This window comes from Acetobacterium sp. KB-1, from assembly GCF_003260995.1.
Classification (GTDB): Bacteria; Bacillota; Clostridia; order Eubacteriales; family Eubacteriaceae; genus Acetobacterium; species Acetobacterium carbinolicum.
Genome location: NZ_CP030040.1, coordinates 3450889 through 3912261, shown reverse-complemented (window position 1 = coordinate 3912261; position 461373 = coordinate 3450889). Strand labels below are relative to the sequence as shown.

The 461373-nt window shown below is 42.1% G+C and carries 436 protein-coding genes, 4 tRNA genes, 1 other RNA gene, 8 pseudogenes, 8 riboswitches and 1 other annotated feature (1 of these 458 only partly in view); of the genes and pseudogenes, 98 read left to right on the top strand and 351 right to left on the bottom strand.

Annotated features, from left to right (window positions below; genetic code table 11):
• The 23 genes from DOZ58_RS18110 to DOZ58_RS17995 form a co-directional block, all read right to left on the bottom strand.
• Positions 1-1105 carry the 5' portion of an InlB B-repeat-containing protein gene (locus tag DOZ58_RS18110; RefSeq protein ID WP_111889589.1) on the bottom strand. It extends 3767 nt beyond the left edge of the window, so 1105 of the gene's 4872 nt are visible here — the first part of the coding sequence; it begins with the start codon at positions 1103-1105; its stop codon lies off the left edge, out of view.
• A gap of 75 nt (positions 1106-1180) precedes the next feature.
• Positions 1181-1702 (bottom strand): hypothetical protein, encoded by a 522-nt coding sequence (locus DOZ58_RS18105; protein WP_111889588.1) that lies wholly within the window; start codon positions 1700-1702, stop codon positions 1181-1183.
• Between the two features lie 129 nt (positions 1703-1831).
• The gene (locus DOZ58_RS18605; protein ID WP_162624571.1) at positions 1832-1978 is read right to left on the bottom strand and encodes a hypothetical protein; all 147 of its coding nucleotides are present in this window, start codon (positions 1976-1978) and stop codon (positions 1832-1834) included.
• Positions 1979-2104: 126 nt separating this feature from the next.
• Positions 2105-2515 carry a hypothetical protein gene (locus DOZ58_RS18100; protein ID WP_111889587.1) on the bottom strand — a complete coding sequence of 137 codons (411 nt, stop codon included), beginning with the start codon at positions 2513-2515 and terminating at the stop codon, positions 2105-2107.
• A 166-nt stretch (positions 2516-2681) separates the two neighbouring features.
• Positions 2682-3548: a Fic family protein gene (locus DOZ58_RS18095; protein WP_111889586.1), complete on the bottom strand. Its 867-nt coding sequence runs from the start codon at positions 3546-3548 to the stop codon at positions 2682-2684.
• 41 nt (positions 3549-3589) lie between these two features.
• Entirely contained in the window at positions 3590-4024 is a 435-nt protein-coding gene (locus DOZ58_RS18090; RefSeq protein WP_111889585.1) for a hypothetical protein, read from the bottom strand.
• Between the two features lie 1110 nt (positions 4025-5134).
• Positions 5135-5275 (bottom strand): hypothetical protein, encoded by a 141-nt coding sequence (locus DOZ58_RS18600; protein ID WP_162624570.1) that lies wholly within the window; start codon positions 5273-5275, stop codon positions 5135-5137.
• Positions 5276-5383: 108 nt separating this feature from the next.
• Positions 5384-5911 (bottom strand): hypothetical protein, encoded by a 528-nt coding sequence (locus tag DOZ58_RS18080; protein ID WP_111889583.1) that lies wholly within the window; start codon positions 5909-5911, stop codon positions 5384-5386.
• Positions 5912-5962: 51 nt separating this feature from the next.
• The gene (locus DOZ58_RS18075) at positions 5963-6523 is read right to left on the bottom strand and encodes a hypothetical protein (RefSeq protein ID WP_111889582.1); all 561 of its coding nucleotides are present in this window, start codon (positions 6521-6523) and stop codon (positions 5963-5965) included.
• Positions 6520-6939: a DUF4320 family protein gene (locus DOZ58_RS18070; protein ID WP_111889581.1), complete on the bottom strand. Its 420-nt coding sequence runs from the start codon at positions 6937-6939 to the stop codon at positions 6520-6522. The genes DOZ58_RS18075 and DOZ58_RS18070 overlap by 4 nt, the downstream gene beginning before the upstream one ends.
• Positions 6940-6953: 14 nt before the next feature.
• The gene (locus DOZ58_RS18065) at positions 6954-7832 is read right to left on the bottom strand and encodes a hypothetical protein (protein WP_111889580.1); all 879 of its coding nucleotides are present in this window, start codon (positions 7830-7832) and stop codon (positions 6954-6956) included.
• 17 nt (positions 7833-7849) lie between these two features.
• On the bottom strand, positions 7850-8788 hold the full coding sequence (locus DOZ58_RS18060) for a type II secretion system F family protein (protein ID WP_111889579.1): 939 nt from the start codon (positions 8786-8788) through the stop codon (positions 7850-7852).
• Positions 8785-9912, bottom strand: coding sequence for an ATPase, T2SS/T4P/T4SS family (locus DOZ58_RS19350; protein ID WP_371414218.1), 1128 nt, complete (start codon positions 9910-9912; stop codon positions 8785-8787). The genes DOZ58_RS18060 and DOZ58_RS19350 overlap by 4 nt, the downstream gene beginning before the upstream one ends.
• A 1325-nt stretch (positions 9913-11237) precedes the next feature.
• The gene (gene cpaB, locus DOZ58_RS18040; protein WP_162624568.1) at positions 11238-11957 is read right to left on the bottom strand and encodes a Flp pilus assembly protein CpaB; all 720 of its coding nucleotides are present in this window, start codon (positions 11955-11957) and stop codon (positions 11238-11240) included.
• Positions 11954-12547 carry a prepilin peptidase gene (locus tag DOZ58_RS18035; protein WP_111889575.1) on the bottom strand — a complete coding sequence of 198 codons (594 nt, stop codon included), beginning with the start codon at positions 12545-12547 and terminating at the stop codon, positions 11954-11956. Before DOZ58_RS18035 ends, cpaB begins: the two co-directional genes overlap by 4 nt.
• Positions 12548-12556: 9 nt before the next feature.
• On the bottom strand, positions 12557-12877 hold the full coding sequence (locus tag DOZ58_RS18030) for a hypothetical protein (RefSeq protein ID WP_111889574.1): 321 nt from the start codon (positions 12875-12877) through the stop codon (positions 12557-12559).
• Between the two features lie 36 nt (positions 12878-12913).
• Entirely contained in the window at positions 12914-13141 is a 228-nt protein-coding gene (locus DOZ58_RS18025; RefSeq protein WP_111889573.1) for a hypothetical protein, read from the bottom strand.
• Between the two features lie 29 nt (positions 13142-13170).
• Positions 13171-13989 carry a conjugal transfer protein TrbL family protein gene (locus DOZ58_RS18020; protein WP_111889572.1) on the bottom strand — a complete coding sequence of 273 codons (819 nt, stop codon included), beginning with the start codon at positions 13987-13989 and terminating at the stop codon, positions 13171-13173.
• Between the two features lie 75 nt (positions 13990-14064).
• On the bottom strand, positions 14065-14322 hold the full coding sequence (locus DOZ58_RS18015; RefSeq protein WP_111889571.1) for a hypothetical protein: 258 nt from the start codon (positions 14320-14322) through the stop codon (positions 14065-14067).
• A 60-nt stretch (positions 14323-14382) separates the two neighbouring features.
• On the bottom strand, positions 14383-14634 hold the full coding sequence (locus DOZ58_RS18010; RefSeq protein WP_111889570.1) for a hypothetical protein: 252 nt from the start codon (positions 14632-14634) through the stop codon (positions 14383-14385).
• Between the two features lie 39 nt (positions 14635-14673).
• On the bottom strand, positions 14674-16617 hold the full coding sequence (locus tag DOZ58_RS18005; protein WP_242988541.1) for a VirD4-like conjugal transfer protein, CD1115 family: 1944 nt from the start codon (positions 16615-16617) through the stop codon (positions 14674-14676).
• A complete protein-coding gene (locus tag DOZ58_RS18000; RefSeq protein WP_111889569.1) occupies positions 16614-16973 on the bottom strand; it encodes a hypothetical protein in 360 nt (119 codons plus the stop codon). Before DOZ58_RS18000 ends, DOZ58_RS18005 begins: the two co-directional genes overlap by 4 nt.
• A gap of 160 nt (positions 16974-17133) precedes the next feature.
• Positions 17134-17448, bottom strand: a complete 315-nt coding sequence (locus DOZ58_RS17995; protein ID WP_256372228.1) for a toprim domain-containing protein — start codon at positions 17446-17448, stop codon at positions 17134-17136.
• Positions 17449-17540: 92 nt separating this feature from the next.
• Between DOZ58_RS17995 and DOZ58_RS17990 the strand changes: the two are divergent.
• A pseudogene (locus tag DOZ58_RS17990) lies at positions 17541-18476 on the top strand (IS3 family transposase).
• Here the strand turns inward: DOZ58_RS17990 and DOZ58_RS17985 are convergent.
• The 27 genes from DOZ58_RS17985 to DOZ58_RS19345 form a co-directional block, all read right to left on the bottom strand.
• Positions 18460-19179: a DUF3991 domain-containing protein gene (locus tag DOZ58_RS17985; protein WP_111889567.1), complete on the bottom strand. Its 720-nt coding sequence runs from the start codon at positions 19177-19179 to the stop codon at positions 18460-18462. The pseudogene DOZ58_RS17990 and the gene DOZ58_RS17985 sit on opposite strands and share 17 nt — an antisense overlap.
• Positions 19180-19298: 119 nt before the next feature.
• Positions 19299-19862: a hypothetical protein gene (locus DOZ58_RS17980; protein ID WP_111889566.1), complete on the bottom strand. Its 564-nt coding sequence runs from the start codon at positions 19860-19862 to the stop codon at positions 19299-19301.
• 89 nt (positions 19863-19951) lie between these two features.
• Positions 19952-20539 (bottom strand): DUF4406 domain-containing protein, encoded by a 588-nt coding sequence (locus DOZ58_RS17975; protein ID WP_162624567.1) that lies wholly within the window; start codon positions 20537-20539, stop codon positions 19952-19954.
• A 133-nt stretch (positions 20540-20672) separates the two neighbouring features.
• Positions 20673-21104 carry a single-stranded DNA-binding protein gene (locus DOZ58_RS17970; RefSeq protein ID WP_111889564.1) on the bottom strand — a complete coding sequence of 144 codons (432 nt, stop codon included), beginning with the start codon at positions 21102-21104 and terminating at the stop codon, positions 20673-20675.
• A gap of 72 nt (positions 21105-21176) precedes the next feature.
• Positions 21177-21719, bottom strand: coding sequence for a plasmid mobilization relaxosome protein MobC (gene mobC / locus DOZ58_RS17965; RefSeq protein WP_111889563.1), 543 nt, complete (start codon positions 21717-21719; stop codon positions 21177-21179).
• Positions 21720-21748: 29 nt separating this feature from the next.
• Positions 21749-22198 carry a hypothetical protein gene (locus tag DOZ58_RS17960; protein WP_111889562.1) on the bottom strand — a complete coding sequence of 150 codons (450 nt, stop codon included), beginning with the start codon at positions 22196-22198 and terminating at the stop codon, positions 21749-21751.
• Positions 22199-22315: 117 nt separating this feature from the next.
• The gene (locus DOZ58_RS17955) at positions 22316-22663 is read right to left on the bottom strand and encodes a hypothetical protein (RefSeq protein ID WP_111889561.1); all 348 of its coding nucleotides are present in this window, start codon (positions 22661-22663) and stop codon (positions 22316-22318) included.
• 114 nt (positions 22664-22777) lie between these two features.
• Positions 22778-23434, bottom strand: a complete 657-nt coding sequence (locus tag DOZ58_RS17950) for a hypothetical protein (RefSeq protein WP_111889560.1) — start codon at positions 23432-23434, stop codon at positions 22778-22780.
• Between the two features lie 94 nt (positions 23435-23528).
• On the bottom strand, positions 23529-24458 hold the full coding sequence (locus DOZ58_RS17945) for a hypothetical protein (protein WP_111889559.1): 930 nt from the start codon (positions 24456-24458) through the stop codon (positions 23529-23531).
• Positions 24459-24595: 137 nt separating this feature from the next.
• Complete coding sequence (locus DOZ58_RS17940; RefSeq protein ID WP_162624566.1) at positions 24596-24769, bottom strand: hypothetical protein; 174 nt, start codon at positions 24767-24769, stop codon at positions 24596-24598.
• A 334-nt stretch (positions 24770-25103) separates the two neighbouring features.
• Positions 25104-25250: a hypothetical protein gene (locus DOZ58_RS18595; RefSeq protein WP_162624565.1), complete on the bottom strand. Its 147-nt coding sequence runs from the start codon at positions 25248-25250 to the stop codon at positions 25104-25106.
• The gene (locus DOZ58_RS17935; protein ID WP_111889557.1) at positions 25243-26040 is read right to left on the bottom strand and encodes a hypothetical protein; all 798 of its coding nucleotides are present in this window, start codon (positions 26038-26040) and stop codon (positions 25243-25245) included. The genes DOZ58_RS18595 and DOZ58_RS17935 overlap by 8 nt, the downstream gene beginning before the upstream one ends.
• 361 nt (positions 26041-26401) lie before the next feature.
• Positions 26402-27415 (bottom strand): relaxase/mobilization nuclease domain-containing protein, encoded by a 1014-nt coding sequence (locus DOZ58_RS17930; protein ID WP_111889556.1) that lies wholly within the window; start codon positions 27413-27415, stop codon positions 26402-26404.
• A complete protein-coding gene (locus tag DOZ58_RS17925; RefSeq protein WP_111889555.1) occupies positions 27416-28288 on the bottom strand; it encodes a ParB N-terminal domain-containing protein in 873 nt (290 codons plus the stop codon).
• Between the two features lie 81 nt (positions 28289-28369).
• The gene (locus DOZ58_RS17920) at positions 28370-28738 is read right to left on the bottom strand and encodes a hypothetical protein (RefSeq protein ID WP_111889554.1); all 369 of its coding nucleotides are present in this window, start codon (positions 28736-28738) and stop codon (positions 28370-28372) included.
• Between the two features lie 94 nt (positions 28739-28832).
• Positions 28833-29414, bottom strand: a complete 582-nt coding sequence (locus DOZ58_RS17915) for a hypothetical protein (protein ID WP_111889553.1) — start codon at positions 29412-29414, stop codon at positions 28833-28835.
• A 1-nt stretch (position 29415) separates the two neighbouring features.
• Entirely contained in the window at positions 29416-29787 is a 372-nt protein-coding gene (locus DOZ58_RS17910; protein WP_204355436.1) for a hypothetical protein, read from the bottom strand.
• A gap of 107 nt (positions 29788-29894) precedes the next feature.
• On the bottom strand, positions 29895-30791 hold the full coding sequence (locus tag DOZ58_RS17905) for a ParB/RepB/Spo0J family partition protein (protein WP_111889551.1): 897 nt from the start codon (positions 30789-30791) through the stop codon (positions 29895-29897).
• Between the two features lie 17 nt (positions 30792-30808).
• Positions 30809-31630, bottom strand: coding sequence for a ParA family protein (locus DOZ58_RS17900; RefSeq protein ID WP_111889550.1), 822 nt, complete (start codon positions 31628-31630; stop codon positions 30809-30811).
• A 130-nt stretch (positions 31631-31760) separates the two neighbouring features.
• Positions 31761-32846: a hypothetical protein gene (locus tag DOZ58_RS17895; RefSeq protein ID WP_111889549.1), complete on the bottom strand. Its 1086-nt coding sequence runs from the start codon at positions 32844-32846 to the stop codon at positions 31761-31763.
• A gap of 159 nt (positions 32847-33005) precedes the next feature.
• The gene (locus tag DOZ58_RS17890) at positions 33006-33938 is read right to left on the bottom strand and encodes a replication initiator protein A (RefSeq protein ID WP_111889548.1); all 933 of its coding nucleotides are present in this window, start codon (positions 33936-33938) and stop codon (positions 33006-33008) included.
• On the bottom strand, positions 33935-34216 hold the full coding sequence (locus tag DOZ58_RS17885; protein ID WP_111889547.1) for a hypothetical protein: 282 nt from the start codon (positions 34214-34216) through the stop codon (positions 33935-33937). The genes DOZ58_RS17890 and DOZ58_RS17885 overlap by 4 nt, the downstream gene beginning before the upstream one ends.
• A gap of 647 nt (positions 34217-34863) precedes the next feature.
• Positions 34864-34989 carry a hypothetical protein gene (locus tag DOZ58_RS19145; RefSeq protein ID WP_256372200.1) on the bottom strand — a complete coding sequence of 42 codons (126 nt, stop codon included), beginning with the start codon at positions 34987-34989 and terminating at the stop codon, positions 34864-34866.
• Positions 34990-35238: 249 nt separating this feature from the next.
• Entirely contained in the window at positions 35239-35625 is a 387-nt protein-coding gene (locus DOZ58_RS17880) for a hypothetical protein (protein WP_242988540.1), read from the bottom strand.
• 15 nt (positions 35626-35640) lie between these two features.
• The gene (locus DOZ58_RS17875) at positions 35641-35832 is read right to left on the bottom strand and encodes a hypothetical protein (protein ID WP_111889546.1); all 192 of its coding nucleotides are present in this window, start codon (positions 35830-35832) and stop codon (positions 35641-35643) included.
• On the bottom strand, positions 35816-36043 hold the full coding sequence (locus DOZ58_RS17870) for a hypothetical protein (protein WP_111889545.1): 228 nt from the start codon (positions 36041-36043) through the stop codon (positions 35816-35818). Before DOZ58_RS17870 ends, DOZ58_RS17875 begins: the two co-directional genes overlap by 17 nt.
• Before the next feature lie 3 nt (positions 36044-36046).
• Complete coding sequence (locus DOZ58_RS19345; RefSeq protein WP_111889544.1) at positions 36047-36283, bottom strand: helix-turn-helix transcriptional regulator; 237 nt, start codon at positions 36281-36283, stop codon at positions 36047-36049.
• A gap of 170 nt (positions 36284-36453) precedes the next feature.
• Between DOZ58_RS19345 and DOZ58_RS17860 the strand changes: the two genes are divergently transcribed.
• The 3 genes from DOZ58_RS17860 to DOZ58_RS17850 all read left to right on the top strand — a co-directional run bounded on the left by DOZ58_RS17860 (position 36454) and on the right by DOZ58_RS17850 (position 37976).
• Positions 36454-36882, top strand: coding sequence for a helix-turn-helix domain-containing protein (locus DOZ58_RS17860; RefSeq protein WP_111889543.1), 429 nt, complete (start codon positions 36454-36456; stop codon positions 36880-36882).
• 50 nt (positions 36883-36932) lie between these two features.
• Entirely contained in the window at positions 36933-37358 is a 426-nt protein-coding gene (locus tag DOZ58_RS17855) for a helix-turn-helix domain-containing protein (protein WP_162624563.1), read from the top strand.
• A 216-nt stretch (positions 37359-37574) separates the two neighbouring features.
• Entirely contained in the window at positions 37575-37976 is a 402-nt protein-coding gene (locus DOZ58_RS17850; protein WP_111889541.1) for a DUF2513 domain-containing protein, read from the top strand.
• A gap of 251 nt (positions 37977-38227) precedes the next feature.
• Here DOZ58_RS17850 and DOZ58_RS17845 read toward each other — a convergent pair.
• Positions 38228-39381 (bottom strand): IS3 family transposase gene (locus DOZ58_RS17845; protein WP_256372198.1). Its coding sequence is split into 2 segments (ribosomal slippage): positions 38228-39099 and positions 39099-39381, totalling 1155 coding nucleotides; the frame shifts between segments, so codons are not numbered across the junction.
• Positions 39382-39479: 98 nt separating this feature from the next.
• On the opposite strand from DOZ58_RS17845, the gene DOZ58_RS17840 reads away from it, so the two are divergent.
• The 4 genes from DOZ58_RS17840 to DOZ58_RS17825 all read left to right on the top strand — a co-directional run bounded on the left by DOZ58_RS17840 (position 39480) and on the right by DOZ58_RS17825 (position 45456).
• Positions 39480-41291, top strand: coding sequence for an ATP-dependent endonuclease (locus DOZ58_RS17840; protein WP_111889540.1), 1812 nt, complete (start codon positions 39480-39482; stop codon positions 41289-41291).
• 153 nt (positions 41292-41444) lie between these two features.
• Positions 41445-42962: an AAA family ATPase gene (locus DOZ58_RS17835; RefSeq protein WP_111889539.1), complete on the top strand. Its 1518-nt coding sequence runs from the start codon at positions 41445-41447 to the stop codon at positions 42960-42962.
• The gene (locus DOZ58_RS17830; protein WP_111889538.1) at positions 42962-43813 is read left to right on the top strand and encodes an HNH endonuclease; all 852 of its coding nucleotides are present in this window, start codon (positions 42962-42964) and stop codon (positions 43811-43813) included. The genes DOZ58_RS17835 and DOZ58_RS17830 overlap by 1 nt, the downstream gene beginning before the upstream one ends.
• Positions 43814-43962: 149 nt before the next feature.
• Positions 43963-45456, top strand: coding sequence for a recombinase family protein (locus tag DOZ58_RS17825; RefSeq protein ID WP_111889537.1), 1494 nt, complete (start codon positions 43963-43965; stop codon positions 45454-45456).
• Here the strand turns inward: DOZ58_RS17825 and DOZ58_RS17820 are convergent.
• Together DOZ58_RS17820 and DOZ58_RS17815 are read right to left on the bottom strand one after the other, a co-directional pair.
• Positions 45444-45520, bottom strand: a tRNA-Arg gene (locus DOZ58_RS17820). The two genes, DOZ58_RS17825 and DOZ58_RS17820, sit on opposite strands and share 13 nt — an antisense overlap.
• A 99-nt stretch (positions 45521-45619) precedes the next feature.
• A complete protein-coding gene (locus tag DOZ58_RS17815) occupies positions 45620-46480 on the bottom strand; it encodes a hypothetical protein (protein ID WP_111889536.1) in 861 nt (286 codons plus the stop codon).
• A gap of 124 nt (positions 46481-46604) precedes the next feature.
• Between DOZ58_RS17815 and DOZ58_RS17810 the strand changes: the two genes are divergently transcribed.
• The 6 genes from DOZ58_RS17810 to DOZ58_RS17785 are packed head-to-tail and all read left to right on the top strand — an operon-like array spanning position 46605 to position 51175.
• Positions 46605-47357, top strand: coding sequence for a hypothetical protein (locus DOZ58_RS17810; protein WP_111889535.1), 753 nt, complete (start codon positions 46605-46607; stop codon positions 47355-47357).
• Positions 47350-47541, top strand: a complete 192-nt coding sequence (locus tag DOZ58_RS17805) for a hypothetical protein (protein ID WP_111889534.1) — start codon at positions 47350-47352, stop codon at positions 47539-47541. The genes DOZ58_RS17810 and DOZ58_RS17805 overlap by 8 nt, the downstream gene beginning before the upstream one ends.
• 9 nt (positions 47542-47550) lie before the next feature.
• Positions 47551-48234, top strand: a complete 684-nt coding sequence (locus DOZ58_RS17800; protein WP_111889533.1) for an Ig-like domain-containing protein — start codon at positions 47551-47553, stop codon at positions 48232-48234.
• A complete protein-coding gene (locus tag DOZ58_RS17795; RefSeq protein ID WP_111889532.1) occupies positions 48235-49248 on the top strand; it encodes an iron ABC transporter permease in 1014 nt (337 codons plus the stop codon).
• Positions 49248-50057, top strand: a complete 810-nt coding sequence (locus tag DOZ58_RS17790; RefSeq protein WP_111889531.1) for an ABC transporter ATP-binding protein — start codon at positions 49248-49250, stop codon at positions 50055-50057. Before DOZ58_RS17795 ends, DOZ58_RS17790 begins: the two co-directional genes overlap by 1 nt.
• A gap of 35 nt (positions 50058-50092) precedes the next feature.
• Positions 50093-51175: an ABC transporter substrate-binding protein gene (locus DOZ58_RS17785; protein ID WP_111889530.1), complete on the top strand. Its 1083-nt coding sequence runs from the start codon at positions 50093-50095 to the stop codon at positions 51173-51175.
• A 90-nt stretch (positions 51176-51265) separates the two neighbouring features.
• Here DOZ58_RS17785 and DOZ58_RS17780 read toward each other — a convergent pair whose 3' ends face one another.
• Complete coding sequence (locus DOZ58_RS17780; RefSeq protein WP_111889529.1) at positions 51266-52000, bottom strand: gamma-glutamyl-gamma-aminobutyrate hydrolase family protein; 735 nt, start codon at positions 51998-52000, stop codon at positions 51266-51268.
• Between the two features lie 272 nt (positions 52001-52272).
• Here DOZ58_RS17780 and DOZ58_RS17775 point away from each other — a divergent pair, with 272 nt between their 5' ends.
• Entirely contained in the window at positions 52273-52986 is a 714-nt protein-coding gene (locus DOZ58_RS17775) for a hypothetical protein (RefSeq protein WP_111889528.1), read from the top strand.
• A gap of 69 nt (positions 52987-53055) precedes the next feature.
• Here the strand turns inward: DOZ58_RS17775 and DOZ58_RS17770 are convergent, their stop codons facing one another.
• Positions 53056-53673, bottom strand: a complete 618-nt coding sequence (locus tag DOZ58_RS17770; protein ID WP_111889527.1) for an NUDIX hydrolase — start codon at positions 53671-53673, stop codon at positions 53056-53058.
• Between the two features lie 166 nt (positions 53674-53839).
• Between DOZ58_RS17770 and DOZ58_RS17765 the strand changes: the two genes are divergently transcribed.
• The gene (locus DOZ58_RS17765) at positions 53840-54226 is read left to right on the top strand and encodes a desulfoferrodoxin family protein (protein WP_111889526.1); all 387 of its coding nucleotides are present in this window, start codon (positions 53840-53842) and stop codon (positions 54224-54226) included.
• Positions 54227-54293: 67 nt separating this feature from the next.
• Here DOZ58_RS17765 and DOZ58_RS17760 read toward each other — a convergent pair whose 3' ends face one another.
• Entirely contained in the window at positions 54294-55028 is a 735-nt protein-coding gene (locus DOZ58_RS17760) for a glycoside hydrolase family 25 protein (protein ID WP_111889525.1), read from the bottom strand.
• 129 nt (positions 55029-55157) lie between these two features.
• On the opposite strand from DOZ58_RS17760, the gene larE reads away from it, so the two are divergent.
• A complete protein-coding gene (gene larE / locus DOZ58_RS17755) occupies positions 55158-55967 on the top strand; it encodes an ATP-dependent sacrificial sulfur transferase LarE (RefSeq protein ID WP_111889524.1) in 810 nt (269 codons plus the stop codon).
• A 189-nt stretch (positions 55968-56156) separates the two neighbouring features.
• On the opposite strand, the gene DOZ58_RS17750 is transcribed toward larE, so the two are convergent.
• The 3 genes from DOZ58_RS17750 to DOZ58_RS17740 all read right to left on the bottom strand — a co-directional run bounded on the left by DOZ58_RS17750 (position 56157) and on the right by DOZ58_RS17740 (position 59448).
• A complete protein-coding gene (locus DOZ58_RS17750; RefSeq protein ID WP_371414217.1) occupies positions 56157-57920 on the bottom strand; it encodes an ABC transporter ATP-binding protein in 1764 nt (587 codons plus the stop codon).
• A gap of 122 nt (positions 57921-58042) precedes the next feature.
• Positions 58043-58984 carry an SPFH domain-containing protein gene (locus DOZ58_RS17745; protein WP_111889522.1) on the bottom strand — a complete coding sequence of 314 codons (942 nt, stop codon included), beginning with the start codon at positions 58982-58984 and terminating at the stop codon, positions 58043-58045.
• A 14-nt stretch (positions 58985-58998) separates the two neighbouring features.
• Positions 58999-59448 carry an NfeD family protein gene (locus DOZ58_RS17740; protein ID WP_111889521.1) on the bottom strand — a complete coding sequence of 150 codons (450 nt, stop codon included), beginning with the start codon at positions 59446-59448 and terminating at the stop codon, positions 58999-59001.
• A gap of 135 nt (positions 59449-59583) precedes the next feature.
• Positions 59584-59767: riboswitch (cobalamin riboswitch) on the top strand.
• Between the two features lie 97 nt (positions 59768-59864).
• Here DOZ58_RS17740 and thiC point away from each other — a divergent pair.
• From thiC to DOZ58_RS17710, 6 genes are all read left to right on the top strand, one after another.
• Positions 59865-61166: a phosphomethylpyrimidine synthase ThiC gene (gene thiC / locus DOZ58_RS17735; protein ID WP_111889520.1), complete on the top strand. Its 1302-nt coding sequence runs from the start codon at positions 59865-59867 to the stop codon at positions 61164-61166.
• Positions 61167-61168: 2 nt separating this feature from the next.
• Complete coding sequence (bzaB, locus tag DOZ58_RS17730) at positions 61169-62452, top strand: B12 lower ligand biosynthesis ThiC-like protein BzaB (RefSeq protein ID WP_111889519.1); 1284 nt, start codon at positions 61169-61171, stop codon at positions 62450-62452.
• A gap of 181 nt (positions 62453-62633) precedes the next feature.
• Positions 62634-63722 (top strand): nicotinate-nucleotide--dimethylbenzimidazole phosphoribosyltransferase, encoded by a 1089-nt coding sequence (cobT, locus tag DOZ58_RS17725; RefSeq protein WP_111889518.1) that lies wholly within the window; start codon positions 62634-62636, stop codon positions 63720-63722.
• Positions 63709-64755: a class I SAM-dependent methyltransferase gene (locus tag DOZ58_RS17720; RefSeq protein ID WP_242988539.1), complete on the top strand. Its 1047-nt coding sequence runs from the start codon at positions 63709-63711 to the stop codon at positions 64753-64755. The genes cobT and DOZ58_RS17720 overlap by 14 nt, the downstream gene beginning before the upstream one ends.
• A gap of 31 nt (positions 64756-64786) precedes the next feature.
• Positions 64787-66115: a B12 lower ligand biosynthesis radical SAM protein BzaD gene (bzaD, locus tag DOZ58_RS17715; protein ID WP_111889516.1), complete on the top strand. Its 1329-nt coding sequence runs from the start codon at positions 64787-64789 to the stop codon at positions 66113-66115.
• Positions 66112-67596: a radical SAM protein gene (locus tag DOZ58_RS17710; RefSeq protein ID WP_111889515.1), complete on the top strand. Its 1485-nt coding sequence runs from the start codon at positions 66112-66114 to the stop codon at positions 67594-67596. Before bzaD ends, DOZ58_RS17710 begins: the two co-directional genes overlap by 4 nt.
• Positions 67597-67641: 45 nt before the next feature.
• On the opposite strand, the gene DOZ58_RS17705 is transcribed toward DOZ58_RS17710, so the two are convergent.
• From DOZ58_RS17705 to DOZ58_RS17585, 25 genes are all read right to left on the bottom strand, one after another.
• Positions 67642-68892, bottom strand: a complete 1251-nt coding sequence (locus tag DOZ58_RS17705) for an HlyC/CorC family transporter (RefSeq protein WP_111889514.1) — start codon at positions 68890-68892, stop codon at positions 67642-67644.
• A gap of 176 nt (positions 68893-69068) precedes the next feature.
• A complete protein-coding gene (locus DOZ58_RS17700; RefSeq protein WP_111889513.1) occupies positions 69069-70250 on the bottom strand; it encodes a sugar diacid recognition domain-containing protein in 1182 nt (393 codons plus the stop codon).
• 18 nt (positions 70251-70268) lie between these two features.
• A complete protein-coding gene (locus tag DOZ58_RS17695) occupies positions 70269-71420 on the bottom strand; it encodes a glycerate kinase (protein ID WP_111889512.1) in 1152 nt (383 codons plus the stop codon).
• Positions 71421-71509: 89 nt separating this feature from the next.
• A complete protein-coding gene (locus tag DOZ58_RS17690; RefSeq protein WP_111889511.1) occupies positions 71510-72319 on the bottom strand; it encodes an alpha/beta fold hydrolase in 810 nt (269 codons plus the stop codon).
• 414 nt (positions 72320-72733) lie between these two features.
• A complete protein-coding gene (locus DOZ58_RS17685; RefSeq protein WP_111889510.1) occupies positions 72734-73885 on the bottom strand; it encodes a toxic anion resistance protein in 1152 nt (383 codons plus the stop codon).
• Positions 73886-73975: 90 nt separating this feature from the next.
• Entirely contained in the window at positions 73976-75268 is a 1293-nt protein-coding gene (locus tag DOZ58_RS17680; RefSeq protein WP_111889509.1) for a 5-bromo-4-chloroindolyl phosphate hydrolysis family protein, read from the bottom strand.
• A gap of 225 nt (positions 75269-75493) precedes the next feature.
• Positions 75494-76225, bottom strand: coding sequence for an energy-coupling factor ABC transporter ATP-binding protein (locus tag DOZ58_RS17675; protein ID WP_111889508.1), 732 nt, complete (start codon positions 76223-76225; stop codon positions 75494-75496).
• Positions 76226-76238: 13 nt separating this feature from the next.
• Entirely contained in the window at positions 76239-77036 is a 798-nt protein-coding gene (cbiQ, locus tag DOZ58_RS17670) for a cobalt ECF transporter T component CbiQ (protein ID WP_111889507.1), read from the bottom strand.
• Between the two features lie 116 nt (positions 77037-77152).
• Positions 77153-78166: an energy-coupling factor ABC transporter permease gene (locus tag DOZ58_RS17665; RefSeq protein WP_111889506.1), complete on the bottom strand. Its 1014-nt coding sequence runs from the start codon at positions 78164-78166 to the stop codon at positions 77153-77155.
• Between the two features lie 239 nt (positions 78167-78405).
• Positions 78406-79821, bottom strand: a complete 1416-nt coding sequence (locus tag DOZ58_RS17660) for a D-alanyl-D-alanine carboxypeptidase family protein (RefSeq protein WP_111889505.1) — start codon at positions 79819-79821, stop codon at positions 78406-78408.
• Between the two features lie 22 nt (positions 79822-79843).
• Positions 79844-82798 (bottom strand): insulinase family protein, encoded by a 2955-nt coding sequence (locus DOZ58_RS17655; protein WP_242988538.1) that lies wholly within the window; start codon positions 82796-82798, stop codon positions 79844-79846.
• 24 nt (positions 82799-82822) lie between these two features.
• Complete coding sequence (locus DOZ58_RS17650) at positions 82823-84151, bottom strand: replication-associated recombination protein A (RefSeq protein ID WP_111889504.1); 1329 nt, start codon at positions 84149-84151, stop codon at positions 82823-82825.
• Positions 84152-84201: 50 nt separating this feature from the next.
• A complete protein-coding gene (locus DOZ58_RS17645) occupies positions 84202-86280 on the bottom strand; it encodes an Eco57I restriction-modification methylase domain-containing protein (RefSeq protein WP_111889503.1) in 2079 nt (692 codons plus the stop codon).
• A gap of 181 nt (positions 86281-86461) precedes the next feature.
• Positions 86462-86546: transfer RNA gene (locus DOZ58_RS17640), tRNA-Leu, on the bottom strand.
• A gap of 81 nt (positions 86547-86627) precedes the next feature.
• Entirely contained in the window at positions 86628-86900 is a 273-nt protein-coding gene (locus DOZ58_RS17635) for a DUF1294 domain-containing protein (protein WP_111889502.1), read from the bottom strand.
• A 15-nt stretch (positions 86901-86915) separates the two neighbouring features.
• A complete protein-coding gene (locus DOZ58_RS17630) occupies positions 86916-87599 on the bottom strand; it encodes a GntR family transcriptional regulator (protein ID WP_111889501.1) in 684 nt (227 codons plus the stop codon).
• Positions 87600-87621: 22 nt separating this feature from the next.
• A complete protein-coding gene (locus DOZ58_RS17625) occupies positions 87622-88326 on the bottom strand; it encodes a GntR family transcriptional regulator (protein ID WP_162624561.1) in 705 nt (234 codons plus the stop codon).
• Positions 88310-88996, bottom strand: coding sequence for a B12-binding domain-containing protein (locus tag DOZ58_RS17620; RefSeq protein ID WP_111889499.1), 687 nt, complete (start codon positions 88994-88996; stop codon positions 88310-88312). The genes DOZ58_RS17625 and DOZ58_RS17620 overlap by 17 nt, the downstream gene beginning before the upstream one ends.
• Complete coding sequence (locus tag DOZ58_RS17615; RefSeq protein WP_162624560.1) at positions 88980-90353, bottom strand: trimethylamine methyltransferase family protein; 1374 nt, start codon at positions 90351-90353, stop codon at positions 88980-88982. The genes DOZ58_RS17620 and DOZ58_RS17615 overlap by 17 nt, the downstream gene beginning before the upstream one ends.
• 323 nt (positions 90354-90676) lie before the next feature.
• On the bottom strand, positions 90677-91324 hold the full coding sequence (locus DOZ58_RS17610) for a DUF1638 domain-containing protein (RefSeq protein ID WP_111889497.1): 648 nt from the start codon (positions 91322-91324) through the stop codon (positions 90677-90679).
• A gap of 69 nt (positions 91325-91393) precedes the next feature.
• On the bottom strand, positions 91394-94330 hold the full coding sequence (locus DOZ58_RS17605) for a methyl-accepting chemotaxis protein (RefSeq protein WP_111889496.1): 2937 nt from the start codon (positions 94328-94330) through the stop codon (positions 91394-91396).
• 90 nt (positions 94331-94420) lie between these two features.
• Entirely contained in the window at positions 94421-95887 is a 1467-nt protein-coding gene (locus tag DOZ58_RS17600) for a BCCT family transporter (protein WP_111889495.1), read from the bottom strand.
• Positions 95888-96055: 168 nt separating this feature from the next.
• Positions 96056-96859 carry a methyltetrahydrofolate cobalamin methyltransferase gene (locus tag DOZ58_RS17595; RefSeq protein WP_111889494.1) on the bottom strand — a complete coding sequence of 268 codons (804 nt, stop codon included), beginning with the start codon at positions 96857-96859 and terminating at the stop codon, positions 96056-96058.
• Between the two features lie 116 nt (positions 96860-96975).
• A complete protein-coding gene (locus DOZ58_RS17590; protein WP_111889493.1) occupies positions 96976-97608 on the bottom strand; it encodes a B12-binding domain-containing protein in 633 nt (210 codons plus the stop codon).
• A 108-nt stretch (positions 97609-97716) separates the two neighbouring features.
• Complete coding sequence (locus tag DOZ58_RS17585; RefSeq protein WP_111889492.1) at positions 97717-99174, bottom strand: trimethylamine methyltransferase family protein; 1458 nt, start codon at positions 99172-99174, stop codon at positions 97717-97719.
• Between the two features lie 296 nt (positions 99175-99470).
• On the opposite strand from DOZ58_RS17585, the gene DOZ58_RS17580 reads away from it, so the two are divergent.
• Positions 99471-100733, top strand: a complete 1263-nt coding sequence (locus tag DOZ58_RS17580; protein ID WP_111889491.1) for an MFS transporter — start codon at positions 99471-99473, stop codon at positions 100731-100733.
• Between the two features lie 256 nt (positions 100734-100989).
• Here DOZ58_RS17580 and glyA read toward each other — a convergent pair whose 3' ends face one another.
• From glyA to glp, 7 genes are all read right to left on the bottom strand, one after another.
• On the bottom strand, positions 100990-102231 hold the full coding sequence (gene glyA, locus DOZ58_RS17575; RefSeq protein ID WP_111889490.1) for a serine hydroxymethyltransferase: 1242 nt from the start codon (positions 102229-102231) through the stop codon (positions 100990-100992).
• 18 nt (positions 102232-102249) lie between these two features.
• Positions 102250-102438, bottom strand: coding sequence for a hypothetical protein (locus tag DOZ58_RS17570; protein ID WP_111889489.1), 189 nt, complete (start codon positions 102436-102438; stop codon positions 102250-102252).
• A 226-nt stretch (positions 102439-102664) separates the two neighbouring features.
• On the bottom strand, positions 102665-103102 hold the full coding sequence (locus tag DOZ58_RS17565; RefSeq protein ID WP_111889488.1) for an MOSC domain-containing protein: 438 nt from the start codon (positions 103100-103102) through the stop codon (positions 102665-102667).
• Positions 103103-103119: 17 nt separating this feature from the next.
• On the bottom strand, positions 103120-103617 hold the full coding sequence (moaC, locus tag DOZ58_RS17560; RefSeq protein ID WP_111889487.1) for a cyclic pyranopterin monophosphate synthase MoaC: 498 nt from the start codon (positions 103615-103617) through the stop codon (positions 103120-103122).
• Position 103618: 1 nt separating this feature from the next.
• The gene (gene moaA / locus DOZ58_RS17555) at positions 103619-104578 is read right to left on the bottom strand and encodes a GTP 3',8-cyclase MoaA (protein ID WP_111889486.1); all 960 of its coding nucleotides are present in this window, start codon (positions 104576-104578) and stop codon (positions 103619-103621) included.
• A gap of 28 nt (positions 104579-104606) precedes the next feature.
• Positions 104607-106547 carry a molybdopterin biosynthesis protein gene (locus tag DOZ58_RS17550; protein ID WP_111889485.1) on the bottom strand — a complete coding sequence of 647 codons (1941 nt, stop codon included), beginning with the start codon at positions 106545-106547 and terminating at the stop codon, positions 104607-104609.
• Between the two features lie 39 nt (positions 106548-106586).
• On the bottom strand, positions 106587-107810 hold the full coding sequence (glp, locus tag DOZ58_RS17545) for a gephyrin-like molybdotransferase Glp (protein WP_111889484.1): 1224 nt from the start codon (positions 107808-107810) through the stop codon (positions 106587-106589).
• Between the two features lie 148 nt (positions 107811-107958).
• Here glp and DOZ58_RS17540 point away from each other — a divergent pair, with 148 nt between their 5' ends.
• From DOZ58_RS17540 to DOZ58_RS18760, 3 genes are all read left to right on the top strand, one after another.
• Complete coding sequence (locus tag DOZ58_RS17540; protein ID WP_111889483.1) at positions 107959-108633, top strand: HesA/MoeB/ThiF family protein; 675 nt, start codon at positions 107959-107961, stop codon at positions 108631-108633.
• Positions 108634-108642: 9 nt separating this feature from the next.
• Positions 108643-109146 carry a molybdenum cofactor biosynthesis protein B gene (locus DOZ58_RS17535; protein ID WP_111889482.1) on the top strand — a complete coding sequence of 168 codons (504 nt, stop codon included), beginning with the start codon at positions 108643-108645 and terminating at the stop codon, positions 109144-109146.
• A 180-nt stretch (positions 109147-109326) separates the two neighbouring features.
• Positions 109327-109473: a hypothetical protein gene (locus tag DOZ58_RS18760; RefSeq protein ID WP_204355435.1), complete on the top strand. Its 147-nt coding sequence runs from the start codon at positions 109327-109329 to the stop codon at positions 109471-109473.
• 53 nt (positions 109474-109526) lie between these two features.
• Here the strand turns inward: DOZ58_RS18760 and DOZ58_RS17530 are convergent, their stop codons facing one another.
• Both DOZ58_RS17530 and DOZ58_RS17525 read right to left on the bottom strand, forming a co-directional pair.
• A complete protein-coding gene (locus DOZ58_RS17530) occupies positions 109527-109745 on the bottom strand; it encodes a YdbC family protein (RefSeq protein WP_111889481.1) in 219 nt (72 codons plus the stop codon).
• A gap of 12 nt (positions 109746-109757) precedes the next feature.
• Positions 109758-110006 (bottom strand): glutaredoxin domain-containing protein, encoded by a 249-nt coding sequence (locus DOZ58_RS17525; RefSeq protein ID WP_111889480.1) that lies wholly within the window; start codon positions 110004-110006, stop codon positions 109758-109760.
• A gap of 159 nt (positions 110007-110165) precedes the next feature.
• Here DOZ58_RS17525 and upp point away from each other — a divergent pair, with 159 nt between their 5' ends.
• Positions 110166-110795 (top strand): uracil phosphoribosyltransferase, encoded by a 630-nt coding sequence (gene upp / locus DOZ58_RS17520; protein WP_111889479.1) that lies wholly within the window; start codon positions 110166-110168, stop codon positions 110793-110795.
• An 80-nt stretch (positions 110796-110875) separates the two neighbouring features.
• Positions 110876-112204 carry an APC family permease gene (locus DOZ58_RS17515; protein WP_111889478.1) on the top strand — a complete coding sequence of 443 codons (1329 nt, stop codon included), beginning with the start codon at positions 110876-110878 and terminating at the stop codon, positions 112202-112204.
• A 170-nt stretch (positions 112205-112374) separates the two neighbouring features.
• On the opposite strand, the gene DOZ58_RS17510 is transcribed toward DOZ58_RS17515, so the two are convergent.
• From DOZ58_RS17510 to DOZ58_RS17500, 3 genes are read right to left on the bottom strand one after another with little or no spacing between them, the layout of a single operon-like run.
• Positions 112375-113538: a SpoIIE family protein phosphatase gene (locus DOZ58_RS17510; protein ID WP_111889477.1), complete on the bottom strand. Its 1164-nt coding sequence runs from the start codon at positions 113536-113538 to the stop codon at positions 112375-112377.
• Positions 113538-115241 (bottom strand): [Fe-Fe] hydrogenase large subunit C-terminal domain-containing protein, encoded by a 1704-nt coding sequence (locus tag DOZ58_RS17505; protein ID WP_111889476.1) that lies wholly within the window; start codon positions 115239-115241, stop codon positions 113538-113540. The genes DOZ58_RS17510 and DOZ58_RS17505 overlap by 1 nt, the downstream gene beginning before the upstream one ends.
• A complete protein-coding gene (locus DOZ58_RS17500; protein ID WP_242988537.1) occupies positions 115242-115481 on the bottom strand; it encodes a (2Fe-2S) ferredoxin domain-containing protein in 240 nt (79 codons plus the stop codon).
• A gap of 324 nt (positions 115482-115805) precedes the next feature.
• Positions 115806-115922, top strand: a riboswitch (molybdenum cofactor riboswitch).
• A gap of 104 nt (positions 115923-116026) precedes the next feature.
• On the opposite strand from DOZ58_RS17500, the gene DOZ58_RS17495 reads away from it, so the two are divergent.
• The 9 genes from DOZ58_RS17495 to DOZ58_RS17455 all read left to right on the top strand — a co-directional run bounded on the left by DOZ58_RS17495 (position 116027) and on the right by DOZ58_RS17455 (position 123639).
• Positions 116027-116884 carry a substrate-binding domain-containing protein gene (locus DOZ58_RS17495; protein WP_111889474.1) on the top strand — a complete coding sequence of 286 codons (858 nt, stop codon included), beginning with the start codon at positions 116027-116029 and terminating at the stop codon, positions 116882-116884.
• Positions 116885-116943: 59 nt separating this feature from the next.
• A complete protein-coding gene (locus DOZ58_RS17490; protein ID WP_111889473.1) occupies positions 116944-117645 on the top strand; it encodes an ABC transporter permease in 702 nt (233 codons plus the stop codon).
• Positions 117635-118351: an ABC transporter ATP-binding protein gene (locus DOZ58_RS17485; protein ID WP_111889472.1), complete on the top strand. Its 717-nt coding sequence runs from the start codon at positions 117635-117637 to the stop codon at positions 118349-118351. Before DOZ58_RS17490 ends, DOZ58_RS17485 begins: the two co-directional genes overlap by 11 nt.
• Before the next feature lie 164 nt (positions 118352-118515).
• Positions 118516-118788 carry a hypothetical protein gene (locus DOZ58_RS17480; RefSeq protein WP_111889471.1) on the top strand — a complete coding sequence of 91 codons (273 nt, stop codon included), beginning with the start codon at positions 118516-118518 and terminating at the stop codon, positions 118786-118788.
• A gap of 20 nt (positions 118789-118808) precedes the next feature.
• Positions 118809-119582 carry an HD-GYP domain-containing protein gene (locus DOZ58_RS17475; RefSeq protein WP_111889470.1) on the top strand — a complete coding sequence of 258 codons (774 nt, stop codon included), beginning with the start codon at positions 118809-118811 and terminating at the stop codon, positions 119580-119582.
• A gap of 330 nt (positions 119583-119912) precedes the next feature.
• Complete coding sequence (locus DOZ58_RS17470) at positions 119913-120977, top strand: ABC transporter ATP-binding protein (RefSeq protein ID WP_111889469.1); 1065 nt, start codon at positions 119913-119915, stop codon at positions 120975-120977.
• Complete coding sequence (locus tag DOZ58_RS17465; RefSeq protein WP_111889468.1) at positions 120964-121809, top strand: ABC transporter permease; 846 nt, start codon at positions 120964-120966, stop codon at positions 121807-121809. Before DOZ58_RS17470 ends, DOZ58_RS17465 begins: the two co-directional genes overlap by 14 nt.
• Positions 121806-122585, top strand: coding sequence for an ABC transporter permease (locus tag DOZ58_RS17460; protein ID WP_111889467.1), 780 nt, complete (start codon positions 121806-121808; stop codon positions 122583-122585). Before DOZ58_RS17465 ends, DOZ58_RS17460 begins: the two co-directional genes overlap by 4 nt.
• Before the next feature lie 13 nt (positions 122586-122598).
• Complete coding sequence (locus DOZ58_RS17455) at positions 122599-123639, top strand: PotD/PotF family extracellular solute-binding protein (protein WP_111889466.1); 1041 nt, start codon at positions 122599-122601, stop codon at positions 123637-123639.
• A gap of 85 nt (positions 123640-123724) precedes the next feature.
• Here the strand turns inward: DOZ58_RS17455 and DOZ58_RS17450 are convergent, their stop codons facing one another.
• From DOZ58_RS17450 to DOZ58_RS17380, 15 genes and pseudogenes are all read right to left on the bottom strand, one after another.
• A complete protein-coding gene (locus DOZ58_RS17450; RefSeq protein ID WP_242988536.1) occupies positions 123725-124954 on the bottom strand; it encodes a chloride channel protein in 1230 nt (409 codons plus the stop codon).
• A 22-nt stretch (positions 124955-124976) separates the two neighbouring features.
• Positions 124977-125437 (bottom strand): annotated as a pseudogene (locus DOZ58_RS19035) (diguanylate cyclase domain-containing protein).
• Positions 125438-126549: 1112 nt separating this feature from the next.
• Entirely contained in the window at positions 126550-128040 is a 1491-nt protein-coding gene (locus DOZ58_RS17435) for a methyl-accepting chemotaxis protein (protein WP_371414216.1), read from the bottom strand.
• A gap of 78 nt (positions 128041-128118) precedes the next feature.
• Positions 128119-129264: pseudogene (locus DOZ58_RS19340) on the bottom strand (MCP four helix bundle domain-containing protein); the annotation flags it as partial.
• Between the two features lie 403 nt (positions 129265-129667).
• On the bottom strand, positions 129668-131329 hold the full coding sequence (gene ilvB, locus DOZ58_RS17425) for a biosynthetic-type acetolactate synthase large subunit (RefSeq protein WP_111889461.1): 1662 nt from the start codon (positions 131327-131329) through the stop codon (positions 129668-129670).
• Between the two features lie 95 nt (positions 131330-131424).
• Positions 131425-133089: a dihydroxy-acid dehydratase gene (ilvD, locus tag DOZ58_RS17420; protein ID WP_111889460.1), complete on the bottom strand. Its 1665-nt coding sequence runs from the start codon at positions 133087-133089 to the stop codon at positions 131425-131427.
• Between the two features lie 77 nt (positions 133090-133166).
• Positions 133167-134324: a 3-isopropylmalate dehydrogenase gene (gene leuB, locus DOZ58_RS17415; protein WP_111889459.1), complete on the bottom strand. Its 1158-nt coding sequence runs from the start codon at positions 134322-134324 to the stop codon at positions 133167-133169.
• 85 nt (positions 134325-134409) lie between these two features.
• Positions 134410-135993: a citramalate synthase gene (gene cimA / locus DOZ58_RS17410; RefSeq protein ID WP_111889458.1), complete on the bottom strand. Its 1584-nt coding sequence runs from the start codon at positions 135991-135993 to the stop codon at positions 134410-134412.
• An 18-nt stretch (positions 135994-136011) separates the two neighbouring features.
• Positions 136012-137565, bottom strand: coding sequence for a 2-isopropylmalate synthase (locus DOZ58_RS17405; RefSeq protein WP_111889457.1), 1554 nt, complete (start codon positions 137563-137565; stop codon positions 136012-136014).
• An 86-nt stretch (positions 137566-137651) separates the two neighbouring features.
• Positions 137652-138644, bottom strand: coding sequence for a ketol-acid reductoisomerase (gene ilvC / locus DOZ58_RS17400; protein WP_111889456.1), 993 nt, complete (start codon positions 138642-138644; stop codon positions 137652-137654).
• 505 nt (positions 138645-139149) lie between these two features.
• A complete protein-coding gene (locus DOZ58_RS17395) occupies positions 139150-140286 on the bottom strand; it encodes a DUF362 domain-containing protein (protein ID WP_111889455.1) in 1137 nt (378 codons plus the stop codon).
• Positions 140279-140758 carry a nucleoside deaminase gene (locus tag DOZ58_RS17390; protein WP_256372199.1) on the bottom strand — a complete coding sequence of 160 codons (480 nt, stop codon included), beginning with the start codon at positions 140756-140758 and terminating at the stop codon, positions 140279-140281. Before DOZ58_RS17390 ends, DOZ58_RS17395 begins: the two co-directional genes overlap by 8 nt.
• Positions 140759-140961: 203 nt before the next feature.
• Positions 140962-142725, bottom strand: a complete 1764-nt coding sequence (locus DOZ58_RS17385) for a bifunctional UDP-sugar hydrolase/5'-nucleotidase (RefSeq protein ID WP_111889454.1) — start codon at positions 142723-142725, stop codon at positions 140962-140964.
• A 186-nt stretch (positions 142726-142911) separates the two neighbouring features.
• Complete coding sequence (locus DOZ58_RS18755) at positions 142912-143079, bottom strand: hypothetical protein (protein WP_204355434.1); 168 nt, start codon at positions 143077-143079, stop codon at positions 142912-142914.
• Between the two features lie 85 nt (positions 143080-143164).
• Positions 143165-143800: an ECF transporter S component gene (locus DOZ58_RS17380; protein WP_111889453.1), complete on the bottom strand. Its 636-nt coding sequence runs from the start codon at positions 143798-143800 to the stop codon at positions 143165-143167.
• Between the two features lie 185 nt (positions 143801-143985).
• On the opposite strand from DOZ58_RS17380, the gene coaBC reads away from it, so the two are divergent.
• From coaBC to DOZ58_RS17350, 6 genes are all read left to right on the top strand, one after another.
• Positions 143986-145185 carry a bifunctional phosphopantothenoylcysteine decarboxylase/phosphopantothenate--cysteine ligase CoaBC gene (gene coaBC, locus DOZ58_RS17375; protein ID WP_371414181.1) on the top strand — a complete coding sequence of 400 codons (1200 nt, stop codon included), beginning with the start codon at positions 143986-143988 and terminating at the stop codon, positions 145183-145185.
• Positions 145185-145949, top strand: coding sequence for a threonine/serine exporter family protein (locus DOZ58_RS17370; protein ID WP_111889452.1), 765 nt, complete (start codon positions 145185-145187; stop codon positions 145947-145949). The genes coaBC and DOZ58_RS17370 overlap by 1 nt, the downstream gene beginning before the upstream one ends.
• 1 nt (position 145950) lies before the next feature.
• Complete coding sequence (locus DOZ58_RS17365) at positions 145951-146433, top strand: threonine/serine exporter family protein (protein ID WP_242988535.1); 483 nt, start codon at positions 145951-145953, stop codon at positions 146431-146433.
• Between the two features lie 205 nt (positions 146434-146638).
• A complete protein-coding gene (locus DOZ58_RS17360; RefSeq protein ID WP_111889451.1) occupies positions 146639-147778 on the top strand; it encodes a hypothetical protein in 1140 nt (379 codons plus the stop codon).
• Between the two features lie 385 nt (positions 147779-148163).
• Positions 148164-149804, top strand: a complete 1641-nt coding sequence (locus DOZ58_RS17355) for an FAD-dependent oxidoreductase (RefSeq protein WP_111889450.1) — start codon at positions 148164-148166, stop codon at positions 149802-149804.
• Positions 149805-149821: 17 nt separating this feature from the next.
• Positions 149822-150118 carry a helix-turn-helix transcriptional regulator gene (locus tag DOZ58_RS17350; protein ID WP_111889449.1) on the top strand — a complete coding sequence of 99 codons (297 nt, stop codon included), beginning with the start codon at positions 149822-149824 and terminating at the stop codon, positions 150116-150118.
• Positions 150119-150124: 6 nt separating this feature from the next.
• On the opposite strand, the gene galE is transcribed toward DOZ58_RS17350, so the two are convergent.
• From galE to DOZ58_RS17260, 18 genes are all read right to left on the bottom strand, one after another.
• Complete coding sequence (gene galE, locus DOZ58_RS17345; protein WP_111889448.1) at positions 150125-151114, bottom strand: UDP-glucose 4-epimerase GalE; 990 nt, start codon at positions 151112-151114, stop codon at positions 150125-150127.
• Positions 151115-151244: 130 nt separating this feature from the next.
• Positions 151245-153890: a pyruvate, phosphate dikinase gene (ppdK, locus tag DOZ58_RS17340; protein ID WP_111889447.1), complete on the bottom strand. Its 2646-nt coding sequence runs from the start codon at positions 153888-153890 to the stop codon at positions 151245-151247.
• Between the two features lie 4 nt (positions 153891-153894).
• Complete coding sequence (locus DOZ58_RS17335; RefSeq protein WP_242988534.1) at positions 153895-154698, bottom strand: pyruvate, water dikinase regulatory protein; 804 nt, start codon at positions 154696-154698, stop codon at positions 153895-153897.
• A gap of 11 nt (positions 154699-154709) precedes the next feature.
• Positions 154710-155348 carry a helix-turn-helix transcriptional regulator gene (locus DOZ58_RS17330; RefSeq protein WP_111889445.1) on the bottom strand — a complete coding sequence of 213 codons (639 nt, stop codon included), beginning with the start codon at positions 155346-155348 and terminating at the stop codon, positions 154710-154712.
• A gap of 123 nt (positions 155349-155471) precedes the next feature.
• Complete coding sequence (locus tag DOZ58_RS17325) at positions 155472-156041, bottom strand: helix-hairpin-helix domain-containing protein (protein ID WP_111889444.1); 570 nt, start codon at positions 156039-156041, stop codon at positions 155472-155474.
• 1 nt (position 156042) lies between these two features.
• On the bottom strand, positions 156043-156894 hold the full coding sequence (hisJ, locus tag DOZ58_RS17320; protein WP_111889443.1) for a histidinol-phosphatase HisJ: 852 nt from the start codon (positions 156892-156894) through the stop codon (positions 156043-156045).
• Between the two features lie 100 nt (positions 156895-156994).
• Complete coding sequence (locus tag DOZ58_RS17315) at positions 156995-157753, bottom strand: amino acid ABC transporter ATP-binding protein (RefSeq protein ID WP_305781826.1); 759 nt, start codon at positions 157751-157753, stop codon at positions 156995-156997.
• A 10-nt stretch (positions 157754-157763) separates the two neighbouring features.
• The gene (locus DOZ58_RS17310) at positions 157764-158426 is read right to left on the bottom strand and encodes an amino acid ABC transporter permease (RefSeq protein WP_111889442.1); all 663 of its coding nucleotides are present in this window, start codon (positions 158424-158426) and stop codon (positions 157764-157766) included.
• A 310-nt stretch (positions 158427-158736) separates the two neighbouring features.
• Positions 158737-159567: a transporter substrate-binding domain-containing protein gene (locus DOZ58_RS17305; RefSeq protein WP_111889441.1), complete on the bottom strand. Its 831-nt coding sequence runs from the start codon at positions 159565-159567 to the stop codon at positions 158737-158739.
• 115 nt (positions 159568-159682) lie between these two features.
• Entirely contained in the window at positions 159683-160849 is a 1167-nt protein-coding gene (locus tag DOZ58_RS17300) for a TraB/GumN family protein (protein ID WP_111889440.1), read from the bottom strand.
• Between the two features lie 135 nt (positions 160850-160984).
• On the bottom strand, positions 160985-161998 hold the full coding sequence (locus tag DOZ58_RS17295; RefSeq protein WP_111889439.1) for a LacI family DNA-binding transcriptional regulator: 1014 nt from the start codon (positions 161996-161998) through the stop codon (positions 160985-160987).
• A gap of 99 nt (positions 161999-162097) precedes the next feature.
• The gene (locus tag DOZ58_RS17290; RefSeq protein WP_111889438.1) at positions 162098-163354 is read right to left on the bottom strand and encodes a pyridoxal phosphate-dependent aminotransferase; all 1257 of its coding nucleotides are present in this window, start codon (positions 163352-163354) and stop codon (positions 162098-162100) included.
• Positions 163355-163365: 11 nt separating this feature from the next.
• The gene (locus tag DOZ58_RS17285; RefSeq protein WP_111889437.1) at positions 163366-163929 is read right to left on the bottom strand and encodes a Fe-S-containing hydro-lyase; all 564 of its coding nucleotides are present in this window, start codon (positions 163927-163929) and stop codon (positions 163366-163368) included.
• A gap of 1 nt (position 163930) precedes the next feature.
• The gene (locus tag DOZ58_RS17280; protein ID WP_111889436.1) at positions 163931-164773 is read right to left on the bottom strand and encodes a fumarate hydratase; all 843 of its coding nucleotides are present in this window, start codon (positions 164771-164773) and stop codon (positions 163931-163933) included.
• 27 nt (positions 164774-164800) lie between these two features.
• Positions 164801-165916 (bottom strand): lysylphosphatidylglycerol synthase transmembrane domain-containing protein, encoded by a 1116-nt coding sequence (locus DOZ58_RS17275; protein ID WP_111889435.1) that lies wholly within the window; start codon positions 165914-165916, stop codon positions 164801-164803.
• Positions 165917-166007: 91 nt separating this feature from the next.
• On the bottom strand, positions 166008-166472 hold the full coding sequence (gene trmL / locus DOZ58_RS17270; RefSeq protein WP_204355433.1) for a tRNA (uridine(34)/cytosine(34)/5-carboxymethylaminomethyluridine(34)-2'-O)-methyltransferase TrmL: 465 nt from the start codon (positions 166470-166472) through the stop codon (positions 166008-166010).
• 139 nt (positions 166473-166611) lie between these two features.
• Positions 166612-167907, bottom strand: a complete 1296-nt coding sequence (locus DOZ58_RS17265; protein WP_111889433.1) for a cell wall metabolism sensor histidine kinase WalK — start codon at positions 167905-167907, stop codon at positions 166612-166614.
• An 18-nt stretch (positions 167908-167925) separates the two neighbouring features.
• Positions 167926-168594 (bottom strand): response regulator transcription factor, encoded by a 669-nt coding sequence (locus tag DOZ58_RS17260; protein ID WP_026394376.1) that lies wholly within the window; start codon positions 168592-168594, stop codon positions 167926-167928.
• A gap of 210 nt (positions 168595-168804) precedes the next feature.
• On the opposite strand from DOZ58_RS17260, the gene DOZ58_RS17255 reads away from it, so the two are divergent.
• Positions 168805-169482 carry a response regulator transcription factor gene (locus tag DOZ58_RS17255; RefSeq protein WP_111889816.1) on the top strand — a complete coding sequence of 226 codons (678 nt, stop codon included), beginning with the start codon at positions 168805-168807 and terminating at the stop codon, positions 169480-169482.
• Positions 169469-170947, top strand: a complete 1479-nt coding sequence (locus tag DOZ58_RS17250) for a cell wall metabolism sensor histidine kinase WalK (protein ID WP_111889432.1) — start codon at positions 169469-169471, stop codon at positions 170945-170947. The genes DOZ58_RS17255 and DOZ58_RS17250 overlap by 14 nt, the downstream gene beginning before the upstream one ends.
• 107 nt (positions 170948-171054) lie before the next feature.
• Here DOZ58_RS17250 and DOZ58_RS17245 read toward each other — a convergent pair whose 3' ends face one another.
• From DOZ58_RS17245 to argC, 4 genes are read right to left on the bottom strand one after another with little or no spacing between them, the layout of a single operon-like run.
• Positions 171055-172227 carry an acetylornithine transaminase gene (locus DOZ58_RS17245; RefSeq protein ID WP_111889431.1) on the bottom strand — a complete coding sequence of 391 codons (1173 nt, stop codon included), beginning with the start codon at positions 172225-172227 and terminating at the stop codon, positions 171055-171057.
• 9 nt (positions 172228-172236) lie between these two features.
• Positions 172237-173106 (bottom strand): acetylglutamate kinase, encoded by an 870-nt coding sequence (gene argB / locus DOZ58_RS17240; RefSeq protein ID WP_111889430.1) that lies wholly within the window; start codon positions 173104-173106, stop codon positions 172237-172239.
• 19 nt (positions 173107-173125) lie between these two features.
• Complete coding sequence (gene argJ / locus DOZ58_RS17235) at positions 173126-174349, bottom strand: bifunctional glutamate N-acetyltransferase/amino-acid acetyltransferase ArgJ (RefSeq protein ID WP_111889429.1); 1224 nt, start codon at positions 174347-174349, stop codon at positions 173126-173128.
• A 42-nt stretch (positions 174350-174391) separates the two neighbouring features.
• Positions 174392-175432, bottom strand: a complete 1041-nt coding sequence (argC, locus tag DOZ58_RS17230; RefSeq protein ID WP_111889428.1) for an N-acetyl-gamma-glutamyl-phosphate reductase — start codon at positions 175430-175432, stop codon at positions 174392-174394.
• Positions 175433-175816: 384 nt separating this feature from the next.
• On the opposite strand from argC, the gene DOZ58_RS17225 reads away from it, so the two are divergent.
• From DOZ58_RS17225 to DOZ58_RS17210, 4 genes are all read left to right on the top strand, one after another.
• Positions 175817-177034, top strand: coding sequence for an argininosuccinate synthase (locus DOZ58_RS17225; RefSeq protein WP_111889427.1), 1218 nt, complete (start codon positions 175817-175819; stop codon positions 177032-177034).
• A 1-nt stretch (position 177035) separates the two neighbouring features.
• Positions 177036-178415, top strand: coding sequence for an argininosuccinate lyase (gene argH, locus DOZ58_RS17220; protein ID WP_111889426.1), 1380 nt, complete (start codon positions 177036-177038; stop codon positions 178413-178415).
• Between the two features lie 147 nt (positions 178416-178562).
• The gene (locus DOZ58_RS17215) at positions 178563-179225 is read left to right on the top strand and encodes a TetR/AcrR family transcriptional regulator (RefSeq protein ID WP_111889425.1); all 663 of its coding nucleotides are present in this window, start codon (positions 178563-178565) and stop codon (positions 179223-179225) included.
• A 639-nt stretch (positions 179226-179864) separates the two neighbouring features.
• Positions 179865-181037: an MFS transporter gene (locus DOZ58_RS17210; protein WP_111889424.1), complete on the top strand. Its 1173-nt coding sequence runs from the start codon at positions 179865-179867 to the stop codon at positions 181035-181037.
• An 84-nt stretch (positions 181038-181121) separates the two neighbouring features.
• Here the strand turns inward: DOZ58_RS17210 and DOZ58_RS17205 are convergent, their stop codons facing one another.
• The gene (locus DOZ58_RS17205) at positions 181122-181970 is read right to left on the bottom strand and encodes a DMT family transporter (protein ID WP_111889423.1); all 849 of its coding nucleotides are present in this window, start codon (positions 181968-181970) and stop codon (positions 181122-181124) included.
• 124 nt (positions 181971-182094) lie between these two features.
• Between DOZ58_RS17205 and DOZ58_RS17200 the strand changes: the two genes are divergently transcribed.
• Positions 182095-183621 (top strand): YifB family Mg chelatase-like AAA ATPase, encoded by a 1527-nt coding sequence (locus DOZ58_RS17200; protein ID WP_111889422.1) that lies wholly within the window; start codon positions 182095-182097, stop codon positions 183619-183621.
• Positions 183622-183693: 72 nt separating this feature from the next.
• On the opposite strand, the gene lgt is transcribed toward DOZ58_RS17200, so the two are convergent.
• The 37 genes from lgt to DOZ58_RS17015 form a co-directional block, all read right to left on the bottom strand.
• Complete coding sequence (lgt, locus tag DOZ58_RS17195) at positions 183694-184479, bottom strand: prolipoprotein diacylglyceryl transferase (protein ID WP_371414180.1); 786 nt, start codon at positions 184477-184479, stop codon at positions 183694-183696.
• A complete protein-coding gene (gene pduL / locus DOZ58_RS17190; RefSeq protein WP_111889421.1) occupies positions 184479-185048 on the bottom strand; it encodes a phosphate propanoyltransferase in 570 nt (189 codons plus the stop codon). Before pduL ends, lgt begins: the two co-directional genes overlap by 1 nt.
• A 64-nt stretch (positions 185049-185112) precedes the next feature.
• Positions 185113-186852 carry a DNA repair protein RecN gene (recN, locus tag DOZ58_RS17185; RefSeq protein ID WP_111889420.1) on the bottom strand — a complete coding sequence of 580 codons (1740 nt, stop codon included), beginning with the start codon at positions 186850-186852 and terminating at the stop codon, positions 185113-185115.
• 10 nt (positions 186853-186862) lie between these two features.
• Positions 186863-187312 (bottom strand): arginine repressor, encoded by a 450-nt coding sequence (locus tag DOZ58_RS17180; protein WP_111889419.1) that lies wholly within the window; start codon positions 187310-187312, stop codon positions 186863-186865.
• 79 nt (positions 187313-187391) lie between these two features.
• Complete coding sequence (locus tag DOZ58_RS17175) at positions 187392-188258, bottom strand: NAD(+)/NADH kinase (protein WP_242988533.1); 867 nt, start codon at positions 188256-188258, stop codon at positions 187392-187394.
• Between the two features lie 13 nt (positions 188259-188271).
• Positions 188272-189099 (bottom strand): TlyA family RNA methyltransferase, encoded by an 828-nt coding sequence (locus DOZ58_RS17170; protein WP_111889418.1) that lies wholly within the window; start codon positions 189097-189099, stop codon positions 188272-188274.
• Between the two features lie 95 nt (positions 189100-189194).
• The gene (locus tag DOZ58_RS17165) at positions 189195-190091 is read right to left on the bottom strand and encodes a polyprenyl synthetase family protein (RefSeq protein WP_204355432.1); all 897 of its coding nucleotides are present in this window, start codon (positions 190089-190091) and stop codon (positions 189195-189197) included.
• Positions 190088-190306 carry an exodeoxyribonuclease VII small subunit gene (gene xseB / locus DOZ58_RS17160; RefSeq protein WP_111889417.1) on the bottom strand — a complete coding sequence of 73 codons (219 nt, stop codon included), beginning with the start codon at positions 190304-190306 and terminating at the stop codon, positions 190088-190090. Before xseB ends, DOZ58_RS17165 begins: the two co-directional genes overlap by 4 nt.
• Positions 190306-191517: an exodeoxyribonuclease VII large subunit gene (xseA, locus tag DOZ58_RS17155; RefSeq protein WP_162624559.1), complete on the bottom strand. Its 1212-nt coding sequence runs from the start codon at positions 191515-191517 to the stop codon at positions 190306-190308. The genes xseB and xseA overlap by 1 nt, the downstream gene beginning before the upstream one ends.
• Positions 191514-192485, bottom strand: a complete 972-nt coding sequence (locus DOZ58_RS17150; protein WP_111889415.1) for a peptidase M22 — start codon at positions 192483-192485, stop codon at positions 191514-191516. Before DOZ58_RS17150 ends, xseA begins: the two co-directional genes overlap by 4 nt.
• Positions 192472-192888, bottom strand: coding sequence for a transcription antitermination factor NusB (gene nusB / locus DOZ58_RS17145; RefSeq protein ID WP_111889414.1), 417 nt, complete (start codon positions 192886-192888; stop codon positions 192472-192474). The genes DOZ58_RS17150 and nusB overlap by 14 nt, the downstream gene beginning before the upstream one ends.
• A gap of 49 nt (positions 192889-192937) precedes the next feature.
• Positions 192938-193282 carry an Asp23/Gls24 family envelope stress response protein gene (locus tag DOZ58_RS17140; RefSeq protein ID WP_111889413.1) on the bottom strand — a complete coding sequence of 115 codons (345 nt, stop codon included), beginning with the start codon at positions 193280-193282 and terminating at the stop codon, positions 192938-192940.
• A gap of 18 nt (positions 193283-193300) precedes the next feature.
• The gene (locus tag DOZ58_RS17135) at positions 193301-193732 is read right to left on the bottom strand and encodes a CD1247 N-terminal domain-containing protein (protein ID WP_111889412.1); all 432 of its coding nucleotides are present in this window, start codon (positions 193730-193732) and stop codon (positions 193301-193303) included.
• 1 nt (position 193733) lies between these two features.
• Positions 193734-194291 carry an elongation factor P gene (gene efp / locus DOZ58_RS17130; RefSeq protein WP_111889411.1) on the bottom strand — a complete coding sequence of 186 codons (558 nt, stop codon included), beginning with the start codon at positions 194289-194291 and terminating at the stop codon, positions 193734-193736.
• A gap of 117 nt (positions 194292-194408) precedes the next feature.
• Positions 194409-195254: a peptide chain release factor N(5)-glutamine methyltransferase gene (prmC, locus tag DOZ58_RS17125; RefSeq protein ID WP_111889410.1), complete on the bottom strand. Its 846-nt coding sequence runs from the start codon at positions 195252-195254 to the stop codon at positions 194409-194411.
• An 84-nt stretch (positions 195255-195338) separates the two neighbouring features.
• Positions 195339-195554, bottom strand: a complete 216-nt coding sequence (rpmE, locus tag DOZ58_RS17120; RefSeq protein WP_026395220.1) for a 50S ribosomal protein L31 — start codon at positions 195552-195554, stop codon at positions 195339-195341.
• An 83-nt stretch (positions 195555-195637) separates the two neighbouring features.
• Positions 195638-197413 (bottom strand): transcription termination factor Rho, encoded by a 1776-nt coding sequence (gene rho, locus DOZ58_RS17115; RefSeq protein ID WP_111889409.1) that lies wholly within the window; start codon positions 197411-197413, stop codon positions 195638-195640.
• Positions 197414-197619: 206 nt separating this feature from the next.
• On the bottom strand, positions 197620-198969 hold the full coding sequence (gene scfB, locus DOZ58_RS17110; RefSeq protein WP_111889408.1) for a thioether cross-link-forming SCIFF peptide maturase: 1350 nt from the start codon (positions 198967-198969) through the stop codon (positions 197620-197622).
• A 72-nt stretch (positions 198970-199041) separates the two neighbouring features.
• Complete coding sequence (scfA, locus tag DOZ58_RS17105; protein ID WP_111889407.1) at positions 199042-199185, bottom strand: six-cysteine ranthipeptide SCIFF; 144 nt, start codon at positions 199183-199185, stop codon at positions 199042-199044.
• Positions 199186-199258: 73 nt separating this feature from the next.
• On the bottom strand, positions 199259-199636 hold the full coding sequence (yajC, locus tag DOZ58_RS17100; RefSeq protein WP_242988532.1) for a preprotein translocase subunit YajC: 378 nt from the start codon (positions 199634-199636) through the stop codon (positions 199259-199261).
• Positions 199637-199653: 17 nt separating this feature from the next.
• Entirely contained in the window at positions 199654-200775 is a 1122-nt protein-coding gene (tgt, locus tag DOZ58_RS17095) for a tRNA guanosine(34) transglycosylase Tgt (RefSeq protein ID WP_111889406.1), read from the bottom strand.
• Between the two features lie 21 nt (positions 200776-200796).
• A complete protein-coding gene (gene queA, locus DOZ58_RS17090) occupies positions 200797-201822 on the bottom strand; it encodes a tRNA preQ1(34) S-adenosylmethionine ribosyltransferase-isomerase QueA (RefSeq protein WP_111889405.1) in 1026 nt (341 codons plus the stop codon).
• Positions 201815-202879, bottom strand: coding sequence for a Holliday junction branch migration DNA helicase RuvB (gene ruvB / locus DOZ58_RS17085; RefSeq protein WP_111889404.1), 1065 nt, complete (start codon positions 202877-202879; stop codon positions 201815-201817). The genes queA and ruvB overlap by 8 nt, the downstream gene beginning before the upstream one ends.
• 3 nt (positions 202880-202882) lie before the next feature.
• Positions 202883-203485 (bottom strand): Holliday junction branch migration protein RuvA, encoded by a 603-nt coding sequence (ruvA, locus tag DOZ58_RS17080; protein ID WP_111889403.1) that lies wholly within the window; start codon positions 203483-203485, stop codon positions 202883-202885.
• A gap of 84 nt (positions 203486-203569) precedes the next feature.
• Positions 203570-203759: non-coding RNA, 6S RNA (gene ssrS / locus DOZ58_RS17075), on the bottom strand.
• 89 nt (positions 203760-203848) lie between these two features.
• Complete coding sequence (gene radA, locus DOZ58_RS17070) at positions 203849-205210, bottom strand: DNA repair protein RadA (protein ID WP_111889402.1); 1362 nt, start codon at positions 205208-205210, stop codon at positions 203849-203851.
• 17 nt (positions 205211-205227) lie between these two features.
• Complete coding sequence (locus DOZ58_RS17065) at positions 205228-205716, bottom strand: VanZ family protein (protein ID WP_111889401.1); 489 nt, start codon at positions 205714-205716, stop codon at positions 205228-205230.
• A 102-nt stretch (positions 205717-205818) separates the two neighbouring features.
• Positions 205819-206868 (bottom strand): PTS transporter subunit IIC, encoded by a 1050-nt coding sequence (locus DOZ58_RS17060; RefSeq protein WP_111889400.1) that lies wholly within the window; start codon positions 206866-206868, stop codon positions 205819-205821.
• 321 nt (positions 206869-207189) lie between these two features.
• Entirely contained in the window at positions 207190-207822 is a 633-nt protein-coding gene (locus DOZ58_RS17055; protein ID WP_111889399.1) for a YigZ family protein, read from the bottom strand.
• A 2-nt stretch (positions 207823-207824) separates the two neighbouring features.
• Entirely contained in the window at positions 207825-209639 is a 1815-nt protein-coding gene (hflX, locus tag DOZ58_RS17050) for a GTPase HflX (RefSeq protein WP_111889398.1), read from the bottom strand.
• A gap of 369 nt (positions 209640-210008) precedes the next feature.
• A complete protein-coding gene (thiI, locus tag DOZ58_RS17045; protein ID WP_111889397.1) occupies positions 210009-211169 on the bottom strand; it encodes a tRNA uracil 4-sulfurtransferase ThiI in 1161 nt (386 codons plus the stop codon).
• Positions 211170-211185: 16 nt separating this feature from the next.
• Entirely contained in the window at positions 211186-212352 is a 1167-nt protein-coding gene (locus tag DOZ58_RS17040; RefSeq protein WP_111889396.1) for a cysteine desulfurase family protein, read from the bottom strand.
• 45 nt (positions 212353-212397) lie between these two features.
• A complete protein-coding gene (gene dcd, locus DOZ58_RS17035; RefSeq protein ID WP_111889395.1) occupies positions 212398-212931 on the bottom strand; it encodes a dCTP deaminase in 534 nt (177 codons plus the stop codon).
• A gap of 166 nt (positions 212932-213097) precedes the next feature.
• A complete protein-coding gene (locus DOZ58_RS17030; protein WP_111889394.1) occupies positions 213098-215467 on the bottom strand; it encodes an endonuclease MutS2 in 2370 nt (789 codons plus the stop codon).
• A 13-nt stretch (positions 215468-215480) separates the two neighbouring features.
• The gene (locus DOZ58_RS17025) at positions 215481-217988 is read right to left on the bottom strand and encodes a U32 family peptidase (RefSeq protein WP_111889393.1); all 2508 of its coding nucleotides are present in this window, start codon (positions 217986-217988) and stop codon (positions 215481-215483) included.
• Positions 217989-218229: 241 nt separating this feature from the next.
• Positions 218230-219621, bottom strand: coding sequence for an MATE family efflux transporter (locus tag DOZ58_RS17020; RefSeq protein WP_111889392.1), 1392 nt, complete (start codon positions 219619-219621; stop codon positions 218230-218232).
• An 82-nt stretch (positions 219622-219703) separates the two neighbouring features.
• Positions 219704-220642, bottom strand: a complete 939-nt coding sequence (locus DOZ58_RS17015; RefSeq protein ID WP_162624558.1) for a LysR family transcriptional regulator — start codon at positions 220640-220642, stop codon at positions 219704-219706.
• A gap of 90 nt (positions 220643-220732) precedes the next feature.
• Here DOZ58_RS17015 and DOZ58_RS19335 point away from each other — a divergent pair, with 90 nt between their 5' ends.
• Entirely contained in the window at positions 220733-221011 is a 279-nt protein-coding gene (locus DOZ58_RS19335) for a helix-turn-helix domain-containing protein (RefSeq protein WP_111889390.1), read from the top strand.
• Positions 221012-221340: 329 nt separating this feature from the next.
• Positions 221341-222603, top strand: coding sequence for a glycosyltransferase (locus DOZ58_RS17005; protein ID WP_111889389.1), 1263 nt, complete (start codon positions 221341-221343; stop codon positions 222601-222603).
• Between the two features lie 103 nt (positions 222604-222706).
• On the opposite strand, the gene DOZ58_RS17000 is transcribed toward DOZ58_RS17005, so the two are convergent.
• The 5 genes from DOZ58_RS17000 to DOZ58_RS16980 all read right to left on the bottom strand — a co-directional run bounded on the left by DOZ58_RS17000 (position 222707) and on the right by DOZ58_RS16980 (position 227145).
• Complete coding sequence (locus tag DOZ58_RS17000) at positions 222707-223321, bottom strand: HdeD family acid-resistance protein (protein WP_111889388.1); 615 nt, start codon at positions 223319-223321, stop codon at positions 222707-222709.
• A gap of 27 nt (positions 223322-223348) precedes the next feature.
• Complete coding sequence (locus DOZ58_RS16995; protein WP_111889387.1) at positions 223349-223783, bottom strand: C-GCAxxG-C-C family protein; 435 nt, start codon at positions 223781-223783, stop codon at positions 223349-223351.
• 160 nt (positions 223784-223943) lie between these two features.
• Entirely contained in the window at positions 223944-225122 is a 1179-nt protein-coding gene (metK, locus tag DOZ58_RS16990; RefSeq protein ID WP_111889386.1) for a methionine adenosyltransferase, read from the bottom strand.
• Positions 225123-225233: 111 nt separating this feature from the next.
• A riboswitch (SAM riboswitch) is annotated at positions 225234-225329 on the bottom strand.
• A 133-nt stretch (positions 225330-225462) separates the two neighbouring features.
• Positions 225463-226644, bottom strand: coding sequence for an aminopeptidase P family protein (locus DOZ58_RS16985; protein WP_111889385.1), 1182 nt, complete (start codon positions 226642-226644; stop codon positions 225463-225465).
• A 15-nt stretch (positions 226645-226659) separates the two neighbouring features.
• Positions 226660-227145, bottom strand: a complete 486-nt coding sequence (locus tag DOZ58_RS16980; protein WP_111889384.1) for a small multi-drug export protein — start codon at positions 227143-227145, stop codon at positions 226660-226662.
• Positions 227146-227295: 150 nt separating this feature from the next.
• Between DOZ58_RS16980 and DOZ58_RS16975 the strand changes: the two genes are divergently transcribed.
• The 4 genes from DOZ58_RS16975 to DOZ58_RS16960 all read left to right on the top strand — a co-directional run bounded on the left by DOZ58_RS16975 (position 227296) and on the right by DOZ58_RS16960 (position 231755).
• Positions 227296-228006: a tRNA 2-thiocytidine biosynthesis TtcA family protein gene (locus tag DOZ58_RS16975; RefSeq protein ID WP_111889383.1), complete on the top strand. Its 711-nt coding sequence runs from the start codon at positions 227296-227298 to the stop codon at positions 228004-228006.
• Between the two features lie 143 nt (positions 228007-228149).
• Positions 228150-228836, top strand: coding sequence for a response regulator transcription factor (locus DOZ58_RS16970; protein ID WP_111889811.1), 687 nt, complete (start codon positions 228150-228152; stop codon positions 228834-228836).
• Positions 228836-230644: an ATP-binding protein gene (locus DOZ58_RS16965; protein ID WP_111889382.1), complete on the top strand. Its 1809-nt coding sequence runs from the start codon at positions 228836-228838 to the stop codon at positions 230642-230644. Before DOZ58_RS16970 ends, DOZ58_RS16965 begins: the two co-directional genes overlap by 1 nt.
• Complete coding sequence (locus DOZ58_RS16960) at positions 230625-231755, top strand: hypothetical protein (protein WP_111889381.1); 1131 nt, start codon at positions 230625-230627, stop codon at positions 231753-231755. The genes DOZ58_RS16965 and DOZ58_RS16960 overlap by 20 nt, the downstream gene beginning before the upstream one ends.
• A 61-nt stretch (positions 231756-231816) precedes the next feature.
• Here DOZ58_RS16960 and pyk read toward each other — a convergent pair whose 3' ends face one another.
• The 3 genes from pyk to DOZ58_RS16945 form a co-directional block, all read right to left on the bottom strand.
• The gene (gene pyk, locus DOZ58_RS16955; RefSeq protein WP_111889380.1) at positions 231817-233559 is read right to left on the bottom strand and encodes a pyruvate kinase; all 1743 of its coding nucleotides are present in this window, start codon (positions 233557-233559) and stop codon (positions 231817-231819) included.
• Positions 233560-233691: 132 nt separating this feature from the next.
• Complete coding sequence (locus tag DOZ58_RS16950; RefSeq protein WP_111889379.1) at positions 233692-234648, bottom strand: ATP-dependent 6-phosphofructokinase; 957 nt, start codon at positions 234646-234648, stop codon at positions 233692-233694.
• A gap of 2 nt (positions 234649-234650) precedes the next feature.
• Entirely contained in the window at positions 234651-238199 is a 3549-nt protein-coding gene (locus DOZ58_RS16945) for a DNA polymerase III subunit alpha (protein ID WP_111889810.1), read from the bottom strand.
• A 541-nt stretch (positions 238200-238740) separates the two neighbouring features.
• On the opposite strand from DOZ58_RS16945, the gene glpK (DOZ58_RS16940) reads away from it, so the two are divergent.
• From glpK (DOZ58_RS16940) to DOZ58_RS16895, 10 genes are all read left to right on the top strand, one after another.
• Complete coding sequence (glpK, locus tag DOZ58_RS16940; protein WP_111889378.1) at positions 238741-240231, top strand: glycerol kinase GlpK; 1491 nt, start codon at positions 238741-238743, stop codon at positions 240229-240231.
• Positions 240232-240371: 140 nt separating this feature from the next.
• Positions 240372-240983 (top strand): glycerol-3-phosphate responsive antiterminator, encoded by a 612-nt coding sequence (locus DOZ58_RS16935; RefSeq protein WP_111889377.1) that lies wholly within the window; start codon positions 240372-240374, stop codon positions 240981-240983.
• A gap of 111 nt (positions 240984-241094) precedes the next feature.
• Positions 241095-242564: an NAD(P)/FAD-dependent oxidoreductase gene (locus DOZ58_RS16930; protein WP_111889376.1), complete on the top strand. Its 1470-nt coding sequence runs from the start codon at positions 241095-241097 to the stop codon at positions 242562-242564.
• A 2-nt stretch (positions 242565-242566) separates the two neighbouring features.
• Positions 242567-243835, top strand: a complete 1269-nt coding sequence (locus DOZ58_RS16925; protein WP_111889375.1) for an NAD(P)/FAD-dependent oxidoreductase — start codon at positions 242567-242569, stop codon at positions 243833-243835.
• Positions 243832-244200 carry a DUF1667 domain-containing protein gene (locus DOZ58_RS16920; protein ID WP_111889374.1) on the top strand — a complete coding sequence of 123 codons (369 nt, stop codon included), beginning with the start codon at positions 243832-243834 and terminating at the stop codon, positions 244198-244200. The genes DOZ58_RS16925 and DOZ58_RS16920 overlap by 4 nt, the downstream gene beginning before the upstream one ends.
• Before the next feature lie 185 nt (positions 244201-244385).
• Positions 244386-244790: a hypothetical protein gene (locus tag DOZ58_RS16915; RefSeq protein ID WP_111889373.1), complete on the top strand. Its 405-nt coding sequence runs from the start codon at positions 244386-244388 to the stop codon at positions 244788-244790.
• A complete protein-coding gene (locus DOZ58_RS16910) occupies positions 244777-245151 on the top strand; it encodes a GDSL-type esterase/lipase family protein (RefSeq protein WP_111889372.1) in 375 nt (124 codons plus the stop codon). The genes DOZ58_RS16915 and DOZ58_RS16910 overlap by 14 nt, the downstream gene beginning before the upstream one ends.
• Positions 245152-245163: 12 nt before the next feature.
• The gene (locus DOZ58_RS16905) at positions 245164-245634 is read left to right on the top strand and encodes a DUF4358 domain-containing protein (RefSeq protein ID WP_111889371.1); all 471 of its coding nucleotides are present in this window, start codon (positions 245164-245166) and stop codon (positions 245632-245634) included.
• A 9-nt stretch (positions 245635-245643) separates the two neighbouring features.
• Positions 245644-247044 carry an MBOAT family protein gene (locus DOZ58_RS16900; protein WP_111889370.1) on the top strand — a complete coding sequence of 467 codons (1401 nt, stop codon included), beginning with the start codon at positions 245644-245646 and terminating at the stop codon, positions 247042-247044.
• Positions 247045-247054: 10 nt separating this feature from the next.
• A complete protein-coding gene (locus DOZ58_RS16895) occupies positions 247055-248242 on the top strand; it encodes a DHHW family protein (protein WP_111889369.1) in 1188 nt (395 codons plus the stop codon).
• A 63-nt stretch (positions 248243-248305) separates the two neighbouring features.
• Here DOZ58_RS16895 and DOZ58_RS16890 read toward each other — a convergent pair whose 3' ends face one another.
• The 19 genes from DOZ58_RS16890 to DOZ58_RS16800 all read right to left on the bottom strand — a co-directional run bounded on the left by DOZ58_RS16890 (position 248306) and on the right by DOZ58_RS16800 (position 269147).
• Positions 248306-249055, bottom strand: coding sequence for a GntR family transcriptional regulator (locus DOZ58_RS16890; protein ID WP_111889368.1), 750 nt, complete (start codon positions 249053-249055; stop codon positions 248306-248308).
• 99 nt (positions 249056-249154) lie between these two features.
• Complete coding sequence (locus DOZ58_RS16885; RefSeq protein ID WP_111889367.1) at positions 249155-250696, bottom strand: FGGY-family carbohydrate kinase; 1542 nt, start codon at positions 250694-250696, stop codon at positions 249155-249157.
• Between the two features lie 113 nt (positions 250697-250809).
• Entirely contained in the window at positions 250810-251529 is a 720-nt protein-coding gene (gene deoC, locus DOZ58_RS16880) for a deoxyribose-phosphate aldolase (RefSeq protein ID WP_111889366.1), read from the bottom strand.
• Positions 251530-251553: 24 nt separating this feature from the next.
• The gene (locus DOZ58_RS16875; protein ID WP_111889365.1) at positions 251554-252228 is read right to left on the bottom strand and encodes an HAD family hydrolase; all 675 of its coding nucleotides are present in this window, start codon (positions 252226-252228) and stop codon (positions 251554-251556) included.
• A gap of 41 nt (positions 252229-252269) precedes the next feature.
• Positions 252270-253211 (bottom strand): PHP domain-containing protein, encoded by a 942-nt coding sequence (locus DOZ58_RS16870; protein ID WP_111889364.1) that lies wholly within the window; start codon positions 253209-253211, stop codon positions 252270-252272.
• A 9-nt stretch (positions 253212-253220) separates the two neighbouring features.
• Positions 253221-254069, bottom strand: coding sequence for a class II fructose-bisphosphate aldolase (locus DOZ58_RS16865; protein ID WP_111889363.1), 849 nt, complete (start codon positions 254067-254069; stop codon positions 253221-253223).
• A 106-nt stretch (positions 254070-254175) separates the two neighbouring features.
• A complete protein-coding gene (locus DOZ58_RS16860; protein WP_111889362.1) occupies positions 254176-254550 on the bottom strand; it encodes a DUF1667 domain-containing protein in 375 nt (124 codons plus the stop codon).
• A 17-nt stretch (positions 254551-254567) separates the two neighbouring features.
• The gene (locus DOZ58_RS16855; RefSeq protein WP_111889361.1) at positions 254568-255845 is read right to left on the bottom strand and encodes an NAD(P)/FAD-dependent oxidoreductase; all 1278 of its coding nucleotides are present in this window, start codon (positions 255843-255845) and stop codon (positions 254568-254570) included.
• On the bottom strand, positions 255826-257325 hold the full coding sequence (locus tag DOZ58_RS16850) for an NAD(P)/FAD-dependent oxidoreductase (RefSeq protein WP_111889360.1): 1500 nt from the start codon (positions 257323-257325) through the stop codon (positions 255826-255828). The genes DOZ58_RS16855 and DOZ58_RS16850 overlap by 20 nt, the downstream gene beginning before the upstream one ends.
• Before the next feature lie 102 nt (positions 257326-257427).
• Complete coding sequence (glpK, locus tag DOZ58_RS16845) at positions 257428-258933, bottom strand: glycerol kinase GlpK (RefSeq protein WP_111889359.1); 1506 nt, start codon at positions 258931-258933, stop codon at positions 257428-257430.
• A gap of 128 nt (positions 258934-259061) precedes the next feature.
• Positions 259062-260051 carry a lipoate--protein ligase gene (locus DOZ58_RS16840; protein WP_111889358.1) on the bottom strand — a complete coding sequence of 330 codons (990 nt, stop codon included), beginning with the start codon at positions 260049-260051 and terminating at the stop codon, positions 259062-259064.
• A 114-nt stretch (positions 260052-260165) separates the two neighbouring features.
• Positions 260166-261566, bottom strand: a complete 1401-nt coding sequence (lpdA, locus tag DOZ58_RS16835) for a dihydrolipoyl dehydrogenase (protein WP_242988531.1) — start codon at positions 261564-261566, stop codon at positions 260166-260168.
• 59 nt (positions 261567-261625) lie between these two features.
• A complete protein-coding gene (locus DOZ58_RS16830; RefSeq protein ID WP_111889356.1) occupies positions 261626-262864 on the bottom strand; it encodes a dihydrolipoamide acetyltransferase family protein in 1239 nt (412 codons plus the stop codon).
• A 20-nt stretch (positions 262865-262884) separates the two neighbouring features.
• Positions 262885-263859 carry an alpha-ketoacid dehydrogenase subunit beta gene (locus tag DOZ58_RS16825; RefSeq protein ID WP_111889355.1) on the bottom strand — a complete coding sequence of 325 codons (975 nt, stop codon included), beginning with the start codon at positions 263857-263859 and terminating at the stop codon, positions 262885-262887.
• Between the two features lie 52 nt (positions 263860-263911).
• Positions 263912-264961: a thiamine pyrophosphate-dependent dehydrogenase E1 component subunit alpha gene (locus tag DOZ58_RS16820; protein ID WP_111889354.1), complete on the bottom strand. Its 1050-nt coding sequence runs from the start codon at positions 264959-264961 to the stop codon at positions 263912-263914.
• An 82-nt stretch (positions 264962-265043) separates the two neighbouring features.
• Complete coding sequence (locus tag DOZ58_RS16815; protein ID WP_111889353.1) at positions 265044-265892, bottom strand: class II fructose-bisphosphate aldolase; 849 nt, start codon at positions 265890-265892, stop codon at positions 265044-265046.
• A gap of 121 nt (positions 265893-266013) precedes the next feature.
• Positions 266014-267330 carry a transaldolase family protein gene (locus DOZ58_RS16810; RefSeq protein ID WP_111889352.1) on the bottom strand — a complete coding sequence of 439 codons (1317 nt, stop codon included), beginning with the start codon at positions 267328-267330 and terminating at the stop codon, positions 266014-266016.
• A 27-nt stretch (positions 267331-267357) separates the two neighbouring features.
• Complete coding sequence (locus tag DOZ58_RS16805) at positions 267358-268305, bottom strand: transketolase family protein (protein ID WP_111889351.1); 948 nt, start codon at positions 268303-268305, stop codon at positions 267358-267360.
• A complete protein-coding gene (locus DOZ58_RS16800; protein ID WP_111889350.1) occupies positions 268302-269147 on the bottom strand; it encodes a transketolase in 846 nt (281 codons plus the stop codon). The genes DOZ58_RS16805 and DOZ58_RS16800 overlap by 4 nt, the downstream gene beginning before the upstream one ends.
• A gap of 436 nt (positions 269148-269583) precedes the next feature.
• Between DOZ58_RS16800 and DOZ58_RS16795 the strand changes: the two genes are divergently transcribed.
• From DOZ58_RS16795 to DOZ58_RS16785, 3 genes are all read left to right on the top strand, one after another.
• Positions 269584-269835, top strand: a complete 252-nt coding sequence (locus DOZ58_RS16795) for a hypothetical protein (RefSeq protein WP_111889349.1) — start codon at positions 269584-269586, stop codon at positions 269833-269835.
• A 110-nt stretch (positions 269836-269945) separates the two neighbouring features.
• Positions 269946-270194 (top strand): hypothetical protein, encoded by a 249-nt coding sequence (locus DOZ58_RS16790; protein WP_111889348.1) that lies wholly within the window; start codon positions 269946-269948, stop codon positions 270192-270194.
• Between the two features lie 67 nt (positions 270195-270261).
• Positions 270262-270642 (top strand): PH domain-containing protein, encoded by a 381-nt coding sequence (locus DOZ58_RS16785; RefSeq protein ID WP_111889347.1) that lies wholly within the window; start codon positions 270262-270264, stop codon positions 270640-270642.
• 205 nt (positions 270643-270847) lie between these two features.
• On the opposite strand, the gene DOZ58_RS16780 is transcribed toward DOZ58_RS16785, so the two are convergent.
• The 9 genes from DOZ58_RS16780 to DOZ58_RS16740 all read right to left on the bottom strand — a co-directional run bounded on the left by DOZ58_RS16780 (position 270848) and on the right by DOZ58_RS16740 (position 282724).
• Positions 270848-271450: a 50S ribosomal protein L25 gene (locus DOZ58_RS16780; RefSeq protein WP_111889346.1), complete on the bottom strand. Its 603-nt coding sequence runs from the start codon at positions 271448-271450 to the stop codon at positions 270848-270850.
• Between the two features lie 489 nt (positions 271451-271939).
• Positions 271940-272815, bottom strand: coding sequence for a lipoyl synthase (lipA, locus tag DOZ58_RS16775; protein ID WP_111889345.1), 876 nt, complete (start codon positions 272813-272815; stop codon positions 271940-271942).
• A gap of 110 nt (positions 272816-272925) precedes the next feature.
• Positions 272926-274299 (bottom strand): dihydrolipoyl dehydrogenase, encoded by a 1374-nt coding sequence (lpdA, locus tag DOZ58_RS16770; RefSeq protein WP_111889344.1) that lies wholly within the window; start codon positions 274297-274299, stop codon positions 272926-272928.
• 74 nt (positions 274300-274373) lie between these two features.
• Positions 274374-274577, bottom strand: coding sequence for a DVU_1557 family redox protein (locus tag DOZ58_RS16765; RefSeq protein WP_111889343.1), 204 nt, complete (start codon positions 274575-274577; stop codon positions 274374-274376).
• Positions 274574-276871, bottom strand: a complete 2298-nt coding sequence (locus DOZ58_RS16760) for a pyridine nucleotide-disulfide oxidoreductase/dicluster-binding protein (protein WP_111889342.1) — start codon at positions 276869-276871, stop codon at positions 274574-274576. The genes DOZ58_RS16765 and DOZ58_RS16760 overlap by 4 nt, the downstream gene beginning before the upstream one ends.
• A gap of 106 nt (positions 276872-276977) precedes the next feature.
• Positions 276978-279806: a molybdopterin-dependent aldehyde oxidoreductase gene (locus DOZ58_RS16755; RefSeq protein ID WP_111889341.1), complete on the bottom strand. Its 2829-nt coding sequence runs from the start codon at positions 279804-279806 to the stop codon at positions 276978-276980.
• Between the two features lie 27 nt (positions 279807-279833).
• Positions 279834-281000: an iron-containing alcohol dehydrogenase gene (locus DOZ58_RS16750; RefSeq protein ID WP_111889340.1), complete on the bottom strand. Its 1167-nt coding sequence runs from the start codon at positions 280998-281000 to the stop codon at positions 279834-279836.
• A gap of 48 nt (positions 281001-281048) precedes the next feature.
• Positions 281049-281930: an alpha/beta fold hydrolase gene (locus DOZ58_RS16745; RefSeq protein WP_111889339.1), complete on the bottom strand. Its 882-nt coding sequence runs from the start codon at positions 281928-281930 to the stop codon at positions 281049-281051.
• Between the two features lie 20 nt (positions 281931-281950).
• Complete coding sequence (locus tag DOZ58_RS16740) at positions 281951-282724, bottom strand: MBL fold metallo-hydrolase (RefSeq protein WP_111889338.1); 774 nt, start codon at positions 282722-282724, stop codon at positions 281951-281953.
• A gap of 108 nt (positions 282725-282832) precedes the next feature.
• Between DOZ58_RS16740 and DOZ58_RS18750 the strand changes: the two genes are divergently transcribed.
• Positions 282833-283963 (top strand): response regulator transcription factor, encoded by a 1131-nt coding sequence (locus DOZ58_RS18750; protein WP_204355431.1) that lies wholly within the window; start codon positions 282833-282835, stop codon positions 283961-283963.
• 13 nt (positions 283964-283976) lie between these two features.
• Here the strand turns inward: DOZ58_RS18750 and DOZ58_RS16730 are convergent, their stop codons facing one another.
• From DOZ58_RS16730 to DOZ58_RS16695, 8 genes are all read right to left on the bottom strand, one after another.
• A complete protein-coding gene (locus tag DOZ58_RS16730; RefSeq protein WP_111889337.1) occupies positions 283977-284486 on the bottom strand; it encodes a hypothetical protein in 510 nt (169 codons plus the stop codon).
• Between the two features lie 105 nt (positions 284487-284591).
• On the bottom strand, positions 284592-285932 hold the full coding sequence (locus DOZ58_RS16725) for an acetyl-CoA hydrolase/transferase family protein (RefSeq protein WP_111889336.1): 1341 nt from the start codon (positions 285930-285932) through the stop codon (positions 284592-284594).
• A gap of 60 nt (positions 285933-285992) precedes the next feature.
• Entirely contained in the window at positions 285993-287033 is a 1041-nt protein-coding gene (locus tag DOZ58_RS16720; protein ID WP_111889335.1) for a zinc-binding dehydrogenase, read from the bottom strand.
• A gap of 22 nt (positions 287034-287055) precedes the next feature.
• A complete protein-coding gene (locus DOZ58_RS16715) occupies positions 287056-287868 on the bottom strand; it encodes an SDR family NAD(P)-dependent oxidoreductase (protein WP_111889334.1) in 813 nt (270 codons plus the stop codon).
• 78 nt (positions 287869-287946) lie between these two features.
• Complete coding sequence (locus tag DOZ58_RS16710) at positions 287947-288927, bottom strand: alpha-ketoacid dehydrogenase subunit beta (RefSeq protein WP_111889333.1); 981 nt, start codon at positions 288925-288927, stop codon at positions 287947-287949.
• A complete protein-coding gene (locus DOZ58_RS16705; RefSeq protein ID WP_111889332.1) occupies positions 288927-289919 on the bottom strand; it encodes a thiamine pyrophosphate-dependent dehydrogenase E1 component subunit alpha in 993 nt (330 codons plus the stop codon). Before DOZ58_RS16705 ends, DOZ58_RS16710 begins: the two co-directional genes overlap by 1 nt.
• 19 nt (positions 289920-289938) lie before the next feature.
• Positions 289939-290640, bottom strand: coding sequence for a 2-oxo acid dehydrogenase subunit E2 (locus DOZ58_RS16700; RefSeq protein WP_111889331.1), 702 nt, complete (start codon positions 290638-290640; stop codon positions 289939-289941).
• 8 nt (positions 290641-290648) lie between these two features.
• Positions 290649-290948 carry a biotin/lipoyl-containing protein gene (locus DOZ58_RS16695; RefSeq protein ID WP_111889330.1) on the bottom strand — a complete coding sequence of 100 codons (300 nt, stop codon included), beginning with the start codon at positions 290946-290948 and terminating at the stop codon, positions 290649-290651.
• Positions 290949-291552: 604 nt separating this feature from the next.
• Here DOZ58_RS16695 and DOZ58_RS16690 point away from each other — a divergent pair.
• The 4 genes and pseudogenes from DOZ58_RS16690 to DOZ58_RS16675 all read left to right on the top strand — a co-directional run bounded on the left by DOZ58_RS16690 (position 291553) and on the right by DOZ58_RS16675 (position 295157).
• Positions 291553-292230, top strand: a pseudogene (locus DOZ58_RS16690) (response regulator transcription factor).
• Entirely contained in the window at positions 292227-293300 is a 1074-nt protein-coding gene (locus DOZ58_RS16685) for a cell wall metabolism sensor histidine kinase WalK (RefSeq protein ID WP_111889329.1), read from the top strand. Before DOZ58_RS16690 ends, DOZ58_RS16685 begins: the two are co-directional and overlap by 4 nt.
• Positions 293301-293400: 100 nt before the next feature.
• Positions 293401-294342 carry an ATP-binding cassette domain-containing protein gene (locus DOZ58_RS16680; protein ID WP_111889328.1) on the top strand — a complete coding sequence of 314 codons (942 nt, stop codon included), beginning with the start codon at positions 293401-293403 and terminating at the stop codon, positions 294340-294342.
• On the top strand, positions 294339-295157 hold the full coding sequence (locus DOZ58_RS16675; RefSeq protein ID WP_111889327.1) for an ABC transporter permease: 819 nt from the start codon (positions 294339-294341) through the stop codon (positions 295155-295157). Before DOZ58_RS16680 ends, DOZ58_RS16675 begins: the two co-directional genes overlap by 4 nt.
• Before the next feature lie 472 nt (positions 295158-295629).
• Here the strand turns inward: DOZ58_RS16675 and DOZ58_RS16670 are convergent.
• From DOZ58_RS16670 to DOZ58_RS16640, 7 genes and pseudogenes are all read right to left on the bottom strand, one after another.
• Positions 295630-296673 (bottom strand): annotated as a pseudogene (locus tag DOZ58_RS16670) (helicase-related protein); the annotation flags it as partial.
• Positions 296674-296685: 12 nt separating this feature from the next.
• The gene (locus tag DOZ58_RS16665; protein ID WP_111889325.1) at positions 296686-296874 is read right to left on the bottom strand and encodes a hypothetical protein; all 189 of its coding nucleotides are present in this window, start codon (positions 296872-296874) and stop codon (positions 296686-296688) included.
• 53 nt (positions 296875-296927) lie between these two features.
• Positions 296928-297449 (bottom strand): nucleotidyl transferase AbiEii/AbiGii toxin family protein, encoded by a 522-nt coding sequence (locus tag DOZ58_RS16660; protein ID WP_111889324.1) that lies wholly within the window; start codon positions 297447-297449, stop codon positions 296928-296930.
• A pseudogene (locus tag DOZ58_RS16655) lies at positions 297362-297955 on the bottom strand (type IV toxin-antitoxin system AbiEi family antitoxin domain-containing protein); the annotation flags it as partial. The gene DOZ58_RS16660 and the pseudogene DOZ58_RS16655, both read right to left, overlap by 88 nt.
• 515 nt (positions 297956-298470) lie before the next feature.
• Complete coding sequence (locus tag DOZ58_RS16650) at positions 298471-299139, bottom strand: Fic family protein (RefSeq protein WP_242988530.1); 669 nt, start codon at positions 299137-299139, stop codon at positions 298471-298473.
• Between the two features lie 227 nt (positions 299140-299366).
• A complete protein-coding gene (locus DOZ58_RS16645; protein ID WP_256372227.1) occupies positions 299367-299540 on the bottom strand; it encodes a transposase in 174 nt (57 codons plus the stop codon).
• 188 nt (positions 299541-299728) lie between these two features.
• Positions 299729-300001 carry a hypothetical protein gene (locus DOZ58_RS16640; RefSeq protein WP_111889323.1) on the bottom strand — a complete coding sequence of 91 codons (273 nt, stop codon included), beginning with the start codon at positions 299999-300001 and terminating at the stop codon, positions 299729-299731.
• A 125-nt stretch (positions 300002-300126) separates the two neighbouring features.
• On the opposite strand from DOZ58_RS16640, the gene DOZ58_RS16635 reads away from it, so the two are divergent.
• On the top strand, positions 300127-301038 hold the full coding sequence (locus tag DOZ58_RS16635; protein WP_111889322.1) for an AraC family transcriptional regulator: 912 nt from the start codon (positions 300127-300129) through the stop codon (positions 301036-301038).
• 326 nt (positions 301039-301364) lie between these two features.
• On the opposite strand, the gene DOZ58_RS16630 is transcribed toward DOZ58_RS16635, so the two are convergent.
• From DOZ58_RS16630 to DOZ58_RS19185, 12 genes and pseudogenes are all read right to left on the bottom strand, one after another.
• Positions 301365-301655 (bottom strand): hypothetical protein, encoded by a 291-nt coding sequence (locus tag DOZ58_RS16630; protein WP_162624556.1) that lies wholly within the window; start codon positions 301653-301655, stop codon positions 301365-301367.
• A gap of 174 nt (positions 301656-301829) precedes the next feature.
• A complete protein-coding gene (locus DOZ58_RS16625) occupies positions 301830-302672 on the bottom strand; it encodes a tyrosine-type recombinase/integrase (RefSeq protein ID WP_111889320.1) in 843 nt (280 codons plus the stop codon).
• Between the two features lie 18 nt (positions 302673-302690).
• On the bottom strand, positions 302691-302882 hold the full coding sequence (locus tag DOZ58_RS19330) for a site-specific integrase (protein WP_371414179.1): 192 nt from the start codon (positions 302880-302882) through the stop codon (positions 302691-302693).
• 1 nt (position 302883) lies between these two features.
• Positions 302884-303372 (bottom strand): hypothetical protein, encoded by a 489-nt coding sequence (locus DOZ58_RS16620; protein WP_111889319.1) that lies wholly within the window; start codon positions 303370-303372, stop codon positions 302884-302886.
• Between the two features lie 6 nt (positions 303373-303378).
• Entirely contained in the window at positions 303379-307428 is a 4050-nt protein-coding gene (locus tag DOZ58_RS16615; RefSeq protein WP_111889318.1) for a leucine-rich repeat protein, read from the bottom strand.
• Complete coding sequence (locus DOZ58_RS18590; RefSeq protein ID WP_162624555.1) at positions 307429-307578, bottom strand: hypothetical protein; 150 nt, start codon at positions 307576-307578, stop codon at positions 307429-307431. It lies immediately after the preceding gene.
• Between the two features lie 404 nt (positions 307579-307982).
• Positions 307983-308189 (bottom strand): group II intron maturase-specific domain-containing protein, encoded by a 207-nt coding sequence (locus tag DOZ58_RS19325; RefSeq protein WP_322520065.1) that lies wholly within the window; start codon positions 308187-308189, stop codon positions 307983-307985.
• 6 nt (positions 308190-308195) lie between these two features.
• A complete protein-coding gene (gene ltrA / locus DOZ58_RS16610; protein WP_371414215.1) occupies positions 308196-309188 on the bottom strand; it encodes a group II intron reverse transcriptase/maturase in 993 nt (330 codons plus the stop codon).
• 37 nt (positions 309189-309225) lie between these two features.
• Positions 309226-309396: a hypothetical protein gene (locus tag DOZ58_RS18745; protein ID WP_204355430.1), complete on the bottom strand. Its 171-nt coding sequence runs from the start codon at positions 309394-309396 to the stop codon at positions 309226-309228.
• Positions 309397-310202: 806 nt separating this feature from the next.
• Positions 310203-311058 (bottom strand): annotated as a pseudogene (locus DOZ58_RS16605) (nucleotidyl transferase AbiEii/AbiGii toxin family protein).
• A complete protein-coding gene (locus DOZ58_RS16600; RefSeq protein WP_111889317.1) occupies positions 311055-311666 on the bottom strand; it encodes a type IV toxin-antitoxin system AbiEi family antitoxin domain-containing protein in 612 nt (203 codons plus the stop codon). Before DOZ58_RS16600 ends, DOZ58_RS16605 begins: the two are co-directional and overlap by 4 nt.
• Positions 311667-312098: 432 nt before the next feature.
• On the bottom strand, positions 312099-315374 hold the full coding sequence (locus tag DOZ58_RS19185; protein WP_111889316.1) for a cadherin-like beta sandwich domain-containing protein: 3276 nt from the start codon (positions 315372-315374) through the stop codon (positions 312099-312101).
• 420 nt (positions 315375-315794) lie between these two features.
• On the opposite strand from DOZ58_RS19185, the gene istA (DOZ58_RS16590) reads away from it, so the two are divergent.
• Both istA (DOZ58_RS16590) and istB (DOZ58_RS16585) read left to right on the top strand, forming a co-directional pair.
• Positions 315795-317039, top strand: coding sequence for an IS21 family transposase (gene istA / locus DOZ58_RS16590; protein WP_111889315.1), 1245 nt, complete (start codon positions 315795-315797; stop codon positions 317037-317039).
• Positions 317033-317821, top strand: coding sequence for an IS21-like element helper ATPase IstB (gene istB, locus DOZ58_RS16585; protein WP_111887536.1), 789 nt, complete (start codon positions 317033-317035; stop codon positions 317819-317821). Before istA (DOZ58_RS16590) ends, istB (DOZ58_RS16585) begins: the two co-directional genes overlap by 7 nt.
• An 862-nt stretch (positions 317822-318683) precedes the next feature.
• On the opposite strand, the pseudogene DOZ58_RS16580 reads toward istB (DOZ58_RS16585), so the two are convergent.
• A pseudogene (locus tag DOZ58_RS16580) lies at positions 318684-319536 on the bottom strand (nucleotidyl transferase AbiEii/AbiGii toxin family protein).
• Complete coding sequence (locus DOZ58_RS16575; RefSeq protein WP_111889314.1) at positions 319533-320126, bottom strand: type IV toxin-antitoxin system AbiEi family antitoxin domain-containing protein; 594 nt, start codon at positions 320124-320126, stop codon at positions 319533-319535. Before DOZ58_RS16575 ends, DOZ58_RS16580 begins: the two are co-directional and overlap by 4 nt.
• A gap of 301 nt (positions 320127-320427) precedes the next feature.
• Between DOZ58_RS16575 and DOZ58_RS19320 the strand changes: the two genes are divergently transcribed.
• The 5 genes from DOZ58_RS19320 (at position 320428) to DOZ58_RS16550 (ending at position 325648) form a co-directional block, all read left to right on the top strand.
• Positions 320428-320784, top strand: coding sequence for an ATP-binding protein (locus tag DOZ58_RS19320; protein ID WP_371414214.1), 357 nt, complete (start codon positions 320428-320430; stop codon positions 320782-320784).
• Between the two features lie 306 nt (positions 320785-321090).
• Complete coding sequence (locus DOZ58_RS16565; protein ID WP_111889313.1) at positions 321091-321738, top strand: phosphoribosyltransferase; 648 nt, start codon at positions 321091-321093, stop codon at positions 321736-321738.
• 309 nt (positions 321739-322047) lie between these two features.
• A complete protein-coding gene (locus DOZ58_RS19315) occupies positions 322048-322374 on the top strand; it encodes an alpha/beta fold hydrolase (protein ID WP_204355525.1) in 327 nt (108 codons plus the stop codon).
• Positions 322375-322844: 470 nt separating this feature from the next.
• A protein-coding gene (locus DOZ58_RS16555) for an IS3 family transposase (protein WP_256372198.1) occupies positions 322845-323998 on the top strand; the annotation gives its coding sequence in 2 pieces (ribosomal slippage) (positions 322845-323127 and positions 323127-323998; 1155 coding nt in all).
• A gap of 465 nt (positions 323999-324463) precedes the next feature.
• Positions 324464-325648, top strand: a complete 1185-nt coding sequence (locus DOZ58_RS16550) for an ATP-binding protein (RefSeq protein ID WP_111889312.1) — start codon at positions 324464-324466, stop codon at positions 325646-325648.
• 114 nt (positions 325649-325762) lie between these two features.
• Here the strand turns inward: DOZ58_RS16550 and DOZ58_RS16545 are convergent.
• Together DOZ58_RS16545 and DOZ58_RS19310 are read right to left on the bottom strand one after the other, a co-directional pair.
• Positions 325763-325838: transfer RNA gene (locus DOZ58_RS16545), tRNA-Thr, on the bottom strand.
• Between the two features lie 267 nt (positions 325839-326105).
• Positions 326106-326363, bottom strand: a complete 258-nt coding sequence (locus tag DOZ58_RS19310; protein ID WP_371414178.1) for a rubredoxin-like domain-containing protein — start codon at positions 326361-326363, stop codon at positions 326106-326108.
• A 22-nt stretch (positions 326364-326385) separates the two neighbouring features.
• Positions 326386-326478, top strand: a riboswitch (THF riboswitch).
• Positions 326479-326530: 52 nt separating this feature from the next.
• On the opposite strand from DOZ58_RS19310, the gene DOZ58_RS16535 reads away from it, so the two are divergent.
• The 5 genes from DOZ58_RS16535 (at position 326531) to DOZ58_RS16515 (ending at position 330822) form a co-directional block, all read left to right on the top strand.
• Positions 326531-327373, top strand: coding sequence for a folate family ECF transporter S component (locus DOZ58_RS16535; protein ID WP_242988528.1), 843 nt, complete (start codon positions 326531-326533; stop codon positions 327371-327373).
• A gap of 285 nt (positions 327374-327658) precedes the next feature.
• Positions 327659-328588, top strand: coding sequence for a class II fructose-1,6-bisphosphate aldolase (fba, locus tag DOZ58_RS16530; protein ID WP_111889311.1), 930 nt, complete (start codon positions 327659-327661; stop codon positions 328586-328588).
• Positions 328589-328822: 234 nt separating this feature from the next.
• On the top strand, positions 328823-329800 hold the full coding sequence (locus tag DOZ58_RS16525; protein ID WP_111889310.1) for an RluA family pseudouridine synthase: 978 nt from the start codon (positions 328823-328825) through the stop codon (positions 329798-329800).
• A gap of 2 nt (positions 329801-329802) precedes the next feature.
• A complete protein-coding gene (locus DOZ58_RS16520) occupies positions 329803-330339 on the top strand; it encodes a Holliday junction resolvase RecU (RefSeq protein WP_111889309.1) in 537 nt (178 codons plus the stop codon).
• Between the two features lie 3 nt (positions 330340-330342).
• Complete coding sequence (locus tag DOZ58_RS16515) at positions 330343-330822, top strand: S-ribosylhomocysteine lyase (protein ID WP_111889308.1); 480 nt, start codon at positions 330343-330345, stop codon at positions 330820-330822.
• A 27-nt stretch (positions 330823-330849) separates the two neighbouring features.
• Here DOZ58_RS16515 and DOZ58_RS16510 read toward each other — a convergent pair whose 3' ends face one another.
• Together DOZ58_RS16510 and thyX are read right to left on the bottom strand one after the other, a co-directional pair.
• On the bottom strand, positions 330850-331701 hold the full coding sequence (locus DOZ58_RS16510; protein ID WP_111889307.1) for a hypothetical protein: 852 nt from the start codon (positions 331699-331701) through the stop codon (positions 330850-330852).
• A gap of 51 nt (positions 331702-331752) precedes the next feature.
• Positions 331753-332523 (bottom strand): FAD-dependent thymidylate synthase, encoded by a 771-nt coding sequence (gene thyX / locus DOZ58_RS16505; RefSeq protein ID WP_111889306.1) that lies wholly within the window; start codon positions 332521-332523, stop codon positions 331753-331755.
• Between the two features lie 150 nt (positions 332524-332673).
• On the opposite strand from thyX, the gene DOZ58_RS16500 reads away from it, so the two are divergent.
• Positions 332674-333297, top strand: a complete 624-nt coding sequence (locus DOZ58_RS16500; protein ID WP_111889808.1) for a M48 family metallopeptidase — start codon at positions 332674-332676, stop codon at positions 333295-333297.
• 66 nt (positions 333298-333363) lie between these two features.
• Here DOZ58_RS16500 and DOZ58_RS16495 read toward each other — a convergent pair whose 3' ends face one another.
• From DOZ58_RS16495 to DOZ58_RS16470, 6 genes are all read right to left on the bottom strand, one after another.
• Positions 333364-334581 carry an OFA family MFS transporter gene (locus DOZ58_RS16495; protein WP_111889305.1) on the bottom strand — a complete coding sequence of 406 codons (1218 nt, stop codon included), beginning with the start codon at positions 334579-334581 and terminating at the stop codon, positions 333364-333366.
• Between the two features lie 21 nt (positions 334582-334602).
• Positions 334603-335256, bottom strand: a complete 654-nt coding sequence (locus tag DOZ58_RS16490) for a 3-oxoacid CoA-transferase subunit B (RefSeq protein ID WP_111889304.1) — start codon at positions 335254-335256, stop codon at positions 334603-334605.
• Between the two features lie 11 nt (positions 335257-335267).
• On the bottom strand, positions 335268-335978 hold the full coding sequence (locus tag DOZ58_RS16485; protein ID WP_111889303.1) for a CoA transferase subunit A: 711 nt from the start codon (positions 335976-335978) through the stop codon (positions 335268-335270).
• Between the two features lie 493 nt (positions 335979-336471).
• Complete coding sequence (locus DOZ58_RS16480; RefSeq protein WP_111889302.1) at positions 336472-337191, bottom strand: zinc ribbon domain-containing protein; 720 nt, start codon at positions 337189-337191, stop codon at positions 336472-336474.
• Positions 337192-337195: 4 nt separating this feature from the next.
• Positions 337196-338494: a hypothetical protein gene (locus tag DOZ58_RS16475; protein WP_242988527.1), complete on the bottom strand. Its 1299-nt coding sequence runs from the start codon at positions 338492-338494 to the stop codon at positions 337196-337198.
• A complete protein-coding gene (locus DOZ58_RS16470; protein ID WP_204355429.1) occupies positions 338494-338808 on the bottom strand; it encodes a hypothetical protein in 315 nt (104 codons plus the stop codon). The genes DOZ58_RS16475 and DOZ58_RS16470 overlap by 1 nt, the downstream gene beginning before the upstream one ends.
• Before the next feature lie 352 nt (positions 338809-339160).
• Positions 339161-339253, top strand: a riboswitch (THF riboswitch).
• 130 nt (positions 339254-339383) lie between these two features.
• Between DOZ58_RS16470 and folE the strand changes: the two genes are divergently transcribed.
• From folE to folK, 4 genes are read left to right on the top strand one after another with little or no spacing between them, the layout of a single operon-like run.
• A complete protein-coding gene (gene folE / locus DOZ58_RS16465; protein ID WP_111889299.1) occupies positions 339384-339944 on the top strand; it encodes a GTP cyclohydrolase I FolE in 561 nt (186 codons plus the stop codon).
• Between the two features lie 10 nt (positions 339945-339954).
• Complete coding sequence (locus tag DOZ58_RS16460) at positions 339955-340437, top strand: HD domain-containing protein (RefSeq protein ID WP_111889298.1); 483 nt, start codon at positions 339955-339957, stop codon at positions 340435-340437.
• A 10-nt stretch (positions 340438-340447) separates the two neighbouring features.
• The gene (gene folP, locus DOZ58_RS16455) at positions 340448-341275 is read left to right on the top strand and encodes a dihydropteroate synthase (RefSeq protein WP_111889297.1); all 828 of its coding nucleotides are present in this window, start codon (positions 340448-340450) and stop codon (positions 341273-341275) included.
• On the top strand, positions 341257-342075 hold the full coding sequence (gene folK, locus DOZ58_RS16450; protein ID WP_111889296.1) for a 2-amino-4-hydroxy-6-hydroxymethyldihydropteridine diphosphokinase: 819 nt from the start codon (positions 341257-341259) through the stop codon (positions 342073-342075). Before folP ends, folK begins: the two co-directional genes overlap by 19 nt.
• 99 nt (positions 342076-342174) lie before the next feature.
• Here the strand turns inward: folK and DOZ58_RS16445 are convergent, their stop codons facing one another.
• The 32 genes from DOZ58_RS16445 to DOZ58_RS16290 all read right to left on the bottom strand — a co-directional run bounded on the left by DOZ58_RS16445 (position 342175) and on the right by DOZ58_RS16290 (position 370743).
• Positions 342175-342753: a hypothetical protein gene (locus DOZ58_RS16445; protein ID WP_111889295.1), complete on the bottom strand. Its 579-nt coding sequence runs from the start codon at positions 342751-342753 to the stop codon at positions 342175-342177.
• Positions 342754-342772: 19 nt separating this feature from the next.
• On the bottom strand, positions 342773-344224 hold the full coding sequence (gene proS / locus DOZ58_RS16440) for a proline--tRNA ligase (RefSeq protein WP_111889294.1): 1452 nt from the start codon (positions 344222-344224) through the stop codon (positions 342773-342775).
• Positions 344225-344304: 80 nt separating this feature from the next.
• Positions 344305-344691 (bottom strand): 50S ribosomal protein L7/L12, encoded by a 387-nt coding sequence (gene rplL / locus DOZ58_RS16435; RefSeq protein ID WP_111889293.1) that lies wholly within the window; start codon positions 344689-344691, stop codon positions 344305-344307.
• A gap of 44 nt (positions 344692-344735) precedes the next feature.
• On the bottom strand, positions 344736-345257 hold the full coding sequence (rplJ, locus tag DOZ58_RS16430) for a 50S ribosomal protein L10 (protein ID WP_111889292.1): 522 nt from the start codon (positions 345255-345257) through the stop codon (positions 344736-344738).
• 24 nt (positions 345258-345281) lie between these two features.
• Positions 345282-345402: a sequence feature (ribosomal protein L10 leader region), on the bottom strand.
• A 70-nt stretch (positions 345403-345472) separates the two neighbouring features.
• A complete protein-coding gene (rplA, locus tag DOZ58_RS16425; RefSeq protein ID WP_111889291.1) occupies positions 345473-346162 on the bottom strand; it encodes a 50S ribosomal protein L1 in 690 nt (229 codons plus the stop codon).
• Positions 346163-346223: 61 nt separating this feature from the next.
• The gene (gene rplK, locus DOZ58_RS16420; RefSeq protein WP_111889290.1) at positions 346224-346649 is read right to left on the bottom strand and encodes a 50S ribosomal protein L11; all 426 of its coding nucleotides are present in this window, start codon (positions 346647-346649) and stop codon (positions 346224-346226) included.
• A 68-nt stretch (positions 346650-346717) separates the two neighbouring features.
• The gene (gene nusG / locus DOZ58_RS16415; RefSeq protein WP_111889289.1) at positions 346718-347254 is read right to left on the bottom strand and encodes a transcription termination/antitermination protein NusG; all 537 of its coding nucleotides are present in this window, start codon (positions 347252-347254) and stop codon (positions 346718-346720) included.
• Between the two features lie 13 nt (positions 347255-347267).
• Positions 347268-347645 (bottom strand): preprotein translocase subunit SecE, encoded by a 378-nt coding sequence (gene secE / locus DOZ58_RS16410; RefSeq protein ID WP_111889288.1) that lies wholly within the window; start codon positions 347643-347645, stop codon positions 347268-347270.
• Between the two features lie 18 nt (positions 347646-347663).
• The gene (rpmG, locus tag DOZ58_RS16405) at positions 347664-347813 is read right to left on the bottom strand and encodes a 50S ribosomal protein L33 (protein WP_014355470.1); all 150 of its coding nucleotides are present in this window, start codon (positions 347811-347813) and stop codon (positions 347664-347666) included.
• A gap of 250 nt (positions 347814-348063) precedes the next feature.
• Positions 348064-348564 carry a GNAT family N-acetyltransferase gene (locus DOZ58_RS16400; protein ID WP_162624554.1) on the bottom strand — a complete coding sequence of 167 codons (501 nt, stop codon included), beginning with the start codon at positions 348562-348564 and terminating at the stop codon, positions 348064-348066.
• 89 nt (positions 348565-348653) lie between these two features.
• Positions 348654-348839: a hypothetical protein gene (locus tag DOZ58_RS16395; protein WP_111889286.1), complete on the bottom strand. Its 186-nt coding sequence runs from the start codon at positions 348837-348839 to the stop codon at positions 348654-348656.
• A gap of 396 nt (positions 348840-349235) precedes the next feature.
• Positions 349236-349718, bottom strand: a complete 483-nt coding sequence (locus DOZ58_RS16390; RefSeq protein WP_111889285.1) for a hypothetical protein — start codon at positions 349716-349718, stop codon at positions 349236-349238.
• A 52-nt stretch (positions 349719-349770) separates the two neighbouring features.
• The gene (locus DOZ58_RS16385; protein WP_162624553.1) at positions 349771-350538 is read right to left on the bottom strand and encodes an RNA polymerase sigma factor; all 768 of its coding nucleotides are present in this window, start codon (positions 350536-350538) and stop codon (positions 349771-349773) included.
• Between the two features lie 262 nt (positions 350539-350800).
• A complete protein-coding gene (locus DOZ58_RS16380; protein ID WP_111889283.1) occupies positions 350801-351244 on the bottom strand; it encodes a GNAT family N-acetyltransferase in 444 nt (147 codons plus the stop codon).
• Between the two features lie 101 nt (positions 351245-351345).
• Positions 351346-351422 (bottom strand) — tRNA-Arg (locus DOZ58_RS16375).
• Between the two features lie 129 nt (positions 351423-351551).
• Positions 351552-352364, bottom strand: a complete 813-nt coding sequence (locus tag DOZ58_RS16370; RefSeq protein WP_111889282.1) for a D-alanyl-D-alanine carboxypeptidase family protein — start codon at positions 352362-352364, stop codon at positions 351552-351554.
• Positions 352365-352594: 230 nt separating this feature from the next.
• Positions 352595-352813: a hypothetical protein gene (locus DOZ58_RS16365; protein WP_111889281.1), complete on the bottom strand. Its 219-nt coding sequence runs from the start codon at positions 352811-352813 to the stop codon at positions 352595-352597.
• Positions 352814-353236, bottom strand: a complete 423-nt coding sequence (locus tag DOZ58_RS16360; protein ID WP_111889280.1) for a DUF3842 family protein — start codon at positions 353234-353236, stop codon at positions 352814-352816.
• A gap of 3 nt (positions 353237-353239) precedes the next feature.
• Positions 353240-353437 carry a CooT family nickel-binding protein gene (locus DOZ58_RS16355; protein ID WP_111889279.1) on the bottom strand — a complete coding sequence of 66 codons (198 nt, stop codon included), beginning with the start codon at positions 353435-353437 and terminating at the stop codon, positions 353240-353242.
• Between the two features lie 117 nt (positions 353438-353554).
• Positions 353555-355690 carry an acetyl-CoA decarbonylase/synthase complex subunit alpha/beta gene (gene acsB / locus DOZ58_RS16350; protein WP_111889278.1) on the bottom strand — a complete coding sequence of 712 codons (2136 nt, stop codon included), beginning with the start codon at positions 355688-355690 and terminating at the stop codon, positions 353555-353557.
• Between the two features lie 175 nt (positions 355691-355865).
• Complete coding sequence (locus DOZ58_RS16345) at positions 355866-356495, bottom strand: hypothetical protein (protein WP_111889277.1); 630 nt, start codon at positions 356493-356495, stop codon at positions 355866-355868.
• A 181-nt stretch (positions 356496-356676) separates the two neighbouring features.
• Positions 356677-358845 (bottom strand): acetyl-CoA decarbonylase/synthase complex subunit alpha/beta, encoded by a 2169-nt coding sequence (gene acsB / locus DOZ58_RS16340; protein WP_162624593.1) that lies wholly within the window; start codon positions 358843-358845, stop codon positions 356677-356679.
• 71 nt (positions 358846-358916) lie between these two features.
• Positions 358917-359702 carry an AAA family ATPase gene (locus DOZ58_RS16335; RefSeq protein ID WP_111889275.1) on the bottom strand — a complete coding sequence of 262 codons (786 nt, stop codon included), beginning with the start codon at positions 359700-359702 and terminating at the stop codon, positions 358917-358919.
• 25 nt (positions 359703-359727) lie between these two features.
• Entirely contained in the window at positions 359728-361626 is a 1899-nt protein-coding gene (cooS, locus tag DOZ58_RS16330; protein WP_111889274.1) for an anaerobic carbon-monoxide dehydrogenase catalytic subunit, read from the bottom strand.
• Positions 361627-361908: 282 nt separating this feature from the next.
• A complete protein-coding gene (gene acsE / locus DOZ58_RS16325) occupies positions 361909-362694 on the bottom strand; it encodes a carbon monoxide dehydrogenase/acetyl-CoA synthase methytransferase subunit (RefSeq protein ID WP_111889273.1) in 786 nt (261 codons plus the stop codon).
• A gap of 67 nt (positions 362695-362761) precedes the next feature.
• Positions 362762-364102, bottom strand: coding sequence for an acetyl-CoA decarbonylase/synthase complex subunit gamma (gene acsC, locus DOZ58_RS16320; protein WP_111889272.1), 1341 nt, complete (start codon positions 364100-364102; stop codon positions 362762-362764).
• Between the two features lie 19 nt (positions 364103-364121).
• Positions 364122-365057 (bottom strand): acetyl-CoA decarbonylase/synthase complex subunit delta, encoded by a 936-nt coding sequence (acsD, locus tag DOZ58_RS16315; RefSeq protein ID WP_111889271.1) that lies wholly within the window; start codon positions 365055-365057, stop codon positions 364122-364124.
• Between the two features lie 186 nt (positions 365058-365243).
• On the bottom strand, positions 365244-365900 hold the full coding sequence (locus DOZ58_RS16310) for a DUF3786 domain-containing protein (protein ID WP_111889270.1): 657 nt from the start codon (positions 365898-365900) through the stop codon (positions 365244-365246).
• Positions 365900-366547 carry a DUF3786 domain-containing protein gene (locus tag DOZ58_RS16305; protein WP_111889269.1) on the bottom strand — a complete coding sequence of 216 codons (648 nt, stop codon included), beginning with the start codon at positions 366545-366547 and terminating at the stop codon, positions 365900-365902. Before DOZ58_RS16305 ends, DOZ58_RS16310 begins: the two co-directional genes overlap by 1 nt.
• A 17-nt stretch (positions 366548-366564) precedes the next feature.
• A complete protein-coding gene (gene acsV, locus DOZ58_RS16300; protein WP_111889268.1) occupies positions 366565-368490 on the bottom strand; it encodes a corrinoid activation/regeneration protein AcsV in 1926 nt (641 codons plus the stop codon).
• Between the two features lie 167 nt (positions 368491-368657).
• Positions 368658-369443, bottom strand: coding sequence for an AAA family ATPase (locus tag DOZ58_RS16295; RefSeq protein ID WP_111889267.1), 786 nt, complete (start codon positions 369441-369443; stop codon positions 368658-368660).
• 496 nt (positions 369444-369939) lie between these two features.
• Entirely contained in the window at positions 369940-370743 is an 804-nt protein-coding gene (locus DOZ58_RS16290; RefSeq protein ID WP_111889266.1) for an ATP-binding protein, read from the bottom strand.
• A 97-nt stretch (positions 370744-370840) separates the two neighbouring features.
• Between DOZ58_RS16290 and DOZ58_RS16285 the strand changes: the two genes are divergently transcribed.
• Positions 370841-371497, top strand: coding sequence for a Crp/Fnr family transcriptional regulator (locus DOZ58_RS16285; protein WP_111889265.1), 657 nt, complete (start codon positions 370841-370843; stop codon positions 371495-371497).
• Positions 371498-371521: 24 nt separating this feature from the next.
• Here DOZ58_RS16285 and DOZ58_RS16280 read toward each other — a convergent pair whose 3' ends face one another.
• The 22 genes from DOZ58_RS16280 to modA all read right to left on the bottom strand — a co-directional run bounded on the left by DOZ58_RS16280 (position 371522) and on the right by modA (position 390742).
• Positions 371522-372853, bottom strand: coding sequence for an HdeD family acid-resistance protein (locus DOZ58_RS16280; protein ID WP_111889807.1), 1332 nt, complete (start codon positions 372851-372853; stop codon positions 371522-371524).
• Between the two features lie 125 nt (positions 372854-372978).
• Complete coding sequence (locus tag DOZ58_RS16275) at positions 372979-373734, bottom strand: ABC transporter ATP-binding protein (protein WP_111889264.1); 756 nt, start codon at positions 373732-373734, stop codon at positions 372979-372981.
• Complete coding sequence (locus tag DOZ58_RS16270) at positions 373721-374803, bottom strand: iron ABC transporter permease (RefSeq protein WP_111889806.1); 1083 nt, start codon at positions 374801-374803, stop codon at positions 373721-373723. Before DOZ58_RS16270 ends, DOZ58_RS16275 begins: the two co-directional genes overlap by 14 nt.
• A 4-nt stretch (positions 374804-374807) precedes the next feature.
• The gene (locus DOZ58_RS16265; protein WP_111889263.1) at positions 374808-375896 is read right to left on the bottom strand and encodes an ABC transporter substrate-binding protein; all 1089 of its coding nucleotides are present in this window, start codon (positions 375894-375896) and stop codon (positions 374808-374810) included.
• A 57-nt stretch (positions 375897-375953) separates the two neighbouring features.
• On the bottom strand, positions 375954-376478 hold the full coding sequence (locus DOZ58_RS16260) for an FmdE family protein (protein ID WP_111889262.1): 525 nt from the start codon (positions 376476-376478) through the stop codon (positions 375954-375956).
• A 288-nt stretch (positions 376479-376766) separates the two neighbouring features.
• Entirely contained in the window at positions 376767-377978 is a 1212-nt protein-coding gene (locus DOZ58_RS16255; RefSeq protein WP_111889261.1) for an iron-sulfur cluster carrier protein MrpORP, read from the bottom strand.
• Positions 377979-378021: 43 nt separating this feature from the next.
• Positions 378022-378381 carry a DUF134 domain-containing protein gene (locus DOZ58_RS16250; protein ID WP_111889260.1) on the bottom strand — a complete coding sequence of 120 codons (360 nt, stop codon included), beginning with the start codon at positions 378379-378381 and terminating at the stop codon, positions 378022-378024.
• Between the two features lie 31 nt (positions 378382-378412).
• A complete protein-coding gene (locus DOZ58_RS16245; RefSeq protein ID WP_111889259.1) occupies positions 378413-378781 on the bottom strand; it encodes a NifB/NifX family molybdenum-iron cluster-binding protein in 369 nt (122 codons plus the stop codon).
• Positions 378782-378959: 178 nt separating this feature from the next.
• Positions 378960-379826 (bottom strand): ATP-binding protein, encoded by an 867-nt coding sequence (locus tag DOZ58_RS16240; RefSeq protein WP_111889258.1) that lies wholly within the window; start codon positions 379824-379826, stop codon positions 378960-378962.
• Positions 379804-380658: a 4Fe-4S binding protein gene (locus tag DOZ58_RS16235; RefSeq protein WP_111889257.1), complete on the bottom strand. Its 855-nt coding sequence runs from the start codon at positions 380656-380658 to the stop codon at positions 379804-379806. Before DOZ58_RS16235 ends, DOZ58_RS16240 begins: the two co-directional genes overlap by 23 nt.
• Positions 380655-380957, bottom strand: coding sequence for a BMC domain-containing protein (locus DOZ58_RS16230; protein ID WP_111889256.1), 303 nt, complete (start codon positions 380955-380957; stop codon positions 380655-380657). The genes DOZ58_RS16235 and DOZ58_RS16230 overlap by 4 nt, the downstream gene beginning before the upstream one ends.
• A gap of 2 nt (positions 380958-380959) precedes the next feature.
• Positions 380960-381328 (bottom strand): NifB/NifX family molybdenum-iron cluster-binding protein, encoded by a 369-nt coding sequence (locus tag DOZ58_RS16225; protein WP_111889255.1) that lies wholly within the window; start codon positions 381326-381328, stop codon positions 380960-380962.
• Between the two features lie 290 nt (positions 381329-381618).
• Entirely contained in the window at positions 381619-382539 is a 921-nt protein-coding gene (locus DOZ58_RS16220) for a SufD family Fe-S cluster assembly protein (RefSeq protein ID WP_111889254.1), read from the bottom strand.
• 4 nt (positions 382540-382543) lie between these two features.
• Positions 382544-383272, bottom strand: coding sequence for an ABC transporter ATP-binding protein (locus DOZ58_RS16215; protein ID WP_111889253.1), 729 nt, complete (start codon positions 383270-383272; stop codon positions 382544-382546).
• A gap of 271 nt (positions 383273-383543) precedes the next feature.
• On the bottom strand, positions 383544-386072 hold the full coding sequence (locus tag DOZ58_RS16210; RefSeq protein ID WP_111889252.1) for an FAD-dependent oxidoreductase: 2529 nt from the start codon (positions 386070-386072) through the stop codon (positions 383544-383546).
• On the bottom strand, positions 386072-386359 hold the full coding sequence (locus tag DOZ58_RS16205) for a helix-turn-helix transcriptional regulator (RefSeq protein WP_111889251.1): 288 nt from the start codon (positions 386357-386359) through the stop codon (positions 386072-386074). Before DOZ58_RS16205 ends, DOZ58_RS16210 begins: the two co-directional genes overlap by 1 nt.
• A 368-nt stretch (positions 386360-386727) precedes the next feature.
• Positions 386728-387225 (bottom strand): C-GCAxxG-C-C family protein, encoded by a 498-nt coding sequence (locus tag DOZ58_RS16200; RefSeq protein WP_111889250.1) that lies wholly within the window; start codon positions 387223-387225, stop codon positions 386728-386730.
• Positions 387226-387306: 81 nt separating this feature from the next.
• A complete protein-coding gene (gene modD, locus DOZ58_RS16195; protein WP_111889249.1) occupies positions 387307-388152 on the bottom strand; it encodes a ModD protein in 846 nt (281 codons plus the stop codon).
• A gap of 14 nt (positions 388153-388166) precedes the next feature.
• Positions 388167-388385 (bottom strand): heavy-metal-associated domain-containing protein, encoded by a 219-nt coding sequence (locus tag DOZ58_RS16190; protein ID WP_111889248.1) that lies wholly within the window; start codon positions 388383-388385, stop codon positions 388167-388169.
• Complete coding sequence (locus tag DOZ58_RS16185) at positions 388360-389121, bottom strand: ATP-binding cassette domain-containing protein (RefSeq protein WP_111889247.1); 762 nt, start codon at positions 389119-389121, stop codon at positions 388360-388362. Before DOZ58_RS16185 ends, DOZ58_RS16190 begins: the two co-directional genes overlap by 26 nt.
• Positions 389118-389939, bottom strand: a complete 822-nt coding sequence (locus tag DOZ58_RS16180) for an ABC transporter permease (protein WP_111889246.1) — start codon at positions 389937-389939, stop codon at positions 389118-389120. Before DOZ58_RS16180 ends, DOZ58_RS16185 begins: the two co-directional genes overlap by 4 nt.
• An 8-nt stretch (positions 389940-389947) precedes the next feature.
• On the bottom strand, positions 389948-390742 hold the full coding sequence (gene modA / locus DOZ58_RS16175; protein ID WP_111889245.1) for a molybdate ABC transporter substrate-binding protein: 795 nt from the start codon (positions 390740-390742) through the stop codon (positions 389948-389950).
• A gap of 177 nt (positions 390743-390919) precedes the next feature.
• Positions 390920-391105: riboswitch (cobalamin riboswitch) on the top strand.
• A 146-nt stretch (positions 391106-391251) separates the two neighbouring features.
• Here modA and DOZ58_RS16170 point away from each other — a divergent pair.
• Entirely contained in the window at positions 391252-391713 is a 462-nt protein-coding gene (locus DOZ58_RS16170) for a EutP/PduV family microcompartment system protein (protein WP_111889805.1), read from the top strand.
• A gap of 87 nt (positions 391714-391800) precedes the next feature.
• On the opposite strand, the gene DOZ58_RS16165 is transcribed toward DOZ58_RS16170, so the two are convergent.
• The 32 genes from DOZ58_RS16165 to DOZ58_RS16015 all read right to left on the bottom strand — a co-directional run bounded on the left by DOZ58_RS16165 (position 391801) and on the right by DOZ58_RS16015 (position 440046).
• Positions 391801-392856: a radical SAM/SPASM domain-containing protein gene (locus DOZ58_RS16165; protein ID WP_111889244.1), complete on the bottom strand. Its 1056-nt coding sequence runs from the start codon at positions 392854-392856 to the stop codon at positions 391801-391803.
• Positions 392857-392869: 13 nt separating this feature from the next.
• Positions 392870-396346: a cobaltochelatase subunit CobN gene (locus DOZ58_RS16160; RefSeq protein WP_111889243.1), complete on the bottom strand. Its 3477-nt coding sequence runs from the start codon at positions 396344-396346 to the stop codon at positions 392870-392872.
• Positions 396347-396355: 9 nt separating this feature from the next.
• Positions 396356-398353: a magnesium chelatase subunit D family protein gene (locus DOZ58_RS16155; protein ID WP_111889242.1), complete on the bottom strand. Its 1998-nt coding sequence runs from the start codon at positions 398351-398353 to the stop codon at positions 396356-396358.
• A gap of 55 nt (positions 398354-398408) precedes the next feature.
• Positions 398409-399410 carry an ATP-binding protein gene (locus DOZ58_RS16150; RefSeq protein ID WP_111889804.1) on the bottom strand — a complete coding sequence of 334 codons (1002 nt, stop codon included), beginning with the start codon at positions 399408-399410 and terminating at the stop codon, positions 398409-398411.
• A gap of 128 nt (positions 399411-399538) precedes the next feature.
• Positions 399539-400273 (bottom strand): ABC transporter permease, encoded by a 735-nt coding sequence (locus DOZ58_RS16145; RefSeq protein WP_111889241.1) that lies wholly within the window; start codon positions 400271-400273, stop codon positions 399539-399541.
• Positions 400273-401112, bottom strand: a complete 840-nt coding sequence (locus DOZ58_RS16140) for an ABC transporter ATP-binding protein (protein ID WP_111889240.1) — start codon at positions 401110-401112, stop codon at positions 400273-400275. The genes DOZ58_RS16145 and DOZ58_RS16140 overlap by 1 nt, the downstream gene beginning before the upstream one ends.
• Before the next feature lie 110 nt (positions 401113-401222).
• Entirely contained in the window at positions 401223-405044 is a 3822-nt protein-coding gene (cobN, locus tag DOZ58_RS16135; protein ID WP_111889239.1) for a cobaltochelatase subunit CobN, read from the bottom strand.
• On the bottom strand, positions 405032-406135 hold the full coding sequence (locus tag DOZ58_RS16130; RefSeq protein ID WP_111889238.1) for an adenosylcobinamide amidohydrolase: 1104 nt from the start codon (positions 406133-406135) through the stop codon (positions 405032-405034). Before DOZ58_RS16130 ends, cobN (DOZ58_RS16135) begins: the two co-directional genes overlap by 13 nt.
• A gap of 69 nt (positions 406136-406204) precedes the next feature.
• On the bottom strand, positions 406205-407236 hold the full coding sequence (locus tag DOZ58_RS16125; RefSeq protein ID WP_111889237.1) for an ATP-binding protein: 1032 nt from the start codon (positions 407234-407236) through the stop codon (positions 406205-406207).
• A gap of 35 nt (positions 407237-407271) precedes the next feature.
• Positions 407272-409221 (bottom strand): VWA domain-containing protein, encoded by a 1950-nt coding sequence (locus DOZ58_RS16120; protein ID WP_242988526.1) that lies wholly within the window; start codon positions 409219-409221, stop codon positions 407272-407274.
• Between the two features lie 12 nt (positions 409222-409233).
• Positions 409234-412983 carry a cobaltochelatase subunit CobN gene (gene cobN, locus DOZ58_RS16115; RefSeq protein WP_111889236.1) on the bottom strand — a complete coding sequence of 1250 codons (3750 nt, stop codon included), beginning with the start codon at positions 412981-412983 and terminating at the stop codon, positions 409234-409236.
• Between the two features lie 9 nt (positions 412984-412992).
• Complete coding sequence (locus DOZ58_RS16110) at positions 412993-414165, bottom strand: ABC transporter substrate-binding protein (protein ID WP_111889235.1); 1173 nt, start codon at positions 414163-414165, stop codon at positions 412993-412995.
• Positions 414149-415306 (bottom strand): adenosylcobinamide amidohydrolase, encoded by a 1158-nt coding sequence (locus DOZ58_RS16105; protein ID WP_111889234.1) that lies wholly within the window; start codon positions 415304-415306, stop codon positions 414149-414151. The genes DOZ58_RS16110 and DOZ58_RS16105 overlap by 17 nt, the downstream gene beginning before the upstream one ends.
• 1 nt (position 415307) lies before the next feature.
• Complete coding sequence (locus DOZ58_RS16100; protein WP_111889233.1) at positions 415308-416519, bottom strand: ABC transporter ATP-binding protein; 1212 nt, start codon at positions 416517-416519, stop codon at positions 415308-415310.
• On the bottom strand, positions 416516-417550 hold the full coding sequence (locus DOZ58_RS16095) for an iron ABC transporter permease (protein ID WP_111889232.1): 1035 nt from the start codon (positions 417548-417550) through the stop codon (positions 416516-416518). The genes DOZ58_RS16100 and DOZ58_RS16095 overlap by 4 nt, the downstream gene beginning before the upstream one ends.
• 279 nt (positions 417551-417829) lie before the next feature.
• A riboswitch (cobalamin riboswitch) is annotated at positions 417830-418028 on the bottom strand.
• A gap of 28 nt (positions 418029-418056) precedes the next feature.
• Positions 418057-418398 carry an energy-coupling factor ABC transporter substrate-binding protein gene (locus tag DOZ58_RS16090; RefSeq protein ID WP_111889231.1) on the bottom strand — a complete coding sequence of 114 codons (342 nt, stop codon included), beginning with the start codon at positions 418396-418398 and terminating at the stop codon, positions 418057-418059.
• Positions 418398-419162, bottom strand: a complete 765-nt coding sequence (locus tag DOZ58_RS16085; RefSeq protein WP_111889230.1) for an energy-coupling factor ABC transporter permease — start codon at positions 419160-419162, stop codon at positions 418398-418400. Before DOZ58_RS16085 ends, DOZ58_RS16090 begins: the two co-directional genes overlap by 1 nt.
• 143 nt (positions 419163-419305) lie before the next feature.
• The gene (locus tag DOZ58_RS16080) at positions 419306-420142 is read right to left on the bottom strand and encodes an energy-coupling factor ABC transporter ATP-binding protein (RefSeq protein ID WP_111889802.1); all 837 of its coding nucleotides are present in this window, start codon (positions 420140-420142) and stop codon (positions 419306-419308) included.
• 21 nt (positions 420143-420163) lie between these two features.
• The gene (cbiQ, locus tag DOZ58_RS16075; RefSeq protein ID WP_111889801.1) at positions 420164-420982 is read right to left on the bottom strand and encodes a cobalt ECF transporter T component CbiQ; all 819 of its coding nucleotides are present in this window, start codon (positions 420980-420982) and stop codon (positions 420164-420166) included.
• Between the two features lie 104 nt (positions 420983-421086).
• On the bottom strand, positions 421087-421872 hold the full coding sequence (gene cobK, locus DOZ58_RS16070; protein WP_111889229.1) for a precorrin-6A reductase: 786 nt from the start codon (positions 421870-421872) through the stop codon (positions 421087-421089).
• 114 nt (positions 421873-421986) lie between these two features.
• A riboswitch (cobalamin riboswitch) is annotated at positions 421987-422182 on the bottom strand.
• 242 nt (positions 422183-422424) lie between these two features.
• On the bottom strand, positions 422425-423837 hold the full coding sequence (locus tag DOZ58_RS16065; protein WP_111889228.1) for a sodium:alanine symporter family protein: 1413 nt from the start codon (positions 423835-423837) through the stop codon (positions 422425-422427).
• 118 nt (positions 423838-423955) lie between these two features.
• Positions 423956-424081, bottom strand: coding sequence for a peptide-methionine (R)-S-oxide reductase (locus DOZ58_RS16060; protein ID WP_242988524.1), 126 nt, complete (start codon positions 424079-424081; stop codon positions 423956-423958).
• A gap of 183 nt (positions 424082-424264) precedes the next feature.
• The gene (locus tag DOZ58_RS19140; protein ID WP_256372197.1) at positions 424265-424387 is read right to left on the bottom strand and encodes a hypothetical protein; all 123 of its coding nucleotides are present in this window, start codon (positions 424385-424387) and stop codon (positions 424265-424267) included.
• 93 nt (positions 424388-424480) lie between these two features.
• A complete protein-coding gene (locus tag DOZ58_RS16055) occupies positions 424481-429133 on the bottom strand; it encodes a non-ribosomal peptide synthetase (protein ID WP_111889226.1) in 4653 nt (1550 codons plus the stop codon).
• An 88-nt stretch (positions 429134-429221) separates the two neighbouring features.
• Positions 429222-431822: an amino acid adenylation domain-containing protein gene (locus tag DOZ58_RS16050; RefSeq protein ID WP_111889225.1), complete on the bottom strand. Its 2601-nt coding sequence runs from the start codon at positions 431820-431822 to the stop codon at positions 429222-429224.
• 21 nt (positions 431823-431843) lie between these two features.
• Positions 431844-433613, bottom strand: coding sequence for an MATE family efflux transporter (locus DOZ58_RS16045; protein WP_111889224.1), 1770 nt, complete (start codon positions 433611-433613; stop codon positions 431844-431846).
• 79 nt (positions 433614-433692) lie between these two features.
• The gene (locus tag DOZ58_RS16040) at positions 433693-434304 is read right to left on the bottom strand and encodes a 4'-phosphopantetheinyl transferase superfamily protein (RefSeq protein WP_111889223.1); all 612 of its coding nucleotides are present in this window, start codon (positions 434302-434304) and stop codon (positions 433693-433695) included.
• Positions 434305-434468: 164 nt separating this feature from the next.
• Positions 434469-434954 carry a ferritin family protein gene (locus DOZ58_RS16035; protein ID WP_111889222.1) on the bottom strand — a complete coding sequence of 162 codons (486 nt, stop codon included), beginning with the start codon at positions 434952-434954 and terminating at the stop codon, positions 434469-434471.
• A gap of 50 nt (positions 434955-435004) precedes the next feature.
• On the bottom strand, positions 435005-435448 hold the full coding sequence (msrB, locus tag DOZ58_RS16030) for a peptide-methionine (R)-S-oxide reductase MsrB (RefSeq protein ID WP_111889221.1): 444 nt from the start codon (positions 435446-435448) through the stop codon (positions 435005-435007).
• A gap of 58 nt (positions 435449-435506) precedes the next feature.
• The gene (locus tag DOZ58_RS16025; RefSeq protein ID WP_111889220.1) at positions 435507-437567 is read right to left on the bottom strand and encodes a thioredoxin domain-containing protein; all 2061 of its coding nucleotides are present in this window, start codon (positions 437565-437567) and stop codon (positions 435507-435509) included.
• Positions 437568-437638: 71 nt separating this feature from the next.
• Entirely contained in the window at positions 437639-439324 is a 1686-nt protein-coding gene (locus DOZ58_RS16020) for a hypothetical protein (RefSeq protein ID WP_111889219.1), read from the bottom strand.
• Positions 439324-440046, bottom strand: coding sequence for an ABC transporter ATP-binding protein (locus tag DOZ58_RS16015; protein WP_111889218.1), 723 nt, complete (start codon positions 440044-440046; stop codon positions 439324-439326). Before DOZ58_RS16015 ends, DOZ58_RS16020 begins: the two co-directional genes overlap by 1 nt.
• Before the next feature lie 226 nt (positions 440047-440272).
• Here DOZ58_RS16015 and DOZ58_RS16010 point away from each other — a divergent pair, with 226 nt between their 5' ends.
• Positions 440273-441136 (top strand): 4Fe-4S binding protein, encoded by an 864-nt coding sequence (locus DOZ58_RS16010; RefSeq protein WP_111889217.1) that lies wholly within the window; start codon positions 440273-440275, stop codon positions 441134-441136.
• A gap of 267 nt (positions 441137-441403) precedes the next feature.
• Here DOZ58_RS16010 and DOZ58_RS16005 read toward each other — a convergent pair whose 3' ends face one another.
• The 9 genes from DOZ58_RS16005 to DOZ58_RS15965 form a co-directional block, all read right to left on the bottom strand.
• Positions 441404-442024, bottom strand: coding sequence for an ABC-2 transporter permease (locus DOZ58_RS16005; protein ID WP_111889216.1), 621 nt, complete (start codon positions 442022-442024; stop codon positions 441404-441406).
• Entirely contained in the window at positions 442024-442881 is an 858-nt protein-coding gene (locus DOZ58_RS16000; RefSeq protein WP_111889215.1) for an ABC transporter ATP-binding protein, read from the bottom strand. The genes DOZ58_RS16005 and DOZ58_RS16000 overlap by 1 nt, the downstream gene beginning before the upstream one ends.
• A 1-nt stretch (position 442882) precedes the next feature.
• Positions 442883-443257 (bottom strand): GntR family transcriptional regulator, encoded by a 375-nt coding sequence (locus DOZ58_RS15995; RefSeq protein WP_111889214.1) that lies wholly within the window; start codon positions 443255-443257, stop codon positions 442883-442885.
• 273 nt (positions 443258-443530) lie between these two features.
• Positions 443531-444211 carry a M48 family metallopeptidase gene (locus tag DOZ58_RS15990; RefSeq protein WP_111889213.1) on the bottom strand — a complete coding sequence of 227 codons (681 nt, stop codon included), beginning with the start codon at positions 444209-444211 and terminating at the stop codon, positions 443531-443533.
• A 27-nt stretch (positions 444212-444238) separates the two neighbouring features.
• A complete protein-coding gene (locus DOZ58_RS15985) occupies positions 444239-447751 on the bottom strand; it encodes an AAA family ATPase (protein ID WP_111889212.1) in 3513 nt (1170 codons plus the stop codon).
• Entirely contained in the window at positions 447748-448968 is a 1221-nt protein-coding gene (locus tag DOZ58_RS15980) for an exonuclease SbcCD subunit D (RefSeq protein WP_111889800.1), read from the bottom strand. The genes DOZ58_RS15985 and DOZ58_RS15980 overlap by 4 nt, the downstream gene beginning before the upstream one ends.
• Before the next feature lie 165 nt (positions 448969-449133).
• Positions 449134-449583 (bottom strand): hypothetical protein, encoded by a 450-nt coding sequence (locus DOZ58_RS15975; protein ID WP_111889211.1) that lies wholly within the window; start codon positions 449581-449583, stop codon positions 449134-449136.
• Between the two features lie 63 nt (positions 449584-449646).
• Complete coding sequence (locus tag DOZ58_RS15970; protein WP_111889210.1) at positions 449647-450066, bottom strand: hypothetical protein; 420 nt, start codon at positions 450064-450066, stop codon at positions 449647-449649.
• Between the two features lie 33 nt (positions 450067-450099).
• Positions 450100-450699: a hypothetical protein gene (locus DOZ58_RS15965; protein ID WP_111889209.1), complete on the bottom strand. Its 600-nt coding sequence runs from the start codon at positions 450697-450699 to the stop codon at positions 450100-450102.
• A gap of 726 nt (positions 450700-451425) precedes the next feature.
• On the opposite strand from DOZ58_RS15965, the gene DOZ58_RS18735 reads away from it, so the two are divergent.
• Positions 451426-451686 carry a hypothetical protein gene (locus tag DOZ58_RS18735; RefSeq protein ID WP_204355428.1) on the top strand — a complete coding sequence of 87 codons (261 nt, stop codon included), beginning with the start codon at positions 451426-451428 and terminating at the stop codon, positions 451684-451686.
• A gap of 92 nt (positions 451687-451778) precedes the next feature.
• On the opposite strand, the gene istB (DOZ58_RS15955) is transcribed toward DOZ58_RS18735, so the two are convergent.
• The 4 genes from istB (DOZ58_RS15955) to DOZ58_RS15935 form a co-directional block, all read right to left on the bottom strand.
• Entirely contained in the window at positions 451779-452540 is a 762-nt protein-coding gene (istB, locus tag DOZ58_RS15955) for an IS21-like element helper ATPase IstB (RefSeq protein ID WP_111887148.1), read from the bottom strand.
• A complete protein-coding gene (istA, locus tag DOZ58_RS15950; protein WP_371414204.1) occupies positions 452518-454056 on the bottom strand; it encodes an IS21 family transposase in 1539 nt (512 codons plus the stop codon). Before istA (DOZ58_RS15950) ends, istB (DOZ58_RS15955) begins: the two co-directional genes overlap by 23 nt.
• Positions 454057-454606: 550 nt before the next feature.
• Positions 454607-454993 carry a hypothetical protein gene (locus DOZ58_RS15940; protein WP_162624552.1) on the bottom strand — a complete coding sequence of 129 codons (387 nt, stop codon included), beginning with the start codon at positions 454991-454993 and terminating at the stop codon, positions 454607-454609.
• A gap of 90 nt (positions 454994-455083) precedes the next feature.
• Positions 455084-455632: a hypothetical protein gene (locus DOZ58_RS15935; RefSeq protein ID WP_204355427.1), complete on the bottom strand. Its 549-nt coding sequence runs from the start codon at positions 455630-455632 to the stop codon at positions 455084-455086.
• Positions 455633-455675: 43 nt separating this feature from the next.
• Here DOZ58_RS15935 and DOZ58_RS18730 point away from each other — a divergent pair, with 43 nt between their 5' ends.
• The gene (locus DOZ58_RS18730; protein ID WP_204355426.1) at positions 455676-455915 is read left to right on the top strand and encodes a hypothetical protein; all 240 of its coding nucleotides are present in this window, start codon (positions 455676-455678) and stop codon (positions 455913-455915) included.
• Positions 455916-456284: 369 nt separating this feature from the next.
• Here DOZ58_RS18730 and DOZ58_RS15930 read toward each other — a convergent pair whose 3' ends face one another.
• The 6 genes from DOZ58_RS15930 to DOZ58_RS15905 all read right to left on the bottom strand — a co-directional run bounded on the left by DOZ58_RS15930 (position 456285) and on the right by DOZ58_RS15905 (position 461047).
• Positions 456285-456701: a hypothetical protein gene (locus DOZ58_RS15930; protein WP_204355425.1), complete on the bottom strand. Its 417-nt coding sequence runs from the start codon at positions 456699-456701 to the stop codon at positions 456285-456287.
• Positions 456702-456807: 106 nt separating this feature from the next.
• The gene (locus DOZ58_RS15925; RefSeq protein ID WP_111889203.1) at positions 456808-457569 is read right to left on the bottom strand and encodes an ABC transporter ATP-binding protein; all 762 of its coding nucleotides are present in this window, start codon (positions 457567-457569) and stop codon (positions 456808-456810) included.
• Positions 457566-459257 (bottom strand): hypothetical protein, encoded by a 1692-nt coding sequence (locus tag DOZ58_RS15920; RefSeq protein ID WP_162624551.1) that lies wholly within the window; start codon positions 459255-459257, stop codon positions 457566-457568. Before DOZ58_RS15920 ends, DOZ58_RS15925 begins: the two co-directional genes overlap by 4 nt.
• Before the next feature lie 169 nt (positions 459258-459426).
• Complete coding sequence (locus tag DOZ58_RS15915) at positions 459427-459915, bottom strand: hypothetical protein (RefSeq protein WP_111889201.1); 489 nt, start codon at positions 459913-459915, stop codon at positions 459427-459429.
• A 4-nt stretch (positions 459916-459919) separates the two neighbouring features.
• Entirely contained in the window at positions 459920-460456 is a 537-nt protein-coding gene (locus DOZ58_RS15910; RefSeq protein ID WP_111889200.1) for a hypothetical protein, read from the bottom strand.
• 18 nt (positions 460457-460474) lie between these two features.
• Positions 460475-461047, bottom strand: a complete 573-nt coding sequence (locus DOZ58_RS15905; protein WP_111889199.1) for a DUF3267 domain-containing protein — start codon at positions 461045-461047, stop codon at positions 460475-460477.
• Positions 461048-461373: the final 326 nt, after the last annotated feature.

The following is a 461373-nucleotide window of genomic DNA, read 5'->3' as shown; positions in this document are numbered from 1 at the left end:
CCCAACCGCCGTACTTAGTCTGTTGATCGCTAAACCAGCGATTAAACGGAATAGCAGCGTTCTGATCCACCCCGGAGCCGGCTGCCAAACCATACCAGGTATTATTCGTAATCACCGAGTTTCCCATCAACAGAAATGCCAACCGGGAGACATGCTGCCGATTGGCATTAGGCTTCCAGGCATCCGCCTGTTGTCCGGCCCAGGCCGTCCAACGGGTTTCATCATAACGCCAGTCCATCTGGTGCTTGATCTGAGAAACTGCAAAATCAGTGGCTGATAAGGCATAACCATAATAAGACCCCGGATGGGCCGTATCCTTCACATAGACAATGCTCACCGGCTCGTAAACGATCAGCCATTCCACCTGATTGGTGGGGTTGTCACTGATTGCATCGGGTAAAATCCCTTTTGGATTCCAGCCGGTCCGGGTTTCGCTATCAATGGTAAACTCCAGGTTTTTGACAAGGTCTTCCTTGGAAACCCCTTGCTTCCCAGCATAAAAATTGAGAACGGTATTGATCGTTTCAAGGCTATTGAAATAATTAGCTACCTTAGTAATGCTGCCGACTGAATCCCCATAAATAACACCGTTGTCGTAAATATCGCCATCACTGAGCTGTGGGACATAAGGTGGTTGTACAGGAGGCTTTAATAGATAAATACCACTACCTGATGCAAGCTGCACCGGATCCAAAGCATTCACATCCCCGCCTTTGCTCTGGAGCTCCAGCAGAGTGTCTACCTTGTTTTCCTTAGAAAAGAACAATCCGGAGATGTTCGATGGTCGGGATCCGGCAGCCCATCCATTCCAATTGGAAACCGGGGTCAGATAAACCGCCTGATTGCCGATCCGGTAAAAGTCATTCATGTTCGATGAATCCTTATTGACCGTATCYGACTTGGCCACGAAAAGTGACGCTTTCCACATATACTGATCACTGTAGTAGAAGGCATCTTCGGTATAGGTCGGGTTCCCGGGTACGGTACTGGAATTATCTTCAGCCCGAGCCACCATGGGTGTCATTCCCCACAAAAAACCGGTCAGTAAAACAGTCAGCGCCAGCAACCACAGTGGCTCGAACCGACTTTTTATACGCACGTCCATTCATTCCTCCTTATTTTCTGCATAAAAAAAGAACAATCCGAAAATTGTTCTTCTCAAAAGTTGAATACTAAAAACTTAATTTGAAAATCCGGTTCCCCCGTTTTCACCACCACTGCTATCAATCGGTGTCGCCCCTAAATCCCCATTCCATCCCCCACCGCTGTCAGCTGCCGGTGCTTCATAAGCTGGTTCTTCATAAGCTGGCTCAACATAGGTATCCTGGGGTGCTTCGTAATGTCCGCCGGTTTCTTCACTGGTATAGACCGGCTCTGATGCGATTGCCGGGGTATTAACGGTGGTCACATTGCTTTCGACCACGGTGCTGTTGTCATTGGTCACCGTTCGGGCCTCAACGACCTTGCTTTCCACCGGGGTGGTGGTTACCGCCGTTGTCTTTTCGGTATTGATATCCTGAACCTTCACCGTTTTTTCATCAGCAGTGGACTGCCAGGTATCTGTATTGTTAGGTAAAAGTGTATAAATGCCAAGGCCAATCATGCCAGTCATCAGGACTCCGCCAATACCAAGAACGATCCGTTGTTTCAACGTTGTTTTCGCCAACCAGGTGGTTAGAGCTGCTACATTTGTTTTCATCATTTTACCTCTCTCTTTCATCATCTAAAAATTATATCAGAATACACCATAATCAACTTCCTGTCAAGGTTTAATTACAATATTTTTAAATTTATTTTTATTGCCGACAAATTTCTTTCCCATCGGAAACATTTATCCAGCAGGCTGTTTTCTTTTTTCAATCCCTGTTTCCAATCGGCTTATCTTCAGCTCCTTTTTATCCAGCAGTCTACGCTGCTTAACAATGAGATACCCTTCGACTACCGTGATTAAACCAAAACCGATCAATAACATTTCCATGGCTTCACTCCTTCTTTTTAATCAATAAAAAAAGAACAATCCGTAAATTGTTCCCTACTTTTCATTCCATAACTATTAATTTTAAGCTGTTACCTGTTCTTAATTTTGTTTCCCGAGGAAACAGGATTACATTTCCGGTTCCCAATCATCTTCATAAATCGGTTGATATTGATTCAGTTGTTGTTTCAATTGCATGCTGTCATTATTTAGATTTTCATCTGACGGTTTTTCCATATCTCTGGTAATTTTTTTCATCATATTCCACTCTTTAATGGCCTCTTTAACATCTTCCTTCAATTGTGCCATTTCCCCATGTTCATATTTAAAATCAATTGTCGCCCACCATATATCACACTCATCTTCGTTTTCAGGATCATTGTCGATTTCAATATAACCACATAAGAATCGGTTTTTTTCAATAAAAGCATTAAGCTCCATCGGATCCTTTGAAACTATTTCGATACACAGATACCGTTCAAAATCGAAAGCTTCCTTTTCGCCGGTTTCGAATCTGTAAATCTTTCTAATTTTAATCATCGCGACTCCTTCATTATTTTATTACTCCTTGCAAAACTCGTCCTTTTAGTGACTTGTAATTGAAAATAAAAAAAGAACAATTCTCAAATTGTTCTCATCCGTTTATTCATATATCTGATTATCCAGTAAATTTCCTGTACTTATTTTGTTTCCTCGGGAAACAAAACTACATTTCCGGCTCCCAGTCATTTTCTTTTTCATCTTCAGAAATAAGCTGCATTTCCTGATTGAGCAGTGGATGATCCTGATCAAAGAGCAGATTCTCAAAGAACTTGACCAGATAGGCATCGGTATGACTGATGTTTTTTACTTGATTGCTATAATTGGCCCGAACCAGGGCATTTCTGAAATAAAGCGCATTATCTTCAAAAGGATCATTATTCACCCGAAAACCCAGGCCGTTTAAATATTGAACCATAAATACCGCTACCGTTCGGGTGTTTCCTTCCCGAAAGGGATGCACCTGCCAGATGGAAGAAGTAAAGCTGCTTATGCTTCTGATCTTTTGCTGATTGTCCATGTTGACGTAATTTTTCTTTTTTTCTGTTTCAAAATCATARGCCAAACTATCTTCAATCATGAAATAATTGGCATAAGAAACGCTCTCACCGCCTAGAACCGGCTCTTTTTTATAGATATTTTTCTCCCTGAATGTCCCGACCCATTCCGCCGGCAGAATATTTTTAAAGAGATAACGATGAATGCCCTTAAGCGATACCGGACTTAGAACAAACCCCGAATTATCAAGCAGAGAAGCAATCCGTGTCGATACAATGTCGCATTCTCGCTCGCCCTTTACCTGGTCATCTTCCGGTAAGGTCTGATAATGGTTGACCAGGGCATTTTCAACTTCCTGATAAGAAAGCTTGCCACTGAAATGATCCGGAAGTAATTCATTTGTCAGATATTCGGAAGGTCTTAGCTGATCGATCTTATTCAGTCCAAAACCGATATTCCAGTATTTTTCTTTTTGGCTTCGATCCTTTGTTTCTTCGATCACTTGATAGGTTTCAGTATATTTCTGATCCGTCATTTTATCACCCTCGTTTTTTTATTATCTCAAACTCTAACTTTTCAACTATACTTGTTCAGGAAACTGTTGGCTAAATGTGTACTACGCTTCGAACTGTCACCAATCCTAACTGATGTAAAGTCAAAAATGATATAATTACTTTGGTCAAGAAGAACCATGTTATTTAAATCACTTTTATATCCTTCGATAACGATTATCATATTGGTATTTGATGTGAGCACCTTAGAATCCAAATTACTAAACTCAATCGGAGAATASGATTCACCAAGACAAGTAATGCGAATCAGATTGAATGTTTTTCTTGTGTTATTCTCAATCGCTATTAYTTTTAATTCTTCACWATGATCAAGGCTTTCTAAGTCATTTTTGACATCAAGTTCTTTCTCTGAACATTCTTGATAAAAAACGTCTTTCTCAGATGCAAATTCTCGGTCATTTTTCTTTTCCAGCTTGACGACAATTTTAATCTGATTCATTGGATTMKGCTTTTTCCACAAATCCTTTATGTATTTATCATCATGACGYCCACACTGAACTATTGTAGGAAATTCTGAATTWTCATATTCTCGTTTTCTCTGRTTTTTATGAAGAAATCCCGATAAWCGATCTTGAGAATAAACCGTTACCAAAGTAGTAACTAAGGCGACCGCTACYGTAATCAGGACATCAACCATTGTTTATCACCCGGCTCATCTCGCTTTTCAATTTTTCTGTAAAYACARTTTTCRGATAATTTYGAACCAATGCTCCAACCWATTTTTCCGAAAAAGCTGACKCCTGATTTWACATCGTAAAAATTATTTTTYTTGAARATAATATTATCAKCAAGAATTTTTTCACCRTTAAKATAAAGCCAGATACARTTAATTAAATCAATYAGCTCACTTTTARCAACCAGACAGCAAATCTTATAATTTTTGCCATTSAGYACTAGATTKACTTCGTCAGCACCAAARGTTAGTTCATTATACTGATTTGCTCCTTCAAAATAATCGCTTGCTCTGAAGCGATCTTCAAGCGGACTTTCATCTCCCAACCAATATTCCATGGATTCAAATTCCGAGTGATCGATCAAAGTTAGTAACCCTTTAGCACATATTTTCTGAGGGTTTCGGATATAAATTTTTTGAGAAATCGTATTTACAAGTATGTATTTCCGACCCAGACGAACTTCATTATATTCTCGTGCCTGATGGTAATAAAAAATCGCATTTTGTGAATTGATTATATCCTTAACTGTTCCATCCTCCCGGAATAAAATCTCGATACCTGGATGTCCTAAGTGGTTATATTCAAAACTTTTTAAGTCCGTAATTCCCAGTTTTGACATTATTTTTAGTGTATCACCAGGACTAACACCATAATAACCACAATACAGATTCTTTAAATGCATCTGGTCACCATTCCAATTTTCAAGAACCATGTTTACATTTAATCGTTTCATTTCGTATTCAGTAAAAATAAAATTTTCACTGTCAAGAAAAACGACCAACTTTTTTACTGGTTTAAAATCGTCAATATGATCAGAAAAAAACTGAAGTGATTCCTTCGATGACCCGTTATCATCAAGAATAACTCTCATAACATTACCCCTTTTTAAGTTTTATTATAGCACATTCAAGCATATTTATTTTTACTTCCTTTCGCTCAATCTCTTTTTTTAATCGCTTTAACCAAACAGCTTCAAACACGACAATTCCCGTTAGCAATATAAAAACAATGATCATTATCTCACTCCTATTCACCTATTTGATTTTAATCTGTTTCCGGCTCCAATTTTGTTTCCCGAGGAAACAAACTTCCTTAAAACAATCAACTGAATTTTAATCAGCATCCTATCCAAATATTTTTCTCCAGCTATCAGATTTTTCCTTTTTAATCACCATTTCCTGTTTCAGTAGTGATTGAATAAAACAACTGATTAAAGAACGATAGATTAAATACTCGTTTAAATTGATGGTTGGATTGGTATTATTTAAACCGCTGAAGCCGTCGATGCAATACCATAAACGATGGTATGCATCTTTATAGTGGCCGGTTTCAATGGCCATCAGAGCTTTACAGGCCATCATAAACTGACGTCCCATCATCTCCCGCGTGTAGTAAGGGGCTATTATTTTTTCCTCGTAACAGCGTTCTATATAGTGTTTCTGAAATCTTTCCAGGTAGTGCAGACCTTTAATCAGGATCGGCTTCATGTCTTTTTCGTTAAATGGAGCATGAAAATAATCCGTATGCCAGTAATCATTGGGTTGAATCTCATTTAAAATATCAACCAGCGGTTTTGTTTTTGCCAGTAAACAAGGTGTATCCTCATTTACCTCTATCTGAACCATCGTCTTTAATTCCGTTATGTTATTCATCACATTTATTTCCCTCCCAACCTTTCTGGATTTTTATTTTTTAATGCACTGCTAAAACTTTGGCGTATAACCAGATACCGTTACCCGCTCCACCACAATCGGGGGAGCGTTAAACATGGCTCCCAAAAACCGCCAGGGCACCGTGATGGTATTGGTGGTTTCGACGGTAAGGGCATCCCCTTCCGCTGCTGCCAGCTGGGTGTTGGTGATTTTCACCGTTGTATCCTTTGGTTTTAAGGAAAACAATACATTGCCGACATCATCCTCCTTGACCCAGGTATTGCCATCCACTTTAAAGTCGATCATTTTTTTCATTTGAGCAAGGATCTGTTCACGGTTCATCACTTCTTCCCAGTCATCCGTCAACTCAGCCTTGGTGTATGTTCCGGCATAACCTTCCCGGACACCCTGATAGACCTCGTCCCAGTTTTCCATCGCTACGCCCTGAACCGACTGCTCCACCGCCTGATCCAACTGGATGAAAATAGAGAAAAACCTTAAATATTCATACATTGCACAAAATATCATTAACAGAATAAATAACAATACCGCAACCATGGGAATGGACATTCCAGCATCCGTTTTTTTTAACAACTTCGCCAATGCCATCATTTATAGTACACCCCACTTCGTCCACTGGCAGGGGCCACCAGTTCAATGGTTATACCATCCCCTATAAAACTACTAAACCATGAAAAATCAGATTTCACAGTAACCTGAATGGGATCGTTAATCTGGACATTTTTCGATCCTCCGATATATTTTGTTCCGTTAAAACTGATTTCTTTTGTTTTTAATCCGGTTTTTACCTGCAAATCTTCATAAGTATCCATTACTGTATTCCCAGTATTTCCCACCAGCTCGGCATCCCGTAAGACTCCATGGGCGATGTAGTTTAGCTTCTGATATTGAGTCCATACCGGTAGAACTCCCAACATCAGGGTTAAAACAAACATCGCCAATAGGAAGAATATCGAAAATTCCAATATGGCTGAACCTTTGTCAACCTTCACTTGATTACCTTTCACTTGAACCCTCCTTTCTAAAAAATACTTGGCAGTGTGGTCATGATGTCATAACCAACGGCATAGACAACCATGAGCAAAAATGTAAAAAGTAAAATATAGGGGTATTTTTTTATTTTTTCCAGTCGCCGGTTCATTTCCTTTTTCAACCGGTTCTTTTCAAAAGACCGCAACTGAATCCCCAACTGTTCAAAGTAGGAAACAATATCATCCCCCCGCAACACCGCAATTAACCCCTGAGTCACATCCGATAAAAGCGAGCTGACCACCCGGGCATCCAGCCGAGAAATGGCATTTTCATAATCCGATGTTTTCATATCGGCGATGGTTATTTCCAATTCTTCACCCAGTTCTCCATCAGAGTTTTTACGGAAATCAATGAGAATCGCCAGCAAATCCTGTCGTTTTTTAATTTCCTGTTGCACGGTATTGACAAAACGGGGTAATTCCCATTCGATTTTTTCACGACGTATCCGCATCAACTGATCAATTTTTCCAATTTGGGTCGAGAACCGCTGTATCGCATAGAAAAGCAGAATCAATGTGAAAATCGGATGAACAAACACCAGAATTAAACCAACGCCTGCATAGATAGCAGACTCTACAAAAGCCCGGCCATAGACCATTTCCGGTGTATCCAGCGATCCCAGGGATTTAAGGGCATTGCTCATATTTTTACGTTTATAAGGATTGATCCGAACATAGGGAATGATCAAATGGGATACCTTAAAGACAAAGGCATCCAGAACATTGACCTTCTCTTTCTTTTTTCTGCCGACTGCCATGATTGTTTTAATCTCACGATGGGATGGCACATCAAAAATTCCACCAACCAACTGGAATAACCCATAACCAAAGAGTATTGCAAGACTGATTAAATAGGCCGTATTATTCATTATCTAACCTCCTTTTGCTATCGGCTGTATTCAATGGGTTTGATATCTTTAATAGCAGCATTAATCGAGATAAAAACCATTGTCAGAACAACGGCCAGAATGATCTTACCACCCCATGAATACATCAGTCCTCGATACCAATCCTTATTGATGAAATAAAAAAGAACCGGCACACCAACATTGATAAATACCATAGAGCCAACAATTCTTAAAGGCGTATGCATATCCGTTCCAAAGTCGTCATTGGCTTCTTTGATATCCGTAAATTTACGAACAATCGCCGGCAGCGTTTCAATCAGATTGGGATTGTCCTGGCAGGCAATCACCGCCCGGCACCACTCCTTATAAATCTGGTTATCGATCTTTTCACTCATCTCCAGCAATGCCCCCGGAATATCCGCCGTGATATAACTGATATCAAAGACAAAGGCTTCAAATACCGGTAACAGTGGCGGATTGATATGGTGCAAGTTTTCCTCAATCGCTTTGACGATATTGCGTGATCGACTGTAGGATGTGGTGATGATCGACAGTGTTTTGTTAAGCTCATCGTTTAATTCCTTCCGATAGGTTATTTCTGCCAGCTTGATGTACCAGAACGGGAACAAGGCCAGACCAACGCCAAGCACTGCTGATAACAAGATGTTTTCCATCATTAATCCGAGGATCAGACCCACAATAAACAAAATCGTCGCAGCCATGACCAGGATCGTAAAGACACTTTCCCGATTGGTTGTTTTTAAAATCAGCTGGGCTTCCCGGATGGTTGTGGTCAGTCCCTGAAATGGCGTTCGACGGTCTTTCCGGACGGTCTTTTTAATCACCGATTGAATATCGCTCTTATCATTGACAATCCGATCCATAAGCCGGCTTGTCAGCTCAAAAGGTGACACATTAAATAGCAGGCACAACCCCACAATCAGCAGCGTAAAAATAAGAAAGCTTATCCCGTTCATAAARCCTTACCCCCCTCGCTTAACKRCTCATCAATGAAACGCTCCAGGGTACGAGTCGGGACGCCATTGGTAATCAGCCATTGTTGCAGGCTTTTTGACATGTTGTTGCGCTTAACAAAATGACCTTTTATTTCTGTTTTTGTATCTGAAATTTYTTCYGARCTRTCAATYTCATARTCATACAGRGTCCKAAAGTYTGAATTTCCATGCTCATCAACRATACACTCGGTAATCTCCATSACTTTTCGGGAATAATCATCCAGYCGTTTACAGAAWATGGCWATSGTAAAGGCTTCGCTTACCAGTCGRTACAGCACCTTATCTTCMAGSGTYGARTCCWSCATACASAGMGTCAGCATCCGGGTATAGGCTGCCCGGCAGGAGTTGGCRTGGGTGGTTGTCAARACCGCATGGCCGGTTCGGGCTGCTTCCTGGGCKGYATASGCTTCTTCCCCTTTCATTTCYTGGGGGACRATAATATCRGGATCACAGGTTAGCGCTGTTTTTAATAACWYKCTKGAGTTAATMGWMCCATGKGTTTTCCARTGRACAAYGTTATTATCRRKAAYCCCATTTTCATCCCGGGTTACCAAATCCAGTTCTCTGATTTTTTCTTCAATGGTGATGATCCGTTTGCGTTTATCCACATCTCCGAGCAGTCCATCTAAAAAKGTKGTTTTTCCGGAGCTGGTYGATCCGGCCACAACCCCACTCAAGCCACTGGAAAYRCAMAGATTKATAAAATCAAACATYTCATCKGTCAGGGTTTCCTTYCTGATYAAATCATCCCKYCTTARYTTRCTGGGATTGACAAAACGGATCGATGCCTGAACACCACATTCCTCATCGATGAGTGGCGGGCAGGTCGCAGTGATGCGAATATTGTTTTTTAAGTATCCAGTCACAACCGGTGTCGCAGCGGATAATGTTTGTTCTGATTGCTGAAACAATAACCGGATCATGATGTTTTTRGCYGAYTCGGCTGAMAGGAAAGTTTCCGGGGCACGAACTACATCTCCATTTTTATAATGAAGCACCACATTGTCATGACTATTAATGTTAATTTCTTCCAGTTCCTTATTCTCATTTTCCAGATAAGCTGTTAAGATCCCATATTCACCCATTTCTGAAAAAATCCGGTTAAGCAGCTCAATACTRSTGTAYCCATCGATTAACACMCGATGATCTTCAATRTACTTACGAATATCTTTYTTAATCAACGCTTCATTYTTTTTYACATCMCCYARMGCCTTGGAATTRGTTCGGCTGATATAYTGYTGWATSCGYCCRATCAGATCMAGCARYTCCTGATTGCGCTTRTATWGRYTGTTCATTCGRTTTYCTCCTTCGCTTTTCKAAAYGGAAWTTTRAAAAGCTTWYKKYTCGRCRTTTTTTCTYTTTTAATRCGCTCWTTTTTAGGMCGTTTYTTTTGATTTCCCGATTTTCTTTTTTTARTYTTCTGATCTKYTCTTTCTTCTTCCTGGATCAGCTCCWRACTTAACTGRYTGAGTGCRTCYACAAACTCCCGATTCCGTTTKGTTTGTTTAAGSGACTTRATGGATGTTTCYTCCAGATAAGCCATCTGAATATCCATACTRTARGGRAAGGMATAAYYGACACCCCCGTATTTATCMCCMACCARCAGCCAKGARTCAAARTCCCAGGGGTTATTCARYACCCGGAYRACRTTRTCYCKAAACCCGGTAAAGTCCTGGAGCATGGCRGTGGTTCCATTAAAAAAGGCRATGCTYTTTAARTCRCCRCCRCCAACCATGACACAACTTCCATAACGTAAACCATACTGGGTAATCCAATCGTTATGAAAATCGGATAGTCCATCGATAATGGCATACTTGAATTTCTGGCCCAGGGTGACAAACAGGTCAATCACCTGGGGTTCCACCACCTCCGGATAACTGCGTTTGGAATCCTCACTACGATATCCCAAAAAGGCCAGGTATTTATTCTTGGGGTGATTGACCAACGTTTTTAGCAGTTCTTCCTGGTCAAACCCGGCCATGGTAATGATCTTTCCCAGGGAGCCGCCCTCCTTATTGAGACTGGGAAAGAGATAGGATAAAGGACTAGCCTGATCCTCGGTGAATATCAGCACGACGTTTTCCTTTGTTTTTTCACTGATATGCTTGGCCAGCTCCAGACTGAGGGTGGTTTTTCCCCCGCCCGGGGATCCCCATACGGTGATTACTTCCATAGTGTCGCCTCCTTTTTAAGTATTAGGTTATTCTCGCCCTTCGGATCGATGAAAATTATCTGTTCTTTTTTTATAAATCTATTCAATCTTTGAAAATCACAAGACATTCCCACATAGTTACTTGCTGTTTCCTGACTTTGCTCCATAAAATCCTCCGTTTCCTGATCATTTTGTTTCCCGAGGAAACAAGACTGTATATCGTCCAATCCTTCATTTCCTGTTTCCCGAGGAAACAGATTAAATACCCCCGGCCTTAAAAACTTCTTCCTGCTTTTGTAAAAACTGGTTGGCCGTGTCCTCATCTCCCCGATACATCAGGGCAAAGACAATATTTCCATTCTTTTCAAGTCCGGTAAGCAGCTGCGCCTGGGCTTTATTGACCAGCAGCGTCACCGTCGCCGGCAGCTCGGTATCATCTGATAATTTTTCTCCACCCATATCCACCCCGGTTTGGGTGGTCACCGCCAGTACCTTCACATATTGCAGTTCCGGATAAACAGTGCTGCGGTTACCCGCTGCTTCGGCATTATTTAAAATCATCACCACATCCCCGGGCATGAGTTTTCCGGAAATTCCATTGGCAAAGTCTTTTATCGTCACTGACACAATCTGTTTTCCGCCATCCAGGGCACTCATATAGTTTCCACTGGTGATCATGTCATTAACCAGCTTGCTTTGCAGTACATAGTCTCCCGATTCCAACTTTGCGGTGGAATACTTGCCAATGACCTCATTCTTACTTTTGATGGCGCTAGCCGGTAAATTGTATCCGCTAACCTCCACTTCCTCAACATTCCGTTCGGTGAGTTGATCCCCCACCCGGATGGTTTCTTTGACCCGTACAATCGTTGTTGTATTGCCAATCATGCCCGTGCCCATGGGCACAATCACCCAAGACAACAACAGCGCAAAGACAACAACAAAAAAACCAATGAGCATCTTCCCTCCATTTTTCACAGATACACCTTCCTTTCTAATAACATTACTGCAATCATAAAACCCGAGCATAGAAACGGCGCAAAGGCAAACATTTCATTGCGTTTCAGATGCCTGGTCCGGGACCATAGGATACTTAAGAGTAATCCGATCATCAGACCGGTTACGCCGGCATCCCAGCCCAGATAAAACCCACAAACGGTGACAAGCTTAACATCCCCTAAGCCAATGGCCTGATCCTGTCTGGTGATTCGCTTAATCAGCCAGCTAGAAACTGCCATCAGAATACCCAGGGTCAATGCCCCGGGGATGGCCTGCTTTACTAACCATTCTCCGCTGATTCCGATGCATCCCACTAATAAAATCAGGGGATGGACAAATCGGGGAATGGTCTTTGTTTTAAAATCAAAGTATCCGATGTAAAACATCAGACAACAAAATAATCCGGTGCGTAAAATAATCACCGGATCATCAATCACCAATAATAAAAATAATAAAGGCGTTGCCACAATGAATGCATTGGATAAAAACGCCTTTTCAAACTGCCTTTTTAATACCGATCCCATCAGGAACCAGCAACCCAAAACGCCACTAAATCCTAACGCTGCCATATGGCCCTCCTATTCCCACTCATTAAGATGGATGTAGGCATAGTGTTTACGGCCACGGTAATAGCTAAAAATATGTTGCAGCATATCCAAAAAAGACTGATTATCTTTCTCGCTTTTTTTTAGCACCAGATAGGAAGACAACAGGATCGCCAAAAAGCCGAAAAATGTTCCGATGGGATCGGTAAAGGTAACATAGTAAAGCGCACACAGAATGACGTCGATACAGAACATCACACCCATCAAAAATATTTCCTTCACTTCCATTCCCTCAATCACCTGGCGGTTAGCTTTAATCCCCATCGGGATGTACAATTCTTCGTGATTTTCCATCAATTCCTCCTTTCCCTGTTTCCCGAGGAAACAGTTTTATGTGATATAAGCCAGAATCACATCCCGAAATGGGATCAGGGTATTGGCAATGACACAGAAGATTAAAACGTGCCTGATCCGCCTTACATACACCCCTCTTTCATCAGGGGAATGAATCATATGGGTAATACAATAAACCACCCGAAAGACAACACCAACATTGATCAAGGTGAGCAGTAGGCCGTAGATATTATTCAGATCTGCAAAATAATCAATGGTTTCCATACGACTCCTTTCTTCGCAATTTTCTGTTCTTATTTTACTGACCGCACCGCCACCTCCGTGACTCGGGCAATGGTTAACGCCTTTCCCGATAAATTCGCATTGCCGGCATGAACCATAAACTGCTGGAGTAGCGCCGGCGTGGTAATCCCCGCTGCCAGGGCACTAAAACCAATCGCAAAATCACCGGTAGCCATCAGAATATAGGACAAGGACAACAGTGATAGCTGAATAATGGTTGTAATTCCGGCCTTGAAAAAGGTCATCATAAAAGGGGCAAACACCCCATTATCACTTTCTATCATTCCCACACAGGCCAACGGAAAGCCGATCTGCATGATCCACATCTGAAAACCCCGGGCCAGCATTTGAAAATAGAGCACCAGTGCACCGATAAAGAAAAAAAGCACTGCAAAAGGCCCCATACCCGCTTCGATCAGACTTTTCACAAAGTTTTCTTCATATAGGAACTTTGAATTCATACTATTGAGAATTTCATACAAGACCCCGGTACACACCCGGGCAAAGATCTGATAGAGCATCGGGAAGGCCACAATCATGACCACGGCTTTAACCATTCGTTGCAGCATCGCCATGGGATCGCTATCCGGATCACCACCAGTCCAGGTAATATAGGTTTCAAAACCGCTTTTAGAAAACTTGATTACCAATAGCAGCAGTGCCAGCTGATAAAAGATTTGCGTCAGCCCCGTGGATAAATCGAGTCCCGACGCATCTCCGATATATTTATCGATGTAAAACACCTGTTCAGCCAGACTTTTGATGCTGCCGGTAATCACCCCACTATTGTTAATTGCATCAAAGATAAAGTTTTTAAAGATTGGATACATAATTCTCCTTTCTCTCTTTGATTAAAAAGAAAAAGAACGGTCCAAATAGCAGCCGCTCTTTTTAAATCGAAGCATTTAAGATGTCGGGATGTTCGAGAACAACGCCTGAAAGTTTGATCTAATCGACGGAATAATGGTGTTACCAATGATATCCCGAAATGCATACAGAAACAGTGCCACACCCATCAATCCGACAATCCACATCCCCGCACCTTCAACAATCGAGCCGGAATCGGTGTTCATTTCTTCAGCTTCGCTACTTAAGAGCTTTGCATGCCATAGCACAAGGGGTTTAACTACCGCTTCTTTTACATTTTTTAATATTAAAGCCATTAAATTTCTCCTTAAAATTTTATTGAATTTCTATATCCGTGTTTCCTCGGGAAACAACCTTCAGGAACTCGGGAAATAGCTTAAGAGCATGGTGATAAAACCATTGACCGTCATTCCGATTACCAGATAGACCAGCGTCGTTTTCATGTTTTCTTTGTATTTTATTTTTTCGTGATCGTCTGCCTGTAGCCGTTTGATTACATTCCAACCAATGACAATTAACGCCAACAGCGGTAAGATAATATACAGCGCCAGAGACGCATCAGTCAGAAGTTTAACTAATCCGGTTACCCAAACAAATTCTGTTAGCATCGCCATCACCTCCTTTCATTGAGAAGTTTCAACATTCACTTAGATCTGATAGCGCTTCCAGATTCCCCATAATTGGATCCCATGCTCCTGGTGGGTTGGTCTGGCATCGCTGCGGATCATCCGGAGTACACGATTGTGTTCTTTGCTGCCTAATCCATAGAAGTCATTAAATGACCATTTACCTAAGTCCGGGGATGTCATAATCGCCGGATCATTCCGACTGGTGACCAGGTTGTAGGGACGTCGGATCCGACTGATTTCATTGGCGGTCAGCAGCTCCCGTCCCACCAGATTCACCGATTGACTGGAATTTGTGGTGTAATGCTGCTGTGAAGATGACAGGGAATAGGATGTGGTGGTATATTTCCCCAGTCGTTCCGACACCTCTTTTTGCGTTTCCAGATCCTCGGCCTTAAGATATATCCAGGTTTCACAGTTGGATCGGATGATCCGGGCAATCTCCCGACCGTATTTTTCTTCCAGTTGGGCCATGGACTGCAAAAACAGGTTATAGCGAATCCCCCGACCGCCACCCACTGAAATCTGGGCCGTAAAATCCGGGATCTTGGTAAAGTTTCCAAACTCATCCAGTTCATAATTAACCCGAACCGGTAAGCGTCCGCCCAGCTTATCCGCAAAGTCCGACAGCGCACTGTAGACTTGGGTACAGAACAGGGCAGCCAGCGAATAATAGGTGGTTTTGCCATCAGGCAAGATTATAAAAACCGCCGTCGGTCGACTGCCAATGTCTTTGGGGCGAAAATCCGTTTTCCGGGTCATTTCATAAATCAGCGGATTAGTAAAGAGTTTTAAGGTCGTCAGGGCACTGGTGTAAAAACTACCTTTGGTTTTGGATGGGGCAATGTCGGAAATCGCTACTAAACCCAACGCCGGATGAGTCGGATTCTCGACTTTCAGTTTCTTCATGTATTTAGCCAACATCATCTCGTCCGCCTGTTTGGGAGCTTTACACATCTCAGCTATGAAATAAAATACGTTGGTCAGATTCTGATACTCCGGATTATCCATGTTTTCAAAGACCACAATCATAATGCAGCTGGCAATAATACTGGCTTCACCGTTACTCCATAATCTCTCACCTTTCGGTTCTCCGACCAGCATCCCGGTAATATCCCAGACATAGTCAATTGCCTGAGACATATTTCCAGTTTTAACCGCATCAATAATCGACTGAAGAAAGTTGTAGTGATTACTTTTAAGCGGATCTTTAAAATCCAGAGCGAATACGTCAACCCCGCATTTTCTCAGAAAGGGTGCCGTGTAATCATAGTTCTCTCCTTTGGGATCCGAAACGATTTGTGACTCTCTGGCCATTGCCAGCAGTCCGATGGTTTGCAGGATCACAGTTCGACCTTTACCGCAACGGGTAGCGCCGATAATTAAACCGTGAACATCTTCCCCGATAAAGTAGATCTTTTCATTTCGTAATCCCTGTCGATCTTTTCCCAAAACTAAACCACCCATTTTGAAGTTTTTTTTATTTTCCATGATGGTTTTATCAACCCAGTAATTGTCTTTTTTGATCTGTCTTCTTTCCTCCTTTCCGCTGCGTAACAAAAACTGAATAAAGGGATTATTCTTTCGAATGATCACGTAATCAAAGGCCCGATCCTTCTTGTTGGGATCCAGCCACCGGGCTGAACCATGCTGATTCTGTCCTGCCGGCCGGGGGGTTTGAATATCCGGGGTTATACTGATCAGCTCACTCTTATAGGTTTTGCTTTGGCCAATAAAAAAAGCCACTGCCATAAACAGGGCAAAGGCCAGACACAAAAGATACATGTGAAATGTATTCTCGCTTACAACTACAGCGTCAAACACTTCCTTTAACGGGACGTTGAAGGGTAAAATCCCCTGTCCCGTCATAAATCCATCAATAGTCCGTATAAAAAACAGACTTCCGATGGCCAGCAACACAAAGACAAAGACAGCCATCAATCCACGAACAATTTTTAATCTCACATTTTCACCGCCGATTCCGTTCCCCGAACATCATTTAACGCTCCGTTTATATTTTCCAGCATGAGCCAATCATTCTTCGTTTCATTGGCCTTGATTGTGTTATCCAAATGGAAGACAATTTCCCGTTTAGCCTTTTCATAGGTTTCTCCCGTATTGACATTGCCCTTACCATCCTCCATGTTAATATTTCCATTATCCTTAAGCGCAATGTAGGTGTCGCATTCTTTGTTGTACCATTTGCCGGCAACTACCGGCTTTTTAAAAATGTCTGTCACTACATCGGTTATAAAACAACCACTCGTTAAGACTGCAACCAAGCCAACCAATAGAATTAGTATTATCTTTTTTATTTTCAATCACACCTCCTTTTCACGATTTTCAAGGCTCATTCTAACTGGTATCAAAATATAACATTCGCTACCCTCCATTTCCAGATTTCCTTGTTTCCCGAGGAAACAAGATCAACATTGATCATCTGTTTTTTTATTTCCTGTTTCCCGAGGAAACAGATTTCCTTCAAGCTTCCCGCTCCCACTCATCTTCTGCTTCGGTTTGAAGGGCTGCGTTTTCTCGCTCCTGGCAAATGCTTACTAATAGTTGATTCCAGTCTTTATGCGGTTCTGGCGGAATCTTAAGATCAAAGTTGTACTTCCCTGGAAATACTTCTTCAACGGCATTAATCAGCTCCAGGGTATTTTTATGTCCGGGTTCATCATTATCCAGACACGTCACAATATGCTCAATTTCCGGGTGTGTCTTCAGATAGTGAATCAGACCAATATGTGCTACGCCATTAAGGGCAATGTAGTGATCACCCTTATTCTGAGTAATATCCCCAATTAGCCGTTTGGATAGGCTATACTTAACTGGACAGATTTACTAAGGTCATATAAACTAAATCCATAAAATGAAGGAGAACCAATATGACCAGAAGAGAACGCCGAATTTTTACAGATGAATTTAAAAATCAGGTCGTCCAATTATATTTAAACGGAAAACCCAGACATGAAATTATTAAGGAGTATGAATTGTCAGCTTCAGCCTTTGATCGTTGGGTGAAACAGCATCAAAACTCCGGATCATTTAAAGAAAAAGACAACCGCAGTGATGAAGAAAACGAGTTAATCAAATTGCGCAAAGAAGTCCAACAATTAAAAATGGAAAACGACATCCTAAAGCAAGCAGCGCTGATCATAGGACGAAAGTAGAAGTCATCCAAGCGAATCAAGCCCTGTCTCTTATACACATCTAGATGTGTATAAGAGACAGGCCTGGTATCGACCTATACAATCGCTCAATTCAAAGTTCATAAAACACCGGTAAACAATGATAAAATCCAAAACGAAGTTAATCGCCAGTTTGATGACAGAGAGCAGCTGGAAGTAGTTGTCAGTGATCTTACCTATGTTCGTGTTGCCGGAAAATGGAATTATGTATGTATTCTTCTGGATTTATACAATCGCGAAATTATTGGTTACAGCGCAGGCGCGCAAAAAGATGCCATGCTTGTTTATCAGGCTTTTGCAACGGTCAAATACAGACTGGATAAGATATCAATCTTCCATACGGATCGTGGAAATGAATTTAAAAACAATATTATTGATGGGATCATCGATACGTTTAATATCAGACGTTCATTGAGTCAAAAAGGTTGTCCGTATGACAATGCCGTTGCTGAAGCTACCTTTAAAGTTTTTAAAACTGAATTTGTGTATCCGAATACGTTTGACTCCCTGGAACAGCTAAAACTGGAATTGTTTGATTATATTCATTGGTATAATCACATCCGAATTCATTCGTCTCTTGATTATATGACGCCGATTGAATTCAAAACAGCAGACCTTAAAAAAGTTGTCTGAAAAAGTGTTGACAATCCAGTTTAATGGTTTGATAGGAGAGCATGTCAATGGGTGCTTCGTACACCAACACTTGATTGCCTTTACCTTCATGGACAAAAGGGTAGTGCTTATCTGAATTTTCTACGATCCCTTTAAATGGTTCCTTTCCGGGGACATCATAGGTTCCCCGAAGGGAAATGCTCTTAACTACTCCATTTTCATCAAACCCACAAAAGGCACAATTATGATTATTGTCTTCATAAATTTTATGTTGTTTGACATAGTAATTGACCACCTCCGGATCAATGCAGCGAGTTTTTACCAGATAAGCAAAAATCCGCCGATAATTGGCGGATTTTTCTGGTGGCTTAAAGATTCCATCATTGGTTTTTTTATACTCCCTGGCTTTTTTGATATAAGTTTTTGCCACCTCACTGGGTTCGGGATGATGATTAATAAAGGCTGCCAGTTCATGGATCGCTTCGCCCTTGTTTTTTTCCTTCATATACATCACAAACTGAATGATCCCACCACCCGCTTCTTTTGAATCATCGGAAAGCCGATTCCATCGGTTTAAATCAGGATCAATAAATAACCCGCCTTCATTTCTGATTTTAACTTGATTTCCAATTTCAACCAGCTCATAACCGTTGGCCATGGCATAATCAACGATGCTGATCGCTTTGACCTTTTCAAACACTTCCTCCGGTAAACGCCCCATCATTCTCTCCTTTCCTGTTTCCTCGGGAAACAGATTCAGGCTTTTTTTACCTGACTATCATCGTACTCCACTTCCAGCTTATCGTGCCTGGATCATGAGTTTTGCAAACTCCTGCGATTTTATTATTCAACCCGCTCAAGTATGTATACCTCCCCTTCTTCATCAATTAGTTTTAATTGTCCTTTATTAAGGGTCCCCCGATAATTATAGCTTCCGGGAATGCCATCTTTAAAAAAGCTGATAAAAGTCATTTCCTGTTTCAATTCCTCCGATGTGTAATAATTGATGAATTGCCCCTCAACAACGTGTCCTTCAGTAAAAAATTGAAAAGAATCGTCACCAATTTGCTTATACATATATTGAATTGATTCTTCATTTATTGTGGTATCTATGTTTTTGCCACTGTAATAATATAAAAAGCCATCACTATAAAACATGACACGCTTCCATTTACCATTCTCATCTTCTTTATTCTCAAATGAATAACCCTCCATCCGTTCAAAGACGGTTTGAGCTAATAAATCATCCTTTTCCCCACTATAACTGCTCCAAAATGGAAACAATATAGAAGCTACAATTATACAAATTACTACAACGTTAATTCTTGTTCGCCTACGATTTTTTTCTTTTTCAATTTCTTTTTCTTGTTTATGATATTCAGTAATTTTATTAATTTCATTTAACATCGGTTGTCCTTTCCAACTTCACATGCTGCACTGCAATAGATTGACCATTACCTTATCCTTTCCATTTCCTGTTTCCTCGGGAAACAGGCTTATGCTTCCTGCGCCCAGTCTTCTTCATTATCCGGTTCCGGTTCAAAGCGATTTCTTTCGGAAATATCAATAATCGTCGGTTCATTTTCGATTCCCTGTTTTAACTGGGCAATCCGTTCCATCATCTGATCGGCTGGTACATTGGATCGGGCATAGCTTGATACATCCAGTCCCTCGTCGAGTCCGACGCATACCAGTTCCCACTGTTCATTTGAAAACGCTTCTTTGAATACCCCCTGATAGGCCATGAAATTTATATAGGTTTCCCGATCCATATCTTTTGCAATAATCGGTTTATTCATTTCTTTGGCCAAAATAATCTCACTGATCATGCCTTCAGATAAGGTATTACCATGCACCCATATCTCTTTGCATTGCTTAAGCAGTTCGATCCCCATTTCAAGACCCTTATTCCGCTGACTTGGGATGGTGTCGTCCAGGTATTGGGTAAAGATGGTATGGGGAGCCAGTGGCAGTACATTTAATTCGCTGGCCTGCCGGCACCATTCTTTAGCCCGATTCATATTGTCTTCCATGCTTCTTTCTTCGTTCGCCTTGAGTGGCGAACACACATATACCATTTTCATGTCAGTTATCCCCCTTGTTTTTGTTTCCTTAGGAAACAGCTTTGAGTCATTACATAAAAAAAACAGATCATCATTTGTGATATCTATCTGGTAAGTTTCTCCTTCTTTAAGCAGTTCATTGATCAGAATCACTTCAAAAAGGGATATCGTCTTCGTCAGCCATTAGGTGAAAATCTTCATCAAGTCCCATCACCCCATTTCCCATTTCGGGAGACAAGCCATTTGGATTGCTGCCGTTATTCTCCTTTCGCTTGGTAGAAATGAAATAGACCTCATCGGCTACCACTTCGGTCACGTACCGACGCTGACCATCCTGGCCATCATAGCTCCGCACCTGTAATCGCCCTGACACCCCAATTTGACTGCCCTTGGATAAATACTGTCCGACAAACTCGGCCTGCTTACCCCATACCACAATGGGTACGAAATCAGCTTCCTTTTGTCCGTCTTTGTTTTTAAAGCGCCGATCCACCGCCAGGGTGAATGTCGCTACGGCCTTACCTGTGGTGGTATTTTTCACCTCCGGATCTCTGGTCAGCCTGCCAACTAAATTTACTTTGTTCATCAACTTCTCCTTTAATTTATATTTCCCTGTTTCCCGAGGAAACAGAAATGATCCAATAAAAAAAGATTCACATCATTTGCTGATAATACGATTCAGCTTGATATAAATCTCCGTTAGTGTTTTCTGTACTGATTTTAATTCCGGGGCATTGATCTTCCCCATATGACACAGCTTGGTCAATTGATTAAGATTCGTCCCGATCCTGGTCAGATCCTTTGAAAAATCTTTGAGTCCGTCTAAAACGACTAACTGCCCCCCGGCATAGGTTTCTCTGACATATTGGCCCACTGTCATGTTGGCCATTTTTGCATTGGTTTCTATTTTTTCATACATATCCGCTGTACAACGAAACGAGATGGTGCAGGGATAGGTTTGGCTTTTTTCTTTGGCAGCGTCAATGGTATTTTTAATGACTTCATCCAGATCATCCCGGCTCAGGTAGAAGATCAGGCCCAGCTGCTGCTTTATTTCATCACTGGGAATGGTTAACCCATTTTCATATCGATAAATCTTTTTTCGTGAGACTCCCAGCATCGTTGCCAGGGCGTCCTGGGACAATTCTTTTTCCAGACGCAAGCTGCAAAGTGTTTTCTTTTTTATCTTAATCACCTCCATCTTGTTTCCCGAGGAAACAAATAGAACACTTACTGTTTATTTAATATTTGAATTACTTCATCACCAATCAGTATCTGAATTTGTTTAACCTGTCTTGATCCATTAACTTTAATCGGACGAATTGTATATTGCGTTTGATTCTCTGGATTAATAAAAGTACCTTCTGCTAAATATTTATCAGCAGTAGTTGCTTCGTTCACCATAAAATCAGCCATAAAAACATGATATGTCGGATACAGAACCATCGTAATTAAATTTGCGTTGAACTGAATTTTCGAAAATTGAATCTTACTTTCATCCTCAACATTTTGAGGGGGTATCATTTCGAAAGTAGTTGAATCCATTTGATAGTATGGCTCTGCAAATACCTCGTTCAAACTCACTAAGATTTGATCTGATAAAACAAACACCAAAAACAATGCAATCACAAATACAAAAAACACCAAGCAAGCTGATCCAATAGCTTTTAAAAATTCCATTTTTAACTCCTATCTTTAATTTTTAACATAATTGATCTCCTTAGACAAAACGCGACCTTTAAAGCGTCTAATTTTTTCATAATTACCTTTATCCTGTTTCCCGAGGAAACAAGATTTTTATAAAGAACAGGAAACTGCATCGATATAAATCCAAATTTCTTGACCATCGTTTTGAGCAACAAATTGATTGAATCCGACAAAGATATCACTCAATCCATTGTTGATCAGATCTGTGACTTCGGTTTTTCCTTGCCAATCCGACAATTCCTTAAAGCTATTTAGAAATATTTCTGTTTCGCTTTTTTCAATACAGATAAGATAGACCCCATTCTTTTCAATATCTGCTTCGAAACAGTTTTGGCTTTTTCTGCCACCCAGGGTCCCAAGATATTCCAGATTGAAAATTTCTTTGTCATTTGCCCAGTTTGCAAATTCAGCAGTATTTTTAAATTCCAGTTCATTCATTGATTTATCCTCCTATGTTATTTTTTTAATCCTGTTTCCCGAGGAAACAGATTTGGCATTTTTTATATTCTCAAATGTCTTTTTTCCTTTATTAATCTAATGATCAATGTTTTGCTAAAACATACTTTTCCATTCATCGTCGATTTTTTTTCGCTCTTTTTTTAACCAGTAATTCGAGACAGTGATCAAAACAACTACGACTGCGATAATGCCACCCACAATAATTAATAGCAACCATACTGCTGCCTTTCCGATCACACCGTCATTTTCAACTCCGCTAGTTTGTTTATTTATCATGTTTTCATTATTTAATACAATCTCAGCCGTATTATTGCCAGAAAGCTTCAGCTTAATCTGTTCATCAATGGAACTGCTCCCTTTCATAACATTGTATACATAATTAAAGATATCAATTTTTTCGATTATTTCAGGCGTTGAATAATCTATGTACTTAGCGACCATTGTTTCACCAGCTGGCGATTGGAATTCCAGGGAATCTGCATCTTTGACTTTATAAACAGCTTTATAATTCTCGCTATTGTGATATATCTCGATTAACCCATCCTCCGCCCTTATTCGATACAAGTCGGCTGTTTCAGTATTTGAATCACTCAAAAATATAATTTCATCAATTCTTTCAACTACCGGTTTGTTTAGATATTGGAGATCATTACTTTTGCTTATATAACCAATTAATCCAGTAGCAGCAATTACAATAACAACTAAAAATATGAATCGACCTCCGCCTTCACTCCGCCCATCACTATTCATCGATTATATCCTCCACTATTTAATCCTATTATCAAATGTCCATCTGTTTTATCAAAAATCCTCATACTTTCAGATTGATTTGACATTTTTCTACTCACAAATCACCCAAATAATGGCTTGTAATATCATGCCAATTCTGCTCAATACGGTCAAAGTTCTCTGCAATTTCTTCTAAGAATTCTATTCCTAATGCTTCTTTCTCTTTGATCTGCTTATAATTTTTTTCATCCCGAAACTTAAGTACATTGTCCTTAATAAGTGCATCAATTACTTTAGGCTCCAGCGCATCCAGCTCCCAGCATTCATGACCAAAGTCCGAAAGGTATTTAGTGGCACGGCTATCCGTCAATTTGGTAGGATTGGGCGGTGGGTTGTATTCTTCAACTTGCTCCATGTTCAAAGCTAATCTTTTGAATTCAATATCGTCCGTTTCAAAAACATTCAATCTGTCCAGGATGTCCCGGCTCATATCTATTCCACTTGGATCGTGATCGCCCAGGTGCAGCAGAACAATATTCTTGCCTTCACGTTGTCTTTTCTCTAATCTTTTGGCAGCAACCCACATTTCTGATTGACTTACATACCCTCGGCAAGAAAAATATTTGAGATCCAGCTGGTCACAGATTCTGCCAACTACTCCTACTAGTGCATCCTTTTCTACCCAAACCTCAACATAATTGTCTTGATCCTGCCAATAATCTAAATGATAGTTATATGCAGCAGCCTTAATTACATCTCCTGGTTTCTCCCAATGAGTACGACCTCGGATATTTCGGGTGCGATCTTCAATCGCATTCCAGTCGATCAATCCTGCCAGTCTAGCATCATTAATCAGTGCACCCAAATTTTTATAGCTTCTTTCATTATTGGGAATAATATCTCGTGCTACCATTTGATAATAGACTTGTCTTAACGTCAAGCTGTAACCCTGGGCTTCATAGTCTGTTATGACAGCATTTATTCTCCGGATTAGTTCAAGGCTGGTCTGCCGAAATTTCTTAGATACATATTCGATCTTTGGCACTACATTCACTCCTTGCATTTTAAAATAGAACATTTTATTAAAAGTCCAACAAATTAATCTAATTATTTTTCAATTTAATTTTAATATCTTTCTCATCAATTTTTACATATCTCATGAACAATATAGAATTACTAAAACTATAAAAATAAATATTCAAGAATATACCAACAAAAATAAGCCGATAAAGATGTGATAAAGATTGCTTTTCCAATAGAAATTATTTGATCAATGTGAAGAACTTTCCATCCTATCAAAAACATACCGACACCAAATACTGCAATGATAATTAAAGATATTTTTAGTAATCCCATAAACAACATTATTTCCTTCTTTAAAATCTATTTTTGAAAATCTATTTTTGAAAATCTATTTTTGTTTCCCGAGGAAACAGGAATCTTATTTCCGGGGGTTTGGGGGTGTCCCCCATACTTCATTTTCTCAGAAGGAGAAAACAAGATCTGAATGTTTCAGATGGGCCGTTCGCCCATCTGTAAACATTCGGGAATCTTGCCCTTCGTCCCAACTCCGGTCTTTGAGAAAACAAGATCTGAATGTTTCAGATGGGCCGTTCGCCCATCTGTAAACATTCGGGAATCTTGCCCTTCGTCCCAACTCCGGTCTTTGAGAAAACAAGATCTGAATGTTTCAGATGGGCCGTTCGCCCATCTGTAAACATTCGGGAATCTTGCCCTTCGTCCCAACTCCGGTCTTTTGGGCGTTACAAATGGGCATTTGTAACGCCCGGGTGATTGAAAAAGAAAATATGGGACTGATCGGCCATAATTTAGGCATGTTTTTCGACCCTTTCATGCTTTTTTAGAATTTCATCGATTTTTATTGTAGTTAAATTTGTGATACTTGCTATCTGTCGGGGGCTTTTCCCTTCACTTTTTAAATTTAAAACCTTATTTTCGATGGATTCTTCGCTTTCACCTGGGATTTTCGAAATATTTTCGTTTTTAATTTCTTCAATTTGAAGTTTCTGCGTGGGTTTTTGTTCAAACAGCTGATTTATTCCAGAAAATAAATTAGTTTTTAGATTTTCAATGTAGGCTTGATTATCATTTAATTTATTTTTAAGTTTTTTAATGATGAAATCTTTCTTTTCACTTTCATTTTTATAATTTTCCAGCAATTCCATTTTTCCGGTTAAGCCCATATCCACGATAATTTCTTTCATTTCGCTGTTATGAAATTTTAACCGGTCATTTTCTAATGCTAATTCTTCTTTTTCAGCCTGAAGCTTGGCGATAATTTTCTCCAATGTCGTAATATCTTTGTGATCAGCTTTGATGACAATCTCATCACTTGAATTATTATCGTTATTTTGATTGGTTAAATCTGCTCGTTGATTTTCAATCGGTAATCGGTCATGATCATTTTTTTCAAGTGGATGATCCACTTTATGTTTTAATTGATCAACATCTGACTGAGGAAGATCCGGTTCAACCTCACTGACTATTGCATCCTCATAATCATCTCTGGGTGATTCCACCACTGTTTCATCTTCCTTTAGTCCCCATGCTTTCTTAGGCTTTTTATTGAAAACCATTTGATCGAATGATCTGCCTTTATTCTTCATTAATCTTACACTCCTTTGAATTTTTATATTTTCATGTCAGTCCATCGTTACGCACCGAGTGCGTTTTTTGCTCCGATCATCCAGTCTGGTCTGCTACTGCACCGGGTGCACTTTTTGATCCGCTCTCCGGTTTGATCGACTACTGCACCGGGTGCACTTTTTGATCCGCCCTCCGGCTTGATCGGCTACTGCACCGGGTGCACTTTTTGATCCGCTCTCCGGCTTGATCGGCTACTGCACCGGGTGCACTTTTTGATCCGCTCTCCGGCTTGATTGGCTACTGCACCGGGTGCGTATTGTGCATGTTTACTTTAAAGAAATAAGTTTATTTTTAATCATCACGTTTCCTCGGGAAACAAATTTATAATTCATGTTCCCAATCATAGCTACTGTTTTCTTTTTGCTTGATCTTTTCTTTTAGCGCTTCTCCTTCCAGTTTCTTTTTCATGTGAGTTAATGGATAATAATTAGACTCCTTACTCTTGCCGGATCGTAAAGCGGTAAGAATATTCCTGGCATTTCTAGCAAATTCATCCATTTCTTTCTGGTGCATTTTTTTCGTCCGCTCACTTCTTCTTTGGCAATTTCTCTCAAACTGCTCCAGTAATTTTTCTTTAGTAAACCGCTCCGGCGGATAGAGTTTATTATTTCTGCACTTTTTACCATCCGGTGTCGTAAACGTGATATGCTTATGATGATCCCATTGGACTTCATAACCAAGTTTTTCCATATTGGTTATAAATTCATCCTGGCTAAAGGAATGCTTTACGCACTCTTTAACAGCCAGAAATAATTCATACTTCCAGCTCTGTCCCTGTTTCTGCTTTTCATATTCTCCCTGTTTAACCGTATGAAGCTTTTCATTATTGTCTTCAGGCTGAATCACCTGATCCTGGTCATTTTGCTTATCCCACCAGATCCGGATATTTTCCTCCCGACACAACTCCATGGATTTATTCTTGATGTCCTCCAGATCCGCTTTGCTGATATGCCATTTTTCACCGGTTTCAGCATTGACTGAGTTGATGCAGAAATGGTTATGGATATGATCCCGATCCGTATGGGTTCCAATGACGACCTGGAAACCGTTAAAAATATCGGTTTCTTCTATCAGTCGGCGTCCGATTTCATGGACAAGCTGCATATCCTGTATTTCTGGTGGAAAGCTCTGTTCGGCATGAATATATAGCCGTCCACTATCCTTGTTATACATATTTTTGATCAGCATAAATTCTTCATAGGCACTCTCAGACGAACAGTTTATGGTTGACACAAGGTGATTTTCTGCTTCCATTTTCTTGGTGTAATCAATACAGTGCCGCATTCCGGTTTTAGTTTGTCCATGCTTGAATTTGATGATTTTAAATACTGCCATTTAACTGCTTTGAGAAAAATACTGATCCAATGCCAACTCAACCGTCATCTGGATGTCACCTTCATCCTCCAGATCTGGAAAGTATTTTTCGATAATCTCTGGTGAGATTTTAAAGGTCTTTTCCGGCTTCTTTTTTAAAGCCTTATCATTAAAGATATCATTGAGCACTTCAATCGAAATTTCGACACTTTCCGCTTTTTTCCGGATGATGTTTGCTTTATGATAGGATAGCTTATTTCCATCCAGCATAAAGGATCTCACCACATCCTGTTCGGCATCAGAAAGATAAGACAGCTCCACTGCCGACTTGACACCCAGTTTCCCTGAATCACAGAGATCTTTTAACCCTGTGGTCAGATTATCATCAATCTGTACGTAATAAAAAATCTGTCGTGTACCAATATTGAAAGGATTGTCCTTTTCCAATTCATTGAATTTAGATCGTTCAATATCTGATAATTGATCTTTTCTTTTATTTAAGTTCTTCATCAGTTTATAACGTCTGGCTACAATTTTTGCTTTCTCAGATATTTTGAAATCATTGAGGTTGCGTTTTTTTATATTTGTTTCAATGAGCATCAGTTCAGCAGCGCTATCGTCTTTTAATTCCTCATAGATAACCGCATGGATATCTCTTTTTCCGAGTCTTTTACAGGCTTGCACACGATTATGGCCGGAAATAATCTCAAACATCCCCTCATACTCATTATGTGGTCGAACCAGGATCGGATCTGTCACTCCCATATCTTCAATACTTTCCATCATCGATTTCATTTCACTTTCATTATACTTGGTAAAAATGTGATTCTTGAAATCAATGAGACGATTAACTTCAATTCTAGCATAAATTGAAGATTCAGAATAATCAGCCATATTTACTTAACATCCTTTCATATAAAAAATAAAAGACCCTGTTTGGGTCCAATTGATTTTGTTTCCCGAGGAAACAAGATTCTATGTTGAGTAGTCTCTAAATTGTGTTCCTCGTTCCATATGTGCTTTGATCGACGCCGGTCGCTGCCATTGTCTGGTGAACGCTTTCCATTCCATTGAATACTCGGTTTTAAACGGTTTGAAATCCCGCCTTAGTTGGGCAAAGGGCATGGCTCCCATCCGGTATACTTCCTGGAGCCGATTTTCATTCGCTTCCATATCATCGCCAATCAAGACATAGCACTTGATCTTTTCCCGATTAAATCCTCCTTTAATTAACTTATCACAGGCAGTTCTGAAAGCCGGCAGCGACTGATCTGTGTCACAGGCCAACCATAATTCATCAATTTTTAGACTTCTTACATTCTCAACAAAATGATCATCGATCAAATTTGATTGTAATCCACCTTTAAACTGGATCCGTCGCTGCGACCGTAACATTTCAAAGACTTGATCTTTGTGCTTTTTACTGGTCTGAAGAAAATTATTGTCCTGGATAATGTTTCCAGGACTCGCTGCGACCGTAACATTTCAAAGACTTGATCTTTGTGCTTTTTACTGGTCTGAAGAAAATTATTGTCCTGGATAATGTTTCCAGGACTCGCTGCGACCGTAACATTTCAAAGACTTGATCTTTGTGCTTTTTACTGGTCTGAAGAAAATTATTGTCCTGGATAATGTTTCCAGGACAAATAGGTAATTCTTTTATGCGACCCTCAATCTTTGGCACGATGCACCAGGGACATTGATTGTTACAGCCCCTGCTGGAAAAAATTATGTTTGGCTTGAGATATAGGCCCGGCACGAAATCACCCACTGCACTTGCAAATCCGGGGCCACCAACTTTTACTGGCCGGTCTGTAAATGCCTGGTATTGTTCCTGAAGCTTAATGCAATAGTCCTTATCCCAGGTAAAGGAACAGGAAATATGAATCTCATCAAACGTTGGAAAAAGTGAAAACATCGGAGCCTGGATGATTCCATCCGGATAATAGGTCAGGGGATCTTCAGGGGTGTAACTGGTTTTCTTTGGGAAAACCCGAAGAATCTTCTTATCCCAGTTCATTTCAATTAATTTGTCGCACTACTTCAGCATAGCGCTTATTGAAATCTTCACTCGTCATATTCTGCCGATTGTAAAACATTTCTTTGACAAAAAGATCAAGTGGATGAATAACTTGATTTCCATTCTCATCAATTGTATAACTGATTCCAAAACATCCCAGCTCCAATTCTTCCAGCCATTCTCCAGTCGCTTCTGCTCTTACATCCAGATCTTTTACTTGCCCACAGTATGGACACCGTAACTGATCGGACGTTTCAGCGAAGTGCTTGCCAACAATAAATTCTTTATCGCAACCATAACAGACGTACTTCACCAAATCGTCTTCATAGTGCTTTTCACCCGATTCTTTTTCCCAAATTAAATTCGCCATCATTTTATATATGATATAAATACCATAATCCTCCTTGTAAAATTCCTTCAAATTCACTTCTTCCACCAAGCGGAAGAAGTAATGTAAGGTATGTGCGTAGCCATAGTGACTTACTTTTCACTATTTTCAAAATATTTTGATAAGGCCAATTCCAGAATATAAATAATCTCAGCTTCTCCTTTGTTCCCAAAATACTTTGTTAATAGAATCGTTGGAATTTTGAGTATTTTCTTTTTTTCATTATCTTTCTGGTACAATAATCGTTCCAGCGATTCTTTCGTTAATCCTTCATCCAGGGAAAGTTTTTTTATTGCCTTAGCTTTTGAATCTGTGATTCTAATGCCATCATTAATCAAATCCCGAACCAGTTCCTGATCAGCTTCCTCAAGAAAACTTAATTCGACTGAGGACTTGATCGATAGTTTACCTAAATCCATTAAGTCCTTTAAATCACTAAATAGAAAATCATTTATTCTGACATAATTACATATTTGAGATTTTCCCAAGTGAAATGGTTTTTCCTCATCCTTTTCACTGTGATGGTCTTCCGTATTCTCTTTTAATAGATCCGTTCTTAGTCCCTGTTTTTTTATTAGTTTATGCCACTCCGTGATAATTCTGGCCCGATCAGATAATTTGAAGTCTTCAATATTACGCTGCATCAGATTCGTTTCTATTACAATTAGTTTAGATTCATCTTCCGAGATGTTCTCCATAATCCTGGCATGGATCTTTCCGATTCCCAGGCGCTTACAAGCATTGACCCGGTTGTGTCCAGCCAATATTTCAAACATCCCAGTTTCAGTGGGGTGATCTCTAATAATAATAGGTGTCAGAAGCCCTCTTAACTCTATACTTTTCATCAGTTCTAACATATCCACTTCCGAATAAGGTGCAAAAATATGATCACCAAATCCAATCAAACGATCTGTTTCAATCATGACCAAACAGCTATCCTCGTCGTCATCAAGATTAAACATACTATCGTAATTTTTTTGATTCTCCACTACCTTCACCTACTTTGTTAATTTTCAACTAATTCTTTTGCTAAACTCTCGTATGCTTCAACCGCTTTGATAATGCTTTCTTTTTCTCTTTTGATCGTAAATTTGTCATGCAATTCTCTGACACTAAGAGATAACTTCCCAGCATCAGCTACTTTGGATAATGATGGTATTTTAGAATCATATACGTGGATCCGTTCACCAAACACATCCATAATAATATTTTCCATCTCTTTGGTTGATTTTAGTTTTGGCGTATACTTTGTAATCAAAATTCCGCCAATCACCAATTTCCGATTGATGTGTTTCTTCTTAACCGTTTTGATCGTATTAAATAATGCTTCGATCCCTTTAACTGCCCAAAACTCTGGAGCAACCGGTATAACGACCATATCTGCTGCTGCCAAGGCATTGATCGGCAGCATAAGCAGTGACGGCATACAGTCAATAAGCACATAATCATAGTCGGTTTTATACTCATCAAGAATTCCTTTGAGAACAAACTCTCTCATGGTTGCATTCACCAGCTGAATTTCTACATTCGATAACTCAATATTCGAAGGGAGAAGATCAACCATTTCTTTATGCAAGATGACATCTTCTTTATCAGGAAGTTCTTCATCATAAATCGATTTTGTCATCAATGTCGATATGGTCATTCTCAGTTCATCCGGTCTTTGCACCCCCGATTGCATAGTCAAGTTACCCTGGGAGTCCAGATCGACCAGCAACACCTTTTTCCCTAATTTACCTAATTCCCATCCCAAGTTATAGGTTGATGTGGTTTTTCCGACACCGCCTTTTTGATTAACAATTGCAATTGTCGTACATTTCTTTTCCATTTAATATCCTCCAAAATTTTGTAAAAAAAAGAGACCCTTTCGAATCTCTATTTACTTCGTCCACCGGGTGGAAAAAGTTCGTTATTAATTTTATGTAAAACACTTTGAGTAAAAGTCTCAGTTTCGTATTCTAGCCAATTGTTATTATTACTCTCTGACGAAAACGATCGGTCAACTGGTTATAGCCGTTTAGTATAAATTTCACGATATAGTCTGCATCCACCTCTATATTTGTATTAAGCATTGCCAGGCGAATCAGATCTTCATTGAGAACCGGAATATGATAGCTCTCTGTTATTTCATCGAACAATTCAAGAAAATCGTGAATAAACAGATCTTTCTTTCTTTCAATATCTGATGGATAACCTTTACTGATTAGTGCAATATTATTATCAAAATTTGGAGCCATACTTAAGAATACTCCAGTTTCAGGATCTCTTAGAAATCCATAATTTTCAGTATGACGATCCATATTAAAACAAATTGTATCTAAAAACAGAATATCCAGGTATTCTCTGGCCATAGCCGCATTCAGTTCCTGAATTCGATTGAAGTTAAACGCATAGTCGACCTCGTCGCCAACAAGACTTCTTGCCGGTTCATAGTTCAACTTTGCCCCATTTGTGAAATCCCGGCTCTTAATTCCTTTGTCCCAGGCTTCACAGTATGCCATACTAAATCCCATTAAGTTTCCTAATTCATGAATAAACAATTCAGAAAACACTTCCAGTTGATTACCCAGCTTATATAACCACCATTGACCATTTTCCAGACGCCAGCACTTTTCAAAAGAACCGATATTTGTCAGTTCCGGTGTACGACTATTTATGATTTCAGGCCGGTTCACCTGATTAAAGCTGTCCGGATCTCCCAACAATGCTAAATTATCAAAATAATTCTGACTAAAGCGAACCTGATTATAATCTAAGCCTGTTTCTTCATCCAATTTGATCCAGTAAGTATCAGTGATCGTTGATCCATTGACTCGCATGGAAACTTCCGCGTCATCAGCACTGGTCAATCTCAAAACCCGTTTTAACAATCGTGAATTAGTCCGGTGCCGATCGATGGCCCGGCTTTCCAGCCACTCTACTAAGCCGCCATTTCGCTGTAAATATAAAGGCAGAAGACCTGATTCAATGGGAACAAGGTCGTCATTGACGATTTGGGCAATTTTTTTATCTCGACTCATTAAATAACCGTTTATTGGCTTCATTCTCCACCTCATTTTGATATTAATACTAACTCTCAACGATAGAAATTATATTATAACATTCTTTCGCGTTGACCGCTTTAAGTTTTCATTACCACTAGTCAAAAGCCGCTCCTCCCATCTTGATCAGCTCCTCCATATGCGTCATCTTCATAGGTTCTACTAATCCTTCCAGTCAGCAATATCAATGGCCACTTGGTTAACCATAAACAGGTTCGTTTCGAGTGATTCATTGTAAAGCATGGTTTGAATGTATGCTTTTGAATTGACAATTCGATCCGTGATATTTTTAAATTTATGAATAATATTGTCAATATGAATTGGCTCCAGACGCATTAGTGCTGCTCTCACTAACTCCTGGCATTTACTGTCACCATTGACCACTGTTGCAGGCGCAAAATACATGTCCAACAAATTCATTTTAATATCATCGATAATTTGATCATTGACTTGTGATTCTCTATTCTCCGAAAACACTTTCGTTTCAAAGTAGAAATCAATCTTTTCAAATTCCGTCAATCCATCTTTCATGCTTAACTCATTTTTAGCCGAGACATTGTTTGACTGACTGAATAGAATCTCAGTATTACTAATATCAGTATTATTTATATTAGTATTATTTAGTCGTTGTTTTGACGGTTCCGGAATCGTCATTTTGACGTATCCAGAATCGTTGTTTTGACGGTTCTGCAACAAATAGCAATTATAATGCATTTCTTCCATCTCTGTGGGAGCTCTACTATTTACTATCATATTCTCAAGAAACTTACCAACATAAATCAAATTTGGTTTTTGTAGTCCCTGTCTTTTTTCCTCAACGAGACTTTTTTCTTTCAATTCATTGAAGAGTCTGGTGATTTTCTTATCCGCAGCACCCATAATTTCCATTATTTCTTTACGGGTGTAGATAATGAATACCCGCCCCAATTCGTCAACCCAGTTATTCTTTCTGGATAAACTTACCCGGTCTAACAGTACCCCATAAAGCAGCTTGCTTTCTGCAGACAGAGTTTTATACACCGGATTAGTCATTAATTCTTTAGGTACTCTAATGAATGCAAACTGGTCTGCATCATACATCGTAAAATAATTCATAGAATCCTCCGCATTTGCGTTATCAGTATCAAAGAATCATGAACTTGGATTAACCCCGCTTTTGCTAATTCATTCAAGCACTTTTTAATTAGCGTTAGCGAATATCCCGATTCATTACTCAGCTCTTCTAAGACCATTGAGTGGCCTTCCATCATCAGCGCAAACAATAGTTTACTATCAGCGCTGATCTTCTGGTAAGAACCGCTGAATAGAAAACGTGGCACCCTAAACGTATTATTATCAATAGCGTTTAAATCATACTCAGTTAGATATTGCATCGTTTTCCCCTTTCTCTTTGATAAAATAAAAAATCAATGCACCCTTAGAAAAAGGCAAATTGATTATTCATTTCCATAGGGTTTAACGACAATCTTTAACATATGTCAAAGATTTAGTGAAAAATAGCAGTCTAAGAATAAATTCGTTGTTTATTTCAGTTGAAATCGGGTATAATTACCGGACAGGATTATTAAACCCTGTCCGGGATTTTTTTATTTGATTGCATTTGACATCGCTTCCCCAATCGAGGGCATACCATAGAGTTCTCCTGGTTAGGGATGGACAGAACTGAATCCCGCTACATAAGCCGGCACCATTAAGCGCTGCATAGCCAAATCTCCCCGTGTCATTGCGCTTATTCTCTACCACGAGAATATTTTAGCAAAACAGATGAATCTATTCCGTTTCGGCGCTTAGCCTCATCGACCGAAGGGATCTTTGGATCTCCATGATACGTGATATAATATAGAACGAAGTCGCAATTCATTCTATATCTTTGTCAATGATCGCCTGATAGTTTTTAACTATCGTACTGGTGGAAAAGCTGGGACTCGAACCCAGATGAATACCGATATTCTTTTCCATAAAAAAGATGCGCAGCATGGAGTCGGTTTATGTAAATGCATTTGATTTGTTCGAAAAGGTCTTATATCAAGCCATATTTCACACTTAATTCCTCTGATTCCTCAATATCAATGATTTGCATACCTAAAGATATAGAAATCATTCCAAGGATTACTCCATATATTCTATTTTCTTCTGCTTTTGTCATAGGCGATTATGGATTGTTTTCTTTCTTTAGTTTTTTCAATGATTCATCGCAGATGTCTAACTGCTCTTTTAATTTTTTTTGTTCGCTGTTTATCATACTTTCACCTCTAATTTTTTTCAAAATAGTGATTATTATATTAACTGATTCGATAATAACGCAATTTCATTACATAACCATGCTTTATAATTCAATACCTGCTTCAACAATTTCTTTTAGTAACTGAATGCAATCTTCTTTGCTTTGAACATCTTAACCATCGGCTTCCATAATGTACTCATTATAAACTTCGCTAAAATACTCATCATCTTCCAGCAGTTCAGACATCATCACTAAATCATAGTCGTAATTGAAAAGAAAATAATGGAAATAGTAATAGAATTCACTCATTCCATGTGCCCGTTGATACCATTGATATGCCAGATCACGTTCATCGCTGCCACTGGAAGACCAGCCTGTCAGGTCACCTATAAAAGACTGAATAAAATCTCCTGAATTTTTAAAACCGGCCTGATATGCTTTTAGTTTTAAATTTGCATACTGTTTATCAGTTAAAGAAATCCTAAAATCTTTTCGAACTTGGTCAGTTTCCACATCTTTATTTTGTTCTTGTACGTATAACGCAAAACCCTGATCCATTGTGTGCCTCCTAAACTAATTTACAATAAATGGTGTTTGCCAAAAATCATCAACTGGAGCAGAAAATAGGTTGTTTTCCTCTAGCAGCTCGATGATATGTTCACAATATGCATCCGTTCCATGAAGATCTTCAGCAACGATTCTTTCCCGGATAACAGTCGATTTACCAGTATTGAGATTCACTCTAACCTTAACTTCTTTCATCATAAGCCGACTCCTTTTTCGTGATTCCATAAAGATCATTCTTCATCGCTTTCACTGCATCAACCAACACCTGGTGATGCAAGGTCTCAAATATTGGAAGAAAGAAAACACGTGGATCTACTTTTTCTGTGTCATCGATAATTTTTCTATCTATGATCATTCCTGTTTTTCGATCATAGCTCGTGATTATTTTTGTAATTTTCAATTCTTCCACCGCTCAATCTCTTCTGTTTATCCAATTTTCTTGGACTTCGAAGTTAAAAAAATATTCGATCGGTTTAGAAAATATGCTCGATATCGAAATCATTACATCTAACTTCGGTGTAGTTCTTCCTTTCTCTATGTACATGTAAGTACTCGGGCTTTTATATCCTAGTAGTTTTGACATATCAGCATAGGAGTATCCGCATTTTTCTCTTTCTTCTTTTAATCTATCTGTGTATATTAATTTCATAACAACCTCACTTTATCCAACATATTTGGACTTCATATTGCAATTATAGTCCAATTTTATTGGACTGTCAACTTATTTCTCAATGATATATTGATTATCTTGAACTTTATTCAAACTATTTGAATAAGTGTTATAATTATGAAAAACCTAGTAGTCAGGAGCCGGGATTTATGAATCTGCGATTGAAAACACTTCGACAACAAAAAAATATTAACCAAGCTGAACTCGGAAAAATTTTAGATGTGGGAAAAACAACCATATCGAATTACGAAACAGGTTATAGTGTTCCTGACCTTGAAACTGTGGTCAAGCTTGCGGATTATTTTAATGTGTCTACCGATTATTTGCTTGGTCGAACTGATTATCCTGAAATGTGCACGGAGCAAATATTCCAAACTACGAATTTACTTGCTGAAAATGAAATAGAAGTCCTTGAGATTCTAAGAAAAGTAAACGATCGTCAGCAGATTAAACTTATTGGCCGTATTGAAGAAATTGTTAAGCAAATTACTAGTGAAAAGACAAATCACAATAATGAAACTGGTGATTTTAAGTCCAGCGCTGCCCCATCTACTCTCTCGAAAAAAGAAGTTGGATAGAATAGCGAAGTTAAGCCTACAACATCACTAAAAGGTTTAGAGGAATGATTGTGAATAGAATTATATTTTTAAGATCTGAAAAAAGTTGGACCCAAACACAATTAGGCTATATTCTCAAAGTCAAAAATTCCGCTATTTTGAAATATGAATCTGAGAAAGTTCCTTTAACAGCTGAAACGATCAAAGAACTTGCAAAAATATTTAAAGTTACAACCGATTATCTTTTGTGTGTTTCTGATGACCCTAAAGAGTATTCTACATATTTTTCAGTGTCCGAAAGTTTGCTTACTGAAAATGAAGAAGAATTACTTGAAGTGTTCAGAAAAGTAAATGAACAACAACAGATTAAACTTATTGGCCGTATTGAAGAAATCGTTAAGCAAATTACTAGTGAAGAAACAAATCACAATGATGAAACCGGTGGTTTTAAGTCCGGCCTTGTCCCATCTACTCTCTCGAAAAAAGAAGTTGGCTAGAATAGCGAGGATATAGTGTGTTGCTAATTTTTGAATCTCAAGAATTCGCAAATTCCCTTGATTTATACTCCTTAATCAACACATATTTATATTTGAAAGGTATTCTTTTATGGATCAAACTTATTCCCTCTCATCGCACTATCAAGTTTTCCCAGAACTATTATATGTACAACCGTCTACTAAAAAATCAATTACATCGAGTGAAGGTGAATTTCAATGAAGCTGAACCATGACTGTGTCCGAGATCTATTACTATACATTGAAGATAACCTCCAGCATGGTTCTTCTTTATGTGCACAGAATGTAATTCTTAAACCTTATGAAAACCATGACATAATTTACACAGCGGTCAAACTTTCTGAAGCAAATTTCATTGAGGCCACAAAAATGAATTATATCAGCGACTTAATTCCTGTTATCCATATCCACTCATTAACATGGGATGGTCACAAATTTCTTGATAATATTCGAGATGATCGAGTATGGGCTGATACAAAAGAAGTGACTGCAGACTTTTCATCAGTATCACTAAGAGTCATTGAAAATGTCGCGGTTCAAATAATCACAGCATTAATTAACAGACAAATTTGTAATAATACAGATCTCAATTTGAAATAACCATCGGAGTTGGCCAATATCAACATTCGACATACACCGATATTACTTAATATTCATTGGAACACTTTCTTGATTAAGATAATCAAAATCGGTATTTCATGAAATATTCTTATAATAGGTTTCTTATTAGCACTAATTATTTAAGTAAAATCATTCATATCAGGATTTTACTTATCCAATATTATATAATGTACACGCTTGTCAAGACACGAAATTAGAAATTTTTAGATAAATCTCCTTTCGCGTTTTGATTAGGCAGCCAATGCCATATTTTCATAGAATACAGCTGCCGGTGTTTTGTAATTGAATCGCTGGTGACCTCGCTCATTGTTATATTTAGCGATGTATTCCTTTGTCATGGCTCTCACTTCAGTGACGGTTTCCGGGTACAGCAAATACAGGCGTTCCCATTTATATGATCGAAAAAACCGTTCAATGGCAATATTGTCGGTAGCACGGCCTTTACCGTCCATGCTGATTTTTGTCGTTTTAAAGCTTTTAATCAGGTCAATATAGGCATTTGACGTAAACTGACTGCCCTGGTCACTGTTAATGATCTCAGGTGCACCATAGGTTTGAATGGCGGTTTTTATAACACGGGTGACCATGTCGGTTTGCAAGGTGTTGCTGATGGTGTATCCCACAATATAACGGGAATACCAGTCAATAATAGCGGTTAAATACACAAATCCATTTGGGGTTCCTATATAAGTAATGTCAATGGACCACACCTGATTCGGTTGGTTAATTTCAAGATTTCTCAGCAGGTAGGGATAAGTTTTGGCTGCTTTGGCTCGCTTACTCAGATTGGGGCCGGGATAGAAACAAACAATATCCATTTCCATCATATAACGCCTGACAAGACGCCTGCCTACTTGATGAAAGCCCAGTTTATGCAATTCATTCCTGATTCGTCTGACGCCATAGGCTGGCTCCTCAAAATGAATACGATCAATGGCGTTTTTGATATTGATTTCATCTTTGGATGGCGCAACATCTATGGGTTCATGATAAGCTGTTGATCGCGATAGCGTCAGAAGTTGGCACTGTTTTTTTATGGTTAAGAAAGGGTGCTTCCAATCAATTAACGTTCTTTTTTCTTCATTTGAGAGATTTGGATTTGTTTTTTTTTAAGCCAATCGACATCCAATGTTAATTCGCCTATTTTCTTTACGAGCAGCTCCTTTTCATCTTCATGCTCTTGTTTGAGTTTGTCAACATCTTCATTTTTCTTATTGAAGACGGCGGACATATTGGCGATAAATTCGGTTTTCCAGCGGCTTAATAATTGCTGAGATACATCATACTTCTTAGAGATCTCGGCTAACGTATTTTCTTCTCTGAGGATTTCCAGCACGAGGGCTGCTTTTTCCTCTGGGGTCCAGGTTCGTCGTTTTCTACTCATGTGTATAGTTTATCTTATTTTCTGGATTTTGTGTCCAACTATTTGTGGACATTATATTAAGAGTATTTTAACTCAATAAATAAATTTAGGAGTGTCTTATGAAACTAAGTAAAGTAGCAATTGAAAACTTTAGAGCATATCTGGATAAAACAGAAATCAATTTCGACAATCTAACAGCAATTATTGGAAAAAATGATATAGGCAAATCAACCATCCTTGAGGCACTTGAGATATTCTTTAACAATTCAATTGTTACTTGTGACAAAAACGATTTATCGGTCAATAGACTTGGCAATGACGAGAACATCAAGATTACTTGTACTTTTACAGACCTTCCTTCTCAAGTAACAATTGATGCTGCTTTCAAAACAAGTTTAGAAAACGAATTTTTATTAAACGAAAATGGAGAGCTTGAAATTTTGAAAATATTTAAAGCTACTTCTGCTAAACCCAAAGAAAGCGTATTCATAAGATGTCTTCATCCTTCCGATACAGACTACAGTGACTTATTGACTTTAAAAAATGCTGATCTTAAGAAGCGAGCTGAATCTCTTAAAATAAGTAAAGAGAGCTATAACGCCTCAATCAATGCAGAAATTCGCCAGGCAATCCGTTTAACTAATAAAAATTGTTATAAAGAAGTCATCCTTATACCAGCAGATAAAGAAGACGCAAAAAAAATCTATGATAATCTTAAACTGTATCTACCAATGTATGCATTATTTCAATCTGACCGATCAAGTACAGATGATGACAATGAAATTACTGATCCAATGAAAATAGCTATTCAACAAGCCTTAATTGAAGTATCTGAAGAATTAGAAAATATTAAAGAAGCTGTTCGACAAAGAACCCTTGATACAGCAATAAGAACCCTTGAAAAACTGAAAGAAATGTCGCCTGATTTGGCGAATTCGTTAGTTCCTGAATTTAAAAGTGAACCCAAATTCGATTCTCTTTTTAAATTATCTATAAATTCAGATAATAACATTCCCATTAATAAACGAGGTAGTGGTGTGCGTCGGCTAATTTTACTGAATTTTTTCAGAGCCGAAGCAGAAAGACGGCTCAAAGAATCCAATAGTTCATCCATAATATATGCTTTCGAAGAACCAGAAACTTCACAGCATCCAGATCATCAAGCACTATTAGTTGAAGCATTTCTAGAATTATCACATACGCCAAACACACAAATCATTTTAACAACTCATACACCGGCTTTGGCAAGTATGATAAATATTGAAAATTTAAGATTTCTAAGCAAAAGTAATGATGATGAAAAAAGAATAGTGATGTCAAATAGTGATACTACATATGAGTTAATATGTAATGAGCTCGGTGTATTACCTAATCCCATCAACATGAACACTCGTGCGATAATATTAGTCGAGGGACCTGGTGATGTTATCTTTCTAAACCACGCAGCACAATGTTTGTATAAAGATGGTTTTTTAGAAACTACTTTTGAAAAAGCAAATTTCGCGATCGTTCCAATTGGAGGCTGTGGAACTTTAAAATACTGGATTAACTTAAAGCTAATAGATCAGTTCTATCTACCTTGGGGAATTTTGTTAGATTCCGACAACGGTGCAGCAGAACAAACTTACAATTTTAAGAAAGTCTCAGAATTAAGAAAAAAGGGTATCAAAGCCTATACAACCAGAAAAAGAGAACCTGAAAACTATATCCACTATGATTGTGTTAGAGAAACCGTCCAATATTCCGATACAGATGATGCTAAGGAAATAATTAATCACGCTACCAATATAGGTAAAAATGATGTATTAATAAAACTTTGGCCAAAAATGACTGGTGCGAGAATTCGTGAAGTTGAAAAGTACGAAGACAACGGTATAATCCATTACGAATTAACAGAAATGATTACGGATTTTCTTAAATTGATGAGTTGATTTTTAGAGAATGCACTTTGGATATGAATCAATGAAAGTTCCCCGTATCTAAAGAGTACATTTTCACGAATATCGACATGCAAAATTAAATTCAACACATTTTACTGCCCCATAAACTTTTGGCTAAAATAATATTTTGTAAGGTAAAACATAATGAGATTTAAAATAGAAAAATTTCGTATTGATGAGGGTTTCTTATTAGAAACAGATAGTTGGGACGATTGGTTCGAATTTTCAACAATGTATTGCTTGAAATATATAGATAAAACCAATAAAACTACTGAAATAGGTAATATCAAAATAGGTCAAACTAATATGGAAAGTGGTCAACGTCGAGCAGATATTCCAAGACATTTTGATCGTTTAGATGCTATCTTTTTTTCAGTTGGTCAAAGTGTTGAATACTATGAAAACCTTAAAAATTTAGGTGATAATCTCAGGGAAGAAGTTCTCACTTCATTAAATGATATGGCATTTAATATCGCTCTTTTTGAAAAGCATAAAAATCAAAGAGTTACACAAATTTCCCTTATGAGAGATATTTCAGAAAAAGAGATAACGAATCAATTTACGCGTGTGGCTAATGGTGGTGCAAAACTTACAAATTTTTCATTTGGATATTCATTTCCAACTCTTATAAAAACTAACGAAAAAACTTTAGTAGTGAACAACCCAGCAAAAATAACTTTCAGAGTTAAACCTGAATCTAATCCTCCTACCAATATTCACATAATTATTGGACGAAACGGCGTAGGGAAAACTTACTTTATAAAAAACCTTATTAAAGTGATTACTAGTAATAATGATGCGGAAAACGGCTTTTTTTTCGATCCCAGAAACAACGAAAAATTACCAGCTAGCAATTTATTTGCAAATGTAATTTGCGTTGGCTTTAGCGCTTTTGATGATTTTCCGTCAGCCATATTTTCCCAAGTCAAATCTATGATTTTTATTGGTTTAAACAACGAAAAAAGTGCTGCTTCAAGAGTTAATGAGCTTTCCATACAATTTTCTAACAGTTTATTTAAGATCCTTTCTAGTAAATCGAAAAGTAAACTTTGGCAAAATGCAATGGGGATTCTAAATTACGACAATTATTTCGAGGAATCATTAATTTCCAAAATTGTATTTAATGAAGACCAAACCAAATTTTCTAAAGAAACATGTGATATATTTACGCGTTTAAGTTCAGGTCATAAGATTATTTTATTAATAATAACTCAATTAGTTGAAGTTATTGAAGAAAAATCATTAATTATCATTGATGAACCAGAAACACATCTACATCCCCCTTTATTATCAGCTTTTACCAGAGCATTATCTGATATTCTAACAGAAAAGAATGCTGTTTCAATCCTTGCTACGCATTCACCTATCATACTTCAAGAAGTACCTTCTAGTTGTGTTTGGAAAATGCAAAGATCAAAATATTTCATCTCTCTGGAGAACCTACAACAAGAAACTTTTGGAACTAATATTAATGCATTAAATAGAGAAGTATTTGGTTTAGAAGTTGAAAAATCTGGATTCCATCATCTATTAAAAGAAGTTCTAAAAAAAGAAGATTACGATTTAGAAACCGTTTTCGATGTTTTTAACAACGAATTAGGGGATGAAGCAAAAGCTTTACTTAGAATATTAGTCGCTTTAAAAGAAAAGGAAACAGAATAATGAAAAGGATAGAAAAGCCTGAAAATAACATTGAAGATATCATCACTGACTGTGTATCTAATTACGAAAATGAAGAACTGAAAAGAAAATTCACTGAGTCTATTCCTTTTATTAAAGATTATACAGATCATTTTGACTCCAGTATGTTAGAAAACAGTGTCCATTTGTTGGTTCCTCACGATAATACTAATGATATATTAAGTACAAAAGAAATGGTAGACCTATACAACAATAAATTTTCAAAACAAAAACAGCCTGGTAGAATTCATTATGAAAAAATTAAAATATCAGCCCCAAACGAAAAATGTCCATTGTGCGGAGTTAGGATTGTTTCAACTCTTGACCATTTTATGAGTAAACAACTATTCCCCTCCCTTGCAATTTCACCTATTAATTTAGTACCAGCTTGCTTCGACTGCAATAAAATTAAAGGAAAAAAACAATTTGAAACGTTTGAACAAACTCACTTGCATCCATATTATGATAACATCGACGATGAGATATGGTTAACTTCTGAGATAAAGAAAGATAATACATCATCAAATATATCAATACAATTTAACACCGTTAAACCTGCTAATTACGATATCTCTCTTTATCAAAGAATAATAACTCATTTTATACTTTTTGATTTAGAACACCTATTTCGTGTTCAGGCAATAGATGAAATTTTAAATGTAAAGTATAAACTAAAAAAAATCAAAAGAACTGCAGGGATAAAAGCACTCTATGAAGATTTGCTTGATACTAAGAACAGTTGTGAAAAACACGATCAAAATAGTTGGAAATCTGCATTATATAGAGCATTACATAATAATGAGTGGTTTGTAGAAACATATTTAGACGATTAATAGCTCCTTATAATCTTTCCTTTCATAATAAATATACCTTCATTAAAATATCTACGGCTACTGCAAATATAGGATTACCAGTGCGTTTTTTCATCAATAGATTTATTGTTATTTAGCATTTTACCTTCAATGTAGAAAGGATTTTCTCCATGCCAAATTTAAAAATTGTCGCTTATGCCCGATTCTCATCAGATAATCAGCGAACTGAAAGCATTGATGCACAACTCAGAGCCATCAGAGAATACTGCAAAAAAGAAAACTATCAAATCATCAATATATACACCGATGAAATCAGATCCGGCTTATCCGACGAAAGACCAGGATTCCTTGAAATGATCGATGATGCTGAAATGAATCAATTTGATGCAATCGTTGTTCATAAGCTGGATCGCTTTTCGAGGGATCGTTACGACAGCGCTTTGTATAAGCGTCGTTTAAAAAAAGCTGGTGTTAAACTCTTTTCTGTCCTGGAACGATTGGATGATAGTCCCGAAAGCATCATTCTGGAATCAGTTCTGGAAGGCATGGCCGAATACTACAGTAAAAATCTGGCAAGAGAAACCTTCAAGGGATTGAAAGAAAACGCCTTAAAATGCCAGCATAACGGTGGAATCCCCCCTTTGGGCTATGATGTCGACCCTCAAACAAAAAAATACATAATCAATGATTATGAAGCTGACACTGTAAGAATGATTTTTGATCTTTACCTTCGTAATTCCGGATATAGTGAAATATCTGAGAAACTTAATACTGCTGGCAGATTAACTAAACGCAATAAACCTTTTGGTAAAAATTCGCTATATGAAGTCTTAAATAATGATAAGTACATTGGTTTCTATACCTATAATAAAGTCGCCAATAGAAGGCTCTATGGCGCAAATAGACGGAGTGTTAAGGACGAAAGCGAAATAATTAGAATTAAGGGAGGCATCCCAGCTATTATTGAAGATAGTCAATGGCAGGAAGTACGTGAAAGAATGAGTAGTAACAAACGAAAAACAGCTTCATACAAAGCAAAATATGTCTATCCCCTATCCGGCCTTATCACCTGTGGTAAGTGCGGATCAGCTTATTGCGGCCATCATCGGAGTTCACGATCATACCATAATTTCTATTACGTTTGTAGCAACAAACATAATAAGGGTGAATGTGACGCTAAATCTGTTTCCAAAGAATTACTTGAAACAGCCGTTGTTAACGAACTTGAAAAACGATTATTCTCAGAAAATGGCCTGGAAGCTACTGCCAAATATATTCAAAACTACGCCATAACTCAAAACGACCATCAACTAAAAAGACTTTCTGGTCTAAAATCCGAACTAGAAAAAACAAATATTCAAATTGCTCGAATTGTTGATGCTGTTGTTGATGGGATGTATCACGAAACAATGAAAGAACGTTTGACTCAGTTTGAAGCCAAAAGAAACAATCTTGAACGTGAGATTCGAAATTATGAAGAAAATATGGAAAATATGATTCCATCACTTGAAGATATCAAAATGATAATTGGTATGGACAATATCAGAACGATGGATGAAAACAAATTGAAGGAATGTTTCCAAAAGTACGTAAAAAAAATCACCATCCTGGAAGATGGTGAAATAGAAATTGATCTTGTCGTACATATAAATGGCGTGCCCTGAGGGATTCGAACCCCCGACCTTCCGGTTCGTAGCCGAACGCTCTATCCAGCTGAGCCAAGGGCACGCATATCGTGACCTAGGATACTTCCGTTGGCCACGAACGTTATTATAGCACATTGAGATTCATATTAAAAGTCTTTTTTTGATAATTTTGTGTTATTTTTCACAAATCGTGATTATGCTTTTTTTTGTTGTTTTCCCGTTCCTCTAAAATCTCCGCTTCGGTTTTGCGACGGGGTATAAATCGTTTAGCAAATTTCCCCTTACTGCGATTCTTAATATAAAAATAACCGATGATTGAAAAGGACACTGCCCCGATAAAGTTGACCAAAAGATCATTCATCGTATCGTACAAACCGATATCGATGTATCCGCCATAATGCCAGGGCACCCCATTAACTACCATGGATTTGATAGGCATCACTACCGCTACGTTTTTGCCATCAGGGTTAAAAAGTACCGAACTGATTACCGGCAAAATTGTATCCTTTTGCATATCAGTTTGAAAAAAAATATCCATTCCAAACTCAAAAAACTCCCACACTACCCCCACCGTCATCGAAAAACAAAAGGCCACCAGGGCCACAAATGCTGGTGACAGCGAAAAGGTTACTTTTTCATTGCGATTGAGGATATCAATCATTGAGAAACCGATAGCCGCACAGAGAAACCCGTTGATCGTATGGAGCATATCATCCCAGCGGTCAAAAATCAGGTAATATTCATTAATTTCACCCAAGATCTCCGCGCCAAAGATAAACAAGAGCACGATGATCTCCAGCGTCCCTGGCAAAACAATATTCATCCGTTTATCGAGAAAGTCCGGAATCATAAAGAGTATCAGAGTCAGCACACAGAGAAACACATTATTATAATTCCGATTGAATATCTCGGCAATTAAAACAATCACCACCAGAATCCGCAAAGCAATATAAACAAAGGCCTTTATTTTATTTTCTCTGGCTTCTTCCCAAAAATCTTTGAGATGGCCAAGTACCCACTTTTTTTTATTCGATTTTGTCATCAGTTTTCTCTTTCATCTTAATCATGATTTTATTATTATACCATCATTCTTAATCAGTTTACAATTACAATCACTTCACTTATAATGACTATATTCAGTAAATTAAACCAAGGAGTTTTCACTTATGAAATTTTACCTTTGCATTGATGACACCGACAACCTGGATTCCATTGGAACCGGAACCATCGCTGAGCAAATTCAGGAAAAAATCATCCACCAGGGTTATGGCCCCTGTTCCCTGGTGACCCGACATCAGCTTTTTATTCACGAAGATATCCCCTACACCTCACATAACAGCTCGATGTGTTTTTTCTGTGAAGCTCCAAAGGATGCTCTGACTGCCATCATCAACCTGGCCGCCAATCATCTTGATACCGTTGCCGCGGTCGGCTCAGACCCCGGTCTTTGCGTGCTGGCTTATGATGAAAGCTGCCATTATGATGAGCTGATGGAATTTGGCATCAATGCCAAGAAAAAAATTCTGACCAAAGATGACGCCATGGTCTGTGTTCAAGACAACCAGCTCCATCTGTCTGAACATGGCGGCACTGGCCAGGGTATTATCGGAGCCCTGGCTGGCGTGGGCCTGCGATTATTTGGCTACGATGGTGAAATAAAAGGAGCCCTGAAAAGCGTTATGCTCAACCAGACCTATTCGGTTGCCGACTTAAAAAAGCTTCCGGAAGTCAATCAGGTGATAAACCTCACCACCAAAGAGCCTCTGGCCGACACGACTCCGATCAACATGTACAATCGCTCCAAAACAGTGCTCTACCAAAACGAGTATGTACTATTTGTCAAAAAAGATGAAAATCATCAGTATGCCACCTTGCCTAAAGCTGAAATCCGCAAACTGGGAGATCATTTCTATGTCTGATCAGCAACAACTTTCCTCAGAAGCCTGGGAAAAAGGTCAATCCATCGCACTAAGCTGCCCCGAATTTAAGCCCGACGTGGAAGAAGAATGGTTGGCTGAAGAATCCGTTTCCTGTTATAATTGCCGCTACCGACGCTTTGTGGGGTCGGGAATCCGTTGTATGAAATCTTTATTTAATTCTTAGGAGGAAAAAATGAAACACTCAAATTTTTCAAAAATAATTCTGTCCTTATTGCTGGTTAGCTTGCTGACCTTTGGCTACTGTGGTGCCGTTATGGCAGGCAACGGTGACGGTTCCGGCGGCGGTAGCGGCGATGGATCCGGTGGTGGTAGCGGGCCTACTACTGAAACAACTACCGAGACTACCACAGCACCAGGTAGCGGTGATGGGATTGGTGGTGGCAGTGATAAACCCCTGACCATTGTCACCACCATCCCTGCCGCTGGGGCTTCAGATATCGCTGTGGATACCCCAATCAAACTGGAGTTCAGCAAAAACGTCGCTTATGCCACAGTTCGGGACGCCAATCTCAAAGCCGTTACCCTTTGGGCCGGGGATCAACTAGTCAAAACCGAAATCACCATGGCTGATGACCAACTAGAGCCAGATCTACGTAATTTCATTGACATCGTTCCTAGTGAACCGCTACTGGAAGATACGGTTTACACCATTAAGGTTGATAAAACCTTGAGCTCCAAAAGTGGGGTTGTTCTGGCTGAACCCTTGGAATTAACCTTTACCACCGTTGGAACTGCAGAAATCCCCAATCAAAACACCAATAGCAGCTCCGGCGTGAACACCATCTGGGTCATCATCGGACTGATGGTCATTGTGGTTGTTGTTGGGGTAGTCGTTGTCAAACGAAAAAAAGCCTGAATGTCACCACAAAAAAAGACGATTGTCACCATCATTCTAATGATGCTTCCCGTCCTCTTTTTCTTTGGAACCATCTGTATTGGACGCTATTACGTTTCTTTAACGGATATCTTTCTGACTCTGTGGCAGGGGCTCACCGGCAACAGCAGCGGGATAAGTACCGAAACCACCACGGTGATCCTGCAGATCCGTTTCCCCCGAGCTTTTCAGGGAGCCATGGTAGGTGCGGCTCTGGGCGCCAGCGGTGCCGCTTTTCAGAGTCTCTTCCGCAACCCATTAGTTTCCAGTGGCATCCTGGGAGTTTCCGCTGGAGCTGGCTTCGGGGCCGCCCTGGCCATTGTTTTATTCAACACCGTTTTTCTGACCCCTTTGTTTGCCTTTATCTTCGGGATTCTAGCAGTGATTCTCAGTTATTTTGCCGGCAAAATCGACAACACTTCCACCACCATCACCCTGGTGTTGGGCGGTACCATTATCCAGTCAATTTTTTCGGCCCTGATTTCATTACTTAAATACCTGGCTGATACCGCCACCCAACTTCCGGCTATCACCTTCTGGCTGATGGGCAGTCTAGCATCAACCAAAACTGCTGATGTCTTCCTGGCCCTAATCCCCATGGTTCTGGGCATGGCTGGAATCCTAATCATGCGTTACCGTCTCAATGTGCTCTCCATGGGTGATCGGGAAGCCCGCACCCTGGGGATCAACGTGAGGGCCAATAAGGCCACCATCATCGGCTTGGCCACCTTGGCCACTGCCGGAGCCGTCTGTATCAGCGGAATCGTCGGCTGGATCGGACTAATCATCCCCCATGTGGGCCGAATGTTAGTGGGCAATGACAACAAGTGGCTAGTTCCGGCCAGTATGTCCCTGGGGGCTTGTTTTGTTATTTTCTGCGACACCCTCTGCCGCAGTATCACGGGTGGTGAGATCCCCTTAGGGATTGTAACCGCCCTAATTGGCGGTCCATTTTTTATTTATCTCCTTAAAAAAACCAAAGGAAGGAGCTGGTAATGACTTTGTTACGTTTAAATAACCTAAGTTTTGGTTACGATCCCCACCGTTTGATTTTTGAAAACATCAGTTTTGCCGTCCAACCTGGTGAAGTCTTTTGCATTATCGGCCCCAACGGCTGCGGCAAAACCACCCTGATTGACAGCATCCTGGGTATCAACCCACCCCAACAGGGAACGATTGAAGTCGGCGGCATCCATCTTGCAAAGCTAAAGCCCCGGGAATTTGCCCAGCACATTGCCTATGTTCCCCAAAGTCACACCAAAACCTTTCCCTACACCGTACTGGATATTGTAGTGATGGGCCGGACCTATGCCACTCAAGGCTTTGGTTCGCCGGACTCCAGCCAGCGACAACAGGCTCTGAAAAGCCTTGAGCAAGTAGGTTTAAAAGGTTTTGAAGAACGTCTTTATACCGAGCTCAGCGGCGGCGAACTACAACTGGTGCTAATTGCCCGGGCCTTGACCCAGAACGCCAGAATCATGGTACTAGACGAACCTACCGCCCATCTGGATTTTCGCCATGAGTTAGTGGTAATGGAAATTATCACCTGGCTGGTCAAAGAAAAGGGGCTAACCATTGTGATGGCGACCCATTTTCTCAACCAGGCCTTTTATCTTGAAAATGCCGGGGTACCCACCCGGGTAGCCCTGATGAATCTGGGTAAAATCGAAGCCATCGGTAGCCCTTCCGAGGTGATTACTAAAAACAACCTCAAAAACGTCTTTAAAATCATCTCCACGACCGGGACTACCAATGAAGAAGGAATTCAGCGGAAATTTATCGTACCACTAAAAAACATCCGCTGACTGGCTTATAATATTCTTTAAGAAAGGATGTCTTTATGCACAAAAAAACAAGTTCCCTTCTCAGTTATCTGCTGATGATCGGACTGCTGATAACCCTCCTGACCGGCTGCCAGACCCCTAATTCAACCACAGCAGTTCCAACAAAAACGATTGTGGATTGTCTGAATCGGGAGGTGGTAATCCCGGCTGATCCCCAGCGGGTAGCCTGTCTTTATGCCTCCACTGCCCATATCATGGCGATGCTCGGTCAGGAAGACAAGATTGTCGGGATTCCCAATGGAATTAAGCGGGATGTGCTGATGACCTATAAACGACCCGACATCGTCTCGGTGTCGGTACCTTTTAACGACGGCGCCATCAATATAGAAGAATTGCTGGCTACCAACACCGATCTGGTGCTGCTGCGCCAAAGCACTGCTGATAATGCCGGAGAAATCGAAAAACTCAGCAAGGCCGGGATTCCCTGGGTCGTCATCGATTATGCCAGTCTGGATGGCCTTCAAAAAGCGATTACCGTAACCGGTCAGGTTTTTAATCAGGACGAGCGGGCCGCCGGCTATAATGCCACTCTCCAGCAAACCCTGACACTGGTTTCTCAGCGCGTCAGCGGTCTGCCGGATTCCACTCGACCCCGGGTTTACCACGCTGTTAACGAGGCTGCCCGAACTGATCTGGACGGTGATCTCTGTAGCCAGATCACCGATGCCGCTGGTATCATCAATGTCTCAACCCAGGGCGGCAGCCTAATCACCGATGCCGAAAAAACCATGACTACCCTAGAGCAGATCTACAGCTGGAATCCCGATGCTATCATTGCCAATGACATCAATGCCACCAACTACATGCTCACCGATCCCAAATGGTCCGGATTAAAAGCGGTAGCCGAGCAAAGAGTCACCACTCTACCGGTGGGCGTCACCCGTTGGGGCCATCCCGGTTCGATAGAACCCCATATGGCTACCTTGTTTATCGCCAAAACTTTTTATCCCGATCTTTTCAGCGATGTGGATCTAACCCATACCGTCAAAGACTACTATAAACAATGGTTTGAACTCGATCTGACTAATGCTGACGTCGCTGCCATCTTATCCGGGGAAGGGATGCGACTGGCTAAATAAAGTTCAACCGCTATTTCAATAACAATGATTGATGATCTTCTCAAAAGCCAACAGCAGAACCCTGAGAATAGTCAAACAATCATTGTTTTTTTATTCTTTCATTTCATTCTTTGCGGCATCTACAAAGGCTTTTAGCATGTTCAATGTTTTTTCATCCTGCTGCCATAAAAATTCAGGATGCCATTGCACTGCCAGGCCGAAGGTGAGATCCCCGATCTCCACCGCTTCGACCAGACCATCTTCACTAATGGCGGTCGCCTGGAGGTCAAAAGCCAACCTGGCAATCCCCTGATGATGCATGCTGTTAACCCGGATCGTTTCAGTCTCAAAGATCTCAAATAGTCGGGATTCTTTCTTCAGTTTCACACTATGAACGGGATGTTCATAATTGTTTTGTTGAAAATGCTGAATTTGGAATTCCCTTTTCACCTGCACATCGATATCCTGATAGAGGCTTCCTCCCAAAGCAACGTTAATTAATTGGAGTCCCCGGCAAACCCCAAAGATTGGCTTGTCCCGATCCATTACCGCCCGTAATAGCTGCAATTCCAACTGATCTCGGGGAGGATAGATTTCATTGCTATATCTGAGTAGGGGTTCCCCGTAATACTGAGGGTCCACATCCTGCCCACCACTGAAGACAAACCCATCCAATCGGTCGGCGATGGCTTCAATATCTTCGTTACTGTTCAAAATTGAAAGGATCACCGGAATTCCCCCGGCCTTAGTAATGCCATCGGTATATCCCGGGAACATCCAAATACTTTGTTTACTACTGTCATATAACGGTAAAATCCCGATTAGGGGTTTTTTATCTACACCCATTTTTTAGTTTCCTCATTTCTTATGTCTGGCTCAAATCCTGATTCTAGAAAAGATACTCCTGATGACCTCAATCGACTAACAAGGGTCGAACCCTTAAGTCATTGATAGTACACAAGCTTATCAATAACCGTAGTCATGGATATTATTTTAAACGAAAAGCATCCTAATCACAAGCAAAGTTTGATTCTTGGACATAATTGTGACCAAAGCGTGGTTGCTATTGACTAAAAAGTGTTATAAAATATACTTAACTTTGAAATAGGAGCGACGGCATGCAAAAAAAAAGATTCTTGATTATCCTAATTATGTCCCTGATTGTCTTACTATTCGCCGGTTGCGATAAAGACGATGGGGGCACTACCTACATTACTTTAATGACCCTTCCAACAAAAGCAACCATACCCAATGGGTTGAACCTTGATTCGATCGTAAGCATCACCAATCCTATTCCTGATGATCCCAATGGTGCCACCACCACTGTCCAGTTTGGTATTTTTGGTTTTACCAATACCGCCGGGGAACCGGTTTACTATGCTTATGGAAAAAAAGAATCCATTGCCGATGGTGAGTCTCACCTGATGGGCGAAGGTTTTTATCAGGTCAATTATCAAGTCGATGAACAAAACGTTCATCTGTCCTTAAAAGACGGCAGTTCTTACCTGACTACCGTGGATAAGGCCAACGGTATTACCACTGCTTATAACGGAGAACTGCCCTTTGCTTTTTACACCCCGGTGGAAGGTCAAGATGGTTTTTATACCTTTGTCGACGCCGACGGGGCGACTCAATTCCGGGTTTATGCAACTTTTCTAAACAAAAACGGTAATTTTTTCCCAGCCTCAGAAGAGGGAAAAATGATCGCCGGTGCTCTCCCGATCAACCGATCGAAAGAAGAAACTCTACAAGCTCAGGGACAAAATGGGGTTGCCAAGATGATTATCACACCCATTACCTGTACCAACGTACCGACCACTTTTGTTGTCTAATAAAAACCACAAAAACCCGTTGATCAACGGATTTTTGTGGTTTTTATTCGTTTATCTACTCTTATTCATCTAATCATATACTGGATAGTATTCCGTGTTTTGGTGCGCTTTAAAAAAGAGAGCCAGCTGCGCTTCGGTGGTTCGACCCAGGGACAACGGCGGCAACTGGTCCATGGCAAAGAAGCCACTCTCGATTGTTTCAGCATTGCATTTAAAATCACCATCCAGTAATTCACAAAGCATCAGGATCTTATAAATGGTATAGGGACAGGTGTCCTGGACCCACTTACTGCGATCCAGCAAACCCACCAGTCGGGTTGGTTTAACCAGCACACCAGCTTCTTCAAAGGCTTCTTTAATGACATTTTCCTGAGGTGTCCGATTGACATCGGCCCAGCCCCCCGGCAGGGACCAGCGACCATCAACCTTCTCCCGGACCAGCAAAATTTTATTTTCCACGATAACCCCACCGCGGACATCCACTTTGGGGGTCAGATACCCTTCTTCGCGAACGTAGTAATCTTTGATCACCTCATGGGAAACCTCGGTGTGTTTTTCGATGATTTCTTGAGACAGCTTTTCGATCTCACGATAACGAACCAGATCATAATCATTTTTGCAGTAGGTCAATCCTGATTGAGAGATTGATTGCAATTCTCTTGCCCATACAAGCCATTGTTTTTCCATTTTTTTCTCGAAGCTACGCTTCTCTCCTTCCAAATTTTAACAAGTAAGGTCTTCACATTTCCGACTCCTGTGCTATAATATAATCGAGAATTAATCTTATCTGTTTATTTCCTTATTTATTGGGAATATAACAAGTGAAGATTAAAATTGACTTAGGAGGTCTATTATGTGTAAAGAACCAAAATTTTTTGTCTGTAAACATTGTGGTAATTTTGTGAGTATGATTCATGAATCAGGTGTAGAAATGATCTGTTGTGGCGATCCCATGACTGAAGTTGTTGCTAATACGACGGATGCCGCCCAAGAAAAACATGTTCCAGTCATTACTGTAAGCGGTAATACTGTGACTGTCGATATCGGAAGCGTTCCTCATCCAATGACTCCCGAACACCATATCGCCTGGATCTTTCTTGAAACAAAAGAAGGCCGCCAACGAAAATGTCTGGCCGAAACAGGCACTCCAAAAGCTGAATTTGCATTAACCCCAGGGGATAAGGTTGTTGCGGCTTATGAATATTGTAACCTTCATGGTTTATGGAAAGCAAGTCTATAATTATTACACACTGTAAAAAATAATCAAACACCACAAAAAGCTGCCGCAATGGCAGCTTTTTGTGGTGTTAAAAGAATTCTTTAATAAATTCTGCGTAGGTACCATTATATAAATTCATGTCAATGAAGGTTTCATCCCCGTCGTAACCGTCCATCATACCCCGATGGCTATATTGCCAGAAGGTAAATTCTTCGCCGTTTGGCAGCGTTTCCGGCCAGCTATTATCCAAATCGACAATCCAGATCGGATAGTCTTTATAGTCGGTCCCGATATACATTTTAAAAATCCGCTGGGTGGTGTAGAGAATCGGCTTAACCTCGTAATAATCTTCCAGTTCTTTTATTAGTTCATCGAGAATGACTTTAACCTGCTCTTTAGGCAAGGCATTATCTTCATAGATCCCATATAGCTCCAAATCGATCACCGGTGGCAGGTTTTTATTTGAAGCCGGTACATTCTCAATAAAATTTCTGGCCTGAACTTTGCCAGTGGTGTCATAATTCAAGAAATGATAGGCCCCGACCTTGAGTTGGGTTTTCTGACTCTCTTCCCAATTCGTCTTAAACTTAGAATCGACAAAATCATCCCCTTCAGTCGCCTTGATAAAAGCAAAATCAATATTCTGAGCAGCCAGCAGTTCCCAGTCGATCTCCCCCTGATAGGCCGATAAATCCACCCCTTTAACCAGATGATCCGCTCTTTTGGTATGATTTAATGTATTGGTGACGCCATAAATGATCAAAATGATGATGATTAACACCCCGATTCCGACTACCAATGAGAGTGCTTTTCTTTTGGTCATTGATTTTCCTCCTTAACTCTTAATAGAAGCATTATAACAAAATAATCACTGGCAGGAAAGTCTCTTAAGGAGTTATAATATAGTTACAGTCCATTTACCGGCTGATCGTCTGCATATAAGGAGAGCGTTATGAATAAACCATTATCCCCAGTTCTTGCTGAAAAACTGGCGACCCTGAAAGAAAATCTTTCCCGCTTCCCCAAGGTCAGCATTGCCTTTTCTGGCGGTGTAGACAGCACGCTATTGCTACAGGTAGCGGTTGACGTACTGGGGAACGCTGTTTTACCCATCACAGTCAATGGTGCCATGCTACCCAGTTCCGAATTTACCGAGTCCCAGGCTTTGGCAAAGGCCATCGGAGCGGTGCCACTGGTGATTGAAGCAGATGTTTTTTCGCTGGAAAATTTTGTCAAAAATCCGGCTGACCGCTGTTACCATTGCAAGAAATTTATTTTTACCCAAATCAAAGATGCCGCCCAGGCTAGAGGCTTTGAAGTCCTCCTGGACGGCTCTAATTGGGACGATATGAAGGATTACCGGCCGGGCATTAAAGCCCTGGGAGAACTGGGTGTCTTTAGCCCTTTAAAAGAATCCGGCCTGACCAAACAGGATATCCGGGATCTGTCAACCTACTACAATCTCCCTACCGCCACCAAACCGGCTATGGCTTGCCTGGCCACCCGAATCCCCACTAATACACCGATCACACCGGAAGCCCTTGCGGCCATTGAAGCTGGGGAAGATTTTCTCAAATCCCTCGGTTTAAGCCAATATCGGCTGCGGCTTTTGGGTGATACAGCAAAAATTGAGTGTGACCCCGACGATTTTGTTGTCATCATCAAAAACCGTCTGTCCCTAATCGACACCCTAAAAAAACTGGGCCTCAAAACCATCACCCTGGATCTGGCCGGCTACAACTGCGGTAATATGAACGGTTGAATAATTTCAGGTTAAAACAACCGTAGTACCGACAATTGTTACATCATGTTGTACGCATCGGGGCGAACATGGTGATAACCTGTTCGATCCCGCAGCGAACAACAGATTAACAAGGATCTGACCCCTAGGTCATTGGTCGGTACGGTAACTGGTTGCCACCTTTATCCAACAACCAAATCCGGCTAACAGCTAAAACTCTTCGTTTAATTCATCCAGCTCCCGGTACATCTGGTAGAGGTCATAGTAGACACCTTCTTCCTGGAGCAGTTCCTCATGGGAACCTTTTTCAACAATCCCATCTTCGGTGAGGACTAAAATCGAATCCGCATTTTTAATGGTGGTCAGCCGATGGGCAATCGTAAAGGTGGTTCGGCCCCGGGTCAGCTCTTTTAAAGATTCCTGAACAATCCGTTCGCTTTCATTATCCAGCGCCGAGGTGGCCTCATCCAAAATCAGAATCGGCGGGTTTTTCAAAAATACCCGGGCAATACTGAGCCGCTGTTTCTGGCCACCGGAAAGCTTAATTCCCCGCTCCCCGATATTGGTATCATAACCCTTGGGGAGCTTTTTTATAAACGCATCGGCGCCGGCATGTTTAGCCGCCTGAATCACGCTTTCCCGGGTGGCATCCGAGCGACCATAACTGATATTTTCATAAACGGTTCCCGAAAAAAGATAAACATCCTGCTGGACAACCCCCACCTGGGTGCGTAAGGAATGCAGGGTCAGGCTTTGAATATCCTGACCGTCGATCAGAATTCGGCCGGAGCTGACATTATAAAATCGGGGAATCAGATGGCACATGGTCGTTTTGCCACTGCCCGAAGGTCCCACAATGGCAATGTTTTCACCAGCTTTAACCGCTACATCAATATGGGAAAGTACCGCATCGCCGCCATCGTTGTATTGAAAGCTCACATCTTCAAAAACAATATCGCCCACAACATTTTTCAGTTCCACTTCATTGGACTGATTTTCATATTCGGTAGGTTCGTCCAGAATTTCGATAAACCGCTCAAACCCGGTCATTCCCCGCTGAAACTGTTCTGCGAATTCAACAATCCGGCGGATGGAGGTTAGTAAGGTGGTGACATACATCAGATAGGCGACATAATCGCCGGGATTAATGGCACCATTGATCATAAAGATTCCTCCGAAAACCACCACCAATAAATACATCAGTCCGTCAAAGAGCCGGGTGGTGGTCTGAAAACCGGCCATATAACGGTAGGTTTGTTTTTTTATTTCAAGAAATTTACTATTTCCTGTCTCAAACTTAATCTCTTCAATATTTTCGTTGGCAAAAGATTTCACAACTCGGATTCCCAAAAGATTATCTTCCACCTGAGCGTTTATTTCACCCGTTTGAACCCGCGACCGTTTAAAGGCAATCCGCATCCGATTCCTGAAATAGGTGGTCGTTAAAAGCATGATCGGCAGGGCGGCAAAAATAATCACTGTCAACCAGATATTAACTGAGCCAAGAATGGCAAATGAAACGCCAATTTTTAAACCGGCAATAAAAAACTCCTCGGGACAATGATGGGCAAATTCCGTCACATCAAAAAGATCAGTGGTGATCCGCGACATCAACTGACCGATTTTGGTGTCGCTATAAAAAGAAAACGACAACTTCTGGAGATGTGAAAAGAGATCCCGGCGCATATCCGTTTCGATTCGGGCGCCCATGACATGGCCCACATCGGCCATAAAGTAGTTAGCCACTCCATCGATAAGCCGCAGTACCAAATATACCAGCCCCAGTTTTAAGATTGTTTCCACCGTCAGACTGGCCAGATCATTGATGGCGGTATTGGTGATAAACCGTACGATCAGGGGCAAAACCAGATCGCATACCGTTGTCAAGGTAGCGCAAAACAGATCCAACAACAGAATCCATTTGTATTTTTGATAATAAGGTATGAAACGTTTGATAAGTTGTGTGTTACTGATTCGCAAAATATTCCTTCTTTCTTAATTGCTACACTTAAAAACTTTGGGCAATTGAAAAACGATTCACGTTTCCCAATTGCCCATTCATGGTCTTTTACTGAAATTTCTTTTATTAACTGATCTTACTGACTGACCTTGCTCTGATCTGTCATGATTTCACTAAGGGATGTTGCCAGACCCGCCAAGCCCTGAATTTCAGAGGGAATAATAATCTTAGTGGCTTTGCCATCAGCTACCTTTTCAAAGGTAGATAAACTCTTAAGGGCAATAACTGACTGAATCGGATTGGCATCATTTAACATCTTGACCCCATTGGCAACCGCTTCCTGAACCTTGACAATGGCTTCTGCTTCACCTTCTGCCCGTCTGATCTGAGCTTCCCGATCCGCTTCGGCACTAAGAATAGCAGCCGCTTTTAAGCCTTCCGCTTGTAAAATTGCCGCTGATTTTTCGCCTTCAGCGACCAGAATGGCACTGGCTTTTTCGCCTTCTGCCTGGAGGATTTTTTCCCGACGTTCCCGCTCTGCCTTCATCTGCCGTTCCATCGCATTCTGGATCGCTTCTGGTGGCATGATGTTTTTAAGTTCTACCCGGTTGATTTTAATCCCCCAGGGATCGGTGGCTTCATCGAGAATTACCCGCATTTTGGTATTAATCACGTCCCGGGATGTCAGTGTTGCATCGAGCTCCATATCACCAATGATGTTACGCAAAGTGGTGGCGGTTAGATTTTCAATGGCTTTCATGGGATTGTCCACCCCATACATATAGAATTTAGGATCGGTAACCTGTAAATAAATTACCGTGTCAATCTGCATCGTAACATTATCCTTGGTAATAACCGGTTGGGGCGGGAAATCCGCGACCCGTTCTTTTAAACTGATTCTTTTTGAAATCCGGTCAAAAATCGGAATTGCGATATGAAAACCGGTCTCCCAGGTGGCATGATAAGCGCCCAATCGTTCCACCACATAGGCATTAGCCTGGGGAACGATCTTCGCATTCACAATAATTACAACAACAAAAATGATAAATAAAACGCCTAAAATAATTAATCCAATCATCTTCTTACCTCCTTTTATTTTATTTCTTCTTCTACCAATTTAACCATGGCTTTAACCCCTTCGATTCCTACCACAGTCACTTTTGCACCAACAGGAATGACTGTATCGTCGTCGACATTTCTGGCAGTCCAAGACTTACCATCAACCTTGATGGCGCCCTGTCCCTTAAGATTATTGATTTCTTCCTCAACAATCCCCTGTTCTTTGAGAATGCGATCAGCATTGGTTGTTATCGTTTTGGGATCCATGTGTTTTTTCAAAAAAGGTTTTGTTCCCAATAATAATCCAACAGAAACCAGAAAGAACAGCGTCATCTGTACCCAAAATGGTGCGCCTAAATAAGCGACGGCCATTGCCACCAGAGAACCAACACAAAACCAGATGGAAACCAGTGCGCCAGCAGTAACCAATTCAACCACCAGAAAAACGACAAATAAAACCAACCAGACAAGAATGATATTCATCTGCTCACCTCCCTCATTCACTTAATTTTATTATAACATAGTTTGTTGTTTTTTTTCTCATGAGTTACACAATCGATTTTTTTTATTTTTTTCTTGCACTTTCATTTTTTAGTGTGTATAATCAAAAGCAAGTAAATAGAAAAGCGAACATATGGTGCCTTAAACATTAAGGAGAATAGGGAATCAGGTGAGAGTCCTGAACGAACCCATCACTGTAAGGGCGGAGCAAACCACAAAAACCACTGTTTTTTTAATGGGAAGGTGTGGCAAAGCGTTAAAACCCCAAGTCAGGAGACCTGCCTATGAATCGATCCTGAATGAACGAAGGTAAAGTTCATGGCTGTTATTTAGAATAAATAACAGCTGTGGACTTTTTTATTTGCCAAAATTTGTTGAGAATCATTCAGGAGGAAACGATGACAATTCTTAAAAAAGCACAAGCCGGTGAGATCACCGCAGAAATGATTTATGTGGCGCAAAAAGAAGGGCTCGATCCCGAAAACATTCGCCAGGGGGTAGCCGTCGGTGAAATCGTCATTCTAAAGAGTTCCCGGCCAAATATCAACCCGGTGGCGGTGGGCAAGGGTCTGTTTACCAAGGTTTCCGCCAGCGTTGGGATGTATGAAATAGATGACACCATCGATGGTGAAATGGCTAAAATCAAACAGGCCGTAAAAGCCGAAGCGGATACGCTGATGGATTTAAGTGTTCGGGGTCCGATTGATGAAATGCGTGAAAAAGTCTTATCCACGGTGGACCGGCCGGTCGGTACCCTACCCCTTTATCAGACCCTGGCTATGGCTCAGGAAAAATATGGCAGTGCTTTAGATATGACCGCGGATGACATGTTCGCGATGATGGAAAAGCATGCCTCCGAAGGCGTCAGCTTTTTAGCCCTGCACTGCGGCACCACCATGGACGTGATCAACCGCGCCAAAGAAGAAGGCCGGATTGATCCACTGGTTAGTTATGGGGGTTCCCATCTGATTGGCTGGATGGTTCACAACCACTGTGAAAATCCCTTTTTTACCCAATATGACCGGGTCCTGGAAATCTGTAAAAAGTATGATGTCGTGCTGAGCTTTGCCGACGGCATGCGCCCCGGCTGTATTGCCGATTCCCTGGACGGCGCCCAGGTTCATGAATTGGTGATCCTCGGCGGTCTGGTTAAAAAGGCCCGGGCGGCCGGGGTTCAAGTGATGGTCAAAGGACCGGGCCATGTGCCCCTGGATCAGATCCAGACCACTGTAAAGTTACAAAAACAACTATGCGGCGGCGCTCCCTACTTTGTCTTCGGCTGTCTGCCCACCGATTCCGGGGCTGGTATGGATCATGTCACTGGCGCCATCGGCGGCGCAATCGCCGCCTATTACGGTGCCGACTTCCTCTGTTACGTCACCCCGGCCGAACATATCGGCATGCCAAATGCCGATGATGTCTATATGGGCGTGATGGCCAGCCGCATCGCCGCCCATGCTGGTGATGTTGGCAAAGGCCATCCGGCAGCGATTGCCTGGGATCTGGAAATGTCCCATGCCCGCCGGGAACTTAATTGGGGCCGGCAGATGGAACTGGCCATCGATACTGAAACCGCCACGAAGGTCTGGAAGGATCGCAGCACCGACTTCGAATCCGAATGCAGCATGTGCGGCGACTTCTGTGCCATGAAAATTGTCGGCAAGTATTTACGAGACGAAAACCAGGAAGCGAGGAACTAATCATGACCCAAATATTAAAAGCTCGACAGGGTAAAATTACCGAAGAAATGGAAATGGTGGCACTCAGCGAAGGCTTCACGCCTGAATTTATCAGAGCCGGAGTAGCTGCCGGCCGGATTGTCATTCCTAAAAATAAATTGCGCAATCGTTCTAAAATCTGCGGCATCGGTGGTGGTCTGGACGTCAAAGTCAACGGTCTGATGGGCACCTCTGGTGATCGGGATGATATGGACATGGAAGTCAAAAAACTAAAAATCATCGAAGCCGCCGGTGCCCACGGTTTTATGGATTTAAGTATGGGTGCCGATATTGATACCATGCGAACCTTAAGTCTAAATAATTCCAACATTGCCGCTGGCTGTGTGCCCGTTTATCAGGCTGCCAAAGAAGCGGCTGATAAACGGGGCCTGATGGTCAATATGACCTCTGATGATCTGTTTGAAGTGGTTGAAAAACAATGTCAGGCCGGTATGGATTTTATGGCCGTGCACTCGGCCCTGAATATGGATCTTCTCAAAATATTAAAAAGAACCGGTCGCGTTGCCGATATCTGTAGCCGTGGTGGATCCTTGCTAACTGGCTGGATGTTCCATAACGATAAAGAAAATCCTCTTTATGCCGAATTTGACCGACTGCTGGAGATTCTCAAAGCGACCGATACGGTACTTAGCATCGGCGACGCCATTCGACCCGGTGCCAATGCTGATTCTCTGGATCAGGCCCACCTGCGCGGCTTAATGGTCGCTGGTGAGCTGACCAAACGGGCCCTGGCGGCCGGGGTTCAGGTGATGGTGGAAGGTCCCGGCCATGTGCCACTAAACCATATTCCCTCAGCGATGCTACTGCAAAAACGACTCTGTTACGATGTACCCTACTATATTTTAGGCTTCCTGGCCACCGATATTGCTCCCGGATATGACAATATTACGGGTTCGATCGGCGGTGCCTTTGCCGGCATGCACGGGGCTGATTTCCTTTGTTACCTGACCCCAGCCGAACACCTGGGTCTGCCCAATGAGGAAGATGTCCGCATCGGTGTCGAAACGACCCGGATCGCCGCCAATGCGGCCAATGTCTTAAAGCGCGGCGGCGCGGCCTGGAACCGCGATCTGGCGATGTCCCGGGCCCGGGTTTCCCGCAATCAGGAAGAACAGATCAAAAACGCCATCAATCAAGCCAATCTGATCGCTGCCTTTGCGGCTCAAAAGCCTTCCCATGGTTGTGCTGTCTGTGCCGACAGTAAATGTCCGGCGGATGTCGCGGCGGAGTTTTTTGGGATATCCTAAACGAGTAAACCCTTTGTGACGGGTAGCTTACCCGCCCCACGAAAAAACAAGCGTTTATTATCCAAAAGCGTCACCCATCATTCCGTAAGGGTTTGTAATACAAGCCCTTACAAGCCTCACCAATATAGTGATAAAATCAATCGTACGTTTCATTTATTACTAAGTAGAAAGGATAATTACCATGATCGAAACCAAATATACCTTAACACACGTCATCGACCATACCGAACCGGCTGACCCCAAGTGGCGTCAGGCCGCCCGCGATCATATAGAAAAATTAGCGATTCCGCCCTGGAGTCTCGGTCAGCTGCTGGTTGTCGCTGAACAGTTGGCCGGGATTCAACGCACCATCCGACCCAATGTCGATAAAAAAATGGTCATCACCATGGCCGGAGATCACGGTGTGGTGGCCGAAGGGGTTTCTGCCTTCCCTCAGGAGGTGACTCCACAGATGGTGGAAAACTTTGTCAAAGGCGGAGCGGGCATTAATATTTTAGCCAAAGCCGCTGGCGCCGAAGTGATTGTCGTTGATATGGGCGTCGCTGTGGATATGCCCGAACTGGTTTCACAAGGCGCCATCATTGACTGCAAGATCGCCCATGGCACCAAAAACTTTTATCAGGAACCGGCAATGACCCGGGAACAAGCCATTGCTGCGCTGGAAGCCGGGATCAATGTGGCTTCCAAGGTGATCAAAGAACAGGGGATCAATCTGCTGGCTACCGGCGATATGGGGATTGGCAACACGACCCCCAGCGCCGCTATTTTAGCGGTTATGGCCGAATATCCGGTTTCATCAGTAACCGGCCGGGGCACCGGCATTGATAACGCCACCTTGCTCAACAAGATCAAAGTGATCCGGGAATCGATCAATCGCCATCAACCCGATAAAACCGATCCCATTGATGTCCTTTCCAAAGTCGGGGGCTTCGAGATTGCCGGGATTGCCGGCGTAATCCTGGGGGCTGCTTTTAATCAGGTGCCGGTTCTGGTGGACGGCTTTATTTCCACCGCTGGTGCGCTGATCGCCAAGGCCCTATGTCCCCAATCGCTGGATTATATGATTCCCTCCCATCAGAGTGAAGAACCGGGGCATCAGCTAATGTGGCAAGCCCTGGGCTTACGCCCCCTGCTTAACCTCAATTTCAGATTAGGAGAAGGCACCGGGGCAGCGGTGGCGATGCACCTGGTGGAATCCTCGGCCCGGGTCATCTGCGACGTCTTAACCTTTACTGACGCAGGAGTAACCAATGGTCATGAAGGGGTATGATCCCCAAACCAACGGCGGCCAGTATTTAGAAGACCTGGCCACCGCTTACTGGGTTTCCGATGCGCTGTTCACTGCTTTGGAAATGGATCTTTTTCAAACCATCGATGATTTCGGGATCCGCGGCGCCAGTCTCTTAGAACTCGCCCCAAAACTGGGGGCCAACGAAAGCGCCCTGGAACGTTACCTGGCACTTCTAAACAGTCTTGGTCTAGTAGGATGCTACCAAAATGTTTATTATAACCAATTGATTACCAAAGAATATTTACTAATAGCGAGTCCGCTTTATCAGGGCGACTCGCTGCTGTGGCGTAAAAATCTTACTGATGACTGGAATACGCTTAAAGCTTCGCTGACTGCTGGTGGTCGGGTCAACTTTCTGCCGGCGGATATCAGCGAAGAAGAACTTAACCTGCGCCGGGCTAAATACATCAAAGCCATGGACAACGTGGCCAAGTTAAAAGCCCGCGACTGCACCACCTTTTTTACCGAACTCAGCGGTGATATTCTGGATGTGGGAACCGGCTCCGGAGCTATGGCACTGGCCTTTTTAGAAGCCTTTCCGGGCACTCGTGCCACCCTGCTCGACATTGTGCAGATGCTTCCTCAAACTCAAAAACTTGTCGATGCCACCGCCTACGCAGATCGGGTTAACTACCACCCCGCTAATATTCTGGAACCACAATGGGGTCTTGCCAAAAAATATCGGTTGATCATTCTTTCTAATATTATTCACGCCTACGCCGAGTCGGAAAACGAACAGGTTTTAAAAACCGCAGCCAGCCATTTGAGTGATGATGGCATCATCCTGATCCATGATTTTTTTAATGAGCATGATCCGGTCAAGGCTCACCTGACCGATATCAATATGTTTTTAAACACCTACAATGGCAAAGTTTTTTCCGGAGCCTGGGTAATTGCCGAGCTTAAAAAAAATGATCTACTCACCTCATCGCTGATTCCTCTGGCCACCGACACCGCCCTGATCTTTGCTGCCCGAAGCCAGATGGCACTGGATACCATTTATTTTAAATAATTATTATCGTTAACCAAATCAAGGAGAAACCATGAAAATACTTTTCATCCAAGCCCTCTCAATGGAGGGTATCGACATCGAGCGGGTTTATCCCATTGGGATCGTCGTGCTGGCATCTCAGGTCGAGCGGCAAACCAATCATGATCTGCAGCTTTTTGACATGAATATGGCCATCGATCCCTATGGCGATTTACGCTTACAACTGGATACCTATCAGCCGGACGTGGTCTGTCTGTCGCTACGAAATATTGATCCTTTGGGTAATAAAACCTCGTCGTTGATTCCCGGCTTTGCCGTTACCCTGGCTTTTATTAAACGCTACGCGGCTGATACCAAAATCTTAGTCGGTGGAACCGGTTTTTCGCTATTCCCGGAACGGCTGATGCGCGAATATCCGGAAATTGACTTCGGCGTGACCGGCGAGGCCGAAAAAATCATTGTGCCACTACTGGAAAATCTCAATAACCCGCCCCACCTCCCAGGGCTCTGCTACCGCGAAAACAAAGCGGTCTTGATCGTCCCACCGGTGGGTGATTATGATATGCTGGATTACGTGATGCCCAACCGCGATCTGCTTGATCCCCGCCCCTACCTCACCGTTAATAAATATGTGGAAAGTATCGGCGTGGAAACCAAACGGGGCTGCTGTTTTAGCTGCGGCTACTGTTCCTATCCGCTCCTGCAGGGCTCTAAAATGCGTTGCCGCACCCCTGAAGCGGTGGTCGATGAAATCCAGTTTCTCTACGAAACATACGGTGTCACCCGGATCCACTTCACCGATTCGGTGGTCAATATTCCGGTGGATCACCTCGATACAATCTGCGCTGAAATCATCCGGCGAGGTTTAAAAATTAACTGGAGCGGTTTTTTTCGCGAAAACCTGTTAACCGAGGAAAACGTCGCCCTCTATACCCAATCCGGCTGCGAATGCTTTTCCCTGTCCCCCGACGGCCTGAGCCAAACGGCCCTGGATGCCATGGATAAGCATATGCGTGTCCAGGATATCCTCGACACTGCTCAGGTGTTGGCAGGCAGCGGTGTGGTCACAGTTTATCACTTCCTCGTCAATACCCCCGGGGATACCGCCGCAACCCAGCAGCAAGCCAGGGACCTCATCGATGCGATTTACGAGATCCATCACGCTTCCAAAACCCTGGGTACCATTGTACTCAATAATATCCGTATTTTACCGGGCACCAAGGTAGAACAACAGGCTCTGGCAAACGGGGTGATCACCCCGGAAACCGATCTGCTCTACCCCACCTACTATAACCCGGCGCCCTTTGACCGGGTCCGCTATGATCTGGAAATCTATCATACCAAAAAAAATATCTTTATGTGGCAGGAGGTCACCTCATGAATGTCATTCTTTTAGAACATCCCCGCTCCTACGGCGACGACCGCTGTAACGATATTGCCAACGCCCCCCTTTCAGCCTGCTTGAACACCGGCTATATTGGCGGCATGCTGGCCGCCAACAACATTGATGTGACAATTGTGGACGGCTATCTGGAACAGCTGGATTATCCGGCCATTGAAGAGCAAATAGCAACGCTAACGCCCACGATTTTAGGGATTCACCTGGTTTATCACTGGGAGGACAACAAAACCCTTTATCAGTTTATTAAGCACATCAAACAAACCTATGGCATTGCTTATGTCTGCGTTTATGGTTTTTACCCCACCTTTGCCTATGAAGAAATTCTTAACCGCTGTCCGGCCATTGACTCAGCCCTGTTAGGCGAAGCTGAACTGACTTTCTTGACGCTGGCCGAAAATTTCCCCACCGTTCCCCAGTCGGGAATCGCCACACGCACCACTAATGGCATTGTCGCGACCCGAGGCGAGGTTGTTACGGATGTGGATTCATTGCCCTTTCCTCTGCGCAGCACCAGCTCCTATTCTTTTGGCGAGGTCAATATTTCCGGTAGCCGGGGCTGTTACGGTGGCTGTACTTTTTGTTATATCAACCCCTACTACGGCGATACAAAACGGAAATGGCGGGGCCGAAGTCCGGAGAACATTATCACCGAAATCGATACAATAATGAAGCAAACCGATATCCGCTACTTTTATTTTATGGACCCCAACTTCTACGGTCCCGGTCGCGCTGGAAAAGAGCGGGTCCTAAAACTGGCCCATCTTTTAAAAGAACGCCACATCCACTTTGGCATTGAAGCGCGGGCCAACGATATCGAAGAAGAAACCATCAAAGCCCTGACTGACGCCGGTCTTAAACACATTTTAATCGGTCTGGAAAGCGGCCTTGATGAAGCGCTGAAACGGCTTAATAAGCTGACCACCGTGGCTGATAATGAACAGGCTCTGGAAATCCTCCGGAAATACGGCATCGAACCCAGCGTCGGTTTTATTATGTTTGAACCGGACTCGACCCTGGAAGATCTGAAAGTCAACTACGATTTTTTAAAACGAAACGCTCTACTGGATAAGCTGGAAATCAGCGTTAATGTACTCTATCATCATATGATTATTCTTAAGGGTAGCTCCTCCTACAAAGCCCTCCAGGATCAGGGGCGGCTAAATATTTCCCCTCACTCCACCTATGAGGCAGATACTGATTATCTTAACCCAAGGGTGGCGATGTTAGCCGGGATGATGAGAGACATGACTAATCATATTTTTTCCTATATGAAAGATACCTGGGAACTGAGCTTTAAGAAAGATCCGGTAATTCTGGAAAAATATCGTCTGATCAATCAGCTGCTGATTCAATCCTTTGAAGATTATCTTTACTTACTAAAAAACAGAGAAATCACTATTGATCAACGAAACAGTTTTGTGGATACCTTTAATCATACCGTTGATGGAATTATGGCATAAAAAACGCCTAAAGGGAAATCCCTTTAGGCATTTTTTTATCTGATTTTATTCAGACTCAATTATTTCATTTCTAACAACATTTATCTCAATCACGTGACGTTCGTCCGACTTGGTAATGGTGAAGGTCAGATTTTCAAACTCAAAGGATTCACCCACATTGGGAACGCGATCCAGAAATTCAACAATCCAACCACCTACCGTGATCACGTCAAAATCATCATCCATATCAAAAAGATCAAACATTTTTCCCAGATTTGCTTTTCCTAAAATCCGATATTCGTCTTTGGATATTTTTACAAATTCATCGATGACCTCATCATGTTCGTCCCAGATTTCACCAACCAGTTCTTCAATGACATCTTCAAGGGTGACAATACCAGCGGTTCCGCCATATTCGTCGGAAACGACAGCAATATGGCATTTTTTCTGCTGGAGCAGCGTTAGCAACTTGGAAATTTTCATATTTGGAGTGATAAAGACCACCGGGCTGATGATTTCTTCCAGACTGCTGTTGCCATTGGCCACATAATGGGTAAAATCCTTATAACTGATAAAACCGATAATCTGATCAATGGTCCCCTGATAAACTGGCAGCCGGGAAAAACCAGTTTCAAAAAACAACTTGGTAATATCCTCCTTGGGATTATCCACATCAATAGCGACCACATCCACCCGATGGGTCAGGATATCATCCACATCCAGGTCATTGAACTCGATCGCACTGCGAATCAATTCTCCATCCTGAAGATCGATGCCACCATCATTTTCTGCTTCTTCCACAATGGTCAGCAGTTCTTCTTCGGTCATGCTGCGTTCATCATTAACCTTAAACAATTTATCAAGCATTTTTTTCCATAACATAAATAAAAAGTTCACTGGTGTTAATATAAACATCAGAAACCGAATAAAAGGAGCCGCAAACATGGCAAAACTTTCAGGTGAATCTTTAGCCAGACTTTTAGGTGAAATTTCACCAAAAATAAGTACCAGTACGGTCATCACCGCCGTTGAAATGGTCACTCCGGCATTGCCGAAATAGCGAACAAAAACCACCGTAGCAATTGATGCTGAAGCAATGTTGACAATATTATTCCCGATCAGAATTGTCGATAATAAAACGTCAAATCGATCAGAAAGTGCCAAAACCTGAGCCGCTCTTTTGTTTCCGTCTTTGGCCAAATTTTTTATGCGAATACGATTAATGGAGGTAAAAGCCGTTTCCGTCGCCGAAAAATATGCTGACATCAGCAGCATCACCACTAGAACTGCAATAAAACCTATAACACTACTGTCCATTGACTAAGATTCCTCCCAGTAAACAGATTCGTCAGTGGTCACGCTCTCCGATTTGATAAGTTGTGTCATTTTTGTCTCAGATAATGGTACGTCGTCCAATTCTATTCCTCTTTCAAATATTATTTGTCACTATGATATCATATTTTTAGTTACAATTCCATAATATCTGATAAATTTTACCTAATTGGCGAATCTTTAAACTTTTTTAATTTTTCGTAATGGTTGAGAATAATCATAAACAGCAGATTGTCGTGACCATTACACTTGAGGGAAAAACCAAGGCATTCTTCCATTTTATTTTTTCTGAAAATAACCGTATTTTTGTGGACAAATAAATCTTCGGCCACCTGTTCAAAGTGAAAATGATAATCAAATATTTTGCGCATCGTAATCATCGCTTCTTCGGTGCCTTTGCCGAAATATTTCTGAATTTTTTGAATATAGGGTTCAATAACCAGGGTATAGGCTTCTTTGTCCAGTTGATTATAAAGACGCCATAAATAATGGTGATGAGAGAAATACACAGGTTGATTTTTCTTATAAATGCCGCTGCGATACATACCATAGGCTTCACCATAGGATTTCACGTAGCCCTTGACGCCCAGATAATAACCGCCCACAAAACATTGCATATTTTTAGCATCCGCAGCATTTTTCATAACGTCCAGATAGGTACTAATGGTCTTTTCTACCTCCCAGGGTTCTGTTCTCTTGAGCGTTTTGAAAACTAAAATAAAACCGCCGGACATCACCGACGAAATATCGTCTTTTAAATGACTGTCTGACAGCTTAATCTGGTTGAGGATTTTTTCAAGCTTTCCTTTTTCAGACGTTTTATGATCAATCCCAAAACTTAAAATTACCGCCACTCGACAACTTTCCATACTATAGCCGATGCGCTCGCCCCAATCCGCAATTTCTTCTTCACTGATGCTTTGCTGATCACTGATCAAAGTGTTTAAAAAGATTTCTTTATCGTTGCGATGGGAATAGAAGCGGTTCATCGTTTCTTGCTGTTCAATGATCAATTCTGCGGTCATCTTCACCAGTTTCCCAATGTTTCGGACCTCATCCGGGTCTCCAGTTATTCCAACGACGCCAATGACTTCTCCACCTTTATCCACAATAGGCAAATTAATCCCCGGCTTCACACCCCGAAGTTCTATTGATTGTGTATCAGTCACCTCACAGGTAATCCCGTTTTGAATGGCAAACATGGCTGTTTCATGGAAGCTTCCAAGTCTGTCCGGCGAACCACTCCCAATTATAATTGCATTTTTATTCATAACATTGATGTTATAACCAAGGGTGTTCATAACTTCATCGGCAATTTTTTGGGCAATTTTCTTATCCAGCATCGCCCCACTCCTTTTATTCTATCTCATATTTTGCGGAAGCATGCATACAATTGCCAGAAAACGAAAAAGGTTATCGATCGTTTTCGCCAATAACTGGGGCGCATTTTGCATATGCCAGACCAACCCGCGGTCGTTACTAAAGATGGCAAAGGCGGCCACCACCCCACAATTGTAAATCGCTTCATAACCATCATCTAACGCTCCTGAGATCACTACCACCGGAATATTTAGATTTTTTCCCCGTTTTCCAACGCCGGAAATCACCTTGCCCATCACACTTTGGGCATCGGTTTTCCCTTCTCCGGTAATGATCATATCGGCTCCGTCAATTGCCGCTTCAAAACCAATTTCATCCAGAACAATATCCAATCCGGATTTCAACTGGCTTTTAAATAAAGCCACCAATGGTAATGCCATACCGCCGGCGGCGCCAATTCCTTTTAGCTTGACCAATTTCCTGGCTGTTTTTTTCTCAAGAAGTTGTCCAAACATACTGAGTCCCTGATCCAGAAATATCACCATCTCGCTGTTGGCACCTTTTTGAGGACCATAGATTGCCGCCGCCCCTTGAACGCCACAAAGAACATTATCAACATCACAAGCAATGACTATTTCCACCTCTTGCAATGCGGGCTTAACCTGGCTGGTATCAATTGTCCTCACCCGGCTTAAATTTTCGCCGACAGGGGCCAACAATTCCATATTTTGATCATAAAATCGGACCCCCAAAGCATTGGCAACTCCCAGACCGCCATCATTAGTCGCGCTGCCCCCTAAACCAAGGATAATTTTGTGGCAACCCCGCCTGATTGCATCCGCAATCATTTCCCCGGTACCATAGGTACTCGTTTTTAACGGATTGCGTTCATCATCTGCTAAAAGCGGCAAGCCGGAAGCAGCCGACATTTCAATAACCGCTACTTCACCGTTTAAAATGCCGTAGATTGCGGTTATTTCTCTGAATAAAGGGTCTTTCGTTTTGATTTTTATGATCTCACCAGATTGATGCCTGACCAGTGCCTCTACCAGACCTTCTCCTCCATCCGAAATGGGAATTTTTACGATCTTAGCTGTCGGCATAATTTTAAGAATTGAACCTTCAACGATATCACAAACCTCAGTAGCTGACATGGATCCTTTAAAAGAGTCCGGAGCAATCACTATTTTCATTTTGTGCTCTCCTCTAAATTATATTTTTTATGTCTCAAAAACAATAGCATGGGTAAACAGGAAAACCCATGCTATTGCAGTTAATCATTTCAGGATTTGATAAAGTCAGCAACGACTTGATTAAATTTATCAGCTTCTTCCCAGAATAGCATATGACCGGAATTCTCAAAAAACTCCAGTTTTGCTTCTGGAATCTGCTCAGCAACATAGGCGCTGCCCTGCCAATCAAAGACAGCACTGTGTCGGGCCACGCAGACCAGGGTCGGAAGATTAATCAATGGCAACAAATCTCGCCAGTCCAGATTAGTGTGATCCCGCATGATTTCAATACGCACTTTCGGCGGACACTTTGATATCTCATCGGCGATAAATTTTACTTCTTCTGATGTCGGTTCATGATACAGACAGCCAAAGGCCAAGCCTTCTGCACTTTCTCGCGGAGCATACTCAATGGCACAACAGGTTCTGATGAACATTTCCACATCATAACAGCCATTTTGTCCCCATACCCAATCTGGGCCAGTGTATTGGAGCGGTGCCTGATCAACACAAACCAGTTTGCCAACCCGATGATTGCCAAATAATTCCAGATAACTCCACAGTACGGCAACCCCCATGGACCATCCCAGTACGGTGACATCTTCAACATCCAGTTGATCCAAAAGTTCTTTCACATCCATCGCATAACGAGAAATCCGGTGACTGTGTAAGACCTTTTCAGATTCACCATGCCCACGAAAATCCATTACTATTACCTGAAAATTTTCAGCCAGTACATCGCTGTTTTTTTTGAAAAACTGGGTTGTACAAGTCCATCCGGGAATCATTAGCAAAGGTTTTCCTTTGCCCTTTACCTCATAATATAATTCAACATGATCATTGGTAAAAAAAGTTGCCATAGCTTTCCCCCTATTATTAATTAATACCTTGCCTGCTTCCCGCTTCGCCATCTAATCAAACCGCTACTCTTTTTCCGATCACTCAGAAACGATCAGCCTCATTCGATACCAAAGTACGATGTTTCTGTTTTCAAGCTTTATACAAAATACTATTGATTATTATTATACCCAATCTGCAATAGTTTTCAATGGCATTTTAGCCAATTAATTTCATATTCATTAGACAATTATACAATAAGCACCTTCTGTCTTCGAACTTTTAAAATTATTGTTTAAATTTGCTACTGTTTTTTTAAAAACGAGGATTAAACAAATTCCTTGTTCTGGAAAGTTTGACTATATCAAGAGCACCATATATTTAAAAAAACCTAATAAAAAAACAACCAATATTTACTACTGATTGTTTTTTTATTATTATCGCCTGATTTCAAGCATCTTGACTTTTAAATCATTCTCCAGTTTTTCAAGCTCAACTTCCACTTCTTTTCGTTTCTGACGGCCTTCGGTCTGGATTCGCAACACCTCATCAAAGGTACTAATCAGAGACTCATTGGAAATCCGCAGCGTTTCAATATCGACAATGCCCCGTTCCGATTCTTTGGCGGTAGCAATGGATTCCATCTTCAGGGTTTCGGCATTTTTTCGCAATAATTCGTTAGTCATATTGGTGACTTCGCGCTGAGCCTTGGCGGCCTGTCCCGAATGAACGACTCCCAGGGCCAAAACCATTTGACTTTTCCATAAGGGAATGGTGTTGACAATCGAAGACTGGATTTTTTCAGCCATCAAGGTATCATTATGTTGAACCAGTCGGATTTGCGGCGCCATCTGAATCGAAATCATCCGGGTCAGTTCCAGATCATGAATTTTTTTCTCAAAGCGATTGCACATGGCTGACAAATCATTAACCGCCTGAGCATCCTCCGGTAATCCGCTGAGCTGTGAGCGTTTGATCAATTCCGGCAAATCTTTATTTTCGACTTCCTTGAGCTTCTTTTTGCCAGCCATGATATACATTGACAATTCTTTAAAGTAAGTTTTGTTGACGTCATAAAGTTTATCTAGCATGGCCACATCTTTTAAAAGCTGCATCTGATGTTTTTCCAGGGCTTCGGTAATCCGGTTGACATTGGTTTCGGCAGTCGCATAACGCGTCTGCATGGAGCTGAGCTTATTGCTGGTTTTTTTGAAAAAGCCCAAAAAACCTTTCTCTTCTTCCTCAATGTCAAAGTTTCGTAGTTCCATCACCATATCACCCAGCATTTTGCCGACCTCGCCCATGTCTTTAGTGCGGACATTGTTCAGGGCCGTTTCTGAGAAATCGGCAATTTTCTTCTGGGCTCCAACCCCAAACTGCATCACCAGGCTGGAATTAGTAAGATCAATTTTGCTGGCAAAATCATCCACCATTTTTCGTTCTTCCACCGTCAGTCGACTTTCGTCAAAAACTTCCCGTTCACCCTTAAGCTCCTGATGCACATTGGCCGTCATCACCTTTTCTTCTTCGAACGGGTCGAAGGTTAAAGTAGGGGTTGCCTGGGAATAATCATTCATATTGTCTTCCATCGCTATTCTCCTCGTCTTAATTAAGTTGATCCTTTCAAAGCTTTCATCAATTTAAAATATCATGGTGGGCTTTTCTGAATTCGGATCTTATTACTTCGTCTCTTGTTTTTTAAAATCTCTTTTGGTTAGACCTTCCTGGGCCAGCATCGTATTAAGCACCGAAATATCCGTTGAAACATCCATTGCCGTGTCTTCATAAAAACTATCCAACAAATTTTCAAAGGCGTGGCTGATGGTGTCCAGGGTATCTTCAATCTCTTTTTTAGTCGCTAAAATATTGGTGCCCTGAATAGGTTCTGCATCTAAATCCCGATAGACCGAAACTAGCTTTAAGGTGGTCGGCAGATAATAGCCCATAAACTTCCGAATTTCCGGCAATCCATCCGGATTTTCCTCAATAAATTCGAAGATTTTGGTGATCACTATTTCCAGTCGATCCAGTTTATGGGAGATTACTTCCCCTGCAATCGCCAGATTAGCTTCGTTAATTTTTCTGATGATATCCTGACCTTCGGCAATCACCTCATGAACCGCCTTCATTTCCGGATTTTCTGATTCCAGTTTCTTTTTCTGTTCCAACGCTTCCTGTTCACGGCGAGCTCTTTGTTCCTCAAGTTTCTTTCCTGCCTTAAGTTTTAAATGATTCTCATAAGCTTCATTACTAAGCAGTAAATATTCTTCCTGTTCATCAAACCGCCCCTCCGGGAACATCCCCAGGCTGATCATCTTACGCAGATCTTTTAGCACATATTTCTTGCTGCGCCCAATGGGCTCAGACAGTTCGGATATTCTACAAAATTGCCGTCCTTTCAGGCGACTGGCATACTGACGAAACCGTTTTACTCGTCCCCGCAGGTTTGACCCCTTTGCCGCCATCAGCGCACTAATCGTAAAAATCGGCAACAGGATTCCAACCCCGATCCCCATCAGTGGCATACTGGTAAACGCAAAACCAAATACCGATGAAAAAATAAGCAGTAGAAGTAGTGAAACACCAATGCCAATATTTCCAAATATCATCAATAACATGCCGGAAATTCGACCATGAGGCGATTTTGAAATCAGGTTATTGGGCCGTCTTTTGACGGGACTATAGGCATTTTGATAATTGTTTTTGGCAAGCATTTCCTTTGCCTGAGGTTTGTTCATTTTTTCCTGGGCTCTTCTGGCATTGGCCGCCTGCTTTCTGGTTTCCTGGTTGTTTTCCCGCTGCTGTCGCTGCTGCTCCTGCCAATACTGACCACTTCGCTTAACTTCATCCATGGCTCGAGCGACAGTCGCCGAAATGTTCTTGTTCAGTTCTTTAAACTCCTCCGAATTCAAGGCATCCTGAACAATATCCTTGATATCATTACCGATATTCGAATAATCTTTTTTTGTCATCGTTTGACCTCCCAAACATTGAATTAATTATATCTTATAAAATTTAAAATTTCAATTAGGAAACCATTTCCTGGCGCTATTCTTTAAGTAAATTCAAAATTTTTTTTGATTTTTCAACACAGGCGCCTTAAATCTAAAAAAGCTTGAACACATCAAGCTTTAAGCGGTCAAAAGATAACCAAACTGATATTAAACCAGTAGTCAGTATGAAAGTTTTGGCGAACTCTATCGTACCCGCGGTTTTTGCATGCACAGGGGCAGCTCCAAATGACATTGAGATAAGAGGTTTTCGTCAAATAGGATATCTCGAACTGTGCCATCTGCAAACACGCTGCCATGATGTAAAATAATCACCCGGTCACAAATATCAAGGGCCATATCCAAATCATGGGTGGCAATAACTTTGGTCATTTTCAGGGTGTCGAGGGTATTAATTACATTTCGTCTGGCCTGGGGATCAAGAAATGAGGTCGGCTCATCAAACAAAATAACCCGGGGATTCATGGCTAACACCGAAGCAATGGCAATGACCCGCTTTTCACCACCGGATAAACGATGAGGCATCCGATCCCGCAGATGAATAATCCCCAACTGTTCCAAAACGTTGACCACCCGCTCTTCTACCACATGTTCATCGAGCAATTCATTTCGCGGACCAAAGGCAATGTCATCATAAACCTTTGTCATAAACAACTGATCATCCGGATTCTGAAAAACCATCCCGACTTTCCGGCGAATATCTTTCAGCGTTTTTTTCTCCACTGGCAAATCATCAACTATAATCGCTCCTTCTTTGATCTCAGAAATACCGATAATTAGCTTGAACAAACTGGATTTTCCCGCCCCGTTTGCTCCTACCAAGGCAATGCTCTCACCCTCTTCGATTTTTAGATTTACATCTCGAATAGCCTGATGGCCGTCGGGATAGGCATAATTCAACTTTTTTATTTCTAGCATTAAGAACTCCTCATTATAAAAAACTGCCGATAAACAGGCTCAGATCAAAAAATCGCATCAAACACAAAACACCAGCTACAAAAACCAGATACAACCAATCACCCTTATGAATCGGGCTTGGTTTAGCATAAAGATAATTACCATCATATCCACGACATTTCATGGCCACATAAATGCTCTCAGCCCGATCAAAACTTTTTAATAACAACTGCCCCACAAAGATACCCATGTCTTTCATTTTGATACCCTTGGAATCCGGTGCTCTTAAAATATAGGCTGTATACATATTTGAGACCTGCTCCAGCAACACCGAAATGTAACGATAAGTCAACATAATTTGTTCCACAATAATTTTGGGTACTTTAATCGATAATAATTGATAGGAAATTTTTGGCAATGAAGTTGTCGCAATCAGGATCAGCACCGCCATGACGGTAAATATCGTTTTAACCATAATAGACGTAAAGGAGATTAAACCATAACTGATCGGAACCGGTCCGAGCATCAATGCCAGTTGCTGATTAAAAATAATATTGGATAACCCCGCAAAAAAAGAAAAGGGCAAGGCGACCAATAGTCGCTTTAGCAAGGGTTTATAAGGTATTTCAGCCAAGGCCATTAAAATCACCGGATAGAAAGCAAACACCACCAGTCCGGTAATATTAAAAGGGTTGAACGAAATAACCAGCACCAGATAAAGCATCGTGGTAATCAGTTTGACCATTGGATGAAGACGATGGATGACGGTATTGCCATCGGCCATTTCCTCCAGAGAATTGATCGTATTCATTGAGTCGGTAATTGTTGACATTGAGACTACCTTTCAGTTAAATATTAAATAACCTCTGTTTATAAACAGAGGTTATTTAGAAAACTATTGTTAATGTTAACACATAAAGATTGCTAATTCAATTAGTAATAAATTGTCTAAGAAGCTTTTTCTTTTTTCCGTTTGATAGCATAAATCAGATAACCGGTGCCACCTGCCAGGATCAGCGTAATACCGGCCCCAACAATGCCAGAAACACTGGTTCCAGCAGCTGAACCGTCACCATCTGTTGATTTAAAACCATAATCGGGTAGGAAGGCGGTGCTTTCCTGAATACTTCCAGCACTGCTGTAAATATCACCATCTGCTTCGAGTTCGGCGGTTCCGGCCACATTTTCCATGGCCCATTCCAGACCATCGGGATTTGCTGATGCAAAAAGTGATAAACCGCCTCCCACAACGACAGCAAAGATCAGTAGCGTTCCTATTACTTTCTTAATGGAAATATTTTTAGGCAATTTTGTATTTTCAACCGATGATTCCAATAACTCCGGCCGCATTTTATATACAAAGACCAAAATTCCGCCGGTCACAATCCCTTCAACCAAACCAATGGCCAGGTGGATCGGAATCATTAAACCAACAAAGGTCATAAATGGTAATTCGGTAATTCCCGATGCCAGCGTTTCAAGCACTACTGAAAAGGCGCCTAACGATAAAGCTAAAACGACCGAAACAATCGCTGCCACGGTAATCCGACTCGGTGTCAGTCCTCTTTTTACAATCGGTTTAAAGACAAAGGGGTAAACCAGCAAACAGGCATAAAAACCCATATTCCAGATATTTGCGCCTAAGGCCAAAAGCCCACCATCGGCAAAGAAGAGTGCCTGAATCAGCAATACCGCAGTGAGGGTTAAAAATGCGGGAAAGGGTCCCAATAGGGCTGCCAGTAAAATCCCGCCACCAATATGTCCACTGGAACCAGTCCCCGGAATAGTGAAATTAATCATCTGTCCGGCAAAGATCACGGCCCCCATAACACCCATTAATGGGATCTTTTTTTCATCTAAATCGTCTTTACATTTATACGCCGAATAGGCGATTGCTCCGGCGCTCGCCGCAAGCATGATTCCTCCAACTGCTGGAGAAACTAAAGCATCTGCCATGTGCATAATAAAACCTCCTCAAAGTTTAAAAAACCAAACAAAAAAACACGAAGTACACCTCCTGAGTTTCAACTCTGGAGATACCTTCATGGCATCATTTTTGCATCATAAAATTTGATTCGTATCCTGCACTTCAATGCGAAATACTAGCTAAATTATAAATCACTTGTCTATACATGTCAAGAAATAATAACGGGAGTCTGTCGTTTTTATCGGCAGACTCCGCCTACTCAGTACCACTTAATCTAGCGTCTCCGCTTCGGTGGCTGATTGGATGATCTACTGTTGGAGCCGTTTTGCTTTTTCTTAATTTTAATTTTTTTGTACTTAATATTATTCTTGCGCATAAACTGGACAAACATGATCCGCAAAATAGCAAGTAGTATCATGATCACAATGATGGTCACATACCAGTAAAGAATTGGATAATCCATCCAGTTTCGGGCTTTCATGGCTTTGACTGCGTACAGTGGCGCCGTCTCTACTAAGGTTTCGCCATTGTAAACCTGTAGTTCACCAAGCTGCTCGCCTTCCTTGATATCTGCTTCCAGATTTGCCAGGGTCTCATCACCAATCATCTTTGTTTCATCCCATTTAACTTTGGCCGTGTAGTTAGCCTGATCCGTCTGGGGTGCCGCCGTAATCAGCGCCTCATTTGTTTTATATTTCAATTTATTGCCATCAAACACATGATAGTTGACTACCTGCACAACCCGGTCTTCATCCTCCGGATCCGACCATTCAAGCAGTTCATATTCTTTAACCACCGCATTAATGGTGTCGCTTGCTTCGCCAAAGACAACCGCCTGATCAGCATTGAGAATAACGCCAATCATTTTCTTATCATTACCTTCCCCTTCAAAAACCAGGCACTTATTTGCTTCTTCAGTAAAACCGGTCTTCCCACTGGTTGCGTAACCGTTAAAAACCGGATTGGCCCCCGATAAACCATTGATAACCCGAAACTCCTCCGACAACTCATTAAAATTGGTATAAAGCAAGAGGTTGGTATTATTCCACTTGTGTTTGGTTTTGTTAGTTTGCACCTCATGAACCTTGGCCCGGGTAATGGCTTTGATCGTCGTCTCATCAAAGGCCGTTTTAGCCAGAATCAGCATATCGGCGGGCGTTGTAAAATGATTATCATTGTGTAATCCGTGAGGATTCGTGTAATTGGTGCCGGTCATCCCCAGATCTTTGGCTTTCTGATTCATGGCAGCGATAAAGGTTTCATACGCTTTATCCGAGCTGATAGAACCGTCCCCGGCAATCCTTCTGCCAATGTTCACAGCGATGGTTTCTGCCGCATCATTTCCGGAGGGCAGCAACAAAGCATAAAGCAGTTCGTTAAGGGGCAACACCTCTTCTTCTTCAAGACCAGCGTTGCTGCTGTCCTCATCCAAATATGAAATCTCATCACCTACAGTAATGTTTTCGTTGAGATCACCGTTCTCGATGGCCACCAACGCGGTCATCAATTTGGTTGTACTGGCAGGATAGAATTTTTCATCTTGCTTTTGCGCAAAAAGAATATCGCCGCTATTCACTTCATAAATAACCACACCCTCATCAGCACCATAGGCAGGCAAACCCGCTGCCATAACAGCAGATGTACAAAAGACCAGGCTAAGTATCAACAATAGTCCTATTTTTCTTTTCATATCCCCTCTCCCCTCAAAACTGCTATTTGATATAGCGGGTCACTTTAAACAATTCCTTTTCATCATTAATTGCTTCTTCACTGCCTAAAACGCAGATGGCATTTTTAGCCAGCACTGCCGCAATCATTTCTCCATAACTCTTTAATTGTTCAACAGTGGTTTCTAAAATTTCTTCCCGCTCTTTTTGTAGATCAGCGGCGGTCACGCCGCTGAAAAAGAAGTTATCCGCAATTTCACCTTTCACTGAGGCACTCAGCGGTACATCCTTGCTGCTGATCGTTCCGATGATATATTTTTCCAGCTCACGCTTAGAGAGGTCTAACTGGTTAATATAATCAATCACACCCTGATAAGCTTCAAAGGTCTTTTTAAGTTTTGGGTCCCGGTAGGATCCGAAATACAGGTCTCCGCTCCGTCCGATGTTCATAAAAGCACCGTAGGCGCCACCCTGAACCCGAACCTTGTTCCATAAATAATCCATCGACAGAAGGCCTTTTAAAACCAGTTGAGAGCCGGTGTATTGGTAGCCTAAAGCTCTAATATTATAGCCTTGCGAAACATATTGAATCTTAGCTGCCGTTAAAAAACCTTCGTTGGCAATTTCAGTCTCAAAAGCAAAAGCGTTTTTTACCAGTATTTTCGGAGCCAGTCCCGACACATAAGCGCTGAGAGCGACCAAAGTCTGATCCCGAATTTCTTCGGTGCCGGTGATGCTAATCAGTGGTTTTTTGTTGTTGAAAACCAAGGTGGCAATGCTGGCCAGCTTTTCCGTCAGCGCTTCAAATCGCTCATCAAAATTTGCGTCCAGATCCGCAATAAAACGATAGAACTCAATGCCGCCAAATTCTTCAAACAGCCGCGCTGACTGAGAATAGTAGGACTGCAGTCGTTGCACACCAACCACATGGCCAGCGGTTAAAAATTGAGTTTCCTTATGGGTCTTTATTTCCCGGATCATATCGTGGATCAGATTTTTTTCCTGATAGCGGGTCTTCGTCATCACATCGGTCATAATCCGAATCAGGGTCGGGATATTTTCAGCAACTGCTTTGCCTTTCACATAGCAATTAGAGGTGAAATCCCCAAAGTGATGAACATCATCATAGGACTCAATCCCGAAGGACAGACCGCCGGTATGAATTTCAATCTCCTGACTCAGTCTTCGAAAATCCATCGTTTCAGTGCTGAGACTACCGAGCATTTTACACATCAGCGATAAATATTTAAGATCTTCCTGGGGCAACTCGCTGTAATCAAAATAAAGTTTTAAATAGGAAATTCCACCCGTAAAACCAGGATGAAACAGCAGTGTAGTATCCAGCACTTCGGTCACTTCCAGGGGATAGGTTCGGCCGGTGCGGCTGATATCTGAAAGCGATAATTTGGGAATTTTTTCCAGATCATCCGGGGCATCCTCTTCATTTTGTTTCTGCATCAGGGTTTGCGTTTCGTCAACCAGGGCCTTAAGTTCTTCTGGGGTCAGACTGGTTTTAAACGCCGCCAATTTTTCTGCTAATGCCTGATCGGCGTTTCCCTGCAGGGTATTGTCCGGTACAATGGTCACTAGCGTTTGGTGGGTATTGTCAATTAGCATCCGTTTAAGCAGTTTTTCGAAGTAGCCGTCTTTCCAGTTGTCTTTGAATTTTTTAAAAGCTTCCTTGTATTTAAGATAAGCAATCGGGTCATCACCATAGAGCCAGTCATCCATCATTTCAATCCCATAAATTAGACCTTTGGGATAAGAACCATACTCCCCTTCAATATGGGAGAATTCATGGATATTAATGCCCGCTTCGACACTGAGAGGATCCAGACCATCTGTTACCAGCTTATTTAACACCGACTCCACCGTGCTGACAAATAAGTCGCGATGTTTTTCCTCAGTATTTTTAAGGACAATCGAAAAATAAGGCTGTCTGAGGGAACTACTAAAATGATAGCTGACGTCTTCAGCAATTTTTAAATCCAGCAAAGCTTCTTTTAACGGTGACGAATTATTATTCAATAAGATATGGGAAAGAATATCAAAAGCCAAAGCATCTTCATGGGATAATTTGTCTCCCAATACCACAGAAAGGGCCAAATAGTCTTTGTTTTCCAGGGATTCTTCCTTCGATACACCATAGGAGGTCCGCAGTTCTGTCCGATTTTTAAGCAACGGCTGAACCGTGATCTCACTATCTACCACCTGTTTTTCAAAGCCACTGAGATACTCATCATTTAAATATTTCAAGTGCGTCCGGACATCCCCGTCGCCATAGAGATAAATATAGCTGTTGGAGGGATGATAGTATTTTTTATGGAAACCCAAGAAATCTTCATAGCTCAATTCTGGAATCACATCCGGATCCCCGCCGGATTCAAACCGGTAGCAGGACTCAGGATAAAGGGATTCGAAAATTTTATTTTGGAGCAATTCCTCCGGATTGGAGAAAGCGCCCTTCATTTCATTATAAACTACCCCATTGTAGATAATTGGATCATCGGCATTTTCAATGTGATAATGCCAGCCTTCTTGCAAGAAGGTATAGGGGTTTTCATAAATATTAGGATAAAAAACCGCATCCAGATAAACATCCATCAGATTCATAAAATCTTTAGCGTTGGTACTGGCAATCGGGTACATCGTTTTATCAGGATAGGTCATGGCATTGAGGAAGGTGTTAAGCGACCCTTTAGCTAGCTCCACAAAGGGTTCCTTGACCGGATATTTTTTTGATCCGCATAAAACCGAATGTTCTAAAATATGGGGCACCCCAGTGCTGTCGGTGGATGGTGTCCGAAAGCTGATCGAAAAAACCTTATTATCATCATCTGCCGATATATAAACTAATCGGGCTCCGGTTTTTTCGTGGACAAAGGTTCGGGCAAAGCCATCTATTTCATCCACAAATTCTTCTTTATTCAAGATAAACCCATGGATATTTTCTTCCAGTTTAAACATTTTTTGCTGTTGTTCTTTTAATTCTTTTTTCAAATGTCACTCCTCTTCTCTTCGTATTTATTCGATTATTCCATTTTTCTTGAGATATTCCTTCATTTTCTGTTCATAGCCCATTTCTGTCGGTTCATAAAAATGGGTGCCCACCAGATCATCCGGAAGATATTGTTGTTCAATGTAGTGCCCGGGAAAATTATGAGGGTATTGATAGGTCATCCCGCGACCCAGTTTTTTGCTGCCGGAATAATGGGTGTCCTGCAAATGTGCCGGGACATTGCTGTTTGAGACATGTTTTACCGCGTCAATGGCCGCATCCACCGCCAGATAGGAGGCATTGCTTTTGGGCGCACAGGCCAAAAAAACGACTGCCTGAGCCAGATTAATCCGGGCTTCCGGCATGCCAATAAAGGCAACCGCATCGGCAGCGGCCATCGCCACGGTCAAGGCCATCGGTTCGGCATTGCCAATGTCCTCAGAAGCCGAAATGACAATCCGACGGGCAATAAACTTGGGGTCTTCTCCCGCCGTGATCATTTTAGCCATCCAGTAAAGTGCCGCATCCGGATCGGAACCCCGGATACTCTTGATGAAGGCTGAAATCGTATCGTAATGATTATCACCATTTTTATCATAGTGAACGGCTCGCTGCTGAATGCACTCCTGAGCCGTTTCCAAATCGATCACAATAACGCCGTCGGCGTTTTTATCCACCGTTAAAATCCCCAGTTCCAGAGCATTCAAGGCCCGGCGAACATCGCCATTAGCGACCTCGGCAAAATGATTGAGGGCGTCTTCATCACATTTAATCTTCATCACCCCATAACCCCGGTCACGGTCTTCAATAGCCCGTTTTATCACGTCACGAATGTCTTCCGGAGTCAGATTATAAAACTCAAAAATGGTGGAACGGGACAACAGCGGCGAGTTGATTTCGAAATAGGGGTTTTCAGTGGTAGCCCCAATCAGGGTCACCAACCCTTTTTCGACACTGGGTAAAAGGGCATCCTGCTGGGCCTTATTAAAGCGATGGATCTCATCAATAAAGAGGATCGATTTTTTATTATAAACACCCAGATTATTCTTCGCTTTATCCAATACCTCAGTGATTTCTTTTTTTCCTGAGGTGACCGCATTCAGCTCATAAAACACCGCATTGGTACGGTTGGCAATAATTTTTGCCAATGAAGTTTTGCCGGTACCCGGCGGTCCATAAAACACCACCGAGGACAATTTATCGGCTTCAATCAGCCGATACAAAAGTTTCCCCCGACTAATGATATGCTGCTGACCGACAAATTCTGCCAATGTCTGGGGTCGCATTCTTACCGCCAGGGGAGCATTATCCGCAATTTGTCCTTCATAGTTCTGGTTAAAAAAACTTTCCTGCATAATGTCCTTTCACGATAGCGTTTTAATTATAAAACGCTCGGGGTTTTTAATTACCGGTTCGTTTCAATCACTGCTATTTCTGCCTGACTTAACTCAAAATAGTCATAGAACCATCTGTCGATTTCAGCAAGAATCTTGCCTGATTCTAAAGCGCTTCCATTTTTCTTTAAGTCTACAATTTTATCATAAGTATCTTTAAAAACCTTAATTGTATCCTCTTTAATATCTGGCATTCCTAACCGTAGCAGGGTGTTTGGATAATACTCATAAAGTTTATCCCCCAGTTTTTTTCCGTAGGATTTAAAATAATAATTATACAACCGGCTGTTTAACAGCATCACCAGAAATTCCTCAGTGACCTGATGGTAAAGCCGCGGTTTAAGAATCATTCCGTAAACATCGGCGCTGAAATAGCATTTATTCTCATCGATCGCAAAACGATTTTGGGTTGCCTTATAGGGGAAAATAATTTTTCGTCCTTCAAAATGATCCGAATCCCGACCCCACTGAAGCTTATACCAGGCCAGCTTACCGTTTTTGCATTCCCGACGGTTTTTAAGTTTTTCCCGGTGTTTTTCCAGATGCGCGACCACCTCCGGGTACAAATCAATGGCCCCAATCCGATTGGTATAAAGGATTTTCTTTTGGGGGCTTGTTATCTGGTAAGCCCTCACATCCTTATTTTTAATCCAGGATTTTAATAACGCCGGGTCAAAGGCACAAAGTGTCGGATCAGTTTGTTCAAAGATAAAGGCCTTGTCATTGCCGGTAATAATGCCCTGAAAACTCTGCACTACATTATCCAGGGTAAAGGGTGTTTTTTTCTCAATTTTTTCTATAATTCCCTGCATAACTGGCGAATAAAGACGCCAGGAATCATCACTGAGCTGGGCTTGCAGTAGTTCAAATGACTCATAAAGATCACCTTGCCAATTGTTTTGATTAAGTGATTGGATCAGTTTTGGGTAGCTTTCAGGTTTATGGCTTTTGATGAAAAAGCGTTTAACTTGAATGGTTTGCCCCTCATCAATCTGTGTCTTTTTCACTAGCTTAATAATAGCCGGATCAACCCCAACCCCTTCAATAACCCGTAACCCATTAAAATCGATGACCTCCTGGATTGCAAAAGCTTTTCTGATAAAGACCCGTAACGGTTTTCCGTAAAAGGCTTCAACAAAATAACGGGAGGTGATATGAATTAATTGTCCTCCGGGCTTTAGCAGTTCCCAACCCCGGTAAATAAAACAATAGGAAAGATCGCCCTTGTCTCGGTATACCTCACCGTAGCGGTTTTTGAGCAGCTTCATATAGTCGGTCTGGATTTCCTTGTGACCCACATAAGGCGGGTTCCCAATTACCACATCCACCGATTGAGGGTTTATTAATTCTTCGGTAAGAATATCGCCGCAAAATATTCCCAGAGGTTTAACATACTGTTTTCCTTTTAAGGTTAGGATCAGCCGAGTCACAAGACAGGCAATGGAATCCCGATCCACGCCCAGCAGACCGGTTTCCAGGAGCTGGCGATGCTGCGTTTGTCTTTCGCATGGACTCAATTCGCCATTTTTTAAAATAATCGTGTCATAAATTGCACTTAACAGGGATCCGCTCCCACAAGCCGGGTCCAAGACTCGAATTTTTTCTAATTTGTCCCCCACTTCGTATGTACCAAGCACATTGGAAGCCATATAAGTAGCGATGTTTTCTGGGGTATAGAAGATACCGTGGTTTTTCTTATGATTAATTAGCAGACTTGCTTCGTAAAGGCTGCCAATCAGCCTCGGATTCTCTCCTGCCAAGGATGGTGCTGCGGTGGTTAAATCACTGACCCAATCCCAAACTTCGTTCCCAATCGGTTGGGGGTCTATCTGCTCTTGCTCCCAGAAAGACACCTGAAGGGGCTTCCCCTGCCAGAGTCCCAAGATATAATCAAGGGTAAAATTCTTTTTGATATCCTTCTGATGGACTTCAAAATCAAGGCGCTGATTATCTACCAGATATTTTAACACAATGCACTTAAGCAAAAAAAGCACGTTGGCAGGTTGGTCCTCAGCCAGGTAATTATATCGATTAATAAATTGTGTCAGCTTATCTGAAATCTCCTGAAACTTCATTAAAACCTCTTTCATTTAATTGATGTTCGTCTCACCAGGTTATTATAACATCATTTGCCTGAAAAAGATAAGAAAAAGGCTGAAATAAACGATTTAGAAAATACACCATGTCGCCAGAAGTAATGGTAACACGCGCTAATATTAATTTACAACATAAAAAAAACGGCCGTCAATAGCCGTTTTTGTAAATTCTAAATGGTGCGAGAGACGGGAGTCGAACCCGTACGCCTTGCGACACACGCCTCTGAAACGTGCTTGTCTGCCAGTTCCAACACTCTCGCATAAGTCATTTTGAACACCACTATAGAATACACTCTTTTGAGTGTATTGTCAAGGTCTGAGTACATCTTTTTTTAAGCCAGCTAATTCAATCCTCTTAACAAAAGAAACAGACTCAGCCCAATCTGAAAAATCAAAAGAATCGGAATCCCCCAGGAAAATAAAAAGTGCTTTGTTTTATGATGAAACACCCGCATTCCGATAAATCCACCAATCGAACCGCCAAGCAGACATAAACCAAGTAGGGTTTTTTCAGGAATCCGCCAGGCCTCCTTTTTCGAACGCCTCTTGTCATTCCAGAAAAAGATAAAGGTAATCAGATTAATGATGGTCAGGTAGCTTATCAAATAACTCATTTGGCATTATTTCCTTTATTCATAGAATGATTTTCCATTCAGTTCGATATTTTCGCCTAAGACATATATGATACTTTTACCAATCGGATGATCATCCAACGTATAAAAATGCAAATTAATACAAAGCATTGGCATACTTTCATCAATTAAAAGTCTATTTGATATGTACTTATTGGGATAATCCATTGTGACTTCAATTGTTTTTTTTACTTCATAGCTATTAAAGATCCGATTCATAATGGCAATGTTTTTCTCTGCCTTTTTTTCAACCCCTTCAGTAAGATAGTGACCTTTCAGAAATAATGAGTCAATACTATAACCCACTGGCATTGAACCTGAAAAATACATCCGTCTAATCTCCAGCGTTTTTAATTCCCGTCGTTGCCCTTTTATTTGTGCCACCGAAATTAAAATATCCTCTATCTCGGTATCAGTTATTTCTTCATTGATACTATTTTCGAGAGAAAAATTAATTAAGAACAAATCTTTTTCCCGTTCCTTAACAAAGGTACCCACTCGCTCAATGGATATCAAATATCCTTTATTTACAAGCGTTGCCAAGCTCTTACGTACAGTTACACCACTTGTATGATACTTTTCTGCCAATTCCTGATTTGTCGGTAGTTTTTCATTCGGCTTAAGTAAGCCACTTTTTATATCTAGAAGAATATCTTTCTCAATCCGCTCGTATATTTTCACTTTTCCTCACGATCCTCATCTATTATTCTTGGTGAGAATTTCCACGAATGCAACACCACTCTCTTTTTATAAACAGTTGCCGATAACCCATTGGCTCATCATCATCCAAGATTTTTTGAGTTATTTGCATAACTGGGGTTCCTACAGGTATTTTAAGTATTTTCGCAATATTTAATTCACAATTAACACCAGAAACATTCATTTTTCCCTGCATCTGAAAGAGCCTATTCTTTTGTGATAATATTTCACTGAAACTGGTGTATTCAAAATTATCGTTCCATACTGTTATCCCCGGGAAGTATGGAATGTACTGGATATCATACGCAATTGGCTTTTCGTCATTAAGCAAAACCCAACGTATATAAACAACTCGGGCATCCGGTGCTATTCTGAGATGATAAACTAAGTCAATGGTTGGTTTTATAATTTCCGAACCTAAGAGTTCAACCCTTTGGTATGGTTTCATTAATAGATTTTCCGTTTTTAATGAAATGAGATATTTATCATTGTGTTTTTCCAGAACAAAATTTCCTTTGCCAGGGATTGAGTATATATAACCTTCATCAATTAGCTTTGAAATTGCGTTACGAACCGTGATACGACTGACTCCATATTCATCAGCCAATGTATTTTCTGGGGGAATCGCAGAATTAACTGGATAAAAGCTCTTATGAATCTTATATTTGATATTCTCAGCAATATCTTCATATTTATGATTGATAATCATCGCCTCCTTCATTTATCCAGTTTTTACATTGTTTAACACCTTCATATACATCATTTGCAAAGGCATCCACACCGGTATATTCAATCGCCTGACGATGAGTTGAGAGTCCGCCAACGATTATTTTAACTTGGCCTCTAATCCCAGCTGCGACAAGTTTTTCATTAACTTCTTTAATATATCTAACTCCTTCCGCTAAAATTGAGCTAATCGCAATAATGTCTGGCTTACGATTGATGGTTTCATTTAATATCTCTTCCGCAGTTACATTAATACCCATATCAATTATTTCAAAATTAGACATTAAAGCTGCACTCTTGAAAATCGACTTTCCAATATCATGCAAATCTCTTTCGATGGTGCAAAGCAAAATTCTGCCAATTGGTTCTTCTGATTCTTCATTAATCAATTTTAAACTTGGTAATTTTAAAACCTCTTCAAAAATAATACCAGCCATCATCAAATCAGTGACTCCGTATCGTCCTTCTTCAAAAAAACGACCAATTTGATCCAACCCGCGTTGAATTGCCTCGATAATCTGAGCTTGAGAAGCACCTTCACGAATGGCATAATTCACAAGTTTCAGGACTTTTTTTTCCTCTATTTTTTTCATTGCCTCAATGATACTATTTAAAGTAGAAGCACTGGCAGGATTTTTAATCGATGTATTCATCTGGTAAATAACCTCTTAATATTTTAATTTGATCTTTTGTTGGGGCAGAAAATTCAAAACTATTCAATCGTCGTTTTATTTCCTCATCAGTCTCTTTTAACATTTCTTCTCTTGTTTTTCCTTCTCCAAAACCACGTTTTGGGTATTGCTTGCGTATTAATTTAAGATTCCTTGAGGAAATATAATTACCTGTTGATCCGGCTCTTAAAATTTCATCCGTCATAACCGTAACATCGTTAATATCCATCCCTTTCAAAAAGTCTTTAAGGCTTAGATACATGTATTCATCTAAGATATACTTATTATAATTAATAGTTCTGAGTGTGTCTTCCATCCCAAAGCTGTGCATCAAGCAGTCAACTTCAGCAAGCAAACTCGATAAAAGGTTCATACCACTCTCAAAACCACTTTGATAATCCAGGTATTTTGAGTCTGTAAATGTACCCCCGGCCCGAAATGGGATTTGATAATATTGAGCCATCCCCTTTGCCGCAAGAGTAAACAACCCAGTTGCTGAACTTCCCACTGATGTTTCAGCCTTGAAAGGATCAACCCCGAATAATGGAAGTCCATATATTATCGGTAAACCCGGGCTTTGTATCTGAGCAAAAACGATACCAGCTAGAACCCCCGCGTTCGCTAATAATAAATTTCCACCGGGAGTGGGAGGTGCTGTTAATCCACTTAATCCACTTCCACAGGCAATCATCAAGGGTTGATTCTCTTCACAATGGACCGTAATAACTTCCGTTGTCGAGTGCCCCATGATCATAGGCGATGATACATTCACATTGCCAAGAACTACTGGCTTGTTTCTGATCCCATGGTATTTTTGAACCATCTCTATACATCTACGCGAGTCTTCCTTCCCACCTACAACAGAAAGACTTGGTTTATCTGAATATTTTAAAATCATCGCTATACGGTAACTATTCCTTTGATCCAAAGGAATATCGAAGGGTTCTACGGTGTAAGGACAAGCCATACTGATATTATCATTAAGCTGATTCAGTTTTGTAAAGTTGAGATAATCATTTCGTGTCCCTAATGCAATCTGTTCATTCCTGGACACAGTTGTTCCGCCATAAGGCGGCAACGTACATATTTCTCCCTTTCCTACCACTACTCTCCTGCTGCTTGAATAAATTGGAAATGCCCGGGGAACCAGTTTAATACTTTCTTCAATCAGATGAGAATCAATAAAAACTTGTTTGCCTTGTACTCTTGCACCCGCTTTTCGAAAAACATCAAGTGCCTCTTTCGAAAAAACTGTGATTCCCATCGTTTTTAACAATTTTAACGATTGTTCGTGAATGAGATCACATTCTTTTTTCGAAATACTAAGCGTTAATTTCATGATCACTACCCCCTGCATTTCCTCAATTAAACACTTCTTTAGATTATATCATAACAACTTCGGTTTGTTTACCATTTCACCATGATAATTTTCTGTCGCTATCTAGCCCATCATCGTTTTGGGCTGTGATGATAATGCCTTGGATTTGGCCATTATGCCATCTAAAGAACTTAATAGAAGTCTTGTTTTAATTATAAAATGAAACAAGCTGTATGAAATATGGTTTAAAATTTCTTATAAATAAATTACCACCCTTTTTTTCAATTGCAAACGCTAGAGAAACCTTATTGTCAACATTAATATTTTTAATACGCTTCTAATTCCTAATCTGCATGCCGAAATATTTCTTCCGTAATCGCTTCTCCTGGAGCTAATCGGATAAACCGTTCATCTTTGCAACCGCTTACCATCTCATCCAAAATACGAATATTTCCGGTAGTCTCATTGACTTTCAATCCTAATTTTTCAGCCATTGCGTCGCATTTATCTTTATCTTCCTTAGTTTCAACGCCAGTATGGATAAACAATAGATATTGATAATTTTTAAACATTGCCCTGGCAATTTTCAAAGCTCGTTTTTCGCCATATTTTTCTTTTATCCGATCATGTTCATAGCCAATTCCATCTTCGCCCCAAAGCCAGCCCTGAGAAACAAAGTAAGATGAGCAGCGCAGTGCTCCAAGATCGGTGTGATCATACAAAATCATCGCAATGCAGTCATCAACTCTGGGTATTACCAAAGGACATGATTTTGCCTGAATATCAACCAGTGCTTTTCCGCACAAGCCATAACATAGATAGATTATATCAGCATCTGTTTCAGCATCAATTGCATTTTGTATTTCAGTATGAAGCAGTTCCGGCGTGTTGTGGAGTTGCTCTTTAAGCCAGCGATATTCAAGATCTGGACAATCAAACATTGCTTCAATTTCCTTTTTTAAAACACTGCAGCCAATCATAACTTTTTTCATTTTTATACCCTTTCCTTGATACTCCCTGTGTACTTCTAACGTCGTTATCCAATATTAATTCTGTTTGCTTTATTGTTGTAACTTGAATACCCCTACCATCTGCTTGAGCATTTCAGCCTGACCGGATAATTCTTCGCTGGCCGCCGCGCTTTCTTCGGCGGTGGCGGAATTAGTCTGCACCACTTGGGAAACCTGTTCAATCCCCTGGGTGATCTGAGCAATTTCGGACGCCTGATCATTGGAAGCCCGGGCAATATTACCCACTAAGCTGGTGACCTTTTCAATTTCATTCAAGATCTCTTTGAGGCTTTCGGCGGTTTCATCGGCAATTTTTGTGCCCACGCCAACCTTCTCAATGGAGCCTTCAATCAGACCGGTGGTTTCTTTGGCGGCTTCGGCACTGCGGGCGGCCAGGGTTCGCACTTCTTCGGCGACGACCGCAAAACCCTTACCGTGCTGACCGGCCCGGGCTGCTTCCACGGCGGCATTAAGGGCCAGAATATTGGTCTGGAAGGCGATGTCGTCAATCACCTTAATAATCTTGGAAATGCTCTTGGATGATTCGTCAATATCACCCATAGCAATAATCATTTTTGTCATTTGGCTATTGCCCACTTCGGCATTTTTCCGAACCCGCACAGCCAGTTCATTGGCATCATTGGCCCGGAGGGCATTCTGTTTGGTTTCATCGGCCACTTCTTCAATGGAGGCCGTGAGTTCCTGGATCGAGCTGGCCTGTTCAGTGGTGCCCTGAGCCAATGCCTGGCCGCCATCGGAGATCTGTCGAGCCCCCATTTCCACTTGAACGGCGGCCACATCAATCTCGGCCATGGTGCTACTCAAGCTGGAACTGATGCCATTGAGTGCCGCTTTGATGGCCCGGAAATCTCCGGTGTAACTGGACGTTATTTCCTGGTCCAGATTTCCCTGGCTGATTTCTTCCAGCATGCTGGTAATTTCACCGACATAGCGCTTCAAATTAGCAATGGTCTGGTTCATGTCTTTTTTGATGATGGCATGATCCCCCTGATAATCGCCTATCATGATAGTATTGAGATTGCCCTCTGCCAGCTCTTTCAGAGTTTCTGAGGCTTCATTGATGGGCCGAATCAACGCTTCCAAAGTTTGGTTAAAACCTGCAATCACCTTGGCGTACTCACCTGCAAACTTATCCGGATCGCCTCTGAAACTGAGATCACCGGCCACGGCTGTTTGTGCCATCATCTGGGTCTCTTCAACCAGGGTTCTGATATTTTCCATCATCCCAATCAGACTGGGTACCAGATCATCCTTTTCGCTGCGCTTGCCAATGGCTTTCAAGTCCTCTAAATCGCTAAGGTCGCCGACTTCAATATGATTAGCAATATCGACGATTCCCAGCAGTTGGCTGTGGACCGAATTAATTTCTGCTCCAATTTGACCATAAATACCCTGATATTGTTGCTCAATTTTCTCACTTAAGTCGTTTCGACTCATTAAATCAAGCACTCGATTGCCTTCTTTTAGAGCACCTAATCCTTCAATACAAGCGTTGATGCTCTGTTTCAGGTTATCATACTCGCCAGCATAGGTTGTCGTTATTTTCTCCGGAATCTCGCCCTGACCGATCTTATCCAGGTATTCGGCGGTGATCTGAAGTGGTCCCACGACGGCATCGAAAGTCGCATTGACCCCTTCGACAATACTCCGAAATCCACCTTCAAATGCTTCGGCATTTCCTCTTTTTTGTAATTCTCCCGCCACGGCAGCCTGGGACAAACCCGTCGACTCCTGGATCAGATTCCGAATTGTTTCAATGGTTTGTTTCAGGGCCGGGTTGATTTCATCTTGTTCATCGGTAATATCGATATTGGCCGAAACATCCCCTGCTGAAATCTGCTTCATGGTTCCGATCACGACATGTTGTAAATCATCAGCAAACTCATCCATCACCGCAGCCATTTCGCCAATTTCATCTTGCGAATCAATGTTTAAACGCATCCCCAGATGGCCTTTGCGCATTTCTTTGATCATCCGATTCACATTCAAAATCGGTTTGGTGATCGAATTAGCGATTTTATAAAGGATCATCGCCAACACCATAAAAATAATTAGACCGGCAAGGGCAATCAGCAGGATATTTTTAGTGATGGTAGCCTGAACGCCCTTCATTGAATAGCCAATGTTTAATGCCCCCTGAAGTTCCCCATTGACGACTACCGGATAGACAATATCATAGACATTGACATTCTCATCCTCATAAAAATACTCTGAGGCATTCCTTTCGCCATCAATGGCGACCTTCTTAATCGCTTCATCATCTTGATAGCTTTTCCCGATATCGTTGCTGTCACTGTCGGCCACAGCAATCAGATTTTTATCAATAAAGCTTGCAAAGACAATGCTATCATCCGATGCCAGTTCATCAATGAGGGCCTGATAGCCAAACTTTCCGGTTAATTCCAGCACTCGAGTGGCCGAAACCCCGACCTGGACAAACTCCCCGGTGTTGCTTTTCAGATAACCGTATTTGAAGGATTTCTCACTGTCTGTATTCTTTCTGATATCTTCCATCAACTCCGGTGCGCCGCTGATCATATAATTATGGATAGGATCGCCCGGCTCGGCCTTCCAGCCCAGATATTCACCATTGGCAGCATTGATAATCTCCCCAGATGGATTATACCAATAGATATGATCGATCCCGGTTTGCGTGGCCAGCTGGCTCAGATAAGCATCGTTGATAGCACCGCGATTACCAATGATAACATTTCCAACACTGCGAATCTGGTTTTCTAGCATTTCGTTCATGGTTCTAACGGCCTCGGTGTTATCTTCAATCCGATCCACAAATCGCTGTGACGACGTGAAACCATTTCGCTCCATTTCGGCAAATAGACTGTTTCGGGTTAAATACGAAGAAATGCCACCAATCATTACTACCCCTGCTAATACACAGATCAGTGGGATGATCAATAGTTTTACCTGAATTGACTTAAATTTCGGAATTCTTTTGTTGCTCTCCATACCAATTTTCCTTTCGCTTACATCCAACCTTTTTCAATGCTCACTAACCATGTCTATGGCAAGTAGAAGCATCGTTAATCCTGTACTAATTTAGTCTTTTGTTTCTTTTTGCAATCCTTGATATAAGGAGATACACATCAGAATAATGATAATCAAAAATGGCAAAGCCATGATAATTGAGGTATTACGTATCGCTACCAGGCCCCCGCTGAAAAGCAAAACAATTGCTATCAACGACAGTAGGATGCCCCAGATCATTTTAATTTTAGTATCTGGATTCAAATCCCCATTTCTTGCGAACATGCCAATCACAAAGGTTGCTGAATCGGCGGAGGTAACAAAAAATGTTATAATCAACAAAGTTGCAATTATTGATATTACATTTCCTAATGGCAATTGCGCCAAAGTGGCAAATAATCCAACGGTGATATCATTAGTAACCTGAGCAACAATGTCAACGCCCTCGAATATTTCGAAATATAAGGCCGTGCCCCCAAATACCGTAAACCAGAAACAACAAAAAACGGCTGGCAGAATAACTACACCCAGAACAAATTCCCTGACGGTCCGCCCCTTCGAAATTCTGGCGATAAAGGTTCCCACAAATGGCCCCCAGGACAACCACCAGGCCCAATAGAAAATCGTCCAGGTGCCGATCCAGGGATCTTTTTTTAAGGGTGATAGAGCCAGGCTCATCGATAAAATATTCTCGATATAACCGCTGATACTCACAAAAAAAGTGTCGATAATAAATATGGTTGGTCCAAATATCAATACAAACAGCAAAAGCAACACGGCAATAATAATATTGGTGTTGCTGAGTATCTTAATACCTTTATTTAATCCTGTTGCTGCGGAAGTCAAAAACAAAATTGTGATAACCACAATAATAACAACCTGCGTGGTGATTGTATTGGGAATATTAAACAACGTATTCAATCCGCCATTCACCTGTAAAGCCCCCATCCCCAACGAGGTGGCAACCCCAATTACGGTTAGAATTAACGCCAGAGTATCGATGAAATAGCCTATTGGCCCCTTGATCTTTTCTCCCAACAATGGGTATAGGGTTGAACTGATCAGACATGGCAGTTTTTTTCGAAAGGTAACATATGCCAGTGCCAATCCCACGATGGCATAGATCGCCCAGGGATGAAAACCCCAATGTAAAAAAGTGTAGCGAAACGCCATCATCGCTGACTGCGTCGAGGACGGTTCAATCCCCATCGGCGGTTGAGCATAATGAAAAACCGGTTCAGCAACACCCCAGAATACTAGCCCGATCCCCATTCCTGCGCTAAAAAGCATGGCAAACCAGGAAAAATTCGAGTACTCTGGACGATCATCATCACCCCCCAGACGTATTTTTCCATATTTTCCAAAAGCTAGAAACAAGGCAAAAAGCAAAATTCCCAGACCGGTTGCCAAATACAGCCAGCCCAGGTCATTGGTGATCAATCCGAACAAACCATTCGTAAATGCTAATAAAGCCTCTGGAAACAAAAATCCAAATCCCAAAAAAAGCAAAAGAAAGACCAGTGAAGCATAAAATACCATTTCGTTTTCCTTTCTATTAATTCTCAGACTCAGTGTTTACACTTTTAGCTATTGTGACTGAGTAAACACCCTTAATTCACAGCTTGTCATAGTTCCGTTTCGACCAAACCAATGAAATGGAACTATGATAGCAATGAAACTGTAATCATATTTTTTAAACCACGCGTATTATTTAACCGCCCCAATCTGTCCCTGACGATATGCTTTACTATATTTTCGACAATGTTTATCTCTGCCAAGAAGTGCATAGGTTGCAAAAATCGTACCCATCATATCACGGTTCAGAGGATCCAATACTGCAGAATCCATACCTGCCTGAATAGCAAAAGCCATACAAGTTTTATTCAAAAGCGATCTTATCGGTAAACCAAATGACATATTACTAATAGCACCGGTTACATGAATAGTCGGATACGATTCCTTAATTTTTCTTATTTCCTCCGCAAAATTCAACATCGAGTTATTTGCCGTTGATAATGCCATCACACAGGGATCAATATGAATGCGATCTGGGGTTATTCCAAATTTTGCAGCTTTATCAACCATAATTTTAGTGATGTTCAATTTCGTTTCGACATCATTGGGTATGCCATTGTTATCACAGGTCAAGCCGACTACTTCCCAGCTATTCCCTTCTAATAATGGTAACAATACTTCGCATTTGTCACCTTCTTCAGAAATTGAATTGATCAAACCGGGTTTATTAGCATATTTGAAAACAGCTTCAATAACCTGTGGATTAGGGCTATCTATACCAAGAGGGGTCTCTGTTGCATCCTGAACTACTTCCATCAGCCATTTCAGGGTTTCGACTTCATATTCTGGTGCAGTACTTGCACATACATCAATAAAATGTGCTCCTGCTTCAGTTTGTTTAATCGCAAGATTTTTGATGAAATCAGCATCTCTTCTTTCGATGGCTTCTTTTACGGATGGAATCGTTCCGTTAATTTTTTCTCCAATTATGATCATGCTTTGTCTCCTTAAATTAAGCATAGAAGACAAGTAAATAGCGACTCATCTTCTATGTATTTGATTATCGTATTCTCTCAGTAATTACCGAATCACTCAACTTTTAATATAGATTTTTATGCTACCCAACCCTGGCATATTTTAACCCCTTCAGCAGCATTTGTTGTATACTGATCTGCACCAACAATCTCACAAGATTCCTTGGTAACGGGATTGCCTCCAATGATAATCTTTGAATCAATACCTTCCACTTTAATTAATTCTATTGTTTCTTTCATCGCATCAATAGCTAAAGTTAAAACGCCGCTCATTCCAATAATACAGCCCTTGTTTTCTTTTGCCGTTTTTACAAAAAGTTCTGGTGCAACGTCGATTCCGAGATCAATCACTTCAAATCCCGCTGCTTCTGACATGCTTTTAAAGATATTTTTACCTATATCATGGAGATCCCCATGGACCGTGCCAAGTATAATTGTTCCAGCAACAACCGTTTCACCACTTCCCAGAACTGGTTTCAAGACATTAATTGACTCTGTTAATAATTCTCCGGCAAAAATCAAATCGCCAACAAAATATTCGCCTTTTTCAAAAAGATCCCCAACCACTGCCATACCACTCTGGCATGCTGCAATGGCTTCTTGTGCTTCCGGCTCTGATGGATTTGAATCTATAAATTCCTTTAAAATGTCCATTACTTGTTCTTCTTCCAAATCTCCTACTGCCTGTGTTAATACTTTAAGATCTAACATATTTTTACCAATCCTTTTCTGTTTTTCGTTATTTCTTACGGTTTAATCCCTATTCATTTCAATCCAACAAGTCGCTAATACTCAACCTTCTACCATAAGTTTCTAAACTTAAAACTTTTCACTTTCCGGTAAATAACGATTTAGCATATCTTGTTGTTTTTTTGTTAATTTCGGTGCTTTATAATTTGCCAGCCGTTCCTCAACCTGTTTAGTAGCCCGCTGTCTAATGTCTCCTACTTCTTCAAATATGACGGATGGATCACCAGCCGTTTTATTGAAAATCGCCGATAAATGATGCTCATTTCGATACTCTTTTGGTGTTCTTCCGGATAGATAATTGCCTAACGGACCGGCTTTCTTTATTTCTTCAAATACTTTACTTGCGTGTGTATCGGAGATATCGATACCTTTGTTTAATCGCATCAAAATCCGGTTGACTTCTTCATCCAACACAAACTTTTCATAACTGCCCACCGCATAAGATTGTAAGATCCCGGCATTATTCAAAGCGAAATCAGATTTTCCTAGATAGGTAGTCATTAAAGTTGTCATCGTTTCCACACCAGCCTGATAGTCCGGTTTAAGCGAATCCGAACCACTTACTCCGGTTCTTACGGGCAATCCATAGTAACGTCCTAAAGCCAACGTTGACATCTGAATCAGTTGGGCTTCTGGCGAGCCAATCGCAATTGCCGTTTTTCGCATATCAGTTGGCGACGAAACTGTCCCATAAATAACCCCAACACCAGGATTAATCAATTGTGTTAATATAATACCAGCCAGAATCGTTGCATTGTCCTGAATAACTGAACCCATCAATGCTGCTGGTGCAGTAAGATTAGTCATTGAACAAGTAATAATTGTAACTGGCTGTCCTTCTTCAACAAGACCCATGATGTTATCCAGCACCTCATAAGAATACCCTAAAGGTGAAAGCGCACAACAATTTGTTAATAGTACCGGTCGATCCCAGATGTCATAGAACTCTTTATACAATTTAACAATATCTTTCGCAGCGTCCTTTAAACTTTGATTCCTAACATTTAAACTATTTGCAACGTTACCATAAGTTGGTCGATCAGAGTATTTTAGGCATAACGCCACCTGTGGAATATAAAAATTATCCTGGTTTTTGTCTAAATCTGGTGTATCATACGCTGAATTATTGACAAAGTCAGTTACATCACTGGTATGCATCAGTTTTAAGAATTTAACTACATCCGGTAGTAATGCGGCTCTGTAGGTATCATCTTCAAATAAAAACTTTGAAGGCCCGTAACAGCCAACTGTTTTTGGTTTAAAACGTTCTCCAATTGCAGTTTCTCCGGCACTCGTCGTTACAGTAAATGATTTTGGAGCTGTTGCCAATGCCTTATTTAGAAGTGCTTCATCAATTTTTACAATATTTCCTTCAACAGTTGCTCCATGCTCTCTAAATATATCAAGTGCTTCTTCACTGGCAAAAGAAATACCCACTTCTTTTAAAACTCTTAATGAATACTCATGCAACAGTTCCACATCGCGTGTAGAAACATATTTTTCATAAAAACGTCTGTTAATATACATTTCAAATAACCTCCAAGATTTTAATAAATACATGTATTTCGCAAGACAAATATACCATGCTTCCAAATCCATTGTCAACCCTGTTTTTTTGCTAAATTTAATTGAATTAATCGTCTACATTTAATAGGCTAAATTAGTTTTGTAAATAAACTCATATTCACCGCTAATTATTAAGGCGAATTTGTCAAAATACTAGCCAAATTATTCAAATCAAAAAAATGTTGACCGTTTACATTTATCGTGTTATAATTTTTGCACTAGACATGTATTTCGCAATCATGACCTAGGAGGATATTATGAAAAAATTTGGCTTTAGAAATGCGATGGTGTTTTTAATTTTAAGTGCAACGGTTGCTCTTGCATACCAATTACCGTTTTTGCGCTATACTTTTTACGATCAATTTGCGGCTGCATACCAACTTTCAAATATGGAAATCGGTATTTTGGCTTCGGCTTTAAATTTGACCTATACTCTATGCTACCCTATTGGTGGCTGGATGGCCGATAAATTTACCATGCGATTCCTAATTTCCACAACTTTGGCAGCTTTAGCGCTACTAACGTTTGCTTTTGCAATGACTACTAATTTCACAGTTCTACTCGTTATTCACATACTTTACGGATTCTTTGGCATTGCTACCTTGTGGTCTGCTTATCTGAAAGGGATTCGAAATTTAGCAAATAAGGAGAACCAAAGTAAAATGTTTGGTAGTAGCGAAGCTTTGCGGGGTGTCATTCAAACGATCATGGGTTTTGCGTTCCTTGCTATCGTTGGTTTAGCCGCCACTGAAGCTGCTGGAATGAAGGTGCTATTTCTCTTTGGTGCCGGGGTATGTGCAATGTTTTTTGTGCTGGCCTTGTTTTTTCTTCCAAAAACAGACATTAAACACGAAGAACATGCAACAACTAGCGAAACCAAATATCGAATTATCGATGTGCTAAAAAATAAAGGTGTCTGGGTCACAATCCTTGTCATTATGTTCTCTTATTTCACATGGGCTCTAGGCAACGCATATATGACAACCTACACCGTACAAGTCTTAAATATTTCAACAACTGCAGCTAGCGCCATCGGAATCGTAAGAAGCTATATCATTGTGTTGTTGGCAGGAGTAATAGGTGGATTCGTTATGGATAAGTTTACATTCAAAGGAAAAGGATTTGTCATCCTTTTTATAGCGATCATCGCAGCTATCATTGGCGTTTTAACAACAGCTAAAATAGTTGCATTAAGTGTCTTCTTAACCTTAGTAATTGCATTCTTGGCTAACGTCTTGAAATCAACCTATTGGTCTGTAATGGACCAGGCAGGTATTCCCATTGGAATGACCGGAATGGCTACAGGCATTATTTCATTTATCGCTTTTCTGCCAGATGCATTTTACGGTCCAATTCTTGGCAAGTGGTTAGATGATGCAAAGGCCGCCGGAGATATTGCCGCTGGCTTCAATCAAATTTTCATCCTGTTAGTTGTATGTGGTATTCTAGGGGTTCTTTCATCTATTTTACTAATTAAACGTACAAAAGAAGTTAAACGATTAGAAGAGCAAGCGTCTTAAAAAACGCTTACAATTAAATCAATACCAGCAAATAAAACGTTTTTTCTACTATTACCATTAATTAAGTTTAGGAAATCAAGCAAACACTATTTATTTTTAACCTGCTTCTAATTGTTATATTGAATGTGGATATAACAAGTTTTTCATTCATTCTCTAATTAAATATTAAATAAACACTAAGCACCCCAAGTTAAATTGAGGTGCTTTATATAAAAAAAGCGTTTAACAGAATAATATCTGTTAAACGCTTTTTTTGTTAACCCATCAAGCCCGGATATAAGGGATACTTTTCGGTTAAAAAGGCGACTTTTTCAAGCGCCAGTTCCATGTCTTTTTTAATCAGTGCCGCTTCGATTGCATCCGCTACCACTTCCATGTCTGCTTCAACCAGACCCCGGGTAGTAATGGCTGGCGTCCCAACACGGATTCCGCTGGTGACAAAAGGACTTTCCTTATCATAAGGAATGGCGTTTTTATTGGCGGTGATATTGACTTTCCCAAGGGTGTCATCGGCTTCTTTTCCGGTTAAGCCAACCTTGCTCACATCTAGTAGCATCAGGTGATTATCGGTTCCGCCGGAAACAATCCGAAATCCCCGATTTTCAAGGGCCGCTGCCAATACTTTGGCATTCTTGACCACTTGTTCCTGGTAGGCCTTAAATTCTGGTGTTGCTGCTTCTTTAAAGGCTATCGCCTTAGCTGCGATCATATGCTCCAGGGGACCGCCCTGCGTTCCCGGAAACACGCCCTTATCGATGAGTTTGGCATATTCTTTTTTACATAAAATAATGCCCCCTCTTGGACCTCGCAAGGTTTTGTGAGTGGTGGTGGTGACAAAGTCCGCATAAGGCACGGGACTTTGATGCTGTCCGGCGGCAACCAGACCGGCAATATGAGCCATATCCACCATCAGAAAACAACCGGCGGCTTTGGTCATCTTTGAAATGCGTTCAAAGTCAATAGCTCGGGGATAAGAACTGGCTCCCACGACCACCAGTTTGGGCTGATGTTCTTTAATCAGTTTTTCTATTTCATCATAATCGATGGTTTCTGTTACCTGATCTACACCATAAGAGATAAAATTATAATATTTACCTGATAGATTCGCCGGACTGCCATGGGTTAAATGACCGCCCTGATCCAAACGCATCCCTAAAACGGTATCGCCGGGTTCTAAAATCCCCATATATACAGCAGTATTGGCCTGAGCACCAGAATGGGGCTGGACATTAGCATGTTCGGCACCAAAAAGTGCTTTGGCCCGATCGATGGCAACCTGCTCAATGGTATCCACATGAACACAGCCGCCATAAAAGCGGTGTCCTGGGGTACCTTCAGCGTATTTATTGGTTAAATGGCTTCCCATAGCGATCATTACTGCGTCTGACACGAAGTTTTCAGAGGCGATGAGCTCTAAATGACTTTGTTGTCGATGCAATTCCTTTTCCATGAGTTCATAAATCTCAGGATCTGCAACTTTTACTTCTTCAAAAAACATAAATTCCTCCATAAAACTCTAGTAGTCATTTCGCCGATTTGAAAGCCTTTCGAGGGAAGCTGCAATACTTTTTAAATAGATCGATATTTCTTCAATTTTCACTTTGAAATAAAAAACAAACATAATGCCTGACATCAAAAAAAAGATCAGTAATACCGGGATGATACTCCAGGCCACTCCGGCCATACTATTTATAAATTCATTCATATTGTCCTCCATTAGGCGACTGTCTTCATCTGAAAGACACTTGTGCGGCAATAACATTTACTATTGTAACACTAAATTCTGATAATGCAAGTCGCATTCCATCATTTTTTTATGATTATTCTATCTCCGGAAAAATTTAAGGTATCTTTCGCTCAATGGTTTCCGTTACCGCAATTTTCATGTTTTTTTGTGTTGTTTTAGCGATGATCTTGATACTCCGGTCTAATCAATCCACCACTTCAATGACATCTCCGGCTTTGATGGTACCACCTTCTAAGATAATGGTAAAGATTCCCTCTCGTGGCATCACGCAATCCCCAACCTGCTGGGCAATTTCGCATCCGGCATGACATTCTTTGCCGATCTGGGTAACTTCCTGAAGCGTTTCTCCGATTTTTAACTTCGTTCCCACCGGGAGTTCATAAACACAAATTCCTTCGGTGGTGATGTTTTCGGCAAAATTTCCGGCACATAGTCCCGCCGCACCCATGGCGATCATCTTATCAATGCTCTCCTGGCCGAGAAGGCTGACCTGCCGATGCCAATTACCGGCATGGGCATCGCCGTCCAGACCAAAATCCTTAATAAAAATTCCAATTGGAATCGGTTTTTTCATGACACCTTTTTTCTCACTGATATTAATTGCAATTACTTTTCCACTCATGTTGTTTCTCCTGTTTTTTATTGATGATTGGGATTAATAAACTCGCCGGATTTGCCCCCGGTTTTCTTAGCCAGATAGATCGATTCAATGGTCATCTCTTTGTCAACCGCCTTGCACATGTCATAGATGGTCAGGGCGGCCACTGAAACCGCCATTAACGCCTCCATTTCCACTCCGGTCTGGCCGCTGTTTTTAACCGTTGCTTCAATTAGAATCCGGGAATTAACCTCATCGATTTTAAAATCAATGTCACTGCCGGAAATAAAAATATTATGACACATCGGGATCAGGTCGGCCGTCCGCTTAACACCCATAATTCCGGCAATTTGGGCCACACCCAACACATCCCCTTTTTTCATCTGCCCATCAATTATCTTTTGCAGAGTCTCTTTTTTCATCGTGATAGCCCCTTTGGCAACAGCCACCCGGGTGGTGCTTTTTTTCTCGCTGACGTCCACCATTTTGCTGCGACCAGCGTCATTAAAATGGGTGAACTCTAAAATTTCTTTGTCCATGTCATCCTCCAATTTCGTTCATATTTCTGCGCAACTGTTTTTCATGTTCGTTGATATGGTGCCTTTCCGGTTTTTCATTAATCGCCTGGAGTAAAATTTCCTGATAGCTTTTTCCTTCTTCTCGTAATGCGATAACATCAATCTCATTGTCTGAATGAAGACAGGGCTTGATCTTACCGTCGGTAGTTACCCGAATCCGATTGCATTCACTGCAAAAATGTTTACTAATAGGGTTAATGAGTCCCACTCTGCCTTTGGCACCGGGTAGCTGATAATATTCCGCCGGTCCGGTTTTATCCGGTTCCAGAAGTGGCATTAATGCAGGCATTTTTTTTAACACCTCATCGTTGGAGAGATATTTGTTTTCTGCAAAATCACTGGATTCACCCAAGGGCATTAGTTCAATAAACCGCACATCAACCGCTTCATTTTTGGTGTAATTCACAAAGGTCTCAATTTCATTATCATTGAAATCCTTAATCAGCACTGTGTTGATTTTTATTGGATCCATCCCTACTGCCTTGGCCGCGGCAATCCCCGCAAAAACATCTTCTAAATGACCCCACCGGGTAATTTCATGAAACTTAACTGGATCAAAGGTATCCAGACTGATATTCACCCGGTTTAAGCCGGCTTTCTTTAAATCTTTGGCGTATTTAGGCAAGAGAATCCCATTGGTGGTCATGGTCAGATCATCAATTCCGGGAATTTCACCGATTCGGCTAACTAGATCAACAATCCCATGACGCACAAGTGGTTCCCCGCCGGTTAACCGAATCTTGTTGACCCCCAGTGAAACCCCGGCTTTGATGAGATTCAGAATTTCTTCAAAGGACAGATTTTTCTGATGGGGATGTTTCACAATCCCTTCTTCAGGCATACAGTAAACACATCTTAAATTACATAAATCGGTGATCGAGATACGCATGTAATTTATTTTTCTTCCATAATAATCCTTCATCTGCTTCCCGCTTTCTCCCTTGTGATGTCTAGGGTTTAACAATTTCTCCCGGCTGTATTATTTCATATCCCCCCAGCTGCATAAGGGCTTCTTTAAATTCCTGGGATTTAAGCACATTGATGAATATCTGCACCCGGGGATCCCCCAGATTCTCTTTTAAAATTACAAAATCGTAGTCTTCATCGCCGATCGGGATAAAATCCAGTTCCATCATATTGGCGGCCGATAAAACCCCGATACCGACGTCGCAGGAACCGGATTTCACGGCCGAAGCGACCATCATATGGGTGTTCATTTCCCGTGTATAACCCAACACCTGACTATTATCAATCTTATTTTCTTTTAATAAATAATCCAACAGCACCCGGGTTCCTGAACCCCGTTGGCGGTTAACAAAGCTTAAATCGGTCCGGATCAGATCCCCAATTCCCTGAATATTCTTTGGATTGCCTTTGGGGATAATCATTCCCTGGGTTCGTTTGACACCTTTAATCAGCTCTACCGCTTCGTCAGCCAGATAGCGTTTTATATAGGAGCAATTATAAACCCCGGTTTCCTCATCGAGCAGATGGATCGGTGCAATATGGCACTCCCTTTTTTTGATCGCCATAATCCCGCCCAGACTACCCACATGAGCTGAAGACAGGTTCACCAGTTGCTTATTCTTATGGATAATATTGGCGACGATATCCATTAACACATCGTGACTGCCAATGGAAACCAGGGTATTTTCTATTTCTTCCCGGCGACGCATGAGAATCAGCTCGACCTCTTCCCCGGCTTCATAGCCTTCTACATTTTTGGGAATTTTTAAAATCCCGTCAGCATTCACCAGCGACATCGTGACACCGGCGCCGCGATCCAGTGGTGTTGCTATGAATCGCTGGTTCACCCGGCCACATTTCATCCGCACAAACTCCAGGTATTTTAGCGATGACATCAGCCGTTTGGACAGTATCGCTTTAATGGTAACACCTTCTGTTGTGGTCTGATGGTTAAAGGCCAGAATCACCGGCTTGACAAAGCTTTCAAAGACAAAGTAGGCGGAAACCGGATAGCCGGGAATGCCAATTACCGGTTTTCCCTGAACGATTCCCAAAACGACTGGTTTTCCCGGTTTAATGGCCACCCCATGAACCACCACTTCACCCAGTTCTTCGATCAGCTTGCGGGTATAGTCTTCGGTTCCGGCCGAAGAACCGGCCGAGATCAGCACCATATCGTTTTCATCCACGGCCTTAACGATCGCGTTTTTAATTAGCTCATAGTCATCTCGAACGGTTTGATAGCGCTTGGCTTCACCGCCGTATTCTTCCGCCAACCCGACAAACATATGGGTATTGGAGTCGATTATTTTTCCCACTGCCATGGCCGCTCCGGCTTCCACCAGTTCGGTACCAGTGGGAATAATCCCCACCCGCGGTTTGACCAAGACCTCAATTTCAGTAATACCGCCAGCTAAAAGGGCACCTAAATCGATCGGACGAACCCGATGAAAGGCCGGGATAATCAGTTCTCCGGCAACGATATCTTCACCAATCGGACGGACATGCTGCCACAGCGAAACCGGACTGTTGATGCTGACTTCATTATCACTTTTAATGATGACATCTTCAATCATCACCACCGCATTATAGGGATCAGCAATCACATCCCCGGTATCGACAAAATTAAAATCGGTCCCTTTTATCAGGGTCCGGGGATGACGTTCATCCACGCCAATCATCTCCATCGCTTCCACACAGATGCCATCCATTGCTGAGGCATTATAATAAGGAGACGAAATTTTCGCAAAAACAGGCTCTTTCGTCACCCATCCCAGGGCTTCGATCACTGGCAACAAGCGGCCTTTTTGCGGCCCTTTTTCAAAAGATAAAAAGGCCAGATATTTGGCCACCGCCACATCCAGATCTTCATTTTTTAAATATAAATTCCGTTCATCTTTTTTTCCGGTATTTTCGGTATTCATTCTCTCCTCCAGTTCTGATGCAAGTAACGCATAAGCTTTCTAAAATAGGGTCACTTCAACCCGGTCTCCGGCATTTTTCCCTTCTTCGTTTTCGGTTATTTCAATGTATCCGTCCGAATAGGATAACAGCGTAATCATCCCGGATTTGCCGTGAGTTGGCCGAATTTCAATGTCCTTTTCGGTTTTTTTAATGGCCACCGTCTGGAAGGTCCGTCGTCCTGGTGATGCGTGGATGTTTTCCATCAAAACCCCCTGGATGGTTTGGTTGTTAAAAGAATCCTGATCATAGTAGCGTTTCATAAATTCCTGAAGTACAATCATCAGTACCATAATAGCGGCTGCCGGCTGTCCGGGTAAGCCGATTACCGGTTTTTGCAAAACACTTCCCAAGATTGTCGGTTTTCCCGGTTTAACGGCCAGACCATGAAGAAGCACCTCGCCCAGTCCATCGATGACCTGAACGGTATAATCTTTTTCGCCCATCGAACTGCCACCAGAAAGAATGACCATATCACCGTTTTTTATTCCGAGCTCCACGGCTTTGCGAATCTCCTCCTGGTCATCTCTGGCATAAGCGGTCGAAATGACATCAGCACCCAAGCGTTTTGCCACTGCTGCCAAGGCTGGTGTGTTGATATCGATCACTTCCCCTGGCTTCGGCGTTTCTCCGGGCCGAATAATTTCATCCCCGGTCGAAATAATACTGAGTCGGGGACGCTTGTAAACCTCAACTTGTAAATAGCCCAAGGCCGATAAAACACCGATATCCTGGGGTCTTAAGAGATGTCCTCGGGAAAAAACCAGTTCCCCATTTCTGATATCATCACCAATGCGCATCATATTCTCATTGGCACCCGCATTGGTGTAAATGGCCAAATCTTTTTCACCCAGTTTTTCGGTATATTCAATCATGATCATGGCTTCAGTGCCGGCGGGCACCATGCCACCGGTAGGAACGTAAAGGGTTTCACCCTGATTAAGACTTTCAGTCGTTTCTTTGCCCATCTGGACTTCCCCGACAATTCTTAAAAACCCCGGTATAGCACTTCCCGCACCCTGAACATCGGTTAGCTTGACCGCATAACCATCCACCACTGATCGATCAAAGTGTGGGACATCCATGGTTGATACGATATCCGCTGACAATACCCGGCCTAATCCAGCGCTTAAATCAATGGTTTCTTTCTCTAAAGTTAATGCTCTAAATGTCTCTTTGATGATGTTTTTCATTTCATCAATAGTTTTTACCTTCAGCAACTCCATTTTTTCTCCTTACCGATCAATTTTTTTGTCTTCTTTCTATTCTAACGATTATTGTAAAAAAAAACAATATCATTCAGGACTTTAATTATTCGTTAAAAATTGTTATACTGATGTTAAATGTTAGATTGGGATACGAGGAGGTGGCACAATGTCACGTTATGAACGGAATTTTCCAGCTTTTTCCGAAGAAGACTTTGAACGCATCCAGCATGCAACGGTTTGTGTGGTGGGCTGCGGTGGTTTGGGTGGCTATATTATTGAGATGCTGGCCCGGGTCGGGATCGGTTCCCTTATTTTGATTGATGGTGATGTTTTTGAGGACTCCAACCAGAACCGCCAGATTTTTGCCACTGAAAAAAATCTGGGTACGCCCAAAGCCAAAGCCGCGGCAGCCCGGGTCAAGTTAATTAATAAAGAAGTGACGACGACCTGTTATCATGATTTTCTCAATGAGGACAACGGTTTGGCTCTGATCGGCGAGGCCGATCTGGTGGTGGATGCTTTGGATAATGTTCCCGCCCGGCTTACCCTGCAGACTTTATGCAAAGAAAAAAATATTCCCCTGATCCACGGCGCCATTGGTGGCTGGTTCGCCCAGGTAACCACGGTGTTTCCGGAAGATGATACCCTGTCCCGGCTCTATGCCGGTGAAAAAGAATATGACTCCAAAGCCTTGGGAAACCCTTCCTTTACTCCAGCCCTGGCTGCTTCGCTGGAAGTTTCCGAAGCCTTAAAAGTGCTCACCGGGAAGGAAGAAATACTGCGGAACAAGCTTTTGTATATTGATTTACTCGCCAACGACTTTTTTACATTTAATATTTAGGAGGACCTTATGTATAAAACTGGAATAATGACCTTAAGCGATCTGGGCTCAAAGGGCCAACGGGAAGACAAAAGCGGCCCGATGATTCATGCTATGCTTGCAGAGACCAACCTTTACGAGGTGGTCAAAACCATCATCCTGCCGGATGATCTGGAATCGATCAAAACAGCCCTGATGGTCTGGGCTGATGAGGATCATCTGGATCTGATTCTGACCACTGGTGGCACCGGATTTTCTGGGCGGGACTGGACCCCGGAAGCCACCATTGCCGTCTGCGACCGCTTAACTCCCGGAATCCCGGAAGCAATGCGCTACCACAGCATGCAGATCACCCCGAAAGCAATGCTCAGCCGCAGTGCTGCCGGCATCCGCAAGCAAACCCTGATCATTAACCTCCCCGGTAGCCCCAAAGCAGTTAAAGAAAACCTCGAAGCCGTTCTACCGGCGCTGGACCACGGTCTGCAGATGCTCTTGAGCAGCGGTTCCGCCAATTGCGCCGAACCCATCAAGTGACCTCGAAACCACGATTCCGCTTCGCTCCATCTTTGGTTCGTGAGCAGTCGCCAACTACAAGCAAGCTTGTGATTGGCTCGTTGCCTTCACGCAAAAAAGCGTATCTCACCAAAAGGAGAGATACGCTTTGTGTTCAGATTAACAGATAAGCCAGTACCGACAATTGTTACATCATGTTGTATGCATCGGAGCGGACACGGCATAGCCTGTCCGATTCTGCGCATTGGCAACGAGCCAATCACAAGTGAGCTTGTAGTTGGCGACTGCCTGCGACCAATGCGAAAAGAGCAAAGCGAATTTCGCATGGTGCAGCGAACAACAGATTAACAATTGGTCGGTACGGTAGTATTCCTCGCACCTGATTTTACTGCATCTTTTTACTAAAGTTCCATCCCATTAAGGATATCACGCAATTGGACCAGCTCATCGACAGTCAATGTGATCCCCTTACGCATTTTTTCGTGATCAGCATTCCAATCCCGAATATCATACTTGGGGTCCCGTTCATTCCAGCTCACCAGATTCAATTCTTTCTGCCATCCACTGGGTAATTCGCTGAGAACACCAATTTCTTCTACAACCTTAAATATTATCGCCATTTTAACCTCACCTTATAATAATTCATCGAGTTTACCACTAAACTCAATCTCTTTCAGTTCCGAAAAGCCACCAACAAATGTCTCCCCAATAAAGACAAAAGGCACCGTATAATGACTAGTCTGACTCTGCAATTGACGACGGGTCTGCGCATCATTGTAAATATCAATTTCCACATACTTCAACCCCTTATCATCCAGGAGTTGTTTTGCGGCTCTGCAATAGGGACAGTGGGCCCAAGTATATAATTTAATTTCTTTCATTTTTCAGGTCACCTTCCTTTTTAAAAGTTCTTGACACAAACGTATTCTTTCATTTTAACCCTTATTTCCCAAGTGTCAACAAATAATTCTTAAATAATTGTAGAATTATTCGATCAATTATCGTATTATTAATCTATTAAACGTTAAAAGGAGATTACCATGCAAAATGTAACGATAGTGGATCATCCACTTGTCATGCACAAATTAACTCACCTTCGCAAGATGGAAACCCCTTCCCGGGAGTTTCGAGAATTGGTGAAGGAACTATCCAGTCTGATGGCCTGGGAGGTGACCAAACATTTTCCGCTTAAAGAAATTGAAATTGAAACCCCCATTTGCAAAACCACCCAAAAAGTTCTGGCCGAAAAAGATGTCGTCATTGTCCCTATTCTACGGGCAGGTTTGGGAATGGTTGAAGGCTTCACAAATATTATTCCCAAAGCTAAAATCGGTCACATCGGACTGTACCGTGACCCTGAAACCCTCCAGGCGGTGGAATACTACAAAAAACTACCTTCTGATATTGCTGAAAGAGAAGCCATTATAGTCGATCCGATGCTGGCCACCGGGGTTTCTGTGATTCATACCATACGCCTTTTAAAAGAAGCCCACTGCCCCAATATCAAGGTCGTTCATATTCTGGCCTGCCCGGAAGGTGTCAAAGCCGTCACCAATGCTTATCCTGAAATCCCCATTTTTTGTGCCGCCATTGATGATCACTTAAACGACCATGCTTACATTGTACCCGGTTTAGGTGATGCCGGTGACCGACTTTTTGGTACAAAATAAAAAATCATTTCCAGGTTATTACACCGAGGCCAATCGCGTCTTCTCTTAAGTTACCTGGAATCCAAACAGCGGAGGTTACCATGCAACAGTCACGCTACAACTTATTTACCGCCATCGCTCTTATTGTTGGCGTCGTTATCGGGTCTGGTATTTTTTTTAAAAGCGATAATATTCTCATTGCCACTGGTGGCAGTGTTGTTTTAGGTATTCTGGTCTTTGTTGTCGCCGCCATCAGCATTGTTTTTGGTTGTTTAACCATCGCTGAACTGGCTGCTCGAACAGATCATCCCGGTGGGGTCCTTACTTATGCCAAAGAATTTATCAGCCCCAGCATGGGTTCAGCCTATGGCTGGTTTCAGACCTTTATCTATTTACCCACCATCACGGCTATTCTGGCTTGGGTTTCCGGTATTTACTTTTGTATTCTCTTTAATGTGAATCAAACCCTGGAAATTCAAATATTAGCGGGCGTCGGGTGTTTTTTTGTGCTCTTTGCCACCAATATTTTTTCAGCTAAAATTGGCGGTTATTTTCAAAGTGCTGCGATGGTCATTAAACTGATCCCCCTGGTAATCATCGGTTTTGCCGGTCTGTTATTCGGTGGCACCGGAGAGCACTTTACCAGTACTGCGGTTTCGGAAATCGCTTCCACCGGCTGGATTGGAGCCATTGCACCGATTGCCTTTTCCTTTGACGGTTGGATTATTTCCACCTCAGTAGCCTATGAAATTAAAAACAGCAAGCGCAATCTACCCCTGGCACTAGTTATCAGTCCGTTGATTATTCTGGTTCTCTACATTGTTTACTTTGTGGGAATCTCTAATCTGGTGGGTCCAGCCGAAATTATGAATGTCGGAGATGCCCATCTTGATTTTGCAGCGACTATGATTTTTGGACCCAGCGGCGCAAAAATACTGATGCTATTTGTTTTTATCTCTGTCCTGGGAACCCTCAATGGCCTGGTGATGGCGATGATCCGGATGCCCTATGCTTTGGGACTCGATCAAATGATCCCCAAATCCAGAGCGATGACCACGATCTCACCACGATTTGATTTCCCGGTGAATTCAGCTGTTTTTGCCTTGATCATCGTGATTTTTTGGTTAGCTGTTCACTATTTTTCTCAAAAATATACCCTGTTCCCGAATTCTGACATTTCAGAAATCGCCATTGTGACCAGTTATCTGCTCTACCTCGGCCTTTATTACAAGGTTTTTATTTTATGGAAAAAGAAGGAAATAAAAAGCGTCTTCAGAGGACTGATTTGTCCAATCCTGGCTTCTATCGGTTCCTTGATTATTTTCTCTGGCGGAATCCAAAATCCCCTGTTTGGGCTTTATTTTGCTATTTGCGCCGTTGTTTTTGGGGCCGGTTATAGCTACTACCGTTATTATGTTATAAAAAAATAATTATTTTTTTATTTCAGGGTTAAACCGCATTGTTTGGGTATATAAGTTATATAGCTTTTCTCCTCAAAGCATATTATTAGAAGCGGAGCACCCTCACCGGGGTGTTCCGCTTCTCTTTTTGCTTGAATGCCTGTATTTTATTAGCTCGTGCTTAAAGTATTATACTTAAATCAAACATAAATGATATTTACTTCTTTATTGATGCTACGCAGCATCTCAATAAGTTTCTGGGTCACCCGCCATTTGGTGGTGAGTTCTTCTGGAAAATCGGGGTTTTGATGGGCGGGATTGATGGAGTTCCCAATAATCAGATCGATGGTGGTACATTCGTTCATCAGAATATTAGCCAGCATCGATGCACCATTTTTTTCCTGAAAGATTTCGCGACCACAGCGATTATTCATATAATCATCACAGATCCGCAGGGTTTCTTTCAGCGTCAGTACTCCCTCAGTTACCAGGTCAATCCCTTTGATAGTGGCAATCGGTGGTACCCGATCCGACATGGTGGAAAAATCGACTTTTACTTCTTCACCAAACTCCCGCGCCACAATATTGGCGGCCGTCCCGCCGCAGACGATTTTTTTGCCCCGACCCCGTTCCAGTAGCCGTTTAATCTCGGCGTCCTTTTCCTGATCCAACGGTGGACCTGAAAAAATGGTGACATATTTTCGTTCTTCCACCTTGATCACAGCCACTGTGGTATCGTCTCCCGGCTCCTCACCATACAGATTATAACAGGTATCCACCAGTGCCATGGAAATGTCCTTGGCTTTTTTGTTTTCATAGGATCGCGCCAGGATATAATCCGACGCTTCTTCCCATTGCCATCCAAAATTTAGTAAATTGCCAATCCCCGCATGGATCACGCCGTCACTGAAAAAGGCCATAATATCACCTTTTTCAATTTCCTTGGTGGTTTCATAAACAGACTTTCCCTGAAACTCAATTTCCTTCCGTTCCAGTTCGATGATTTCTCCATCGCGGATAAACACCAATGGGGGGTTATCAAATTCCAGAATATAAGCCATTCGATTTCTAAAAACCTGAACAATGGTAAAGGTCGAGTAGGCCATCCGACGAACACTGCATTTTGGCAGGGTGGCTTCCAGGGTTTCCAACACATCCATAATCCCCATTTTTTCTTCCAGCATGGTCGCCGCAATGGTGGAGGTCAGCGTTGCCAGAATGTTGGCTTTAACGCCGCTACCCATGCCATCAGCCAGCACCACAATGACGCTTTCATCATTAATTCGCACTTCCACATTATCGCCACAAAGCTCTTCATGAACCTTGTTGACACTATCGCTGGCAATATCCATAAATAAAGGCATTAACGTTCAACCTCCCGACTGGTTACAACTTTTTGAAGTTTGGTCAGCGTCACCTTGGTTTCCGCCGTGGTTTCGCCCAACAACCCGGCGATCTCGTGAGCAACCCGCATTTGCTTGTCAATCACCCGCTGAGCCATTTTAAGCGTTTCTTCCTGGATATTTAACATCTCCTGCTCCTGTTTTTCCTGCCTGGTGATATCAATAAAAATTCCCATATACAATTCCTGTTCTGGAATATAGGTCAGAATTTCCATAAAGATCCGGTTTTCTTTTTCGTAATGCCCTTTTCCGGTATAGGTATTGCCGCGGTTATTGTCCAGTTTTCGGAAGGGATTATAATCAAGCGCATCCACAAAATTGTAACGCATCACAGCTTCTTTTTTCATATTAAAGAGGCGTTCTGCGGCGGCATTAAACTCAATGATCCGGAATTTTTTATCCAGCACGGCAATGGCGTTGGGGGTGGTCGTAATGATCAAGTTTGAAATCGCTTCGGTTTTACTGGTAATCAGCGGCAGACACATATCCATTTCCGCCATATTCCAGTAAACCGCTCGGGCTTTATCCCGGCATGTTTCATAACCACAGGTGCCACAGTTGAGTTCATCCCGTTCTGTGAATTTAGACATCTGATTTAAAATCCTTTCAAGTTCTTCCTCGGGAACTTCGCCCAGATGATGAACCGGCCGTTTATGGAAGGACCGTCTACTATTGATTTCGGGAATCTCATTCGATGGTTCTTTGTTGCTGTTTAAATCGATATAGGTCTGGAGCATTTCCACCTTTTCATATTTAGACAAAGGGCTGTGAAGATTTCCGGGACCATTGACACACCCTTCTTCGCAGGCATTCATTTCAATCCAATACTTCTTCTCCAGCTGATGAATTTCATCCATGAACGCCATGCAATCCTTGACGCCGTCGATGCGAAGAATTTTCCGGCTGCCGTCGAGATTTTCGACACTGTTTTTAGCCAGTCCTCCAGTAATTGGATAGAGCCGTCCGGTATTGGTACCGATGGCGTTGAATTCCTCTATCGGCATCTTATTGGGGTCAATATGCTCCTCTTTAATCCAGGCATCGATTTCATCAAAGGTTAAGACCCCATCAATAATGCCACGGACATCCGTATCATGAACCTCCATTTTTTTTGCCAGGCAGGAACCAGCGTAAACGATCTTAGCCTCCGGGTATTTTTCTCTAAGAATCTTGCCATGGGCGATCATTGGCGAAACCTGATGGCTCAAGGCGGACAAATACTGAGGATAATAAATTTCAATGAGATTTTTTATTGCCGCACAGGAGGAAGAAATCACCAGCTTTTTATCACTGCAATATTCATCGGCGTAAGCTTTGGTGACTACCTCAGCACCGATGGAAGTTTCCTCAATGATTGTAAATCCCAGTTCCCTTAGAATTCCCAAATACTGTCTGGGATGGTTAAGGTAATAAGCAGTCGGAAATACTGCTGATAAACTGAGTACCACCTGCTCGGTTTTTAGCCATTTTTTGATGGTATCAACATCACTATGGATCTCTTTGGCATTATGAGGACATGTTGCAATACAGATCCCGCAGCCAATGCACATCGACTGAATAATCTGGGCGTGTTTATCCTTCAGTTTTATGGCTTTGACTGGACACTTCCGGATACACTTATAACAATTACGACATTTATCTTTTGAAAAATTAATGATACTCAATTATTTTTCCCCCATAATTTTCTCGAAAATTTCTTTCGCATTTTCAGTTGAAACGGCATAGATGATGTCATCACATTCCACGGCAACCCCCTCCGTACATTTCCCCATACAAAATGACCCTACCAGTTCAACCTCATCCCCTAATTCTCGCTCTTCAATAATTTGATTCAAGGCTTTAACAACCTTATAGGATCCGTTTACATGGCATGCACTGCCAACACATATTCTTATTGTCTTCATCACATTATCCTTCATAAAAAATATTCTACATTAGTCTGGTTGGTTCATGGTATCATCAGATTTTTTGTCTGTCAACGGCTGGGCAAAAATGTCATACTAAAAGATCTAAAAAAAAAGCAGTTCAAAATCAGGATAAAAAAACGTTCATTTTTGATGCAAACCCTCCTCAATTTTTTAACGATTATTGATACTTTTTACCCTTACTTTTAATTTATACTGGGTTTTACTCAAATATCAGCAGATTCATGGGTAAATCCGACTTCGACCTTGACGAAGCCAATAATCTTTGCTAAAATCGGTGTAATTGAATAACGTTTTCTTAATGAAAACAATACAATCCGAATTGATGCACCTACGGTTTGCTATGGTTTATCAATCGATAGAGTACGGTTAGAAATGATTGTGCTTTCCAGTGTGTAAAGGATGGTGGAATTCATGGAATTATCTGACTGTTTTTTTGAGCAGTCATTTTATTTTTTTGGATTGACCTCCCGTTATGTCATTAAAGAGACTTCTCTTTGATACTATTTTTTAGGAGGAAGAAAATGAAAAAGAAATTGTCAGTATTGGTTATTGTATTATTTGTCTGTACCCTTGCCCTGAGTGGCCTGGGCTGCACCCCGGCTAAAAAGGAATTAGAGCCTGGTTCTAACGGGGAGATCATTCTTGCCACCACCACCAGTACCCAGGATAGCGGTTTACTGGAAGTGATCCTACCGGATTTTGAAGCCCAAACTGGGATCGCCGTCAAGGTTGTTGCCGTGGGCACCGGGAAAGCCATGGAAATGGGAAAAGCTGGTGAAGCCGATGTCCTTCTGGTTCATGCACGTTCCCAGGAAGATCAGTTCATCGCCGATGGATACGGAGCCGAACGCTTTGATGTCATGTATAACGACTTTGTTGTGCTGGGACCAAAAGAAGACCCGGCCAAGGTAAAAGCAAACGCTGCTGCTGATGCTGCCAAGGCTTTTACTGCCATAGCTGCTGTGCCATCAACCTTTGTCTCCCGGGATGACAAATCCGGTACACATACCAAAGAGCTGGCCATCTGGAAGGCTGCCAATATCACCCCTGCAGGCGACTGGTATTTAAAAACCGGCACCGGCATGGGCGAAACACTAACTGTTACCAACGAAAAATTGGGCTATACTCTGGCTGACCGGGCAACCTACGCCAACATGAAAGATACCATCACCAACCTGGAAATTGTTTGCGAAGGCGATACAATTTTAAACAATCCTTACGGGGTTATTGCTGTATCACCATCAATCAATGACCAGATCAATGCCGACGGCGCGCAAGCCTTTGTTGATTGGATTATATCACCCGAAACCCAAAAACTGATCGGTTCATACGAAGTGAATGGGAATCCGCTGTTTATCCCCAACGCTGCACAAAAATAAAAAGTTAACTGAGGTCCTGGGAGAAGATCTTCTTCCAGGATCGCATTGTGGAGAAATCAATGGACTACATACTCAATGGTTTTGTTGAAGCCTTTCGGCTCATTTTTTCTTTTGATCCTGAAATCATTCAAATTGTTTTGTTATCGCTTTTTGTCTCTTTTTCTTCGACCCTTTATGGCACCCTGATCGGCGTTCCTCTTGGCATTCTTCTGGGCATCAAAAAATTCAGAGGCAAGACAGTGGTGTCCCGGTTTCTTTATACCTTCATGTCATTTCCGCCGGTTATCATTGGTTTGTTTACCGCCCTCTTTTTAGCTCGTTCTGGTCCTTTGGGTCAGTTTCAGCTGATGTATACTGCCACCGCAATGATCATTGCCCAGACTATTCTGGTTACCCCCGTTATTATGGGCATCATCTTTAACCATGCCAGCACCAGTGGCTATGAGGTAGTCCAAACGGGGAAAACGCTGGGTGCTCAGGGGTGGGATATTCTGATCCTGCTGATTCTGGAACTAAAAGGCGTCATTATGATCGCCCTGGTCAGTGGGTTTGGCCGGGCCATTTCTGAAGTCGGCGCAGTAATGATTGTGGGTGGAAATATCCGGGGGTTCACCCGCGTGATGACGACCTTTATCGCCATGAATAACAATATGGGTCAATACAGTGTCTCCATCGCTATGGGACTTATCCTGATGACCATCTCTTTTCTTACCAACTCGATTTTATACCATTTTATCATAGGGGATCAAAATGAATATTAAGACGCGTAATATTACAAAAACATATAAAGATAAAACGGTGCTCAATCTGAATGGTCAATCTCAAGATCTTTTTTTTGAGTCTGGAGAAATTCACGGCATTATCGGACCTAACGGATCTGGGAAAACCACGCTAATGAAAATAATGGCCGGTCTCGTTACCCCAACTACTGGGAATGTACTTTATAATGGCGTGCCCTTAGATCCGAATATTTTTTGTGAAATGACCTATTCCAATCATACCCCCACCCTTTTTTCACGCTCAGTTTATGAAAATATTGCCTATCCGTTAAAAATCCGCAAACGTGAAAAAGACGAAATTGATCAAACCGTATCACAGTTATTGAATGAGTTCGAAATTGAAGCGATTAAGAATCAGAGTGCCCGACATCTTTCCGGTGGGGAATCCCAGAAAACAGCACTAGCTCGCGCCTTATCTTTTTCACCCCAAGTTCTATTTTTAGATGAGCCCACGGCGAATATCGATCCCAAAAGCATCCAGATTATAGAAACTGCTTTAAAAACGAGAACTAAAGAGCAGGGACTTTCAATTATTATTATCACCCATAATCTCAGTCAGGCTTTCCGGATCTGTACCCACCTGACGTTTCTGGATCAAGGATCTTGTCTTTTTTCTGGCACACCGGAAAAAATCATGGCCTCTAACCATCCTACAATCGATGAGTTTATCTCACTTGATCGATTTTAAAACGCTATTATCTGAACTAAAATCACAGAAATTCAAATATTTTTGTGAGAACTATTTTTTATCAGACTTACCAGGAAATTTTGATTGCATAAACGGGGTTTTTATAGTTATAATATTTACTTAGTCCAGACTTTATATGGGGTCATTATATTGGGAGGAAAACCATGAGATATGTGCCAACATTTTGCCTGCGCGAAGGAATGATGTTAGGAAACAATCTTTGGGGTGAGCGGGGTGAGTTGATTCTTGCTAAAGATACTGTTCTCACCGAAGATTACATCGAACGAATAAAAAAATTAAATTATAATGGCATATATGTTGAAGATGATCTGACAAAGATATCCAAATCATTAATATTATCAACGATCGTGTCCGAGCCGAAACCGTTAAATGTATTAAGGATGTTTTCATTACTACCGAAAACAAAGGTGCCTTAAAAAAGAATACCTTTAATGACATGCAAAAACATATTGAAAGCATCGTTGACGAAATTCTTCAGAATAGCAGTATGGTGATTAACATGGTGGATCTGAAGGTTTTTGATGACTATACCTATTTCCATTCGGTGAATGTGGCTGTCCTTTCCATTTTATTGGGTTCAGCCCTGGGTCTGCGCCGGGAACAGCTGTGTGATCTGGGTATCGGTGCCATTCTCCACGATATTGGCAAAGTTTTTGTTAAAAAAGATATTCTTTGTAAAGAAGGGGAACTTTCAGAGGACGAGTCCTGTGAAATGCAAAACCACTCGACCCTCGGTTATGATTACATTAAAAAAGTTTCGACCATCAGTATGTCTGCCCGGATTGGCATTTTAGACCACCACGAAAAATTTGGCGGTGGTGGTTATCCCAACAACCTAAGTGAAGAGCAAATCTCCCTCTTTGGACGAATCATCGCCATTGCCGATGTTTATGACGCCATGACTTCCGACCGACCTTACCGCAAAGCCATTATCCCCTCAGAGGTGATTGAATATATCATGGGTTCATCCCATACCTTATTCGATCCGGATCTGGTCAACATCTTTATCCGAAAGATCGCTCCCTATCCCATTGGCACCTGTGTGGAACTGAGCAATCGGTTAACCGGTATCATCATTGAAAATTATGAAAGCTTCTCGATGCGCCCCAGGGTCCGCATTTTCAAAAGAGATGGTGAAGACATTGATCCTTTTGAGCTTAATCTGAGTGATCGGGCTTTCCTCAATATTACCATTACTAGCATCTTATAAATGACGCATTCGTTTTAAATTAACAAAAGCGTTTAAGATTTTGCTTTGAGTGTTGTTCCAGTTAATGGGACAGCACCTTTTTTAATTAAAAAAGTCGCTTTAAAACCCATTTATATTGCTATTTAACCCATTACATGTTAGAATAAATTTAATTGTCATAATGCATCAGCAAGCAACGAACCGCTTAATCAACCCTGGGGAAAGCCTGGGGATTTTTAATCAACCCTGGGGAAAGCCTGGGGATTTTTAATCAACCCTGGGGAAAGCCTGGGGATTTTTTTGCTTAAATTTATCGTTTCAATACAGAGCTATCAATGGAGGATTTATGAATTGAAAAAAAATACCGAAAAAATTATCCAGGTTAAAGACCTGGTCAAACATTATGGGGACAAAACGATCATTGATGAAATTAATTTTCACATTCGGGCCAATGAATTCCTGACCATTCTCGGCCCCAGCGGCTGCGGAAAAACCACCTTGCTACGAATGATCGGTGGGTTTGAAACCCCGGACGCCGGAGATATTCTTTTCGAAGGCAAATCGCTGGTCAATATTCCGGCCAATAAACGGCCCATTAACACCGTTTTTCAAAAGTATGCCCTGTTTCCCCATTTAAACGTCTATGATAACGTGGCCTTTGGGTTAAAAATTCAAAAAAAAGCCAAGGCTGAAATAGACACCCTGGTTCAGGAAATGTTGCGGATGGTCAATCTTAAAGGGCAGGAACAACGGGATGTCAATTCCTTAAGCGGCGGCGAGCAGCAGCGGGTCGCCATTGCCAGAGCCCTGGTTAATCACCCTCAGGTCCTGCTGCTTGACGAACCCCTGGGTGCTCTGGATCTCAAGCTTCGCAAAAACATGCAACTGGAACTAAAAAAACTCCAGAAAAAAACCGGCATCACCTTTATTTATGTCACCCACGACCAGGAAGAAGCGATGACAATGTCTGATACCATTATCATTATGAACCATGGCCGGATCCAACAGATCGGCTCACCGGTGGATATTTATAACGAACCCCGAAACGCCTTTGCCGCCGATTTTATTGGTGAAAGCAATATTCTGGAATCGATGATGTTAAAAGACTGTCTGGTCAAACTTCAGGATGTCGAAATTCCCTGCGTAGACAAAGGTTTTGAGAAAAACGAGTCGGTACTCACTGTGATCCGCCCTGAAGATATCGAAATTCTCCCACCCGGTACCGGTTTTCTGGACGGTGTCATCGAATCCGTGACCTTTCTGGGGATGCACTATGAAATCGTTATGAACTGCAAGGGCATTAGCTGGCTGATTCATACTACCCGTGAATTTTTTGCTGGCGACCAGATTGGTATCCAGGTTGATCCCAATAATATTCATATCATGAAGAAGGAACACGACCATGAAATCATTTAAGGAAACCATTGCCTATCCTTACGGTCTGTGGATGCTTATTTTTATCGCCGTTCCGCTGCTGGTGGTAATCTGGTTCAGCTTTTTATCCAACCCGGATTTTAAGGCTGGCATCTATACCTTTACGTTGGAGAATTATAAAGAGTTTATGGACCCGGTCTACCTGGAACTTTTATACCGTTCATTTTTATATGCGGTCATCGCCACCCTGATCTGTTTTTTTATCGCCTATCCTTTAGGGAACCTGATTGTATCGCTACCCGGCAATCGCCAGAATCTGATGATTGTACTGATGATCATCCCGATGTGGGTCAATTTCCTGCTGCGAACCTATGCCTGGATGGTGCTGCTCAGCGGCAGCGGATTAATCTCTCAATTTCTGGGTCTGTTAGGCTTTAGGGATGTTTCTCTGCTATATACCCAATCTGCTGTGATTCTGGGGATGGTCTATAACTTTTTCCCCTATATGCTGTTACCGATTTACACCGCCTTGAAAAAAATTGATCCGGATCTACTGCGGGCCGCCACCGATCTGGGGGCCAACCATTTCCAGATGTTTGTAAAAATCAAATTGCCACTCAGTCTTCCCGGCATCGTTTCCGGATCAATGATGGTCTTTATGCCCGCGGTAAGTACCTTTGTTATTTCCAATTTGTTGGGCGGTGGCAAATACATGCTCATCGGAAATCTCATTGAGCAGCAGTTTTTAACCCTGAACAACTGGAACTTCGGCTCAGCGCTTTCAATGGTATTGATGACCATTATCTTTCTCGTCTTAGGTGTTGCCCGTCTGATCACCGGAAAAGAACTTGATACCGGAGGTCAAATTCTATGAAAAAGATCCTTAAAAAACTGGCCTTTGCCTTAATTTTGTTGTTTTTATACGCACCTATTTTAGTGTTGATTGTTTATTCATTTAATGATTCTAAGATTATGGGGCCCTGGGCAGGTTTTACGCTCAAATGGTATGTCATGCTTTTTCAGGATCGCTATATCCTTCAAGCTTTGTACTATACCCTCATTATTGCCGTGATCGCCACCACTGTTTCCACTCTTGTGGGCACCATTTCGGCGGTGGGTATTTACCAGATGCGATCCAAACTAAAAAGACCCTATCTGTTGTTAAATAATATCCCCGTTCTGGTACCGGATATCGTGATGGGGATTACCCTGATGTCGCTATTTATTTTTGCGGGAATGAAAATGGGACTAACCACTATTATTATTGCCCACATCACCTTTTGTATCCCCTATGTAATTCTGGCGGTACTACCCCGGTTTAACCGGTTGCCGGAGAACATTTTTGAAGCTGCGCTGGATCTGGGTGCAACCCCTCGCCAGGCCTTCTGGAAGGTGCTGTTCCCGGAGATTCTTCCCGGTGTTACTTCTGGTGCCCTGATTGCCTTTACCCTATCAATTGACGATTTCGTGATCAGTTTTTTTACCGCCGGCAATGGGGTCAGCAATCTATCGATCACCATCTATTCGATGGCCAAGGCCGGTATCAACCCCAAAATCAATGCCTTGTCAACAATTATGTTTGGGTGTATCATGATCTTACTAATACTGATCAATATCCGTAGTGAAAAAGGGATTAAAAATATCCAATAAAAAGGAGAATGGAATGAAAAAGTTCGTGTTAATTTTATCCTTGTTGTGTCTGCCTTTTCTGGCCAGCGGTTGCGGCTCCGATAATCGGGCTGAGCTTACTGTTTATAACTGGGGCGACTATATGGACCCGGAGGTCATCGCCCAGTTTGAAGACGACTATAATTGTCGGGTCAATTACGAAACCTTTACCTCCAATGAGGACATGTACGTCAAGGTCAAGAATTCATCCGATACCTATGACGTACTGGTACCCTCTGATTATATGATTGAGCGGCTGATTCGCGAAGAGATGCTTAGGCCCATCACCAAAGACAATATCCCCAATCTGGCTAACATCGATGCCGCGGCCCAGGATCTGGCCTTTGATCCCGGCAATCAATACTCGGTCCCCTATTTCTACGGGGTTTTAGGAATTGTCTATAACACCGCTCAGGTCACCGATCCGGTGGATAGTTGGGATATTCTCTGGAATGATAAATATGCTTCCAAAATCTTAATGTATGACAGCATTCGCGACAGCATGGGCGCCTCACTAAAACGGCTCGGTTTCTCCATGAATGAAACCAATGAGGCTAACATCAATGCCGCCCGGGATGCTCTGATTACCCAGAAACCGCTGGTTATGGCCTATGTTACCGATAATGTCAAAAGCCTGATGGCCAGCGGTGATGCTGCTATAGCCGTGGTCTATTCCGGCGATGCGGCCATTATCATGAGTGAAACCAACAACCTTGATTTTGCGGTTCCCAAGGAAGGTTCCAATGCCTTTTATGATAATTTTGTGATCCCCAAAAATGCCAAGAATCCGGAACTGGCCGAACAATTCATCAATTTCATGCTAACCCCGGAAGTTGCCGCTAAAAATATTGAATACGTCGGTTACTCCTCTCCGAATACGCCAGCTCTGGCGCTGCTTGATTCAAGCTGGTCGAACAATGCCGGTTTTAACATCAGCCCCGAAGATCTGGCTCGCAGTGAGATCTTTATGGATCTGCCTAGTGATATCATGGAAATCTATAACCGGGCCTGGACCGAGATTAGTGTCTCCAAATAACAAAACAACCCAGCTGGAAATAACTCTGGCTGGGTTGTTTTAGTTGCGCGACCAATTGTTCCGACTCTTATGGCATCAACTCATTCTAGTCTTCCAGAAGTCCGATCCATTTGGGGATCGGAATAGCGCCGCCAATCACTGCACCAATAGTCATCGGAATGATGCCGTTAATCGGAAAGCACATCAACAGCAATAAAATCACTGCCAGGGGTTTTCGCATAACCGTAGCTGTTAATGCCGCTGTTACTATTGCCACACAAAAGATGGGATCAATGGGAAGCATTAAGGCACAGGCATAACCAATGGCGATCCCCGAAAAAATGGTGGGGAAAATATTTCCACCCCGCCAGCCCATTTGGTGGCAAATATTGCCCATTAGAAGTTTGACAATCCCAGTTAAGAGCAGCACTGCAAAACCCAAGCCCTGCCAGGAATTCATCACCTCAACCATTTCGTGTTCACCGGAAAACATCGTGTAGGGCAGAAAAATTCCGACGCCGCCAAGAATCACACCGCCAAGAATGCTCCGAATCAGAATTTTTTGCGCCAATGGTTTAATCGCGACTTTGGTCATTTTTTGAAATAGATAATAAAGCATTCCCGCTGCTACCCCAACCAGTGCCAGAGGAATCGCTGCTGCCCATTCTACTGCCGTCATTTTTTGGATGGCTGGGAAGTGTCCCAAACCCAGCCGTCCGCCAAAAAGATTCTGGAGGATGGTTAATGCCCCATAACCGCTGAGAATGCCAACGAAATACATCATTATTTTTAGATTTTTAGGAATCACTGCTGGTTTTTCTTCATCTTCTATTTGCTCTACAAAGGCAAAAAGCGGTGCCCCAAAGATAACGCCGATGGTGGCAGCCATACCAATCTGCGGTAGCTCATCCGTTTCTGAAAGGATAAATTTAAAGCGGTCGGAAAACCAGAAACATAACCCCACAATCACGCCGGTTAAACCGGCTTCCGGGCCCAGACTCCCCCCAAATATCAGTGGTAACAGGGCTGAGATACCAATGATGTGTAGGTTATTATAAGGGATCTTATTCCCTTTTTTAACCGTTTTTAAAATTTCCGCCATTTCCCGGGGATAGGGACCAAACCGTTGCTCCCAAAGCCCGATGAGTAAACCGCCAATGGCACAGACCACCACCGGATACAAAGTGAGATTGACCGCATTTTTAAGATCCTGCCATAAAAAATTGATGCCCAGGTTCATCATAAACAGCAGCCCCCAGGTAATCCCACCAATTGTGCCACCCAGTATCGCCACAAATAAAGTCATTACGGCAGTTTCTTTAAATTTAAGCCCCACGGTATCCTCCTGTCAATTCGTCTTACGCTTGTCCATTGATGAATTGCACTCTGTTTTTTCCAAATTCTTTGGCTTTGTACATGGCGATATCAGAATAGTTCAACAGCTCCGTGGCCGTGACCCCATCCCGGGGATATCTTGCAATGCCAAAGCTAGCACTAATATTTAAGTTCATATTTTCGACCACAAAGGTCTCTAACAGAGCCATTCGGATTTTTTCAACATACTCAAATATTTCCGTTTCACTGAGATCGCGCTGGATAATCAAAGTAAACTCGTCGCCCCCTAAACGCCCGAGCATATCCTGCTGTAAAACGATTTCTTTATTCTGTCGGCAATCGATTTCAGCAATAAGTCGCCGATATGATGCCCTTTATAATCATTGATCTTTTTAAAACTATCCAGATCAATAAATACCACCGCAAAAGGCGCTTGTTTCTCCTGGGACTGTTCTACCAGATAATCAAGCTTGTTGACAAGCATTTCACGGTTTGGGAGTCCGGTTAAAACATCGGTATATGCCAGATAATTAAGCCTAACTTCACGCTGTTTCATTTTTCTGTTTAGTTCTCTAAGCTTTTGGTTCTGCTCTAAAACTTCTTTTTCCGAATTTGCCAGTTCATCGTAGAGAACACTCAGTTCTTTTTTTTGTGCAGCAACTTCTGCCAAATTACTATCAACCCGCTTGCCATAAAATGAAATAATACTGATGATAATGATCGTGCTAAGCGGCACCATAATTCCTGGTATTGCCTTTAAATTGCCGGCCCCCAAGACGATAATGATCCCCACAAACGCGGAAGTCAGAAGATTAATGGCCACCCCAATCCGATAGCCCTTTTCTTTTGCTATCACCACCAGGCAAACCGAAATCATCACCTGAAGCTGAGCCACAACACCGGCAATATTACTAAAGGATGAAAACCGTACTTGCAGAAAAATGACCGTAAAATACAAAAGCAAACAAATACCGATTTTGATTCGTGAAAACTGCTTACTTTCATCAAGGGTTCTTTTCTTCTCAATATGATGATCTGTGAAATCTGCAACATTTCTAATTTTTTCCATGAACTCCCTCCTGGTACTGATTTCTAAAGCTCTACACACTTTTCTCTGATACTTTATATAATCATCGACCGGTTTTCTTACGCCCGAGTAGAATCTGGTCTAAATCCTATTCCAAATTGATCGGTCTAGCCTTCTTTTTTGTCTTGGGATACTTTTTAGCTGTCAAATTTTACGATCATCCCTTTTCTTTCTTCTTGATCCAGAATCATCGGGTCGCCGATAGCCCAGGCTTTTACATCGTTCGCATCGTCTTTGCCGATTATAAAAACACACTTTATTTTTCACTATTCAATTTTTGTAAGTTTTATTTTCTCTCATTTTAACACAGATAGACACCCTAAACAATGCGTGGCATTCACTGTGACAGTTTTTTTGCTACTTTATATTTTTCAGGTATTTAAAATTAATTTTTTCAATTAAAAAAACTTTGCAGTGGCTGCGTGAGTCCGTCTGCAAAGTTTTCTTTTGATTTACTTTTGGTGTTCTAGTCGCTTTATGCTTAGCAGCTACCGTTAAGCATCACGTGACTAATACTTGTCATCGTCATCAAGAATAATGTTGGGCTCAAAGGACGTCTCTTTATCTATTCTTACTACTTTCTTTGCCCCAAGTTGATTTTGAGTTTTTGGCGATTGCCCAAACGTTTTTAAGTCGAAGGCACCAACCATTTGTTTTAGCATTTCGGCCTGACCGGACAATTCTTCACTGGCGGCGGCACTCTCTTCCGCTGTAGCCGAATTTGTTTGTACCACCTGGGAGACCTGTTCAATACCCTGGGTGATCTGGGCTATTTCAGAAGCCTGATCGTTAGATGCCTGGGCAATATTACCGACAATATCGGATACTTTCTCGATCTCATTGAGTATTTCTTTTAGACTTTCTGCCGTTTCATCAGCAATGCCGGTTCCCACTTCCACCTTGTCGATCGAACCTTCAATCAGCCCGGTGGTTTCTTTTGCTGCTTCAGCACTTCTGGCTGCCAGCGTTCGAACTTCTTCCGCTACGACAGCAAAACCTTTTCCATGCTGGCCGGCCCGAGCCGCTTCTACCGCAGCATTTAAAGCCAGAATATTGGTTTGGAAGGCAATGTCATCAATCACTTTGATGATCTTAGAAATACTGTTGGATGATTCGCTGATATCATCCATGGCTGTTACCATTTTTTCCATCTGACCATTTCCAACTTCGGCGTTTTTTCGTACTCTGACAGCTAATTCATTCGCCTGATTGGCATTCAAAGCATTTTTCTTCGTCTCATCTGCCACTTCTTCAATCGATGCCGTTAATTCTTGAATCGCACTTGCCTGCTCAGTGGTCCCCTGTGATAGATTCTGTCCACCATCTGAAATCTGTCTGGCACCCATTTCCACCTGACTGGCGGCATCATTGATTTCTTTCATGGTTTGGCTAAGTTTATCATTGATTGTGTTGAGTGATGTTTTAATTGGAAGAAAATCACCAAGATACTCACTTGTAATTTCCTGGTTTAAACGACCTTGTCCCATCGCTTCAAGGGTTGATGAAATTTCATCGACATATTGTTTCAAAAACTCAATCGTCTGATTTAAGGCCTTCTTAATTTGAGCATGATCGCCCTTATAGTTACCTTCCATGCCAATCTGCAGATTTCCCGTTGATAATAAGTTTAGCGTGGCGGCTGCTTCTTCTACCGGCTGTATAATCGTATCCAAAGTCTGATTAAATCCATCGATGACCTTTGCGAATTCTCCCTGGAATTTAAATGCGTCACCGCGATTTTTTAGATCCCCTTCAACTGCGATACTGGCCATATTTTCTGTTTCCTGAACCAGGCTTAGAATATTTTCAATCATAGCAATCAGACTTGGGTTAAGGGTATCATTTTCACTTCGTTTGCCAATCTGTTTCAAGGTATCCAGATCATCCATCTCACCAGCGGCGATATGAGTCGCAACATTGACCACCCGAATCAAGCGCTCATGAACAGCATTGATGGCTTTTGCAATATCCGAGTAAATTCCCAGATATTGTCCCGTCATTTCTTCGGAATAATCATTGACGCTCATCTTTTCAAGAATGCGTTTCCCTTCCGTTAATCCACCTAAACCATCAATACAGATATTTAAATTACTTTTGATAATGTTAAAATCACCATTGTAGGAATCTGTGATTTTTTCGGGGATAATACCTCGACTGATCTGTTCGACATAGTCGGCGGCCAGATTCAGTGGACCAACCACCGCATCCAGAGTGGCATTGACGCCTTCAACAATCTGCTTATAACCACCGGTAAATCGATCTGCGTCCCCTCTCGTGCTCAATCTTCCTTCTATTGCGGCAACAGAAAGCCTATTTGCTTCGTCGATTAAGGCACGTATAGTTTCGATGATCCGTTTAAGTGCTGGTGCCAATTCATCCTGATCATCCCTTAGCATAATATCAGCGCTGACATCGCCAGCAGACACATTGTTTAAAGTTCCTACAATCACCGTCTGGATGCTCTCTGAGAAGGTATCCATGGCATCCGCCATTTCCCCGATTTCATCGTTTCGATTCATTTTAAGACGTATCGCAAAATGTCCCAGGTTCATCTCTTTTAGATTCTCTGAAACCTTTTGAATCGGTTTTCCAATAATCCTACTTAAGAAGATCCCCAAAGTAATGGCAAAGATCATCCCCAAGATTGTGATCACCGCCATAAGGGTAACTGAGGCATTAGTGGCACCAGTGTTTTCGCTGATCTGGGCCTCTCCAGACTCAGCTTTCATTTTGATAAGATCCCCCATATCCGAAGTAGCTGTTTCAAAAGATACTGTCAGTGCCCCAGCTTCATCTAGCATAGCCAACGCTTCTTCGTCCTTATTTTCCAAAGCTAGACTTGCTACATTGTCAATTTGTTTTTCAATTTCAGCGATGCTTGTTTTAAGCTGATCAAACTCTAATCTCACTTCGTCTTTTACAATTGTCGCTTCAAATTCGTCCAAAGCATTACTGATAATTTCTTTATTTGCGACAATATCTTCAGCATCTTTTTTAATCTCATTTGTATCCTATTCTAGAATCATATCAACTAATTCATACTTCATTTTTTCTATACTTGAAAGCAAATTTCCCGTGCTCATATGAGCAGTTGTGACATTGTTGTAAGTCTCAATATATGTTACATTGACCTTAAGTAGATTAACAACCCCAATCAATCCTACAATACCCGCTACAAAAGATACAAGTAGAAAACTGGTGACAAGTTTCCTGGTGATCTTCATATCATAAATCCATTTCATATAACTTTGCTCCTTTTGTTGAAATAATTAAGATAGTAATTTTGTAAAAAAGTCCTTGTGAAATTATTTTTAACTATCACTAATCTTCTTATTGTTAGATTAAATTGTCGCTCCTTTCAGACTTCAATAGTTTTTTAGCAACTTTTTCTGCCAAATAGTCATGTCTTTTATCATAAAATAAAAGATGCTTTTTTCGTACCAATTTGTATTATACAATGTTTGCTCGCAAAAAACTATCGTTATTTAGTGAGAATTAATATTTATTAGAACTGTTACACTGCGATTTTAAAACTGCCTGCCGCCACTTTAATAAAGATACTAATTGAAATACAAAAAAATCACCGCAATATGCTAAATCACGGTGATTTTTGTTCATACTATGCTACTATTCGTAATAAATTTCATCAATCGCACAGCCCGCCGGGACGATCGGGTAAACCCCTTCTTCGTTGGAAATCTTGACATGGACAAGCAGTGGCCCGGGTTGATCTTTGATCGCCTCTAGGGTTTCTTCCAGCTCAGCCATATTAGTTACCTTGTAGCCGGGGATTCCGCTAGCCGCCGCCAGCATGATGTAATCAGTGCATTGAACAATATCAGTTTGGGCATAACGTTTATCACTGAAGAGCTTCTGCCATTGTCGTACCATCCCCAATGACTCATTGTCAAACAGGAAGATTTTTAAGGGGATCTGGTACTTGCTGACAGTAATCAGTTCCTGACAGTTCATTCGAAAACTGCCGTCTCCGGCAATTAGCAACACATCCGCATCGGGATTGGCCAGTTTGACGCCGATCGAAGCCCCCAGACCATAACCCATGGTCCCTAAGCCGCCGGAGGTTATAAATTGCGCCGGACGCAAGACATTCCAGTACTGTCCCACCCACATCTGATGCTGCCCGACCTCGGTCACCACAAAGGATTCCGGATAAGCAGCGTTGATGGTATTAAGAATATTTTTGGGATGATAATCACCTTTCTCAGTACAGGGGATGATCCAGTTTTCAATTTTTTCATACCATTCCGGATAGGATTTTTCTTCAATGTCTTTAGTCAATAAGGGCAATACATCTTTAATATTTCCCTGAATCTGAATTTCAGCCGGAATATTTTTAGCAAATTCAGTGGGATCAACATCAATGTGGATAATCGTTTTATTGCGGACAAAGGCATCGCAATTGCCAGTGACGCGATCACTAAACCGGGCACCGATGGCAATGAGCAGATCGGAGTTGATGACTGCCAGATTCGTTTCCTGGAAGCCATGCATACCCACTAATCCCAGCGAAAGTTCATGATCTCGGGGAATGCCGCCTAATCCCATTAAGGAGTTGGCCACCGGAATTCCGGCTTTTTCGGCAAAGGCCAATAGTTCTTCATGCGCCTTGGATTTAATCACTCCGCCACCAGCATAAATGACTGGGCGTTTGGCCGCATTAATGGCGGTAACCGCTTCTAATATCTTTGCTTCTTTAATATCCGGATAGATCTGACGCAGCTTTGGAATAAACATTTTATGGTATCCGGTTTTGGTCAGAAAGATGTCTTTGGGAATATCGATTACAACTGGACCGGGTCGTCCGGACTGAGCGATAACAAAGGCCTCCCGGATGGTATCGGCCAGGTCTTCTACATGGGTAACCAGATAATTGTGCTTGGTAATCTGCATAGTCACGCTACTGATATCAATTTCCTGGAAGGAATCCTTGCCCAGCAAAGGTGAAGCAACCTGTCCGGTAATCACAACCAGCGGCACGGAATCCAGATAGGCATTGGCAATCCCAGTGATGGCATTGGTTGCACCCGGTCCGGAAGTCGTAATCGCGACTCCTACCGTATCACTGGTTCTGGCATAGCCGTCAGCAGCATGGACACCATTTTGTTCGTGACAGGGGCCAATTTGGGTAATCTCGTGATCAAGCCGATAAAAGGCATCGAATAATGGAATCACAACGCCACCGGGGAATGAAAAAACATGTTTGATCCCCTGTTCTTCCAGACATCGGACGGTGATCTCCGATCCTAATAATAATTCTTTGTTATTCAAATTTTCACTTCCTTTCTGCTATTGGTTGAGATTTATAGGGTTGTAGGGGTGGGTCGTACCCGCCACTGCAACCCTTTATATAAAACATTGATTGTTTATTTTTCAAAGACGGCACCGGTGGAGGCCGAAGTTACCAGTCTGGCGTAACGGGACAGATAGCCGGTTTTTATTTTTGGTTCCAGTGGAACCCAGGCCGCTTTACGCTTGGCCAGCACGGCATCATCCACCTTTACAGCAAGGGAACGATTGACAATATCAATGGCAATAATATCCCCTTCTTCGATCAGGCCGATGGTGCCGCCGGCGGCGGCTTCAGGGGAGACATGTCCGATGCAGGCACCGCGGGTAGCTCCAGAGAAACGGCCGTCGGTGATTAAGGCCACCTCTTTATCTAAGCCCATACCAGCAATAGCGGAGGTTGGGAACAGCATTTCCCGCATTCCCGGACCGCCTTTAGGACCTTCATAGCGGATAATCACCACATCACCAGCTACAATTTTGCCGGCTTTAATGGCGCTCGTCGCTTCTTCTTCAGAGTTAAACACCCGGGCTGGGCCTTTATGTTTTAGCATCTCCGGCGCTACCGCCCCTTGTTTTACCACGCCGCCGTCTGGGGCCAGGTTACCAAAGAGCACGGCCAGACCACCGGTAAGGCTATAGGGGTTTTCCAAAGGTCGAATAACCTCCGGGTTTTTATTAAAGACACCGATCAAGTTTTCAGCAATTGTTTTGCCGGTTACTGTCATCAGGCTGGTATCAATCAGATTGGCATCGGCCAGCGTTTTCATCACAGCCTGAATGCCACCGGCATAGTACAAGTCTTCCAGATGGTGATTTCCGGCTGGTGCCAGCTTGCACAGATGCGGAGTTTTGGCAGAAATCTCGTTGACTTCCTGAAGATCAATGCAGACCCCAGCTTCGTTAGCGATGGCTGGTAGATGGAGGATACTGTTGGTGGAACAACCCAGGGCCATATCGCAGGCCAGGGCATTTCTAAAGTTTGCATCCGTCATTATATCCTGGGGTTTAATATCCCGTTTCCACATTTCCATCACCTGAATCCCGGCTTTTTTAGCTAGCCGCACCCGTTCAGCAAAAACAGCGGGAATGGTGCCGTTGCCAGGCAGACCCATCCCCAACACTTCGGTCAGGCAGTTCATGCTGTTGGCAGTAAACATCCCAGAACAGGAACCACAGCCGGGGCAAACAGAATCTTCAAAGGATTTAAGCTCTTTTTCATCAATTTTGCCGGCATTAAAAGCTCCCACCGCTTCAAAGGCGGTATTTAAGTCCGTGTCCTTTTGTCCGACCGCTTTACCGGTGAGCATTGGCCCACCACTGACGATTACAGTAGGAATATTGATCCGCGCTGCCGCCATCAGCATGCCGGGAACAACCTTATCGCAGTTGGGAATCAAAACCAGCGCATCAAGAGAATGAGCAGTGGCCATGACTTCAATTGAATCGGCAATCAGTTCCCGGGACGCCAACGAGTATTTCATCCCCACATGACCCATGGCAATCCCATCGCAAACGCCGATGGCTGGAAATTCGATGGGGGTTCCCCCAGCCATCCGTACCCCTTCTTTGACAGCTTTAGTAATGGTATTTAAATGAATATGTCCAGGAATGATTTCATTAAAGGAATTGACTACACCGATTAAGGGTTGCTCCAGTTCTTCGTCGATATAACCCATAGCTTTAAATAAAGAACGCTGGGGAGTCGTTTCGACGCCTTTTTTTACACGATCACTTTTCATTTGATATCCTTTCTTTTGTGGTTTTGATCTTGTCGTTTGCGGGCAGTTAATAACCGCCCCTGCAAACCATAAATCTTTTATAAATTATCGATAATTTTTTGACCCATTTGAGTGGTGCCTACCAGGGCCATCCCGGCTGAGAAGATATCACCGGTGCGATAGCCTTGAGCCAGGGTTTTTTTTACAGCGGCTTCGATGGCATCGGCTTCGGCAATCAGATCCAGGGAGTAACGCAACATCATCGCCACGGATACGATCGTCGCAATGGGGTTGGCCTTGTCCTGATTCGCAATATCCGGAGCGGAACCATGAATGGGGTTGGCCTTGTCCTGATTCGCAATATCCGGAGCGGAACCATGAATGGGGTTGGCCTTGTCCTGATTCGCAATATCCGGAGCGGAACCATGGATGGGTTCAAACATTCCGAATTTACCATCGGCCATACTGGCTGATGGCAGCATTCCGATCGAACCGGTAATCATGCTGGCCTCGTCAGATAAGATATCACCAAAAAGGTTACCCGTAACAATGACATCAAACTGTTTGGGGTTGATAACCAGTTGCATGGCAGCATTATCAACATATAAATGGTTTAGTTCGACCTCGGGATAATCCTTGGCCACTTCTTCGACACAGCTTCTCCAGAAACGGGAAACTTCCAGAACATTAGCTTTATCCACATTGGTCACTTTTTTATCACGCTTCATGGCAATTTCAAAGGCTTTTTTGGCAATCCGCAAAACTTCCGGCCGGGTGTATTTCATGATATCCCAAGCCGCAAAATCGCCGTCCCGGCCTTTTTCACCAAAATAAACATCTCCGGTCAGCTCCCGAACCACCATAATGTCGAGGCCTTCGCCAATGATTTCCGGTTTTAAGGGACAAGCGGCTTTTAATTCTTCATAAAGGATGGCTGGTCTCAGGTTGGCATACAGGCCCAGGCTTTTTCGCAGGCCCAACAAACCGGCTTCTGGTCGTTTGTCACCGGGAAGGTTGTCCCACTTTGGTCCACCCAGGGCCCCTAGTAAAACGGCATCGCTGTCTAAACAGATGTCCACAGTTTCCTGAGGCAACGGGTTATCACAGGCATCTATGGCAGCACCACCGGCCAACACTTCGGTATAATTAAAGGTGTGGTTGAACTTTTCGGCAATTTTATCTAAAACCTTGATACTGGCCCCGACAATTTCAGGGCCGATTCCGTCTCCGGGAATTACGGCTATTTTATAATCCATTTGTTCTCCTTATTATGTTTACGTATTTTTAGGCATTTGCGGGCGGTTAATAACCGCCCCTACAAACCGATACGAATCGTTTTGTCTAATATTGCTCCCGTTCCTCATCATTTAACAACTTGTACTCAATCGAGTCGATCAGAGCGATCAGACTAGCTTCAATAATATCGGTAGAAACTCCGACATTGGTCCAGATGTCGACCCCGTCGGAACTCTCAATTAAAACCCGAACCTTGGAGGCGGTAGCGGACTTTGAATCGATGACCCGAACTTTAAAGTCGGTGAGGCGCACCTCGCTGATTTTTGGATAAAAAACTTCCAGCGCTTTTCTAAGCGCCTTATCGAGGGCATTGACCGGGCCGTCGCCTTCGGCGGCATTGATTTCCGATTGACCATCGACATTGATTTTTACCACGGCAGAGGAACTGAGAGCATCCTTGGTGTGGGTCTGTTCCCCGATAGTTTTAAAATCTTCTAGCGTGAAGAACGGCTTGTGCAGCCCCAGTTCCTTGCGAATCAGAAGCTTGATGCTGCTTTCGGCGCCTTCAAACTGATACCCCTGGTACTCCAACTCTTTAATGCGATCCATCACGCGCGTGGTTTCTTTGGATTTCTTGGTCAGACTCGGGTCTACTTCGTTCATCAGCTGAATGATCGTACTGCGACCAGAAACCTCGGACATTAAAATCCGTCGTTCATTTCCCACCGCCTCTGGTGAGACATGCTCGAAGGAAGCCGGGTTCTTCATAACCGCATCAATATGCATGCCACCCTTGTGGGCAAAGGCTGATTTCCCCACAAAAGGTTCGCGCCCAGTAAGAGCATAGTTAGAAATCTCGGCAATCCGAATCGCAGAAGATGTCAGCTTTGCAAGTTCAGCATCCGCCAGACAGTGAAAGCCCATTTTTAGCTGAAGATTTGGAATGATGGTCGCCAGATTGGCATTTCCACAGCGTTCACCATAGCCCAGGAAGGTTCCCTGAACCTGACGGGCCCCGGCATGAACAGCCATCAGTGAGTTAGCCACGGCCAGACCGCTGTCATTATGGCAATGAATCCCCAGCGGAATTTTTAATTTCTTTTTCACATCGGTGACAATTTCCTGAATTTCATGCGTCAGGGTGCCACCGTTGGTATCGCAGAGAGCCAGACAATCGGCTCCCCCTTGCTGGGCTGCCAGCAGGGCTTCGATGGCATAGGCCGGATCGTTTTTATAACCATCAAAGAAATGCTCGGCATCAAAGGTCACGTCTTTGCCCTGAGCCTTTAAATAGGCCATCGTTTCTTCGATCATTTTCAGATTTTCGGCCAGCGTCGTTTTAATAATATCCGTGATGTGGAAGGTCCAGCTTTTACCAAAGATGGCTACCCCCGGGGTCTCTGTTTCCAGGATTGCCCTTAGATTGGCATCATCCTCTACAGCAATGCCGCCCCGTCTGGTGCTGCCAAAGGCCACCAGCTTAGCATGTTTCAATTGGATACCTTTAATCCGATTAAAAAACTCAATGTCTTTTGGATTCGAACCGGGGTTTCCGGCTTCAATATAATCAATCCCCATTTTATCCAGCGTTTCCACCACGCGGATTTTGTCTTCAACTGAGAAAGAGATTCCCTCGGCCTGAGCCCCGTCTCTGAGTGTTGAATCAAAGACCAATATTTTTTCTGACATTTTAGTTTCCCTCCCTTATCACGAATTCTTACTTTCTTGTTCCTTACTTTCTTTACTTTGGCTGTCTTTTATATAGTGCATCTGGTTGACAGCGTCCACATAAGCTTTTAAACTGGCATCGATGATGTCAGTACTCAGTCCCCGACCATGGTAGACATTGGTGCCGTCAGATATTTTCACCTGAGCTTCGCCCTGAGCGTCAGTTCCGTCAGTAACGGCAGTAACCCCATAATCAATCAGGGTCAGATCACAGTCGACTAATTCGCTAATGGCTTTAAACCCGGCACTAATCGGTCCGTCAGCCAGCGATACCCCTTCGATGAGATCACCATTTTTCCGAAGCCTGATGGTCGCGGCGGTGGAAATGGTGTTCCCGGTACTAATGACAAAACGGTCCAGGGAATAAACTTCCGGAATCGCCAATTGTTTTTGTTCCACCAAAGCCAGAATATCTTTATCAGAAATGACTTTTTTCTTATCCGCCAGAACCTTAAACTGACTGAATAAATCCAGAACTTCTTCATCGTTTAAGGTATAGCCCAGGGACGTCAGTTTATCCACAAAAGCATGCTTACCGGAGTGTTTACCCAGTACCATTTTATTTTCTTTTAAGCCGATCGATTCCGGCGTCATGATTTCATAGGTTTCTTTATTGGCCATCATTCCATGTTGATGGATTCCCGATTCGTGGGCAAAGGCATTTTCGCCGACAATGGCTTTATTCGGCTGTACCCGAACCCCAGTAAGCTTAGATAATAAACGACTGGAGCGATAGATTTGAGTGGTATCGATATTGGTATCCACCTGGTAAACATCATGACGGGTTTTTAGTGCCATCACAATTTCTTCCAGCGCTGCATTACCTGCCCGTTCGCCGATCCCGTTAACCGTACACTCTACCTGGCCGGCACCGGCCTGAATGGCAGCTAAGGAGTTGGCCACACCCAAACCTAAATCATCATGAACATGAACCGAAATAGTCGCCTTGTCAATATTGGGGACGTTGTTGCGGATGCCCTCAATAAACTTAAAATATTCACCTGGGGTAGTATAACCCACCGTATCCGGGACGTTAACAATGGTAACCCCCTGATTGATAACCCCTTCTAAGACCTGGTATAAAAACTCCGGCCGGGTTCTGGAGGCGTCTTCAGCAGAAAACTCGACCTCACCGCAAAGATTTCTGGCGAATTTTCCCATTGCGATGGCTTTTTCCAGCACCGCTTCCGGTGACATCCGCAGCTTGTACTCCATGTGAATATCCGAGGTCGCCAAAAAATAATGAATTCGGGGGTTAACGGCGCCTTTTAACGCCTCATAGGCGGTGCTTATATCTTTTTCCGTACTGCGGGCCAAACTGGCCACGGTGGCATTTTTAATCTCATTAGCAACCAACTGAACCGACTCAAAATCACCAGGCGATGCAATGGCAAATCCGGCTTCAATGACGTCAATTCTCAGACGTTCGAGTTGTTTCGCCATCTCTAATTTTTCTTTCAGGTTCATACTGCAACCCGGTGACTGTTCCCCATCTCGAAGGGTGGTATCAAATATCTTTACGATTCTGCTCATTGCATCTCCTCCTAATTATTTTGTTTTTTTGTTTTAAAAAAAGGCAGAAGGTCTTCTGCCTTTTTTAAGTCTGTTATGTTGAAATGTTATTTTTTAATCCAGGACATCATGGTTCGTAATTCAGCGCCAACTTTTTCAACCTGAGTTTCTGTTTCAATCCGTCTGACGGCATTGAAGTATGGTCGGTTAGCCTGGTTTTCAAGGATCCAGTTACGGGCAAAGGTACCATCTTGAATATCATTAAGAACACCCTTCATGGCTTTTTTGGTGTCTTCAGTGATAATTTTGCTACCCGTAATGTAATCGCCATATTCAGCGGTGTCACTGATCGAATAACGCATATAACCGAGTCCACCCTGAACTACTAAATCGATGATCAGTTTCATTTCGTGAACACATTCAAAATAGGCGCTTTCTGGTTGGTATCCGGCTTCTACCAGGGTATCAAAACCAGCTTTCATCAGGGCCGTTACACCGCCGCAAAGAACTGCTTGTTCACCAAAAAGGTCAGTTTCGGTTTCTTCTTTGAACGTTGTTTCAAGGATGCCGGCACGACCGCCGCCGATTCCGGAAGCATAAGCTAATCCCAGATCATGAGTATTGCCTGATGGATCCTGATAAACAGCAATCAGGCAGGGAACCCCTCGGCCTTCCTGATATTGACTTCTGACTGTGTGTCCTGGTCCCTTTGGTGCGATCATAAAGACATTGACATCAGCAGGGGGAATGATCTGGCCGTAATGAATATTGAAACCATGAGCAAAAACAAGGCTGTTGCCAGCTTCAAGGTTTGGTAAAATGCTTTCTTTATAGATCGCTGCCTGTCTTTCATCGGGAAGAAGAATCATGACGATATCCGCTGCTTTTGTGGCCTCAGCTGCGGTCATAACTTTGAGTCCTGCTGCTTCAGCAATTGGCCAGGATTTGCTGCCTTCATAAAGGCCAACAATAACATTCACACCTGATTCTTTTAAGTTTAGTGCATGGGCATGTCCCTGACTTCCATATCCAATAATTGCAACTGTTTTTCCATCGAGTAACCCCAGATTACAATCTGTGTCATAAAATAGTTTTGCCATTTTTTAATTTCCTCCTTGAAATGTTTTAATAGTTTAATCATTATATAAATTCACTTGATGTGACCATTATATACCTTCTTTATCATATGCGAAACTAAAAAAATCCGCCTCTGTAAAAAAACAGAGGCGGATATAAGTATCCACGGTACCACTCTAAAATTAAAATAATTTCACAATTATTTCCTCTTCTGGTCTGAACGCAAGGCGAACCTAACCATAGTCATTTAACGTTGACATCCCGGACGGGATTACGGCCTTTCCTACTAATTGGGTAAATTTTCAGGTTGGCAGCTCGCAAGTGAGTATTACATACCATCGTACTATTGGAATTACACCATCCTCCAACTCTCTTAAATACAATCTTTGGTATCTTTCTCTTGGTCATAGCCGTTACTTTATTTAATTATTTTAGTCATTATATCTATTTATTTTGCCTTTGTCAATCACAAAATAGGAAAGAAATAATGATATCGGTTTCTAGTTTAAACCTTTATAAAAGCAGCACTTATACCTCTGTGATCTCATATTCCTTATTACCCAGACCCAGCTTGACAGCATGATCAACACTGACCTTCCAGTTTGTCTCCGGGTGAACCAAAGTGAATACATCCAGTTCCGACAGATTTTGAACTTCATTTTCGACAATCCGTTCTTCAGCATAGCTACCCCTAAGAATCCGGGCCTTGTTACAGGCATCCGCACAGGCCATATCCAGTGCTACCGGATCCATCGATGCGAAGATACCAACATCCTGAATGATTGGCAGATCGTTCTCGACGTGACAGTCACAGTTAGGCGAAACATCGATCACAAAACTGATATGGAACTGGGGACGGCCGTCTACCACAGCCTTGGTATACTCGGCGATTTTTTTATTGAGGATATCATTGCTTTCATCGTATTTAGGTGAGATGGCATCAAAAGGACAGACCCCGATACAGCGGCCGCAGCCCACACAGATATCGTGATTGATGCTGGCTTTGCCATCCGCCTGTCGATATGAAATAGCCGCAACCGCACAGATCTTGCCACACATTTCACAACTTCGACACTTCTTTTCCTTAACAAAGGGTTTACTGCTGGAATGCATTTCCATTTTTCCCCGCCGGGAACCGCATCCCATGCCAATGTTTTTCAATACGCCACCAAAGCCGGTACTTTCATGCCCCTTGAAATGGGTCATCGAAATAAAAACATCCGCATCCATAATAGCCCGGCCGATTTTGGCTGAAGTCACACATTCGCCGCCTGTAAGTGGCACCTCAATATCATCAGTTCCTTTCAGACCATCGCCAATAATGACATGACACCCCGTAACAAAAGGGTTGTAGCCATTCTCGTAGGCCGCATCCAGGTGTTCCAGAGCATCTTTTCGTCGTCCCACATAAAGGGTATTACAATCGGTGAGAAAGGGTTTCCCGCCTTTTTCTTTAACCATATCGACAATGACTTTGGCATAATTCGGTCTGAGATAAGCCAGGTTTCCCGGTTCACCCAGATGAATCTTAATGGCCGCAAATTTGTTTTCAAAATCGATGTCGGTCATGCCCGCGGCGGTGACAAGTTTTTCCAGCTTTTTTAAGATATTGTTAGAACCAGTTGTCCGTAAGGTTGTAAAATACACCTTTGATTTGTTATGCATCTTTATTTCTCCTATTCTCAAAAAAATCTTTTAATAATTCTTCACATACCTGTTCGCAGATTCCGGCATAGATTTCCATATTTTTGGGGAGCATCGGGTGTTGTCCCAGCCGGGCTGTGGACTCCACGCCTCCGAATTTCTTTTCGGTAGCACCATAAACCAGCATGGGAATTCGAGCCTGAATAATGGCTCCCATACACATCACACAGGGTTCGGCAGTGACATAGAGCTGGCAATCATCCAGCCGCCAGCGCCTAAGTTTTTTTGCCGCGGCCCGGATTGCCAACATCTCGGCATGGGCAGTGGGATCTGCCAGGCATTCTTTTTGATTATGGGCCCGGGCAATGATTCTGCCCTCGCAAACCAGCACCGCTCCGATCGGAACCTCGCCCCGGGCCGCCCCTGCTTTTGCCGTCTCAATCGCCACAGCCATGATTTTCTGGAGGTTGTTTTTTTTGTTGATCGATATCACCTCCTTTATTAAAAGGCGGGGCGAACCCGCCTGGCAAACAATGTCTTCAGACAATGTTGCGGGCGGTTGATAACCGCACCTACAAACTGAAGGGGTTTAACTTGTACAAAAAAGTCATGCATTATCCTGTAGGGACGGGTAGTACCCGCCCGCAAACGTTAATCTTATGATATATAATAGCTTATAAATCATAATTCACAAAATCAGAAGCGAAAGACTGATCGGACTATCAACCCCCAGCCCCATTGTCCATAGCCGGTTCGGGGGTTATTGGCTGACTGTTTTTGCACCGGTTGAGGATTGGGCGCCGGTTGAGGCGTTGTTCCAGCGGTAACGTTAGGGGTATTGATGGCCACCATAAAACGGTCCGCACCGGCATTTTGTAGATAACTGATAAAGGCTTCATCACAGGCCGAATACTCATTGATGACAGCGGCGTCCTGTAAACCCGGGTAGTCGCTGCTAGTGGCCAGATAGTTATTGCAGGCGATGGTGTAGTAGTGGTTTGGTTCTAAATCCGTGCCACCAACCTGAGCCGAAAAGACCCGCTCGCCCATCGGTTTAGTTAAATCATACTGGGCGGTGATGCCGCTCCATTGCAGATAGCTACCACTATTACTGGGCCAGGAATTATCATTCTTGTCGTTGGCAATCTGGTTATTAATGCCGATTTCAATACTGGTTTCCAGCATTTTTTTAAGATCAGCACCAGTCACCGACTTGGTCACCAGATAATTGCCAAAAGGCAATACGTCAATAACCTGACCCTTATTAATATCCCCGGCAGGAATTAATGCCCGGATTCCCCCGGCATTTTCAACTGCGATATCAGCACCGGTGATAAAACGGTAACTATCAGACAGAGCTCTGCCCAGATTCAGCTCACCCAACCGGATATCCTGCCAGATATTATCGGTGGTGCCACCCAGTTTTACCGGGGTATTTCCCACTACCTGTTTCTTAATCGGGTCTTCCCGGGCTTCAATTTCTGCCGTTAGAGCCGCCACGATCGGGTCAGCCGGAATAAGCTCATCTGTTGCCTGAGCTACCGTTGTCAAGCTGGCGGTTTGATCTAAAATAGAATAGCTGACATCCTCGGGATCAGGCTGTTCATCATTTGCATTCAGGATGATCTCAACCTCACCGACCGCACTAAAGAAACAGCCGGTTTGAACAATCAGGGTGCCATTGACTTCCCGGTTTTCGACATCATGGGTATGGCCATCGACAATCACATCAATTCCCGGCGCCCCCTCGGCAATGGCATCACTGCGCATTAAGGTCCCGTTATCTGAATCCCCGATGTGGGTCAGGGCGACAATCACATCACACCCTTGTGCATCCAGCGTCGCCACGTTCTGCCTGGCATTGGCAATCACCGATTCCTGCGTGCCGAAGCTCAGTCCGGCCACATTGGCCGGGGCCGTATCCGAATAAATATCCGGGCTGATCAGTCCAAACACACCAATCTTAATCACTTCGCCAGCCACCGCTATTTCTTTGATTAAATAGTCGTCGTTAAAGAAGGGATTCCCCGCGTCGCTATACGTCACGTTACTACCCAGAATTTTAGTATTGGCCATGGTACCCAGTTCCAGCAGCCGAGCGCTGCCATAATTAAAATCGTGATTCCCCGGTGCCATCGCATCATAGCCCACTGCGGCCATCAGTTCTGCAATGGAACCACCGGTTTCAATCGTGGCAAAGGACTGTCCATGAAAAATATCCCCGGCATCAACAACAAGATCGGGACTTTTCTGATTGATGATGGTTTTTAGTTTGGCAAAACCAAGGGTATTGTTTTGAGTACTATACGTGTAACGGGAATGAATATCATTGGTGTGGACAATCCTCAGGGTGATAGTCTGATCATCATTGACGGTTGCTGCCAGGGCTGTTGTTCCAGAACAAGTAAACACAAGCAGTAGCATCACCACCAGGCTCAGTTCTTTTTTCCAGTTTTTCATCGGTACACTCCTTAATTTTATCTTTGATTCCGCTTTATTGATATCTTTTTTTATTATATCTCTTTTAGCAAAAAATAAAAAGTACAACTGCTAAAAGAGATCAACTAAATAGATTATAAACAAAGGCTCACAAACAGATGCCGTTAGCATCTGTCTGTGAGCCTTATTGAGTCTTTATGAATTACCCTACGCGCTGAATTCGCTGGATTGGGCATCCTCTAATAGTATCGAGTAGAGCAATTTTTTTGAATAAGGATTCTTAACCTGTCCGATTTCTTTAACCGGACATTGCTCCACTACCCTGCCGCCGTAAAGAAAGAGTACCGTATCACAAAAATAAGTAATTGCGGTCAAATCATGGGTAATAAAAACATAGGTCAGATTAAATTGCTTTTGAATAGTTTGGAAATGTCTATTTCACCGAATTGATTAAGACTATTTATTCTATATGCAGGACCGATTTGCCGGTATATCGCAATAGTGCCTTGCAGATCGCAGTGGTGAGAATACCCGCCACAATCGCTTCCGGGATACCATTAATAGCAATTACCGAAAGAATCACCCCATACAGGGTCGAAACAGCCACATTTTTAACTTCAGCGTAACTTTGTCCAAAGAATAGATAAATAAAATTCATTACTAAAAGAGTGTTGGTCAATGATCCTGCAACACCGGCAAAACCAAGAGCCATAACATCATTACTTTTTACTTTTTTCATACCCCGATAGACATAATGGGGTACCACACCAACAAGAATTCTGGGTACAAAACAAATCACTAAACTCCAGAAATTACCAGAGTAGGTTCCCAGGGAATAAAACGGAGTAAACACAAAAGATGTCACTGTGGGATTAAAGGTATTGTTGATTAAGCTGGTCAGCCCAAAAACAAAGCCCAAAAAGGCGCCATAAAATGGTCCTAACATAATGCTGCCAATAATGACGGGGATGTGAATAATGGTGGCTCGGGTAAATCCCAAAGGAATATAGCCAAGAAACGGTGTTACTGCCAACAAGACGATAATCGCCACAAAAAAGGATAGTTTGACCAAATCGTTGGTCTTTGGATTTTTCATATTTACCTCCCGCTATCGTTCCAGTCACGCCGGATACAATGCATCTTTATTTTAACGCCTTTTTTACTTAAATTCAATAAAAAAATTCAATAAAAAATTCATTTAAAACTTATATTTACTCCTGACCCTCGGATTTGGTATAATGATTATGAAAATAAATGAAAACAGTTGGAAAAGGAAAACCGATGAAAAATATATTAAGAAATAAAACCGTTATTCTGGGTATTACTGGAAGCATCGCCGCTTATAAAATGGCCAATGTAGCCAGCAGCCTGACCAAAATGGGTTGTGATGTTCAGGTTATGATGACAAAAAACGCCCAGGAATTTATCGCCCCCCTGGTCTTTGAGAGTTTAACTGGTAATAAGTGTATTGTTGATACCTTTGACCGCAATATCCGTTATGACGTGGCCCATATTAGTCTGGCCAAACGGGCCGATCTTTTTATGGTGGCACCGGCTTCGGCCAATGTCATCGGTAAAATCAATGCTGGAATTGCCGATGATATGCTCACCACCACCATCATGGCCTGTCACTGTCCCAAACTCATTGCCCCAGCTATGAATACCGCCATGTACGAAAACCCGATTGTCCAGAATAATCTAAAAAGCTTAAAAAAGCTGGATTACAAGATCATCGATCCCGCTGTCGGCATGCTGGCCTGCAAGGATGTGGGGGCCGGAAAACTACCGGATGAAAAATTACTAATCGATCATATTCTCCGGGAAATTGCCTTTTTCCATGATCTCAAAGGAAAAAAAATTATCATTACTGCCGGACCAACCTGCGAAGCCATCGATCCAGTGCGCTATATTACCAATCATTCCAGCGGTAAAATGGGTTATGCCCTGGCCCAGGCGGCCATGCTCCGGGGTGCCGAAGTAACCCTTATCAGCGGCAAAACGGCTCTCACCCCACCAGCCTTTGTCAACCTTATCCCGGTTGTGACCGCCAGTGAAATGTGCTCCCAGGTGATGGATCATTTTGAAGCAACTGATATTGTCATTAAAGCTGCTGCTGTTGCCGATTTCAAGCCGACCGAAGTAGCCACCCAAAAAATTAAAAAACGGGACGGACAACCGGTAATTAACCTGACACCGACCATTGATATTTTAAAAACCATTGGTGAAAAGAAACGTTCTGATCAGTTTATCTGTGGCTTTTCGATGGAAACGGAAAATATGATCGAAAATACCCGAGAAAAACTATGTTTCAAAAACGTGAACATGATGGTGGCTAATAATTTAAAAGAAAAAGGAGCCGGTTTTAATACCCCTACCAATCGGGTAACCATAATGACCCTTGAAAAAACTGAAGCACTTCCGCTCTTATCCAAGGATGCGGTGGCACACCGGGTTCTCGATGCGATCGTGGATGAACTGTAATGACGATTACCCAACTGAGTCATGTTGCTATGGAAATGGGGGTTATCCTCCTTGCCAACGGTGCTGAAACCTATCGGGTGGAAGAATCGATGCATCGGATCTGTCTTGCCCTTGGTGCCAAAGAGGCAGAAATTTTCGTTGTGCCGACCACCATCATCATCTCTGTTACCCTGGAAGGCGAAGTCCCGCTGACCCGGACCCGTCGGATTCATTCCCGGAAAATCGATTTGACCAAGGTATCTGAACTCAATCATTTATCCCGGCAAATCTCTTATGAACCCACCAATTATAAAAAACTGGTGGCCGAAATTAAACGCATTGATACCATCCCTTCTTATCCTTATTATCTTCACGTCTTAGCTTTTGCCTTTATTTCCCAAATGTTCACGCTTTTTTTTGGGGGAAGTTTTATGGATAGCTGCGTGGGGTTTGTCATTGGATTAGGAATAAAGCTGCAAATGGATACCATGCGTCGCTTTCAGGCCAACATTTTTTTCACCCATATTGTCGGTGGTCTGATTGCCTCAACCGTTGCTCTAGCAGCTTTGGGCTTGGGGTTTACAAGCAATATGGATACTATTATTATTGGCTCCATTATGACCCTGGTGCCCGGGCTGGCGATCACCAATTCGATCCGGGATATCATTGCTGGTGACTATCTTTCCGGACTAGCCAAGGGTGTTGAGGCGCTGCTCATTGGTGCCGCCATTGCCTCTGGGGTAGCTGTACCTTTAAGTTTATTACGACCATTCTGGGGAGGTTGAAATGATGGATTATCTTACTCCTTGCTTATATGCCTTTGGGGCATCCCTGGCCTTTGCCATTGTGTTTAATATCCCCCGAAATAAACTGCTGCTTTCAGCCTTGGGGGGGATGCTGGGACAACTGGTTTACGTAATTTTTCAACTGGTTATTACTAATGATGTCCTTCCCTATCTACTGGCAACCATTGCGATCTCCCTTTATGCCGAAGTACTGGCCCGCTTAACTAAATCACCAACCACGATTTTTCTGGCCGTGGCCCTGATTCCCCTGGTTCCCGGGGGCGGCATCTACTATACGATGCTCTATTTCATTAACGGCGAGATTGATCTTGGTATCTCCACTGGCGTTCATACCATGCTGATTTCCGGCGCATTGGCGGTGGGCATTATTATGGTCTCTTCAACCGTTAATCTGGTGCGTAAGGTGATGCTAAAAGGTCGATCAAAAATAGGAAAGAAGTTAAAATATGGAAAAAAAAATTAGGTCACCTAAATGATATTTAATTTTATACACTATCTAAGTTAATACTGCATAAATCTCCACAACATAGAAATCAGATAAAAATTGAAGCTTATTATCCTTTATGGTTTTTTGTATTTAATGTTTGTTGGAGCAGTATATCTTGCAATTCAAATCAACATATTTTAAACAGATATTTACACTAAATAACTTTTACAAGGAGAATAATATGAGTAAAAAAAAGCCTTTGCATATAGTTTTTTTTATAATAACCATTATATTCATTATATGTGCCTTAATTTCTTACATAATATATATCAATCAAATGAAAGAACCAACTGACATTATTCCCGACTTTTTTATTAGTATCTCTTCTCTGGTAATATCCTTTATTGCACTTATTATTGCGCTTATCACATATTTTTCAATCGATTCCGTGAATAATGTAACCTCTATGGAAGGTAATGTACTTGAGAACCCAAATTACACCATTGCTTATTCTGAAATGATAAAGAGTTTTTCAAATTGCAAAGTAAAGTCAGAATTTGAAAAAAAACTATTAGAAAAAGTCTGTCCTGCATTTAATAACAAAACCTTGACTTGTATTCAATTTGCTGATTTCATTCAGAATGTAATTGATCATATTATTTGGTTTGCATATGTCGATTTTAAAGGAGCTCAACTTAGAAATGAATGTACAAAACTAATTCAATATCTTGAACGAGAATTGCAACGTTACAGCTCGTTAAGCAATGGCCTACAGTACATCTTAAATGAAAATATTAAGTTAATTAAATATGTTTTGGATTATCAAGAGGAGAGAAGTCTCAATAGAGATACAGTTTGCAGACTAGAGGATATCCGAGGTAAAATGCTTCAAAATCCAATATCTCAAATAGTTTACTACAATTATTTGGGATTATATTATAGAAATAAAGCAAATACTCTTCTCAGACAATGCAACTCACAAAATAATGAATTTTCGTTTGAATATATGAAATCTATTCTTCAATACAACTACAACCCTAAGGTTGTTAAAGAAATTAATATCCTATTAAATCGTGCCCGTTTTAATTTTGACTTAGCAGATGAGTTAGCTAAGACCGATATACTCTGGCAAGGGTATACCCAGTATAATCTTGCCAGAACATTTGTGATGGAATACTTAATTAATACAACTGTCGAAGATTTGACGTATAATTATGCTCGTTCAGCTCTCTCCGTTCGTGATGTTGTATGTTTTTTGTATAGAAGCGCTAATGATTCTTACCTAAATGAGATGTTTTATAAAGAGTACACTTATGCCGACAACTTATTGAAAGAGTTTAAAAAACTAACGACTTTCGTTAATGATAAAGTCTCATCTTGATTACTTGCCTAGGCTAGTTGAATATTATTTCACAATATTGACAAGCTTACTACATTAAGTGAAAATTGTAATCCTTATTAAATCTATACGCAGTTTTATTTATACTGTTTTTCTAAATGACTCTATCACTTGTACCTAAATTTTTATAATTAAACCACATGTCACTTTATTGTACTATTCAAAACTTCTTTTGGATATTTTTCACTTTTCTGGTGCTTGAGATCCATCGTTTACCTACAAGCCATATTTTCTTACTCTGATTCACATAATCAATCATTGCTTTTGAATCGTTGATTGATTATAATAGAGTTAATACTCGTTTTAGATCCTCGCTTTTTTCACTGAATGTTTTGGTATAATCTGATTTAAAATTAAGGAGAACGTCATGAAAATTATAGTCATAGGAGCAGTTGCCGGCGGTACGTCGGCTGCGGCAAAGGCCCGGCGAAATAATGATTCGGCAGAAATAATTATCTATGAAAAAGATCAGGACATTTCATATTCCGGATGCGGGCTTCCTTATTATCTTGGGGGAAAAGTCGGATCGATTCAGGAATTAACGCCACGAAGTCCAGACTTTTTTAAATCTAAATATAATATTGACATCCATATTCGCCATGAGGTATTAAAAATTGATATCCCCACCAAAACTCTGGTAATTAAAAATTTGGATAGCGGAGCAGTTTTTAATGACACTTATGATAAACTCATCCTGAGCACCGGCGCTCAGGCTTTTGTTCCACCGATTAAGGGAATTGAACTGGAGAATGTTTTTTTTCTGAGAAATGTTCAAAACGCCCTAAAAATAAAAGCCTTTATGGACAATCATCATCCTAAAACGGCGGTTGTTGTCGGGACTGGTTTTATTGGTTTTGAAGTTATGGAAAATCTTGAAGCCTGCGGAATCAAAGTCACACTGGTTGAACGGGCCGGTAAGCTGACCCCTAATCTCGATGAGGATATGTCCTTGTATCTTGAAAAACGATTGAGCAAAAGAAAAATCCCAATCTTTAAAAATGCTAATGTCGTTGAGGCCACCAGTCAGGGAGTCATCCTGGAAAACGGAACCCTGATTCCCGGCGAAATGATTATCGTGGCCACTGGTGTTAAACCTAATGTAACCCTGGCCCGGGAAGCGGGTTTACTGTTAGGTGTTACCGGTGCGATCCGGGTTGATGAACGGATGATGACCATTGATACCGATATCTATGCCTGCGGCGACTGCATTGAAACCTGGTCAGCAGTGACAAAACGGCCACACTATCGCCCCTTAGGTTCAACTGCCAATAAAACTGGCCGGATCTGCGGTGATAATATCACTGGTGGTAATGTCGTTTACCCTGGCAACCTGAGCACCGGTATTTTTAAGCTCTTTGATATTAGCATCGGCAGCACTGGTTTGTCTGAAGCCGAAGCCCGCAGTCAAGGTTATGATATCGAAATTTGTCATAATATCAAGCCCGATAAACCCAGTTATTACGGCGGCCAGGAAATGTTAATCAAAGCCATCGCTGACCGCTCCACCCAAAAACTGCTCGGCGTTCAAATCATCGGCTATGACGGTGTCGATAAGCGATTGGACGTCTTTGTCACCCTCATTACCTATGGCGCCACTGTTGATGAAATCTTTAATCTGGACTTAGGTTATGCTCCGCCGTTTTCAACCACCAAGGATCCGGTTCACTATACGGGCATGATCCTCGATAATGCCCTAAATAAAGACCGCAAACTCATGACTGCTGCGGACCTTAAAAAAAAACTGAACAATAAGGAAGTCTACCAGATCATTGATACCCGGGTAACGGCCCAGTACCGTGACGGCCATTTACCCGAGGCGCAAAATATCCCTCATGAAGATCTGCGGGACAAACTTGACCAACTCGATCCGACCCTTCCTGTTATTACCTATTGTAATAAAGGAGTCACCGGCAATGCAACCCAGAACATCTTACTTAATCACGACTTTAAAAACGTTTATAACCTTTCTGGAGGCTTTCGATTTTATGACGCCACCAAAGAAGACTAGCAGAAAAGAGGCCCACTATGAATGCTGATGATGTTTCAGTAAAAATTTTCAAGGCGTTGGGACATCCAGTTCGCTTACAAATCGTAAAATTTCTTTTAATTGAACCCCAATGTGTATGCGTCCTGAATCGGTTATTTGACTACAGTCAGGCCAATCTCTCCCAGCATCTAAAAATTCTCCGGGAGGCAGGGATTCTTGATAATCAGAAAATTGGTGTGGAAATGCACTATTTTGTAAAATTAAAGAGTATCGAAAAACTCCTGGCGGCCATGGATTTAACCGCCGCCGAGTTTTTCAGTACCCTTGAATTCTAACTAAATTTATTTATTATAGCCCTGGGGGTGGTTTTGATGCCATTTCCAGGCTGTTTTTATGATGGTGTCTAAATCTGAATGTTTTGGCGCCCAATCCAGTTCCCGTTGAGCTTTTTGGGATGAAGCAATCAGCTTTGCTGGATCTCCAGGTCTTCTTTTAGCAACTTTCACTACAAACGCTTTTGAAGTCAGTGCTTTTATTTTTGCAATCACTTCTTTGACCGAGAAACCTTTTCCGTCGCCCAAATTATAAACACTGCTTTTTCCGCCAGCGAGTAGTTTTTCCATCCCTAAAATATGGGCGGAGGCAATATCCATTACATGGATATAATCCCGGATACAACTCCCATCCGGAGTCGGATAGTCTTCACCGAAAATACTGATCTGGTCCCGCTGTCCCAGAGCCGTTTTTAAAATCAATGGTACGAGATGGGTTTCGGGGTTATGGTCCTCCCCGATTTCTCCTGATAAGTGGGCGCCGGCGGCATTAAAATACCGGAAAGTCATCGATTTTAGTTCGTAAGCTCCATCCATCCACTTCAGCATTTTTTCTACTGCCAGTTTTGTCTCCCCATAGGTATTGGTGGGATTTTTGTTACTTTCTTCCGTGATGGGACTTTCTTCCGGTTCTCCATAAACAGCGGCAGTCGAAGAAAAGACAAAATTCTTAACCCCATGCCCCACCATAGTTTCCAGCAGACAGAGGGTCCCATAGACATTATTATGATAGTATTTAAGCGGCTCATTGATGGACTCCCCAACCAGAGAATGAGCACAAAAATGCATCACACAATCAATCTGATGGGCAGTAAATATTTGCTTAAGAAACGCCTTATCGCGGATATCACCAATCTCAATGACAGCCTTTTTTGAGACTGCACCCTCATGTCCGGTTGATAAATTATCCAGAACCACTACCTCATATCCTTTTTCGACTAAGGCCCTGACCACATGGGATCCAATATATCCGGCCCCGCCACATACTAAAATCTTCATTATCGTCCTCTATTTCAATTATTAAATTTTCTTGTTCTCCCTTTATTATAGAACTTTTTTTAAAAAAAAGAAACCCCGAAGGGTTTCTTAAAGGATAAATATATCCGGTGTTGACAATTGTTGTGGTGAGTTATTTATCCGTAAATGTTGTTTTATTATTGCTAAGTGCTGCCTGAGCTGCTGCCAGACGGGCAATCGGTACTCGGAATGGTGAGCACGAAACATAGCTTAAGCCAACGCTGTGGAAGAAGAAAATCGATTTGGGATCACCGCCGTGTTCACCACAAACGCCAATTTTAAGATCAGGCTTTGTTTTCCGACCCAGAACCACGCCCATTTCAACCAACTTACCAACGCCCTCTACGTCGATACTCTGGAATGGATCATTTGGCAGAATGCCTTTATCCTTATAGTCGGTAATAAATTTACCGGCATCATCACGCGAAAAGCCATAGGTCATTTGAGTCAGATCATTGGTTCCAAACGAGAAGAATTCGGCTGTTTTAGCAATCTGATCGGCAATCAGAGTGGCCCGGGGAATTTCCATCATGGTTCCGACCAGGTATTTTATATCTGACTTACGTTCGGACTTAACCAGTTCCGCGGTTTTTCGAACAACCTTATCGAGGTAGGTCAATTCTTCATTAATACCAATCAGGGGAATCATAATTTCGGGAATAACATTAAAACCACATTCTTGCTTGACTTCAATGGCAGCTTCCATAATTGCCCGAGTTTGCATCTGTGCAATTTCGGGATAGGTAATTGCCAAACGGCAACCGCGATGACCCAGCATTGGATTAAATTCTTCCAAGCCCTGAATGATCGTGACCATGTCTTCCAAAGCAAAGCCCATATCAGCCGCCAGGGCTTCAATATCCTTGCTTTCTTTCGGCAGGAATTCGTGAAGAGGCGGATCAAGTAACCGAACGGTAACCGGGCGTTCTTCCATTGTCTTATAAAGACCAATAAAATCTTCTTTTTGCATCGGCAGAATTTCGGCCAGCGCTTTTTCACGCTGTTGCTTTGACTCCGATAGAATCATCCGGCGGACACTCGGTAGTCGTTGTTCATCAAAAAACATATGCTCTGTTCGACAAAGGCCGATCCCTTCTGCACCAAAGCGAACGGCAACCGCTGCGTCGTTTGGTGTGTCGGCATTGGTACGAACTTTTAATGTTCTGTATTCATCTGCCCAGGCCATTATTTCAGCAAAATGGCCGGAGAGTTCTGGGGTTACCGTTTTTATGCTGCCCTTATAAACACTTCCGGTACTACCATTTAGCGAGATAAAATCGCCTTCAGTAAAGACCTGATTCCCTACGGTAAACTGTTTTGCCGCTTCATCGACTTTGATCGCTTCGCATCCAGCTACACAGCACTTACCCATTCCTCTGGCAACTACTGCCGCATGAGAGGTCATACCACCGCGCGCTGTTAAAATTCCGTTTGCAGCATACATGCCCTCAATATCTTCTGGCGAAGTTTCTTTTCTGACCAATAGGGTTTCTTCCCCATTTGCAACGGCTGCGCACACTGCTTCCGCGGTAAAATAAACTTTACCGGTAGCAGCACCCGGTGAGGCTGGCAACCCCGTTGCCAGAAGTTCTGCTGCTTTTAAAGCGGCCTCTTCAAAGGTTGGATGCAGCAATTGATCCAGTGATATTGGATCTAGTCTCAAAACCGCTTCTTCTTTTGTGATTAAACCTTCCTCGACCATTTCTACTGCGGCACAAAGTGCGGCAGCGGCAGTTCTTTTCCCGGTTCGTGTCTGGAGCATGAAAAGTTTGCTTTTTTCAATCGTAAACTCAATATCCTGCATGTCCCGATAATGATTCTCAAGTCGCTCTGCAGTTTCCTGGAACTGTTTGTAAACTTCCGGCATGAGTTCTTTTAAATCTTCAATGTCTCTCGGGGTACGAATTCCGGCAACAACATCTTCACCCTGAGCATTGATTAAAAATTCACCAAAAAGTTTTTTCTGTCCTGTTGCAGGGTTTCTTGTAAAGGCTACCCCGGTTCCACAATCATCACCCATATTACCATATACCATTGATTGAACGTTGACAGCAGTGCCAATGTCGTGAGGAATATCATTCATATTTCGATAGCTGATGGCGCGGTTATTATTCCATGATCTAAACACCGCTTCAATGGCCATCAATAATTGCTCTTTTGGATCCAGGGGAAAGTCTTTACCGGTTTCATCTTTGACAATTTTCTTATACGCGACAACAATTTCTTTTAGATCATCAGCAGTCAGCTCGGTATCATCCCGATAGCCATTTTTTTCCTTGGCACTTTCTAATACATAATCAAACTTGTCTTTACTAATCTCTTGAACAACGTCTCCAAACATTTGAATAAAACGTCGGTAGCTATCGAAGGCAAACCGTTCATTATTTGTTGATTTTGCAATGCCAGCAACCGTTTCATCGTTTAACCCCAGGTTTAGAATCGTATCCATCATCCCGGGCATCGAGAATTTCGCACCCGAACGAACGGATACCAATAACGGATTATTAACATCACCAAAGGTCTTTTCACATTCTTTTTCTAAGATTGCCAAATTTTTATTAATCTGGTCGATAATTTCATTTGAAAGTTTTCTATCCTGATTATAGTATTCAGTACAGGCCTCGGTTGTAACGGTAAAGCCTCCCGGAACGGGCAGTCCGATATTTGTCATCTCTGCCAAACCAGCACCCTTCCCCCCTAGTAATTCCTTCATGGTTGCATTACCTTCTTTAAACAAATAAACCCATTTTTTTGACATTCCTCTACCTCCTCATTATATTTGCAAGAATAATCGCTGCAATTTCTTCAATTGCTTTTGATGTGACGTCAATGACAGTACATCCCAATTTATCGAAAAGCTGTTGTGCTTTTTCTAACTCCAACATCACTCTTTCGTAACTCCCATAATTTGATGTTCCAGTGAGCCCCATAGCCCGGATTCTTTCTGAACGGATACTTACCAGATGGTTTGGGTCTAAGACGAGACCAAATATTTTCCTGTTAGAAATCTCAAATAATTCTTTAGGTGGTTCAACCTCTGGCATTAACGGAATATTAGCCACCTTATAATTTTTATTGGCCAAATAAATGCTGATCGGTGTTTTAGACGTTCGTGATACCCCAATCAGAATGATATCTGCCTGATTCAAGCCGGATGTATTTTTGCCATCATCATATTTTACGGCAAATTCGATGGCTTCTATTTTCTTAATGTAATGGGCATCCAGTTCCATACTTGAAGACCGGCTTCGGACCGGTTCTTCACCGGTTATACTTCTTAGCGTCTCCATCAGAGATCCCATCACGTCGTAAATGGGAACCCCCTTAGCTTTGGATTCTATTTCCATATGATGCTTTAATTCACTTGAGGCAAAACGATAAACCACCAATCCGTTATCCTGCTTTGCTAAATCCAACAGGTAGTCAATACTCAGTTTATCATCCACAAACGGATGAAACCGTACTTCCCGAATGGAGTTCTCAAATACGCTTGTCCCTGCTTTCACGAGCAGTTCGCCAATTTCAGTGGGTGTATCTGAAACAACAAAAATCACAATGCTTTTCAATTTTAACCTCTTTATTTTGCACTTCTCCCCATGTTAACCACATAGCGGGTAATATTAGTTCGTGACACCTTGCCGATTAACACTAAACGCTGAGTGCCCTTTTCGTCAATTTCCTTTTGCACAACGGGAAGGGATTCAACCTCGTAATACATCGTTTTATAGGCGGCATCATAAACGGATTCATTTGCTTCCAGATAAATAATATTTGGCATTCGCGTCATAATCATCGGAATCGGCAGCGATTCTACCTCTTTTCTTCCAATCATGGCTTTAATAAAGTCCTTACGCGAGACAATACCGGAAAGATATTTGCCATCAACGACATACAAGGTTCCAGCATTCTTGGTAAACATGGTGATAATGCCGTCGTAAATGGATGATGTCTCTTCAACAACGGTCGGCTCCGTTTGAATGTCGGTTACATTAATAGTTTTAATATAACTACCCAAAATATTTAGCAATGATCGACCCGTATAATAATAACCAACCTTTCGCTTCGCTTCCAGTATTCCCATCATCGTCAAAATTTTAAGATCCGGACGAATGGTAGCGCGATTGATACCCAGTAATTCGGCAATTTCATTACTCTTAACAGGTTGTTTTTCTTTAACGATTTCGATTATTTCTTTTTGCCTGCTTGTTAACTCCATGTTCAACCCCTTTGTCTGTTTGATTTATTAAGTATAACACATATCATGGTATTGTAAACAACTAAAATATTTTTTTAAACCTCATTGATAAATTTTTATTATTTAAGTTGTATGTAACCTTTTTCATAACGTTATTGATTCTAATAGTCCTTCATATATTTTATCACCAATCCGCGTTACATTCTTTAATTCTTCCAATTGAGCAAATCCGCCATTCTTTTCCCGATAGTCGATGATTCCCTGAGCGATAACATCTCCAACGCCTGGCAGACTTTTCAGTTCTTCTCGGCTCGCTGAGTTAATATTAATTTTCGAACTTTCGCTTGCCGTTATTGCCGTTTCTCCAACGACGGGAACATGAATTTTTTCTTCATCCTGCAGCTTTCTTGCCAGGTTTAAAGAATTAACATCGGCAGACTCCGTTAACCCACCCACGAGTTCAATGGCTTCTACCAATCGTGCTCCCTGATTGAGCGCCACGACTCCGGGGTTTGTCACAGCGCCGGTAATATGTACCATCATTTTTTCATTATTATCAGTACTTTCAACCGTTTCAGTTTCACTTAAAGCCGTTTTATTAAGCGTCATGTCCGCCGTTGTGATCTCTTTAAGCCGATACCAACCCCAAAAAACGCCCAAAAAAACAAGCACGATGAGAATGTACAGGATTTTGTTTCGATTGCACTTATCCATGTTACACTCCCAGAGGCTGTGCTTCCCATCGGCCTTTTTTCAATATCCAGTATTCCTGATAGCCACATTCTGCTAAATATGTTTCAGCTTCGTTATATTCAAAAACGATTCCCGCGACCGAATGGCTATCGCCACCGACGGTAATGGGAATATTTCTTTTTTTCATTTCAGGGATCATCCAATCTGAGGGATAACGCCCCACTCCGGGAATTCGCAAATTAGCTCCGGTGTTAATTTCGATGCGGGTATTTTGGGCAGCAACCGTATCCAGACAGTCTTTCACCGTTTCCTGGTACCAGCGATCTCTTTCATTGAAAAAATGGTTGTTTTGATTGTATTTTTTAATTAAATCAATATGTCCCAATATATCGGGTTCGAACATGTTCACCATTTTTGCAATGCCCTGGTAGTAATCCGTAATAAAAGCCTGATTATCACCCTGATAATATTTTTTAATTCCCTGCGCAAAATTCTGTTGAGATTCATCGATATAGGAAACCTCTACACCGATCGTTTTTCCCAAGGTATGAACGGACATGATGGTGTAGTCTAGTCTCGGTATCACCGACTTGGCCAAGTCGCTGATATCTTGCCGATCAATAAAAAAATCGATCTCCATCCCACAGTAAAGTTCAATTTGGGGTGCATATTTTTCTTTTAAGGCCTTGACATCATTTAAGTAATCTTCTAAATCATCCTCTTTCATTGTCCAATCATTGAGGAATGGCAACGGTAAATGGCTTGACAGCCCCATACTTGTAAGACCTGAGGCAATTCCTGCCACCACCATTTCTTCAAGGGTATTTTTGCCGTCACAATAATCTGAGTGGATATGATAATTTGCCAGTAACATTTTGATCCCTCCAAAAGTTTGCGTGAAATGATTGTATCATGACACCGATTTTTTAGCAAATAAAAAAAATTGCCAGGATGACAATTTTTTTGTGGGGTGATTATAAAATTTTATTGAGAAAGCTTTTCGTTCGTTCTTCCTTTGGATTTAACAGGACTTCTTCCGGTGTTCCTTCTTCACAGATCACACCACCATCCATAAAAATGACCCGATCTGCCACTTCTCGGGCAAAGCCGATTTCATGGGTCACGATCAGCATTGTCATCCCTTTTTCAGCCAGATGCCGCATGGTTGCCAATACTTCACCAACCAATTCAGGATCAAGCGCTGAGGTTGGTTCGTCAAACATCATAATTTTCGGATCCATAGCCAACGCCCGGGCAATGGCGACCCGTTGCTGTTGTCCGCCCGATAAACGTGAGGGGTACTCATCTTTTTTTTCCGACAGGCCAACCATACTAAGTAGGTCCAGAGCTCTTGTTTCCGCAATTTTTTTATCAATTTTTTTCACAATCAGAGGTGCAATGGTCACGTTATCAATCACCGTCAAGTGAGGAAATAGGTTAAAGCTCTGGAAAACCATGCCCAGATCTGCGCACAATGACTGCACTGTTACTGGATCAATCTTCATCAAATCCTTACTATTGGCCCGTTTATCTGAGAGCACATCCTCGATGTATATTTCTCCGTCGGATATCCGTTCCAAATGGTTTAAACACCGCAGCAAGGTACTTTTTCCTGAGCCACTGGCACCGATTATACAGACTACTTCACCTTGTGAAACCTCAAGGTTAACACCTTTTAGCACTTCTAAATCTCCAAAAGATTTTCGGACGTTCACTAATTTTACCATACTCATATTCATTTCCCTATCTTTCGTAAATCCCAAGTTTCTTTTCCATCTTATCGAATACAACCTGGATAATCGTTGTTAAGAATAAATAAATAGCGGCTGCATAAATGTAATATATCCATGAACCGGTTGCACTTGCCATCGTTTTTGTGGTTCTGAGTAAGTCAAAGAGTGCGATTGTCGATACCAACGAGGTATCTTTTAACAACATAATCAACTCGTTACCCAATGGGGCTACCAGTCTTTTGTAGGTTTGGGGAATAATAATTTTTGTCATCGCCTGACGATAACTCATTCCCAATGCCTTCGATGCCTCCATTTGTCCGCCATCAATCGATTCGATTGCGGCACGAATAATTTCTGCCAGATACGCGGTAGCATTTAAAGAAAACGCTGCAAAGGCCGCAATCATTGGATTAACATTGAATGTTGATCCCGTTGCATCCAGATAAATAATCGGAATGGCATAATAGATAATAAATAATTGCAGCAACATTGGCGTTCCTCTGAAAAACCAGATATAAAACCAGGATAGCGTATTGGCCGCCTTATTTTTTGATAGTCTCCCGAGAGCAACCACCACACCAAAAATCGCACCAAAAATAATTGCTACAATTGCAATTTCAAGGGTGACGATGGTTCCATTTACAATTGCCCATAGTTGGATTTCATTTAACACGTTGATCTTCCCTTCGTCTTAAAAATTTTAACACTGATCCATGTCAGACTGCAGACAAAACCTTTTTCAACCATGCCAAAACAACGCATCACCGAAAAAGACATTAACAACTTAATTACTTTGTCTACAACCCTCACGAACATTTACTTATGAATCTTTGAAACAAACTGGTTCGCTTTCCATTGTTTTGTTAATGACAAGCTGTCGTGGAAGCTGTTCCCATGCTGTTCCGCTGTAAACATATGAACAGGACTTGTCACAAAAACTGTACCAAGTCCTATTCCAATAGTTTATTTAATTATTTAAGAGCCTATTCAATGACAATCAATTCAGTATCAATATCTTTAGTCATGTCCTGGCCGAACCATTTCATGGAAATTTCGGTCATCTTGCCACTTTCCTGTAAAGCTTTAATGGCCTCATTAAACTGCTCAGTTATAGCTGTATCGGCTAACCGAGCGGTAATTCCAATTGGTTCATTGGTTAAGACGTCTGAACTGACAACATACAAATCAGGGTTTTGTGCAACATAATACATTGCTACACCGATGTCAGTAATGACATTATCGATCTGCTTGCCTTGAAGTGCTGCAAAAGCATCCAACATGCCGTCAAATTTTTTGATCTCAACATTAACGCCTTCATCAACCTTTAATTTTTCTGCCGCAATATCCGCCGTGGTTTCAATTTGTGCTCCCAGAACCTTGCCTTCAAGCTCTTTAAAGACGGTCACGGGTGTCGCATCTTTTCTGGATACAATAACAATCCCGTTGGCAACGTAAGGATCACTCATACTGAAACCTTCAAGACGTTCCGGTGTAATACTCGTGCTCGAAATGATAACATCATATTGTTTAGCATTTAAGCCATTAAAAATACCATCCCAGGCAACGGTCTGAAACTCTGCCGTTACCCCTAATTCTTCAGCTAAAGCATTTGCAAAGTCAATGTCAAAACCAACCAATTCATTTTGATCATCTCGAAATTCCATCGGCAGGTAGGTATCATCCACGCCGATACTTAACACCTTATCCGCCAAAGCATCTTCTGATGTTTTAGTACCTCCGGAGGAACAACCTGTCAAAACGAGTGCCGATAACAGTAAAACAACCAGTGATAGACCTAATAGTTTTCTTTTCATAGTCTTCTCCTTTCTAAATTCCTAATGGTGTTAATTATATATTATTTTGTAAACATTAACAAGTTTTTTTGCACGCACTGAATATTTATACGTTCTTCGGCCTCATTTTCTTGCATTATGAAAAGGTATTGATAAAAATCCCGATGATATTCAGACCACCTAGCCAGGTTCCCAATACGCTTCCCAAATTGGCAAAAACCACAACCATTAATACCTTTGTGACCTTGTTTTTCCATAATCCTTTAATGCTACCCAGGTCTTTTGGCAATGACTCAAAGTCCTCGACCTTTGGTTTTCGAAAATGCGCCTCTGATGTCCCCGCAAACCAGCCCGCCGCCAGTAGCGGATTTAATGAGGTAATCGGTGCTGCAAAAAAAGCGACCACCACCGAGACAATGTGTCCTCCGGCTATTAAGGTTCCTAAAGCCGATAACGCACCATTCCAAATGATCCAGGTTTTTGCCTGCTCCCAACCAGAACTGGGGTTTGCAATAAAAGTGGCGACGATCACGCCAACCAGAACAATCGGGATCATCCAACCAATTATTTTTCCAACATTTGATTTCGGAGGGATTACTTCTAGTTTTTTTATATCTTGATCTTTAAAAATCTCTTCTTTAATTCCTGGTACATGTGCAGCACCAAGGACTGCCACAACCTTATCGCCCGGCGCATTCTTTATTTTATAGGCCAGATATTGATCCCGCTCATCAACCAGGTATTTTTTGACACCTTTAAAAGCTGAACCCATTTCTGATAGGGCCGCTGTGAGCATGTCGTCAGATTTCAGCTTTTCCAGATCGTCTTCAGTAATTTCTTCATCGTCCACGACACTGAGAATAATCGAAAAGACAACCTTAATCTTTTCCCATAAACTACAGCCCCGCCAGATCCGATTAAAGGTGATTTGGATGCTGCGATCTGCCAGCACCAACTCTGCTCCATACTCTTTCGCACAGGCAATCCCCTCCATCATTTCCTGACCGGATTCAATACCAAACTGTTCAGCCAACTTTCGCTGATAATTCGATAATAAAATATTTACAAACATAAAACCGGCCCGTTTGCTTTTAATAACCTGAACCAGATTTGTATTGGACCATCTGTCTTTCTGATTAATTGCTTCATAGCGCTGTTGATCCAGTTCGATACAGATCGAATCCGGCCGTTCCTTTTCAATCGTTTCCCGCACTTCATCGACACTATTCTTTGAAACATGAGCGGTTCCAATTAAAATTATTTCTTTACCATTATAATCAAGCCGTGTAATATTTGATTCCAATGAACTTCCTTCCTTCGGGTTTTCTACGGAAAAAACCGATCAACTCAGAATGATCCAAAAATCACACTGACACGTTATCTTCCTACCCCATTACCATTGTTTATCGAGATTAAACCCGGTTTCTCAAACGTCTTTTTATTTCTCGATATTTGTCACTGAGGCCCGAATATGAACCTCATGCGGGACATAGACATTTTTCACAGTACGATCGCCGTCTTTTTCGCAAAGTTTAATGAGCATCCGCATCGCGATGGCACCAATGTCATACATCGGCTGGGCAACCGTGGTAATTTGTGGTCTGGTCCATTCTGCGATCCAAAAATTATTAAAGCCGCAAATACTAATGTCTTCAGGAATTTTCTTACCCATCTCTTCGGCACAACGAATCGCTCCCAGCGCGGTCTGATCATTAAAACAGAAAACACAGGTAAAATCGACCCCGGTATTAATGGCTTCCTGCATCATCGTGTAGCCACCTGAAAGACTCAGTTTTTCTCTCAAAATGCGACTGTCATCAAATTCAATGTTATTTTCTTCAAAGGCTTTAATAAACCCTTTTTTTCGTTCCTGATAAATATAGCCTTCTTCCAATTCATCGAAAAACAGCATAAACTTTTTATGACCCATTTTTATCAGCTCCATGGCTAATTCGTAAGCGGCCGTTTCATTGTTAATTAAAACCCCGCTTAACACACCACTGTCATCAGGAATACAACCTAATACCACCTCGCTCGGTGCATCGATGAGTTCGGCTTGCATTTCGTCACTTAAATCTTTCCCAACATAGATGATCCCATCACATTGTTTTTCAACCAGAACATTCAGAGATTTTTTCTCTTTTTCCGGATCAAAATCGGTGTTACTCAAAATGATATTGTAATGATAGATACCACAAACATCCTCTGCACCGCGGACAATCTCGGTGTAATAGGGATTGGTAATATCCGGGATCATAATCCCCATGGTATTGGTTTTTTGAATTTTTAGACTTCGGGCAATAGCATTGGGTTTGTAACCGGTTTTTTTGATGGCTTCCAATACGCGTTCTTTCGTTTCTTCGTTTACTAGCGGAATATTATTGACAACGCGGGATACTGTTGCAACGGAAACATTTGCTTCTCTGGCAACATCTACGATTTTAACTCTCATCTCTTCACCTTTCAAATTTCAAAACAATAAGCACTTGCAAAACGACCATAAACATCTTATGGACGTGTACTTATTTACAAAAATAACATCAACCGATTATTAACAACCTTCTACCGCTTTGATGGCATCCAGGATTAACTGGGGCGAACGACGGCATTTTTCTTCTGATACGGCACAGGGTGCAAAACGAAGACCCTTACCTAACGCGACCACAAATGTATTTTTTTCCATTAAATGGCTGCTAACTTCCCGAGGTTTATCACAGGGGATGCTAATAAAAAACCCGTCACAATAGGTGACCATTTCCAGTCCTATTTTTTTTGCTTCTTCCACAAAAGCGGCAGCTCGATGCCTTAAGATACTTTTATAAAAGCTCTGCTCGGCCATCGCCTGATTGTATAATTCATCATTGGAAAATATTTTTGTGATGGTTTCCATCGCTCCCCGGGTGCCGTTTGACCAGTTGCCACGGTTGGAATAGGTACAGGCATTGGCAAATTCACTGGCAATTTCTTCCGTGGGTGCCACACACAGAATCGCGCCGTTTCTGAGTCCGTACATGGTGTAACCCTTTGAGCAACTAAACGCATACAGCGTTAGCACATTGTTGGGCATCCCGGTCAGCATTTTCATAAACTGACGGGCTTCATCCCCGTCACCGGCAAAATCGATGTAAGCCAGGTCTACCAGCAAAATTATTTTTGACTCGGGTTGGGCCTTGGCTGTTTCGGTCACAAAGGTCTTAATCGCTTCCCATTCTGCTAACGAAATGGTATAGCCAGTGGGGTTATGAGCGGGTGTATTGAGAACCGTTAAAACCCGTTGCTGTTTTTTTAGCAGCTCGAGGATGCTTTTCTTCCAACCCTCTAAATTAAATCCACCCTTTTCATTATAAAGTGGGAAGGTTGTCACTTTTCGATGATTTTCATCAGCAATCGTGGCATAGGCAGCCCAATACCAGTCCGTCAATAAAATTGTATCGCCCAGCTGAGTATAGTTGCAAAATGAATGACGAACAGCCCCGGTTCCGCCTGGGGTTGCCACAGCTCGGATATGACCTTCCGGTTTACAGTCTTTAAAACAAGCTTTTGTAATCTGTTCTAAAAAATCCGGCTGACCGGCCAGCCCTGAGTAATCCGCAATCAGATTATTCGGTAGGCTTTTTAAGGTATCATAGACTGATTTGAATGTCACCAATTCGCCATCATCATCCATCAAGGCTCCGATGGTTGAATTAATGACGGCTTCTGAACCCAATTCTCTGGTACGGTTTGCAGCTTCTCCAGCAATTCTGAAGATCGGGTCGGTACCACCCTCTCGCAACGACGTTTCAATAACCATTTCCGCTTTTTTCATGTTTCCTCCCACTAAATCCATAGTTTATTCGCAAATTTTTTTCTTTCAGTTTCATATAAATTGTTTCCCAGGGTGTCAATGACAACAATCGCCGGAAAATCTTTGACTTCTATTTTTCGGATCGCTTCGGTCCCCAGATCTTCATAGGCAATTATTTCAACCGATTTAATACAATCTTGCAATAATGCCCCGGCTCCACCCACACAGGCAAAATAAACAACATCATTGCTCATCATGCTATTGATAACCCGCTCACTTCTATTGCCCTTACCGATCATACCGGCAAGTCCACGCTCCAGCAGCTCCGGGGTGTAGATATCCATTCGGCCACTGGTTGTCGGTCCTGCTGAACCAATAATTTCACCAGATCTGGCCGGACAGGGACCAACATAATAAATTAACTCATCGGTTAAATTCATTGGTAAGGGCAAGCCCTTTTCCAGGGTTTCCATCATCCGTTTGTGAGCCGCATCCCGGGCTGTATAAATGAGCCCGGAAATCCGCACATGGTCGCCCGCTCTTAACTTCTTGCGTTCCTTTTTACTCAACGGTGTTTTGATCTTTACAGCAGCCATTCTATAATTCCCTTTCCACATGTCGATTGACGTAACAGGATATATTAACCGCCACCGGCAACCCGGCTATATGGGTCGGAAAGACTTCGACATTGACACCCAAGACAGTATTGACTCCGCCCAGGCCCATCGGTCCGATTCCCAGTGCATTGCTGGCTTCTAAAAGGTAGTCTTCCAGTGCCATTATATGTTCTTGTTGATTGTGCTCGCCCAACGGTCTGCCCAGAGCTTCTTTAGCCATCAAAGCGGCTTTTTCCATGGTACCACCAACACCAACGCCCACCACAATCGGTGCGCAGGCATTGGGACTACCGGTTTCCACCGTCTGGAGTACAAATTCTTTAACCCCCGCAATACCATCTGACGGTTTTAGCATTTTTAAGGCGCTGGTGTTTTCGCTACCAAATCCCTTGGGTAAGATTTTTATTTTTAAGCCATCCCCGGGAACCACCTGATAATGAATCACCGCCGGGGTATTGTTCCCCGTATTGGTCCGGATAAAAGGATCAGAAACAACGGATTTTCGCAGATAACCTTCCTCATAACCTTTGGCAACCCCGGCCTGGAGGGCCGCTTCAAGACTTCCCCCTTCGATCGTCAGATCCTGGCCAAAGGTTACAAACATGACAACCATACCGGTGTCCTGACAAATGGGGATGTTTTTTTTCCTGGCCATTAAAAAATTACTGAGCATGGTATCAATAATCTCTTTCCCATTTATGGATTCCTCTGATACCCTTGCTCGTTCCAGTCCCTCTTGCATATCTGCTGATAAATGAGTATTGGCCTCAATACACATTTCAGCCACATGATCAATAATCTGCTGAACTCCAATTTTTTTCACTGAACTCTCCTTACTGTTTTTGTTCTTTTATCGGCGATCAACTTGATCATCACATTGTTTATCTTTACATTCCTTTTCAATTAGCTTCGCTTTATCATTCCCAATCCGAATCGAATGAACGGATAGGTATATGCCACCAAAAAGGATGATAAAGTAAAAGGTAATCAGACGCCAGATTATCATCGCCACCGCCGAATTACCGGCTCCATAAATGGGTCCAAACAAAAGCAAAAACCCTGCTTCAGCTCCCCCTGCGGCACCAGGCGTCGGCACAAAGGCGACTGCCACATAAAGGATCGCCTGAAGCGAAATAATGATGATGGCATTGCTCTCATGCAGCCCCAATGAGCGATACACCCAATAATTCACCGAGTAAAGTGCCACTATTTGTAAAATAGAAACAGCAAATAATTTCAAGGTTTGCATTTTATGGCTTTTTAGTTCTTTAATGGCGATCTGGTATTCTTTAATAAAGTGGGTAACCTTTTCTCGATACTTTGCCTCACTTTTTAAAATACGAAGCTTAAGCAAAAGCCCTAAACACCCCATCATAATCCCTTTTGCGGCATTAACGTTAAAGGCCAGAATAAAGATTAACACCACCCCAGCAATGTTTACAATTAACCCAATTGCAATCAGCCACTTGGCAGCTTCCAGACTTTGGTGTAATGTCGTTATACTTAGTATTGTGGCAATAATAGCCAAAAAAGTAACTGAGACCTGATAGAGTGCATATTTTTGAACCAGCACTGCCGTCCCCGAACCAAATCCATAATTTTTCTTGGACATCTCATAGAGTTGCAGAGGCTGACCTCCGGTAGCACTGGGGGTGATTAAATTGTAATACTGGCCGACCATGGTCATTGTCCAGGCAAAATGAAAGGTTTCATCGGCGTTATCCCGACGCATCAGCTTTAGTAACATATAAGCTTCGAGTGACCAGTAAATAAAAACACAGCCAATCCCAAGTAACAGAAAATAGCCATTCGCCTGTTTAATGGTCTTAAAAAATGTTTCCGGATCAACTTGAGTTAAGATGATAAGCGCTGTTGCACTGATTAACAAAACAAAAAACAAATAGTTCGAGTATTTTTTCCAGAATTTTGATTCCCAAAACTTTTCTTTATTTCTGGTTTGATCCATTGCATACCATCCTATTTTTGATTGAATCAATTATAACACACTGTTATGGTAAAGTAATGTAATTTTCAGTTGTTTTCATGAAATTTTCATACTAAATCAATCCCTGAAAGCCATGTTGCCGCAGGGCCTCATACAAGACAATGTTTACAGCATTTGAAAGGTTCAACGAACGGGCCTTTTCATGGTTTCTCATCGGGACGCGAAACCGGTTTTCCGGGTGGGCGTCATGAATTGCTGTGGGTATTCCGGCAGTTTCCTTCCCAAACATCAGAAAGGCGTTTTGATCATAGTCAATTTGATGATAAAATTTGGTGGCTTTGGTTGTTAGAAGATATAACTTTGCCTCCGGGTTCTTTTCCATAAACTGATCAAATGAATCATAGACCGTCACATTAACGAGCTCCCAGTAATCCAAACCGGCCCGCTTCAATTGTTTTTCGTCGAGTGAAAACCCCAGCGGTTTAATCAAATGAAGGCTTGTCTCAGTTAATGCACAAGTTCTGGCGATATTTCCGGTGTTTTGAGGTATTTCTGGTTGGTATAGTACAATATTCATGTTTATTCCTTTTCATTTAAGTATTTGTCCACTTTTATTATAATCAAAAAAAGCCCAATTCCTTTCTTTTTTAAGATAATCCTGATACGCCAGGAACATTTAAAACCAACAAAGAAATTGAACTTTTATGACTGGTTGTTTATTGAATGGTATCTCCATTTATACTATTTTTCTTTGAATCCGGTTTTTGATTCGTTTTCGGTAAAACAATGGAAAAGGTACTTCCTTTATTTGGAATCGAGTCAATCTTTATTCTACCACTATGTTTTTTAACGATGTAGTCGGCAATATTCAAGCCCAGACCGACGCCACCGGTTTCCCGGTTTCTGGCATCATCAACCCGATAAAAGCGACTAAAAACCTTTGCTTTATCTTCTTCGGTGAGCCCGATTCCGGTATCCTTAACCTCAATAACCAGGTGTCGTTTCCCCTGAACCAGACATAATTGAACCTTTCCACCCATTGGTGTATATTTAATGGCGTTATCCACTAAAATTCGGACGGCCTGCTTTAACCGTTCTTCATCGCCCCGGTATTGGATCCCAGGTGAAATGTTCTCGCTTAACTCAATTTCTTTTTCATTGGCCAATTCGGTCATCAGGCCAACCATTTGCTGGCACATGGAGGATAGATCAAACACTTCTTTGTCAATGACCAGCCGTTGATTCTCAGCCTGGGCCAGAAGCAAGAGCTCAGAAATAAGTTTTGCCATGGTCTCACCTTCGCTGGCAATGTTATTAAGCCATTTCATATTATCTTTAATCTGCTCTTCTTCTTTGAGTTTCAACACTTCTATATTCGTTTGAATAACCGTTAGCGGCGTTCTCAGCTCATGGGAAGCATTAGCGATAAACTTCTTCTGGTCTTCAAAGGTATCTTTGATCGGCTGAAGGGATTTTCCCGCCAAAAAATAGGAAATGGGCACTAGCACCGCAATCGAACCAATCCCGATTAACAATAAAAACGAAATTACATAAGCAATAATCGAGCGTTCCGTAGAAATCTGTTGAAACACCTGAAGCACATAATCGTTGGAATTATTGGAATAAGGCAGCGTATAAACCCGATATTCCACATTTTCTGAGACCAGCAGATTAAATTGGGGCGTTTCGTTCTTTTCAATCGATAACTCGTATCCTAACATAATTAAGTTGCGATCATCTACCTTCATCGATTTCACAATATTACTGCTGTCCCACATAATGAATTGATAGCCGAATTTATCATGGACCGAGTCTCTGGAATCGATCGGTTGGGAAATTGTCTGTCCGTTATTTTGGATAATTTCCTTGGCGACCGTGGTCAGATACATTTCACCGGAAAGACTGAGACTCCAGTTCACTAAAAACCCCAAAAGAAAGATAAACATAAACATAAAAATAACTAAAATCAGGGTGTTGAACAGGGTGATCTTTCGCTTGATTTCTTTAAACATGGGCCTTAACTCTCCAACCTATTTTTTCCCAAGTGTATAGCCTACCCCTCGGATGGTATCAATTTTGACTTGGGTGTCCACAATTTTTTTACGCAAATTGTGCACATAGATTTCGATATTGTTCTCATTGACTTCTTTATCAAATCCCCACACCCGATCTAGAATCTGTTCTCTGGTAAAAACCTGGTTGGGCCGTTTTAATAGCATCTCCAGAATCTTCGCTTCCTTAACCGACAGTTTAAATTCCTTGTTTTCGGTTTGCAGGATATTCTTTTTGGTATTAAAACTGACATCTTCAAAAACGATGGTCTCGCCCTTAATGCCATGATCCGGACGACGTCCCAGAGCCCGAATTCGGGCAAACAGTTCTTTTGCTGAAAAGGGCTTGATTAAATAATCATCCGCTCCCAAATCCAACCCTTTGACCTTATCATCAATGGTGCCCTTGGCGGTGAGCATCAATACCGGGGTATTAATCCCCTGATCCCGAATCTGCTGAAGAATTTCAATCCCGCTTTTTATCGGCAACATAATATCAAGAACAATAACATCGTAAATAGGGTTCAGCGCAAATAACAAACCTTCCTCTCCATCGTTGGCAATGTCACAATCGATATTTTGTATTTTACATAATTCCTGGAGTGCATCGGTTATTTTTTTTTCGTCTTCTACAAATAGTATACGCATAAAGCGACTCCTTCCATATTTTGGATTTTGATTATAAGCTAACAGATTAATTATAGAGCCGAAATCTTAAAGCTATATAAAACGAGGAGAATATGATATTATTTTAGGGTAATGAAAGATGACCGGGCCGACCAATTGTTAATCTGTTGCGACAATTGGCGCTACTGTGTTGTTTATCTTTTTATTTATCAATTGGTTATGGAGGTTCCCATGAAAGAAATACTCATTATTGAAGATGATAAAAAAATATCCCGGATCATTGAGCTGCAGCTCAAGCATGCCGGTTTTGAGACGGTTAAGGCCTTTACTGGCCGGGAAGGGATTGAAGCCTATCATAAGAACCCTGACTTTGATCTGATCTTACTCGATATTATGCTGCCGGAGGTTTCTGGTTATGATGTTCTTAAATATTTAAAGGCTCAGAATCATCACCTGCCAATTATCTTATTAACTGCCCGGGACGATACCAGTGATGTCGTTACTGGTTTTGAACTAGGCGCCGATGATTATGTGACCAAACCCTTTAACTTTGAAGAGCTTCTGGCCCGGATCAAAGCCAACATAAGAAAAAATACTCCGGAAGCAGCACAAAACACCCATCTGGTTTTTAAAGACATTGAGATCGATCTGGACACTTTTAGTGTTAAGCGCCAGTCCCAGGAAATCACCTTGTCCCGAACTGAATTTGATCTGTTTTATTATCTCGTGCTCAACCACGATCTGGTCCAGTCCCGGGAACAAATACTCACCAAGGTCTGGGGCTTTGATTACGATGGCGGGGACAATATTGTCGATGTTTATATCAAATATCTGCGCGATAAAATCGACCGGGATTTTTCCCAGAAGCTGATTCAAACGGTTCGGGGGCGGGGTTATGTGGTTCGATAAACTAAATATCCCCGGCCGCAAAAAACCGCTGAAGATCTATCATCGCATCGTCTTCTTTTTTATTCTGGCCCTCACGGTAGTCTTGACACTTTCTTTTTTGATGGTCTTCTTTTTTTCGCAGCAGATTATCTTAAATGAAAGCCAATCGACGATGATCCGGTTTAATAATTACGTCATTAATACTCTGGATGAAAACATGCCAACTCTGTTGAGCTTACCTGCTGATGCACGACTGGAATTCATCTCTGATAAACTCTACCCCTATGTCAAGGATAATTCCCTGATTGCCTATCAGCTAAAAGATAACCAGGGCAATAGCTACCAGTCTTCGGAAATTCTGACTGATTTGCTAGTTGCTGAAAACCTGGCAGAATACGATTTTGATTTGTTTGAATTTAGCTTTGATGACGACAATGATCAGATGATTGCGGTTAATTCCTTGCGTTACAACCAAATCGAATACTATTATCTGGGGTCTTACTATGTGCTGGAGGACGGGGATATTATCTATCTCCAGATTATCAAAAACCTCAATGACAGTTATGTGTTTATGACCATCTTGTTTGTCCTGATGGTCTCCATTAGTATTCTTGGCTTGATCGCAATTATCCTGCTTGGTATTTACGGTACCAAACAGACCCTGAAACCACTGATTGAGATCTCAGAAACTGCAAAAAATATCACGGAAAATAACCTCAATATCCGAATCGAAGAAACCGGAAACAAGGATGAACTGGATCAGCTGATCGTTTCGCTTAACCAGATGATAAAGAAACTGGAGTCGGCTTTCAATAATCAGAAGCGCTTTGTTTCTGATGCCTCCCACGAGTTACGCATTCCACTGACGGTTATTCAGGGTTATATTGACATTTTATCAGATTGGGGTAAAAATGACCCGCAGCTCCGGGATGAATCCATTGAAGCCATTCGGGATGAAATAAAAGGTATGAATAAAATGGTCGAAGATTTACTGTTGATTACGCGTATTGAAAACAATTATTTTGGTGACGATTTCGTTGTTCTTGATATTTCGCTACTTTTAGAAAAGATTATTTATCAGTGTCAAATGATCGATCCGGATCATGAATACCTCATGGAATCCTGTGACCATGCCTTTGTTCGGGGGAATGAAGGGCTGTTGATTCAAGCGATCCGGGGTCTTCTGGACAATAGCCGCAAATACACCCCGGTCGGCGGAACCATCAGCCTGAGCTGTCGGGTTTGCAATAAAAAAATAAATGAAATCACGGTCACTGATACCGGCTGTGGGATTCCCTCGTCCGAACTTGAAAAAATTAAAGAACGTTTTTACCGCATCAACAGTGACCGTTCCCGTGCAACCGGTGGTTCAGGCCTCGGTTTGTCGATTATTGACAGCATCATTAACGTTCATCGGGGCAAACTGGTCATTACCAGCGAACTCGGTCTGGGCACTAAAGCTTCGATCTTTCTAAATAAAAATTAACTGTTGTCAACAAACCCCGTACCGACAATTGTTAATCTATTGTCGGTACGGGGTTGTCCTTATATCAACAGTAATCTGTCAATGCTAATTGCTATTTATCTAATACATTATAAGCATTCTGAGAAAATCTGCACGGCCTGATCAATTTCTTCTTTGGTCACGACCAGGGGCGGTACAAAACGGATAGCATTGCTGCCGGCGGTGATTAGGAGCAGGCCTTTTTGCATCGCTTTGGCAACAACGGCACCCAGATCGGCATCAACCTGGACACCGACAATTAGTCCCATTCCGCGAACTTCTTTTATGACGGGATGGTCTTTTTTTAACGCTTCCAGTTTGGTTTTGAGATAATCCCCTTTTTCTGTCACCGCTTCAAAAAATCCCGGTGCAGTCAGGGTTTTGATCACATATTTGGCGGTTGCACAAACAAATGGATTCCCGCCAAAGGTGGAGGCATGGGTTCCCGGGGTAAAGACTTCGGCCACATAATCTTTGGCAATAATGCCGCCAATCGGAACGCCACCACCTAAACCTTTGGCCATGGTGACCACATCCGGCACAACTCCGTATTGCTGGTAGGCAAACAGTTTTCCCGAACGGCCAATACCGGTTTGCACCTCATCGAAAATGAGTACAATGTTTTGTTCATCACAGATTTTTCGCACTGCTTTTAAATAATCCGGATCGGCAGGATAGATTCCCCCTTCGCCCTGAATCACTTCTAAAATAATCCCACAGGTTTTGGGACTGATCTGAGCCTTTAACGCATCAATATCATTGTAGGGCACATGATAAATTTCTGGCATCAGCGGTTCCAGGTTTTCCTGATATTTTTTTTGACCAGTAGCGGTAATGGCAGCATAGGTACGTCCATGAAAGGACTGATCCATGGCAATAATTTCCACAGCGTCTTTATTTTTTTTGAGTTTACCGTAAACCCGGCACAGTTTTAAAGCTGCTTCGCAAGCTTCCGCCCCACTGTTACAAAAGAAAACCTTGTCCAGTCCGCTGGCTTTGGTCAGCATTTCAGCCAGTTCAATTCCCGGTTCGGACCAGTAAAGATTGGAAATATGCACCAATTTTTCCATCTGCGCCTGCATTGTCGCGAGCAACCCCGGATGGGCATGCCCCAGTGCATCGACGGCGATTCCGGCGACAAAATCCAGATAGTTTTTACCATCAACATCGGTCAGTACACAACCCTGACCCTTATCAAAGACCAATGGAAAACGTTTATAGGTTTCCATTATCACATTGCTTCCTCGCGTTATTAAATCCATTTTTTCCTCCTAAATAATGGAACGACGAATCATCGTTCCCACCCCGGCGGCCGTAAACAGTTCCAGTAACATGGAGTGTTCCACCTTGCCGTCTAAAATATGAACCGAATTGACCCCCTGGTTCAGGGCGTCAACGCTATTTTCCACCTTCGGGATCATCCCGCCTGAGATAATTCCTTCTTCAATGAGTTTGGGCACATTTTCGGCAAAGAGCCGGCGAATGATCGAATCCGGGTTATCCGGATCCATATAAACCCCATCGGTATCGGTCAGGTAAATGAGTTTTTCTGCTTTGACGGCTTTGGCGATGGCATAGGCCACATGGTCGGCATTAATATTGTAGCTCTGGCCGGTTTTATCCGTGCCAATTGGGGCAATTACCGGCAGATAGTCATCTTTTAACAGGGTATTTAAAAGTCGGTTATCGACATGGATGATGTCCCCGACAAAACCGATATCCAGATTATTGACAAATTTCTTTTTAACCTTAATCATCCCACCATCCTTGCCAGAAAGACCGACGGCGTTCATTTCGCGGTTCTGAAGCAGTTGGACAATTTCTTTGTTGATTTTTCCGGATAAGACCATTTCGGCAATTTCGACCACCTTTTCGTTGGTGATCCGCAGACCCTCGACAAATTCGGTTTGGATCTCAAGATCACTTAGCATCCCAGAAATATCTTTACCGCCGCCATGAACAATAATCAGACGGATACCGACCAGACGCATCAGGGAAATATCATCCATCACCGACTGCTTTCTGGCCTCATCATACATAAAACTACCGCCATATTTAATGACCATGGTTTTCTTTTTAAACTGTTGGATATAGGGCAAAGCTTCAATTAGAATCTTGGCCTTTTCAATATATTTTTCCATTAATTACTCTTTTCTTTTTTTAACTTCGGTAATCGCCGTTGATCTTAACATAGTCGTAGGACAGATCACAACCCCAGGCCACTGCTTTTTCGTCGCCATCATTTATTTCCACCGAAATGTGAATATCTGTTTCAGATAAAACGTTCTTGGCCTCATCTTCATCAAAAACAATTGGGGCGCCGTCATTTAAAAGGGTGATCATCCCGGCTTGACTGGAAAAAATCAGGGAAACCTTTAAGGGATCAAAGTCAGCACCGGCATAACCCAAAGCACAGAGCACCCGACCCCAGTTGGCATCTTCCCCAAACAGTGCTGTTTTAACCAGACTGGAAGTGATTACCGATTTTGCCAGTTTGCGGGCATCATCCTTTGTTTTAGTACCATGAACTTCGACTTCCACAAACTTGGAAGCACCTTCGCCATCACGAATGATTTTTTTTGCCAGGGTTTTATGAACATAGATAAAGGCTTCTTTAAAGATCTCGTAATCCGGGGTGTTTTCCTGTAAGAGCAGATTGTCAGCCAACCCATTGGCCATCACCGTGACCATATCATTGGTGCTGGTATCGCCGTCAACGGAGATCATGTTGTAGGTATCTGCCGTAGTTTCTTTTAGGAGTTTATCGAGCAGGGCCGGTTCAATTTTCACATCGGTAGTCACAAAGGACAGCATCGTGGCCATATTGGGATGAATCATTCCGGAACCCTTGGCCATGCCGCCAATTTTTACTGGCTTCCCGTTTATTTCCACTTCCACTGCAATCGTCTTTTTAATGGTATCGGTGGTGAGAATAGCTTGGGCAGCAGCATCACTATCTTCCTCAGTATTTCCCAGCTTTTCTCCCAGCGTCTCAATACCAGACAAAATTTTCTCCACTGGCAAGATCACCCCGATAACCCCCGTTGAGGCGATCAGTACATCCTCGGGCTGCAAACCCAAAACCGCTGCTGCCTTAGTGGCTGTGGCTGCTACCGCTTCTTCCCCCGATTGTCCGGTGCAGGCATTGGCGTTACTGCTATTGACCACCACCGCCTGCTTATAGGGGTTAGCAATGACTTTATTACACCAGTGAATTGGTGCTGCCTTGACAACATTGGTTGTTGTCATTATGCAAGTTGCCGCTGGTACTTCTGAAAAAATCATCGCCAGGTCATTTTTCGTGCTCTTTTTGAGGCCGCAATTGATCCCCCCGGTTTTAAAACCCGTGGGTGTTGTGACGCCGCCTGTCTTTATTACTTTCATGTCTTTACTCCTCGTATTTAAATGGCTTATCCAAATTTCTCTTTAGATTGGGAAATCGGCAATAAAGTCGATTCCGGTTTTTTCGGCCAGCCCAAAACAGATATTCATATTCTGAACGGCCTGTCCGGCGGCACCTTTAATCAGGTTGTCAATGGCACCTACTACAATGATGTGGTTGGTGCGGGAATCGATAGTCAAGCCGATATCGCAATAGTTGGTCCCCTTCACCCAGCGGGTTTCCGGCATCCGGTTTTCCAGAATTCTGACAAAATATTCATCGTGATAAAAGTCTCTGTAAATCGCTTTGACCTCTTCCAGACTCCGCTCAGCCGTTAACTTGGCATAAGACAAGGCCAGAATTCCCCGGTTCATCGGAACCAGGTGGGGCGTGAACAAAATATTAAAGTCCTGACCATTTAAAAGCCGCAACTCCTGTTCAATTTCCGGTGTATGCCGATGAGACCCAATCTTATAAGCCTTGATGGTCTCATTGCATTCAGAGTACATCAGCTCGGTGATTGTTCCCCGGCCGGCTCCGGTTACTCCGGATTTTGCATCGACGATAATACTGCCAGTATCAATGAGATTATTTTTTATAAGCGGTGCCAGGCTTAAAATACTACAGGTTGTATAGCAACCGGGATTCGAGATGAGCTGGGCTTTTTTTATCTCATCACGATGCAATTCACATAATCCATAAATCGCTTCATTAAGTAATGGATGGTTAAAATGTTCGGTTTTGTACCAGTCCTCATAGATATTAATATCCTTAAGCCGGAAATCAGCACCAAGATCAATGACCTTTGTTTTTTCTAGCACCTCCGCCGTAACGGTTTTGGATGCGATGCCATGAGGCAAGGCCAGAAATACCACATCCGACTTTTCAGCCAGGACCTTGATGTCCGTTGCTTCGCAAACAAGATCGGTAATGTTCTCAAAGTTTCCATAAACATCACTAAATTTCTGTCCGGCAAAGCTTCTGGTCCCGATGGTCACCACTTCTACATCCGGATGCCGCATTAAAATTCGGATCAGTTCCTGTCCAGCATAACCAGTTCCTCCGATAATTGATGCTTTAATCATTTTAATTTTCCTTTCTCAATGCTTTTGTTTAAGAATAGTAAGAGTTTAGGCAAACCGATCACACCATCGTATCGAAAAAAATCGGTCCGGGGTTTATCTACAATCTTAGTATTCTCTTGTCCCATCAATAATCCATCAACAGGTTCTCTAAAGGTATATTTTACCAAAATAACTGAGGCCTGTCTGTTAGTTTATGAAATTTATTAATACTTATTTTCGTATTATACTCGACTCGTTATGTATAATCAAGCGTTTTTATGCATATTTATTAATTTATTACAAATATTTTCTTTTTATACTTGCATTTCAGATCGAATGATTGTATAATCATTCATGTAATTAAGTTGATTATACAAAATAGATAATTATCAGGAGGATATAAAATTGAAGAAAAAAGTAATTCTCGCTTATTCCGGTGGATTGGATACGACCACCATTATACCATGGCTTAAAAATACCTACGACTATGAAGTGATTGCTGTGTGCGTGGATGTCGGACAGGGCACCGAACTGGATGGCCTTGAGGAACGGGCCCTTGCTTCCGGTGCCAGCAAATTATATATTGCGGATGTGACCGATGAATTTGTAGAAGATTATGTTTGGCCGGCACTTAAGGCCGATGCTATTTATGAAAAAAAATATCTGTTGGGCACCTCCCTGGCCCGCCCTTTAATTGCCAAGGTGCTGGTAGAATATGCAGAACTGGAAGGGGCCGAAGCCATCTGTCACGGTGCTACCGGTAAGGGGAATGATCAGGTTCGTTTTGAACTCACCATTGGTGCATTGGCGCCACAGTTAAAAATCATTGCCCCCTGGCGAATTTGGGATATCAAATCCCGTGAAGATGCCATGGACTACTGCGTCATGCATGATATCAAGGTACCAATGTCGATTAGCAACAGCTACAGCCGGGATAAAAACATCTTACATATGAGCCATGAAGGTTTAGAATTGGAAGATCCTTCTCTGGAACCCCAATATAAAAAATTACTGCAAATGACAACCCCACTGGAAGAAGCACCCGACGAAGCTGAAACTGTCAGTCTGGACTTTGAACAGGGCGTTCCTGTCAAATTAAACGGTGTTGCAATGTCTGGCCGTGAGCTGCTGGAAAAACTCAACATCATCGGTGGACGTCATAGCATTGGCGTCGTCGATCTGATTGAAAACCGGGTGGTCGGGATGAAATCCCGGGGGATTTATGAAACTCCTGGTGGTTCAATCCTTTATAACGCCCATGAGGAACTCGAGCATATGTGTCTGGATCGTCAAACCTTTGGCTTTAAACAGCAGGCAGCGGTAAAATTTGCCGAATTGGCCTACAACGGCGAATGGTTTACGCCCCTGCGTGAAGCTTTAACCGCTTTTGTCGATGAAACCCAAAAAACAGTAACCGGAAATGTTCAATTAAAATTATATAAGGGTAACATCATTCTCATTGGCGTAGCCTCACCTTACTCGCTATACAATGCTGAAATTGCCAGCTTTACCACCGGCGATCTCTATGATCACAAAGATGCTGAAGGGTTTATCCATTTGTTTGGCTTACCGCTTAAGGTTCGTGCTTTAATGCGACTCAGTCGCGAAGAAAAAGGGGAATAAGATGAAAAAAATGTGGGGAGGTCGGTTTTCTAAAAAAACCGACCTTTTAACTGATGACTTTAACTCGTCGATAGCCTTTGATCAACGCCTGTACAAACAGGACATCATCGGAAGTATTGCCCATGCCCGAATGCTTGGGAAGCAGAATATTATCGATCCGAGCGAATCGCAAAAAATTATCGAAACCCTGGAAGCGATTCTTGTTGACATTGAAACCGGAAACATCGAGTTTTCCGTGTCAATGGAAGATATTCATATGAATATTGAAGCCATTCTGACCGAACGACTTGGTGATGTCGGCAAAAAACTCCATACTGGCCGTAGCCGCAACGATCAGGTTGCCACCGATATGCGACTCTATGTCAAAGCGATTGCTGATGACAGCAAATCACTAATAAAGAATCTGATTATCACCCTGCTGGACCTGGCCGAAGATCATACCGATACCATCATGCCAGGCTATACCCATCTACAACGAGCCCAGCCGATTACCTTCAGCCATCATCTAATGGCTTATGTCGAAATGTTTAAACGTGACATGACTCGGATGACCCAGGTCAAAGCGATGGCCGACACCTTACCACTGGGTTCAGGTGCTTTGGCTACGACCACTTATCCTTTGGACCGGGAAGCAGTAGCGACAGAACTGGACTTTGCCTTTGTTTCACTAAACAGTCTTGATGGCGTTTCTGACCGCGATTTCTGTCTTGATTTCCTGGAAGCTGCGTCGGTGTTAATGATGCACCTCAGCCGTTTTTCTGAAGAAATCATTCTCTGGTGCAGCAGTGAATTTAACTTTATTACCCTGGATGACGCCTTCAGTACCGGGAGCAGCATTATGCCACAGAAAAAAAATCCCGATATTGCCGAACTGGTTCGGGGCAAGACCGGCCGCGTTTACGGAAACCTGATGGGTTTATTAACTACCATGAAAGGTATTCCGCTGGCCTATAATAAGGATATGCAAGAAGATAAGGAACCGGTATTTGATACCTACGATACCATTAAAATCTGTCTGATCACCTTTGCTAAAATGATCAAAACCCTCACGGTCAACAAAGAGACGATGAAAAAGGCCGCCGCCGGTGGATTTTCCAATGCCACTGACGCTGCCGATTGGCTGGTTAAACATGGTGTTGCCTTTCGGGATGCCCATGAAATTATCGGCAAACTGGTATTTTTTGCTTTAGAACAACAAAAAAGCCTGGATGAACTGACTATTGAAGAATATCAGAGTGTCTCACCCGTTTTTGATTCATCTATTTTTAAAGCCATTGATTTGAATGTTTGTGTCAACCAGCGAAACATCATTGGCGGTCCTGCAAAAGAACAAGTTAAAAAGGCGATCGCCTTTAATCGGCAGTGGCTGGTCCAAAGTTAAGCTTCTTTTTTTCTGTACCCTACCAAATTAAATCAAGAAAGTTTTTTTCACTGCCTTTGTCTTGTTTTTCACAAATAAATATGATATGCTTTAAACTGTTAAACATATTTTTACACATAATTAAACTATAGAAATAGAGAGTACAAGATGGGAAAATACAAGGTTGGAAAAGAAACAAAAGAAAAAATCTATGAAGCTTCCAAGACATTGTTTTATGAAAACGGCTATACCAGCACCACCTGCCTAAATATTGCCAAGGAATCAGGGGCAAATGTCGGGCTGATCAATTATTATTATGGTTCAAAAGGCGGCCTGGGAATCGAATTATATAACGAAGTTATGTCTGCTATTAAGGCAAGGGTCACCGAAAACCTGAGCAAACTGGAAATCAAAACCAGCCTTTTATTACAGACGGCCATCGAATGGCGGGTGCTTAATAATAATATGCGATTTAATAAAAATTTCAGCCGTTTTTATTACGATTTATTGGGCGAAAATGTGCTTTATAAAGAGCAGAGTGTGGTCACTGATTTTTATCGGAAACTCGCTGAGAGCTGCGGTCTACACTACAGCGACTTTGAAATAGCTTTTATATCCTATGCCAGTGCAGGTGCTACCCAAGGCATTAATCTTGCCTATGATGCCGGGCTTATTGACTGTTCTTCACAGGATTTTATTAATTCCAGCATTCAGCTTTTACTCAATAACATGGGACTTGATGCAAAGCTTTATGACCATGTCATTCAAGAATCCTATGAAATCGAAAAGAAGTTTATCGTCCGAATTGACAAAAACTTTGCGGTCCTCTAAACAATCTATTAAATTTTAATCTGCGCTATGCAGCGTCATATTTCATATGACGCTTTTTTTTGATGTTTTTTCATTTTTTAATCAAAATTAACATCTTCTTCTAAGCTGATAACTGCTTTTTTCTTTTCCCGCCTCTAGGCTGTCACTGTAAATATGCCTCATTTCATGTTTTAAACGTTTATCAATATCAATTTTTGCATTATTTTTCGTAATTAATCTTTTTTATATATTTTATGCTGGACAAACGCCCTTTAACATGCTATTATCGAACTGTGCTTAAACATAACTAATATTATACGAGGATAACTTGCATTCCTCATATAATACCATCTCATTCTGAGCAATCACCATTTTGTGGTTGTAAATAGTGTATTTATGGGTGAATGCACTCCAGTTTGAAAGGAGGAGAAGAGATGAAAGTATCAAGCATTGTCTATCGCACCCATGTTTTCATTTGTTGCTGTTCTGATTAGACCGTAAACGTTTAAACCTGTGTTTTGCATTTATTATTAACTTGTACTTGGGTCGGTCTTATTCTTGATGATGTAGCTACCTGACACAGCCCTTTCCAAAATCAGAATTGTGACAAAAAATTAAAATCTCCCGGTATAAATGGAGATATCTTGAAGAGGTGAATTTATGAAAAATAATACTTTCTTAAAAATTGCTGTTCTGTCTGTATTCTTTGTTCAAATGGGTGTTGGCACGATTACACCGGCGATCGCTAATATAGCCGCGGCGTACCCGGATGTTCCTTTTACAACGCTATTACTTGTATCCACACTTGCGGTACTGATGTCTGTCCCAGCGACACTCATTTCTGGTCGAATTGCCGGAACCGTCGTTAAGTACAAAACCTTATTAATCATCGGTATGATTCTATTTGTAGGTGGTGGCGTGGCCCCCTATTTCATGGCAACTTCCAGTTTTACTGCAATCTTAGCTGTTCGAGCCATCTTTGGTATTGGTCTTGGGATTGTCACCCCATTAGGCGGTGCTTTAATTATCGCCTTCTTCGATGGTGAAGTTCGAGCCCAAATGATGGGACTCAGTAATGTTATTGCCAATGTTGGAGGTATTCTTTTCCAATTACTTGGCGGTATGGCTGCCGGTATTGCCTGGCAATATGCTTTTATTCCTCATGCCCTCGGTATCATTACCCTGGTTCTCATTCTGTTTTTGCCGGAACCTCCAGCTGCACCTGTTCAAGCGGTTGGTGAAGCTAAGCCTAAATTACCGGGTTCCGTTTTTGGTTTTGCACTGGCAATTTTCTTAATTATGGCTTTGATTTATCCCATGCTGGTTAATATGTCCACCATTATTGCTGTTAGCGGAATGGGTGGAGCCGCAGATGCAGCGCTCGTTCTAACCATGTTCACGGTTGGTGGCATGGCTGGTGGATTTATCTTCGCGAAAGTCTTTGGCCTTTTCAAAAAAAATACCCTGGCTGTTGGTCTAGCATTTCTAGCCGTTGCGATGGCAAGTATTGGTCTTGGTAGTTCCATTGCCTTTATGTACATTGGAACGACCATTGCCGGGATTGGCTTTAGCTTTATTATACCAACCGTTTTCATGGATTTGGGCGCTGCTGTTCATCCCAGTCAAATGCCAACTGCTTCCGGAATTATTATGGCTTGTATGAATGTTGGTGGCTTCTGCTCCGCCTACATTTTTGCCTTCCTTGGTGCTATTACAGGAATGACCGAAAACATAAAATTCCCTTTTTATGTATCAATGACAGTCTTTGCTGTCGCTGCAATCGCTTTTCTGCTGATTAAACCTAAACAGCCAGATGCACCTCAACCCGAATAAAAAATTACATAAAAGTGAGCCGTATCTTCTTTACAGATGATACGGCTCTTGTGTTTTTTGGAGATCAGCACGCTTTTAGCAAATTCAGCCCTCTTCAACTGGAATGGCATTTTTTATTAGCAGCATCGTTAAGGCGATGCCAAATAGAATAATCGCAAAACCGATTAACGAATGAACCGAAGGTATCTCTCCGACAAAGAAGAAAACAAAAATCGGATTAAGGATCGGCTCCAGCAAAGATACCATGGATGCTTTTAGTGCTGAAATCATCCGTATTCCCTTAAAGAAAAACAGGTAGGAAATACCGATTTGAAAAATACCCAGAAAAATAATTCCCAGCCATCCAATTGCGGCTAATCCCGAAAAATCCAGTTGACCAGGAAACAGCACCAGGATCACCAGACAGAGAATGATATTATTAACACCAACGATTGAATTGTCCGAAACAGGATAGTCGTTGTCCATAAAATACTGTACCAGCGCATAGGCAACACCGTTGCTTAATGCCAGCAAATCACCCCAGAGATTTTCTCCCGCCGCGGCGCTAAAAATGACGATGATCCCAACAAGAATAAATAAACGGGGCAGCAATTCTCTGCCGATAATTTTTTTCCCGCGGATCACATAATAGAGATAAAGCCATAATGGGGCTGTACATTGGAGAATAATCGCATTGGCTGCCGTTGTTATTTTAGTTGTCAAGACAAACATAATGCACAAATAACAGTATCCGATGACCAGAGCAAGATGTTTTTTTGAAAACCGCAACTTTTTCCATTGAATCAGCGGTAAAAAAATGAGCGCGGCGATAAATGCCCGGCCAAAAGTGATGGTATAAGCATTGGCGTGAATAAGTTTAATAAAAAGCCCCCCTGTGCTAAACAATATCATGGCAATGAGCACATATAAGGTTCCCTTTGTTGTTTTTTCCATCGGCGCCTCCTTTTTTTCTCTTTTTACTTATCTTTTGATGATACCATAACCACTTAATTTTTTCTCTATATTTTTGCTTTTATTTCCTGTATAATATTTGTAATAAGGTGGAGGTAAACTTTGTATGTTGTCACAGATAAAAAGTAGCGGGCTATTAGGCGTTAATGGCGTTATTGTCACAGTTGAAATTGATATTTCCCGGGGGTTGCCCTCTTATTCATTGGTGGGTCTACCGGATGCCGGGATCAAGGAATCCAAAGATCGGGTTTTTTCGGCTGTTAAAAACAATGGTTTTAAATATCCGATGGATCGGATCACCATCAATCTTGCCCCCGCAGACTTAAAAAAGGAAGGGCCGGCCTTTGATCTGGCTATTGCACTAGGAATCTTACACGCTTCTGAACAACTGATCTGGGATCATCCTGAAAATTTTCTGGTCATCGGGGAATTATCTTTAAGTGGAGAAATAAGAAGTGTTAATGGTGTCTTGCCAATGGTTTTGGCCGCTAAAGAAGCTGGTATTAACCATATTATGGTTCCCTTTGAAAACCGCTATGAGGCTGCCGTGGTTCAGAATGTAAACGTCTATCCGATAAATGATTTTCACGAAGCCGTCTCATTTTTAAAAAACGAACTGATCATTGAGCCCTTTGAGGTAGATCTCAAAGCTCTTCTAAGCGAGAAAAACAGCAGTCATAACATCGATTTTTCTGATATTCGCGGACAGGATCTGGGCAAACGGGCCTTAGAAATCGCTGCTGCCGGGGCTCACAACTGTTTGATGAGTGGTCCGCCCGGCTCCGGGAAAACGATGTTGGCTAAAGGTTTTGCCTCTATCCTACCCGATCTGACCATCGACGAAGCGCTGGAAATCACTAAAATCCATAGTATTTCAGGACTGTTAAAAAACAATGCGATCATCAGTCAGCGGCCTTTCCGTTCCCCTCACCATACCATTTCCAAGGTCTCCCTGATCGGCGGTGGTCGAATTCCCAAGCCCGGGGAAGTATCCCTGGCACACCTGGGAGTGCTATTTCTTGATGAATTGCCCGAGTTCCAAAAATCGGCACTGGAAGTTTTGCGTCAGCCAATTGAAGATCAGGAGGTGACCATTTCCCGGATCAATGCCTCCCTGACTTTTCCGGCCAGTTTCACCCTGATTACCTCGATGAACCCCTGTCCCTGCGGTTATCTCACCGATCCCGCCCATGAATGTATATGCACCCCCCAGCAGATTAAAAACTATCAGGGCAAAATATCCGGACCGCTGATGGATCGACTGGATATTTTTGTAGAAATCCCCAGCACCACCTACGATGAACTGCAAACCAAACCCAAAGGCGAAACCTCTCAAGTGATTAAAAAACGGGTAGATGCAGCCAGAGAACGCCAAAATGTGCGCTATCAGAAGCTGGATATTTTTTATAATGCCCAACTCACCCCCAAACTGATGGAGACCTTTTGTCACCTTGGTCCGGCCGAAGAAAACCTAATGGAAAAGGTCTATACCAAAATGAAACTCAGCGCTCGGGGCTATCACCGAATTTTAAAGCTGGCCCGCACCATTGCCGATTTAGAGGGGTCCGAAAGCATTCAAATGGCCCACCTGTCTGAAGCAATTCAGTATCGCGGCATGACTAAGCTGGCCTAGATACCCGCTCGTACTTTTATTCACGCTTTAAAAAAACGACTGTCAGTGATCACTGACAATCGTTTTTTTTTATTATTTTCGACTCAGCGAATTAGCAAATTGGTCCTCATTTTTTCGCAGATACCAGAGTCCCGCGACACCGACTGCAACCAGTACCAGACTGATTAGCTGAGCGATACGGAATCCCATAAACATCAAACTGTCGGTTCTTAAACCTTCAATAAAAAACCGCCCAACTGAATATAGACCCAGGTAGACAAAGAGTAATTCGCCATCAACCTTTTTAATTTTGTCTTCATAAAAAAAGATAAAACCAAAAGCCAACAAATTCCAAATCGATTCATAAAGAAAGGTCGGGTGCACCTTGATTATTCCCAGAGCTGCGTCGTTAACGGTAATCGCCCAGGGTAAATCAGTTTGCGAGCCATAGGCTTCCTGGTTGAAATAATTCCCCCAGCGGCCAATGGCTTGACCGAGAGGTAATGCCGGTATCAGTACGTCTGCCAAAGCAAAAAAACTGATCTTCTTAACCCGGCATAAAACAAGTGCCACAATCACACCGGCAATAATGCCACCATGGATAGCCAGCCCACCATTCCAAATCGCAAAGATTTCTTCCGGATGGGCAGCATAATAGTCATAGCTGAAGATGACATAGTAAAGCCGTGCCCCAATGATCACCGCTGGTGTCATATACAAAAAGAAATCCATAATAATTTCAGGATCAATGCCATATTTAGGCGCCCGTTTAAGAGCAATGAGCAACCCGATCAATAATGCCGCGGCAATTAAGACCCCATACCACCGGACTTCAAGACCAAATGCGGTAAATGCGATTGGGTTTGGCGCGTTCATCATTAGAGAATAGTCGCCAATTGACCGTTTTTAGCACCGGCTGCATTACCTTCTTCAACGTCAAGGTGCATATCCAATTTAAATTCCGGATGAACCCGAACCAGGACATTGTCAAAAATTAGTCCACGCGGTCCATCTAATTTAACTGAGACGATGTCCCGGTCCTTTAAGCCAAAGGCGGCGCCTTCTTCCGGACTCATATGAATGTGCCGAGCCGCTACAATGGCACCCTTGGCAATTTCGATTTCGCCCGCTGGTCCAATAATTTTCACCCCTGGAGTATCGGCGATGTCACCAGAATTTCGAAGCGGTGCCTTGATCCCTAAAGCAAAGCCATCACCAACTGAAACTTCCAATTGCGTCTCAGGACGAACCGGTCCCAAAATCCGAATTCCTTTTAATGTTCCTTTAGGTCCAACCACATCAACTTTTTCTTCTGCGGCATATTGCCCCGGTTGAGATAAATCTTTCATTGGTGTCAATTGGTAACCTTTGCCAAATAACGCCTCTAAATCTGCCTGTGACACGTGAATGTGCTTGTTTGATAACCCGATGGGTACTTTTCTTTCCAATTTATGTCTCCTTAAATTAATAAATTTTTAACAATCTTTATTCTATCCAATAACCAATGAAATGTTAAGATAATATTTTGTCTTCTTTGCTTTTTTTCGTTTTTTTTATTTTTTGGCTTAATTCCAGCATTTCCTGAGCATGTTCCCAGGTTTTACGGGTCACTTCTGCACCGCCAAGCATCCGGGAAAGTTCCTCTTTTTTACCCTTTTCGTCAAGCGGTAGAAAACTGACCTCAACCGAATCGTTTACGGCTGTTTTTTCAACCATAAAATGCTGGTCTGCCATCGCCGCAATCTGGGGCAGATGGGTAATACAGATAATCTGTCGGCCTCGCGGCGACGTAACACTGAGGGCCTGAATCTTTTCTGCCACCACCTGCGCTGTCCTTCCACTGATTCCTGTATCAATCTCATCAAACACCATCGTTTCAATGGCATCCAGTCCTCCGAAGATACTTTTTAAGCTTAGCATAATTCGGGATATTTCTCCTCCTGAAGCAACCTTACCGAGGGGTTTCGGGGCCTGGCCCGGATTGACAGAAATTAAAAACTCCACCGTATCCTGCCCATGAGCAGCCACCCGACTAAGATCATGTTCCACGGCAATTTCCACCTGAACCTTTTCCATGGCGAGTTCACCCAACTCTTTTTGCAGTGCTGTCTTTAAAGCCCCAGCCGTTTTTAAACGTAACTCATAAAGATTATTACTAATCGTATAATACTTATCTTGAATGCCGCTTAATTCCTGATAATAATGCTGTAAACTTTCATCCCGATTGAGCAAGCTTTTTAAACGGATGCCGATTTCCTCGGCATAAGTTAGAATCTCTGCAATATCCTGCCCATATTTCCGTTTAAGCCGGGCAATGATGCTTAGCCGGCTCTCAATTTCGTCTAAGTCTCCCAAACTGTATTCCATATCTTCCAGATAGGATCGAATTTCAAAAGAGAGGTTTTCTGCCTCACTTAACATGCCATTAACGGTTTCTAATTTAGCCTCAAAGCTACTGTCAATTTTAGCAATTTCGGCAATACTTTCTGTCAGTAAACCCAGCGCATCAAGAATCATCGGCTGATTCGAGTTTTCACCCCTGAGCAATTCATATGCCTGACTGGTATGGGTAAAAAGGCGTTCGCGGTTTTCCAGAATCCGTTTTTCCCCTTCCAGTTCTTCATCTTCACCAATTCTCAGGGCCGCGACCTCGATTTCATTAATTTCAAACTGCAGGTTTTCTTTTTCCCGCTCTAATTCCCGTTCATTGGTTTCCAGTTCTGCAATCTGATCTTTAATCCGTTTAATTTCAATCGCGGCGGCGGCGGCCTGTTCCCGGTATTTCCGGCTTTTTTCACCACCAAAGGCATCCAGCAACTGACGATGATTTTCTCGTTTAAACAGCGATTGATGCTCATGCTGGCCATGGATATCAATCAGTTTGTCGCCCAGTTTTTTTAGCTGGGCGACGGTGATAATTAAACCGTTGGCGCGGCAGATATTGCGACCCCGATCGTCCATTTCCCGGGTCAGTATCAGTTGTTCTTCTTCCATGGGGATACCATATTCTTCGCATTTATTGATCAAACCTGGCTGTTCACTGATATCAAAAAGCCCCTGTACCGTCATCTTATGTTTTCCCTGACGGATGTTTGTTTTATTGCCGCGATTCCCCAAAACCAGCGTCAAGGCATCAATAACAATGGATTTTCCTGCTCCGGTTTCCCCCGTAATCACATTGAGTCTCGGATCAAAATCCACCGATAAATAATCAATTAGCGCATAATCGTTCACAACGAGATTTCTCAGCATAGAGCCCTCCCTATTTCATCAGCTTTTTGAATTTACCCACAATTTCACTCACCATGTCCCGATTGCGAACAAGCACAAAGATCGTATCGTCTCCGGCGATCGTTCCCACAATTTCACACCAGTCCATGGAATCGATAGCCAGGGCTGCTGCCTGGGCCATCGCCGGAAGGGTTCTCAGCACAATGGTATTTTCGACATAATCGATGGTTAACACCGATTCTTTAAAAACAGCGGTAACCCGTTCAATATAAATGGTGCCAATATCCTTAAGGGGAGCATAATGTTGCACCCCTTCGTGACTGCTCACCTTGATCAGTTTTAACTCCTTAATATCCCGGGAGATAGTTGCCTGAGTTACTGCAAAACCGGAATCTTTTAAGGCCTGAGCCAGTTCTTCCTGAGTTTCGATACGGTTATTTTCGATGATTTCAATAATTTTTAATTGTCTGGATACTTTCATGTCTTTTCTTTCCTCCACAGTACAATTTCTGTCGCTTCAGTGCTGGGTTTTACGTTGATCATTGTTTTTATTTATGATGCTAATATTCACTGGAAAGTTTGATCCTCAGCCGATCATAACTACTCATCTGATTGAGACGGATCAAGCGGGTACAATACGTCGCTTTTTTAATTTTAATCAAATCCTTCGGTGTAATCGAAACCGTGGTCTGCCCATCAAAGGTGACCATAATATCTTTTTCGCGGTCTCCAAATTCCAGATTAATCACTTCTTCCTCTGGCAAAATGTAGGACCGGTCGTGCAAGCGATGGGGGCAGATCGGGTTTAAAATCATAACACTGGCCTGAGGCGATACCACTGGCCCACCAGCAGCCAGCGAATAACCAGTGGAACCGGTGGGGGTGGCAATGATCAATCCGTCAGCCCGAAATTTGTCAATCGTTGAACCACCTGCTTTGGCCTCAATATCCATCATCCGAAAACCGCCGCTTTTAACCAGAACATCGTTTAAGGCAATATAAAAGCAGGCACTTTCATTTTCTTTTTTAATACTGCAACTTAACATCATCCGCTCTTCAATGTAGTAATCGCCGGCGCTTAAATTTTTTAGCGACTCTTCATAATTACTGGCCTCGCCTTCAGTTAAAAAACCAAGCTTGCCCAAATTAATGCCAAAAATCGGAATCGAATAAAAACAAACCTTGCGGGCGACAAACAAAAGGGTACCATCGCCCCCCAGAACGAGAATACAATCCGGTTTTCGAAAAAAAAGGGTTTTGGGATAATAACGAACACCTTCATGAGGATATTTAATCTGGCCTTCCAGCAGGGCTATATTAAACCCGTGACGGATCAAATAGCTGATGCATTTTTCAGCCAGAGCAGGACTGTCCGGCTTATCCATATTTAAATAAATACCAATTTCCTTAAAGTCATTAAATTCCAATCTTACTCACTTCCTATTCGTTCTGAGGTTCTTTCTTTTTTTTGCAGCTTTCATGGGCAATGGTCACCACTGAATGAATCTGCGCTGACCAGTTTTCTTCAATCTCCGGCTCAGTATTTTCAACCAAAACTAAAAACTCGATGTTTCCCTTAGGACCCTGAATTGGTGAAAAATCCAGACCTTTTATTAAAAAGCCCTGATTTTCGATGGCGGTGATCACTTCAAACAAAATCGATTCATGCACTTTTTTATCCCGAATGACACCGTTTTTACCGATTCTTTCCCGTCCTGCTTCAAACTGTGGTTTAATCAGCCAGATTCCCCGAGCACCGGGTTTCATAAACAATTTAATTGCCGGGATCAGTTTGGTGATCGAAATAAACGATACATCCATAACGGTTCCGTCGACCATCTCCGAAATATTCTCAGCCGTCAGATACCGAAAGTTCGTCCGCTCCATGGAAACAACCCGGGGATCATTCCGTAACTTCCAGTCCAATTGTCCATAGCCCACGTCCACGGCATAAACTTTTTTCGCACCGTTTTGCAGCAGACAATCGGTAAAACCGCCAGTCGATGATCCAATGTCGATAAAGGTTTTTTCGGTAACCGTCATGTCAAAGACGGCCAGTCCTTTTTCCAGTTTTAAGCCGCCGCGGCTGACATAGGGCATATCACTGCCCTTAACCTTAATGGTCGCTTCGGTATCGACCAAATCTCCGGCCTTATCCTTGACCTGATCATTGACCTGAACCAATCCCGCCATAATGGCTTTTTTAGCCCGCTCCCGGGTATCAAAATAATTCAGGCTAACTAATAATTTATCTAAACGTTCTTTCAATTTTTCCTCTTTTCATGGGTCCGTTTTCATCTGTATTCTAATTTTCTTGTAAACTGTGAATCATGATTCTGTTTTGTTAAAACAAAACAGTTCCTTTATTTCTGGCGGCGGCAAATATAGCGTGCCAATTCCTGAAGAAAAACGGTACGCTCACCAATCGGTTTGAGCATTTCTATGGCTTCGGTTTCCAGTTCATCGACCCGCAGTTTTGAAGCCTCCAGACCATAGAGTGATACAAAGGTGGATTTATTATTTTTTTCGTCGCTGCCAATGGGCTTGCCCAGATCCGCCTCCGTACCTTCAATATCCAGAATATCATCGACAATCTGAAAAGCCAGGCCAATGCGATGGCTGTAACTGATCAGTCGCCCCTGGGTAGCCGGTTCAGCGCCGGCGATGAGACAACCGCTCTGAACACAGGCCTCTAAAAGGGCAGCGGTCTTATGCAAATGAATATAGTCCATTTCATCGAGACCGATGACCTTATCTTCACTGAGCATGTCCGCCACCTGGCCACCGATCATTCCCAGAACCCCGGAAGCACCCATGATCGATTTCATCGCATTAAGATAATTTATCAACCCGTCGCCCGTGAGTCCCTGGGTTCCCGCAAGCATCGTTTCAACCGCATAATTGAGCAGTCCATCCCCGGCCAAAATCGCCATCGCATCGCCATAAACTTTATGATTGGTCGGTTTTCCCCGCCGTAGATCATCATTATCCATGGCCGGCAAATCGTCATGGATCAGTGAATAGGTATGGATCATCTCAATCCCCATGGCCAGGGGTTTGATCGCTTCCAGATCGCCTTCCAGGGCCCGACAGGTTTCCATCATCAAAATCGGACGCAGTCGTTTGCCCCCGGCAAAAAGGCTGTACCTCATGGCATCGATAATCACTTCCGGGGTATCCAGGTTTTGTTGAAAAACTTTTTCGAGTTCCCCATTAAATTCGATAACCCGGGCACTCAGCATGTTTTTAAAACTGCTCACGTTTCCACACTCCCCTCGAATTCCTGTTCTTCGCCATCAATCATGATCGTTATTTTTCCTTCAAGGGTATCCAAATCGGCACTGCACTCATTAATGAGTTTCATTCCCTCTTCAAACAGTTTCATCGATGCCTCAATTTCCTGATTATCTTCTTCGAGTAGTTCTGCAATGGTCTCCAGACGACTCATTTTAGTTTTTAGCTTTTTAACTGCCATTATTTATTCTCCTTAGTGGCTGAAATGTTTGCCTTTGCCTCACCATCTCTAAAGTGGAGGGTCACTAACTGATCAAGCGTTAAACCCGTTACCGACGCAACCGGTAAGCCTTTATTATCCGTCACCCGAACATAACCTTTTTTGAGCACATTTTGCGGACTCATGGCTTCGATCCGGGTTTTAAGATTGATAAGTTGTTGTCGCTCATTTTTAATCCGGCTATTTAGCAAGCGAAGCATCCGATCATTAATGCGATCCAGGTCAAGACGCATCTCTTCGATCCGTTCTTTCGGACGAAACCGCAGAAACTCTTTTTTCATCCGCATCAAGATTTCACGGTTTTTGTCGATTTTAGCTTCCATGACCTGAATCAGACGGCTTTTCTGGGTAACCAGGGCACGAATCATACTCAGGGTTTCTTCGGCAACCAGTTCTGCTGCTCCTGAAGGGGTTGGGGCCCGTAAATCGGCTACAAAATCAGAAATCGTATAGTCAATTTCATGACCCACGGCTGAAACAATCGGTAATTCCGATTCATAAATGACTTTGGCCAGATGCTCATCATTAAAGGCCCATAGGTCTTCAATGGAGCCGCCGCCCCGACCGATGATAATCACATCCACAGACAAGGCGGCATTAAAGGTCCGAATACCCTTTATGATATTTCCGGCCGCTTCATCCCCCTGTACCAGGCTGGGATAAATGACGATATCGATCAGCGGGTTTCGGCGTTTGATAATGGAAATCATATCTTTGATCGCCGCTCCGGTGGGAGACGTGATCATCCCCACCCGGCTGATGATTTCTGGAAGCTTTTTTTTATGCTCCCGCTCAAAATAACCCTTGGCCTCCAGTTCATCTTTTAGCACCAGATAAGCCTGGAATAGATCGCCAAGTCCCTGAGGTTCCATCGATCGCACCGTTATCTGATATTGTCCGCTGGGCAGATAGACACCCAAACTCCCCCGCAGTGTCACCTTCTGACCTTCTTTGGGCAAGAATTTAAGCCCAATAGCCGCATTTTTGAACATCACACAATCAATTTTACTGCCGGCATCTTTCAGGGAAAAATACAAATGTCCCGATGCCGCCCGTTTCACATTGGAAAGTTCCCCCTGGATCACCAGGTTCCTAAGGAGACTATTCGATTCCAACAGGGTTTTAATATATTGGTTAAGCTCAGATACACTGAGAATTTTTGCATTTGTCACCGACTGCACCTCATGCTTTTAAAATAATCCATTCCCATCAGGGCATTTCCAGCGGCATTATCGCGGGCGTATTCCCCCGGGGAAAAATAGAGACTTAGTCCTGATGTTTGCAATTCCTGCGCCACAATTTTTTTAATAATCTGATTTGACATCACACCTCCGGAAAAGAGCACCGATTGAAAGGGGTGCTTTTTTTGCAATCCGCCAATTGATTTTGACAGCGTTTTAGCAATCGCCTTGAGCACCAGATAGGCCACTATTCCCTCGTCAACCCCCGCTCTCAAAAGCTTCTGCGCCTGATTTTCCTGACCTGAAAAATGAAAATCCATCCCATCCATCGTCGCTGAAATCACATCGTTGCGATCAATAGATTCCGGAACTACCTGGTTTGCCAGCGCTTCCAAGGCTTTTCCCGCGGGAAAATCACATCCCATCAATACCCCGATCCGGTCAATTAACTGTCCGGCATTGAGATCCCGGGTCTGGGCAATGATTTCGCAATCATAACCGATTTCTTTCTTTTTTACCAACAGAATTTCTGATGTGCCGCCAGAAAAATGAACCGCCGCAAAGGTCGCTTCCAATTTCTTTGAACCACTACCATAAATAGCCGCCCGGATGTGGTTTTCCTGGTGACTCACCGCCAGTTGCTTAACAGCCAATACGCCAGCCAGAGAACAGGCCAAAGACTCCCCCGCACGAAAGACCGGCATATAAGAGTCAAGCAGTGGCCGGGGTCGCTTTGAATAACAGATGACCTCAATTTCCCGGCCCCGGGGCAAATCTGCAAGCAACATCGGCAAATGATGGATATGCTGAAAAAGGGCATCCGATTGACGAAGTCCTCTTTCTCCTGACTTCACTTCCAATAGGATGCCCTTGTTATAAATCATGTTTTCATTTTCGTCTACCAAGGCAACCGAAGTTGTATAATTACTGGTATCAATGCCAAGACTAAGGGCACTCATTGAGTTCGTCCTTAACTATTTTATTTAAGATACCATTAACGTAATTCTTTCCATCCTCGTCTCCGAATTTTTTACTAAGTTCTATCGCCTCGTTGATGACCACTTCAAATGGCACTTTTTCATTCATATATTTTAGCTCACAAATAGCCAAACGCAGAATTGATTTCTCTACCTTTGGAATTCGATCAATTTTCCAGGTGCTTTTAAGATAGTCATCCAGAATATTATCTATTTCCGGAAGATGAGCTTCGGTGGTGTCGATCAAGGTCTTTCCGTAAACCAGATCCAGCTCATTATCCTCTAAAAAATATGCAATACTATCGGTAAAATCGCCTGGCTCCGGATGAAAATCTAATTGAAATACACCTTTTAGCGCATATTCCCGTTCCTTTTTTCGACTCATGCACGACTCCTTCAGATTCTTTTATTCTATAAAAAGGGGCTTGCACCCCCTATATGCCTGAACCTTCAATTCGGACATTAACCGCCGCTACTTGGAAACCAGCCATCGATTCTACCGCAATCTTGACTTTTTTCTGAACCGCTTTCGAAACCTTGACAATGTCCACCGCAGGTTCAGTGATCAGATAAACCCAAATCATCAAACCTTCCGGCTCTCTGGCTATTTTGACACCTTTAATTGTCGAGGCAAGATAAAGTTTATCCATGATTTCATCGGTAATTCTCAATGAAATGCGTGCCACACCGTTAACGCCAGTAGCCGCCAAGCTAACAATCGAAACGATCATTTCGTCATTGATTTCTGGTGACTGATTGTTTTTCATTTCACTTTTCATCTTAATAACCTGAGTTCGCTAGATTTCCTGATGACAGTCGCAACCATCCTCACCACAGCATGAGATCTCTTCGTTTAATATAAATGGGGCACCACAATCTGGGCAAACCACGGTATTATTTTCAAAAGACTCAAATTCGGTGATATAAACATTTCCGCATTCCGGACAAATGATTTCGTAATAGTCTTCTTCATCAAACTCGAAATCTTCTTCGCCATCGAAATCTTCATCTAAAATGAACTCTTCCAGATCAGAAAGATCATCATCAACCATTTCAACATATTCTTCCAGTTCTTCCTGCGCTTCGGTAATGCCATCCAGGGCATCGACAATGTCTTCAAGAATATCCAGAACTTGAACCAGAACCTTGCCTTCGTTAGAAGCCAGATCTAATTCCAGACCATCTACCAAACCTTTGGTATAAGCGACTTTTTCATTAATGTATTTCATTTTATACCCTTTCCATGTAATCGCCCGTACGGGTATCGATTCGAATCTTATCACCTTGTTCGACAAAAAGTGGTACGGTGATAACGGCACCAGTTTCTACCGTAGCGGGTTTATTTGCTCCGGTTGCAGTGTCGCCTTTAAAACCGGGATCGGTTTTAACAACTTCCAATTCCACAAAGTTGGGAGCTACGACTGAAAATGCCACGCCTTTTAGCGACTTTACAGTAGCAATATCATTTTCTTTTAAATATTTTAACGCTTCTTCAACCTGATTCAAGTTAAGTGGAATCTGCTCGTAGGATTCTTGGTCCATGAAGTAGTATAAACCACCGTCTTCATATAAGTACTCCATTTCACGGGTTTCTACCTGTGCTTTAGGGTAACGTTCTGTGGGACTGAACGATTTTTCTACCACTGAACCCGTGATAACATTTCGAATCTTTGTTCGAACAAAGGCTGCGCCTTTACCTGGTTTAACGTGTTGAAACTCAATGATGGTAAATGTGTGACCATCCATCTCAAACGTTACCCCTTTTTTAAAATCTCCTGCTGATACCATATTTACCTCCGATATATCGATGTTAATTTTTTCTTCTTAATTCAATGTTATTATTCTATCACATTTATCAGGTGACGTCATCCCAATTTATTATTATCACTGGGGATAAGCCCCCAATCATCTACCGATGAGACATCGATTATGACCACCCAGATCCGTAATCACCTGAATCTCCTGATAGCCGGCATTTCTTAGTAACGCCATCACTGCAGTGGCCTGATCGTCCCCAATTTCCAGCGCCAGAATACCGTCTTTTTCCAAAAACAAATGAGCCTCCCCAATGATCCGCCGATAAAAATCCAGACCGGATTCACCGCCGTCCAGTGCCATATGGGGTTCATACTCCAAAACATCCCGAGCCAGGCCACTCATCTCTTCCCACCTGATATACGGAGGATTGGAGACAATGACGTGGTAGGTTTTTCCTTGGGGAATAGCGGCAAATAAATCGCCTTCGTAAAGTAAAATATCGCCATCAACTAATTGGTCGGCATTAATTTTTGCTACCGCCAGTGCCGCCTTGGAAAAATCACTGAGGCTTATATTTCCCTGACTAAAGCATTTCTTAATGGTGATACCGATGGCTCCGCTGCCGGTACACAGATCCAGAACGTTAGCCCCCTTCGGGTACGTTGCCTGTAAATAGGCTAGCAGGTACTCCACCATCGGTTCGGTGTCTGGTCTGGGAATTAAAACATCCTGACTGACAAAAAAGTCCATCCCCATAAACGCTTTTTTCTGCAAAATATAGGCGACCGGTTCTAATTGACAGCGTCTCTTTATTGCGCTGCGATAGGTTTCTTCTTGTTTTAAGTCGACCGTTTCCTGTGAATGGGTATAAAAATAGATCCGCTCCTGATCTAAAACCCCGCTTAAAAGAATCTCGGCCTCTAAACCGGGATATTCGATTCCGGCCTGATTAAGTGACTGCCGTCCAAAATCTAAAACCTCTTTAATGGTCATTTTTTTCTACCTCAACTTAAAACTCAACAAAAATTTTTCACATCTGAACAAGAAAAAAGCCGGTTACAAGAACCGACTTCTTTTTTATTCTGCTGACTCGTTTTTAATGCCGTATTTTTTATTAAATCGATCAACACGTCCACCAGCATCAATAAGTTTTTGTTTCCCTGTGAAAAATGGGTGACACACTGAACAGATTTCCACTTTTAATTCTGGTTTGATAGAACCAGTTTCAAATGTATTTCCGCATGCACATTTAACTATTGATTTGCCGTAATTTGGATGAATGCCTTCTTTCATCGAATCCACCTCGTTTCTTATTTATTTAATTGCTCATTGTTATTTTATCAACCGTGATATTATATCAAACTTTTCTTAAAAGATCAAATATTTTGTGCTTTATATTTATTAATAAATTTTTTCATAAATGCATCGTTGTCTTTGGTCCGTTCCAGAATGGAGATAATCTTATCAGTGAGATCGTAGACCGTTGTTCCCTTGTAAAGTTTGCGGATATCAAAGCTTACTTTGAGCTCCTCAGCAGTCAAAAGTTTTTCTTCCCGACGGGTGCCAGAACGGTTCAAGTTGATCGCCGGGTAGATTCGCCGCTCGGCTAATTCCCGTTCCAGATGCAACTCCATGTTACCGGTTCCTTTAAATTCTTCGAAAATAATGTCATCCATGCGGCTGCCGGTATCCACCAGAGCCGTTGCCAAAATGGTTAAACTGCCACCTTCTTCGACATTTCGGGCGGAACCGAAAAACTTTTTCGGAAAAAACAGTGCCTCCGGATCAAGACCACCAGACAAGGTTCGGCCTGAAGGCGAAACCACCAGATTGTTTCCCCGGGTCAGCCGAGTTAAACTATCCACCAGAATCACCACGTCTTTTCCCTGTTCGACCAGCCGTTTGCCCCGTTCCAACACAATTTCTGCCACCTTGATATGATTTTCCGGGGGTTGATCAAAGGTTGAATAAACAATATCCGCATCGATGGAGCGTTTCATATCGGTGACTTCTTCCGGTCGTTCATCGACTAACAGAATAATCAGCTCAATCTCCGGATAATTGGTGGTAATGCCGGTGGCGATTTCCTTTAGCAAAATGGTTTTACCAGCTTTGGGCGGGGCCACAATCAATCCCCGCTGACCTCTTCCCATTGGTGAAAACAAATCGATCATCCGGGTTGACACCACATCCTGGGTGGTTTCCAGAGTGATTCGTTCTTCCGGGAAAATCGGTGTCAGCCGCTCAAAACGGGGTCGATTGGCAATTTTTTCAGGAATATCGCCATTGACCTTTTCCACATAAAGCAGGGCGTCGAATTTTTCATTTTCGCTGGACATCTTAATTTTTCCCAGGATTTTATCCCCAGTTCGGAGATTAAAGCGCCGGATCTGGTTGGCGGCCACATAAATATCGTGGTCCCCGGATAAATAATGGTTGGTTCGCAGGAATCCAAAGCCATCCGGATTGACGTCCAGAATCCCTTCCTGAGCGGTTTTAAAGCGGTCGAGATCCTTTTTATCGTCCACATAAAGCATGCTGTTTATTTTTTGAATAATGTCCGCGGTTTTCGTCCCGTTAACCTTTTCCAGAAACAGCATCGCTGAATACTTTTCCCCAGTTTTGGGTGGACGCACCTTACCACTTAGGACATCTCCAGTTTCCAGCTTGAATTTTTGTATCTGGGACCCGGAAATATAAACAAATTCCTCATTGGATTTCATCTCTTTATTTTTGACAAAGCCAAACCCCTCTGGCAGAATCTCCAGATTTCCTTCCACCACCACGACATTGTCCATCGAGTCTTTTATTTTGTAATAAGGAGAACGGGCACCATTTCCATTTGACCCATTGACAATGCGTTGAGTCGATTGAGCAGGGTGTATTTTAACGCTTTCTTTTTTTTCTACTACTGGTGTCACCGTTTTTTCTTTGCGATTTGTTTCGCTTTTTTCGTCTGTCAATGGCTCTTTTTCCTTTGTGTTGTGATGTTGATTTTGAGCGGCGGACTGATCAGCCGAGGTCTCTAATTTTTCTTCAATGGCCTCGATGAGTTCAATTTTTTTAAGCCGACTTATTTTTTCGATCCCCAGATGCTCTGCCTGCTTTCGCAATTCAACAACCGTTAAATCTTCCAGTGATTTCTTTTCCAATATGTGCCTCCATGGGTTTTTAGATGTTTAAGTAGTTTATCTTAGAATAGATTGGTTTGATCCGTTTTTTCGATATTATGCTTTCAAGTGCAGAATAATCTGAAGGGTGTATCTTGTAGATACCTTAATCTACCATAAATATCCATTCTTGTCAAAACCCCCGGCGACGCATTACTATTTAGTACGGTAGTCCAAGCGAACCCTATTTATTCCTGTTCGCCTTCGATAATTGAAATCATAATGGCGTTTTCCACCCGCCGCCGTTCAATTTCACAGCTAACGAAATGAGGTTTCATAATGGTGCCATTAAAATTATAGGCATTGGCATGACAACCGCCACCGCAGAAATATTTGGCCCAGCAGGTTTGACACGCTTCTTTTTCTAACAGATTGCCAGCATCAAAGATTTTTTTGATCTCGCCGTTGGTGATGCCACTTCTCACATCGCCCATTTTAAAGGCCTCATTGCCGACAAACTGATGACAGGGGTAGATATCCCCTTCTGGCGTCACAGCAACATAATCCTTGCCGGCCCCACATCCAGACAGACGTTTGTAGACACAAGGACCATGATCCAGATCGACATTAAAATGAAAAAAGTTATAATGAAGCCCCTCCTGATGGCGTTTCAGATAAGCCAGAGCCAGCGCATCGTATTCTTCCATAATGGTGGGCAAATCCGACTCGGTCAGGGCGTAATCATGTGTCGCTTCGGCCACAACTGGTTCCACCGAAATACTTGTAAAACCTTCTTTTGCCAAGAACTCTACATCCTTGGCAAAATCAAGATTATGATGGGTATAGGTTCCCCGGACATAGTGGTCTTTGTCGCCGCGCATTTTTGCCATCGCTTTGATATTATCAATAATCACATCAAAGGAGCCCCGATCATTGATGGTTTGTCGCATCTGGTCGTTGACTTCTTTACGGCCATCCAGACTGAGGACAATATTATCCATCGTCTCATTGAGATATTCCCGAGTTTTTGCATCCAGCAGCACCCCATTGGTCGTCATCGTAAATTTAAATTTCTTATCGTGTTTGGCGGCCATTTCATTACCGTAAACCACCAATTGTTTGACGACATCGAGGTTCATCAGCGGTTCGCCACCAAAAAAATCCACTTCCAGATTTTCTCGGTTTTTGGATTGTTCGATGATAAAATCAATGGCTTTTTTTCCCACTTCCAGCGGCATCAACAGTTTTTCGCCATCAAAGTCTCCTTGGGCGGCAAAACAGTAAGAACATTTCAGATTACAGTCATGGGCCACATGAAGACAAAGCGCCTTAATCAAATCGTTATTGGCATAGTTTTCCCGGTGATAGTTGATTTCTCGAAATAATAGCCCGGCCGCTTTGACGCTATCCAATTCATCGAGGCATTCATTGAGTTCAATCACTGAATAGTGTTCTTCAAAGTCTTTTATTATTTCAGCTCTAGTTTTAACTTGATAGTGATCCAGCAACGCAAAGGTCAGTTCATCCACCGTCAGCACCGTACTGGTGTCCACGTCCAAAACGATGTTAAGGCCGTTCTTTTGATATTTATGTATCATTTTTTCTCCTCGATTCTTGTATCATCAAAAAAAGACTATCTCTTACGAGACAGCCCCTTTCAGGCTTGTTTGCTATTTTTCAGTTTGTTTACATTTTTGGTTTCCTACGGTGCAGGAAGTTTTACAGGCTGATTGACAGGAAGTTTGACATTCCCCACACCCTCTGTTTTTCACGTCAGTGAGTTTACCTTCTTTAATGATTTTAATGTGCTTCAAATTATTCACTCCCCTCAATCTTTATTTCGATCAGACAATGGCAAGTTAATGAACCGTCGCTGTCTGTATTTAATTATTTTTTTTCGTCAATTTCTTCAAATTCGGCGTCGACAATGACTTCTTCCTGATCCAGATCTGGCAACTCTTCAAAATCGTCTTCTACTGTTTCTGCAACAGCGTCCCCAACATTGACTACTCGAGCAATGGCCGATTTAGTGATCAGCGCCTTATTGTAATCTGGCAATAATTCGATCGTGACGTTTTCTTCACCAATCGCATAAATAATTCCATAAAACCCGCCAATTGTAACAATTTCATCCCCTGGTTTCATACTTGAGCGCATTTCTTTAACTTCTTTTTGTTGTTTTTGTTGTGGTCTTAGAACAAAGAAATAGAAAAATACAAGTACTAAAATCAAAGGAAGAATGAGTGTAAAATCAATTCCAAACATTCACATTCTCCTTCATCTTATTCAGCTATGCCGAATTTTTCAAAGAAAGCTTCTTTATAGGCTAATAAACTGTCATCCATTATGGCCTGTCGAATTTTCTTCATCGTTACAAGTGTAAAGTATAAGTTATGATATGTCAATAACCTGGCCCCTAAAATTTCATTGGTTTTAATGAGATGCCGAATGTAAGCCCGGGTGTAGTTTCGACAAACGAAACAATCACATTCCGGATCAACCGGCGTAAAATCTTCCTTGTAGGTGGCATTGCGAACCACTACCTTGCCATGGCTGGTAAAAGCCGTACCGTTTCTGGCGATCCGGCTTTGGAGCACACAATCAAACATATCAATACCTCGAATGGTGCCTTCAAAAAGTGCATCCAAAGAACCAACCCCCATTAAATACCGGGGCTTATCTTTTGGCAGTAGCGGCGTGGTGGTGTCCAGCATCCGGTACATCACATCTTTGGGTTCGCCCACACTCAGTCCGCCAATGGAGTAACCGGGGAAACCAATGTCGGTAAGTTGTGCTACACTTTGAGCCCGCAGGTCGGAAAACATGCCACCTTGAACAATGCCAAACAAGGCCTGATCGTCTGGCCGCTTATGGGCCTCCTTACAACGTTTTGCCCAGCGGGTGGTCATTTCCATCGATTTTTTGGTGTACTCATAATCGGCGCCGGCAGGAGCGCATTCATCAAAGCACATAATAATATCAGCGCCGATGGCGTTTTGCATATCAATGGCTTTTTCCGGGGTCATAAAATGTTTGGATCCGTCCAGATGTGAAATAAATTCAACGCCTTCTTCAGTAATCTTTCTTAAATCATTTAAAGAAAATACCTGAAATCCGCCACTGTCTGTGAGCACCGGCCGGTTCCAGTTCATAAACTTGTGAATACCACCGGCCTTTTCCATTACCTCCTGACCGGGTCGCAAATAAAGATGATAGGTATTTCCCAGAATAACATTAGCATCCATCTCCACTAAATCTTCGGACGAAAGGGACTTCACCGTCGCCTGGGTTCCCACTGGCATAAAAATCGGGGTATTAATGATGCCACGTTTAGTATGGATCTTCCCCAATCTGGCTCCGGTATCTTTGCACTCCTTAATTAACTCATAACGAAATTCACTCATTCTTTTCTCCTAATCGTCTTTTTACTCAATCAACATCGCGTCACCAAAGCTAAAAAAGCGATACTTCCAGTCAATGGCACTTTGGTAGGCTTTCATAATGGCTTCCCGGTTATAAAAGGCCGACACCAGCATCAATAGGGTGGATTCTGGTAGATGGAAATTCGTAATCAACGCATCCACCACCTCCCACTGATAGCCGGGGTAAATAAAAATATCCGTCACTCCGGTATAGGCAGTTACCACGCCGTCATGCAGCTTGGCGTTACTTTCCAGGGTTCGCACTGAGGTGGTGCCGACGGCGATAACCCGACCACCTCTTTCCCTGGTTCGCTTAATGGCCTTGGCGGTTTCTTCCGGTACCTCGTAATATTCTTCATGCATATGATGTTCTTCAATCACATCACATTTTACTGGACGAAAGGTACCAATCCCCACATGGAGAGTCACCTCGGCAATTTCCACTCCCATCGCTTCAATTTTCTGAAGCAGATCCGGTGTGAAATGGAGCCCGGCAGTGGGCGCTGCTGATGAGCCATCATGTTTAGCATAGACAGTCTGATAGCGGTTATTGTCCTTTAGGGTTTCGTGAATATACGGCGGAACCGGCATCAGGCCGATCTCATCGATAATTTCCTCAAAAACGCCCAAATATTCAAAACTGATAATCCGCAGTCCACCCTGGGTGGTTCCGGTAATCTCACCCTTAAGCTCCGGACTAAACACAATCCGAGCACCAACCCGAGCCCGCTTTCCCGGTTTGACCATGATTTCCCAGTCTTTTTGAGACAGATGTCGCAACAGCAGGATTTCCACCTTGCCCCCGGTATCTTCGCGGGTACCAAACAGCCGGCCCGGCAACACCTTGGTGTTATTCATCACCAGTAAATCCCCGGGCCTTAAATAATTCGTCACTTCAAAAAAGTTCTGATCGGCAATGGTGTTTTTTTCTCTATTAATCACCATTAACCGGGAATTGTCTCTTTTTTCCAAAGGACTCTGGGCGATCAGTTCATCCGGGAGATCATAATAAAAGTCAGTTTTATCCATCTATTTCTTCCTCGTTGTCATAAAAATTTATTTTTAATTGCTGCGGATTAAGGGCCTCATTCATTAATTCTGCTAACCCCAGATGGGCATAACCACGACTGGTGATCACCCGACCCCGGGGTGTTTTCGAAAGAAATCCCAATTGAATCAGATAGGGTTCATAGACCTCTTCAATGGTATTTTTCTCTTCACCAATGGCGGCGGCCAGGGTGTCGATCCCCACCGGTCCGCCATCAAACTTTTCGACAATGGTCCGGAGCATGATCCGATCAATCTCGTCCAGACCGACTGCATCGACTTCAAAAAGTTCCAGCGCTTCGCGGGTAATCTTAAGATCAATGACGCCGCGGCCTTCAATTTCGCAATAATCGCGAACCCGTTTTAACAGCCGATTGGCAATTCGCGGCGTCCCGCGGGAACGGATGGCCAGCTCAACGGCTCCTTCATCATCCATTTCAATTCCGATAATGCCGGATGAACGGCGGATAATCGTAGCCAGCTCCTCAGGATTATACAGTTCCAATCGCTGGATCACTCCAAAGCGATCCCGTAGCGGTGAGGTCAGCAGTCCTACCCGGGTGGTGGCGCCAATTAAGGTAAAGGGCGGTAGCTCCAGCCGGATCGAGCGGGCGCCCGGACCTTTGCCGATGATGATATCCAGGGCATAATCTTCCATAGCCGGGTATAAAACCTCTTCGACCGCGCGTTGCAGCCGATGGATCTCATCAATAAAGAGGATATCTCCTTCTTTTAAGCTCGTCAGAATGGCGGCCAGATCGCCGGCCTTTTCAATCGCCGGACCAGAGGTGGTTTTTATCCCCACCCCCATTTCCCGGGCAATAATGTTAGCCAGGGTTGTTTTCCCCAGCCCCGGCGGACCGTATAATAGTACATGATCCAGGCTTTCACTTCGTTTTTGGGCGGCTTTTATAAAGATCCCCATCTGCTTCTTAACCTTTTCCTGACCAATGTACTCATCCAGACCCTGCGGTCTTAAATTCTTCTCTATTTCAACATCCAATTCCGTAAAATCGGAAGTGATAATTCGTTCCTTCATGGATTATCGTCCTTTCAATGGATTGGCCGAACGGAGCGCACCAGTAATCAGTTCTTCAATACTGCTTGCGGGAGTAAATGCCCGGGATACCATCTCAGAAGCTTCCGATAAACTATAGCCCAAACCCACCAGTCCGTTAACAGCCTGGGCGACATTATCGTCTTTTCCCCGTAAGTCAACGACCTTAAGGTCGCCCACCGTTACATCCTTATAGCGATCTTTAAGCTCCAGAATAATCCGGCTGGCGGTTTTAATCCCGATTCCCGGTGCCTTGGCAATGCTCTTTGGATCATCACTAACGATATGTCCAATCAGTTCGTTTCGGCTAAACTGAGACAAGAGTCCCATCGCCGCTTTAGGTCCAATTCCAGAAATCCCGATCATGGTTCTAAAAATTTCCCGTTCATCGGTGGTCGCAAAACCATAAAGCGACACCTCGTCTTCTTTAATCACCTGATGAAGATGCAGCTTTACCTCAGAATGCAGATTAGGCAGCTCATTTAGTGTATTGGTGGATACCTTTACCTTGTATCCCATGCGGTTTAGATCAATGACCACATAATCCATGGCTTGCTCTTCCAGGCTCCCGATCATATATTCGTACATAAAGCCCTCCTTCAAAATTTAAACATGCTTTACCTATTGTACCAAAACGAAAAAATATTTCAACACAAAAAAAGCACCCTTAGGTGCTATCCCAATGTGTCGTACTCCATTTTTGACGCCCTAGCGAAAGCTAAGTGGGTGTCTTGTCTCTAATTTCTGTTTTCCACTGAATATCCAAGATAAACGAGGCTTAACATCTGCTAGCGAACAATCAGACTCCCTGAGTATTGATGTAGGTTCAAAAATAAAGTTAAAACGAACACTTTGGGATAATCTAATTATACACGGTTTTCTCCAGAAATCAAAGGATAAATTTTTGTTGGCCATCAGCAGACAAATTCATCGTTTTCAACTCGCCTGAGTTTATAGCAGAATATCCAGTGCCGAGCGGATATTATCGACCGGGAAAACTTCCATTCCGGCTACTTTTAAACCCTTTTGGTTCCCTTTAGGAATAATACAGCGTTTAAAGCCTAATTTTTTTCCTTCGATGAGCCGTTTTTCAATATGCTGAATGTTTCGCACCTCACCGGTTAATCCGACCTCACCCAGGATCATCAAATCGCCAGGGATTTGAAAATCCCGGAGGCTGGAATAAAGCACCGCGATCACCCCAAGATCCAAAGCGGGTTCATCCACCTTGATGCCACCCACCACATTGATATAAGCATCCACCGACTGCATCTGAATCCCCAGTCGTTTTTCCATAATCGCCATTAATAGCACCATCCGGTTATAATCCATGCCGGTTGCCATCCGCCGGGGATTCCCAAAACCGGTGGCCGAAACCAGACCTTGAAGCTCAATTAGTAGTGGTCGGGTACCCTCGATACAGGGCACGACCACCGAACCGCAGGTATTTTTGGGGCGGCTGTCGAGCATCATTTCCGATGGATTAGCCACCGACTCCAGACCATTTTCGGTCATTTCGAAAATGCCGATCTCATTGGTGGAACCAAAACGGTTTTTAACCCCCCGCAGCACCCGATAGGCGTGATATTTTTCGCCCTCAAAATAGAGCACCGTATCGACCATATGCTCTAAAACGCGCGGTCCGGCAATGGCACCATCTTTGGTGACATGGCCGACCAGCACCATCGAGATATTGTCTTTTTTGGCCAATTGCATTAAAGCACCCGTGTTTTCCCGGATCTGGCTGACACTTCCCGGAGCTGAGGTGATATCCGGGCTGTACATGGTTTGAATCGAGTCGATGATCACAATATCCGGCCGTTCTTCCAGAATAATGGTAAGCAGATAAGGGATATTAATCTCTGATAAAAAGGAAATGTTTTCGGATTTAACATGCATCCGTTCGCCCCGCATTTTTAATTGCTGTTCCGACTCTTCCCCGGAAATATAGAGAATTTTGTAGCCCTGATTACCGAGCGCCTCGGTAGTCTGCAGTAACAGCGTTGACTTCCCGATCCCCGGGTCGCCGCCGAGCAGAATCATCCCTCCCGGCACAATCCCGCCGCCTAAAACCCGGTCAAACTCTTCATTGCGAGTGGGATACCGGGTATCTCCGGTAAAGGTAATCTCAGCCAGTGATTTCGGGCGGGAATAAACGCCCCGCTCCCGGGTATTTTCCTTGCTCCCCATTTTGGCAAGATCCAGTTCCTCTACCATGGTATTCCACTTTTCGCACTCGGGGCATTTCCCCATCCATTTGGGTGAATCATAACCACAGTTCTGACAGACAAAAATACTTTTTTTCTTGGCCATGTTTCCCCCTTATTTTTCTACTCGATCCATTTATAAATCAGGTAACCCATCAAACCACCAATTAAATTCAAGATAATATCATCGATATCCGCCCGGCGGCTGGCCAGAAATAAATACTGGATCAGCTCGATGGTACAGGTGGTGCCTAATATTACCATAAATGCATGAAAGAAATTAACCTTGATTTTTCTTGATAAAGGATATAACAAACCCAAAGGCATAAACAAAATAATGTTTCCCGCCAGATTTTTAAAAGAATCAGTAAAGGTGTATAACACAATTTCAGTTGGATCTGTTGGTTTAGTCGCCAGAAATTCCCAATTAATAAAGCCATTCACCACAATATCATAAAAAAAGTTATCAATGGTGGTAAGCGGCACTAAATTAAAAGTCGTTTCGTAGGTAATATTCGTTGCGTCGGGTAATAGGGTCAGGATAAATAAAAATCCCAGATAAGCCAGTAAAAGCAGCTTAAATAGAAATGTAACCCGCTTGTTTTTGCTCATATATTCGTCCTTCCTAAGTTGATTAGCTTTGATAAAGCCTTGCCATTATAACGAATAAACCTTTAAAAAACCACAGAGTTTTGTTTTTTTCTCCGTTAATGACTAAATATCCAGTTTTAAATCCCCATCTTTAATCCAGCCTCTGGCATGGAGAACGCGGTAAAACAGATAGGTCAATAGACCCGGAAGAATAAATTGAAGCAAGGCAATCCCGGCAACAATATTAAACGTCGAATCTCCAGCTTCCGTCATCGCCATGACCGTCCCAATTTGCCCCACAAAACCACAGGTACCCATTCCTGACGCAATCGGCGTATTCTTCATCTGAAAAACAGTGGTAGCAAAGGGTCCCAAAATAGCAGATGCCAGAGTGGGAGGAATCCAGATCTTCCAGTTCTTGATGATATTGGGCATTTGGATCATCGAGGTTCCAATCCCCTGAGCAGCCAGACCGCCGACACCATTATCCCGATAGCTCTGTATCGCAAAACCGACCATCTGACAACAGCAGCCAACCGTAGCCGCCCCCCCGGCAAGACCTGAAAGTCCCAGCATAATACATAAGGCCGCACTGGAAATCGGCAGGGTTAGCACAATCCCGACGATAACAGCGATAACAGCACCCATAATAATCGGTTGCTGCACCGTTGCCCACATAATCACTTCTCCTAAACCAACCATCAATGCCCCGATCGGTGGGCCAACAACCATCGCAGTCAGAGATCCCATCATCATCGTCACAAAGGGGGTAACCAATATATCTACCTTCGTCTCACCAGAAACAGCCTTCCCAAATTCTGCGCCCACCGCCGCGGCAAAAAAAGCACCGGCCGGCCCACCCAGGGTATTTCCCAGAGCACCCGCCACGGTAATGGAAAAAAGCACCAAAGGCGGTGCCTTTAAACTATAAGCAACTGCAACCGCAATCGCCGGGCCGGTCATCGCCATGGCTACCGGCCAAAGCGTTTCACTTAAAAAAGGAATATGAAATAAAATCCCGATCTGATTGAGGATACTCCCCATCAGCAGGGTTCCAAATAACCCAAAAGCCATGTATTTCAGGGCTTCCATTAAATAGCGCTGAACCGAGAACTGGATATCCTTCTGCTGCAAAAAATCCTTGAACCCCGAGTACTTTTTTTCTTTCTCCATAACAACTCACTCCTTGCTTCCTTTTAAATTTGATCATCTAGAATGTTCTCTATATTAAAGTGCTCGGGCCATTTACCCAATCACAGACACAAGAAAAAATACCGAAAGAAAGCCTCCGATATTTTTATTCTCTGTCTTAAATTAAGATACATTATTGTATCCGCATTAATTTAAAACTCAGTATTAATTTTTTACTATGGTAATTATAACCAACTTTATGGACTTTGTAAAGGGTTTCGATCGTTAGTTATTTATCTAACGATGAATCTGCTGCCAAAGCTTCAACTTTATCACAACAAAAGCTTTAGCATTTTTGTTTTTTCATGACAGGGCCACGTCAACAAACGCCTGTTCACCGCGGATAATCCTGGCGGTGCCGTTGGTTTTATCCTCAACCCAGGCTAAAAACCGGTTTGTATCGGCCACCGGGATCTCAAAGGATAGGGTTACCTTTTCACCAAAATCTTCATTCACCGGAATCACGTCCCGCTCTAATAAACCGCTACTCACGCCCCCATAACTGGTATAACTGAGCACCACCTGCAATTGGTCAGAAAACTGTTTTTTAACCACGCGGCAATGATTAAGAACATCGCTGGCACCACCGCCATAGGCCCGGATCAGACCGCCGGTGCCCAGCTTGATGCCGCCAAAATAGCGAATTACCACCACCAGCACATCTTTTAACTCCCGGTGATCAATGACCTCCAGAATCGGTTTGCCGGCGGTGCCGGAAGGTTCGCCATCATCGCTGGCTTTTTGGCGCCGGGGATTGGTATTGAGCACATAGGCCCAGCAGACATGGGTGGCCTTATAATGCTTTTTACGGATTTCGGCCAGAATCGCTTCTGCTTCCTCCTCCGCTTCAATATGAAAAACCAAATTGATAAAGCGAGACTTTTTGATTTCAAGTTCGGTTTCATCCGGGATTAGAACCGTATTATAATCATCCACCTTTATACCTCTGTTACCTGATACTTCAAAAAAAGATGAATCGGAAAATCATCAGTCATTACAATGGTGACCAGATTGCCCTCTGCCTGGTAATCAATTTCCTGAACCACCTTCATTTCATGCAATTGCGCCAGCGCTTTGTTGTCATCATAGGGAATCAATAGCTTTATTTCTCTTTTTTCCCCAACGAGTACCCGACTCACTGCTTCAAATAAAATATCGACTTCGAGCTTTTCTTTAGCAGAAATATAGAGGGTCAGCTCATCGACGGCTTCCTGATTTTTAAGCAAAAAGGCTTCCCGGTCCGCCTCGGTCAATTTATCGATTTTGTTATAGACCATCATCACTTTTTTGTTGCCCGCACCGATATCCATAAGAACCTGATTAACCACGGTGATTTGGGCCTCGTAATTATGATTGGAAACATCAACCACATGAAGCAGCAAATCCGCTGTCTCCACTTCCATCAGGGTGGTCTTAAAGGCCTTAATTAAATCATGAGGCAGCTTATCGATAAAGCCAACGGTATCCGAGACCAGATAATCCCCCTGTTCCGGATCGACCTTTCTAAGGGTCGAATCCAGGGTGATAAAGAGACCATCTTTGGTCACCACCTCACTTTGAGTCAGGTGATTAAACAAGGTGCTTTTGCCGGAGTTGGTATAGCCGATTAAACCAACCGTTTTAATTTTATTTTTTCCGCGCTGAACGGCATTGAGCTGATTGCTTTTATTGATCCGTTCAATTCGGGCTTCCAGTTCTTCTAACTGTTTGCGAATATGACGCCGATCGGTTTCTAATTTCTTTTCACCGGGGCCGCGGGTACCGATGCCGCCGCCGGTTCGGGACATGACAATCCCCAATCCTTTTAGATGGCTCATCCGATATTTCTGCTGGGCCAATTCCACCTGCAGCTTGCCTTCTTTGGTTTTGGCATGACGGGCAAAAATATCCAGAATAATGGTGGTTCGATCCACCGTTTTGGTTCCGGTGGCGGCTTCGATATTGGCAATCTGGCGAGCGTTCAACTCGTCATTGGCGACAATCAGATTGATGTCATTGTTCTGAATCACCTTGATCAGTTCCGAAAGCTTGCCCTTGCCCACATAAAAGGTGGTATCAATCTGGCTTCTGGCCTGACAAACCTGTTCCAGTACGGTTCCTCCGGCTGTTTTTACCAGTTGCTGCAATTCTTCCATCGAGTCAACCAGCTCTACCCCTTTGTTTCCGGGCAGATCCAAACCAATCAGCAAGGCGCGCTCTTCTTCATCTTCGGAATCAAACTTATTGTCAGGATCGTCTTTGATAAACCGATCTGCCAATAGAATGTAATGCTCCAACGGAAACGTATTGAGCTCCTTCAGGGTTTTAAACAATGCCTGACCATATTCCATCGTCGCTTCTTCAACCACTGGCACACCGATGCTAAAGCTTACTGGTATTTTTTCATCCACCCCAATGGCAATAATGCACTGGAGATTCTGCTTTTTTGCTGCTGAAAAATCCTCGTCAGACAGTCGCGGATTGCCACCGGGATGGGTGTGAATCACCCGGTATTTATTGAGCGCCTTAACGTGATATAACATTTCGGCATTACCGATATTGACCGTCGCTGCATCCCCGATATTCACCCACTGAACCCGGTTTTTGTCATTGGTGCAGATCAGCACTTCTCGCTTCGTTGCCAGGGTCAACCGTTTCATGATTTCTAACACATATTCATCCAAAAGAACCTGATTTTCCATTTCATAACCAACCAGGTCATCCAACTCTTTTATATAGCTTTGGCGAATGCCACTTTTATTATTATCTGCCATTATTTTTTCCTTTTATCTTAATAAAATGATTTGTAAAATGATTAATCGAATGACTTATTATAACACAAAAACCAGGCAAAATGATTGCCTGGTCAGGTTTTCTGTAAACTACCGTACCGACCAATTGTTAATCTGTTGTTCGCCGCGCCATGCGAAATCTGCTACGCTCCTTTCGCATTGGTCGCGGGCAGTCGCCAACTATAAGCAAGCTTATGATTGGCTCGTTGCCTGCGCGCAGAATCGGACAGGCTCTGCCGTGTCCGCTCCGATGCGTACAACATGATATAACAATTGTCGGTACTGCTTCAGTTGTTTATTCATAATTTTATCAAAATAAAAAACTAATCTGAAAAAGTCATAAATTATGAACTAGAGTGTGACCACTTCAGATTCGGCCACGGCTGTGGCCATCATCTCTACCATCATTTCCGAAATCTTTTCTTCGGAACGTAGCATCTCCGAAACCTTTGGTTTGGTTTCCGGATGTTTGGGCACAAAAATGGTACAGCAATCTTCATAGGGTAGGATCGAAGTTTCAAAGGTGCCAATGGTTTCGGCAATCTTGACAATTTCAGTTTTATCAAAACCAATCAGCGGTCTAAAAACTGGCATTTCGGCCACCGCGTTGGTAGCCGCCAACCCTTCCATCGTCTGGCTGGCAACCTGACCCAGGCTTTCCCCGGTAATCATCGCCTTGGCCCCTTCGTTATTGGCAATCATCTCAGCAATCCGCATCATATAGCGACGCATAATAATGGTCGTCTGCCGATCCGGACACATTTCCACAATCTTGGTTTGGATCTCGGTAAAGGGTACGACAAAGAGTTTGATTTTGCCGCAATACTGACTCATGATCTTAGCCAGATCGATAACCTTTTCCTTGGTCCGGTCACTGGTGAAGGGGAAGCTGTGGAAATAGACGCCAATGACTTCGACCCCCCGCTTAGCCATCAGATAACCGGCCACCGGACTATCGATGCCGCCGGATAATAAAAGTGCCCCTTTGCCGCTGCAGCCGACCGGCAAACCGCCGTTGCAAGCAATAAACTGATGATACATATAGGTCTGTTCGCGAACTTCCACCCACAGATTTAAATCCGGGCTGTGAATATCGACGGTGATACCCGTAACGTTATCCAACACCACTTCACCCAGACGACAGCATAGATCGGGGGATTTGATCGGGAAGGTTTTATCGCCCCGTTTGGCGGTGATCTTAAAGGTTTTGATGTCCTGTGCCGATCGTACCTGCTCAATGGCATTTTCTTCAATCGCCGTAATATCACTGTCAATGACGATAGCCGGGCTAATGGAGACAATCCCGAATACTTTTTGCACCCGCTCCATGGCCCGGTTTAGATCTTCATCGCTGACATTAACAATCAAGCGCCCCTGTATTTTTTTAACCTTTGCCGATGGTACACTGCGCAGGGTAGTTCTGATATTTTTTGCCAATAATTCGATAAAATAATTACGGTTCAACCCTTTTAGGGCAATCTCCCCGTATCGAACCAGAATAACATGTTCCATTATTTTTTTGCTCCTGTCATCTATTTTTTCTTGGTTTAACTAATAGCCGTAAGCTTGCCACTGCCTGGGCAATGGCTGCCACCGCGGGCTTAACATCGTCTTGGGTGATGTCATTTGAAAAGCTGATGCGAATGGTTCCTTCTTTATATTCTTCGGCCAGCCCAATCGCTTTAAGAACATACTGTTTCTCCTTTTTATGAGACGAACAGGCTGAGCCGGTAGAGACAAAAATCCCTTTGGCTTCGAGGCTGTGCAGCAACACCTCGCCCCGTACCCGGTTAAAGGAAACGTTGAGCACATAGGGACTGCCATTGAGATCCCCGTTTATTTTGATATCATCGATCTTCGCCTCGATTTCGTCGATAAAAGCAGCTCGCAGGTTTCTAATCACTTCAAACTCAGCGGTAAACGAGTCTTTCCGCAAACGAATGGCTTCTCCTAAACCAATAATTCCCGGGACATTTTCCGTCCCCGAACGCATATTGCTTTCCTGGCCGCCGCCCCGCAGCAACGGTTTAATATCCGTACCCTTTTTTATATAAACCGCACCCACCCCTTTAGGTCCAAAAATCTTATGGCCTGACAGCGTTAAAGCGTCCAACTGGCAAGCTTTAACATCGACGGGGATCTTCATAAAGCCCTGAACAAAATCGGCATGAAAAACACATTTGGGATTCACCATCTTGACGATCTTGCCAATCGCTTTTAGATCCTGAATGGTTCCCAGTTCATTGTTCACCCCCATAATGCTGACTAAGATGGTTTCTTCGTTGATCGCCGCTTTTAGTTGATCCTGGTCAATGTGTCCCTGGGTGTCTACCCCGAGAACAACGACTTCAATCTGATGGTTTTCATAAAAGGTAAATACATCCAGTACCGATGGGTGTTCAATCGCTGAGGTGATAATTCGCATTCGATTACGTTTTTTATTCTCTACCACCCCCTGGATAATCATATTATTACCTTCGGTTCCACCCGAAGTAAAATAGATTTCCGGGGTTTGGCAGTTCAGGCTTTGGGCGACTGCTTCCCGAACTTCCTTGATGGCTTGTTCACTCCGAATTCCCAAGCGGTGGAGTGATGATGGATTCCCATAGTTATTCATCAGGGCATCCATCATCTTCTTAGCAACCTGGGGATGGACCCTGGTGGTTGCCGCATTATCTAAATAAATTTCTTTCATCGTTTTGATCCTTCTCTCACGGGGTCAGGTTTTTACTGATCCGAATCAGCATTCCTCATCGAGAAAAATGCGGCTTCCCACTGCCGAACGTTGCCCCTGATATTTCCCCTGATAGGGGTTTAAGGCCATACCATCCATTTGGGCAAAGACCAGTTGGCAGATCCGTCGACCCTTTTCCAGTTTAATGGGCAGGCGGTTGGCATTATAAAGTTCCAGGGTAATCTCCCCTTCAAAGCCCGGATCCACCCATCCCGCATTCTGAATAAATAACCCCATCCGACCAATGGAGCTTCGTCCCTCCACAAAGGCCGTCAGGTTGCAGGGCAGCTTAATATACTCCATCGTTGTTGCCAAAAGAAACGAATTCGATGGAATAACAATCTCATCTGCTTCCATGGATATATACTTAATTTCGTCTGTAAGCGACATGGCCTCAAAATTATTCTCATCCAGTTTTAAAAAGCTGGTCCCCAAACGAATGTCCACGGATGCCGGCTGCACCTGGCCCTTTTCCAGTGGGTCGATGACCAACTCACCGCTTTCTAAATATTTATAAATGGTTTTATCCGATAAAATCATGTTTCCTCCAAAATTACAAAATTCTAAGTGCTTGTGAAATTTTCTCATTAATTGTATTATGGGTGCTGTAAATTTACAAGGTTAATTTTTAACTGTCTGATGGCATCTGTTGACACAAGTATTATCGCTAAGTGATCGCCACTTTTCTAAATTGTGTCGACTTTTTTTATAGCGTCACGATGGTCACCCCGGAGCCGCCTTCGTTCATCGCACCCAAACGGAACTCTTCGATTAAGGGGTTTCCTTTAAGGTATTCATGAATGATCTCCCGGAGCCTTCCGGTGCCCTTACCGTGGACAATTACAAGCTGCTTGTTGCCTGAGAGCATCGCGTCACCGATCATCTTATCGACCAGATATAGCGATTCTTCGCCATTTTTCCCACGGAGATCAAGCTTTGTATCCATCACATGACGATCCACCTTTTTATAAGTGACCTTTTTCTCTTCCGGCTTAGCCAGTGCCGTTGAAACACTCAGATCGCCGACATCGACCTTAAGCTTGATCATCTCCGCCTGAATCATGGCTTTATTTTCATTGGGAAGCAGGTTTAAAACCTCCCCTTCCCGGCGCAGGCTGTTGATGTAAACCTTCATCCCAACGCGAAGGTCATCCATCTCCAGAGCCGCCCCCTGATAATTTTGGGGTCGGCTGCCAAATTGATAAATATTTTTTTCTTTTTCTTTAATCCGCTTGCGAATCGCTTCCAGTTCTTTATTATCTTTAACCGCATTGGTCGTGGTTTCCTGAATGGTCCTTATTTCGCGATAAATTTCTTCGGTTTCGGCTCGCGTTTTTTTAACAATTTCCATCGCTTCTTCCTGAGCTTTTTGGAGCAGTGCTTTTTGTTCGTCGGCAAACTGCTGCTTTTGTCGATCCATTTGCCCTTTCAGAGCTTCGGTTTCCTGCTTCAGGCGAATGATGGCATCATGCTCGGCTTCAGTACGACGACGCTTTTCATCAATTTTAATCAGCGTTTCTTCAAAGCGGATGGCCTCATTCTTGATCAGTTCCCGGGCATTTTCAATGACCTCTTCACCGAGCCCCAAACGCATGGCGATTTCAAAGGCGTTGGATTTTCCCGGCACCCCAATTAACAGACGATAGGTCGGCCTCAGGGTTTTGACATCAAATTCAACACTGGCATTGACTACTCCCGGAGTAACCAGGGCGTATTCTTTCAGCTCGCTGTAATGGGTGGTCGATACACTGGTTACCCGGCGCAAATGCAGAGCATTAAGAATCGAAATGGCCAGCGCTGCTCCTTCGGTGGGGTCAGTGCCGGCACCCAGTTCATCAAACAATACCAGCGCGTTATGGTCTGCCTTATTCATAATCTCGACAATATTGGTCATATGAGAAGAGAAGGTACTAAGACTTTGCTCAATGCTTTGCTCATCCCCGATATCGGCAAAGATATCCGCAAAAATCCGGGTTTTACTGCCCTCCCGAACCGGGACAAAAAGCCCCGACTGAACCATCAGGTTCAATAACCCGATCGTTTTTAAGGAGACCGTTTTCCCTCCGGTATTTGGCCCGGTGATGACCATGGTATCGATGTCATCATCAAAATAAATATCTGAGGCGACAACCTGATCATCGGGAATCAGCGGATGCTTGGCCCGTAACAGCAAAATGGCACCGGTTTCGGTGACACTGGTTCTGACGCCATTGATGGTCAGGCCATACTTGCCTTTGCCAAACTGAAAATCCAAATCCACCAGGACATCATAATTACAAATAATTTCATCCCGCAAATCGGCCACCTTCTGGGTGAGATCTTTAAGAATCCGGACGATCTCCTGTTCTTCTTCGGTGACCAGGATTTTGATATCGTTGTTTAGTTCCACCACGGCCATCGGTTCAATAAAAAGGGTTACGCCGCTAGCCGACTTATCCAGAACAATCCCGGGAACCTGGCTGCGGTATTCCTGCTTGACAGGAATAACATAGCGATTGTTGCGGATCGTAACGATTTTTTCCTGAAGTATTTTTTCATAAGCGGTTGAACTGATCATATGGCTGAGTTTTTCGGTAATTCGCTTGTATTTAAACTGCATCTCCCGCCGAATCCGCGACAGTTCCCGGGAGGCGTTATCCGCCATTTCTTCTGGTCCCAGAATTTTTCGGCTTATTTCCTTTTCCAGTTCTTCACAGGTTTCCAGAGCGGCAAACAGATCCTTTAGTAACACCAGGGTATCCATCTGCGTATCGCCATGATAATAATTGTCCATGTCCCGGGCGATCCGCAGTAAGGTCGCAATCGACAACAATTCTTTCATCGACAGCATTGAGCCAATCGCCGCCCGCTTGACATAATCGCTGGTATTGGGTACCTCCGCTAAGGGTGGACGACCATTGCGAAGAATCATCCCCAGACTTTCGTTGGTTAAATCAAGGCCCCGATTAACTGCCGTCAGGCTTTCCATCGGCAACAGATGCTTCGCCTGCTCCTTCCCACCCTGGGTAACACAATATTCTCCCAGACTTTTTAATATTTTATGATATTCCAAGACCTTCAAACTTCTTTGATCCATTTATTTCACTCCTCTATTTCACGCCTCGTTTAAAACTTCCCCGGGTGGTGCCTTCGGTTCCAAGCCCTTCCGGAAGACCCCAATGCTTATCATAAATCCCCTGGCTGTAATAGCCGATAAGGGTTCTTAATTTTTCCATGCTTTCGTTGCGGTGGTTAATTCGCCAGGTATCGACGGCTTTGAGTGCCAGGATTTCTTCCCTTAAAAACAAGATATCGCCATTATAAATATGAATCAGACCCTGAGCATCCCTTTCAGCCGGAAAACCAAACCCCCGTTCATCCACCAATTTCCCGGTCATTTCCTGATGACACAAACCGGTTTTATTCTTTTCTGGACAGGATTTACAACCAAACAAACATTTTTTACTGACCATCAGCTCCTGAACACCGTATACCGGTAACACCGTTTGGATAGCTGAATTTATTGTCATTTCGGCAAGCTCTGCTTCATTTAATTCCGGCGATAACACACCACCACCAACGCCCCACTCGTTTAACGCCCGGGTTGCCAGGGTATTAAAGAGGTTAAATGATTGATCCGCCTCTAAATAAAGATTTTCATTATTTAGCAGATGAAGGGCTTCATAGTTACCGATTAAGAAGCCATCCGGTTTCATCGCTGCGCCTAATAATCGGGATAATAATCGCCGGGTCTGTTGGGTCAGATCATCATCCATAATCTTAGGCGTTTTAAGTAACACCTCAACACCTAAATCTTTAAGGAGCGCTATTTTATCAGTCACCGCTTCACCAAATAAGGGCAGCACGACTTGATCCAATCCCAGTCCATCCAATCGCTGTAAAAACAGGCTATCCGGCATTTTTTCAAATGCCAGTGAAACCCGTTTTGGGGCGTTATCTTGTTCAGAGCGCTGTTGCTCTAGTCGTTCCGACTTGCCTTTTAATTCCTGTTCCAGCGGAACTATGGTGATTGATTGATCTAAATTGCCGATCTTTTTGTCATTTGTTTGCGCGTCTGCCAACACCTCCGCCAATTTAAGTAATACTTCTTTCCGCAGCGTATTTAACTGGCTGCGGGATAGAAAAATCCGATCATCCAACGCCATGGAAATGGTACCCAGTTCGTAGCCGGTGCCACCAATTCGGGAAATCTGCTCCCGGACCATCGCCTCATCAATGGGATTTTTCAGCGGTACTTCGGGACAGAAAGCGGCTGTATAAGTGACCGAATACTCCTGGGTAACAGCTACTATTTCAGCCGGTTTACCACGCTTGAGAAGCAGTTTAAAATTCACTGCAGCACCGGGTTGTTCAAGCGATTGAGAGCCCTGTTGTTTAAGGTTATCCATTAAGTTTTTATCGAAGTTTTTATAAATCGGTGTTCCAGGTGAAGCTGCGTAGCGACTGGGAATGGCTACGGTTTCGCCACCGTAACCTTTTTCCAGTCGCCGACCTTCCGGGGTAAAAAGCGCATCCACTTTGGCACCGCTTTTTCCGTCCTCGCCAAAGGATAAGCCATCTCCGACATGAAGCTCAGCCTGCTCATAAAGGCGAATCCCCAAGGGCTGATAGGCACTTTTTTTATTCTGGTTTTTTGCTGTTTTAGGTAAATTGACAATCTGACCAATTAAAACGCCCCGATTCTTACCCACCTGAGCATTTAAAAGTGCCGCTTCATTAAAAAGATGTCCGCGGGTGAAATCCCGATTAAACACCTGCATTACCGCCTGATCATCGATTGTTTTTTCACCCGTCTCTCCAGCAGCGGCATCAATGGCTTCGCGATAGGCTCGGGTAATCCCATAAACGTATTCCGGCGTTTTCATCCGGCCTTCTATTTTTAGCGAATCCACTTCTGAGGCGATGATTGTCTCCAGGTCATCTAAGGTGTTTAAGTCCTTGGGACTGAGGAGATAGCCTTCCTGGATCAGGCGATTGCCTTCATCAAAAAGTTTATAAACTTTCCGGCAGGGCTGAGCACAGAGACCCCGGTTACCACTGCGACCGCCGATCATGCTGCTCATTAAGCATTGACCAGAATAAGCATAACACAAGGCTCCATGGGAGAATATCTTTAATTCCACTTCGACTTTTTTCTTGATTTCAGCTACCTGAGTTAAAGGCATTTCCCGGGGCAGAACCACTCGCGAAAATCCTTGTTCCTGAAAAAACAACACCCCTTCCAGCCCATAAACGGAAGCCTGGGTACTGGTCTGGAGCTTGAATTCCGGAAAATAGTGACGGATCAAATAAATAAGTCCGATATCCTGAACAATCAGACCATCCAGATTAAGATCTTTTAGAAAATTAAGGGTGTTAACCAATTCACTCATTTCACTATTTTTAATTAATATATTCAAGGTGATATAGACTTTCACCTGATGCTTCTGACAAAGGGCAACCGCTTCCGTTATTTCTTCGTCTGTCATATTTTTGGCGTTGCGACGGGCATTAAAGGATTTGCCACCAAAATAGACTGCATCCGCACCACCATTGATGGCCGCAATGACCGCTTCTCTTGTTCCGGCAGGTGCCAGCAGTTCTGGTTTTTTATTCATTTTTACCTCATGTTCCTGTTAATTAATGTTTTACGTAACTTCTATGCAATTGATTATTATAACATAAGTATTTAAAATAAAGAAGTTCTGAAAAGTGATTAAGAATTTCAATCACTGTTCAGAACTTCAAACTAACTGATTATTTTATTCCCAGCATCTCCAAGTATTAAGGACATAGGGGCCCATTTCAACAGCACCAAAGATCTTTATCTGAATCTATAGCATTGCCTGAAAACAAAGCTTATGATTTAATTGAGGTAGTTGCTGCTGAAAGCGTGAGTTGCTGATACGAAGGCTGACAAAACCGTTGATATCCAAAAATCAGTAAGCCCAGCAAGAGGACAAAGCTAATAACATAACTGGTGTAAACCACCCCCAGATCATTAAACTGCGGCAGCAACAGGGCGCACCATAAAATCCGAACCAGGCAGTAGGCAATCAATGAGGCAATCATCGGATAGCCTGTTTTTTTGAAACCGCGAATCGCTCCGATTAGCACTTGATTAATAGCATAGAGAAAATATAAGGGAAAAATCGTAACGACAGCCTGCTTTCCATTGCGAATGACCTCGGGATCATTGGTGAACCAATTCAATAAGGAGTTGGAAAACTTCATCAATAGTAAAGATCCAACCAGTGTAAAGACCCCCGCCGCGAGGATACTAATACCAATGCCACGCCGAATCCGTTGCGGTTTTTTTGCCCCAAGATTCTGACCAACAAAGCCCGTAACCGCCATCCCGAAAGAAAAGGCAGGAAAATATAAAAACCCTTCAATCCGGGCAAAGACACTCATTCCAGCAATGGCAGCAGCACCGAAACCATTGATGTAAGTTTGAATAACCAACGATGACAGGCTCATAAAGATTGCTTGCAACCCCGAAGGGGTACCAATCCGCATCATTTCAGGAATCAACGACAACTTAACGGCATCTTTGCTAAAGGATGGACGATACTCAAAAGGCAGGCACTGTAGCTTATTAATCATCAGCAGGGCCAGCAGCCATTGGGCAATCAGGGTAGCAAGGGCTGCACCGATAATACCCATCTGGCCGAAAAAGATAAATAGAACATCCAGTAAAACATTGATTAAAGTGGTAATTCCCAACAAAATCAAGGCCGAACGAGTATTGCCTAACGAGCGGAGAATCGCCATGCCAATCTGGTAAATTAATTGCGGAATCAACCCAAAACAACAGACTTCTAAATACATTTTTGCTCCAGTAAAAATAGGTTCCGGCGTTTTTAGAACTTCAAGGTAAAAAGGAATGGCCCCACGCCCTAGAAGCGTCAGCAGGCTTCCTGCCACCCCCCCGATAACAAGTGCTGTGGTAATACTTTGTTTCAGCGCTGTGTACTGACGACTTCCAAAAAGATTAGCCGTTAAAACACTGATGCCTGTGGACAGGCCAATAAAAAAATTGAGCGCAACAGACAAAAAAAGTCCTGCAATACCTACTGCCGCTAATGCTTCACCGCCAGCGTATTGACCAATTAGCATACCATCAACAAGGCTGAACACCTGTTGGAGAATCTGCGTTAGTAATAGCGGCAATGTGAAGATAAAAAGAACTTTGGGAATCGAGCCACGTGTAAGATTCTGTATTGTTTTTCCGGATTGAAAAGATTGCATAAAAAAACCTCCATAGTTATGATATCATGGTGGTTTTTTTTTAGATATTACCAATAATTTATGACATTGTGATAAGGATTTCTTATACCAGTTCAGATTTCTTAGTGTTTTCCCGCTGCAGCACGTGGCGGACAAAATCCAGAAATGAATCAGCCAAATCGGGAAGGCTCTCACCTTCCCGACTAATGATCCCAAAGGTGACCTTTTTTTCAAAGCCATGGATCTTAATCCGTTCAAAATCATATTGCCGATAAACATCTTTCAGCCAGTAGCTACCGAGATTGGCCAAATCGCTTTGTTTTAGCAACTGGATCATCGCATGGTCACTGTTGGTAACCACAGCACGGTTGATATTAAATCCGCACTGACTTTTAGGTACCAGGCTTTCGAGCAGATCTTCCAGCGTAAAATAATCATCTCGAAGCTGTACATACTTCAAGGTTTTAAGGATATCTGGAGCAATTACTGATTGTCCATAAAGGGGGTGATTCCTGCCGACGTATAGCACCATATCGGTTAAGAGCAGCGACTCAAAAACAAGCCGCTTTTGTTTTAACAAATGCTGTAGTGCCCGGCTTTTGTTGTCGGCTACAAAAATAAAACCAAGATCTGCCGCTTTGTCTGAAACCAGGGCGATCATTCTCTCAATTCCACATTGAGTGTAGTCGATACAAAAATCACTTGCCCGATTAAGGGTATAGAAACGGGCCAGCAATGCAGCCATATTACTGCTGGGATTAGTGGCGATTTTTAACTGCAATTGGTTCCCTGAATGCGCGGCCGCTGTAATCAGGGCCGCATTCTTTAAGAGATTAGCGCTATAATCGTAGATCCGTTTTCCGGCATCAGTTAGTTCCACCCCCTTTGATTTCCGGTGAAAAAGCTGAACCCCCAGTTCATTTTCTAAGGCACGAATGACCATACTGACATGAGGTTGGGTGGTATAGAGCACTTCTGCTGCCTTTGTCAGCGACTGAAGTTCCGCACAGGTCTGAAAATATGTCAATTGTTTGATTTCCATGGGCATTCACCTTTATTCTCGTCTATTTACTTAACGGGTGCTAGCAATTGTATTAAATGACACCGATTAAAGCCGTTTAATAACCACCCCATTTCACGATCTTGTCAAGATGGATCATCTGGGTTAGCTACTTCAATCTTTTTATTATACCGTAAATGCAACACCACCTCAATAAAAACACCCGGGAATCTTAAAGAACCATTATCAACCACCATTAATCTGCCCTTTCGCCGGGAAAAACTGGCTCACTATTTGTCGGCGGATCGCAGTGCTATCTCCCGGGAATTAATGCGAATGGAAAAGGATGGATTAATTCAGGTGACGCGTAATCAAATTTCACTGTTTTACATGCTTTCCCCACCTAATTAACCAAATAAAGTCTTTTAGCTTGGTATTAATTAACCAAGCGATTGATGCGCTGGTAAAATTACATTACTTCATCAATATGTTTATTCCTCTTGAAAAATCAGGGTAAAAAAAGTATGATAAAAATATAAAATGTTCAGATATGATTCAGATTAATCAATAAATTTAATTGCAAACTGTATAAGTTGAATTAGAACAGGTTACAAATTGAACGGGTTAGAAATTAAACTGTGTGCTGCCGGCGAGCGAGGGTCTGACCCCTTAGTCGCCATGTGACCGCCCTAGATCATGTTTTATGCAACTTATTTTGAAGGAGAAAGGAAGTTTTATCAATGAGAATTTCAATCCTGACCCTGGGCACCCGTGGTGATGTCGAGCCCTTTATCGCATTAGCAAAAAAAGCCCTGGAAAAAGGGCATCAAGCTGTCATCTGTACCGGAAAAACATTTAAACCCTTCATTGAAAAAGCCGGAATCGAATTTAAAGAAGCTGCCAGTGATCTCATGGCAATGCTGGAAACCGAGGAAGGACAAATGGTTTTTGCACATGCCGCGACTCATCCACTTCGCACCAAAAAATATTTGGACGAGGTGGTTAACCCAGCCTTTCGACAAACCCTTGATCAGTTCTACGAAGCAACCCAGGGGGCGGATGTGATCCTCTATCATCCCAAAGTCTTTGGTGCCCCGGATATTGCCGAGGCTCTTAACATTCCCTGTATCAGTATCCCTCCGGTTCCGATTACCTTTCCGATTGATGAATTTCCCAACCTGGCCATCTCTGCTACCAGAAATTTCGGCAAGCATTTCAACCGCTGGAGCTATTCGGTGATGGCTCAGGCCGAGCGATCAAGTATTAATGAGGTGAATGACTTTAGGGAAAAAACCCTTCATCTTCCCAAACGCAAAAGCGGACGCTATACCTTTTCCCTTAATGGTCAAGACATCCCGATTATTTATCCGATTAGCAAGGCCTTGTTTCCGGAAGTAACTAGCTGGGAGGGTCGGGTGCTGACACCTGGATTTTTTTATCGTCATTCACAAAAAGAGCAACTTGATTCTAGAATCACAGCCTTTTTAAGTGCCGGACCAGCCCCCATTATCATCTCGTTTAGTAGTATGCCCTTAAAATCTCCAACCCAGTTTAAACGCAATCTCCAGGAAGCCCTTTTATCCACCCACTCACGGGGCATCCTTTTAACTGGCAACAGCGGCTTGCATTTTGATGAAGATGCGGATCTGCTAACGATCGATGCAGCACCGCATTTATTGCTGTTTCCCCATGGCAAAGGGATCGTCCATCATGGCGGCGTGGGAACCATGGCGGCCGCCATCAAAAGCGGAAAACCGCAGCTCATTATCCCCTTTTCGGTGGATCAACCCTTCTGGGCCAACCGACTCTATCAACAGGGGTATGCTTTAAAACCGCTAAAGGAAGCCCAGGTCACAACACGCGTGCTGATCCAACGCTTCATCCAGTTTGAAGAAGAAGCCATCCAATCAAAGACGCATGCACTAAAAAGCATTATCGATGGGGAAAATGGAACCGAAACTGCACTTGCCTTTATTGAGAACCATTGCCAAAACAATACTTGACGGGCCGTCTATCAATCAATTTACATTTTAACCCATTTAAAAAGCAGCTCAGGTTATCATAACCCGAGCTGCTTACATGATTCATCACATGATTTATATTTCTTTATTCAACATGATAATCCTCATAACCCTTTTTAACTTTTTTAATTTGAGTAAAGGTTCGTTTCATACCAATCGATTGAATTACCAAAAATAGGCCAAAGATACCAAAAGCAATCCCGACAATCATGACGATAATTGTCGCCGGGCCCATCGGATTAATAAAAGCATAGATGCCAAAGCCAATCAAAGCCACACCCATAACAATTTTCACCATTCTACCCACTGATCCGGAATTTGCCGAAATAATCAGTAGAAAGATGCCCGTAATAATCGCCCAAATGCCGACGATGATAATAAAAAATGCTACAATTACATTGGGAGCCAGTAAAAAAATTGCACTGATGATTAAATCAAAGATACCTCTTCCCAGACTAAAACCCGTGTTGGCACCATATTTTTGACGGATCATCAGCGCCGTAACGATATAAATAACGGCCATGATGCCGCGATATACACCAAAAACAAAAACCAGTAGCGTAATGGCATGATTGCTAAAAAAAATAGCAAATATGGCCAGCGCAATAAAACAAAGCCCATCCAGTAGCATCAGCCACCACTTGCCATAAGACCGTTCCAGGATATCAATCCCCAGGGATTTCGCTTCACTTTGATTCATAGAATAACCTCCGTTTTTTTGCTGTTCTTATTCTTGTTCCAGTGCTGCAACAACGCGATCAAAAACCTGTCCAGACCGCAATTTAACCGGGTTACAGCCAGCGACCTCATCACGATGGTGTTTTTTTATATAGTCGCAATCCAAACTGCCGAATTCTTTTTCAAATTCTTCAACCAGAAGTTTTGCCGCTCTGGTCATTTTGGCCTGATCCGATGGTCTCTCATCTGTATACATGGCACTTAAAGCAGCTAATGAACCCGAAAAAGCGCCACAGGTTCTTTCTGAATAGAATCCGGCGCCAAAGCCCTGAAGCATCCGAAAACTTTCTTCGGGAAGGTTTATTTCGTACTTGTCATTGGCTCCCCGAAGGAGAACCTCGGCACAATTCATGTGATAAAGGGGCTGTTCTTCTACCGGTTTTTCTTTTCCGAACGCATTATAAATTTCGACATATTTCTCCATTTTTCCTCCAGCTAATTTAATTTTTGAAACAATAAGAGGCACATCAAGAGCAAATTATCGTTTATACTTCTAATTCTACTCAATAAGATATACCCATTATTGATTTCAATACGCATACGATGCATAAAATTCCAGGTTTCTTTTTTCCGAATTCAGTTATTTAGCGATTGCTTTTTAATTTTTCAACCATGTCCAGCCGTTCCCAGGGCAAATCCAGATCGGTTCGTCCGAAATGACCATAGGCCGCTGTTTGTTTGTAAATAGGGGCTCTCAAACCTAGGTTTTTAATAATCGCGGCTGGTCTTAAATCAAAATTTTCCTGAATCAGCGTAACGATTTTATCATCATCAATTTTGCCAGTCCCAAAAGTATCCACGTAAATTGACACCGGTGTCGCCACACCGATGGCATAAGCCAACTCAACCTCACATTTATCTGCCAGACCGGCAGCAACAATATTTTTTGCCACATGTCGGGCTGCATAGGCACCGGACCGATCCACCTTTGTGGGATCTTTTCCAGAAAATGCCCCACCACCATGACGGCCATAACCGCCGTAGGTATCAACAATAATTTTTCGGCCGGTTAATCCACAATCACCCTGTGGTCCGCCGATGACAAACCGCCCGGTGGGATTAACAAAATACTTCGTATCGGCGTCCAGTAAGGCCGGATCAATCACGACCTTAATTACTTTTTCAATCATGTCCTTCTCAATGGTTTCTGAAGAAACATCGGTACTATGCTGAGTAGAAATAACCACGGCATCAATCCGTGTTGGCACCCCATCATTGTATTCCACCGTTACCTGGGTTTTTCCATCCGGACGTAAATAGTTTACGATTTTTTCTTTGCGGATATCGGTGAGTCGTTTGGCCAGTTGATGGGCTAGTGATATTGGCAATGGCATAAGTTCCGGGGTTTCATTGCAGGCAAAGCCAAACATCATCCCCTGATCACCGGCACCAGCAGCCAGATCAGCTTCTCTTGATTCACCTTTTCTTGATTCCAGTCCTTCATCCACACCCATAGCAATATCGGTTGATTGCTCATCAATGGCTGTAACGACTGAACAGGTATCACAATCAAAACCATATTTTGCCCGATCATAGCCAATTTCACGAACAGTTGCTCGGACAATTTTAGGAATATCCACGTAGCAAGACGTCGTAATCTCGCCGGCAACCAGTACCAAACCAGTTGTTACCAGTGTTTCACAGGCCACTCGAGCCATCGGATCCTGTGCGAAAATGGCATCCAGAACGGCATCGGAAATTTGATCAGAAATCTTATCGGGATGGCCCTCTGTCACCGATTCTGAGGTAAATAATTTTTTCATTTTGCTCTCCTTTTTTAATGTAATGTCCATTTACCTGATCGCTTTTATGATAATCACGAACGTTGATAATGAAAAAGCCTCGTCTAACGACGAGGCTAATGTTCACATTAAATCCCATCATTGCGAAAATATCGCAGGTATTGGCACCATACATACGCTGGTTGCCGGGTTTCATCGGGCCTGTCCCTCCACCTCTCTGGATAGGTAAATATTCAATTACTTTTTTTTATCATACACATCATTATTTTTTTTGTCAAGTACTTTATTTACGACTAAAGTTTTCCGCTCGTTTTATCGTTTGATTCAAAGCTCTTTGTTTTAAACGATAAGAGGTGTTTAACTATAAGACGGTACAACCGTCATCCGTTATCACCACATCATCTTCAATCCGAATACCGATGCCAAGCTTTTCCAGATATAAACCCGGTTCCACCGTCATTACCATTCCCGGTACCAAAATTAAATCGCCCTCCGGTCGCAAATCATGGGTATCCAAACCCAACGGATGACCAATCCCATGATAATAAAATTCTGTGATATCATTATTTTCGGGAACAAAACCGGCACGACAGCATTTCTCCAGAAACAGTTCCTTCGTCAGTTGCTGTAAATCTTTCATCACTGCACCCGGTTTGTAGGCGACAATCAGTTCCTTTTGAACGGCTTCCACAATTTCATAGAGCTTTTCCTGCTGCCTAGACATTTCTCCACTGACCGGAAAGGTCCGACTTAAGTCGCCGCAATAACCATCCACTCTGGCGCCCAGATCAAAGAGAACCAAATCCCCTGATTTTAACTGACAGTGATTGGACACATAATGCAAAACGGTGGCGTTTTGTCCTGATGCGACAATGGTTTCAAAGGCCAATCCCTCAGTTCCTTCTTTTTTTACATAATATTCAAAGAAAGCAGCCAGCTCATATTCGTAGGTACCGGATTTAATGAATGCCTTCATTTCTTCGATGCCTTTTTTTGTAACCGCATTGGCTTTCGCGATGGCACGCATTTCTTCCTCGCTCTTAATCAGTCGCAAGCCCGCTAAAATGGGATGAAGATCCTTTAACTCGGATTGCTTTAAGATCTTTTTAAGCCCCTCATCGGTGGTTTTAAAACTCTGATGTTTAGGCGTTTTAAAATCAAAATAGACGGTTTGAACCGCTGCTGCACGGGCAATCTCCTTAGGTAAATCTTTAACATAATAAACTTCATCAATGCCTGAAACCGCTTTTGCTGCATCGCGATTGATCTTCTTACCCACCCATTTTTCTTTTAATGGATCGGCCGACTCAATAAAGAGTTGATAAGCGCAGTCATTATGATGGTTTTTTATTATCACAAGGACCACCTCCGGCGCTCTTATACCGGTTAGATAATAAAAATTATTGTTGGCAAAAAAGGGATAACTGGCATCCGCCGTCATCTCTATTTCCCGGCCTGAAAATAAAATGGTAAGACTGTTGTTCGCCAGTCTGTCTGCCAATTTCTTTCTGTTTTGTCGATAAAAATGCTGTGATAGTGCCATCACTTCTCCTACTATTTAAAATAACGACAGGCCGGCTGCCACCAATGCGGTAACAATCACACCTGCCGTTGCTGAACCCAGAACTACCGAGATCATACTGTGCTTAAAATCCAGTCCGATCAGTGAAGCAGCCAGACACCCGGTCCAAACTCCTGTTCCCGGCAAAGGAATCGCCACAAAGATAAATAAGCCCCAAAACTCATACTTCGTCAATTTATCCGATTTTTTCATTCCTTTGGCAATAATCCAATTCGCCATCTTCCCGAAAACCTTGGTTCCCGACATCCATTTCAGGATGGCTGGAATAAACAATAAGATAAACGGTGCCGGAATAATACTCCCCAACACACCTAATAAATAGGCTTGCAGGTAGGGCATATCATAAGCTAAAATTGCCAGAGGAATGGCACCTCTTAGTTCAACAATGGGAATGGCAGATATGACAATGATTTCCAGCCAATCCGGTAAAAATGCCAAAAAACTAATAATTGCCTGTTTCATTTAAACAAATCTCCTTTTAATCTCTTCTGTTAAGTGTTAGAATGACTATAGAAAGCCATTAAGACTATATTGTACCTTTTATGAAAGACTTTGACAAGTGCTGAAACGTGACGCTTTACTTTAGCATCAAAATGAAAACAGGAGTACACCATGAAAAAAATTCTTGGTCCCCTTCGCCGGGGTATTGAAAAATATCAGATGATCAAACCCGGAGACCGCATTGCGATTGGTCTGTCCGGAGGAAAAGACAGCACGGCACTACTTTATGCCATGAAACGCTTTCAATACTTTTCGCCAGTCCCCTTTGAACTGGAAGGGATTACCCTGGATATGGGCTTTGACGGCATGGATCTGACCCCATTAGTGGATTTATGTGCCCGACTAAAGGTTCCCTACACCATCAAAAAAACCACTATCGGCCCGATCATATTTGAAGAACGACAGGAAAAAAATCCCTGTTCACTGTGTGCCCGCATGAAACGTGGTGCTCTTCATGATCTGGCCATCGAGCAAGGCTGCCGAACTGTCGCCCTGGGCCATCATGCCGATGACGCCATCGAGACTTTTTTTCTCAGCCTGTTTTACGAAGGCCGGATCAACACCTTTTCACCGGTTACCTATCTGGATCGAAAAGACATCACCCTGATCCGTCCCTTAATTTTTGTTAAGGAACGGGACATTATCGGAGACCCGGAAATGAAAGATCTGCCGGTAATCCAAAGCACCTGTCCCGCCAATGGCTACACCAAACGAGAAGACATCAAACAGATGATTAAAAACCTCCGCAAAACCATCCCGGATCTGGATGACCGGGTTTTGGGAGCTATCCAAAACAAGGAACAATTGAATCTGTGGTTTTAAACTGGTTTAAAACGATCGATAAAACGTCACGCAGTACCAACAATTGTTACATCATGTTGTTTGCATCGGTTCGGCAGTCTACAGGAACTTAAAGAAATTTTAATGATTTTTTATTATAGTAAGCTAAGAAAGCAGGTATGAAAATGAATGAGAAAATACTCGTTGTCGATGACGAAGCATCGATTGTTGATTTAATAAAACTGGAACTGGAATTTGAAGGTTATCAGGTGGAAACCGCCAGCGATGGTATAGAAGCTGTCGAAAAAGCATTAGCGGTCCGTCCGGATCTTATCGTGCTGGATATTATGCTACCAAAGAAAAACGGTTATGATGTTTGTCGGGAGCTGTCTCCCCAATTGGGCGTTCCAATTATTCTTTTAACCGCCAAAACCGATATCATTGACAAAGTCTTAGGGCTGGAACTGGGCGCTGACGATTATCTGACCAAACCCTTTGATAACCGCGAACTGCTCGCCCGAATCAAAGCGCATCTCAGACGTTCAACAATTACCATTGAACCTCAAAAACAGGAATCGCTGTTAAAAAATGGTGACTTAAGCATTTATGCTGATGAACGAATGGTCTTGTTAGAAGGAAACGAGATCCATCTCACTCCCAAAGAATTTGAATTGCTCTTTTTGCTGGCATCCAATTTGGAGCAGGTTTTCCCCCGCGATACACTACTTGAAAAAATCTGGGGATATGATTATTACGGCGACACCCGAACAGTTGATATGCACGTTCAGCGCATCCGACGAAAAATTGACACCCAGGGCAATAAATACATCCAAACTGTTTTTGGAATTGGATATAAAATGAGGAAACTTTAATGCAACTAAGCTATCGGGTTCGAATGATCTTATACAATATCCTACTTTTTGCTTTTGCATTCTTAATTGTTGTATTTTGTGTTTTTCAAGGAACCTCCTACTACTATATTAACCAAACAAAAGACACCTTGCAAAAAACAGCCCAGGACTCCACCTTACTGATCAGTCAGGAATTAAAAAATGTTCAGAGCCCGGATTCCCTTAAAAACCGATTTTTTACCAATAGTCTGTATCTTTCAAAAAGCATCGCCGAAAGCAAAAATCACCGGGTCGTGCTTTTTGATGACATGGGAAATCGCATTGCCGATTCGCTTGAAGAAACAACCCTTACCAATACACTAAAAACAGAGGTTGATCTTGCCGTGGCTGAAAATGCATCAGTTTTTACCTTAAAGTCCATTAATGATGCCCATATGGCGTATTTTGCGTCTCCGATTATAATTGATAATACCGTGGTCGGTTACATTGGTTTCATCGATTCAATGCACGAAATGGACAACTTTTTACGTATTGCCGGGATCCTTTTCGGGATTGGTGGCGTAATTGGTCTGATGGTTATGATTTTTGTAACCATGACCTTTTCCAAGCACTTTTTTCAGCCCATCAAAGATTTGACTAAAATATCGAATGAAATCAATCACGGTAATTATAATTTAACGATTTATTATAAACACACCGATGAAATCGGGGATCTGACCCATGCCTTTAACGGCATGGTTACCAATATCAACAGTGTTATCCTGCAACTGGAATCAGAACGAAAACGGCTGGCCGGGGTTCTGGCTTCCATCGATGATGGGCTTTTGGCGATTGATAAAAACGGTAATATTATCACTTCAAACAGTTATATAAAAACTTATTTTAATGTGAGCAACCCCAAAACGATTTATGATTTTCAGTATCAATCTTTTTTGCGGGATATTTTTGACAGCCTTAAAAACGGCAAAGACCATATATCTGAAGAAATTGACTGCAACAACCGGAATCTGCTGTTGATTGGCAGTCCCATCCGGGAAAAGGGTTTTGAAGAAAACTATATGATCATCATCCGTAATATGACCGCTGCTCGCCATATTCAGGAAGAACAGCGGAAATTTATCAGCAGTGTTTCTCACGAATTGCGTACCCCTCTAACCACCATCATTGGATATACCGACATGCTCACCCGGCGACAGGTCGCCGATCCGGAAATTCTTAACCGCTCGCTGAACACCATCAATCGGGAGGGGCATCGACTGCTGCGACTCGTTGATAACCTTTTAAACGTCAACAAGTTTGATAAAGCTGAGTTTGATTTTAAGAAAACGAACCTGAATATTGTTTTGCTTCTTTCCGAGGTGGTTGAACAAATGCAGATTAAGGCCAGTCAATCCGATATCGAAATTAATTATGTATCTGAAGATCTTCCTGAAATCCTGGGGGATTATGACCGACTCCAACAAGTCTTTATCAATATCATCCATAATGCCATCAAATATTCAAACCGTGGTGAAATTATTGATGTCATTTCAGCTATTGAGGATAATCACATCGTCGTATCGATCCGCGATTATGGACCGGGGATTTCAGAAATTGAACAAAAACGGATCTTCAATGCTTTTTATCGGGTTGAAGAGGATCGTTCCCGGGGTTATGATGAAGGTGGCTCCGGCCTGGGCCTTTATATTGTAAAACAGATTGTCGAAAAACATGATGGAAAAATTGACATTGTCAGTCAAGTGGGCGAAGGGACCAATATTATTGTGACACTTCCCATTTTGTCCGTCTTAATTTATGGAGGTGAAACCGATGAAAAAAGCAAAAAATAGAGTCCTTGTCTTTTGTTTTGTTTTATTGAGTTTGTTTATCACCAGTGGTTGCCAGAACCTCTTTATTCCTGTAAATGTACCGGTTGTTTTACGAAATAACCCAACCTCAAATGACCCTTTGCCACAGCAAGTTAGCATTCAATCTTATACTATGATCGCCCCCGGAATCGTACAGGATATTACCAATAGCGGAAATAATCTGATCCTTTTTACTTTTGGGACCTTCTATAATATTGACACCTATACTATTGAAACGATGCAGTTGTCCTCATTTGTCAATTCTGACAAAAGACCATTGAGCGCCTTTTATGATACCTTTGACACAGGTATTTACTATGCCGAAAAATTAGTCGATCCCTTAACGGGCAGCATCGACACTCAGATTGTCTGGTCGGACGTCAACAAAAACACGACCCGGATCATTTCCCTGCCGGAAGAAAATGTTATCCAGCGCTTTGGTATTGGCGATTCCGGCCAGGTGGTCTATGCCAATAACACAAGTCAGATTGTAAAGGCCGACAGTGAAGGGAATCGACAGATTTATAAGCTTCTTAACAACTATAATATCCTGGCCGTTGACTATATCAATAAAGAAAAGGTCGTCGTGTTTATGGCAACCGACCCCCAGAATGAAGAACGAACGAATCTATACTATGCAAAATTAGATGATGCTTCTTCTGAATTGTCTTCCACCCTAATTGCTGATAATGTGAGCAGTTTTGATATTAACGACTTAAACAATCAAGTGGTCTTTGTTAAAAACGGCGGCGACTCCCAAACGATCCGTACCTGGGATACCAACGCGACAAACTCAAGCAGTATCGCAGACGGTAGTTTTGGATCAGTCCGCTTTACGCCAAACGGTGAGCGCATTGTCTTTACTCAGACAACACCAAATTCTGATGCTCAATCCAAGTCGATCTGGATCATGGATACAAGTGGTAAAAATCCGCTCCAGCTCACGGCACCACTTAGCGTAAATTCAGAGATTATTTGTCACCCTTACAAATCCATGCTTTTTTTCTCAGTCGAAAAAAGCTCAAACAGTATTAACTCAACCGATGATCATACACTATCCCAAACCTATCAACTCACCTATAAAATTGACTGAATCCAAAAAGCGATTGGTATCATATGATACCAATCGCTTTTTATTAAGTATTTAATTAATTCTACTTCGTTTGAACCCGGCCCTGATAAACAACCCCACGGATGGGATCAACTGAAATAAGTTTCCCATGTTCAAGGATTTCCAACGCTTTAACAACATTGACAATAACCGGAATATCATAATGAAGTCCGGCAATGGCACCTTCCGAACTGAGTCCACCTTCTTCCGTAATAATTGCCGATGCCAACAGTAAGATCTGACTAAGCTCTGGTGTCAGGGTTTTCACCACTAAAATATCACCTTCCTGAAAGTCATCCAGATTATCAGAAGTAATGAGTTTAGCAAGGCCAGTCACTGAGTTTTTCCCAATGCCGACCCCATTAATGATGGCATTTCCGACGGTATGAACCTTAATCATATTGGTATTTCCCTGAACACCTAAGGGCACACCTGCAGCAACGATGGCGAGATCTCCAAATTGCACATAGCCCTGCTCCATTGCTTTTTTTACCGCATCCATAATCATACTGTCAGTGTCCTTAAATTCCGGCGTGTAAATACAATTGACTCCCCAAACCAGGGCCAGACGGCGAATCGTTGTCACCTTATCAGTAACCGCCAGAATCCCGCAATCAGGACGGTATTTGGAAATCATCCGGGCCGTATGACCTGAAGATGTGGCTGCGATAATGGTCTGTGCATCGAGTTGTTCAGAAATCTGACACGCCCCTTCGCTAACTGCATTCGTAATGCTCAGTTCCCCATGATCCGGTTTTTTACGACGGGCGTACTCTTCCGAATCTTCGCTTTTTACGACAATATTAAACATCGTTTTTACAGACTCTATCGGATAAGATCCCGCTGCTGTTTCACCTGATAACATCACGGCATCTGTTCCATCAAACACGGCGTTAGCCACATCACCAACCTCAGCTCGGGTCGGTCTGGGATTTCGCATCATCGAATCGAGCATTTGAGTTGCGGTAATAACGGGTTTCCCGACAAGGTTGCATTTTCGAATAATGCCCTTTTGAACCAGTGGTACATCTTCTGCCGGTATTTCTACCCCCAGATCCCCTCTGGCAACCATAATTCCATCGGAAACATTAAGAATTCGGTCGATATTCTCGACACCTTCCTGATTTTCAATTTTAGAAATAATGTCAATCAAATCTCCGCCATTGCGTTCTAAAACCTTTCTGATCTCTAATACATCATGGGGTTTTCTCACAAACGATGCCGCCACATAATCGACTCTTTGCTGGATTCCAAAAATAATATCACCGCGATCTTTTTCTGTTAAAGCAGGTAATTCAATGCTCATACCTGGTAGGTTGATACTTTTTTTGCTGCCCAGCGTTCCACCATTTAAAATCGTGCAGACCATTTCATTATTAAAAACATCTTCCACTTCCAATTGAATTAATCCATCATCGATGAGAATCCGACATCCCGGCGATACTTCATTGGGAAGATTTTCATGGGAAATACTGAAACGTTTTTCGTCACCCTGGATAATTTCGGTGGTTAGTGTTACCTTTTCTCCGGCAACCAGTTCTACCTGTCCGGCGCTCAGTTCTCCAGTTCTGATTTCGGGTCCCTTGGTATCCAACATAATCGCAACGGGAATCCCCAGCTCTTTACGTACTTCTTTGATCCGCTTAATTCTGGCCGCATGTTCTTCATGACTACCGTGCGAAAAATTGAGTCGTGCCACATTCATCCCATTGAGAATAAGTTCTTTTAATATTTCCTTTGTATCTGCTGCTGGTCCTAATGTGCAGACAATCTTAGTTTTTTTCATTTTCTACCTCTTTTCTAATTTAATCTCTCTCTATAAAATAACAAACATAAAAATCTTACTGATCAGCACCATCGTTATTGTTTATAACGCTGGTATAACCCGATTTACACGATGTTTGTTTTTATGAATCGCTCAAATGGATAATACCGAAGCCATATCATAAATATCCTGTCGGAAAATCTTTGGCATCGCCAGGGCTTCTTCGATCGGAATATCCAGATACGAGCCACATCGCTGGGCCATCACTGTTCCCGTTTCTTTCTTTATAATACTTAATACCGCATTATAACCCATAAAACTGGCCAGGTTCCGATCCATATTCGACGGTGATCCCCCTCTTTGAATGTAGCCCAAATTTGTCCCCTTCGTTGTTACCTGGGTTTTTTCTTCAATCTTGACACAGTAATCCCGGTAATTACCGCAGCCTTCTGCTAACATGACAATACTATGAAGTTTCCCCCGATCTTTCCCCTGCAGCAGTCGCAAACAAATCGCATCCAGGTCGGTTTCAACCTCCGGCAAAATTAAGGCCTCTGCACCTCCGGATAATCCCGAGTAAAGGGCGATATCGCCGCATTTTCGGCCCATCACCTGAACCACATTAATGCGATTATGGGAGTAGGTGGTATCTCTGATTTTGCTGATCGCATCCAGGGCTGTTGTTACGGCCGTATCAAAGCCGATGGTATAATCGGTAAATCCCAGATCATTATCAATGGTACCGGGAATACCCACCACGCTGACCCCTAATTTCTGGAGTGCCAGGGCACCATTCATGCTGCCATCACCACCGATAATAATCAGATGGTCAATGCCATATTCTTCCAGCACTTTGGCACCTTGCTTAACTCCCGCCTCGGTTGCAAAAAACTCACTTCTGGAGGTCCTGAGGATTGTTCCCCCCCGCTGTAGAATATCCGCTACCGAATAAACACTAAACGGTGTAATGTCGCCTTCCAGCAAACCTGCAAAGCCCCGATTAATCCCATAGACCTCAACCTTATTAAAGATTGCTGTTCGCACAACGGCCCGGATTGCTGCATTCATGCCGGGGGCATCGCCTCCGCTAGTTAAAACTCCAATTCTCATTTTTATTTTACCTCCACATTTTTTATTCCTAAAATTTGTCCTAATTCAGTGATCAGGGTTTCTTCAAGGGTAACCCATAAGTCTTTATTGGCCCCAAAATGCTTACCTTCGTTTTTTAAGTATAACACCACCGGCACCGATCCCGGATACTTAATTAGAATCGATTTTACCGATTTTATCAAGGCTTTTTCTGTTAAATCCCCTAAACTCAAAACCAGCTTTTGGCGCTTTTGGACTCCGTCATTGTTCTCATATGGCGCTTTGTTTTCGGTTACAGCCAGGTTTTGTTTGTTCTTAGACGGTTCTCCGATGGGATAGATCTGAGCTGCAATCACCGAGGTTCGAGCTTCTTCATTGTAATTGATTCGCCCCTTGATCACCAATGGCTGATCTTGTTTTAAATAACGACGATACTCATCATATGTTTTCGGAAAAACAACCACTTCGATACGCCCATAAAGATCTTCAAGGGTTAGAAACGCCATCATCTGGCCTTTCTTTGTCATCATCGTTTTGCTCTCCACAATTAAACCACCAATACTGACTTGCTGTCCGTCCCGAATACCAGCATCTTTTAAATCCTGATAGCTGTCAACACTGCTGGAAAACAAGGTGACGGTTTTTTTTAAGATATCTTCATATTTTTCCAGTGGATGACCGGTAACGTAAAGACCTAAAACCTCTTTTTCCAATGCTAACCGTTCTTCTTTGGAAAACGGCTCTTTTTGAGGGAAATGATCCTCCTTCAGCGTTGTCAGTTCCTGTGATCCACCCAGTCCGGCCATATCCAAAAGGGACATCTGTCCGGAAATGCGATCTTTCTTTTCTCGCTGAACCTGATCGACAATCAGTTCAGCAATGGCCAGCATTTGCGCCCGGCTGTTGCCGATGCCATCAAATGCCCCGCCCTTAATAAGGCTTTCGATGCTGCGCCTGTTTAAGGATTTCAGGTCCACCCGCTCACAGAAATCCCGTAGATTCAAGAAATTGCCCTTGGCTTTGCGTGCTTCAATAATAGCGGCAATGGCATTTTTACCGAGCCCCTTAACGGCTCCCAAACCAAAGCAAATCGAATTACTAGAAACACTAAACTTCTCGTAGCTTTCATTAATACTGGGTGGTAATACATGAATACCCATTTTTCGGCAATCTTCTATATATTTCGCCACTTTTTTCTCATCATCCATAATACTCGACATTAAAGCCGCCATAAACTCGGTGGGATAGTAGCACTTCAACCAGGCAGTTTGATAGGCGACAACGGCATATGCCGCCGCATGGGATTTATTAAAGGCGTATTTTGCGAAATCTTTCATTTCTTCAAAGATTTTTTTTGCCGCCGCTTCTGATACCCCCCGGCGGATGGCACCGTCAACTAGAACTTTTCCGGTTTGATCGACTTCACCATGGATAAAAACCAGACCCTCGGCCTCCATCACGCTAATCTTTTTCTTGGACATGGCCCGTCTGACCAGGTCACTTCGTCCCATTGAAAAACCAGCCACATCGCGAAATATCTGCATCACCTGTTCCTGATAAACCATACACCCATAAGTGACGTTGAGGATATTCTCAAGAATGGGATGATCATAGGTAACCAGAGAGGGGTTTTTCTTGTTTTCAATATAGCGTGGAATCTGATCCATCGGCCCAGGCCGATAAAGTGAGATCCCAGCGATAATATCTTCAAAACTACCCGGTTGGAGTTCCTTGATAAATTGCTGCATGCCCCGGCTCTCCAATTGAAAAACACCCAGGGTGTCGCCTTTTGAGAGCATTTCATAAACCTTGACGTCATCCATTTCCAGACTGTCCAGATCCAGACGACGACCAGTGCTATGTTCAATATGCTCCAGGGCATCGCGGATCACCGTTAAGGTTCGCAGGCCCAGAAAATCCATTTTGAGCAGGCCCAGATCTTCCAATAAACCCATCGGAAACTGAGTTGTGATTACATCATTGTTTCGATAAAGCGGGATATATTCAACCAGTGGCAAATCTGAAATGACCACCCCGGCGGCATGCGTCGAGGCATGCCGGGATAAACCTTCAATGGACTGAGCGGTCTTAACCAGCTTGGCAATATCGGCATCTGAATCTTCCATTTTTTTAAGTTCAGGATTTTCTTTTAAGGCTTGTTCAATGGTGATATTGACCCCTGGATGAATGGGTATTTCCTTGGCCACCCGATCGACCAGGCTGTAAGGCATATCGAGTGCCCGGCCAACATCCCGAAGCGCACCCCGTGCCGCCATGGTTCCAAAGGTGATAATCTGAGCCACCCGGTCTTCGCCATACTTGTTCACCACATAATCGATAACTTCCTGACGCCGTTCGTAACAAAAATCCACATCAATATCCGGCATTGTTACCCGCTCCGGATTTAAAAAACGTTCAAACAGCAACTGATACTTAATCGGATCGATGGTGGTGATTTCCAAACTATAGGCAACCAGGCTGCCGGCAGCACTTCCCCGTCCGGGCCCAACCATGATCTGATTGTCTTTAGCATATTTGATAAAATCCCAAACGATGAGAAAATAATCATCAAAGCCCATCGTGTGAATGGTTTCCAATTCATATGCCAGACGATCTTGTAATTCTTTGGTCAGCGTTTGGTATTTTTTTACCAATCCTGCCATACACAGACTTTTTAAATAGTCTCTGGCCCTTTCACCGGGAGGCAATTCAAACTGCGGCAGATGGGTTTTTTCCAGGTCAAAGCTGACCTGACAGCGCCTGGCAATGCGATTGGAATTTTCAATGGCTTCGGGCAGATCAGCAAAGAGCTTACGCATTTCTTCCTGACTCTTTAAATAAAATTCATTGTTGGGAAAACGCATCCGCTTTTCATCCGAAACGGTGGCTGCGGTCTGAATGCATAATAGAATGTCATGGTTTTCACTGTCTTCCTTGTGGACATAATGGACATCGTTCGTCGCCACCAATGGAATGCTCATTTTTTTTGATAACTGAATCATCCGCTCGTTTATCAACGCTTCTTCCCTGAGACGATGATCCTGAATTTCCAGGAAGAAATGATCTTTACCAAAAATATCCTGATAAACCCGACAACGCTCTTCTGCTCCAGCCAAATCATTGTTTAGGATCAATTGCGGAATCTCACCAGCGATACACGCAGACAAGCAAATAATACCATCGCTGTATTTTCTTAAGCAGTCATGATCCACTCTGGGCTTATAATAAAACCCATCAATAAAACCTTTTGAAACAATCTTCATGAGATTTTTATACCCAAGGTTGCTTTCTGCTAACAAAATGAGATGAGCTCGTTCTTTGTCATAGACGGGATCCTTGTTTTCAAGGCCTCTTGGAGCAACATAAACTTCACAGCCGATAACCGGATGAATTTTTTCCTTTAAACAGGCCTTATAAAAATCAACGGCACCAAAAAGCACCCCATGATCGGTAAGCGCAATACTCTCCATGCCACTTTCCGCCACCGCCTTAACAAGCTCGTTGATCCTGCCAAAACCATCTAATAGACTATATTCGCTATGCACATGAAGATGTGTAAACTGTTTTTCCATCTTTTCTTTCACTTTACTGTTAAAATTTAATTTCATGTTTTTCTAATTATTTCCGATTTCTTTAATTTTTATTATAACATAGATTCTTAAAAATAAATAGACATTTTGTCCCAGGCGGTTGAAATTGATCCCAGCAGCCGCGGCCTATCTATTTTCTACATTATATACTATTTTGCACTGATTATTCATTTTCATTTTAAATGATTTATTTCAACCGTTTTTTTTATTTGTTATTTATTTAACATTATTTTTTACTGGTAATCCTTTACATTATTTCAGAGTTATGTTAATATATGTTTGTAAACAATTTTACCTTTGCTTACGAAAAGATTCACTAATTTCATATATTGGCAGGAGTTATGGAGGGCCGTACTTTCGTTTTTACATTAAGAGTTTTTACATTAAGAGTTTTTACATTAAGAGAATATGTAAATCTGTTAGTATGTGCTTTTTTTGTTTGGTTTTATTGTTTTTTCTATGATTTTATTATGTTTTTTAAACATAATCAAATAAATAATCAAATAAATAGGGGGTTATACTTATGAAGAAGTATATCTTATCACTGGATGCAGGAACTACAAGTTCAAGAGCGATTTTATTTAACCATGACAGCGAAATCGTCAGTGTTGCGCAAAAAGAATTTACCCAAATCTATCCAAAAGCCGGTTGGGTTGAACATGACGCCATGGAAATTTGGGCTACCCAAAGTGGTGTTGTCACTGAAGCTTTATCAAAAATTGGCGCTACCGCTGAAGATATTGCTGCTATTGGTATCACAAACCAACGTGAAACAACTGTCGTTTGGGACAGAAAAACTGGCGAACCTATTTATAATGCCATTGTTTGGCAGTGCCGTCGTACCGCATCTTTCTGTGATGAATTAAAAGCCCGTGGATTGGAAGACTATGTTCGTGAAAACACCGGTCTTGTAATCGATGCTTACTTCTCTGGAACAAAAATTAATTGGATTTTAAATAACGTTCCTGGTGCACGTGAAAGAGCTGAAAAAGGCGAACTGGCTTTCGGAACCATTGATACCTGGTTAATCTGGAAATTAACTGATGGCAAGGTACATGTAACCGATTATTCAAATGCTTCCCGCACGATGGCATTTAATATTAAAACCCTTAAATGGGATGAAAAAATGTTAAAAGAACTGGATATCCCAGCTTCTATGTTACCAGAAGTTCGACCATCTTCAGATGTTTACGGAACAACTTCTCTTTACGGAACAGAAATTCCCATTGCCGGTGCTGCTGGTGACCAACAAGCTGCTCTCTTCGGACAAGCTTGCTTCGAACCTGGTATGGCTAAAAATACTTATGGAACCGGTTGCTTTATGCTGATGAACACTGGTGATAAACCCGTTAAATCGAACAGTGGTTTGATTACGACCATTGGCTGGGGCTTAGATGGCGAAGTTGATTATGCCTTAGAAGGTTCAATCTTCGTTGCCGGTGCTGCGATCCAATGGCTAAGAGACGAAGTTCGACTGGTTGATTCTTCACCTGATAGCGAATACTATTGTAATAAAGTTGCTGACACCAATGGTGTTTATATGGTTCCTGCTTTTGTTGGACTGGGTGCTCCGCATTGGGATATGTATGCTCGTGGTGCTATCTTAGGATTAACTCGTGGTGCCAACAAAGCTCATTTAATCCGTGCTACTGTTGAATCCCTCGCTTATCAGACAAAAGATGTTCTGGATGCGATGGAAAAAGACTCAAACATCAAATTGGCGGCATTAAAAGTTGATGGCGGCGCTTGCGCTAACGATTTCTTGATGCAATTCCAAGCTGATATTTTAGGCGTTCCTGTTGATCGTCCTTCAATCGTTGAAACCACTGCTATGGGTGCTGCTTACCTGGCTGGTTTGGCTGTTAAATTCTGGGATGGTAAAGCGGATGTAACTGCTGCCTGGAAACTGGACCGTTCATTTAAGCCTGCCATGGATGCTGATGTTCGTGCTAAATTATATGCTGGCTGGTTAAAAGCTGTTGAAACTGCTAAAGGCTGGGAAGACGCCGAATAATCTAACTACATTAACAATTCATTAATCAATAAATTGTTGGGGTGTTTAACCACACCCCGGCAATTTAGATTTTACTCTTTCCTATTTTTGTGATTGTGTTATAATGAATTTGCAAATACGATCCAACCGGGAGGAGTTTTATGTCGACGAGAAAATGTCTTCTCATGTTTCAAGACAACCCCATTATTGTCGCTGTTCGTAATCCGAAAGATATTTATGATGCCATTCATTCGAAATCGCAGATCATCTTTTTACTGACCGGCAATGTCTATAATCTTAAAAAAATGGTGGAGCTTTGTACTAAATCAGGTAAACACGTGTTTACCCATTTGGATCTTATTAAAGGTTATTCACAGGATAATTATTTTATTAAGTATCTAAAAGATGAGATTAAGCCAACGGGAATTATTACCACGAAAAACAATATTATCACTCGGGCAAAGCAGGAAGGTCTGATGACTGTTCAGCGTTTATTTCTACTGGATTCTTCTGCCATGGATATTTCAATTACATCGGCAAAGAAAATTAAGCCTGATGCCATCGAAATTTTACCTGGCCTGGTTCCAAAGCTGATTACAGCTGTAAAAAAGGAACTCGATATTCCAATTGTTACCGGGGGATTCATAGAGACAGAGGAAGAAGTTCGTTCGTGTCTTGCTGCTGGCGCATTATCAGCCAGTACATCTCACAAGCCTTTGTGGGATAAAATAGAACTTATTCGGGAAGAGCAGCGATTGCTCCAGAACGAATAAGCAAAAATAAAATACAAGGCAACGGAGAGCCATACTGTTTTCTTAAATGAACCCTTATTTAAGAAAATTGTATGGCTTTTAATTTTTTATTATTCTTAGGAGGAATATATTATGTATGATATCGCCATTATTGGAGCTGGTATTGCCGGTTCCTACATTGCTCGGGAATTGACCCGATACAAACTGGACATTGTTTTATTAGATGGAGAAAATGATGTCGGAAATCAGATTACAATGGCCAATTCTGCCATTGTTCATGCCGGTTTTGATGCCCCGGCCCATAAATTGAAAGGAAAATTCAACGCCGCTGGAAATCTTATGTACGATCAGGTTTGTGAGGATCTGGATGTGCCCTTTAAACGATGTGGTTCCATGGTTGTTGCTCATAACGAGTACGAAATGGCAACCCTGCACGAACTTTATCAAAACGGTTTAAAAAACGGAGTTCCTGGACTTCAGATCTTATTTAAAGATGAAGTCCACGCCATGGAGCCCCATATCCATGACGATATTTGCGGTGCTCTTTATGCTCCGACAGCAGGGATTGTGTCCCCCTTTGAACTCTGTATTCACGCGGCTGAAAACGCTGTCGACAACGGTGTTACCCTAAAGCTTAATCATCTGGTCAGTGATATCATAAACCACAATGACCACTTCGAAATTATTACCAATTCCGGAAATGTGGAAGCTAAGTATGTCATTAATGCTGCCGGCTTATTTGCTGATGATATCTATGAAATGGTTGGCAAACCCTACTTTAAACTGCTTGCTCGTAAGGGAAATTATTTTATCTTTGATAAAGAAGCCGGTTATCTGGTTAATAGTGTCATCTTCCCATGTCCTTCAAAAAAGGGCAAAGGTATTTTAGTGGCACCGACCGCTCACGGCAATCTGTTAATTGGACCGGATGCTGAACCCGTGCACAAAGGCGATATTTCGACCACCACTGAACGCCTCGACTATATTAAAGAAAATGCCCTTAAAAACTGTCCTTCGCTACCATTTAACAAGATTATTAGGTCCTATGCCGGACTTCGAAACACTCCTGTAAAGGATACCTTTACAACGACTGATGGTGATTTCATTATTGAAGAATCGCCCGTAAAAGGATTTATCAACGTGGCTGGCTATGAATCGCCTGGACTCACCTCAATTCCTGCGGTTGCTCACTTTGTGGTCGAAGAAATTGTGAAACCAATGATCCCAGATATCGAAGAAAATCACGACTATAATCCTAAGGTCCGAAAGCATCTGCGTTTTGACGAAATGACCGAGGAAGAAAAAGTTGCAATTATTAATGAAGATCCAAAATACGGCAAAGTTATCTGTCGATGTGAAACCATCACTGAAGGTGAAATCATCGATGTTATTCACCGCAGTGCTGGTGCCCGTACCGTTAAATCAGTTAAAAAACGCTGTCGTGCCGGTATGGGACGCTGTCAGGGTGGTTTCTGTTCTCCCCGGGTTGTGGAAATTCTTTCCCGCGAACTCAATGTTCCATTAGATGAAATTATGTACGATCAACAGGATTCGACCTTCATTCTCTCAGGTCAAACGAAATCCGTTCAGGAGGAGGCGTAATCATGATATATGATGTTGTTATTTTAGGTGGTGGACCCGCTGGTTTGGCCGCTGCCGTTGAAGCTAAAAATGATGGAGCAGAAAATGTCCTGATTCTGGAAAGAGACCGGGAATTAGGCGGTATTCTTAACCAGTGTATTCATAATGGTTTTGGTCTGCATACGTTTAATGAAGAATTAACCGGACCGGAATATGCCGAACGTTATATTGATAAGGTAAAAGATCTTAATATTCCTTACATGCTCAATACCATGGTACTTGATATGCATGACAATGGAGAACTCAAATCCATCCACGTTATCAATGAAGAAAACGGGTACATGGTTATTGAAACGAAAGCTGTTATTCTAACTATGGGATGTCGGGAACGGACCTCTGGTGCCATCGGTATCCCGGGGTATCGTCCATCGGGTGTTTTCACTGCCGGTACTGCCCAACGTTTTATCAACATGGAAGGATATATGGTTGGTAAAGAAGTGGTTATCCTCGGCTCTGGTGATATCGGTCTGATCATGGCCCGACGAATGACCCTGGAAGGTGCTCATGTTCAGGCTGTTTGCGAACTAATGCCCTACTCTAACGGTCTGGTTAGAAACATTGTTCAGTGTTTGGATGACTATGATATCCCGTTAAAATTAAGCCACACCATCACCTTTATCCACGGTAAAGACCGATTAGAAGGCGTTACCGTTGCCAAGGTTGATGAAAAACTAAAAGTGATTCCTGGAACAGAAGAATATATTCCCTGTGATACCCTCCTACTTTCAGTGGGCTTGATTCCCGAAAATGAAATCACTCGTAATGCCGGTGTTACCATGGACAACCGAACCAACGGTGCCATTGTCGGTGAACTGCGTCAAACCTCTATGCCTGGTGTTTTTGCCTGTGGAAATGTGGTTCACGTTCATGACCTGGTGGATTTTGTCAGCGAAGAAGCGGTCCTGGCCGGTAAAGGCGCTGCCAAGTATATCAAGGGCGATCTGGCTAGTGAGATTACCTTTACGACCACCAACGGCGACGGAATTGGTTATGTCGTTCCGCAGCAGGTTGCCATGAAAAACGTCGAGGAAAAAGTTACTTTCTATATGCGTGTGCGACAGGTCTTTCAAGATAAAGTGGTTAATGCCTATATTGGCGACCAATTGATCGCCACTAAAAAAGAAAAGAAATTACTGCCCGCCGAAATGGTTAACTTTAAGATCGCCAAAGATGTTTTAGCCCAGTATCCTGCCGGAGAAATCCGATTTGTCGTAGAGGAGGCAAAGAAATGAAAAAAGATATGACCTGTATTGTTTGCCCCATCGGGTGCCAGATGACCATTGAAGAAAAAGCGGATGGTACCTATGAGGTTACCGGCAACACCTGTAAACGTGGTCCAAAATATGCCATCAATGAAATGACCAACCCAACCCGGGTTATTCCCACTACGGTGGTGATTAAGCATGCCATGCTTCCCCGCCTGCCGGTTAAAACTGCGGAACCTATCCCCAAAGGCCAGATTTTTGATGCCATGGCCGCTATTAATCAGGTTGTTGTGGAAGCACCCATAAAAACCGGTGATGTTGTTATCAAAGATCTTTTAGGTCTTGGAATCGATGTTGTTGCTACTCGAACCATGGATAAGTGCTCGTTCTGATATCTCAATAAATAGCGTCTGAAAATAATTCCCAGAGTTGTTTTCAGGCGTTTTTTTATTTATCTACTTTTAAACCACTATTCGTAACAACAAAATATTAATTTGTTACAAAACAGACATTGAACTTCTACCTGCTATTGTGATATGTTTAACTATACAAATTCGACAATAAAAGGTGCTACTCTATGTTTGAAAAAATAAAACAATGTGTCCAGGCAAATCTGGTTATTGTTATGCTGATTCCTGGTGTTATAATGATGCTAATTCTGGTTATTGTGTATCAAACCACCGCCAGAGAAAACGCAAAACTTGACGAGGGTGTCGAAATCCTAACTGCACTAGAAACCCGGGATCTCTATACCATGGAAGAAAAAATTGACTACTTGAAGCGCAAAGCCGTTGACCCCGGCGATTACACCGCATTATTTGGCAATGCCCTTGTTTTTGGTGATTCCATCGCCGAGGGATTAGGTTTATTTGGATTTTTAAACCCGACCTCGCTGGTTGCGATGATGGGAAAATCAGCCGAGAACAGTCAAGGAGACGTCCAAAGTATCGTTGAACTGGCACCGCGTTATGTTTTTTTTTGAGTTAGGTCTCAATGACATCAGTCATCCCGATAGTACCCTGGACGCCTATATCCTTTCTTATGAGAAACTTATCGATTCGATCAGGTTGCAATTACCGAATACCCAAATCTATGTTTGCAGTATCTTTCCAGTTACCGATGAAGCCCTCAAAGAAAACCCCGAGCTCAGTCAAATTGAAACATATAATGCTGCGTTAGTGGAAATGGCTGCCCGAAAAAATATCCATTATATCAATACCTACCCGCTTTTGAAAAACAACCCACAGTACCATGAACAAGACGGCATCCATGTGATCCGTGAGTTCTACCCACTATGGTTGGACACGCTTGTGGATAACAGCAATTTAAAAAATTTATTATAGAATTGGACCATCATGAAAAAAATTTTTGTACTTCTATCCGTTCTAATACTTGCGTTACTCTCTTTTGGCTGTCATTCTGCCGAGCAGGCACCTTTATCCCAGGTGGAAGCCGATCTGCTCGCCGCTTCCCAAAACCTTAGCGGGATGGAAAAGGGGGATGGAAAAACATTGAAACGCTATTACGGACTCAATATGAGTGACTATCAGGAAGTTTTAATTTACGTCCCGGCCAATTATATGGATGTATCCGAAATCCTTGTGATTAAAGCCTCAGATTCCGCCCAATTGGATCTGATCGAAGGGGCCGTTGATGTCCGCAACGCCATGCAACTGGAGAGCTTTGGCGGATACGGACCGAAGCAGGTGGAGCTACTTGAAAATCATGAGTTTAAAATTGTGGGAAACACGCTTTTTTATTGTGTATCACCTGAAGCGTCCACATTAAAAGATACCTTTGTCAAAAGCATTAAGAATAATCCCTAAGGAGTGACCATGGTTTTTAGCAGTATTTTGTTTATCTTTGCTTTTCTTCCCATTGCATTGGGTCTGTATACCATTATCCCGAAACAGGGGAAAAATTTAATCTTGCTTCTGATCAGTCTATTTTTTTATGCCTGGGGAGAACCGATTTATGTTTTCTTAATGCTTTTTACCATCACCTTCGACTTTGGCATGGGATTACTGATGGACAAAAAGCCCCATTTAGTCCGGAAGCAAATTTTTATTTTTACTCTCATCGTGAATTTAAGCATTTTATTCTTTTTTAAATACTGGGGGTTTTTACTGAGTATCATTAACCAGATCTTTGGTCTGGGGATTCCCTACACGCCCTTACCCTTACCGATCGGGATTTCATTTTATACCTTTCAGATTCTCTCCTATGTCATTGATATCTATCTGAAAAAGGTTCCGGTCCAAAAAAACATCATTTCCTTTGGCTTGTATGTCACCATGTTTCCGCAGCTGATCGCCGGACCGATTGTTCGCTATAAGGATATCGACGATCAGCTAACCGAGCGGGTGATCAATCAGGAAAAATTCGGAATCGGAGTGGAACGTTTTATCCAGGGTCTCGGCAAAAAAGTTCTGCTGGCCAACAATATCGGCTATGTCTGGACCCTTATTTCAGCCATAAATGTGGGTGAACTGTCAGTACTTACCGCCTGGATCGGAATTATCGCCTTTACCTTTCAAATCTATTTCGACTTTAGTGGTTATTCGGATATGGCCATTGGTTTGGGGAAAATGTTTGGTTTTGAATTTCTCGAAAACTTTAATTATCCCTATATCTCCCGAAGTGTATCCGAATTCTGGCGACGCTGGCACATTTCACTGGGAACCTGGTTTCGTGAATACCTTTATATCCCTCTGGGTGGTAACCGTGTTCCCATCCCCCGGCTCTTTTTAAACCTCTGTATTGTCTGGTTGTTAACAGGCCTCTGGCATGGTGCCAACTGGAATTTTGTCGTCTGGGGTGGCTATTATGGGCTGATCCTTTTTGCTGAAAAAGTATTCTTAAGCGCACTGCTGGAAAAACTGCCAAGATTTATTCAGCACAGTTACACCCTGATTCTGGTTATAATCGGCTGGGTTTTCTTTGCCAGTCCGGACATGGGTTTTGCCCTGTCTTACCTGCAGGTTATGTTTTTTACTGCCGGTGCGTCTCTGGTTGATTCAACCGGCCTCTATTACCTAACCACCAGTCTTATTTTATTACTTGTATGCGGCATCTGCTGTACCCCGTTTGTTCATCAACGCTATAACAAACTGATTCACCAGGAAAAAAAATGGGTGATCCCTTTTGGACTGGGACTTAACAGCGTGATTATGTTTTTATCCATTGCTTATTTAGTAACAGAAACATATAATCCTTTTTTATATTTTAGATTTTAGGTGAAGTAATATGCGAAAAAAAGATAACCATCGTGAACATGATCAATATGCTCATTCTTTATTTTATAAAAAATATATTAATTTATTGGGGCTGCTCTTTATCGGGATCCTTGCCTTTTTCTCCCTGGCCTCACTGATCCTGCCCGATACCAAACTGTCTGAAAATGAAAACCGGATTTTAACCCAATGGCCCCGTTTTTCTGTGGACAGCATCATCGATGGCCGCTATATGAAAAAAATGCAAAAGTACACGGCCGACCAATTAGTCGGGCGAAATTTCTGGATTCATACCAAAACCAGTACCGATCGCCTGATCGGAAAAAATAGCTCCAATGGGGTTTATTTCGGCAAAAACGCCACCCTGATCGAAAACTTTGATCCTTTATCTGCTGACACTGTGGCGCAGACTCAAACTGCATTAAACCAGTTTGCTGAAAAGCACTCCGATCTAAACCACTTCTTTATGCTGGTTCCCAATGCAATTAGTGTCACCGCTGATAAACTGCCAGCCTATGCTCCGGTACTAAATCAAAGCGACTATATCAATAGCTTTACTGCCGGCTTGCAGGAACACTTCAGCGTTCTTGATCCCAGTCCGATTTTAGCAGAACATCAGGACCAACTTTTGTATTATAAAACCGACCATCACTGGACCACTTTAGGTGCCTGGCTTTCTTTTCAGGGAGTCGCCGATACCATGGGTATTAAAGCAGACCCTGATGCCTATATCGTTTATCCTGTTACCCACTCATTTTCTGGTGCCCTGGCTTCTAAAAGTGGCTATTTGACGTCTTCCTCCGATACCATTGAGGTCTATATTCCTAAAAGCGACGATGACTATTCGGTGGTAAGCTATGTGGAAGAACAAAAAAAAGCCGCTTCCCTTTATGACAGCGAACAATTAAAGGAGAATGACAAATATGCCGTTTTTCTGGCTGGTAATCATCCCATTATAAAAATTAAAAATCCGGTGCTGAATGAAAAAAATCTGCTGATTATCAAGGATTCGTATGCCAATGCTTTTATTCCCTTCTTAACCCCTTTTTACAGTGAGATCACCGTCGTTGATCCCCGTTACTACTATGATAGTATTGATGATCTCATCGCTGATGCTCAGATCACTGATGTACTCTATCTCTTTAATGCGAACTCCTTTTTCCGGGATACCAGTTTGGAACCGGTACTAAACGACGAGTAACAAATGTATCTTCAAAAATCTTTTCATCATAATCTGGATCACGGCCAAAAAAATACCGTAATTTTAATTACGGTATTCATACTTTAATTTAATTTTATCGCCACGAAAAACTACTTTTGAGTACTCAAAAGGCTTATCATCCTTATCATAAAGAATATCCTCTAAAACAAGCAAGGGGTATCCTTGCGGAACTTTTAAAAGTTTACTCTCTTTTTCCGAGGCCGTAACCGACTCAAAAGTTTCCATGACCCGGCTGGGTTTTAAATTATACTCTTTTTCAAGAAGCACACAAAGCTGTTCTTCTTCAAGTGCACGATCACTTAGATTCTTACACAAATCATAAGGAATCCGTGAATAATGAAGGCTGATGGGCTCACCTTTTAGAAAACGCAACCGCTCAATTTCCAGTATTGGAGACCCCTGCGGACATTGCAGACGCTTTGCAACACTCAACGAGGCTTCTTTTTCGGTAACATTTAAAAGCTCTGTGGTAATTTCATACCCCATTCTCTCCAATTGCTCTCTAAAGCCCATATATGCCAAAGATTCCGCCATTATCTTGGGTTCTGCCACAAAGGTACCCTTACCAGGAACGCGATAGAGAACACCATCCTGCACCAATTGAGAACACGCTGAACGGATTGTCATGCGGCTAACCCCATACAACCGATTCATTTCACTCTCAGATGGTATGGCTGTGTTCGGCCTCCAAATACCTTCTTCGATATTATTACGAATTAACTCTTCCAATTGTATGTACAATGGTTTCGGGTTTTCTCGCTTAATTTTGTACATATCAATACTTCCTTCCATAAAACCCCTTTGTGCAGCTTATTTAGCAAAACTTCTTTTATTTTATCATACACTCTATAGAATTAAAAGAATAATCCGCAAAAATTGATCTCATTCTGCTTATTTTAATTTGGCAAATTGTGTATATAAGCCATTTTCATTTAATGCGACATACAGATTTTTGTAAATGTCATAAATTTCGTTATATTTTTTAACATTTTCAGTTATCGGTTCAATCGTTTCCAGATAACGAACCATTGAAATGACTCCTTCTGTGACATCTTTAAACCACCCCGCGCCGACACCTGCGATAACCGCCGCTCCAACGATGGTTGCGTCAGGTATTTCCAGTTTACGAATGGGAACGCCAAACATATCAGCAATGATCTGACGCCATGCTGCGGATTTTGTAGCTCCGCCTGTTATAGCTAGTTGTTTCAAAATCACGCCGGATTTTTTCATGGTTTCATACATATCCTTGCTTTCCAGTGTGATCCCTTCCATAACCGAACGAATCATATCACTCTTGGAATGGGCAAAAGTAATACCGGCAAAGATACCCTTTGCTTCAGGGTTCCAATACGGATAACCTGACCCGGTCAAAAATGGCATGAAGACAATCCCCTTCGACCCTACCGGACTTTTTATAATATGGTAATCCATCACTTCATAGGGATCCATTCCGGTCTTTTTCCCGAATGCTACTTCGATTTCAGCTAACTCATCCCTTGCCCATCGATAACTGCTGGCGGCACCCAGTTGTATCCCCTCAAGATTGAATAATCCTAATGATGCCGATGAGGTTGCCATAACCCCCGGTACATCGTCTAATACCAGATTTTTTGTGCCAACAACCAGAAGACCTGCTGTCCCCAGCGTTAAAGATGCATAACCATCTTCAATAACGCCGGCACCAATGGCGGCACATTGCTGATCGCCACTTCCCGCAACTAAGAGAGTCCCGACAGCCAGTCCCGTTTTCTCTGCCGTTTTTGGTGTCACTTTTCCAACAATATCACCTGGCTTCACTAATTTTGGCAACTTTGCCTTATCAATGCCAAAAGCATTAATAATATTGTCCGCCCAATCCATTGTGTTGGGATTAAGATACCCCGATGTACAGGCATTGGTCACCTCACAATAAAAATCATCCGCACCAAAGCAATATTGAATGTATTCCGGCATCATTGCCACGTATTTCGTTTTTTCATACAGTTCTGGTCTTTTTTTCATTAACCACAACAGTTTGATAAAAGTGAAGGTTGGCGCCATCGGCATACCAGTGCTTTTAAAGAATGTATCCGGATCAATAATGCCCATCGCTTCTTCAAGGATATCTGCTCCCCGGTTATCCTGCCAACCATAAAAAATATTATCGATGGGTTCATTATTTTTATCTACCAGCGCAAAAGTTGCCCGTTGGCAGGAAAATCCAACCGCCGCAATTTCCTGCGGATCAAGTCCTGATGATGTGACTGCTTGTTTACATGCTTTGTAGGTTTCCTCGACCAACAAATCCACATCCTGCTCAACCCAATTGGGATTCGGATAGTTACATGGGTACTCGCCATATCCTTTGCCATAGATTTTGCCGTCTTTATCAAGAATCATCGCTTTTGTACCAGTTGTTCCCACATCAATACCGATTAAATATTTGCCCATATTTAAATTCTCCTTCTAAATAATAAAAATTAACTTTTACACCATGAATTAATTTAATATTATGCCTAGTTTAAGGGAATTTTGTTCAGCAATTTGATGAAACTTTTTTTGGTTCAGTCTTTGTATTTGGAAACCAGTCCAATCTCACGCATTTGTTCAAACGCATCGATAATTGCGACTGCCGCACGTGTGCCGATCAGATCGGCGCCTGCCAGAATGAATACGTAAGCATTTTGCGGCCGGGGGAATTTAACCCCTGCCACCTTGAGCTTGACCTCCGTTTCAGATAATGTCTTTTTCATCACTAAAAACTGTTCCATACTTGGCCCTTCAAATTGACCAGTTGATGTTTTGGCGTAATCAATGCCCACTTCTGCAATCAGTTTACAAGCTGTCGCAATTTCCTCGTCACTCAAAAAACAGGTTTCAATAATGGTTTTGGTGATTCGTCCCTGCGCTGCGGTTTTAAAATCCATCAACTCGCCCTTGATCACATCATATCTTTTGTCTTTTAACGCCCCGACATTCATCACAAGGTCTAAAACGGTACATCCGGCTTTTACTGCGTACTCTGTTTCGAATGCTTTAATAATCGATGATGATGCTCCAAAGGGGAAATCCAGACCAGTTCCAATGTGGATGTCGGTACCTTTTAGTTCGTCCACCACCACTGGTGTCCAATAGGGTGTTGCGGAATAGAATGCCGCACAATTATAGGCGACCGCCTCGCGACAACCGGATCGAATTTCAGCTTCGGTGGTATTTTTTGGCAGCACCGAATGATCAAAACATTTTCCCAGGGCTTTTTTATCCATTTTTGATAAATCAACCATAACTTCATGCCTCCTATTTTTATTCTATAAAACAGCTTTTTTAAGCTCTTCCATACGATCAATAACATAGGTTGGATTTAATGATCTGACGACCTCCGGAGCACCATATCCAAATGTAACTCCACACACATCAATGCCTGCATTTGTTCCAGTGAGATAATCGGTTTTGGTATCCCCAACGAGAATCGCTTGGGTCTTGCTGCAATTATAATACGCGAGAATCGCATTAATACAATCAGGATGAGGTTTGGGGTTTTTAACGTCATCGGCTGTCACCAGAATATCAAAGTAATCATATAATTTTAGTGTTTTTAAAATTTTTTCAGTTGCCCTTCGTATTTTAAAAGTAGCCACTGACAGTGATTTTCCCTTCTGTTTATAATACTCCAGAACCTCTAGTACGCCATCATATGCAAAGGTTTTTTTATCACAATTCTCGGTGTAATACTCAACAAACAGTGGCAGTATTTCGTGATCAATGAGGGTTTCTTTGTCCTCACCAAGAGATTTGATGAGGACGTTTCTTGCTCCCCCGCCAATACAACTCCGAATAAATGCATCCTCTTTCTGATCAAAGCCATAACGATCAATAATATACTTAATCGTCTCAATAATATCTGGACACGAATCTACCAGAGTTCCATCCAAATCAAAAATAAGATACGAATACGCATAGGGTTCCTTGTTTTTTATTATCATAGCAACCTCCATTAAACATTTATAGCGTTTTAAGAAATCAATTAAAGATTTTTTAAAAGCTCATTGCTGTTAAAATACTCCAGGGTTACGCCACACTCGCCAATGTTTCTGATATTTTTATCGGTCTTTTTATAGTCCGCATGATAATCAGAACCGCCAGAAATAATTCTCACTCGATCCTGGTAATCTGATTTGACCTTGGCAATGATTTCCTCCTTCGTATACGGTCCATTATAAGTGGTCTTATCATAGGTATAGCTTGCCTCAATTCCGTCGAGATCCAGATCAATCAATTTATCAATATACTCCGCTCTGGTCATTGTACCCTCATTGGTCGTAACGGTTTCATCAATCAGATAAGGATGTGCCAAAATGGCAATTCCACTACTTTCATGGGCAATGTTAATGATGTCAGCGGGGTCTGGTTTTTCTCGTTTGACACTGAAGTCCGGGTTATTTCTGATCAATAATTTTGCCTCACTCCAGGTTTTTGTATAACCTTTTTCTGCCATCAGGTTGAAAATTATTTTTTTCTGCACGTCCTCGGGTTTTCTCGGAATATCATCATAATTCAACACTTCATCCCAGGTTATATCATAGCCATTGTCAGCCAGTTTGCCTAATAACTTTTGATAGGAAAATATCTTACTTTTTACAATTTTCTGATACATTTCGATTATTTTAGGATTGGAATAATCGCACCCTAGCACAACAATGTGGACATCTTCTACCTGTGTTTCACAGGAAAATTCAATTCCCGGTATCAGTTTCATCCCTTTTTTCCTGGCATAAAGAACAGGATCCACCATCACCCCATTTACTTCGATTTGATCAGGCGGCAGAACATCATGATCAGTAAATACAATCACTTTCATTCCTAAAGCGGCCGCATTGGAAATAAATTCCTGCGGTGTGTCCCCCCCATCAGACCGGGTGGTATGACTATGTAAATCAACAATGTAATTTGGTTGTGTTGTCATCATGTTACCTCTCTAATCGATCCGACTAAAAAAGCGGATATGCTCGGTCACAACTTTTTTAACTTCTTGTTTGGTGAAGGCATCCAATTTCAGCGGATCATTTTGGGCTGGATTTTCTTTACTGAAAGCAGCCATTCCCTGACAATAGGCAATTTTTATCGCTGTTGAAATATTCACCTTTGATGCACCCAGGCTGATCAGCCGATGAAACATTTCGTCACTCAGCCCGGTTCCACCATGGAGAACCAACGGACACAGTGAAAATTCATTGATATCTTCAAAAAGATCATAATCGATTTTAATTTCACCTTTATAAACTCCGTGTGCTGTTCCGATTGCCGGCGCAAACGCATCAACTCCCGTTTCTTTCAAATAGATGCGACAATCTGCTGGTTTAGCATGAGCATGATCACCTTCTTTTACGACAATGTCATCTTCAACGCCGACAATGGCACCTAATTCGCCTTCAACCGTCACATTTTTTGGCTTGGCATAGGCCACAATTTCTTTGGTATTTTTGATATTGTCTACCAGTGGCAATTGCGAACCATCGTACATCACGGAAGACCAGCCGCCGTCAATACAGGCTTTTGTAAACTCTACATCGGTGGAATGATCAAGATGAATCGCAACCTTTACCTGAGCATTTTCAGCGATCGGTTTTAAAAAACCCATCATTTCAACAATACCAAAAGCCTTTACTGTTTTAACCGAGGTCTGAATGATAATATTTTGATTTAGTTCCTCGGCCGCTTCAATTGCCGCCTTTGCAGTCAGATAATTCACGATGTTAAAGGCACCAACTGCATAATGGTTTTTTCGAGCATGCTCAAGAATCGCTTCCATGTTGACATAACTCATGGTTATCACCTCATTTCTATTTCATCCCATCATACATGCGTATGATGGGTTATGATTACTGTTTCTTTATTATACCATGATTTCGCATCATTTTAATTACAAAAATCTATCGAACAGCTACATTTTTTATGTTACGAGTACAAACCAGATCGACCCCGGTTCCGGCAATGTTTGATACGACAACATCTCCGACTCTGACGGGTGATTCAATTTCCAATCCACTAATCACATTCATCACTTCAAATATTTTTTCCTTATTAACCGGTTTTTTTGTTTTAACCGGCACAAAAGGCAAATCACCTGATTTCAATTTTACGGTGGTTGTTATCGTTCTCTTGGGTTCAGTGAACTCCGTTTGCGCATATTTCAATCCTATTTTACAACTGTAATCACTGATTTCATGTATGGTTTTTTCGGTATGCTCAACTTTCAGACTACACCCTTTCGGACATCCAATGCATATAAATTTCTTTACGGCCATGATTTTACACCTCCATCTTATTGCGCTTGTTCCTTGGAAATTGAAATATCAATTGATGAAGTATCCTTAGTCACAAACTCTCTTGGTAAATTAAATGTTACCATGGTACCAGGCTCAACGATTGTCTTTTTAAGATTAAGTAACGTTTTATTAAAATTATCTTTGACAATTAATCGAACATCCTCATCTGAATTCCTCACTCTAAGAAAAAACTTAATCGTCTGCTCCTGGTTGTTTAATGCATCAATGTGTTGAGGAACAACATACCCAATATTATTATCATGGGTGATGATGACTTCCTTTTCTACTTCATTCTTTTTATTGTTAATAAAAGCGGCGGCGGCTTTTCCGGCAATTTCAGCTTCTTCCGTAACATTGTCAACTAAATCGTGAACGTGCAGAACATTTCCACAAGCAAATACCCATGGGATATTGGTAATCCGTTTTTCATTCACCACCGGTCCCCGTGTCACCTTATCCATTTCACATCCCAGATTATTGGATAATTCATTTTCTGGAATCAAGCCAACCGATAACAGCAAGGTATCGCAGCTCACATATTGTTCAGTGCCTTCAATCGGTTTGAAGCTTTTGTCAACTTCGGCAATTGTAACACCTTCCAGTCTTTCATTTCCATGCACTTCAGTAATCGAATGGCTCAATAACAGGGGAATATCAAAATCATCAAGACATTGCACTTTGTTTCTTATGAGTCCTGTTGAATAGGGCATTAATTCGATGACCCCTTTCACATTGACACCTTCAAGCGTTAATCTTCTCGCCATAATGAGACCAATATCTCCTGAGCCCAGGATGACTACCTCTTTACCCGGAAGATAGCCTTCCAGATTAACATAACTCTGGGCTGTTCCTGCTGTCATAATCCCGGCCGGACGGCTGCCAGGTATGGTAATCGCGCCACGTGTTCTTTCTCGGCATCCCATTGCCAGAATCAATGCTTTCGTATCGATCTGAAACATCCCATCCTCACGATTAACAGCAATCACTTTTTTATCTACCATTATTTCCATTACCATGGTGCCCAGTTTTACATCAATGTCAGAATTTTCCAATTCTTCAATAAAGCGACTGGCATATTCAGGCCCCGTCAATTCTTCTTTAAAATATTGCAGGCCAAATCCGTTATGTATACATTGATTTAAAATGCCGCCCAGATATGGTGCTCTTTCGCAAATCAGGATTTTCGGGACACCGTTTCGTTTCGCTTCCAATGCTGCGGCAAGCCCTGCCGGTCCGCCGCCAATAATGACTAAATCATACTCTAATTTTTTCATAATTTCTATCTCCTTCTTCTAAAGATAGTTCTTTATTCTTAGAAGTCAGAACAAAGGATGCACTTCCTTTTTGTGTCACTTCAAGCGGAGAAATTCCCAGTTCTTTACTTAATATGCCAAGCACCTTCGGTCCACAAAAGCCACCCTGGCATCGTCCCATACCTGCTCTGACCCGACGTTTAATGGCATCCATATTTGTTGCCGGAATGGGTCGGTGTATTGCATCCATAATTTCACCCTTGCTGATCGACTCGCAGCGACAGATAATTTCGCCATAATCGGGGTTCTCTTCAATTAAGGCGGTTCTTTCTTCATATGACAAATCCGAAAGCTGCACTGGTGCCTGTCTGCCTTTTTCATAGTTCGCTTTTGGTGAAAAATCCAAATCGCGATTCTCCGCTCTTACCAGGCCTTCAATCATTGCTGCGATAGCTGGTGCCGAAGTTAAACCTGGCGACTGGATACCAGCAGCGTTAATAAAACCTGTGACCGTTTTTGCGGATTCGATGATAAAGTCTTCATTGGTGCTTGATGCTCTCAGCCCCGTGAAGGTCGTGATCACATCACCCATTCTGGGAAGCTCAGGAAATAAATGTGAGATGGCACTTGTGTAGATCTGATCCAAAGCTTGTGCGGTGGTTCTTAAATCGGTTTTATCTTCAACTGCCTCCGCATTTGATCCTGCTAATATATTGCCATCAATGGTCGGTACGACGATCATCCCTTTCGATACCTTCGTCGGTGCTGAATAAATCGTATAGGTTAAAATATCACGCCATTTTTTGTCATACAAAAAATACTGTCCTTTTCTTGGTTTGATTTCAAAATCAATGTCTTCGACCATCGCAGCTATTTTATCTGCGTATAGTCCGGCGGCATTAATGATAATTTTTGTGGCGATATCGCCTTTATTTGTTTTAACACCTGTTACAGTTTTGTTTTCAATTATAATATCCAGAACTTCTGTGTCCAAAAGAACTTTTGCGCCATTAATCACAGCATTTTCTGCCAGCGCCACGGTGTATTCAAAGGGATTTATTATTCCGGTCTCCGGTTCGAATAGACCATATTTTGCATCTGGATTTAAGTGGGGTTCCATCTCATGTAGTTCTATCTGGTTAAGTAGTTTCATCCCCTGAATGCCATTCTTGATTCCATTTGCCATGGTTTTTTTCATTTTTTCCAGGTCTGCTTCTTCAAATCCAACAGTTATTGAACCCAGTGGTTTAACCAAATCTACTTTTAAATCCTGACATAATTGCTTAATTACTTTGTTTGCTGCTAATACTAACTGGCCTTTTAATGTGTCACCATCAATATTAAAACCGCTATGAATCATTGCCGAGTTTGCTTTACTCGTCCCCATACAGACATCACTCGCTTTTTCAACCAGAATAATATCCAGATTATACCTAGCAAGCTGATGAGCAACGGAAGCACCAATTACACCGCCACCAATGATTAAAACATCTGTTTTCATGGTGTCACCTCCATATTCATTTTCGTATTTTTGATTTGGGCGGCGCATACATCGGCCACATATATACGCCCCCCGTTATTTAAATTGTATTAGTGATACTGTTTATCTATCATTTGCCCATTCTAAGTTACAATTGATGGCTCGTTTCCAGCCTCTGTATAACTCATTTCGCAGCTCTTCATCCATTTGTGGATGGAATACCTGATTAACCGTTCTTTTTCGCACGATTTCATCCTGATCTTTCCAGAATCCCACTGCTAGCCCTGCCAGATAAGCAACCCCTGCTGCTGTGGTTTCAGTATTGTCCGGTCTTTCAATATCCACATTAACGATATCAGAAGTGAATTGCATCAGCAAATTGTTATTACAGGCACCGCCATCAACCTTGAGAATGGATAATCTTTCGCCCAAATCTTCTGAAAACGCATCGAACATATCACGCGTCTGATATCCTAATGACTCTAGCACGGCTCTGATAATATTGTTTTTGGTTGTCCCGCGTTCGATACCTACAATGGCAGCACGTGCGTAAGAGTTCCAGTAAGGTGCACATAAACCGGTAAATGCGGGAACAAAGTATACGCCGCAATTGCTGACTTTTTTCGTTTTTAAGGCAAAGTACTCAGAGTCAGGCGATTCATCAAGCATATCCATTTCATCACGTAACCATTGAATCGCTGAACCAGCTGAAAAAGCAACCGCTTCCAATAAATACTCGACCTTGCCATTAATTCCCCAACCAATCGTTGTTGTTAAACCGTTGTTTGACAAGAATGGCTTATCCCCAATATTTACAGTCATAACTCCAGCCGTACCATAAGTGAATTTTGCCATACCTTTTTTGAAACAACATTGACCAAATGTTGCTGCCTGTTGATCGCCAGCATCACCGGTTATTGGGATTGCCCGTTTGAATATCTTTGCTGTCACGCCAAAATGTCCGCTGCTTTCTTGAACTTTTGGCAACATGCTTGCTGGTACATTAAAGACCTCTAACAACTCTTCATCCCATTTCAGGTCATGAATGTTATACATCAGTGTCCGAGATGCATTACTGTAGTCAGTGGCATGGGTTTTTCCGCCGGTAAGTTTCCACATGATCCAGGTGTCAACGTTTCCAAAAAGAAGATCACCTTTTTCGGCTCTTTCTCTTGCCCCTTCGACGTTATCGAGTATCCATTTAACTTTTGTGCCAGAAAAATACGAATCGATCATCAATCCCGTTTTATTTCTTACTTTTGCTTCTATTTCCGGATCTTCCGCTTTTAGTTGATCACAGTATTCTGCGGTTCTTCTGTCCTGCCATACAATTGCGTTGTATACAGGTTCGCCCGTATTCTTGTCCCAGACAATCGATGTTTCGCGTTGATTGGTGATCCCAATTGCCACGATCTCATCTTCATTGATGTTCGATTTAGCCATTGCTTTTTCAATGACTTCACCCGTTACCGCCCACATTTCCATAGGGTCTTGTTCAACCCAACCTGAATCTGGATAAAATTGTGCGAATTCTTTTGCATACACACTGACGATGTCCCCATCATGATTAAAGAAAATTGCTCGAATACTGGTAGTCCCCTGGTCAATACTTAAAATATACTCCTTCATCCGTTTATACCGCCTTTTCTTTTATTAAAAAATGCATTGGTTAGCATTTTTTTTTACTATAATCACTTTGTTAAACGTTTTCTTTTTTATTTAACGTTAGTTCAACTCTTTGTATCGATAGTGATATATTAATACACTAAAATTCTCGCTAATTCTCCAGCTGTTATACCTGAAATGAAGTCGTTTACTCTAGTGTAGCTGAGGACTTCCAATAATTCTGATTCTTTTAGTATCTTTCCTTTTAAAAATTTTTCCAATTGGCAGATGCTCTGCGTTCCTGAGAATTCACCGGTAATGGAAACCGAATCGATGATTCCCTGCTGTAAAACCCGCATCGAGACTGTCAGGCACCCACATTGGAAATTTCGAGTTTTCTGCACTTCATAGCGTGGCGACTTACCATAATTCCAATCCCATGTCGAATATTTTTTTTCCTGCAGTTGCTTGATCGCTTCAAAATCTTTCTTGGTCAAACGAAACGGAAATGGGTTATTCTTTTTTATAATACTGGTCATCAAACAATTACGAAATTGCTCCATAGTGATTGGTTGAGGTAAATGATCAACGATATTGGTAATGTGGCTGCTCACTGACTTAACACCTTTAGCTTCAATTTTGTCCTCATTGACCATCAGTGCTTGCCGTAAAAAATCTAAATCTGAATTAAATAGCAGTGTTCCATGGTGTAATGCCCGGCCATTTTTGACTGTCTGAGCCGTGCCTGAAAATTTACATCCCGCAATGACCAGGTCGTTGCGATCATTGCACTGCGCTTTGACCCCAAAATGATCAAGGGCACGAATGATCGGAAGGGCAAACTGCGAAAAGTCAACCGTTTTACCATTTTTGCAGTTCTGAATAAACGAATAGTTTAAATTTCCCAAATCATGATAAACCGTACCACCGCCGGTATTACGCCGCGCCACCTTGGTATTTTTTTCCCTGATAAAATCGATATTGATTTCTCTGACGGCGTTCTGATTACGTCCAATTACAATGGTGTTGTCATTTTGCCATAGCATGAAAAACGGCTCTCGCAATAAAACGTTGGAAAAGATATGTTCTTCCAATGCCAGGTTAAAATATGGATCTGTCGATTCACTATAATAAAAGAGCATAATCAGCCCACCCCATTCGTTTCAAACCTTTGTTACCGATCATAATGATGAATATTGCATGCCCTTTTCAGGCACTGCAATACTCACTTTCTACTAAATTGTCGTCATCCTTAATTAAATATGAATAGCCTGTCCCACTACCGCATGCGCTGCTTCCATCATCGCTTCTGATACCGATGGGTGGGGATGGACAACCTGGGCAATCTCTGCTGCGGTAAATTCAAGATCAATATAAGCAGTCGCGGCACTGATTAATTCCGTCACGTGGGCTCCGACAAGATGGGTTCCCAGTATCTCACCATATTTTTTGTCGGCAACAATCTTTACAAAACCCGTTGTTTCATTCATTGCTACGGATTTCCCATTTGCTGCCAACGGGAATGTTCCCACCTTGACATCATAGCCTGCTTCTTTGGCCTGTTCTTCGGTTAATCCAACACTGGCTACTTCGGGATAAGTATAGGTACATCTTGGCATATTTGAATAATTAAATTGCTTAACTGGTTTCCCCAGAATTGCGTGAACAGCCGCCAATGCCTGAGTTGACGCAACATGAGCCAGGGCCAGTTTTCCAGTCATATCGCCAATGGCGTAAATGGTCGGACAGGTTGTCAGTAAATGATCATCTACCTGTACTAATCCCCGCTCGGTCAGTTTCACGCCTGCTGCTTCCAGGCCAATATTCTCAACATTTGCCCGAACCCCAGCCGAAACAAGAATTTTATCACATGGGATTGACTCGGTTTTTCCTTTTTTCTCAATAACAAGGTTGAAACCATTTCCTTCAGCAGCTACAGAAACAACTTTACTATCAACTTTTACTTTTATGTCACGTTTTTTGAATGCTCTTTGAATTTCTTTTGAAACATCGGCATCTTCGTTTGGCAAAGCTCGAGGCAGCATTTCAACAACGGTTACCGCAGCCCCATAACTGGCCCAGATACTGGCAAATTCCATACCGATCGCCCCCGCTCCGACGACCACAAATCGCTCTCCCGGTTTGACTTCGCTCAATTCAAGGGCTTCTCGCGAGGTCATAATGTTAGGATTACTGTAATCAAATTGGGGAATTTTAAAGGCGCGAGCTCCGGTAGCAAGAATGATATTTTTTGTTTCGAAAATTTCACCAGTCGGCATCACTTTCACCCTGGTTCCAGTAATTAAACTTCCTTCACCCGGTATCACCGTCACGTTATTTTTTTTCATCAAACTTTTAATGCCCATGGTCAGTTTGCCACTCACTTCGCGACTGCGTTTCTGAGCCACTGAATAATCAGCTTTTATTTCATTGGTATTCAGACTGATTCCATATTTATTGGCTTCTTTTACCGTTCGGAGGATTTCGGCGTTTTGAACCAGTGCTTTTGTCGGTATACAGCCCCAATTTAAACAAACCCCTCCCAGATCGGCTTTTTCAACGAGTGCGGTGTGAAGGCCATGCTGGGCAGCATAAATTGCTGCCACATATCCCCCCGGACCGCCGCCGATAACAATTAGATCAAATTTATTCATCATTTATCTCCTGTTATGAATCATGCGTCAAGTTTAGCTCGCCCTGAACCGCTTACGGTTGTCTACATTAAGATTTTCATCGGGTCTTCTAACAGTTTTCCGATATAGGATACAAACTGTGCGGCATAATCCCCATCAACAATACGGTGATCAAAACTCAAAGTAATATTCATCATTGGACGGATGACGATTTCATCATCAATGACAACGGCTGACTTAATCGTTGCTGCTAACGCCAGAATCCCACATTCAGGCGGGTTAATCACTGCCCGAAAACTTGAAATTCCACGAGCACCAAGATTACTGATCGTAAACGTTCCCCCCGACAAGTCCCCTTGACTATTCGCTTGTTCTTTGGTACGGCTAACCAGGCCGGCAAATTCTTTTGCCAGTTCAACCACCCCTTTAGCGGCAACATTTTTAAGAACCGGCACCATCAAGCCTCGATCGGTGTTAACCGCAACGCCAATGTTGATATCTTCCATTTCGTAAATTTCCGTGCCATCAGCGGCCAGCTGCGTGTTCATCAAGGGGTATTCCTGTAAAGCCCGGGAACAGGCTTTGGCCACCATCTCATTGAAACCGACCTTGATATCGGCGATTTCATTCACCCGTTTGCGCCACTCAATGGCTTTGCTCATATCAACTGCCACCGTGAGAGCTGCCCATGGTTTTGTTACCACACTTTCAGTCAGCCGATTACCAATTTTTCGGCGCATGCCGTCATAAGGAGTTATTTTTCTGATTCCAGTTGCCGGCACAACCGTTGTTGCCGCTACGGCTGGTATGGCAATTGTTGGCGACTCTGAAATTACTTCTGGTTCATTTTCGTAAGCAAGAATATCAGACTTTGTGACGCGGATCCCCGTATATTTAACTTTAGCCAGATTGATCCCCAAATCTTTGGCCATTTTTTTAGCTAATGGTGAAACCGGAACCCGGTCTGTTGAGGCTGTTTCTGTCACCTCAGCTGATTGAACTGGTGCAATATCCACCGTTTCTATTGGTGCTGCCACAGCTCCGCCGCCACTAATTTCAGCGAGTAGACTATCAATATTTTCACCGGGAGCACCGACAATTGCCAGTGGTTTATGGCATTCGACGTTATCGCCCACTTGGGCAATAATTTTTAAAACGGTGCCCGTCTGGTCGGCCGGAATGTCCTGAACGTCTTTATCTGTTTCTGCAGCCAAAGCCATTTCACCAAATTTAACTTCGTCACCCTCGTTTACATACCATTCCGTGACCGTACCGTCAGTCATGTTAACGCCGATCTTTGGCATATTCATTAATTTTGCCATAATAAACACTCCTTCACAATTTATTCAAATGTTTTCCGTACTGCTGCGATAATATCTTCTTTTTTAGGTGTGCACATCGCTTCCAGACCTTCATTGTATGCTACTGGAGAGTTCTTGCTGCCAAGACGCTGAGGTGGTGCATCCAATAAATCAAAACCACGGTCAATGATTTCACCGACAATTTCGCCAGCAATAGATCCGCGAAGTGGTGCTTCGGTCACAACAACAACACGACTTGTCTTCTTGATCGATTCCATCACGGTATCATAATCCAACGGCAACAGCGATCGCAAATCGATGACTTCACAACTGATTCCATCTTTTTCTAATTCTTTAGCTGCTTCTTCTGCCACATAGGTCATATAGGAATATGCCACAATCGTGCAGTCGGTTCCCGTTTTGCGAATCGCTGCTTTTCCGATTGGAACCAGATATTCACCATCTGGAACTTCACCTTTTACTGAATAATTACGTTTATGTTCAAAGCAGATAACCGGTCCGTTATCACGAATGGCCGATTTAAGCATCCCTTTCATATCGTAGGGGGTAGACGGCGTTATGACCTTTAAGCCCGGTACATGGACAAACCAGTTTTCGTTGTTCTGTGAATGCTGAGCAGCGACGCCACCACCGACACCAAAAGGCGCCCGGATAACAATCGGCACGTTTGCCTGTCCGCCGAACATATAACATGTTTTTGCCGCCGTGTTGACAATGTTATCCATTGGCAGCGTGATCCAGTCGGCATATAATATTTCAACTAACGGACGCATCCCGGCAATCGCCGCGCCAACACCAAGACCCGTGAATGCGGCTTCTGAAATAGGGGTATCGATGACCCGTTTTTCGCCGTATTCATTCATTAGACCTTTTGTTATACCAAATGGATTTCCGCGCAGTCCTACATCGCAACCCATGATAAATACGTTTTCATCCAGGGCCATTTCTTCCCTTAATGCCTGAGTAATAGATTCTCTAAGTGTAATGATTGACATAATCTTTATCTCCTAATCTTCGTTTTAATAAGCTCACTAATTAATACAGTGTCTACTTGATAACTTCGCCATCAGTGTAAATGTAATCATAGAAAGTATCAGGAGAGGGTTCATGGCATTGCGTATCTGCGTATTCGATGGACGCCTCGACCTTTTTCATTGCTTCTGCTTCAATCGCTTCCAGTTCTTCCGGTGTGGCAAGCTTGTTTTTTACCATAAATTCGCCCATTCGTTTAATCGGTTCAATTTCCCAGTATTTATCACATACTGTCATATCACGGTACCAGCTATCATCAGTTGCATGATGTCCCAACATTCGCATCGTTTTACATTCAATAAAGGTCGGTCCTTCGCCCGCGCGGGCACGCTCAATGGCGGCTTTTGCGGTTTCCCAGATTTGATAAATATTATAACCATCACAGCGATAGCTGGGTATGCCAAAGCCTGTGCCCCGTTTGTAAAGATCAGGTTCACCGGTTATCCGGGCATAATCGGTAGCAATTGCCCATTGGTTGTTTTCGCAGACAAAAATCACCGGGAGTTTCCAGGCCGCGGCCATGTTCATCGATTCCGAAACGGAACCGGCATTGGCACCGCCATCGCCAAAGAACACAACGGTTACATCATCTGTTCCTTTGATCCAACTTTTTAACGCGCTGCCAACTGCTGGTGCTACTGCCGCTCCAACAATACCACTGGCACCAAGCATCCCAATGCTCATATCGCTGATGTGCATTGAACCACCACGACCCTTGTTATAACCTTCTTCTTTGCCAAACAATTCAGCCATCATCTTATTGATATTGCCACCTTTAGCAATTAAATGACCGTGGCCACGATGGGTAGAACCAACATAGTCTTCTTTTTTCAATTGCGTAATAATAGCGGTAGCTATCGCTTCCTCAGTAATATAAGGATGATAGTATCCGTGAACCTTATTCGCCATCCAAAGTGGCTTCACTGCTTCCTCAAACTTACGCATGAGCCACATGATACTATACATTCTGATTTGCTCGTCGCGATCCAGTCCTTCTGGACTATACATTTCTGCATAAGCATCAAATTCTTTTTTGAGTTCTTCAATACATTTGGAATCTTTCATTATTATTCTCCTCGTATTTTAATCATCGTTCACCAGTTTAATCATCAATAACTTGGCAGCAGACATTATTTTATTAATTCTGTTAGTCCCTCAGACTAAAGAATTGGATGTGTTGCTTCACTACTTTTTTCAATCCTTCTTTGGTAAAGGCATCCAGTTTAAGCGGATCATTCTGGTCAGGATTCATTTTTGTGTAGGTTACCATCCCCTGACAATATGCAATTTTAATTGCCGTTGAAATATTAACCTTTGAAGCCCCTAACGCAATCAGTTTATGAAACATTTCATCGGTTAATCCGGTACCGCCATGAAGCACCAATGGGCAGGATGAGAATTGATTGATTTCATCAAATAGATCATAATCGATATTGATTTCACCGGTGTAGACGCCGTGAGCCGTTCCCACGGCTGGCGCGAAAGCATCGATTCCGGTTTCTTTTAAAAAAATATGGCAATCTTCCGGCCGCGCATGGGCAGAATTTCCGGCTATTACCACAATATCATCTTCAACGCCGACAATAGCACCCAATTCACCTTCAACTGTCACCTTTTTATTTTTTGCATATGTTACAATTTCTTTGGTGTTTTTAATATTTTCTTCCAAAGTCAACTGCGAACCGTCATACATCACCGATGACCAGCCGCCATCAATGCAGGCTTTTGTAAATTCAACATCTGTCGAATGATCCAGATGGATCGCCACGTTCACCGTTGCATTCTCAGCGATTGGTTTTAAAAAACTCATCATTTCTTTGATCCCAAAAGCTTTTACCGTTTTTACCGATGTTTGAATGATAATCGGTTGTCCAAGTTCCTCAGCCGCTTCAACTGCCGCCTTCGCAGTAAGGTAATTAACGATATTAAACGCCCCAACTGCATAATGATTCTTTCTTGCGTCGCCAAGAATTGCTTCCATATTCACATAACTCATGATCATCACCTCTTTTCAAATAAATTTTCACGACATCATACATGAATATAATGGGTCATGACCACCTAGAACGAGCATAACATACTCCGTTTGAAAAATATATCATCTCTAATAACTTTTATTATTTTTGTCCATTAGCGGCATTCATAAATCGACGTTGATACGATACAACTTGATTGCAGGAAGTAAACCTTGCCAGGTATTTTGGCTCCGCCGTAACAACAACGCGGTGAACAAGGTCTTCAAATTCTTTTTCAACCAACAATTTGTCAATGTCCGGATAATTTAATTCACCTTCCATACTACAGATAATGAGTCTTGTGTCATCCAAATTCGTGTTTTTAAAAAGTCTTAAATTATGTCGCACACTATCTAATCCATCTGAGCCTTCAGGATCATCAAAGTGACGATATTTTAACATGTCTTCAGCCATTTTCTTAACCATCAGCAAGTCCATTTGAGTCTGATCCATATTCAGATAATCTTTTTCTAAAAACATATTCTGGATATTTTTTATAAATTTCAGATCACCCGTTGCGTTAAATTGCTTTAAATTCAGCGCCATGCTTTCTGATTGCATTAAGCGATGCCGAATGAAGCTGTTTACGAAATATGGTTTTGCCTGTAACGCTAGCGCCGTCTGATAGGGTTCAAACATCAACGTAAAGTTCACCCTAAAACCATGTTCTTTGAGCATCAATGCCAGATTATGACCTCGGAAAGCGCCTTCCGTTGTCACATCCGTGAATGATTTGCCAAGCTTTTTATTTCCCGAAAGAAGTTCTGAAACGTTTACATTTGTGATCGGTCCAGTGTGTGGAACTTTTATAACCACTCGATATTCGGAAAGCATTTCCCTGAATTTCTCGGCTTCTTCCAGAAGCTCAGTATCCGACTTACCAAACGGATCATTGAGTTCAACACTGATGTCTGCTCCCGGTCCCAAGATCCGCCCGATTTCCTCCATTACTTCATCCCGTGTTTTGTATTGATTACCAATATTAGCCTTCGGGTTGTTGATAAACAAATCGTAGATAATACCAGGATTACACGTTAGATTAGCAATCATTTTACTGATCGGTTTTACCTCGTATGGGTTGGCAGAATCAGCTGAAAAAAGTACATTGGTTGGTCGTTTTTTGCCATTTTTATCATAAGAAATATCGCGGATCAAATCAGCTCTCAAGATCCCATTAGATTCCAGCCGATATTCTACCCGAAATCCCTCGGGGGTCTCATTTTCCGGCGTTCTAAATGTCGAAATAACTTTACTGAATTCCTTGGTTACGCCAATTTTTTTTACATGTTTCTTTAAAAAATCATATTCTCCTAAAGGCAAATCAAAATCAAGGACGCGATTAACATCGCTCTTTTGATCATCAATTAGTGAAACATCATCATTCAATAAGGTATTCAAGGTACAACTGACAGTCTTCATTATTTTTCTCCTCTAAATTTATTGTTATTATTTTTGAATCACATTTAAAATCCGGTCTACGACCTTTTCCCAGGTAAGACCGTAGGCATCCAGTAATTCGCGGTAGGGGCCGGTATTAATGGAGCCATCGGTAATACCAACAATATGAATCGAATTACCCTGTTTAACTGGACCCAATACTTCCATTACAGCACTGCCAAAACCGCCGATTTGCGAATGCTCTTCTAATGTAAATAAATATTTTGCGTCTTTATATGCGTCATATAGGAGCTCAGTATCCAATGGTTTTACCGTTGTAAAATTCAGAACTTTTACGCCATATCCCATTTCATCCAAGATTTTTCCCGTCATTAGACCATCAACCGTCAATGTTCCCGAAACTGCGATCACAATCTCATCTCCAGTATTCATTAACACTTCGCCTTTTCCCAATTTGAAATTGCGTTGCGACACTTCTAACGGTTCTGCCATCGGGTGGCGCGGCATTCTGATATAAACGGGCCCCCTGTGTTTAACTGCTTCCCGTAATGACATTTCGACTTCATATCCGTCACCGGGATTTAAGACCACCATGTTCGGTATGACGCGCATCAGTGCCAAATCTTCAATCGCCTGATGGGTTGATCCCAGTGCTGAATGTGACAAGCCGCTGCTGGAACCGATTACTTTTACATTCATATTAGCATAACCTAAATCGTTACGAACCTGCTCAAAAGCACGCATTGAGATGAACGGTGCAATCGCTGAGACAACCGGAATAGAACCACCTTCAGCTAACCCGGCACAAACACCAATGGCATTCTGTTCGTTGATCCCGACCTCTAAATATTGATGTGGCAACGCCTGCTTGAAGGGGTTCATACCCGATCCTGCTCCTGAATCACAAGACACCGCCAGAATACTCTCATTCTCTCTACCCAGTTCTAACAATACTTCCCCAAATACATCCCGTGGATTTCGCTGTTTAACTGTCATTTTATCCATCCTTTATCATTTGCATATCGTTCAAGCGCGTCCAGTGCATCTTTTGATTCCTGCGCATTTTTACCAGGATTCCAATGGTGATATTTCACATTTCCCTCAGCAAAAGGCATCCCTTTACTTTTAATGGTGTTTGTGATCACCATACTTGGCTTCCCTTTTTGAAAAGGGATCGCTTGAAAGGTATTTGAAAGCTCCTCAATATTATGGCCATCGATAACTTTAACCGACCACCCAAATGCAGAATACTTTTCCCTCAAATCACGGGTGTCTAAAACATCGCGGGTACTGCCATTAATTTGAAGACCGTTTCGATCAATGATACCAACTAGGTTGTCCAGGCCGTGATGACTTGCAAACATTGCCGCTTCCCAATTAGATCCTTCACCTTGTTCGCCATCCCCCATCAGAACAAAAACACGATTTTTTTCACCTTTAAGTTTTGCATTTAGAGCCATCCCAGCACCAATTGGCAAACCGTGTCCCAATGCACCAGAGCTAAAATCAACGCCATTGAATTTCTTCATGTCGGGATGACCGGGTACTTTTGATCCTAACTGATTGTATGTTTCCAAGACATCAGCTTTTTCAAATCCCTTTTCAATCAGGGTTCCATAAAGTGCCAGACATTTGTGACCCGCGCTGAGAACAAACCGATCACGACCGGACCATTTGGGCTCATCAACTTTGACATCCATAATATCAAAATACAAGGTCGCCAGAATATCCGTGCAAGACAATGATGGGCCAGCATGACCATCACCATTATTAATTACCGTGTTAACAATGTGTTTCCGAATATCAAATGCTTTTCTTTCGATGGTTTCTATTTGCATTGAACTCTCCTTAAATATTTATGTATAGCTCATACAAAAACAACAAACATTTTTGCAATTAACTAATACCTGTAATAATCGAGACAATTTTTCTTTAAAACGAAATTTTTCAAGATTAGGTCGAATAGCCTTGTCACATCAGTAGTGGTCATGACCAGTCCTTATATGTAGTATAGCATGGTTTGCTCTTTTGTCAATTTATTTTTCAAAAATGCTTGACTTTTATTTTTCAGTTATTGTTTCCTACATCTAAAGTACTTACGGGAAATTTTGATTTACAAGTTGATTCTGTCCAAAGATGAAAAGTCAAATCAAATCACACCAAACACTTTTAACGCAAATTTTTATAAATATTCAAAAATACTATGTCAAGTTTTGACAGAACAGGATATAATGTATTAAAGACAAATATCAACAAATCTTAGGAGGATACGAAATGGGCTTAAGATACTCGAGTAAAGTAATCGATGGAAAACTAAATATTAGAAATGATTATATCCAAACCGAGGGCGGTGATTTTCAGAAGCTGACAAAAAACTGGATTATAAAGGCCTACGAAAAAGCACAAGAACTTAATGACCTTGAATCAATGGAAAAACTGGAGCAACTAAAAATTGATATCTGGATTCCAGGGGAAAACAATGAGCTGGGAAAAAACGTGAGTTGGAGCTTAAAAGATGAGTTATAAATAATTCACGATCTGCTCTAAGCTTAGAATTATTTTTAATCAAACTAGTTTAACTCTCCATTAATTGGGTATTTTATTAAGATATAAATACTTAATAGGAGGGTTTTTTTATGAGACAAATTATGGGGATTCAGGTTGGTAATCGCGAAAGCGAAGCATTGAAGGTACAGGAATTGTTAACCAAAAATGGATGTATTATTAAAACACGTCTTGGTTTGCATGAATCTTCTGAAGAATTGTGCAGTATAACCGGACTGATTATTTTGGAGTTCTTGCCCGACAAGGAAGACGACATCGCCGTTATGGAAAAAGAATTAGCTGCCCTTAATACAATTGTAGTCAAAAAAATGGTTTTCTAGAACTCAAAAAAAGTTACTCAATTATGACTACAATTGGGTAACTTTCTTTGAAATAGAAGGAGTTGAAATGATCGACTTTAAAGCTTCACGCTTCATCATTACTGACAAAAAAAGCACTCTCATGATTCAGAAGAGTATCCAAGCTATGCTAAATGATCAGGAACAGGTGGTAGAATTTTATGTAGCGGATCGATTCCCTTTCCCTTCTGAGGTATTGTTTACCTCTAAACGGATTATTATTTGTACCTATGAAGATCCTGAGCTTCCAATTTTCACTTTTCTACCCTACTCAAAGTTTATTGCTTTTTCTGTAAAAAACTCAAATAATTATGATTTGGAAAATGAATTAGAATTATATAATTACTTTGTTGATAAAATTTCCTTCGAATTTCCAGGTAACTACAACTTAAGCCTCATTATTAAATTAATCGGCAATGCAATCGGTTAGGGTGTTGTGCTGCACCCTAACGTGATTTTTTCATCCGTAAGTACCACAAAAATATGGCGTATAGCAAGTTTGATCTACCAAACCTGCTATACGCCATCTACTTGAGCTACATACTATTTACTTGACATATAAAAGTGCTTTCACGATAATGCAAAGGCATATAATTTAATATTTTTTGACACTTGATCAATAAACTTTGGAGGTTTTATTCCTGCACAGCTTCTAACTCATCTTCTGTGACTGTATCTTCTAATCGCATTTCATTTATCAGCAATACAATTTTATCCGCTTCAATTTCTGATTCAATGCCTTTGGGATAATTAATATCGCCAACACAGATTTTGTCGTTTAAATTAAGATCCGTTACATCGATTTCAAGATAATCCGGTATATCCTGTGGCAATCCTGTCACAAGAATTTTGTCCATTTGCTGCACAAAATTTAGTTCTCTTAATTCGATTGCTTCCCTGCCGATTATTTTAATATTAAGATCAAACTTAATGGGTTCGGTAATCGATACCTCCTGAAAAACAACATTTAAAATTTCACCTTTAATTGGCGCATGTTGAATTTCTTTTATCATTGCAGCATATGATTCCTGCCCCTCAAGATCAAGCGTAAATAAATAATTCTTCCCATATTTATGAATGTTTTTTACTAATTCATCTTTACTTATTTTTACTGAAACGGATTCCAGACCTTTTCGATTGATCGCACCGGGAATATAACCAATTTTCCTTAGTTTTTTTCCTGCACTGCCACTCATTTTTTCTCTTTTTTCTATTGCAATTGTTACTTTTTCGTTCATATTATTTTCTCCTTTTAATAAACTCTCACATCGTATTGTTCGTATTGTCTTATTTGATAACTATCAATTAAGATCCTGCCAAATTATTCATATTAATGTATTTCTACTACGTTCTTTTAATTATACCAAACATATGAATCAATATCAAGTTTTTTAAGAAAAAAGCAACAGTACGCTAACAATGCCCTGCTCATGGGCTTCCCAAAGATGCCACCGACCAATAAAGCAGGTATCAAACTCTCCCTGAAACAGGTATTCTAGAACATACGAAGGAAGACAGACGTAAAATCCAGTTCAGAAAAACCCATTATCTTATTACATTTTATTATATCAGACGTTGGCTGAATTTTTCGTCAACTTCTTTTTATCAGAAGCTACAGAATGTGTTGTTGTAAAGTCTCAGCTGAATTTTGAGCCGGGAAAATTGAGTAAATAGCATTCAAGCACAAAATTAAAATAAGCGTTCTAATGAATAATTTTTTATATAAATCAAATTATACAATCTATCCCCCTTCTTATTTTTTCGACAGCTTCTATCGCATTGTAAGAACTCCTGACTAGAGATGAACTTGCTACAAACTTTATTCCTTTACTTTCTCCTATTTCTCTATAAGCATCAAATTTTTCCTGCGTAATGTATTCTTTAACACCGATGTGTTTTTTACTTGGTCTTAAATATTGTCCGATTGTTAAGATATCACAATTTATTTCGACTAAATGGTCCATTACTTTGTACACTTCTTTTTCAGTTTCTCCCAGCCCAACCATAATTCCAGTTTTACTTATAATATTTGGCGCCTCATCTTTTATATGTTTTAGTAAAATCAATGATCTAAAATACTGAGCACTTGGTCTTACCGAGTGATATAGAGATGGAACTGTTTCAAGATTATGATTAATTACATCCGGCTCTGCTAGTATTATTTTTTCGATATCTCTCATGTTTCCCTGAAGATCTGGTATCAATACTTCAATTGTCGAATCAGGCATAACTCTTTTTACTGCACTAATGGTTTTAGCAAAATGCAATGCCCCGCCATCTTCTAGATCATCACGGGTTACTGAAGTTATTACAATGTGTTTTAGACCAATTTCTTTTACAGCCGCTGCAACATTTTCTGGTTCAGCTAGATCCAATGGTGAAGGCTTTCCAGTAAAAACTGCACAATATCTGCAGTTCCGTGTACAAATATTGCCCATAATCATAAATGTTGCAGTCTTTTTCTTGTAACATTCTCCCATATTTGGACAAGCGGCCTCATTGCATACGGTATTCAGGGACAAATCGGTTAATATTTTATTCATTTTTGAAATTGATTCCATATCATAACTTCGTCTTAATACTACTGGTAACTTTTCTTTCATTTTTTACACTTATATAATGAGAATTTAAACTTCTCCCTATATATTCCTTATTTATTCAATTAAGACTTTTTTTAAAAGCCCATAAAATCTCAACCTAGGATTAAACAGTTTCAAACTTTGTGAATACTTCTTTTATGAACATCATGCAATGCTTCCATGATTCCTTCACACAATGTCGGATGCGGAAAAATTGACTGGCCAACCTGTTTCGCTGTTAATCCAAGATCAATCGCTAATGTTAATACTTGAAGCATATCGGTTCCATGTGCTCCGACAATCTCTCCACCGATGATTTCATCTTTTTGATTCACAATAACCTTTACAAAACCCGTCGTTTTGTCTGAAGCTTTCGCCTTACCAAGTCCGGCAAAATTATATGAACCGATTGTATAAAGAATGCTCTGATTTTTAGCCTGCTCTTCTGTCATTCCCACACATGCAATCTCCGGATCAGTGTATACGCAACGAGGAACCGCTTTATAATTGATCTCGATACCATCTCCGCAGATATCATCTACCGCGGTTAATGCTTCTTTTGACGCGACATGTGCTAATTGTGGAGAATTAACAATATCACCAATGGCATAGATACCCTCAACACTGGTGCGCATCTTTTTATCCACTTCAATCAACCCACGTTCCGATACCAAAATATCTGTATTTTCAAGTCCTAAATCAACCGTAAATGGCTGTCTGCCGATTGAAATCAATAGCTTTTCTGCTTCAATTGCTACGCCATCTTGAAGTATTACTTGAACCCCCGACTCCGTTACATTTACTGATTCAACCTTTTTCTTTGTGATGACTTTGATCTTTTCTTTTTTAAATTGACGTTCCAGCTGTTTAGTAACATCATCGTCTTCGAAAGGCAGTAAATGTTCCATTAATTCGACAATCGTAACCTCAGTTCCCATCCGTTTCAAAAATTGACCAATTTCACAACCGATAACTCCACCGCCAACAATAATAATTGATTTCGGCTGTTCATCCAGTTCCAGAATTTCATCACTCGTTACAACACTGTTTTTGTTATAATTTAAGAATGATGGTTTACTCGGTACTGAACCCGTTGCCAGAATAATTTTATCAGTTGAAATTTCTTCTCGTGCCCCATCAGTTTTATGAACAATGACTGTGTTATTATTCTTAAGCTGACCAATGCCATTAATAATATTGACACCATTGGCCTTCATTAAATAATCGATCCCATTGATCAAGCCGTTCACTACCGCATTTTTCCGATCAAATGCATATCCGAAATTATTACTGACTGCTTGTGTTTCTATTCCAAAAACTGAAGCTTTCTTTACCGTTGCTAAAGTATCCGTCACAGCTAGTAGTGCTTTTGTCGGTATACAACCTTTGTTTAAACAGGTTCCTCCCAATTTTTCCTTTTCAATGAGGATAACCTCACATCCACGTTTAGCGGCATAAATTGCTGCTTCATAACCTCCGGGGCCAGCTCCAATCACTACAACTTTCATTATTTCTCCTCTTTAAGTCAAGCACCAATTTTAGGATACTTGCATATTATTTTTAATCAAATAGTTCGAGTAACTTACTTATCTTCAAGTCCCATTTCTACTTCCGTTACCTTTCCTCTGACCAGTTCCTCGGATAAAAACATCTGCCCACAGATGGGACAGGTTGGGACCTTAGTACTGAAATTAAAGCCCAGATATGAAAAATTATTTGTGTGCATTTCTAGCGGGACATTGCATTTCAGACAAATCAATGTCGAAATTTTTTCAATTGCACTCATCGGCTGTCCTCCTCTATAATGAGGCGGTGACTATAAACAGTTTCCAGCCTGATCCCATCTCTTTCAGGCTTGTACATTACCCAAAAAGTGATGTTTCCATCCTGGTGATGACCTACAAAATTGCCTGCTGACATATCCATGATCTTTTTCCCTGTTGACTCGCAATATTCGATCGTTCTCTGAACATCTTCCATCAGAATGAAATTTCTGTCCATTTTGTCATAAACTTCTGGAGCAATGAATACCTTGATATTCTTCTTGATCTGCTTATCTTCGGGCTTTATCTTTATTGCTTCTTTCTCTATCTGAAGCACCTTTTTTAGCTTAATTCGGTTTTCTCTGCGCTGAGTCAGTGTCGGCGGCTTTCTGGCTGCTCTGGCCTCGATATCATTGCCGAATAGCAGATCAAGAATGTGAACTGCTGATTTGCCAGCTGCTGCAAAAGTATCTCGACAATTGATACAGTAGGTAACATAATCATTCGATGTCGCTTTCACCCGGATATTCACAATTTTATCAAAAAGGGACCGGTTTACAGCCTGAATCTGTCCACCGTATCCGCAACACTGAGCCCACTCTGAACTGTAGGGCATTTCCTCCAGCTCGTAGCCTGAATTTTTCAGAATAATTCTTATACTATTCTGGGCTTCAGGATCATAACGACTGGCACAGGGGTCAAATACGGTCATCTTTTTACATGCAGCGATTTTTCTGTTTGCACCGTTTTCTTTCTCTGCCATCACACGCCAAAGTGACTGCACCTGAATTTCGGGAAGATATTTCCCGAACATTTTTCTGCAGGATGGACAGGCCAGGATTACTTCCGGTCTGCCCTGATCTTCCCAAATATTTTTGATTCCATCAATCACTACCGAATGTTCTTTTTCTCTACCTGCCCATTCGGCCGGAGCACCACAGCATCCGATCATCATTGCGGGTTCGTCCTCAAGATGCTTTTTTAGATAGGTATAGGCATTTATGACATAATCCGGATCAGAGCCTCCCAGCTGACACCCTGGAAAAAAAAGATAGCTGCTTTTATCACCGCCATTGGCATTTATCGTCATAAAGGCTGCTTCCGAGTTGGAAAATTCCATGTCCCTCATCCAAAAATCGTGAAAAGCCGGTGGCAGTTTTCCTCCTTTATGAAGAGTTCTTCGACTGGACATAAACAGTTCTTCAAAATCAAGGTTTTCCGGACATACCTCTTTGCACAAACCACAGCCATTACATGAGTTGATCTCCCGGGAAGCAACATTTGTTGTGAACGCTTTCACGATGTTCATCGAAGCCTCAACGTCATCGATGAGTTTTTTAGGATCTTTTTCAAAAAACGACAGCATCTCACAGGATGTCATACACATATCGCACCCGCATTGGAGACATCTCTTTGCTTCTGCAATCGCTTCCTGCTCAGTATATGATTCAAGATTTCCAGGCACTATCCGCTCTTCCATCACTACTCCGCTAATATCCACACTCAGTCGTGATGGAACTACCTCATCACAGCCCGCAGCCCCGCCCATTGTTCCAATCTTGAGATAGGATTCAATGGATTGCGCTGCACGAATCCCTTCCCGTATGGAAATCAAAACAGGACTTCCGATTCCCTGCATTGCACTTTTGCTGCCAAAAACACCATTCATCAGTGTTCCCAGAGAAACCGGGTCAAATCCTTCATCTAAACCAAAAGCATTGCCCCCCCGTCCCGTTGCAATGTAAAGAGCATCAAATTCAATTTCATCAAAAGTGCTTATTCTTGTGTCTAAATATAATTTGATGCCGTCTTCCTTGATGATTTGTCCTAATTCTTTTTCAATAATCGAGATCGGTATTAGACCTTTTGATTTCCTTAAGTTTCCTCCTAAGCCATGTTTTTCTTCATAAAGATGAACATCGTAACCTTTTCTAGCCAGTTTGACGGCACAGCTCAGTCCCCCAAGTCCCCCACCGATAACGGCAATACATTTTTTCTTTCGGGAGATATAATATCCTGTACTTTTTTTTGTGGCAGTGTAATCACAGCAAGCTTTCTCAAGCATTTTTACCGATACTGCTTGATCTATTTTTTTTCTTAAACAGACAGTTTTACAGGGTTCGTCACAAAGTCTACTAACGATTTCCGGAAAGAGCACCTGATTTCTGTAATATTTATATGCCCCCTTGAAATCTCCTGAAGTAATCCTAGCTATCATTTTTTTTACATCAACACCGAGGGGGCACTGGTTAGTACAAAATACCGGCTCATCTCTGGTGCATTTTTCTTTTAAATTTTCGAGTTTCGTCATATCCATAGCAATGTCCTCATCAGTTTAATTTCAAGGAATTCATAATAGCAGCATTATAAATTAATGTATTGCCACTGTTATCTCGTCAAAATATTAATTCATCTTTAGTGGATTACCCTACAATCACTGGGTTTGCTTTAATGTAATCAATTGTCTCGTGCAAATCAGAACCAAGGAAATATTTCTTTTCTTCTATTTCACGGCCTTCAGCTTTCGCTGCTAACAACGCCTTTACCTTTTCTGGTCGGGCTGGCAATTCTTTAATTCTCACGCCGCAGGCATTGTAAATGCCATTAATAACAGCAACATGAGGCGAACTCTGAAAAGCTTCTGCACAGCCAGACGAACCATGAGGTCCTGACGGTCTCGGCGTTTCGATAAATTCAGCTGTCATATTATCTGGTATTGTATTAATGAATGGAAATCCGCTGCCAATAAGACTAGTATGTTTTTGAATATCCTCGTAATCCTCTGATAACGCCATCCCGATTCCGTGTTCCATTCCCCCAAAAGCCTGACCTTCAACTGCTAAAAAGTTACCAACCACACCAACATCGGCAATACATTTTATGCTCAGTACTTTGGTCTTTCCAGTAGCCACTTCAACCTCAACCTCTGCCATAAATACGCCGAAAGTATACTCAGCGGTGGGATTTCCCTGACCAGTATTCGGATCAAGATCCGTCGTATGTCCGGTCGTATCCGAGATTCCTAAATATTTTGTAGGAATTCCGGCACTGACCATTTCATCATAGGTTCGGTAAGTTCCATCTTCTTTACGCATGGCGTTCATCAGTTGCTCAGCCGCATTAATCGTTGCATTACCGGCCATGTAGTGGGAACGACTCCCCGCTGCCGGTCCAGTGATCGGTGCCAGGGCGGTATCATTCATACACAGACTGATCTGATCCGGTCGCAATCCCAGCGGTCTTAGTGCTTCATGGGTATGAGCAAGCGTACCAATATCTGCTCCCTGGCCCTGATCCTCCCATGTGTTATAATGCGTCACGGTTCCATCAGGATTGAGTCCTAACGCAACCTCGGCATGATCATTCGGGCCGCTGGTGACATTGTATTCTCCGCAGGCAATCCCCACACCTCTTTTTCGTTCAGGAGTGGATTCTTTTTTTGCGCTTTCTAATGCTTCCCGGTAACTGGGTCTCAGCTTATCCAAAATCTCAACCATCGGATAAACGTCGAATTGATTACCGTTCAGGCTTTCATCCCCTTCTCTGTAGACATTGATATAGCGAAACTCCAACGGATCCATGCCAATTTTTTCCGCCAGCATATCCATGAGCTGTTCCGAACAGGTATAACACTGAGGAGACCCAAACCCCCGATAGGCTGTGGAATTTGTATGGTTGGAAATAACCGTTTTGGAGAGACCCATGGCATTGGGTATGGTATAGGGAGCCCCCATGAAGCGAAGACCTTTTTGAACCAGTATGCCTGCTGTCTCGGTATAGGCGCCTTTATCATAAGCTATTTCATATTCGATTGCTGTCAGCTTTCCTTTTTCATCACAGGCAAGTTTTGCATTTGAGAAAGCTGGTGCACGCTTCCCAGTAATATGCTGATGTTCTTCATAGCTGAGCGTAACCGTCACTGGTTTTTCAGTAGCCATGGCTGCAACTGCCGCGATGGCCGGCATGAGTGGTGAAATTGCATATCCAAAACTTGCCCCTGTCGGATTTTCAATAATTCTAATATTCTCCACTGGGAACCCAATGCCGGCAGCGATAACTCCTTTTGTGAGGCCAAGTGCCAAACTCTTGCATTGTACCGTAAGTCGGCCTTCTTCGTCAAAATATGCCTGATTGGTATCCGGCTCAATGACAAGGTGTGGCTGACGTTGAGAATAGAAACTGCCTTTAACAACATGAGCCGAATTCTTAATCACTTCTCTGGTATCCTGACCTTTAACAATGGGTGCTTCGATATAAATATTCGGATATTCAGGATTGACCTGGGGTGCATCAATTGCCATGGTTTCAAGGATATTTAAATATTCTGGTAGTTGTTCATATGCAAAGGTTACTTTTTTTGCCGCTTCCCGGGCTTCTTTCTTGGTTCGTGCGGCAACAACAGCAATAATATCGCCGTATCTATATATCTTGTCTGACACTAAAATTGAATGATCAAATCCATTTGCCTTAGCCCATGGATTGGCAATTGGAAAGGTGATTCGATTAATTCCTTGAACATCTTTATGGGTTATTACTTTTTCGACTCCTGGCATCTTTTCTGCCTCCGACGTATCGATCGATACCAGTTTGGCATGAGAAACCTGTGCTATGACAACCGCAAGATGTAATGCATCCGGCATCTTCATGCCGATATCATCACCGTAATCACAGGTACCCGTTACTTTAGCCAAAGCCGCTGGTCTTGGATACCTTGTGTTATAGATTCTCCCATCTTCAGGAATATCAAAACTTAGCTCTTCCATGGTCATTTCACCACGGATTACTTTTGCCGCCGCCATTACGGCATCAACAAGTGGTACATATCCGGTACACCGACACGCATTACGATGCTTTTGAAACCAGTCTCTTACTTCCTGTCTAGTCGGATTATGATTGGTATCAAGAAGACCTTTCGCCGAAACGATAAATCCGGGGGTACAAAATCCACACTGTACCCCGCCATAAACGATCCAGGCCAACTGAAGAGGATGCAGGTTTGTTGGTGACCCGATTCCTTCAATTGTCGTAATTGCACTGCCGTCATCAATATTTTTCATTTTTTTTGCACAGGAACGAATAACCTTTCCATTAAGAATAACTGAACACGCGCCGCATTGGCCGGTTCCGCAACCTACCTTGGTACCCGTTAAACCAATGCGTCTTAAAACATCAGAGAGTGTATCTGATTCTTGATCACAAATCAGCATCCGTTCTGCGCCATTAATTAACAACATCATTTTTCTTTTAGCCATTTTTTCTCCTCATATTGTATTAGATTTCTATTCTGCTAATTCATAGGTTCGGTCAATAATCCATTTTGCTCCGTCGTCATCAAGTTTTCTTGGACAGAAATTTACCATAATGTCTTTAAATGCTAATGGTATTATTTTTTCATAAGCGACTTGTTTATCAGGAACGAATTCGGTGATATCCGGTATCCCAACCGAGCGATACATTTGATGAATAGTTTCTGAAGTCTTCTTCGCAATTGACTCCGTGCTATCGGTGTCTTTATAATTGACATCCAGTAAATCTGCAATTTTAATTATTTCTTTGGGACATTCTTCAACCACAAATTCAAGACATGCAGGCGTAAAGATGGCACAACTAACGCCATGAGGTACGTGGAAAATGGCTCCCATCGAATGCGCAAATGCATGGCTCATTGAACATTTTGCATTTGCTAATGCAATACCACCCAAATTTGACGCTAAATGCATCTCGGTACGAGCTTCCAGATCTTTGCCATTTTCGATGACTTTTTTATAACTGTTTTTCATTAATCGGATGGCTTCATATGATATACTTTGAGTAATCAAATTTGTCATATTGGATGTTATTGCATCAATTGCATGAGCGAGAACATCAAAAGCACACGCTGCCGTGACCTTAGGCGGCACACCTAGAACAAGTTCTGGATCAATCAGAGCCATATCTGGCATGGTTCCCATCCCGATAACGACTCGCTTCGAGCCACTTTCTGTATCAGTGATTACACTTCCCTTAGAAGCTTCACTACCAGTTCCAGATGTTGTTGGAATTGCAATCATCGGTACGCCTGATTTTTGGGGAAATGATAAGTCATAAAAGCTCTGAAGCGATTCATCGTTATTCAGCAATAATTTAACCCCCTTTCCTGCATCAATACTGCTGCCGCCACCAATTGCAACTACGCCATCAACTTTCTCTTTTTTAGCAAAGTCTACAATTTCTGTGATAATCAAATCCGTCGGATCAGCCTCGACTCTATTACTTGTGACTACTTCTATCCCTTCATGTCGAATAGCGTCGATTATTTTTTCGGTTATTCCAGCCGCCTCAACGCCTTTATCATACATGACCAGGACTTTAGTGCATCCCAGTTCTTTTAGTTTTTCACCTGTTTTACTTGAAATTCCTACATCAATAAACTGTGGTATTAACATCATGAATGCGTTCGTCTTCATCTTATTGCTCCTAAATTATAATTATTTAATGTTTTTCATTTGTGTGAATTATTTAGTTTCTGGATTGTTTTCGATTAGCTCGATAATCTCTTTTATACATTCTTGCTCATTGTTTTCCATCAGCCAATGTCCTGCTCCGTCAAGTTCAACAAATTTGTAATACCCTTTCATGTATTCATGGCCTTTTTCAACCCCTACTCTTCCCAGTGCAAAATCATGATTTCCCCAAATGTAACAGGTCGGCGTATATATAGGACCAAACAGAATCTCTGGATTTTGTTCGCTTGGTTTTACCAGCATTAGCGCTCTATACCAATTGAGTATTGATGTGCATGCTTCTTTATCTGAGAATATATCAAGAAAATCATCGATATTTTTACTTTCAAATCCATCCCATATTTCTCTAAGCCTTGCATGGTCATCCTTTATAAGTAGCTCCTCTGGAAGGTCGGGAGTTAGATATTCAAAGATATAACGACTTTGTTTCTGCTGTTCAGGATCATTTGCAACCGCCCATTCAAATGCTGCCGAATGAGGTGTTGACATGGCTGTCCATGACTGTATCCGTTCCGAGTGCAGGGTAACAACAGCCCAACCTACGCCACCACCCCAATCATGACCAATTAAATGAAATTTCCCCTTTTCTCCAACAGCATCAGCCAAAGCGACCACATCTGACGCTAATTTTCTGGTGGTATAATTTTCCATCCTAATTGGACGTGCACCTTCACTGTAACCACGTTGATTAGGGGCCAGGCAACGATAGCCTTTGTCCGCCAGTTTCTTCATAATATTTTCCCAAATAATCGAGCTTTGCGGGAAACCATGTAAAAAGATGACCAATTCACCCTTTTGGTCCAGTCCACAGGTTCGGCACGTAAAATCCATTTCATTTGCAGAAATAATGGTCTTTTTTACTTCATTATTCATGATTCTAACCTCTCTTTATATTAATCAATTACAATTGCTTCCATTGCTTCTAAACACACATAAACCTTTGGTAGTGAACTCCGATATTTACTGACATTCTCCAACACCCTTTCGCGGTAGTGAAATTTATCATGTTGTTGTAATGGTATATGGCAAAAAATAGCTAAGCGAGGATTAACCACTTGGTTGATAAACGCGCGACCTTTTTCCTGACTGATTTCCGTAAAATTTATACAGACCGCATCAATCGTTTCATTGCCCAGCCAATCGACAATATTCGAATTACCTGATTCTGCATCTCCCATAAAAAGAATTTGCTGATTGGCAACACTGATTAAATAGCTAAAATGATTAATTGTACTCCGGTATTTGATCCCATCGTGATAAGTTCTTGCTGCTTTAATTTTAAAATTTCCAGATTCAATCAAAGTTACTTCACCATATTCTGAATTTAAATAGGAAATTGGATTTGGCAAAAGGTCCAATGCATCTTTCATATAAACTTTATTGTTTTCATCAAGTTCTGGTAATACTATTTTTATATCCGGATTTCGGATTTCGCATAGTTTTTTTAAGTCGCAGTGATCCTTATGCACATGGGTGAACATAAAACAATCAATGTCACTAAAATTCTCCTCCCCCCTGATTATTTTATTCATTATTTTCTCAGGAATGGGACTGAAATTGAGTGCTTGTTCAGTATGAACACCATCAATTAAAATTTTTGTTTTTCCATCCGTCAACATAAAACCGGCATTTGATAGATATGTTATTAAAATCTCGCCTTTTTTCATTTGCCCTCCTAATCGTAAGATTCGCTTGCTTTCTGGTATTTTTTTGTTATATAATAATCCTAATATCTAAGATGTTTAAAAATTGGACTGTGAAGGCGGTGCAGTACGATGTCCCTATTAACAATTACTGATTACGAAAAAATCTTGAATTTTTGCTTTTTTGTTAATAAAGACTATTCAGACTTTATTAATCGAACACTCACGGCATTACTTGATTTTTTTGATTTTAAGCTTACTGCATATTCTGTTTTTAATGTAAATCCAAACGGTCAACGCTCCTTATTAAAATTGGAAACGCTTTATTTACGGCCAAATATTCTAAAGGACTATAAAGAAAATTTTTACAAGTCTGATCCCTTTTATAATAAAATTGACACCCTCCGTAATTCGAACAAATTCAAATATGTTTATACGACTAACGATATTTGTTATGACGAATTTTTAAACTCGCCATATGGTAAATCGTTGACTAAGAACGGTATTGCTTACCAAGCGATTTTAGGTGCGAGTGACGCTGCACACCCTCCCATGCATGTTATCAGTATTTTTAAAACCGAGAATGAAGGAAACTTCACTCCAAAAGAGCTGGAATTGTTATCTCAAATTGGAAAAGTATTTCACGAGTCAATGCGTCTATTTAGAAAACATAATTCTCAAGCTGATGTGATTTTTCTCACAAATCGACTATTCGATCTAACTTCAGTTGGTTTCATTTTTTTTAACAAAAACAAAGATGTAATCGACTTTAATGAAACATTTATTAATTATACAGCTTTTATTACGAGTAAGTTAAATGTAGACGAAATTGTTTGTGATCTAATTAACTTGATTGAATCCACAAATAAAATTACTATTGATGAATTAAAAGTGAATGCCATTATTAACACCCACGGTTTTATAGTAACGTTTTTTCCCCCCCAAATAAGTCAAAATGAATATATTGAAACGTTTTATTGCTTTACCATAAGAAAAATCGAAGAAAGACGACAAGGAGATGAGATCCAAAATCTTCTGGTCGAAGAATATAATCTAACTAAGAGAGAAAGTGAGATACTATCTCTCTTAATTGATGGTGCCAGTAACCAGCAAATTTCAGAAACGGTTTATATCAGCATTTCGACAGTTAAATCACATGTCCGAAATATTTTCAATAAGCTAAATGTATCCACTCGTTCAGAAGTGATCCGAAAAATTCGAAAATTAGCGCTTCTTGAAAACGATAACAGTAGCTCTGCCTGACCGCAACTATTTTTTAGGCTGCATTTTTAACTGCAAGTGCGCCCAATGCTTTAAATGCCACGGTCAGGATGAGTGAAAACCAAACAACACCAAATGCATATGAAAGAAGCAAATCGAAATAATTACTTTCTGTTAAGAACTGATGTGCTGTCAGGACAGTAATAAACAAAAATGTTGCTTTATTAAGAATGTACGGTAAAAACTCCGTAATATTAAAGAATAAAACAACAAATAATACAACAATCAGTGCTATTTCAAAAACAGACAATCCATAATTGTGAAGCAAATAGTAAAGTCCAAAACACAATGCTATCCCAACTAGAGACCCAACGATATTTTCTACAATATGATCCATTTTGAAATGATCAACATTTGCCCAATACCAAAAGAACATACAACCGGCCCATACATTAACCAATCCTAACATTCCACTGACGATTGAAAAGAAAAATATTGCCATTGTCAGGATAACGCCCAGGACAATCCCCTCTTTAACTTTTTCATTAACTGATTTATTTTCCATTTTAAACCCCTTTTCATTGATTATTTTTCAGTATATGCTTACTTCTTTTTTGGACGTATTCCAACATTTCCAGACTCCCTTTAAAAACCAGGCATTTAAATTCCGCTATCTTAATATGGCGCGTTGTTTTGCTTTTTCTTCAAGCTCATCCCTGAAGTTCGGATGTGCGATCTTTATCAACGCTTGTGCCCGTTCAATTAAGGAAGTGCCTCTTAATGCTGCAACACCATATTCAGTAACAACATAATCAACATCAGCCCTTGACAATGTTATGACGGTACCTTCGGGATGAACATCTACAATCGTTGATTTCAATACTCTTTCGCCACTCGCGTTTTTTACATTGGCAGTTGAGTGCAATGCAATAAATGATTTCCCGTCTTTCGACATTTTAGCACCCTGGGCTGTCTCAACCTGACCACCGGTACCACTTATATGCCTCGTTCCAACAGCTTCCGAAGAACATTGGCCAAATAAATCAACTTGAAGTGTCGTATTGACAGATATCATTTTATAGTTTTTTGCTAATTCAAAAGGCGAATTACTGTCTCTGACATTTATATGCAGGACGCCAACATTGTCATCGATGAAGTCATATGTTTCCTTGCTACCAAACGTAAATGATGTTATCATTTTGTTTTCATAGAGTGTTTTACATCGATTTGTTACAATACCTTCCTTATACAATTGAACAAGACCATCATTCAACATTTCAGTGTGAACGCCTAAATCTTTTTTATCTTTCAATGCCATTGCAACTGCATTTGGTATTCCACCGATGCCCAACTGAAGAGTCGATCCATCTTCAATCATGTCAGCAATGTGTTTTCCAATAAGAATATCTTCATCGCTCAATGCAACATTACCACTTGGAAGGTACATTACCTCATTATTACCATATAAAACATAGTCAACATCAGATATATGCACCTGGGTATCCCCAAAAGTACGTGGAATATTTTCATTAATTTCTAAAATGACTAAATCCGCTCTTTTTAAGTAATCCGGACTGGCAACACAGATTGGACCAGTGCTGAAGTAACCTTGCTTATCCATCGGGCTAACTGACAGAGTGAAGATACTAACTGGTTTTCCTGTTATCTCATGATAATATAATCGATCAGTTCCACTTTTACTCAAATGATTTGGATAAAAGGTCGTCATTTTTGTTTGTGCAGGATCTCTCATAAAATTCCCATAAAATCCACTAACGTGATTAAGGATGCCATCATATGTTTCATCTGAATAAAAATCATAAGGTTTTAGGTTTAATAAATTAATATGGGTAACCCCTTTTACGCCACGATCTTTTAATAAATGAAATTGATCCATGTAAGCCATTGGCTCAGCTATACCATAGGTGTAAATTGTAGCTCCATTGGTGATCTTTCCTACAGCTTCTTCAATTGTGATTGTTTTCTTATCTAATAATTCTTTATAGTTCATTTTCACCTCTCAAATAATAAATGTGCGGCAATCCGTTTCATTACCGCACTGATAAGGACATTATGGATGCAATAATACTTTTATTTTATTTGCATCGTTACATTCAAATGCCTCATCAAAATCTTCAAATTTAAATTTATGTGTTACTAAATCTTTAGTGTTAATCCTTCCATCTGCCATCATTTGAAGCGTTTTTTGCCATGTGCCCAGATTATGACCATATGAAAACTGGATTCTCATATTTTGCATGACGGCAACAATATATGCTTTTATATTGCTACCTTCTGCACTGGTAAGGGCTAATTCAACAATTGTTCCGGCACGTTTTGTCATCATGATTGATTGTGTAATTACGATGTCTACACCCGTGCATTCAAAAACAAAATCAGCACCTTTTCCAAAGGTCAGGGCACGCACTTCCTGGATTACGTTGCATTTGTCATTTTCAAAAGTGTAGTCCGCTCCAAGTTTTTTACCTAATTCCAATCGAGCATTTGCGGAAGAAATGTCCGCTAAAATTGTCTTTGCACCACAGGCTTTTATAAATTGAAGAACAAGTAAACCGATCGGACCTGCCCCCATAACTACAACCGTATCAGTTGGTTTAATGTCAACGTTTTCTAAGACAGCGTGAGCGGCAACAGCAGCAGGTTCAACCAGTGCGCCCTCTTCTAAACTAACATTATCAGGCAACTTAAACGTCGCTCCTTCTGGCATACAAATGTATTCTGCCATTGCTCCATCACATTCATAACCGATATTGATGGCATCCTGGCATCTTCCAATATCACCCATTAAACAAGATCTACATTTCCCACAGAAGCCTTTTGTTACAATACCTGTAACACGATCACCAACTTTAAATTGCGTTACCCCTTCACCAATTTCTGCAATAGTTCCGCTATATTCATGACCCATGGTAAAGGGGATTGGAAGTGGAGATGTCGGTGTTTCAAAACCACCAACAATATGCAAATCAGAACCACATATGCCACAAAATTCTATTTTAATTTTAACGCTACCGTAAGTTGGTTTTGGTTCCTCAACCGCTACACATCCTAGATAACCAACACCATGTTCTAATTTTTGAACCGCTTTCATTTTTTCTCCCCAATCTTTCTATTTAACGATATACAATTCCAGAATCCACATTTAAACACTGTCCGGTAATATTTTTTGCTTCATCCGATGCTAAAAACAATACTGCAAAAGCAATATCTTCTGGTGACTGAGTACGCTTTAATGCTGACCCTGATGCCATTTTTTCAACAACTTGTTGGCTTGTGCTGCAATCTTCGAATGCTCCAGGCACTGCTTTTTTAAAATCTAATGCATCTGAATAAATATCGGTATTAATAAATCCAGGATTGACACAGTTGACATTCACATTAAAACTTCCCATTTCTTTTGCAAGAGAATTAGAAAAGCTAATCGTTGCTGCCTTAGAGGCACCATATTGAGGCATCATTGGCACTTGCAGAAACGCCGCAATTGAAGAAATATTAATAATCTTTCCACTTTTTTGTGCGTAGAAATTACCATAAAAGGATCGGCACATATTAAGCATGCCTACTGTGTTGACATTAAAAACACGTTTTACATCGTCTGAAGATATTTTTGAAAATGGCGGTCCTATATCTTTTGGTCCGATACCTGCACAATTTACAAGGATTTCAATCTTTTTAAATTTGTCTAATATCTCCTTTGAAAATGCATCAACAGCATTTTCATCGCTGATATCCACTTTTCGAAAAAGGGATTTAACCCCTTTTTCTTCAAGCTTCGACGCCATTTTTTCGCCATTTTCAACATCCATGTCAACTATAATAACATTTGCTCCTGACTCAGCAAACATTTCAGCAATAGCGGCACCAATACCTTTGGCTGCCCCAGTAATAACCGCAGTTTTTTCGGAAAATTCGAATTTGATAGCCATACTACTTATCTCCTTAATTTATCTTGAGCAATAGAAAGCGATGATTTCCATCGCCTATGTCTATTGCAAATTATCAGACTATTTTAGCGCTTTTAAAATTCCTTCTTTCATATCTTCAACGGACGGATATAAATACTTCTCTAAATCTCCAAATGGTATGATTGAGTTCACACCTGATACACGAACTGGCGCTGCTTTTAATTCATTCATGCAATTTTCGACAACCCAAGAGACAATCTGTGCTCCAAAACCACCTCTTTCTGGGGCCTCATGTGCAACCATTAAGCGGCCGGTTTTTTTAACAGAATCAAACACAATCTCTTTATCGAAGGGAATTAATACTCTCGGATCAATAATCTCAATCGTTTTTCCAGTTTCTGCTTCAACTTGTGCTGCCGCTGCCATGACATTCACTAATGCTCTATGGTAGGCAACAACGGTTAAGTCGGCACCTGTTTTAACAACTTTTCCAGCTTTTTGTAAAGATGGCACTTCATCCAACTCATCGGGTACTTCTTCTGACAAACCCATTGTTGCTCTCTGGTAAATGAATAATGTCGGATCATCATCACGAATCGCAGCACGATAATAAGCTCTTACATCTGCTGGAGTTGTCGGCGCAACAATTTTTAGCCCCGGTACATTTGCAAACCAAGCTTCAACACTTTGAGAATGGTGGGCTCCACTCTTTCCTCCTCCACCCTGAGGCAAAACAAAAGTTACCGGGCAACTATCGACGCCACCGGAATTAAACCGAATTTTTGCTGCAATATCGACAATCCCTTCAAATCCGAGTGTTGCAAAATCGGCAAACATAAATTCTACAATTGGCCGATACCCACCTAATGCAGCACCGACAGAGAATAATGTGTAACCAGCTTCTAAAATCGGAAATTCCAATACACGATTTTTTCCAAATTTTTCTTGTAACCCGGTAAAGGTTCCCCAGCATCCACCTTGTTTGCCCAGATCTTCTCCAATACATATAACTTTTTCATCAGTCGCCATTTCTTCGAACATGGCAAGATTCAGCGCTTTCATAACTGACATTTCTGACATTATAGTTCACCTCCTGCATTATTTGAATAAACTCTCTTGTAATCTAACACCTGTTCTTTAGTTACGCAGCTTTGACTTAATCCTTCATCAAAACCTTCAACAATTTCTTTTGTTTGTGCTTCTTTCACTGCTTTAATGATTTCATCATCAAGAATTCCTAATTCTTTCAAGCGTTTTTCGAAACGAACAACCGGGCAAATAGAATCTAAATCTTTTTTATAACTCAAATCGCGATATTTCTGAGCGTCACCAACATAATGGCCTTCCCAACGCATTGTTTTGACTTCAACAACATTCGGCTCATTATTAGCTGCCAATTCCATCCCATTTAGAACTGCTTCAGCGACTGCTACGGGATCATCGCCATCAACCGTAACGCCTTTCATGTTAAATGCTGCTGCTCGATCGGCCAGGTTTTCCAATGGCGACTGGCTTTCCACCGGTGTCGACATCGCAATCCCATTATTTTCGATGAAGAACAAAATCGGCAATTTGAAAAGGGCCGCTATGTTCATTGCTTCATAGGTTGCACCTTGACTGATCGCACCGTCTCCATATGGAGCAAAACCAATCTGTCGCTTTTTACCATCATTCTTAAGAGCCCATGCAAATCCAGCAATTTCGGCCCAGGTCCCGCCGAGTGCACCGGCTGCAGGGAGTTGTCCATTTTTGAGATCATGGATATGATATTCACCTGATATGCCGTCATTACAGCCACCGGTTCGGCCAAGCAATTCCGCAATAAATGGTTTCCAACCAACACGATGAGCCATCACGGTCTGAGCTCGATGTGTTTCAGTACCATAGGTGATAATGTCCGATTTTTTGAATGCCGTCAAAATACCAGCACTAACCGCTTCCTGTCCTAAACAAGGATGGATTGCACCTGCAATTTTTCCACTATAAATGTATTCAACGATTTTTTCACCGAGGACTCTTGATTTTACAATATCCGAATACATGTCCAGAAGTTCTTCATTTGAAAAGTTCATTAATTTACCTCCAATATTCTTATTTCAAACCCATAAATGATTTTGGGTCCAGTAAATATTTCTTAAATGTTTTTAGAAATAAGCCACTATGAAATCCGTCAATAGCTGCATGATTAATTGTCACACTGAAACACGCCATTCTTTTAATGCTGGTGGTGTCATCATCATTCACAACCAATTGTTTTTTTGTTGTCCCAATGGCCATGATGCCCGTTTCCGGTGGATTCAAAAATGGTGTTACCTGGTCTATTTCAAGCATCCCCATATTACTTATGGTATAAGTAGAATTCATCATATGTTCCATTCCGAGTTTTTTTGTTTTTAATTTTGCAATCATGTCTTGAAGCTCATCTGAAATTTGGAAAACATCTTTATCTTGAGCTTCATTAACAACAACCATCATAATTCCTTCGGGCAAACCAATACCCACTGCAATATTTATCGAATCATAAATAAAGAATTCATCACCGATCAATGCTGAATTTATCAACGGGTGTTCTTTTAAAGCCTCCGCTGCCAGCTTGACAAATACAGAGGTAACACTTACATTAGGATTTTGAGCCTTGAGTTCATCTTTTAGGTCAAGCACTGCGTCTACTGGAAAATAAATCGATCCCGATCCTTGCGGATAATCTCTCAGGCTCTCTGTCATTTTCTTCCCGATGAATTTACGTGCACCAGAAATTTTATAACTTTCTTTTATTCTTTTCGGCTCTGCCATATTAACTCCTATTCTTCAATGTGGGCAAGTATATCGCCAACAGCAACAGTCTCACCTTCTGGCACTAAAATTTTAACTAAAGTACCAGTGGCAGGGCTTTCAATCTCCTGATTGAGTTTTTCATTGGAAAGTTCGTACAAAGGTTCTCCTTTTTCAATGTGTTCACCTTCTTCAATCATCCATACTTCAATTCTTACATCCATTCCCGATTGTCCTATCATAGGAACTTGGACTTCTACCATTATTTCGCCTCCTAAATTTATTTGATCATTATTACGTAATAATCGTAGCATTTTAAACGATTGCATTCATCCTCCCAAAAGATGATTGAATTATTATATTTATCAGACTTTTTTGATCTTTTCTAATTCTTTTCATCCTTTTCTCATCCTTTCTAATCTTGAAATTTCAAAACAAAACGGCTCAACATGCGGACTTTTTGAACAGGTTTTTTAGAAGTATAAAGCGTTTTTTTGTCCGCTTTCCTTTATTTGCGACACAAAAAAAAGCCGATAAAACGGCTCACTTGTGCTATTTTTACTGGACTGGCAGGTCCAACCTATTGATTACGAATCAGCAATAAAACGGCTTATTAAAGCCATCAATTCTTTATATACGACATCTTTACGACACTTTTATCTTTTTTTAGAATACTTGTAATACCAATTTTATCTGCCGTTTTGACGCTTCAAAGTACTCTTATTCGCTGTATACTTTTTTCATAATAGACATCTCCAGCAATTTCAACACACAAAGTAGTCACCAAGGTTATAATAAAGCTGTGCAATGGTACAATGAAGTTGTAACACTCATATATCACCACATTAGGAAATAATCAAAAGTTGCAATTTTTTTGCTTCGTTTAATCTCCGTTTAAATCGGTATGATACAATTTAGAAGAGGTGATGAAAGATGAGTAAAATTATGATTGTTGACGACGATTCAAACATCCGTGAACTTGTGATTGCTTTGCTTCAAAACAACGGATTTGAAGTATGCGAGGCAGCAGACGGACATGAAGCGCTACAAAATATCGATATTGATAACCCTGATCTGGCAATTATCGACATCATGATGCCGAACATGGACGGCTTTGAGCTCTGTCGTCATTTGCGTTCTTATTACGAAAACATGCCGATTTTAATGCTGACGGCCAAAGGTGAGCTCGCAAACAAGGTAAAAGGCTTCGGACTTGGCGCCGACGATTATCTGACCAAGCCTTTTGAAGGCGATGAATTGGTCGTACGCGTTCAGGCGCTGTTGCGGCGTTATAAAATTTAAGCATCCCAGATAATCCAGATCGGCAATGTTACGATCGATAGAAACCGCCACAGCATCACAATGAATGGCTTACATGAAGATATTCCGATGAAGGAATTTGAATTGCTCTTCAAGCTGGCAAGCTTTCCCGGTAAAACATTTTCCCGCAACCGATTGATTGAAGATATCTGGGGCGTTGATTTTGAGGGAAACGAACGGACGTTAGACGTCCATGTAAACCGATTGCGCGATCGTTTTCCGGAGCAACAGACCGGTTTTAAAATTACCACCATCCGGGGTCTTGGATACCGGTTGGAGGTGGTCTCATGAAACAGACTAAACGACCTCCTGCCGCAATTTCAGTAGCTTTACTTTTTTTTACTTTTGGCTGTTCTTTTGCCGCCGGGTATGGCATTACAGTTATGATTTACCACTGGACCGGCACGCCTTCGGAATTTTGGACTCATATTATTTCAGGACTCGTTGGCATGATTTTATTTATATGTGTGGCATCCGTTTCCAGATTAATCGCTAGTAAGTATTCAAAAGGTATCCAGCAGCATCATGTTATGCAAAATCAATTACTAAACGCTATGACAAGAATTGCCCAAGGGGATTTCGACGTCTTTATCGAGACTTGGGATGAGTACCACCACAACGATATGGTGGAGGGAATCAATAAAATAGCGAAAGAACTTGGCACGATGGAACAGCTACGACAGGATTTTATTTCCAACGTATCTCACGAGATACAGTCTCCGCTGACTTCCATCAGCGGTTTTGCCGCATTATTAAAAAGCGACACCCTAACAACTGCACAAAAAAATCGCTATTTAGGTATCATTGAAACCGAAAGCAAACGGTTGTCCGCTTTAAGTGATAATCTGCTGAAGCTATCAGCGCTGGAAACTGGAGGTGAACCTTTATCCTTCATCGAATTCAGGCTCGACAAGCAGTTAGAGGATGTTGCCCTGATGTTAGAGCCACAATGGAGCACCAAGCATATTGTGATGGAAGTGGATTTGGAAAGATTATCAATCCAGGGCGACGAGGGGTTGCTGTCTCAAGTTTGGGTGAATCTTCTCCATAACGCTATAAAATTCACGCCGGAAGGTGGAATGATTCACGTTATATTGACGTCCGATCAAACAAAGGTGTGCTGTCAGATTATCGATACCGGTATCGGTATCCGGTCGGAAGACCAGATCCATATATTTGAGCGCTTTTATAAGGTCGATAAATCCCGCGACCGGGCTCTCGGCGGTAACGGACTCGGACTCTCTCTCGCTAAAAAAATTGTAGAATTGCATGAAGGTCAAATTACTCCGCAAAGCGAAATCAATAAGGGCACAACATTTACGATCACCCTGCCGAAGTTGCTTTCCATCAAAGACCGATAAACTTTTTTTCGCATTTACATTGTGTTTAAATGCCATTTATATTGTGTTTAAATTACTTTGTTAAACTAATTTCGAAGTAAATAAACAGGAGGTTATTTTTATGTCGATGATTCAAGTAGAAAATCTGATAAAACAATATGACAAAGCAAAAGCACCGGCCGTCAAGGGGGTCAGTTTTGCGGTGGATGAAGGCGAGTTTTTTGCTTTCCTCGGTCCCAACGGAGCCGGAAAAACCACCACTATTTCGATCCTGACCACTACATTGTCCAAAACTTCTGGCATCGTAATGATTGCCGGCTATGACATTGAAAAAGAAGCAAAGCAGGTACGGGATAAGGTAGGGATCATCTTCCAAAAGCCCAGCCTCGATCTACAGCTCTCAGCGGAGGAAAATATTCGCTTCCATGCTTGCTTATATGGGATGTACAGTTACCGTCCATCCTTTCGGCTTATGCCCGCAGAATATAAAAATCGTGTCATGGAACTCGCCGAGATTGTCGGAATTCGGGATACCATCTTTAAGCCCGTCAAAAAGATGTCGGGCGGCATGCAACGCAAACTGGAGATTATCCGCAGTCTCATGCACACACCGGCCGTTTTGTTTCTTGACGAACCGACGCAGGGACTGGACGCGGTAAGCCGTAGAAGTCTGTGGGAATACATTAATAATGTCCGCAAAGAATACGGGACAACGGTTTTTTTAACCACACACTATATCGACGAGGCTGAGCATGTGGATAAGGTATGCATTATTAATAAAGGACAGATTGCCAGCTGTTGCTCGCCGGAGGAAATGAAAAAAAGTCTGCTACGCAAGGAAATTATTCTGGATGCCGAAGACCGGATAAGCTTGACGAGTGAACTTTCGGAGCTGGGATTGTTACATAAAAAGGATACGCATATCATCGTTCCTTATCAGAACAGAACGCCGCAGGAAATTATTTCCAAACTTAAAACCAAACTGACGGTATTGGAAATTAAAGAGCCATCACTGGAAGACGCATATGTGGATTACATTAACAAAACGGCAGGTGCAGCATGACTGAAATTTCATTGACAAATAGAAAATCAAGAGTCAAACGAGAAATCAATGCCGTTATCACGATCGCTCTAAGGGACATAACTCTGGCACTCCGGTCACCCGGTACAATTTTTACGAGTCTTGCCATGCCATTGATCATGATGGGGATGCTGGGCGGCAGCCTCGCTGAGAATATGACGGGAGGACTCCGTTTCGATTACAGTAAATTTATGATGGTCGGTATGATGGTTAATATGCTTTTTATGGTCACAACCATGGGAATGACATCATTGGTCGAAGACCATACCACGGATTTTACTCAGGAGATGCTGGTTTCTCCGGTCTCGCGCTATTCGATCGTGATCGGTAAAATTTTCGGCTCATCCTTTGGTGCTATTATCAGTATGGCCGGCACCTTAATTGTTGGGATCATCATGGGAATTACCCTGAATCCCGGACAGCTGCTGATGATTCTCATCCTATCACCGCTGATGTGCCTTTCCGGCGGCGCTCTGGCAATGATCATCATCGGGGTTATCAAAAGCAATAAGACAGCCAATACTGCTGTGATGCTTATCACCATGCCGCAGATGTTTCTTTCCGGAGCGATCATTCCAATTAATAACTCCAGTGGCATTCTGTATGTCTTAAGCCATGCCATGCCGATGACATACTGCCTTGACCTGGTTCGCGCGGTGGTCTACGCTGGAACTCCGGAATACGCAAGCGTTGTATTATTTAATCCCGTGGTGAACTTTACCGCCATTGTCGTGTTGACCGTGATTTGTTTGATGATCGGTACCTTTCTTTTTGCCCGCTCGGAAAAAAGCAGGTAAAACAACATGAACAAAAGTATTGGTAAAATATAGATTATCATGTAAAACTCAAATTTTAGTTATAAACATACTCCGCCGCCAAGGGGATATAAACTTGATCAAGCATCTTCTTTAAATCCTCAAAGCACGTGGAGTGCGTAGCATTGATGTTAATGGTAAGTGATTAATGTACAAAAACAATTTTAAAACAAAAGGAATGGCTGTTTAAAGACATTCCTTTTGCAAAAATATAATCATTTTACTGGAGCTAGCGGGGGGAATCGAACCCTCGACCTACTGAGATTACGAATCAGTAGGTCTAGGGCATACATTATACGAACGATAAAGACAAAATGCCAACCATCATTTTTTGTCTTCATATACTTTCTTATCTAAGCCTATTTTTTTATGGAAACCTCATCCAACAGCCTCCCTGGCAAGGTGATCTCCAACCGATTATCATGCAATGCCACCCGGGAGTAAGTATTTTAATCTATTGACTGATATGTTCATAAATAATACCAGTCAATTCATTTGCCAATGCCCCATTATCAATCCGAATTAAAGATTGCTCATTTAAGCATCTCCCCAGAATATCGATACCGCCATACCAGACAATTCTACTATCAATAATCATGAACCGATATCGGTTATTTTTTATCTGAATCACATCAATTCCTTTTCCGCTTATTTTTTCAATAATCGCTTTGATATAATTCATTTGCTTATCTGGAAAAGCCACAATTTCATTGGTGCATAAGGTTACTCGTATTCCTGATGAATATGTTTTTAAAAGCACGTCTTTCACTTTTTCAATTTTCTTTTTCTGCAGATATGGACTTGAAATTAACACATTTTTTTTTGCCCTTTCAATATCCTTCAATACATAATCAAAATAATTTGATTCATCGAAAATACCATTTTCAAGATCAGACGTACTGCTACTGGTTTTTATACTGTATCCTAATGATCGGTATGCCGTTAACCGTTTATGATACATTCGTTCCAAAACTGGTATATGGACATCAACATAGTCATAGATAAGCACTTCCTTTTTACCTTCATAATTCCGATGAAGTCGTCCGGCATATTGAGCAATCGTTCCTTTCCACGCAATTGGCATGACCATAAATAAAGTGTCTAATCTTGCTTCATCAAAGCCTTCGCCAATTAGCTTTCCGGTAGCGATAATCACGTACTTTTCGCCACTTTTAATTGCCCTGATACTCTCCACCGCTTTTTTTCTATTCTTCGCCGTTAAATTGCCTGATAATTCAATAACATTTACGGTTTTGCCACTTTGAAGCTCAACCAATTGTTTGATATGGCTGGTTCTTTCTGTCCCTAACAAGTGTTTTTTCAGTTGTTTTCTGTCCAGTGACGCAAAATTACTTTGCTTACATTCCGTACACTTTGTCCGGGGTTTATTACAGATGCCTGGTTTGAAGTCATTAAAGCAGTATGGTGAATAGCCTGGCTTATTTCGCCACCGTTTGGCACAAACGTCAGTTCTGCCTCTGAAAACCGATAGAAATAAATCAAGTTTTTCCTACGTTGAACTCTTTTTTGTTAGACCAATTGTATCTTCAGCGTTTGTTAAATTTTCTGCTTCTTTAACAATACCGTTAACTGTGGATTCCTCAGCGATCGTTGATTTAAGATCCGCTATTGTTGCTTTTAACTTTTTGTTTTCACTCAATAATTCCTCGTATTTTTCCAATAGTTCAACATATTTCACTTATCTCACCTCGCATCAATCATTTCGGGCGATAAGAATTCACCGTCTTATTCTCATTTGTAAGTTCTATCTTTTGAATACCAATCTTCAGAAAAATCTTCTTCCTTAATGATTGCATTCATCGGCTTTCCGATAAATTGAACAACCATATCAACTACAATTTTAAATTCCAGATCAATTTCCAATGAATTCCTGGAAAATGACTTCCATCTTTTTTGCATATCATCGTCATTATACATATCTGATACTTTTACAATCGTGGTTTCATCAAAAATAGTTTTTCGATTGCTCAATGTATTCAAAAGCGCATCCTTCAGTATTTTTCCATCAAAATCGTAATGGTCTGCCAGGTAATAGATATCATAATAATCTTTCATTCTACTGGTAGTTTCCATCCGACTTATGATTGCATCCCATTTCTCTGAAACTGTTGATTCAAGAGAATAAGTGAAAATATTTGGTGATTCAAACCCACTGATCTGTACGCCAATTTTTCTACTTTCCGCATCTGGTATAATGACATCGCCAATGTCAATATCGAATGGTGTTTTAGTATTGGCGATAACGCCCACCATTTTGATCCTGATACCAAGGTTTGGATTTCAATCCCTTTGCGGCTGCGGATCAGATCACAGATGGTTCTTTCCATATCATAAACCGGAACCGTATGTCCAAAGGACGTCTGAGCAGTTGTGCAGCCTACTCCATGAAGCTCGGGCTTAACCGTATAAACCTGGACTCCATCGGCTTTCAGCCGGTTGGGATTATAGCCAGTCTTAACTGTTATCGAATAGGGAGCTGGTTCCCGGTCCGTCAAATCATGAAGAAACAAAGCGGTTTCATGCGAAAAGACAGCTTGTTTACTGCGAAGATGTATCAGATACAGCGTATCGATCCAGGCATCCGCTGAAGCATAGACGCCATGGGCCACCTGTTCCAGTTTTTTCTCTTTAATATAATCATAAAATACAGGTTTGGAAATTCCTTCGGCAACAACCTGCGAAGTTTGAACAATGCCGTCATGATCGGCCATCAATTTATCCAGCCGTTCATATTGTTTCACGATTCCACTTCCTTTCATACTAATATTATAAGCATTATTAGTACGAAAGTATACATGCTGAATGCTCTATTCATAAACCGTAATCGGAAAGAAGAAAATGGCTCGATACTTTTGTGCCCTTGGCGTACCCTACCCCTACCTGAGTATTCCGACGATTCAGAGCCTTATTTTACTTGGGTTACCATTCCAATGTCAAGGTGACTAATTTAATGGACGCAAATAATTTAAATACAAAAATAATGGTTTTTTAGAGGCATTCCTTTTTCAAAACTCTAATCATTTTACTGGAGATAGCGACCTGTATCGGTTTGTGGTGACAATTGATATAAATCACTTTAGACATCAAGTCTTTTGATATTTTGAATACATACACTTTAACACCTTTACGGGTTCATGTAGTGTCCAACTTTATGTCCGCCCCCCCGATATGTGAGTATGATAATATCATTGAAAATAAAATTGAACAGTTCTGAATTAAATAATAATTTGATACCTAAAATCAAAAATCAACATAATTGAGCCCATGATTTCCACTAGAAATCCATCTCACTCGGTCTGATTGTTTTCTTATATTTTTGTTTGCTACTATTTGGTTTATCTGGAATTGTCATTTTAACCAATCCTTTTTCCAGTGCAGGTAATAAATAATTATCTCTAAAGGTTTGTCGATGCTTTAGACTTAATAATTCCATTAATTCTTTTGTAGAATAAGCGTTGTCGCCGATCACATTTAGTAATCTTTCAACTTGTTCGGTTACTTGATCGGTCACTTGTCCGGTGTTAGAAACATCATTCAGCGCATTATAAATTGCTTCTAATAAGAATTCAACAAACTGTCCTGAATCTGCCCGATGATCACATTCTCCAAGCACTTTGTAATATTCATCCTGACGTTCCCTAATGAGTGTTTCAATTGGCAGCCAACCGAATAGTGGTTTCCACTTATAAAGTAGCAATGTTTGCCACATTCTCCCCATCCGTCCATTTCCATCGGCAAACGGATGAATAAATTCAAACTCGTAATGGAAAACACAACTTTTAATTAATGGATGTACTTCTGCTTCTTTTGCCCAGATAAACAGATCTTTCATCAAATGTGGAACCTGATTAGCCAGTGGAGCCATATGAACCAGATGATCGCCTGCAAATATACCAACAACACCACTTCTAAAAACACCAGATTCTTTTGATAAATCATTCATTTTGCAATATCAAAGTGGCTCATTTTCAAGTGAGCGTTTGTTTTAAAAGTAGTTCACTTTTAGATTAGCATTTATAGTTTGTAATAGAATTTTTCATTTTTGTATTTTTCATTAATCTAAAAATCACGAAAACACAAAATAATTTACACTACCCTGGATTGCCGAAATCACACAATCATGATTACGGTGTATATTCCGACTGGAGAAGGTTCTTCCGCAAAGACCCGTTATCCGGGTTTCGAATGTGGATCATATATCAATTTTGCCGTCAATAATTTTTGACCACACCGACCATACATGGTTCGTTTTATCATTTTAAGTTTGTTGTTGACCCCTTCAACAAATCCATTAGATAAATCACTGATAACAACATTTTCAATTGCTTCGAGATCTTTTTCCAGCTTTTACCACCCTTTCAATTTATTTGGTGCTTTTATTATATCACTTCAGGTTTTATAAATAGTTTAATAGACGAGTTTTTGCGGAAGAACCCTAAATCGTCGGAATACTCAAATAGTCTTGCCAACATTATAGATTTTTTACGGTCTTTAGCTAATTCTTCTTTTGCGGTAAATGACTTTCATTTATATTAATCAGTTTTTGCTTCACGATTTTCTATCATAAACTGAATTAGATATTCCACATCTTGAGCGTTAGTGCATTGCAATTTCACCTCAGAAATATCACCATATATATCCATCCACGTTAAAAAGTTTTGTAATAGAGAATTGAATCTCAAATCCTTAGTTTGACCGGTTTGAAGACGTAACGTAACAGGTTCAACACAACTATTTATCAAATCAAAAAAACATTGAGAATCCTGAATGTTAAAAAAGGTAAGATCAGTTACATCCTTTATCATATAAGCCACCTCACTTTGCAAAATTCTTTTTATGCCATAATTATATCGCCACTTTTAGCTTGAAACAATAATATTAAAGACTTATAATATAATAAAGCCGCCTATTTACTAAGGAGTGAATTAAAATGTCTATAGAAATTTGTAAGTCGATTATTGCTAGAGAACAACATGAATTAAAGATACGAGGTACACTAATGTTCCCTTGTGCATGCTATTTTTGTGATATAAGCGATTATGTAACTGGAGATATTCCATGGCATTGGCATGAGGAAGTTGAAGTTGTTGTAGTAAGTAGTGGTGCTATGAATATGAGTCTAAACGGAATGAATTTTACCTTAAAGAAAGGTGACGGTGTTTTTATCAATTCTAATGTATTACATTCAATGCAAATTTCAGGTGATGAAGGTTGTATATTAAATACATTTGTTTTCCATCCAAGCTTAATATCAGGTGCAGCAGAAAGTGTTTTTTTGCAGCGTTATGTACGTCCGCTATTAGTATGCGATACATTGCCTTGTGTTCCATTCTATTGTGAAATTGAATGGCAACGTCAAGCTGTACACTGTATTCAAGAAGCTTATGAGTATTATAAAGAAGAGGAATTTGGCTATGAACTGATTGTTCGTGAAAAGTTATCACATATGTGGTACTTAATTGTTAAAAACATGGTGTCAGTTTTAAAGCAACAAAGCCAGAATGTAAATCATAACATAGTACGTATTAAGGTAATGCTGGATTTTTTGCATCATCACTATGAGAAACCACTGGATCTTCAGCAAATTGCTGAAGTTGTGGGTATCAGCGAGAGGGAATGTTTGCGTTGCTTTCAAAAAAACATTGGAATAACACCAATACAATATCTTCTTAAATATCGAATTTCATTGGCAGCACGTTTGCTAGAGGATACTGATATACCTATCACTGAAATATGCACTCGTGTTGGCTTTGACAGCCCAAGTTATTTCTCAAAGATTTTTAAAAGATTTATGCATTTTACACCATCTGATCATCGGAAACGACAAAAAAAGGTTAGATGATTTACAAAAATACCAAATATTTCGAATACATTACCTCCAGTCTGCCTTTGAAATTGATATATAAAAATCAATAAATAAAAAAGAACAGCTATTTAAAGCCATTCTTCAATAAAATATTATTTTTTACTGGAGCTAGCGGGGGGAATCGAACCGCCGACCTACTGATTACGAAACAGTAGGTAAATGGCTTATTCCAGACATTTCTATATGATATGCGACATGTTTACGACACGCTTTACTCTTTTTTTCAATTACTAACTCAAACTTCGCACATTAAAAACACGCTCAAACGTTGATGCAAAGGACTTTTCCTGAAAAAGATCCATTCAGGCACAGGGTTTGAGACTACTTTTTATCATTGCCGGTAAATTTTGAAGAAACTGATCGAGCAGAATAGACATTTTTTCTTCACTAAGTTGAAGAATATCCTGACAAATACTCAACATCAGCTCAATCAATAGAAGATAAGACTCCTGATAAGTGATATCAGCCAGTTCATCACATGTCCAGTAGAACAATTCCCCGATGCTGCGCACATCAAGGTTAAACCGATTTTCCAGTGATAGCATTGTGTAGCGGGTAAAGACAATGGCAACATAGGGCTGTCTGGGCATCAAAAGACAGCCCTCTAAAGGATTTTGTCAGTTTCAGATAGGATTTGCATACTTTGAAAAAAACCTCAATCGCCCTTATGCCGATGTTTCAATTATGCCGATATTTTTAAGGATGGATATGAGGGATACCATATCATAAGCATGCGGAAGTACCCCTTATCCATTTGTCGGCATAACTTATTTCAGGCCGCTGAGCTTTTTCAGAATTTTCTCGTCATCGGCATATTTGAAAGTGATATCTTCCCTGAAAACAGATTTATCATCATCTGCCAGTTTTGACGCCGCTTTTCTCTTCATCTCCAGAGAGGCCTGTGCATAATAAATCAGTGTCGTTTCCTGATTTGAATGACCAAGCCATTCAGCCACGAGAGGTAAAGGAACGCCTGCTATGTACAGATGCAACGCTCGACTATGTCGGAAAAGATGCGGATGTAGATGTGGCAATGTCCGCTCTACACACTGGGCTGATTTTTCATACACTTTCATGAACCGTTGGACATTGTCAGCATACATTTCCGCCGTGAGTTCATTACGAACGGTATAGAAAAGTAGCCTGTCCTGGGACTCCTCCGTATCAGGATGATAATCCTTACAGTATTCCCTAAACAGCCTTGCTACCTCGCTACTGATAGGAGTTACGCGATATTTCTTACCCTTTCCCAGAATGCGGATTTCAGCATCATTATTCTTTGTGATGGCAAAGTCTTTCACCTTGAGATTCAGGAGTTCCTGGTCTCGGCATCCGCTGTCATAAAGCAATGCGATAAAGAACCTGTCCCTCCTGCCGGTTTTCTTCATAATGTCAGGCTGTTTGATGACAAGCTTTGTCTGCTCAATACTAAGGCAGATCAGTTCCTGCTTACGCTGATCCTTAATTCGCGAAATCAGAGCAATATCACTAAGGTCGGAATAGGCGATTTTTCCATTCTTATGGAGATATTCGCAAAAGGTACGTAAATGCGGCAACCACTGGTTGATAGTGGTGCATTCGTTATTTCTTTCGTTTTTCAGCCATTCCATGAATCCGTGGATATTTTCTTATGAAAAGTCACAACACAGGACTTCTGAAAGAGCTTTATTATGCTTTTCCTGGACATATGCAAGGTACAGGTTTAATGCATACCGGTATGAGTCAGCCGTGTTATCGCTTCTCTGCCGGATAGAGAGCAGGTAACTGCCAAGGAATTTCTTGATTAAACAGAACAATTCAGGATCCTTAACTTTACGCATTTTATTCATCGTACCTGAAAATGGTATCGAACTGGCTCCAATCTATTCCGGCAGATTTGCGGAGCCTTTCCGGCAGGATGTGCACATAATAAAGGGTGTCTCTGAATTTGGAATGCCCCATATAGGTGCTGAGATACGGCAGCATTGACATGACATCCCGCCCTTCATCAACCCAACGCATGATGTTGTGACTGGCAAAAGCGTGACGAAGGTCATACGGTCTGGGATTTACGTGTTTTACGAGACCACTTTTGTCCCAGCAAAGATGGAAGTGCTTTGTCATCCACCCGGTATCATAAGGGATGCTATCGGTTCGCTGAAAGAACCATTCTCGAGTACCGGCCAGCTTATCATATCGACGATAAAGTTCCAATAAATCCGAGGACACGATGATATGGCGCTCCTTATTTGAGTAGAGAGTAGCCTTTCGCTGTTTGCCACCGTCTAATACCCATGCTTCACATCCTTCATGGGGCGTTTTTATTGACATATCATCTCAGGTAATTCTGATTGGATTAAAACTTGTCCAATAGGCCGTATCAAATCCGGTCTTACCGTCGTAATAGTAAATGACGGTATCGGCTGGGATGGGCGTAGTTCCTACTGCTGGGGCATTGCCTTTAAATGTGATAGTCAATCCGGTACAAAGGTTAAAGGCGTTATCATTAATCAAGGTCACTGATTCTGGCAGGGTGATGGTTTTGAGCGCTTGACAGTTTTTAAAAGTTGCAGCACCGATAGTTGCAAACGTCGCAGTCTCGGCAAAGCTCACGTTAGTTAAATTGATGCAATTTTGGAAGGCGTAATTCCCCGTTGATGTTACTGCTGCTGGAATCGTAATTGATGTCAGCGCTTGGCAGTCATTAAACGTGTATTCAGCAATGGTTGTAATCTGTGAAGTCCCGGCAAAGGTCACCGTCTCTAAAACGGTACATCCGTCAAAGGCATGCGATTTAATTGTCGTAACCGTTTCAGGAATTGTCATGGCACTCAGCGATGTACAATTTTCAAAAGCATTTAGACCAATGAGGTTTAGCGTTGAGGTCCCGGTGAAGCTTACCGTGGTCAATCCGGCACAGTTTTGGAAAGCATAGTCATCAATTTTCGTGACTTTTTCTGGAATCGTGATGGTTCCCACTGCTGTACACCCCTCGAACGCATACAAGCCAATTGTTGCGACGGTTTCAGGAATTGTGATGGTGGCCAATTTCGAACAATCTCGGAACGCACCATTACCAAAAGTTGTTATTGTTGGCGTCCCGGCGAAGCTTACGGTGGTCAGATTTGTACAGTTTTGGAAGGACCAACCCCCAAACGAAGACACGCTTTGAGGGATTTCAATCCCAGTCAGCGCTATACAGTTATAAAAAGACTCTCTTCCAATGGTTGTAAGTGTTGGCGTTCCGGCAAAGCTTACCGTAGTCAGCCCTGTGCAATTATAAAAAGCATTATCCTTAATCGCTGTCACACTGGCAGGGATGGTAATCCCTGTCAATGATGTACAATCGTCAAAAGTCTCGATTTCAATCGCTGAGAGCCTCGATGTACCAGCAAAGGTCACCGTCGCTAGGTTTGTACAGTTTTGAAAGGCATTTTTACCAATGGTTGTAACCGTTTCGGGAATGGTAATCCCTGTCAGCGCACTACAGCCAATAAAGGTCGCTGGACTAATGGTTGCCAGCACTGAATTCGCAGCAAAAGTCACCGTAGTCAAACTTGTACAATTTTGAAAGGCATTATTGCCAATCGTCGTGACACTAGCAGGGACAGCCATCCCGGGCAACGCACTGCATTCGGCAAAGCCCTGATTGCCAATCGTTTGCAGTGACGAATTTGCGGCAAAGGTTACTGTGGCCAACTGCTCACAATCATAAAATGCCTTTTCGCCAATTGACGTGACCGCTTCCGGAATGGCAATCGCTGTCAATAATTTACTGCCATCGAAGGCCTGAATACCAATGGTTTGAACTGCAGACCCGGCGAAAGTCACCGTGGCCAATGCCGGACACGCCCTGAAGGCACTATTTCCAACCGTCAGTACATTTGCGGGAATCGTGATAGATCCCAATTTCGCACATTCATAAAAGGCCCCGCCATCAATGGTTGTCAGCGCCGCATTTTCGGCAAAGGTTACCGTAGTCAATTCACTGCATGCTCTAAACGCACTGTCACCAATCGACGTGACACTAGCCGGAATGCTAATCTTTGTCAGGGCGGTTTTTGACCTGAATACATTGACGCCAATACCAGTTACTTCAATTCCCCCCACTGTCTCCGGAATAGTCACATCGCCACCAGCTCCAGCGTAGGCAGTGATCATGCCTGCACCATTAATTTGAAATACTCCGGTTGATGGGAACTCCGCGGTAATAACTGGTGAATTGGCGGCATTACTGACGCTTGTTGCCCCTGCCACCGTAAAGAAATTCGCTGTAATGTCTGCTGTGGTATAGGGGTCTTTCAAGGTCAAGGTGATGGTGGCCACATAGGTCGTTGAGGCCGCAAAGGAGGTACCTGCTGTAACAGCCGATCCATCTTTTACACGCCATGCAATCGTTCCGGTATATTGGGCCGTCTCATCAATGATGGAATCTGCTGTTGCCCCATAATAAGGCTGGTTCACGCCCGCAATATCCGCTTTCAGATCTTTAACCGTGACGTTACATGTCGCCGTTTTTCCACCATCAGCAGTCATAACAGTAATGATCGCCGTGCCTTCGGCAACACCGGTCACCTTGCCAGCGGTATCCACCGTGGCAACACTCTCATTATTTGAGCTCCAGTTGACTGCCGGATTCGTTGCATTAGCCGGTGCGACCGTCGCTGTCAGTGTTTCTTCTCCAGCTTTATTAAGTGTGAGATTAGTTTTGTTGAGACTCACCCCGGTGACTGAAACCAGAGGAGCGTCACCGGTTGCCGGGAACTCCGCGATTACTTCCAGCGAATTAGCCGCATTGCTGACTGTTGCCTCTGTCACTGTAAAGAAATCCGCCGAGATATCCGCTGTGGTATAGGGGGCTTTCAAAGTCAGGGTGATGGTAGCTACATAGGTCGTTGATGCTGCAAAGGCACCTCCAGCTGCCAGCGAGTCCCCATCTTTTACGCGCCACTGAATGGTTCCCGAATATTGAGCGGTTTCATCAATGGCAGCCTCCGCTATTGCCTCATAAACAGGCCGGGTCACGCCGGTTATTGCCGGATTCAGGTCTTTTACTGTGACAGTACAGGTTGCGGTTTTATTACCATCAGCGGTGGTAACCGTAATGATCGCCATGCCCTCAGCAACACCAGTCACCTTGCCATCCGTATCCACGGTAGCAATGCTCTCATTATCTGAGCTCCAGCTGACTGCCTTATTAGCAGCATTAGCCGGTGCGACTGTCTCCGTCAGGGTTTCTGCACCATCTTTATTGACAGTGGCAACGGTTTTGTTCAAACTCACCCCCGTGACCGCAACCGGAACGACGACGCCACCACCGCCATCCGTTGACGGAATCACCGGTGGGATAACCACTTCCGGGTCCACGGTATGGGAATCCGGGGCTTTTTCAAAGATAACCCCATCGGCATTGACTTCTGCTCGATGTACTTTCCCCTCGCCTTTCACCGCAGCCGTTCCATCCAGTACCAGGTCATCCACTGTTGTTCCGCTATTCAGGGTCACTGTGCATCCCGCTGCGTCACTTCCCACCGTCAGATTGCCGATGGACGTGTCCTTCCCCTGGGTGGTCAATTTCATATTGGGGGCATTCGCTGTCACACTGTCAAATTGACCTTCCAGAAGCACCACCTGTCCTTCAGCATCTTCGGAGATCACCACTTCCAGGCCGTTCAGATCAAGGGCGACAATCCGCACCTGTCCAGTGGGGGTTGTCTCCACGGTAATTTTTTTGTAACTGCCCCCATTGATATGAATGCTATTGATACCACAGCCGCGAACCACGGTGTCACCTTCTACCGTTACGTTATTCAGGGTAACATCACCATCCCCAACAGCTTCGCTAATGGTCAAATCCCCCTGAATTAAGAGATTCTGGAGGATCACCCCATCAGCGCAAATTTTCACATCGCCCTCGATACTCTGGGTTTCTGTTTCCTGCCCATAAGTGCCAGCTGTGTCATAAACCACCGGTTCGATTACGTTTTTCTCAACTTTCACCATCAGGGCTTCCAGCCGCAGGGAACTTCCGACAGTACCGAGTTGCTCACCATCCTTAATCCACTGGCTTGCATCTTCCGGCAGATCCCCGATATTCTGAACATGGCCCCGGTATAAAACGCTGTAACCGGAAACCGATTGACCGTCAGCATCGGCCAGGATGATTTTAATGGCTTCAATCCGGAGGCTTTCCCCCCGAGTGCCGGCGTATTCCCCATCTTTCGGCCAGGACGTGGTATCGTTTACATCATAAAGCCAACCCTTGTTCTGGACGTGAACATTATAGCGAAGCTCTAGACCGGACGGTATTTCCCCGGTCAGTTTGATTTCAAAGCCCTCAATCCGTTTGGACTGACCGACGGTTCCGATGATTTCCGGACCCTCCACTCAGCTGCCATCAACCGGGACATCACCAACATCCTGAACGTGCCCCCGGTAGGTAACAGCCACCGGGTTTTCAACCGCCAAAACAGTTACCGGCATCGATAAAATAAATACTGCAAAAAAGACGCACCAATAGAATCGTTTGTTGTTCATGAGAATTTCTCCAATCACTTAAATTTTGGCATTTGTATGAAATCATCGAATTCAAACAACCTATTTTAACTTCTCAAATTCCATATCCTGAACGCAAAGATACCTATGTTTATAGATTAACATATGAATATTTAATATGTCAATTTTACTGACAATATTTTTGATCCGCATTTAATGACCGTTATTACCGACTTTTATTGTTAGTGATTTTCTGAAATGACACCATAGCATTATTTTGTTTCGTCCATTGTATCCTTAACCTCCTGAACGTTCGTTCTTTCAGGTTAGTCTACAATAATTCGACCTGTTTTACACTACGCCCTCTTTGTCGAGTAGGCAAGGGGGATTTCACCCCAAGTCTCTCACAGAACCGTACGTGACACTCTCGCGTCATACGGCTCTTGTTATCCAATCGTTGGTTTGATACCCTCCTCCCAATGATAAAAGAGTTTAGTTTTTGAATTGGCTAAATGCACTAACATTCGCCAGGCTTTTCTTTTGCTTTTCTTGACTGTTTTATATTTTCTCTTTAACCACTGTACGAGTGTCTTATTTACATAATCAATTTCTTTTCGTGCTTCTCTGGAACAGAATTTTGTGAAATAATTCATCCATCCTCAAATAATCGAATTTAACTTTTCAGCCAGTGATTCCAGTGAACTTGTTTTGCATGATTTTCTTATTTTTCGGATTTTATCTCTGAAGTTCTGCGCAGAACTTTTACTTACCGCTGGAGAAAAGGCATTGAAGAAATTTCCATTTTTGCTTTTGACAGATCTTCTTCTAAACGTATAACCCAGAAAATCAAACGATTCATTTTCATATCGTTTATTATAACGATCACTTCGGCCGTAAACTATTTTCGTTTTATACGGATGGATTTCCAAACCGCACTCTAACATTCTTTTCTTTAGGTATTCCAACAAATTGAATGCTTCCTGTTCGCTTTGACAGTGTATGACACCATCATCAGCATAACACACCCATGGATTTTGAGGATATTTTCTACTAATCCATGTGTCGAATGCATAGTGCATAAACAGATTTGCAAGAACCGGGCTAATAACACCACCTTGCGATGTACCCAATGACCTTTCTCTTAATTCTCCATCGTTCATCACTATTGGTGCCTTAAGAAATCTCTCAATATAAAGAATGACCCACTTTTCATCGGTATGCCATTTTACTGCTTTCATCATCTTTGTGTGATCAATATTATCAAAAAGTCCTACAATATCAAACTCAATCAGCCATGGCATTTTCCAACAGCGTTCACGTGTTATGGCAACTGCATTGATTGAAGAACGGTTTGGTCGATAACCAAACGAGTTATCATAGAATATGGGTTCTACGATGGGTTCAAACGTCAACCGTACAACCATTTGTGCAATGCGGTCTTCATTCGTCGGAATTCCCAATAGCCGCATTTCCCCATTTCTCTTTGGTATTTCCGCACCTTTTACTGGCTTTTGAAAATAGCTGCCAGAAGACATTCTGTTCCACAATTTATAAAGATTGTTCTTCAGATCTTTTTCATATTTTTCGAAATTGATTCCATCAATCCCACCTGCCCCTTTATTTGCTTTTACACATTTGTAGGCCTGTAATATTTGATATTTTGAAATTTGAAACGACTTTCCTTCTTGCCTAAAATCCTCCCATTTCCGGTTGTTCTATTTTTGAAGTATAGATAACAGAATCCCTTCGCTCCCTTCCCATTACAGGAATTTCATCACTACTACGAATTCTTCCGCACCTGAATGATTCATCGCTACTTTCATCCTTGTCATTTTGCTGCTTGGATTTTTCGCTTAGCATTATCATTCAGGATTATTCTGTTCCTTATAAGAGCCTATGCCATGCTCCTGAAGCTATACACCGGCAGCCATCTGACCAGTAATCAGGTTTCCGTTAGATTAATCCCAACTATGTCTCAAAACGGTTGGTTTTGACTGCATTTTAGTATTAACGATGCTTCTTCGGTCTCTTCACTTTCGTTCAGCTACATGGCACACACCTGACTGATTATTCAGCCTTTTCCGTTTGCGCTCAGCACCATAACTTTTGGTTATAGCACCCAAAGGTGGTTTGAAACCCACACCTGAATGTTGATTTCGAGAGGCCTGCTCTCATCTCTTATAAAGCAAGAATTCAGATTTTCTACTTTCCCTCCTTTCCACTTTCCTGAATCCTTCATGACACACTGAATCGCTTACTAATAGACGGGTTTTTGCGGAAGAACCCCGCCACCCCGTAATATCCAGTTAGCTCCGGTTCTTTTTTATTTTTTGTGGCACCTTGTATTTATGCGCTTACAGAGTTTTTAGATTTTTATCAATCGGTCATACTTTTAGGTGAAGAGTAAAATCAAAAAAATAAAAAAGAATCGCTAATTAAAGCCATTCTTTTAACTAAATATTATTTCTTACTGGAGCTAGCGGGGGAAATCAAACCCCCGACCTACTGATTACGAAACAGTAGGTAAATGGCTTAAAATAGACATTTATGTGTGATATGCGACATGTTTACGACACGTTTTACTCTTTTTTTCGAATGTTTATACTTGTACATGAATTACCACTTTCATTTATTAAACTTTAGAAAACGAATGCACCATTAAATAACTAATGTCTGACCTCTATTCTGATCAACCCCATGCAGTTGCGGACGGATTCCATGATTGTCTTCCAGGTAATTTCCGATGCATAAGAAAATTTCTTTTGATAAGCCAGGCAAAGATTTTCCATGACACTGCTATTTTCCACTTCATCAACGATCAATAGCATATCGGTTAAATAATGCTCTGTACCACGCTTGTTCGCAGTTGCCATCAGCGCCTGATTGAAAACTGTAGGATTCATGTTTTCACCATATAATTGAAGCAGGCTGTGGATGTCATAAAAATCTCTCATGCGGGTATTGGTGGTATTGCGGGAAATAATGGTTTCCAACTTTTCGACCAGAATCGACTCCAGATTGTAAGCCCAGATATCAATTGCACGTTCTTCCAACATCAGCTTGAGTTGATACCGAATTTCTTTAGGGGTAATAATATCACCTGTGGAAATATCCACCTTAAATGGTGTGATCACGCCATCAAACTTTGTCTCGATACTAACCCTGATCCCCGGATACTCGGCTTCATCCATTATCTCACCAATGCTCTTGATATAAAAAGATACACCATCGTCCAAAGGAACCGAGGCAATCGAAGTAACTATCTGCTCAACGTCATCAGCCTTCACATTGATTCCTTTTACCGTGGCATCCAAATCCATGGTCGATCGTGCGTTTAACCCGATCATCGCCGTTACTAGAATTCCCCCCTTCAAAATGAATCGATCTTTATATTCAGAAAGAGAAATTCGCTCCAGAAATCGTTCCATCATATAATGTCGCATCAGCATCTGGGCATCCGCTGCTTTTTTTTTTTGATAGATTACGGATCAAATCCTTCAGTTGTTTTGATGTCTTGATCATAATAGTACCTCCAGATATTGTCGCAAAATTTTTTCAACCCGAAACAGGGATGCATACTGCATTAATGTTCGCAAATTCTTATCTTTGCATCGGACATATTGCTTTATTGCGTCTTGAAAGGTCTGGATTTCAACCCCTTTGCGACTGCGGATCAGATCACAGATGGTTCTTTCCATATCATAAACCGGAACCGTATGTCCAAAGGACGTCTGAGCAGTTGTGCAGCCTACTCCATGAAGCTCGGGCTTAACCGTATAAACCTGGACTCCATCGGCTTTCAGCCGGTTGGGATTATAGCCAGTCTTAACTGTTATCGAATAGGGAGCTGGTTCCCGGTCCGTCAAATCATGAAGAAACAAAGCGGTTTCATGCGAAAAGACAGCTTGTTTACTGCGAAGATGTATCAGATACAGCGTATCGATCCAGGCATCCGCTGAAGCATAGACGCCATGGGCCACCTGTTCCAGTTTTTTCTCTTTAATATAATCATAAAATACAGGTTTGGAAATTCCTTCGGCAACAACCTGCGAAGTTTGAACAATGCCGTCATGATCGGCTATCAATTTATCCAGCTGTTCGTATCGGTCCACGATTCCACTTCCTTTCATACTAATATTATAAACATTATTAGTACGAAAGTAAATATGCTGAATGTTCTATTCATTAACCGTAATCGGAAAAACGTAAGAGAATTTGATTAAAACCTTGAAATTTTGTCACTTTGCTTGGTGGAGGTGACCCGTAACGGTTCAAGGTGACAATTGATATAAATCATTTTAGACATAAGGTCTTTGTTTATAAAACTATTTTCTAAGTGGTAAATTTTTATATTGACGATTCTATATTTTTTTGATCTAATCACGACTCCTTCTCTTTATCCTATGAAAGCTGATAATGATGCATCAATCAAAATAAAGTTAAGTAATGACTACCAAAAATAGACTTAATGCTAATAATTTTAAAAAATAAAAACTTATTTCCCAGTTTCTAAAATATCTGATGGCTGATTACAAAACAAAAATAAATTTTTTATAGACTTATTAACTCTCTACAAATGATTCATGTGTGTCGCCTAGTGCTGATTCACCTTTAGGGACAACCATAATTTTGATCCCTTCCAGCCGATAGCCAAACCCAGCTGTTCCGGCTGCTTCTCCATTTTTGGCCCAATCCAGCCAGCCGAAATTTTGAGCATGGACCTGATAGTAAATGTCATATTGGCCGGCATCTTCGCCGGTCAGATTAATTTTGATCGCTTCCAGTCGCAGTGCTTGTCCTTGGGTTCCGCTCATCGCGCCATCGGCTGCAAAATCCTGCCAGCCAATATTTTCCACATAGGTTGAATATTCAACGCCAAGATTTACCTGGTCTTCAAGTTCTATTTTTATCCCTTCAAGCCTCAGACCCTGTCCTTCAGTTCCGCTGATCTCACCCTCGGATACAAAACCCTGCCAGCCGATATTCTCAACATGGGTCTGATAACTGCAGCTAATTTCCTCATTGTCATCACGATAGATGGTCAGGCTATAGTTTTTTGTACTGGCGTCCTGGGCAACGACCATAAGCTTAACTTCATTATCCCCGAGAGAAAGTGGAATTGTCTGTGAACCTCCCTGGTTTAAAATAGCGCCGTTTAAAAGCATGACGGCATTTTCGTCGAAGGCTGATGCGGTCAGCTCGATCGTATCCACATCACTGTCCACACTGGCGTAGTAAGTGGTGGTTCCTGGGTCAAAGCCCGGACTTAATGAGCCAGCGTTAAGTGACAGGCTGGTCAAATCGGCATCATTGATTATTTCGTTAACAGAGTTAGAAACTGAAATAATATAGGCTTTCGACTTACCGTCCTGGGCAGTTATAACAACCGGAATCATATTAGCGCCGTTAATGAGGCTTACACTTGTTTCGCTACCTGAAGTTGCTTCCACGCCGTTAATGGTCAGGCTGGCTCCAGGGTCAAGGGTCTGGGCAGTAATGCCGATGATGTCAATGTCGGTGGCGTCCACTCTGTAGGCGGCTGTATTCGTATCAAAGGCAGGGCTTAGACTGCCCGAATTAACGGTAAGACTTAAAAGATCAGCCGGTGCTTCTGTGGTAAAGGAGGCAGTGGCAGCTTCCATAGTTATATAATCAGTGTTTTTAAATCCGGAAATGTCTATGGTATAGCTTTGATAATAGGCTAAGCTGGAATAGGGAATAGTATAGGTCCGACTACCGTTTGACCAAACTCCTCCACTGAGGGGTGTGCCGTTAATCGTAACCGTGCCGGTTACGGTGGTATCCATATTATCGTTGTTAAAAGTAATGACCACATTGCCGTCAAGTGGTGCATCACTGTTAGCTGGGCTGATGCTGTCGACCATTGCTGCCGTTTCAAGCGTCCAGATGGCGTACAGGGTTAAATCATCGGAGATTGTAATATTGTCGCCTGGTGCATAAGATGTGCCGCTGTCATCTGCTTCTGTATTCCACTCTTTAAAAGTGTAACCAGGATTTTCAAAAACACTTGAATCTTCGAGTGTTGCCGTTCCAACCTGAGGAACATTTTCGATTTTAGAGTCCGACCCAACATTGTCATAATAAGTCAAAGTATAAGCCAGTGCATATATGCCAGCATCAGACCAACCGGGCAGGCTAAAGCCATAGAGCGGCCCTGATTTTGGAAAATGCGTATGGGTTTCTGTATCGGGAGTTGTACAGCTATCATGTGCTAAAAATACCAGGGCATCACCACTTAAAGAAAATGAATTATCATGTCCACCCGTACCATGGCCAATATCTTCGCTACCTACGGAAAATACCTTACCGCCTTTTATTAAGATTGTCCCGCTATCTCCCTCTGAACCGCCACCGATACCGGCACCACCGCCGTAGGCACCGGAACCATTTCCACCGGTAGCAGTGACCGTGCCATCGGTGATGGTAATCGTACCGCCATGTCCAGCAAAACCGCCACCGCCGATACCGGCACCTAGATCTCCACCCCTTGCAGTGACCGTGCCACTGTTGATGGTAATCTTTCCTCCTTGTGCTTCAGATCCGCCGCCGATACCGGCACCATATTCACCGCCGGTTGCAGTAACCTTACCATTTGATATGGTAATCGTACCGCCAACTTTACCAGATCCGCCGCCGATACCGGCAGCACTTTCCCCGCCGGTTGCAGTAACATTACCATTTGATATGGTAATCGTACCACCAACTGCACCAGCTCCGCCGCCGATACCGGCACCGCCACCGCCGTTCCATAGACTTGGTGTACTTCCACCGGTAGCTTTGACCGTCCCGTCGTTGATGGTAATTTCACCACCAGCTCCACTTTTACCGCCACCGATCCCGGCACCATACTTTTTACCGATTGCAGTAACCTCTCCGTCGTCGATGGTAATTTCACCACCAGCTCCACCATTACCGCCGCCGATACCTGAACCAGAATCTCCGCCGGTAGCAGTAACCTTACCATTTGATATGGTAATCGTACCGCCAGCTGCACCATTTCCACCGCCGATACCGGCACCTTTAGATCCACCAGTTGCAGTGACCGTCCCCCCCGATATGGTAATCGTTCCGCCATCTCCATGCTTGCCGTCGTCTTCCCAATCGCCGCTGCCGATTCCGGCACCACCTTCATCTCCGCCGGTTGCAGTGACCGACCCGTCGGTTATGGTAATCGTCCCACCAGCCGCATTATAACCGCCACCGATACCGGAACCAGCATATCCACCGGTTGCAGTGACTGACCCTCCCGATATGGTAAACGTACCGCCAGCTCCGTAATCACCGCCACCAATACCGGAACCGGCATATCCACCGGTTGCAGTGACTGACCCCTCCAATATTGAAATAGTACCGCCAGTTACTTGATAACCGCCGCCGATACCGGCAGCGTATTTTCCGCCAATTACATTAAGAATGCCATCTCCTTTTATTTCTAGCTCTGTGCCTGTTTCCACTTGGATACCAGGCTTATTAGAACCGCTTTTAAGAGTATTTGTTCCATTTATAATCAGGATGTTACCGATGCCTGAAAAGCTGAGGGCACAGGCACTGACGTCACTTGTTACCGAATCAAGCGTCAATGTGACACCCTCGCCACAAGAAATTTGAACATTTTGACTGCCGATCAGCGTTGCCGTTGCACCCGCGTCTACATTAACTGTATCGCCTGCTGCACAGGTACTGATATCAAATGATTGGCCGTCAGATACGGTATTCGTTGTTGCCTGGGCCGTTTGCGGTAACACTCCAACAATCATTAACATGCCGATGACAATAAACAAACATTGGGGTATTCTTCTTTTAAATAACTTTTCCATATTATCCTTTTTCTCCCTCTTGTTTTTTATATTTCGTTAGCATACAGCTCAACGTTATTGCTCCAGTTAATTACCAACCATCCATTTATGTATGAATAAAAGACTTTATCACCAAGCAAACAGACACGAATTGTTTATTCTTGGTATTTGAATTCATTGTAATACTTCCGTTAGTAAACTACACTTTAATTATAGTATACATGATTCATTAAAAAAAAAGCTACAATTAATTATAATTATTCATTTCTTCTATCTTACTGAATACTACCGCAGATGGTATTGAAGGAGCTATTATATGTTTGTTCTGTAAAAATCAAACTGATAAATTGTCAAAATCGGTGTTAAAATACCCATAATAAACGGTTGAAAATTCCCCAAAAACACGGTATGTTTCTTCTTAAAGATAAGGAGGACAACCGAATGATTACAATTGAGGAGTATTACATGATCAAATGTTTAAAGAACAAGGGAATGTCAATCATGCAGATTTCCAGAGAAATGGGTGTTGATCGAAAAACGGTCAGCAACTGGCTTAAGCACAACGAACCGCCAGCATATCGGAAACGTCAGTTTCGGCAAGGAAAGCTTGATCCGTTTAAAGATTATATCCTGGAACGAATGAATGAAGGCTGTGTCAATGCCGCTGTGATTTTTGATGAAATTGCAGCCGACGGGTACCAGGGGAAAATGACGATTCTTCGGGAATTCATGAAACCATATCGCGAAAAAGTGTTAGCCAAAGCATCAATCCGCTATGAAACGCCCCCTGGCAAACAGGCYCAGGTTGACTGGGGAGAATTCGTTGTCACGATGCCCGATGGAAAGCTCAAAAAATTGTATGCMTYCATCATGGTTTTRGGSCATTCCAGAAATTATTATCTTGAGTTYACSGAGARTTCRAAATTTGACACATTAATCGGYTGCCATGAACGGGCATTTGCCTATTTKGGYGGTGTAACWGARAGYATTCTGTATGACAAYATGAAAACKGTYGTTGCCCACAGTCACAAAACCGGCAACGATAAATGGAATCAGCGGTTTTTGCGATTTGCCGAGCATCACCATTTTATTCCGGTTCGGCATCGGCCTTATCTGCCCCGTTCCAAGGGCAAGGTGGAACGCGGGGTCCGATATGTACGCGGCAACTTCTGGCCCAGAGTCAAAAGCTTTTCCGATCTAACTGACCTCAATGAACAGGCTCGACTCTGGCTGGATACGAAATGTAACGTCAGGCTTCATCAGACAATTCACAAAATTCCCCGTGATAGACTGAAGGAAGAACAGCTGAAACCCGTTAATACCGAACCGTTTCTTTCTGTGGATCTGGTCAGCAGGAAGGTCATGAATGATTGTATGATCAGTTATCAGTCCAATTATTTTTCCGTTCCCTTCCGCTTTGTTGGTCACCGTGTCGGTGTGCGGGATCTGAGAAATGGAACGATTGAAATCTATGATGAAACTGGTGCTTTGATTGAAGGTTACCGGAAACCGGCTCAAAAACATCAGGTTCAAAAAATGAAAAAGCACTTTGAAGGATTGAACAGTCAAAACCATAAAGCCAAAGCCCGCAAAGCACCGCTTATGATTCCAGATCAATCGCCCAAAGTGCATCAAAGACCGCTCGCAGTCTATGATTCTTTAGTCAGTGAGGTGACCATATGGTAACCCATCACCTGAAGGAAGCTTTTGATCGTCTGAATCTCACGCATATGGCCGCCGTTTATGACCACCATGCTGAAGAAGCTTCCAAGGATAGTATATCCTATTTGGAGTTTCTGGACAAGCTGCTTTGGGCAGAAATTGATGCAAAAAGAGAACGGACAACTACGACGAACTTGAAACTTGCAAAATTTCCCTATATCAAGGCCATCGATTCATTTGACTTTGATTTCCAGCCCAGTGCCAATCAGCGTAAGGTAAATGAACTGAAAACGCTCGCCTTTGTGGAACGTTCCGAAAATGTCGTGTTTTTGGGCCCGCCCGGCGTTGGCAAAACTCATCTGGCCGTAGGTCTGGCGGTTTGTGCGATCAAAAGTGGCTATACTGCTTATTTTCTCAGTGCACATGAACTGATTTCAATGATTCAGGAAAATATTGTTTCCGGGCGCATTCATCGCAAACTTAAAACACTGAATAAACCCAATATCCTGATTATTGATGAAGTTGGCTATGCGGCCATGGATGATGAAGTGGCTCATTACTTTTTTCAGATTGTTTCCAATCGCTATGAAAAAGGCTCAATCATTCTGACTTCCAACAAGTCCTACGGTAGTTGGGGTGATGTGTTCGGAAATAATGTCGTTGCAACGGCGATCCTGGATCGACTGCTGCATCATTCCACAACGATCAATATCAAAGGTGACAGCTATCGGATTAGGGAAAAGAAAAAGGCTGGCTTTTATGATGTCAGCCTATATGAAAACGAATCGAACGATGCTAATGGGTAATTTTTACCGTTTATTTTGGGAAGTTTTAAAATGATGTCAGCCTATATGAAAACGAATCGAACGATGCTAATGGGTAATTTTTACCGTTTATTTTGGGAAGTTTTAAAATGATGTCAGCCTATATGAAAACGAATCGAACGATGCTAATGGGTAATTTTTACCGTTTATTTTGGGAAGTTTTAAAACGGTATTGACAAAATTACGCAGAACATCCAAAAAAGGTTCGAATTATTTAATTTTCTAAAACATCTATAAATATCTTCTAGAAAATGAAACGCGCGCACTTGTACTACCCTATAAATAAAAATATTATTCAATTTACAAAGTAAGTATTCAATTCGGTTTCTCTTAAACGCATGGCCACGCTTTCGGTCAGCATAAAATGATGATCTTGACGACATTCGCAAATGTAAGTTTAACCAAAGTGTTGTTGTAAGAAACGGTGCTAAGATCCTCCTCAGGGGAATTTTTGAAATGTTTTTGACATTGTGAAAAGTACGACAAAAAGTAGGCTACAAGTACGACAAATAATAGGGGTAAAATAACCAGAAATAGCCAGAGTTTTTTGATTTTTCACAGTAGGTCACACTTTCGGTGGAAACATAATTCAAAAAATAAAAAAAGAACCGCTAATTAAAGCCATTCTTTTAATAAAATATTATATTCTTACTGGAGCTAGCGGGGGGAATCGAACCCCCGACCTACTGATTACGAAACAGTAGGTAAATGTCTTATTGCGGACATTTATATATGATATGCGACATGTTTACGACACGTTTTACTCTTTTTTTCGAATGTTTATACTTGTACATGAATTACCACTTTCATTTATTAACCAAAAAACGAACGTACCATAAAATAACTAATGTCTGCCCTCCATTCTGATCAACCCCATGCAATTACGGACGGATTCCATGATTGTCTTCCAGGTAATTTCCGATGCATAAGAAAATTTCTTTTGATAAGCCAGCCAAAGGTTTTCCATGACACTGCTATTTTCCACTTCATCAACGATTAACAGCATATCGGTTAAATAATGCTCTGTACCACGCTTGTTCGCAGTTGCCATCAGTGCCTGATTGAAAACTGCAGGATTCATGTTTTCACCATACAGTTGAAGCAGGCTGTGGATGTCATAAAAATCTCTCATGCGGGTATTGGCAGTATTGCGGGAAATAATGGTTTCCAACTTTTCGGCCAGAATCGTCTCGAGGTTGTAAGCCCCAATCAATTTTACGTTCTTCCAGCATCAGCTTTAATTGATAACGCACTTCTTTGGGAGTAATGATATCACCTGTGGAAATATCAACCTTAATCGGTGTGATCACGCCATCAAATCTCGTCTCCATATTAACCCGGATTCCCGGATACTCGGCTTCATCCATTATCTCACCAATGCTCTTGATACGGAAAGATATACCATCATCTAAAGGCACCGAGGCAATCGAAGCAATAATCTGCTCGACATCTTCAGCATTCACTTTGATGCCTTTTACCGTAGCATCCAAATCCATCGTCGATCGTGCATTCAATCCGATCATTGCTGTCACCAGAATCCCTCCCTTCAAAATAAATTGATCTTTATATTCAGAAAGAGAAATTCGCTCCAGAAAACGTTCCATCATATAATGACGCAGCAGCATCTGAGCATCTGCCGCTTTCTTTTTTGAAAGATTCCGGATCAAATCCTTCAATTGTTTTGATGTCTTAATCATAACAGTACCTCCAGATATTGTCTCAAGATTTTTTCAACACGAAACAGGGATGCATATTGCATCAGTGTTCGCAGATTTTTATCTTTACGCCCGACATATTGCTTTATTGCATCTTGAAAGATTTGGATTTCAATCCCTTTTCGACTGCGGATCAGATCACAGATGGTTCTCTCCATATCATAAACCGGAACCGTATGCCCAAAAGGCGTCTGTGCGGATGTGCAGCCCACCGGATGAAGCTCCGGTTTAACCGTATAAACCTGGATTCCATCCTCTTTTAGGCGGGTGGGATTATAACCAGTCTTGACCGTAATCGAATACGGTGCTAGCTCCCGTACCGTCAAATCATGTAGAAATAAAGCGGTTTCATGGGAAAAGATAGCTTGCTTACTTCGAATATGAATTAGGTAAAGCGAATCGGTCCATGCATCCGCTGAAGCATAAACGCCATGAGCCACCTGTTCAAGTTTTTTCGCTTTGACATAATCATAAAAAACAGGTTTAGAAATTCCTTCGGCAACAACCTGCGAAGTTTGAACAATTCCGTCATGATCGACAATCAATTTGTCCAGCTGTTCGTATCGTTTCATAAGCTCACTTCCTTTCGTACTAATATTGTAACAATTATTAGTATGAAAGTAAATGCATTGCGCTATTTTAAGTTCATGAATACCTCCTCCATGACAAATAGTAATTTTTTTCTGTAACAATCCTTATTGAACACTTCTTTATCTATTTTTATCATATCGAATGATATCACATATTGTTTTTTTCACGATTATAAATTCTAATCACCTGACCTTCAAATTCAGTTTAGATATCTTTCTTTTCAAATATTTTTCAACAAAAAAATAAATTTCAAGTTTAGGATAATCGATATAAAAAAGCTCTATTATTCTCACTTCCAACAAATCTTATGGCAGTTGGGGTGAAGTATTCGAGAATAACGTTGTCGCCACGGCCATACTGGATCGTCTATTACACTATTCCACAACTATCAATATCAAAGGCGACAGCTATCGTATCCGAGAAAATAAAAAAGATGGTTTTTATGATACCGGCAAGTTTGACGAAAACCCATCAATTAAACGAGGATTTTTCGACCGATTTTTTTATTATAACCCCTTCATATCTGCTCACAATTTTATTGTCCAATTAATTGTAGCCTATCCAGTTTTACAACATACGTCACACTTCCGTTTACCCTACTCTCCCCAGCATAGCTGGAGGATTAATATTTTTATTTAGTGTTTTATTTTTTTTTAATCCCGTGGATTCGTCTACCCTTTCAGCCGATATTTGATCGATAGAGTGCGTCGCTCAAAAGTCTGATTTACTTGCAAGGTTTCGCATTTTTAGGGTGCATCAACCTGAAAATAGTCTTTGTATGACGCATTTTCATAAAATATCAAGGTTTATGAATAATTCGGAATAAATTGATTGAATATATTTTGATGGGGTAGAAGTGAAGAATAAAGCAGATGTTTAGGTGATCCCAAGAGATCTATTCAGAGATGGTATTGGATAATTAATAGAAATTTAAGGAGGACAAACATGTTGTTTAAAAACAGAAAAGATGCGGGAATCAAACTGGCGAATGCTCTGGAAAAATATAAGCGCGAGGATGTTATCGTATTGGCATTACCCAGAGGCGGTGTGATTCTGGGGGTTGAAATCGCAAAGATGCTAGATGCTCCACTGGATATTCTTTCAACAAAAAAAATAGGCCATCCCCTGAACAGTGAGTACGCTATTTGTGCGATAACTGAGGATGGCGATCCTATTTGCAATTCAGCTGAAGTTAAGAATATCGATCCGGAATGGCTAGCCGGGGAAATAAAAAAAGTGCGTAACGAGATTAAAAGGCGCAGAGAAATATTTCTAGGGGGAAGAGCACTGTATTCGGTTGAAGGAAAAATAGTAATCATAGCAGACGATGGCATTGCCACAGGACTTACAATGATAGCAGCCATTGATGAGATAAAAAAACGCAACCCCAAACGACTGGTTATTGCGATTCCGGTAACGCCATATGATACCGCCCAAAAGTTGAATTCTATGGTGGATGAGTTAGTATCGCTTGATATAGACGCAAATTATCGGGGAGCGGTTGGCGCATATTATGAAGATTTTACACAGGTAGAAGACAGTGAAGTCATTTCGATCCTTAACGCCTTTGAAAACAAGGACGAATCAGCATGAAAAGCATCGATAAGATCGTACATATCCCTGACGGACAGATAAAGTTAATCGGCTCATTGAAAATTCCAGAAAGCGCAACAGGCGTAGTGCTGTTTGCTCATGGAAGCGGCAGCAGCAGAAACAGTCCCCGGAATAATTATGTGGCAAAGGTGCTCAGAATCCATGGCCTTGGGACTTTGCTGCTAGATTTGCTGACGGTTGAAGAAGACATGAAATATAAAATGCGTTTTAATATCGATTTACTGGCAAACCGGATACTTGTGACGACAAAATGGTTACAGCAGCAGGAAGAAACAAAAAAACCTTACAATCGGATATTTTGGTGCCAGTACAGGCGCTGCGGCAGCATTGCAAGCGGCGGCAATACTAGGAGATCAGGTAAATGCTATTGTTTCCAGGGGCGGCCGGCCCGATCTGGCATGGCCTCATCTTCAAAGTGTAAAATCCCCAACACTCTTTATTGTTGGGGGAAATGATAATATAGTCATCGAATTAAACCAAAAGGCCTATCGCAAAATAATCGGGCTTAAGCAACTTGAAATTATTCCCGGAGCTACCCATCTTTTCGAAGAACCAGGCACGTTGGAAAGGGTTGCTGAAATGGCTGCCAATTGGTTCGTTGAATATCTGAAATAGAAATAGGGAAATAAAACGAGGGCGATTGAATAATGAGCAACCGAACAAAAAATAAATGATAAAAAAATGACATTGAAGGTAAAGGAGGCTAAAGAGATAGAGTTCCATGAAGAAAAGTAAGCAGAGAAATAAAGAAGAACGTTTATCTAAAGCCGTTCTTCAATAAATAATTATTTTTTACTGGAGCTAGCGGGCGGAATCGAACCGCCGGCCTACTGATTACGAATTATATGGTCAACGTATAACAACTTTCATGCAATCACTTAAATGTCTTTATTATGCCATCTAAGTGATTGCTCTTTTCATATTTTTCAATATATTTCATAACTTAATATGTTTTTTCATAGAAACGGACGCCAAATGGACGCCAGAAAATGCCTGTAATTCATTTAGACAAAGCAGCGTTAGAAAGTGTATAATGTCCACAAATAGTTGGACACAAAATCCAGAAAATAAGATAAACTATACACATGAGTAGAAAACGACGAACCTGGACCCCAGAGGAAAAAGCAGCCCTCGTGCTGGAAATCCTCAGAGAAGAAAATACGTTAGCCGAGATCTCTAAGAAGTATGATGTATCTCAGCAATTATTAAGCCGCTGGAAAACCGAATTTATCGCCAATATGTCCGCCGTCTTCAATAAGAAAAATGAAGATGTTGACAAACTCAAACAAGAGCATGAAGATGAAAAGGAGCTGCTCGTAAAGAAAATAGGCGAATTAACATTGGATGTCGATTGGCTTAAAAAAAAACAAATCCAAATCTCTCAAATGAAGAAAAAAGAACGTTAATTGATTGGAAGCACCCTTTCTTAACCATAAAAAAACAGTGCCAACTTCTGACGCTATCGCGATCAACAGCTTATCATGAACCCATAGATGTTGCGCCATCCAAAGATGAAATCAATATCAAAAACGCCATTGATCGTATTCATTTTGAGGAGCCAGCCTATGGCGTCAGACGAATCAGGAATGAATTGCATAAACTGGGCTTTCATCAAGTAGGCAGGCGTCTTGTCAGGCGTTATATGATGGAAATGGATATTGTTTGTTTCTATCCCGGCCCCAATCTGAGTAAGCGAGCCAAAGCAGCCAAAACTTATCCCTACCTGCTGAGAAATCTTGAAATTAACCAACCGAATCAGGTGTGGTCCATTGACATTACTTATATAGGAACCCCAAATGGATTTGTGTATTTAACCGCTATTATTGACTGGTATTCCCGTTATATTGTGGGATACACCATCAGCAACACCTTGCAAACCGACATGGTCACCCGTGTTATAAAAACCGCCATTCAAACCTATGGTGCACCTGAGATCATTAACAGTGACCAGGGCAGTCAGTTTACGTCAAATGCCTATATTGACCTGATTAAAAGCTTTAAAACGACAAAAATCAGCATGGACGGTAAAGGCCGTGCTACCGACAATATTGCCATTGAACGGTTTTTTCGATCATATAAATGGGAACGCCTGTATTTGCTGTACCCGGAAACCGTCACTGAAGTGAGAGCCATGACAAAGGAATACATCGCTAAATATAACAATGAGCGAGGTCACCAGCGATTCAATTACAAAACACCGGCAGCTGTATTCTATGAAAATATGGCATTGGCTGCCTAATCAAAACGCGAAAGGAGATTTATCTAAAAATTTCTAATTTCGTGTCTTGACAAGCGTGTACATTATAGTGTCGCAATACCATTTTCCCCCCACTTCCATTTTCTACTCCAATGCTTTCTAAATGGCTCTTCTACCAGTATTGCATAAATCATTGGTTCTATAAACATTTTTCTAATTTCTTCTATCGATAGCACTTTGACATCTCTGCTAAACAAGACTTTTTTATTCTACGAGCGGTCTTATTAGTAATACAGCTTGAAAAATCAATTGCTGCCAAACGCAAATAGTTATGAAGTTGAAGCCCTAAGTTTATGGCGTTCGAGTTTTATTTAATTCAATAAAACGAATTTATCATTTTCCAAAATAAAACATCCGAATTATTTATTTTTTTTATATTATAAAATGAAAACTTGTTTACTTCATTATTTTTTCATGTTATGGTATCATTAATAGGAGGTGTTCATCATGGTACAAAGAAAACAATATATGGAAAAGTTGAAAAGAATGAAAGACAAGAAAATCATCAAGGTTATTACGGGTATTCGCCGCTGCGGAAAATCTACCTTGCTTTTAATGTTCAGAGCTTATTTGAAAGAATGTGGCATTGAGGACAATCAAATTATCTCGATTAACTTTGAGGACGTAGCCAATGAGCATTTACTTGACTATCGGAAGCTCCATGACTATGTCACAAAGCAGCTTATTCCTAACAAAATGACCTATGTATTTTTAGATGAAATACAGAATGTACCTCAGTTTCAGAAAGCCGTTGATAGCTTGTTTATCAAAGACGATGTGGATGTTTATATCACAGGTTCAAATGCTCAGATGCTTTCCGGCGAATTGGCCACGCTGCTTTCTGGCAGATATATCGAAATCAGTATGCTGCCCCTTTCCTTTGCGGAATATTATGAACTGGTTGGCGGCGATCAGCGGGACGCCTGGAACAGCTATTTCAAAAACGGCGGTTTCCCCTATGTGGCGGTTATTGAAGATGAGAACATTCGCAGGGATTATCTGATGGGAATCTATAACACCGTTTTACTCAAGGATGTCGTTGCCAGAAAACGAATCAGCGATATTCCCCTACTTGAAAGTGTGATTAAATTCCTTTTTGACAATATTGGCAATATTGTGTCTTCGAAGAAAATTGCCGACAGCCTGACTTCTTTCGGACGAAAAACGACTTCAGTAACCGTTGAAAACTATATTGAAGCCCTAACGAGTGCCTTTATTCTATATAAGGCTAACCGGTATGATGTCAAGGGTAAACAGCATCTAAAATCGCTTGAAAAATATTATCTAGTGGATCTTGGACTGCGCCGCATGCTGCTCGGGGATAAAAATGCTGACATTGGCCATATTCTTGAAAACATTGTGTATCTGGAGCTTCTGAGACGTGGCTATACGGTCGATATCGGTAAGGTTGATGATAAAGAAATTGATTTTATTGCGATGCTCGGCAGCGATAAGGTATACTATCAGGTTTCAGCAACTATTCTCGACCCTGCAACCTTTGAGCGTGAAATAGCTCCACTAAAAAAAGTGGCCGACCACTATCCCAAATTTATAATATCAATGGATGAGCTCCCGATGGACGAAGATGGTATCAAACAGATCAATATCGTAGATTTTTTACTTGGAGAATAGATGGGAGTGTTTCAAGTTTCCCAAACAATCCCCAACTCATGGGTTTTCTTAAGCATTTCACTCTTTACGCAAATAAAAAAGAGAACCAAAACGACTCTCTTATGTGATTCTTACTGGAGCTAGCGGGGGGAATCGAACCCCCGACCTACTGATTACGAATCAGTTGCGCTACCATCTGTGCCACGCCAGCAGTAAAACTTACTGAACTATCATAACACAAACCCTAGCTCCACATCAATATATATTTACCATTTTCCTTTTTAAATATGTCCGACTATTTCAGCTTTACACATTTCATTAATAACATAGCAATCAGATTCTGCTTTTTAAAAACTATGTAAACAGGCCAGGTCAAGATTAATTTCTGCACCCTTTCTTGACAGGTGAATGATTTTCTCTGCCAATCCAAGCACTTCCATATGGATATCATTGGTAATATAAGAATCGTAAACCTTTTTTACATCTTTTCACTCTGTGCGGCAAATTGATCCCAAGGGAATCTGCAATTTGAACAAAGCTCTGGGGCTTCAACGCCTTCTATTTTATAACCACAAACTCTGCACTTCCATAATTTTTTATTTATTACCCTCCATTTACATTTTTTCTTATAAGTTTTATTATGACTGATACTATATCTACTCCAAATTTTGAAAATAACTACTTTGATTAAAAAATAACGATAATAATTTATCCTTGTGTAAACCTTTAAACTCATGTTAAAATGATGTCAATTTAATACCAGAGTAGACAAGATGCGTAAAGTGTTAAAGGATGGGAAGTTGCCTTTAAACGAAATGTGACCATTGCGGTATCTTGTCGCTTCCGCTGTTACAATGCAGATTGTAGGTTGCGGAAGCATTACTTTAAAATCAAGGAGGTTTTATGAAAAGTAATGCTTTTATTAGTAGTTCCACCCGGACCCGAGTTGTGGTCAATTGTGGACTGCTCATTGCCATCAGCATCGTGCTGAAAATTCTGTTTGAGGTGATTATCCCTCTTGGTGGTTTTCCCTCTTTGCGGGTTAACATCACTGCTTTGCCAATCATGCTAAGCGGTATCTTGTTTGGACCGTTGGCGGGTTTTGCCGTAGGTTTTATTTCAGATATTTTGTGCTTTATGATTAAACCAGGCGGTCCTTTCTTTATCGGGTTTACATTGGCCAATGGACTCACCGGTTTAATTCCGGGCCTACTTTTTATGATGTTAAGAAACAAAAAAATCAAACATCTGGAATGGTTCAATATGCTATTTATTGTTCTGACATCGATTATCCTGGCGATTTCCGGCATATTCAGTTTTAACAATGGCATCATTTACTATGAAGGAGCGCCACTAAACATGGTATTCTTTGTTCTTTTTGTTGTTTTGATGATCGCATTTGCGGTCTTCCCCATTGTTGTTGTAAAAAAATCCAATCTTGATCGTGAATATCGCAGCGATCACATTCTTTTTATCGTCAGCGTTTCACAATTGGTCACATCAATTTTGTTAAATACGTGGTTTTTAAGTATTCTTTATGGACAGGCCATTGCTGTATTACTCCCTGCCCGGATCATTACCTTTATGGACAGGCCATTGCTGTATTACTCCCTGCCCGGATCATTACCTTTATGGACAGGCCATTGCTGTATTACTCCCTGCCCGGATCATTACAAATATTTTTCTGATCCCACTGTACACGATTATGCTCGTCGGTTTATTAAAAATTCTTCCCAGCTTTATTAAACAACGTTAGTTCTTGTTTTTCAAAAAGAGGCGACTTTTAAGTTCGTCTCTTTTTATTTACCTTTAATTCAGAATTATCCCCACTTGCCATTTTAATTATTTCACACTTCAAAAACGTCCAATTTATTTTTGCTTAATTTCTGTCTGGAAAAAAATATCAAAAACTGTCAATTTTACCTTGATTGCTTGAGTATTCTTTCGAAAAAGAGTATACTAGCAGAGTAAATAAGTAGGAATCTAACGAAAAAAGAAGCAAAAATAATAACCCTTAGGAGGTTTTCAAAAATGGGATTAGTAACATCAACTGAAATGTTCAAAAAAGCTTATGAAGGTGGTTATGCGGTTGGGGCTTTTAATGTCAATAATATGGAAATTATACAAGGCATCGTAGAAGCAGCTGCTGATGAACAAGCGCCCCTTATTTTACAGGTATCGGCTGGTGCCAGAAAATATGCCCACCCCGTCTATTTAAGAAAATTAGTTGAAGCAGCCATCGAAGTTAGCGGTTTGGATATTTGTCTCCATTTAGATCACGGCGATGATTTCGAAATCTGCAAAAACTGTGTTGATAGCGGTTTTACATCCGTTATGATTGATGGCTCAAAACATCCCTTTGATGAAAATATTGCCTTAACAAAAAAAGTCGTTGAATATGCCCATGATCACGGTGTTGTCGTTGAGGCCGAGTTGGGAAAACTGGCTGGCATTGAAGATGATGTCAACGTCGACACTGCAAATGCAACCTATACCGATCCAGACGAAGCGGTAGAATTTGTTGAACGAAGCGGTTGTGATTCTCTTGCAATCACGATTGGAACCAGTCATGGCGCCTTCAAATTTGCTGGTGAACCGCGCTTGGATTTTAAACGACTTGATAAAATTTCCACTCTCCTCCCCGGCTATCCACTGGTACTTCATGGAGCCTCCTCCGTTCCCAAAGAATTTGTGGACCTATGCAATCAATTTGGAGGACAAATTCCCGGTGCCCAAGGAGTTCCTGAAGAAATGTTACGAAAAGCTGCCAAATCCGGCGTTTGTAAAATCAACATCGATACCGATCTAAGACTGGCTATGACCGCTTCGATCCGACAAGTTTTCGTTGAAAATCCCGGTTGGTTCGATCCTCGTCAGTATTTAGGACCGGGTCGTGCTGCTATTAAAGCGATGGTTACCCATAAAATAAAAAATGTTCTGGACTGCAGCCATAAACGATAATTTTTATTATCCTTAACGTGTTTCTCCGTTTTAAGGGCATGTCGCAAAATAACTTTGGTTACTTGCAGGCATGCTCTTTTTCGGTTAATACCATGCATCCTTTGCATAATCTTCTCAGAGCAAACTTAAAGCGCTGCTAAATGGATCAAATTATTCTTCAAGTGATACCGAAACTTAATTTATTTACCGGACTGCCATGGTATAATAAGTAAAAATTTGACTTAAGGATTTTAAATGAAAACAATTGTTATCACCGAAAATGAAAGCAACCAACGACTGGACCGCTTTTTAAAAAAACTCATGCCCCAGGCATCGACAGGATTTCTCCAAAAGATGCTGCGAAAAAAAAGAATCAAACTCAATGGTCAAAAATCCGAGCCCTCCACTGCTATCATAGCTGGTGACGAGGTCCAGATTTATTTCTCTGAAGAAACCATTTCCAACTTCCGCGTCGATTCGACTAAAAAAACGCTGGATAGAAACAGTACCATTCTTGATATCATTTATGAAAACAGTGATCTGCTGGTTCTTAATAAACCAGCCGAGGTACTCACCCAGCCAGATAAAACCGAAGAACTCTCGCTAATTGATTACGCCGTTGACTATCTGATTAAAAAAGGCGATTATGATCCTAAAACAAACCTGACCTTTACTCCGGCCTGTGCCAACCGATTGGATAAAAACACGACTGGGGTCATCCTGGTTCCCAAGAGTTATAAGACCCTCCAGGAAGTTAATAGTGCCATCCGGGAGGACCGAACGGAAAAGGTCTACTATGCGATTGTCTTTGGCAAACCCAAAGCTGCCGATGAGATTGTCGGTTATTTAAAAAAGGATGGTGATCGGAACACCGTCACCTTCTCGGAGCAACAGACCACCCCAACCGATAAAAAAGCGGTACTGAACTACGAAACCCTGGAAAGCCACGGCGACTATGCATTACTTAAAATCATTTTAAAAACCGGCCGTTCTCACCAGATTCGGGTACAACTTTCAGCAATGGGTTTCCCCATTCTGGGAGACCCTAAATATGGAAATCGCTTGATTAACAGCCGCATGTATGAAGAATCCGGCCTGAGCAGCCAACTGCTTCATAGCGCCCAATATACCCTAACGGATATCAAAAAAACATTTACCGCGCCAGTTCCCCCGGTTTTTGAAAAAGCTTTAAAACGCTTTGGCTTCAAAGATCCGTTTTTATTGGAGAAATAAGCATGGGGTACTGGAATAGCCGCGGGCTGCGGGGAAGTCAGCTTGAGGAGAATTTAAACATCACCAACAAAATTTATTTAGAACAAGGTCTGGCTGTGGTTCAAAAAATCCCCACTTCCATCAAACCAGTGGAGTTGGATCCGGCCAAAGGAACCATCAAACTGGCTTATTTTGAAGAAAAAAGCACGGTCGATTATTTGGGAAACATTCAGGGCATTCCTGTCTGCTTTGACGCCAAGGAAACCAGCCAGAAACGTTTGCCAATTGCTAATATCCACCAACATCAGATGGAATTTATGGAGGCTTTCGAAAAGCAGGAGGGCTTATCCTTCCTGATTGTCCATTTTAAATTCTGCGATGAAACCTTCTTGTTACCATTTGGCATGTTAAAAAACTATTGGGATAATGCCCAGCATGATGGCCGAAAGTCGATTCCCTATGGCGACTTCGATCAGAATCTGCGTATTTACCCTTTTCATAATATTCTCCTCCATTATCTGGAGGCGATCAACCATTATCTTACCGGAAAGGAAGAATAAAAAATGAAAAAAATTGCCAGCTTCACCATTAACCACCTGGATTTACTGAGGGGCGTCTACATCTCCCGAAAAGATTATTGCGGCGACCATTGCATCACCACCTTTGATATTCGGATGAAGGAACCCAATCGCGAACCGGTAATCAACAATGGCGAACTCCATGCCCTCGAACACCTGGGGGCAACCTTTCTACGAAATGATCCGGTTCTCAGTGATCAGATCGTCTATTTTGGACCGATGGGCTGTCGAACTGGTTTTTATCTGCTGATGAAAGGCGAATTGACTCCTGAGGATATTTTGCCCCTGATTATCAAACTCTTTACCTTTATGGCCGGTTATCAAGACGAAATTCCCGGTGCCTCTCCCCGGGACTGCGGTAACTACCTGGATATGAACCTCCCCATGGCCCGCTATGAAGCAACAAAGTTTCTGACCGAAATACTTGAAACGATCCAACCTGAAAACATGATTTATCCTGAATAAATAAAAAAAGCCCATTTCGGGCTTTTTTTATTTCTGAGTTTTTGACTCGGTCGCTTTATCCAATTTCTTGTTTTTGCCAACTAGCTTTTCAAATAATTGTTCTGAACGTGATTTTCGTTCACCCATTTTTTTCTCTTGAAGTCGGGTAAATTTATTGATCCGACTAACCCATGTTTTCGCTTCGGCAATCATGCTGCTGTCATCAGGATTTGGAATAACCGCTGTCCATTCCTGAAACAGTCGGCCATTTCGCGTTAATGCCTCATAATTAATGGCCAGAACCTTATACATTTTCTCCCCATTATCGTAGTTCTTCAGTTTAGCCTGGGCTTTTGACCAGCGATGGAAGCGCCCCATAATGTAAGCACCGTCTTCTTGAATAATGGTGACATAGGGTTTAACCAGCGCCTTGTATTTAAAACTCTGGGGTAATATTAGGGTAAACAGGACCGACAGGGTGGCAAAGAAAGCAAAAAAGACAAAACCCAGCCATTTCATCCCTTCTGATAACATAATAAAGAGTAATACCGAAATAACCAACTCAATTCCTAACAAGATCCAGATTTTTTTCTTTTCTGAATTCTTCTGGATTTCGTTTAATTCACCAATAAATCCCACATACTGAGCTTCATCATATTCCCAGATCAGGGCCTCATCTTTTTTCTCCATGAAGGCTTCAAACTCACGATACCGACGATAGTAATAAATAGCATAGCCAAGCGAAAAGACGATAACAACCACCCCGGCATAGGTAAAGTAAAACTGATAAATGCTAACCGCCTTTATCACAAACGGAATAAAAATAATAACGGCCCCTAAAACAGCGACAATTAAAGAGAGCATCATATTCTGTTTTTCGGGATTTTTAATTTCCAACATAACTTTTCACAACCTTTTCAATTTTTATTTAAGATCCTGTTTATTGCTTTTTTATAATTGCTTGAATTTTTCTCTGACCTCAGTCATTTTTCCGCAGGTCATGCTCCCTTCTGGACATGGACCTTCCACGCATCGGGGTCCACCATTTTTAAAGAGCAGCGATGCCACTTTCTTACATTCTTTAAGCATTTGGGTCGCCAATTCACGAATTTCCCATTGGGCTCGGTTACAGCAGCGTTGATTATAAAAATGCAGCAATTCCCGGGTATTCATGGTTGTGACGATTTTTGTCTCACAGGCATTAGGCAAAACAAACCGGGCATCTTCAATACCTTGCTTTTCGGCGGCCATCGCAGCTTGTTTCTCAGAAAGGCCTGACGCCATCAAATCCCTGGTATACTTTTCGATCAGCTTTTGAGCTAGCGCATCATAGGTCTTCTGAGCATTTTCCATCCCCTCAACAAAGATCGTTTCGCCATCTGGCAACGCTTTAATTTCTGGGGGAATCACATAATTAAACTGCCCTTCACTGACATAACGCTGGGATTTCTGGCTAAAGCTGGCCATCCGATGGCGTACCAACTGATGGGTTAAGGCCCGGCTCACCCCTTCAATGGCAAAGGTAAAGCTGGCATGTTCAATGGGTGACGCGTGCCCCATGTCCATCAAACGGGTTAAAAAGCGTTCGACATTGTCATCTGTCAGGTCTTCCATAATCTCATCGGCACCGGCTTTGGAATAACAGAGTTTGGCAGCCGCCGCAACTAATTTTTCGGGCTCCGGCGTGTGTTGAATCAATGTTACCTTTAATGTTGTTTCCATAAGATTCTCCTCTCATTTAAAAAATGTTTCCTCGTTATTCTCCACATTTTTCCTCAAACTTTAATACCTCATTATAACATTTTTCTCGTGAAAGTACAGGTGATAGTGTGCTTCTTAAAAAATTACAAATTGATCACCAATTCTTTCCCTATGGTGACAACTATTTCTATTCAGGTTTCTTCCCTTCTTGGATATAATAGTAAAAAAACGCGTCGTTTTACAAAAGATGGAGGTACCCCTATGTTTGGCAGTCTTGATACCGTCCCTGAATTACTAAAAAATCATCAGTATAAAACGGGTGAAAAACATAAATTTCTTGGCGATTACTATCGCCTGATGATCGAAGAATCCCCCACCACCGGTGTCATCATTGACAATTATAATATGGTTCTCAATGTCCATGATACCCAATCCCTAACACATAAAGAATTTGTATTGGATATGTGGTACCGAGAACAGGCCCGGGAAGTCTTCGTAGAAGCCATGGCCGCGGCCATTGTTATGGCCGCTCCCTACAAGGTTCGTTTTCCCGACTTAAAAATCTATCGGCTGGACAATCGCTGGGGTGCTTGCTCACCTAAAAGCCAACGGGTAATCCTCAACCTGGAACTGATTAAAACCCCCAAGGAGTGCATTGAATACATCGCTTTACACGAGATGTTGCACTTTCGTTTTCCCAATCATAATCTTTCCTTTTATGGTGCGCTGGGCACCCTGATGTCGGACTGGAAAGAACGTGAAGACATGCTTAACCGAAAATATCGTTTAACTTAAAACAAAGATCTGCCGCAATATGGCAGATCTTTGTTTTTATCTCGCTTTTAATGCTTCTAGTCGAACTTAATTCTCTACAAGTGTCATTTGATGTTTGGCATTTTTTTGTTTTGCAAACATCACCAGAATAATGGCGGCAATGTTGATCCCTAAGGTGATAATAAAAGCCAGATTATAACTGCCACCGCTTTTCTCAACCGCGTAGGCGGCAATTTGCGGGCCAATAAAGGCCCCAATAGAAAGCCCGGTCATCACAACCCCATAATTCATGCTTAAGTATTTGATCCCGAAATTATCGGCCGTGATCGATGGGAATAAACCGAATACGCCCCCATAGCTGGCTGCGATCAAACAGATGCCAACCATGAAAAGCGGCAAGTCGCTGGTAAAATACAAGGCCACTAAGCCGGCACCGCTTAGCGCAAACATCCCAATCAAGGTATTATAACGTCCAATTTTATCCGATACAGTTCCCCAGACAACCCGTCCGGTCGCATTGGCCAGTCCGATAAAGCCAACCGCAAACGCCGCCTGCTCCGGAGATAAACCAACCATCACCTGACCGATTGGCGAAGCCTGACTGATGATCATCAAGCCTGAAATACAACCCAGTACCATTAATCCCCAGATCAAATAAAAGTCAGGGGTTTTTAACATCTCCCGGGTGGTAACATTACCAGCACTCTGATTTGCAGCCACCGCTGTAGCCAAACTTGCTATATCAGAAACGGGTGGAGCGGCAATAAAGATTCCCAATACCAGAATGACTCCGGTAAAGATCAGGCCCAAGGTTTGAAACGCCCCAAGTACTCCTTGGACGGCAATGAATTGTACCGCCACGGGTGCAAAAATAAGCGATCCTGCTCCAAATCCGCCGGCCGTCAAGCCCCCAGCCAGGCCTTTATTTGCTGGGAACCACTTAACCGTATTGGAAACGGTAATTGAGTAGATCAGCCCAATTCCCGATCCTGCAATTAACCCATAGGTGATGTAGATTTGATAAACCGTGGTAATCATGCCGCTTAAGTAAAGCCCCAATCCAAACAGCACACCGCCTAATAAAACCACCATCCGGACACCAAATCGTTTTACCAGCGGTCCGGCAAAAATCATGGCAATGGGCAATACAAATAAGTTAATCGTAAACGCCATTGAGGCCTGTGAGGCTGTCCATCCAAAATCCACCATCAATGGTTTTGAAAAAACGCTCCAGGCGTAGGCAAAACCAATACACAAGTTTATCACAATGCTGACCGTCAGGATCAGCCATTTTTTATTATTCATCCTATTCCCTCTTCTATCTTTCTAGGTAATTAAAACGTGTTCCCATTGCATGATGTTCAAAATCGTCGCTTCGGTAAGCTGCTCAACCTCAGATGCCGTTACTCCCGGTGCCAGTTCTTCCAGATACAAACCTTCCTCCGCTACCCGAAACACTGCTTTATCGGTGATAATCATATCCACCACCCCCGCGGCGGTTAATGGCAGGGTACATTTCTTTCGAATTTTTGAGTTGCCATGCTTATCTGTATGCGTCATTGCCACAACAACGCGTTTACAGCCGTAAAGCAAGTCCATGGCGCCGCCCATTCCGGTTAAAAGTTTACCGGGAATCTTCCAACTGGCAATACTGCCGAGTTCATCAACCTCCAAAGCACCGACCACAGTCATATCAATATGACCACCCCGGATCATCGCAAATGAGGTTGCCACATCAAAAACGGCACCACCGGGAAGCATCGTAATCGGTTCTGCCCCGGCATTAGCGATATCCGGATTGCTTTCACCGCGTTTCGGTTTAGGTCCAAACATCAGTCCGCCATTTTCGGTCTGAAGAAACACCTGGGTTCCTTCCGGAATATAATTGGCCGATTCGGTCGGTATTCCAATTCCCAAGTTGACATACATCCCGTTCTTAAATTCTTTAGCAATTCTTTTTGCGATATAATCTCTCGACATTTTCAGACCTCCTATAATTTATTTGTGGCAATCCACAATTCTTCGTAAATCGTTCTTCTTTCTTCATAGCTGTGACCCTTTACAATATAATCCACAAATATCCCTGGCGTTCCAATGTTCTCACAGGCAATCTCCCCGACGTCTACCATTTCGTCTACTTCAACAATGACAATATCTGCCGCCGTTGCCATCACCGGGCTGGTGTTGCTCATCCCTTTGTACTGCAAATTTCCTAAGGGATCACAACGATGGGCCTTAATCACTGCCACATCAGCGCGAATCGGTTTAAACAATAAGTAGGGTTTGCCATCGACAATGATCTTCTCTGCCATGTCTTCAACTTCAGTTCCCATTCCCACTGGTGTAACAACGGCCCCCAGTCCGGCGCCCCCAGCCCGTATCCGCTCGACAAAGGTGCCCATGGGACTGAGTTCGAGTTGTACTTCCTCATTAACAATCTGCTTAATCAAATTGGGATCCGTTCCCACATGCGAGGTCACATATTTTATAATTTGCTTATTTAAAACCAGTTTTCCGATATCAACACCACCGCCCCGATAACCAGCGCCGATGCTGATGACAGTCAGATCTTTGATTCTGGCGGTTGCTATTGCGTCGATCATTTTTAGTGGAACAGCAGCCCCTAAAAATCCTCCGATCATAACAGAAGATTTATTGCGAATCTTTTTGACGGCTTCTTCTCGTGTAATTTGTACTGCCATTTCAATGACCTCCTTTTGTACCTGTATTACCAAATCCGATTGGGATGGTTACTCAATTTAACACGAAACTGATCAATTGAAACTACAATTTATTGACCGATAAAAGGAATTTTTCACGATATCTGCGTGAGGTTTACACCAATTTTCTTTAAGTAGATGTTTAATACATTAATGTTACCCTTATAACCGTTATTCAAGTACCTTTAATCCGACTCAAGAACTGTTTTATTAACAGCGTATTTGCAACAAAATATCAGTTAGCTAACAATACTTAATGTTTCTACAGATATAATTCATTTGTTTGTAAAATATTGATTTTCCATCAATTTAGAGGTCTATATTTTACCTGTATTCTTGTGGTTTTGAACAAAATAAAAAATAACTGGATAAAACAGCTCTGCTGCATAATCCAATTATTCTCTATTTTTTGTTTATTTTGCTTTTTTAATGATCACCTTAATCCGGTTTTTCGCTGCGTTTATTTAATTAAAACTCAAACATGCATTTTATTTTTTAGCATTCTTCTGGTTTTTTCAGGTATCCGATGATAAATTGTTTGCAGCAATACAATGATGCAAATTCCCGAGACCGCCACAATCAGTGACCAGGTTAAATGGATGCTACCCAGCACGTTTATACTGATAATTCCATCGATGCCAATCGCCAGCACAATCACAAAAAGAATCAGATTAGAGGGAATAAATATAAACTGGCTCTTATGACGGGTGTGTTTCAAAACGAACCGGAACAGGCTGATATCCAGATAAACCAGGGTCGCAATCGGAAAGGCGTAACTCAGAAACCAGTTCGATTGACTTCCCAGAATCAGGAAAACCAATAAACAGGTGACGACCACCGTAATATAAGCGCCCAGAAAATTGTAATTCGGCTGTAAATAACCCATGGCAAAAAACACGATCGCAAAGATACTAAGATCTGCCAGAGCAATATATTTAAGTAACTCATGATTCCAGGGGTAGACCAGATAAATCACCCCGATGATGACCATGATGCTTATGGCAATAATGGTTAACGAAAAAAACGCCTTATTCTTTTTTCCCAGATGATCTTCATCATAGGTATTGATCGCCTGAGGATATTTAGCGTCATGGGGGTAATTCCCCTCATTGACATCCGGTATCGGAAAGTCGCATAACGGACAGCACTTCACATCATCTTCAACTTCAACACCGCATTTCGGACAATAAGCCATCTTCTCACCTCTTATTCGTTTCTATTTTTACCGGAATCCCCAGCTGTCTTATTTTTCTAAAAAAGATCGTTTCAATCACGGTTTCTCCCGTTGTTTTTCCAAAACACAGAGCCAGACTATTGCCATAACTGACCGTTACCAGCTTTAGTCGGCTTTCAGCACTGGGCGAGGGAAAGACTTCAAAGCGCTTCACATAGGGGCTCAGTTCTTCCGGAACGGTGACCATCCCCAGATTGGACAAACCGCTGGTATAGCCCCTTTCGCCGTAGCGTTTGTAAACCACCGGCATTAACAGTTTTTTTACCCAAAGGGGAATGATCCTTAGAAAGATCAGCTGTTCATTACGCACATTTCGAGAAATATAACGATTAATATGTTTCCGATTCATATAAAGGCCCATATACCCCTTGATCTGCTCGATAATTTCCTCCCGGGTATAGTAACCCAAAGCCAGATCAATCTCCGGGTTCAAACTGATAAAGAAATTTCTCAAGGTAATGGAAGGAAACATCCTTCTCAAATCCACTGGCACATTGATGGCAATCCGTTGCCGGTGCTTCTTATTCTCACGAATGGGGAGCCCCATAATATATTCCTGAATACTCTCAAAATAAAGGGCCAGAATAAACTGGGTCAGGGTACAGCCATAACTTTTGGCTAAACTAAGCATCGGGGCCACTGGCACAAAGCCGGTCAGTAAAAGGTATTCGCCCTTGGAAAGAAGTTCAAAAGGAAAATGGAATACCTTTTTACTACCAGGAGGAGGGGGGACATTTTCTTCATAATAAACCTTAAACGAGTCTTCAAACTCTCCCGGATCTACTTGTGCATGGATGTCCATTGCTTTTCCCAGATTTTTAGGAACAATACCTTTTAATTGTTTAAAATACTCAATGATCAGCGTCTGCAGAAAAGCCAGCCCCCCGCTGCCATCACAGATACTGTGATTAAACTCCACATGGATATACTTTTTATAATAAAGCACCCGAAAAGGAAAGGTCTTCCCCTGTCGCTGCCGCATCGTTTTACAGGGATAATAGGTTTCTTCTTCGACCTTTGGAATCGCCTCGGTATGTTCATAATAATACCAGAAAAAACCCCGTTTTAAGGTCACCTGAAAATAGGGAAAGCGATGGATAATCTGCTCCAGAGCCTTTTGTAAGGTGACGGGTTCGACCGTTTCTGATAATTCCACCGTCATCCGATACACTGTTGTCATCCGTGATGATGCAATGGCCGTATAAAGTACCCCGGCATTATCCAAAGAATAGAAGTTCTTTTTCTGATTCTTCTCCTCCATCATCAACCTCCGCCCCTGAGAAAGTTCTTCCGAAAAGTATCTAAAAAATCGTCAAACTGATCATTTTTTACGGCCAGAGTAACGTCCACCGCAACCAGTGAAAAAACACCAATACTCTCCTGGCGCTCTTTTGACAGGGTCACCTGCCATCCCTCACCAGTAAAGGTATCTGCATCTATGGATCTTGCTTTTGCGGCCAGATATCGTTCAAACTGACATCTGGGAATTCCCCGCATATTAAGTTTCTTAACTGTGAATTGATCCGGATTAAGCAGTTCCCCGAGTTTTTGATTTGAGTCGGTCATTGTCTTACTCATTTCTGTTCGTATTTCTATTATATTTTGCAGGATTATTTTACCATAGTCTTCTTAAGTAAATGCTGAAATTTTTAAGTACGTGATCTTTCTTTTGCTTGTTTACTCACTCAATTCCGCTCCACTAATTTAAAATAAGTAAGATTACTGCACATCGATTACAAGTTTTGCCTCACTTTGTTAAAAAAATGGTTGAATATTTTCTCTTTACTTTTGTCATTCTTTTTTACGGCCTTTTATTGGCAATTTAAACTTGAAATCTGAACTCACATAACGATCTGCTCCTTTTAACAATACTGTAATATTACCCTTGTAACTGACCCCAACCCATGTTAAAATACATCCAATTAAATATAACAGAGTAGACAAGATGCGTGAAGTGTTAGAGGATGGGAAGTTGCCTTTAAACGAAATGAACTCATTGCGATATCTTGTTGCTTCCGCTGGACCCCTTACAATTAAGGGTTGCGGAAGCATTGCTTAAAACATTTTGTTTTATTTAAGTAATGCTTTTTTCATTTGGTTTTAGTAAAAACCATTCCGGATCAATGTGAAATTGATTCGGCGATAGGAGAATAATGATCGATCAACAAAAAATTCAAGAAGCTGTCACAATGATTTTAGAAGCCATCGGCGAAGACCCGACCCGGGAAGGCCTGGTTGAAACCCCTGCCCGGGTGGCCCGGATGTATGCCGAAATTTTTTCCGGACTAGGCCATACTGCCGAAGTTCACCTTGCTAAAACCTTTGCGGTAAAATCCGATGACATTGTCATTGAACGGGATATTCCCTTTTATTCGATGTGCGAACATCACCTGTTGCCATTTTACGGTAAGGTACACATTGCCTATATCCCCAATGGTCGGGTAGCTGGCCTTTCAAAACTTGTGCGAACGGTTGATTTGTACTCAAAAAAACCTCAGCTTCAAGAAGTATTAACCACCGATATTGGTGAAGCAATTATGGCGTATCTCCATGCCCGGGGGGTCATGGTTATTATCGAAGCCGAGCATCTCTGTATGAACATGCGGGGCGTTAAACGTCCCGGTACCCGAACGGTTACTGCGATGCAAGCCGGTATTTTTATACATAACAAGGAACTAAAAGATGAAGTGCACAAGCTGTTAAGCATTAAATAGAGCATGTTTTATGGATACGTTAAAAAACACCAATCGACTGTATCAAAGCAAAGACTATCAAGCTCACTTGCAAAAGATAGATGCCCATGAGGTTAAACGGCAGTTTTGTTGTCATACGATTGACCATTTTTTATCGGTGGCCCGCATTGCCAGTATTAAGACCCTAGAAGCCGGTTTTGACGTCTCCCGGGATCTCATCTACACCACCGCATTGCTCCACGATATTGGTCGTTTTGTCCAATATGAGGACAAAACACCCCATGAGATTGCCTCCCACCAATTGGCAATTCCTTTGCTTAAAAAGCTTGATTATAGCGACCACGAAAACAAGCTGATCCTGGCGGCAATCCTCAATCATCGAAACCCGGAAGCCCAGGGATTTTGTCGAATTATCTATGAAAGTGATAAATTATCCCGGGCCTGTTTTTCATGTCCGGTTGAAAAGGAATGTGATTGGTCTAACGAAAAGAAAAACCTGACCATCATTTATTAAAGGAGTTTTTATGCAAATAGGCAGTAAGAATTTTGACTTAAATAATCAGGTCCTCATTATGGGGATCTTAAACGTTACCCCGGATTCATTTTCCGACGGTGGCAAATTTAACAATCTCGATGCCAGTCTTAAGCAGGTCGAAAAGATGATTGCCGACGGCGCCGATCTCATTGATCTTGGCGGCGAATCGACCCGACCCGGTCATACCCAAATCAGCGATGCCCAGGAAATCGATCGGGTTGTACCGATGATTGCGGCTATCCATCAGCGCTTTGATATTCCCATTTCCATTGATACCTATAAAGGTGCCGTCGGGGCCGCTGCCTTAAAGGCCGGCGCTGACCTGGTCAATGACATCTGGGGATTTAAATATGACCCTACTCTGGCCGAAGTGACCGCTGCATACCAGGTTCCCTGTATCCTGATGCATAATCGTGATAACCAGAACTACCAAAACCTGATGGCTGACATTAAAGCAGATCTGCAGGCATCGATCGATATCGCCCTCAAAGCCGGCATCTCCCGGGACGCGATCATCCTTGATCCTGGCATCGGTTTTGCCAAGGATTATGCCCAGAATATGGAAACAATGCATCATCTGGAAACCTTGCAAACCTTAGGCTACCCCATTTTGCTGGGTACCTCGCGCAAAGGTTTTATCGGTCTGACCCTAAATCTACCGGTTACCCAGCGGGTTGAAGGTACCGTGGCAACCACTGTCATCGGCGTTATGAAGGGCGCTTCCATTATCCGGGTCCATGATGTTCTGGAAAACAAACGCGCTGCTCAAATGGCTGCCGGTATTATGAAAGGAGCACCATGGACAAACTCTATATAAAAGATCTGGAAGTTTTTGCCTACCACGGGGTTTTCCCGGAAGAAAAAACGCTGGGCCAAAAATTTTTGATTTCGGTAACCCTGACACTCGACATGCAGGAAGCGGCCCTCACCGGCGACCTGACAAAATCGGTACACTATGGTGAATTATGCCATGCTCTGGAAGTCGAATTTAAAAAAGAAAGCTATGACCTGATCGAAACCGCCGGTGAAATGCTGGCTAGCTATGTTTTAAAACACTATTCCATGGTTAATGATGTGCGCATCATGATTAAAAAGCCCTGGGCCCCGATTTTAAAATCGATGGACACCGTAGCCATTGAAATTAATCGTGGCTGGCATGAGGCTTTTATCGGATTGGGGACGAATATGGGCGACCGCAATCAGAATTTAGCCGAAGCCATAGAAGCCATTAAAAACAGCCCCGGTATTGAAGCGTTGATCCAATCCACGGTCATCGAAACCGAACCCTGGGGTTACACCGATCAGGATGCATTTCTTAATTGTGTCTTAAAAATCAGAACAACGCTCCCCCCCACTACCCTGATGAACCTGTTGCTAGGCATCGAACAGGGGCTCAAACGGGAACGGACGATCCACTGGGGACCCCGAACCATCGATTTGGATATCTTATTCTATGACAATCTCATCACCGCTGATCCCCTGGTAATTCTACCCCATCCCAGAATCCAGGAACGGGCTTTTGTGATAGAGTCAATGGTAGAAATCGCACCTTATTTTGTTCATCCGCTGCTTAATAAACGGATGTTTGAAATTTTTGAGACCTTAAAAAAGGCGTAAAAAAAGAGACGTATTGAAATTCGATACGTCTCTTTTTTATGTTTGCCAAACCGCTTTATCGTAAATAGTCGCTCTTAATTCATCTGGTCATCATTTATGCTATCCAAAATAAATAGCATAAGCCGTTCGACTCGGGGTGGTCAGTCCCATTTCAGTAACAGAAACACCGATCTCATCTTCAACATTCTCAAATAGGTCAAAGATCTTCTTCCCGGATTCCAGACGAAATCCCTCTTCACCAGGGTAGATACAGTCCAATATCTCAACGCCGTAACGACTTTTTATATCACGAATCAATGTTTCTCTGGCAAATTCACAGGCAAAATTACAAAGTTCCATAATAATGTACTGATCCAGCAGATTTTCGCGGGAAAAACAATGATCTTCGATTTCTGAACCGGCCGTGACAATATTCGGAAAAACATAGGTTGCCTTGGAAATCTTCTCAACGCCAACTTCACTTTCAAAAATAACGCCATCCAGCGTGAAGTGTGTAGCATCAATGATTCTCGCTTCGGAAACCCGATATAAAACCTTCGGTAGAGGAATGTTTCTTGCCGTTTCAAGAATCCGTTCAATCGGCAACGCCCGTTTTGATCCTTTTTTCATTCGAATATGTTCATAAAACGCGCCTTCGTTCAAGAAAAACCCCAGGTTTGTCATTGTTATGCTGCTCATCTTCACACACTCACTCCTTCTAATAAGCTCGGGCGAAGTAGACCATTTTCTGCGCCGGCTTGCCACAACATACGCATTTGCCTTCGAACAATACTTCCTGTTCATCGTCAAAAGGAATACAACGGATCGATGCCCCGGTATCTTCTTTAATCTTGTCTTCGCAGCTACGGTCACCACACCACATCGCTTTAACAAAACCCGGATTTTCTTTTAAATTTATTTTAAATTCATCGATATTTTCCGCCGTTGATGTTTTTTCTTCCCGCATTTTCAACGCTTTATTAAACAGGTTCGCCTGAATTTCGGTCAGCAATGCCTCTACCGCCTGGGTGATATTATCCAGACTAACCGGGATTTTTTCACTCGTATCACGACGGGCAAGGACACATTGGCCCTTTTCGATATCCCGGGGACCGATTTCCAGCCGGATTGGCACGCCTTTCATTTCCCACTGATTAAACTTCCAACCAGGAGAATAGCCGTCCACATCATCAACCTTGACTCTAAAGTCTTTTCCCAGGGCTTTGCCAATTTCCCAGGCTTTGTCCAGGACGCCTTCTTTATGTTGGGCAACTGGAATAACAACCACTTGAATCGGGGCAATTTTCGGTGGTAAAACCAGACCATTATCATCGCCATGAACCATAATGACACCGCCTATTAATCGCGTTGACACCCCCCAGGAGGTATGATAAGGAAAGGATTGCTCATTATTTCGATCCAGATAGGTAATTTCAAAGGCTTTGGTAAAATGCTGGCCCAGATTATGGGAGGTGCCGGATTGGAGCGCCTGACCGTCATGCATCAGCGCTTCCATCGTATAGGTTGCATCGGCTCCGGCAAATTTTTCTTTGTCACTTTTTCGTCCCACCACCATTGGCATGGCCAGATGACTTTCTGCAATTTCGCGATAGATTCCCAGCATCTGCATGGTTTCTTCCTGAGCTTCTTCGGGGGTCTCATGGAGCGTATGGCCTTCCTGCCATAAAAACTCAGAGGTTCTTAAAAATGGTCGGGTTGTTTTTTCCCATCGGACAACCGAACACCATTGATTATACAAATATGGCAGTTGGCGGTAGGAATTCAGCCACTTTGAGTACATGCTGCAAATAATTGTTTCTGAAGTGGGGCGCACCGCCAATCTTTCAGTCAGTTCTTTTCCGCCACCATGGGTTACCCAGGCTACTTCCGGGGCAAACCCTTCCACATGTTCCGCTTCTTTGGTTAAAAGGCTTTCCGGAATTAATAACGGGAAATACATGTTTTCATGCCCAGTTTCTTTAAACCGTTTATCATAGGCGCCCTGGATCAGTTCCCAAATAGCATAGCCATAGGGTCTGATTACCATAAACCCTTTTACCGGAGAATAATCCACCAATTCTGTTTTAGATATGACATCCGTATACCATTGGGGAAAATCTACTGCCATGGGGGTAATTTCCTTGACTTGATTTGTCTGTTTTTTCGCCATTTTATTTCTTTCTCAGACTTCGTCTGTTAAACAAAAAAATCACCTGCGCAAGCAAGTGATTTTTAGTGGTTATCGAGTAATTATTTTACTTCGACGCTTCCGCCAACTTCTTCAATTTTAGCTTTAATCTCAGCAGCTTCTTCTTTAGTTGCAGCTTCTTTAACTGGTTTTGGAGCTTCGTCAACTAATGCTTTTGCTTCTTTTAAGCCTAAGCCAGTTAATTCACGAACAACTTTGATAACTTTGATTTTTTGATCGCCGGCAGCTGTTAAAATTACATCAAATTCAGTTTTTTCTTCTGCTTCTTCAGCAGCACCGCCACCAGCAGCTGGAGCAGCCATCATTGCCATTGGAGCAGCAGCGCTAACGCCAAATTCTTCTTCTAATGCTTTAACCAGTTCAGATAATTCTAATACGGTTAAACCTTTTACGTCTTCAATTAATTGTGTTACTTTTTCACTTGCCATTTTATAAAACCTCCAAATATTCTTTCTTTAATTTATTTTTCAAATTATGCTTGTTTTTGTTCTGCAATCGCGTTTAATGCGACAACCAATCCACGCATGTTTCCGTTAAGTACGTTAACAAAACCTGAAATTGGTGCGTTTAAGCCACCAAGAACCTTGGCAACCAATACTTCACGTGGTGGTAATTCTGCAAGATCCAAAACGCCTTTAACGTCTAAAACCTTACCGTCTACCATACCTGCTTTAATTTCTAATGCTTTATGCTTTTTTGAAAACTCGCTAAGTAGTTTTGCTGGAGCAACGGGATCGGTATCACAAAACGCAATGGCCGTTGGTCCGACTAAAACGTCAAGAAAACCTTCAAAACCAGTTTCTTTAGCTGCAAACCGCATCATTGAGTTTTTATACACCTTGTAGTCGATACCTGCGGCCCGAGCCTGAGCACGTAACTCAGTCACTTCTTCAACGTTCAAACCACGATAGTCGACAAGAACAGCTGTTTGAGCATTTCTAAGTTTTTCGGCAATTTCTTGTACAACAACTTGTTTTACTTCAATCTTTGGCATGTATTATCTGCACCTCCTTTTAAAAATCGTATCAAAAAAGCTCACTCCACAGCGTGAAGAGAGCTCTATTATTTAATAAGCTTTTTCTCTTCAACCTCGGTAGGATTTACAAACCTACTGTCTATGGATGAATGTGTCTTTAACAACGACGTTATTGTATCATTTGTCATTTTCTATGTCAAGTCGTTTCAAAGTTTATTTCAAGTAATAAACTCCTAGATTTTGCCTGTGTTGATTTTAACTCCAGGACTCATGGTACTTGCCAGCGTAACACTTCTAAAGTATTGACCCTTAGAAGCAGCAGGTTTTGCTTTTTTAACCGTATCCAATAATACCGTCAAGTTTTCTCTTAAAGCTTCTTCCGTGAAAGATGCTTTACCAATAATGACATGAATGATATTGGTTTTGTCTAAACGATACTCAACCTTACCGGCTTTTGTATCCGCAACTGCTTTTGCAATGTCCATGGTTACTGTTCCTGATTTTGGGTTTGGCATTAAACCTTTAGGTCCTAATACACGGCCTAAACGACCAACCTTCCCCATCATATCTGGAGTTGCAATCATTATATCAAAATCAAACCAGTTTTCTTTTTGAATTTTATCGATCATATCGTCTTCACCAAAGAAATCCGCACCAGCTTCCTCAGCTTCTTTTAATTTATCGCCTTTGGCAATAACAAGAACCTTAACACTTTTACCGGTACCATGTGGCAGAACGATTGCGCCACGAACCTGTTGATCTGCATGACGTGAGTCAACACCCAATTTTACATGCAATTCAATAGTCTCATCAAACTTTGCTGTCGCAAGTTTCTTAACCTGTGCAATGGCTGCATCCAGTTCAAATAACTCTTGCTTGTCAAAGCTTTTTACCAAATCCTGATATTTTTTTCCTTTTTTCATCTTTGCCTCCTTGTGGTAATAGCGGTTTCCCTCCCACTTAAGGTGTTTCTACCTTCTAAAATTATTCTTCGATTGTGATGCCCATGCTACGGGCGGTTCCAGCGATCATTCTCATCGCTGATTCTACAGATGCTGCGTTTAAGTCAGGCATTTTTAATGTTGCGATTTCTCTTAATTGTTCATTTGTAACCTTAGCTACCTTGGTTTTGTTCGGTACGCCAGATCCAGACTCAATACCAGCAATTTTCTTTAACAGAACGGCAGCTGGTGGAGTTTTGGTAATAAATGAATAAGATCGATCCTGATAAACAGTGATTACAACAGGAATAATCATCCCTGCGTCATTTGCAGTTTTTGCGTTGAATTCTTTACAGAATCCCATAATATTAACCCCATGTTGACCTAATGCAGGTCCAACTGGTGGTGCTGGTGTTGCTTTACCGGCAGGAATTTGTAATTTAATCATACCAATTACTTTTTTTGCCATGATAACACCTCCTTCATTTTATTATAGTTTTTTTCTCCTAATGGAGTAGCATGAAGAATAGTTTTTCCTTAAGTGTTTATTTTTTCTATTTGTTCAAATCCCAGTTCAGCGAGGGTATCTCGACCAAACATGGAAACATTGACCTTAACCTTTGATTTCTCGGCATGTACTTCTTCAATCACTCCAGTGAAACCTTCAAGTGGTCCTTCAATGACCTTCACTTCGTCGCCGACATGCATACTAATTTCCACACGTTGCTGACGAATGCCCATACTCTTTAGTTCAGCCTTGGACAATGGGACAGGTTTTGAAGCAGGACCAACAAACCCGGTAACACCACGGGTATTTCTGACAACATACCAGGAATCATCTGTCATGAACATTTTAATCATGACATAACCTGGAAATAGCTTCTTCTCTTTAACGACCTTTTTGCCGTTTTTACTTTCCACTACTTCTTGTACGGGGACCTGAACCTCAAGGATCACATCCTCCATATTTCTGTTTTCGACGGTAGCTTCAATGCTTGCTTTAACCTTATTCTCATATCCCGAATAAGTATGTGCAACAAACCATTGAGCCTGTTCTGGTTGATTAGTATCCATGGTTCTCCCTTACCTAAATGTTCATAAATAACGCGGCAAGTGCACCTAATCCTGAATCAACAACCCAAACGAGAAAAGTGAATATCCCAACAATCCCAGCAACAACGCCGGATTTTTTAAGTAATTCATCTTTAGTCAACCAAGTTACTTTTCGTAGTTCATGATGAACGCCTTTAAAAAAGCCCACCATTTTTTGAAAAATGTTTGGTTCTTTACTTTTTTCGCTTGACTTTTTTGGAGTTTTTTTCTCATTTTTTGCCGTTGATTGAGGCGTTTTCTTTTCCTCTTTTACCAGGTTTACTGCCTTATCATCGGTTTTTTGTGCCTGTTGTTGGGTGTTTTCTTTTCCTTGTTTACTACTGGCATTTTTAGTTTTCTTATTAGTTGCCATGATATTCCTCTTTATCCATTATTTCGTTTCTTTATGTGGTGTATGCTTCTTGCAAAACTTGCAATATTTGTCCACTTCTAAACGATCAGGGTTATTCTTCTTGTTTTTCATGGTATCGTAATTTCTTTGCTTGCATTCTGTACATGCTAAAGTAACTTTTACTCTCATTCCAGCACCTCCTACATCCTTATATCAACACCCGCAGGAACACGCAGGCACACGTTCCCTATTTTCATAGTCACTAACATAGAATACCACGAGAACCTGATAATTGTCAATAAAAACATTCAGAATAGTCAATGATTTTCTTAGTTACTGGCAAAAAGAATATGATTGCTTTGGTCCAAATAAAAAAAAGCCCAGCCTTTTGGACAACATTAAAATTATATCAGCAACGCCGCAATTAATCAAGCAGCTTTTATTGTTTTTCTATTTTTAATCCCCAATAATCACAACCAATGATGTTCCCATCAATATCGACCGCATCCGGCATATGCCCCCATAACTTGAAGCCATGTTTTTCAACGAGTTTACGGCTACTGACATTCGTGTCGAAAATAACCGCAATCAAATTTCTGAAACCTATTTCATCGGCAGACTCAATCGCCCGTTGCATCAGCTTCGAGCCGACGCCCTGGCGGTGAAAACGGCTATCAATATAATAACTGATCTCGGAAGTAAACCGAAAGCCCTCCCGTCCAGCCCGAAATTCGGTCAAGGTAATCCAACCAACCACATCACCCGCGAGCTCTGCCACAAACATTGGGTGCCGTGGTGCCGAATGGTGAACAAACCAATCTTTTCGGATTGCCATGGTTGCCGGCGCAAGTTGGGCCGTAAATTTCCGGGCGGCAATCGCCTCATTTAAAATTTCCAATACCCGAGGATAATCCTTTTCTGCTACTAATCGTATGTTCAACTTAGTCAACGCACCCCTGTTTGTAAAATATTTGTTATACCCGTTTCCGAACCTCATGTTTAGTCAAAAGTAAATCGATCGTGCAACCGCTACTTGCGTCCAATTTTTCCGTACCAGGCAATGATCACCGTGGCAATAAAAATTAACGCTACCACCCCTGCTGTTGTTATAATCGGCGAAAGAATGACACTGATCCAGGCAAGAATGACGGGAGAAACTAATGCAAATAATAACAGTAATCCAAAAACGATGAGATACTTTTTATAATTTTCCATACGATCTCCTTGATTAAACACGGCGGTTCCCACGATACAACTCTATGAAGTATAAACCTTGTTGTGATACTTTGCAATAGTTTTTATCGCACAAATAAAATTTTTACAAAACCACAAATTTTTAAGTTTTTCAGCAAAAAAACGGCTATGCCATCGTATTTTATTGTGTCGTTAGATCAGAATAGATGCAGCTTAGCTGAAGTAGATACCTCCACAAATCCCTGCGTCCATACATTGTATAAAAAATAAAAAGATCTTTCGTCAGACATTATTTTAAGTATAACATAAAAAATCAGACCAAAACAGATACAATATTGCATCTATTTCAGCCTGAAAAGTTTGTGCAATTAGTATAAAATAGATGCAATATCAAATAATAAGAGGATATAGAATCGTTTATTCATATGAATTATCAAACGAAACCGCTTCATCGAAGTCGTCACTGATGCTAGGTTCTTCAATATCGAACATTTCATCGTTAATGCCAAGGAGGTTAATCTGCAACGGGTAGCTATCCATAATTACACCGTCATAATAGATCGTTACGGAATAGCCTTTGTTGAGTGGTTTGCTGTAATCGGCGATATTGATACGAACGGCATCTCCAGAGCTACGGATATCTTCACCTTTATCGGGTGTCACGATGGCTTCGTCCCCATCAATGCTGTCAATTTTGCCTTTGAACTGCACAACATCAAGCACTTCAGCATCATCAGTGATTTCACCTTCCAGTGCTGGTGCTGTTATAGGCATTTTCAACTCAACTTGGCTGTCTAGAATCGAATCTTTCGAGTTGGTGGCAACACAGGCGTAGGCGGTTAAACTGAGAGACATAACGCATCCAAGAGTCAGCAACATGATTGTTTTATTTTTTTTCACTGTTATTCTCCTTTTCGTTTTAATTTTAAGCATTTTGTTTTGCTTATGTCTTTTAGATGCGTCTGGCTTTGCGTTTTGTTGGCAATTTGTCTGAATTTCTAAAAAATATGATTAAAGCTGTTACCGACAACAAAAAGCATATACCGAGCCCAATAACCCACGCATCAATTATTGGTGATGCTGGAATATTGACGGGCGGCTCCATATCCATTTCTGGGATTTCAATGTATTCTGTATCAAATGCTCTAATTAGCTTATAAACAAAGCCTGTGCCTAGCATGATGACAAACGCAGCCATCGTAGAAATCGCAACACGCAGTTTTTTGATGGACATGTTGTATGTCCATTGAATAGTACCTATCGGCTTCTGCAGCATGTGGGATATTTCTTTATGACTCATACCACCCAACACCTTCAGCGTGACAATCTGCCGTTGTTTTTCGTTCAGCGATGAAATCAAAGTGTAGTAGTTTTCCATATCGATAAATTCCTCGATGCCCTTGTCAATCATTGGCAGTTTTTCAGCAACGGTGCTGATGTCGATAGTCTGCTTTTCCTTGCGGAGCAACATAAGCGCTTCATTTTTGACAACGGTATAGAGCCATGTCAACGCATGCGCTTGGGGGAATTTATGTGGTTCGAGAACAAATAGCTTAATTAGCGTATTTTGGACAGCATCCTTGCTCACCTCGTCGTTGCCGGTAATCGAATATGCGATGCCGTACATAATACGAAAATACTGTTCGTATAAAAGTTCGAACCCAGACAGTTCTTTGTTTTTTATCAAATCAAATATAGTTTCAATTTTGACAATATTCATTATTACCTCCTTTATCCTTATGCTGTTTAAATGCAGCATCATCGTTGTTTTGTTGGCTTTTTAAAAAAATATTTTTTTACTACTTTTTGTGATTCTGTAGAGCATGTGCTTATCGACTTAGGTACTTCTATGTAAAAAAATTTATTGTATTATCATTGTTGTGGAGAACAAAAAGGACGGCTGAAAACCGTCCTTAATTTTTCACTGTGACATTAGTACAAAATAGATGTAGGGAAAATCTTATTAACCCACAAAAAATAACTTATGATAATTTCATGTACAAAATAGGATACGGCATGCCTTGCTCGTCTACTTCAGTTCTCTTATAAACTTCAAATCCCATATGTTCATAAAATCCTTTTGCTTGTGGGTTTTGCTCATTAACTCCCAGCTCATTAATAAAATATTCCTTAATGCCATATTCAACTAATTCTCTGCCCAAACCATGCCCGCGTTCTTTGGGATGAATAAACAACATTTCAAGTTTTTGTTCATCTATTCCCATAAATGCAACCGAAACACCACGCTGGTTTTCTGCAACAATCAAATTTGGAATCCCTGCTAAAGCCTGCGGAACATATTTTTCAATATTGTCAATCTCCAAATCGGACAAAAATAAATGCGTTTCTTTCACCGAAGCTTTTCGCACTTTTACAAGTTGCTCTATCAGCATAGCATTTCGGTCTTTTACATTAATAATTTTCATTTTAATTCTCATTCGTTTTTATAAACAATCTCATTTGCATCATAACATAAAAAATCAGGTTAAAAAAGACGCAGACTGCGTCTTTTTTAACCTGATAATCGTGGTGCACCCGAGAGGATTCGAACCTCCGGCACGCAGTTTAGGAAACTACTGCTCTATCCACCTGAGCTACGGGCGCAGAAACACTGATTATTATATCAGATAGTCAAGTTTTTTTAAATAGTTTTTTTCTGGCAGCCATGGCTATCAAAAAAGGACACCACCTTTGGTATTCTTTTTCACATCTCTTTGATCTCGGATCGGTCACTTAATTTGTACCATAATACTCTTCCATGGTTTTTCCGCTCTTATAAATATCGGTAGCCACATCGATCCCTAAATAGCGCAGATGCCAGGGTTCATAGGCATAACCGGTAATATCGGTTTTACCCTGGGGATAGCGGACAATAAAACCAAATTTATGGGCATTCTCTTTGATGAATTGTCCTTCTGGCGTTGATCCAAAACTCTCCAGCAGATCAAACTCCACCGACGCACTTGTGACATCCATAGCTAAACCCAACTGGTGTTCGCTCATTCCCGGCCGGGCACTGACCAATTCGGCACCATCAACCCCATAGGTTTCCACATTCCAGGCATAGAGTTCAGTTTGGGTTTCATAGGAGCGATACCCGGAACAACAAAACAGTTCATAACCTTCAGCCTCAGCTGCTTCAAAAAGGTTCGTCAGGCCCGCGATCGCAACGCTTCGCAGTTGGGTATCCCGGGTCGATGGCAGATCAACCGTAACCAGATCAGCGGGTCGATAGTTTGACGAAATACTGTGGTTCTTGTTAACCAGTTTTGTTATACTGTCGGTGCTATTTATATCTGCAGACGATGCATTTTTTATTTCTTCTTTTGTTTCTGATGGCTGTTCAGTCACTGCTGCCTGGGAATTTACCGCTGTTTCACTTTCGTTTGCCACCGCTGTCGTCTGGGACTTCGTGTTGTTATCAGTCTTTGCCTGGTTATCATTGCGGTTCCAAAAACCGATGGTCAAAACAGTAATCATTAAAATCAGAATTGTCGCCAATCCACCACAAGCTAGCATAAAACGTTTCTTATCTTTTATTCGCATTTATTTACCTTCTTTTGCTTTTCGTTACTTTAATTATACCTCATCTATAAAAAACCACATAACTTTTTATTAAAAAAAGCCCCGAGAAAACGTATCATTTTCCCGGGGCTCCACTTTTGACTACGATTCCTTACAGCTGTCGCATCACTTTACTAATACGAAAAAAAACAGAACAAAAAGTCCTGCTTTCAAGCATGGGTTGTCATTAATTTTAAGCTATTATCGTGTCTTTAGAAACGCATTTTGGCTTCCATAATTTTCTTTTGTGCTTCACGCATCTTGTCAATTGCCAGAAATATTTCCCGGGACACCGCGTCTTTTGATGTACCCTGTAATTTCTCAGCCCACTCCCGATAGCCATCAATATGATCACCGGTGTGATTAATCCAATGGGCCAGCAACACCTTGAAAATATCCGCTTCCTTATCCATCTTTAATTTAGCATCCATCTACACTTCTCCTAAATTAAGTTCTTTTTTTATCAACGAAACGGCTTCTCGAATCTGGAGCAAGAGTGGTTTTTCTTCCAGTGAAACAATATGGTGATTTTCCGGCAGAATCGGAATATAGATTTTTAATCCATCGCTGTTTCCAATCGCTTCAACCATTCGTGGCGTGACTTCTCCCATCATCGAGTTTGGAATGGTCATCGCAATTGAGCCAATTATAAAATCCGCTTTTTTTACCGTGACCGCAATGGCATTTTCTCCGGTTGCACCTTTATTAGCGCCTTTTTTTAACATGGCCGCTGTGGCCAGTGCATTGGTTCCCAATCCATATATTTCAATATACGGCGGTATTTCATCTTTTAAAATACCGACAATTCGAGATCCAATGCCTCCTCCCATACCATCTAGCACAACAATGTTCATTGGCTAAACCGCTATTCCTTCAATAATAATTTTGTGGTTTAGAAGTTTTACTTCTTTGAGTTTGCCTTGAACAATTTTTGTACCACCCAATAAGTCAGACAGCGTTAAACTGCCATCGTCGTTTGGAACGATATCAACAACATAGTCCATTATCTTTGTTTCTCCTTCAGGAGTAATCATATAAGCTGAAGATTCACACATGTTCTTGGTCTCCTTTCTTTTTAATTTAGGCTATTTTAACACAGCCTACCCCTTAACACAAGCTTAAGGGGTGACTGTCATTCATTATAACCGTTTAGTCTTAATTACAACCATTTGTTACATAATGGGGTCCATGGTCAGAGCCGGGTGTCCCTTTGATTCCAGGAACTCCAATACCGCTTCGGAGTCGGTCGCAATGGTTTCATCGCAAACCATGTCAACGAAATTTTCTATCCCTGTTAATTCAAGTACGGCCTTATTTAGACGTTCTGCGACATCATCTTTTAATTCTTTTGGCATCCAGACAATTCGCGTTAGTCCGCCTTCAGCCGACATAAATTTCTTGGACCCGATAAAATGTCGGCCATGTCCCATAAATCCGGGTGTTTGAACGCCGCCACCAGTCATCGACGCCAATTCCCCAAAGGTCATCCCCACCGGTGAGATTTCGCCAAACTCACGGTTAACAATAACAACACCATTGGCTTCCGGCATGATCCCACAGATACATTCAAAACAACCGCAAGAAGTCATTGGATCTTCCAGGATTGAGTATAAGGTTACCCGCTCAACGGCCCCCTGCGATGCTGCCGCAACGGTTTTATTAACAGACTCCCAGATACCAATTTTTTCATCCACAGCAACACCTTTTTCAATCGGTTGGGATGGTCCGGCCGGATCCAATTCCTTGGTCGCTTTACTATCCAACCACGAAACAGCACCGCATAAGCCTAATCGTTCTGGCGTTACCACACAAACATGGCTCGGTGCAAACGACTGACAGAGGGTACAGGTATAGAAGGTATCAACGCTTTCATCGGTTAAGGCGTTTAAACGATCGTCCCGTTGGCTATAAATTGGTTTGACCACTTCTTCTTCAAGTCGGGCCACATCTTCCTGAGTCGTATAAAGCGTTACCTGACATTTATCGACAACGTTATCGAAGTCTGCCCGCATTTTTGCATACAATACTTCACCGATGTGTTTTAAGCGGAATCCTTTTTCATAAGCTTCTTTTGTTAAACGAATCCAGGCAATGTTACGTTGTCCGACATGCATGGCGCCATCGATGTAGTTGGTAAAGTAATGAATCCGTCGTTCTAATACCGATTCAAAATCCTTTTGCATACCTTTACCGGCAACTTCAACCAGAATACCTAAGGGTAACCGCACGACATCAGCACCTGCAAATTGGGCATCGTCAATTTCTGGACCAATTACTGTAATTTTATGATCTTCTATTTCACTTAATTCCGCTTCTCTTACCAATTCCCAGCATTTCGTTTTGTTGCCGCCAAATTCAGCAAACATGGTATCCTTACGGACACGCTCACCTTCAAACGCCGAGGCAACCGAAACGGGAACATCAATTTTTGTAACCTTGATCTTAATATCACGAGCTTCTAAAGAAAACTCAACTGTTTTAGCATGGTCTGCCTGGGTCATTAATGCACCCGGTACTTCCGGCACAGGGACGTCGGCAATCACCGGGAAACCCAGGGCAATCGCTCCCGCTCCCACCGAAACTACAACTTCATTTAATTCGCCAAAGGTATTGACAAAGGCCGGCACCCGTTCTTTGGTGTAGGTTAAAAATTCAGCCAGTTTACCAGGCTCGATGCCACCAAAAATAAGCGCCGCCCGAATTGCCACCGAGACAACATGAATGACAGAGGTCACTTCATGGCCCAAAGGAATGACACGATAATCCAGCCCCATCTTAACTCCGGCTTCCAGCGCCTGCTCGATGATATTACCAACCATAAAGGTCAGTAAACCTTTTTCCTGATAATCTTTTACAATCGCTGCTAATTCAGCAGGGTCTGAGGATTCCCCTAAAAGAACGGCAATCCCGGGAATATCGCCGGTTACCAGGGGCACGCCCAACGAACGAATAATGGGATCCGCCACAAAACCAATGCCCGAATCGTTGGCGTATGGATCACCATCAAGATATCGAATCGCCTCAATAATTTCAGCCCCAACCGCTGTCGCCAGTCCGGCGTTTAACGCTTCGCCCAAATCTTCTTTATTGGTGATCAAACTCTTAAGAATCCCAACTGCTGCCGGTAAATCACCCAATGTCTTTATCTTAACCCCTGTTGCGGCATAAATAATCGGTAAAAAATAGGCTGTATCGGGATATCCTACCGCGTGGCTCTCACCATATTTTTTGATGGCATCATCTACTGCACCTTCTGTTAAACCTGCCACCGCATTAGAACCAGCGTAAATCAAATCTGTCAAACTCATAACAACTACACACTTCCTTTTCTAAAGAAATTCAATACCTTCAGGCATTGGTTAACACTTTCACGGGCGACTAAAATAAAGCAACCGCCCATCAATTGTTTTTCTGCTTTATACGATTAGTTGCAAAATTTGCGTCTCAAGACGATGATCGCACTAGAAACGCAAACAGTAATGATTAGTTTAATTCTTTTTTTGCTTCTACGAGATGTTTATCTGCTTCGCTCATCAATGCAATTGCTTCGATAAGGGATTCAGCGACATCGTTTTTACCGAGTCGGTTCATTTTTTCAACCCAGGTATTATACTCCATCGCGTGATCCTGATTATGGGTAACCCAATGATCCAGCAATAAGCCTAATATCTCGACGTCTTTGTTTTCAACATCACCACCTTGGCAGCAACCGGCGCCATTTTTGGCATGATTTCCACAATGTCCATCACCATGCACGTGAGGATGGGGATGTTCGTGTCCATGGGGATGTTCATGACCATGGGCATGCTCCTGTGTTTCATGGGGATGGGCATGGTCATGCTGATGAGGATGGGGATGGGCGTGTTTATGGGTATGTTCATGCTCATGTTCTGTCGTATGCACATGTTCACTGCCATGATCATGGTCATCACTATGAGGATGACTGTGAGTATGGGCGTGTTCATGATCATGTTCGTGGATATGTTCATGCTCCTCATCACCAGCATGGGGATGAGCATGTTGATGATCATGACTGGTCGTTCCGCTATGAGGATGACCTTCTTCGTGGTCATGGTGTTCACCATGACGATGCAGTTCTTTATTATTACACATATTTTTTTCCTCCTGTTATACTTTAATTTGTGATAATTATAACACTTAATACTTAATAAAACTAGAATTTATCGGGAATTAATCTAAACTAGAATTGTTTTTATCGACTTAAAAAAAAGGCAGAACACATCTGTGCTCTGCCTTCAGGCATGTTACAAAATTCGACTTAAGTCAAATTTAATTACATAATTGGATCCATCGCCAAGGCTGGATGTCCTTTTGATTCTAAGAATTCTAATACTGCTTCAGAATCACTGGCAATTGTTTCATCACAAACCATGTCTGCAAAGTTTTCAATACCGGTCATTTCAAATACAGCCTTGTTTAAACGTTCAGCTACATCGTCTTTTAATTCTTTAGGCATCCAAACGATACGTGGTAAACCACCTTCAGCTGACATGAATTTTTTAGAACCGATTAAGAATCGACCATGACCCATGAAGCCTGGCGTTTGAACCCCACCACCAGTCATCGAAGCCAACTCACCGAAGGTCATTCCAACGGGTGAAGTATCGCCGAATTCACGGTTTACAATAACAACACCATTCGCTTCAGGCATGATACCACAGATACATTCGAAGCAACCACAGGAAGTCATTGGATCTTCAAGGATTGAATAAAGTGTAACCTGTTCAACCGCACCCTGCGAATCTCGTGCGACTACTTCGTTACAAGATTCCCAGATACCAAGACGTTCGTCAATGGCCTCTCCTTTAACGATTGGTTGGTTTGGTCCCATCGGATCCAATTCTTTTGTTGCTTTGGCATCCAACCAGGAAACGGCACCACAAAGACCTAAACGTTCTGGTGTTACGATACAAACGTGGCTTGGAGCAAAGGATTGACATAATAAACAGGTATAGAATTCATCGACACTTTCATCAGTCAGTGCGCCCATTCGTTCATCACGTTCAGAGTAAATTGGTTTTACCATTTCTTCGCCAAGACGTTTGACATCTTCAGCGTTGGTGTAAATAGTTACTTCACATTTATCAACAACTTTATCAAAGTCAGAACGCATTTTTGCGTATAAAACTTCACCGATATGTTTTAAGCGGAAGCCTTTTTCAAACGCTTCTTTTGTTAAACGGATCCAGGCAATATTTCTTTGTCCAACATGCATTGCCCCTTCAATATAGTTTGTGAAGTAATGGATACGTCTTTCAAGAACGGTTTCAAAGTCTTTTTGCATTTGTTTTCCAGCTACTTTAACAACAACGCCCATTGGCAAACGAACAACGTCTTTGCCTGCAAACATCGCGTCATCAATATCTGGTCCAACAATCGTGATTTTGTGATCTTCCATTTCAGCTAATTCGCCGGTTGTAACCAGTTCCCAACATTCCGTTTTGTTTCCGCCGAATTCAGCAAACATAGTATCTTTACGAACACGTTCACCTTCAAATGCTGAAGAAACAGCAACTGGACAGTCGATTTCGGTAACTTTGATTTTAATGTTACGGGCTTCTAAAGAAGTGGCAACAACTTTGCTGTTATCTGGTTGGTGTAATAATAAGGTTGGTACTTCATTGATGAATGTTTCTGTTACTGCTGGGAAGCCAAGTTCGATAGCAGCAGCACCGGCAGCGATAATTTTATTATCCCATGGTCCAAATACATTAACAAATGCTTTAACACGATTTTTTGTATAAGTTCGATGCGCCAGGAAGTCGCCTGGAGGTGTTGCACCAAAGATTAAGCTGGCACGAATCGCAACGGATATAACGTGGATAACGGACTCAATTTCGTATCCCAAAGGAATAACGCGAAGATCAATACCCATTTTGATTTTTTGTTCAATCGCCTGATCAATAACTTTACCAACCATGAAGGTTAATAAACCTTTGCCCTGGTAGTCTTTTACGATTGCCGCAAGTGTTTCAGCATCTTTAGCTTCACCGATAATAACAGCAACACCAGGAATGTCATCTGTTACCAATGGCACACCGAAGTTACGTACTTCAGCATCGGTGATATGTCCTAAGTAACGAACATCAGTAGTATTTAAATCTTCAACGTGACGACCTTCGTATGGAAGTTCTTCGTAAACATATTTAACTGCTTCGATAATTTCTGCACACATTGCCGCAGCTGTACCAGCATCTAGTGCGTCTTGCAGGTAATTGGTGCGGTGAATTTTTTCTTTAGCCAGTGCCAACGCATCTTCTAATTCACCTACATTGGTGATTTTTTTGCCGGTGATGGCATAGATACAAGGCAAGGCATAAGCAGTACCTGGGAATTTAACTGGTGTTTCTTTTCCCTTTTCAGCAACGACTTTGGCTACCATTTCTTCAGCACGTTTCAGGTACTGAGCTTGGCCGTCGTAAATTATATCAAAAAGATTCATATTCATATGGACTTTTTCCTCCTTAGGTTAGTTCAATTAACATTAGATTTTTGTTCACTTTTAAAAATTTGTTATTTCTTTTTTTCATCGACAATCGCCAGAATGCTTTTACCTAAAACGGCAATATCTTCTTTCATGGCAGGATCATCGTAAGGGGATTGATTGTTACGGTCAGATTCTGATATGGCATCCCGGTAGTTTAAAAAACCAATGATGTTTTCATCTCCAACTTTTTCTTTTATAAAGGCGATATCTCCGTCATTGCGGATTTTATTTCCAATAACATAAACCTGCTTTACACCGATATCCATTGCCATGGATTTAACCTTATGAAATGTCTGAATGCTACGGACTCCCGGCTCAACGACGACGATAAACGCATCGACTGCTCCAGCTGTTCCCCGACCCAAATGCTCAATACCTGCTTCCATATCCATGATCACGACATCTTTTTGGTATAAGACCAGATGGCTCATGAGCATTTTTAATAAGACATGCTCCGGGCATACACAGCCAGATCCTCCGGTGTCGACGGTACCCATGGTTAACAGCTTGACGCCATTAAACTCTTTGGCATAACGTTCAGGAATGTCAGCAACTTCTGGATTCATTCTAAACATTGATCCAAAAGAACCGGTATCGGCAGCTGTTCGTTCTTCCACTAAATCTTTCATTTCTGATATGGGAACTATTTCTGCAATCATTTCTTCACTCATGCCCAAGGCAAGGCCAAGATTGGCATCGGGATCAGCATCAACTGTTAATACATTATATCCTTCATCGGCAAAATATCGGCTCAAACTTGCTGAGATGGTTGTTTTCCCAACTCCGCCTTTTCCTGTTAATGCTATTTTCATTTTTTCACCTGTCTATCTTTATTAATTAGATACCTAAAGCAGTTCGTTTCGCTTCCATGTCTTCCATGATTTTGTCAACCATAACGATTGGATCTTTTTCAAATACGAAATGTGCTCCGATAAATTCCTGGCAATCTTCGGTCAATAATTTTGTGAAGTTTGGTGAACCTAATACCTGTGGAATAACACCAAGGTAAGTATTGATACCAGAACCTACTACGTAGTTTGCAATTGAAACAGCTTTTTCTGACATCCATTCTGGAGCGATACCAACAACTGGTAATAAAGCAGGGTCAATCCCTCGAACGTCGGCACATAAGTTTACAATGTGCAGGATACGACTGATATCGACACAAGATCCCAAGTGAAGCACTGGTGGAATGTTTACACGTTCACAGACTTCTAAAAGACCACGGCCACATCTTTCTTTTGCTTCTAATGTTAATAAACCAGCTTTAGCAGCAGCTTGAGCAGCACAACCTGTAACAACACAGATTACGTCACGTTTAATTAGTTCTTCCATTACGGTAATATGAGCATAGTCATGCTGTTGTTTTGGATTGTTACAACCAACAACACCAGCAGCACCACGAAAAACACCGGCATAAATAACATCAGTTAAAGGTTTAACAGTACCCAGTTTGTCTTCTAATTGTGAGTTAACAACTGCATCCAAATGGTTAATAATTTCTTCAACAGAGTAACCAACCATGGTATCTTGCTTTATGTCTGGAATTTCTACTTTAGCAGCATCACGGTTCGGGAAGTTTTCAACGGCTAATTTAACGATTTCGTTAGCATTGTCCAAGCCAGTTTCTTCAGAGAATTTCAAGAATAAATCTCCTGAGATTTTAGCCTTTTCAGAAGTACTGATAAATCGGGTATGATATGTTTTTGCCAGTTCAGGCAGAGCCGGGAAGATACATTGAACATCAACGACAACAGCTTCAATAGCACCTGTGATGATACACATTTCTTGTTGGTAGAAGTTACCGGCAATTTTGATACCATGTCTCATGGTCATTTCATTACCTGTACAGCACATCCCAACAATATTAATGCCTTTAGCACCCTTAGCTTTTGCCAGTTCAACCATTTCTGGGTTTTGAGCTGCCAGTACAACCATTTCAGCCAGGTTAGGATCATGACCATGGATCAGAATATTAACCATTTCGGCATCAATAACACCTAAGTTTGAAGAAGATGCCCGCGCGGTTGGTGTTCCGTACATAATATCAGAGAATTCAGTACCGATCATTGATCCGCCCCATCCATCAGACATACCAGTTCTCATACCACGTCTGAAAAGACTTTCATAATCAGCAGCACAACCCATATGAGTAGAATGCATTAAAGTGGTTACTTCCATATCAATAGCGCGTGGTGCGATATCTTCGCGTGCCCAGACATCCTGTCGAGCTTGTGGTGCTCTTTTTAAGAAACGTTGGGTTCCAAAAGGTTTACCAAATTCTTCCAAAGCCATCGCTGATAATTCATGTGCTAAGGCATAGGTTTCTTTAGTGTCTGCATCAGCAATTTCCCATTCTGCTGCGATTCGTCTTAATTTAGCTTCGTCACGGATTTTGAATGGGCCTTCCGCTGATGAATGATGCATCGCATGGACGATATCACGGGCATGATCTGAATGGGCAGAAGTTCCGCCGGCAACCATTCTGGCAAAGTTTCTTGCAACAATTGTGTCAGCGTTAGCTCCACAAATACCTCTTTCAGCGCCTTTTCCAGGAACTGGACTTACACGACATGGACCCATTGCACAAATTCGGCAACAAACCCCCGCTTCTCCAAAACCACATTGGGTTTTTTGTGCAGCACGGCGATCCCACATTGTTTCTGCGCCATCTCTTTGAGCTTTCGCAAGGGAAGCTTCAGCGACCTTATCGTAGTTTAAAATTTCATTGCTCATATTTTTTCTACCTCTCTAAATTTTATAATTTATATCAAAGCACCTGTTTCGTATAATACTTATTTTTACGCATTTGCAAAAAGTTTTGTAATATCTTAAAAAAACATCAAAATTCCCTTTACAAACATTGTTAAATGTTATACAATGTAGGTGAGTGATACATTATACATAGTTGTTTGCTCCTGACCTTCATCGTACCTTGTGCAGCAAGTGATGAATTGTGGTCGGGGGCTTTTTTTTATGAGTATTTTCAAATACCTATTTTAATTTATAAAGGTATTTCTAGAACTCAAGTACTGAATCTGCATAAAGGATATTATTTTTGATAATATCGCAAGCTACGATTGTTTCTCTTAATCGTTTGTCGCAAGGATTAACGATTGCAGAGCTGAATCCACATTGCATCGCCATTGCTAAAACAGCACAGTCTAATAATGGACGGATATGTTTTGGCGCACCGTTAGATACGTTGCTAAGTCCACCCGTTGTTAACAAGCCCATGTCAGTAATCATCTGGATTGCTTCTAATACATCAACTAATTGATCTTGCATGCCTTTGATTACAATGAATAATGGATCAAACAATAAATCTGTTGGTTCCATTCCTCGTTCCATACCACGTTCTAATAATTCTGAACAGTAAGCAATACGTTCGTCTTTATTTCCTGGCACACCTTCTTTAGAGCAAAGAGCGATAACCATCGCGTCATTAGCTGCTGCTAAATCGACATATTCAATACGGTCGCCTGCATCTGCAGAGTTTACAATTGGTTTTCCTTTTGATCGGTTATAAACCTGGATTCCCGCTTCGATCGCTTTCATGTTCGCTGTATCAAGCGCTAATGGGACATTATCGAAGTTTTCCTGGAGCAATTTAACACCCCATTGCATTAATTCTTCGCCGCCTCTTTCAGCCGGTCCGATGTTTAAATCCAAGTAGTCTGCGCCCGCTTCTAATTGTTCTTTTGCTCTTAAAAGAATTGGCTCAGGGTTTCTATCTGCGAAAGCCTGACGAATTGCAGGAGAGATACAGTGAATTCTTTCACCAATAACCATAAATTTTGACATATTGTTCCCCTTTCAAATTGAAAAATATTTAGGTGCGCTCGGGATGAGTCCCGAGCACAGATTGATATTATGCTTGCATGTCTCTTAAGAACTTCGGTAATTGCATTGCTTCGTTTGGTCCAACGATTACTTCCCATTCAGGTAGTAATTCAGCTAGATCGCCCTGAAGAACGGCAACTTTACCAGGTAAGATTAACTTACGAGATGTCGTTACATCGGCAACGTTGTTTTCTTTAATGAAGTTAGCAATAACGCTTGATCCAAATTTACCAGCAGCCCAAGCGGTCAGAACAGAGTAACCACCTGCATCTGGAATTGCCAGGTAGGCAGGAACCTTAGATCGTTCAATTTCACCAGCAACAACAAAATAAGATAATGCAAAGTCAACAGTAACTAAAACAGGATCATTACCGGTTGGTTTGTTAAATTCATAAACCTTCGGTTCAACACGCATTGGTTTTTGAGGATCGGTAAAGATGTTTTGTCTTAAACCAAACAGCGGCAATGCAGCGTTAAAGTCCATTTCTTCCATAACAATAATGGAACCATATCGCAGAACAAAAGCCGATGCCAGAGCAATTTGTAGGTTGATATCGCCAGTTGCCAGTTTGTTGGCAAACACGACTGAAGGATAGCCAAATGTTCGGTCATTGCCTTTGATTGCTGCGGTACGAATATCAACTGCATTTGCGTAAGCTTCTTTAATGGAAGTTTCGCCTACGTTTAATACCAGTTTTTTATAGCCCATTTTTTCAATTGCTTCAACTAAGTCGTGTAGTGCTTCGATACTGTCTGCAGAAACACCAAGAACAGCATCTGCAGCCTTAGCTACGTCTACCATCGCTGCTGCGTTATCTTTGGTTGCGCCCATGATGATAGCGCCAGCGCCAGCACCTGCAACCGCTGCTTTTGCTACTTCAGCATCAACAGTCACGATCATTGGAATTTTTCCGCAATCTGCAACTTTTTTAACTAAAGCCGCAAATTTAGCTGCATCAGAAACAAAACGTACGGCGACAACTTCAACCGACATCATTTCGCCGATACGGTCATAGTTTACCTTTTGTAAAGTAGCACAAATCGCATCCACATCAGCGTCACTCATTGCATCTGATAATTCAACTGCAAATAAGTTTTTGTTAACCAATGTTTTTTCATGTCTGAATAAGACTGTTTCGCCACCAAGCGCTTTTTCAGTTTCGCCAGCGCCAACTTTGATAGTTTTCATTGGTGGAGCTGTTGCTTCTGATAATAATTCTTTGGACTCTTCTGAAATGTATGGACATTTTTCGATGGGTACAGCACCAGTAGCTGCTTTCATAGAGAAAGCCATACATGTTGGGAAACCACACTCTTTACAGTTTGTCTTAGGAGTGAGTTTAAAAATATCTAAACCTTTTACTGCCATTTGTATTCGCCTTCCTTTCCTAACCTATGATTCCAGCAACTAAGCTTTTGATCGCCTTAACTGATTCTGGATGTCTTACGATGATTGCGTTTGATCCGCCAACAACACAAGCTGCCGCTGTTGATACTTCCATACCAACCCCGCGTGCTTCCTGATCGCCCCATTCCGGTGCATCTTCAAGGGTGGAAACCGCTTCTTTAACGCCCCACGCTTCACCAGAAATATTAGTCATAATTGGCATTTGTAAACTTTCATCATTTTGACCTAGGCCAGCTAAACGAATACGATCCATGGTTGATGCAACATACTCAAAGCCATAGCCTACAGCTGCTGAACCAACATCCATCAGAATATCTTTTCCTTTAACACCTAATTGTGTTAATAAGATATTTAATTGTTTTGCAAGGTTGATATCAACTGAGGATTCTGCGGCTACTTTTTGTCCGTAAGCCATTCCGCCGGCAGCACCGATGGTCTTGTAATTGTCTTCTACAGCAGAAAATAAAACCACATTTTTTCCTTCAAGAGCTTGAGCAACTTTTTCCAGTAACTTAGCATCTTTGTCTGCGTTTTTACATCCTTCTACAACTAAAGGTACGCTAATTGCCGCTTCTACAGCTACCGCTGTCGCGACACAGTTTTCGACTGAATTGTCAGCACCGTTTGGATCAGCACTTTCAAGTTTAATTAATAAGAAGTCCGCACCTGATTTTTCTACTGCTGCTTTTGCCAAAGCCGCTGGGTTTTTAAGATCGTCACCGTAAATTGTTCCAAAGCAATCTGACCATTCATCGGTTGTGTCAGAGATTGCGATTCCAACTGCGGTTTTGAAGCCTTCAGTACCTAAAAATGGTAATGAGTTTTCTCCGCCAATGCTGATAGCTGCATCTCCTACACCTATCTCACATGCGTTGATCTTGCCACTAAATTTTTGTTCTGCTTTTTTGTATGGCATTTTTTTGTTTCCTCCTAACCTGTTACCTTTTTTCAAAATATTTATTTCAAAGCTTCACACTTTAAAACCAAATTAAAACCATTACATATTTTACAGCTTTTTACCTGTATATATAAGTATACACAGATTGTACACTATTAGTTAAAAGTTTGTCAATTATTTTTCGGCATTTTTCTAAAATTTATCCTAATTTTTTTTAGAGTCTAAAGAGAGCGTAAAGGTTTTCAGCGAAATCATCAAAACATCGCCTAAAATTGCCAAATCCTTAATATTAAAGACGTCTGTTAATTTTTTGTCAAATAATATTTGAGCCTCTGCTTCAAACTCATCATCGCCAAACCATAAAATCCAGATGAGATCAACCCCCGGTGTCACCGTAAACTGCCAGGAAAGATCACCCTTACCATAGGTCTTAGCTTTTTGCAGGCTCATATAGTGTTTAAGCTGTTCCGGCCTCTCATTGCCAATTTGCGCAAAAACTTGAATACAGCGTTTATGAAAATTCGAATAATAAATGGGCCCATCCGGAAATTCTTTAAAGCTGATCCATTCGTTGGTTGCTTCTTTTCCGTTGGCATTCATTAAGTAGCGAAGAATAAAAATTTTGACCGAGTAATTATCAAATTCTTCCTCTCGGGCATTCAAAACCAGACCGCTGGGATGAAGTACAAAATAGGATTCACCCAGGACCATTATTTCAAACCGCCCATTTTTCGGATCGAAGGGACAAAGAGACTTTTGACTCATCGCAACAGGATCAAAATTTTTAAATAAATCCCGGTTGATGATATAACTACTTTCCGAAAAATGGGGATCAATATTTAGTATCTTTGATTGTTTCATTATTTTTTGCTGAGTTCTTTTAATGCCGGAATAAAAATATCACCCATTACGGCCATATCCTCAGCACTGAAGGCACTGGGGAAATTAGCATCAAATAATATTTGCGCTTCCGGTGGGAATTCATCATCCCCAATCCAGAGAATAGCAGTCATAAACATATTATTAATGACTTCAAAACGCCATGAAAGATCACCAATACTTTGTGGCTCTGCTTTTAGAACAGCCATGGCCTTTTTTAAACCGTCAAGATTGTAATTAAAGGTAAAGGCAAAACGTTTTAAACAACGCCCTTCAAAACAGGGATAGTAGACATTCCCACCGGAAACATCCCGATAGGCGATGTTTTCGCCGGTGGCCTTAACCCCTTTAGCATTAATCAAATACCGTAAAATCATGGTTTTGAGTTTATAATTATCAAAATCCCGGCTGTCCAGATCAGTCACATCACCCTGAGGATAGGTCACCTTATATGGCGTTCCCATCAGGGTGACTGTGAAAAAATTATCTTTTTCATTATAAGGACAGGTACTGTTAGCCGCAATCATCTGGGGATTATGGTCCTTTAACAAGCCCTTGTAGTGTTCGTAGGGTATTTTATCTTTTCTTTTTTCTTCAATTGCGGTTTCATCCCGTAACGTATTTTCCATTTAAAAATCTCCTATTTTCAGTTTTCCAGGGAAGGAAATAAATTCATATTGGTATGGGGGATAAAACAGGCTGATATGAACTCATCCATATAAGTTGGGTGGACGCTTAATTCCATATACGTCATATTCTGAGAAATCTCCCGAATCTTGTCTTTTCCTTCACTGAGGGTCAATGCCAGGTAACATCCCTGCATCGAGCTGTTACCGATGTAGTAATATTTCTCCACCGGGATATCTGGCAACATCCCCAGGGCGATAGCATTGGTAATATCCAGATTGGTACCGATACCCCCGGCGACATAGATATTTTCCAGAACATCAATGGACATATCCAGACTTTCCATTAAAATATAGATCGCGGAGAAGACCGCTCCTTTTGCCTTGATAAAACTGTCAATGTCAATTTCCGTAATATATACATCTTTAGAACCATTATCCAATTCTTTGGAGTAGAGATAATACTGACCAATGCCGTATTCATCAAACTTGATTCGAGGATGATTCAGCTCCCGTTCCATTCGGCCTTTTCCATTGATTATACCCGTTCGTTTCATCTCGCAAATTAAGTCGATGATCCCTGAACCACAAATTCCCACTGGGCTAACCTGACCAATGGTATTATAAAAAGGCCTTAAGTCTCCGTCATTGATAGTAACTTGCTCAATCGCTCCAGGCACAGCCCGGGTACCGCAGCTAATTTCACCGCCTTCAAAAGCAGGTCCGGCTGAACAGGCGCAGGTCATCAGAAAATCTTTATTTCCAAAGACAATTTCGCCGTTTGTTCCCAGATCCACCAGCATGGTGAAATCTTCCCGCATCCAAACGGGTACCGCAAAAACACCGGCGGTAATATCGCCGCCTACGTAACTGGCAACCGAAGGAGCTAAATATATTTTTCCTTCCGGATTAACAGTAATCCCTAATTCTGCACATTTCATTTCGGGGATGTCATTAATGACCGGGATAAATGGTTCCCGTCTTAAATAGTCCGGATTAAGCCCCAACAGCAAGTGGTTCATGGTCGTATTTCCGGCCGCACAGACCTCATAAATATCTTCTTTGCTGATGCCAATGGTATTGACCAGTTTTTCAATAAGGTTATTGATGCTCTCATCAACTATGGCACGGCGCAGTTTTTCCAAGCCACCAGGTTTTTCTGAATAAACAATTCGATTGATAACATCCGCCCCATATTTAACCTGGGCATTCCCCATTGAAGCCTTTGTTAAAATTTCATTGGTATTCATATCGACCAGACAGGCCGACACCGAAGTTGTCCCAATATCCAGAGCAATCCCGTACAGAACCGATTTTTCACTGTTTGCCGGTTTGACATCCAGAATTTCAGCCACTTCCCGGCGTTTTAAATAAACGACTTCGATCAAAAAATCATTCTTTCTAAAAGCATCTGGCAGTTTCTTGATGACATTTAAACTGATGGCAATATCTTCATAGCCTAATTGCTGCTTAAAATAAAGCTTTAGACGATCTTCATCAGCACTGTTATCTTCAATGCTGGGACACGGCAACTTGATGATCTCAGACCAGAGTCGGCTGGCATTGGTCATTCCTTCTTTGATCATTTTCTTACGTACGTATTTAATATTTTTATTCTCATTGACCGATAGATCGGTGATCTGCATTTCGTTTACAAAAGAAGACGCTAAATCCGGTACTTCCACCTCGATATCTTCTATGATGGTTGAATTACATGAAAGTACGATCCCCTGGGCCATTTCTGCTTCAGAAATATGCCTGGATTTTTCTGTTCTAACCTGACCCGACTCTATTTTAACCTTGCATTTACCGCAGGTCACGTTTCCGCTACACGGTGAATCAATCATAACACCAGCTCTTCTGGCGGCTTCTAGTAAATTTTCTCCATCGCTCGCGATTAAATCAACCGATCTTTTTCCTTTAATATTAAATCGCACCTTATTCATATAACAACCTCCCCTTTTCCGCAGTTTCCGTCTAAAAGGGCTGCCAAACAGCCCCATGTTTCTCGACAAACGTCTGCACCGATCAATTGATAATCTCTTTAGATATAACAATTGTCGGTGCTACTTAATCTGTTTGTCAATAAGTCTTAAGAGCCTTAATCAGGCATTTATTTTTTTCCGTTTTTGATCAGTTCAAGTTTGTTGACAATATCGCGTAGCGCAACCTTGGCTGGCGAATCAGATGGTAAATCAACCAACGGTTTGCCATAAGCATCAAATTCAAACACATTCTGATCTAATGGCACAACACCAATAAGATCAAGCCCCTGGTTTTTAATTTCTTCGGCTGTTCCTTCGTTTAAAACGCCATCTGGGGCGCGGTTGACGATCAGCTTAATCACTGGTACTTTCAGTTTAAGTTCAGAAACCAACTCTTTGATTCGGCCAACTGCCTGAATCCCGCGACGGGAACAGTCGCTGACAAGAATAAGCATGTCAATTCGACCGAGCGTTCCCCGGCTTAGATGTTCCATCCCCGCTTCATTATCAACGATAATATATTGATAGTTACCTGCCAGCATATCAAGCTGAGTTTTTAAGATTCCGTTAACATAACAATAACAACCAGCACCCTGGCTGCGACCCATAACCAGAAGATCATAACCATTTCCTTCGGCAACGGCCTGATTTAACCGAAGTCTCAAAAAGTCTGTTTTTGTCACACCTGGAGGCAATGGTACCCCATCCATTTCGGCATGATTTACTTCTTCTTTAATCTCACCAATGGAAAGTTCCACTTCTTCCCCCAGTACTTCGTTAAGGTTTGCATTGGCATCGGCATCCACTGCTAAAATTGGACCCAGACCTTCTGCAACTAAATATTCAATAAGCATACCGGTAAGACTTGTTTTACCAACGCCACCCTTACCCGCAACTGCAATATTAAAAGCCATAATGTTTCCTCCATTATCGTTTCTCCGGTCAATTTTCTCTTTTCAGTGTAAGTTATACCCACTGATTTATCAACAGGAAAAATTCGTATTTTGTCAACTTGTATATATATGTATCGACAGGGTTATCATAACATAATCATTCTGATTTTACAACATAACTTTATCGCTTAATGAGCAAATTAAAGCCTTTATAAATTATTTTTTTCTGTTTTCTGCAAAGGTTTACGAAACCATGATAAATACTGTATTTTTTTGCACTTTATCCACGCTCTAAATACTTGTAATGCATTTTATTTTCGATCGCTGAAGCTACTTAAATTTTGCATATGCAAACTAAAAAGAGCCATATCCACAAAAATTTTGGATATGGCTGTATTTTGGGGGCGAATAATTACAGGACACTTTTTTTAGCCAAGCTTACTGCCAGGAATTAATACCTAAGCGCTTATCTTAATTTTTCTTCGCCTAAGACAATACATTGCTTTATCATGCTTCTTTAATCATTCTCCAATACTTTTCCATCAGTAGTGACGGTCAATACCTGCCATGGAATCATTTTTCCTGAATCCTTAAGTGCCGTGGTAACTGCTGCAGTAATCCCTCCGCAACAGGGAACTTCCATTCGGACGACAGTAACGCTTTTAATCTCATTACGTTTTAATATTTCAGTCAGCTTATCCGCATAGTCAACGGCATCTAGTTTTGGACAACCGATTAAGGTAATTTTATTTTTGATAAAGCGATTATGAAAATCAGCATAGGCATAGGCGGTACAATCTGCCGCAATCAACAAGTGGGCACCATTGAAATAAGGGGCATTAACCGGTGCCAGCTTAATTTGAACCGGCCATTGTCTAAGTTGTGATTCGAGCGCTTCAGTTGGTGCTGGTTTCTCCGTAGCCACGGTTTCCCGAACAATGGCCTTAGAAGATGAGCCGGGGCATCCGCATGGCAGTGGTTCCGGTCCGTCATCGGTCGCTATCGTTTCTCGGACAATGGTTTTTGCTTGGGTTCCCGGACATCCGCCTGCTTTTTTCGCGCCACTATTTTGTGTCGTTTCCTTTTTTTTCATATTTTCTAAGACCGCGGCTTCGTCATAAGCTGCCGCTTCCCGTTCCACAAAGGTTATCGCTCCGGTGGGACAACTTGGCAGACAATCTCCCAATCCGTCGCAGTAGTCGTCACGTAGTAATTTGGCCACGCCGTCAACCATTCCAATTGCGCCTTCATGGCAGGCTTCTGCACATAATCCACAGCCGTTGCACTTATTCTCATCTATTGTAATTATTTTTCGGATCATCTTATTTTCCTCCTTGGAATTTGGTATTGATTTCTTGAACCAATCATAATATAATTTACCCAAAACTACCGTTGCATATGCAACACAAAGGATAATTATGAATAAAAATTTAGATGTTTTAAGAAAAGTTAAATTATTCGATGGCATCGACGAAAACCTGGAAGCCATGCTAAAGTGCCTGGGTGGTGAAGAAAAAAATTATGACCGGGGGGAGATTATTTTACTGACTGGCCAGCCGGTAACCACTGTGGGGGTTATTTTATCGGGAGAAGTCCAAGTTATTCAAGAGGATTATTACGGTAATCGATCCATTCTCACGGAACTAAGTCCCAGCCATATTTTTGGCGAAGCTTTTGCCAGTGCCGGTATTAAAGAAAGCCCCGTCACGGTGCTGGCAAAAACCAACACAGCCGTCATGTTTCTGGGGATCGAACGGATTATTAATACCTGTCCTAACTCCTGTGTGTTTCACAATCACCTGATTGAGAATCTACTGAAGATACTCGCCCGAAAGAACATCCTCCTCAGCAGTAAAAACCAGTTGTTATCGCGGCGGACTATTCAAGACAAGGTACTCTCCTATCTGTCGTTACAGGCCGAAAAAAAAGGGAACCTCGCTTTTGAGATTCCCTTTACGCGCAATGAATTAGCTGATTTTTTATGTGTCGACCGCAGTGCCCTATCCCGGGTTCTTTCCAAACTTCAAAAAGACGGAATCATTGAGTACGACCACAATCATTTCAAGCTGCTTTAATGGCCCAAGTAAAAGCTGAGCGTTCTAGGCCGGACTAACTGTTATTTCCTTTTCCCTCTTATTTTCAATGTCCTGATACAGGGTACGGGAAACCACAATGGAATCGCCCCGGTCATAAAGACGATCCAGATAATCCAGATAGGCACCGGGAGTAATAATGCCATTGATCTTGATCAGATCAATTCCGGTTTTACCGACAAGCGTATCCACCAACTTGACACAATTCGTTCCCAGGGCATAATAGGTTTTAAACTCGTTGCCCTGTTTAAATTTATAAAAACTGGCCTTTGCATCGTTATAAAGCTGACTGGAAACATCCTCAAAATCCTTTGCATTTCCTTTGATTTCGCCTTTGTCCGCCTGCTCCGCCTTTGGCTCCCAAGGAAGAACGTGAGACAGGAGATCATCCAGCTGCTCCTGAACCCCTTTTTTTTGTTCTGGCGTCAGTGCGAGGCCATAGCCCATTAAAATTTTCTTTTCAACTTTCAGCGCCTGTTTAACATGTTCGGTCTTGGGCATTTCAACCAAAACGCCATCAGCTAAAAAGCCCCCTAACTTCCAGGTGGAATCGTCATAATTGCCATAGCTGTAAACACACTCGCCTATGGCAGCATCCACATGACCCATGCCCGGAATCAATCCTTCTTTGGTATGGATAAAAATCTCCATATCGGTGGTTCGTTCTATGGAGTGGTCTTCTAGCAATAATAAAGCATCCGGTTCTTCTTGCACCAATGCATTCACTTTTTTTAACATCCGCATCGGCAGGAACGCAGCAAATACCAGTGGTAGGGTTACACGAATGTGCTTCTTGGCTTTTTTGGCCCCATCATTGTGTTTCATCAAACTGACCAAGGCATCGCCAAAAATATTTAAAGCAAAAAAGATCAGATAAACGCCGAAGATAATGCCAAAGATCCGGCCTGTTGTGGTCAAAAAAGCCATGTTAATACCCAAGCCGATATAGACCAGAGCCACCAGCAAGGTCCACACCCAGGAAGCACCGTCTTTTTTTAATTTAATGCTACTTAATAAAACAAAGCAACCAATAATAATCCCCAGCATCCCAATTGCAAAACTAAACGGCACCTTTAAATACTGCGGGTTGAGATAGGTAAAAACCCCGCCCAACAGAGATAAAATTCCAATTCCCAACTCTTTAAACTTACTTTCGCCCTTTTTTAGAAAAATAGCTGACAGATACATAATCCCGACCACCACCAGCATAATCGAGATGCTGGTAATAATCATATTCCAAGCCAGCTTGACATCAAGCAGCATAATCATGCCACCGGCAAATACCGCAATGGATATTAATAACCAAACAATCGGAGCTGTATTCTTAAATGCTGACATCGGCATAGTCCCCCTGACTTTTCTTCTATTTTATCAGACTTCGCGAAGGCCCACAATCGTATTATTTAGATTAATTGCAACAAAAAACTCTGGTTCAACTAAACAAACCAGAATTTTTGCCTATTTCAGGTTAAAGGAATCACAACCTTCTGATTTTGGTACGATTCAACAGCTACCGGGACCTGATAAACGGCACCGATGTTTTCGGAGGTCATCACATCCATTCCGCCATAACAGAAAATTTCCGTGTCTTTGAGAAAGAGGAACCGGTCACAATACCGCAGTGCCAGGTTCAGATCATGGATCACAATGACAACGGCAATTTCTTTTTCTTTGGTAATGCTCTGGATCAGTTTTAAGACCTCCAACTGATTCTTAAGGTCAAGGCAACTGGTGGGTTCATCCAGAAGCAAAACCTTCGGCTCCTGGGCCAGGGCCCGGGCGATCATCACCTTTTGCAATTCCCCGCCGCTTAACTCGTCAATATAACGCAATGAGAACGCTTCTAAATCCATACTTTCTATAATTGTTTCGACAATTTCATAGTCTTCTTTTTTGGGCGCCAGTTTGATATAGGGTTTTCGCCCTAACAAGATAGCATCGTAAGCGGTGATTCGGCTGCCTTCGCTTTTTTGGGCAACATAAGCTGTGTTCTTTGCAATATCCAGACGATTGAGTTTAAGAATGTCCACCTCATTTACCACCACCCGGCCTTTTTGGGGTGAGATAATCTTATTCAGACACTTTAACATGGTACTTTTCCCAGCCCCGTTGTTACCTAAAATCGCCACACATTCGCCATTTTTTACATCGAATTTAATGTGATCCAAAATTTTTCGGTTGAATCGATAGCCAAATTCTAAGGCATCAATTTTCAGCATTATGACCAACTCCTTTAAATATGAGATATAAGAATAACGGAGCCCCAAGGAATGAGGTAATGGCCCCGATTGGCAGAATAATTGGTGAGACAATCAGACGAGCAAATGTATCACTGACGAGCAGCATCAAAGCTCCTGTTAAAGCTGATGCCGGTAATAAGTAGCGATAATCATTGCCCACAAAACGACGCATAATATGAGGGGCAATTAAACCGATAAAGTTGATGATCCCCACAAAGGACACGATCGTTGCCGCTGTCAGAGAAGCCACCGTCATTCCGATAAGCCGAACCCGGGATACATTGACCCCCAGCCCGGTAGCCGTATGTTCGCCACACTCGAGGGCGTTGTAATTCCAGCGGTTAAACATAAAGTAAATCAGTGCTCCAGCAGTAACCACGGCAGCTACCTGGATATTTTGCATGCTGGCCCGCCCCAGATCCCCAAAGGTCCAAAATACAATGGCAGCCATCTGAACATCTGAGGAAAAATATTGAATCAGTGCTGTCGCTCCGGCAAACAACGAGCTGAGTGCAACCCCGGCCAGAATCATGGTTTCCGGCGAAGCTTTCCGGGCCTTGGATAGTCCTAAGATTACTAGGGTGACAAACATAGACGCTGCAAATGCACACATACTCGTTAAATAGGGGTTATTAACGGTCACGGCACTGGCGGTATTTCCCATCACGGTTCCGCCACCCAAAAAGGTAATCGCAATCGCGGCGCCAAAAGAAGCTCCCTGGGAAATACCCAGAGTTGATGCCGATGCCAGCGGATTTTTTAAAATACTCTGCATGACACAGCCAGCAGCAGCCAGCCCAATCCCTCCGACAATCGCCATCAGAATTCGCGGCAACCGGATATTGACGGTAACCAGCACGTTTTTGGCCGCTCCAAATCCGAACAGTGCCTTAAGTACTTCCAAGACCGGAATATCAGCTGAACCAGCAGATATAGCAAAAAGAGCGGTTAGAAATGTCAACACCACCAGAGTTACAATGGTCAAAACCTTGCGGTGAACGTATTGATCATAGTTAACTCCGCAAGCCGTCTTTTTTTTGTTGTCCATTTTTTTACTTACCAATTGTCAGCGGACCAAAGCCCTGACCTGCTGCTACATATTTTGCATACAATTTTTCACCAAGCAGGAACTCAAAAATTTCGTCAGCTTGCTTTTCAATATTAATATCCTTGAACTTGTCAGGATAAACAACAGTTCCTGCATAATAAGCATCAGCCAAGGCAATCTCAACATTGGTATAGTTATTGTTATATGCCAATTGAGTATAAACCTTGTTGTCCTGAACCGCTTTGAGTGCGTTGAAAAAGTCTGGATTCTGGGTATACTGTTCATTGACCAGATCCATGTTCTCTGGATTAAGGAAAATAATCTCCGGATTCCAGGCCAATACCTGCTCAAGATCCACAGTAAATGCCGTCTTTTGTCCCGTTTGATCGACGACATTATTAGCGTTGATTGCCACAAAGGGTCCATAGTTCCCGCTGGTGCCATCAAAACCGTGTTTGCCTTTAAAATTCAAAGCGCCGTTGTAGACAGTAATACGACTGGCTTCTGGTATATCCTTGGTCCGGTCATTGAGATCTTTTTGAGCCGCATCCATAAATTCATTAACTGCGTTGGCACGATCTTCTTTGCCCAGTACCTGGCCGATAATATCGATCGAAGCATCCATTTTTCCATCAAACAGCCCGGGATTCGCTACCGCCACCACAGGAATACCGGTTTTTGCCTGCAATTCATCGGTCTGGGTGTAGTCGGATACCACAAAAATCACATCAGGTGCCAATTTGATGATTTCTTCGTCAAAGGGGACAATTCCACCGGCACCGCCCTGACCAATCTGTTTCAGACTTGCATAATTGGGATTAACCAACGTGTATGGACGGGTCAGTACTTGAACGTTGTCCATATCCGTTGCACCAGTCACCAAATCGGCCGCATCCATATAAGTTAACAGCCGCATAACACCAAGTGAACCCACACTGGTGATCTCGGCCGGCACTTCCACCTGTCGGCCCAAACTATCGGTCACAACCTTTGTGGTCGTTTCGCTCTCAGTGGTCTCTGCTATTGTATTGGTACAGGCCGCAAAAGTTACCATCATCATTAAACTCAATAAAACTGCAACGATTCTTTTCATTCGTTTCACCTCTTTCAAATTATTGCCTTAGTTCTCTTCTAACCGCAAAGGCGTTCTTTAAAAACCTCGAGTGTAGGGATTGGAGCAATCCACGCAGACTTTTTTGCCATTTTCCAGGCGAATCATATGCTCAGCGGTTTTTTCGCCACATTCTTCACAGATCACGCTCTGAAAAATCCGGGCCCGTTCTGGTAATTCATAATCCGGGGTTTTAAAGTCAAAGATTTTGCTGGCATCTGGTTCATTTAAGATATAGGCTTCCATTTCATCCCGCTCCATTTCTGGTAGCGCTTTTAAAACCAGTCTGAGTTTTTCGCCGGTATTGCGATTAAAGAATGAAAAGGCTTGTTTTCCGCGGTTTCTAAACAGCAGGTTACCTTTTCCTACGCTACATCCTAAAATAACCTGTACCCCATCAACCCCACAGGCATCGTTTTCAGTAATACAAACCACATCCTCGTCTTCTGAAAATGAAACATTGAGCGCTTTAATCGCTTCCTGTGACGCTCTCACCCCAATGGCTAATCCGGGACAATGATGTCCGTGAAACTCGACCGATTTTTCCCATAATTTCTGATTCATTTTGCTTTTCTCCTTAAATTTTCAAAAAATAAAAGACTCACAAAAGTGAGTCTTCAGACACATAATTATAAATTTTATTAATCTTTCCCAGTATAACACATATACGGATCAACGTACTTTTCTTAGATGTACATTTTGCTTCAGCAAAACACCAGCTCCTTGTATATACAAGCATTATTCTAACATAATAATATCCAGCCGTCAATACTAATTTCACGACTGGATATGATTAAATTCTAGTTTTGATCCCGATAAACAGCTTTTTTTACTTGGCTAGGAATTTTTAATTTATTCGCCACACTCATCATGATGTTGATGTTCGTGACAGACAGACCCGGTCGAAACCAGTTCTCCCAATAGATAACTATTAACGAGATCTTCTGCTTTGCCTTGGGCACCGGTAATGACTTCAATATTTTTTTCGTTAAAAATATCAACTGCACCGCCGCCCATTCCGCCGGAAATAATAACGTTGACACCTTTTTCATCTAAAAATACCGGTAAAAATCCCGGTTTGTGGCCAGGGTTTGGTACGGCTTCAGTCGTTACAACCTTACCATCCACGGTATCATAAATCATAAAACTTTCACAATGGCCAAAATGACCAGATACTATACCATTATCGCTTGCTACTGCTATTTTCATTTTTAGTTCTCCATTTTCTTTTGTATTTTCGTCTAAATTCACTTCCAGCGTCTCGGCTAGATGATCCAGCCAGGTGTTATCAAATAATTCAATCAGCCCTTTATCACAGGCTCCGGCAAGGGAGGAATCAATCGGCATCTTGGCCACAACCTCAATGCCATGTTGTTTCGCTACTTCTTCGATGCGACTTTCACCAAATAAATAATGCTTTTTATCGCAGTCCGGACATTTAAAGTAAGACATGTTTTCAACTAAACCGAGCACCGGAATCTTCATCATTTTTGCCATATTTACGGCTTTGGCAACAATCATTGAGACCAATTCCTGAGGCGATGTGACAATGATAATCCCGTCTACCGGCAGCGATTGAAAGACGGTTAATGGCACATCACCAGTTCCCGGCGGCATATCCACAAACATATAATCAACGTCGCCCCAGATCACATCGGTCCAGAACTGTTTAACGGTGTTGGCAATAATCGGCCCTCTCCAAACCACCGGATCGGTATCATTTTCCAACAATAGGTTAATGGACATAATTTCGATTCCGGTTTTACTGGATATCGGAAAAAGTCCTAATTCTGTGGGCATCGCTTTTTCATTGATCCCAAATGCTTTGGGAATCGATGGCCCCGTAATATCAGCATCTAGAATAGCGGTATGATAGCCTTTTCGTCTCATTGTAACTGCCATCAGGGAGGTAACCATCGATTTTCCAACCCCACCTTTTCCACTGACAACACCAATCACTTTTTTTATTCTACTTAGCTCATGCGGTTGTTCTGAAAAATCTACCTTTCGATCTTCACACTCTTCGCCGCATGATCCACAGGATTGACTGCATTCTTCACTCATAACAATTCTCCTCATTCGTTTGTTTTATCGTTTTTTCTTAACTCTAATTGTTGCTTCCATTCATCCGCTGTTTACGGCATCGGCTGCAGCCGAAATTTTCCTGGCCTTCTTCGCACAATTTATAATTGCCGCCTTCAATTTTTAAGACATTACCGTTAACCAATGCGTCAGCCAGCTTTTTTCGGGCATCATTATAAATTTTCTGGACCGTAGTTCGTGCCACGTGCATACTTTCTGCACACTCTTCCTGAAGCATACCTTCCAGATCAATCAAGCGGATCGTTTCGTACTCTTCTACTGACATGGTAATAATTCCATCTTCCCTGTTTTTTGCATTAAGGGGTCCAAACAAATCCGTTTCTGGTAAACAACAGACTTTTTTCCATTTTACCGGTCTGGACATAAACTAACTCTCCTTATCCAAATTGATTGACTTAGTGCTGGCACTCATGACCAGCTTCATGGGCATGACACATTTCGCCAGAATCCATAACAGAACCAGCCAACCAGCTTAGCGCCACTTCTTTAACATTCCCGGCGCACCCCCGGACAACTTCGATGCCAGACTTTTTAAGTACATTTACAGCCCCTTCGCCCATGTTGCCAGCGAGCAAAAGTTCTACGCCCATTTCTTTAAGTGTTGTGGCAATATTGGATTTGCAGCCACATCCTGCTGGTGAAGCAATTATTTCCTGGCTCAATATTTCTTTGCTTTGCTCATCAATGGTGAATACCGTATAATACTCACAGTGACCAAAATGGCCATCAATTAAGTTCTCTCGTGTTGGTAATGCAATTTTCATAATAGTTCCTCCGATTATGTTTGTTGTTATTGATTTTTTTGTTATTAAGATCATTAACCTCTGTTATCAACAGCATTATTATAATACATGAATGGCATATGTCAATAACAATATTGCTTTTCCATGCTATTCATCTTCATTACCTGTTGATTTATTTTTTTCTAAACGTGCTCTTAGCTTAATTTCTTAATAACATTTCCATCGTATTACCAAACACTACCTGAACTGCAGCGCCAGCCTCACAAAAAACATCGACCAGCGTTAATCCATTATTTACCGCTTCAACAGCACTTTTATCATAAGGTATTTTTCCCACATATGGAATGTCGTGAGCTTGACAATAATCGATAATCGCTTTGGTTTTTTTTAAGTTTGCATCGTATTTATTCACACATACAACCGTCTTTGTATGAAAGGTCTGGGCTGTTTTAATGATCCGCTCCATATCACTGATTCCAGAAACCGATGGTTCAGCAACAATTAAGACCATATCCACCCCGCTGATCGAAGCAATAACAGGGCAACCAATTCCGGGTGATCCATCAATTATCGCTAGCTCATCACCGCGATCGATAGATTTCATTTGCTTTTTTACTTCAGTAACCAGCATTCCCGATGTGCCACTACCCATTTTGAGCTGAGCAGTTGAAAAGATCACATCCTTATCATATAGCATCAGTTCTCCGGAAATATGAGGTTTCAAATTGATCGCTCGAACTGGGCAAACCATTTCACAGACACCACAACCTTCACACAGATATGGATCAATCCAATAGTTATTGTCAACCACCTGGACTGCATCAAAACGACAATTTTCGACACAGCGGTCACATTTTGCGCACAAAATTGTATTAATTTCCGCCTTTGGCATCCCGAAAAAATCATTTCTCTTAGGCTGACTGGTCTGTTTTATCGCAAGATGTAAATTAGGGGCATCCACATCGCAATCAGCATAGACTTTTGCCTGGGACAGTTTGATAAATGCACTTGCCACCGTTGTTTTTCCGGTTCCGCCTTTTCCACTAAGAATAAGCAATTGTTTCATCTTGCACCTCCTTCATGACGGCTTGAAGCAACGCATAAAATATGCTGTGGTATGGCTCGATTTTTGATGCAATTTCGCCCTCGGAATTAAGCGTTCCCAATTCGCAATCAAAAGGTATTTTACTTAACACCTTGATCTTATTTTCAAGACAATAAGTATCAATTAAATTCTCACCTTCCATGCCTTTATTAATTACGACCCCATAAGGCTTGTTAAAAATTTTCACAAGTTCATGAACTAAGATCAGGTTACTGAGCCCAAAAACGGTTGGTTCTGCTACTAAGATGCAATAATCCGCATCGCGAATACTTTCCATCACCACACATGCACTACCTGGTGGGCAGTCAATCACGGTCAGTCTTTTTTCATCAGCTATTTTTTTTAACAACGCTTTGATAATCGGTACTCCCGATACTTCACCGGTATTTAAAACCCCAGAAATGACCTTGACGGCTTCGGAAACACCTGAATTTATTACTCCAATAACCTTATCTTTTTCAGACAAAGCGTTGCTCGGACAAAGCATGATACAGCCCCCGCAGGCGTGACAAATATCATCAAAAACAAGTAGCTTATCAACAATCGCGGCGAGCGCGTTGAATTTACAAAAGTCTACACATTTTCGGCAACCGAGGCAAAGATCCTCATCCACCACAGGAATTTTATTCACTACCTTTTTTGTTTTCACATCTGTTGGTTTAAAAAACAAATGACCATTTGGTTCTTCAACGTCACAATCCACATAAACAGATTCTTTTGCTACTGCTGCCAGATTAACCGACACCAGAGTTTTTCCGGTCCCGCCTTTTCCGCTGAGTACTGCTAATTTCACTTACTCATCAACCTACTTTCTATCGCCGCCAGAGAAGTCTCGACAGATGTGATATCACCCAGAATTGCCAGACAAATAATATGCTGAGGACACACCCCAGAAATTTCAGTTACCACAACATCTGATGTTTTTTCAGCAATGTCACTGGCTTCCAGGATGCTGATAACATCTCCCTGACATAATCCAACTGCTGCGAATTCATTTTGAAGAATACGTTCAACGAGCTTTTTTTCTCCAATTTTTCGGGAAATAATCCCCATTGTTCCTTGAGACACGCCATTGATCAATTGAATTTTCATCGTCAAGCTCCGCTAACCCCATGAAAACCGGCATGAAACTGGTCCAGAACCGTTAATCTTTCATCCAGATAAGCATTAATATTATCCTGAATTGAACCAACCTTACTCTTATAGATCTCAAGTTTGGTGGCCTTGAAAACCTCAGCCGCATTTTCGCCGCACCGCGGTGTTATTAAAATATCCGCATGATTATCGACAACGATTTGGGCCGCTTTAACGCCCGCCCCTCCAGGGCTGCTTGCTGCCGTATTTTCAATGAAGTGTCCCATTTTTGTCAGTGTTTCATAAATATAAAAATATGGTGCACGTCCAAAGGACATACACACTTCACTATTTAAAATTTGTTCATCAGCTGGTATTGCAATTTTCATCGATATCTCCTTGTTTTTTTATTGACATATGTCTTTAATAACCATTATACTCCTTTAAAAACATATGTCAACAATTATCTTTTCTCATACCTTTTATATTTCTTCACCGTAAACGACTTAAAACCAAAACATTTGGTCATATTTATCCTTTTGATAATCCCGAACCGCTGCGCACTTAAAAAAAAACTGATCTCTCACGATTTGAGAAATCAGTTTTAATCATTTCATACTTTATTTAGTATCTGCCTTTAAAATCTGCCAACACCACTATTTTTAAGGTTCTATCGCCGTTAATTTAAAAAACCATCAATAATTTTTGCTTCTGCTTCGCTTTCTGTGAGACCCAGAGTCATAAGCTTAATGATCTGCTCTCCGGCAATTTTACCAATGGCAGCTTCATGAATCAGGGCTGCATCCAGACTATTAGCCGTGATTTCCGGGATCGCACTCACCACGCCATGATCCATGATAATGGCATCACATTCGGAGTGACCCATACATCGGGTATTCCCGCTTATTTTCGAGATAAAGGTTTGCCTTGAATAATCCCGGGCAACGGAACGCGATATAAGGTTCACACGGGAATCTTCCCCATCCATATCCACTTCAAATTTTGATTCTGCAAATTGTTCCCCATGGGTCATCAGTTTTTCTTTAATCACAAGGGTAGCGCCCACTTTCAGGTTCGCCTTGGTAAACCGTCTGGTGGAATCGACCCCTTTGATTTGGGTAGTTTCCATTTCCATATAACTGTTTTCTTCCTGCACCACCTCTGTTACCGGATCAATAACCCGTTTTCCAGTGCCGGTTCCCACACCGATGTGCTTTTCTACATATCGGACTCGGGAATTTTTACCCAGAAAAAATCGATGAATCCCATTATGCTCAGAACCATCACAGCTATCGCCAGTACTGACACCACATCCTGCAATAATCGTGATATCGGCATTTTCTCCAATAAAAAAATCATTATAAACAAGGTCCGAAACCCCACCACAAGAAACCAAAGCCGGTATAAAAACGCTTTCGGATTTAGTATTGGGTTTAACGATAATGTCAATCCCGGACTTGTCTTCTTTTCCTACAATTTCGATGTTTTCACTGGACTGTCTGGATACCGTTTTACTGTTTTCACGAATATTGTAGGCACCTTTAGGCATGTCTTCCAGCCCCGTCACGTCTTTTAGTAATTTTTTTGCTATCTCATTCATTTCTTTATGCCTCCACGATATCCTGGCAATATGCACAATTTTCAGGATTTTCACAATGGAGCAATTCCGGCAATACACTTTCCTTGGCGCCTCGCACAATTATTGCTCCGTCAACCATCGCAATGATCTCATCTGCCACATCCAGGATACGCTCCTGATGGGAAATGATAACAATTGATTTCTCTTTGTTTTTATGAATCTTCATAAAAACATCAATTAAATGATTAAAACTCCATAAGTCAATGCCCGCTTCCGGTTCATCAAAAATAGATAATGCGGTATCTCGAGCGATGATCGTCGCAATTTCAATCCGTTTGATTTCGCCCCCGGACAGTTTATCATCCAACTCCCGGTGGATGTAATCCTTGGCACAAAGACCCACTTCCGATAAATAATGACTTGCTTCCAGAGCTGAAAGATCTTCTCCTTTGGCAATATTGATCAGATCATGAACAGTAATCCCTTTAAAGCGGATCGGTTGTTGAAAACCGAAACTGATCCCTTTTTGGGCTCGTTCGGTAATCGATAAATCAGTGATATCTTCACCATAAAAGGTGATTTTCCCTCGGGTTGGTTTTAAAACACCAGAAATAATTCGGGCCAGCGTCGACTTCCCGCCGCCATTTGGTCCAGTGATGGCGATAAATTTCCCTTTTTCAATGGTTAGGTTGACATTTTTTAAAATTTCTTTCTCATTTTCAACTTCAAATGAAATGTTTTCAAGCTTTAGCATTTTTTCTCCTTACCTTTTTCTTTCAAAGTTTTTAAGCTAATCATGGTTTTTGTTTGTCAATGCAAAGGCATTTTCCAGACACTTCTTATTTTCACTTTTTATTTTACCACTTATTACTTCGTTTGGATATATTTCTAACTGAAATATAAAAAACAAAATTCATATTTTTTAACTGTACCAAATGTTAAAGGGCCATCAACCTAAAAAAGGACTAAAGTTAAACTTCAATCCTTTTTATGTATTCTTATGTTAGCTAATTAAAGTGCTTAAATCAGACAAATAAGGTTGTCCCGGCATTTTCATTGCTGGCGATGTAAGTTCCTACCCCGGCATATTCAATCCCGTCAATAAGCTCTTCTTCTTTAATCCCCATCAGATCCATACTCATGGTACAGGCGATAAAACGAACTCCGGCATTTTGAGCTTTTTTAATCATGGTATCCAAATCATCGACATGTTTCTTCTTCATAATGCCTTTGATCATAGCTGGTCCTGCGCCGAGCATGTTCATCATCGAAAGTGGCAATCTGCCCGCGCCTTTGGGCATCATTGCACCAAACATTTTTTCAACAAAGGTCTTGTTGCGGCCTTTTCCATCTCTTTTTCGCAGTGCATTAAGTCCCCAAAAGGTGAAAAACAGGGTCACATTTTTTCCTTGGGCTGCCGCACCCTGTGCAATAATCATTGATGCCAGCACCTTGTCCAACTCACCACTAAAAACCACCAACGTTGCATTTTTTTGAGTCGATATCGCCGGCATCAAACTACAGGCTTCACCCTCGCTACCTTTTCTAATAATGCTAATATAGCTTTTCCCTTTTGTCTCCTGAGAAACCAGCGTATGTCCATTGGTTTCACACCAGCTTTTTATGTCACTGACAAATCCAAAATCAGTGGCAATAATCTGAACCAGATCACCGGATTCGACACTTTTTATGGCGTCATAAGTGGCCATCAGTGGCCCCGGGCATTGGAGTCCAGTTACATCAACTTTTTTTTTAATCACATCATTTCCGGTTCCACCCTGCTCACCATCACTTCCTCTTCCGCCCTGGTCAACATCACCGTCATCTGAGTCAACTTTTTTAACGATACACGCCCCAATATTAAAATCCAACTCCGCCAACTTGTAATGAGCGGTTCGGTATGTACTATATCCACCAGACAAGTTATAGATGTTGGTAAAGCCATTACCCTTTAATATTCGGATGGCAAGATAAGCACGTTGACCGACCTGGCAGGTGACATAGATGGGTGTATCCTTTGAAATGGGAATCTCAGCAATACGATCTCTTAAACTATCCAACTCAATATTGACAGAACCTTTAATGGCACCCGCACTGACTTCGACTGGTGAGCGCACATCCAGCAAAAATCCGCCTTTTTCGACAATTGCATCAATTTCGTGCCATTCAACGGTTTTGTATACCCCATCTTCAATGTTTTCTGCAATATAACCGAGAATGTTAGCCGGATCCTTGGCTGATGAAAAAGGTGGTGCATAACAAAGCTCAAAATCTTGAAGATCAAGAACGGTAGCCCCCATTTTCATGGCTGATGCAATCACATCGATTCGTTTTTCGGTTCCTTCCTGTCCAACGGCCTGAGCCCCCAGAATGCTGAGCGTTTTAGGATCGTAAAGCAACTTTAAGGCAATATTGGTTGCATGAGGATAATAACCCGCGTGATTGGCACGATGGGCCATCACAATTTGATAGTCAATTTTCTTCATATCCAGTTGTACCGCATTATTTCCCGTTGAAGCAATGGTTTTATTAAATACTTTTGCTACCGCAGTTCCCTGGATTCCAAAATTTTTAATTGTTTTTCCATTGATGTAATCCGCTACAACCCGCCCCTGTCGGTTAGCAGGCCACGCCAGTGGAATGGCGGTTTGATCCTTAGTCACAAAATCTTTAACTTCAATGGCATCACCAATAGCAAAGATATCCGAATAAACACTCTCATCTACCCCGCTGAGTACCTCGTAGTTTTGTGTCGTGACAATATGACCACGGAGCCCGCACTTGAGATTTGCCTGTTTGGCAAGCATATTATCGGGAACCACACCAATAGCTAAAATGACCAGATCGGCCTCCAGTACGCGACCACTTTCCAGAACGACTTCACTGCCCTGTTTTTGGAAATGATCGACCCCATCTCCTAAAATCAGATTTACACAATTAGCATTGATTTCCTGATGCACCAGTTGCGCCATTTCAAAATCCAGGGGTTTTAAGACCTGGTTCATTTTTTCCACCAAGGTTACATTGGCACCCAGTTCTTGCAGATTTTCGGCCATTTCGACACCAATAAAACCACCGCCGATAACAACAGCCCGTCTTACCTTGCCGCTATCAACAACCGCTTTAATCTTATCTGTGTCCGGAATATTTCTTAGCGTTAAAATATTTTTTGCTTCTGACAATCCGGGAATCGGTGGTGCAATCGGTTTTGCCCCGGGGGATAGAATCAACTTATCATAGCTTTCGTTGTATGTTTTTCCTGTTTGATGATTTTTCACTTCGACAGTTTTAGCAACCGGGTCAATCGCAACGACCTCACTAAAATTTCTGATATCCAAATTAAAGCGTTTAGACATACCATCGACGGTTTGAACCAATAATTTCTTGCGATCTTTAATCACATCCCCAATGTAATAGGGTAAACCACAGTTGGCAAAAGAAATATATTCATCCCGTTCAAACAGAATAATCTCATCTTCTTCACTTAAACGTCGCAATCTGGCAGCAGCAGTCGCACCACCGGCAACGCCTCCAACAATCAAAATCTTTTTCATCAATTTTCCTCCTCGTATATTGCATTAATTATTTTTTTTGCACTTTCTGATACTACTTCATAATAAATTTCAGTTCCGGAACGGTATCCTTTAACGATCCCAGCACTTTTTAATTTTGACAAGTGTTGAGAAATCGATGATTGTGATACCCCAAGACATTCTTCCATATAAGTCACATTACAACTGCCCTTTTTTATTAAACCTCTGGCAATACATAATCGAATCGGATTTCCTAAAATTTTTAATATTTCAGCCTGTTCATCACAATCTTTCGGTTTCATTTCCATTAGATTTCTCCAATCAACTCTGTTAAGATAATGTCAATACCATTATATTATAACATATTAATATGTCAAGTGTTTTTTTAATTTTATTAATTTTACTTATATACCATTATTTAGAATCTTTAAACACTCTGTTAATCTAAACGAGCTTTTTTAAAAATCCTATTTAAGCTCTGAGTATCAATATTCAAAATGGATTTAAGCACTGGTGTGAGTCATTTTTCGAAGATAACAAAAAAACCGGATTATTCAGGTGGCCCTAGCGCTTAACCTGATTTTCCGGCTTTTCTCATACTTTAATAATAACTACCTTATTAAATATTTCTTTATCCAACTGATCCGCGTTATAATTGATACCCAGCAAAGGATTTTTAATTTTCTTCGTTAATGTATTTTTCCATAATTTCTGCCGCCATTCCCACCAATGATTCACAGGGACGATTCGCATAATATGCTTCTGTCCGCTGTTCCGGCGTTGGGTTGTCTTTTCCTTTTTCAAGTCCCAAAAGCTCCCGGCAGATAATCGTGTGATTCTGATCTTCAAACGCCTTTGCAAGCAATTGAATCCGCTGATAATGCTCTGCTTTGCCGCTCTGGTCTTCTGGATCGGTGTAGCCGTAGAGGAGCCCTGCGACCATAAACATCCCCGTGACTGCACCACAAACCTCCCGGAGCCGCCCCATTCCGGCACCAAAAGATGAGCTTAATTTGGCAGCCGTTTCAAACGCCAATCCACATTCATCACAAAACGCCAGAAAAACAGACTGTGAACAATTATACCCTTGCCTAAAAAGGTTCCGGGCTATTTCAGAATGCGTTTTTCTCTGGTTGTCGTTTAATGATGTCTTTTCTTTTGTTTGATGTCTCATTTAATCTATCATGCCTTTCCTTCTTAGAACTTTTTTAAAAATGCTTACTCCAATTTTTCTGGTTTCAATGTGTAAGTACTTTTAATTTCTGTCTATTTTAACACCAATATCAATGGGCTTGGCACTGTATAAACTGGTTGTAATGATCCCATTTACATTTGTTTGGGCATATTTTGAAATATTCGTCTCGTTGATTCCGCCGGCCGCCAATAAAATACCGGATGGAAACTCTTTTCTTAAACGTTCCACTGCCCCAGTCAGCTCTTCTGCACTCATTTTGTCAAACTGGATGCCGTCTACTCCAGCCTGACAAAGACTAACTGCCTGCTCCAGCGTTGTTGCTTCAACAATGATTTTCTTTTCACAACATTCCGCTTTTATTTGCGGAAGTTTGTCGATCAAACCCTCAAATCCACCGATAAAATTCAGATGCTGTTTAAAAACAAGAATGGTTTCAGACAAACCCAACCGATGAGGCATGGCGCCACCCGCCATAATGGCTTTGGTCGCCAGGGTTTTGGTCCCGGGAAAACCCTTTCGGGTTGTCAGAACGGCCATATTCGGGTTATAAGATTTAACAACATCTACCATTTTTCGTGTTTTTGTTGCGATTCCCGAACAATTATCCAGAATATTCTGTCCTACTTTCCAGGCCATATGCAAATCCTCAGCCCGACCGATTCCTGTGATCAGCTCTGAACCAGCGGTAATCTTCTCTCCGGAAACAACCATATGATCCATCTCAATATGCATCCGATCAAAAACCGCTCGCACCTCTTCGGTTCCGCACACAACCGCGTCTTCTCGTGTAAAATAAGTAATCCGAGCCTCCTGCTCTCTGATCCCCAGTGTCCAGCTGGTCAAGTCAATATAAGGAACATCCTCATTAATCAGCCGGTCGATTTCATTAATTGCTATAAACGCCATATCTTCCCCCATGTTCAATTGATTATTTTAAATGATTTATCTTCTATTTTCTCAATAATACTGCCAATCTGTAAAGCATTCGTTTTATTTTCATCTAGTTTTACCGTTACTGTCGTAAAATCCGCACTAACCCCAACATCATCAATACCATCCTTACTTAGTAATGTCTCTTTGATTTTTTTAACACATTTTGGGCACATAATGCCCTCAACCTGCAAAGCAAACTCTTTCATGCACGGCTCCTCCTTTCTCGTATCGTCCCAATAAAAACTGGTTAACTTCCTGATCCTGACAGTTTTTAAACAAGTCCGTACTTTTACGGACCCCCCGTAGTTCACCCTTAACCATAATGCCAATCCGATCAGCCATTACTTGCGCCTCATTAAAATCATGGGTTACAAATAAAATAGTACAGCCAAATAGTTTATGAATTTCTTTAATTTGCTGATACATCATTTCTTTGGTGGCCGGATCTAAGGATGAAAAGGGCTCATCCATCAACAACAATTTTGGATTAAGAATCAGTGCCCGGGCAAGGGCCGTTCTTTGACGTTCACCCCCACTTAAGGTTCCCGGATACTGATTCAAGATATCGCCGATGGACAAGATTTCAGCCATTTTATCAGCCATTTCTTTTTTATAGGCCTTGTCTTTTCTTTGAATTTTTAATCCATAAGTAATATTCTCATAAACAGACATGTGATGAAACAGACCGAAATCCTGATAAACAAAACCAATCTGCCGCCTCTCTAAAGGAATTTTGACTACCGGCTTTCCCTGAATGCACACTTCACCAGAGAATTTCCGATAAAAACCGGCCACGGACTCCAGCAGAACAGTTTTACCTGATCCGGTTCTGCCCAGCACGGCAAAGATTTCTTTTTCACGAATGTTTAAATTGATATTATTCAATTGAAAGGTTCCTAATTTAATGGAGTAGTCTTTAATTTCAACCATTGTATTAATCATCGGTTCACGTCCTTCATCCTGCTCTCCTGGGGATTTTTCCTGCCAATCCAGTTGGTCAGAAAAAGAGAAATCAGCGAAATAATCAGAATAATTGTTGCCGATGCCATGGAAGCACCGGTATCCCCGGTTGCCAGATTTAAATAAACGGATGTCGTCAGGGTTTCTGTTTTCATCCGGGTGGCTCCTACTAACATCAGCGTCGCCCCAAATTCGCCGAGGCCCCTTGACCAGGCTAAAATAATAGTTGTGATAATGGCATTCTTGGATAGCGGTAAGGTAATGGTTATGAAGCGTTCCCACTTCGTCGCTCCCAGACTGCCGGAAATAAACTCCAGTCGCTCATCAACTTCCTCAAATGCGGTCCGAATAAATCGGACTACATAGGGAAGATTGACAACGGTTTGAGCAATAATGATACCATTTTTATCAAAGACAACCTTAAATCCCAACTCTTTAAGGGCCTTACCAAAGTCTGACGAAAAAATAATTAATAAACTAAGACCCAAAACCAGATAGGGCATCGATAATGGCAGTTCAATCATCATCTGACACAGTTTTTTAAAGGGAAACGCAGTCCGTGTTAATGCATATGCGGTGGGAATGGCGAGCACCATACAAATGATTGTGGATATACTTGCGGTGAACAGGCTCATTTTAACAGCGAATTGCACTTCTTCTGAATAAAATGCCTGACCCAAATAGGGTAACCCTTTTAAGACGATTGCCACTATCAGTACTGAGGTAAAGCTAATAACTATGACCGTAATGACGATTGTAATGATTTCAAATAAACTAAATACTGAAAATCGTTCCCTCATCAGATCGTTTAATTAACTACTTCGTATCCATAGTTTTCCCATATCGCTTTTGCAGAATCCGAATCTAAGAATGTCATAAACGCATCCAGTGTTTCGGTATTTTTACTGCTGCTTAATTGTGCCGCCGGAACTTTTTTGACATAGGTATCCAGATCCGTTGTCTTGACAATTTCGGTGGCGGAACCAGTCACATTTTCTTTCCAGACAATAATCGCATCGCATTCATCAACGGACAGGGCATTAAATATTTCCGGTGCTGTGGCTGCCCGGGCAATGACATTGACATTGCTTAAAATCCCCAGATCTGTTAACGCTTTATTGGCAATCTTACCAATTGGCGTGGCATCGCCATCACCCAGCACAACTTCCACCCCTTCTTTTGCTAGATCGTTTAAGCCGGAAATTCCCAGTGGGTTTCCGCTTTTTACAGCCAATACAGGGATGTGTTTGACCAGTTCTTTACTTTTTGTAACAAAATCTTTAACTGGTGCCAATTCATCAGCGGAGCCGGCAATAAACAAATCCCCTTCACCAGTTGTCTTAATCTGATTCTGAAGCTGGGCCGCATTGGCATAAACAACTTCCATTTCACAACCGGTTTCTGTTTTGAATTTATCGGCAATTTCCCCGAAAGGCTTGGTCATGCCAGCCCCACAGTACACAAACAAGATTTGACCAGCGAGACTTTGACTTTCAGCAACTTTCTCTTGCGCTCCGTCAGCCTTACTGCTACAACCTGATACCAAGCTGATAATTATTCCCATTACCAATAATACCACTAACCAATTCTTAACGCTCTTCATCACATCTCCTTTTCATTACTTTAGTATTGTTTTGTAACGTTTAGATATGTTTTGAATTATATAATAGGTTATTGGCATATGTCAAGTAACCAACCCTTTTTCTTCGCAAGCAGCCAAATTTCTTCACTTGTATTAATCCTTGGTCCTTTTAAAAATGATCAAGGTGCTTGATTATTGACCGATTTTAGACTATAATAAACTAGAAAAAGTGTTTACAAAAGGAACGCGGTAAAAATCCGCGACAGTTTCTTTGCTACTGTAAGGAGAAGAATATGGACGCATTCAGTCATTGGGTTAACCAAGAAGGCTGTGTGTATGATGTCCCTCTGAGTCAGGATATTTTTGTCAAAACACGATCTGTTTGAAGCTTCAAAGAAGGCTGCAAAATGTGAGAATAAAACGAAATGACGCCCCACCGATCAACTGCAGGCGTCACGGAAACAACTCCGTATTTGCAAACCTTTTTTAAAAAAGGTTTTTTTGTTTTTTGCAGACTGGAGGATTTATTTATGGCCAATAATAAAAATCGCATCGCCCTCATCGGACGGATCGGTAGCGGTAAAACCACCCTATTTTTACGGCTGACCAATGAATTTATTACCTATGGGAAAACCCAGCAGGTCAGTTATTCTGATCATTTTATTGATACCCCTGGCGAATTTGTTGAATTACCCTGTTTTCGTCCTCAGGCCATTAATGTAACCTGTGATGCGGGGCTGATTATTCTAATTAATTCCAGCACCGATCACCAAAACTCGGTTCCACCTAATTTTGTCTGTACCTATAACATCCCCGTAATTGGGGTTATTACCAAAATTGATCATAAACACTGTAACCTCAAGCGAAGTCTACGCTACCTGACTTATGCCGGAGTCCACCCTGATAAGATTCACCCGGTAAGTGCATTGACCGGCGAAGGGGTCTCTGAACTTAAGACGGTTATTCAGGCGTATGTCGCTTTTGATCATTAAGCAAACGACCTGCCGTAGACTTACTTTCAAACAGCGATATGATTGCTAAACTTGCGTCTTAATCGTTTCCCACTTCACCAAGCCTTGTTATTGTCTGGCCAGCTCAAAGGCGGCCTTTTTTAACACGCAGTCCAGCGAGGTGTCCTGTTTTTTTTCATCATTTAAGATCAGGCGCGAGGGACAGCCCCCGGGACAGATGCTATAATAGTCACATGTTTTACAGCCTTGCGATTCTGCCTTTACAATGACAACGTTTTTTAAGGGGCGCGCTTTTACCACATTCCCCATAAAATATTTCGGATTTTCAATTAGTGATCCGCAAGGGTAAACATCGCCACAAGGCAGCACGACATAGGATCTACCGCAGGATGCATAACAGTATTCCTTGTTGCACGAGGTCATTTTCAACCGCTGCTTCGCTTCATGAACCTCACGGATCACAATTTTTTTACCAGTCAGCCGATATAATTCCTCAGCAGTCTCAACCATTTTCGTCAACGCTGTCTTGATTTGCTCTGGGGTGGCTTTTTTGATGATCGCCCGCTGGTCTCTGGCGCGCCCTGCATCCCGCAATAAATCAAGGCCAATCCCGCCTACATTACCCAAATAATAGGCGAAACTGACCAGCTTGGGAAGCTGTGTGATGCTGTGACTGGTCACCACGCTGTTGAGATTGATTTTGATTCCTTCATTAGCCAGACACCCAATCCCGGCAATCACGTCTCTTGTCCTTCCCCGGGTAAACTCATTCACCTCCGGGGGACCATCAAGACTGACCCCTAAGGCAATCCTCATTTTTTTCAGGCCCACGGCAATCTCCGGGGTAATGCAGATGCCGTTGGTCTGCATCTGAAAGCTGGCATTGTAATTTTTTTCCTTCACATAAGAAACCACTTGACAGATTAAAGGGTAGTTCAGCAGCGGTTCTCCCCCGGCGAACTGAATTTTCATATAATGATCGGAAAACAGATCCAGCGTCTGAGCCGCGGTCTCAAAATCCATATCCGCTTTTAGATGGGTTAAACCGGCATAACAGTATTCGCAGGCCAGATTACAGCGACCGGTAGTCCAAAGGACAATTAGCACACTTTCTTTTGAAATAATAACCACCTCCGTTACACGTCTTAAAAATTGTGATCTCACCCATCACTTCTTTTTACAGACTTTTCTCTGAATCGAACAGGGCATCCACTTCCTGAATACTTTTGTTCCATGCTTCCACATCCTGGTGACCGACAATTTCGATTGTCCCGCCCTGGTAATCACCCTGGGATTCTTCCATCAGCTCTTCCATATCACCCTCAATTTTCATATAAATATTTGTTAAAATTTCTAATGCCTCGAGACTAGGATTCCATTTTTGTCGTTGGTGGAGCTCCAGAAATCGTCTTGACATTTCCTCAATGGCAAAGCTATTCTCCTGGCTAAGCCAGCTTGCCATTTCCGGATCACCGAGATAGGTCTTAACGATTTCATCAATAGCCCTGTCATCAACATTTTTGGTGGTACACTTCCAGCTAAAAATGGTTTGCGCCTTTCGCATTACCTCGGCGGCACCACGATAGCCCTTGTCCATTACTGAGCGGTTCCAGAGCGGATTAAATAAGGTGCCTTCGACAATGCGATTGAGCTCATCTGCCATTGTTGTAATAACTACCTTTTCTTTATTGTTGGAGGTCCCGTGATATTGTTTGAGCGCATCCTGATCAAACTGATTTTTGACCATGTTAAAACCGCCGATCACCGAAGCGCTATAGCCAGATGAAAGCAGGTCATACCGATTACTCACTGAGGTTTCAAAAACAAGCTCCGCCGACTTAACGTTATCCACAAATTCTTTATGGGACACCGCTCCGTTTAAACCATCGCCATAGGCATAACCCGAAAATGAGGTAAACACCTTGGCCAACTCATCTTCCGACTCCCAGGCACTGGCTTTTAAGGCCAGATCTACGCCAGAGCCGTAGGTTCCCGGCTTGTCGCCAAAGATCCGCATGGTGGCACGCCGCCACCTCGTTTCCTGGGCCACTTCTTCTGTTCCTGCCAGTTCATTGATTGTTTTTAAGGCATTGCGGCGAACAAAATTTAAGCTTTCTGGTTCGTTAAGCACAGCCACCATTTGCACTGCCTGATCCATCAAGGCAATCAGATCGGGATAGGAATCTCTTAAAACGCCGGAAATCCGGATGATCACGTCAATTCTCGGCCGTCCCAGTGCTTCTAATGGAATCGCCTTGACATCCATCACAATCCCCGATTCATTCCAGACCGGTGTAACGCCCAATAAGGCCAGAACCTGAGAAAGCTGTTCTCCATTGGTCATCGAGATGTCGGTGGAAATCATGTTCATGGCCACCTTTTCGGGAAATTGTCCGGTGTCTTTTTGATGTTGACGAATTAATTGATCCGCCATTTCCACCCCAATGGCATAGGCCGATTTGGTGGGAACTTTTTGGGTATCCATCAAGTAAAAATTTCGCCCGGTTGGCATAATCCGCCCCAGTCCATCCCGGGGTGAGCCCGCCAGCCCCGGCTCTATGTAATCCCCCATCAAGGCCTCGATCAGGGCCCTTGATTCATTTTCAACACTCATCAAACTGCTTTGGTTGTTTTTTATTTCATTTTCCAGCACCGCCGCTTCCAGAATGCCCGGTACCATCACATCACTGGGGTGCGACTGGAGTTCTGCAGTTTTAGTCGGGCTGAGCAAACCAGAAATCAACAACAACATTTCCGAATGATAGGTATAGTCATCGATACAGTCTTTTTTCACCAGCGATGCATACAAGCTGGTTCCATCAATTGATTCTTTGATATAGGATACCTGATGACTGAGTTTGGGAACCTCTCCCCAAATATGATTCTCCTGTTCAAAGGAATGGGTGATGGACTGAGTTAGTAAACCCTTGAGTTTTTTTACGCCTTCTAAAAATGCCACTTCTTTTTCAACGATTTTGCAATATTCCGGTGTCTGATTGATGCGATTTTCAATGCTATTCTGCATCACTTCAACCTGCTGACTTTGAACATCAACCGCCTCCAGGTAGTTTCCCAACTCATTGATCACTTCAATCCGGGTATAATCGGTATTGAGACAGCTGGGCAGATAATCAAGCACCACCGCATAATTACGGCGCTTGGTACCCACGCCTTCGACGCCGATGGCGGCATTATAGCAATAAAAATTAGGCAGATTGCCAATCACCACGTCCGGCCAGCAGAATTCTGACAACGCATTGGTTTTTCCCGGCAAATGCTCCAAACTGCCAGCAGTTCCGACGTGAACTACGGCATGGGCCTTTAACAACTCATCGATATAGCGATAGGTGGCCAGATACTGATGGGGCGGCGGGCAGGCTGGATCATGAAGAATCTTGCAGACTTCCCCGGTACATTTCGGGCCATAACAGCCCCGTTTGGGCTGAAGCATCACCCACACATTGCCAAAATTCAGCCCGGTAATGACCAGCTGATTCTCGAAAACCATCCCTTCCCCGGGCGGTGGTCCCCAGGCTGCTTCCATCGACGCTCTGAGCAGCGGGTCCAAGTTCTCATAGAATTGATTGTATCCGCCCCGGCCGGACAGTGGCATCCGATAGATGTCACCGCCAGCCTTGACAATGTCCTCAACCGTGGTCCAACGAAAATCCTGATAGGCTTTTTTATCCAGCATCATTTTTTTAAGAGCCGGTCCATCGGCGGGAATGTCCGTTATCTGGTAGCCTGCGGCTTTCAAGGTTTTCAACATCCGCACCACACTTTCAAAGACATTAAGCCCGGCCCCTGATCCCAGCGTCGCTTCAACGCCCGCGCAGGGTGAACAGTGTAGCATTAACACGATTTTTTTATCAGCAGCTTTCACCTTTTTAAGTTCAATGCGTCGAATAATTCTGGCAACCAGCCGCGAAATCCGCTCGGGAATCGGCGTCATCTTCAGCATATCCTGAGTATCTTTGCGGGTACCAATAATAATCGGTTCAATCATCCCCATCATTTCACTGGTGGTAAAGGCCCAGGATATTTCCGCCGAAAGACCGGCTAAATTCGCTTCCCATTGCTGCTGATTCTGGAGCCGACTGACAACCGGCCGAAAAACCGGGATATTCATTTCCTTAAAAACAGCCACACTTTGAGAAAACAAGTCTCCGGATTGCGTATTTCCGGTAGCGGCCTGCATTTGAAAATTAATGAGTCCATCAATGCTGAGTTTTCCATTGCTGGAAAAATAATCGCTGATAATGGTTCTAAACCCTTTTACCCCACTTTCTTCATCCGCTGACGAATAACTAAAAACCGGGATCACCCGAATCCCCTGAACCTCCAACTCCCGAATTAAGGCTTCCTCCACCGCCGCTTTTTTCTTAATCCAGTTTTCGTAGTGGGTTAGAATGCCTACCACCATTTGGGCATCGTCCAAACCACGATACCAATTCTGATAAGCCGCCAAGCTCGAAAAAACAATTTTTGTATCGGGATGAAAGATACCATCCCGAACGCGTTTTGAAAAATTTTCGGAATCAGCTGGCTCGCCTGATTTTAATTTGCCTTCTTGGTGGGCGGACGCCCTGACGCCATTGGTCTGTTTTAAATCGCTCTGTTTTTTATTTATCCGTCTGTTCGCTTGATTACTCACTGTTTCCCCCTAAAATGACGATTCTTTGGAAAGATCCCGGACAGCTTCAGCCAGCACATCCGCTTCCAGATCTTCAATCCGGTAGTAACGGGCACCCATAGCGGCGGCCAGCTTCCTGGCCAGACCCAGTTTAATAAAATCCACCTCAGTATCCACGACGATCATCTGGACACCCTCCCCGGCGATCCGTTTGCCCATTTCCAGGGCTTCTGTAAAGGAATCCCCTTCACCCAGTGCGACATTGGTTCGTCCATCGGAAACCAGCACCAGAATCGGCAACAGATCCGAATTTTTTCGCTGTTCGTTCTTAATGACTTCATAACCCTTTAATAAACCCGCGGCCAGTGGGGTTTTGCCGCCAGTGGGTAAATCCCGGAGGCATTTCTCGGCCATATCGACACTGCGGGTAATGTTTAGTAGTACCTCAGCGTCTTTTTTACGAAAGGATACCAGCCCAACCCGATCCCGTTTCTGATAGGCATCGGTAAGCAGTGATACCACCGCCCCCTTTACCGTTTCCATTCGTTTTTTGACACCCATGGAACCACTGGCATCGACCACAAAAACAATGGTGCTGCCGGTGCGCTTTTCCCGCAGTTTTTCGCGCAGGTCTTCGGTTTTGATGATCAGTGCCAGGCCGTTAGCTTCCCGCACCCGCTGATAGGGCGCTGCCGCCCGTAAGGTGGCGTCAAAGGCCAGGTCATTAATCGTATTGCGGGGCAGGGCACTTTTGATATACTGCCCTTTTTTGGCATCGGTTTTTGTTTTAAGCCGTTTGCCTTCGCCCCTTCTTTTTTTGCGGTCAAGCACCTTAATATTTAAGTTTTTCACCATAAAGGTTCGGCCGATGGCGTCAATCTGATCCAGCAGCTCACTCAGATCCGGTTGTTGCGGGGGCTCGATTTCTTCTTGCTCCAAATCCTCCGCATCATTGTCATCATTGTCATCGTTGTCTTTATCATTATCATCAGGCGCTTCTGAGGCCTCCGGATCGGATTGATCGGTGCTGTCATCCTCAGCATCGTTTTGATCTTTTTCCGGGTTTTCTTGTTTTTTTTCTTCTGGTTGTTGCTCCGGTGCTTCATCATTTTGCTCATCCGGTTCCTGGGGATCATTGGGCTTTTCCCGTTTGCGATGGGGCAGAACGAGCTGTGCAGCTTCCTTGATATCATCGATATTAATATTCTGACGTCCTGCCAGAGCCGCCAGAGCTTTGGCCGTTTCAATCATCATCAGCTCCGCCCGATTGCCGGCACAATAGGCCTCGTTAACAATATCAGCAGTCAGCTTTAACACCGTTTCCGATATTTTTACCGCCTCCAGATTCTTTCTGGCTTCAAGTATTTGGTTTTTTAAAATCTCGGTGTCCTCTTCCCAGGCTTTAACAAAGCTAGCCGGATGGTGTTCAAAAGCCAGACGCCGTTTGACAATCTCTTTTCGCTCAACCGGATTCTTCGACCCCTCCACCGCCACATAGAGTCCAAACCGATCCAGAAACTGGGACCGTAAAAAGCCTTCTTCGGGATTCATGGTTCCGATCAGTACAAACCGGGCGGGATGTTCAAAAGAAATACCTTCCCGCTCAATATGATTCACCCCGGATGCGGCCACCTCTAAAATACTGTTAACGATGTGCTCACTGAGCAAATTGACCTCGTCGATGTACAAGATGTTCTTGTGGGCCTTTTTTAAGATCCCGCTGCCAAAAGCTCGCTTACCCTGAGAAATGGTTTTTTCAATATCAATACTACCAATCACCCGGTCTTCGGTGGCATTTAAGGGTAAATCCACCACCTCCATGTTCGGGGTAATCTGACCGAGATTACGAACCAGAGTGGACTTGGCGGTACCCTTTTCTCCCGAAAGCAGCACCCCGCCGATCAGCGGATTAATCAGATTGAGAATCAGCGCTTTTTTCACCCTTTCCTGTCCCATGACGGCGACAAAAGGAAAGCGATAAGCAGGCCGATCCTGGTGTCCGATCTGCTTCAGGTTTTTTTTATTCATCGGGCATTCCTCCACAACTGGCCGGCTTCTCCCGGGATCGCTGTCCCGCAACGAATTATACGACAGCATCGCGAGCACTCCCGACGGCACTAATGATTTGCTCAACCTGATCAAAATTGTAAATGCCTTCTTCAAACGGCGTACGACGCAGGCGATGGGGCAAGACCAGCTCCGCGGCTTCTTGCATATCGGCTGGAGCAACCTCCGTCTGACCTTTAAAGGCGGCAATGGTCATGGCGGTTTTGATCATCGCAATATCGGCCCGATGACCATCCACCTCCAATTCGATACTGATTTTTACCGCTATCTCTAGCATCTGATCACTATAGCTGACCTTTTCGAGCAGCTTTTTCGCCATAAGAATGCGATCCCGTAGCTCCTGCTGGTCGGTCGTAAACTGTTTGGCAAAGGCTTCCTTATCCTTTTCATAGGCCAGTCTGTTTTTAATGACATCAATCCGTTTTTCAGGATTACGTTCACCAATCACATCCACCACCATCCCAAACCGATCTAACAGCTGGGGTCTTAAATCCCCCTCTTCGGGGTTCATGGTGCCGACCAGGATAAACCGTGAGGGATGAAAAAAAGAAACCCCTTCCCGCTCAATGGTGTTCACGCCCATTGCAGCAGAATCCAGCAGCACATCGACGATGTGATCATCCAATAGATTTACCTCATCGACATAAAGAATGTTCCGGTTGGCCTGAGCCAGAATTCCCGGTTCAAATTTCTTTTCGCCTTTTTTGATGGCGTGTTCAATATCCAGGGTGCCCACCACCCGGTCTTCGGTAGCACTGACTGGTAGATCCACCACCTTCATCCGTCCAAAAACCTCCACAAAGGTTTCCTGGTTTTGATATTTGTTAAGACAATCACTGCACATATTGGCCGGTTCCCGGGGATCACAGCTAAAGGGGCAGCCTTCCACCTGACTACGGGACGGCAATAAATCCGCCAGTGCCCGAACCGCAGTAGATTTGGCCGTTCCCTTTTCCCCTCTAATTAATACCCCACCCAAAAGGGGATTGATGATATTGAGAACCAAAGCCTTTTTCATCGTTTCCTGACCCACAATTCCGGTAAATGGATAGATAATAGTTTTATTTTTCACGTTGTATCCTCTTTTGTTTTAATTTTAATTCATAATTTTAATTTATCTCAATAAGCTCAGCTTACTCTACTGTATTACTCAACGGTTTTGCAATGTCGTGCCCCCAGAACAAACAGGACCACCAGATAGGCGACCAGAATTCCGGCATGGAGCGCCATTTGCTGAGATGATTCTCCGGTCGTCCGTAAGGCAATATTGGTATGGGTTAAGGGCAGCAGGTAAATAATCCATTTTAATACTTCTGGCATCTTGTCAATGGAAAAAAAGGTTCCACATAAAAACGACATCGGTGTAATCACAAAGCTGGTAAATTTGGCCATATCTGAATGGGAATTAACCAGCAGTCCGATTAAAAAGCCCAGCGCGGAAAAAACAAAACAGTTTAATAGGGCAATCAAAATAAAATAAGGTGTAATCACTAGATCATTGGTGAAAATCGATACCATGATAATAATCAGGGTAGCCGAATAAATACCATAGAATGCCCCTGCGATGATTTTTCCCAATGCATAGACGGTCATATTTATCGGTGAGATCATATAATCTTCAAAGGTCTTGTAGAAAATTCTAGAAATATTAATGGTATTGGCGGTGTTGTTAAAACTGGTCATCATCGTGCTCATCCCAATAATCCCCGGGATAATATAGGCCATATAAGAAACCCCACCGATCTCAACCCCACTGCCTAGTCCCCAGCCAAAAGCGACCAGATAAAGTATCGGTGAAATGAGAAAACTGATGCTGGTAGCTACAAATTTTCGCTTGAAAACAGCAAATTCCTGCCAGAGAATACCGTATAATCCACTCATTATAATTCCACCCTTCTGTTTGTGAATTTTAAGAAGACATCCTCAAGGTTTGAGGGACGGATCCGGATATCACCTTCTAGCGAACCGGCATATTCGTTGGCTTTTTCTCTTGTCGGAAAGAACTCTTCATGGGTTTCTCCGTCAGCAAAATATTCCACCGTTACCTTGCCAACCTCTTCGATTAGATTAACCGGAGTGTCCAGTCTCAGCAGTTTTCCCTTATCAATCAGTCCAACCCGATCACAGAGGATCTCCGCCTCTTCGATATAGTGGGTGGTTAGCAGCACCGTTAAGCCCTTGGATTTCAGCCGTTTTAACAAATCCCACATTTTCCGACGGGCGGCGGCATCTAGCCCCACCGTTGGTTCATCTAAAAGCAAGAGCTCCGGCTCGTGAAGCAGGGCTCTGGCGATCATCAGCTTGCGCTTCATCCCGCCGGAAAAATTCTTGGTGAGATCATCTTTTCGTTCTGTGAGTTCCGTAAACGCAAGCATTTCAACAATTTTTTGTCGTCGTTTTTCTTTTGGCATCTTATACAGCATCCCGTGCACTTCCAGATTCTCCCAGGCCGACATTTCATTTTCCAGATTATTCTGCTGCGGGACAACTCCAATCTTTGCTTTGATCGAAATCAGGTTCCGATCAATACTTTCTCCACCAATGACAATATCTCCACTTGTTTTTGGTGTCAGGGTACTGATCATTCTCACGGTTGTTGTTTTTCCAGCGCCATTGGGGCCCAACAGGCCAAAGAACTCCCCATCCGCAATGGTGAGATTAAGCGCATCAACCGCTGTTAGACTTTTATATTTTTTTGTCAAATCAATTATTTCAAGCATTTGTTTCCCTTCCTCTTAAACCTTTTAATTCTCCAATAATTGCGAAACTATCCGCAACATTCACGGCACTTTCGCAATTCCAAACCGACATTTTTTGTTACCCTGCAGTCTTATTCGCTATAGTTTTCCAGATCCCCCTCAATGTCCATATAAATTTCCCGGAGTTTTTCGAGACTTTCTGCTTTCGCCTCCCACATCCCTCGCTGGGCGGCCTCGAACAGGCGCTCGGTCATATTCTGAATGGCCCAGGGATTAACGCTCTTGATCCACTCCCGGCGCTCATTGTTAAACAGAAAATTCTCCGAAATCTTTTCATACATCCAGTCTTCAACACTATCTGCAGTAGCATCCCAGCCAAAGACAAAGTCCACCATTCCCGAAATCTCCTGAGCACCCTTGTAACCATGCTCTTTCATCCCGTCAAACCACTTGGGGTTCAGAATCCGCGAGCGCATAATTTTAGCCGTTTGTTCTTTGACATTGTTTAGCGAAACCCGGGCTGGATCACTGCTATCCCCACAATAGGACTGGGGTTTATGACCCGAGGCGGTGCGGACCGCGGCAATCAGGCCGCCATGATAATTATAAAAATCATCGCTTTCTAACATATCAATTTCCATGGAAGATTCGTTTTTTATGGTAATCTGCGCCTTCGACAATCGTCGGGCAAAAACCTCGGTAACCCGTTTACCATGAACCTTTTTACCATAGGCGTGGCCACCCCAAAAAGTATAGATCTTGCCCAGATCGGTAAAATCTTCCCAATTCTTGCTGTTAATTAATTGGGTCACCCCAGCCCCGTAGGTTCCCGGTGGATCGCTGAAGATCCGCATCCCGGCTTCTTCCTGAGCAGTTTCAATACTGGCACCGTTTTGAATCAGCTCCCTGACCTCATTTTGAAAATTTCGTTTGATGAAGTTTTCTTCATCGCTTTCATCCAAACTGGCAACCAGGTTAACCGCTTCCTCCACCGATTCAATCAGATTGGGAAAGGTATCCCGAAACAGTCCGGAAATACGTAGGGTCACATCCACCCGGGGCCGTCCCAGTTCGGAAATGGGAATGACTTCCAGTCCAATAACCCGGTCTGAATTTTCCAGCCACTTGGGCTTAACCCCCAACAGATAATAGACTTCAGCAATATCATCACCAGAGGTTTTCATGGTTTCTCCGGCATAGACCACAATCACCATCGTTTCCGGATAACACTGCTCGTCTTCTAAATAGCGGTCGATCATTTTTTGGCCCAGCTGTTTGCCAACCTCCCAGGCGGCCCGGGTCGGCACCGCCGCCGGATCAATGGCATAGAAATTGCGACCGGTTGGCAATATGCTGACTCTGCCCCGGGTGGGCGCTCCCGATCCCCCGGGCGGCACAAACTCGCCATTAACCCCCTTAACCAGATGGGTCATTTCATCGGTGGTGGCGGAAAGTTTTGGCATCAGGGTACTGTTCATAAATTCGAAAACCGTCTTTAAATCAACCAGATCCGTCGGATTAACAGCTTTAAAATGACTTTTGATGTGGTCACTAATGGTGTCTGGTTCAGTCTTATTTTGCAGGTAATCTCTGACTACTTCCCGACTTAAGGCTTCAATCTCATTAAATTTCATCAAGTTAGTGACCCCTTCGGCATCCCGATGCTGGGGGTTATCTTTCAAAAATTCGTAATCCATCCCCATCGCTTTGGCAGTTGCCTGGGTTAATGACGGGATCTTGCCATTTGATAACCGCAGCAGGGAACAAACCAGCTGATAAAGCCGTTCCGATTCCGGCACCTGTCCAAAAATATGGAGTCCATCTTTAATTAAGGTATTCTTAATGCCTTCCACCCAGGTATGGAGTTTTTCTACAAAGGCTGGAAACTCTGCTTCCATCTCTTCCTGGCTGATATCCAGGTCGGTGAGGTAATTTTGTTCAATCACAATGGTTTGGATGTTTTGCTGGACAAAGGAAGTTTTCCCCTGGTCGGTGCTAACCGCCCGGTAATATTGTTTGATCAGGTCATCCAGCTCTTCCATCTCGTCATAGCTGCCACTCTGCGCCATCGAAGGAATCAGATGATCCAGAAGAACCGCATAAGAACGCCGCTTGGCCTGGATGCCTTCACCTTCGACGGTAATGCTGTAAGGATACAGATTGGGCAGGTTGGAAATGGCAATATCGGGATAACAGGCTGCCGACAAGCCAATTTCTTTGCCCGGCAACCACTCGAGCGTGCCATGGGTTCCCACATGAATCACTACATCGGCCTTAAAGCCATTTTTTAGCCATTTATAATAGGCAATATACGGATGGGGCGGTACAATATCAGTGCTGTGATAAACCTCTTCAGCTTTGTCCTCATAGCCCCGGGCTGGCTGGAGCCCAATGAAAATGTTGCCATTAAGAATTCCCGGCACCGGCATCTGATCCTTAAAGACCATGTTTTCCCCGGGCGGATCGCCCCAATCCCGGATCATCTCTTCCTGGACCTTACTTTCCAGCGCCTTAAACCAGGGCTGGTAGTCACTCTTATCAATCACCGCGACACTGCGTTTAAGGGCTTGTTCAGCCGATAAAAAGCGGGTGTCAAGGCTGACGGCGTCGATAATTTTTTGGATGATCTCATCGCCGCTATCAAAATCGTATTTGGTTGTAATCCCATCGGCCGCCAAGGCCTTAACCATATCAAAAACACTTTGGGGTGAATCCAGACCAAAGGCACAGCCGATCATATCATTTCGAGGCGGCATATTATGAAAGAGGATCGCTACCTTCTTGTCGGCATTCTCCTTTTGTCGTAGCTTTGCCCAATTGAGTGCCAGTTCGCAGATATTGACGACCCGATCCGCTATCGGTCGGTTAATGGTCTTATCGCCGATTTCATCTTTTACAAAAACCGAATAGGCAATCGTAAAGCTCATAATCTGACCGTCAAACTCCGGATAATAAACACTTCCGGGAAAAGACATGGCATCGATTCCGCACAAATTATCACACCAGTTTTCATAGCTCTGGAAGGTGGTCAGGGCCTTAATCACCGGTACATCGATGGCCTGATAAATGCTCTTTTCCACCGTTTTGGTACCATCCCCGGGATCTGAAAGGATACTTTGCGAATGGCTCATGGTGTTAATGATCACATCGACATTTGCGATTCCGGCGGTGGTGAAAATATGATCAACGACCCACTGAAAGCCTAAGCAGCCAATGGCGGGGTTAGGTGCTGAGGACGAATAAACCGCCAGCGGATGGGCTCCCTGTTTTCTGACTTCTGCAATCAGGGCATCAATGTGTTCTAAATTGTTCTCCTGCACCAATTTGCTGTACATTAAAATACCGACCACTGGTTTTTGGCTTGCCCGGGCTTCTTTAAGGGCGGTTTCAATGCTTTGTTCTTTACTTGATTTTTTGCTTGCTTCTGCGTTTAGTTTCTGGCCTGGGCAATAAATACCTTCCCAGCTGGAATGACGGGGCTCGCTGTATGCGATGTTAAGCGAGCCATAATAGGCCCCCAGGTATTTAATCAGGTTAAGGCAGTTTTCGGTGCTGGTGTCCAGAGCATATTTCTGAATCTCCCCATGTTCCCATGGTGAAATACCAGATTTTTTTAAAGCAATGACGTTTTCTTCATCACAGCCGGACCAGATAAAAAAGCGTTTCTTATTTTCAAATCGCTCCATCAGCGGCGCGAAGCTCTTAAATTGAGTGAGTCCGGCATGAATAAAAATCAGAATAAAATCAGCTCTTTCCAGTTCTGCCATGGCCGCGTCAAATGCTTCTTTGGAATCATCCAGCTTGTTGCTGGTAAGAAAGCTGACAGCAATTTTTGTTTCATCTTTAGTTACCGTTTCATTATTGGAAGATCCTTCACTTTTAAAAAGCCTGACAGCTTCCTTAAGATTGTAGGTGTGATCCATCGGTGAATGAATAAATGTTATCCGATACATATTTGCGCCTCCAGTAAACCAACTAAACAATCGGTCATCTTCTGGGTCATGGCTTCAATGAATCCATCTTTTGTGACACCTTGCCAGTCAGTGCCATTAAACCCTGCCAACTGGGGATTCATCCGTTTTAATATCTGCTTGGCTTCAGAAACTGTTTGTTCCATGTTGATCAGATCCCAATCGAATTGGTCCAGAAGATGAACGTAGAGGGAGGTAAGAACCACCAGTTCTGGTTCCTTATCCAGCTTTTCCAGCAGGCAAACAAATTCCGGCTTGGCTAAGTCATTCCCTGTTTTAAACTGATCCCAGATCGTATCCAATTTAATACCAAATCGCTGCATCCGTCTTAAAATGCTGAATTGCTGCTCGGGGCTAGCGCCCGTCTGTAAAAAAAGTGCTTCTTTTACGGCTGGTTTAACCGCTAATCCGATCAATTCCCCCAGTTTACTGTGTTTGCCGGCAAACTGATAATAGTTCGGGGATTCCCCGTTAGCGATCAAGATGGTGCCATCAGTTCCCGACCCGGTGGCCAATCCCCGAGAATACATGCTCCCCAGCAGCAGCTCCTGAATCGCTGCTGTTTTGGCCTCAGTGCAGGTGACCAACGCCCGGGTCAAAGTTTCCGGCGGCATGTTGCCATCGATGTAGAGGATAATATTAATCGTCCCCTCTTTGATTTCATGGAGCTTCCCATTAACCTCATACCAGGTGGTGGGATCGCCGACCCGACCACCATTGACCTCAATGCCTCCGGTTACGATGACGGTCACACTTAAGTTTTTATAGGCGACGGTTTTAATCGCCACATTTTCCATCGATGCAGCGGTCGTGATGCCTGCGGTATAATCGGCATCCAGGCCCAGTTCTTCGGTAATGATCTTCATGTGCTCCTGGTAGGTTTCCGCCCGGAGTTTACAGGCCATGCCAGCACCCTGGGTGGCGTCGTAATTAAAGACGGATTTAAGTTCTTCAGAATATCCGCCATTTAGGTGGGCTGTTGATAAAACCTTCACTTTTCTTTCAAAACAAATTACAATACTTTTCTGATAGCGGTGAACCGCTTCTCCTGTTGGTAACCGATGTATACGCATACTCTGATTCTCCCTCACTGAATTAATATTCATTCTCTACTCTTCTCTACCCCCTTTAATTGGTTCATCTCAGCCTATTAATGAATCAACAATTTCTTCAATGCTATCGGTATTAAACTGAGAATCATCAAAGGGGCGCTTCCGCATCCGATGGGGCAGAACAAAGATGGCCGCTTCTTTAATATCCTGGCTGGTCACCGATTCATTGCCATGATAGGCGGCGATCGTCATCGCTGTTTTCATCATCACGATATCAGCCCGATGACCATCGACTCCCAACGACATGGAAATTCTGGCGATGGTTTCAAGCAGCTGGTCATCAAAGCGGACATTTGGCAAAAACACCGCGGCATTTTGAATCCGCTCAACCTGTTCATTTTGATTGACTTTATACAGCTCATGAAAGGCGTCATTGTTTTCTTCAAAATCCAGACGTCGCTTAATAACATCTACTCTTTGGCTAATCTCCCCTTCACCGACAACATCAACAACCAGGCCAAAGCGATCCAGCAATTGCGGCCGTAAATCACCTTCCTCGGGATTCATCGTCCCCACTAGGGTGAATTTCGCCGGATGGGTATAAGAGATTCCCTCCCGTTCAATGGTGTTGACTCCCATAGCCGCTGAATCCAATAGAATATCAACCACATGGTCATCCAGCAAATTGACCTCATCAACGTAAAGAATATTACGGTTAGCCTGGGCAAGAATCCCCGGTTCAAAGCGTTTTTCACCGTGTTTAATAGCATGTTCAATGTCCAGCGTTCCCACGACCCGGTCTTCGGTGGCACTGACCGGAAGATCAATAACCTTCATCTTGGCTTTGACGATCGTGCTATCATGGTTTTTTATCTTTTCACGACAGCTCTGACAAGCTTGATCCAGATTGACTGGGTCACAGGAGAATTTGCAGCCTTCAGCCTGATCACGCTCCGGCAAAAGATCGGCCAGGGCCCGGACCGCGGTGGATTTAGCGGTTCCTTTTTCACCTCGGATTAAAACCCCACCCAAGGATGGGTTAATCACATTGAGAATCAGGGCCAGTTTCATTTTTTCCTGACCCACGATAGCAGTAAAGGGATATATTTTCTTATTATTCATTTATTATTCCTTTTCTTGTACTCGACATTTGCTGATTATAAGGAAAGCGAAACCGCAGTGACCAGACTCATGGCTTTCAGCTCATCAATCTGATAGCGGTCAGCATCCATTTGTTTCGCTAGTTTTTCAGCCAACTTTAGTTTTACAAAACGCTCATCGGTATCGATGACAATGGTTTTTATCTTTTCGACCCGAATCTTTCCAGCGGCTTTCATGGCTTCTTCAAAAGGATCACCCCGGTCGCTGTAGGTGGCCCGGCCATCCGAAATCAGGACGATTACCGGCAGCATATCCGCGTCTTTATATTTTCCGGCCTTCACCACCTCGTAAGCCATATTCAACCCTGCTGCCAGAGGTGTTCTTCCCCCAGTAGGCAGCGTTACCAGTTTCTTTTCGGCTAACTCAACACTTCTGGTCACACCCAGAGCCAATTCGGCGGCATCATGTTTGAAAACAATCATCCCGACCTTATCCCGCTTCTGATAGGCATCGTTGAGCATCGCCACAATGGCACCCTTGACAGCCTTCATCCGTTTATTGGCCCCCATGGAACCACTGGCATCAACGACAAAAATAATCGTATTTCCAGTTCGTTTTTCCCGAATCTTCACCCGGATATCGGATTTTTTAATGGCAATTGCCATCCCATCCTTTTCCCGGTCTTTCTGATAGGGTGCAGCGGTCCGAAGCGTGGCGTCCAAGGCTATGTCCCGGATTTCACCATTTATCGGAGAGCGGTTCCGCACATACCGTCCCTGAAGCGACGTGGTTACCATCAGGCTCCGTTTTCCACTGCCTTTGGAGATCGTCGCTTTTTCACTGTCTGAAATCCAGCGGGCAATCTGAAAAACAGATTCCGGTGCATCCAGATTTTCTGTTTCGCCCTGATAGAAATCATCCTCCGGATCACTCTGATCGGTCGTCTCATTCTCCGGCTCTGCTGATTCTGGCTGCTCTTGCGGTGGCTGTTCCTGATGTTCTTCCGATGATTCCGAATTTTCTGAGGAAGGGTTTTCGGGATGATCCGCTACTTCCGGTTCCGATTGAGATTGATCAGGCGCCTGCTGGTCCTGCTCTTCCGATTCTTCTGGCGTCTCAGGCGCTGTCGGCGGCGTAGCCTCCGGCACACTGTCTGCTTCCCGGACACGATGGGGCAGCGCATATTTAGCAGCTTCTTTGATATCTGAAATATTCAGTACCTTTCGTCCATCCTGGGCGGCTATGGCCCGAGCGGTTTCAATAATCACCAGCTCGGCCCGATGTCCAGCACAATTGGCTTCCTTGACCATCGATGCCGCCAGATTCATGGCATTTTCTGAAACGACAATAGCATCGATTTGATCCCAGGCGCCTTCAATCTGGTTGGATAAGGTTTTCATTTCTAAATGCCATTTCTTTTCGTAGTCGGCCGGGTTTTGTTCAAATTCAATCCGTCTGCGAATAATTTCTGCTCGAATCCGGATATCCGTTTCCCCTTCTACCTCGACATATAAGCCAAAGCGATCCAGAAATTGGGGGCGTAATCCCCCTTCTTCCGGATTCATACTACCAACCAGCATAAATTTTGCATCATGCCGATAGGACAGTCCTTCACGTTCAATAATGTTTTCTCCGGAAGAGGCTGCTTCCAACAGTGATTTGACCAGATGATCACTTAACAGATTGACTTCATCGACATATAGCAGATTACCATCCGCCTTTTTCAAGATTCCCGGTTCAAATTTTCTTTCCCCATATTTAATCGCATGCTCAAAATCGATATTTCCCAGCAGGCAGTCCTCAGTAGTGTTGAGTGGCAGTTCCACCAGCGCCGTTTCCTTTGTCAGTCGACAGACTCCTCGAACCAAGGTTGATTTAGCGGTTCCTTTTTCACCACTGATCAAAACCCCGCCGATCTTTGGATTAATGATATTCCAGATTAAAGCATTCTTTATTTCCGTCTGTCCAACAACCGCTACAAAGGGAAATACGGTATTTTTCATCATTTTTCGCTCCTCTTAACCAAGTGACTCCAGGCTTCCTTCCATTTCCAGGCATAGCTTTTCCAGTTTTTCGACACTTTCCTTTGAGGCATGCCACATTCCCCGCTGATTAGCCTCTAATAATCGTTCAGCCACATTCTGGAGAGCCCAGGGATTAACTTCCCGCATCCAGTCGGTGGTTTCTTTATCGAAGGCGTAACGGTTGGCAATGGCATCATACATCCAGTCGTCAATGACGTTAGTAGTGGCATCCCAGCCAAAGGTAATATCCACCATCGCCGAAATTTGTTTGGCCCCCCGATAACCGTGATTTTTCAAGCCCTCAATCCATTTGGGATTGTTGACCCGGGTTCGCATCACCCGGGAGGCTTCTTCATGGAGGCTCAGGGTTTCGATATGATCGGTGTCCGAAGTGCTGGGCACGTAGGCCGGCTTCTGGGAACCGCTATGGGTCGTAATCGCTGCAACCATGCCGCCAAAATAATTATAAAAATCGTCGCTGTCAAGCATGTCCACTTCCCGGGTCGATTCATTCTTCACCGCCACATTGATCTTGCTAAAACGCCGGGTAAAGACCTCTGGCATTTTTTCACCATGGACATCCTTCCCATAGGCATGACAGCCCCAGGTGGTGTAGACGGTCCCCAGATCGGTGACGTCATTCCATTTCTGACTTTCGACGACATTTTTGGTACCGGCACCATAGGCTCCCGGTGGATCACCAAACACCCGCAGCAATGACTGGCGTTCGGCCTGTTCCAGGGAAATACCCTGGCTAACCAGTTCAGCTACCTCTTCTTTTACATGCTTGCGGATATAGTTCATCTCATCGGGCTCATCCAGTGCAGCGACCAGATTCACTGCATCTTCCACCCGTTCGATCAGATTGGGAAAGGCATCCCGGAAAAGCCCGGTGATCCGTAGTGTCACATCGATTCTGGGTCGTCCCAACTCTTCCAGTGGGATCGCTTCAACCCCAATCACCCGGTCAGTGTTCCCCAACCAGACGGGTCGGGTACCCAACAGATAAAAGGTTTCGGAAATATCATCCCCATAGGTCCGCATCGATTCAGTGGCATAGACCAGCATCGAGACGCTCTCCGGATATTTACCTTCATCCTTCTGATATCGCTCCATCAGCTGATCTCCCAATACCTGGCCGATTTCCCAGGAAGGTCGGGATGGCATCGCACCAGGATCGACAGAATAGAAATTTCTACCCGTGGGCAGAATTCCAGCATTTCCTCGAGTCGGTGCCCCGGAGGGTCCCGGCGGGATAAACTTCCCATGGATTCCATTGATAAAGTGATCCAGCTCGTCGGTAATCCGCATCACCCGTGGCAACACAAAGCGACAGACATAATCCAGAGTTTCCTGCAATCGTCTGGTGGGGTTTTTATCACTACACTCAAACAGTTTGATAATTTGTGCAACAGCCTCGGGTTCATAATTTTGCTTTTCCAATTCCAGAAAAATATCACGACCAATTTCATCGGCCTCTGCTAATAGAATCCCATAGGATTTTCCATCACTGGTCGCTTTATCCGGTTCAGCCAGTAAGGCTTCATGATCCAGACCCAGTAAATCACAGACCCCATCCCGCAGCGAGGGGATGGTGCCATTACGGTTTCTGACCAGCATTTTCAGCATGTTCCTGAATTTATCACCTTTCGGAACCATCCCAAAAATGTGAAAGCCGTCATAAATATCACAGGCCTGAACGTTGGTAACCCAGGAGTGAAATTCATGGATACAGCCATCAATATCCGTTTCCATTTGTTGGGCGGTAATGCCAATATCGTCATGCAGATTCATCCTGATGGCCAATTCCTTGATTTCCTGCTGAATAATTGGCAGCTTTTTAGGATCTGCACTCTGAATATGATAGTACTGTTTCATCAACTCATCCATCTCAGCGAGTTCATCGTAAACTCCGGCTTCAAACATTGATGGCACCATATAATCCAAAAGGGTGGCGTAGGTTCGTCGCTTGGCCTGGGTGCCTTCACCGGGAGCATTAATAATATAAGAATAGAGATGGGGAATGGTACCAATGCAGATATCGCTATAACAATTTTTGGACAGCCCCACTTCTTTGCCGGGCAACCATTCGATGGTGCCATGGGTACCGACATGAATAATTACATCGGCTTCAAAAATTTTTTCAACCCAATTGTAAACCCCAATGTACTGATGGGGACAGGGGATATCGGTGCTGTGGTACATTTCTTCAGCCTTATCTTCAAAGGCTCGGGGGGGCTGCAGTCCGATAAAAACATTACCATTGAGAATCCCGGGAACGAGCAACTGATTCTCCACCGCCATAAAATCGCCTACCGGTTCGTCCCAATATTTGACCAGATTTTCCTGGATTCGGGGAATAAACTGATCAAACCACTTTTGATACTGTTCTTTCTTAACTGTGTCAATACTTTTTTTAAGCATCGCTTCCGGCGAAGACCAGCGACCGTCATTCGTCAATCCACTGGTAATACGGTCAATAATTTCTTTCCCATCCTCAAAATGATAGGCGGTAAAGATTCCACTCTCCTCCAGCGCATTCATCATCTCATAAACCGAAACTGGCGTATCCAGTCCGGCGGCGCCGCCGATGTTATCATTTCGGGGCGGATTATTATGAAGGATGATGGCCACCTTCTTTTTGGCATTATCTTTATGCCGTAATCTGGCCCAATTATGCGCTAGCGTAACAATCCGGTTAACCCGTTCAGCAATCGGTTTGGAAACCCGTTTCGAACCAAGGGGAGTGTCTTCATTTTCGGTGGTGGCAAAAGGATAGGCAATCACCTGACCGTCAAACTCTGGCTGAAACACACAAAAGCTAAGTGAAAGGGGGTCCAGACCCCGCACCGATTCATCCCACTCCGCCAATGATTGCAGGGTGGTCATGGATTGCAAAACCGGTACTTTGAATAATTCGAAAATGCTGGTATCTTTGAGCTTTGAGCCATCCCCCGGATCGGAAAGAATCGTCAGACTAAACGCTGTGGTATTGATGATGGCATCGACAATCACCTGACCATCCTGAATCATACAGCGTTCCAGCACATTGCGGATACCTTCACAGCCCAGATCCAGATCCGGCAGCATATCGGAATAAATACATAGGGGATTGACACCCTGATTTCTAATCTCACGAATCAGGGCATCGATATGAGCCAGATTATCCTTCTGAACCAGCAATACGTTGATGATAATACCAATAGTAAATTGACCATTGCTGCGAAGCTCAGTTAAATAAGCGGTCTCATCGGAGCTATCGCGATCTGGATCATAGATCCCACTCCATTTTGGCAGCACCGGTGGATCAAGGGGATATTCTCCACCGGCAAACTGATTGCCGATCCACTTGATCAGGTTTTTAAAATTTTTTACGCTGGTCGACTTGAAATATTTATAAATCGTCTTGAAGTCCTCCGGCATAATGCTGCAATCCGGAAAAACCTCACCGACCTCTTCTTCTATAGTAGTGTTAATAAAAAAAGGTTTCTGCTTTTTAAACTGATTAAAATAAGCATAAAAAGGTTTGAAAAAGGATAATGAACCATGAATGTTCATAAAAATGAAATCAGCTTTTTCTGTTACCTCAACACATTGGGCATAGACTTCACTATTTTCTAGCTCCGTTGTATTAAACAACGCCACCCTAAACTTACCGGGATAGTGTTTATCTAAATTGACCAGAGCCTCCCTGAAAGTCAGGAAAGGCTCCATACTGGTCATAATAATGACTAAATTTAACATTTTTTCACCTTATTTGGCGACGGCAGGCATTTGTCTGAAATGACTGAATTCCGCATCCGGATAGAGGTCAGAGTGGAAAATGGCCGCCAGCTCCAGATATTTTTCATCAATGGTATGATAAGTCGACCAAAAACTATCGGTAATCTGCCATACGTTGCCACTGCTGTAAATCGGAAGATCCGCCGCTACCGGCACCTGATCGGTGATCGATTTAATATCCGGCCCATATTTTGGCATCCCGGAGTTAATATAATAATCAGCCTTTGAAACCCGGCTGTAGAACTCTTCCGGGGTTATAACGATAACCCCATCTTTGCCAACCCCAATGTCATCAAAAAGGTATTCACCGCCAGCATCACGAACCATTTGCGCCGCTTTTGATCCGGCATTCTGAACATAAATTTTCCCAGAAGAGACAATGGCCCAGGCAACCTTTGGTTTTTCTTCATTTTCTACCTTGGCTTTCATTTCGTCAATACGAACCATCGCTTCATCATAGTATTCAGCGGCTTCTTTTTCCAGATTATAAAAAGCAGAGTAGTATTTAAGCCATTCCATGGTGCCCCGATAATCGGTTTCGGTACTTGATGAATCATAGAGATAAGGAATGTTATTCTGGGATAGCATCTCCATCAGCTTCTGCTGTTCACTACCCATGCCAGTTATAGTAAAAACAATCTTCGGCTTCAGGGATTGGATCACCTCATAATCATAACTGCTGCTGGTGGCAGAATTAGAGCCAATATCTTTGATTTTACCTTCTAGCATGCGATTTTTCATCGCATCGAAATCCCACTCTTCGGCTTTTAAACGCACCCCAACAATGCTGTCAAACAGCGTTTCGTCATCAAAGGCTCGTAAAAAGCCAACCTGGGTGGTACTGGTATAAACTGACTGATCAATCGGAATGGTAATCGATGGTAGATCCTTGTATTCCTCTGGAGCTTCCTGACCTTTTTGCAGCAGTAACATTTGTTTTCCTTCACCATCGGTGACTATCTTATTATTATTATCAAGATATTCGATGTTAAAATTTTTGGCATACTGCAATTTGATGGTATTGCCATCCTCGCTTTTATAGCTCTTGTCAGCAGACTGACACCCTGTTAATCCTACTAACCCTGATACTACCATTACCGCAGTGACCGCAATCACCGCTAACTGTTTAAACTGTCTTTTCATTACTCTTCTTTTCTCCTTCTGAGTTTGTTTTTATTTCATTTGCCATGACCATTTCTGAAAGGGTCGTCACAAAAGAATTTACCATTTTTTGAATCACCGCTTCAGCGGACTCATGTTGTTTTGTTGATAAGTCAAGATTAATTGATTGATCTTTGGCAATCTGCTTAAGAATTATTACCCCGCCATTGATAGCTTCCGATCCAGACAACAACCCCCAGCCCAGCTGATCCATCAGATGAACATAGAGGGAAGTCATGGTTACCAGCTCATCCTCCTGATCCAACCGATGGAGACGATCGATCCATTTGGGAAAATCGCGTTGACCTTTATGACTGAGTTCATTGAATTTTTTAAAAAAGGTTCCCTCGGTAACGCCATAGCGTTTCATTCGCGCAAATAACCGATGCTGGGTAACCGGGTTTAAGGCCATATGCTGATTGAGGGATTCTTTGACAGTATCCCGCACCAACCGACCAATCAGTTCTCCCAGCTTGCCATGCTTTCCAGCATAGGTCAGTCGGTTAGTCGACTCGCTATCGCAAATAATCATCAGGTTATCCGTTCCTGATCCGGTGGCGATACCGGTTGAGTAAAGGCTGCTGGCCATCAATTCCTGACAAGCGGCTGTTTTGGCCTCGGTTGCTGTCACCATGGCTCGGGCCATACAGCCTTGTGTCATATTGCCACTGACAAAGACCATACTATTAATGGTTCCCGGTCTTAAATTAATATACTCGCCGTTTTTTTCATAGCTGGTAGCTTTCTCACCAATCCGCCCGCCATTGACTTCCAGACTAGCGGTGGTAATAGCCGTCACGGTCAGGATGTCATAGGTTTCGCTTTTAATGGCCGCACTTTCCATGGACACAATCGTAGCCATCCGTGCTACCGTGTCCGGAGCCAACCCCAACTCCTCCCGGATAAAGGACTGCATTTTTTCCTGCTGACCGGGTTCCATGTGTTCGCACAACCGACCCGGCCCGGGGTTGACATCCTGATTAAATATCGCCGTTAGATTTTCCTGATAACCACCATGCTCCATGGCGGTACTGATAACCTTTCGTGGTCCCGAAAAAGGCACCACCAGACACCGATGATAGCGATGAATAGGATCTCCGGTAGCTGTTACCCCCAACATCATCTCAGCACCCACTTCCTGTTTGTGGCGGGATGATCTGCAAAATCTCGGCCGGATTTTTACAGCATTTTATTTTTTCGGCCCAATCACCAAACCGTCCTTTTAATTCGCTTTGATCAGTTAAGCTAAAAACTACTTTTCCCATTTTGATGGCATCAATGATTAAATCCAGATTATGCTCATTCGTTTTTCCCACCGGAAAGCCGGTGTCAATAACATAGTGCATTTTTGCCATTTTAGCTGCTGCATCTTCGTAATGTTTTTCGGTAATCCGACTAAACGAGTCTTCTTCAACAACATCGCAATTGAGGGCCTTTGCCACATGCAAGTCAATGTCATTGCTATGCAGTACCCCGCAGCACATGCCAAAACCAGCTCGGGATACGGCCCGATAAACGCCGGTTCCAGTGCCATTTCCGCCGGTAATAAACACTTCCGGTAATACCGGTGAACAAAATTCGAGGCACCCTAACAACTCATTATAATTAGCCCCTTCAATTGAGTAAAGACTCTGAATTGTACCAGTTTTGATAATCTCTTCTGGCGTTCCCTGAGCTTTAACCTTACCCTTTTCAATCAGTAAAATCTTCTGACAGCCTTTAATAGCAATATCAATGTCATGGAGGGATAGCACCACGGTGATGCCTTTTTCCAGACAGAGTTTTCTTAAAATACTGATGACTTCCACCTTGTGCCGAACATCCAGATGACTGGTAGGTTCATCCAGAACAATCAGCTCGGGTTCCTGAACCAACGCCCGGGCAATCATGACCTTTTGTTTTTCACCATCGCTAAGTTCGAAATAATAGCGGTTTTTCAGATATCCAGCATCAACCAGATCAAGCGCCTCATTAACAATCTTTTCGTCTTCTGCTGATAGTCTTCCCATAAAATTGGTATGGGGATATCGACCCATTGAAGCAATTTCAAAAACAGTCAACAGTCCCAACGAGACCTGTTCAGTCAGCACGATCGCCATTTTTTTAGCCAGTTCTGCTTTTTTGATGGTCGCTATATCCCTTCCATTAATTTCAACTCGCCCATTTACCGGTGGTTGCAATCCCGTTAAGGTCCGCAAAATCGTAGATTTTCCAGACCCATTGGGACCCAACAAACAGATCAGTTCTCCTTTTTGGGCACAAATATCCACTTGTTCAACAACTACCTTTTTATCATAACCAACATTCAGATTTTCAGTGAAGATTACTGGTTTCATAGCTCATTTCCTTTCGTTTTATGGACGAGTAAGTAAACAACAATCGGCGCACCGATTAAGGCCGTAATAACCCCCAAGGGCAGTTCAATGGGGGAAAGAATCATCCGTGCAATAAGATCACAAACCCCGGTCATCAAGGCCCCAGCGAAAATGACCCCCGGTATCAGAATGCGATTATCTGACGTCCCTAGAGTGATTCGCACCATATGGGGAACGGCCAGGCCGACAAAGGAAATTGGCCCGGCAAAGGCGGTGATCGTTGCCGTCAAGACACTGGCAATCAGAATCACAATCACCCGGAATTTTTTCATGCTGAGCCCCATGGAAATCGCATAATTCTCACCAAAGAGCATGGCATTTAATGGTTTACTCAAAACAAAAGCCAGAATAATCATCGGTAAACCGATGCCATATAAAAACTGGACCTGTGGCCAGGAGAATCCCGAAAAACTGCCCATCGACCACATCACAAAGCCATGCAGCTGTTCTTTGTCGGCAAAAGCGGTCAGGATACTGGTAAAGGCATTGCAAATAAACCCGGCCATCATCCCGATGATTAAAAGGGTTGTGATGTTCTTTACTTTTTGAGCGGCAAAAACCACCACCACCATCACCAGCATGGCACCCAGAAAAGCACCGGCAAACAAACCCATCGGGGGCAGGGACTTCAATCCGAATGAGAATCCACCTAATAGTACCAGCCCCACGAACAAGGTTGCCCCGGATGAGACCCCTAAAATATAAGGCTCGACGATTGGATTTTTAAAAAATATCTGCAGCAACAAACCGGAAAGTGCCAGACAGGCTCCCCCCATGATCGTAGCCAGGGTTCTGGGTAGGCGAATATTCATAATAATCGGGCCATAGGTATCATCTGCCACTGCTTTTCCCGACAAAATAGATAGAATATCCGGAATACTGATATTGATGGACCCCACACTGATGCTGTATAGCGAAATCACCACAATGGCCCCAAGAATCAAGACCAGGATGCTGATTTGTCGTGCTTTTCTGTTTTTTATACTTTCCATTACCACCTCTGATTCATAATTTTCGTTGCTTTTTTCTTCATTATGAAACCTCCATTTATATTTCTAAATTAATACTATCGATGCTAACCAATATTTTCGCAATTTCCCCTGCTAGCTCGCAATATTAATTGCTCTGACAGTTTTGCTTTGTCCTTTAATCAGAAATGTTGATCTGACTATTTTGTAATTTTCCCAAGTATAAAAAAAGGCTCATTATCTCAAATTGAGACAATGAGCCCGTAAAACGGTACGCAAATAAAACCTTTTTTCTGTCTCTCGCAGAGTTTTGCATAAACAGGCAGGTCTTCTGGCTCAAGCGTCAACATACCCTCCTACCTTCCCATATTTCTACAGTGGCATTCCTGGAGGAACTCTTCTTTTACAGCGGCGGGACCGCGGAGGATTTTCACCTCTCTTCCCTTTTAATCGGCCTGCAATACAATGGATTGCAACCGACACCTGTTTTTAATTATTCAATTTTTAAACTTAGTCCTTTTAAACCCGTCTTATTTCTTAGCTTTTTTTGAGTCTGTTTTTTTTGGCTCGTCTTCTTTTTTCTTTCGCTCCACAAATCGCCCCATTAAGAAGGCAATAATCCCGACCCCGATTCCGGTTTGAAGACAGAAAAACAAACTTTCCACTTCACCGGGTATTTCACCGTTTATCGCCGTTTCAAAAATTGGGGTAAACCAGGGTTCATACTCTGTTCCGGTAATCTCAGACACAACCCCACTGCCCGCATCATCAGAGCCCCCAAACTCGGCATCCTGCAAGATAAACAGGGGGACCAGAGCAATGATTACTGCCAACACTAAAAGACCAATGACTGTTTTTTTTGTCGCTGTCATTATTTTACACCTCCGGTAAGATATCCCAGATCATTAAGTTCTGGTTGTGCATAGGTTTCCAGCCCGATTATAATAACCACGGTTAAAATTCCTTCGATGATAGCCAAGGGAACCTGAGTCGGTGCAAAGACGGCTAAAAATTTAACCATCGAAGCGGCAACGCCACCACTTTCGGAAGGATAGGCCATCGCCAACTGGAATGCGGTAACACAATAGGTAAACAAATCGCCAATTGCCGCTGCCAGAAAAACACCGACATGCTTATTAATTTTTATTTTTTTACAAAGTATAAAAATTCCGAAGGTTACAAAGGGGCCGGCAATCGCCATTGAAAAGGTATTCGCGCCCAGAGTCGTCAGCCCACCATGTGCCAGCAAAATAGCTTGAAACAATAGGACAATGACGCCTAAAATACTGACTGCCGCTGGTCCAAACAGAATCGCGCCCAGCCCGGTCCCGGTCATATGAGAACAACTGCCGGTTACGGATGGAATTTTTAAAGATGATAACACAAAAACATAGGCTCCAGCCATAGCCAGTAAGGTGATGGTTTTAGGATTTTCTTTGAGTGTTTTTTTTATCGACATGTAACCCTTAATTAAAAATGGAATACAGATCACGCCCCAGGCCACACTAAAACCGACTGGCAGGTAACCTTCCATAATGTGCATCGCACTGGCCACCGGGGTAAACCCAAATACCAGGGCGATCGCAGCCGCAGCCGCAATAAATCGCTTCTCTCTTGTTGTTAAACTTGTGTTCATAGTTCCTCCTCTAGTTTTTATCTATATATTATAAGGGTTTGCGAAAATTCTTGAGCGCTCAATTTTGAACTCTCACAAAGCCAACTTAACTTAAAATCGATTGCGCAATTACTGCTATCGTAACCATCTACCTAAATGACTCTTTACCGAATATTTTTTTGTAATAAAACTTTAAGCGCCTGGGGAGTGGTTGGATAGTTGCTTTCGTCCTTTATCATTTTGTTTTCAACCAGCATCTCATAAACATCGAGCATGGCTGGCCGTTTCAGATTTGCCTGCTCCAGGATTCTCGCGTTTTTAAAAATCTCCAATGGCGTTCCATCAGCAATAATTTTTCCCTGATCAAAAACTATCGCCCGCTCTGCCCAACGATAGGCAAAATCCACATCGTGCGTGGAGATCAGCATCGTTTTGCCTTCTTCTCCGAGCTTTAGTAGCACCTCTTCTAACATCTGGGCATTGAGGGGATCCAGGGCCGCGGTTGGTTCATCAAAGATAATGACCTCTGATTTCATCGCGATAATATCAGCAATCGTCACCCGCTTTTTTTCGCCGCCACTTAAATAATGAGGCGGACGATCTTTAAAATCGAGGATGTTCATGTAGGTTAGGGCCTCATCGACCCGGCTGATTACCTCTTCTCGAGGCAGTTTTAAATTCATCGGGCCAAAACCAACCTCGGCCATGACGGTGGAGGCAATGATCTGATTGTCGGCGTCCTGAAAAACAATCCCGATATTCTTGCGCAAATCTTTTATATTCTTTTTATTAATAATTGTGCCCTGATAGCTGATTTCGCCGTGATCGGCTTTAAGTACCCCATTGGCATTAAGAAAAAAGGTCGACTTACCAGACCCGTTCGATCCGATCACCGCAATCTTTTCGCCCTTAAAAATATTCACACTGACCCCATCCAGCGCCGGGTTTCCGTTTCCATAACTGTAATAAAGCTCGCTGACCTTTAGTATTGGTTCACTCATAATTAATGCCATCAATCCTTTCTAGTGCGTAAAAATCCCAAGCAGAATCAGAAAAATCATGAAGGCAGCCCCAATTATCAGGTGACTCACCTGAAGCTTCTTTTCTTCTTCCAGAAAAACCAAATCGCCGTCATAGCCTCTGGCTTCCATGGCGGTATAATAAGCATTGGCCTTTTTAAGTGAAACCACCAGCATATTGCTGGCGACACTGCCAAAGGTATAGCAGGCAGTCTTAAAATCACTATAGCCCTGGCGGGAATCGGCAGAATTTCGTATGTTATTAAAAACATCCAGCATAATAAAAATATACCGATAAATCAGGTTCATTAGCTCAATAATCAGCTTGGGCACATGGGCCTTTCGGAGCACCCCGATGATTTCTGAAGAAGGTGTGGACAAGGTCATCATAATCATGGCGCTAATGGCACCAAAGACTTTCAGAATCAGAAAGGCCATTTCCTGGAGCTTGGCAACTGAGGTAAAGAGATAGCCAAAACCAAGAAAAAGATTAAACTGCCCGATCGGCTGGCTTGAAAAATCAACCCCAATGGCAATGGTTCCCAGAAGAATAAAGGTAATCGGTATCATCAGTACCGAAATATACGCTCCCAGCGGCAGTCCGCCTTTTAACACCGTCAAATAGGCCATGCTGGCGATTACGGCCAGAGACACAAAGGGATTATTTAGCCCAATGCAAAGAAGCAGGGTGGTAAAGGAAAAAACCACTTTAAAGGTCGGGTTCCACTGTCTTATTTTTGAGGCATAGGCATAAAAATCAATGGCCGATCCTTCGCCATGTTTATGTCCAATTTGATGATGGTGTCGCTTCTGATGATGCATTGTTTCATGCTCCGGTTTTTCACCGGTTTTTACAACACTGATCCATTTATCTAAACTTTTTTCCACATGAAGCCTACCCTTCTATTGTTTGCTTGTCTTGACGCTTACTGATTCAACTGACCATGGCAAATTTTTCCCACACCTTTCATCAACTCTTCAATTGAAGAGAATTTATTGCTGCAGTTTTCTTCAATCCGGTCGACCAGAATAATTTTCATCCCCAGTTTTTTAGCGGCTTTGATTTTGTCCACTACGCCACCCATGTTGCCACTTTCCTTGGTTACCAGGACCGACGCCTTACAATATTTAAATAATTCAATATTTAACGCTTCATTATAGGGGCCCTTAATGGCAATGATATTTCTGGGGTTAAATCCCAGACTTTCGCATTTACTTAAAACTTTCCAGTCTGGAAGCACGCGCAGATAAATCCTTTTCGAGAAGTCGGGAATCCTTTTGAATGTTTCAATCTTATTACTCCCAAGCGTAAGTAAAATATTGCCTTCGCAGTTTTCCAGAACATCACAGGCTTCTCCGTAGTTCTTAACGATGGTAATGTCCGGGTCATCCTCATATCTGATCCGCTCCCGTTCATAACGAAGATAGGGCAGGGCTTCGAATTTGCAGACATTGATGGCGTTTCTTGTTATTTCTGTTGAAAATGGATTGGAGGCGTCAATTAAACAGGCCGGTTTAAGCTTTCTAATCAACTGGGTAATGTAATCTTTGTTCAGTTTACCCTGATAAATATCCAGATTATTAAACTCATCCAACATACCAGCTCCCAATCGCGAAGTAACCGTCACTGCCGTATCCTGTTTTTTTTCTAGTAGTCTTTCAATCACTGTCTTTGCGTCGGTTGTCCCGGCTATTACGAGTACTTTTGACATTAATTCTCCATCCTATTTCTTACTTTTTTGCACCAAAAAACCTCATTATCTCTAAACAAGACAATGAGGTCGCAAAAATGCGTACAAAAATAAACCTCCTCCATCTCTCGTAGAGTTTGAGATACACAAACAGGCAGGTCTTCTGGCTTGAGCGTCAGCATTACCTCCTGCCTTCCCAACTAAGTGGTGGCATTCCTGGAGGAACTCTTCTCTTACAGCGGCGGGACCGCGGGGGATTTTCACCCCTCTTCCCTTTTCACCGGCTTATAATACATGGATTACAGCCGACACCTGTTTATCTTATTAAATTCTTATTCTTTTTTTAAGTCTCTTGTACTATATCAAAAAATAGTAATTTTGTCACGGATTTTTTTGTCGGATTTTTTATAACTTGAAAAGTTCCGTTCTTAAACCCAGCTCGACTAATGACAGACCGGCGATGGAAGTCACATCGGTTTCATCAGGATCCACCAGCACGATGGCTTCTGAATCGATGGTATCAATGGTTTTTAAATCATCAGTCAGACCAACACCCGTTTTCTTTACTTTAGTTTATTTATTTTTCAAAGCTTTGCGTGCCAGTCTTGCTGGTGTGATGATGCGATCTTGATAATCAAAGCACTCTTTGGCAATAACATTACTCAAAAGCAACAGGCAAATGAGATTTGGAATGGCCATGAGGCCGTTCATGGTATCCCAGACGATTTCCAAAGCAATGGTTGAACCGATAAAGGTAACCAGACAGTAAACAAATCGATAGATCTTAGTTGCTATGGGCGCTCTGATAAGATATTCCAGGGATTTTTCGCCATAATATTCCCAACCCAAAATAGTTGAAAAAGCAAATAGCATAATACCAATGGTTATAATCCATCCTCCGGCAGGTCCTAATGCAGATTGAAATGCCATAATAGTGAGATTCACACCGGTTACCAAATTTCCAGAGGCATCCACACTGCCTAATGCACCGGAAGAGGCAATGACTATGCCGGTAATACTGCAGGTTACCAGGGTATCAAAAAAGGTGCCGGTCATATTGATATAGCCCTGTCGTGAAGGATAGTCGGTTACTGCAGCCGCTGCGGCGATGGGTGCGGAGCCCAGGCCCGCCTCATTGGAAAAAACCCCCCGGGCAACGCCCCAACGCATCGCGGTTAACATACTGGCAATAATCGTTCCACCGACACCACCGGCAATGGCAGTGGGAGAAAAAGCCATCGTAAAGATTTCAGCTATGCCGGCTGGGACATTTTCATAATTAATGATAATGACGGTTAATGCGGCGATAAAATACAAAACAGCCATAAACGGTACAATTATGCCGCAAACCTTTCCGATACTTTTAATCCCGCCAAGAAGCACAGTGATCGCCAGACCTGTAATGATGAGTCCGGTAATCCAGGTTGGCACCCCAAAGGTTCCATAAACCGCATTTGAGATGGAGTTGGCCTGGGTCATGTTGCCGATACCAAAAGAAGCGGCCACTGCAAAGACTGAAAATAAAACGGCCATTGTGGATCCCAGCCATTTAATTTTAATGCCATTTTTCATGGCATACATGGGCCCTCCGGACATTTCGCCCTGTTCGTTGGTTTCCCGATATTTTATGGCCAGTACACTTTCACCATATTTGGTGGAAAGACCAAACAGGGCACTGATCCACATCCATACCAGGGCACCAGGACCTCCCAGTACCATGGCCGTTGCCACACCGACGATATTTCCTGTACCGATGGTGGCGGCCAAAGATGTCATTAACGATTGAAAAGGGGAAATATCCCCACGTTTTTTCTTCTTCGTTTTCTCGGTTTTTACAAAAATTGATTTCAAAGCATAACCAAGGTTACGCCATGGCAAAAACTTTAACCGAATGGTTAAAAAGATTCCTGTTCCTACTAAAAGCATTAGCATAACAGGTCCCCAAACTAAATTGTTGATCGCTGTAACTATTTCCGAAAAGTTCATGTATTCCTCCTGAATTTTTAAAGCAACTTAAATATCGTAGCATAGTTAGTCGGTTTATGCCAAGAGACTCAAGGTAATGCTAGCGCTAAAAGGTAGGCTTCTTTAATACTAATCGAAACTATTCAAAACATACGTTTCCATAATAAAGCGGCTCCCCAGTGCTGATAATCACATAAAGCCCCTTTCGATATTCGTTATAGTACTCATTTTGAAACGGCGATTCAGTGGCTTTTTTCTGGGTCACCACATATTGATCCGGTGACAGTGTTTTAATATGGTATGCGGATCCTTTTTTTGATATTTCATCGTGATTCCTACCTTTCCTGCAACTGTTTTATTATTACCCTATCTTTCCGAGTGCTAATCAGTCTTCAATAATATTAAGAAAGGCTTCAAGACCATTCACTGGCTGTTCAAGCGGTTATTTCTACAGATATAGGCTGTCCGGTTCGCCGTGAATCATCTGCTGATTGACGGCAAACTCATTGATCTTTTTCAGATCTGTTTCGCATTTATTGATTTCAACCGACGCCTGCTTATCACTATTCAATTTTTATTAAATCCTAAATCTCATTGTGGTATATCGAACAAATGTAATTTTATCACGAATTTTTTTGTGCATTACATCCTCATCCTGAACGCTTTATTTTTGACCAATCTCGAAAAATCCAAGTCCATCAATAGCGGCTATCATCTTATGAAGATAATCATCACTGGTAATCGGCCATTTATATCCTTTACGGAAAAGCATATTAGTGGTAAACCGTTGTTCACTGCCCAGATAAGCAATCTGCTGGTGCGAGCCGGTATCGGTGTAGGCAATGATCCCCGATAAATAACGGGTCAGGCGGTCATCATTCATCGCTGTTTCCAATCGTTTCTGGAACTCTTTTTCGCTGATGATCGCAATCTCAAATCCGTAGCGCCCCATCGCGGCAATCACATCAGCCATTGTGATATGATGATTATTGTAGGGATGGAAGACCCTGAAATGGTCAGCCGTTTCGCTGAGCTTAAGGATAGCCGCCGCGGTGGAATCGATTGGGGCAAATTCCACGGATGCTTCCAGACCAGAAAATGGAAAGGCCCCAATCAGTTTATAAGCTTTCAGTTTACCCATAAAGGCATTGGAATTAAAATTGATCTGGAATTCTCCGTCAGAATTCCGGGCCATCAGATTTCCAACCCGCATAATTTTCGCTTTCAATCCCTGATTTACGGCCTCCAGAATATATCGCTCGGCCGTAAATTTACTATTTGCATACTTATTGTCGAGATCCTGACCGATAAAAAGATTGTTTTCTGACAGCTTGGTATCTACCGGCGGCTGACTGTCAATACTGGTACCCGCAATGCTATGGGTAGAAATCTGAATCAGCCGAGCTTCTTGGGCCATACAATAATCAATCAGCAGCTGAACCCCACCCACATTAATATTTTCAATTTCTGTTCCAGCGGCAAAATGCTTCACATTAGCCGCACAATTGATCACAGTATCGACGTTAATCGCATTTAAGCAATTCAGAAAAGTACTGTCGGTAATTTCTCCTTCGACAATCTGAATGCGATTTCCGAAGAACTCAGCATAATCCTTATTAAAGTAGAAGACCAGCATGTTTTTCAAGCGCTTCTCACCACTTAAGGAACCCTTCGGACGCACGACACAATAAGCCGTGCCAGGATAATTCTCGATAAAGTTCTCCAGAATATGAACTCCGAGGTATCCAGTGGCGCCGGTCAGCAAAATATTCCCCACGCACTCACCCGCGACATGCTCGGCTTTTCGCAGTTCATCCATGGTATTAAATTGTAACACCCGATTAATCTCATTGTAGTTATAATTTCGGACTTCCTGTTGCCGACAACCGCCCTGAAGTGGGACGTGTCCCTCATTTTTCATAAATTCAGCCATTTCCCCAGGGGTCTGATATTTAAAAATATTGGCATAACTGATTTTAACGCCACGTTTTTCCGCCTTAATGGTTAGTTTTGTTGCCATCAGTGAAGTCCCACCAATTTCAAAGAAATTGTCATTAGTCCCAATCGGTTTAATCCCCAGGGTTTCTTCAAATGCTTCGCAAATTTTCTTTTCAAGATCAGACTCCGGCTTCACATAATCGCCAGTTTTGGTTAGCTCCGGTTGCGGCAACGCCTTCATATCGATCTTGCCATTTTGATTCATGACAAATTGTTCCAACTGCGTGAAATAGGTGGGTACCATGTATTTAGTCAGTTTTTTCTTTAAATGTTTGGCTAGCTGATCAGGATTAATCCATTTCCCAGCCGTATAATAGGCACAGAGATATTCTACCCCATTGATTTCCTGAATGGTTACCACTCCCTGGGATATACCCGGATAGCGACTGATCAGGGCTTCAATTTCACCCAGTTCAATCCGCAGCCCACGCAGTTTTATTTGATGATCCATCCGTCCCAGCACTGCCACTTCACCATTTTCAGTCCACTTCGCATAGTCTCCGGTTTTATATACCCGTTCATTATTAAAGCTGATAAATTGTTTGGCTGTAAGTTCCGGATTATTTAGATACCCCCGGCCAACTCCTTTACCGCCAACTAGCAATTCGCCAACGACCCCAATGGGCAGCAGGTTGCCATCCGGGTCACAAATATATTCCCGGACATTAGCTAGCGGCGCTCCGATGGTGATCTGGTCGTTTTCCAAATGTCTGGCATTTGAAGAGATGGTGATCTCCGTGGGCCCGTAGCTGTTGAATAAAACCGCATTGGTCAGACCTTTTAGGATATTATACAGGTTCGATGGGTATTTTTCACCGCCACAGATGATCAGACGGGCTGATCCCAAAACAGTTTTAAAAACTTCTGACTCCAAATAGGAAATCATCCGGGAAGGAGTTGCGGAAAACCCATCCGCCCCAGATTCCTTGAAAAAGGCCGCCAAATCATTGGGGTTATTCACCTGTTCTTCGTCAGCAAAGGCAATCGTGATACCATTGAGCAATGCTGTCATATTCTCTTTCAAAAATACATCAAAGGCCACAGTGGTAATCGATAATAAGGTCGACACATTGTTAACCAGTGCCTGAACAAAGTTATTATTGGGTATATTAGCCACATAATTGGCCAAACCTTCCTGTTCCAACATCACTCCCTTGGGTTTGCCGGTGGAACCCGATGTATAAATGAGGTAAACCAGATTATCCGGAGCAATGTCTATCTCTGGATTTTTATCGTCATTGCCTTTTAACAACTCATCAATATCCAGCGCCCGATCAAATCCTGCTGAGATATTTTCATTGCTGGTGATCAGATATTTGGCGGCACTATCAGCTAGAACCTCGGCAATCCGCTCACTCGGATATTCAGGATCAACAGGAATAAAAGCCGCTCCTGATTTGAGAATTCCAAAGAGGGCAATATGCAGGCGGCTGTCGCGATCCAATAAAAACGCAATCTTATCCTCCGGTTTGATGCCCTTTTTTATCAAAGCATTCGCGACCCGGTTTGACAAACGATTCAACTGATCAAAGCTCAGCCGACCATCTTTAGCAATTAAGGCCGTTCGCTCTGGATAACTTCGAGCCATTATTTCAAAGCGACGAACTGGAATTTTTTCATCCAACTGGGCCTCTGTCACGTTAAAACTTTTTAATTTAAGACGATCTACGGCCCCTAACATCGACAGTGATTTCACCGGCTGTTCACTATTACTAATCATCTGAGCCACTAGCTGTCTAATGCTTTCTGTCAGGCGCATCATCATTACCTGGGAATAAAGGCCCTGGTGATACTGCGTCTCAATCTCATAATCACATCCCCGCGAATTGATATGAATGGATAAGGAAAATTTCGGTTTCTGCTGTCCCATTTCGTTTATTTGTAAGGGTTCACCTGCTAGTGTTACGGCTTCCAGTACCCCGGCCTGATAAGCAAAGTTAATCGTCGGGGTCAAGTGGTGGGCTTCGGCAATTCTGGTAAAAGGATAAGCTTCGTGACTCATCGCTTCAAACAGCAGATTCTGAACCCGTTTTACAAAAGCTCCGACCGCTTCATCATTCTGTATCTCCAGACCGATGGGTAAGGTTTTAACCAGCATACCGATACTGCGACCGACCCGAACATCACCCCGCCCATTGGAAATAGTGGTAAACTGAACATCTGGATTTCGAGAATAACGATAGAGCGCCATAATCAGCCCACCCATAAACAGACCGCTGGGAGAAATTCCCTGACTTTTGCAGAAGTCATCAACCACCTTACCATCAACTACCAGCTTTTCTGACGCCAGCAGCGCTTCCCCTGAATGATTACGATCACCAGGTATCACGGTCATTTCCGGCTTGATGATCGCGTCAAAATAGGCTTGATCCGCTAGATAGTCTTTTGTTTGCTGATAATCAGCTTCTTTCAAAGCCAGATCAAAAGCCGTGTACGCTTCTTCCTCCAGTGGACTTCCATCATAAGCCGCTACCAGATCGGTCAGAAAAATCTGTAAGGATGCGCCATCAAAAATGATGTGATGGAAATCACAAAGCAGATAGATCTGTTTTGGCGTTTTTACGATAGTCACCCGATAAAGCGGCTCCCTGTATAGATCAAAAGGTTTAACAAACGCCGCCTTAATCTTTGGATATTCCGTTTCCGTGGATTCTATCAATAATACCTGGGGCTCGGCCTGATCATTACGTTTCTGCGTAACGCTACCATTTTCATCGACCAGATAAGTTTTTAAATAGCTGTGTCGATTGATCACCTTTCCGACTGCCTCCACCAGCGCTGCGGCACTAATCTGATTTGACAGCTTTATTTCCGAAGGGATATTGTATTGTAACGCCTGGGGGTCTTTCTGACACTCCAGATAAATTCCCAGCTGATTTTCAGTAAGTGGATAGCTTGGCTGTTTTTCGTAACTAACTACCTCTTTCTTAGTGGCCGAAGCTGAATTCGTTACCAGTTTTTCCAACTTTTCAATGGTTTTATTGCTAATAATGTCTGTCGTTTTTATTTCAATCCCGCAGATTTTATGAAGCTTAACCGACAAACGAATGGCCATCAACGAAGTAAAGCCAATGGTGAAAAGGTCGTCCGTGATCCCAAACTCGTCGGTTCCAACAATCTCGCTGATAACCACAAATATTTGCTGTTGCAATGCATTCTTTGGCAAAACAATCTCGCCCCGGGTAATCATCGGCTCTGGCAAAGCTTTTTTATTAAATTTACCATTGGGGGTCAGTGGCAACTGTTCCAATTGCATATAGGCGGTAGGAATCATAAAAGAGGTCAATTTTTCGGCCAAAAAGGCCTTTAATTCCGCCACATCCACTTCCGCTGGAGCCGTATAATAGGCGCAGAGGTGCTGCGTTCCGCCCAGTTCCTTTACATCGACGCAACAAGCGGTGATTCCCTCAAACTGGCGGTGATTCCCTCAAACTGGCGGTGATTCCCTCAAACTGAGCCATCCGGCTTTCGACTTCACCCAGCTCAATCCGCAGTCCCCGAAGCTTGACCTGACCGTCCATCCGGCCGATAAATTCAATTTCCCCATTTTCCAGCCATCGAACAAAATCCCCGGTACGGTAGATCCGTTGACCCTGCCATTTTATAAATTTTTCCCGCGTCAGTTCTTCTCGATTGAGATAACATCGTCCCACGCCGGCACCGCCCACACAAAGCTCACCGATGGCGCCAATGGGTAATACCTGAAGTTGCTCATCCAGGACAAAGAGTTGATAATTGCCAATCGGACCACCGATCAAAAGGCAATCCTTTTCGGTCTGGAATTTACGAACGGTCGAAAAGATCGTGCATTCGGTCGGTCCATAGGCATGGAACAAATCATAGTCTGGCAGCGAGATCGAGGGCAGTTTTTCACCACCAATAGTCAACGCCCGCAAGCTTTTATTATCAATTTCCTGAACAAACTGGCGCCCCAGTTGGGTTGTCATAAAAGCCAGGGTGACCTTGTTTTTTTCATAATATTCGTTGAGCGCAATAAAATCCAGTCGGATTTCCGATGGAATAATGCAGACGCCAGCGCCGGCGGTAAGATAGGGATAAAGATCCAGCATATGGGCATCAAAGCCAAAATTGGCATAAGCCCCACATCGGTCGGCGTCTGTAACCGCGTAGTAAGACTGGAACCATTTGCAGAAATTAGTCAGATTGCCATGCTCCAACACGCACCCCTTGGGCATTCCGGTAGATCCTGAGGTGTAAAGCACCACAAACTGATCCCCAGCTTCCGGCATTTCCAACGTGATCCTCTTATCATCTGCCAGATTTTCTAGCACTTCCGTTTTGATAACATGCCCGGCAAAGTCGGGGAGATGTTCTTCTGGCAGGTTGTTTTCGCTAAGAATCAGCTTGACATCGGCATCTGCCAACATATAGGCCAACCGGTCAGCAGGAAAGCTATAGTCCAACGGCATATAAGCAGCACCGGCTTTAAGCACCGCTAATGGATAAACAACCATCAGCTCACTGCGGTCAATCATAATTCCCACCACGGTTTCTTTATGAACCCCCATCTTTTTAAGATGTTTGGCTAGTTTTGTGGTTATCTCATCAACCTCTTTAAAAGTCAGGGTTTTGTCTTTAAAAACTACCGCCACTTGATCTGGTAATTTTGCCGCTTGGTTTCTAAACATTTCGACAATACTCTGAGCTTGATCCGAATAGACCTGATCATTCTGGTTAAAGTCCCTTAGCAAACGACTTTCTTCGCTGGCCGCGATCACTGGAATTTTAGCGCAGGAGATTTCCGGGTCATTAATAATTGCCACAATCATACTTTCCATGGCGGCGGCCATATTAAGAATCTGATTCTCACCAAAACAGGCGGTTTTGTAATCATAGGCTATCGCCTGAAGCCCCTGGCTATCGTCCTTTGCCAAATTTACCCGAATCGTAATCCCGGCAATCCCAGTATTCATCACTCCTGCAGTAACCGGATAAGGCATCGCTTTAGTGGCATTGGAAACAATGGCCACATTCATCAGTTTTTCGGATACCTCTGCCGGCTGATCTGTAAGGATTAAGTCAAAGGGATAGCGAGAATGGCTAAGACTTTTTTTCATGGACTCTTTTGAACTGATCAGAAACTTTGAAAAGGGGGTTTCGATTTCAAAATCGGTCATTACCGGTACCGTACTAACATACATCCCCAGCGAATGATTGATTTCATCATCATAAATCCGATTGCCAAAACCCATCGAAAGAACTGCTTTTCTGGCATTATTAAAGCGCGCAAAATAAAGACTTGAAAGGGCCAGCATAAAAACAAAGGGCGATACCGGCTTTTTAAAACTGTTTAAATAGCCATTCAGTTTCTGGGTCGTTTCCGGTTTCAGTTCTAAAATATGGCGTCTGGCAGCATTGCTATCAGTAACATTTATTCTTTGCGAAAGATCCCCAGCATCCTTTAATAGCTCCTGCCAATAAACCTTATCATCCTGACAATCCGGCGATTCCAGATAAGCCTTTTCAACCACTTGATATTTCATCGTGTTGGAATGGAGCTTAAACAGCTCTTTACCTGCTGTCAAGGTATCATAAAGCGAAATAATATAATCACAAAGAATATTAACACTGGTACCATCACAGATCGCATGGTGAAGCAGCAAATGAACCCTGGTTACATCGGCACCTTTAATAATCCCAAAGCGAAACAAAAATTGATTAAATACCTTACCAAAAGGATAAAGATCGAGCGTTTCCATGGATTTCGCTACTGCTTCGCTGGTTTTCTCCTTCCAATCATAAACACTTATCTGGGACAGATCCGCTTCGCTCACATATTGACTAATCTCACCATTGTCGTCCATATCAAAGCAAATATTCAGATCCTCGGTATTGAGTACCACATACTCTAAAACCTGTCTAAGCTGTTCTTCACTATCTGGGGGAAAGGAAATAATCATCGGTATATTGTTGATGGTGGTGTTTTCCACAAATAGTTCACTGTCTAAAATCCGCTTTTGCGGATGGCTGATGGGTTTACTTTTCATTTTGTTCCTCCGTTTTTCAATTTACATACTGATCATGGTATTGTTAAAGTTCAAAACATAGCTGTAACGAAAATCTGTCGCCATTTCATGTACTAACCGCAGCCCATAAGTTTTTTCGACTCCAAAATCATGAATATAGGCCACCGGATTAAACGGCCGGCCGTCATCTCTAAAGCGCAGGACCAGATCTGAATCAATAATGGACAACCGAATATCGATAACATTTTTTTCTTTTTCCTTAAATCCATAGCGGATGATGTTCACACTTAATTCTTCCACAATCACCCCGACATGGTTGGTTCGCTTGGCATCAATACCATTTTCCCGACAAAAATCCATCATTGTCTTGGAAATCCCGGTAGCATCAGTAAGTGAATTGGAAATCGTCACATCCATTAGACGTGTATTTGTTTTCTCGAGCAGCAAAATCGGGATTAAATCCTTTTGCGACCTTTTTTTGATAATCCCACCCGTTATTAATATTAAGGTTAAAACAATCATTTCATTTAAAACAAAGGCGATCCAGATTCCAACTTCTCCAAATTGTAATCCCAATAAAAAAACCAGTGGAAGTAAGACGAGATTATTCTCAAAAACGGTAATCATTGAGGCAAACCCGCGTCGATTGACCGTTTGATAATAACTGGTCAACAAAAAATTAATCCCGAAAAATGGTAACGAAAAGGCAAATATCCGGATGGCTGTCTGGATGGAAGTCATCATCGCCTCATCTCCTGAAATACCAAATAGTCCCGCCAGTTGCATGGGAAAAAGCAAAAATATAACCATGAGAACCCCACAGAGTATTGCAACCAGTGTCATCGCCGTTTTGATGATCACCTTTATACCGCCATAATCCTTTTCCCCGTATGTACACCCAACCACTGGCACAACCGTTTGAGCTGTTCCGCCAATAACAATACTCGCGGTGGAAATCATATTCAGACAAACTCCAAAAGTTGCCACACCAATAGGACCAATGCTAATAATCAAAAATGAATTGATCGCAAGATTTTTTATAAACCCCGTTATTCCAAACAAAGCTGATGGCAATCCGGTTAATAAAATATTTCCACAATTTCTGAGTTCAGACAGCTTCGGTTTAACGAACTTTAAATTTCGTTTTGAGGATAGTAAATAGATCAATACAAACATGGCCCCAACAAGATAACCGGTTACCGAAGCCCAGGCAGCCCCGCTAATCCCCATTTTAAAAACACCCATATAAATAAGATCACAGGTCAAATTGACGACATTTGCAATAATCAAGATATTTGCAGCCAGTTTAGGAAATGAGTCTGCGCGCATAAAATAAACAATCCCGGGAATAACAACCAATGCTGGGGCACCAAGGATTAACACCGAATAGTAATCTTTGACCAGTGGCATTAAGGTACTTCCGCCACTTAAAATCTGGCTGATCTGATTTGAAAAAACAAAACCTGTTATTCCCAAAAATCCTGAAATCAGCAACAGTCCAAGCACCGATAAGGTAAAATTCAAATTGGCGCCTTCGTGATCCATCCGTCCTTTACAATGGGCTACAACAGTGGAGCCCCCCACTCCAATCAGCGCATATATTGCATAAAATAGAAATACAATGGGAATACAGATGTTTACCGCCGCAAAAGCTTCTGTTCCCAAAATATTTCCAACAATAATTCCATCTACAATCATGCCCAGGGACAATGCCACATTCATCATAATTGTCGGCAGCAGATAGGAGAAAAACTTCCGCTGTAACAAAACGCCTGAGCGCTCAAATATCGGTTCTGAATTCTCGTTTATCATCAATTATCTCCTTTTAATTTTTTCAATACGCATCTAATACTTTGTGATCGATTTCAAGCGACTAATTTTCATGTTATTATTATGCTCTGAAAATCTCGCTTCTTAAACCCAGCTGAACTAACGACATACCGGCGATCGAAAACACATAGGCTTCAGCCGGGTCCACCAGTACAATGGCTTCCGAATCAACGGTATCGATCGTTTTTAAATGATCGCTCAGTCCAATTCCTGTTTTTTTTAGCAGACTTTCCTTTTTTGTCCAGATTTTTGTAAAGGTCAGCGCTTTGTTATCACTTTCATTAATTAGTTTCAGTTCATTTTCATTACAAACATGTCCGGCAAGTTCCGGATCATAGTTTTCAACTGTTTCAACGTCGACCCCGACCGCTGAGTGATGCACGGCGCAGATAACCCCTTTTTTACAATGGCTAATATTGAAATGGATCTGGGGATAATCGATTAGAAATGGTTTGCCCCGCTCGGAATAACTGAACTGTATTGCCCCCGAAACACCATACTCGCTTTTTATCCCATAGTTTAATAAAACATATCCCAATACCGAAAGCTTTTGGTCAATTTTCTGACGATAAGCTGTTGCCTTGTTTTGACGTTCGGCAGGAAGTAACCTCAAACTACTTCTAAAAAGATCATCTGAAAATTCGTCTATCCGATCAAATATATAAACCGCCATTGATTACCTTCCCCTTTTTATTTGCAATAGCACCATTGTAACAAACTTTTCATTTGTTTACAATTTCTTTCACAAAAAGGGATTAAACTGTCTTGAAAAAGACAGTTTAATCCCTTTTTATGGAATTTTCACTTTAGCCTAAAAGCAATCTATTACAACGTGTTTTAATATTCTTCCCGGATTCCAAATTCAGCGTCTTCCACCCATTCCTCTGGACGTTCAACCAGGGTAATCAGGTTAGCAAAAATATTATAATGATTTTCTTCCTGCTTAACCAGATAGCCAAATAATTTTTTTATCTGTGCCTCTGTCGATTCTTCGAATAATTTTTCATACAGTTCAATACTGTCTTTTTCCATTTGTAGCGCCATTCGGTAAGCATCTAATTGCTTGGGTATTTCTTTGAATCTTTTTTTAAAATCACCCTTATTTTTAAAGACGTTGTCAGTATTCGCGAGTGCTTCATTGTCACCTAATTCATAATTTACTTTGTCGAGCTCTTTTTTTAGTAGTGCCGCATGATCTTTTTCATCATCGGCCAATAATAAAAATACGGCATTAAGTGAATTATCCTTATTCTCTTCTGCTAGTCCCCGATAATATTTTTCGCCATCATGTTCCATTTTTATTGCAAATTCAACTGTGTTCATCTTTTTTACCCCTTATTATTTATAGAATCGTCGCTTTCGCGATAAACCGATTAATCTACCAATTCCAAATAGTCGCCATACCCCTGAGCTTCCATTTCGTCTGCCGGAATAAAGCGCAACGATGCGCTATTGATGCAATACCGCAAGCCACCAGTTTCTTTGGGTCCATCGTCAAAAACATGACCCAGATGGGCATCGCCAGTGCTGCTGCGGACCTCGGTTCGTTTCATTCTCAAACTCGTATCACTTAATTCTTTGACCAGCTCCGGGTCGATCGGTTTAGAAAAGCTTGGCCAGCCACAGCCCGACTCAAACTTGTCACTCGATGAAAAAAGCGGCTCCCCAGTGGTGATATCCACATAAAGCCCTTTTCGATATTCGTTATGGTACTCATTTTGAAATGGCGGTTCTGTGGCATTTTTCTGAGTCACCGCATATTGATCCGGCGTTAACGTTTTTAATAAGGTGTCCTGATCTTTTTTTTTGTATTTCATCCTAGTTCCTACCTTTCCTACGACTATTCTATTACTACCCCATCTTTTGGGGTGTTAATCAGTCTTCAATAATTTTAAGAAAGGCTTCAAGATCACTGACTGGCTGCTCACAGCGATAGTCTTTGCAGATATAGGCGGTGGGTTCCCCATGAATCATCTGCTGATTGACGGCAAATTCATTGATCTTTTTTAGATCTGTTTCGCTTTTATTAAAAAGCACCACTGAAAAAGGCAAAAACTGCTTATTCAATCGGCGATTCATCTCCCGGATTGTGGTATCTTTTTCATAACCGGCAAAGACCACCTCAGTGGTTGGCTGTTCATGGAATAATTTTACGCAAAGCATCATGGTACTCGCCATCGGTGCCTGATTCAGGTTTCCGGCAAAATAGCTAAACATGCCATTGACAATATCGAGGTACCTTTGTTCTCCGGTTATTTTCCCGATTTTAAGCAAACAATAGGCCGCCAGCGCATTTCCCGATGGCTTGGCGTTATCATAGATTTCCTTGGGCCTGGCAATGAGCCTTTCAGCGTCATTTCCGTACTGAAAAAAACCCGCCGTTCCAAATTCATCGCCAAAGAGATTAATCATCTCCACTGCCCGAACAATCGCTTTTTCCAGATAATCGGTTTTAAAAGTGGCCTGATATAATTCCAGATAGCCCCAGATGACACTGGCATAATCATCCAGATAACCCAGAATTTTAGCCTCACCCTTGCGATAGCGGGCATAAAGTCGGCCGCTCAGCCGGGTCATGTTATTCTCTATAAATGCCATCGTCTCTTCGGCCTGTTTGATATAGACAGATTTGTTAAAAACCCGGCCCGCCATGGCCAGAGCGGCAATCATCAGGCCATTCCATGAGGTCAGGATCTTGTCATCCTTATGGGGATGAACCCGCTTTTCCCGCTGAGCAAACAGATCGGCGGTCATCTCATCGAGGGCTTTTTCAAGCTCTGGATTGGCTTCGATGAGATCAATGTCACAGTCAATCATATTGGCAATATTTTTGCCCTCAAAATTTCCTTTTGTCGTCATTGGATAAAATTTGAAAAAGACCTCGGCTCGCTTTTTGCCCAATATTTTTTCGACCTTATCCGTGGACCAGACATAAAACTTGCCTTCTTCCCCCTCAGAGTCGGCATCCTCGGCACAATAAAAAGCGCCTTCCGGTGATCGTAAATCCCGATTGACATAGGTGATCGTTTTCTGGGCAATTTTTTTATAGAGTTCATTACCCGTGGCCTGATAGGTTTCGGCATAAGCCATAATCAGTAAGGCATTATCATAGAGCATTTTTTCGAAATGAGGAACCAACCATTGTTCATCGGTTGAGTAGCGGGAAAAACCAAACCCGATATGATCAAAAATGCCACCCTTATACATCTGCTGCAGCGTTTTTTCCACCATCACCAGGGCATCCGGCTGTTTAAAGGCCTGATAGCAACGTAACAAATAGAACAGGTGATGGGGGGTGGGAAATTTAGGGGCCTTACCAAAACCACCATAACAATCATCAAAGCTTTCATCCAAAAAATCATAAGCATCGTAAAAAATGCTCTGCTTTAATTCCGGTTGTTCTTTTCGCATCTCCAGATCATTGAGCAGTCCTGTCATCTTATTCGCTGAATGGACAATGTCTTGATTGTTTTTTTGCCACTGACTGTCGATGCCGATGAGCACATCGATAATACCAGGATGCCCAAGCCGAGATTGCTTGGGCAAATAGGTGGTCACATAAAAGGGTTTTCGATCGGCGGTTAAAAAAACATTGAGGGGCCAGCCTCCCTGACCAGTACTGACCTGGGAAAAGGTCATATAAATCTGATCAATATCCGGCCGTTCTTCCCGGTCCACCTTAATGCTGATGAAATATTTGTTGAGAATTTCAGCTACTTCTTCATCCTCAAAGGATTCTTTTTCCATCACGTGACACCAGTGACAGGTGCTATAGCCAATCGACAAAAAAACAGGTTTATCTTGCCTTTTGGCCAAATTAAACGCCTCATCCGACCAAGGATACCAATTAACCGGATTATAGGCATGCTGTAATAAATAAGGACTCATTTCATGAACAAGTCGATTCGCTTTCTTTTGAACGTCGTCGAGAGCCATCTTCTTCAACTCCTTTATCGAATTAGTTATCACCCCTATTATGATTCTCAACCATTAACTTAGTCTTTAATCTACGCTTCAAAATTCATAAACTCCTGTTCCAGTCGCTTATTGATCACCTTAAAAAAAGCAACACTGATTGTGATACCAATTATGGTATAAAACGCATAACCGAGAAAGTCGTTGACAAAATATCCCAACAAAGCACTGACACCGATCAACAACCCGCTATAAGCCATGCCGACAAAAAGTGTGATAATCACATTCATATTGTTCTTAATGGCTTTCTGGGGATTATCCCAATTGAGCAGCGGGCGGTTCATATCCATGAATAAACCGAATAATAAAATCGGTAATGATCCCAGAATTCCCAGGATAACCGTTAACAGCAGCGTCGACATGGCTAAGGGAAAAAAGAATTGAATCGCGATGATTGTAAACACAATTCCCAGACTCTGAATCAGCAGCGCTACACCAGTTCGTCCAACGATCTGATCGTTGGCTGTCACTGGAATCATCCGGGTAAGCCAGGACGCCTTGCCTTCCCGAGAAAAGGTGGTCGCTGTGGTGGCTGTGGTGCCTCCAAAAAAAATAAAAAAGGCGATCAGTATATAATTAATCAATATCGGCATCTCTCTGAAAAATTCCTGCATTCCCTGTAAATCTTCCGCGGGTATCTCGATAAAATAAAAGCTAAGGAGAACACAAAGCGGGGCAATGATCACCACGCTGACATTATTAAAAAAGTAAACCGGCGTCCGCAACAACAGTCGCAAATCCATCGTAAACACCGCCATCGCCCCATGGCTCTTTTTACCAAGGGCTTTGCTTCGCTGGGCGCCGCTTAGCTTCCTGCTCTTTTTCATAATCTTTCCGCTGACAATACTCTTAATATAAACCCGTTCGCCAATCGCTACCATCAGGGCGCAGGATAACGAGGTAATCACCAACAGCGCGCCCACCCAGGGAAAGGACATCAGCGTAATTTTATTCAGCGCCCAGGCCATTAAAAAGCTGGTCGGCAGAATATAGCCAATCGTGTTTAAAAGCCCCTCGTTGCTGGTCAGCATCCCATTGATTAGCTGTTGAAAATCAACCTCATCACCACTGCCAAGTTGGCTGGTAAACCAGAACTGCACTCCAAAAATAAGGGCAATCCCTAAAAATACAAAAACAATCTGTAGCATATCTTTACGACCTTTAATGGACGCCGATTGCATCACCAGCATAACCAGAGCAGTCACCATTGAAAGTGGCAACACTGGAATGGTTAAAAATACCAAAAATGATAGTAGCAGATAAATCAGCCCCATTCCCTGGCCGATCCCGTAAATGATCAGAATGGGCAGAAAAACAAAGCCTGCAAAAGCATACTCAAACACCAGGATACTAAGAAATTTAGCGAAAATCAGCTTTCGCGGGCTGATCGGCAGTGGGATCAGCTCTTCCATGTTATCGGAGAAATAAAACTCCGAAAGAATATACATAATTCCAAAAACGAAAATCAGCACCGTTGCCATGATGTAGCCGACACTCAAAAAAACTGAAGTCTGATCAATCATTGAAAGCCCAATATAGGTGGCCGTCATCAACGAGATAAACATAAAATATGCCGGTATCAAGGCCACTGGAACAATAATCAGGGTAAAGAGTTGTTTATAGAATTCCTTTTTATTGTATTTCTGATTATAAAAAAACAACGATATCCCCAAGGATTCATTAATAAAAAGTCTGGTCAAACTGATAATTTCTTTCATTATTCTGTCAACTCCAGGAAAATATTTTCAAGTGATTCCTGGCTCCCGGCTTTTTCACGAATTTCGGCCATGGTTCCCACCTCAATGATCTTTCCCTTTTTAATTATGGCAATCCGGTCACAGATTTTTTCGGCCACATCCAGTACATGGGTGGAAAAGAAAACCGATCGTCCGCTATCGCAATGATCACGCATGATTTTTTTTAGTTCAAAAGACGCCTTCGGATCAAGACCGACCATCGGCTCGTCCAGTATAAAGAGCTGGGGATTATGAATGAGTGCCCCCACCAATGCCAGTTTCTGCTTCATCCCATGGGAAAAGGATCCAATCGGATCGTTGACGGCATCCTTGATTTCAAAAATATCCAGATATTTCTCGATCCGTTCCTGTCTTTCGGTAGCGGCTACCTGAAACACATCGGCCATGAATTTTAAATATTCGATACCTTTAATCTTTTCAAACAGTTCTGGGGTATCCGGGACATAGCTGAATTGTTTTTTTGCGTTCAAGATGTCTTTCTGATTATCAATCCCATTGATCGTTATTTTACCGCCATTGGGGGCCAGCAAGCTGACAATCATTTTAATGGTGGTCGTTTTTCCAGCACCGTTAGGCCCCACAAATCCGAAAATTTCGCCGGGATGCACTTCAAAGCTGATGTTATCAACTGCTTTCTCATTCTTATTTCCATAGGTCTTTGAAACCTGTTCAAGTTTTAACATAGTCACTCCTTATTTCTTTTTTTGATCTAGTTTATTTTAACACAACTCTGGCCTTTTACGATGGTAAAATTTAATATTGTTTTTAGAAATAAGGCATACAATAGAGAAAATAGACTATCGGCATTAAAAAAAGTAACTGGTCCGCGGCGATATGCGTAAAGATCGCATCAATGATCACTTATTTTTTAGAACTGCCTCAACCCTTTAAACGAAAGCAGGTAACCGCGTGATCACACAAAATGAAATTGCAGCATTGAAAGCCCAGGGAATCTTAGCCCAGCAACAGGAGGGTTATTTTTCGATCCGGATTTTAAGTCGGGCCGGAAATTTCACCTCCGCAGAATTCCAGACTCTGGCGGAAATCGCCAAGAAATATGGTCGGGGTTATCTGGGTGAAACCACTCGATTGGCCATTGAAATACCTTGGATCGCTTATTCTGATATTGAAGCGGTTAAATCAGCTCTCACCGCCGGAGGATTGGTTTACGGTGGCACCGGTAAGAAAATTCGGCCCCTGGTCGCCTGTAAGGGTACGGTTTGTCAACATGGTCTTTATGACACCCAAAAGCTGTGCAGCGTTTGTCATGACCAATTCTTCGGTCGGGATCTTCACGCCAAAACTAAAATCACCTTTGTGGGCTGCCCCAATAATTGTGCCAAAGCGAACACCAATGACATCGGTCTCGTCGGACAATCCTATGTTCAATTTGACTGGAATGCCTGTATAAACTGTGGCAAATGCACCAAGGTCTGTCGCGCTCAATCGCTAACGATGCTCAATCAAAAGCTCCTCTGGAACGAACGAAAATGCGTCAATTGTGGCAAATGCGCTCAGGTTTGCACCACCGGCGCGATCACCGAAGAGGTTCGCGGCATTGCCGTTTATCTGGGTGGCCGGATGGGTCGGGGTTACCGCTTCGGTGACCGTTTAACGGACCTTTATGCAGCCGAAGAGGTTCCTAATCTGATTGAAAAAATTCTGGAAACCTATCTTGAACTGGGTAAGGACGGTGAACGAATCGCTGCTGTTCTCGACCGCATCGGGATCAACGCCTTCGAAGATTTTTTGCAGGAGCGCCTGGGCGAGTAGCTGCCAACTTTTAACAAGCTGGTACCAAGCGAACACTATAAAGAGGGCTGATTTTTCAACCCCCTTGAGGTTGTCGACAAACTATCGTACCGACCAATTGTTAATCTGTTGTTCGCTGCAGAATCGGACAGGCGATGCCGTGTCCGCTCTGATGCATACAACATGATTTAACAATTGTCGGTACTGGGTTATCTTTTTTGACAGTCAGAGAGGGCTGATTTCTTAGCCCTCTTATTATTACCATTCCGTATATTTTGCCGAATTTTTCTAAAATTCTTTGTTACTATAAATCCGTAACGAAATAAGATAGGAACCGAACACCATTATGACGGTAAAACCAAGCAACAAAAAGAAATAAATCAATGGATTGATCGCTTCTGGTAGCGGGATCTGCATCTGTGTCAACAACAGAATCAGGCCGGTGGGAATTAAGGCACTTAAAATCAGCATCAGTCGGGCTTTTTCGGCGCCAAACTGGTAAATCAGCGGAACTATCAATGAACCATAACAAAAAGCAACTAAATAGAGCACCCCGATAATGACCAGAATTTCCATCGAAAAGCTTTGTCTCATGATCATGTTTCCAACGATACCGACAATCAGTGCTAAGACTGCCCCCAGGGTGTTTAAGAGCGCCATCACCAGGTATTTACTGAGCACCATTTCTTTTTGGGTCACTGGCATGGTCAAGGCGTAGGCATCCCACTTAGCCAGATCGTCATAACTAATCGTGGTCACCACCATCATCGCAAACATCAGGATAATCATACCAAAGATAAAACCATTTCCCTGGGGTATGTAAATAACTGCAAAAAGGGTAATCATTAATCCCAGCATTTTAAATGTACTTTTTAAATTAATCAGATCTTTTAAAATGAGTCCCTTCATTATTTTTCCCCCCTTACATAAAATAGCATCATTTCTTCAATGGTTACCCCATCCACAACGGTCTCGGGATATTTCTTTTTAATGGCAACCTTATCGTTAACCAGTACCTCAAAGCTGAACTGGTTTTTGCGATAGCGGATATACTCGTTTTTTTCGAGCCTTCGAAAATCTTCTTCTCCGCATTTAAGAACCCCCATTTTAGACAGCAGGGTCTCTTTTTCCTCATCCAATAATATTTCACCCTGATGGATAAAGACAATATAATCGGCGATCTTATCGAGATCACTGGTGATGTGAGAGGATATCAAAATGGCATGTTTTTCATCCTGGATAAACTCCATAAAGACGTCCAAAATTTCCTCCCGGACAATCGGGTCCAGTCCACTGGTGGCTTCGTCTAAAATCAATAACTCCGGTTCGTGGGATAGTGCCACCGCAATCTGCAGCTTCATTTTCATCCCCCGGGAAAATTCCTTGATAATCTTATTTTCTGGAAGATTGAATTTTTTCAGGTAGTTCTGAAATAATTGCACATTCCAATTTCTGTAAATACTGGCCAGCATCTTAGAGATATCACCAGTCTTTAAATTATCGTGGAAGTTACACCCATCCATCACAACACCGAGGGATTCTTTGATTTTTTTCTCATCTTTTAAGGCGTCCATTCCCAGCATTTCAATGGTTCCCCCATCCCGCCTGACCAGATTAAGCATGGCTTTAATGGTTGTCGTTTTGCCGGCCCCATTCTCACCAATAAAGCCAACAATGCTGCCTCTGGGCACCTTAAAGCTGACATCTTTTAGCTTAAAATCTTTATAATTTTTATTTAAATTTTTAATTTCGATGGCATTCGTCATGTTATTCTCCCTTATACAATAGTTCTAACAGCTCACTGAGTTCCTCCCAGGAAATATCACTGCTTCTGGCAATATCGACCGCTTTCTGCAGCAGCTCTTCGACCAGTCTTAGTTGCTCTTCCCGGATAAACGACAAATTCTGGTTAGCGACAAAACTGCCCTTACCAGTGACTGTTTCAATAAACCCATCCCGCTCCAGATCCGAATAGGCGCGCTTGGTGGTAATCACGCTGATCCGCAGCTCCTTGGCCAGAAAACGCATACTTGGCAAGGCGTCCCCGGGACTCAGCTCACCGCTGATAATCATCTTCTTGATCTGCATAGCAATTTGCTCATAAATCGGTTTGTCGCTGGAATTGCTGATGGCGATGTTCAACAAGTCACCTCATTTCTTATGTTATAGTGTGTATATACTATATTCACACTATAACCATTTCCGTACTGTCTGTCAAGTTTTTTTGAAAAAAAATAAGCGGGGGGTTCTCCCACTTGCATCTGTTAGATCATTAACCGAGTACCAACCATTGTTATATCTGATTGTATGCGTTGGGGCGAACAGGTGATAGCCTGTCCGACCCTGTAGCATACAAGGGATTAATAATTGCTCGATACGGCACTCTAGATTCAACCCTAATCTCAGCGCTCCAGCTTATTCCCAGCTCTGAACGCTCAATTTTTTCTGAAGTTTTTTAAGCTTTTCCCGTTCCACTTTATAATTGGGGAGTACTTGTTCAACAATTTTCCAAAAGTGAGAAGAATGGTTCATTTCAATGAGATGGGCCAGCTCATGAACGACCACATAACGAATGGTGGTTTCTTCAGCCATCACCAGATACCAGGAAAAATTAAGATTGCCGGCACTGGAGCAGGAACCCCACCGGGTTCTTGCACCATTTATTTTGACGGCCTTGGGTTTTAGTCCCATATGTTTTCCCAGATCTTCCACCATCGTGCTGAGCACCTTTTTTGCCAGCGTTCGGTAGATACCCACCAGACTGGTTTTTAATTCCTCGGCCGACATCTGAGCGTAAGCGTAGAAACACTGGCCATCATAGCCATAGGTCGGTTTTTCGACCGGCACCAGGGAGAATTCGCGGCCCAGAAAAAGCAGCTTGGTACCAAAGCACAGCTTGAAATTCGCCCGTTCTTCTGCCTGTCGTGCCACTGCCCCATAATGGGTGTTAATCCAGTGTTGATGCTGGTTCACAAAATCCGCAATGACTTTTTTAGGCGTTCCGTTGGGAACCCGAACCTCAATTTCGGCATTTTTGGTAATATAGAGGCCCATGGTTTTTCGTTTTGAATGTTTGATCGTATAATTCTTTGTCATCTTCGTCCTATTAGTTTTCAATCCGTTTTATTTTTCAATCCGCACCTTACTGCCGCCGACACCGGCCTCACCGGGGGTAATCAGCAGTTTGACCGGCATCCGGTTCTTGATCGATTCCACATGGCTGATGATCCCCACCTTCAGGCGGTCGTTATGGAGCATTTCGATGGAGTTCATCACCACCTCCAGGGCATCTTCATGGAGGGAGCCAAAGCCCTCATCGAGGAAGAAAAATTCCAGTGGTGCCCGTCCTTTTAACTGTATTTCAGCGGAAAGCGCCAGCGCTAATGATAAGGAAGCCAGAAAGGTTTCCCCGCCTGATAATGTTGAAGCATCCCGGGCGGCCCCGCCGTTTTTGTAGTCCCGGATAATGAATTTCCCCTCATCATCGGCTTCCAGTCCGTAATTGCCGTTACTGATCTCGGTAAGCCGTTTCGATGCTTCAATGGAGATGTACTTGAGCCGGGAAACGGCGACAAATTCGACAAAGCGCTTGCCGGAAAACAGTTTTTCCAGATCGGCAATTAGTGCCAGCCGGTGATCCACTTTTTCCTTTTCGGCTAAATAGCTTGCCAGCTCCGCCAGGCGTTTTTCTAAATCGTCAATGCTGGTTTTTAACCGGATTTCCAGGCCCTTCTGCTGTTCAATGCTTTCTTCTAACAATTGATGGGAGGTAACAATCTCATCATAAGCCGAGGTGGTCATCGCTCTGCCATCAATTTTTTTGTTCAGATCTTCCAGCTTGCCACTTAATTTAGTCCGGTTCTGATAATAACCCTCAATATCCGCTGCCAGATTTTTAATGCTATCCTCCGCAATGCAAGCATTTTGAGCAGTGATCAGATCTTTAAAGCCCAGGGTATTTAACTGCTTTTTCAGGGCTGTTTCAGTCGTCTCAAATTGGCTTTGCAGGGTCTTAAGATTGGCTTTTTTAATGGTCACCGTTTCCTGGGTTTTGCCATACTCTTCCCGGGCCGATTCCAGTTTTTTCTTCGCCGTGGCCCAGGCATTTTCAATCCATTTGATGTTACCGATAAATTTATCTTTTAATTCACCCAGCTCTTTCAGCTCATAATCTTTTCCCAGTTTTTCCTCAATGGCGGTTCTTTTTTCTTTAAACTGCCTGGCCTTTTCACCAATGAGCAGCAAGAATTCCTGCACCTGGCGGTTAATGTCATGAATGGTTTCGCTGAGTTTCTCCAACTGCTGCTGATGGGCAGCAAGCCCTTTTTCCAGCTTTTCAAGGCTATCCATTAATTCGCCCCGCCACGCATCCCTCTTTTTAATGGTTTCATTGGCGGCATCAAAATCAAAGGCTTTTGGAGCCATTAGCTTTATTCTTAATTGGGCTCCTTCTGCTGTCAGCTCCGTGAATGCTGTTTCCTTCTTCTTTTTAAGTTCATTCACTTCCTGGGTCTGAAGAAACAGGGCTTCTTTGGTTGCCGCTTTTTCTTTGAGATCTCCTTCTAGCTTTAATAACTGGTTTTTTGCTTCATGATTCCGGGTTTCCAGTTTTTTTAGCAACACTTCCCAGGTTTCCAGATTCTTAATTAGCTCAGTATTAGCGACCTCCAGTAACTCCGGTTGCCCTTCGGGAATAGCTTCCCCAAGACTGATGATTTCAGTTTTCAAATTCTTCTGATTTTCAACCAGAATGGTAAAACTGCCAGTTAATTGGGCAATTTCCGCGGTCAGTTCGGCCAATTCCTTTTGCTGCTGCAAATAGGTATTATTGATGACCTCCACCCGGATTGCATCATCCGATTCTTCCAGATCCGCCGTCAGAGGATGTTCGGTTGAACCGCAAACTGGACAGGGTTCTCCGGCACTGAGCTGTTCTCTGAGTTTATGCCCCATATTTTTATTTTCCAACCGCATCAGTTGTTTTTCTACTGCCGCCATTTTTTCTTTTAACAGCTTTTCAGTCGACTTTTTCGACTCAATGGACTGAACCAGGGTGTCAATCTGCTTTTCCAGTGCCGCAAGGCTCTCTTTGCTCTCTCTTTGTTTGAGAAAACGGTTTTTGCTGCTAATGATCGCTTCTTTTTGCTTGCCGATACTGTCCCAGGTAGCCGGTCGATTTTTTTCATGGGTGTTAAGTTCCTGTTCGATAGCTGACTGTTCGCTTGCTAAAAACTGTCTTTGTTCTTCAAGGTTTTTCCCGCTTTCGAGCAGTTTATCGATTTCGCTTTGGTTTTTTAACAAACGCTTTTCATCATTTTCGATTTCGTTTTTCAGCCGCGCAATTTCTTTGGTGATATCAATCCCCCGACTGATTTTTTCGCGATGATCCGGTTCGATCCGACACTTTCTTTCCTCTAGACGCTGCTCATTAAGCTGCTTTTTTACCTTTTCCATTTTCTGAATCAGTCGTGCTTTTTCATTTTCCAGGCTGATCTTCTGATGATTTTTCGCATCCATTTTTTTATTCAGATCATGGATTTCCGTTTCCAGAGCCAACTGGGCTTCTTTCCAGATAATGGCATCGGCCACCTTTTCCAACTTGCTCTGAAATTTAAAGAGATTTTCGCTTTTATACGCGTCGGTTTGACTAAAGCTCTTTTCACAATCTTCTTTTTCCAACAGCAGTTGTGCCAGTTTGTCTTCACTGCCAAGCAGACTGCTTCCGCTTTCTTGAACCTGGTTTTTGAGGGTTTTAAACGCTTCCAGAAAAGGTCGCACTTCCAGGGCCTTTTTCCCCAGCGCCAGCTGCTGTTCTTTTTCGGTGATTTCTATTTGCTTTGTTTCAAGATTTCGGACTTCGTCTTTGACGTTCTTCTGCTCAGTGAGTAAACCCATTAAAACCTTGGCTTCAGATAATTGGGTACTCAGCTTATCAAACCGTTGCTGGTTTTCTTTAAGCAGCTGATGGTTTTGCTCGTAGCTGCTCTTCTTTTCGGCCAGCACTTCTGGTGTAACGCCTTCATAGGTCTTCATGCTGCCGACGATCTGGTTGAGCTTTTCAACCTCATTGATTCTTTCTGTTTTCAGACGGTTGGAGAGATCATCCCCATATTTGGATAGGTTAAAAAGCCGCTCCAACATATCCCGCCGGGGCTTTCCTTCCAGCTTTAAGAAATCACTGAATTTTCCCTGTGGCAGCACCACGGTCCGGGTAAAATCGGTGAGACCCAAACCAATAATTTCCTCACAGGCACTGGTCACCTCGGTGGTTTTATCCGCCAGCACCAATGCCCCTTCGGGTCTTAATTCCAGCAGCTGACATTTTCCCTGATTGATGCCCTCATTTTTATTGCGCTTAAACTCGCGGCTGACCTGATAGGTTTTCTCTTCCTGCCCGGCGATGACAAACTCATACACCACGCTGGCCTTTTCATCGTTGACATTGATATAATTACTGCTGTTTCGGGACAGTTTGCCATAAAGCGCCAAGGTAATGCCATCCAGAATGGTAGACTTACCGCTGCCGGTGGGTCCGAAAATACCAAAAATCCCGGCCTGGGTCAGAGTCTCAAAATCAATGAGCTGTTCTTCCTGAAAACTATTAATCCCTTTAATTTTTAGTCGGATTGGTCTCATTGTTTATCCTCCTCAGCAACCAGTGAAAGCAGCAGTTTTAGAACCTCATCATCGGCTTCAGTGCCCCTTTCACGGCGGTAAAATTCTTTAAACACATCCCCAAAGGACTTTTCTGTCAGCGCTTCCAGGCTGGCCTCGGTTTCTAAGGTGGTCAGCCGGGGGATCACCTCCAGAATATCATCCTTATATGCTTTCATCTTTTTGATTTCATCTTCCCGGATATAGTGATCGGTCTCAATTTCCAGATAAACCCAACAGGATCGCTCCCCATTAGCTTTGCATCTGGCAATGGCATCATCGACATTCTCGCATTTCCAGACCTCGATAGGCTTATAAACTTTTAGTTCAATTTCGCGGATCTCATTTTTAACGGTAACGCCCTCTGCAACGACAATTTCCACCACCATGCATTTTTTTCCATAGGCGATTTCCCGGCGGTTAAAATGAATCGGTGAACCGGCATAGCGTCCCCGGCCATTGGTGCCGGGAATCACCTGCGGTTTATGAATATGTCCCAAGGCGATGTAATGGGCTTTTTCGGGAAAGCACTGGCCATCGACAATATAGGTGCCACCAAGCTGAATAGTCCGCTCTGATCCGGCTTCCTCGCTGCCCATGGCAAAGATATGGGTGGTCACCAGATTAATGGTATCGTCTCTGAAATGAGACTCCAATTGCGAAAAATAGGTTCGGATCCGGTCACTGTAGGATTTTTGATTTTCATCGTCGGCGGTGGTCAGATCATATAAAACCTCATTGAGCCGTTTCTCACTGGGATAAGGCAGCAGCAGTATCACAGCCCGTTCGCCGTTGATTTCAATCTCCACATAACCTTCCCCGGATTCCACCACCTGATGTTTGCCATACACCCCGGTTGGAATGATGGTCTTTGGCACCCCGGCCATCAGAATACCGTGATCCCGGGCCAGCGGTCCCGGCGCTTCAAGGCGCTGGGGATTGTCGTGATTGCCGGCAATCACCAGAATCAGCCGTTTCCCACCGTCGGATAATTGCTTTAGGGTCTCATAAAACAATTCCTCAGCTCTGGCCGGTGGGTTATAGCTATCATAAACATCTCCAGCAATGATCAGTAGATCTATTTTTTCTTCCCTGACTATTTTAACAAAGTCCGCCAGAAAGCAGGCCTGCTCATCCATCCGGCTGTGACCTTCAATATTTTTTCCTAAATGCCAATCGGCGGTATGTAATATTCTCATTTGTGCGACCTCACTCATATCCGTTTTGTTTATTATCCCACAGTCGCTTTTTTTTGTATAGACTAAAAAAACTCCGGCAAATGCCAAAGCCAGAGCGTATTGTATGCTTGTATAATTTTTTATTTTTCCTTTGAACAATGTGGATTCTATTTAGGCGAATCCAAGTTAGTCATTTGCACTTTCTTTTGAAGCAAGTAAGCCTTTTGTCAAACAAAATCCAGCAAGGGTTGGGATGAGATAAACGGCTGGTGCACTCCTAATCAAAACCGGATTAACATTTATATATGTAAATAGAACAAATGCTGGTGTATACGGCATATAATATAAAAATCCAACAATAAATGCTATAGTCATAAACGATCCATTTATCTTAATTTTAAGTGCTGCTGGTTTTCTGGTCAATAATTCTAACAACATTCCAAACATCATGCTAATCAGAGGCATCGTAACATCCGTAAAGAAAAACCCATCACTGATAAAAAATGGCAAGGTTGAATTAAAGTTTGAATTTATAGGACTGTTCTTATATAAAAATCTCATCTTGTCAATAATATTAATATACAACATTATTAATGGTATAATAAAGTATGGGTAGATTTTTTTTAATATATTCAAAATAAACACCTTTCTTTTTATGTAATCTCTTTATTATTCTATTGTTTGTATTGATACATTGCATTAAGAAGATGTTTCGTTTGAAAACAAACCTTCAAACATAAAAAATCCGGATAAAATCGGAATGAGGCACATCAATTGAATCATATATTTCCCACTATAAATCGTTGGTATTGGAACAAGAATACAAAAATTTATCATATAATATATCGCTGCGCACATAATTGCAATAGCAAAATAAATGATGTCAACTTTGAATCTCAACTTTTTTCTCTCACTCAGAAAATGTAGCAGAAAACCAAGCACAAACCATTTAAAAAAGCCAATCAGTATCATCCCCCTATAGCGACTAAAATAAAAAACGGTGCTCAGCGGTTCCATCGTAATAAAGCTGTTTTGAATGGTTATAACCCAAAAATCCATCAGTATAAAAAACAGCAGATACCCGATCATTAGACCAATTTTCAATATTTTTTTATTCATATTATCATTCTCCTCTGACTAAATAGTACCATACTAGTCATCTTTGAATGAGTTAATAAAATTATTGACTTGAGCGACTTCAGAAAAATTTGCTGTACTATCTTCGCTTTTAATTTCAGCATAGCAGCTAACTTTATAACCAAGCGTAAATATCAAAAGTGCTGTGTCATCCTGGTATTTTATATTCTCTTTTTTGTCACCTTGCCAAGTAAGATTCTTCTTTTTTAAAAACTTATTTACATCCGTACGAGGTGGAAGGAGATATAATCGATCCCACCCATGTTTTCCTGTAACAATTGCCATATCCGAAAAATTTCCATTCGCATTTTTTAATGATGTTCGAATTTCATAGGTAATATCTGTAGCACGATCTGAAAATGGTTCGAAACGATCCATTCCATATGAACGTGCACCGATCAGCATCAAAAGCACTGCACATATGGTGTACACAACTTTTTCGATTCTTTTTTTTGATTGCTTAAAAAAGATATTTAGGATGATTAATATCCCCAGAAGAACAAAACCGATCTGCATGCTTAAACTATTACCTGATATCAGGTAATAATTTAATAAACCGATAATCAGCACACTAACCGTTACTTTAAATACTAGCCATATCGTTTCCTTTGTCATTCCATACCACCTCTAATTACAATACATTTTAAGTCAAAACTATGAATCGATAAGTACCCGTACTAGCCCATCAAGATAAAATTGAAAGCAAAAATTTCTTTGATGTTGGCAAAATATGAAACGCCAGAATAACTTACGCCGTAAACAGCATCAGTAGTAATGTTCTAATTTCTGGTAACTACTTTCACTTAGCCTTAACGAAAGGATCTTGTTACTCTTTAGGTAGATGTTGCAATAATAGGTATCAAGTGCTTTTTCTCTCACTTCATATCCTGAAATAAATTCAAGTTTTACCGGTTTATTAAAATGATAGATTAGATTATCCGATTGGATGTAAGATGTCGTCGTAAATATGTATGTATTTATTAGTAATATTAACAAGCCATATACAATCATATCTAAATTCTCATTTGGATTGACATAGACTACATTTCCCAGACTTATAATGAATGTAATTTTTCCAGTCAATACCATTATAAACATCAATATTTCGAAAATGCTTTGACTTCCTTCATAGGGATATTCAAGGACTATCTTGAATTTTAAGTTTTCGTAAATTGAAAAAATCAAAAAAGCGGAAAAGGCGACTAAGTAACCATAATCAGCAATCTTTGTTGCTGTGGCAACGAATAATATTATCATTATAATTAACAAAGTTAAATCGATGTAGTACTTTCTTTTCATGTTTTCAGCATTCTCCTTACAGATCCAATTTTACTTCATTATTTGCCACTAAAAGCATCACAGAATATCCATTCAAAATGCGTTAAGAAGACCGCAATCATACCATCTATCATCGCAAAAGCAGAAGACATCATCCATCTTCTGCAACAGGCGCTTGATAATGCCACCCGACTGATAGCAGAGTTTAGAGACGCTGCCTTTTCGCTGCCGGAGTACCAGCTGCTTAAACTGGGTGTTTTTGATACCCTAACCAAGGCTTTATTTGTTTTTTGCAAGTACTTTTTGCAGAAAGTTGCAAGTTAAAAATACAGAATGTTGCATTATGGAAAATCCATAGTTTTGCAAGCTAAAATGCGAAGCAATTTCATGAGCAATCTAAACATTGCAGGCAATTATTATTTTTTCAATTGATTGTCCGATATTGAGCGATATAATTCATTGATGCTGGATTCCCGCATCCGGTTACTGGGTCCCGGAAACATGAGCAGGTGGCAGTGATGAAGGAGCCGATCCAGCATGGCAGCCGTCATCTGTTCATCATAGAGCACATTGACCCATCGGGAAAATTCAAGGTTGGTATTAAGAATGATAGACCGACGTTCATAACAATCGGATATGATTTCGAACAGGAGCTGTGCTCCCGTTCGGTCCAGTGGGACATAACCATATTCATCCAGAATAATCACTTCGGCTTTATTCAGTTTTTTCAGAAAAGCGGTCAGGGTACCGGCTACTTTGGCTTCCGACAGTTTATTCACCAGGGCGGCCGTTCGAAAGAATTTAACCGGGATTCCCTGTCGACAGGCGGCAACGCCGAGTGCGGTTGATAGCATAGTTTTGCCGGTTCCGGTGCCACCATAGAGAATCAGATTCTTCTTTTCGTGGATAAAGGCCAGGGATTTCAGGCCTTCTGGAGTCAGATCCGAAGGCAGGGTGATTTCATCAAAGCGATATCCTTCAAAGGTGTGAATCCCATAGAAACCGGCGCTGGTAACCAACTTTTGGGTGCGGGTGAGTTCCCGGTAATGGAGTTCATCACTAAGCAACTGATGCAGATATTCCTGGTGACTGCTGCCTTCGGTGGTTTGCGCCAACTCGGCCAGATTGCGACTCAGACGCAGTTTCCGGCAGCATTCAAAGATTTCTTTGTCGAGCATATCCGTCAGCCCCCTTTCCCTGAAGCAAGATATCATAGGCCGTCAGATTGGGCTGCATCGGGATCATTTTGGGAATGCCCGGAGCAAGGGTCATTGCAGGCAGCTCAGGTACATCCGAATACAACCGCCGGTAAAGACTCTCCAGACTATCGGCATCTCGCGCCTGATGAGCAATTGCATGGTTAACGGTATTTACGGCACTGTCAAAACCGGTGCGACTGGTCAACTCGGAAAGAACCTTGAGGATCTGTCCAACTTCGCTGCCTGAACAGGTGGCCAGATAGGTTTGCATGGTTTCCGGCATCAGCTCATAGATCCCAGTATATTTCAGGGCTCGGGGTCGCAGGGATAATTGTTTCAGATAGGGCAGCCAGTCCATCTGCTCTTGTTTGGTATCTCCGTAAAGACGCCGGTGGCGAACAATTTCACGAAAGTTTTCATCTTGAATAATCACCAGCGCTGAAGTTAAAACCAGATGAACCGGGCACTGGGCGTACTTTGGAGCCACCGAATAAGCATGCTGTCGTTTGTTCAGATAAATCCTGGCCCAGTTGTCGGCTTTGAGGGTTTGATGACCGGTGAGGTCAAACGCAATTCCGGGCAGTTTGTGGCAGGCCGTCAGATCAGCCTGAAACCGCTCCTCGATGGTTTCATCGTAGCGATAATGGTTCCGCCGGGCATCTTTCTCACACTCTGTCAGCAACTGCCGGTTATAATCCGACAGCGACAGAAAGCGGGGAACCGGTACCATGAAGTTGCGACGCTGATAGCCGACCTTGTTTTCGACGTTTCCTTTTTCATGGCCGGCCCCGGGATTCATGAAGACGGCTTTAAAATGGTAATGCTCCCGGAACCGTTCGAATTTGTCAGTCAGTTTTCGCCCGCCACCACGGATAATCTCGGTAACAATGACTTTCGTGTTATCAAACCAGAGTTCCCTTGGCACACAGCCAATGTGGCGGAATATGGCATCCAGCCCTTCCAGCAGGCATTCCATATTTTCCCCGTAGAACAGCTGCAGATAGCCTTTATTGCTGTATGGAAAAGAGACCTCCAGGTATTTTCCAGTCAGTTTTTGGCCATTTTCATAAAACTCAGCTGTACCAAAATCAACCTGCGCTTCTCCGGGTTGATGTACCAGTGGCAGATAGGCCTGTTTATTCTGCTTGAATATTTCCCGGTGTTTCACTGCGTAATAGCTGGCGACCGTCCGATAGGAGCAGTCAAAACCGGGAATTTCGGCCAGCAGGCGATGAAATACCCGTTTAGCTGTATGGCGCTGTTTGCGTGGGGCTGATTTGTCCTCAATCAGCCAGGAATCGATCATCTCCTTGTAGGGATCCAGTTTGGGACAGAATTGTTTCTCCAACGCCGGCTTTGGCGGCGGGCTGTTAAAATCAGTCTGATCAATGTATTTGCGTACCGTTCGCCAATCCAGGTGCAACGCTTCCGCAATCTGGGAAATATTTTCCCCTTTCTCATAAAAACGATTTCTGATATCATGTATCTGATCCATTGTGAGCATTCTCCATTTCCTCCTTGTTCTTTGGTCAGATACAAGGATAATTGACTTGAGTTTTGCCCGCAATGGATTTTTGCAATATTGTGCATTTTCCAACTTGCAATACTATGGATTTTTGCTTTGCAACTTTCTACATTTTTATTTTACAATAAACAGCTTTATTTTTAAAATAATTCCAAATTAGTGGAATTGCATTGAGAAATACAATATAAATGAATACCGAAACTAAATAAATCCTTAATGTGAATGTAATTGGTTCTCTCCATTCAATTAAATTATTTCGTTCGGTTACTTGTACTATTATTATTATCACAATTCCACATGCTAATAATATTTTCATAATAATGCGCCTTATTTGTTTCCATTTTTCGCCCATTAACATCCCTCACTTATTTTCATCACCCAATAGCGGCTAAAATAAAAACCATAACTCATCGATTCCATCATATTAAAGCTATTCTGGATGGCTATGAACCCAAAATCCATCAATACAAAAAACACAGGTAACCACATATTAAACTAACCTGTAAAATCTTTTTTTATGTCAAGCCTCTTTTCTAAAACTATCAATCAATAAATAAGCGTAATAGCCCATCAAAATAAAATCAAAAACAAAAAATTCTTTGATACTGGCAAAATATAAAACGCCAAAATAACTTACCCCATAAAATAGCATCAGTAATAAAATATTAGCTGCCAAGATAACTTTCGTCATTCTTAGTATTCGAATTTTTTTAAAGCGCTCGTACAAACTGGCCAGTAATATTCCTGTTGAAATGTAAAGAAATAAGTCAAACAAAACGCGATACCATAATAAATTTAATTGAAGGTTTGTTGCCTGATATCTTATAAAATAGTCCCTAAAAATAGCAAGGCCTAAAATAATAAAGGGCGTTATGGCAATTTTTATCATTGATTGGTAAAGTGACAATTTCAGTTCCTCCTTCTACTTCCAGATCCGATTTTACTTCGTTAACTTTAAGGTTTAGAAATAATTTAATCGCCTGCTCGTAATCCTGCGTCACTCAATCCCAAATTGAAATTTCTGTAATTTTTGATAGTTGTAATCACTGAGCCTTAGTTTGAGCACGTTATCATTTTCTAAATGAAGCGATAAATAATAAATGTTAAAGGATTTTTCTCTCAGCTCATAGTCTTTGATATCTTTTATGTCCACCATTTTTGAGAAATGATAGATTAATTTATCATCAGACACATATGAAGTTGCTTTAAAGAGCAATAAATATAAGATAAATGCTAATTTACCATATACCGTAAAATCATGATCGTCTAAATTCGGATTCACATATACAATATCGGTTATGCTGATAAAGTATGATATTTTTCCGAGTTCCATTAATAAGAACGTCATTTTCTCAAAATAACTAAATTTGCCTTCATAGGGATATTTGAGAACGATTCTGAATTTAAAATTAACATAAGCCGATAGCACCAAAAATACGATAAACATTATTATATATGAATTATTATCGATCTGTGTTATTGTGAAAAGAGTTGTGATCATCAATATAATCAATAATCCCAAGTCTACATAATACTCTTTCTTCATGCTTTCCTCACTTGTCGCTCTAAATTTTAAATCATTTCCTGACTTGGCACTAAAAGCATCACAGAATATCCATTCAAAACGCGTTAAGAAGACCTCAATCACGCCATCTATCATCGCAAAAGCGAAGTACATCACCAGTCTTCTGCAACAGGTGCTTGATGATGCCACCCGACTGATAGCGGAGTTTAGAGACGCTGCCTTTTCGCTGCCGGAGTACCAGCTGCTTAAACTGGGTGTTTTTGACACCCTAACCAAATTTAAATATACAAAGAATAAAGCGTAGATATTATAAAATAAAATAAAACTCCCAATAAAAATACAATTGATATAATCACATACTTCTTTTTCATTTATGTATCACCATTCCTTCGTTTCACTCAAGCCACAAAACGACCTGAAACATCTTGCCTTTAAAAAATTTTTTTAATTATTGTATAGCCATAGGGATAACCACAAACTACAAATCACGTGGAGGTGAGTAGGCTGCTCCATTCTGGAGTGACTGCATTTATATATGTGTTGATTGCTTTTCCAAGCACAAATAAGTGTGGCTATGCTCAGAATTAGGTAAGCTTAATACTCAAGATGTTTCAGACTTTCACCATCGCCATCCTCCATGCTGATCCAACTTTACTGCGTTAACTTTACGGTTTCAGTTACCCACATCGCTATTATTTTTGGTTGAAACGAATCCTTTTGAGAAAAAATATCCTACTACTACTGGAAAAACATATACTATAACCGGAGAGCTAACTAACAAAGATGGTATTGGAATAGAAATATTTACATAAAAACCAAATATTGAGATATAACGAGCGTAATAAATCAAGATTAAGAATAACGCAATAATTAAATCATGCATACGAATTTTCAAAGTCAATCTTAGATCATCTAAATTTAATATATACAAAAAAACACCGACTAATGAGCCCACAATGGGTCTATTGATCCCCGCATAAAAAAATAGTTGGTTTTCAGACGTTATAAGCTTTCCATTACCAACAACTTCGATGTAAATGACAAGAATAATTATGATCAAATATGGTTTTAATGGTTTGATTTTTTTCAATGAGTTCAAGACAAGCTCCCCCTTTTCTAAACTTTAATTATCTGTTTTCGGCATGCAGTAGTCAATAGGATTGGTGCATAAACTAAAAGCATCACAAAGCAATCACTTAAAATGCGTTAAGGTGTTCAATCAGAATTTTAAAGAATTTCTCTTTTTCCATGTGATTAACAAGTCTTTCTTCAATCAGACCATCTTTTAATAAAATTACCTCATCCGCAAAGCTGGCGATATAGGGATCATGGGTAACCAAAATTACTGTTTTTCGCAATTCCTGATTCATTTCTTTTAGACACCTCACCACTTCTTTTGATGATTGCGAGTCCAGATTTCCGGTTGGTTCATCAGCCAGAATTAACTTCGGGTTATTTGATAAAGCGCGACAAATGGAGGCCCGCTGCTGTTCTCCTCCTGATAATTCCCCCGGGTATTTATTCAAATGTTTTCTGATTCCAAAGCGCTGGGCATAATACAGCACACTTTCTTCAATTTCTTTCAGCTTTTTATGATCCAATAACATTGGCAGCATTATATTTTCTTTTATTGTCAGACTATCCATCAAATTATAGTCCTGAAAAACAAATCCAATTTGTTCACGGCGATACTGAGCCAGCTGATCATGACTTAATTTCGTCAATGATTTTCCCTTGTAAAATATTTCGCCTTCGGTTGGCGTATCGAGACCACCAATTAATTTTAACAAAGTTGTTTTTCCACAACCCGATTTTCCCATAATACTAATAAATGAACCACTTTCAATCGTAAAGTTCAGATGATCAATCGCCACCGTTTCGACCACTGTCTCTTTTGATGTTTTTTTCCGGTATTTTTTTTTAGACTGCATATTTGCAAAATATCCATTTTCACTCAACCACAACTCACATGCGAAACAAGCTGCCTTTCTAAAATTTTATAAAATGCCAATTCAATCAGAAAATAGCCAATTCCAAAGGCCATAAATAGACCACTGTTTTCTACAAAATCGACATTTTGAAATTTCATTTCAGCACAAAAGAAAAAACCACTCCATAGAAATGAAGTCACAATCGGCAAAAATATCAGCATAGCGGTCTCTTTTGTATATATTTTTTTTATTCGTTTGTCGGTCATACCAAGCTGTTTCAGAAATCTTGTATCCTCTAAAAACTGATTCTTATCGGTAAAAAAGCGAAAATAAAGTGAACTGCCCAATTGAATCATCATGATCAAACCTAATAAAACAAAAATGAGGAACATCATTTGATTTTCGTTTTTAATTTGTTGCAACATATCTTGTTTGTACACCGTCACTAACAAATTACTCTGATCAAATGCCTTTTTGTCAAAATTCATAGGTATTTTCCCGAGAAAAAGTGTCATTTCATTATTGGCATCAGAATATTTCTGTTGAAATTCTTCATCGCTAAAAACAATGATATTGTTTAAATTCTTATTTGATATTTTGCCGAAGATTATTTCTTGAAAATACTTCTGGATCTGATAATTGCTGCTATTCCCCGCTATCGTTAAGGCCCGTTTCATTGCGGTTGTCGCACTATTTTGAGCACCCTCTTGCTGTGATATTAAAATAATCTCGTTTCCCACCAGTGCTTCCTCTTTACCCGTTAATTTGTAATAGGAATTAAGTGATATTCCCCAATAATGAGGCTCTCTGTTTTCACTTGAGTCATATACTGGCAGGATTGGGATCGCCTCAAACGCTATTATCCCAGATTCATTAATTACATTCTCAACCATCTTAAGTTCTGATATTGCGATAATATCATAAGGATAGCTTTCTTGATCTTCAGCGTTGATTAAAGTACCATATGAAGTTGTGATACTCCCCATTAAATAAAATATCAGAAAATTCAGACTAAATATTGTAAACAAGAGTTTTTTATTCTTGTTAAATTTATACATCATGCGATTAAAGGTTAACAAATTTTTATAATACAGGTTTTTGTTTTTTCTCATTTTTTTGAAAAAAAACCGACTGCCTGAAAAAACAATTAAACAAGCACTCCCTACCAGAAGCATCATCGAAATGAGACTATTAAGCACACTGTAATAAAACCACAAACTGACTAGAATCCCAATGATAATCAGACAACCGATTAACAAGAAGGTCAAATCATAAGCCTTGTATGATTCCCATTCTATTGGGCTTTCAGAGTTTGCTTTATTGGCCGAACGTCTAAAATATCTACCGTTACTAGCCATACAGATCCCGATTATCACAATAAAGATAAAACTGCTATTAAGATAATTCCAAATTGTCACTAGTAAAATATCATTTTGAAAACCTGCTTTACCAAGTAAATCAGCAATACCAAGCACGCAAAAGCTTCCGCCCAGAAGTCCAACCAGAATCGCCAGTAGACTTCCCATTGCAAATTCAACACATAAGAGTAAATAGAGCATTTGCGGACGGATACCTAAGATCGCTAAAAAATTATAATCTTTATTCCGTATCATCAAATAATTTCGCAAGTTCATATTGGTTGATACCAGTGTAATGATTACGACAATTACAACTGCAGCATAAATAAAAGAAGCGAGGGAGCTAACATCATCCATCTCGCTCACCTTGAAGGCAATTTGAAAAAAAAATGTCATCACAAAAAAAATAACGACCATGAGGCTCTGATGGATGAAAAATAGCAAATAATCTTTTAGGCTACTGCGAAAATTCTTTAATAATATTTTTAACAGCATGATTTCTCCATTAGTCTAAACAAAGACAAAGTCAGCTGACTTCACTTTCTTTTGTGGCAAGCAAGCCTTTTGATAAATAAAACCCAACGAGGGTAGGGATGAGATAGTAAGCCGGCGCATCAGGTATTAAAAGAAGCGGCAAAAAATTCAACTGTACAAAGAAAGTGGCAACTGGTGTAAAATATATAAAGTAGAAAAAAGCAAAAATTAGACCGATAATCAGAAAGGGCCTGTTTATCTTGACTCTTAGCGAAAACGATTTCCTACACAGCAATTCAAGGAGAATGCCAAATACGATGCTAATCAATGGCAGGGTAACAATATATGTAAAACCAAAATTGTCAATAAAAAATGGCAGGGTCGAATTGAAGTTTGAATCATAAGATCCATATTTTATCATATTTTTCACTTTGAAGATGATACTAATATAGCCCATCACTAATGGTATCACCAGGTATGGGTAGATTTTTTTTAATATCCGCACAATGATCCCCTTTCTTTTTTGAAAATTATTTAACATTCAGCTACCTAATTAGCAATTTAAATTTATGATAATTAAAATCATTAAGGCCCAGCTTAAGCACTTTTTTGTTTTTCATATAAACAACTAGAGAATATGTATCTAAAGATTTTTTCTTCATTTCGTATCTTTCAATATCCCGGATATCAATAACTCTTGAAAAATTGTAGATTAAATAATTGTCATCGATATAAGCCGTATTGTGGAACATTGATAGATACCAGATAACAGGTATAAAACCGTAGATGATAAAATTATGCTGCTTAGCCGAATTCGTAATTGTAAGATTTAATAAGCCAATGATGTATAACAACTTTCCCAACAGAATTTCAAAACACCCCAAATAATTGCCAATACTTAGCTTACCTTCATACGGATATTTAAAGATAATTCTAAATCTCAGATTGATATACGAGAATATGACGGCAAAGCTAATCAAAATTATGGTATAAACCGGATTATCTACTTGTCCCAACAAGTAAACAGATAATCCCAGGATAATGATCAATAATACTAAATCCAGATAATATTGTTTTTTCATTTTCAAGCACCTCCGCTATTAAAATTTCCAGAATGAACGAGAGTCTTTATTCCTAACTTTCGCATTCGCCGGAATTTTTCTTAAAATCCCATAAAATGACAGGACATCCATGCTCGATAGAACCATATTCATCAGGGCAATTTTCGACAAAAGAATATAATTTACATTTGTTGACAATATAATTAAAACGGGTATAACCGTCAAAACAATGATCGGCAATATCAATCCCAACAAAAACCTTTCTTTTTTTATATCCTGTAAATATTCAACATAAATTGCGCCTCTATACGTACCAATAAAAATATCCGTTGATGAAATTTTATCCGGAAAAACTATCACATGCAGCATTTCATGAATGGGTACTAAGGCTAATAAAATCAAAATATCTTGAAAACTATCAATCATACTCAAATGATAATCCGCTCCCAGTCGGATCTTTAACATTAGTCCAATGATAAACATGGAAATGAAAATAACTGGAATTGCCATCACGCAAAGTTTTAAAAAGCTCGGCTCGTTAATAGCATGATAACCCTCATTCTCAGGATCAAAATCATTATTTTCCGGGAATTTTTCAAATAAGAATCTCACAATACTGGCTCCTTTTATTTTTTTACTAACGACTAAATTAAATCTACCATATCTTCATTGGGTAAAAACTCTTTTCCCGGACAATCCAGCAATTATAGGTCGGGAGATGTCGTTGGTTTCTGAATATCGGTGGTTTCTTAGCTACCGCTCATAGCATCATTATAACTTATTTTTAAGATTTTGTGTCCAACCTTATGTGTACATCATAGTCAATACATCAATGGAACGTTTTATAAAAATATAATGTACACGCTTGTCAAGACACGAAATTAGAAATTTTTAGATAAATCTCCTTTCGCGTTTTGATTAGGCAGCCAATGCCATAT

Bases quoted from the DNA above. Each gene is read 5' to 3' on its own strand.
- DOZ58_RS18105 (WP_111889588.1), bottom strand. From the start codon at position 1,702: ATGATGAAAACAAATGTAGCAGCTCTAACCACCTGGTTGGCGAAAACA.
- DOZ58_RS18605 (WP_162624571.1), bottom strand. From the start codon at position 1,978: ATGGAAATGTTATTGATCGGTTTTGGTTTAATCACGGTAGTCGAAGGG.
- DOZ58_RS18100 (WP_111889587.1), bottom strand. From the start codon at position 2,515: ATGATTAAAATTAGAAAGATTTACAGATTCGAAACCGGCGAAAAGGAA.
- DOZ58_RS18600 (WP_162624570.1), bottom strand. From the start codon at position 5,275: ATGATCATTGTTTTTATATTGCTAACGGGAATTGTCGTGTTTGAAGCT.
- DOZ58_RS18080 (WP_111889583.1), bottom strand. From the start codon at position 5,911: ATGAATAACATAACGGAATTAAAGACGATGGTTCAGATAGAGGTAAAT.
- DOZ58_RS18075 (WP_111889582.1), bottom strand. From the start codon at position 6,523: ATGATGGCATTGGCGAAGTTGTTAAAAAAAACGGATGCTGGAATGTCC.
- DOZ58_RS18065 (WP_111889580.1), bottom strand. From the start codon at position 7,832: ATGAATAATACGGCCTATTTAATCAGTCTTGCAATACTCTTTGGTTAT.
- DOZ58_RS18060 (WP_111889579.1), bottom strand. From the start codon at position 8,788: ATGAACGGGATAAGCTTTCTTATTTTTACGCTGCTGATTGTGGGGTTG.
- DOZ58_RS18035 (WP_111889575.1), bottom strand. From the start codon at position 12,547: ATGGCAGCGTTAGGATTTAGTGGCGTTTTGGGTTGCTGGTTCCTGATG.
- DOZ58_RS18030 (WP_111889574.1), bottom strand. From the start codon at position 12,877: ATGGAAAATCACGAAGAATTGTACATCCCGATGGGGATTAAAGCTAAC.
- DOZ58_RS18025 (WP_111889573.1), bottom strand. From the start codon at position 13,141: ATGGAAACCATTGATTATTTTGCAGATCTGAATAATATCTACGGCCTA.
- DOZ58_RS18020 (WP_111889572.1), bottom strand. From the start codon at position 13,989: ATGTATCCAATCTTTAAAAACTTTATCTTTGATGCAATTAACAATAGT.
- DOZ58_RS18015 (WP_111889571.1), bottom strand. From the start codon at position 14,322: ATGGCTTTAATATTAAAAAATGTAAAAGAAGCGGTAGTTAAACCCCTT.
- DOZ58_RS18010 (WP_111889570.1), bottom strand. From the start codon at position 14,634: ATGCTAACAGAATTTGTTTGGGTAACCGGATTAGTTAAACTTCTGACT.
- DOZ58_RS17985 (WP_111889567.1), bottom strand. From the start codon at position 19,179: ATGATGGGGCGTTTACCGGAGGAAGTGTTTGAAAAGGTCAAAGCGATC.
- DOZ58_RS17980 (WP_111889566.1), bottom strand. From the start codon at position 19,862: ATGTTAAATGAAATTAATAAAATTACTGAATATCATAAACAAGAAAAA.
- DOZ58_RS17975 (WP_162624567.1), bottom strand. From the start codon at position 20,539: ATGAAAATGGTATATGTGTGTTCGCCACTCAAGGCGAACGAAGAAAGA.
- DOZ58_RS17970 (WP_111889564.1), bottom strand. From the start codon at position 21,104: ATGAACAAAGTAAATTTAGTTGGCAGGCTGACCAGAGATCCGGAGGTG.
- mobC (WP_111889563.1), bottom strand. From the start codon at position 21,719: ATGGAGGTGATTAAGATAAAAAAGAAAACACTTTGCAGCTTGCGTCTG.
- DOZ58_RS17960 (WP_111889562.1), bottom strand. From the start codon at position 22,198: ATGGAATTTTTAAAAGCTATTGGATCAGCTTGCTTGGTGTTTTTTGTA.
- DOZ58_RS17955 (WP_111889561.1), bottom strand. From the start codon at position 22,663: ATGAATGAACTGGAATTTAAAAATACTGCTGAATTTGCAAACTGGGCA.
- DOZ58_RS17950 (WP_111889560.1), bottom strand. From the start codon at position 23,434: ATGAATAGTGATGGGCGGAGTGAAGGCGGAGGTCGATTCATATTTTTA.
- DOZ58_RS17940 (WP_162624566.1), bottom strand. From the start codon at position 24,769: ATGGGATTACTAAAAATATCTTTAATTATCATTGCAGTATTTGGTGTC.
- DOZ58_RS18595 (WP_162624565.1), bottom strand. From the start codon at position 25,250: ATGCCTAAATTATGGCCGATCAGTCCCATATTTTCTTTTTCAATCACC.
- DOZ58_RS17935 (WP_111889557.1), bottom strand. From the start codon at position 26,040: ATGAAGAATAAAGGCAGATCATTCGATCAAATGGTTTTCAATAAAAAG.
- DOZ58_RS17930 (WP_111889556.1), bottom strand. From the start codon at position 27,415: ATGGCAGTATTTAAAATCATCAAATTCAAGCATGGACAAACTAAAACC.
- DOZ58_RS17925 (WP_111889555.1), bottom strand. From the start codon at position 28,288: ATGGCTGATTATTCTGAATCTTCAATTTATGCTAGAATTGAAGTTAAT.
- DOZ58_RS17915 (WP_111889553.1), bottom strand. From the start codon at position 29,414: ATGAACTGGGATAAGAAGATTCTTCGGGTTTTCCCAAAGAAAACCAGT.
- DOZ58_RS17910 (WP_204355436.1), bottom strand. From the start codon at position 29,787: ATGATGGCGAATTTAATTTGGGAAAAAGAATCGGGTGAAAAGCACTAT.
- DOZ58_RS17900 (WP_111889550.1), bottom strand. From the start codon at position 31,630: ATGGAAAAGAAATGTACGACAATTGCAATTGTTAATCAAAAAGGCGGT.
- DOZ58_RS17895 (WP_111889549.1), bottom strand. From the start codon at position 32,846: ATGAAGCCAATAAACGGTTATTTAATGAGTCGAGATAAAAAAATTGCC.
- DOZ58_RS17890 (WP_111889548.1), bottom strand. From the start codon at position 33,938: ATGAATTATTTTACGATGTATGATGCAGACCAGTTTGCATTCATTAGA.
- DOZ58_RS17885 (WP_111889547.1), bottom strand. From the start codon at position 34,216: ATGCAATATCTAACTGAGTATGATTTAAACGCTATTGATAATAATACG.
- DOZ58_RS19145 (WP_256372200.1), bottom strand. From the start codon at position 34,989: ATGACAAAAGCAGAAGAAAATAGAATATATGGAGTAATCCTTGGAATG.
- DOZ58_RS17880 (WP_242988540.1), bottom strand. From the start codon at position 35,625: ATGGATCAGGGTTTTGCGTTATACGTACAAGAACAAAATAAAGATGTG.
- DOZ58_RS17875 (WP_111889546.1), bottom strand. From the start codon at position 35,832: ATGATGAAAGAAGTTAAGGTTAGAGTGAATCTCAATACTGGTAAATCG.
- DOZ58_RS19345 (WP_111889544.1), bottom strand. From the start codon at position 36,283: ATGAAATTAATATACACAGATAGATTAAAAGAAGAAAGAGAAAAATGC.
- DOZ58_RS17860 (WP_111889543.1), top strand. From the start codon at position 36,454: ATGAATCTGCGATTGAAAACACTTCGACAACAAAAAAATATTAACCAA.
- DOZ58_RS17850 (WP_111889541.1), top strand. From the start codon at position 37,575: ATGAAGCTGAACCATGACTGTGTCCGAGATCTATTACTATACATTGAA.
- DOZ58_RS17840 (WP_111889540.1), top strand. From the start codon at position 39,480: ATGAAACTAAGTAAAGTAGCAATTGAAAACTTTAGAGCATATCTGGAT.
- DOZ58_RS17835 (WP_111889539.1), top strand. From the start codon at position 41,445: ATGAGATTTAAAATAGAAAAATTTCGTATTGATGAGGGTTTCTTATTA.
- DOZ58_RS17830 (WP_111889538.1), top strand. From the start codon at position 42,962: ATGAAAAGGATAGAAAAGCCTGAAAATAACATTGAAGATATCATCACT.
- DOZ58_RS17825 (WP_111889537.1), top strand. From the start codon at position 43,963: ATGCCAAATTTAAAAATTGTCGCTTATGCCCGATTCTCATCAGATAAT.
- DOZ58_RS17815 (WP_111889536.1), bottom strand. From the start codon at position 46,480: ATGACAAAATCGAATAAAAAAAAGTGGGTACTTGGCCATCTCAAAGAT.
- DOZ58_RS17810 (WP_111889535.1), top strand. From the start codon at position 46,605: ATGAAATTTTACCTTTGCATTGATGACACCGACAACCTGGATTCCATT.
- DOZ58_RS17805 (WP_111889534.1), top strand. From the start codon at position 47,350: ATGTCTGATCAGCAACAACTTTCCTCAGAAGCCTGGGAAAAAGGTCAA.
- DOZ58_RS17800 (WP_111889533.1), top strand. From the start codon at position 47,551: ATGAAACACTCAAATTTTTCAAAAATAATTCTGTCCTTATTGCTGGTT.
- DOZ58_RS17795 (WP_111889532.1), top strand. From the start codon at position 48,235: ATGTCACCACAAAAAAAGACGATTGTCACCATCATTCTAATGATGCTT.
- DOZ58_RS17790 (WP_111889531.1), top strand. From the start codon at position 49,248: ATGACTTTGTTACGTTTAAATAACCTAAGTTTTGGTTACGATCCCCAC.
- DOZ58_RS17785 (WP_111889530.1), top strand. From the start codon at position 50,093: ATGCACAAAAAAACAAGTTCCCTTCTCAGTTATCTGCTGATGATCGGA.
- DOZ58_RS17780 (WP_111889529.1), bottom strand. From the start codon at position 52,000: ATGGGTGTAGATAAAAAACCCCTAATCGGGATTTTACCGTTATATGAC.
- DOZ58_RS17775 (WP_111889528.1), top strand. From the start codon at position 52,273: ATGCAAAAAAAAAGATTCTTGATTATCCTAATTATGTCCCTGATTGTC.
- DOZ58_RS17770 (WP_111889527.1), bottom strand. From the start codon at position 53,673: ATGGAAAAACAATGGCTTGTATGGGCAAGAGAATTGCAATCAATCTCT.
- DOZ58_RS17765 (WP_111889526.1), top strand. From the start codon at position 53,840: ATGTGTAAAGAACCAAAATTTTTTGTCTGTAAACATTGTGGTAATTTT.
- DOZ58_RS17760 (WP_111889525.1), bottom strand. From the start codon at position 55,028: ATGACCAAAAGAAAAGCACTCTCATTGGTAGTCGGAATCGGGGTGTTA.
- larE (WP_111889524.1), top strand. From the start codon at position 55,158: ATGAATAAACCATTATCCCCAGTTCTTGCTGAAAAACTGGCGACCCTG.
- DOZ58_RS17745 (WP_111889522.1), bottom strand. From the start codon at position 58,984: ATGATTGGATTAATTATTTTAGGCGTTTTATTTATCATTTTTGTTGTT.
- DOZ58_RS17740 (WP_111889521.1), bottom strand. From the start codon at position 59,448: ATGAATATCATTCTTGTCTGGTTGGTTTTATTTGTCGTTTTTCTGGTG.
- thiC (WP_111889520.1), top strand. From the start codon at position 59,865: ATGACAATTCTTAAAAAAGCACAAGCCGGTGAGATCACCGCAGAAATG.
- bzaB (WP_111889519.1), top strand. From the start codon at position 61,169: ATGACCCAAATATTAAAAGCTCGACAGGGTAAAATTACCGAAGAAATG.
- cobT (WP_111889518.1), top strand. From the start codon at position 62,634: ATGATCGAAACCAAATATACCTTAACACACGTCATCGACCATACCGAA.
- DOZ58_RS17720 (WP_242988539.1), top strand. From the start codon at position 63,709: ATGAAGGGGTATGATCCCCAAACCAACGGCGGCCAGTATTTAGAAGAC.
- bzaD (WP_111889516.1), top strand. From the start codon at position 64,787: ATGAAAATACTTTTCATCCAAGCCCTCTCAATGGAGGGTATCGACATC.
- DOZ58_RS17710 (WP_111889515.1), top strand. From the start codon at position 66,112: ATGAATGTCATTCTTTTAGAACATCCCCGCTCCTACGGCGACGACCGC.
- DOZ58_RS17705 (WP_111889514.1), bottom strand. From the start codon at position 68,892: ATGGACAGTAGTGTTATAGGTTTTATTGCAGTTCTAGTGGTGATGCTG.
- DOZ58_RS17700 (WP_111889513.1), bottom strand. From the start codon at position 70,250: ATGCTGGATAAGAAAATTGCCCAAAAAATTGCCGATGAAGTTATGAAC.
- DOZ58_RS17695 (WP_111889512.1), bottom strand. From the start codon at position 71,420: ATGAAAATAGTGATTGCTCCGGACTCTTTTAAAGGATCCATGTCAGCT.
- DOZ58_RS17690 (WP_111889511.1), bottom strand. From the start codon at position 72,319: ATGGCAACTTTTTTTACCAATGATCATGTTGAATTATATTATGAGGTA.
- DOZ58_RS17685 (WP_111889510.1), bottom strand. From the start codon at position 73,885: ATGGAAGACAATATGAATGATTATTCCCAGGCAACCCCTACTTTAACC.
- DOZ58_RS17680 (WP_111889509.1), bottom strand. From the start codon at position 75,268: ATGACAAAAAAAGATTATTCGAATATCGGTAATGATATCAAGGATATT.
- DOZ58_RS17675 (WP_111889508.1), bottom strand. From the start codon at position 76,225: ATGCTAGAAATAAAAAAGTTGAATTATGCCTATCCCGACGGCCATCAG.
- cbiQ (WP_111889507.1), bottom strand. From the start codon at position 77,036: ATGTCAACAATTACCGACTCAATGAATACGATCAATTCTCTGGAGGAA.
- DOZ58_RS17665 (WP_111889506.1), bottom strand. From the start codon at position 78,166: ATGCACATGGCAGATGCTTTAGTTTCTCCAGCAGTTGGAGGAATCATG.
- DOZ58_RS17660 (WP_111889505.1), bottom strand. From the start codon at position 79,821: ATGAAAAGAAAAATAGGACTATTGTTGATACTTAGCCTGGTCTTTTGT.
- DOZ58_RS17650 (WP_111889504.1), bottom strand. From the start codon at position 84,151: ATGCAGGAAAGTTTTTTTAACCAGAACTATGAAGGACAAATTGCGGAT.
- DOZ58_RS17645 (WP_111889503.1), bottom strand. From the start codon at position 86,280: ATGAAAGAGGTTTTAATGAAGTTTCAGGAGATTTCAGATAAGCTGACA.
- DOZ58_RS17635 (WP_111889502.1), bottom strand. From the start codon at position 86,900: ATGAGTTATTTGATAAGCTACCTGACCATCATTAATCTGATTACCTTT.
- DOZ58_RS17625 (WP_162624561.1), bottom strand. From the start codon at position 88,326: ATGATTATCAATCATAAATATGAAGATATTGCTGAGAATATCAAATAT.
- DOZ58_RS17620 (WP_111889499.1), bottom strand. From the start codon at position 88,996: ATGAATACATCGATTAAAAATCCTGCCAGTGCTTCTACTTTAAATAGT.
- DOZ58_RS17615 (WP_162624560.1), bottom strand. From the start codon at position 90,353: ATGAAATTAACGCTTAGTATTTCGAAAAAAGAATGTGATCTCATTCAC.
- DOZ58_RS17610 (WP_111889497.1), bottom strand. From the start codon at position 91,324: ATGAAAAAAGTTATGATTGGCTGCAGTGTTTTAAAAAAGGAAATTGAA.
- DOZ58_RS17605 (WP_111889496.1), bottom strand. From the start codon at position 94,330: ATGGAGAGCAACAAAAGAATTCCGAAATTTAAGTCAATTCAGGTAAAA.
- DOZ58_RS17600 (WP_111889495.1), bottom strand. From the start codon at position 95,887: ATGGTATTTTATGCTTCACTGGTCTTTCTTTTGCTTTTTTTGGGATTT.
- DOZ58_RS17595 (WP_111889494.1), bottom strand. From the start codon at position 96,859: ATGATCATAATTGGAGAAAAAATTAACGGAACGATTCCATCCGTAAAA.
- DOZ58_RS17590 (WP_111889493.1), bottom strand. From the start codon at position 97,608: ATGTTAGATCTTAAAGTATTAACACAGGCAGTAGGAGATTTGGAAGAA.
- DOZ58_RS17585 (WP_111889492.1), bottom strand. From the start codon at position 99,174: ATGTATATTAACAGACGTTTTTATGAAAAATATGTTTCTACACGCGAT.
- DOZ58_RS17580 (WP_111889491.1), top strand. From the start codon at position 99,471: ATGAAAAAATTTGGCTTTAGAAATGCGATGGTGTTTTTAATTTTAAGT.
- glyA (WP_111889490.1), bottom strand. From the start codon at position 102,231: ATGTTTTTTGAAGAAGTAAAAGTTGCAGATCCTGAGATTTATGAACTC.
- DOZ58_RS17570 (WP_111889489.1), bottom strand. From the start codon at position 102,438: ATGAATGAATTTATAAATAGTATGGCCGGAGTGGCCTGGAGTATCATC.
- DOZ58_RS17565 (WP_111889488.1), bottom strand. From the start codon at position 103,102: ATGAGTGGAAAAGTAATTGCAATTAATATCAGTGAGAAAAAAGGTGTC.
- moaC (WP_111889487.1), bottom strand. From the start codon at position 103,617: ATGGACAAAGAAATTTTAGAGTTCACCCATTTTAATGACGCTGGTCGC.
- moaA (WP_111889486.1), bottom strand. From the start codon at position 104,578: ATGAAGGATTATTATGGAAGAAAAATAAATTACATGCGTATCTCGATC.
- DOZ58_RS17550 (WP_111889485.1), bottom strand. From the start codon at position 106,547: ATGAATACCGAAAATACCGGAAAAAAAGATGAACGGAATTTATATTTA.
- glp (WP_111889484.1), bottom strand. From the start codon at position 107,810: ATGGAGTTGCTGAAGGTAAAAACTATTGATGAAATGAAAAACATCATC.
- DOZ58_RS17540 (WP_111889483.1), top strand. From the start codon at position 107,959: ATGTCACGTTATGAACGGAATTTTCCAGCTTTTTCCGAAGAAGACTTT.
- DOZ58_RS17535 (WP_111889482.1), top strand. From the start codon at position 108,643: ATGTATAAAACTGGAATAATGACCTTAAGCGATCTGGGCTCAAAGGGC.
- DOZ58_RS18760 (WP_204355435.1), top strand. From the start codon at position 109,327: ATGCATCGGAGCGGACACGGCATAGCCTGTCCGATTCTGCGCATTGGC.
- DOZ58_RS17530 (WP_111889481.1), bottom strand. From the start codon at position 109,745: ATGGCGATAATATTTAAGGTTGTAGAAGAAATTGGTGTTCTCAGCGAA.
- DOZ58_RS17525 (WP_111889480.1), bottom strand. From the start codon at position 110,006: ATGAAAGAAATTAAATTATATACTTGGGCCCACTGTCCCTATTGCAGA.
- upp (WP_111889479.1), top strand. From the start codon at position 110,166: ATGCAAAATGTAACGATAGTGGATCATCCACTTGTCATGCACAAATTA.
- DOZ58_RS17515 (WP_111889478.1), top strand. From the start codon at position 110,876: ATGCAACAGTCACGCTACAACTTATTTACCGCCATCGCTCTTATTGTT.
- DOZ58_RS17510 (WP_111889477.1), bottom strand. From the start codon at position 113,538: ATGCCTTTATTTATGGATATTGCCAGCGATAGTGTCAACAAGGTTCAT.
- DOZ58_RS17500 (WP_242988537.1), bottom strand. From the start codon at position 115,481: ATGAAGACAATAAGAATATGTGTTGGCAGTGCATGCCATGTAAACGGA.
- DOZ58_RS17495 (WP_111889474.1), top strand. From the start codon at position 116,027: ATGAAAAAGAAATTGTCAGTATTGGTTATTGTATTATTTGTCTGTACC.
- DOZ58_RS17490 (WP_111889473.1), top strand. From the start codon at position 116,944: ATGGACTACATACTCAATGGTTTTGTTGAAGCCTTTCGGCTCATTTTT.
- DOZ58_RS17485 (WP_111889472.1), top strand. From the start codon at position 117,635: ATGAATATTAAGACGCGTAATATTACAAAAACATATAAAGATAAAACG.
- DOZ58_RS17480 (WP_111889471.1), top strand. From the start codon at position 118,516: ATGAGATATGTGCCAACATTTTGCCTGCGCGAAGGAATGATGTTAGGA.
- DOZ58_RS17475 (WP_111889470.1), top strand. From the start codon at position 118,809: ATGCAAAAACATATTGAAAGCATCGTTGACGAAATTCTTCAGAATAGC.
- DOZ58_RS17465 (WP_111889468.1), top strand. From the start codon at position 120,964: ATGAAATCATTTAAGGAAACCATTGCCTATCCTTACGGTCTGTGGATG.
- DOZ58_RS17460 (WP_111889467.1), top strand. From the start codon at position 121,806: ATGAAAAAGATCCTTAAAAAACTGGCCTTTGCCTTAATTTTGTTGTTT.
- DOZ58_RS17455 (WP_111889466.1), top strand. From the start codon at position 122,599: ATGAAAAAGTTCGTGTTAATTTTATCCTTGTTGTGTCTGCCTTTTCTG.
- DOZ58_RS17435 (WP_371414216.1), bottom strand. From the start codon at position 128,040: ATGACGGGACAATATCTGGGAATTTACTCGGATATTGCAAAAGCCATC.
- ilvD (WP_111889460.1), bottom strand. From the start codon at position 133,089: ATGAAAAGTGATCGTGTAAAAAAAGGCGTCGAAACGACTCCCCAGCGT.
- leuB (WP_111889459.1), bottom strand. From the start codon at position 134,324: ATGGATTATAAAATAGCCGTAATTCCCGGAGACGGAATCGGCCCTGAA.
- cimA (WP_111889458.1), bottom strand. From the start codon at position 135,993: ATGTCAGAAAAAATATTGGTCTTTGATTCAACACTCAGAGACGGGGCT.
- DOZ58_RS17405 (WP_111889457.1), bottom strand. From the start codon at position 137,565: ATGAGCAGAATCGTAAAGATATTTGATACCACCCTTCGAGATGGGGAA.
- ilvC (WP_111889456.1), bottom strand. From the start codon at position 138,644: ATGGCAAAACTATTTTATGACACAGATTGTAATCTGGGGTTACTCGAT.
- DOZ58_RS17395 (WP_111889455.1), bottom strand. From the start codon at position 140,286: ATGCATAACAAATCAAAGGTGTATTTTACAACCTTACGGACAACTGGT.
- DOZ58_RS17385 (WP_111889454.1), bottom strand. From the start codon at position 142,725: ATGAAAAACTGGAAAAAAGAACTGAGCCTGGTGGTGATGCTACTGCTT.
- DOZ58_RS17380 (WP_111889453.1), bottom strand. From the start codon at position 143,800: ATGAAAAATCCAAAGACCAACGATTTGGTCAAACTATCCTTTTTTGTG.
- coaBC (WP_371414181.1), top strand. From the start codon at position 143,986: ATGAAAAATATATTAAGAAATAAAACCGTTATTCTGGGTATTACTGGA.
- DOZ58_RS17370 (WP_111889452.1), top strand. From the start codon at position 145,185: ATGACGATTACCCAACTGAGTCATGTTGCTATGGAAATGGGGGTTATC.
- DOZ58_RS17365 (WP_242988535.1), top strand. From the start codon at position 145,951: ATGATGGATTATCTTACTCCTTGCTTATATGCCTTTGGGGCATCCCTG.
- DOZ58_RS17360 (WP_111889451.1), top strand. From the start codon at position 146,639: ATGAGTAAAAAAAAGCCTTTGCATATAGTTTTTTTTATAATAACCATT.
- DOZ58_RS17355 (WP_111889450.1), top strand. From the start codon at position 148,164: ATGAAAATTATAGTCATAGGAGCAGTTGCCGGCGGTACGTCGGCTGCG.
- DOZ58_RS17350 (WP_111889449.1), top strand. From the start codon at position 149,822: ATGAATGCTGATGATGTTTCAGTAAAAATTTTCAAGGCGTTGGGACAT.
- galE (WP_111889448.1), bottom strand. From the start codon at position 151,114: ATGAAGATTTTAGTATGTGGCGGGGCCGGATATATTGGATCCCATGTG.
- ppdK (WP_111889447.1), bottom strand. From the start codon at position 153,890: ATGTCAAAAAAATGGGTTTATTTGTTTAAAGAAGGTAATGCAACCATG.
- DOZ58_RS17330 (WP_111889445.1), bottom strand. From the start codon at position 155,348: ATGGAGTTAACAAGCAGGCAAAAAGAAATAATCGAAATCGTTAAAGAA.
- DOZ58_RS17325 (WP_111889444.1), bottom strand. From the start codon at position 156,041: ATGGATAAGTGCAATCGAAACAAAATCCTGTACATTCTCATCGTGCTT.
- hisJ (WP_111889443.1), bottom strand. From the start codon at position 156,894: ATGTTACTGGCAAATTATCATATCCACTCAGATTATTGTGACGGCAAA.
- DOZ58_RS17315 (WP_305781826.1), bottom strand. From the start codon at position 157,753: ATGAGTATGGTAAAATTAGTGAACGTCCGAAAATCTTTTGGAGATTTA.
- DOZ58_RS17305 (WP_111889441.1), bottom strand. From the start codon at position 159,567: ATGAAAAGAAAACTATTAGGTCTATCACTGGTTGTTTTACTGTTATCG.
- DOZ58_RS17295 (WP_111889439.1), bottom strand. From the start codon at position 161,998: ATGAGAGTTAAAATCGTAGATGTTGCCAGAGAAGCAAATGTTTCCGTT.
- DOZ58_RS17290 (WP_111889438.1), bottom strand. From the start codon at position 163,354: ATGAAAAAAGCGGAAATGGTTATTGAAACGTCGTTGCGAGAGGGTGGT.
- DOZ58_RS17285 (WP_111889437.1), bottom strand. From the start codon at position 163,929: ATGGCTGCTGTAAAGATCAAAACACCGTTGAGTAAAAAGGAACGCAAG.
- DOZ58_RS17275 (WP_111889435.1), bottom strand. From the start codon at position 165,916: ATGGATCAAACCAGAAATAAAGAAAAGTTTTGGGAATCAAAATTCTGG.
- trmL (WP_204355433.1), bottom strand. From the start codon at position 166,472: ATGAATATTGTACTATACCAACCAGAAATACCTCAAAACACCGGAAAT.
- DOZ58_RS17265 (WP_111889433.1), bottom strand. From the start codon at position 167,907: ATGTTTAAAGAAATCAAGCGAAAGATCACCCTGTTCAACACCCTGATT.
- DOZ58_RS17260 (WP_026394376.1), bottom strand. From the start codon at position 168,594: ATGCGTATACTATTTGTAGAAGACGAAAAAAAAATAACCGATGCACTC.
- DOZ58_RS17255 (WP_111889816.1), top strand. From the start codon at position 168,805: ATGAAAGAAATACTCATTATTGAAGATGATAAAAAAATATCCCGGATC.
- DOZ58_RS17250 (WP_111889432.1), top strand. From the start codon at position 169,469: ATGTGGTTCGATAAACTAAATATCCCCGGCCGCAAAAAACCGCTGAAG.
- DOZ58_RS17245 (WP_111889431.1), bottom strand. From the start codon at position 172,227: ATGGATTTAATAACGCGAGGAAGCAATGTGATAATGGAAACCTATAAA.
- argB (WP_111889430.1), bottom strand. From the start codon at position 173,106: ATGGAAAAATATATTGAAAAGGCCAAGATTCTAATTGAAGCTTTGCCC.
- argJ (WP_111889429.1), bottom strand. From the start codon at position 174,349: ATGAAAGTAATAAAGACAGGCGGCGTCACAACACCCACGGGTTTTAAA.
- argC (WP_111889428.1), bottom strand. From the start codon at position 175,432: ATGATTAAAGCATCAATTATCGGAGGAACTGGTTATGCTGGACAGGAA.
- argH (WP_111889426.1), top strand. From the start codon at position 177,036: ATGAAAAAAATGTGGGGAGGTCGGTTTTCTAAAAAAACCGACCTTTTA.
- DOZ58_RS17215 (WP_111889425.1), top strand. From the start codon at position 178,563: ATGGGAAAATACAAGGTTGGAAAAGAAACAAAAGAAAAAATCTATGAA.
- DOZ58_RS17210 (WP_111889424.1), top strand. From the start codon at position 179,865: ATGAAAAATAATACTTTCTTAAAAATTGCTGTTCTGTCTGTATTCTTT.
- DOZ58_RS17205 (WP_111889423.1), bottom strand. From the start codon at position 181,970: ATGGAAAAAACAACAAAGGGAACCTTATATGTGCTCATTGCCATGATA.
- DOZ58_RS17200 (WP_111889422.1), top strand. From the start codon at position 182,095: ATGTTGTCACAGATAAAAAGTAGCGGGCTATTAGGCGTTAATGGCGTT.
- lgt (WP_371414180.1), bottom strand. From the start codon at position 184,479: ATGATGAACGCGCCAAACCCAATCGCATTTACCGCATTTGGTCTTGAA.
- recN (WP_111889420.1), bottom strand. From the start codon at position 186,852: ATGCTGAGAAATCTCGTTGTGAACGATTATGCGCTAATTGATTATTTA.
- DOZ58_RS17180 (WP_111889419.1), bottom strand. From the start codon at position 187,312: ATGAAAGTATCCAGACAATTAAAAATTATTGAAATCATCGAAAATAAC.
- xseB (WP_111889417.1), bottom strand. From the start codon at position 190,306: ATGGCAGTTAAAAAGCTAAAAACTAAAATGAGTCGTCTGGAGACCATT.
- DOZ58_RS17150 (WP_111889415.1), bottom strand. From the start codon at position 192,485: ATGAGTGCCCTTAGTCTTGGCATTGATACCAGTAATTATACAACTTCG.
- nusB (WP_111889414.1), bottom strand. From the start codon at position 192,888: ATGAGTCGAAAAAAGGAACGGGAATATGCGCTAAAAGGTGTATTTCAA.
- DOZ58_RS17140 (WP_111889413.1), bottom strand. From the start codon at position 193,282: ATGAAAAGTGAAATGAAAAACAATCAGTCACCAGAAATCAATGACGAA.
- DOZ58_RS17135 (WP_111889412.1), bottom strand. From the start codon at position 193,732: ATGAAATACATTAATGAAAAAGTCGCTTATACCAAAGGTTTGGTAGAT.
- efp (WP_111889411.1), bottom strand. From the start codon at position 194,291: ATGGTATCAGCAGGAGATTTTAAAAAAGGGGTAACGTTTGAGATGGAT.
- prmC (WP_111889410.1), bottom strand. From the start codon at position 195,254: ATGACCATTAAAGAGGTTTTAGATTTTGGACGGCAGTCACTTAATCAG.
- rpmE (WP_026395220.1), bottom strand. From the start codon at position 195,554: ATGAAAGAAGGCATTCATCCAAATTACGGCAAATCAATAGTTAAATGT.
- scfB (WP_111889408.1), bottom strand. From the start codon at position 198,969: ATGATACATAAATATCAAAAGAACGGCCTTAACATCGTTTTGGACGTG.
- yajC (WP_242988532.1), bottom strand. From the start codon at position 199,636: ATGTTTGGAATTGATTTTACACTCATTCTTCCTTTGATTTTAGTACTT.
- tgt (WP_111889406.1), bottom strand. From the start codon at position 200,775: ATGAGTGAATTTCGTTATGAGTTAATTAAGGAGTGCAAAGATACCGGA.
- queA (WP_111889405.1), bottom strand. From the start codon at position 201,822: ATGGATAAAACTGACTTTTATTATGATCTCCCGGATGAACTGATCGCC.
- ruvB (WP_111889404.1), bottom strand. From the start codon at position 202,879: ATGAAGGAACGAATTATCACTTCCGATTTTACGGAATTGGATGTTGAA.
- ruvA (WP_111889403.1), bottom strand. From the start codon at position 203,485: ATGTACGAATATATGATCGGGAGCCTGGAAGAGCAAGCCATGGATTAT.
- radA (WP_111889402.1), bottom strand. From the start codon at position 205,210: ATGGCCAAGAAAAAAAGTATTTTTGTCTGTCAGAACTGTGGTTATGAT.
- DOZ58_RS17065 (WP_111889401.1), bottom strand. From the start codon at position 205,716: ATGAGCAAAAACAAGCGGGTTACATTTCTATTTAAGCTGCTTTTACTG.
- DOZ58_RS17060 (WP_111889400.1), bottom strand. From the start codon at position 206,868: ATGGAGAAAGAAAAAAAGTACTCGGGGTTCAAGGATTTTTTGCAGCAG.
- hflX (WP_111889398.1), bottom strand. From the start codon at position 209,639: ATGGCAGATAATAATAAAAGTGGCATTCGCCAAAGCTATATAAAAGAG.
- thiI (WP_111889397.1), bottom strand. From the start codon at position 211,169: ATGGAACATGTTATTCTGGTTCGATACGGGGAGATTGCCCTAAAAGGG.
- DOZ58_RS17040 (WP_111889396.1), bottom strand. From the start codon at position 212,352: ATGAAAGAAATTTATTTAGATAATGCGGCAACCACCAGGGTCCATCCC.
- dcd (WP_111889395.1), bottom strand. From the start codon at position 212,931: ATGATTTTATCGGATAAAACCATTTATAAATATTTAGAAAGCGGTGAG.
- DOZ58_RS17030 (WP_111889394.1), bottom strand. From the start codon at position 215,467: ATGGATCAAAGAAGTTTGAAGGTCTTGGAATATCATAAAATATTAAAA.
- DOZ58_RS17025 (WP_111889393.1), bottom strand. From the start codon at position 217,988: ATGAATAAAAAACCAGAACTGCTGGCACCTGCCGGAACAAGAGAAGCG.
- DOZ58_RS17020 (WP_111889392.1), bottom strand. From the start codon at position 219,621: ATGCAATCTTTTCAATCCGGAAAAACAATACAGAATCTTACACGTGGC.
- DOZ58_RS17015 (WP_162624558.1), bottom strand. From the start codon at position 220,642: ATGGAAATCAAACAATTGACATATTTTCAGACCTGTGCGGAACTTCAG.
- DOZ58_RS17005 (WP_111889389.1), top strand. From the start codon at position 221,341: ATGAGAATTTCAATCCTGACCCTGGGCACCCGTGGTGATGTCGAGCCC.
- DOZ58_RS17000 (WP_111889388.1), bottom strand. From the start codon at position 223,321: ATGAATCAAAGTGAAGCGAAATCCCTGGGGATTGATATCCTGGAACGG.
- DOZ58_RS16995 (WP_111889387.1), bottom strand. From the start codon at position 223,783: ATGGAGAAATATGTCGAAATTTATAATGCGTTCGGAAAAGAAAAACCG.
- metK (WP_111889386.1), bottom strand. From the start codon at position 225,122: ATGAAAAAATTATTTACCTCAGAATCGGTGACAGAGGGCCATCCCGAT.
- DOZ58_RS16985 (WP_111889385.1), bottom strand. From the start codon at position 226,644: ATGGCACTATCACAGCATTTTTATCGACAAAACAGAAAGAAATTGGCA.
- DOZ58_RS16980 (WP_111889384.1), bottom strand. From the start codon at position 227,145: ATGAAACAGGCAATTATTAGTTTTTTGGCATTTTTACCGGATTGGCTG.
- DOZ58_RS16975 (WP_111889383.1), top strand. From the start codon at position 227,296: ATGAAAAAAATTCTTGGTCCCCTTCGCCGGGGTATTGAAAAATATCAG.
- DOZ58_RS16970 (WP_111889811.1), top strand. From the start codon at position 228,150: ATGAATGAGAAAATACTCGTTGTCGATGACGAAGCATCGATTGTTGAT.
- DOZ58_RS16965 (WP_111889382.1), top strand. From the start codon at position 228,836: ATGCAACTAAGCTATCGGGTTCGAATGATCTTATACAATATCCTACTT.
- DOZ58_RS16960 (WP_111889381.1), top strand. From the start codon at position 230,625: ATGAAAAAAGCAAAAAATAGAGTCCTTGTCTTTTGTTTTGTTTTATTG.
- pyk (WP_111889380.1), bottom strand. From the start codon at position 233,559: ATGAAAAAAACTAAGATTGTCTGCACATTAGGACCAGCAGCAGATACA.
- DOZ58_RS16950 (WP_111889379.1), bottom strand. From the start codon at position 234,648: ATGAGAATTGGAGTTTTAACTAGCGGAGGCGATGCCCCCGGCATGAAT.
- DOZ58_RS16945 (WP_111889810.1), bottom strand. From the start codon at position 238,199: ATGGAAAAACAGTTTACACATCTTCATGTGCATAGCGAATATAGTCTA.
- glpK (WP_111889378.1), top strand. From the start codon at position 238,741: ATGAAGAAGTATATCTTATCACTGGATGCAGGAACTACAAGTTCAAGA.
- DOZ58_RS16935 (WP_111889377.1), top strand. From the start codon at position 240,372: ATGTCGACGAGAAAATGTCTTCTCATGTTTCAAGACAACCCCATTATT.
- DOZ58_RS16930 (WP_111889376.1), top strand. From the start codon at position 241,095: ATGTATGATATCGCCATTATTGGAGCTGGTATTGCCGGTTCCTACATT.
- DOZ58_RS16925 (WP_111889375.1), top strand. From the start codon at position 242,567: ATGATATATGATGTTGTTATTTTAGGTGGTGGACCCGCTGGTTTGGCC.
- DOZ58_RS16920 (WP_111889374.1), top strand. From the start codon at position 243,832: ATGAAAAAAGATATGACCTGTATTGTTTGCCCCATCGGGTGCCAGATG.
- DOZ58_RS16915 (WP_111889373.1), top strand. From the start codon at position 244,386: ATGTTTGAAAAAATAAAACAATGTGTCCAGGCAAATCTGGTTATTGTT.
- DOZ58_RS16910 (WP_111889372.1), top strand. From the start codon at position 244,777: ATGTTTTTTTTTGAGTTAGGTCTCAATGACATCAGTCATCCCGATAGT.
- DOZ58_RS16905 (WP_111889371.1), top strand. From the start codon at position 245,164: ATGAAAAAAATTTTTGTACTTCTATCCGTTCTAATACTTGCGTTACTC.
- DOZ58_RS16900 (WP_111889370.1), top strand. From the start codon at position 245,644: ATGGTTTTTAGCAGTATTTTGTTTATCTTTGCTTTTCTTCCCATTGCA.
- DOZ58_RS16895 (WP_111889369.1), top strand. From the start codon at position 247,055: ATGCGAAAAAAAGATAACCATCGTGAACATGATCAATATGCTCATTCT.
- DOZ58_RS16890 (WP_111889368.1), bottom strand. From the start codon at position 249,055: ATGGAAGGAAGTATTGATATGTACAAAATTAAGCGAGAAAACCCGAAA.
- DOZ58_RS16885 (WP_111889367.1), bottom strand. From the start codon at position 250,696: ATGGGCAAATATTTAATCGGTATTGATGTGGGAACAACTGGTACAAAA.
- deoC (WP_111889366.1), bottom strand. From the start codon at position 251,529: ATGGTTGATTTATCAAAAATGGATAAAAAAGCCCTGGGAAAATGTTTT.
- DOZ58_RS16875 (WP_111889365.1), bottom strand. From the start codon at position 252,228: ATGATAATAAAAAACAAGGAACCCTATGCGTATTCGTATCTTATTTTT.
- DOZ58_RS16870 (WP_111889364.1), bottom strand. From the start codon at position 253,211: ATGATGACAACACAACCAAATTACATTGTTGATTTACATAGTCATACC.
- DOZ58_RS16865 (WP_111889363.1), bottom strand. From the start codon at position 254,069: ATGAGTTATGTCAACATGGAAGCGATTCTTGAGCATGCTCGAAAAAAC.
- DOZ58_RS16860 (WP_111889362.1), bottom strand. From the start codon at position 254,550: ATGGCCGTAAAGAAATTTATATGCATTGGATGTCCGAAAGGGTGTAGT.
- DOZ58_RS16855 (WP_111889361.1), bottom strand. From the start codon at position 255,845: ATGAAAAAATTAGAGTATGATTTAGTCATTATTGGCGGCGGACCGGCA.
- DOZ58_RS16850 (WP_111889360.1), bottom strand. From the start codon at position 257,325: ATGAAAACAGATGTTTTAATCATTGGTGGCGGTGTAATTGGTGCTTCC.
- glpK (WP_111889359.1), bottom strand. From the start codon at position 258,933: ATGAAGGAGTATATTTTAAGTATTGACCAGGGGACTACCAGTATTCGA.
- DOZ58_RS16840 (WP_111889358.1), bottom strand. From the start codon at position 260,051: ATGCTCTTTTATTATAGTGAATCGACAGATCCATATTTTAACCTGGCA.
- lpdA (WP_242988531.1), bottom strand. From the start codon at position 261,566: ATGATGAATAAATTTGATCTAATTGTTATCGGCGGCGGTCCGGGGGGA.
- DOZ58_RS16830 (WP_111889356.1), bottom strand. From the start codon at position 262,864: ATGGCAAAATTAATGAATATGCCAAAGATCGGCGTTAACATGACTGAC.
- DOZ58_RS16825 (WP_111889355.1), bottom strand. From the start codon at position 263,859: ATGTCAATCATTACACTTAGAGAATCTATTACTCAGGCATTAAGGGAA.
- DOZ58_RS16820 (WP_111889354.1), bottom strand. From the start codon at position 264,961: ATGAAAGATTCCAAATGTATTGAAGAACTCAAAAAAGAATTTGATGCT.
- DOZ58_RS16815 (WP_111889353.1), bottom strand. From the start codon at position 265,892: ATGAGTTATGTGAATATGGAAGCAATTCTTGGCGACGCAAGAAAGAAT.
- DOZ58_RS16810 (WP_111889352.1), bottom strand. From the start codon at position 267,330: ATGAAGACTGTCAGTTGTACCTTGAATACCTTATTGAATGATGATGTT.
- DOZ58_RS16805 (WP_111889351.1), bottom strand. From the start codon at position 268,305: ATGACAGTTAAACAGCGAAATCCACGGGATGTATTTGGGGAAGTATTG.
- DOZ58_RS16800 (WP_111889350.1), bottom strand. From the start codon at position 269,147: ATGCAAATAGAAACCATCGAAAGAAAAGCATTTGATATTCGGAAACAC.
- DOZ58_RS16795 (WP_111889349.1), top strand. From the start codon at position 269,584: ATGGGCTTAAGATACTCGAGTAAAGTAATCGATGGAAAACTAAATATT.
- DOZ58_RS16790 (WP_111889348.1), top strand. From the start codon at position 269,946: ATGAGACAAATTATGGGGATTCAGGTTGGTAATCGCGAAAGCGAAGCA.
- DOZ58_RS16785 (WP_111889347.1), top strand. From the start codon at position 270,262: ATGATCGACTTTAAAGCTTCACGCTTCATCATTACTGACAAAAAAAGC.
- DOZ58_RS16780 (WP_111889346.1), bottom strand. From the start codon at position 271,450: ATGAACGAAAAAGTAACAATTGCAATAGAAAAAAGAGAAAAAATGAGT.
- lipA (WP_111889345.1), bottom strand. From the start codon at position 272,815: ATGAAAGAAAAGTTACCAGTAGTATTAAGACGAAGTTATGATATGGAA.
- lpdA (WP_111889344.1), bottom strand. From the start codon at position 274,299: ATGAAAGTTGTAGTGATTGGAGCTGGCCCCGGAGGTTATGAAGCAGCA.
- DOZ58_RS16765 (WP_111889343.1), bottom strand. From the start codon at position 274,577: ATGAGTGCAATTGAAAAAATTTCGACATTGATTTGTCTGAAATGCAAT.
- DOZ58_RS16760 (WP_111889342.1), bottom strand. From the start codon at position 276,871: ATGGATATGACGAAACTCGAAAATTTAAAAGAAAAATGCACCAGAGAT.
- DOZ58_RS16755 (WP_111889341.1), bottom strand. From the start codon at position 279,806: ATGGCTAAAAGAAAAATGATGTTGTTAATTAATGGCGCAGAACGGATG.
- DOZ58_RS16750 (WP_111889340.1), bottom strand. From the start codon at position 281,000: ATGAAGACGAACGCATTCATGATGTTAATACCACAGTTTATTGATGTA.
- DOZ58_RS16745 (WP_111889339.1), bottom strand. From the start codon at position 281,930: ATGAATAATGAAGTAAAAAAGACCATTATTTCTGCAAATGAAATGGAT.
- DOZ58_RS16740 (WP_111889338.1), bottom strand. From the start codon at position 282,724: ATGAAAAAAGGCGAGATTTTAATAACATATCTATCAAATGCCGGTTTT.
- DOZ58_RS18750 (WP_204355431.1), top strand. From the start codon at position 282,833: ATGTCCCTATTAACAATTACTGATTACGAAAAAATCTTGAATTTTTGC.
- DOZ58_RS16730 (WP_111889337.1), bottom strand. From the start codon at position 284,486: ATGGAAAATAAATCAGTTAATGAAAAAGTTAAAGAGGGGATTGTCCTG.
- DOZ58_RS16725 (WP_111889336.1), bottom strand. From the start codon at position 285,932: ATGAACTATAAAGAATTATTAGATAAGAAAACAATCACAATTGAAGAA.
- DOZ58_RS16720 (WP_111889335.1), bottom strand. From the start codon at position 287,033: ATGAAAGCGGTTCAAAAATTAGAACATGGTGTTGGTTATCTAGGATGT.
- DOZ58_RS16715 (WP_111889334.1), bottom strand. From the start codon at position 287,868: ATGGCTATCAAATTCGAATTTTCCGAAAAAACTGCGGTTATTACTGGG.
- DOZ58_RS16710 (WP_111889333.1), bottom strand. From the start codon at position 288,927: ATGTCAGAAATGTCAGTTATGAAAGCGCTGAATCTTGCCATGTTCGAA.
- DOZ58_RS16705 (WP_111889332.1), bottom strand. From the start codon at position 289,919: ATGAACTTTTCAAATGAAGAACTTCTGGACATGTATTCGGATATTGTA.
- DOZ58_RS16700 (WP_111889331.1), bottom strand. From the start codon at position 290,640: ATGGCAGAGCCGAAAAGAATAAAAGAAAGTTATAAAATTTCTGGTGCA.
- DOZ58_RS16695 (WP_111889330.1), bottom strand. From the start codon at position 290,948: ATGCAATCGTTTAAAATGCTACGATTATTACGTAATAATGATCAAATA.
- DOZ58_RS16685 (WP_111889329.1), top strand. From the start codon at position 292,227: ATGAAACAGACTAAACGACCTCCTGCCGCAATTTCAGTAGCTTTACTT.
- DOZ58_RS16680 (WP_111889328.1), top strand. From the start codon at position 293,401: ATGTCGATGATTCAAGTAGAAAATCTGATAAAACAATATGACAAAGCA.
- DOZ58_RS16675 (WP_111889327.1), top strand. From the start codon at position 294,339: ATGACTGAAATTTCATTGACAAATAGAAAATCAAGAGTCAAACGAGAA.
- DOZ58_RS16660 (WP_111889324.1), bottom strand. From the start codon at position 297,449: ATGGTGGGCGTTATCGCCAATACTAAAACACCATTCGATATTGACATT.
- DOZ58_RS16650 (WP_242988530.1), bottom strand. From the start codon at position 299,139: ATGAATGATTTATCAAAAGAATCTGGTGTTTTTAGAAGTGGTGTTGTT.
- DOZ58_RS16640 (WP_111889323.1), bottom strand. From the start codon at position 300,001: ATGATAAAGGATGTAACTGATCTTACCTTTTTTAACATTCAGGATTCT.
- DOZ58_RS16635 (WP_111889322.1), top strand. From the start codon at position 300,127: ATGTCTATAGAAATTTGTAAGTCGATTATTGCTAGAGAACAACATGAA.
- DOZ58_RS16625 (WP_111889320.1), bottom strand. From the start codon at position 302,672: ATGGAATGGCTGAAAAACGAAAGAAATAACGAATGCACCACTATCAAC.
- DOZ58_RS19330 (WP_371414179.1), bottom strand. From the start codon at position 302,882: ATGCGTAAAGTTAAGGATCCTGAATTGTTCTGTTTAATCAAGAAATTC.
- DOZ58_RS16620 (WP_111889319.1), bottom strand. From the start codon at position 303,372: ATGTCAATAAAAACGCCCCATGAAGGATGTGAAGCATGGGTATTAGAC.
- DOZ58_RS18590 (WP_162624555.1), bottom strand. From the start codon at position 307,578: ATGAACAACAAACGATTCTATTGGTGCGTCTTTTTTGCAGTATTTATT.
- DOZ58_RS19325 (WP_322520065.1), bottom strand. From the start codon at position 308,189: ATGAATTATTTCACAAAATTCTGTTCCAGAGAAGCACGAAAAGAAATT.
- DOZ58_RS18745 (WP_204355430.1), bottom strand. From the start codon at position 309,396: ATGCTAAGCGAAAAATCCAAGCAGCAAAATGACAAGGATGAAAGTAGC.
- DOZ58_RS16600 (WP_111889317.1), bottom strand. From the start codon at position 311,666: ATGAAAGGAAGTGGAATCGTGGACCGATACGAACAGCTGGATAAATTG.
- DOZ58_RS19185 (WP_111889316.1), bottom strand. From the start codon at position 315,374: ATGGAAAAGTTATTTAAAAGAAGAATACCCCAATGTTTGTTTATTGTC.
- istB (WP_111887536.1), top strand. From the start codon at position 317,033: ATGGTAACCCATCACCTGAAGGAAGCTTTTGATCGTCTGAATCTCACG.
- DOZ58_RS16575 (WP_111889314.1), bottom strand. From the start codon at position 320,126: ATGAAACGATACGAACAGCTGGACAAATTGATTGTCGATCATGACGGA.
- DOZ58_RS16565 (WP_111889313.1), top strand. From the start codon at position 321,091: ATGTTGTTTAAAAACAGAAAAGATGCGGGAATCAAACTGGCGAATGCT.
- DOZ58_RS16550 (WP_111889312.1), top strand. From the start codon at position 324,464: ATGGTACAAAGAAAACAATATATGGAAAAGTTGAAAAGAATGAAAGAC.
- DOZ58_RS19310 (WP_371414178.1), bottom strand. From the start codon at position 326,363: ATGAGTTTAAAGGTTTACACAAGGATAAATTATTATCGTTATTTTTTA.
- DOZ58_RS16535 (WP_242988528.1), top strand. From the start codon at position 326,531: ATGAAAAGTAATGCTTTTATTAGTAGTTCCACCCGGACCCGAGTTGTG.
- fba (WP_111889311.1), top strand. From the start codon at position 327,659: ATGGGATTAGTAACATCAACTGAAATGTTCAAAAAAGCTTATGAAGGT.
- DOZ58_RS16525 (WP_111889310.1), top strand. From the start codon at position 328,823: ATGAAAACAATTGTTATCACCGAAAATGAAAGCAACCAACGACTGGAC.
- DOZ58_RS16520 (WP_111889309.1), top strand. From the start codon at position 329,803: ATGGGGTACTGGAATAGCCGCGGGCTGCGGGGAAGTCAGCTTGAGGAG.
- DOZ58_RS16515 (WP_111889308.1), top strand. From the start codon at position 330,343: ATGAAAAAAATTGCCAGCTTCACCATTAACCACCTGGATTTACTGAGG.
- DOZ58_RS16510 (WP_111889307.1), bottom strand. From the start codon at position 331,701: ATGTTGGAAATTAAAAATCCCGAAAAACAGAATATGATGCTCTCTTTA.
- thyX (WP_111889306.1), bottom strand. From the start codon at position 332,523: ATGGAAACAACATTAAAGGTAACATTGATTCAACACACGCCGGAGCCC.
- DOZ58_RS16500 (WP_111889808.1), top strand. From the start codon at position 332,674: ATGGTGACAACTATTTCTATTCAGGTTTCTTCCCTTCTTGGATATAAT.
- DOZ58_RS16495 (WP_111889305.1), bottom strand. From the start codon at position 334,581: ATGAATAATAAAAAATGGCTGATCCTGACGGTCAGCATTGTGATAAAC.
- DOZ58_RS16490 (WP_111889304.1), bottom strand. From the start codon at position 335,256: ATGTCGAGAGATTATATCGCAAAAAGAATTGCTAAAGAATTTAAGAAC.
- DOZ58_RS16485 (WP_111889303.1), bottom strand. From the start codon at position 335,978: ATGGCAGTACAAATTACACGAGAAGAAGCCGTCAAAAAGATTCGCAAT.
- DOZ58_RS16480 (WP_111889302.1), bottom strand. From the start codon at position 337,191: ATGGCTTATTGTCCGAAATGCGGTGTTGAAGTTGAAGATGATGTGAAG.
- DOZ58_RS16475 (WP_242988527.1), bottom strand. From the start codon at position 338,494: ATGATGGAGGAGAAGAATCAGAAAAAGAACTTCTATTCTTTGGATAAT.
- DOZ58_RS16470 (WP_204355429.1), bottom strand. From the start codon at position 338,808: ATGAGTAAGACAATGACCGACTCAAATCAAAAACTCGGGGAACTGCTT.
- folE (WP_111889299.1), top strand. From the start codon at position 339,384: ATGATCGATCAACAAAAAATTCAAGAAGCTGTCACAATGATTTTAGAA.
- DOZ58_RS16460 (WP_111889298.1), top strand. From the start codon at position 339,955: ATGGATACGTTAAAAAACACCAATCGACTGTATCAAAGCAAAGACTAT.
- folP (WP_111889297.1), top strand. From the start codon at position 340,448: ATGCAAATAGGCAGTAAGAATTTTGACTTAAATAATCAGGTCCTCATT.
- folK (WP_111889296.1), top strand. From the start codon at position 341,257: ATGGACAAACTCTATATAAAAGATCTGGAAGTTTTTGCCTACCACGGG.
- DOZ58_RS16445 (WP_111889295.1), bottom strand. From the start codon at position 342,753: ATGAGCAGCATAACAATGACAAACCTGGGGTTTTTCTTGAACGAAGGC.
- proS (WP_111889294.1), bottom strand. From the start codon at position 344,224: ATGGCGAAAAAACAGACAAATCAAGTCAAGGAAATTACCCCCATGGCA.
- rplL (WP_111889293.1), bottom strand. From the start codon at position 344,691: ATGGCAAGTGAAAAAGTAACACAATTAATTGAAGACGTAAAAGGTTTA.
- rplJ (WP_111889292.1), bottom strand. From the start codon at position 345,257: ATGCCAAAGATTGAAGTAAAACAAGTTGTTGTACAAGAAATTGCCGAA.
- rplA (WP_111889291.1), bottom strand. From the start codon at position 346,162: ATGAAAAAAGGAAAAAAATATCAGGATTTGGTAAAAAGCTTTGACAAG.
- rplK (WP_111889290.1), bottom strand. From the start codon at position 346,649: ATGGCAAAAAAAGTAATTGGTATGATTAAATTACAAATTCCTGCCGGT.
- nusG (WP_111889289.1), bottom strand. From the start codon at position 347,254: ATGGATACTAATCAACCAGAACAGGCTCAATGGTTTGTTGCACATACT.
- secE (WP_111889288.1), bottom strand. From the start codon at position 347,645: ATGGCAACTAATAAGAAAACTAAAAATGCCAGTAGTAAACAAGGAAAA.
- rpmG (WP_014355470.1), bottom strand. From the start codon at position 347,813: ATGAGAGTAAAAGTTACTTTAGCATGTACAGAATGCAAGCAAAGAAAT.
- DOZ58_RS16395 (WP_111889286.1), bottom strand. From the start codon at position 348,839: ATGGAAAATTATAAAAAGTATCTCATCGTTTTTGGATTACTGTTATTA.
- DOZ58_RS16385 (WP_162624553.1), bottom strand. From the start codon at position 350,538: ATGAATATTGTCAAAATTGAAACTATATTTGATTTGATAAAAAACAAA.
- DOZ58_RS16380 (WP_111889283.1), bottom strand. From the start codon at position 351,244: ATGAAAATTATTAATGTAAAAGACCGAAATGCTATGCTGATAGAGCAA.
- DOZ58_RS16370 (WP_111889282.1), bottom strand. From the start codon at position 352,364: ATGCGAATAAAAGATAAGAAACGTTTTATGCTAGCTTGTGGTGGATTG.
- DOZ58_RS16365 (WP_111889281.1), bottom strand. From the start codon at position 352,813: ATGGATGCTAAATTAAAGATGGATAAGGAAGCGGATATTTTCAAGGTG.
- DOZ58_RS16360 (WP_111889280.1), bottom strand. From the start codon at position 353,236: ATGAACATTGTTGTGCTAGATGGTATGGGAGGAGGCATTGGATCTCGA.
- DOZ58_RS16355 (WP_111889279.1), bottom strand. From the start codon at position 353,437: ATGTGTGAATCTTCAGCTTATATGATTACTCCTGAAGGAGAAACAAAG.
- acsB (WP_111889278.1), bottom strand. From the start codon at position 355,690: ATGAGTTTGACAGATTTGATTTACGCTGGTTCTAATGCGGTGGCAGGT.
- DOZ58_RS16345 (WP_111889277.1), bottom strand. From the start codon at position 356,495: ATGTGTAATAATAAAGAACTGCATCGTCATGGTGAACACCATGACCAC.
- acsB (WP_162624593.1), bottom strand. From the start codon at position 358,845: ATGAATCTTTTTGATATAATTTACGACGGCCAAGCTCAGTACCTGAAA.
- DOZ58_RS16335 (WP_111889275.1), bottom strand. From the start codon at position 359,702: ATGAAAATAGCATTAACAGGAAAAGGCGGAGTTGGGAAAACAACCATC.
- cooS (WP_111889274.1), bottom strand. From the start codon at position 361,626: ATGAGCAATGAAATTTTAAACTACGATAAGGTCGCTGAAGCTTCCCTT.
- acsE (WP_111889273.1), bottom strand. From the start codon at position 362,694: ATGTCAAAATTTATGGTTATTGGTGAAAGAATTCACTGTATCTCTCCT.
- acsC (WP_111889272.1), bottom strand. From the start codon at position 364,102: ATGGCAGTAAAAGGTTTAGATATTTTTAAACTCACTCCTAAGACAAAC.
- acsD (WP_111889271.1), bottom strand. From the start codon at position 365,057: ATGCCATACAAAAAAGCAGAACAAAAATTTAGTGGCAAGATCAACGCA.
- DOZ58_RS16310 (WP_111889270.1), bottom strand. From the start codon at position 365,900: ATGAAACAATCAAAGATACTAAATATTGATCCCCATTTTTCGGAAAGT.
- DOZ58_RS16305 (WP_111889269.1), bottom strand. From the start codon at position 366,547: ATGGAAAATACGTTACGGGATGAAACCGCAATTGAAGAAAAAAGAAAA.
- acsV (WP_111889268.1), bottom strand. From the start codon at position 368,490: ATGAATAAGGTGCGATTTAATATTAAAGGAAAAAGATCGGTTGATTTA.
- DOZ58_RS16295 (WP_111889267.1), bottom strand. From the start codon at position 369,443: ATGGCTTTTAATATTGCAGTTGCGGGTAAGGGTGGCGTTGGTAAAACA.
- DOZ58_RS16290 (WP_111889266.1), bottom strand. From the start codon at position 370,743: ATGATCCGAAAAATAATTACAATAGATGAGAATAAGTGCAACGGCTGT.
- DOZ58_RS16285 (WP_111889265.1), top strand. From the start codon at position 370,841: ATGAATAAAAATTTAGATGTTTTAAGAAAAGTTAAATTATTCGATGGC.
- DOZ58_RS16280 (WP_111889807.1), bottom strand. From the start codon at position 372,853: ATGTCAGCATTTAAGAATACAGCTCCGATTGTTTGGTTATTAATATCC.
- DOZ58_RS16275 (WP_111889264.1), bottom strand. From the start codon at position 373,734: ATGCTGAAAATTGATGCCTTAGAATTTGGCTATCGATTCAACCGAAAA.
- DOZ58_RS16270 (WP_111889806.1), bottom strand. From the start codon at position 374,803: ATGGACAACAAAAAAAAGACGGCTTGCGGAGTTAACTATGATCAATAC.
- DOZ58_RS16265 (WP_111889263.1), bottom strand. From the start codon at position 375,896: ATGAAAAGAATCGTTGCAGTTTTATTGAGTTTAATGATGATGGTAACT.
- DOZ58_RS16260 (WP_111889262.1), bottom strand. From the start codon at position 376,478: ATGAATCAGAAATTATGGGAAAAATCGGTCGAGTTTCACGGACATCAT.
- DOZ58_RS16255 (WP_111889261.1), bottom strand. From the start codon at position 377,978: ATGAGTGAAGAATGCAGTCAATCCTGTGGATCATGCGGCGAAGAGTGT.
- DOZ58_RS16250 (WP_111889260.1), bottom strand. From the start codon at position 378,381: ATGTCCAGACCGGTAAAATGGAAAAAAGTCTGTTGTTTACCAGAAACG.
- DOZ58_RS16245 (WP_111889259.1), bottom strand. From the start codon at position 378,781: ATGAAAATTGCATTACCAACACGAGAGAACTTAATTGATGGCCATTTT.
- DOZ58_RS16240 (WP_111889258.1), bottom strand. From the start codon at position 379,826: ATGAAACAATTGCTTATTCTTAGTGGAAAAGGCGGAACCGGAAAAACA.
- DOZ58_RS16230 (WP_111889256.1), bottom strand. From the start codon at position 380,957: ATGAAAATTCAATTGATCAATGGCGTGTCTCAAGGAACAATGGGGATT.
- DOZ58_RS16225 (WP_111889255.1), bottom strand. From the start codon at position 381,328: ATGAAAATTGCAATACCAGCTGATGAACAAATTTTAAATAGTGAAGTG.
- DOZ58_RS16220 (WP_111889254.1), bottom strand. From the start codon at position 382,539: ATGAATGAGATAGCAAAAAAATTACTAAAAGACGTGACGGGGCTGGAA.
- DOZ58_RS16215 (WP_111889253.1), bottom strand. From the start codon at position 383,272: ATGCTAAAGCTTGAAAACATTTCATTTGAAGTTGAAAATGAGAAAGAA.
- DOZ58_RS16210 (WP_111889252.1), bottom strand. From the start codon at position 386,072: ATGAAAAAGATTTTGATTGTTGGAGGCGTTGCCGGTGGTGCGACTGCT.
- DOZ58_RS16205 (WP_111889251.1), bottom strand. From the start codon at position 386,359: ATGGAAATGAAACCGAAAGATTGTGATGAACAGGCTGAAATATTAAAA.
- DOZ58_RS16200 (WP_111889250.1), bottom strand. From the start codon at position 387,225: ATGAGACATCAAACAAAAGAAAAGACATCATTAAACGACAACCAGAGA.
- modD (WP_111889249.1), bottom strand. From the start codon at position 388,152: ATGGCGTTTATAGCAATTAATGAAATCGACCGGCTGATTAATGAGGAT.
- DOZ58_RS16190 (WP_111889248.1), bottom strand. From the start codon at position 388,385: ATGAAAGAGTTTGCTTTGCAGGTTGAGGGCATTATGTGCCCAAAATGT.
- DOZ58_RS16185 (WP_111889247.1), bottom strand. From the start codon at position 389,121: ATGATTAATACAATGGTTGAAATTAAAGACTACTCCATTAAATTAGGA.
- DOZ58_RS16180 (WP_111889246.1), bottom strand. From the start codon at position 389,939: ATGAGGGAACGATTTTCAGTATTTAGTTTATTTGAAATCATTACAATC.
- modA (WP_111889245.1), bottom strand. From the start codon at position 390,742: ATGAAGAGCGTTAAGAATTGGTTAGTGGTATTATTGGTAATGGGAATA.
- DOZ58_RS16170 (WP_111889805.1), top strand. From the start codon at position 391,252: ATGGCCAATAATAAAAATCGCATCGCCCTCATCGGACGGATCGGTAGC.
- DOZ58_RS16155 (WP_111889242.1), bottom strand. From the start codon at position 398,353: ATGAATAAAAAAAACCTGAAGCAGATCGGACACCAGGATCGGCCTGCT.
- DOZ58_RS16150 (WP_111889804.1), bottom strand. From the start codon at position 399,410: ATGAAAAAGGCTTTGGTTCTCAATATCATCAATCCCCTTTTGGGTGGG.
- DOZ58_RS16145 (WP_111889241.1), bottom strand. From the start codon at position 400,273: ATGAGTGGATTATACGGTATTCTCTGGCAGGAATTTGCTGTTTTCAAG.
- DOZ58_RS16140 (WP_111889240.1), bottom strand. From the start codon at position 401,112: ATGCTTGAAATAATTGATTTGACAAAAAAATATAAAAGTCTAACAGCG.
- cobN (WP_111889239.1), bottom strand. From the start codon at position 405,044: ATGTATCGGATAACATTTATTCATTCACCGATGGATCACACCTACAAT.
- DOZ58_RS16130 (WP_111889238.1), bottom strand. From the start codon at position 406,135: ATGCGTATACATCGGTTACCAACAGGAGAAGCGGTTCACCGCTATCAG.
- DOZ58_RS16125 (WP_111889237.1), bottom strand. From the start codon at position 407,236: ATGAATAATAAGAAAATATATCCCTTTACTGCTATCGTGGGTCAGGAA.
- DOZ58_RS16120 (WP_242988526.1), bottom strand. From the start codon at position 409,221: ATGATGAAAAATACCGTATTTCCCTTTGTAGCGGTTGTTGGACAGACG.
- cobN (WP_111889236.1), bottom strand. From the start codon at position 412,983: ATGTTAAATTTAGTCATTATTATGACCAGTATGGAGCCTTTCCTGACT.
- DOZ58_RS16110 (WP_111889235.1), bottom strand. From the start codon at position 414,165: ATGAAAAGACAGTTTAAACAGTTAGCGGTGATTGCGGTCACTGCGGTA.
- DOZ58_RS16105 (WP_111889234.1), bottom strand. From the start codon at position 415,306: ATGATGTTGGGGGTAACAGCTACCGGAGATCCTATTCATCGCTATCAT.
- DOZ58_RS16100 (WP_111889233.1), bottom strand. From the start codon at position 416,519: ATGAAACCAGTAATCTTCACTGAAAATCTGAATGTTGGTTATGATAAA.
- DOZ58_RS16095 (WP_111889232.1), bottom strand. From the start codon at position 417,550: ATGGAAAGTATAAAAAACAGAAAAGCACGACAAATCAGCATCCTGGTC.
- DOZ58_RS16090 (WP_111889231.1), bottom strand. From the start codon at position 418,398: ATGACAGCGACAAAAAAAACAGTCATTGGTCTTTTAGTGTTGGCAGTA.
- DOZ58_RS16085 (WP_111889230.1), bottom strand. From the start codon at position 419,162: ATGAACACAAGTTTAACAACAAGAGAGAAGCGATTTATTGCGGCTGCG.
- DOZ58_RS16080 (WP_111889802.1), bottom strand. From the start codon at position 420,142: ATGAGTGAACCAATACTAAAGGTCAGCGAGCTTTATTACAGTTATGGA.
- cbiQ (WP_111889801.1), bottom strand. From the start codon at position 420,982: ATGCATCATCAGAAGCGACACCATCATCAAATTGGACATAAACATGGC.
- cobK (WP_111889229.1), bottom strand. From the start codon at position 421,872: ATGTCAAAAGTACTCGTAATAGCCGGGACAACCGACGCAAAGACAGTG.
- DOZ58_RS16065 (WP_111889228.1), bottom strand. From the start codon at position 423,837: ATGAACTTTTCGGAAATAGTTACAGCGATCAACAATTTAGTTTGGGGA.
- DOZ58_RS16050 (WP_111889225.1), bottom strand. From the start codon at position 431,822: ATGAAAAGTAAACCCATCAGCCATCCGCAAAAGCGGATTTTAGACAGT.
- DOZ58_RS16045 (WP_111889224.1), bottom strand. From the start codon at position 433,613: ATGATAAACGAGAATTCAGAACCGATATTTGAGCGCTCAGGCGTTTTG.
- DOZ58_RS16040 (WP_111889223.1), bottom strand. From the start codon at position 434,304: ATGGCGGTTTATATATTTGATCGGATAGACGAATTTTCAGATGATCTT.
- DOZ58_RS16035 (WP_111889222.1), bottom strand. From the start codon at position 434,954: ATGAACACAGTTGAATTTGCAATAAAAATGGAACATGATGGCGAAAAA.
- msrB (WP_111889221.1), bottom strand. From the start codon at position 435,448: ATGAAATACAAAAAAAAAGATCAGGACACCTTATTAAAAACGTTAACG.
- DOZ58_RS16025 (WP_111889220.1), bottom strand. From the start codon at position 437,567: ATGGCTCTCGACGACGTTCAAAAGAAAGCGAATCGACTTGTTCATGAA.
- DOZ58_RS16020 (WP_111889219.1), bottom strand. From the start codon at position 439,324: ATGAAAGAAATTATCAGTTTGACCAGACTTTTTATTAATGAATCCTTG.
- DOZ58_RS16015 (WP_111889218.1), bottom strand. From the start codon at position 440,046: ATGTTAAAACTTGAACAGGTTTCAAAGACCTATGGAAATAAGAATGAG.
- DOZ58_RS16005 (WP_111889216.1), bottom strand. From the start codon at position 442,024: ATGAAGGGACTCATTTTAAAAGATCTGATTAATTTAAAAAGTACATTT.
- DOZ58_RS16000 (WP_111889215.1), bottom strand. From the start codon at position 442,881: ATGACGAATGCCATCGAAATTAAAAATTTAAATAAAAATTATAAAGAT.
- DOZ58_RS15990 (WP_111889213.1), bottom strand. From the start codon at position 444,211: ATGACAAAGAATTATACGATCAAACATTCAAAACGAAAAACCATGGGC.
- DOZ58_RS15985 (WP_111889212.1), bottom strand. From the start codon at position 447,751: ATGAGACCAATCCGACTAAAAATTAAAGGGATTAATAGTTTTCAGGAA.
- DOZ58_RS15980 (WP_111889800.1), bottom strand. From the start codon at position 448,968: ATGAGAATATTACATACCGCCGATTGGCATTTAGGAAAAAATATTGAA.
- DOZ58_RS15970 (WP_111889210.1), bottom strand. From the start codon at position 450,066: ATGAATAAAAAAATATTGAAAATTGGTCTAATGATCGGGTATCTGCTG.
- DOZ58_RS15965 (WP_111889209.1), bottom strand. From the start codon at position 450,699: ATGACAAAGGAAACGATATGGCTAGTATTTAAAGTAACGGTTAGTGTG.
- istB (WP_111887148.1), bottom strand. From the start codon at position 452,540: ATGCTCGACAAAGAAATCTTTGAATGCTGCCGGAAACTGCGTCTGAGT.
- istA (WP_371414204.1), bottom strand. From the start codon at position 454,056: ATGGATCAGATACATGATATCAGAAATCGTTTTTATGAGAAAGGGGAA.
- DOZ58_RS15935 (WP_204355427.1), bottom strand. From the start codon at position 455,632: ATGAAGAAAGAGTATTATGTAGACTTGGGATTATTGATTATATTGATG.
- DOZ58_RS15920 (WP_162624551.1), bottom strand. From the start codon at position 459,257: ATGGATGATGTTAGCTCCCTCGCTTCTTTTATTTATGCTGCAGTTGTA.
- DOZ58_RS15915 (WP_111889201.1), bottom strand. From the start codon at position 459,915: ATGTTAAATAATTTTCAAAAAAGAAAGGGGATCATTGTGCGGATATTA.
- DOZ58_RS15910 (WP_111889200.1), bottom strand. From the start codon at position 460,456: ATGAAAAAACAATATTATCTGGATTTAGTATTATTGATCATTATCCTG.